394 protein-coding genes, 4 tRNA genes, 7 pseudogenes and 1 riboswitch (2 of these 406 only partly in view) are annotated in these 461,373 nt (G+C 34.1%); of the genes and pseudogenes, 225 read left to right on the top strand and 180 right to left on the bottom strand.

Translation table 11 applies throughout. From position 1 onward, the window contains the following. The 8 genes from CJ739_RS07860 to CJ739_RS07825 all read right to left on the bottom strand — a co-directional run. On the bottom strand, window positions 1–1,738 hold the 5' portion of the coding sequence (locus tag CJ739_RS07860) for a hypothetical protein (RefSeq protein WP_117174093.1). 3,191 nt of this gene lie to the left of the window's left edge; 1,738 of the gene's 4,929 nt are visible here — the first part of the coding sequence; its start codon is at window positions 1,736–1,738; the stop codon falls past the left edge of the window. 343 nt (window positions 1,739–2,081) lie between these two features. Beyond that, on the bottom strand, window positions 2,082–2,663 hold the full coding sequence (locus CJ739_RS07855; protein ID WP_117174090.1) for an outer membrane protein: 582 nt from the start codon (window positions 2,661–2,663) through the stop codon (window positions 2,082–2,084). 101 nt (window positions 2,664–2,764) lie between these two features. Beyond that, window positions 2,765–3,421 (bottom strand): hypothetical protein, encoded by a 657-nt coding sequence (locus CJ739_RS07850; RefSeq protein ID WP_236951627.1) that lies wholly within the window; start codon window positions 3,419–3,421, stop codon window positions 2,765–2,767. A gap of 122 nt (window positions 3,422–3,543) precedes the next feature. Continuing rightward, entirely contained in the window at window positions 3,544–4,077 is a 534-nt protein-coding gene (locus CJ739_RS07845) for an OmpH/Skp family outer membrane protein (RefSeq protein ID WP_117174086.1), read from the bottom strand. A gap of 166 nt (window positions 4,078–4,243) precedes the next feature. Further along, complete coding sequence (locus CJ739_RS07840) at window positions 4,244–5,263, bottom strand: hypothetical protein (protein ID WP_117174084.1); 1,020 nt, start codon at window positions 5,261–5,263, stop codon at window positions 4,244–4,246. A gap of 5 nt (window positions 5,264–5,268) precedes the next feature. Continuing rightward, a complete protein-coding gene (locus CJ739_RS07835; RefSeq protein WP_117174082.1) occupies window positions 5,269–6,339 on the bottom strand; it encodes a tail fiber protein in 1,071 nt (356 codons plus the stop codon). A gap of 3 nt (window positions 6,340–6,342) precedes the next feature. After that, window positions 6,343–7,773 (bottom strand): tail fiber protein, encoded by a 1,431-nt coding sequence (locus CJ739_RS07830; protein ID WP_117174079.1) that lies wholly within the window; start codon window positions 7,771–7,773, stop codon window positions 6,343–6,345. Between the two features lie 601 nt (window positions 7,774–8,374). Further along, window positions 8,375–12,403, bottom strand: a complete 4,029-nt coding sequence (locus CJ739_RS07825) for a pectinesterase family protein (RefSeq protein WP_162880161.1) — start codon at window positions 12,401–12,403, stop codon at window positions 8,375–8,377. Window positions 12,404–13,712: 1,309 nt separating this feature from the next. On the opposite strand from CJ739_RS07825, the gene CJ739_RS20315 reads away from it, so the two are divergent. From CJ739_RS20315 to CJ739_RS07805, 5 genes are all read left to right on the top strand, one after another. Next, window positions 13,713–13,910 (top strand): hypothetical protein, encoded by a 198-nt coding sequence (locus tag CJ739_RS20315; protein ID WP_162880160.1) that lies wholly within the window; start codon window positions 13,713–13,715, stop codon window positions 13,908–13,910. Between the two features lie 15 nt (window positions 13,911–13,925). Beyond that, the gene (locus CJ739_RS07820; protein WP_117174075.1) at window positions 13,926–14,621 is read left to right on the top strand and encodes an ABC transporter ATP-binding protein; all 696 of its coding nucleotides are present in this window, start codon (window positions 13,926–13,928) and stop codon (window positions 14,619–14,621) included. 14 nt (window positions 14,622–14,635) lie between these two features. After that, entirely contained in the window at window positions 14,636–17,098 is a 2,463-nt protein-coding gene (locus CJ739_RS07815; protein ID WP_117174073.1) for a TonB-dependent siderophore receptor, read from the top strand. A 21-nt stretch (window positions 17,099–17,119) separates the two neighbouring features. Beyond that, window positions 17,120–18,568 carry an ABC transporter permease gene (locus CJ739_RS07810; protein ID WP_117174071.1) on the top strand — a complete coding sequence of 483 codons (1,449 nt, stop codon included), beginning with the start codon at window positions 17,120–17,122 and terminating at the stop codon, window positions 18,566–18,568. A gap of 103 nt (window positions 18,569–18,671) precedes the next feature. After that, on the top strand, window positions 18,672–20,021 hold the full coding sequence (locus tag CJ739_RS07805) for an ABC transporter permease (RefSeq protein WP_117174068.1): 1,350 nt from the start codon (window positions 18,672–18,674) through the stop codon (window positions 20,019–20,021). Between the two features lie 235 nt (window positions 20,022–20,256). On the opposite strand, the gene CJ739_RS07800 is transcribed toward CJ739_RS07805, so the two are convergent. Further along, window positions 20,257–20,330, bottom strand: a tRNA-Ile gene (locus CJ739_RS07800). Window positions 20,331–20,416: 86 nt separating this feature from the next. Next, window positions 20,417–20,827: a methylmalonyl-CoA epimerase gene (gene mce, locus CJ739_RS07795; protein WP_117174066.1), complete on the bottom strand. Its 411-nt coding sequence runs from the start codon at window positions 20,825–20,827 to the stop codon at window positions 20,417–20,419. Window positions 20,828–20,930: 103 nt separating this feature from the next. On the opposite strand from mce, the gene rbfA reads away from it, so the two are divergent. Next, on the top strand, window positions 20,931–21,335 hold the full coding sequence (gene rbfA / locus CJ739_RS07790) for a 30S ribosome-binding factor RbfA (RefSeq protein ID WP_117174064.1): 405 nt from the start codon (window positions 20,931–20,933) through the stop codon (window positions 21,333–21,335). A 7-nt stretch (window positions 21,336–21,342) separates the two neighbouring features. Next, window positions 21,343–22,551 carry an ABC transporter permease gene (locus tag CJ739_RS07785; RefSeq protein ID WP_117174062.1) on the top strand — a complete coding sequence of 403 codons (1,209 nt, stop codon included), beginning with the start codon at window positions 21,343–21,345 and terminating at the stop codon, window positions 22,549–22,551. A gap of 210 nt (window positions 22,552–22,761) precedes the next feature. Here CJ739_RS07785 and dusB read toward each other — a convergent pair whose 3' ends face one another. Continuing rightward, window positions 22,762–23,757 (bottom strand): tRNA dihydrouridine synthase DusB, encoded by a 996-nt coding sequence (gene dusB, locus CJ739_RS07780; protein ID WP_117174060.1) that lies wholly within the window; start codon window positions 23,755–23,757, stop codon window positions 22,762–22,764. A gap of 84 nt (window positions 23,758–23,841) precedes the next feature. Here dusB and CJ739_RS07775 point away from each other — a divergent pair, with 84 nt between their 5' ends. From CJ739_RS07775 to CJ739_RS07760, 4 genes are read left to right on the top strand one after another with little or no spacing between them, the layout of a single operon-like run. Beyond that, the gene (locus tag CJ739_RS07775; protein WP_117174057.1) at window positions 23,842–24,585 is read left to right on the top strand and encodes a prolipoprotein diacylglyceryl transferase; all 744 of its coding nucleotides are present in this window, start codon (window positions 23,842–23,844) and stop codon (window positions 24,583–24,585) included. Further along, a complete protein-coding gene (locus tag CJ739_RS07770) occupies window positions 24,575–25,966 on the top strand; it encodes a radical SAM protein (protein WP_117174055.1) in 1,392 nt (463 codons plus the stop codon). The genes CJ739_RS07775 and CJ739_RS07770 overlap by 11 nt, the downstream gene beginning before the upstream one ends. A gap of 1 nt (window position 25,967) precedes the next feature. Beyond that, entirely contained in the window at window positions 25,968–26,153 is a 186-nt protein-coding gene (locus tag CJ739_RS07765) for a hypothetical protein (protein WP_117174053.1), read from the top strand. Window positions 26,154–26,157: 4 nt separating this feature from the next. Beyond that, window positions 26,158–26,361, top strand: coding sequence for a hypothetical protein (locus CJ739_RS07760; protein WP_117174051.1), 204 nt, complete (start codon window positions 26,158–26,160; stop codon window positions 26,359–26,361). Between the two features lie 4 nt (window positions 26,362–26,365). On the opposite strand, the gene CJ739_RS07755 is transcribed toward CJ739_RS07760, so the two are convergent. Beyond that, the gene (locus tag CJ739_RS07755; RefSeq protein ID WP_162880159.1) at window positions 26,366–28,783 is read right to left on the bottom strand and encodes a TonB-dependent receptor plug domain-containing protein; all 2,418 of its coding nucleotides are present in this window, start codon (window positions 28,781–28,783) and stop codon (window positions 26,366–26,368) included. 281 nt (window positions 28,784–29,064) lie between these two features. On the opposite strand from CJ739_RS07755, the gene lepA reads away from it, so the two are divergent. Continuing rightward, window positions 29,065–30,861: a translation elongation factor 4 gene (lepA, locus tag CJ739_RS07750; RefSeq protein WP_117174047.1), complete on the top strand. Its 1,797-nt coding sequence runs from the start codon at window positions 29,065–29,067 to the stop codon at window positions 30,859–30,861. Window positions 30,862–31,173: 312 nt separating this feature from the next. Here the strand turns inward: lepA and CJ739_RS07745 are convergent, their stop codons facing one another. The 4 genes from CJ739_RS07745 to CJ739_RS07730 all read right to left on the bottom strand — a co-directional run bounded on the left by CJ739_RS07745 (window position 31,174) and on the right by CJ739_RS07730 (window position 38,480). Continuing rightward, on the bottom strand, window positions 31,174–33,219 hold the full coding sequence (locus tag CJ739_RS07745; protein ID WP_117174045.1) for a tetratricopeptide repeat-containing sensor histidine kinase: 2,046 nt from the start codon (window positions 33,217–33,219) through the stop codon (window positions 31,174–31,176). 95 nt (window positions 33,220–33,314) lie between these two features. Beyond that, window positions 33,315–35,378, bottom strand: a complete 2,064-nt coding sequence (locus CJ739_RS07740; RefSeq protein ID WP_117174042.1) for a tetratricopeptide repeat-containing sensor histidine kinase — start codon at window positions 35,376–35,378, stop codon at window positions 33,315–33,317. A gap of 376 nt (window positions 35,379–35,754) precedes the next feature. Next, window positions 35,755–36,429 (bottom strand): response regulator, encoded by a 675-nt coding sequence (locus CJ739_RS07735; protein WP_117174040.1) that lies wholly within the window; start codon window positions 36,427–36,429, stop codon window positions 35,755–35,757. Between the two features lie 11 nt (window positions 36,430–36,440). Beyond that, complete coding sequence (locus CJ739_RS07730; protein WP_117174038.1) at window positions 36,441–38,480, bottom strand: tetratricopeptide repeat-containing sensor histidine kinase; 2,040 nt, start codon at window positions 38,478–38,480, stop codon at window positions 36,441–36,443. 304 nt (window positions 38,481–38,784) lie between these two features. On the opposite strand from CJ739_RS07730, the gene CJ739_RS07725 reads away from it, so the two are divergent. From CJ739_RS07725 to CJ739_RS07710, 4 genes are all read left to right on the top strand, one after another. Beyond that, window positions 38,785–40,191: a glycogen synthase gene (locus CJ739_RS07725; protein ID WP_117174036.1), complete on the top strand. Its 1,407-nt coding sequence runs from the start codon at window positions 38,785–38,787 to the stop codon at window positions 40,189–40,191. Window positions 40,192–40,197: 6 nt separating this feature from the next. After that, window positions 40,198–41,463, top strand: a complete 1,266-nt coding sequence (locus CJ739_RS07720; protein ID WP_117174034.1) for a glucose-1-phosphate adenylyltransferase — start codon at window positions 40,198–40,200, stop codon at window positions 41,461–41,463. A gap of 3 nt (window positions 41,464–41,466) precedes the next feature. After that, window positions 41,467–43,383 carry a 1,4-alpha-glucan branching protein GlgB gene (gene glgB, locus CJ739_RS07715; protein ID WP_117174032.1) on the top strand — a complete coding sequence of 639 codons (1,917 nt, stop codon included), beginning with the start codon at window positions 41,467–41,469 and terminating at the stop codon, window positions 43,381–43,383. A gap of 280 nt (window positions 43,384–43,663) precedes the next feature. After that, on the top strand, window positions 43,664–46,066 hold the full coding sequence (locus tag CJ739_RS07710) for a glycoside hydrolase family 31 protein (RefSeq protein WP_117174029.1): 2,403 nt from the start codon (window positions 43,664–43,666) through the stop codon (window positions 46,064–46,066). 5 nt (window positions 46,067–46,071) lie between these two features. Here the strand turns inward: CJ739_RS07710 and CJ739_RS07705 are convergent, their stop codons facing one another. The 3 genes from CJ739_RS07705 to CJ739_RS07690 all read right to left on the bottom strand — a co-directional run bounded on the left by CJ739_RS07705 (window position 46,072) and on the right by CJ739_RS07690 (window position 50,854). Then, a complete protein-coding gene (locus CJ739_RS07705; protein WP_117174027.1) occupies window positions 46,072–46,260 on the bottom strand; it encodes a hypothetical protein in 189 nt (62 codons plus the stop codon). A 54-nt stretch (window positions 46,261–46,314) separates the two neighbouring features. Then, complete coding sequence (locus tag CJ739_RS07700) at window positions 46,315–48,468, bottom strand: cation:proton antiporter (protein ID WP_117174025.1); 2,154 nt, start codon at window positions 48,466–48,468, stop codon at window positions 46,315–46,317. Between the two features lie 628 nt (window positions 48,469–49,096). Next, on the bottom strand, window positions 49,097–50,854 hold the full coding sequence (locus CJ739_RS07690; protein ID WP_117174023.1) for an SLC13 family permease: 1,758 nt from the start codon (window positions 50,852–50,854) through the stop codon (window positions 49,097–49,099). A gap of 552 nt (window positions 50,855–51,406) precedes the next feature. Between CJ739_RS07690 and CJ739_RS07680 the strand changes: the two genes are divergently transcribed. Next, the gene (locus tag CJ739_RS07680) at window positions 51,407–53,191 is read left to right on the top strand and encodes a cation:proton antiporter (protein WP_117174021.1); all 1,785 of its coding nucleotides are present in this window, start codon (window positions 51,407–51,409) and stop codon (window positions 53,189–53,191) included. 441 nt (window positions 53,192–53,632) lie between these two features. Here the strand turns inward: CJ739_RS07680 and CJ739_RS07675 are convergent, their stop codons facing one another. Both CJ739_RS07675 and CJ739_RS07670 read right to left on the bottom strand, forming a co-directional pair. Then, window positions 53,633–54,028 (bottom strand): sigma-70 family RNA polymerase sigma factor, encoded by a 396-nt coding sequence (locus CJ739_RS07675; RefSeq protein ID WP_236951661.1) that lies wholly within the window; start codon window positions 54,026–54,028, stop codon window positions 53,633–53,635. A gap of 133 nt (window positions 54,029–54,161) precedes the next feature. Next, the gene (locus CJ739_RS07670) at window positions 54,162–54,509 is read right to left on the bottom strand and encodes a hypothetical protein (RefSeq protein ID WP_162880157.1); all 348 of its coding nucleotides are present in this window, start codon (window positions 54,507–54,509) and stop codon (window positions 54,162–54,164) included. Between the two features lie 379 nt (window positions 54,510–54,888). On the opposite strand from CJ739_RS07670, the gene CJ739_RS07665 reads away from it, so the two are divergent. Together CJ739_RS07665 and CJ739_RS20310 are read left to right on the top strand one after the other, a co-directional pair. Further along, window positions 54,889–55,167 (top strand): helix-turn-helix domain-containing protein, encoded by a 279-nt coding sequence (locus tag CJ739_RS07665; RefSeq protein ID WP_117174015.1) that lies wholly within the window; start codon window positions 54,889–54,891, stop codon window positions 55,165–55,167. A gap of 163 nt (window positions 55,168–55,330) precedes the next feature. Beyond that, window positions 55,331–55,501, top strand: a complete 171-nt coding sequence (locus CJ739_RS20310) for a hypothetical protein (RefSeq protein WP_162880156.1) — start codon at window positions 55,331–55,333, stop codon at window positions 55,499–55,501. A gap of 22 nt (window positions 55,502–55,523) precedes the next feature. On the opposite strand, the gene CJ739_RS07660 is transcribed toward CJ739_RS20310, so the two are convergent. Continuing rightward, window positions 55,524–55,796 (bottom strand): hypothetical protein, encoded by a 273-nt coding sequence (locus CJ739_RS07660; protein WP_162880155.1) that lies wholly within the window; start codon window positions 55,794–55,796, stop codon window positions 55,524–55,526. Between the two features lie 451 nt (window positions 55,797–56,247). Here CJ739_RS07660 and CJ739_RS07655 point away from each other — a divergent pair, with 451 nt between their 5' ends. The 3 genes from CJ739_RS07655 to CJ739_RS07645 all read left to right on the top strand — a co-directional run bounded on the left by CJ739_RS07655 (window position 56,248) and on the right by CJ739_RS07645 (window position 60,030). Further along, entirely contained in the window at window positions 56,248–56,931 is a 684-nt protein-coding gene (locus tag CJ739_RS07655; protein WP_117174011.1) for a hypothetical protein, read from the top strand. Between the two features lie 191 nt (window positions 56,932–57,122). Then, window positions 57,123–58,595, top strand: a complete 1,473-nt coding sequence (locus CJ739_RS07650) for a potassium/proton antiporter (RefSeq protein ID WP_117174009.1) — start codon at window positions 57,123–57,125, stop codon at window positions 58,593–58,595. A 166-nt stretch (window positions 58,596–58,761) separates the two neighbouring features. Beyond that, window positions 58,762–60,030 carry a chloride channel protein gene (locus tag CJ739_RS07645; protein ID WP_117174007.1) on the top strand — a complete coding sequence of 423 codons (1,269 nt, stop codon included), beginning with the start codon at window positions 58,762–58,764 and terminating at the stop codon, window positions 60,028–60,030. 363 nt (window positions 60,031–60,393) lie between these two features. On the opposite strand, the pseudogene CJ739_RS20585 reads toward CJ739_RS07645, so the two are convergent. Both CJ739_RS20585 and CJ739_RS07635 read right to left on the bottom strand, forming a co-directional pair. Next, window positions 60,394–60,589, bottom strand: a pseudogene (locus CJ739_RS20585) (Arm DNA-binding domain-containing protein); the annotation flags it as partial. Between the two features lie 392 nt (window positions 60,590–60,981). Continuing rightward, the gene (locus CJ739_RS07635; protein WP_236951626.1) at window positions 60,982–61,353 is read right to left on the bottom strand and encodes a DUF202 domain-containing protein; all 372 of its coding nucleotides are present in this window, start codon (window positions 61,351–61,353) and stop codon (window positions 60,982–60,984) included. 166 nt (window positions 61,354–61,519) lie between these two features. On the opposite strand from CJ739_RS07635, the gene CJ739_RS07630 reads away from it, so the two are divergent. The 17 genes from CJ739_RS07630 (at window position 61,520) to CJ739_RS07550 (ending at window position 79,650) form a co-directional block, all read left to right on the top strand. Continuing rightward, complete coding sequence (locus tag CJ739_RS07630; protein ID WP_117174005.1) at window positions 61,520–62,380, top strand: MBL fold metallo-hydrolase; 861 nt, start codon at window positions 61,520–61,522, stop codon at window positions 62,378–62,380. Window positions 62,381–62,407: 27 nt separating this feature from the next. Next, the gene (locus CJ739_RS07625) at window positions 62,408–64,018 is read left to right on the top strand and encodes a S8 family peptidase (protein WP_117174003.1); all 1,611 of its coding nucleotides are present in this window, start codon (window positions 62,408–62,410) and stop codon (window positions 64,016–64,018) included. A 498-nt stretch (window positions 64,019–64,516) separates the two neighbouring features. Beyond that, complete coding sequence (locus CJ739_RS07620; protein ID WP_117174000.1) at window positions 64,517–66,352, top strand: M1 family metallopeptidase; 1,836 nt, start codon at window positions 64,517–64,519, stop codon at window positions 66,350–66,352. Between the two features lie 246 nt (window positions 66,353–66,598). Continuing rightward, window positions 66,599–66,696: riboswitch (TPP riboswitch) on the top strand. 327 nt (window positions 66,697–67,023) lie between these two features. After that, window positions 67,024–67,227, top strand: coding sequence for a sulfur carrier protein ThiS (gene thiS / locus CJ739_RS07615; RefSeq protein ID WP_117173998.1), 204 nt, complete (start codon window positions 67,024–67,026; stop codon window positions 67,225–67,227). A gap of 102 nt (window positions 67,228–67,329) precedes the next feature. Further along, window positions 67,330–69,189, top strand: a complete 1,860-nt coding sequence (thiC, locus tag CJ739_RS07610; RefSeq protein WP_117173996.1) for a phosphomethylpyrimidine synthase ThiC — start codon at window positions 67,330–67,332, stop codon at window positions 69,187–69,189. A gap of 100 nt (window positions 69,190–69,289) precedes the next feature. Then, entirely contained in the window at window positions 69,290–69,883 is a 594-nt protein-coding gene (locus CJ739_RS07605; protein ID WP_117173994.1) for a thiamine phosphate synthase, read from the top strand. Continuing rightward, complete coding sequence (locus CJ739_RS07600) at window positions 69,873–70,241, top strand: four helix bundle protein (protein ID WP_236951625.1); 369 nt, start codon at window positions 69,873–69,875, stop codon at window positions 70,239–70,241. Before CJ739_RS07605 ends, CJ739_RS07600 begins: the two co-directional genes overlap by 11 nt. Further along, a complete protein-coding gene (locus CJ739_RS07595) occupies window positions 70,217–71,011 on the top strand; it encodes a hydroxymethylpyrimidine/phosphomethylpyrimidine kinase (protein ID WP_117173992.1) in 795 nt (264 codons plus the stop codon). Before CJ739_RS07600 ends, CJ739_RS07595 begins: the two co-directional genes overlap by 25 nt. A gap of 71 nt (window positions 71,012–71,082) precedes the next feature. Further along, a complete protein-coding gene (locus CJ739_RS07590; protein ID WP_117173990.1) occupies window positions 71,083–71,451 on the top strand; it encodes a four helix bundle protein in 369 nt (122 codons plus the stop codon). 67 nt (window positions 71,452–71,518) lie between these two features. Then, window positions 71,519–72,166, top strand: coding sequence for a thiamine phosphate synthase (gene thiE, locus CJ739_RS07585; RefSeq protein ID WP_117173988.1), 648 nt, complete (start codon window positions 71,519–71,521; stop codon window positions 72,164–72,166). A gap of 13 nt (window positions 72,167–72,179) precedes the next feature. After that, window positions 72,180–72,953, top strand: coding sequence for a thiazole synthase (locus tag CJ739_RS07580; protein ID WP_117173986.1), 774 nt, complete (start codon window positions 72,180–72,182; stop codon window positions 72,951–72,953). Window positions 72,954–73,113: 160 nt separating this feature from the next. Next, on the top strand, window positions 73,114–74,229 hold the full coding sequence (thiH, locus tag CJ739_RS07575; protein ID WP_117173984.1) for a 2-iminoacetate synthase ThiH: 1,116 nt from the start codon (window positions 73,114–73,116) through the stop codon (window positions 74,227–74,229). Window positions 74,230–74,497: 268 nt separating this feature from the next. Then, window positions 74,498–75,148 (top strand): DUF3826 domain-containing protein, encoded by a 651-nt coding sequence (locus CJ739_RS07570; protein ID WP_117173982.1) that lies wholly within the window; start codon window positions 74,498–74,500, stop codon window positions 75,146–75,148. A 117-nt stretch (window positions 75,149–75,265) separates the two neighbouring features. Further along, window positions 75,266–75,673 (top strand): ribonuclease P protein component, encoded by a 408-nt coding sequence (gene rnpA / locus CJ739_RS07565; RefSeq protein ID WP_117173980.1) that lies wholly within the window; start codon window positions 75,266–75,268, stop codon window positions 75,671–75,673. Further along, the gene (locus tag CJ739_RS07560) at window positions 75,657–77,291 is read left to right on the top strand and encodes a S41 family peptidase (RefSeq protein WP_117173978.1); all 1,635 of its coding nucleotides are present in this window, start codon (window positions 75,657–75,659) and stop codon (window positions 77,289–77,291) included. The genes rnpA and CJ739_RS07560 overlap by 17 nt, the downstream gene beginning before the upstream one ends. A gap of 108 nt (window positions 77,292–77,399) precedes the next feature. Then, the gene (locus CJ739_RS07555; protein ID WP_117173976.1) at window positions 77,400–78,257 is read left to right on the top strand and encodes an OmpA family protein; all 858 of its coding nucleotides are present in this window, start codon (window positions 77,400–77,402) and stop codon (window positions 78,255–78,257) included. Continuing rightward, window positions 78,244–79,650: a T9SS type B sorting domain-containing protein gene (locus CJ739_RS07550; RefSeq protein WP_117173974.1), complete on the top strand. Its 1,407-nt coding sequence runs from the start codon at window positions 78,244–78,246 to the stop codon at window positions 79,648–79,650. The genes CJ739_RS07555 and CJ739_RS07550 overlap by 14 nt, the downstream gene beginning before the upstream one ends. Here CJ739_RS07550 and CJ739_RS07545 read toward each other — a convergent pair. The 3 genes from CJ739_RS07545 to rpiB form a co-directional block, all read right to left on the bottom strand. Continuing rightward, window positions 79,639–80,112: a GNAT family N-acetyltransferase gene (locus CJ739_RS07545; protein WP_117173971.1), complete on the bottom strand. Its 474-nt coding sequence runs from the start codon at window positions 80,110–80,112 to the stop codon at window positions 79,639–79,641. The genes CJ739_RS07550 and CJ739_RS07545 overlap by 12 nt on opposite strands. A gap of 123 nt (window positions 80,113–80,235) precedes the next feature. Continuing rightward, window positions 80,236–81,156 (bottom strand): cation diffusion facilitator family transporter, encoded by a 921-nt coding sequence (locus CJ739_RS07540; protein WP_117173969.1) that lies wholly within the window; start codon window positions 81,154–81,156, stop codon window positions 80,236–80,238. Next, the gene (gene rpiB / locus CJ739_RS07535; RefSeq protein ID WP_117173967.1) at window positions 81,157–81,591 is read right to left on the bottom strand and encodes a ribose 5-phosphate isomerase B; all 435 of its coding nucleotides are present in this window, start codon (window positions 81,589–81,591) and stop codon (window positions 81,157–81,159) included. A gap of 564 nt (window positions 81,592–82,155) precedes the next feature. Between rpiB and CJ739_RS07530 the strand changes: the two genes are divergently transcribed. From CJ739_RS07530 to CJ739_RS07515, 4 genes are all read left to right on the top strand, one after another. Continuing rightward, window positions 82,156–83,631, top strand: a complete 1,476-nt coding sequence (locus tag CJ739_RS07530) for a T9SS type A sorting domain-containing protein (RefSeq protein ID WP_117173965.1) — start codon at window positions 82,156–82,158, stop codon at window positions 83,629–83,631. A 200-nt stretch (window positions 83,632–83,831) separates the two neighbouring features. Then, on the top strand, window positions 83,832–86,066 hold the full coding sequence (locus tag CJ739_RS07525; RefSeq protein WP_117173963.1) for a ribonuclease R family protein: 2,235 nt from the start codon (window positions 83,832–83,834) through the stop codon (window positions 86,064–86,066). Window positions 86,067–86,120: 54 nt separating this feature from the next. Next, complete coding sequence (locus tag CJ739_RS07520; protein ID WP_117173961.1) at window positions 86,121–86,795, top strand: head GIN domain-containing protein; 675 nt, start codon at window positions 86,121–86,123, stop codon at window positions 86,793–86,795. 136 nt (window positions 86,796–86,931) lie between these two features. Next, window positions 86,932–87,612 carry a LysE family translocator gene (locus CJ739_RS07515; RefSeq protein WP_117173959.1) on the top strand — a complete coding sequence of 227 codons (681 nt, stop codon included), beginning with the start codon at window positions 86,932–86,934 and terminating at the stop codon, window positions 87,610–87,612. Window positions 87,613–87,643: 31 nt separating this feature from the next. Here CJ739_RS07515 and CJ739_RS07510 read toward each other — a convergent pair. Continuing rightward, a tRNA-Cys gene (locus CJ739_RS07510) sits at window positions 87,644–87,714 on the bottom strand. 50 nt (window positions 87,715–87,764) lie between these two features. Next, window positions 87,765–88,127: a dihydroneopterin aldolase gene (gene folB / locus CJ739_RS07505; RefSeq protein WP_117173957.1), complete on the bottom strand. Its 363-nt coding sequence runs from the start codon at window positions 88,125–88,127 to the stop codon at window positions 87,765–87,767. 78 nt (window positions 88,128–88,205) lie between these two features. On the opposite strand from folB, the gene CJ739_RS07500 reads away from it, so the two are divergent. The 4 genes from CJ739_RS07500 to CJ739_RS07485 all read left to right on the top strand — a co-directional run bounded on the left by CJ739_RS07500 (window position 88,206) and on the right by CJ739_RS07485 (window position 92,303). Next, on the top strand, window positions 88,206–90,209 hold the full coding sequence (locus tag CJ739_RS07500) for a glutamine--tRNA ligase/YqeY domain fusion protein (protein WP_117173954.1): 2,004 nt from the start codon (window positions 88,206–88,208) through the stop codon (window positions 90,207–90,209). 92 nt (window positions 90,210–90,301) lie between these two features. Next, window positions 90,302–90,787, top strand: a complete 486-nt coding sequence (locus CJ739_RS07495) for a DUF1761 domain-containing protein (protein ID WP_117173952.1) — start codon at window positions 90,302–90,304, stop codon at window positions 90,785–90,787. A 68-nt stretch (window positions 90,788–90,855) separates the two neighbouring features. Beyond that, complete coding sequence (locus CJ739_RS07490; RefSeq protein WP_236951624.1) at window positions 90,856–92,016, top strand: GNAT family N-acetyltransferase; 1,161 nt, start codon at window positions 90,856–90,858, stop codon at window positions 92,014–92,016. 86 nt (window positions 92,017–92,102) lie between these two features. Beyond that, window positions 92,103–92,303 carry a hypothetical protein gene (locus CJ739_RS07485; protein WP_117173950.1) on the top strand — a complete coding sequence of 67 codons (201 nt, stop codon included), beginning with the start codon at window positions 92,103–92,105 and terminating at the stop codon, window positions 92,301–92,303. Between the two features lie 53 nt (window positions 92,304–92,356). Here the strand turns inward: CJ739_RS07485 and CJ739_RS07480 are convergent, their stop codons facing one another. Continuing rightward, complete coding sequence (locus CJ739_RS07480) at window positions 92,357–93,277, bottom strand: SPFH domain-containing protein (RefSeq protein WP_117173948.1); 921 nt, start codon at window positions 93,275–93,277, stop codon at window positions 92,357–92,359. A 246-nt stretch (window positions 93,278–93,523) separates the two neighbouring features. On the opposite strand from CJ739_RS07480, the gene CJ739_RS07475 reads away from it, so the two are divergent. Next, entirely contained in the window at window positions 93,524–94,207 is a 684-nt protein-coding gene (locus CJ739_RS07475; protein WP_117173946.1) for a hypothetical protein, read from the top strand. 93 nt (window positions 94,208–94,300) lie between these two features. Here CJ739_RS07475 and CJ739_RS07470 read toward each other — a convergent pair whose 3' ends face one another. From CJ739_RS07470 to gltX, 3 genes are all read right to left on the bottom strand, one after another. After that, on the bottom strand, window positions 94,301–95,020 hold the full coding sequence (locus tag CJ739_RS07470) for a glycosyltransferase family 2 protein (RefSeq protein WP_117173943.1): 720 nt from the start codon (window positions 95,018–95,020) through the stop codon (window positions 94,301–94,303). Window positions 95,021–95,187: 167 nt separating this feature from the next. Next, the gene (locus CJ739_RS07465) at window positions 95,188–96,249 is read right to left on the bottom strand and encodes a hypothetical protein (RefSeq protein WP_117173941.1); all 1,062 of its coding nucleotides are present in this window, start codon (window positions 96,247–96,249) and stop codon (window positions 95,188–95,190) included. Window positions 96,250–96,396: 147 nt separating this feature from the next. Beyond that, window positions 96,397–97,908, bottom strand: coding sequence for a glutamate--tRNA ligase (gene gltX / locus CJ739_RS07460; protein ID WP_117173939.1), 1,512 nt, complete (start codon window positions 97,906–97,908; stop codon window positions 96,397–96,399). A 90-nt stretch (window positions 97,909–97,998) separates the two neighbouring features. Here gltX and CJ739_RS07455 point away from each other — a divergent pair, with 90 nt between their 5' ends. From CJ739_RS07455 to CJ739_RS07435, 5 genes are all read left to right on the top strand, one after another. After that, window positions 97,999–101,382 carry a cytochrome c oxidase subunit 3 family protein gene (locus CJ739_RS07455; protein WP_117173937.1) on the top strand — a complete coding sequence of 1,128 codons (3,384 nt, stop codon included), beginning with the start codon at window positions 97,999–98,001 and terminating at the stop codon, window positions 101,380–101,382. Further along, the gene (gene ybeY / locus CJ739_RS07450; protein WP_117173935.1) at window positions 101,375–101,785 is read left to right on the top strand and encodes an rRNA maturation RNase YbeY; all 411 of its coding nucleotides are present in this window, start codon (window positions 101,375–101,377) and stop codon (window positions 101,783–101,785) included. Before CJ739_RS07455 ends, ybeY begins: the two co-directional genes overlap by 8 nt. 84 nt (window positions 101,786–101,869) lie before the next feature. After that, entirely contained in the window at window positions 101,870–103,741 is a 1,872-nt protein-coding gene (gene mnmG, locus CJ739_RS07445) for a tRNA uridine-5-carboxymethylaminomethyl(34) synthesis enzyme MnmG (RefSeq protein WP_117173933.1), read from the top strand. 506 nt (window positions 103,742–104,247) lie between these two features. Next, window positions 104,248–105,108, top strand: coding sequence for a class I SAM-dependent methyltransferase (locus tag CJ739_RS07440; RefSeq protein ID WP_117173931.1), 861 nt, complete (start codon window positions 104,248–104,250; stop codon window positions 105,106–105,108). A 227-nt stretch (window positions 105,109–105,335) separates the two neighbouring features. After that, window positions 105,336–105,851, top strand: a complete 516-nt coding sequence (locus tag CJ739_RS07435; protein WP_117173929.1) for an OmpH/Skp family outer membrane protein — start codon at window positions 105,336–105,338, stop codon at window positions 105,849–105,851. Between the two features lie 67 nt (window positions 105,852–105,918). On the opposite strand, the gene CJ739_RS07430 is transcribed toward CJ739_RS07435, so the two are convergent. Next, window positions 105,919–107,073 (bottom strand): DNA polymerase III subunit, encoded by a 1,155-nt coding sequence (locus CJ739_RS07430; RefSeq protein ID WP_117173927.1) that lies wholly within the window; start codon window positions 107,071–107,073, stop codon window positions 105,919–105,921. Between the two features lie 611 nt (window positions 107,074–107,684). On the opposite strand from CJ739_RS07430, the gene CJ739_RS07425 reads away from it, so the two are divergent. The 5 genes from CJ739_RS07425 to CJ739_RS07405 all read left to right on the top strand — a co-directional run bounded on the left by CJ739_RS07425 (window position 107,685) and on the right by CJ739_RS07405 (window position 112,917). Further along, the gene (locus tag CJ739_RS07425) at window positions 107,685–107,933 is read left to right on the top strand and encodes a type II toxin-antitoxin system Phd/YefM family antitoxin (RefSeq protein ID WP_117173925.1); all 249 of its coding nucleotides are present in this window, start codon (window positions 107,685–107,687) and stop codon (window positions 107,931–107,933) included. Next, on the top strand, window positions 107,934–108,188 hold the full coding sequence (locus CJ739_RS07420) for a Txe/YoeB family addiction module toxin (protein WP_117173923.1): 255 nt from the start codon (window positions 107,934–107,936) through the stop codon (window positions 108,186–108,188). Window positions 108,189–108,698: 510 nt separating this feature from the next. Then, entirely contained in the window at window positions 108,699–109,886 is a 1,188-nt protein-coding gene (locus CJ739_RS07415; protein ID WP_117173921.1) for a phosphoglycerate kinase, read from the top strand. A gap of 474 nt (window positions 109,887–110,360) precedes the next feature. Continuing rightward, complete coding sequence (locus tag CJ739_RS07410; protein WP_117173919.1) at window positions 110,361–111,884, top strand: lytic transglycosylase domain-containing protein; 1,524 nt, start codon at window positions 110,361–110,363, stop codon at window positions 111,882–111,884. Window positions 111,885–111,909: 25 nt separating this feature from the next. Continuing rightward, complete coding sequence (locus CJ739_RS07405; protein ID WP_117173917.1) at window positions 111,910–112,917, top strand: DUF4837 family protein; 1,008 nt, start codon at window positions 111,910–111,912, stop codon at window positions 112,915–112,917. A gap of 286 nt (window positions 112,918–113,203) precedes the next feature. Here the strand turns inward: CJ739_RS07405 and tatA are convergent, their stop codons facing one another. Further along, window positions 113,204–113,395: a twin-arginine translocase TatA/TatE family subunit gene (gene tatA, locus CJ739_RS07400; protein WP_205419395.1), complete on the bottom strand. Its 192-nt coding sequence runs from the start codon at window positions 113,393–113,395 to the stop codon at window positions 113,204–113,206. Between the two features lie 115 nt (window positions 113,396–113,510). Between tatA and CJ739_RS07395 the strand changes: the two genes are divergently transcribed. From CJ739_RS07395 to CJ739_RS07280, 24 genes are all read left to right on the top strand, one after another. Continuing rightward, a complete protein-coding gene (locus CJ739_RS07395; protein WP_117173915.1) occupies window positions 113,511–114,380 on the top strand; it encodes a M23 family metallopeptidase in 870 nt (289 codons plus the stop codon). A 72-nt stretch (window positions 114,381–114,452) separates the two neighbouring features. Beyond that, entirely contained in the window at window positions 114,453–115,946 is a 1,494-nt protein-coding gene (locus CJ739_RS07390) for a GH3 auxin-responsive promoter family protein (RefSeq protein ID WP_162880154.1), read from the top strand. 37 nt (window positions 115,947–115,983) lie between these two features. Beyond that, window positions 115,984–117,669: a DUF6909 family protein gene (locus CJ739_RS07385; RefSeq protein WP_117173913.1), complete on the top strand. Its 1,686-nt coding sequence runs from the start codon at window positions 115,984–115,986 to the stop codon at window positions 117,667–117,669. Window positions 117,670–117,683: 14 nt separating this feature from the next. Continuing rightward, window positions 117,684–118,757 (top strand): hypothetical protein, encoded by a 1,074-nt coding sequence (locus CJ739_RS07380; protein ID WP_117173911.1) that lies wholly within the window; start codon window positions 117,684–117,686, stop codon window positions 118,755–118,757. Window positions 118,758–118,858: 101 nt separating this feature from the next. Next, entirely contained in the window at window positions 118,859–119,902 is a 1,044-nt protein-coding gene (rfbB, locus tag CJ739_RS07375; RefSeq protein ID WP_117173908.1) for a dTDP-glucose 4,6-dehydratase, read from the top strand. 81 nt (window positions 119,903–119,983) lie between these two features. Further along, window positions 119,984–120,328, top strand: coding sequence for a four helix bundle protein (locus tag CJ739_RS07370; RefSeq protein ID WP_117178811.1), 345 nt, complete (start codon window positions 119,984–119,986; stop codon window positions 120,326–120,328). A gap of 48 nt (window positions 120,329–120,376) precedes the next feature. Next, the gene (gene rfbA, locus CJ739_RS07365; protein WP_117173906.1) at window positions 120,377–121,231 is read left to right on the top strand and encodes a glucose-1-phosphate thymidylyltransferase RfbA; all 855 of its coding nucleotides are present in this window, start codon (window positions 120,377–120,379) and stop codon (window positions 121,229–121,231) included. A 5-nt stretch (window positions 121,232–121,236) separates the two neighbouring features. Further along, on the top strand, window positions 121,237–121,782 hold the full coding sequence (gene rfbC / locus CJ739_RS07360) for a dTDP-4-dehydrorhamnose 3,5-epimerase (protein WP_117173902.1): 546 nt from the start codon (window positions 121,237–121,239) through the stop codon (window positions 121,780–121,782). Between the two features lie 8 nt (window positions 121,783–121,790). Next, window positions 121,791–122,627 carry a dTDP-4-dehydrorhamnose reductase gene (gene rfbD, locus CJ739_RS07355; protein WP_117173899.1) on the top strand — a complete coding sequence of 279 codons (837 nt, stop codon included), beginning with the start codon at window positions 121,791–121,793 and terminating at the stop codon, window positions 122,625–122,627. A 12-nt stretch (window positions 122,628–122,639) separates the two neighbouring features. Beyond that, window positions 122,640–123,758: a GDP-mannose 4,6-dehydratase gene (gene gmd, locus CJ739_RS07350; RefSeq protein WP_117173897.1), complete on the top strand. Its 1,119-nt coding sequence runs from the start codon at window positions 122,640–122,642 to the stop codon at window positions 123,756–123,758. 5 nt (window positions 123,759–123,763) lie between these two features. After that, complete coding sequence (locus CJ739_RS07345; protein WP_117173895.1) at window positions 123,764–124,804, top strand: GDP-L-fucose synthase family protein; 1,041 nt, start codon at window positions 123,764–123,766, stop codon at window positions 124,802–124,804. 76 nt (window positions 124,805–124,880) lie between these two features. Continuing rightward, a complete protein-coding gene (gene tagD, locus CJ739_RS20580) occupies window positions 124,881–126,239 on the top strand; it encodes a glycerol-3-phosphate cytidylyltransferase (RefSeq protein ID WP_117173893.1) in 1,359 nt (452 codons plus the stop codon). Beyond that, a complete protein-coding gene (locus CJ739_RS07335; protein WP_117173890.1) occupies window positions 126,236–127,414 on the top strand; it encodes a CDP-glycerol glycerophosphotransferase family protein in 1,179 nt (392 codons plus the stop codon). The genes tagD and CJ739_RS07335 overlap by 4 nt, the downstream gene beginning before the upstream one ends. Window positions 127,415–127,523: 109 nt before the next feature. Next, on the top strand, window positions 127,524–128,615 hold the full coding sequence (locus CJ739_RS07330; RefSeq protein ID WP_117173888.1) for a glycosyltransferase family 4 protein: 1,092 nt from the start codon (window positions 127,524–127,526) through the stop codon (window positions 128,613–128,615). 2 nt (window positions 128,616–128,617) lie between these two features. Beyond that, window positions 128,618–129,904 (top strand): lipopolysaccharide biosynthesis protein, encoded by a 1,287-nt coding sequence (locus tag CJ739_RS07325; protein ID WP_117173886.1) that lies wholly within the window; start codon window positions 128,618–128,620, stop codon window positions 129,902–129,904. A gap of 53 nt (window positions 129,905–129,957) precedes the next feature. Continuing rightward, window positions 129,958–131,349, top strand: coding sequence for an O-antigen polysaccharide polymerase Wzy (gene wzy, locus CJ739_RS07320; protein ID WP_117173884.1), 1,392 nt, complete (start codon window positions 129,958–129,960; stop codon window positions 131,347–131,349). A 2-nt stretch (window positions 131,350–131,351) separates the two neighbouring features. Beyond that, on the top strand, window positions 131,352–132,557 hold the full coding sequence (locus tag CJ739_RS07315; RefSeq protein WP_117173882.1) for an O-antigen ligase family protein: 1,206 nt from the start codon (window positions 131,352–131,354) through the stop codon (window positions 132,555–132,557). Window positions 132,558–132,573: 16 nt separating this feature from the next. Continuing rightward, the gene (locus CJ739_RS07310) at window positions 132,574–133,656 is read left to right on the top strand and encodes a glycosyltransferase family 4 protein (protein ID WP_117173880.1); all 1,083 of its coding nucleotides are present in this window, start codon (window positions 132,574–132,576) and stop codon (window positions 133,654–133,656) included. Beyond that, complete coding sequence (locus CJ739_RS07305; protein ID WP_117173878.1) at window positions 133,644–134,189, top strand: putative colanic acid biosynthesis acetyltransferase; 546 nt, start codon at window positions 133,644–133,646, stop codon at window positions 134,187–134,189. Before CJ739_RS07310 ends, CJ739_RS07305 begins: the two co-directional genes overlap by 13 nt. Then, the gene (locus tag CJ739_RS07300) at window positions 134,182–135,393 is read left to right on the top strand and encodes a WcaI family glycosyltransferase (RefSeq protein WP_117173876.1); all 1,212 of its coding nucleotides are present in this window, start codon (window positions 134,182–134,184) and stop codon (window positions 135,391–135,393) included. Before CJ739_RS07305 ends, CJ739_RS07300 begins: the two co-directional genes overlap by 8 nt. Window positions 135,394–135,458: 65 nt before the next feature. Beyond that, window positions 135,459–136,862, top strand: coding sequence for a UDP-glucose 6-dehydrogenase (locus CJ739_RS07295; protein ID WP_117173874.1), 1,404 nt, complete (start codon window positions 135,459–135,461; stop codon window positions 136,860–136,862). Window positions 136,863–136,888: 26 nt separating this feature from the next. Next, on the top strand, window positions 136,889–137,875 hold the full coding sequence (locus tag CJ739_RS07290; RefSeq protein ID WP_117173872.1) for a UDP-glucuronic acid decarboxylase family protein: 987 nt from the start codon (window positions 136,889–136,891) through the stop codon (window positions 137,873–137,875). Between the two features lies 1 nt (window position 137,876). After that, window positions 137,877–139,229, top strand: a complete 1,353-nt coding sequence (locus CJ739_RS07285) for an undecaprenyl-phosphate glucose phosphotransferase (RefSeq protein WP_117173870.1) — start codon at window positions 137,877–137,879, stop codon at window positions 139,227–139,229. A 9-nt stretch (window positions 139,230–139,238) separates the two neighbouring features. After that, window positions 139,239–140,018, top strand: a complete 780-nt coding sequence (locus CJ739_RS07280; RefSeq protein WP_117173868.1) for a glycosyltransferase family 2 protein — start codon at window positions 139,239–139,241, stop codon at window positions 140,016–140,018. On the opposite strand, the gene CJ739_RS07275 is transcribed toward CJ739_RS07280, so the two are convergent. After that, window positions 140,002–141,363, bottom strand: coding sequence for a phenylacetate--CoA ligase family protein (locus tag CJ739_RS07275; RefSeq protein ID WP_236951623.1), 1,362 nt, complete (start codon window positions 141,361–141,363; stop codon window positions 140,002–140,004). The genes CJ739_RS07280 and CJ739_RS07275 overlap by 17 nt on opposite strands. Before the next feature lie 210 nt (window positions 141,364–141,573). Between CJ739_RS07275 and purD the strand changes: the two genes are divergently transcribed. Continuing rightward, a complete protein-coding gene (gene purD / locus CJ739_RS07270) occupies window positions 141,574–142,854 on the top strand; it encodes a phosphoribosylamine--glycine ligase (protein ID WP_117173865.1) in 1,281 nt (426 codons plus the stop codon). Between the two features lie 148 nt (window positions 142,855–143,002). Here the strand turns inward: purD and CJ739_RS07265 are convergent, their stop codons facing one another. Next, a complete protein-coding gene (locus CJ739_RS07265; protein ID WP_117173863.1) occupies window positions 143,003–143,230 on the bottom strand; it encodes a DUF6341 family protein in 228 nt (75 codons plus the stop codon). A gap of 70 nt (window positions 143,231–143,300) precedes the next feature. Between CJ739_RS07265 and CJ739_RS07260 the strand changes: the two genes are divergently transcribed. Beyond that, window positions 143,301–144,224, top strand: coding sequence for a DUF6427 family protein (locus tag CJ739_RS07260; protein ID WP_117173861.1), 924 nt, complete (start codon window positions 143,301–143,303; stop codon window positions 144,222–144,224). Here the strand turns inward: CJ739_RS07260 and upp are convergent. Then, entirely contained in the window at window positions 144,213–144,872 is a 660-nt protein-coding gene (upp, locus tag CJ739_RS07255; RefSeq protein WP_117173859.1) for a uracil phosphoribosyltransferase, read from the bottom strand. The genes CJ739_RS07260 and upp overlap by 12 nt on opposite strands. A 75-nt stretch (window positions 144,873–144,947) precedes the next feature. On the opposite strand from upp, the gene CJ739_RS07250 reads away from it, so the two are divergent. After that, window positions 144,948–145,553, top strand: coding sequence for a DUF4254 domain-containing protein (locus CJ739_RS07250; protein ID WP_117173857.1), 606 nt, complete (start codon window positions 144,948–144,950; stop codon window positions 145,551–145,553). Between the two features lie 49 nt (window positions 145,554–145,602). Then, on the top strand, window positions 145,603–146,622 hold the full coding sequence (locus tag CJ739_RS07245; RefSeq protein ID WP_236951622.1) for a glycosyltransferase family 9 protein: 1,020 nt from the start codon (window positions 145,603–145,605) through the stop codon (window positions 146,620–146,622). Window positions 146,623–146,664: 42 nt separating this feature from the next. Here the strand turns inward: CJ739_RS07245 and CJ739_RS07240 are convergent, their stop codons facing one another. Beyond that, a complete protein-coding gene (locus CJ739_RS07240) occupies window positions 146,665–147,720 on the bottom strand; it encodes a ferredoxin--NADP reductase (protein WP_117178808.1) in 1,056 nt (351 codons plus the stop codon). A 161-nt stretch (window positions 147,721–147,881) separates the two neighbouring features. Between CJ739_RS07240 and CJ739_RS07235 the strand changes: the two genes are divergently transcribed. The 23 genes from CJ739_RS07235 to CJ739_RS07125 all read left to right on the top strand — a co-directional run bounded on the left by CJ739_RS07235 (window position 147,882) and on the right by CJ739_RS07125 (window position 167,574). Beyond that, entirely contained in the window at window positions 147,882–148,286 is a 405-nt protein-coding gene (locus CJ739_RS07235; RefSeq protein WP_117173853.1) for a DUF2059 domain-containing protein, read from the top strand. 3 nt (window positions 148,287–148,289) lie between these two features. Next, the gene (locus CJ739_RS07230; RefSeq protein ID WP_117173851.1) at window positions 148,290–149,768 is read left to right on the top strand and encodes a DUF5687 family protein; all 1,479 of its coding nucleotides are present in this window, start codon (window positions 148,290–148,292) and stop codon (window positions 149,766–149,768) included. A 12-nt stretch (window positions 149,769–149,780) separates the two neighbouring features. Next, window positions 149,781–150,488, top strand: a complete 708-nt coding sequence (locus tag CJ739_RS07225; protein ID WP_117173849.1) for an ABC transporter ATP-binding protein — start codon at window positions 149,781–149,783, stop codon at window positions 150,486–150,488. Window positions 150,489–150,781: 293 nt separating this feature from the next. Next, window positions 150,782–153,355, top strand: coding sequence for a type IX secretion system periplasmic lipoprotein PorW/SprE (porW, locus tag CJ739_RS07220; protein ID WP_236951621.1), 2,574 nt, complete (start codon window positions 150,782–150,784; stop codon window positions 153,353–153,355). A 4-nt stretch (window positions 153,356–153,359) separates the two neighbouring features. Continuing rightward, window positions 153,360–153,782 carry a bactofilin family protein gene (locus CJ739_RS07215; protein ID WP_117173845.1) on the top strand — a complete coding sequence of 141 codons (423 nt, stop codon included), beginning with the start codon at window positions 153,360–153,362 and terminating at the stop codon, window positions 153,780–153,782. Further along, window positions 153,739–153,972: an AtpZ/AtpI family protein gene (locus tag CJ739_RS20700; RefSeq protein WP_257791457.1), complete on the top strand. Its 234-nt coding sequence runs from the start codon at window positions 153,739–153,741 to the stop codon at window positions 153,970–153,972. The genes CJ739_RS07215 and CJ739_RS20700 overlap by 44 nt, the downstream gene beginning before the upstream one ends. Then, complete coding sequence (locus CJ739_RS07205; RefSeq protein WP_117173843.1) at window positions 153,972–154,367, top strand: hypothetical protein; 396 nt, start codon at window positions 153,972–153,974, stop codon at window positions 154,365–154,367. Before CJ739_RS20700 ends, CJ739_RS07205 begins: the two co-directional genes overlap by 1 nt. 101 nt (window positions 154,368–154,468) lie before the next feature. Then, window positions 154,469–155,572, top strand: coding sequence for a F0F1 ATP synthase subunit A (gene atpB / locus CJ739_RS07200; RefSeq protein WP_117173841.1), 1,104 nt, complete (start codon window positions 154,469–154,471; stop codon window positions 155,570–155,572). A gap of 67 nt (window positions 155,573–155,639) precedes the next feature. Next, window positions 155,640–155,831 carry an ATP synthase F0 subunit C gene (gene atpE, locus CJ739_RS07195; protein WP_162880152.1) on the top strand — a complete coding sequence of 64 codons (192 nt, stop codon included), beginning with the start codon at window positions 155,640–155,642 and terminating at the stop codon, window positions 155,829–155,831. A 76-nt stretch (window positions 155,832–155,907) separates the two neighbouring features. Next, window positions 155,908–156,408, top strand: a complete 501-nt coding sequence (locus CJ739_RS07190; RefSeq protein WP_117173837.1) for a F0F1 ATP synthase subunit B — start codon at window positions 155,908–155,910, stop codon at window positions 156,406–156,408. Window positions 156,409–156,412: 4 nt separating this feature from the next. Next, the gene (gene atpH / locus CJ739_RS07185) at window positions 156,413–156,949 is read left to right on the top strand and encodes an ATP synthase F1 subunit delta (protein ID WP_117173835.1); all 537 of its coding nucleotides are present in this window, start codon (window positions 156,413–156,415) and stop codon (window positions 156,947–156,949) included. 42 nt (window positions 156,950–156,991) lie between these two features. Further along, window positions 156,992–158,572 (top strand): F0F1 ATP synthase subunit alpha, encoded by a 1,581-nt coding sequence (gene atpA, locus CJ739_RS07180; RefSeq protein WP_117173833.1) that lies wholly within the window; start codon window positions 156,992–156,994, stop codon window positions 158,570–158,572. A 30-nt stretch (window positions 158,573–158,602) separates the two neighbouring features. Further along, complete coding sequence (locus CJ739_RS07175; protein WP_117173831.1) at window positions 158,603–158,947, top strand: four helix bundle protein; 345 nt, start codon at window positions 158,603–158,605, stop codon at window positions 158,945–158,947. A 29-nt stretch (window positions 158,948–158,976) separates the two neighbouring features. Then, window positions 158,977–159,837: an ATP synthase F1 subunit gamma gene (gene atpG / locus CJ739_RS07170; RefSeq protein WP_117173829.1), complete on the top strand. Its 861-nt coding sequence runs from the start codon at window positions 158,977–158,979 to the stop codon at window positions 159,835–159,837. 172 nt (window positions 159,838–160,009) lie between these two features. After that, window positions 160,010–160,489 carry a hypothetical protein gene (locus CJ739_RS07165; protein ID WP_117173826.1) on the top strand — a complete coding sequence of 160 codons (480 nt, stop codon included), beginning with the start codon at window positions 160,010–160,012 and terminating at the stop codon, window positions 160,487–160,489. Between the two features lie 88 nt (window positions 160,490–160,577). Beyond that, a complete protein-coding gene (locus CJ739_RS07160; protein WP_117173824.1) occupies window positions 160,578–162,038 on the top strand; it encodes an oligosaccharide flippase family protein in 1,461 nt (486 codons plus the stop codon). Window position 162,039: 1 nt separating this feature from the next. Further along, window positions 162,040–162,474 (top strand): dUTP diphosphatase, encoded by a 435-nt coding sequence (dut, locus tag CJ739_RS07155; RefSeq protein WP_117173822.1) that lies wholly within the window; start codon window positions 162,040–162,042, stop codon window positions 162,472–162,474. A 34-nt stretch (window positions 162,475–162,508) separates the two neighbouring features. Beyond that, window positions 162,509–162,823 carry a GIY-YIG nuclease family protein gene (locus tag CJ739_RS07150; protein WP_117173820.1) on the top strand — a complete coding sequence of 105 codons (315 nt, stop codon included), beginning with the start codon at window positions 162,509–162,511 and terminating at the stop codon, window positions 162,821–162,823. Between the two features lie 46 nt (window positions 162,824–162,869). After that, window positions 162,870–163,889: a sugar phosphate nucleotidyltransferase gene (locus tag CJ739_RS07145; protein ID WP_117173818.1), complete on the top strand. Its 1,020-nt coding sequence runs from the start codon at window positions 162,870–162,872 to the stop codon at window positions 163,887–163,889. A 28-nt stretch (window positions 163,890–163,917) separates the two neighbouring features. Continuing rightward, entirely contained in the window at window positions 163,918–164,151 is a 234-nt protein-coding gene (locus CJ739_RS07140; RefSeq protein ID WP_117173816.1) for a GIY-YIG nuclease family protein, read from the top strand. A gap of 59 nt (window positions 164,152–164,210) precedes the next feature. Then, complete coding sequence (locus CJ739_RS07135) at window positions 164,211–165,572, top strand: tetratricopeptide repeat protein (protein WP_117173814.1); 1,362 nt, start codon at window positions 164,211–164,213, stop codon at window positions 165,570–165,572. Beyond that, entirely contained in the window at window positions 165,572–166,339 is a 768-nt protein-coding gene (gene lolB1, locus CJ739_RS07130; RefSeq protein WP_117173812.1) for a lipoprotein insertase outer membrane protein LolB1, read from the top strand. Before CJ739_RS07135 ends, lolB1 begins: the two co-directional genes overlap by 1 nt. Next, window positions 166,339–167,574 (top strand): murein hydrolase activator EnvC family protein, encoded by a 1,236-nt coding sequence (locus tag CJ739_RS07125; protein ID WP_117173810.1) that lies wholly within the window; start codon window positions 166,339–166,341, stop codon window positions 167,572–167,574. Before lolB1 ends, CJ739_RS07125 begins: the two co-directional genes overlap by 1 nt. A gap of 103 nt (window positions 167,575–167,677) precedes the next feature. Here the strand turns inward: CJ739_RS07125 and CJ739_RS07120 are convergent, their stop codons facing one another. Together CJ739_RS07120 and CJ739_RS07115 are read right to left on the bottom strand one after the other, a co-directional pair. Then, window positions 167,678–168,187, bottom strand: a complete 510-nt coding sequence (locus CJ739_RS07120) for an acyl-CoA thioesterase (RefSeq protein ID WP_117173808.1) — start codon at window positions 168,185–168,187, stop codon at window positions 167,678–167,680. A gap of 231 nt (window positions 168,188–168,418) precedes the next feature. Further along, window positions 168,419–169,366 carry an HU domain-containing protein gene (locus CJ739_RS07115; protein WP_117173806.1) on the bottom strand — a complete coding sequence of 316 codons (948 nt, stop codon included), beginning with the start codon at window positions 169,364–169,366 and terminating at the stop codon, window positions 168,419–168,421. Between the two features lie 191 nt (window positions 169,367–169,557). Between CJ739_RS07115 and dprA the strand changes: the two genes are divergently transcribed. The 4 genes from dprA (at window position 169,558) to CJ739_RS07095 (ending at window position 172,519) form a co-directional block, all read left to right on the top strand. Further along, the gene (gene dprA, locus CJ739_RS07110; protein WP_117173803.1) at window positions 169,558–170,661 is read left to right on the top strand and encodes a DNA-processing protein DprA; all 1,104 of its coding nucleotides are present in this window, start codon (window positions 169,558–169,560) and stop codon (window positions 170,659–170,661) included. 226 nt (window positions 170,662–170,887) lie between these two features. Next, window positions 170,888–171,430 (top strand): DUF488 domain-containing protein, encoded by a 543-nt coding sequence (locus tag CJ739_RS07105; protein ID WP_117173801.1) that lies wholly within the window; start codon window positions 170,888–170,890, stop codon window positions 171,428–171,430. Window positions 171,431–171,437: 7 nt separating this feature from the next. Continuing rightward, a complete protein-coding gene (locus tag CJ739_RS07100) occupies window positions 171,438–171,917 on the top strand; it encodes a DUF488 domain-containing protein (RefSeq protein WP_117173799.1) in 480 nt (159 codons plus the stop codon). A 2-nt stretch (window positions 171,918–171,919) separates the two neighbouring features. Further along, on the top strand, window positions 171,920–172,519 hold the full coding sequence (locus tag CJ739_RS07095; RefSeq protein WP_117173797.1) for a dual OB domain-containing protein: 600 nt from the start codon (window positions 171,920–171,922) through the stop codon (window positions 172,517–172,519). Between the two features lie 79 nt (window positions 172,520–172,598). Here the strand turns inward: CJ739_RS07095 and trpS are convergent, their stop codons facing one another. Continuing rightward, complete coding sequence (trpS, locus tag CJ739_RS07090) at window positions 172,599–173,567, bottom strand: tryptophan--tRNA ligase (protein WP_117173795.1); 969 nt, start codon at window positions 173,565–173,567, stop codon at window positions 172,599–172,601. Window positions 173,568–173,683: 116 nt separating this feature from the next. Between trpS and CJ739_RS07085 the strand changes: the two genes are divergently transcribed. Next, entirely contained in the window at window positions 173,684–174,421 is a 738-nt protein-coding gene (locus CJ739_RS07085; protein ID WP_117173793.1) for a lysophospholipid acyltransferase family protein, read from the top strand. A gap of 84 nt (window positions 174,422–174,505) precedes the next feature. Here CJ739_RS07085 and CJ739_RS07080 read toward each other — a convergent pair whose 3' ends face one another. The 4 genes from CJ739_RS07080 to recA all read right to left on the bottom strand — a co-directional run bounded on the left by CJ739_RS07080 (window position 174,506) and on the right by recA (window position 178,082). Then, on the bottom strand, window positions 174,506–175,978 hold the full coding sequence (locus tag CJ739_RS07080; RefSeq protein ID WP_117173790.1) for a hypothetical protein: 1,473 nt from the start codon (window positions 175,976–175,978) through the stop codon (window positions 174,506–174,508). Next, window positions 175,979–176,521, bottom strand: a complete 543-nt coding sequence (locus CJ739_RS07075) for an RNA polymerase sigma factor (RefSeq protein ID WP_117173788.1) — start codon at window positions 176,519–176,521, stop codon at window positions 175,979–175,981. It abuts the gene before it with no gap. A 31-nt stretch (window positions 176,522–176,552) separates the two neighbouring features. Continuing rightward, on the bottom strand, window positions 176,553–176,969 hold the full coding sequence (locus CJ739_RS07070; RefSeq protein WP_117173786.1) for a hypothetical protein: 417 nt from the start codon (window positions 176,967–176,969) through the stop codon (window positions 176,553–176,555). A gap of 99 nt (window positions 176,970–177,068) precedes the next feature. Continuing rightward, on the bottom strand, window positions 177,069–178,082 hold the full coding sequence (recA, locus tag CJ739_RS07065; protein WP_117178804.1) for a recombinase RecA: 1,014 nt from the start codon (window positions 178,080–178,082) through the stop codon (window positions 177,069–177,071). A gap of 388 nt (window positions 178,083–178,470) precedes the next feature. Between recA and trhO the strand changes: the two genes are divergently transcribed. The 6 genes from trhO (at window position 178,471) to CJ739_RS07035 (ending at window position 185,213) form a co-directional block, all read left to right on the top strand. After that, window positions 178,471–179,541, top strand: a complete 1,071-nt coding sequence (gene trhO, locus CJ739_RS07060) for an oxygen-dependent tRNA uridine(34) hydroxylase TrhO (RefSeq protein ID WP_117173784.1) — start codon at window positions 178,471–178,473, stop codon at window positions 179,539–179,541. A 7-nt stretch (window positions 179,542–179,548) separates the two neighbouring features. Next, window positions 179,549–180,793 (top strand): peptidase U32 family protein, encoded by a 1,245-nt coding sequence (locus CJ739_RS07055; RefSeq protein WP_117173782.1) that lies wholly within the window; start codon window positions 179,549–179,551, stop codon window positions 180,791–180,793. Continuing rightward, window positions 180,793–181,023 carry a ferredoxin gene (locus CJ739_RS07050; RefSeq protein ID WP_117173780.1) on the top strand — a complete coding sequence of 77 codons (231 nt, stop codon included), beginning with the start codon at window positions 180,793–180,795 and terminating at the stop codon, window positions 181,021–181,023. Before CJ739_RS07055 ends, CJ739_RS07050 begins: the two co-directional genes overlap by 1 nt. A 114-nt stretch (window positions 181,024–181,137) precedes the next feature. Then, window positions 181,138–182,328, top strand: a complete 1,191-nt coding sequence (locus CJ739_RS07045; RefSeq protein WP_117173778.1) for a PSP1 domain-containing protein — start codon at window positions 181,138–181,140, stop codon at window positions 182,326–182,328. Beyond that, window positions 182,315–182,815, top strand: coding sequence for a gliding motility lipoprotein GldH (locus CJ739_RS07040; RefSeq protein WP_117173776.1), 501 nt, complete (start codon window positions 182,315–182,317; stop codon window positions 182,813–182,815). Before CJ739_RS07045 ends, CJ739_RS07040 begins: the two co-directional genes overlap by 14 nt. Window positions 182,816–182,885: 70 nt before the next feature. Further along, entirely contained in the window at window positions 182,886–185,213 is a 2,328-nt protein-coding gene (locus tag CJ739_RS07035; protein ID WP_117173774.1) for a penicillin-binding protein 1A, read from the top strand. 334 nt (window positions 185,214–185,547) lie between these two features. Here CJ739_RS07035 and CJ739_RS07030 read toward each other — a convergent pair whose 3' ends face one another. The 11 genes from CJ739_RS07030 to CJ739_RS06980 all read right to left on the bottom strand — a co-directional run bounded on the left by CJ739_RS07030 (window position 185,548) and on the right by CJ739_RS06980 (window position 200,224). After that, window positions 185,548–186,612 carry a Fic family protein gene (locus CJ739_RS07030; RefSeq protein ID WP_117173772.1) on the bottom strand — a complete coding sequence of 355 codons (1,065 nt, stop codon included), beginning with the start codon at window positions 186,610–186,612 and terminating at the stop codon, window positions 185,548–185,550. Between the two features lie 691 nt (window positions 186,613–187,303). Continuing rightward, window positions 187,304–187,561, bottom strand: a complete 258-nt coding sequence (locus CJ739_RS07025) for a hypothetical protein (protein WP_117173770.1) — start codon at window positions 187,559–187,561, stop codon at window positions 187,304–187,306. Between the two features lie 82 nt (window positions 187,562–187,643). Beyond that, window positions 187,644–188,009 (bottom strand): hypothetical protein, encoded by a 366-nt coding sequence (locus tag CJ739_RS07020; protein ID WP_117173768.1) that lies wholly within the window; start codon window positions 188,007–188,009, stop codon window positions 187,644–187,646. A gap of 1 nt (window position 188,010) precedes the next feature. Next, a complete protein-coding gene (locus CJ739_RS07015) occupies window positions 188,011–188,727 on the bottom strand; it encodes a hypothetical protein (RefSeq protein ID WP_117173766.1) in 717 nt (238 codons plus the stop codon). Between the two features lie 373 nt (window positions 188,728–189,100). After that, the gene (locus CJ739_RS07010; protein WP_117173764.1) at window positions 189,101–189,565 is read right to left on the bottom strand and encodes a hypothetical protein; all 465 of its coding nucleotides are present in this window, start codon (window positions 189,563–189,565) and stop codon (window positions 189,101–189,103) included. A gap of 19 nt (window positions 189,566–189,584) precedes the next feature. Then, window positions 189,585–190,382, bottom strand: a complete 798-nt coding sequence (locus CJ739_RS07005; RefSeq protein WP_117173762.1) for a hypothetical protein — start codon at window positions 190,380–190,382, stop codon at window positions 189,585–189,587. Window positions 190,383–190,416: 34 nt separating this feature from the next. Next, window positions 190,417–190,608 carry a hypothetical protein gene (locus CJ739_RS07000; protein WP_117173760.1) on the bottom strand — a complete coding sequence of 64 codons (192 nt, stop codon included), beginning with the start codon at window positions 190,606–190,608 and terminating at the stop codon, window positions 190,417–190,419. Between the two features lie 335 nt (window positions 190,609–190,943). Then, a complete protein-coding gene (locus CJ739_RS06995; RefSeq protein WP_117173758.1) occupies window positions 190,944–191,705 on the bottom strand; it encodes a hypothetical protein in 762 nt (253 codons plus the stop codon). Continuing rightward, window positions 191,702–196,447, bottom strand: coding sequence for a DUF6443 domain-containing protein (locus tag CJ739_RS06990; RefSeq protein WP_117173756.1), 4,746 nt, complete (start codon window positions 196,445–196,447; stop codon window positions 191,702–191,704). The genes CJ739_RS06995 and CJ739_RS06990 overlap by 4 nt, the downstream gene beginning before the upstream one ends. Before the next feature lie 15 nt (window positions 196,448–196,462). Next, window positions 196,463–199,879 (bottom strand): hypothetical protein, encoded by a 3,417-nt coding sequence (locus CJ739_RS06985; protein WP_117173754.1) that lies wholly within the window; start codon window positions 199,877–199,879, stop codon window positions 196,463–196,465. Window positions 199,880–199,963: 84 nt separating this feature from the next. Then, window positions 199,964–200,224: a hypothetical protein gene (locus tag CJ739_RS06980; protein ID WP_162880151.1), complete on the bottom strand. Its 261-nt coding sequence runs from the start codon at window positions 200,222–200,224 to the stop codon at window positions 199,964–199,966. A 274-nt stretch (window positions 200,225–200,498) separates the two neighbouring features. On the opposite strand from CJ739_RS06980, the gene CJ739_RS06975 reads away from it, so the two are divergent. Together CJ739_RS06975 and CJ739_RS06970 are read left to right on the top strand one after the other, a co-directional pair. Continuing rightward, window positions 200,499–201,200, top strand: a complete 702-nt coding sequence (locus CJ739_RS06975; RefSeq protein ID WP_117173750.1) for a CoA transferase subunit A — start codon at window positions 200,499–200,501, stop codon at window positions 201,198–201,200. 172 nt (window positions 201,201–201,372) lie between these two features. After that, entirely contained in the window at window positions 201,373–202,026 is a 654-nt protein-coding gene (locus CJ739_RS06970) for a 3-oxoacid CoA-transferase subunit B (protein ID WP_117173748.1), read from the top strand. Between the two features lie 628 nt (window positions 202,027–202,654). Here CJ739_RS06970 and CJ739_RS06965 read toward each other — a convergent pair. The 17 genes and pseudogenes from CJ739_RS06965 to hemA form a co-directional block, all read right to left on the bottom strand. Further along, window positions 202,655–204,334 (bottom strand): ABC transporter ATP-binding protein, encoded by a 1,680-nt coding sequence (locus CJ739_RS06965; RefSeq protein WP_117173746.1) that lies wholly within the window; start codon window positions 204,332–204,334, stop codon window positions 202,655–202,657. Further along, complete coding sequence (locus CJ739_RS06960) at window positions 204,334–205,047, bottom strand: 3'-5' exonuclease (protein ID WP_117173744.1); 714 nt, start codon at window positions 205,045–205,047, stop codon at window positions 204,334–204,336. Before CJ739_RS06960 ends, CJ739_RS06965 begins: the two co-directional genes overlap by 1 nt. Then, the gene (locus CJ739_RS06955) at window positions 205,044–206,195 is read right to left on the bottom strand and encodes a serine hydrolase domain-containing protein (RefSeq protein WP_117173742.1); all 1,152 of its coding nucleotides are present in this window, start codon (window positions 206,193–206,195) and stop codon (window positions 205,044–205,046) included. Before CJ739_RS06955 ends, CJ739_RS06960 begins: the two co-directional genes overlap by 4 nt. A 238-nt stretch (window positions 206,196–206,433) precedes the next feature. Beyond that, window positions 206,434–206,907, bottom strand: coding sequence for a methylated-DNA--[protein]-cysteine S-methyltransferase (locus tag CJ739_RS06950; RefSeq protein WP_117173740.1), 474 nt, complete (start codon window positions 206,905–206,907; stop codon window positions 206,434–206,436). Further along, a complete protein-coding gene (locus CJ739_RS06945) occupies window positions 206,907–208,025 on the bottom strand; it encodes a CNNM domain-containing protein (protein WP_117173738.1) in 1,119 nt (372 codons plus the stop codon). The genes CJ739_RS06950 and CJ739_RS06945 overlap by 1 nt, the downstream gene beginning before the upstream one ends. A gap of 23 nt (window positions 208,026–208,048) precedes the next feature. Further along, complete coding sequence (gene hemB / locus CJ739_RS06940; protein WP_117173736.1) at window positions 208,049–209,038, bottom strand: porphobilinogen synthase; 990 nt, start codon at window positions 209,036–209,038, stop codon at window positions 208,049–208,051. A gap of 11 nt (window positions 209,039–209,049) precedes the next feature. Then, on the bottom strand, window positions 209,050–209,436 hold the full coding sequence (locus CJ739_RS06935; RefSeq protein ID WP_117173734.1) for a YchJ family protein: 387 nt from the start codon (window positions 209,434–209,436) through the stop codon (window positions 209,050–209,052). Between the two features lie 9 nt (window positions 209,437–209,445). Further along, a pseudogene (gene hemF, locus CJ739_RS20570) lies at window positions 209,446–210,345 on the bottom strand (oxygen-dependent coproporphyrinogen oxidase); the annotation flags it as partial. 330 nt (window positions 210,346–210,675) lie between these two features. Then, window positions 210,676–210,972 (bottom strand): annotated as a pseudogene (locus tag CJ739_RS20565) (transposase); the annotation flags it as partial. 185 nt (window positions 210,973–211,157) lie between these two features. Further along, window positions 211,158–211,253: pseudogene (locus CJ739_RS06925) on the bottom strand (oxygen-dependent coproporphyrinogen oxidase); the annotation flags it as partial. Continuing rightward, window positions 211,243–212,544, bottom strand: coding sequence for a Na+/H+ antiporter NhaA (gene nhaA / locus CJ739_RS06920; RefSeq protein WP_117173730.1), 1,302 nt, complete (start codon window positions 212,542–212,544; stop codon window positions 211,243–211,245). The gene nhaA and the pseudogene CJ739_RS06925, both read right to left, overlap by 11 nt. Window positions 212,545–212,716: 172 nt before the next feature. After that, a complete protein-coding gene (locus CJ739_RS06915) occupies window positions 212,717–213,487 on the bottom strand; it encodes an EI24 domain-containing protein (protein WP_117173728.1) in 771 nt (256 codons plus the stop codon). A 226-nt stretch (window positions 213,488–213,713) separates the two neighbouring features. Beyond that, window positions 213,714–214,739: a uroporphyrinogen decarboxylase gene (gene hemE / locus CJ739_RS06910; RefSeq protein ID WP_117173726.1), complete on the bottom strand. Its 1,026-nt coding sequence runs from the start codon at window positions 214,737–214,739 to the stop codon at window positions 213,714–213,716. Window position 214,740: 1 nt separating this feature from the next. Beyond that, window positions 214,741–215,457 (bottom strand): potassium channel family protein, encoded by a 717-nt coding sequence (locus tag CJ739_RS06905; protein ID WP_117173724.1) that lies wholly within the window; start codon window positions 215,455–215,457, stop codon window positions 214,741–214,743. Between the two features lie 14 nt (window positions 215,458–215,471). Beyond that, a complete protein-coding gene (locus CJ739_RS06900) occupies window positions 215,472–217,214 on the bottom strand; it encodes a TrkH family potassium uptake protein (RefSeq protein ID WP_117173722.1) in 1,743 nt (580 codons plus the stop codon). A gap of 91 nt (window positions 217,215–217,305) precedes the next feature. Then, entirely contained in the window at window positions 217,306–218,883 is a 1,578-nt protein-coding gene (gene hemC, locus CJ739_RS06895; protein ID WP_117173720.1) for a hydroxymethylbilane synthase, read from the bottom strand. Next, complete coding sequence (hemA, locus tag CJ739_RS06890; protein WP_117173718.1) at window positions 218,876–220,135, bottom strand: glutamyl-tRNA reductase; 1,260 nt, start codon at window positions 220,133–220,135, stop codon at window positions 218,876–218,878. Before hemA ends, hemC begins: the two co-directional genes overlap by 8 nt. A 184-nt stretch (window positions 220,136–220,319) precedes the next feature. Here hemA and CJ739_RS06885 point away from each other — a divergent pair, with 184 nt between their 5' ends. The 10 genes from CJ739_RS06885 to CJ739_RS06845 all read left to right on the top strand — a co-directional run bounded on the left by CJ739_RS06885 (window position 220,320) and on the right by CJ739_RS06845 (window position 229,650). Continuing rightward, on the top strand, window positions 220,320–221,225 hold the full coding sequence (locus tag CJ739_RS06885; RefSeq protein ID WP_117173716.1) for a helix-turn-helix transcriptional regulator: 906 nt from the start codon (window positions 220,320–220,322) through the stop codon (window positions 221,223–221,225). A gap of 7 nt (window positions 221,226–221,232) precedes the next feature. Beyond that, window positions 221,233–221,955, top strand: a complete 723-nt coding sequence (locus tag CJ739_RS06880; RefSeq protein WP_117173714.1) for a ThuA domain-containing protein — start codon at window positions 221,233–221,235, stop codon at window positions 221,953–221,955. A gap of 138 nt (window positions 221,956–222,093) precedes the next feature. Next, a complete protein-coding gene (locus tag CJ739_RS20305) occupies window positions 222,094–222,255 on the top strand; it encodes a hypothetical protein (protein WP_162880150.1) in 162 nt (53 codons plus the stop codon). A gap of 737 nt (window positions 222,256–222,992) precedes the next feature. Further along, window positions 222,993–223,739 (top strand): hypothetical protein, encoded by a 747-nt coding sequence (locus CJ739_RS06875; RefSeq protein ID WP_117173712.1) that lies wholly within the window; start codon window positions 222,993–222,995, stop codon window positions 223,737–223,739. A gap of 171 nt (window positions 223,740–223,910) precedes the next feature. Beyond that, complete coding sequence (gene hemH / locus CJ739_RS06870; protein WP_117173710.1) at window positions 223,911–224,993, top strand: ferrochelatase; 1,083 nt, start codon at window positions 223,911–223,913, stop codon at window positions 224,991–224,993. Window positions 224,994–225,031: 38 nt separating this feature from the next. Beyond that, the gene (locus tag CJ739_RS06865) at window positions 225,032–226,384 is read left to right on the top strand and encodes an MATE family efflux transporter (RefSeq protein WP_117173708.1); all 1,353 of its coding nucleotides are present in this window, start codon (window positions 225,032–225,034) and stop codon (window positions 226,382–226,384) included. A gap of 2 nt (window positions 226,385–226,386) precedes the next feature. After that, window positions 226,387–226,935 (top strand): CopD family protein, encoded by a 549-nt coding sequence (locus CJ739_RS06860; protein ID WP_117173706.1) that lies wholly within the window; start codon window positions 226,387–226,389, stop codon window positions 226,933–226,935. 173 nt (window positions 226,936–227,108) lie between these two features. Further along, window positions 227,109–228,566 carry a sensor histidine kinase gene (locus CJ739_RS06855; protein WP_117178802.1) on the top strand — a complete coding sequence of 486 codons (1,458 nt, stop codon included), beginning with the start codon at window positions 227,109–227,111 and terminating at the stop codon, window positions 228,564–228,566. 5 nt (window positions 228,567–228,571) lie between these two features. After that, window positions 228,572–228,856 carry a hypothetical protein gene (locus tag CJ739_RS06850; protein WP_117173703.1) on the top strand — a complete coding sequence of 95 codons (285 nt, stop codon included), beginning with the start codon at window positions 228,572–228,574 and terminating at the stop codon, window positions 228,854–228,856. 11 nt (window positions 228,857–228,867) lie between these two features. Further along, window positions 228,868–229,650, top strand: coding sequence for an enoyl-CoA hydratase/isomerase family protein (locus tag CJ739_RS06845; protein ID WP_117173701.1), 783 nt, complete (start codon window positions 228,868–228,870; stop codon window positions 229,648–229,650). A gap of 232 nt (window positions 229,651–229,882) precedes the next feature. On the opposite strand, the gene CJ739_RS06840 is transcribed toward CJ739_RS06845, so the two are convergent. The 3 genes from CJ739_RS06840 to CJ739_RS06830 form a co-directional block, all read right to left on the bottom strand. After that, window positions 229,883–230,500 carry a hypothetical protein gene (locus tag CJ739_RS06840; protein WP_162880149.1) on the bottom strand — a complete coding sequence of 206 codons (618 nt, stop codon included), beginning with the start codon at window positions 230,498–230,500 and terminating at the stop codon, window positions 229,883–229,885. Window positions 230,501–230,905: 405 nt separating this feature from the next. Next, window positions 230,906–231,346 carry a hypothetical protein gene (locus tag CJ739_RS06835; protein ID WP_117173697.1) on the bottom strand — a complete coding sequence of 147 codons (441 nt, stop codon included), beginning with the start codon at window positions 231,344–231,346 and terminating at the stop codon, window positions 230,906–230,908. Further along, a complete protein-coding gene (locus CJ739_RS06830; protein WP_117173695.1) occupies window positions 231,318–232,190 on the bottom strand; it encodes an exonuclease/endonuclease/phosphatase family protein in 873 nt (290 codons plus the stop codon). Before CJ739_RS06830 ends, CJ739_RS06835 begins: the two co-directional genes overlap by 29 nt. Before the next feature lie 236 nt (window positions 232,191–232,426). Between CJ739_RS06830 and CJ739_RS06825 the strand changes: the two genes are divergently transcribed. Further along, window positions 232,427–233,500: a PA0069 family radical SAM protein gene (locus tag CJ739_RS06825; protein WP_117173693.1), complete on the top strand. Its 1,074-nt coding sequence runs from the start codon at window positions 232,427–232,429 to the stop codon at window positions 233,498–233,500. Between the two features lie 328 nt (window positions 233,501–233,828). Here the strand turns inward: CJ739_RS06825 and CJ739_RS06820 are convergent, their stop codons facing one another. From CJ739_RS06820 to CJ739_RS06810, 3 genes are all read right to left on the bottom strand, one after another. Beyond that, the gene (locus CJ739_RS06820) at window positions 233,829–234,446 is read right to left on the bottom strand and encodes a hypothetical protein (protein ID WP_117173691.1); all 618 of its coding nucleotides are present in this window, start codon (window positions 234,444–234,446) and stop codon (window positions 233,829–233,831) included. A gap of 155 nt (window positions 234,447–234,601) precedes the next feature. Further along, on the bottom strand, window positions 234,602–234,787 hold the full coding sequence (locus CJ739_RS06815; protein ID WP_117173689.1) for a hypothetical protein: 186 nt from the start codon (window positions 234,785–234,787) through the stop codon (window positions 234,602–234,604). 141 nt (window positions 234,788–234,928) lie between these two features. Then, window positions 234,929–235,519, bottom strand: coding sequence for a hypothetical protein (locus CJ739_RS06810; protein WP_117173687.1), 591 nt, complete (start codon window positions 235,517–235,519; stop codon window positions 234,929–234,931). A 716-nt stretch (window positions 235,520–236,235) separates the two neighbouring features. On the opposite strand from CJ739_RS06810, the gene CJ739_RS20695 reads away from it, so the two are divergent. Further along, window positions 236,236–236,361 carry a hypothetical protein gene (locus CJ739_RS20695; protein WP_257791456.1) on the top strand — a complete coding sequence of 42 codons (126 nt, stop codon included), beginning with the start codon at window positions 236,236–236,238 and terminating at the stop codon, window positions 236,359–236,361. A 481-nt stretch (window positions 236,362–236,842) separates the two neighbouring features. On the opposite strand, the gene CJ739_RS06805 is transcribed toward CJ739_RS20695, so the two are convergent. Further along, window positions 236,843–237,085, bottom strand: a complete 243-nt coding sequence (locus CJ739_RS06805; RefSeq protein ID WP_117173685.1) for a helix-turn-helix domain-containing protein — start codon at window positions 237,083–237,085, stop codon at window positions 236,843–236,845. Between the two features lie 401 nt (window positions 237,086–237,486). On the opposite strand from CJ739_RS06805, the gene CJ739_RS06800 reads away from it, so the two are divergent. From CJ739_RS06800 to CJ739_RS06790, 3 genes are all read left to right on the top strand, one after another. Continuing rightward, window positions 237,487–237,834, top strand: a complete 348-nt coding sequence (locus CJ739_RS06800; RefSeq protein ID WP_117173683.1) for a hypothetical protein — start codon at window positions 237,487–237,489, stop codon at window positions 237,832–237,834. Continuing rightward, the gene (locus CJ739_RS06795; RefSeq protein ID WP_117173681.1) at window positions 237,831–238,379 is read left to right on the top strand and encodes an RNA polymerase sigma-70 factor; all 549 of its coding nucleotides are present in this window, start codon (window positions 237,831–237,833) and stop codon (window positions 238,377–238,379) included. Before CJ739_RS06800 ends, CJ739_RS06795 begins: the two co-directional genes overlap by 4 nt. Window positions 238,380–238,803: 424 nt before the next feature. Further along, window positions 238,804–239,676 (top strand): AraC family transcriptional regulator, encoded by an 873-nt coding sequence (locus tag CJ739_RS06790; RefSeq protein WP_117173679.1) that lies wholly within the window; start codon window positions 238,804–238,806, stop codon window positions 239,674–239,676. A gap of 139 nt (window positions 239,677–239,815) precedes the next feature. On the opposite strand, the gene CJ739_RS06785 is transcribed toward CJ739_RS06790, so the two are convergent. The 5 genes from CJ739_RS06785 to CJ739_RS06765 all read right to left on the bottom strand — a co-directional run bounded on the left by CJ739_RS06785 (window position 239,816) and on the right by CJ739_RS06765 (window position 243,433). Continuing rightward, on the bottom strand, window positions 239,816–240,469 hold the full coding sequence (locus tag CJ739_RS06785; protein ID WP_117173677.1) for an HD domain-containing protein: 654 nt from the start codon (window positions 240,467–240,469) through the stop codon (window positions 239,816–239,818). Between the two features lie 244 nt (window positions 240,470–240,713). Next, window positions 240,714–241,703 carry an acyl-ACP desaturase gene (locus CJ739_RS06780; protein WP_117173675.1) on the bottom strand — a complete coding sequence of 330 codons (990 nt, stop codon included), beginning with the start codon at window positions 241,701–241,703 and terminating at the stop codon, window positions 240,714–240,716. Window positions 241,704–241,714: 11 nt separating this feature from the next. Next, window positions 241,715–242,452 carry a lysophospholipid acyltransferase family protein gene (locus tag CJ739_RS06775; protein WP_117173673.1) on the bottom strand — a complete coding sequence of 246 codons (738 nt, stop codon included), beginning with the start codon at window positions 242,450–242,452 and terminating at the stop codon, window positions 241,715–241,717. A 26-nt stretch (window positions 242,453–242,478) separates the two neighbouring features. Continuing rightward, window positions 242,479–242,868, bottom strand: coding sequence for a hypothetical protein (locus CJ739_RS06770; RefSeq protein ID WP_117173671.1), 390 nt, complete (start codon window positions 242,866–242,868; stop codon window positions 242,479–242,481). Between the two features lie 154 nt (window positions 242,869–243,022). Continuing rightward, the gene (locus CJ739_RS06765) at window positions 243,023–243,433 is read right to left on the bottom strand and encodes a BrxA/BrxB family bacilliredoxin (protein ID WP_117173669.1); all 411 of its coding nucleotides are present in this window, start codon (window positions 243,431–243,433) and stop codon (window positions 243,023–243,025) included. A gap of 213 nt (window positions 243,434–243,646) precedes the next feature. Here CJ739_RS06765 and CJ739_RS06760 point away from each other — a divergent pair, with 213 nt between their 5' ends. Next, window positions 243,647–244,387: a TerB family tellurite resistance protein gene (locus CJ739_RS06760; protein WP_117173667.1), complete on the top strand. Its 741-nt coding sequence runs from the start codon at window positions 243,647–243,649 to the stop codon at window positions 244,385–244,387. A 101-nt stretch (window positions 244,388–244,488) separates the two neighbouring features. Here CJ739_RS06760 and CJ739_RS06755 read toward each other — a convergent pair whose 3' ends face one another. Continuing rightward, entirely contained in the window at window positions 244,489–244,728 is a 240-nt protein-coding gene (locus CJ739_RS06755; protein WP_117173665.1) for a hypothetical protein, read from the bottom strand. A 532-nt stretch (window positions 244,729–245,260) separates the two neighbouring features. On the opposite strand from CJ739_RS06755, the gene CJ739_RS06750 reads away from it, so the two are divergent. The 4 genes from CJ739_RS06750 (at window position 245,261) to CJ739_RS20300 (ending at window position 248,680) form a co-directional block, all read left to right on the top strand. Continuing rightward, a complete protein-coding gene (locus CJ739_RS06750; protein WP_117173663.1) occupies window positions 245,261–246,592 on the top strand; it encodes a DUF4403 family protein in 1,332 nt (443 codons plus the stop codon). A gap of 239 nt (window positions 246,593–246,831) precedes the next feature. Next, a complete protein-coding gene (locus CJ739_RS06745) occupies window positions 246,832–247,653 on the top strand; it encodes a CPBP family intramembrane glutamic endopeptidase (RefSeq protein WP_117173661.1) in 822 nt (273 codons plus the stop codon). A 196-nt stretch (window positions 247,654–247,849) separates the two neighbouring features. After that, a complete protein-coding gene (locus CJ739_RS06740) occupies window positions 247,850–248,419 on the top strand; it encodes a helix-turn-helix domain-containing protein (RefSeq protein WP_117173659.1) in 570 nt (189 codons plus the stop codon). Window positions 248,420–248,530: 111 nt separating this feature from the next. Beyond that, window positions 248,531–248,680, top strand: a complete 150-nt coding sequence (locus CJ739_RS20300) for a hypothetical protein (protein ID WP_162880148.1) — start codon at window positions 248,531–248,533, stop codon at window positions 248,678–248,680. A 15-nt stretch (window positions 248,681–248,695) separates the two neighbouring features. On the opposite strand, the gene CJ739_RS06735 is transcribed toward CJ739_RS20300, so the two are convergent. Beyond that, window positions 248,696–249,562 (bottom strand): winged helix-turn-helix domain-containing protein, encoded by an 867-nt coding sequence (locus CJ739_RS06735; RefSeq protein WP_162880147.1) that lies wholly within the window; start codon window positions 249,560–249,562, stop codon window positions 248,696–248,698. A 449-nt stretch (window positions 249,563–250,011) separates the two neighbouring features. Here CJ739_RS06735 and CJ739_RS06730 point away from each other — a divergent pair, with 449 nt between their 5' ends. Further along, window positions 250,012–250,644: a YceI family protein gene (locus CJ739_RS06730; protein WP_117173655.1), complete on the top strand. Its 633-nt coding sequence runs from the start codon at window positions 250,012–250,014 to the stop codon at window positions 250,642–250,644. A 5-nt stretch (window positions 250,645–250,649) separates the two neighbouring features. Here CJ739_RS06730 and CJ739_RS06725 read toward each other — a convergent pair whose 3' ends face one another. After that, window positions 250,650–251,666 (bottom strand): S66 peptidase family protein, encoded by a 1,017-nt coding sequence (locus CJ739_RS06725; RefSeq protein ID WP_117173653.1) that lies wholly within the window; start codon window positions 251,664–251,666, stop codon window positions 250,650–250,652. A 201-nt stretch (window positions 251,667–251,867) separates the two neighbouring features. Here CJ739_RS06725 and metG point away from each other — a divergent pair, with 201 nt between their 5' ends. The 9 genes and pseudogenes from metG (at window position 251,868) to CJ739_RS06685 (ending at window position 261,969) form a co-directional block, all read left to right on the top strand. Beyond that, entirely contained in the window at window positions 251,868–253,973 is a 2,106-nt protein-coding gene (metG, locus tag CJ739_RS06720) for a methionine--tRNA ligase (RefSeq protein ID WP_117173651.1), read from the top strand. An 81-nt stretch (window positions 253,974–254,054) separates the two neighbouring features. Beyond that, complete coding sequence (locus CJ739_RS06715; RefSeq protein WP_117173649.1) at window positions 254,055–254,603, top strand: Panacea domain-containing protein; 549 nt, start codon at window positions 254,055–254,057, stop codon at window positions 254,601–254,603. After that, window positions 254,603–256,573 (top strand): hypothetical protein, encoded by a 1,971-nt coding sequence (locus CJ739_RS06710; protein WP_117173647.1) that lies wholly within the window; start codon window positions 254,603–254,605, stop codon window positions 256,571–256,573. The genes CJ739_RS06715 and CJ739_RS06710 overlap by 1 nt, the downstream gene beginning before the upstream one ends. Window positions 256,574–256,673: 100 nt before the next feature. Continuing rightward, window positions 256,674–257,192: a ferritin gene (locus CJ739_RS06705; RefSeq protein ID WP_117173645.1), complete on the top strand. Its 519-nt coding sequence runs from the start codon at window positions 256,674–256,676 to the stop codon at window positions 257,190–257,192. 74 nt (window positions 257,193–257,266) lie between these two features. Then, window positions 257,267–257,428 (top strand): hypothetical protein, encoded by a 162-nt coding sequence (locus CJ739_RS20295; RefSeq protein WP_162880146.1) that lies wholly within the window; start codon window positions 257,267–257,269, stop codon window positions 257,426–257,428. A 166-nt stretch (window positions 257,429–257,594) separates the two neighbouring features. Beyond that, window positions 257,595–258,059 (top strand): META domain-containing protein, encoded by a 465-nt coding sequence (locus tag CJ739_RS06700; RefSeq protein WP_117173643.1) that lies wholly within the window; start codon window positions 257,595–257,597, stop codon window positions 258,057–258,059. Between the two features lie 392 nt (window positions 258,060–258,451). Then, on the top strand, window positions 258,452–258,922 hold the full coding sequence (locus CJ739_RS06695; protein ID WP_117173641.1) for a lipocalin family protein: 471 nt from the start codon (window positions 258,452–258,454) through the stop codon (window positions 258,920–258,922). Window positions 258,923–259,046: 124 nt separating this feature from the next. After that, a complete protein-coding gene (locus tag CJ739_RS06690) occupies window positions 259,047–259,751 on the top strand; it encodes a YiaD family glycine zipper/OmpA-like lipoprotein (protein ID WP_117173639.1) in 705 nt (234 codons plus the stop codon). 92 nt (window positions 259,752–259,843) lie between these two features. After that, window positions 259,844–261,969: pseudogene (locus CJ739_RS06685) on the top strand (Tex family protein). Between the two features lie 134 nt (window positions 261,970–262,103). On the opposite strand, the gene CJ739_RS06680 reads toward CJ739_RS06685, so the two are convergent. The 3 genes from CJ739_RS06680 to CJ739_RS06670 all read right to left on the bottom strand — a co-directional run bounded on the left by CJ739_RS06680 (window position 262,104) and on the right by CJ739_RS06670 (window position 263,816). After that, complete coding sequence (locus CJ739_RS06680; RefSeq protein ID WP_117173637.1) at window positions 262,104–262,607, bottom strand: hypothetical protein; 504 nt, start codon at window positions 262,605–262,607, stop codon at window positions 262,104–262,106. A gap of 314 nt (window positions 262,608–262,921) precedes the next feature. Further along, entirely contained in the window at window positions 262,922–263,266 is a 345-nt protein-coding gene (locus CJ739_RS06675; protein ID WP_117173635.1) for a hypothetical protein, read from the bottom strand. A gap of 118 nt (window positions 263,267–263,384) precedes the next feature. After that, window positions 263,385–263,816, bottom strand: a complete 432-nt coding sequence (locus CJ739_RS06670; protein ID WP_117173633.1) for a tellurite resistance TerB family protein — start codon at window positions 263,814–263,816, stop codon at window positions 263,385–263,387. 722 nt (window positions 263,817–264,538) lie between these two features. On the opposite strand from CJ739_RS06670, the gene mfd reads away from it, so the two are divergent. The 11 genes and pseudogenes from mfd (at window position 264,539) to CJ739_RS06600 (ending at window position 282,362) form a co-directional block, all read left to right on the top strand. Continuing rightward, complete coding sequence (gene mfd, locus CJ739_RS06665; protein WP_117173629.1) at window positions 264,539–267,886, top strand: transcription-repair coupling factor; 3,348 nt, start codon at window positions 264,539–264,541, stop codon at window positions 267,884–267,886. 84 nt (window positions 267,887–267,970) lie between these two features. Further along, window positions 267,971–269,299 (top strand): TlpA family protein disulfide reductase, encoded by a 1,329-nt coding sequence (locus CJ739_RS06660; RefSeq protein WP_117173627.1) that lies wholly within the window; start codon window positions 267,971–267,973, stop codon window positions 269,297–269,299. 988 nt (window positions 269,300–270,287) lie between these two features. Further along, window positions 270,288–270,545 (top strand): hypothetical protein, encoded by a 258-nt coding sequence (locus CJ739_RS06655; protein ID WP_117173625.1) that lies wholly within the window; start codon window positions 270,288–270,290, stop codon window positions 270,543–270,545. 137 nt (window positions 270,546–270,682) lie between these two features. Next, window positions 270,683–274,159, top strand: coding sequence for an RHS repeat domain-containing protein (locus tag CJ739_RS06645; protein ID WP_162880145.1), 3,477 nt, complete (start codon window positions 270,683–270,685; stop codon window positions 274,157–274,159). A 40-nt stretch (window positions 274,160–274,199) separates the two neighbouring features. Then, window positions 274,200–274,655, top strand: a complete 456-nt coding sequence (locus tag CJ739_RS06640) for a hypothetical protein (protein ID WP_117173619.1) — start codon at window positions 274,200–274,202, stop codon at window positions 274,653–274,655. Window positions 274,656–274,713: 58 nt separating this feature from the next. After that, window positions 274,714–279,273: a DUF6443 domain-containing protein gene (locus tag CJ739_RS06635; RefSeq protein ID WP_117173617.1), complete on the top strand. Its 4,560-nt coding sequence runs from the start codon at window positions 274,714–274,716 to the stop codon at window positions 279,271–279,273. Window positions 279,274–279,275: 2 nt separating this feature from the next. Continuing rightward, complete coding sequence (locus tag CJ739_RS06630) at window positions 279,276–279,692, top strand: DUF5958 family protein (RefSeq protein WP_117173615.1); 417 nt, start codon at window positions 279,276–279,278, stop codon at window positions 279,690–279,692. Window positions 279,693–280,052: 360 nt separating this feature from the next. Beyond that, entirely contained in the window at window positions 280,053–280,739 is a 687-nt protein-coding gene (locus CJ739_RS06620) for a hypothetical protein (RefSeq protein WP_117173613.1), read from the top strand. A 390-nt stretch (window positions 280,740–281,129) separates the two neighbouring features. After that, window positions 281,130–281,471 (top strand): DUF2019 domain-containing protein, encoded by a 342-nt coding sequence (locus CJ739_RS06610; RefSeq protein WP_117173611.1) that lies wholly within the window; start codon window positions 281,130–281,132, stop codon window positions 281,469–281,471. A 277-nt stretch (window positions 281,472–281,748) separates the two neighbouring features. Continuing rightward, a pseudogene (locus tag CJ739_RS20760) lies at window positions 281,749–281,919 on the top strand (HNH endonuclease); the annotation flags it as partial. Next, complete coding sequence (locus tag CJ739_RS06600; RefSeq protein WP_117173609.1) at window positions 281,886–282,362, top strand: SMI1/KNR4 family protein; 477 nt, start codon at window positions 281,886–281,888, stop codon at window positions 282,360–282,362. The pseudogene CJ739_RS20760 and the gene CJ739_RS06600, both read left to right, overlap by 34 nt. Window positions 282,363–282,496: 134 nt before the next feature. On the opposite strand, the gene CJ739_RS06595 is transcribed toward CJ739_RS06600, so the two are convergent. The 6 genes from CJ739_RS06595 to CJ739_RS06565 form a co-directional block, all read right to left on the bottom strand. Beyond that, the gene (locus tag CJ739_RS06595) at window positions 282,497–282,856 is read right to left on the bottom strand and encodes a YraN family protein (protein WP_117173607.1); all 360 of its coding nucleotides are present in this window, start codon (window positions 282,854–282,856) and stop codon (window positions 282,497–282,499) included. 6 nt (window positions 282,857–282,862) lie between these two features. Continuing rightward, window positions 282,863–284,023, bottom strand: a complete 1,161-nt coding sequence (locus CJ739_RS06590; RefSeq protein ID WP_117173605.1) for a metal ABC transporter permease — start codon at window positions 284,021–284,023, stop codon at window positions 282,863–282,865. Then, window positions 284,016–285,125: a metal ABC transporter permease gene (locus tag CJ739_RS06585; RefSeq protein ID WP_409446122.1), complete on the bottom strand. Its 1,110-nt coding sequence runs from the start codon at window positions 285,123–285,125 to the stop codon at window positions 284,016–284,018. Before CJ739_RS06585 ends, CJ739_RS06590 begins: the two co-directional genes overlap by 8 nt. A 339-nt stretch (window positions 285,126–285,464) precedes the next feature. Further along, on the bottom strand, window positions 285,465–286,202 hold the full coding sequence (locus CJ739_RS06575; RefSeq protein ID WP_117173599.1) for a metal ABC transporter ATP-binding protein: 738 nt from the start codon (window positions 286,200–286,202) through the stop codon (window positions 285,465–285,467). Window positions 286,203–286,436: 234 nt separating this feature from the next. Further along, window positions 286,437–287,351 carry a metal ABC transporter solute-binding protein, Zn/Mn family gene (locus CJ739_RS06570; protein WP_117173597.1) on the bottom strand — a complete coding sequence of 305 codons (915 nt, stop codon included), beginning with the start codon at window positions 287,349–287,351 and terminating at the stop codon, window positions 286,437–286,439. A gap of 9 nt (window positions 287,352–287,360) precedes the next feature. Beyond that, on the bottom strand, window positions 287,361–289,622 hold the full coding sequence (locus CJ739_RS06565; protein ID WP_117173595.1) for a TonB-dependent receptor: 2,262 nt from the start codon (window positions 289,620–289,622) through the stop codon (window positions 287,361–287,363). 100 nt (window positions 289,623–289,722) lie between these two features. Between CJ739_RS06565 and CJ739_RS06560 the strand changes: the two genes are divergently transcribed. Beyond that, a complete protein-coding gene (locus tag CJ739_RS06560; protein ID WP_205419409.1) occupies window positions 289,723–290,376 on the top strand; it encodes a metal-dependent transcriptional regulator in 654 nt (217 codons plus the stop codon). Between the two features lie 28 nt (window positions 290,377–290,404). Here CJ739_RS06560 and CJ739_RS06555 read toward each other — a convergent pair whose 3' ends face one another. The 4 genes from CJ739_RS06555 to CJ739_RS06540 form a co-directional block, all read right to left on the bottom strand. Next, window positions 290,405–290,542, bottom strand: coding sequence for a FeoB-associated Cys-rich membrane protein (locus CJ739_RS06555; RefSeq protein ID WP_117173591.1), 138 nt, complete (start codon window positions 290,540–290,542; stop codon window positions 290,405–290,407). Window positions 290,543–290,715: 173 nt separating this feature from the next. Continuing rightward, window positions 290,716–292,815: a ferrous iron transport protein B gene (gene feoB, locus CJ739_RS06550; protein ID WP_117173589.1), complete on the bottom strand. Its 2,100-nt coding sequence runs from the start codon at window positions 292,813–292,815 to the stop codon at window positions 290,716–290,718. Then, entirely contained in the window at window positions 292,812–293,042 is a 231-nt protein-coding gene (locus CJ739_RS06545; RefSeq protein WP_117173587.1) for a FeoA family protein, read from the bottom strand. Before CJ739_RS06545 ends, feoB begins: the two co-directional genes overlap by 4 nt. A gap of 466 nt (window positions 293,043–293,508) precedes the next feature. Beyond that, window positions 293,509–294,177 carry an SCO family protein gene (locus CJ739_RS06540; protein ID WP_117173585.1) on the bottom strand — a complete coding sequence of 223 codons (669 nt, stop codon included), beginning with the start codon at window positions 294,175–294,177 and terminating at the stop codon, window positions 293,509–293,511. A gap of 327 nt (window positions 294,178–294,504) precedes the next feature. On the opposite strand from CJ739_RS06540, the gene CJ739_RS06535 reads away from it, so the two are divergent. From CJ739_RS06535 to CJ739_RS06520, 4 genes are all read left to right on the top strand, one after another. Then, window positions 294,505–296,436, top strand: a complete 1,932-nt coding sequence (locus CJ739_RS06535; protein ID WP_117178800.1) for a M1 family metallopeptidase — start codon at window positions 294,505–294,507, stop codon at window positions 296,434–296,436. 73 nt (window positions 296,437–296,509) lie between these two features. Beyond that, window positions 296,510–297,841, top strand: a complete 1,332-nt coding sequence (rseP, locus tag CJ739_RS06530; protein WP_117173583.1) for an RIP metalloprotease RseP — start codon at window positions 296,510–296,512, stop codon at window positions 297,839–297,841. Window positions 297,842–298,064: 223 nt separating this feature from the next. Then, window positions 298,065–298,138: transfer RNA gene (locus tag CJ739_RS06525), tRNA-Asn, on the top strand. Window positions 298,139–298,188: 50 nt separating this feature from the next. Beyond that, window positions 298,189–298,260: transfer RNA gene (locus tag CJ739_RS06520), tRNA-Arg, on the top strand. Between the two features lie 912 nt (window positions 298,261–299,172). On the opposite strand, the gene CJ739_RS06510 is transcribed toward CJ739_RS06520, so the two are convergent. Both CJ739_RS06510 and CJ739_RS06505 read right to left on the bottom strand, forming a co-directional pair. Next, window positions 299,173–299,721 (bottom strand): RNA polymerase sigma-70 factor, encoded by a 549-nt coding sequence (locus tag CJ739_RS06510; protein ID WP_117173581.1) that lies wholly within the window; start codon window positions 299,719–299,721, stop codon window positions 299,173–299,175. Between the two features lie 211 nt (window positions 299,722–299,932). Beyond that, window positions 299,933–300,289 carry a hypothetical protein gene (locus CJ739_RS06505; RefSeq protein ID WP_117173579.1) on the bottom strand — a complete coding sequence of 119 codons (357 nt, stop codon included), beginning with the start codon at window positions 300,287–300,289 and terminating at the stop codon, window positions 299,933–299,935. Window positions 300,290–300,686: 397 nt separating this feature from the next. Between CJ739_RS06505 and CJ739_RS06500 the strand changes: the two genes are divergently transcribed. Next, window positions 300,687–300,920: a helix-turn-helix domain-containing protein gene (locus CJ739_RS06500; protein WP_117173577.1), complete on the top strand. Its 234-nt coding sequence runs from the start codon at window positions 300,687–300,689 to the stop codon at window positions 300,918–300,920. A gap of 178 nt (window positions 300,921–301,098) precedes the next feature. Here the strand turns inward: CJ739_RS06500 and CJ739_RS06495 are convergent, their stop codons facing one another. Further along, entirely contained in the window at window positions 301,099–301,446 is a 348-nt protein-coding gene (locus CJ739_RS06495; protein ID WP_117173575.1) for an arsenate reductase family protein, read from the bottom strand. A gap of 139 nt (window positions 301,447–301,585) precedes the next feature. On the opposite strand from CJ739_RS06495, the gene CJ739_RS06490 reads away from it, so the two are divergent. Next, window positions 301,586–302,050 carry a DinB family protein gene (locus tag CJ739_RS06490; RefSeq protein ID WP_117173573.1) on the top strand — a complete coding sequence of 155 codons (465 nt, stop codon included), beginning with the start codon at window positions 301,586–301,588 and terminating at the stop codon, window positions 302,048–302,050. Here CJ739_RS06490 and CJ739_RS06485 read toward each other — a convergent pair. Continuing rightward, complete coding sequence (locus CJ739_RS06485) at window positions 302,030–302,749, bottom strand: DUF3298 and DUF4163 domain-containing protein (RefSeq protein ID WP_162880144.1); 720 nt, start codon at window positions 302,747–302,749, stop codon at window positions 302,030–302,032. The two genes, CJ739_RS06490 and CJ739_RS06485, sit on opposite strands and share 21 nt — an antisense overlap. A 78-nt stretch (window positions 302,750–302,827) precedes the next feature. Further along, on the bottom strand, window positions 302,828–303,631 hold the full coding sequence (locus CJ739_RS06480; protein ID WP_117173569.1) for a THC0290_0291 family protein: 804 nt from the start codon (window positions 303,629–303,631) through the stop codon (window positions 302,828–302,830). A 312-nt stretch (window positions 303,632–303,943) separates the two neighbouring features. On the opposite strand from CJ739_RS06480, the gene gdhA reads away from it, so the two are divergent. The 4 genes from gdhA (at window position 303,944) to CJ739_RS06460 (ending at window position 310,891) form a co-directional block, all read left to right on the top strand. Then, window positions 303,944–305,287: an NADP-specific glutamate dehydrogenase gene (gene gdhA / locus CJ739_RS06475; protein WP_117178798.1), complete on the top strand. Its 1,344-nt coding sequence runs from the start codon at window positions 303,944–303,946 to the stop codon at window positions 305,285–305,287. Between the two features lie 124 nt (window positions 305,288–305,411). Continuing rightward, window positions 305,412–307,757 carry a type IX secretion system anionic LPS delivery protein PorZ gene (gene porZ, locus CJ739_RS06470; RefSeq protein WP_117173566.1) on the top strand — a complete coding sequence of 782 codons (2,346 nt, stop codon included), beginning with the start codon at window positions 305,412–305,414 and terminating at the stop codon, window positions 307,755–307,757. Next, a complete protein-coding gene (gene recO, locus CJ739_RS06465) occupies window positions 307,757–308,476 on the top strand; it encodes a DNA repair protein RecO (protein WP_117173564.1) in 720 nt (239 codons plus the stop codon). Before porZ ends, recO begins: the two co-directional genes overlap by 1 nt. 3 nt (window positions 308,477–308,479) lie before the next feature. After that, window positions 308,480–310,891: a TonB-dependent receptor plug domain-containing protein gene (locus CJ739_RS06460; RefSeq protein WP_117173562.1), complete on the top strand. Its 2,412-nt coding sequence runs from the start codon at window positions 308,480–308,482 to the stop codon at window positions 310,889–310,891. Between the two features lie 66 nt (window positions 310,892–310,957). On the opposite strand, the gene CJ739_RS06455 is transcribed toward CJ739_RS06460, so the two are convergent. Next, window positions 310,958–312,817, bottom strand: a complete 1,860-nt coding sequence (locus CJ739_RS06455) for a RemA C-terminal-like gliding motility protein (RefSeq protein ID WP_117173560.1) — start codon at window positions 312,815–312,817, stop codon at window positions 310,958–310,960. Between the two features lie 109 nt (window positions 312,818–312,926). Here CJ739_RS06455 and CJ739_RS06450 point away from each other — a divergent pair, with 109 nt between their 5' ends. Both CJ739_RS06450 and CJ739_RS06445 read left to right on the top strand, forming a co-directional pair. After that, complete coding sequence (locus CJ739_RS06450; RefSeq protein WP_117173558.1) at window positions 312,927–313,403, top strand: regulatory protein RecX; 477 nt, start codon at window positions 312,927–312,929, stop codon at window positions 313,401–313,403. A gap of 109 nt (window positions 313,404–313,512) precedes the next feature. Beyond that, window positions 313,513–313,983, top strand: coding sequence for a very short patch repair endonuclease (locus CJ739_RS06445; RefSeq protein WP_117173556.1), 471 nt, complete (start codon window positions 313,513–313,515; stop codon window positions 313,981–313,983). On the opposite strand, the gene CJ739_RS06440 is transcribed toward CJ739_RS06445, so the two are convergent. The 6 genes from CJ739_RS06440 to CJ739_RS06415 form a co-directional block, all read right to left on the bottom strand. Next, the gene (locus tag CJ739_RS06440; RefSeq protein ID WP_117173554.1) at window positions 313,980–314,255 is read right to left on the bottom strand and encodes a hypothetical protein; all 276 of its coding nucleotides are present in this window, start codon (window positions 314,253–314,255) and stop codon (window positions 313,980–313,982) included. The genes CJ739_RS06445 and CJ739_RS06440 overlap by 4 nt on opposite strands. Window positions 314,256–314,384: 129 nt before the next feature. Continuing rightward, on the bottom strand, window positions 314,385–315,404 hold the full coding sequence (locus tag CJ739_RS06435; protein ID WP_117173552.1) for a phytase: 1,020 nt from the start codon (window positions 315,402–315,404) through the stop codon (window positions 314,385–314,387). Between the two features lie 8 nt (window positions 315,405–315,412). Then, entirely contained in the window at window positions 315,413–318,259 is a 2,847-nt protein-coding gene (locus CJ739_RS06430; protein ID WP_117173550.1) for a TonB-dependent receptor, read from the bottom strand. 214 nt (window positions 318,260–318,473) lie between these two features. Continuing rightward, on the bottom strand, window positions 318,474–318,734 hold the full coding sequence (gene rpmA / locus CJ739_RS06425) for a 50S ribosomal protein L27 (RefSeq protein WP_117173543.1): 261 nt from the start codon (window positions 318,732–318,734) through the stop codon (window positions 318,474–318,476). Window positions 318,735–318,759: 25 nt separating this feature from the next. Further along, the gene (gene rplU / locus CJ739_RS06420) at window positions 318,760–319,311 is read right to left on the bottom strand and encodes a 50S ribosomal protein L21 (RefSeq protein ID WP_117173541.1); all 552 of its coding nucleotides are present in this window, start codon (window positions 319,309–319,311) and stop codon (window positions 318,760–318,762) included. Between the two features lie 105 nt (window positions 319,312–319,416). Next, complete coding sequence (locus CJ739_RS06415) at window positions 319,417–319,860, bottom strand: DUF4199 domain-containing protein (protein ID WP_117173539.1); 444 nt, start codon at window positions 319,858–319,860, stop codon at window positions 319,417–319,419. A gap of 370 nt (window positions 319,861–320,230) precedes the next feature. Between CJ739_RS06415 and CJ739_RS06410 the strand changes: the two genes are divergently transcribed. Then, entirely contained in the window at window positions 320,231–320,608 is a 378-nt protein-coding gene (locus CJ739_RS06410) for a heavy-metal-associated domain-containing protein (RefSeq protein ID WP_117173537.1), read from the top strand. Window positions 320,609–320,924: 316 nt separating this feature from the next. Here the strand turns inward: CJ739_RS06410 and CJ739_RS06405 are convergent, their stop codons facing one another. From CJ739_RS06405 to mutY, 5 genes are all read right to left on the bottom strand, one after another. Next, window positions 320,925–321,653, bottom strand: coding sequence for a hypothetical protein (locus tag CJ739_RS06405; protein ID WP_117173535.1), 729 nt, complete (start codon window positions 321,651–321,653; stop codon window positions 320,925–320,927). 511 nt (window positions 321,654–322,164) lie between these two features. Then, window positions 322,165–322,770: a gliding motility lipoprotein GldD gene (gene gldD / locus CJ739_RS06400; protein WP_117173533.1), complete on the bottom strand. Its 606-nt coding sequence runs from the start codon at window positions 322,768–322,770 to the stop codon at window positions 322,165–322,167. A gap of 38 nt (window positions 322,771–322,808) precedes the next feature. Next, window positions 322,809–324,113 carry a gliding motility-associated protein GldE gene (locus CJ739_RS06395; RefSeq protein WP_117173531.1) on the bottom strand — a complete coding sequence of 435 codons (1,305 nt, stop codon included), beginning with the start codon at window positions 324,111–324,113 and terminating at the stop codon, window positions 322,809–322,811. 52 nt (window positions 324,114–324,165) lie between these two features. Next, on the bottom strand, window positions 324,166–324,612 hold the full coding sequence (locus tag CJ739_RS06390) for a single-stranded DNA-binding protein (protein ID WP_117173529.1): 447 nt from the start codon (window positions 324,610–324,612) through the stop codon (window positions 324,166–324,168). 269 nt (window positions 324,613–324,881) lie between these two features. Beyond that, window positions 324,882–325,925 (bottom strand): A/G-specific adenine glycosylase, encoded by a 1,044-nt coding sequence (gene mutY / locus CJ739_RS06385; protein WP_117173527.1) that lies wholly within the window; start codon window positions 325,923–325,925, stop codon window positions 324,882–324,884. 139 nt (window positions 325,926–326,064) lie between these two features. Between mutY and CJ739_RS06380 the strand changes: the two genes are divergently transcribed. From CJ739_RS06380 to CJ739_RS06370, 3 genes are all read left to right on the top strand, one after another. After that, window positions 326,065–326,355, top strand: coding sequence for an HU family DNA-binding protein (locus CJ739_RS06380; RefSeq protein ID WP_117173525.1), 291 nt, complete (start codon window positions 326,065–326,067; stop codon window positions 326,353–326,355). 422 nt (window positions 326,356–326,777) lie between these two features. Next, a complete protein-coding gene (locus tag CJ739_RS06375; RefSeq protein WP_117173523.1) occupies window positions 326,778–328,325 on the top strand; it encodes an Rne/Rng family ribonuclease in 1,548 nt (515 codons plus the stop codon). A gap of 261 nt (window positions 328,326–328,586) precedes the next feature. Next, window positions 328,587–329,450, top strand: a complete 864-nt coding sequence (locus CJ739_RS06370) for a glycerophosphodiester phosphodiesterase (protein WP_117173521.1) — start codon at window positions 328,587–328,589, stop codon at window positions 329,448–329,450. A gap of 235 nt (window positions 329,451–329,685) precedes the next feature. On the opposite strand, the gene bioB is transcribed toward CJ739_RS06370, so the two are convergent. The 7 genes from bioB to CJ739_RS06335 all read right to left on the bottom strand — a co-directional run bounded on the left by bioB (window position 329,686) and on the right by CJ739_RS06335 (window position 336,281). After that, window positions 329,686–330,774, bottom strand: a complete 1,089-nt coding sequence (gene bioB / locus CJ739_RS06365; protein WP_117178796.1) for a biotin synthase BioB — start codon at window positions 330,772–330,774, stop codon at window positions 329,686–329,688. 180 nt (window positions 330,775–330,954) lie between these two features. Continuing rightward, the gene (locus CJ739_RS06360; RefSeq protein WP_117173519.1) at window positions 330,955–332,109 is read right to left on the bottom strand and encodes a beta-ketoacyl synthase N-terminal-like domain-containing protein; all 1,155 of its coding nucleotides are present in this window, start codon (window positions 332,107–332,109) and stop codon (window positions 330,955–330,957) included. Window positions 332,110–332,199: 90 nt separating this feature from the next. Continuing rightward, window positions 332,200–333,465, bottom strand: coding sequence for an adenosylmethionine--8-amino-7-oxononanoate transaminase (bioA, locus tag CJ739_RS06355; RefSeq protein ID WP_117173517.1), 1,266 nt, complete (start codon window positions 333,463–333,465; stop codon window positions 332,200–332,202). Window positions 333,466–333,533: 68 nt separating this feature from the next. Beyond that, a complete protein-coding gene (gene bioD, locus CJ739_RS06350) occupies window positions 333,534–334,148 on the bottom strand; it encodes a dethiobiotin synthase (protein ID WP_117173515.1) in 615 nt (204 codons plus the stop codon). After that, a complete protein-coding gene (locus tag CJ739_RS06345; protein ID WP_117173513.1) occupies window positions 334,145–334,558 on the bottom strand; it encodes a putative signal transducing protein in 414 nt (137 codons plus the stop codon). The genes bioD and CJ739_RS06345 overlap by 4 nt, the downstream gene beginning before the upstream one ends. After that, a complete protein-coding gene (locus CJ739_RS06340) occupies window positions 334,555–335,712 on the bottom strand; it encodes an aminotransferase class I/II-fold pyridoxal phosphate-dependent enzyme (protein ID WP_117173510.1) in 1,158 nt (385 codons plus the stop codon). The genes CJ739_RS06345 and CJ739_RS06340 overlap by 4 nt, the downstream gene beginning before the upstream one ends. Window positions 335,713–335,729: 17 nt before the next feature. Next, entirely contained in the window at window positions 335,730–336,281 is a 552-nt protein-coding gene (locus tag CJ739_RS06335; protein ID WP_117173508.1) for a hypothetical protein, read from the bottom strand. Between the two features lie 7 nt (window positions 336,282–336,288). Between CJ739_RS06335 and CJ739_RS20290 the strand changes: the two genes are divergently transcribed. From CJ739_RS20290 to CJ739_RS06315, 5 genes are all read left to right on the top strand, one after another. Continuing rightward, the gene (locus tag CJ739_RS20290) at window positions 336,289–336,426 is read left to right on the top strand and encodes a hypothetical protein (protein ID WP_162880143.1); all 138 of its coding nucleotides are present in this window, start codon (window positions 336,289–336,291) and stop codon (window positions 336,424–336,426) included. A gap of 35 nt (window positions 336,427–336,461) precedes the next feature. Beyond that, complete coding sequence (locus CJ739_RS06330) at window positions 336,462–336,875, top strand: DUF3157 family protein (protein WP_117173506.1); 414 nt, start codon at window positions 336,462–336,464, stop codon at window positions 336,873–336,875. Between the two features lie 33 nt (window positions 336,876–336,908). Continuing rightward, window positions 336,909–338,165 carry a Y-family DNA polymerase gene (locus tag CJ739_RS06325; RefSeq protein ID WP_117173504.1) on the top strand — a complete coding sequence of 419 codons (1,257 nt, stop codon included), beginning with the start codon at window positions 336,909–336,911 and terminating at the stop codon, window positions 338,163–338,165. A gap of 164 nt (window positions 338,166–338,329) precedes the next feature. Further along, window positions 338,330–338,770 (top strand): LexA family protein, encoded by a 441-nt coding sequence (locus CJ739_RS06320; protein ID WP_117173502.1) that lies wholly within the window; start codon window positions 338,330–338,332, stop codon window positions 338,768–338,770. A 48-nt stretch (window positions 338,771–338,818) separates the two neighbouring features. Beyond that, complete coding sequence (locus CJ739_RS06315; protein WP_117173500.1) at window positions 338,819–340,549, top strand: sodium:solute symporter family protein; 1,731 nt, start codon at window positions 338,819–338,821, stop codon at window positions 340,547–340,549. A 54-nt stretch (window positions 340,550–340,603) separates the two neighbouring features. Here the strand turns inward: CJ739_RS06315 and CJ739_RS06310 are convergent, their stop codons facing one another. The 9 genes from CJ739_RS06310 to uvrC form a co-directional block, all read right to left on the bottom strand. Further along, window positions 340,604–343,150 carry a TonB-dependent receptor gene (locus CJ739_RS06310; RefSeq protein ID WP_117173498.1) on the bottom strand — a complete coding sequence of 849 codons (2,547 nt, stop codon included), beginning with the start codon at window positions 343,148–343,150 and terminating at the stop codon, window positions 340,604–340,606. A gap of 164 nt (window positions 343,151–343,314) precedes the next feature. Then, entirely contained in the window at window positions 343,315–344,934 is a 1,620-nt protein-coding gene (gene pgi, locus CJ739_RS06305) for a glucose-6-phosphate isomerase (protein ID WP_117173495.1), read from the bottom strand. Window positions 344,935–344,937: 3 nt separating this feature from the next. Next, window positions 344,938–346,218 carry a peptidoglycan DD-metalloendopeptidase family protein gene (locus tag CJ739_RS06300; RefSeq protein ID WP_117173493.1) on the bottom strand — a complete coding sequence of 427 codons (1,281 nt, stop codon included), beginning with the start codon at window positions 346,216–346,218 and terminating at the stop codon, window positions 344,938–344,940. After that, window positions 346,200–347,117, bottom strand: a complete 918-nt coding sequence (locus CJ739_RS06295; protein WP_117173491.1) for a tryptophan 2,3-dioxygenase family protein — start codon at window positions 347,115–347,117, stop codon at window positions 346,200–346,202. Before CJ739_RS06295 ends, CJ739_RS06300 begins: the two co-directional genes overlap by 19 nt. Window positions 347,118–347,123: 6 nt before the next feature. Beyond that, window positions 347,124–347,906 (bottom strand): DUF3108 domain-containing protein, encoded by a 783-nt coding sequence (locus CJ739_RS06290; protein WP_117173489.1) that lies wholly within the window; start codon window positions 347,904–347,906, stop codon window positions 347,124–347,126. A 196-nt stretch (window positions 347,907–348,102) separates the two neighbouring features. Then, a complete protein-coding gene (hppD, locus tag CJ739_RS06285; RefSeq protein ID WP_117173487.1) occupies window positions 348,103–349,263 on the bottom strand; it encodes a 4-hydroxyphenylpyruvate dioxygenase in 1,161 nt (386 codons plus the stop codon). Between the two features lie 139 nt (window positions 349,264–349,402). Continuing rightward, the gene (locus tag CJ739_RS06280) at window positions 349,403–350,563 is read right to left on the bottom strand and encodes a homogentisate 1,2-dioxygenase (protein WP_117173485.1); all 1,161 of its coding nucleotides are present in this window, start codon (window positions 350,561–350,563) and stop codon (window positions 349,403–349,405) included. Window positions 350,564–350,992: 429 nt separating this feature from the next. Continuing rightward, on the bottom strand, window positions 350,993–353,224 hold the full coding sequence (locus CJ739_RS06275; protein WP_117173483.1) for a patatin-like phospholipase family protein: 2,232 nt from the start codon (window positions 353,222–353,224) through the stop codon (window positions 350,993–350,995). A 79-nt stretch (window positions 353,225–353,303) separates the two neighbouring features. Continuing rightward, on the bottom strand, window positions 353,304–355,097 hold the full coding sequence (uvrC, locus tag CJ739_RS06270) for an excinuclease ABC subunit UvrC (protein ID WP_117173481.1): 1,794 nt from the start codon (window positions 355,095–355,097) through the stop codon (window positions 353,304–353,306). Window positions 355,098–355,213: 116 nt separating this feature from the next. On the opposite strand from uvrC, the gene CJ739_RS06265 reads away from it, so the two are divergent. The 4 genes from CJ739_RS06265 to CJ739_RS06250 are packed head-to-tail and all read left to right on the top strand — an operon-like array spanning window position 355,214 to window position 358,056. Then, a complete protein-coding gene (locus tag CJ739_RS06265) occupies window positions 355,214–355,639 on the top strand; it encodes an ATP-dependent zinc protease family protein (protein WP_117173479.1) in 426 nt (141 codons plus the stop codon). Next, window positions 355,636–356,514, top strand: coding sequence for a 30S ribosomal protein S6--L-glutamate ligase (gene rimK / locus CJ739_RS06260; RefSeq protein ID WP_117173477.1), 879 nt, complete (start codon window positions 355,636–355,638; stop codon window positions 356,512–356,514). Before CJ739_RS06265 ends, rimK begins: the two co-directional genes overlap by 4 nt. A 2-nt stretch (window positions 356,515–356,516) precedes the next feature. Continuing rightward, on the top strand, window positions 356,517–357,488 hold the full coding sequence (locus tag CJ739_RS06255; protein ID WP_117173476.1) for a succinylglutamate desuccinylase/aspartoacylase family protein: 972 nt from the start codon (window positions 356,517–356,519) through the stop codon (window positions 357,486–357,488). Window positions 357,489–357,492: 4 nt separating this feature from the next. Next, window positions 357,493–358,056: a 5-formyltetrahydrofolate cyclo-ligase gene (locus CJ739_RS06250; RefSeq protein WP_117178794.1), complete on the top strand. Its 564-nt coding sequence runs from the start codon at window positions 357,493–357,495 to the stop codon at window positions 358,054–358,056. Here CJ739_RS06250 and CJ739_RS06245 read toward each other — a convergent pair. The 13 genes from CJ739_RS06245 to panC form a co-directional block, all read right to left on the bottom strand. Continuing rightward, entirely contained in the window at window positions 358,053–359,942 is a 1,890-nt protein-coding gene (locus CJ739_RS06245; RefSeq protein ID WP_236951619.1) for a hypothetical protein, read from the bottom strand. The two genes, CJ739_RS06250 and CJ739_RS06245, sit on opposite strands and share 4 nt — an antisense overlap. Window positions 359,943–360,023: 81 nt before the next feature. Further along, a complete protein-coding gene (locus CJ739_RS06240) occupies window positions 360,024–360,323 on the bottom strand; it encodes a type II toxin-antitoxin system RelE/ParE family toxin (RefSeq protein WP_117173472.1) in 300 nt (99 codons plus the stop codon). Then, entirely contained in the window at window positions 360,316–360,567 is a 252-nt protein-coding gene (locus CJ739_RS06235) for a type II toxin-antitoxin system ParD family antitoxin (RefSeq protein WP_117173470.1), read from the bottom strand. Before CJ739_RS06235 ends, CJ739_RS06240 begins: the two co-directional genes overlap by 8 nt. Before the next feature lie 150 nt (window positions 360,568–360,717). After that, window positions 360,718–361,338, bottom strand: coding sequence for a lipoprotein signal peptidase (locus CJ739_RS06230; protein WP_117173468.1), 621 nt, complete (start codon window positions 361,336–361,338; stop codon window positions 360,718–360,720). Between the two features lie 192 nt (window positions 361,339–361,530). Continuing rightward, window positions 361,531–361,911 carry a TraR/DksA family transcriptional regulator gene (locus CJ739_RS06225; protein ID WP_117173466.1) on the bottom strand — a complete coding sequence of 127 codons (381 nt, stop codon included), beginning with the start codon at window positions 361,909–361,911 and terminating at the stop codon, window positions 361,531–361,533. 4 nt (window positions 361,912–361,915) lie between these two features. Next, a complete protein-coding gene (gene ileS, locus CJ739_RS06220) occupies window positions 361,916–365,320 on the bottom strand; it encodes an isoleucine--tRNA ligase (protein ID WP_117178792.1) in 3,405 nt (1,134 codons plus the stop codon). Between the two features lie 105 nt (window positions 365,321–365,425). Then, window positions 365,426–365,887 (bottom strand): hypothetical protein, encoded by a 462-nt coding sequence (locus CJ739_RS06215; protein WP_117173464.1) that lies wholly within the window; start codon window positions 365,885–365,887, stop codon window positions 365,426–365,428. An 85-nt stretch (window positions 365,888–365,972) separates the two neighbouring features. Further along, window positions 365,973–369,599 (bottom strand): DUF8693 domain-containing protein, encoded by a 3,627-nt coding sequence (locus CJ739_RS06210; protein ID WP_117173462.1) that lies wholly within the window; start codon window positions 369,597–369,599, stop codon window positions 365,973–365,975. 579 nt (window positions 369,600–370,178) lie between these two features. Beyond that, entirely contained in the window at window positions 370,179–371,540 is a 1,362-nt protein-coding gene (gene radA, locus CJ739_RS06205; RefSeq protein ID WP_117173460.1) for a DNA repair protein RadA, read from the bottom strand. A 62-nt stretch (window positions 371,541–371,602) separates the two neighbouring features. Then, on the bottom strand, window positions 371,603–372,751 hold the full coding sequence (locus CJ739_RS06200) for an alpha/beta hydrolase (protein ID WP_117173458.1): 1,149 nt from the start codon (window positions 372,749–372,751) through the stop codon (window positions 371,603–371,605). A 71-nt stretch (window positions 372,752–372,822) separates the two neighbouring features. After that, window positions 372,823–373,794: a lysylphosphatidylglycerol synthase transmembrane domain-containing protein gene (locus CJ739_RS06195; RefSeq protein WP_117173456.1), complete on the bottom strand. Its 972-nt coding sequence runs from the start codon at window positions 373,792–373,794 to the stop codon at window positions 372,823–372,825. 5 nt (window positions 373,795–373,799) lie between these two features. Further along, window positions 373,800–374,150, bottom strand: a complete 351-nt coding sequence (gene panD / locus CJ739_RS06190) for an aspartate 1-decarboxylase (RefSeq protein ID WP_117173454.1) — start codon at window positions 374,148–374,150, stop codon at window positions 373,800–373,802. Between the two features lie 13 nt (window positions 374,151–374,163). Next, the gene (gene panC, locus CJ739_RS06185; protein ID WP_117173452.1) at window positions 374,164–375,015 is read right to left on the bottom strand and encodes a pantoate--beta-alanine ligase; all 852 of its coding nucleotides are present in this window, start codon (window positions 375,013–375,015) and stop codon (window positions 374,164–374,166) included. A gap of 196 nt (window positions 375,016–375,211) precedes the next feature. Between panC and CJ739_RS06180 the strand changes: the two genes are divergently transcribed. The 8 genes from CJ739_RS06180 (at window position 375,212) to CJ739_RS06145 (ending at window position 387,203) form a co-directional block, all read left to right on the top strand. Beyond that, window positions 375,212–376,021, top strand: coding sequence for a glycogen/starch synthase (locus CJ739_RS06180; RefSeq protein WP_117173450.1), 810 nt, complete (start codon window positions 375,212–375,214; stop codon window positions 376,019–376,021). 25 nt (window positions 376,022–376,046) lie between these two features. Then, window positions 376,047–377,738, top strand: coding sequence for a BamH family beta-barrel-assembly machinery protein (gene bamH, locus CJ739_RS06175; RefSeq protein WP_117173448.1), 1,692 nt, complete (start codon window positions 376,047–376,049; stop codon window positions 377,736–377,738). A 149-nt stretch (window positions 377,739–377,887) separates the two neighbouring features. Beyond that, on the top strand, window positions 377,888–379,735 hold the full coding sequence (gene glmS, locus CJ739_RS06170; RefSeq protein WP_117173446.1) for a glutamine--fructose-6-phosphate transaminase (isomerizing): 1,848 nt from the start codon (window positions 377,888–377,890) through the stop codon (window positions 379,733–379,735). A 231-nt stretch (window positions 379,736–379,966) separates the two neighbouring features. Then, complete coding sequence (locus CJ739_RS06165; RefSeq protein WP_117173444.1) at window positions 379,967–382,762, top strand: TonB-dependent receptor; 2,796 nt, start codon at window positions 379,967–379,969, stop codon at window positions 382,760–382,762. Window position 382,763: 1 nt separating this feature from the next. Beyond that, complete coding sequence (locus tag CJ739_RS06160) at window positions 382,764–384,413, top strand: SGNH/GDSL hydrolase family protein (protein WP_236951618.1); 1,650 nt, start codon at window positions 382,764–382,766, stop codon at window positions 384,411–384,413. Window positions 384,414–384,574: 161 nt separating this feature from the next. Continuing rightward, a complete protein-coding gene (gene atpD, locus CJ739_RS06155) occupies window positions 384,575–386,083 on the top strand; it encodes a F0F1 ATP synthase subunit beta (RefSeq protein WP_117173442.1) in 1,509 nt (502 codons plus the stop codon). 103 nt (window positions 386,084–386,186) lie between these two features. Continuing rightward, window positions 386,187–386,477, top strand: coding sequence for a F0F1 ATP synthase subunit delta/epsilon (locus tag CJ739_RS06150; RefSeq protein WP_117173440.1), 291 nt, complete (start codon window positions 386,187–386,189; stop codon window positions 386,475–386,477). 288 nt (window positions 386,478–386,765) lie between these two features. Then, the gene (locus CJ739_RS06145) at window positions 386,766–387,203 is read left to right on the top strand and encodes a hypothetical protein (protein ID WP_117173438.1); all 438 of its coding nucleotides are present in this window, start codon (window positions 386,766–386,768) and stop codon (window positions 387,201–387,203) included. Between the two features lie 157 nt (window positions 387,204–387,360). Here the strand turns inward: CJ739_RS06145 and CJ739_RS06140 are convergent, their stop codons facing one another. Then, complete coding sequence (locus tag CJ739_RS06140; RefSeq protein ID WP_117173436.1) at window positions 387,361–388,416, bottom strand: endonuclease/exonuclease/phosphatase family protein; 1,056 nt, start codon at window positions 388,414–388,416, stop codon at window positions 387,361–387,363. Between the two features lie 205 nt (window positions 388,417–388,621). On the opposite strand from CJ739_RS06140, the gene CJ739_RS06135 reads away from it, so the two are divergent. The 3 genes from CJ739_RS06135 to CJ739_RS06125 all read left to right on the top strand — a co-directional run bounded on the left by CJ739_RS06135 (window position 388,622) and on the right by CJ739_RS06125 (window position 393,018). Next, window positions 388,622–391,390: a carboxypeptidase regulatory-like domain-containing protein gene (locus tag CJ739_RS06135; protein ID WP_117173433.1), complete on the top strand. Its 2,769-nt coding sequence runs from the start codon at window positions 388,622–388,624 to the stop codon at window positions 391,388–391,390. A gap of 131 nt (window positions 391,391–391,521) precedes the next feature. Further along, window positions 391,522–392,406, top strand: a complete 885-nt coding sequence (locus CJ739_RS06130; protein ID WP_117173431.1) for a DUF5689 domain-containing protein — start codon at window positions 391,522–391,524, stop codon at window positions 392,404–392,406. A gap of 234 nt (window positions 392,407–392,640) precedes the next feature. Then, window positions 392,641–393,018, top strand: a complete 378-nt coding sequence (locus CJ739_RS06125; protein ID WP_117173429.1) for a hypothetical protein — start codon at window positions 392,641–392,643, stop codon at window positions 393,016–393,018. Here CJ739_RS06125 and CJ739_RS06120 read toward each other — a convergent pair whose 3' ends face one another. Beyond that, window positions 393,019–393,987 (bottom strand): endonuclease/exonuclease/phosphatase family protein, encoded by a 969-nt coding sequence (locus tag CJ739_RS06120; protein ID WP_117173427.1) that lies wholly within the window; start codon window positions 393,985–393,987, stop codon window positions 393,019–393,021. A gap of 75 nt (window positions 393,988–394,062) precedes the next feature. Here CJ739_RS06120 and hflX point away from each other — a divergent pair, with 75 nt between their 5' ends. Both hflX and CJ739_RS06110 read left to right on the top strand, forming a co-directional pair. After that, window positions 394,063–395,274: a GTPase HflX gene (gene hflX / locus CJ739_RS06115; protein ID WP_117173425.1), complete on the top strand. Its 1,212-nt coding sequence runs from the start codon at window positions 394,063–394,065 to the stop codon at window positions 395,272–395,274. A gap of 225 nt (window positions 395,275–395,499) precedes the next feature. Continuing rightward, the gene (locus CJ739_RS06110) at window positions 395,500–397,749 is read left to right on the top strand and encodes a transglycosylase domain-containing protein (RefSeq protein ID WP_117173423.1); all 2,250 of its coding nucleotides are present in this window, start codon (window positions 395,500–395,502) and stop codon (window positions 397,747–397,749) included. Window positions 397,750–397,928: 179 nt separating this feature from the next. Here CJ739_RS06110 and CJ739_RS06105 read toward each other — a convergent pair whose 3' ends face one another. The 12 genes and pseudogenes from CJ739_RS06105 to CJ739_RS06050 all read right to left on the bottom strand — a co-directional run bounded on the left by CJ739_RS06105 (window position 397,929) and on the right by CJ739_RS06050 (window position 408,550). Continuing rightward, window positions 397,929–398,855 carry a DUF3078 domain-containing protein gene (locus CJ739_RS06105; RefSeq protein WP_117173421.1) on the bottom strand — a complete coding sequence of 309 codons (927 nt, stop codon included), beginning with the start codon at window positions 398,853–398,855 and terminating at the stop codon, window positions 397,929–397,931. A gap of 491 nt (window positions 398,856–399,346) precedes the next feature. Continuing rightward, a complete protein-coding gene (locus CJ739_RS06100; RefSeq protein WP_117173419.1) occupies window positions 399,347–399,853 on the bottom strand; it encodes a DUF2480 family protein in 507 nt (168 codons plus the stop codon). Window positions 399,854–399,930: 77 nt separating this feature from the next. Continuing rightward, entirely contained in the window at window positions 399,931–400,254 is a 324-nt protein-coding gene (locus CJ739_RS06095) for a DUF59 domain-containing protein (protein ID WP_117173417.1), read from the bottom strand. Between the two features lie 89 nt (window positions 400,255–400,343). After that, the gene (locus tag CJ739_RS06090; protein WP_117178788.1) at window positions 400,344–400,766 is read right to left on the bottom strand and encodes a SufE family protein; all 423 of its coding nucleotides are present in this window, start codon (window positions 400,764–400,766) and stop codon (window positions 400,344–400,346) included. 129 nt (window positions 400,767–400,895) lie between these two features. Next, window positions 400,896–401,324 carry a hypothetical protein gene (locus tag CJ739_RS06085; protein ID WP_117173415.1) on the bottom strand — a complete coding sequence of 143 codons (429 nt, stop codon included), beginning with the start codon at window positions 401,322–401,324 and terminating at the stop codon, window positions 400,896–400,898. A 198-nt stretch (window positions 401,325–401,522) separates the two neighbouring features. Further along, window positions 401,523–402,593 (bottom strand): zinc metalloprotease, encoded by a 1,071-nt coding sequence (locus CJ739_RS06080; protein ID WP_117173413.1) that lies wholly within the window; start codon window positions 402,591–402,593, stop codon window positions 401,523–401,525. Window positions 402,594–402,747: 154 nt separating this feature from the next. Continuing rightward, the gene (locus tag CJ739_RS06075; protein WP_117173410.1) at window positions 402,748–403,962 is read right to left on the bottom strand and encodes an aminotransferase class V-fold PLP-dependent enzyme; all 1,215 of its coding nucleotides are present in this window, start codon (window positions 403,960–403,962) and stop codon (window positions 402,748–402,750) included. A gap of 140 nt (window positions 403,963–404,102) precedes the next feature. Further along, a complete protein-coding gene (gene sufD, locus CJ739_RS06070; RefSeq protein WP_117173408.1) occupies window positions 404,103–405,416 on the bottom strand; it encodes a Fe-S cluster assembly protein SufD in 1,314 nt (437 codons plus the stop codon). A gap of 97 nt (window positions 405,417–405,513) precedes the next feature. Next, window positions 405,514–406,266, bottom strand: a complete 753-nt coding sequence (gene sufC / locus CJ739_RS06065) for a Fe-S cluster assembly ATPase SufC (protein WP_117173406.1) — start codon at window positions 406,264–406,266, stop codon at window positions 405,514–405,516. A 69-nt stretch (window positions 406,267–406,335) separates the two neighbouring features. Next, a complete protein-coding gene (gene sufB, locus CJ739_RS06060) occupies window positions 406,336–407,784 on the bottom strand; it encodes a Fe-S cluster assembly protein SufB (RefSeq protein WP_117173404.1) in 1,449 nt (482 codons plus the stop codon). 29 nt (window positions 407,785–407,813) lie between these two features. Beyond that, window positions 407,814–408,184 (bottom strand): annotated as a pseudogene (locus CJ739_RS06055) (four helix bundle protein). 36 nt (window positions 408,185–408,220) lie between these two features. Beyond that, on the bottom strand, window positions 408,221–408,550 hold the full coding sequence (locus CJ739_RS06050; RefSeq protein WP_117173402.1) for a HesB/IscA family protein: 330 nt from the start codon (window positions 408,548–408,550) through the stop codon (window positions 408,221–408,223). 257 nt (window positions 408,551–408,807) lie between these two features. Here CJ739_RS06050 and thiL point away from each other — a divergent pair, with 257 nt between their 5' ends. After that, window positions 408,808–409,848, top strand: coding sequence for a thiamine-phosphate kinase (gene thiL, locus CJ739_RS06045; protein WP_117173400.1), 1,041 nt, complete (start codon window positions 408,808–408,810; stop codon window positions 409,846–409,848). On the opposite strand, the gene CJ739_RS06040 is transcribed toward thiL, so the two are convergent. From CJ739_RS06040 to CJ739_RS06025, 4 genes are all read right to left on the bottom strand, one after another. Next, on the bottom strand, window positions 409,838–410,086 hold the full coding sequence (locus tag CJ739_RS06040; protein ID WP_117173398.1) for a DUF1660 family phage protein: 249 nt from the start codon (window positions 410,084–410,086) through the stop codon (window positions 409,838–409,840). The genes thiL and CJ739_RS06040 overlap by 11 nt on opposite strands. 72 nt (window positions 410,087–410,158) lie before the next feature. Next, window positions 410,159–410,425 carry a DUF1660 family phage protein gene (locus tag CJ739_RS06035; protein WP_117178786.1) on the bottom strand — a complete coding sequence of 89 codons (267 nt, stop codon included), beginning with the start codon at window positions 410,423–410,425 and terminating at the stop codon, window positions 410,159–410,161. Between the two features lie 58 nt (window positions 410,426–410,483). Next, window positions 410,484–411,263, bottom strand: a complete 780-nt coding sequence (locus tag CJ739_RS06030; RefSeq protein WP_205419394.1) for an alpha/beta hydrolase — start codon at window positions 411,261–411,263, stop codon at window positions 410,484–410,486. A gap of 33 nt (window positions 411,264–411,296) precedes the next feature. Then, window positions 411,297–411,953: a hypothetical protein gene (locus CJ739_RS06025; RefSeq protein WP_117173394.1), complete on the bottom strand. Its 657-nt coding sequence runs from the start codon at window positions 411,951–411,953 to the stop codon at window positions 411,297–411,299. Between the two features lie 359 nt (window positions 411,954–412,312). Here CJ739_RS06025 and CJ739_RS06020 point away from each other — a divergent pair, with 359 nt between their 5' ends. After that, window positions 412,313–413,635 (top strand): aspartate kinase, encoded by a 1,323-nt coding sequence (locus CJ739_RS06020; RefSeq protein ID WP_117173392.1) that lies wholly within the window; start codon window positions 412,313–412,315, stop codon window positions 413,633–413,635. Window positions 413,636–413,696: 61 nt separating this feature from the next. On the opposite strand, the gene CJ739_RS06015 is transcribed toward CJ739_RS06020, so the two are convergent. Beyond that, complete coding sequence (locus CJ739_RS06015; RefSeq protein WP_117178784.1) at window positions 413,697–414,989, bottom strand: aminopeptidase P family protein; 1,293 nt, start codon at window positions 414,987–414,989, stop codon at window positions 413,697–413,699. A 177-nt stretch (window positions 414,990–415,166) separates the two neighbouring features. Here CJ739_RS06015 and CJ739_RS06010 point away from each other — a divergent pair, with 177 nt between their 5' ends. From CJ739_RS06010 to CJ739_RS05990, 5 genes are all read left to right on the top strand, one after another. Then, window positions 415,167–416,981, top strand: a complete 1,815-nt coding sequence (locus CJ739_RS06010) for a T9SS type A sorting domain-containing protein (protein ID WP_117173390.1) — start codon at window positions 415,167–415,169, stop codon at window positions 416,979–416,981. 271 nt (window positions 416,982–417,252) lie between these two features. Continuing rightward, window positions 417,253–417,930 (top strand): succinate dehydrogenase cytochrome b subunit, encoded by a 678-nt coding sequence (locus CJ739_RS06005; RefSeq protein ID WP_117173388.1) that lies wholly within the window; start codon window positions 417,253–417,255, stop codon window positions 417,928–417,930. Between the two features lie 10 nt (window positions 417,931–417,940). Then, window positions 417,941–419,953, top strand: a complete 2,013-nt coding sequence (locus CJ739_RS06000) for a fumarate reductase/succinate dehydrogenase flavoprotein subunit (RefSeq protein WP_117178782.1) — start codon at window positions 417,941–417,943, stop codon at window positions 419,951–419,953. 109 nt (window positions 419,954–420,062) lie between these two features. Further along, a complete protein-coding gene (locus CJ739_RS05995) occupies window positions 420,063–420,806 on the top strand; it encodes a succinate dehydrogenase/fumarate reductase iron-sulfur subunit (RefSeq protein ID WP_117173386.1) in 744 nt (247 codons plus the stop codon). Between the two features lie 81 nt (window positions 420,807–420,887). After that, complete coding sequence (locus tag CJ739_RS05990; RefSeq protein ID WP_117173384.1) at window positions 420,888–421,823, top strand: M28 family peptidase; 936 nt, start codon at window positions 420,888–420,890, stop codon at window positions 421,821–421,823. A 43-nt stretch (window positions 421,824–421,866) separates the two neighbouring features. Here the strand turns inward: CJ739_RS05990 and CJ739_RS05985 are convergent, their stop codons facing one another. Continuing rightward, a complete protein-coding gene (locus tag CJ739_RS05985) occupies window positions 421,867–425,289 on the bottom strand; it encodes a DUF8818 domain-containing protein (protein ID WP_117173382.1) in 3,423 nt (1,140 codons plus the stop codon). Between the two features lie 169 nt (window positions 425,290–425,458). On the opposite strand from CJ739_RS05985, the gene CJ739_RS05980 reads away from it, so the two are divergent. The 3 genes from CJ739_RS05980 (at window position 425,459) to CJ739_RS05970 (ending at window position 428,442) form a co-directional block, all read left to right on the top strand. Continuing rightward, on the top strand, window positions 425,459–426,223 hold the full coding sequence (locus tag CJ739_RS05980) for an exodeoxyribonuclease III (RefSeq protein WP_117173379.1): 765 nt from the start codon (window positions 425,459–425,461) through the stop codon (window positions 426,221–426,223). A gap of 40 nt (window positions 426,224–426,263) precedes the next feature. After that, window positions 426,264–427,223 carry an OmpA/MotB family protein gene (locus tag CJ739_RS05975; protein ID WP_117178780.1) on the top strand — a complete coding sequence of 320 codons (960 nt, stop codon included), beginning with the start codon at window positions 426,264–426,266 and terminating at the stop codon, window positions 427,221–427,223. 178 nt (window positions 427,224–427,401) lie between these two features. After that, a complete protein-coding gene (locus CJ739_RS05970; protein ID WP_117173377.1) occupies window positions 427,402–428,442 on the top strand; it encodes an NADP(H)-dependent aldo-keto reductase in 1,041 nt (346 codons plus the stop codon). 107 nt (window positions 428,443–428,549) lie between these two features. Here CJ739_RS05970 and CJ739_RS05965 read toward each other — a convergent pair whose 3' ends face one another. Continuing rightward, a complete protein-coding gene (locus CJ739_RS05965; RefSeq protein WP_117173375.1) occupies window positions 428,550–429,653 on the bottom strand; it encodes a lipid II:glycine glycyltransferase FemX in 1,104 nt (367 codons plus the stop codon). Between the two features lie 167 nt (window positions 429,654–429,820). Here CJ739_RS05965 and CJ739_RS05960 point away from each other — a divergent pair, with 167 nt between their 5' ends. Further along, entirely contained in the window at window positions 429,821–430,681 is an 861-nt protein-coding gene (locus CJ739_RS05960; protein ID WP_117173373.1) for a cupin-like domain-containing protein, read from the top strand. A gap of 61 nt (window positions 430,682–430,742) precedes the next feature. Continuing rightward, window positions 430,743–431,234, top strand: coding sequence for a DUF6646 family protein (locus CJ739_RS05955; protein ID WP_117173371.1), 492 nt, complete (start codon window positions 430,743–430,745; stop codon window positions 431,232–431,234). Window positions 431,235–431,541: 307 nt separating this feature from the next. Here the strand turns inward: CJ739_RS05955 and ahcY are convergent, their stop codons facing one another. Continuing rightward, window positions 431,542–432,858 carry an adenosylhomocysteinase gene (ahcY, locus tag CJ739_RS05950; RefSeq protein ID WP_117173369.1) on the bottom strand — a complete coding sequence of 439 codons (1,317 nt, stop codon included), beginning with the start codon at window positions 432,856–432,858 and terminating at the stop codon, window positions 431,542–431,544. A 137-nt stretch (window positions 432,859–432,995) separates the two neighbouring features. On the opposite strand from ahcY, the gene CJ739_RS05945 reads away from it, so the two are divergent. Together CJ739_RS05945 and CJ739_RS05940 are read left to right on the top strand one after the other, a co-directional pair. Further along, the gene (locus CJ739_RS05945; protein ID WP_117173367.1) at window positions 432,996–433,622 is read left to right on the top strand and encodes a 4'-phosphopantetheinyl transferase family protein; all 627 of its coding nucleotides are present in this window, start codon (window positions 432,996–432,998) and stop codon (window positions 433,620–433,622) included. 42 nt (window positions 433,623–433,664) lie between these two features. Next, the gene (locus CJ739_RS05940) at window positions 433,665–434,387 is read left to right on the top strand and encodes a phosphoglycerol geranylgeranyltransferase (protein WP_117173365.1); all 723 of its coding nucleotides are present in this window, start codon (window positions 433,665–433,667) and stop codon (window positions 434,385–434,387) included. Window positions 434,388–434,646: 259 nt separating this feature from the next. On the opposite strand, the gene CJ739_RS05930 is transcribed toward CJ739_RS05940, so the two are convergent. The 4 genes from CJ739_RS05930 to CJ739_RS05915 all read right to left on the bottom strand — a co-directional run bounded on the left by CJ739_RS05930 (window position 434,647) and on the right by CJ739_RS05915 (window position 443,544). Then, on the bottom strand, window positions 434,647–434,931 hold the full coding sequence (locus CJ739_RS05930; RefSeq protein ID WP_117173363.1) for a hypothetical protein: 285 nt from the start codon (window positions 434,929–434,931) through the stop codon (window positions 434,647–434,649). Between the two features lie 291 nt (window positions 434,932–435,222). Further along, window positions 435,223–435,873 (bottom strand): hypothetical protein, encoded by a 651-nt coding sequence (locus tag CJ739_RS05925; RefSeq protein WP_162880142.1) that lies wholly within the window; start codon window positions 435,871–435,873, stop codon window positions 435,223–435,225. 6 nt (window positions 435,874–435,879) lie between these two features. Beyond that, window positions 435,880–440,010 carry a DUF6443 domain-containing protein gene (locus tag CJ739_RS05920; protein ID WP_117173359.1) on the bottom strand — a complete coding sequence of 1,377 codons (4,131 nt, stop codon included), beginning with the start codon at window positions 440,008–440,010 and terminating at the stop codon, window positions 435,880–435,882. A gap of 6 nt (window positions 440,011–440,016) precedes the next feature. Further along, window positions 440,017–443,544 carry a hypothetical protein gene (locus CJ739_RS05915; RefSeq protein WP_117173357.1) on the bottom strand — a complete coding sequence of 1,176 codons (3,528 nt, stop codon included), beginning with the start codon at window positions 443,542–443,544 and terminating at the stop codon, window positions 440,017–440,019. 382 nt (window positions 443,545–443,926) lie between these two features. Between CJ739_RS05915 and CJ739_RS05910 the strand changes: the two genes are divergently transcribed. Continuing rightward, window positions 443,927–444,208, top strand: a complete 282-nt coding sequence (locus tag CJ739_RS05910) for a type II toxin-antitoxin system RelE/ParE family toxin (protein ID WP_117173355.1) — start codon at window positions 443,927–443,929, stop codon at window positions 444,206–444,208. Between the two features lie 167 nt (window positions 444,209–444,375). Here the strand turns inward: CJ739_RS05910 and CJ739_RS05905 are convergent, their stop codons facing one another. From CJ739_RS05905 to CJ739_RS05895, 3 genes are read right to left on the bottom strand one after another with little or no spacing between them, the layout of a single operon-like run. Then, window positions 444,376–447,216: a DUF8487 domain-containing protein gene (locus CJ739_RS05905; RefSeq protein ID WP_117173353.1), complete on the bottom strand. Its 2,841-nt coding sequence runs from the start codon at window positions 447,214–447,216 to the stop codon at window positions 444,376–444,378. Window positions 447,217–447,240: 24 nt separating this feature from the next. Next, window positions 447,241–449,193: a rhamnogalacturonan lyase gene (locus CJ739_RS05900; RefSeq protein ID WP_269467305.1), complete on the bottom strand. Its 1,953-nt coding sequence runs from the start codon at window positions 449,191–449,193 to the stop codon at window positions 447,241–447,243. A gap of 31 nt (window positions 449,194–449,224) precedes the next feature. Then, the gene (locus CJ739_RS05895; RefSeq protein WP_162880141.1) at window positions 449,225–451,414 is read right to left on the bottom strand and encodes a rhamnogalacturonan lyase family protein; all 2,190 of its coding nucleotides are present in this window, start codon (window positions 451,412–451,414) and stop codon (window positions 449,225–449,227) included. Between the two features lie 438 nt (window positions 451,415–451,852). On the opposite strand from CJ739_RS05895, the gene pnuC reads away from it, so the two are divergent. From pnuC to CJ739_RS05870, 5 genes are all read left to right on the top strand, one after another. Beyond that, entirely contained in the window at window positions 451,853–452,491 is a 639-nt protein-coding gene (gene pnuC, locus CJ739_RS05890; protein ID WP_117173350.1) for a nicotinamide riboside transporter PnuC, read from the top strand. Further along, window positions 452,446–453,015 (top strand): AAA family ATPase, encoded by a 570-nt coding sequence (locus tag CJ739_RS05885; RefSeq protein ID WP_117173346.1) that lies wholly within the window; start codon window positions 452,446–452,448, stop codon window positions 453,013–453,015. The genes pnuC and CJ739_RS05885 overlap by 46 nt, the downstream gene beginning before the upstream one ends. Further along, complete coding sequence (locus CJ739_RS05880) at window positions 453,015–454,553, top strand: DUF4301 family protein (protein ID WP_117173343.1); 1,539 nt, start codon at window positions 453,015–453,017, stop codon at window positions 454,551–454,553. The genes CJ739_RS05885 and CJ739_RS05880 overlap by 1 nt, the downstream gene beginning before the upstream one ends. A gap of 4 nt (window positions 454,554–454,557) precedes the next feature. Continuing rightward, on the top strand, window positions 454,558–454,965 hold the full coding sequence (gene arfB, locus CJ739_RS05875) for an alternative ribosome rescue aminoacyl-tRNA hydrolase ArfB (RefSeq protein ID WP_117173339.1): 408 nt from the start codon (window positions 454,558–454,560) through the stop codon (window positions 454,963–454,965). Window positions 454,966–455,290: 325 nt separating this feature from the next. Next, window positions 455,291–457,558: a TonB-dependent receptor gene (locus CJ739_RS05870; protein WP_236951617.1), complete on the top strand. Its 2,268-nt coding sequence runs from the start codon at window positions 455,291–455,293 to the stop codon at window positions 457,556–457,558. Between the two features lie 158 nt (window positions 457,559–457,716). Here the strand turns inward: CJ739_RS05870 and CJ739_RS05865 are convergent, their stop codons facing one another. Continuing rightward, entirely contained in the window at window positions 457,717–458,169 is a 453-nt protein-coding gene (locus CJ739_RS05865; RefSeq protein WP_236951616.1) for a hypothetical protein, read from the bottom strand. A 466-nt stretch (window positions 458,170–458,635) separates the two neighbouring features. On the opposite strand from CJ739_RS05865, the gene greA reads away from it, so the two are divergent. Together greA and CJ739_RS05855 are read left to right on the top strand one after the other, a co-directional pair. Next, window positions 458,636–459,109 (top strand): transcription elongation factor GreA, encoded by a 474-nt coding sequence (gene greA, locus CJ739_RS05860; protein WP_117173337.1) that lies wholly within the window; start codon window positions 458,636–458,638, stop codon window positions 459,107–459,109. An 89-nt stretch (window positions 459,110–459,198) separates the two neighbouring features. Beyond that, window positions 459,199–459,588: an HIT family protein gene (locus CJ739_RS05855; protein ID WP_117173335.1), complete on the top strand. Its 390-nt coding sequence runs from the start codon at window positions 459,199–459,201 to the stop codon at window positions 459,586–459,588. Here the strand turns inward: CJ739_RS05855 and CJ739_RS05850 are convergent. Together CJ739_RS05850 and CJ739_RS05845 are read right to left on the bottom strand one after the other, a co-directional pair. Continuing rightward, window positions 459,583–459,933 carry a hypothetical protein gene (locus tag CJ739_RS05850; protein WP_117173333.1) on the bottom strand — a complete coding sequence of 117 codons (351 nt, stop codon included), beginning with the start codon at window positions 459,931–459,933 and terminating at the stop codon, window positions 459,583–459,585. The two genes, CJ739_RS05855 and CJ739_RS05850, sit on opposite strands and share 6 nt — an antisense overlap. Window positions 459,934–459,943: 10 nt before the next feature. Then, window positions 459,944–461,083, bottom strand: a complete 1,140-nt coding sequence (locus CJ739_RS05845; protein ID WP_117173331.1) for a sensor histidine kinase — start codon at window positions 461,081–461,083, stop codon at window positions 459,944–459,946. 222 nt (window positions 461,084–461,305) lie between these two features. Here CJ739_RS05845 and CJ739_RS05840 point away from each other — a divergent pair, with 222 nt between their 5' ends. Continuing rightward, a protein-coding gene (locus CJ739_RS05840) for a flavin reductase family protein (protein WP_117173329.1) crosses the window boundary here: on the top strand, window positions 461,306–461,373 show its 5' end (the start). The gene runs 802 nt beyond the window's last position; 68 of the gene's 870 nt are visible here — the first part of the coding sequence; its start codon is at window positions 461,306–461,308; the stop codon falls past the right edge of the window.

Here is a 461,373-nt window from a genome sequence, read left to right as displayed (position 1 = left end):
ATGCTTTGAATTCTGGTTCGCCTTTATGAAAATTAGACATACCATAAGTTCTAGATACTTTACAATAATTATATACCGGTAAACTATAATGGTAGGTTTTCCCATCAGCGGCTGTAATTATGTAAGCACCAATTCCGTCTTCAGGAAATTTAGATCTATCAAAACCCGTGGCTGAAGGGTGTAAAAATTCATCCATATCTACAACATTACCATAATTGTTTGTTCTATATCTATAGCCATCTGTCTTTAGAATTTCTTTATTGGTATAATGAGCTACATGATTTGATTTTTTAGGGACATTATAGCTTGTTGTTCCACTAGATTTTAAATCTCTTATTCTGCTACTGGAGTTTGATAGTATATTTGGAATTTCACTAGTGTTAGCAAAATCAATTTTTGAAACCTCTAAATACGAGCTAATTTCATTATCAAAATAATAAATGGGTTTCTTAATAATTCCCCAATCAGGATTATCATATACTATTGCATATCTACCCTCCAAAATTCTATTCTCTTGAATACCTCGGTAAGAAGGAACATCTCTTATTTTAGCCTGAATACTACCAGAAAGCCCCTGAGCCTGAACATTAAAATTATCATAGGCAGGTGAAATAGGGTTATTGCGATCTATATTAAATTCACTATCGAACAAATTACTTTCTTGCAGTGGTAATTCGTAAAAATCAGAAATACCAACTCCTACAAAATGAGTACCTGACACAAAATGCTCATTTAATGTAGATGCATAAAAATTAATTTTTTCTTTCTTCAATGAAAAATCAAAAAATCCAATAGGAGTAGGAACCATAAAAGCTATATGTCTACTACTTTGTTCTACGGAATAATCTCCTTGATTAAAACTTGTATAAAAACTATTTTTTTGATAACCCATAGCTGACACTCCAGATCCAGAAGCCGTAATACCCAAAGCAGAAACGGTCATTCCTACCCCTTGTGAAGAAAGATTAAACCCAAGAGATGCAACCGAGTTTGATAATGATATTGAATATGAGCCACTAGTAGAAGCCCCAACTTTAAACCCTGCTCCATTACTATTAAATCCTCCAGATATTCCTAAATCTCCATTACTAGAAATAGACATGCCAAAAGAAAGTCCAGATGGACTTGAATATCCTATTCCAATTGACCCACCATTAGTTCCGATAGATGCATTAATACCAACACTTCCATCACCTGCCTTTAATCCTAAACCAATACTAACATAACCACCCAAACTTTGGTTACTCCCCCATGAAAAACCAACACCTATTGAAGGGCCTCCAAATGCCGAATATCCAACACTAAAACTAGTATAAGATTGGAACTCACCTTCATCATAAAAATATTCTGAAATTTTAACATTATGAAAATCATCTGGTAATCCATTTACGCTTCTATTAATAGCTCCAGGGTTAATATTCCAGCCTAACCCTACCCAAGAGGCTTCCTGATCCATCGCTATTCCAGCATGATAAGATAAGGCTATGGGATAACCTCCCTCTGGAGATGGTACATTTAACAATGGTAAAACATAGGTAAAGTCTCCCGTTAGTAAGTTCACCATATCGGTAGCATCAACAGGTTCAAAACTGGCGGCTTCCGGGGCGTTTGGCCCTTGGGCGTGTAACACGTTTGTTGGTGTTAAAAAACTAAGGATGGCAATTACAAGGACGAGGTACTTTGCCTTTTTTTGGGATGGTGTTTTAATCATGATGGTATTATAATATTTGGTTTTCATTTTTATAGTCCCTTCGACAAGCTCAGGGGACAATGGTTTTTAGTTAATAGTGAATGGGCCCTAAATGGATTGCCTTGTCTTCTTCTTTATCATGGCTTTCTATTTACACTTCGACAGGCTCAGTGTGACATTTGTTATATTTTATCGTTTTATATTTTACAGATTGCTTTGGTGATTCCTTTTTTGCAATGGCTTTATTTATATTATTGATTCTATATCTTTATACTTTAACAATGTGTTTGTTCACGATATTTTCCTTTATAAAATCGGAAATTTGCAAACTGGTAACTAACATTGGCTTAGTTAAAAATAGCAGCTTCCATATATGCTTTTATAGTTTTTCTTACAATCTATAACCTAGACCTATTTTTAATAGGTTAACGTTCGTATTATATTTCACATCCGGTACTTCGTTGTCAACTTTGATTTTCACATAATCATACTGAACTTGGGCAAATAATCTGTTAGTTATATCGTATGCAACTCCTAAATTCAAATTTAATCCGCTCTCGGTTTTACTTGCTCCTGATAGCTCAATGCCATTATTTGTTCCAGATGCATCGAAAATCATAAAGGTATATCCAAGTCCAATAGCTGGATGGATTTTTTTTAGTGCCTCCAAGTCTAATTCAGCATACATTCTAGGCTGGACTAGATATGAATTAATGGTAACATTTAATGAACCATCATTTTGATTGGAGTTATTTACTAAAATCCCAGCATTAAATGACGCTCCAATGTTTATTAAATTCAAATCAGCAAATCTGAATTTAGCTCCAAGATCAATAATTCCACTATAATTTTCTCCAACAAAATTTTTGTCTATTGGAATTGGATAATTTAATTCGAGACTAAATTTCGAATCTTGAGAAAAAGATTTAATTGTAAAAATCAACAATAATCCTAATAATAATTTTTGTTTCATATTTCTGTTTTTTAATTGCCTACAACACCTTTTTAACAAATTGCTTTGGGCGTTCCTCTTCCGCAATGACACCCTTCGACAAGCTCAGGATGACAAATCGTTTAAAAATTCAATTTTGGTTCGTTATTCAATTTATTCGTTGGTACTTTAAACTTTACCTCGCCCGTGTACAGTCCCAAATCCTGTATGGTAAAGTTTAAATAGTCTTCCTTTAAATATTTTTCATCCCTGGGGTACACAAACATGATGGTGGTCGCCCTGCTCATGCCGTACATGCGGGGGTATATAAAGTCCGCCATTTCCAAGGTGTCCTTGCTTGGGGTATATACATGTACCTTTTTGTTCATTCCAAATGCCAGTTCGTTTACCATGGCCCCGAACTCGTTCCTGTTCTTTGGGGCGGTGCTCAACAGCTCCTGGTTGTTCTGGCTCATGCTTAAATTGAAATACATGTATTTATTATATTTTTCCCTTAATTCTTTTATTTGTGCCGAGCTTGGCGAAGCATCTCCCAGTTCCTGGTTTACCAAAGCGTCCGTGGGACGGTACATGAGGGTATAGTCCACCCCGTTTATGGTTTTGTGCTGGGTGTAGCCATTGGTTTCGTCCTTTATATAGTCCAACATAGCGGTCTCGTTGTTGAATGTTTTTTGGTGGCAGCTGGAAAACAGCACCACCATTATCAATAATGAGATGCCTCGTCGTTTCATGCTTCGCTCTGTCGGAATGACAAAGTGTTTCCTTTTTATTAATTTCAACTTGTATGCTCTAGTTTGTTTATTAATATTCCTCTTTCCTTGTTATTAAAACTGTTTTGATGTGCAATTGAGGCTTTCTAACTGATATTTATGGGATTCCCGCCTTCGCGGGAATGACAAAACTATTTTCCTTGAAATTCCGCATTGAGCCCCTTCAACACTTCTTGGGTCAAATCGGTCACTTCATCGGCGTACATGATATTACCGCCTCCGCTTGCCCCAAATATGATCTTGTACTTGTGCTTCTTACCGTATTCCTTTATGTAATCGTTGATATCGTTGATCACGGTCTGGGTGGATTTTTTGTCTTCTTCCTGGATCTGTTTTTGGATGGCCTGTTGGTAGTTGTTAATCTGCTGTTGTTTGTTGCCCAACAGTTGCTGCTTGAGCTCCAGTTCCTTTTTGCTCATAGTGGAGCGTTCCTTTTCATAGCTTTTGATCTCGTTTTGCCAATCGACCATTAAACTGTCCACATTGGCATTGAGGGTCTTTGCTTTTTCCTCAAACTGGGCCTTTACGATCTTTGTGCGTTGGTACCCGTCCAGCAATTTGTTGACATCTACATATACCAACTCTGATGATGAGTTCAAATAGAAGAATGAAAAAATACTTGCTGCTATGGCAATAAGGGACAATGGTAATGCTAGTTTGTTCATTTAAAAAAGTGTGTTTGTTTAAGGGTTTGTTTGTTTATTTTTTTGGTTGCTGTTTTTTTAGTACATGACAAAAATCCAAATATATTCATATGTCAGTCTGAGCGCAGTCGAAGACATTGAAAATATTGGTTTTAATCGCATTTCGACTGCTCTCAATGGACACTCTTCAATTTTTGTCATGTACTAAATTGCTGTTCAATACCAGTTGCTCTAATCTTAAAAGGCGTTCTTTAAGTTCTTGATTGGCTTTATCTTGGGATTCCAGTTTTTTCTCTTGTTCGATGGTATAAAGTGTGAGTTCTTCAATTTTTTGGAGTAGTTTGGCATTCATATCGCCTAATAGAATACCGTTTTCGGTAACTTCTTTGGTAGAAGGAATGTCTTTTAAATGCCCTTTTTCTTTGATATGGCCCTCAACTTCTTTTAAAGAGGGCAAATGATAATTGTTGTTGAAAACAAAGTCCGGCCAGACAGCACTCTGCAATTTCACTTTAACTTCTTCGGTGATTATGTTACCGGCCACTGCCAGCTTATAGCCAATAGGCATATTAGAAGATGTCACTCCAATACCAACACTGCCCGTTGAAAAAACATCTCCTTCAAATAAGGAGCTGCCATCTTTTACGGTAAGTTTATGTTGAACTGGCCAGACATTGACTCCTCCAATGACCACATAACTTTTTGGCTTACTAAAATTAAAAAATGTATACTCGTCGCCAGGATCATAAACCGTGAAAATTTCGTTTTGATTTTTTCCAAATAGTGTGAATTGTGTTGATCCCCCTTCATAAGCGTGGAGCCTTAACCTTGCTTTATCATCTCTATCTTCAAGATGAAACCATATAAAAGGTTTTTGTGTAAGATTTGACTGTGGCACATCCCAAAAACCCAACATAGCCCCACCTGTATTATCAACACCTGCCCTAAGTAAAGCTGTCCCTTCGTCCCAGTTACTATTAAATACATGCCCGTTAGGTAATGTGTTAATAAACCAAGTTTGCTTAGCTTTAATAGCTCCAGCAACTTCCAACTTATAAGGCGAACTAACAGATGGAGTTAACCCAATACCCACATTTCCTGTTAAGGTTGTGCCCCCTGCGCCATTTGCATTGGTTCCATTTTCATCTGTTATTTGAGAAAATGCTGTGGTTGTAATTAATAGTAATAAAAAGATGCCCTTTTTCATGCTAGTTATTTATGGTTTAATTTATCTTGCAATTCTTCAACTTTGTTAAACAGATTGCCTATCTGTTTTTGTTGCTCAATAGTATAGAGTGTCAACTCTTCTATTTTTTGAAGTAGTTTAATATTCATCTCTGCCAAATGAATGCCATTAGCCTGCATGTCTATTTCTGAAGCAATCTCTGGCAGATGTTTGTTTTCTTTAATGAATTGCTCGACTTCTTCTAGTTTTGGTAAATTATAATCGTCATGAAATACAAAATCGGCTCCTGCATTAACGGTTACTTTTACTTCCTGAGCGTGTATGTTACCTGCTACCGTGAGTTTTGAATCGGGAGTGGTAGTGCCGATGCCTACTTTACCTGAAATACCTGGATTTAATAAAATATTTGCTGTTGAATTTGCTGAAGCATCTATTTTAATTTGTTGGACATAATCATTTGTATTGATATCAAAAGTTCTTTTACTTTCATCATAATTGGAATGTAAACTCCCATAGTGCTTAACACCATTATCAAACCCATAAATTCTTATTTCCCGTCTGTTTCCATTAACGGAAGCTTCTTCTCCAACATATAAATCACCACCTTCTATGTCTAACTTTACCAATGGTGTAGCTGTACCAATACCAATATTTCCTGCCCATTCATTAACAAACGGTGAAGTTTTTGGTGCAATTGGAGTTACTAGAGAAGCATCTATGGCTTCCAAAGCATAGTCAAAATTTGAGTCTACTACATCAGTGAACTCAAAACCTGAAGCGTAATCGGCTGTAACCGGAACAACGCGTACTGCCATATATCTATAAGACCCACTTCCAACATAACCCCATTCCAATTTAATTCTATTATGATCATAATTAAATTCACTTATATACTGGACCTCAGAAGTATTCCAATGAGTATTAATTAAATGAACCACCACCTCATGTTCAGCATAGTGACCCCAGGCTCTGATCTTGGTTAAAAACTTCCCTTTAGAAATTATTTTATACCAAGTATTTCCACTAGCGGCAGTATTTTGAGAAAATATATTATTCCCAATGATTAGAAATAAAGAAATGAATATTAGCTTTTTCATAAATTATTTCATTTTTATGGATTCTTGAAGTTCTTTAATCATTTTAAATTGATTCTCTAAAGCTTCTGATTGCTTTTCAATTAGCTTTTGCTGTTCAATGGTATAAAGCGTGAGTTCTTCAATTTTTTGAAGTAGTTTAATATTCATTTCTGCCAAAAGAAGCCCATTGTCTTTCATCTCTTTTTCTGAAGCAATCTCTGGCAGATGTTTGTTTTCTTTAATGAATTGCTCGACCTCTTCTAGTTTTGGTAAGTTATAATCGTCATGAAATACAAAATCGGCTCCTGCGCTTATTGTTACTTTTACTTCCCGGGCGTGTATATTTCCTGCCACCGTGAGTTTAGAATCAGGGGTGGTGGTGCCGATGCCGACTTTACCTGAAATACCTGGATTCAATAAAATATTTGCTGTTGAATTTGCTGAAGCATCTATTTTAATTTGTTGGACATCATTACTTGTATTGATATCAAAAGTTCTTTTACTTTCATCATAATTGGAATGTAAACTCCCATAGTGCTTAACACCATTATCAAACCCATAAATTCTTATTTCCCGTCTGTTTCCATTTGAAGAAACTTCTTCCCCAACGTACAAGTCGCCATTTTCCACATCTAATTTAGCCGCTGGAGTGGTGGTGCCAATGCCTACATTACCTGTTTCTACATAAACATCATTTTCAAAACTGGTCTTAAGTTTGTTTATCAGTCCATAACCCTGTCCTATTTTATAATTGTAATTATCCCCAACAATAATTGTAGATTTTAGACTTGGCATGGTCATAATATTATTAGGCTGAAGATCATTATTTAACCTAAACGAGCTAAGATTAATGGCTTCAACTTGAGCTTCATCCCCTCTCAATTCGTATACAATCAGTGAATTATAATTATACTCCGTATGAGATAGCATTGCTACCGCTCTTTTTTGAATATCTGATCTATAAACCCCAACATAACCACCTCCATGATAATTACCATCTAAATCGATCGTCTTAATATTTGTAGGTGCAAAAATCTTATGATTTGTACTGGTATTAATTTCTGTTCTAGCACCGTTTGGGTCTCCTATTAATAAATTACTTGTAAATCTTCCAGTTCCAGTTACATCCAAGGTATAAGACGGGCTAGAATTATAAATACCAATTCGATTAGTCGTTTGGTCAAATGTCATTTGATTGTACGAACCTAATGTATTACCATAGCCTATATGTAAGGCATCTTTATTAGCATCAGAACCAATATAAAAATCAAAATAATTATAGGACGAAAATGCTAGAAGTTTGTTATTAGATACAAAAATCCCATTATTAGCCTGTAAAGTCCCTGTAAACCTACCTGTACCCAACACATCTAATTTATACGAGGGTGAGGGTGTTATTGTACCAATCCCCACATTTCCAGAGTCAGGAAAGGTATTGGTAATTTGCGCATTCAAAAAAAAGATTGATAATAGAGACGTACAGAAAACGAAGATTGGTTTTTTCAATTGGTTTGGTCATTAAGTATTAACAGAATGCGCTAAAATATACATTTATAATGAAAAACAGGTAAGGATATTCCTTGAAATAATTAAGGATTTACCTTTTTTTAATACATATAATTATGTATACAATAGTAATATAAATAACATTATTAAAAAAAAATGTGATTAAAATAAGCTGATTATTATACAAAAAACATTACAACATTTTGATATTCAATAAATTACAAACACAAAAAGAAGCAAACAAACACATAAACAAAAAAATAAGGAAACACCTTATAAATACTAAGGTTTTACCTTAGAGGTTTTTAAGGATTATTAATAAATCAGCCACACTAATTTTTATTTTTCGTATTGTTTATGGATGGCTAGTTAGTATGAGGAGAATCTATAATGTTAAAATTTCGGGCTTTTTATTTAGTAATGTTGTAGGTAAAGTTTAAGACTACAAAATGAATTCATCTTATAAAGAGAAAGTGATTTTAATGTTTGGAATAAAAAAAGGCTGTCTCACAATTCGCGAGACAGCCTTTATTAATCCTGAATTATTATTTTAATTTTTTATTATTTTAGAGACTTGGGTTCCTTTCTCCGAATCAACTTTTAATAAATAAACTCCCGAAGGGATTCCAGACATATTAATCGTTGTTTTAATGTTCTTAACATTTTCTTTCATAATTAATCTTCCATCTAAAGCAAAAAGAGCCATTGTTGTTCTTGTCGATATGGAAGGAATGGATACGAAAACTTCGTCATTAAGAACTGGATTTGGATATACTTTAACACCCAATAAATTATTTTCCTTAATGCCTAAACTAATATCCACTTGATTTGAAGAAAGTCCTAAACCTCCCATAGCATTCGCTGCTCTAACAGTATAAATACCTGTAGTGTTTCCTGTAATGTCATAACTATTAGTTATTACAAAATCAACAAACACATCGTCTTTAAATACAGCCCATCCCAATACGTAATCATCATTATCCCAATTAAGTATTGAGCCAGATTTTGATATAACAGGTACCGATGCCTGTTCTGTAAATAACGTCGGTTGCCAAGTATCTGTACCGCCTAATACATTTTCAATAGTGTATTGAGCAGCTTCAGTTTCATCTAATGTTGGGTCTAAGGTTACAGTAGTGGCATCCTTTGTATATTCAGTACGTCTTTGACTTAAATCTACTTCTATACCAGAAGAAGTCAAACTTTTATATTCTGCAAATCGAAATGGAACGACATTCATTGGATCACCCCATGCTCCCGCTGTTGGTAATATATTCATAATTGTATTGATATACACTACTTTAGGGGCATTATTCCAAGGTCTACCTAATCCATAAATGCCATTTTGTTGTGCATCACCATCAATAGTACAATTGCTGAACACATACCCCCAATCGGAACTGGTAGATGCCGCAGTAACAATACCACCGCCACCAGACGCTCTGTTTTCCATGTACATGAGGCATTCGTTAAAGAAAATATCGCCATCTCCAAAGATATAATCAACCGTTCCATGTATTTCACCATTTTCCCAATAAGTTCGTCCAGCTCCCGTATAATAAGTGTCTTGGTTACTTAACAACCTTACATTTTTGAAAATGTTTTTGTCTCCTTGATGACGTAAAGCTACAGCGCGCATTTCTGGAATGCCTAAACGATAATCCATTTTGTTAAGCAAGGTAAGATCTTGCATATACACATTATTAGCACTACTTGTAAAGTTAATGGTAGGCGTTTTGCCTATTCCCTCTTGTTTTTGAGTAGGATTATTGAAAAGTATTACTCCGTCACGACTTTGCCCAATAAATGATAGTTTGGGTATTCCAATAGTGGTTTGTTGGGTACTATCGCCGGTTGTATTTCCTAAATCGTATTCACCATTTGGAAAAAAGATATGGAACCTATTTACGCCACCAGCTGATTGGGCTGCTGTCAAAGCTTCTGCAAAATCACCATCAACACCTACAATAAAGTCGTAAGCTTTCTTAGTTACTGTTGGTCTGTCAAGTGTAGTAAACGAAATTGAAATAGCATCAGTTAATGTATTGTCTGCTAAATCTGAAATAACATTACCTACTAAATCAAAAGTATAAGTTGTGTTATAATCCAACCCTGAATAATTAAATGATATTGATTCACCAAATACCACAGGTGTTAACTGCTTACCATTAAGAGTTGCCGTCGTATTATCAGCAATTTTAACACGTTCATCAAAATTAAGCACTACTTTTCCTGTTGCGGAAGCACCTGTAGCATTGTTTGCAGGAACAGAACTCGTAAGAACTGGTGCGGTACCGTCATTAAATACACTTTCTGTACCGTAAACATAAATATCGGAAATAGACGTACCGTCATTGTTGTTCTCAGGATGTATAGTTAGTGTTGATGTGTAGTCTGGAATCCATCTTATATAAACTTCCGCTTGATTGTTAGCATCAGCAGGCAAGTTAAACGATCCATTAACCCATGTATTTAAAGTACTCGTATCATAAGTGCCTACTTCAGTAAAATTTGTTCCATCTATGGAATACTCACATTTTTGAGTAGCATATCCTGAATAGCTACTTAACATAGCAGCTTGAACACTAATATCAGCATAATCTGTAGCATTAATTTTGATTTGATAATAGAATTTATCTGCATACGATTTCCAATTGATTCGACAATTTTTGCCATACCAGCTGTTGCCAGATAAATAAGAGAAGTTAAGTCCACCAGAAGTTGCGCCAGCGGCATCTCGTAACACAAGTGTCGTAGCATCATTGACAACATTCGATGAAAAATCTACATTGATAACATCGTCATAAAAATCCCATCCTACAATATAGTCCGCTGCATTGTATGCCGCCGTTTCAGATTTATTACTGTCCATTGTAACAATAAGTTCACTATTCGTTTCGCCAGTTCCCCAGTTCGAGAAATTAAAAATTGGGTTTCCACTGGCAGTTAAAGTAACATTAGTTCCTGCAACATACATTCTAGAGCCATCAACCATAGTTCCAGCCGGTGAGATATCTACCATATAATCATTAGCACCACCTTCAACTACAACATTTAAAGCATATGTAGTTAACTGATTAAATACCGCGGTATAGCTTACATTATCTGTTACAGTAATTTGGAATGGGTTATCTGTTGACACAGTAGCACCTAGATCGTCTTGCCATTCAGCAAATTCATAACCAAAGTTAGCATTGGCCGTTAAGTTTACAACCGTACCATCATCAACAGTTGCAGGATTATCAGAAACTATTGCTCCACCTTCGGAAGGAGACGCTGCCGTTGTCACTGTATATTGTGTTACATCTTCAATTGTACCATTCAATTTGCCTGTAATTGAAATATTTGCCAAACCTACATCTTTAGCACTTCCAAGGCCATGGATATATATTTCTAAAGTGGATTTGCCCCCTAAAGCAGGAATTGTCAATCCCGAAACATCCATAGTGAATGTATTGGTGTCGGCAGCTTCACTAGTTGCACTTCCTTCTCTAGCAGGTTTAACTCCGGTTGCTATAATAGTAAATGTACCATCAGAAGATTTCCAATAGACATCTATAAGACCTGAGTCGGTTCCAAACCTTTGACAATCGAAAGATATACTTGTTGGCACAAAGTTTAATCCTGAAACTGGAGTGAATTCAAAACCAATTAAGTTATTAACATTTGCTCCTGCTGGCGTAGTAGCTCCGCTTTCATTTTTTAAAGAGGTGTAAGTAACCGTAGGATTACTTCCTGTCCTTGTTCCTAAATAAGAATAATTACTACCTACAGAAACATTATCTGGCTTGTAATAGCTGGCTTCTGTATAGGTTGCTGTTTGCCCAGCCGTACCCAAATCGAAAGCCCAATTAATTGTAGACACTGTATCTGATGGTAATGTCGTAGAAGTACCACTTACTTTAAAAGAGTCTATATAAAAATAATTCCCAGTTGTATCACCTCCCTGTACTCCAAATAACCGTACCAAAACATTGCTTTTATTTTTGGCAACAATATCGAATTGAAAAGATTTAGGTATCCACCAATAGCCCCACGTTGTTTGGCCTGCCGAAGCCCAACTTGTTCCCCCGTCAACAGAATAAAAAACGTCAAGATAATCAGTATCAATATTTTGGGTAGTGGCCGAAAGATCTAACTTAATTTCTTTATAGCCCGTTGTTGGAAACGAAAATTGAAAGTAATTGGCATGGTTTGCCGAATTTGTAAAATCAGATGGTGCAACAACACCTTGCATGCGTGCCGAATTATGGTACGTTGTAGTGTTTTGGTAAACATTTTTTATTACTCCAGCAACATTGGGAGTCATCGACATTTCATAATCGGTTAGCGTTCCATCAGCACTATTTGGGTAAAATATGTCACCTGAATTGACATTAATATCTAACCCATCAGCTGCAACTCTTGCTGTCGCATTTGGTGTGTATGCGTAAGGTCCTGAGCCGCTTTGATCATAAGCATAGTCAAATGTCCAATCCGCGAGTGTGGTCTGAGCAACTAATTGTAAACTGGTTGCCAAAAAAACAATAAAAAAAGCAGAAAAAGACCAATGCTTTTTTAGGTGTAAAGTTGATTTCATAATGTAATAATTTAGTTTAGTTTTATAATGTTGATTACAATAATACATTAAAAAAAATTAAAAAAAGAAAAATTTAGGTAATCGATTACATATTTTTTTTAAAAGTGCGAAAAAATCGGATATAACGCTTTCTTGTGATGGAATTTTATTTAAGAATAATGCTTGCTAAAAGGACTCAATATGTAGGATATTAGCCAATTATATTTTTGAAAAGAAGAAAAATTGTTGATAAACTAAAGTAAGATTGTGGTAAACTGAATGTCATTATATTGGGATTAAAAAAATTGCAAAATGAATCCATTTGGTGTAATTATTTTTATTTCAAATTTTATATTCATTGTCACATTAAGCCTGTCGAAATGTATTTTTTATATGCCTACGACAAGCTATTGGATTAGCATCATTATACTTTATAAAGTTTGTTAAAAAAACAAACACTTTTAGAGTTATGAAAAAACACATTTGAAGTACGAGTTTAAAAGAGCTAGCCGACAAATCATAGATTATTATAAATGGCATAATAACCCAAGATACCTTCAAACCTAAAGTATCAATACTAAAAATGTAACATTAAATAGTATATATGTATTGATATATAACTAAATCATAAAATGAAAATATAAGCATTTACATATAAAGAATTATCAAAATTTGTAAAAGCACATAGAAAGGAAGTCAACCTTGTATTAAGCATGTTCAGTCATGAACTAGCCCTGTGGATTCAAAAAACCTTAAAATAGTTAGAAGCCAGAAATTGTTCTTGATTCCATCCTATGTCGTTTGTACACAAAAAGATTAAAAGAACTAAAACTCTGTGAATCCTTGATTTATTAGTAGTCCTAAAGATACAAATCCCGAACTATATCATAGAAGATTTAAGGCTTCTGAGCCATTTATGATGCATATACCTATAATCTATATATTCCAATAGCTTTTATTGTAGATTAATTTATAATATTCTATTTTTGGCTGCTGTATGCATTTCAAAAACAAAAAACATACCATCACCTTTTTCTTCATCATTGCTTTCTTCTTGTTGAAAGTAGTGAACCTGCATGCTTTTGAGCATATTTCCGATCAGGATGACGATTTTGGGAAATGTGACACCTGTGAGTTATATACTATCAAACAGCACCATAATCCCATAACGGTTACTCCTGAAGTTCCCGCGTTTACGCCACCAGTCTTTCCCAAGGCAGAACACCTACCGGCAACTTATAGCGCACTGGTATCAAAAATTCAAACACGGGGATATTTTTTCAATAAGCCTCCTCCTGTCGTTTCTTAGATTACAATAGCATTTTAAGCTGTGAAATATCCCGAAAAAGCCTTTTCGGGCAATTTTTTCATTCACATTATTTTCATTATTAACGTATTGGCAATGACTCTAGGTTATTGCTACACATTTTCGCATGCGGAAGAACTTTATGCCCGATTCTGGTACATGATGACAAAAGACCAGTTAAACTCAGGTATGGACTTCTTTTTAAATATTGTTTATACATAATTAAAATCCAAACACATGATCATTACAAAAGAGCTTTCAAAAAAATATAATGGCTATACAGCCCTGAACAATCTGACCCTTAGTATAAACGAAGGTGACATATTTTGCCTGCTCGGAGCCAATGGTGCGGGTAAGACAACGACCATTAATATTCTTCTGGGGTTTATCTCACCATCTTCCGGCGAGGCTAGCATAAATGGTTTTTCCGTAACGGAACATGCTTCGGAGATCAAAAAAAATGTAGCCTATATTCCCGAAACGGTTGCCCTGTACCCCAACCTTACCGGAATGGAAAACCTGAAATTCTTCTCATCCCTTGCTGGGTATAAACTCCATCAAGACGAAGTATCACAATTACTAACAAAGGCCGGGTTACAGGAAAACGCCCATCAAAAGCCTTTACGCAGCTACTCCAAGGGAATGCGCCAAAAAGTGGGTATTGCCATTGCATTGGCCAAAAATGCCAAAGTGCTGCTGCTCGATGAACCCATATCAGGTCTGGATCCGAAGGCAGCCAATGAATTCTCCGCAATCCTAAAAGAACTTTCAGCTGGAGGGACAACCATTTTAATGGCTACGCACGACATTTTCCGGGCGAGGGAGGTCGCCCATCGGATTGGCATTATGAACGAAGGAAACCTCGTGAGCGAACTGGAAGCCCATAACATTTCGGCAAACGAACTGGAACAACTGTATTTAAAAACCGTATAAAAACACATCAATTCATGACACGATTATTTACCATAGCATTTCTTATTCTTTTCAATTACTCCTGGTCACAAACCATTACAGGAAAGGTTCTCGATACGGAAACCGGCACCCCCATTCTCGGTGCTTCCGTAACCCTTGTGGGCACTACCCTCGGCACCGTTACCGATGATGACGGCAATTTTTCACTGGAAGGGAAAGGAACTATCCTGGTTTCGTATATCGGGTATAAAAGTTATCGGACCAAAGCAAGCAATAATTTTCTGAATATCCAATTATCCCCAGAAACTATGGAATTACAAACCGTTGAGGTTGTAGGCAGGACCTTAAGGAGTTATGACAGCAAATATTCCTTTTCCGCCACAAAAACAGCCATGGAAAATAAAGATATCCCACAGGCCATTAGTACAGTGACCAAGGAATTAATTGCCGATCGACAAGCTTTCCAACTCGCCGATGCCGTTAAAGTGGTCAGTGGTGTTACACCTTCCAGTTATTACAACCAATACAACATCCGCGGAATAAGCCAGAATGAAGAAGGGCAGATCATCAATGGTATGCGTACACGGCAGTTTTATTTTTTACAGCCTTTAACCACCAATATAGAACGTGTAGAGGTTATTAAAGGCCCTGCAAGTGCCACTTTTGCCAGTGTAGATCCAGGAGGGAGTATCAATATGGTTACCAAAAAGCCCTTGCCCGTAGAACGGAAAGAGGTAAGCATCGGAGTGGGGAGTTTTAGTACTTTCACCGGAACATTGGATTTTACCGGTCCTTTAAATGAATCGAAAACATTGCTCTACCGCATCAACGGAGCCTACCGGGAAGCGCGTTCCTATAGGGACTTGGTCAACAATAAAACTATTTTAATTTCTCCTTCGTTTAGTTATATCCCCGATGATAAAACCGCTATCAACGCCGAGCTTATTTACAACGACATGAACGGCGTCTTGGACAGGGGCCAGCCTATTTTTGGGGCCGAAGCCGGTGTTACTAATCTGAAAAGCACCCCCATCAGCATGAATTTGGGTGCACCTAACGACTTTTTTAGGTCTAAAGAGCTTATTATCATGGGAAATATCATCCATAAGTTCAACTCCAATATCAGTTTCAACACTTCCTATATGAAACAATCGTGGACGGAAGACCTGCAGGAACACCGTACCACAGGAGCGTTTGCAATAGATATAAACAATGAGCCCGTGACTTCCTTGGCCGCCATGCAATTTGTGCAACGCGAACAATACTGGAATATAGATAACGTAAGCAGCTATTTTAATTTTGATTTTAAGACCGGAAGCATCAATCACAAACTTCTCATAGGTTATGATTTACATTACTGGGAAAAGACAAAAGGCGGCGGACAAAACGCAGCCCGAGGGTTTCTACTGAAAGATGGCACAGCAGTTCGAACTTTTGATGTATCCAATGCCGATGACTATCAAACCATAGAAATTGATGGGACTACATTACCAAGACCGAATGTCAACCATGTTGACTTGAACAATCCCAGTCATGAGATTAGGAGTATTCAGGACTACACGATGAATTCGCGTATAGCCATCCCTTCGGCACTTACCACAAACAATGCCATATATATACAAGAGCAATTACAGTTTAAGCAATGGACTTTGCTTTTCAGTCTTAGGCAAGAGTGGTTTAAGGATATCACCCATTACGAAACCCCAAATGAAACCTCTTTTGAGAATCAAAAACTAATACCGAGAATGGGGCTCACTTATGCCGTAAATGACAATATTAACGTCTATGGTACTTATCTGAAAGGTTTTCAGCCCCAGTCAAATACGACAACTCTTTTACCAAGCACGGCCAATTTTTTATGGTCGAACGTTTCTGCCGCACTGTTCAAACCTTTGAGCAGTAACCTAAAGGAAGTAGGAGTAAAAATCGATCTGTTTCATAAGCACATGAGCTTGAATGCCTCTGTGTATGAAATCAACCAAAAAAACATACTGATGAGCGCCAACGACCCTTCCCAACCCGATCTGCTTGTACAGCGTGGAGCCGATAGGAGCCGTGGTTTTGAAATGGATATCACAGGCTATATCAATCCAGATTGGCAGATTATCGCTTCCTACAGCTATATAGATGCGAAGATCGTAAACGATGCTAATGAAGATTTGATTGGTCAGAGAAAGGAAAACACCCCTAAAAATAGTGCTAACCTGTGGACCAAGTACAATTTTAGCAATTCATCAGCCTTAAAAGATCTAGGGATTGGGTTTGGCGTACAGCACCAGAGCAGTAAAATACCCTGGTTCACCCGTGATTTCGAAGTGCCGGCATTTACCATCTTCGATGCTGCTGTGTATTACGCACCGAGCCATAGCAATGTCCGAGTGGCCTTAAATATCGGAAACCTATTTAATACCACCTATTGGTTAGGGGCGCAAAACTACCTGCGTTTGTTTCCGGGAGCTCCCAGAAACGGTTCACTCACCCTGAATTATAGATTTTAAAGCACTTTCAAAACTTTAACCATGATAAAGAACGCAAAAGTACATATTGCAAAACTGTTTTGGAAAATAACATTTAAGAATAGGGCTGTTTTTATCCTGGCCTTTATCATCGGGATTTTATTAGCCTATGCTATTTTTTCTGGATGGGAAAATTTTAAGACCCAGGAAACGATCAGGGCAAAATACCAGGAACAGGCTAGGCAGGACTGGCTCGACAATCCCGATAAACACCCCCACAGAATGGCACACTACGGGCATTTTGCCTTTCGCCCAAAAACCCCGCTAAGTGTTTTTGATTTTGGCATGGAAAGCTTTCTGGGCAGCTCTATTTTTTTGGAAGCCCACGTTCAGAACCCTACCAACTTTTCCGAAGCGGAATTTTCCACAGGGATGTTGCGATTTGGGGAAATAAGCGTTGCTATGATCCTTCAAATCCTATGGCCTCTACTCATTTTCTTTTTAGGATTTCAAAGTATCGCCGCCGAAAGGGAGAACGGCACATTAAAGATTCTCATGAGTCAAGGGTTAAGTCGGAAGCAGTTATTGACAGGCAAAAGTCTGGGGATGATTCTCGTGATGTCCACCCTATATTTTCCAGTGATCATCACTACCGTACTTCTTTGGGCACTGCTTCAGAAAATGAGCATCGGTATGGATGAAGTATATAGGCTTTTGCTTATTATAGGGATGTATTTCTTATATCTGTGTATTTTCTGTATTATAGCGGTTATCATCTCCGCATGGAGCAAAACCTCAAAAACAGCACTTACCTCGTCCATGGGCATATGGTTGTTGCTCACCATTTTGTTGCCGAGAGCTGGTCAGTCCCTAGGGTCTTATTTATACCGTTCCCCGTCTAAAGCTAAGTTCCAGGCGCAAATAGAACATGACGTTCTAAAAACCGGGGACAGTCATAATCCGAATGATCCGCACTATCAGGCCCTCAAAGATTCTGTCCTCGCTGTCTATAATGTGGATTCTGTTGCACAGTTACCTTTTAATTACAGTGGACTTGTGATGAAAGAAGGAGAGAAAATCACAGCTAGAATTCACAATGAACACCTCAAAAAATTACGAGGGATATATGCACGGCAAAATAGCTTTTCGCAGTATTTAGCTTTCCTTAATCCCTATATGGGCATAAAGAACCTATCCATGGCTTTGTCGGGTACAGATTATAATTCCTTCACAGCTTTTCAGGATCAGGCAGAAGAATATAGGTACCACTTGGCCCAAAGCCTGAATGAGCTGCAAATAAAGCATATCAGTAATACGACCAAGAGTTCGGCAGACCCTGCCAGCATGCTCGATAAAAAACACTGGGCGCAAATCGAGGATTTTAAATACCGCCCACTCAAGATAGGAACTGCTTTCCGGAGTGAACTTATCTCCTTTTTGTCGCTCCTGTTCTGGGTATTGTTGCTCGCACTGGTACTCAACCGATTTTCTAAAACCTTAAAAATACTGTAATGAAACCGACATGACTAAAATGATCATTTTAATCATCAAAACTTCTCTTGAACCTGTTTTGGGAGGTTACATGACACCATTAAAAAAACAATAAAAAATAAACATGAAACTGCTATTTATAAATTTTACCCGTTCCAACAGTGTAAAGATCGGACTGTCCTTTATCGTTCTGGCTGGTATCATAAGCCTTTTGGTAGGAAAACAACATATTGAAAAAATAAACCGGAGTGTTGACGAAACCATCCAGTACCAGAGGGAACATATAGAACGCCATGCCGAATACAACAAGGACGATCTGGGTCTGATGCTGTATTACATCAAGTTTTCACTGGTGAACAGCACCACGGCATTAAATGCCCTATCCATCGGGCAGCGCGACGTTAACCCCTCAGTGAAAAGCGTCACCATACGTACTCTGGAAGCCCAGAAATACGATGCCGACCTTAACAATCCGTACAACCTGCTTATCGGCAATATTGATTTTAGTTTTGTGCTTATTTTCCTGTTTCCCCTGCTTATCATTTCCTTTACCTATAATTTGGTGTCCGAAGAAAAAGAAAGCGGTATCTGGAAGATCATTGCCGTGCAGAGTAAAAATCCTTTGGGGTTTGTGCTAAGAGCTTTCGGTGTACGACTATTGGTAACTTTGGGAGTATTACTGCTTTTATATGCCATTGCCGATCCAGTATTGGGTATAGCACTGGATGCGGATTTATGGAAATTCTTTCTGGCTTCCGTTTTATATATCCTGGTATGGTTTTCCATCTGTTTTTTCGTGGGATCACTGCAAAAAAGCTCCAACTTTAATGCAATTATCATGCTCTCCATATGGATCCTGCTTGTATTTGTTCTGCCCGCAGCCATCAATAATGATCTGCAGAACAGGTATCCGCTTCCGGAAGCACTTGAAACCATGGTGAAACAACGAAAGGGCTATCATGAAAAATGGGATATGGACAAAGAATCGACCATGCAGAAATTCTATGCGCATTATCCTCAATTTGAAAAATATACCCTGCCCGAAGGTGATTTCAGTTGGCTCTGGTATTATGCCATGCAGCAAATGGGAGATGACGAAACCTCGGAACAATCTGGAATGCTAAGAGAAAAACTCGGGCTAAGAAACACTACGGCTTCCTGGGTTGCGCAATTTATCCCGACGCTCCATCTGCAGCTTTCACTCAATGATATTGCCAAATCAGGATTGGATAATCAGTTACGATTTTTGGATGAAACAGGACGGTTTCACGAACGACTGAGGCTTCACTTTTACCCGAAAATATTTGAAGGAACCTCGGTGACCTCTGAAAACTGGGACGATCTCAAAGTAGAAGCTTTTTCTGATGGAAGCACACTGGGTGGAATGAGATTATACACACCCTTGCTCATTTTCATTGTGCTTTTTGGTGTCCTTGGCTGGTTTATTTTCAAAAGGAGGCTACACCTTCTTTGATGAATTCACAATCCTTTTAATGGACGAAAACCAAATAATTTTAACTTGAACAAATTGTGGATCCGTAATCCAATTTATATTGTTTGCAAACAAAAAGGCTTCAAAGGGTTAAAACGCTATGAAGCCTTGATTTTATTAGTGATTCCGTCTGGGCTTACTTCGGCTACACTCAGCATAAACTTCGCCCTTAAAATTTTAAACAAAAAATCCTTCCGATGAAGAAGGATTTTAAAAGTGGTCCCACCTGGGCTCGAACCAGGGACCACCTGATTATGAGTCAGGTGCTCTAACCAACTGAGCTATAGGACCTATTTCGTATATTTTACCATCTTAAAACAGCATCACACCGAAATTGGCTGCGAATTTAATACTAATTTTAAAACTCTACAAGAAATTTATTCTTTTAAACTAATTTCTTGACACAACTCTATAAGAACACCATGCGTAGTCTTGGGATGCAAAAAAACAACCAGCTTATTATCAGCGCCTTTTTTGGGTATTTCGTTTAAAACAACAAAACCTTCATGGGTCAATCTTTTTACTTCAGCTTCAATATCATCGACATCAAAAGCGATATGATGAATGCCTTCTCCTTTTTTGTTAATAAACTTCGCTATAGGGCTATCATCATTTGTGGCTTCCAAAAGTTCTATCTTATTGTTTCCCACCATAAAAAACGATGTTTTAACACCTTCGCTTTCTACAATTTCAGTCTTATAACATAATTCACCAAATAGTTTGGCATACAATTCATTAGCGTCGTCTAAGTTTTTAACGGCTATTCCTATATGTTCAATTTTATTCATTTACCAATTCTTTATAGTAAGATACAAATTTTGTAAACCTAAAAGCAAGATAATCTTTAAATAACCGCTATTTTTGCATTCTAAACCTTTAATAGGTATTAAAATGAGTAACGTAGAGGAAAGTCAAAGACAAAAAAAAATAGGATCGGTTTTACAACGCGATTTAGTTGAAGTGCTACAAGGTGCCGCTACACAAGGCGGTTTACATGGTATATTAATATCGGTATCTAAAGTTAAAGTAACAGTCGATTTATCGGTTGCTAAAGTATATTTAAGTATTTTTCCTAACGATAAAGCAAAAGAATTGTTGGTGGGAATCAAGTCAAACACACCGTTAATTAGACACGAATTGGCGCAACGCACTAAAAACCAGTTACGCCGTATGCCTAATTTGGAGTTTTTTGTAGACGATTCTTTAGAATATATCGACCAAATTGACAAATCTTTAAAAGGGCAAGAAAACCCTATTAAAGACCCCTCTATTTTAGACAAAAGGAAAAAATCTTAATTAAAAATTGAATGTCCCCTTATATATAGCAAAACGTTATTTACGCTCAAAAAGCAGTAACAATGCCATTAATTTTATTACCATTATAGCCGTTATTGGTGTTATTTTAGGTTCTGCTTCCTTATTTATTGTGCTTTCTGGCTTTTCGGGTTTAAAAGATTTCACACTTCAGTTTTCTAGCATAATAGACCCTGATTTGAAAGCTGAAACGGCTAAAGGAAAATCGTTTATTTTAACCAAGGACGATGTGAGCAAGCTTAATAAGTTAAGTGACATTGCCCAATATGCTAAAATTGTTGAAGAACGCGTTATTATAGCGTCTCAAGATAAGAATACCATCGCCACTATTAAAGGTGTTGATGAACATTTTAAACAAGTCGTTAGTTTTGATACCGTTATAGAACACGGTAATTGGATAGAGCCAAAATCACGACAAATCATGGTTGGTTGGGGTATTGCAAACAGTTTATCACTAGGTATTTTAGATTACGTAAACCCTATAAACATCTATGTTCCAAAACCAGGAAAAGGACAAATAACCTCCACAAAAAATGCATTTAACAGCATTAACGTTATTAATGTTGGGGTGTTTTTTATTAATGAAAAACTAAACGACACCTATGTGTATGCTCCTATAGATTTGGCTCAAAATCTTTTAAACTACGAACCCAACCAAATAACTGCCATAGAGTTTAAGCTTAAGGAAGGCGTAGATGAAACCCTTGCAAAAGAACATATTCAAGCCATTTTAGGCGATAAAGTGGTTATAAAAAACAGGGCGCAATTAAACGATGCCCTTTATAAAATGCTTAACACCGAAAATTTAGCGGTTTATTTAATTTTTACATTGGTGTTAATTATTGCCTTTTTTAATGTTATAGGTTCGTTAATTATGATGATGCTAGACAAAAAACGAAGCCTCAATACCCTATTCAATATCGGTATAACCGTCAGGGACATTCGCCGCATTTTCTTTTACCAAGGAAGTTTAATGAGTATTGTGGGTGGTTTTATAGGCTTACTAATTAGCCTTATTGTCGTGTATCTTCAAAAAACATTTTCGTTGGTTATGATAACCCCGTCACTGGCTTACCCCGTAAACATTAAAATTGAAAACTTATTTATTGTGTTTATAACCATTTCGGTTTTGGGTATTATTGCTTCAAAAATAGCATCGGCACGCATTACAAAGTCTTTGGTAGAAGAAGCGCATTAATTTGGGCGAGTTGCCATAAAAAAATGGCAAACAGGCTGTCCGCTATATCTTTTTTGCTTTTATTGGCAAAAAAGGATGCCGCTTCCATCCTTCTCACAAAAACCATCTCGTTTTACAAAAACCTTAAAAATAAGCCGATGCGCATGAGGTTGCCCGCAAAAGCGCTAGTAGTGTATAACGCGGCGGCTTACCATTTGCCCAAATAAAAAATTATTCTGTAAATTGATAATTGGCAAACTGTTCCAATACCTCATCAAAGGCCGCAAACACATCTTCAGGGCGGTCACTGGTAACCATTTTGGTTCTTAATTCTTTAAAATGTGGAATGTTTTTAAAGTAATTGGTGTAATGGCGACGGGTTTCAAAAACGCCCAAGGTTTCGCCTTTCCAATCGATAGCCATTTGCAAATGACGACGGGCTGCCTCAACACGCTCTTCAATGGAAATGGGTGCTAAATGTTCGCCTGTTTTAAAATAGTGCTTTACTTGTTTAAAAAACCACGGATTGCCAATGCTGGCACGCCCTATCATGGCACCATCAAGTCCGTAACTATCACGCATTTCCATAGCTTTTTCTGGGGTGTCAACATCACCATTTCCAAACACGGGAATGTGCATGCGTGGGTTGTTTTTTACTTCGGCAATGGGTTTCCAGTCGGCATGACCTTTGTACATTTGGGCACGGGTGCGCCCATGTATGGCAATGGCTTTGCAGCCGACATCTTGCAGTCTTTCGGCTACTTCAAGAATTTTTATGGAATCGTAATCCCAACCCAAACGGGTTTTTACGGTTATGGGTATGTTGGTACGTTTTACCATTTCTTTAGTAAGCTGTTCCATCAAGCAAACATCTTTTAAAATGCCAGCGCCGGCGCCTTTGCTTACTACTTTTTTTACGGGACAACCAAAGTTGATATCGATGATATCTGGTTGGGATTTTTCAACAATATCAATGGTTTGAAGCATGCTTTCTAAATTGGCTCCAAATATTTGAATGCCGACCGGTCGCTCCTTTTCATAGATATCCAACTTCATAACGCTTTTGGCAGCATTACGTATTAAGCCTTCACTCGATACAAACTCGGTGTACACCACATCTGCACCTTGTTCTTTGCACAAGGCACGAAATGGTGGGTCACTCACATCTTCCATAGGCGCAAGAAGCAATGGAAAATCGGGAAGTTGTTTGTTGTCTATTTTTACCACGTCAAAAATTTTGGTGTAAAATTAGTGTTTTTTGAGTAATTGTTTATCTTCATCATCATCAAACTCTAATCCATTACTTTTTTTTTGAAGATTCCTTTTGAACCCTTAATTTTTGGTTATCATATTAATAGCCACTTAGTTTTAGAATACTTGGCTTTTTTTGTAGCCTATAGATATTATGTTTTTTTGAGAAAAAGACATGTGGATTCCATTACTTCAATGAATCGTCTTTCCATTATTCTTGGCGCTGCCATTGGTGCTTTAATTGGTTCTCGATTGGTTGGATTTTTAGAAAACCCAATGATTGAATTTTCAAAAGAAAACATCATCCAACTATTAAACACCAAAACCATTATGGGCGGTTTGTTTGGTGGATTACTTGGTGTGGAATTAGCTAAAAAGATTATTGGCGAGTCGAAATCTTCTGGCGATTTGTTTGTATTTCCTATTATTCTAGGCATTTTTATTGGTAGAATTGGCTGTTTCCTATCGGGTGTCAATGAGTTTACTTATGGTAATGCGACATATTCAATCTTCGGAATGGATTTAGGAGATGGTATATTGCGCCACCCAACGTCGCTTTACGAATTGGTGTTTTTGATACTGCTGTTTTTCAGCTTAAAATACATTAAAAATAATTTCAGCTTAGAAAATGGCGAACACTTCAAATATTTTATGCTGCTGTATTTCGGATTCCGTTTTTTTATAGAATTTTTAAAACCCAATATCTTTTATGTATTTGGTTTAAGTAGCATTCAAATATTATGCATAATTTGTTGGCTTTATTATTACAAATTCATCTTTCAAAAACTAAAAAATGCCAACTAGAAAATATACCTATTACGATTTTACTTTAAGTTTGTGTCCAGACTGTTTAAAACGGGTTGACGCCAAAATTGTGTTTGAAGATGGCAATGTTTATATGTTAAAACGTTGTAACGAACATGGTCATAGCAAAGTATTAATTGCCGATGATATTGAGTACTACAAAAACATACGCAACTACAATAAACCCAGTGAAACGCCGTACACTTTCAATACAAAAACACATTACGGTTGCCCTTACGATTGCGGTTTGTGTCCAGACCACGAGCAACACAGTTGCCTAACCGTTGTAGAGGTTACCGATAGATGTAATCTAACTTGTCCAACCTGTTACGCAGGTTCCTCGCCCACTTATGGCCGCCACCGTACGTTAGATGAAATTAAAAAAATGCTCGATACCATTGTTAAGAACGAAAAAGAACCCGATGTGGTACAAATTTCGGGAGGCGAACCCACAATTCATCCACAGTTTTGGGAGATTTTAGATTATGCCAAATCACTTCCCATTCGCCATTTAATGTTGAATACCAACGGTATAAAAATTGCAAAGGATATCGCTTTCGCGGAAAAATTAAAAACCTACGCCCCCGATTTTGAAATCTATTTACAGTTTGATTCGTTTGATGATCGTGTTTTACAAGAATTACGAGGCGCCAATTTAAGTGACATCCGAATGAAAGCACTTGAACATTTGAATGCCGTAAACCTTTCAACAACTTTAGTGGTAACACTTCAAAAAGGCTTAAATGACAATGAAATAGGACAAATAATAGATTTTGCTTTACAACAAAAATGTGTAAGAGGCGTCACGTTTCAACCTACTCAAATTGCCGGAAGATTAGAACATTTTAATCCCGAAACCGATAGAATGACACTTACTGAAGTGCGTCGAAAAATATTAGAGCAAACCAGTATTTTCAATCCCGATGATTTACTGCCTGTACCTTGTAATCCTGACGCTTTAGTTATGGGGTATGCTTTAAAACTTGGAGGCGACGTTTTTCCGCTAACGCGTTATATCAACCCAAATGATTTGTTGGATAATAGCAAAAACACGATTATTTACGAGCAAGATTCGCAACTTCAAGAAAAAATGATTGAACTTTTCAGCACAGGAAATTCTGTTGAAGTTGCCGAAGAAAACCTAAAATCCATCATGTGTTGCTTACCAAATATTGATGCGCCCAATCTGGGTTATGATAATTTATTTCGTATTATTATCATGCAGTTTATTGATGCTTATAATTTTGACGTACGTGCCATTAAAAAATCGTGTGTACACATCGTCAATAAAGACAATAAAATAATCCCTTTTGAAACGATGAATTTATTTTATAGGGATGATAAAAAAGAACGATTAGAGGAACTTCGAAAAGATTTGTAATATGGAACTAGTACTGGTAACAATAATTGCTTTAATAATTTCCCATATTCCTGCAATAATCATGTTTATCGTTGGTAAAAATATAAGTCTTCGAAAACCAAAAACCTCAAAAATATTATATATTCTTGCAACAACCTATACTATTATAGGTTTAGGAATTTGCGGAACTATACTAACAAACTTATGATGTAATGAACCCGTACTCACTTGAAATAGGAAATTTAGACGGCATATTCGTTTTAATAATTGCCATTATGTTGGGACCAGCAATTCTGTTGGCTATTATTGGTTTTGCACTAAGAAAAAACAATAAAAAGGCCTCAAAGGTGCTTTTTATATTAGCTGCTGTTTACGTGATTGTAAGTTTGGGTATTTGTGGTAGCATGATAATTTAAACTTTTACTTTTCAATAGTATAAAACACCTTCTTCACCACAGGAATACCCGTTGCGGTAATGCCTTCTAAAGTCACTTTAACAGTAGTTTCAACCTCACTATTGTAATAGCTTGCTTGAGAGGTGCCTGTTTGGTCTGGGTGTATATAGGGGTTCCAATACAATGTGTTGCGTACAGCGTCTGTGTTCTGCATCTCTAAGGATGGTTTGTTGGGGTCTGGCGAATAAAATACCCGAGCATCATAAAATCCTTCTATATGTTGGCTAATATTATGGAATTCTTTTTTAGACCGCACATTTGCCGTAGGGTCTTTTGTGTAAATGGCAATAATGCCATTGGCACCTTCTGAACCAAATATGGCTGCACTTGGCCCTTTTATCGCATCTATTTTTTCAACATTATCTGGCAAGATAAAATCTAATTGAGACTGGTCGAATAATGGAAACCCGTCCAATATAATGTGTGCAGGCCCACTAAACCTCATAAAACGAATGGTGTCTCCATCAACAATAACACCTGGGATGTTGTATTGAATAAGTTGGTAAATATCATTAAAAACAGGGGTTTCATCTCCTACAACATAGCTAAAATCGGGCATGCCGTATAAACTTTGGGTAGTGTTTTTCTTCTTGGCAATGATTTCAACCTCATCCAATATATTTTCTGGGGCAATACCATAATTGACATATTTCCTTAAAATAGTCTCTTTAATGGCATTAGTAACTAAAGGAAAACTGGTTGGTTGCTTTTTAAACGCTACCGGTATTGGGTCTGGCTCAAATGGAAATGTTATAATCTCCCCTTTGCCTTTTCCTTTATCATTTTTCGAATTTAAAAACATATTGGCCTTTCCATAAAACACCAGGTTATCAAACTTAAACATTCCAAGAGAATCTGTTTCTGTATCAAATATATTTATCCCTGTTTTACCCATTAAGGCTAAAGTCATGTTACTATTTGCTTTTGGTTTATTTCCAAAAAGCTGCTTTACCCTACCTGCTATGGTAAACACTTTTTCGGGTTTATAATTAAGACTATCATTAATTTTTGGTACTTCTTTCCATAAAAAATCTCTCCACCCTTGTGTTAAAAGCAATAAATCGAGATGGTATAACCTATTGGAATTGCTTGCATCAAAATAATAGCTAGGGTTGTGTACCTGCCCTCTAATATCAGATTCCATTAAAAAATAAGAGCTGATATTTGTGCCATAATCTTTGGTATCCTCTAAGCCGTTCAAATCTGTGCAACTTAATGAAAAGCTTGCGGACGCTAGAGCCCCTGCTTTGGTTTTTGAGGAGATATTAACCGTTACCTTTTCCGAAGGTTTATATACCTTCTTATCAGTTGCTACGGTTACTTGCAGGTCCTGTTCTTTTTCAATATAAACCAAGCGTTCGCTTTGCGGTCTTAAACTGGCATCGTATAATGTTAATTGGGTAATGCCTTCAGGAAAATTGGTTTTGGGCAATTCAAAAGAAAAAATCGTACTGGATACTGATTGCCTGCCTTCAAAATAACTAATACCTCGTGTGGTGCTAACGATTGTAAGTGGCGTATTGGGTTGTTGCGCTAAGGTTTCTGAATTCGTTTTAATAGTTACGATATCTCTTTCCTCAACTTTTTTACAACTTAGTAAATAACCGGTTTCATGTGCTTTAGGAAGTGGGACGTCTATTTGATTACCATCTGATATTGAAACTTTAGCATTATATTGATTCCCTTTCTGTGGTTTAAGCTGAAATTTTCCCATACCTTCATGACTGCTATATAACATTCCCACAAGTTCCTCATTGGAGTCAAAAACTTTACCTTCAATTTTAATAGGGTTTCCATGATTATCAACCGCCTTAAAAGCGACAACGCTCTGAACATCATTTATAAGCGAGCCTCCTTCAGGAAAAAACTGCACATTAAAGGTGTTTTGGGAAGCTTCATTGGTATTTACCTCCGCCGTTTTAGGTTTTAACTTACTTGCCGTTTCTTTAGTGTCCGTTTGTTTATCAAAAACATCAATAACCTCAATCTCCTTTTTAAAAATAAAGTCATCACCAAAATTTCGGCTGTAGTTTGTATAAGCTCTTATTTGATAAGTTCCGACATTTTTTACACCAACAGAATCGGTTAATTTAAAATCACCATGTCCCAATCCGTTGTCTAACTGTGTTTTGTTTCTTGCAATTATTTTTGAATCTGGCGAAACCAATTCTACATATAATATATGACTATTATCTAAAAGCAAATTATTGTAAGCATAAACCAAATAGGCTTTATACCATAACGACTCACCTACTGTATAAAAAGACCGATCCGTATGAATATATATTTTTTCTATATCTGGAATTTCTTTTTTCTCTTGGGCATTTAACAAAGTAGTTGCCAGAATACATGCTAAAAAGCACTTTAATAGTTGTTTTGTCATTCTGTTTAAAAAATTCAACATTTAATACCGAGATTATTTTAATTACGTTTTATTTAATACTAACAAATCTAAGACATTAAAAATATGCAAAAGTTTAATTTCTTACACAATAAAATATCATAAAAATATTACAGTTTTAAAACAAAAAAATATATATTGAGTTCGAATAATATATTTATTATGGTAATTGTTATCAGATAATATAATTAACATGTATTCAATCTTTCAGCCTCATTTAAAAACATCTATATTTGCAAATTAATTAGGGTTTAAATTCCTTTATGAAGAACATTAGAAACTTTTGCATTATTGCACATATAGACCATGGTAAGAGCACACTTGCCGATCGCTTGTTGGATTTTACAGGCTCTGTAACCGAAAGGGAAAAGCAAAACCAGTTACTTGATAATATGGATTTGGAGCGCGAACGCGGTATTACCATCAAGTCGCACGCTATCCAAATGGATTATACCTATAAAGGTGAACAATACATTTTGAACCTTATAGATACGCCTGGTCACGTAGATTTCTCTTATGAAGTGTCCCGCTCTATAGCTGCTTGCGAAGGTGCTTTGCTTATTGTAGACGCGGCACAAAGTATACAGGCTCAAACCATTTCCAATTTATATTTGGCTTTAGAAAACGATTTGGAAATTATCCCAGTCCTTAATAAAGTCGATTTACCAAGTGCCAACCCAGAAGAGGTAACCGACGATATTGTAGATCTATTAGGATGCAAACCAGAAGACGTCATTCACGCCAGTGGTAAAACAGGTTTTGGTGTCGATAATATTTTAGCGGCCGTAATTGAACGTATTCCTGCACCAAAAGGCGACCCCAACGCACCACTACAAGCATTGATTTTTGATTCGGTTTACAACACATTTAGAGGCATCGAAACTTATTTTAGAGTCTTTAACGGTGAAATAAAAAAAGGACAAAAAATTAAATTCGTTGCTACAGCTAATGAATATTATGCAGATGAAGTAGGCACCTTAAAATTAACCCAGGTTCCCAAACAAAGTGTTAAAACTGGTGACGTTGGCTATTTAATTACTGGTATTAAAACCGCCAAAGAAGTTAAAGTAGGCGATACCATTACCGATTTTGCAAACCCTACAACCAATATTGTAGAAGGGTTTGAAGATGTAAAACCAATGGTTTTTGCTGGTATTTACCCTGTTGATACCGAAGATTACGAAGAACTTCGTAGCTCCATGGAGAAATTACAATTAAATGACGCGTCGTTAGTATTTACTCCAGAAAGTTCGGCAGCATTAGGTTTTGGTTTCCGCTGTGGATTCTTAGGCATGCTTCACATGGAAATTATTCAGGAACGTTTAGAGCGTGAGTTTGATATGACGGTGATAACAACAGTTCCCAACGTATCATATCACGCATTTACAAACAAAAACCCTAACGAGGCATTTATTGTAAATAACCCATCAGACTTACCAGACCCTTCAACCGTAAATCGTGTTGAAGAACCTTATATAAAAGCAACGATTATTACTAAAGCCGATTTTATTGGTAATGTCATGTCGTTGTGTATTGAAAAACGCGGTATTGTTACCAACCAAACATATTTAACTACAGAACGTGTTGAATTAACGTTTGAAATGCCTTTGGCTGAAATTGTATTCGATTTTTACGACCGATTAAAAACAGTTTCAAAAGGCTATGCTTCTTTTGATTACCATCCCATTGGGATGAAAGTTTCCAAATTAGTGCGTTTAGATATTTTATTAAACGCCCAACCTGTTGATGCGCTTTCTGCTTTAATACATGCCGATAATGCTCAAAATATTGGCAAAAAAATGTGTGAAAAGCTAAAAGAGTTAATTCCGCGTCAGCAATTTGACATACCTATTCAAGCCGCCGTTGGTGCTAAAATTATTTCAAGAGAAACTATTAAAGCATTGCGTAAAGACGTTACGGCCAAATGTTATGGTGGTGATATTTCGCGTAAACGTAAACTATTGGAAAAACAGAAAAAAGGAAAAAAACGTATGCGTCAAGTTGGTAATGTAGAAATACCTCAACAGGCGTTTATGGCAGTTTTAAAATTGAACGATTAAAAAAATTAAGCGGCATGATAATAAAAATATCATGCCGCCCTTTTTTAAATCACCTTTATTAATGTAATTTCCAAAAATGATATCGAGAGTTCTATGTAGTCTCGATTTTTACTAATAGCACTTCAAATATAAAACGTTCACAACTATAAGGCCAAAGGTTTATCCTCAAAATAAGTAAGGTGATTGCGTAAATATGCTACATCACAATTATTAGCTGTACCAATCACGAAATTTAACTGGAATTGTTCTAGCTAATCTGAGAAAATGTCTTTAATAAGCCTCTGTAGCAGATGGTCTTCGATAACTAAGAAATTAAATCGGGACAATAATGTGTATGACCGTTTTTTTGTTTGGTACGGCATTTATTCTAAAAGAACCCTTTAGCTTCTCGGCTCTTGATGCCATGTTTTTTAGGCCAATGCCCTTTTTGTCACTGTTGGCATCAAAGCCCACTCCGTCATCTTCTATGGTCAAGTTCAACCGTTCGGCTTCTAAATAAAAACCAATACACACATGGTTGGCCCTTGCGTGCTTGACAATGTTCTGTACGGCTTCCTGAAGGATTCTGTAGATATTGACTTTTGTAAAATCCTGGATGCCGTCAAACAAAACACCTCTGTTTACAATCTCATATTCAAAACCGCCCACCAGGCTTTGGGTCTTTAAGTATTGGTCCATCATGGATTCGAAATTCGTTTTTGTCAGAACCTCATCCCCTTTGAGCTCATGGGACAGTGACCTGATCTCTTTTTCGATCTTTTGGATCTCGTCCAAAAACCGGTGGTAGTCCCCCATGGTACCATCGTCGCCCTTTAGGTCCAAAAAGCCCATGTTCATTCGGGTGCCCAGCAACTGGCTCAGTATGCCATCGTGCAGGTCTTCCGCTATCCTATGGCGCTCCTGCATCCTGCCCTCCTCCAGTTTCGCCTGTTGCCTGAGCATCAGGCCATAGATCTCCTGGTTGGCCTCTTGCTGTTCCCTGTCAAAAAGGAGTCTTTGGTTCTTTCCCTGTTGCAGCCTTATAAAATACAGCAGCCCCAAGCTCAGTATAAAAATGGCAGCTATAACCGATATCAATATGTTCTGCGTGCTTAGGCGCTTGGTCTCGTTTATATATTGGTCGGTCTCAAACTGGATCCGGGCAAATTTGTTTCTGTTGGCACGCTCGTTGGCTATAAGGCTGTCATGGAGTGCTATGTACTCATATAAATGGGCCTTGCCCGCCTCGCCTTCTTTTAGTCTGGAGAGCTGTTTCAGGGCACGGAGTTCTTCTTCATACAACTTGCCTCTTTTGCCTATCCCGTGGGCTTTTTCGGCATAAAAAAGGGCCTTCTCTTTTTCGTTGGTGGCTTGGTAGAATTCGGACATATCGTTGCTGCTAGCAGACAGCTCGTAATCCAGTTTTAAACCCTCAAAAATATTATGGGCCTTGGTGAAAAGGGAATCGATTTTAGCCGTGTGTTTTTCTTTTGCCAAGAACAGGGTATAGGCTATATTACAGAGAATGGCGCCATAAGAGCTGGGGTCTTTTTTGAAAAGGTCAGGGTCTTCAAGCAGTTTATCATATATATCAAATGCCTTTTTATAGTCGCCTGTTTCTTTATAAACTTCAGCTATATTTATTTTTGCATGTAACTTCTTCTCATATTCCTTAGGTATATTTTTACTAATGTCCATTGATTTTTGGAAGTACTCCAATGCCCTGTCATAGTCTTTGTGCTTTTTTAAGTTCAGCCCCAGTGAATTATATGCATTGGATAATAACTCTAGGGTTTCTTCACTTTCCGGGATCGTTAACAACAAATTAATTGCCTGTATTGATGTCGTTTGGCTGCCTAAATAATCCTGTTCATCCTTTTGTAAATAAGCTATATTGTTCAAAATATATGGTTGAGTTGTTTTATATTTGGTTATTTTAGAAAAGGATGGGTTTTTAAAATATTTCAGTGCATTGTAATAATAGTAATAGGCACTATCGTTTTTTTTTCTACTAGCATGACATACATAACCTAGTTGATAATTTATATACGCAATACTGAGTGAATCCTTCAGTTTGTGTGCAAGCTTTAGGTTTTCGTGAAACATTTTTTTAGCTGTATCAAAATACTTAACGTCCCCTAAATAAACCACTGAAAGACGATCATTTGATAGTAAAAAAACAGAATCTACACCTGTTCTTTTTGATAGTGCTACAGCTTGTTTTGCGTACGCTATCCTTGTTTCCAAACCAAGTTCTGTGCTTTTGGAAAGTTGTCTCAATTTGTGTATGCTCTCCAATTGTTTTTTGAATACGTTGCTCTGAGCCCCTAAACAGGAAACAAGAAAAAAAAGAAATATATAAAGGTAATTTTTGTACATATTTTAATAAGGAACAAAACAAATATAGAAACTAAAACATTCAAATGTCCATTTAGTAAGCTTCTGTTATCAGCGGATGGTCTTCAACCAAGAAATTAAACCGGGACAATAATGTGTATGACCGTTTTTTTGTTTGGTACGGTATTTATTCTAAAAGAACCCTTTAGCTTCTCGGCTCTTGATGCCATGTTTTTTAGGCCAATGCCCTTTTTGTCACTGTTGGCATCAAATCCCATTCCGTCATCTTCTATGGCCAAGTTCAACCGTTCGGCTTCTAAACAAAAACCGATACGAACATGGTTGGCCCTTGCGTGCTTGACAATGTTCTGTACGGCTTCCTGAAGGATCCTGTAGATATTGACTTTTATAAAATCATGGATGCTGTCAAACAGAACACCTCTGTTTATAATCTCATATTCAAAACCGCCCACAAGGCTTTGGGTCTTTAGATATTGGTCCATCATGGATTCGAAATTCGTTCTTGTCAGAACCTCATCGCCTTTGAGCTCATGGGACAGTGACCTGACCTCTTTTTCGATCTTTTGGATCTCGTCCAAAAACCGGTGGTAGTCCCCCATGGTACCGTCATCGCCCTTTAGGTCCAAAAAGCCCATGTTCATTCGGGTGCCCAGCAACTGGCTCAGTATGCCATCGTGCAGGTCTTCCGCTATCCTATGGCGCTCCTGCATCCTGCCCTCCTCCAGTTTCGCCTGTTGCCTGAGCATCAGGCCATAGATCTCCTGGTTGGCCTCTTGCTGTTCCCTGTCAAAAAGGAGTCTTTGGTTCTTTCCCTGTTGCAGCCTTATAAAATACAGCAGCCCCAAGCTCAGTATAAAAATGGCAGCTATAACCGATATCAATATGTTCTGCGTGCTTAGGCGCTTGGTCTCGTTTATATATTGGTCGGTCTCAAACTGGATCCGGGCAAATTTGTTTCTGTTGGCACGCTCGTTGGCTATAAGGCTGTCATGGAGTGCTATGTACTCATATAAATGGGCCTTGCCCGCCTCGCCTTCTTTTAGTCTGGAGAGCTGTTTCAGGGCACGGAGTTCTTCTTCATACAACTTGCCTCTTTTGCCTATCCCGTGGGCTTTTTCGGCATAAAAAAGGGCCTTCTCTTTTTCGTTGGTGGCATTATAGAATTCGGACATATCGTTGCTGCTTGCAGACAGTTCGTAATCCAACTTTAAATCCTCAAAAATGTTGTGGGCCTTGGTAAAAAGGGAATCAATTTTAGCCGTGTTTCTATCTTTGGCCAAAAACATGGTATAGGCTATGTTGCAGAGAATGGCACCATATGAACCGGGGTCTTTTTTGAAAAGATCAGGGTCTTCAAGCAGTTTATCATATTTATCAAGTACATTTTTATAGTCGCCTATTTCTTTATAAACTTCAGCTATATTTATTTTTGCGTGTACCTTCTTCTTATATTCATTAAGTGTATTTTTACTAATGTCCATTGATTTTTGGAAGTACTCCAATGCCCTGTCATAGTCTTTGAGCTTTTTTAAGTTCAGCCCCAGTGAATTGTATGCATTTGATAATAACTCTAGGGTTTCTTCACTTTCCGGGATCGTTAACAATAAATTGATTGCCTGTATTGTTGTCGTTTGGCTGCCTACGTAATCTTGTTCATCTTTTTGTAAAAAAGCTATACTGTTTAAAATATATGGTTGAGTTATTTTATGGTTGGCTATTTTAGAAAAGGATGCGTTTTTAAAATATTTCAGTGTGTTGTAATAATAATAATAAGCACTGTCATTATTTTCTTTGTTAATATGATGTAAATAACTAATATGATATAAATGACCCAATTGATGACTAATGTATGTTATACTAAGTGAATCCTTCAGTTCGTTTGCTAGCTTTAAATTTTTATGGAGTATTTTTTTAGCTGTGTCAAAATACTTAACGTCCTTTAAATAAATTATTGTAAGGTCCCTAATAGATCTTAAAAAAACAGAATCCACATCTGTTCTTTTTGATAGTGCTACAGCTTGTTTTGCGTACGTTATCCTTGTTTCCAAACCAAGTTCTGTGCTTTTGGAAAGCTGTCTCAGTTTGTGTACGCTGTCCAATTGCTTTTTAAATACATTACTCTGGGCCCCTAAACTGGAAACAAGAAACAAAAGAAATATATAAAGGTATTTTTTGTACATATTTTAATAAGGAACGGAACAAATATAGAAACTAAAACATTTTAGCCTCCATTTATATACAAGATTAAAAGTGTTTTTTAGGTTATAAAGTATTAAACGAGAAAATATTTAAATTCCGCAACAGACATTTGTGACTGTTTTAAAGCTGAACGATTAAAAAAAGTAAGCGGTATGATAATAAAATACCATACCGCCCTTTTTTTAAATCACCCTTACCAAATATTAATTTTTTAAAGATGGTACCGAGAGTTTTATGTATTCTCGGCTTTTATTGATAGCACCCCAAATATAAAACGTGTGTGGCTGTAAGGCCAAAGGTATTTCCTCAAAATAAGTAAGGTCTTCGCATAATTATGCTATTGAATACGCATATTGGTTAAATAAACCCTTTTTCTTCAGCAATCCTAAAAAGATCCCGGTCTTCTTTATCAGTCAAATCAAAAATCTCTTTCAGTACCCGTTTCCTTTTTTCCAATGCAGAAATGGATAATGGTATGATATCGGGCAACTGACTCATTTTTGTGCCTTTGGACAACTCATACAATAGCTTTCTGTCTATGGCATCTATTAAAAAATCATTCGCCGTTAGCTTACGCATTAACTCAATGACCGATTTACTATAATAAGAATTACCTTCAATTATTGATTCAATAGCCAAAACCAGCTCTTTGGGATTTAAATCGTTCTTTATTAAAAAGCCTTCTGGATTTAAGTTTTTAAAAATAGAATTCATTCTATAATTATCATTAAATGTCGTTGACACTATTATTTTGGAATTGGGCAACAGTTCTATTATTTTAAGCCCCAAATCTTCACCAGATAATATCACTCCTTTTTGGGATGGCGGTAATTTAATGTCCAGAAAAACAATGTCCAGCCCTTGTCGCTTTGAAGCTTCCTTAATCTTTAAGTATGCTGTATCACAGTTATTGGCTGTACTGATTATGAAATTTAACTTGGGATTTTTCAAGCTAATCTGGGAGAATGCCTTTTTATAGGCTTCTGTTATTAGCGGATGGTCTTCGATAATTAAAACATTGTATTCATTCATAACTAAAAAAATTAAATCGGGACAATAATATGTATAACCGTTTTTTTGTTTGGTACGGTATTTATTCTAAAAGAACCCTTTAGCTTCTCGGCTCTTGATGCCATGTTTTTTAGGCCAATGCCCTTTTTGTCACTGTTGGCATCAAAGCCCACTCCGTCATCTTCTATGGTCAAGTTCAACCGTTCGGCTTCTAAATAAAAACCAATACGCACATGGTTGGCCCTTGCGTGCTTGACAATGTTCTGTACGGCTTCCTGGAGGATCCTGTAGATATTGACTTTTGTAAAATCCTGGATGCTGTCAAACAGAACACCTCTGTTTACAATCTCATATTCAAAACCGCCCACAAGGCTTTGGGTCTTTAAGTATTGGTCCATCATGGATTCGAAATTCGTTCTTGTCAGAACCTCATCCCCTTTGAGCTCATGGGACAGTGACCTGATCTCTTTTTCTATCTTTTGGATCTCGTCCAAAAACCGATGGTAGTCCCCCATGGTACCGTCATCGCCCTTTAGGTCCAAAAAGCCCATGTTCATTCGGGTGCCCAGCAACTGGCTCAATATGCCATCGTGCAGGTCTTCCGCTATCCTATGGCGTTCCTGCATCCTCCCCTCCTCCAGTTTCGCCTGTTGCCTGAGCATCAGGCCATAGATCTCCTGGTTGGCCTCTTGCTGTTCCCTGTCAAAAAGGAGCCTTTGGTTCTTTCCCTTTTGTAGCCTTATAAAATGCAACAGCCCCAAGCTCAGTACAAAAATGGCAGCTATGATCGATATCAATATGTTTTGGGTGCTCAGGCGCTTGGTCTCTTGTATATGTTGGTCGGTCTCAAACTGGATCCGGGCAAATTTGTTCCTGTTGGCACGCTCGTTGGCTATCAGGCTGTCATGGAGTGCTATGTACTCATATAAATGGGCCTTGCCCACCTCGCCTGCTTTTAGTCTGGAGAGCTGTTTCAGGGCACGGAGTTCTTCCTCATATAACTGAGCTGTTTTACTTATTGAATAAGCTTTTTCAGCATAAAAAAGAGCCTTCTCTTTTTCGTTGGTGGCTTGGTAGAATTCGGACATATCGTTGCTGCTAGCAGACAGCTCGTAATCCAGTTTTAAACCCTCAAAAATATTATGGGCCTTGGTGAAAAGGGAATCGATTTTAGCCGTGTGTTTTTCTTTTGCCAAGAACAGGGTATAGGCTATGTTACAGAGAATGGCGCCATAAGAGCTGGGGTCTTTTTTGAAAAGGTCAGGGTCTTCAAGCAGTTTATCATATATATCAAATGCCTTTTTATAGTCGCCTGTTTCTTTATAAACTTCAGCTATGTTTATTTTTGCGTATAGCTTATTAACCTGTTCATCTGGTGTTCTTTTACTAATGTCCATTGATTTTTGAAAGTAATCCAATGCCCTGTCATATTCTTTGAGCTTTTTTAAATTCAACCCCAGTGAATTATATGCATTGGATAAAAACTCTTTGCTTTTTTTGTTCTCTGGGACTGTTAAAATTAAATTAATTGCCTGTATTGTTGTGGTTTGACTACCTATATAATCTTGTTTATCTTTTTGTAATTGAGCTATACTGTTTAAATTAGTTGCTTGAGCTATTTTATGCTTGGCTATTTTAGAAAAGGATGCGTTTTTAAAATGTCTTAAGGCATTGTAATTATAGTAATAGGCACTATCATTATTTTCTCTTTTACATAAATAAACCAATTGATGACTAATATATGTTATACTGAGTGAATCTTTCAGTTCATTTGCAAGCTTTAGGTTTTTATGGAGTGTTTTTTTAGCTGTGTCAAAATACTTAACATCCTCTAAATAAACTATTGTAAGGATTCTAATCGATCTTAAAAAAACCGAATCCACACCTGTTCTTTTTGATAGTGCTACAGCTTGTTTTGCATACGCTATCCTTGTTTCCAAACCAAATTCTGTGTTATGGGAAAGCTGTCTCAATTTGTGTATGCTATCCAATTGTTTTTTAAATACATGGCTCTGGGCCCCTAAACTGGAAACAAGAAACAAAAGAAATATAGAAAGGTATTTTTTGTGCATATTTTAATAAGGAACGGAACAAATATAAAAACTAAAACATTTTAGCTTCCATTTAAATATAAAATTAAAAGTGTTTTTTAGGTTATAAAGTGTTAAACGGGGAAATATTTAAATTCCGCAACAGACCTTTAGGGCTATTTCAAAGCTGAATGATTAAGATTTCTTAATGCTTTTGGTTTTTAATGCAAAAAAATTATTGAAAATTTTAATTAAACCTGATTCTGTAATAATTTCTTCAAAAATAAATTTCCTTCAAAATATTGCATAATATTTTTGTAAGTTTATAAACAAAGCAAAAATATTAATGACAATTATTCATATAAGTGCGGAATGCTATCCGGTAGCCAAAGTAGGCGGACTAGCCGATGTTGTTGGTGCTTTACCTAAATATCAAAACAGTTCAAAAGTGTCATCGCAGGTTATCATGCCTTTTTACGACAATACGTTTACTAAAGAAAATGTGTTTACAACTATTTATAGTAACGAAATTAATTTAGGTAATACACTTGTAAACTTTAATGTTAAAACACTAAAGGAAAAACCTTTAGACTTTGAGGTCTTTTTTATAGACGTCCCAGAACTTCTATTTAAAGACTATGTGTATTCATCGGATGACACCAACCGATTTCTGGCCTTCCAAATTGCAACACTCGATTGGATACGAACATGGAAAAAACATCCAGACATCATACACTGCCATGACCACCATACGGGACTCATTCCTTTTATGCTTCAAGAAAGTTATAAATATGAAGCGTTTAGAAAAATTCCTAATATATTGACCATTCATAATGCCCAATACCAAGGCTGGTTTTCCCACATAAAAGTAGGCTTAATTCCATCATTTAATTTCAATAATGTTGGTTTACTAGATTGGGGTGGTACTATAAACCCATTGGCTGCGGCTATCAAATGTGCATGGCGCGTTACTACGGTTTCGCCTAGTTATATGGAAGAACTAAAAGTAGACGCCAATGGGCTAGAAAGCTTATTAAGTGCAGAAAACGCCAAATGTTCAGGTATATTAAATGGTATAGATACCGATGTTTGGAACCCCGAAACAGACCATTATATTATTAAAAACTACAATGCCAAAACAATTAATATTGGAGCAGAAGCCAATAAAAGGTACTTATGCGACACCTTTAATTTAGATTTTGAAAAACCCTTATTTGCCTTTATTGGTAGGTTGGTTGGCGAAAAGGGCTCTGATTTGTTTCCCGACGTCTTCAAAATTGCACTCGAAAGAAACAATCTTAATATATTGTTGTTAGGTTCTGGTAATAGTTTTGTTGAGCAACAGCTAGAAACCCTAAAAAAAGATTATATTGGCACATACAATGCTTTTATAGGCTACGACGAAAAGCTATCACATATTATATATGCCGGTGCCGATTTTTTACTAATGCCTTCACGTGTAGAGCCTTGCGGGCTAAACCAAATGTATGCATTACGCTACGGCACCATTCCTATCGTTAGAAGCATTGGCGGTTTAAAAGACACCGTTATAGATATTTCTAAAGAAAACGGTTTTGGTATTTGCCACGACAATGTCACCGTTTTAGAAATAATAAACGCCATAGATAGAGGGGTCGCCCTTTATAAAAACCAATCGAAATACAAAAAAATACGTAAAAAAATAATGGAAATAGACCATTCATGGGACGTTTCAGCACAAGAATACATAAATTTATATAACTCTATAAACTAACTAATTATGATCAATAATAAGGTTTTATCCATCATTTTAGGTGGCGGTCAAGGTTCTAGACTACATCCATTAACAGAAGAGCGTTCAAAACCAGCAGTTCCTATTGCTGGTAAATATAGGTTAGTGGATATTCCTATTTCCAACTGCATTAATTCAGACATAAAACGCATGTTTGTATTAACGCAATTTAATTCGGCTTCCTTAAACCGTCATATAAAAGACACTTATCATTTTAGTTTTTTTAGTAGTGCCTTTGTCGACGTACTTGCGGCAGAACAAACACCCGGCAATAAGGGATGGTTTCAAGGAACTGCCGATGCCGTTCGCCAAAGCATGCATCACTTTTTAAGACACGATTTTGAGTATGCTTTAATACTATCGGGCGATCAGTTGTATCAAATGGATTACGATAAAATGATTGAAGCCCATGAAAAAAGTAACGCAGCTATTTCTATAGCTACCATTCCTGTAAGTGCTAAAGACGCAACCTCCTTCGGAATTTTAAAAGCTAACGACGAAAATATTGTAACGTCATTTATTGAAAAACCAGACGCTAGTTTATTACCCGATTGGTCCTCTGAAGTTAGCGACGACATGAAAAAAGAAGGTCGCAACTATTTAGCCTCTATGGGTATTTACATTTTTAATAGAGAGCTTTTAGTAGAATTAATGAACGACCAATCAACAAACGACTTTGGCAAAGAAATTATTCCGCAATCTATTGAAAAACATAAAACATTAAGTTATCAATATGAAGGCTATTGGACCGATATAGGTAATATCGACTCCTTTTTTGAAGCAAATATTGGTTTAACCGATAATATTCCTAAATTCGATTTATACGACAAAACAAAACGTATTTACACGCATGCTAGGATGTTGCCAACAACAAAAATAGCAGGAACCACCTTAGTAAGAACTGTAATAGCCGAAGGTTGTTTAATTGGTGCTGCAAAAATAGAACAATCTGTTATTGGTATTCGTTCTAGAATAGGTAAAGAAACAACCATTATAAAAACGTATATGATGGGCAGCGATTACTACGAAACACTGCTTGAAATTGAAGAAAAGAAAATAAAAATTTTACTGGGTATTGGTGAGCGTTGCTTTATTAAAAACGCGATTCTAGATAAAAACTGCCGCATTGGAGATGATGTTAGAATTAATGGTGGCAGCCATTTACAAGACACCGAAACAGACACGTATGCCATTAAAGACGGCATTGTAGTAATTAAAAAAGGAGTAACTATCCCTAGCGGATTTGTAATATAATATATGGCACAAGTAAAAGTTTATAGTCTATTTACAGACTTCGATATTAACCTTTTTAAAGCAGGTAAACACTATAGGCTTTATGAAAAATTTGGGTCTCATATAACTACTGTTGATGGTATTGAGGGTACTTATTTTGCTGTTTGGGCACCAAGTGCTAAACAAGTTTCTGTAATTGGCGATTTCAACTATTGGACCGCAGGCGAACACCAATTAAACGTTCGTTGGGATAGTAGTGGCATCTGGGAAGGCTTTATTCCGTTAGTAGGTAAAGGCAATATCTACAAATACAAAATTGAAAGCCATAACAATGGCATAAAAACCGAAAAAGCAGATCCGTACGCACGTCGTTGTGAACATCCTCCAAAAACAGCTTCCATAATTTGGGACGATTCCTATAAATGGAAAGATACCGATTGGATGAAAAAGCGTAAAAAACATAACGCTTTAGATGCGCCTTATTCGGTTTATGAAGTGCATTTAGGGTCTTGGAAACGTCATTTAGAAGAAGACCGATTTTTATCGTATTATGAATTGGCAGACGATTTAGTAACTTATGTAAAAGACATGAATTTTACGCATGTAGAATTAATGCCTATTATGGAATATCCCTATGATCCTTCTTGGGGTTACCAACTTACAGGATATTTTGCACCAACATCACGCTTTGGCTATCCTGAAGAATTTAAGTATTTGGTTGACAAATTACATCAAAACGATATAGGCCTTATACTCGATTGGGTTCCTTCACATTTCCCTGAAGACGCCCACGGATTAGGTTTTTTTGATGGCTCTTGTTTATACGAACACCCCGATAAGCGCAAAGGCTATCATCAAGATTGGAAAAGCTTAATATTTAATTACGAGCGTAACGAAGTAAAATCATTTTTAATCAGTAATGCCATTTTTTGGATGGACCAATACCATGCCGATGGGTTACGTGTTGATGCCGTTGCTTCTATGCTATTTCTAGATTATTCCAGAGAAGACGGCGATTGGGAACCTAATATTTACGGTGGCAGGGAAAATCTTGCTGCTATCGATTTTCTTAAAGAACTAAACCAAGAAGTTTATGCATCGTTCCCCGATGTACAAACCATTGCCGAGGAATCTACCGCATTTCCAGGAGTTTCAAAACCAGTGTTTTTAGGAGGTTTGGGATTTGGTATGAAATGGATGATGGGTTGGATGCACGATACCCTTGAATATTTTGGAAAAGACCCTGTTTATAGAAAATACCATCAAAACGATATTACTTTCAGTTTGGCTTATGCATTTTCAGAGAATTTTATGCTACCGCTTTCACATGATGAAGTCGTGTACGGTAAAAGTTCCATTTTAGGAAGGATGCCTGGCGATGAATGGCAACGCTTTGCAAATCTTCGCCTTTTATTTGGTTATATGTTTACCCATCCCGGAACTAAATTAGTTTTTATGGGTACCGAATTTGGGCAATATAACGAATGGGATTTTCAAGAAAGTTTAGACTGGAATTTACTGGAATTCGAACCCCACAAAAACTTCCACAATTATTATAAAGCATTGAACACATTCTATAAATCAACTCCTGCCCTATTTGAAAAAGCGTTTTCAGGTGAAGGTTTTGAATGGATTAGTTATGACGACCATGAAAATTGTGTCATATCCTATATTAGAAAAGGGTATCAAACTGAAAATGATGTGGTGGTGGTTTGTAATTTTACTCCAACCGTAAGAGAAAAGTATCTTATTGGACTTCCTATAAAGGGAAAGCTCATTGAAATATTTAATAGTGATGCTAAAGAATTTGGAGGCAGTGGCGTAACTAATAAAACCAAAAAACAGTTGGTAATCTCTGAAAAATCTTGGAATGGCAAGGCGTACTCCGCTGAAATAACCTTAGCGCCTTTGGCAGTAACTGTTTTTCAGTTTAAGTCTTAGAGACTGGTTAAGTTTTATCCTTTGGCTCTTTTATGTATTTTTTTAACGTTAAAACTTAGGCGTTGTTCAGGTGAAATCAATCTTAACAACGCCTATTTTGTATAAAAAAACTGAAAAACTCATGTATAGGGCATACTTTGTATGAAAATTGTGGATTCTATAATTATACATGTAATTATTTGACTATTAGGCAGCTTTACTTTAATATTTTTAATGAATAAACTCTACTAAAATTTAATTCTTTTAGTATTTTCGTCAACTAATTCTAACATCATTAAGAATGATATTAAATACTGAATTAGAATACAAGGGAAACCTATTCCCCTCAAACATAATTTCTTACAAAAAAAATCTAGATACCTTATCTTTTACTGCTGAAAATAATGTGGTGTTGCAAATAACCGTACAACGCGACAGTATTTTAAGATTTCGATATTCGACAACGGGCGTTTTTGAAAAGGATTTCTCTTATGCAATCACCAAATATGCTAACAGAGGCTATAACTTTCTTGAAATAACCGAAGAAGACGATAAATACATCATTACCACTTCCAAAATTATTTGCCATGTAGCAAAAATTGATATGCGAGTAGCACTTTATGATGCCAAAGACAAAACCCTTATTTGTGAAGACGAATTAGGATTTCACTGGGAAGAAAGTTATGACTTAGGTGGCGATATTGTTAAAGTGTCTAAAACAGCACAAGAAGGTGAAAGTTATTATGGTTTAGGTGATAAACCAGTAGATAACAACCTTAAAGGGAAACGCTTTGAAAACTGGGTGACAGATTCTTACGCATACGGCAAAAACACAGACCCCATATATAAAGCCATTCCGTTTTATACAGGTTTACACCACAAAAAATCCTATGGGATCTTTTTTGACAATACCTTCCGTACTTTTTTCGACTTTTGCCATGAACGTAGAAACATTACCAGTTTTTGGGCGCAAGGTGGTGAAATGAATTATTATTTCATTTACGGTCCTCAAATGTCCGATGTTGTTTCCATATACACCGACTTAACAGGAAAACCTCACGAATTACCAGCTTTATGGTCTTTAGGGTACCACCAATGTAAATGGAGTTATTATCCAGAATCTAAAGTAAAAGAAATAACAAACAAGTTTAGAGAACTCCAAATACCTTGTGACGCCATTTATTTAGACATTGACTATATGGAAGGTTTTAGATGTTTTACTTGGAGTAAAGAATACTTTCCAGATCCCAAAAAAATGGTAAAGGAATTGGCCGATAATGGCTTTAAAACCATTGTAATTATAGATCCAGGCATCAAAATCGACAAAGAGTATTCGGTTTACCAAGAAGGTATGGATAAAGATTATTTCTGTAAACGTGCCGATGGGCCTTATATGAAAGGTAAAGTGTGGCCAGGGGAATGTTATTTTCCTGACTTTACAAAACCAGAAGTACGCGAATGGTGGTCCAATTTATTCAAAGAACTTGTTGAAGACATAGGTGTTAAAGGTGTTTGGAACGATATGAACGAACCCGCTGTAATGGATGTGCCCGGGAAAACCTTTCCTAATGATGTAAGACACGATTATGATGGAAACCAATGCAGCCATAGAAAAGCACACAACGTTTATGGAATGCAAATGGCAAGAGCTACCTATCAAGGTCTAAAAAAATTCGCATATCCGAAAAGGCCTTTTGTTATTACAAGAGCCGCTTATTCTGGTACACAACGCTACACCTCAAGCTGGACAGGAGATAATGTAGCAAGTTGGGAGCATTTAACCATAGCCAACATTCAAGCGCAACGTATGTGTATGTCTGGGTTTTCGTTTATTGGTTCAGATATTGGCGGTTTTGCGGAACAGCCTAATGGCGAATTATACGCACGCTGGATCCAATTAGGTATTTTCCACCCGTTTTGTAGAACACACTCCTCTGGAGACCACGGAGACCAAGAACCTTGGGCTTTTGGAACTAACATCACTAACATTGTTAGAAAGTTTATAGAGATTAGATACCAACTATTGCCTTACTTATATACCGCCTTTTGGAGATATGCCAATGAAGGGATTCCTATACTAAAATCACTTGTTTTATTTGACCAAGAGGATGCACATACACACTATAGAAATGACGAATTTATTTGTGGTGAAAAAATATTAGCGTGCCCTATTACCGAACCAAATGCCAAAGGAAGACGTATGTATTTCCCTATTGGAAATTGGTATAATTACTGGAACAATGACATTTTGGAAGGTGGCCAAGAGCTATGGGTAGATGCCGATTTAGATAGCATGCCCATTTTTGTTAAAGAAGGTGCTATCATACCAAAATACCCCATTCAGCAATATGTAGGTGAAAAACCTTTGGAAGAGCTCATATTAGATGTGTATTATAAAGCAGGCGAAGAAACATCCCAGGTTTTTGAAGATGCACAAGATGGCTATGATTATATAAAAGGCAGATATAGTCTAAGAAACTTTAAACTTTTAGGCAAAAAGAAGTCCTTAATTATTCAGCAGTTTAAATCGGGTAAATACATAACCCCTTACGAAACTTTGAGGATTAAATTTCACGGATTGCCATTTAATATCTCTAAAATTCAAATTGATAACGAAGAGGCTTTATTTGAAAACGTAAAACTTAATGGTGAAAACACTATTGTTATTAGTAAGGAATTTACAGAGCTTCATGTAATAGCCTAGAAGTTTTACATACCTCGTTTATTATTATTAGAATTATTATTATTAGAAAAAGGCTTACCAAGATATACCAACTTATAGCCTTTTTCTATTTTTTCTATGGCCTTGTTTTGAGAAGAAATTATTTCTAAAACGCCTTGTTTATCTTTTACTAATAAAGGAATGGTCTCTTTCTCATTATTTGTAATTTCAATCAATTATTAAATTGCAAGTATCCTAAAATAAAGAACGCTATTATTTTTGAAAAAGGGCTATAAATCGTCTTTCTTAAAAATGTTTTCAATACCCTTGCCTATTTTCTGTATGGTTTCAATCCCTTTGCTCAAAGGTTTTGAGGAAATATCATAATATCTTTCACTCGTATAATCATGACTGAATTGTTGTGGATAAATTACAAGACGGCTATTTGATGGAAAATACTTTTCAAGTTTTGAAGGAAGATTTTCTAATGCCCCAATGTAAGATGTAGCACCTTTACGAGCAGAAGTTAACACAAATAAATCGTCTTGATGTATGTTTTTTGCTAAAACAAGTATATCATCCCAATCAACAAATAAGTGAATCGTAATAGATGCTGACAATTTTGCCCTTTTAAAAAGTTTTTCAACTGCGCTTTTTGTAGCCTCATTGCTATATAACTGTATAGGAACACTAAGCTCCTGAGCGAGTCTTGCCATTTTAATAACCCAAAGCTCAAAACCGTTTTCATGCTCAGATAAAGGCGAAGCTGCAATAACAATTCTTTTGTGCAATACTAAAGGCTTCTCAAGATAGCATACAAAAATTGTTTTATCAGTATTGTTTAAAATACTATCAACTTTTTCACCCAAAAATTTATTTAGTAATCCAGAGCGTCTTGGCCATCCTAGAACAATAATATCCGCCATTATTTCTCTTGAAATACGGGCTATTCCGCTTGCTGTGTTGTGATCTATTGTAGTTATTACATTTACTTTTGTTTCTGATGCAGAGGCTTGTTTTACATATTCTTCCAACTTATTTCTTGCTTTCAGTATGTTAATCTCCGCTTCGTTGTTGTTAGAAACCACTGAAAGAATAGATACGGGATTGATTGATTTCTTGTCTTTAATAAAGATTGAAAATTCAAGTAACTTTTCAATGTTCTCTACATTTGCTATGGGTAACAGAAGGTGTTCACTTTGAGCTCCATTTATGCTTGCAGGGCTACTTGTATCTTCTTCGGTTTCAATAACAATTTTTTTAGCAGCCTTCTCCGTAGCAAAAGAAGCAATAATACAGGTAATTAGAATAAGTATGATAGTTCCGTTCAAGATATTTTCGTCCAGAATTTCTGCTTTGTAACCAACTAAAATAACAGCTAGTGTTGCAGCAGCATGGGCACTACTAAGACCAAAAATAAGTTGTCTCTGTGCCTTAGTATATTTAAAAACAAGTTGAGTAAACCATGCTGCAATCCATTTTCCAAATAACGCCACAACAGAAAGAGTTCCTGCCACAATAAGAGCCATAGGACCACTAAGAATGACACTTACGTCTACCAACATACCTACACTTATTAGGAAAAAAGGGATAAATAATGAATTACCAATAAATTCTATCCTGTTCATTAAAGCCGATGAGTGTGGTATCAGCTTGTTCAAAGCTAGTCCTGCAACAAAAGCCCCAATGATGGGCTCAACACCTGCCACTTCAGCTAAAAATGCCGCAAAAAACACAACTGAGAGTACAAAAATATAATGTGAATGTTTCTCGCTCTCTAGTTTTCGAAAAAACCATTTGGCAATTCTAGGTATTATTAAAAACATAATAGCTGAGAATATAGCTAGCGAAACCCCCAAACGAATCCAAAATTCTTGATTCAAATTTCCTTGGCTATTTCCCATAATAACAGCCAAAATAATAAGCACCGCTGTATCGGTTAAAATAGTGCCTCCAACGGTTATAGCGACGGCTTGATTTTTTGAAACCCCTAACTTACTCACAATTGGATAGGCTACAAGCGTATGTGTGGCAAACATACTAGCAGTAAGAAAACTGGCATTAAAATCGTATCCTAGAAGGTAAAAGCAAACAGGAAAGCCAATACTTAATGGAAAAATGAACGTAAAAAATCCAAATAAAAGACTTTTATTTCTATTTGATTTAAACTCGTTCATATCTAATTCAAGCCCTGCTATAAACATGATGTAAAGTAGACCAATCGTTGAAAAAAGGTCTATAGCAGAGTTTTTCTCAAGGATATTTAAACCATATGGACCAACAACAACTCCAGCTATAATTAATCCAATAATTCCCGGTATGTTTAATTTTCTCAACAGAATTGGAGACAACAAAATGATGAATAGAATCAATGAAAAAACCAATACTGGATTTCCAAGTGGGAATTCAAATTCGTGCATTAAGTGTTTAAAAAAATCCGTCATCGTTATCAGTATATATTTGGTTTGAATTTATTTAGAGTGACTACATTTAAACGCCCTTTCTTTGCTTCCACTTTAATAGCCAAAGAATCAAGCTACTATAATAAAAATAGCCCTGTTCACTCTGTAGTAAATTAAATCTGGTGTTAAAATACTAATTTTATTCGATTTAAAACCCCTATTACTATACGATGTCTTTTTAGTTATTATGATTACTACACTTCTTGAATTGAAAAGTCTTTGGTGTTTACGTCTGGTTTAATACCATTTACAGGTATACAAAGCCCTTGTAGCTAAAGACCTTATGCTTTTAATTCTTTATAATTTAAAAGGGAAAGAAATAAGGAATAATAAAGGATACGGCAATCCAAATAATTAAATTTAGAGGTGTTCCTACTCGCAAAAAATCATTGAACCTAAGTTTCCAAAGGCATATACCATGCTATTTGTTGGATAGTTTAAAGGCTTCATAAACGTTAATGGACACGTAAACAGCACTGCCACCAAAAAAGGGCGTTCGCTAACTTCCATTATAGATGTTAGGCTTATAACAACTGGTGTAAGCAATTCTGCCTGTGACTTTTATAAAAGGCTTATTATGAATTTTAAGCATACCGTTATCAATAATTCATTAAGACAATGGCCAAAAAAGTGGTACTAAAATCATTAGAAGTACAAATAAAATAAATGTAAGAGGCAACCCTACCTTAAGAAAGTCACTAAACTTATATTTTCCAGGTCCAAACACAAGAATACATGAAGGCTCAAATGGCGCAATTAATGAAATGGAAGCACCTAACATGATGGCAATAGCAAACGTACGAGGATTGGCATCTAACATCAATGCAGTTTCCATGGCAACAGGTAATATTACCAAGGCTGCTGCTGCGTTGCTCATGGGTTGTGTAAGGATTATTGCTAAAACGACAAAGCCCCCAAGAACATACATCGGTCCAAAATCACCTAACAAACTTATAGTGACTTCGGCTAAAAATTTTGAAGCTCCAGAGTTTTCCATGGCAGTGCCAAATGCCGTCATTCCTCCTATAAGAATGAGAAGTTTCCAATTGATGACTTGATATACACGCTCAACGTTTATGGCACCAGAAATCACGGTAAACAAGGCTGCTGCCATAAAACAAATGGACAATGGCGCCCAACCGAGGCTTCCCGCCAATACTGCCAATAAAAAAATGGAAGCAGCAAATAGGCCTTTCTTTTCTTTAAATAGATTCACTCTAAAGTCACCCACAACAGAAAAATCTGTTGAGTTTCTATTAGCATCAATATCTTCTTGTGTGCCTTGTACTAAGAGCATATCTCCAACTCTAAGATGAAGTCCGCCAATCTTTTGGGATACTGCACCTTTAAAACGTTGTACGGCCAACACGACCAAATCATAATTTTGACGAAAACGGGATTCTTTTAATGTCCGGTTGATTAAGTTAGAACCTGGCATAATCAATAGCTCTGCAAGAAGAATTTTTTTACTCATGATTTCTTTATCGCCTATAGTATCGGCCAAAACATGAAGCTCTGCTGACTCCTTGATTTTGATAAGATTCTCAACACTACATTCTACAATAAGAACGTCATTGGCTTCAATGCGTGTTCTAGAATTTGGAAGAAAATCTTCCTTATCACGAATAATTTTTAAAATGCGTACATCTTGTTTGGCAAGATCGGAATGGAAAGCAATCTGTCCAATTAATTTTGATTTTTCAGAAACCACAATTTCTGATAAATACTGCGCAATGTCATACCGTTCGTTGTATCCAACTTCTTTATGATCTGGCAATAGTTTGTTATAAAAAATAAGAATAAACATAATACCAGTGACAAGAAAAATAATTCCTATTCCTAATATTTCAAAAAAATGAAGTGGTTCCATTCCCTCTTGGGCGATGTAGCCACTAACAGCTACATTGGTTGAGGTTCCAATAAGGGTGCAAGTGCCTCCAAGAATGGAAGCAAATGCTACAGGAATCAATACTTTTGAAGGGCTCATATTAAGTTTCCGGCACATCCCAATAACAGGACCGGTTACTAATGCCGTAACGGTTGTATTATTCATAAATGCTGAAAGTACTCCTGTAATAAACATGGTATACCCTACAAAAAGCGTTTTGCTTTTTATAGTTTTTATCATTTTTGATCCTACTTTATCTAACAGTCCCGTTTCAGAAAGTGCTCCTGAAATGATAAAAATGGAAGCTAAAATGATGATAAAATCACTGCTAAACCCTTCAAAAGCTTCTTGAGGCGTAATGATTCCAGAAAAAGCTAAGACCACTAATAGCCCAATGGTAACAATATCAACCGAAAATTTATCAGTAGCAAAAAGAATAATGGTGACAATTAATAAACTAATCACAAGGGCTATTTCCATAGAGAATTTTTTAGATATGTTAGATCTTACTCGTAGAGAGAGTTTCCAAATACTTTTTATAAATATTTAAAAGTGCCGCTTAAAGTTTGATAGTAATTCTTCAGACCAATTTAGCTTTTTTTATTTTAAAAATCGAACATGAATTGCCTCAACGCAGAACGTATGGGATCTCAAAGCGAAATCTATTTTTCATTCGACACAAAGCGTCGGGGAAAAACCCAACTTTGATTAAAATCCGCCACTTATACCACAAATATAGAGCCCAATACTAATGTAGCTGAATAGTTAAACCTCGAAAAACCCTCTTCTGGATTTAATATCCCTGTAACAATAAACAGAGCCATGATAAGAATAGATGTTGTATCTATAGAAAAATAATCCTTTACAAAAAGGAATACACCTACTAAAATGATTGCCAGAGTTAAATATAAATCCATATTCATTAACCAATTGACTGCTACGTTTTGTTTTCACGAATATAATTAAATCCATTATATATTCTATTCCTTAACGCCTTTTTTGTAAGTTTACACTTTACACAAAAGGTTAAATATGGAAGGTTATGACATTTTAGGTATCCTACTTATTTTAATATCTGCTTGGATAGGAGGATTTGCCATGAAAAGAATTGGTTATCCAGCTATTTTAGGCGAGCTGCTTGTTGGTATTCTTGTAGGACCCGCTCTATTGGGGTGGATCGATAGTAATTCAACTATAGATGTATTAGCAGAAACAGGCATCATTATGCTCATGGCCTACATTGGGATGGAAATTAACTTTAAGGATCTTGGTAAGGCATCTAAAGCGGGCTTACTGGCAGCTTTGGGAGGGTTCTTAGTCCCATTTATTTTGGGTTATTATGCCATTACAATAACTGGTGGCACACAAATATCAGGATTTTTTGTTGGTATTGCCGTAGGCGTTACTTCTTTAGTTACTAAAAGCAGGATACTCGTTGATCTCAACTTATTGGATACACGTATTGCTTATGTACTAATGGTAGGTGCACTTATATCTGACACGCTTGCCCTTATTATTTTTGCGGGCCTTAGTAGCTTTATTGATGCTGGTTATGTAGACACTATGGGCGTTGTTATTGTAGCCGTAAAAGCGCTATTGTTCTTTGGTCTTACTTCAGTCTTGGGTCTATATATACTCCCCTATGTTGGTAAACTATTTACCAAATATAATATAAAAGATAAAACACTGTATTTTACCCTCTTGCTTGTTATTGTTTTTGGTTTTTCTGAATTAGCCGAAATCGCTGGTTTGCATAGTATTCTAGGGGCTTTTATGGCCGGTTTGTTTGTTCGGGATGGTATTTTTGAAAAACAAATCACCAAGCAGGTTAATAGTGTGTTCCATAATGTTTCTATTGGGTTTATGGCTCCTATCTTCTTTGTTTCCACAGGATTTCAAGTAACTTTAGACGTTTTTAAAACAGACCTAAACCTCCTTATTTTAATCTTGGTAATTGCCTTTGCCGGTAAAATTCTGGGTGCTGTCTTATTTTATTTGCCAAGTGGGCACGGTTGGAGAGAGGGTCTCGCTGTTGGCGCTGGTATGAATGGCCGTGGCGCCGTAGAAATTATCATTGCCGGTATTGGTCTACAAAAAGGTGTTATTACCCAAGAAGTGTTTTCAATTTTAGTGTTCATGGCTATACTAACAACGCTTTCTGTTCCAATCATGCTGACCTGGACTACAAATTGGCTTCAAAAGAGTGGAAAGCTTGTTCGACAAAAAACAAGAGAAGGTTTTCTCATTATGGGAGCAAACTCTCTGGCTCTGCTCATGTCAAAATATTTAAAAGACTCGAATAAAGTAACCCTTATTGATTCAAATAAAGATTTAGTAGCTTCGGCAAAAGCAAATGGTTTTAATTGTATCCATGGAAATGCTCTGGAGTCAAATACCTTGGAAGAAGTTGGAGCAAAGAATTTTAAAACCTTTTTAGGTCTAACCAGTAATAGCGAGATTAACCTTTTGGTCGCCCAACTAGCCCATGATGCTTTTTATATACCTGAAAAACATATAGTTTTAACCCCAGGGGAAGGACGAGCAGGTATTAGCCTTCTTAAATCAATTTCTACATCTACACTTTTTGCATCAAAAATAAATATAGATAACTGGATTAAAAAAATCCAAAACAATGAGCATAAAGAGCTATTTGAAAAAGTAGAGCAAAAAATGCCCACAAGGGAATGGCTAAAATCTAAATTAAGTGAAAATGTAAAGATTTTACCCATTTTAGTTATTGATAAAAATGAAAACAAACGTCCTTTTCATTACAATGATACTATAGATATAGGAGAAACTGTTCTTTATATTGTTTAACCTCTTGGTCTCCAATATTTTGCTTATGCTTTTTTTCGTCTAGAAAATAAACTTTTTTTTAAGCTTTTTTATGATAAAAGATACCTTACTTGTGACGGAAAAATGTTTGTAGAAGGATTACTTAAAAAGGGAATAATAACAAAAGAATCATATTGCTCACCGTTAAAATTATTGAGTTGACTATTTTTTCATCCACAAAGCACATTTATTTCTCCCACGCAAATCCCGCCGTTCATAAAAGAGCTTTGCTGGATGTTCAGGTAAAGCGTATTGAAAAAATCGCCCAGCAACACCCAATAATGATATTTTTCAATACCCTTTCAGTGGCTTTCTAAACCACGATGCTTACCACCATATACACATACATAGTTGATTAAATTGCCACATAAAGACTAGCTTCCAGATTACATAGTTGTATTGTTAAAGAGTTTTATGATATAGCTATAATAAAACTTGCCTTAAAAAACCTAGGAGGTTTCTTAATTTACGGTATGCCACCTTTTTATGATCCTTGACTGTATTAACAGAGATAGATAGTTTCTTTGCAATCTCATCGTTAGTATAGTCCTTGATGCTAAGTCTAATAACCTGTGCCGCCTTGTCTGGTAGTTCCTTGATGGCGTTTTCTATGATAACGGTCGTTTCCACAACTACTGCCTCAGACATAAGGAATTCTTCCGTCTCATAGGTTTTTATATTTTGGTCCGCATACCGCTCTGTAAGTTGGTGACGTTTGCTTTTTAGGTGGTTGAGGCATTTATTCCTTACGGCTTTATAAAAATATCCAGTAGTATGGTTTTCATCTTGGAAAGTAGTCTTGTCTTCCCATACCTTAATAAAAACCTCCTGAACGATGTCTTTTGAGAGCTCAAATTGTCAAGGTACTTGTATGCTAACACACATAGTTGTGGGTACAGGCTCATAAAAAGCTTGTTGTAGTCCTTAAGTGTCTGTTCTTTTTTGCCTTCGCTCATGGTTTTGTACCTTCCTTACCAATGGTTACAACTTCATTTGTTTCGAGGCACTTTTTTATATTCTTGGTTAGTGTATCTATAGAAATCAGTTCCCTGTTATTATAATATACGGCAGGAAGCGATTTAAAGAACGTGTCAAATTCTTTTCTTGATAAAAGCTGGGCTCCTGTACCATAGGCGAGGTCGGTATACAAAATGCCCATGACCTTGAGTGCCGTGCCGCAGTGTTCTTTAACAAGATTGCTGAGGCTTGACCTGTCCAGTAATAGTCTTAGTGAGTCTAGAATATCGTGCTGTGGCAGTATAAAGGAGTTGGACTCTATTGGTTCCTTGTTTTTTTCCATTGGGATTAGGTTTAAGGTTAACATATACTTGTTTATGGGGTTCTATAAACTTGAAATTGCCTGAAAATAAGGTCAACCCAATAAACCTTTTAAGTTTAAAAACAAAAAAGGCGTGGAACTCAGCTTACTGCCATTGAGGTACTGGTATACCATGCAACAATAAGTGAGCCCACGCCCAAAGAGAGAGACGTGAGCATCTTACTTATCATCTCGTTGCAAAAATTACCAGTTTTCAATGGCGAGATTCAAAGCGAATGCTTCAAATATTTTGTTTTGAAGAATCGCAAAAATAATAATTCAACGGCTAATATATGATTTTTTTATTTAGGATACTTATAAGTATCCTAAATTTTCAATTTTAAGACTGAATTTTATCCTAATGGAAAAAATTAGAAATAGAAATGAGAAGAAAGCTCTAGGATATAGAATCGTTGAACTTAGAAAAAAAATAATTAATCCTAAAACAGGAAAGCCTATTTCACAAGAGGAATTGGGACTAAGGACTGGTCATGCAAAAAAGACAATTGGAGAATTGGAAAGAGGAAATTCAAATCCAACATATGAAACTCTGTTGCTCATATCGAAAGAATTGAATGTAACAATAAATGAATTTTTCAATTTTGATATGAATAAATACGAAAAATTATCCAAAAAATAAATACTCACTATTCTCAATCGAATTTTCTAAAAGCATAATTTAAATATTTATACTATACTACATAAACTTTAGAACTTATATTTCTTTTTAACTTTAGAAATCGAAAAACTTAAGTAAGAAAAACGATAAATATAAATTTGGCAAAGTAAATAGATTTTTGCCAATGATATATAAAAGATGGAGAACAAAGAAGTCCATACTAACTTCTTTAATTGAAATTGCAACAGGATTACGTGTTCATCCTAAAGAGATATTTGACATCATGTTTGATTTTGAAGAATATTATGCTAATTTGGATGACATTGCCAAGAATAACGATATCCCAAAAAAATAATTGAATTTGTCTATGCCCAAAACTAAAGCCAGAGGGATGGATCAGGGTTAGGGGTATCAAAAAAAGCTTTTAATTTTATACAAAGGTTACCATGTAATGCCCTATATGTGTCTTCATCTATAGAGATAGACTCTTCCCATTCCTCCAAGTCTTCCAAAATAGCCTCCCGACTGGAATACTTAAAAACCATAAAATCATAACAATCAGATGCCATAAGGGCTTCCTTCGATTCCTTGTACAATGCCATGGCAATACTATTGGCAGCTAGTATAAATTCAGTTTCTGTAGTATTCATATCATTGTTTTTGTTTGACATATATAAACTTAATAAAACTTGAAATCTTCTTCAAATGAAATCCGATATATTACCCAATATTTATAAATTTTAATCCCTTCGTAGATTATTTTTTGAAATACTTTCCATGTTTTTTTGTCATTTAATCTGTTCATATATACAAATTTTTAGTCTTAATGATATCTACATTTATAATTTTGACTTTGCACAAAAAGCATATGTGAATTGGAAATACCAAATTAAATTCGTGTTTTTTGTTAAACAGAAAAAATATAAATCCATTTGATAATTTACAAAACATTTATATATTGCATATTATAAGAATTTTCATCATTTTTAAATAAAGGTAAAAAAGATAAAAACACTAAAACTTCTACATAGCTGCCCATACGAGTTGTATAAAAAGAAGAAAGTTCAGTATATAAACGTTAACAACAACTTAACCTCATCAATGAATAGTCATTTAAACAAGATAATTAAAGATAATTTTAATGAGTTCGACCGTTGGATTGAAATTTTAAATCGACAAAGAGATTCTATTTTTACAGTTGAAAGTCTAAATGAAGACGAATATACAAAACTGACCTATGAAACTTCAGACGTACTTGTAAAAATAGCTGATTTAGCTATAAAATACGGTAATTTTAAAGATGATTTTGACACAAGTAAAATGTACTTGAATTTATATGGACCTTCCTTAATAATAAAGTCAATAAAAACAGGTGGGACATATTATTTAGCGACAGATTTGGAAGGAATTTATTTAACAACTTCATTTCTTCACGCTGACAATCTCAAAAATATGAGTGATGATTTTTGGATTGAACTTTTTGAACTAAAAAAATTTAGCGGATTTGAATATGAGGAAAACTCATATTTCACTATTGACGTTCAAAGGAAATATCCTGAATTATTTCACACCTATAAAGACACGTTATTTCTAATGTTTAGAAAATTTTTCTTGTCACACACAGAAAACCACAATGACATTGATATTGGTGACTTTAAAGTCAAATGGAAACCTGACGAAGATTTTAGCAAAATGATTGCGGAAATATGTTTGGTATTTAAATCTATGTACAAAATGGATTATAAACTGTGGAAAATAACTGATTTACGAAAGAAAAAAAAGTAGTTGCTAAGCCCCATATATAAAAATTGCTATTTTTAGCTAGCACAAAGCTGGTAGCTATGCTAACTGACCCCGAAATGACATACTGAAAGTTGACAGTTTTCGGCTCGACAAGACTAAAAAAACAATAGGACTATTTGATACTTTAACTGACGATAAAACGTAACTTTGTGCGGTTGTAAGAGAAAAAAAGAATGAACTTAACAATTGAAAATATATTATTAGTTGGCTCTCTATTACTTTTTGTAAGTATTATTGTAGGTAAGACATCCTATAAATTTGGTGTTCCAACATTATTGCTCTTTTTAACGATTGGAATGTTGGCAGGCTCTGACGGCATTGGCGGTATCAATTTCGACAATCCGCAAATTGCCCAATTCATTGGTATTGTTTCGCTTAACTTCATTTTGTTTTCAGGGGGTCTTGACACCAATTGGACTTCTGTAAAACCTATTCTAAGGGAAGGACTTGTTTTATCCACTTTAGGCGTTTTACTAACGGCCCTTTCACTTGGGACATTTGTTTGGTTCGTTACTGATTTTACAATTTATGAAAGTATGCTGTTGGGCTCTATTGTTTCATCAACAGACGCAGCTGCCGTATTTTCAATCTTACGTTCAAAAAATCTTGCCTTAAAGACAAATCTACGCCCGACATTGGAATTAGAAAGCGGTAGTAACGACCCAATGGCGTATGTATTGACTATTGCATTTTTGACTTTGGTAATCAATCAGGACCAAAGCATTGCATCCATCATTCCCCTGTTTTTCCAACAAATGATTTTGGGTGGAATTGTAGGTTTTGCCTTTGGGAAACTTAGTAAATTTATAATCAATAAAATCAAGCTTGACTTTGAAGGGCTTTATCCTGTATTGGTCATAGCTCTGATGTTTATTACATTCTCGGCAACCGATTTTGTGGGCGGTAACGGATTTCTCGCTATTTACATTTGTGCGGTTTACTTAGGCAATCAAGACCTGATACACAAGAAAACCATCTTGAAAATGTATGACGGTTTGGCTTGGCTAATGCAGATTGTGCTTTTCCTTACCTTAGGTTTACTTGTTTTCCCTTCTCAAATAATTCCATATTTCGGCATAGGGATGATCATCTCATTATTTCTGATAATCGTTGCTCGACCTGTGAGCGTTTTTCTCAGTTTGATGTTTTTTAAAATGAGACTTAAAAGAAGATTTTATATTTCTTGGGTTGGTTTGCGTGGTGCTGTTCCAATTGTGTTTGCAACTTATCCTTTGTTGGCCGGAATCGACAAGGCCAATATGATTTTCAATATCGTGTTTTTCATATCTGTTACGTCGGTTTTAATTCAAGGAACAACTTTATCCATTGTTGCTAAATGGCTCAATGTTGCCTTGCCCGAAAAAGCAAAAAAGATTACTGAAATAGACAAACTCATTTTAGAGCTTCCTAAATCATCCTTGCAAGAATTTGAAGTTTTGCCCAATTTTCACGCAGTAAACAAAAGAATTGTTGATTTGAATTTCCCGAAATCAGCGTTTATTGTGATGATAAAAAGAAACGGGGAATATATTCGTCCGGGTGGTTCAACGGAGTTGGAAGCAAAGGATATTTTAATGGTTCTTGCAGACAGTCAGGACGATTTTACAAAAGTGAACGATTGTATATACAGCTCAAATAATAAATGACGTAACAAAAAAGCATAGCAGCCAGCAGTACCTACCCAAAAGTGATGGTTCTGTGGTTATGTCAAGCTTTGTACTTCTATCAAAATTCGTGGTACATTAACAGTGAAGTACTCCACCTTCGGGTAGTTGCCGAACATTGTATGCCATATAAAACAGAAACGAAAAAGTGAAATTAAAACGAAGAAGAAAATTAGTAACGTACTTAAATATTTTAGACCAACCTGTCCGATTCAACCCTTTTGTTTTCAGTCGGACTTTTTTATTGTGGGCTTTTCTCGGATTGGTAGGTGGAATAATAGCGGGATTTTATTGGATTGTGCTTGAATTTCTAACGCACCAATTGGCTTTTTTTAGTGGTTGGCATGTAATTCCCGTAATGGCAACCTGCGGCCTTTTAGCAGGTTTGATCATTCACTTTATTGGAGACCCGGGAGAAATACATTTGATCGTAAACAATATCCGTTTTAATAAGGGAAAACTAGACCCCAAAAACAATCCTTCCATGGTACTATCCTCGTTGTTGTGCGTAGCATCAGGTGGAAGTCTCGGACCAGAAGCGCCATTAGTACAAGTAACAGGCTCGACAGGTACTTGGATAGGAAAGTTGTTCCGACTTAAAGGGGAGGAATTAAGGTCATTGAGTATTGCAGGAATGGCATCAGGCTTTACAGCCTTATTTGGAGCGCCATTGGGCGGTAGCTTGTTTTCGTTGGAAATACTTCATCATAAACACGCCGTGGAGTATTACAAAGCCATTATTCCTGCATTTGTGGCAAGTTGTTTTAGCTATTTGGTATTTGCCTTGATCATTCATTTGGGTCTTGGACCAATATGGGATTTATCTGCGTATGAATATTCAGGAATTTTTGATTTTGGTTATGCCGTGCTGTTCGCAATAATTGGAGCTGTTTTTGGATGGGCTTTTATTTTTTGCACCAAATTTTTCAAATCAATTTTCGAGAAAAGACCGATACCTATTTATGTCAAAACACTCATTGGGGGAGTTCTACTAGGTGTCATAGCATTTTACTTCCCATTAACCCGATACTTCGGACATCACGAGATTAACGAACTATTATCAGGGAATTTTTCTTTGACTTTGTTGTTTACAATTTTGATTTTTAAAATCATAGCCATTTCAATAACCGTGACATCCGGTTGGAGAGGAGGGTTCATTATCCCCTTGTTTTTCGTAGGAGCAACATTGGGACTGATAATTTATCAATTGTTCCCAACAATAAATCTGACGTTAGCAATTGTTAGCTGTATGGCAGCAATTAATGCTTGTGTTACTCGAACGCCAATGAGTACGACCATTTTATTGGCAACTTTAACGGGTTTCGGACATTTCATTCCAATCCTTTTTGCGAGTTTAACAGGCTATTTTTTAGCTCCAAGAATACCTTTTATAGGTTCGCAACTGGAGAAAGAATGAAAAACCATATCAAAATGATAAGACACAAGCATGTCTTTACTACTCAAATTTAGGTGGAAAAAACATTTATTGAAATAGAAGAATAAATTACGGTTTAATCTAAAGAATTCCTCGGGGCTAGCCTGGAGTTCCCACTTCTACCTCTCCTTAAGGAGAGGTCAAAACTGTCAGGCAGTTTTGGGTGAGGTGTTATAAATAAATTTTGATTTTTGTACCTTTAGGACAAAATGAAACGAGTAAAATACCCCTATGGCTTCTGCGGGGATTGTTCGTTTCAAGAAATTTGTTTATTTATCTTCTTCAAAAGAAGAAAGCAGGATTTAATGATCCTACTTTTTTATACCCCATTTTTCATCCACAAACTTCCCTGCTTTTACCTAAAACCCTGCCGTATTTCAGATCCCAGTTTGAAGCATTGATGTCAAGCTTTGAGCTAAATGCGGATTGCCTGCCGTTAATGGTTATCCTGCACATAATCGGTACCATTCCGTTTTTCTTTGGTGCATTCTTTTTTAAGGTAGAACAATACCTTGAACGTTGATCCTTTTGTTGTTTCCATAACTCACAATTCTTAATGTTAAAATTAAAAATAAGTGAGTCGGGAAACAATATGGATCAAGGTATAAAATACTGAAAAACAACTATTGATAGAATATTCTGTGAATATCAAAAGTAACGTTTTGGTAACCTTACTTTTGGTAATCTTTACTTTTCCCTGCATTTGACAATATACCCAAAAAATCATAAAATAGTTGTAAAGCCTTTATTTATAGGGGTTTTTGCAGATTTAATCTTTGGTACTTATTGTCTGAAAATTTTATTTTAAAAATCGAACATGAATTGCCTCGACGCAGAACATATGGAATCTCAAAGCGGAATCAATTCTTCATTTGACACAAAACGTTATGAAATTAAACCCATTTTTGATTAAAATCCACCACTTGCCATAAATTAACTTTCCTCCTTGGCGGATTCATTGGTGGATTCAAACGTATAATATAATCTCTTCAAACTCTTCTTTAGTAATGTGAATCGATAAATTCCTATAACAAAAAAAAGGGCGCTAAAAAAAAGTGAAGCAAAAGCTAAATATTTGAAATTCGGAAAAATTTCCAGTTGAAAAAAAGCAATACCTCCCAACAACAAATACAATGAAGACCTAACGTAAGAAAGTAACGTGCGTTCATTTGCCAAACGCGTGCGCTCAATAGCAAGATAGTCCCTTAAAATAATCTCTTCATCAGGTTTAAAATCTCGCCCGAACCGTAAGAGATTCATTTTTTTTATTTTTAACTGTGTTTCAATAATATCTTTTAGCAACATCTTAAAAGTTTATTTTATAAATCTAATCGAATTTTTGAAGGTTTCAAAAGAATGTTTTACTTAATTAAAAATAACAAAATGTTAAATAAATCTAATAAACGCAATGATTTTTGACTTCTCATTAACGTTTTTAGTAATTTGCAACATATTTTATTTCAAGCCCTAGATGCAGTTATATTCGGTAAACTCTGGAAATTTTAAATTAGATGGTGGTGCCATGTTTGGCGTCGTTCCAAAATCATTATGGCAAACTACAAACCCTGCCGATGCCAATAATATGATAGATCTTACCACCAGATGCTTACTTATTGAAGATGGCAATCGACTTATTTTAATTGATACGGGTATGGGCAACAAGCAATCCAGCAAGTTTTATGGCTACTACTATTTATGGGGAAACCATAGCTTAGATGGATCACTTAAAAAGCATGGTTTTCATCGTGATGATATTACCGATGTTTTTATGACCCACTTACATTTCGACCATTGTGGTGGAAGCATTCAATGGAATCATGACAAAACAGGTTACGAACCCGCATTTAAAAACGCCCTTTTTTGGAGTAATAAAGACCATTGGCAATGGGCAACACAACCGAATAAACGAGAAAAGGTTTCCTTTTTAAAAGAAAATATTTTACCTATGGAGGAAAGCGGACAGCTTAACTTTACAACTATTCCAACAGGTGATACCCTTATAAATTCAGAATTGGGCTTCGATATCTTTTTTGCAAACGGACATACCGATAAACAAATGATTCCGCTTATCAAATACAAAGAGATAACCGTCGCCTTTATGGCCGATTTATTGCCAACCGTTGGGCATTTACCACTACCCTATGTTATGGGTTATGATACCAGACCACTATTAACGCTCGACGAAAAAGAAAAATTCCTTAATATAGCTGCTTCCAATAATTATTATTTATTTTTAGAACATGATGCCCATAATGAAATTATTACTGTAACTAACACCGAAAAAGGGGTCCGATTAAAAGACATCTATACCTCGCAAGATATATTCCAATAAAAAAGTGACTAATTCAAAAACAAATAAATGAAAACAATTAAAACAATAATGCTATCTGCGGTTGTTGCCGTATTATTCTCTGGCTGTGGAGGGACTGCCAACATTATTTCTACGCCTATTGAAAACATAGACAGTTCGCCTTTAAAAGTTTCAGAATTAACTGAAAACGAAAAACACAATTGGGGCCATCTAGACTTGGCAAAAGATACCATTCCGGGAATGAGCGTCGATAAAACCTATACCGAACTTATCAAAAACAAAAAAGGAAATACCGTTATTGTTGCTGTCTTAGATTCTGGAATTGATATAGACCACGAAGATTTAAACGATGTCATTTGGACCAATAAAGATGAAATTCCAAACAATGGAAAAGATGATGATAACAATGGTTATATTGACGACGTGCATGGTTGGAATTTTTTAGGTGATGGTTATAACGAACAATTAGAATATGTACGGATAATAGCCAGTGGTGATACTAACAATCCTGATTATGCAAGAGCAAAAGCTTTATACGAAACAGAATACCAAAAATGGTTAGGTAGAAAAACGCAATACGATCAAATTTACCAACAAATAAAAAATACAGACGATATCCTTACCAAACATTTTGGAAAAAAAGGTTATACCAAAGAAGAGGTAAAAGCCATTAAAACTGAAGACCAAGCGCTTCTTCAAGCTATTCAAGTGGCAAATTACATGTACAGCAACGGCATGGATTCTATGGCAGATGCCTTAAAAGAAATTAATGATGGTTTAGAAAGCATTAACGACCGCTTAAACTATAACTTAAATAAAGACTTTAACGGGCGCGTAAATGGTGATGACCCAAATAACTGGAATTCTAAATTTTATGGAAACGGAAACGTAAAACCAGTAAAGAAAAGTGAAAGTCATGGAACACACGTAGCGGGTATTATTGCTGCTGAGCGCAACAATGGTAAAGGTGCTAATGGTGTGGCTAACAATGTAAAAATTATGAGTGTTAGAACCGTTCCAAACGGAGATGAATACGATAAAGATGTTGCTTTAGCTATTCGTTATGCTGTTGATAACGGTGCAACCATAATTAATGGTAGCTTCGGAAAAAGCTTTTCTCCACATAGCGATTGGGTACGTGATGCTATTAAATATGCAAGCGATAAAGACGTAGTATTTGTACATGCTGCTGGAAATGACAGTGAAAATGTGGATGTAGAATCTAATTTTCCAGACGATAATGTGAATGGTCAAGAAATCTCTAATACATACATTCGAGTGGGTGCATTAGAACCGAAATATGGTTCGAACATTGTTGCAGATTTCTCTAACTACGGAAAACAAAATGTCGATGTATTTGCTCCGGGTGCTAAGATATATTCAACAACCCCACAAAACGAGTATGATACAAAAGGAGGTACTTCTATGGCGGCACCTGCGGTTGCTGGAGTTGCGGCATTAATTCGTTCATACTATCCTAAATTAACAGCGGCTCAAGTAAAACAAATCATTATGGACTCTGGTTTAGCCATTAAAACAAAAGTGGTTGTTGGTGGCGATACCAATAACATAAAACCTTTTGCCGATTTATCTAAAACAGGACGCATTGTTAATGCTTATAATGCCTTCATTATGGCGGCTAAAATGTCTATTCAATAAAATTTATAGCTATAAAAAGCTGAAAACATTTTAGTTTAAAATTATTAAGATATTGAAAATGAGGCTGTCTAAAAAGTCTAGTTCTATGTCATATTGAGCACTTCGACAAGCTCAGCACAGGCTTTGTCGAAATATTTTAACTTACTGGTAATCAATATCGGTTTCGACAAGCTCAACCTGACAAATTAAATTTAAAGGGCTTTTTAGACAGCCTCATTTTTTTATTATTTTAAAACCACGAACTTGTATAAACTTTCTAAATTGAACCGAAAATTAGTCCTTTTGTATCCTAATTGAAGGCTTTTTTTCTTTGCATAGCTGGGCTACGGAAATAAAAAAAGACAGGACAGAGCGTTAAAAAACAGTCCAGTGGACTGTTTTAGTGAAATCGAAGATTCGGCGTAGCCAATGGGCCGGGAGGCGCATGGACAAAAAAAAGGCAATTTTTTAGGTAATTGAGAAAGTTTATACAAGTTCCACTTATAAAAAACAAAACAAATGAAACAACTAATTATTTCTGTACTATCTGTTTTGGCATTCTCGTCATGTAATAGTGCACAGCCCGTCACAACAACTACAGCTTATCAAAATCAAAGCACTACAACTTCTTGTTATTGGCAACAACACGTCGATTATAAAATGGCTATTGATATGGATGTAAATACCTATCAATACAAAGGCAAACAAACCTTAGTGTACACCAATAACTCACCCGATGTTTTAAACCGTGTATATTACCATTTATATTTTAATGCGTTTCAACCAGGTAGCGAAATGGATGTGCGATCGCAAACCATTGCCGATCCAGATCCCAGAGTAGGCGATCGTATAAGTAAATTACAGCCTAACGAAATTGGCTTTATAAAAGTACATTCGTTAAAACAAAACGGAAAAACCATAAAGCACGAAACCGTAGGCACGATTCTGGAAGTTGATTTAGCAAAACCCATTTTACCAGGAGAACGCGTTACTTTCGAGATGGATTTTGATGCTCAAGTGCCTTTGCAAATCCGTCGTTCTGGTAGGAATAGTAAAGAAGATATTGCCTTATCTATGGCACAATGGTACCCAAAAATGGCGGAATATGATTTTGAAGGTTGGCATGCCGACCCCTATATTGGTCGTGAGTTTCATGGTGTTTGGGGCAATTTTGATGTGAAAATCAGCATCGATAAAAACTACGTTATTGGTGGTACAGGCTATTTACAAAACCCTAACGACATTGGTTATGGCTATGAAACAGGAACTGTAAACCGTCCAAATACCAATAAATTAACTTGGCATTTTGTAGCACCCAATGTACACGATTTTACTTGGGCTGCCGATCCCCACTATATCCACGATACCATGCAAGTGCCTGATGGCCCGATGCTTCACTTTTTATACAAAAATACGTTAAGCAACGAACAAAAAGAACGCTGGAAAAAAATGCAACCAAAAACGGTTGAACTTATGCAATATTTTAGCAAACATATTGGCTCTTACCCATATAAGCAATATTCCGTTATTCAAGGGGGTGATGGTGGTATGGAGTATGCCATGTGTACGCTTATTACCGGACAGCGTAGTTACGGCAGCTTGGTAGGGGTTACGGCACATGAAATGGCGCATACTTGGTTTCAGTTTTTATTGGCTACCAACGAGGCCAAACACGAATGGATGGACGAAGGTTTTACCAGTTATATAAGCGATTTGGCCATGAACGAGGTTATGAACCAAGGCAACACCAACCCAGTAGTAGATGCCTATAATAACTACATTTATTTAGCAAAATCGGGTAAAGAACAACCGCTTACCACACATGCAGACCGCTATCAATACAACCAATCCTATGGTATTTCGGCATATAGTAAAGGTGCCGTGTTTTTAGCCCAATTGGGTTATATTATAGGTGAAGAAAACTTAGCAAAAACCATTAAAAAATATTTTGACGATTTTGCTTTTAAACACCCTACACCTCTAGATATTATCCGTACTGCCGAAAAAGTTTCAGGCTTAGAGCTCGATTGGTATTTAACCGATTTTGCACAAACCACAAACACGATTGATTATAACGTAAAAACCATAGAAGGCAACAACATAACTTTAGAGCGTATTGGTTTAATGCCTATGCCTATTGATGTTAGCGTTACTTACACCGATGGCAATACCGAAGATTTTTATATCCCGTTACAAATGATGCGTGGTGAAAAACCAACCAAAGCCACCCTCATAAAAGATTGGGCTTGGGCATATCCTACCTATACCTTTACAACTAAAAAAGCGGTGAAAAGCGTAGAAATAGACCCTAAAAACCTAATGGCAGACATTAATAAGGTGAATAATAAAAAGTAATTTTTCATGTTTTTTTTTATACTAAAGGCTTCTTGAATAAAAAGAAGCCTTTTTTTGTTACTGATGCAAATCAAGGGTTGAAAATGAGCCTTATGAATCAAAGAGATAGCTTTTCCAAAGGTGTGAATTTTGGAAAATACTGAAAATCAATTTACTAAATATTAATATTCTTTAAAACCCAGTCCTTAATTCGCATTAATTATCAAATAAATTGTGCTACCTCTATTTTTTTTAATACCTTCGCTATGTAAACTTTAGGGGTGTTCTAAAACAGATAGAACTGAGACATACCCTTTGAACCTGATTTGGTTAGTACCAACGAAGGGAAAAGTTGAATAGTGTATTGCAATATACGCTAGCACACCTTTTCATTAAACACTTCATTTCTGAAAGTGTCTTTTTTCAAAGCTTATTTGCTTCCCTTACTGTTTACAATGAACTATCTTGACTTTTTTGATTGAAGCGAAAATATCCTTTACGCAAGCTGGCTCGTTCGCTAAAATAACCCACTGGGTTATTTTTATACGCTCCGTCCAGTTCCAGATTTTAGCTTTTTAGCACTTCATAGCAGCGCTACGGAGTGAAAAAACAGGTAAAATATGGGGCAAAAAGATCATTTTGCAGCCAATTGAAAAAAGTCAAAATGAGTTCAATAACCAAAATTATTGTAAATGATAACCATTCATCTTAACGAACGTTCGCTAGACATTGATGATAATCTCAATGTTTTACAGCTATTACAACAAATTAGCTCGCCTACCAAAGGTATTGCTGTAGCTATAAATACTGAAATTATTTCGCAATCGCAGTGGGAAACAGAAACATTCAATGATAATGATAATGTTTTAATTATTCAAGCCACACAGGGAGGATAATCTTAAAGACTGTATAAATTTTAAAAGAACAACAAATCATAAACAAGCAGCATCAAAGTCTCAGTACTTTACTTTGTAATCTGTACTTAATACTTTAAACAAATGAAGAATAAAGACACCGCACCAAAGGAAGGTCAAATTACAAGAAAGCCATTTCCTAACTCTAAAAAGATTTACGTACAAGGAAAAATCCATCCACAAATTAAAGTGGCGATGCGTGAAATTTCTTTGAGTGATACTAAAAATTCTTTAACCGGTAAATTGACTCCAAACGAGCCCGTTACCGTGTACGATACTTCGGGACCCTATACAGATCCTAACAAAGAAGTAAACGTGCATAACGGCATTGAACGTATTAGAGAGCAATGGATTTTAGATCGTGGAGATGTAGAACGATTAGACTCTTTTTCATCAGAATATTGTAACGAACGTTTGAACGACAAAAGTTTAGACCATATGCGTTTTTCGCTTTTAAGAAAGCCATTGCGTGCTAAAAAAGGACAAAACGTAACGCAATTACACTACGCTAAAAATGGAATCATTACCCCAGAAATGGAATACATCGCTATTCGTGAAAACCAACGAATTGACGAAATGACCGAAATAAGAAAACAACACCCAGGAGAACATTTTGGCGCCTCTATTCCAGCAAAAATCACTCCTGAGTTTGTGCGTTCAGAAGTTGCTAGAGGACGTGCTGTTATTCCATCAAACATCAACCACCCAGAAGCAGAGCCTATGATTTTAGGCAGAAACTTCTTGGTAAAAATAAACGCAAATATTGGTAACTCTGCGACAACATCATCTATTGAAGAAGAAGTAGAAAAAGCCGTTTGGGCTTGTCGTTGGGGAGCAGATAATATCATGGATCTATCTACAGGTCAAAACATTCACGAAACCCGTGAGTGGATTGTACGTAACTCTCCAGTGCCCATTGGAACCGTGCCAATTTACCAAGCTTTGGAAAAAGTAAATGGTGTTGCCGAAGACTTAACTTGGGAGATTTTCCGTGATACGTTGATAGAACAAGCGGAACAAGGAGTCGATTACTTTACCATTCACGCAGGAGTCTTGTTACGTTATGTACCTATGACAGCGAAACGGGTAACAGGAATCGTATCTCGTGGAGGCTCCATTATGGCAAAATGGTGTTTGGCACATCACAAAGAAAGTTTCTTGTACACGCATTTTGAGGACATTTGTGAAATCTTGAAGTCTTATGATGTTGCTTTCTCTTTAGGAGATGGATTACGTCCAGGTTCTGTTGCCGATGCTAATGATGAAGCTCAGTTCGCTGAATTAGAAACCTTAGGAGAATTGACACAAATTGCGCGTAAACACGAAGTACAGTGTTTTATTGAAGGACCAGGTCACGTGCCAATGCATATGATTAAAGAAAATATGGAAAGACAAATTGAAGTTTGTGACGAAGCTCCTTTTTACACATTAGGCCCTTTAACAACCGATATTGCTCCAGGATACGACCACATTACTTCTGGTATTGGTGCTGCCATGATTGGTTGGTATGGCTGTGCCATGTTGTGTTACGTAACGCCTAAAGAACACTTAGGATTGCCTAATAAAGAAGACGTACGCATAGGGGTTGTAACTTATAAATTAGCTGCCCATGCTGCCGATTTAGCAAAAGGGCATCCAGGTTCCCAGCACAGAGACAATGCGTTGAGTATGGCCCGTTTCGAGTTCCGTTGGGAAGATCAGTTCAACTTAGGTTTGGATCCAGAACGTGCTTTGGAATACCATGATGAAACATTACCAGCAGACGGTGCCAAAGTAGCTCACTTCTGTTCTATGTGTGGACCCAAATTCTGTTCTATGAAAATTTCCCAAGAAGTTCGTGACTTTGCTGCCGAAAACGACATTGTAGACAATGAAGTCATTCAGAAAGGAATGGAAGAAAAATCTCAGGAATTTAAAGACAAAGGTTCAGAGGTTTACCTATAACCCATTTTCAATTAACAATGTGCACTGAATAAAAATAGTATCCATTTGCACATTGTTAATTGTCCATTGCTAATTGTTAATTGTTCATTGCAAAATTGTCATGATTGTTCTAATAGCTCCCGAAAATGATGTTACTAACGAAATTGAAATACTACACCAGTTATTTCAAGAAGGTTTAGAGTACTATCATTTTAGAAAACCACATAGGAATTACCAAGAGCATTGTGACTATTTAAATCAGATTGATGAACGATACCACAACCGAATTGTCGTGCATTATTTTCATGAGTTGGTAAACGGGTTCAATATAAAAGGCATTCATTTTCAAGAACAAAAAAGAAGAGACCATTTAGATGTTCCTAGTAATTATTTTACTGAATTAAAAATGTATGGTAAAACAATTAGCAGCTCTTTTCATGAACCTGAAGAATTAGAAAACTGTGTATTTGAGTTTGATTATCATTTGCTCAGTCCAGTGTTTTCATCTATTTCTAAGCAAGGCTATAACGGTCGTGGGTTTGACGTGAACCATATCAACAAAACCATTATTGGCATGGGAGGTGTAACCACAGAAAATTTGGCTGAGTTTAACAAGCTAGGTTACAAAGGAGTGGGTGTTTTAGGAGGTATTTGGAATAGTAAAAACCCTGTTGAGAATTTTGCTAAAATGCAAGCATTTTTTAATGAACAATGAACAAATGAGCAATAATATCATTTTAGACAAAACATATAGTTTCGCTGTTTTGATGGTTAGACGCTCTCAAAAGTTGGTTTCGGAAAAGAAAGAATATGTTTTATCAAAACAAATTCTCCGCTCGGGAACTTCTATTGGAGCGAATACAGAAGAAGCTGTTGGAGGAATATCTAAAAAAGATTTTATTGCAAAATTGTCAATAGCTTATAAAGAAGCTAGAGAGACAAAATATTGGTTACGTATATTGAAGGATACGGGCTATATTTCTGAAAACGAGTTCCAAAAATATTATACGCAATCATTAATTCTTCAAGAAGCAATTTATAAAAGAGAATGCCAAACAACCAAACACATATAGCAAATTGTTCATTGCAAATTGATAATTGCATATTATCAATAGCCGGTTTTGACCCAAGTAGTGGTGCAGGAATCACTTCAGATATCAAAACATTTGAAGCACATGGTTTTTATGGCTTGTCTGTTTGTACTGGGGTTACCGTTCAAAATGATATGGATTTTAAAACCTGTGAATGGATTTCTCCCGAAGTCATTCTTTCTCAAATAGAAACGTTGTTTGAGCGTTTTGAAATTAACGTCGTTAAAATAGGAATCGTTCAATCGTGGGCAACATTATCGCTTATTTTGGACAAATTACATGACTTAAATAGAGATATAAAAATAATCCTAGACCCCATCATCAAAGCAACTGCCGGTTTTGAATTTCATACAGAAGAAAATCAAGATTTGCTTGATAAAATTTGGAAGCAATGTGATATCATCACTCCTAATTACGATGAAATTCAACTATTATATCCTGAAAAAGATATTGAAGAAACTCTTGAATATATCAGTAATTACACAAACATCTATTTAAAAGGCGGACATAGAAAAGACAAAAAAGGTTGGGACGAATTGTACCATAGTGGCATTGTAATGGTTAATATGCCTCCAAACGCAGAAAAAGTTTCGGAAAAGCATGGAAGTGGGTGTGTTTTGTCATCATCTTTAGCTTGCAACATCGCTTTGGGACAACATATAGAAGACGCTTGTAAAGCTGGCAAATATTACACCGAACAATTTTTAAATAGTAATGATTCGTTATTGGGAACTCATAATTATAGGAGTTGAGGAGTTTAGGAGTTTAGGAGTTTAGGAGTTGAGAATTTAAGTAGTGAAGCATCTCAAAAATTTAAGTAATTATGGAAAAGAGTAAAAACTTTGAAGATTTATTGGTTTGGCAAAAAGGACATCAATTTGTTTTAGAGGTATATAAAATCACTAAACAATTTCCTAAAGAAGAAATTTACGGTCTGACTTCGCAATTCCGAAGAGCAGCTATATCTATCACCGCAAATGTTGCTGAAGGATATAAAAGAATCAGTAATAAAGAAAAATTACGTTTTTACAATATTGCACAAGCATCCCTAGAAGAATGTAAGTATTTCTTAATTCTAGCCCGTGATTTAGAATACACCAATCAATTCGAAATACTAAATGATTTAATTAATGAAGTCAGTAAAATGTTAAACGCATATTGCCGTAGCATTCTAAACTACTCAAATTCTTAAATCCCCATATTCTCAACTCCTAAAATTCTAAACTCCTTAAATTCTAAACTACTCAAATTCTTAAAAAATGACCATCAACAAACTCCACTACATATCGCAAGGAAACACACCGAAAGAACATTTGGAAAACATTCAAAAAGCATGTCAATCGGGTGCCGAATTGGTTCAGCTTCGTTTAAAGAATTTATCTGAAAAAAAGGTTTTAAAAACAGCGCTAGAAGCTAGGGAAATCACCAGTCACTTTCAGACAAGATTAATCATTAACGATCATTATAAAATTGCAAAAGAGGTTAAAGCAGATGGCATTCATTTAGGAAAAACAGATACTTGTCCAACAGTTGCAAGAAAACATTTGTACACTTGGCAAATTATTGGAGGTACGGCAAACACTTTAGAAGACTGCAAAATATTAATAGCAAAAGAAGTAGACTATATTGGTTTAGGACCATTTAGATTTACCGCTACTAAAGAAAATTTAAGCCCTGTTTTAGGCTTAGATGGATACGCTCTAATTATTGAAGAATTAAAAACGACCACTCCCATTATAGCTATTGGTGGGATTACAGAAAACGATATCACAGACATATTGAAAACAGGCGTTTCAGGTATAGCCATGTCTGGTGAAATTACTCGTGAGTTTAATAAAATTAGAGTATTGCATCAATTATTAAACGCTTCATCAACAGACGAACAACTTTATAATTTTAAATCATAAACATCCTTAACAGATGACAAAAGATATATTAAGAATTGCAGATAAAGAATTTCATTCAAGACTTTTTACAGGAACTGGAAAATTCAGTTCTAGTGATTTGATGTCTCAAGCATTGATTGCTAGTGAAAGTGAATTGATTACCGTTGCACTAAAACGTGTGGATCTAGACAATGAACACGACAAAATGCTACAAAGCATTATGCGTCCGAGCGTCAATCTACTCCCTAACACTTCTGGAGTAAGGAATGCCAAAGAAGCTGTTTTCGCAGCTCAATTGGCTCGTGAAGCTTTAGAAACCAACTGGATAAAATTAGAAATCCACCCAGACCCTAAATATTTATTACCCGATCCTATCGAAACCTTAAAAGCAGCGGAGGAATTGGTAAAATTAGGGTTTGTAGTAATGCCGTACATTCACGCTGATCCTGTTTTATGTAAAAGACTAGAGGAAGTCGGGGCGCAATGCGTCATGCCTTTAGGAGCGCCCATTGGAACCAATAAAGGGATTAAAACAGTTGACTTTTTGGAGATTATTATAGAACAGAGCCATGTTCCTGTAATTGTAGATGCAGGAATTGGAAGTCCTTCGCATGCTGCCTATGCTATGGAATTAGGAGCAGATGCTGTTTTGGTAAACACTGCCATCGCTGTTTCCCAAAACCCTATAGAAATGGCCAAGGCTTTTAAAATGGCTGTAGAAGCAGGTAGAATGGCATACAATGCAAAATTAGCTACCGTTAAACAGCACGCGGAAGCCAGTAGTCCGTTAACGAGTTTTTTACAGTAAGTTGAGTAGTGGAGAATTTTAGGAGTTTAGAATTGGAGGAGTGGAGAATTACAGCCGCTTAAGCAATAATCCATTTTGTAAAATTCCTCAACTACTCAACTACTCAACTCCTAAAATTCTCCACTACTCAACTACTTAACTACTTAACTACTAAAAAAACATGAACAACACATTTCAAAACCTATTCGACACCTATAATTGGGAAGAAACTTTAGCGAGTATCAACTCAAAAACAACACAAGATGTAGAATATGCGCTTTCTAAAACCAAACGAGATTTAGAAGACTTTAAAGCTTTAATTTCTCCTTCGGCTGCTCCATATTTAGAACAAATGGCCGTACTGAGTAAAATGAGTACACAAAAGCGTTTTGGAAACACCATTCAAATGTATGTGCCCATGTATTTGTCTAACGAGTGTCAAAACATCTGTACGTACTGTGGATTTAGCATGACCAACAAAATTCCACGTAGAACCCTAACCGATGCTGAAATTTTAAAAGAAGTTGCCTTTATAAAATCTAAAGGATACGATCATATTTTATTAGTTACAGGTGAAGCAAACAAAACCGTTGGAGTTCCCTATATAAAACATGCGATGGAACTTATTAAAGACCAATTTTCAAACATAAGCATGGAAGTGCAACCTATGGACCAACACGAGTATGAAGAATTGATTGAAGCCAACTTATACGCGGTTTTGGTTTATCAAGAAACCTATCACAGAGATGAATATAAAAAACACCATCCTAAAGGTAAAAAATCAAATTTTGATTACAGATTAGGCACTCCTGATAGGTTGGGAAAAGCAGGCATACATAAAATAGGCTTGGGCGCTTTATTTGGATTGGAAGATTGGAGAGCTGATAGCTTTTTTACGGCTCTACATTTAAAGTATTTACAAAAGACCTATTGGAAAACTAAATACTCTATTTCATTCCCTAGATTGAGACCTCACTCAGGAGGCTTAGAGCCAAAAGTGGAAATGACCGATAAAGATTTGGTACAAACTATTTGCGCTTTTAGGTTGTTGGACGAAGACGTAGAACTATCAATGAGCACGCGTGAAAGTGAAACCTTTAGAAACCATATTGTGCATTTAGGAATTACGTCTTTAAGTGCTGAGTCTAAAACCAATCCTGGTGGTTACACAGTGGATAAACAAACGTTAGAACAGTTTGAAATTTCAGATGAACGGTCTACCGAAGCCATTGCAAACATGCTAACAAACTCAGGATTAGAACCCGTTTGGAAAGATTGGTCTAATAATTGGCGTTAGAAAAACAGTGAACCCTATTTATTTGTGTATTCATGATGTATAATAAGTTTTATAACCTGAAACCACAAAAGGGTTTACTAATAACAAAACAATAACAGCTAATGGTAACGGAAGATGCACTAAAGTGCATAGTTTTAACTATTTTTGATACCAATAAAAAGTAATATGACATTAAAACCGTCTTAAATAAATCCATTATAATCGATACTTTCCTTCAAATTTATTATTGCTATATTTGAGATTGAATAAAACTTAATAAAAAATATTTATGAATATTAAGAATCTAGTAATCGTGTTTGCAACACTTTTTTTAACTGTAAATCTTTCTTTAGCACAAGAAAATGAAGAAGCTAAATTACGAGAGAAAGCTGAAAACTGGATTAGAGAACTGAATATAAACAACAAAGAAAAGGAAACCCAAGCAACCGAGGTAATAACTACACATTTAATAACAGTACGTAACTGGCATAATGACCATCCGTATGATAGTGTTCCTGCTGGAATAAACCCTGCAACTGGACAACAATTATCAGAACTTGATCGCTCAATAATTGCCGATTCAGCAATGCCTCGTTCTGTACATGAAGCTCTTATGACTGGACTTAAAGCGAACCTTGACGAGAGTCAAATTGAAGCAATTCTTGATAAATATACTATTGGAAAAGTGGCATTCACCCTAAAAGGATATCATGCTATCGTTACAGATCTTACAGCAGAAGAAGAAGCTGTTATACTAAAAAACCTAAAAGAAGCACGAGAAATAGCAGTAGATTTTAAAAATATGAAGCAAATTTCAGCAATCTTTGAAATTTATAAAACTAAAAACGAACAATATTTGAATTCCAATGGAAGAAATTGGAGGCAGTTATATAAAGATTATGGCAAACGCATGAAAGCTGAAAAAGCTAAGAAACAATAATTTTTCGTCATACTAATTTCTTTAAAAAAAGGAATTTTTATTTATAATTGGCTCTATATCTACACTTTAATCTTCTTATTTACCTAAAATAGAAACGTTCTCTTTAAACCTTCAGCCTTGAAATTTTCATTCAATAAAAAAGAAAAACTTAAAAGCAAAAAGCTTATAGAACAATTGTTTGCCAACGGACAATCGGTTTCGGTATTTCCGTTGCGTTTGGTTTTTATGCCAACTACTTTTAATGATGGTGTTATGGCAAAGGCAGGTGTTTCCGTTAGTAAACGCCAATTTAAAACGGCCGTGGATAGAAACCGTATAAAACGTTTGATGCGAGAGGTTTACCGACTTAATAAAACCAACTATTTCAACAACATTTCAACATCATATGCGTTTATGATTTTGTACATTGGCAAAGACAAACCTACGTTAACCCAAATTGAAACCCGTATGAACCATCTTTTTGAGAAGTTTTTAAAAAAGGTTTCAGAAACTGAAAAATTAAATAGTGATGCGAAAATTACTTAAAAAACGAATTATAATTCCTGTAATAGCTAGTGTGTTGTTTATAACAACCACTGCTTTTAAAAATGATTTTTTTGAAATTGCGAAGCAAATAGAAATATTTACAACGCTTTTTAAAGAACTTAACATGAATTATGTGGACGATACCAACCCCGGCGATTTAATGGATATCGCCATTAAAAGCATGTTGGAAAATTTAGATCCTTACACCAATTTTATGAACGAACAGGATGTAGAGGCTGCTAGAATTAACAATACAGGCGATTATACGGGTATTGGCGCTAAAGTAAAAACCTTAAAAGATAGATTGGTTATTGTTGAACCCTACAAAAATTATCCCGCCGATAAGGCTGGTTTAAAGGCGGGTGACGAAATTATTAAAGTAGGGAACACGCTTATTGAAACTTACAAAGAAGACGCTGGCGAACTCCTTAAAGGCGCTACCGATACCTCGGTAGAAGTAACCTACAAACGCCAAGGAAAAACACAAACGACCACCATAAAACGTGCTGAAGTAGAAATAAAAGCCGTTCCGCATTTCTCTATGGTAAACAGCAAAACTGGGTATATTGTTTTAAGCCGTTTTAACAATAAAGCGACTACTGAAACCAACTATGCCTTGCGCGATTTAAAAGCCCAAGGCGCACAACGTATTATTTTGGATTTACGAGGGAACCCTGGTGGTTTACTTAACGAAGCCATAAATATTGTAAACCTGTTTATACCTAAAGGACAGTTGGTAGTTACTACAAAATCGAAGGTAAAAAAATATAACAAAACCTATTATACTCAAAACGACCCTATAGATACCGAAATTCCATTGGTTATTTTAATTGATGAGGGGAGTGCCTCGGCAAGCGAAATTGTTTCAGGTGCTTTACAAGATTTAGACCGAGCCGTTATTGTAGGTTCCAGAAGTTTTGGTAAAGGCTTGGTACAACGCCCTAAAGAACTGGTTTATGGGACACAGGTAAAAATTACCATTTCACGTTACTACACACCTTCTGGCAGATGCATACAGGCATTAGATTATTGGCATAGAAACGAAAAAGGAGAAGCTGTTAGAGTAAAACAAGAAAACTATAACGAATTTAAAACCAAAAACGGTAGAAAAGTGTTTGATGGTGGTGGTGTATTCCCAGATGTAAGTTTTAATGCTTCAAAAAATTCATCTATAATAAACGCCATTGTTAACGACGATTTAATTTTTAACTATGCTACCAATTACTATTACAATCATAATGTAAAAGATATTAATAGCCTAAAGCTAGATGATACCGATTTTTCAAACTTTAAAAGCTTTTTAAAAGCGAATAATTTTTCATTTGAAACTGACACTGAAAAAGCACTAAACAAAGCGTATGAAGCAGCAAAAAATGATGATTTGGATGACAACATCAAAACCGACTTTAATACCTTGATTTCAAATTTAAACAAGTCTAAAAGCAGTGTTATAGACGAAAATAAAGCCTATTTATTAGAATTATTAACCGAAGATATTGTAAAACGCTACGTATACAGAGAAGGTCTATACGACTATTATAAAATACACGATGCCGAAATAAAAAAAGCTACTGACATACTTGGAAATCAATCTGAGTATTTAAATTATTTAAAATAAAAGTTTGTTTTTCAACCTGTTGTAATAGCTGTTAAACCTAAAAAGCCAACAGCATTCATCAAAATTCATTAAAAATAGTATATTTATATTCAGTTCTATAATCCTACTATGAACAAACAACTGGTTTTATTATTATTAGCGCTTCAATGTATGCTTGTTTTTTCTCAAAATGAATTAACACACGAAGTCTATTTTGATACCGACAAATACGTTATTCTTCCAACCGAAGAAAGTCGTTTACTTCTCTTTATTTCAAACCTATCGGATATTGAGATTGAATCCATTTCCATTTTTGGTTTTTGTGATGATGTTGGTGCCGATTCTTATAATCTAAGACTATCGCAACAACGTGCCAATGCTATTAAAACCGTGTTTTCTAATAACGAAATTAGTGAAGACTTAATAAGCAATGTTGATGGTAAAGGCAAAATTTTATTAAAAATAGTTGAAGAAAAAAATGTTGTAAAAATTAGAGGTCTAAACCGAAAAGTAGAAATAATAGTAAAACCCAAACCTCCTAAAATAGTAGATCTTAAAAAGGAAAATAAAGAAAAAGAAGAAGTAAAAAAGAAAGACGCACACGAACTATTAAAAGGCGAGCTTAAAGTTGGCGATAAAATAGTGTTTGAAAATATTCTATTTAAGACAGGCTATAGCCAAATTATGCCAGAATCCAAAAAAATATTAGAATCTATTGCCCATGTTTTAGTGGAACGAAAAGATATTTACTTTACCATTCAAGGACATGTATGCTGCACCCAAAACACAAGGGATGCCGTAGATAGAAAAACCAAACTTCGCAACCTTTCCGAAGCCCGCGCCGAATTTATTTATAATTATTTTATAAAAAAAGGTGTGAATAAAAAACGCATGCGCCATATTGGTCTGCGTCGTAAATTTCCACTTGGTGGCGACCCAAAATTTGATCGACGTGTAGAAATAGTCATTACCTATGTGGGTAAATAAAACATATATATTTGGCTTTGTTTTAATACTATTTAGCTTTGTTGGTTTTTCACAAAACACAACCATTCCCGACCCAAATTTTGAACAGGCTTTAATTGATTTAGGCTACGATTCTGTACCCATAGATGGTTTTGTTCCAACCACTAATATTAGTGGCATAACCAATTTAGATGTTTCAGTAAAAAATATTTCAGATTTAACGGGTATTGAAGCTTTTACCGCCTTAACGGTTTTAGATTGTTCCAACAACAGACTTTCAAACCTAAATATTTCGCAAAACACCAATTTAACCCAGCTTTTTTGTAATAGTAACCAATTAGCAAGTTTAAATGTTAGTAATTTAATTAATTTGAATATTTTTTGGTGTGCCAACAATAGGTTAAAAAATTTAAATGTTAGTCAAAATACCAAGTTAATTTCATTGGTTTGCGATACCAATCAATTAACAGTTTTAGATGTTTCTAAAAATATACATTTGAATATTTTTGTTTGTGAAAACAATCAATTAACAACCATAGATATTACTAAAAACACCAAACTAAGCAGACTTCAATGTGGAAATAATTTACTTTCTAATTTAAATGTATCTCAAAATATAAGTCTTGATTTTTTGTCGTGTGAACAAAATCAGCTCACATCTTTAGATACAAAAACCAATACCACTTTAGGAACTTTAAACTGTAGTTTTAATGATTTATTTGAACTTGATTTTTCTAAAAATGCTAACCTAACAACTTTAAATTGTAGCAATAACGAATTATGCCAATTAAATGTAAAAAATGGCAATAACAGTAACGCCTCCGTAAATTTTAGCGGTAATTCAAACTTAAATTGTGTGGTTGTTGATAACCCATCAACCACATCAACAAACTGGATGCCTTTAGGCTTTTCAAATTATGTTAGCTCACAAAACCAATGCAGTAATTTTGTAAAGGTAGATACTTTAAATAATGTAGTTACTAATACTTCTTACACTTTACCAGTACTAAATAATGGTAACTATTTTACACAATCTGGGGGTAATGGCAGCCCTTTATTTGCTAGTGATATTATAACAACTTCACAAACGATATATATTTATAATGAATCGATTTGTACCACTAATGAAAGTCTTTTTAGTGTTTTAATTACTACTGAAGATTATTATATTCCAAAATATTTTACCCCAAATAATGATGGTGCACACGATGTTTGGAAAGTTCAAGATTTTAATAACACTATTAAAACTATTACTATTTTTGACCGCTATGGAAAACTTTTAAAGCATTTAGCTACGAATGCAACATGGGACGGAAATTTTAATGGGCAACCATTAACTCCAAACGATTATTGGTATGTCATTACCCTTAATACTGGCGAAACCATTAAAGGACATTTTACTTTAAAAAGATAATTCATCAGACAATTGAACTTGTTCCTTTATCATCATAATATGTGGAATATTATCTTCTAAATATATGCCGCTAAATTCAACAAAACCACAATTCTTATAAAACGCTTTCAAATACGCTTGCGCCGAAATTAGTATGGTTGTTTCATTAAAATAAGTTTCAATAGCTTCAATTGAAGCTTTCATTATTTCATAACCGTAGTTAAAGCGCCGTTGATTTTTTGTAACTACAACACGACCAATACTGGCATATTCAAAATAATCGCCTGATTTAAAAAGTCGAGCATAAGCTATTATTTGCTGGTTTTTTATTCCTAAAACATGCAGCGCTTTGTCGTCTTTCCCATCAATATCTTGATATATACAATCTTGTTCTACAACAAAAACCTCACTACGAAGCTGTAATATTCTGTATAATTCTTCAGTAGTTAATTCTGAAAAAGTTTTTATTTGGATTTCTATCATTCTAATTTAAATGAATAAATACTTATCTTTTTTACCGTAAATACACGGATGTTTTTGTTTTACAATATAAATGATTAAATAAATCAATATATTAACAACAATGTCCTGCTTTCAAAAACTTAATTAATCTTGCACAATAATTTCTTTAGGATCGTTTTTATTATATTCTGGCTGAATAGTTACATGGTTAATATGGTACTGCTCTTGTAAAACAGTTTCTATGTTACGTAATATACTATCAAATTCTGAAATAGTTACATCTTCATATAAATCTAAATGCGCTTCTAAATGTAATTCATAATCACTTAAATTCCATATATGTACATGATGCAGCTTTTTAACTTTGGGCAGGGCGTCAATATTTTCAACTAAAGCATGTATGTTGATGTGTTCTGGTGTAAATAACATAAGCATTTTAGTGGATGTTTTTAATAAATAGTAACCCATCCAAATTAAATAAAACGCAATTAAAAAAGTAAGTACACTATCAACCCAAAACAGTTGAAAATATTTCATTAATAAACCACCTATAAGCACTGCAATACTTGCTAACATATCGGTTAATAAATGGACATAAGCAGATTTTACATTAATATTATGCTTAGAATCCTTTTTTAACAACAACACGCTTAAACCATTAAATACAATAGCTAATAAAGCTAACCAAATAACTAAATTAGATTCTATAACTTGTGGGTGTTTAAAACGTTCAATGGCTTCCTTTATTAAAATAATCGCTACAATTATTAACGTTGATGCATTAACAAAAGCGGCTAAAATTTCAGCGCGCTTGTACCCAAAAGTTCTATTTTCTGAAGCTTGTTTTTTTGATAATTTTGAAGCTGCATAACTGACTATTAAAGAAAGTACATCGCTAAAGTTGTGTAATGCATCACTTAATAATGATAAACTACCAGAAATTAAACCACCTACTACTTGAGCTGCAGTTATAAAGGTATTTAAAAGAATAGATACCATAAGATTTTTATCTTTCTTATGAATATCATAAAGATGTATATGATTATGGGAGTGTTTATGTGCCATTTAACAAGACACAGGTATTTTATCAATACGTGTTTGGTGGCGACCACCTTCAAATTCTGTATTTAAAAAAACATCAACCATTTCAATAGCCTGTTGTATGGCTGTAAACCTTGCCGGAATACATAATATATTAGCATTATTATGACTACGAATAAGATGTACAATTTCTTTATTCCAACATAAACCAGCACGTATTTTTTGATGTTTGTTAGCGGCCATTGCAACACCATTAGCACTACCACAAATTAAAATACCAAAATCAGATTTATTAGTTTCAACATCGGTAGCAACAGGGTGCCCAAAATCAGCATAATCTACACTATCAGTACCATCAGTACCATAGTTAATAACCGTATATCCTTTTGATTCTAAATGTTTTACGATAGCAAATTTATAATCGGTTCCTGCGTGGTCGTTTCCTATAGAAATTTTCATTTTATATATATTAAGGTATCTTTATACAAAGGTAATAATTATAAACAATGTGGATTAATATATTCATTACTTGTTAATAAGTGTTGATAGTTTTTTAAAAGAAAAATATTGAGAATTCGATTTTTTTTCCAATCAAAAACAAGAAGTACATAACCAAAAATTTAATTCACTTTTTTTAGCAATGTTATAAGCTTATAAAAGTATATATATAAACAGCTATTTTAAAAATTTTATTAATAATTAACAGCTATTCTAAGTTATTAACAACTGTTCATAGAATATTTAAATTACTTAAAAATAAACCTTTTAAATTCATATAACATGTTAATTAACTATTAATAGAACGTAAATAAATTGTAATCAAAATAAAACTTAAAAAAGTTATACCGCTATTAACAACCAATCATCATCATCATTAATTTTTTTAAATTTTAAAAAGAAAATATTGATATTATATATAATGTGGATAAATACATTTTATAACCTTTTTATTTCATTGTAAGATTTTTAATGTTTTAATATTTTAAAACCTTATTATTGTATAACAATTAAATAAAGTCTTTAATGAGAATAATAAAAATTTTACTTATCCTAATTCCTTTTTTTAGTTTATCTCAAGTGCAAATAGGCCTAGATATAGATGGAGTAGCAGCTGAAGACCAATTTGGGAGTTTTAAATCAGTTACTTTGTCTGCTAACGGGGATATTGTAGCTATTGGTGCAGGATTGAATGATGGAAATGGAACGGATTCAGGTCATGTACGTGTTTTTAAAAATAATAATAACATATGGACTCAAATAGGCCAAGAGATAAGTGGAGAAGTAGCTGGAGATTTATTTGGAGGTAGTATTTCTTTATCTTTAGATGGAACTATAGTAGCTATTAGTGCTATATTAAATGATGGAAATGGAACGGATTCAGGTCATGTACGTGTTTTTAAAAATAATAATAACATATGGACTCAAATAGGCCAAGAGATAAGTGGAAAAGTAGCTGGAGATAGATTTGGAAGTAGTATTTCTTTATCTTCAGATGGAACTATATTAGCTATTGGTACAACAAATAATAATGATAATAATTATTCAGGACAAACACGAATATTTAAAAATATTAATAACATTTGGACACAAATAGGTCAAGATATAAATGGAGAGGCGGAATTTGATGAGTCAAGTTGGAGTATTTCTTTATCTTCTGATGGTAATATAGTTGCTATTAGTTCTCAAAAGAATGATGGGAATGGTTTAGATTCTGGCCATGTTCGTGTTTTTAAAAATAATAATGGTGCTTGGATTCAAATAGGTCAAGATATAAATGGAGAGGCAGAATTAGATCACTCTGGTGTGAATATATCTTTATCAGCAGATGGTACTATTTTAGCTATTGGTGCAGATTTAAATGACGATAATGGTAAAAGTTCAGGTCATGTAAGAATATATAAAAATCAATTTGACGAGTGGATACAATTAGGTGCTGATATTAATGGTGAAGCTGCTTTTGATGGATCGGGTATAAGTGTTTCATTATCGGCTGATGGGACTATTGTAGCTATTGGTTCTTTTCGTAATGATGATAATGGAATTGATTCAGGTCATGTACGAATTTATAAAAATCAAAATGATAATTGGATACAAATAGGGGCTGATATTGAAGGAGAATCAGCAGGAGATTGGTTTGGAACTTGTGTATCTTTGTCATCTGATGGTAATACTGTTGCTATTGGTGCTCGATTTAACGATGGTATAAATGGACAAGATTCTGGTCATGTACGAGTTTATGATTTAACCACAGTTTTATCTACAGAAAGTTTTAAACTAGATTATTTTTCATTTTATCCAAATCCTGTAAAAGATTTATTAAATATTAATTTAAATAATGATTTTGAGTTAAAACAAATAAACATTTATAATATTCAAAGTCAATATTTATATTCAACTAAAGAATTAAAAATAGACACTAAAAATTTAAAAGATGGTATGTATTTTATAGAAGTAGAGACTAATAAAGGTAAGTCAGCTAAAAAAATAGTTGTACAATAAAATATAAAAAAATTAATTTTAAAAAGGTTTCTGAATTTTTAGAAACCTTTTCTTTTTTATAGCTTAACATAAAAAAAATGCTATTTAATATTAAAATTGTAGCTTTGTAAAAAACAAATAGCAAATCTTCTCCTAAAACAAAGCTATTTAATAACAGAATTTCCAGTATCTTAGGAAATAAATATGATTACAAAAATTAAATGACAAGAAATAAAAAAGGGAAATCCAAAAAAGGCATTTCCAACCTTACAAATACTATTTTAAGTATTATTAAAAAAGATAGAAACCAGAGTTTTAACTATAAACAAATTGCTGCTAAATTAGGCGTAAGTGATGCCAGCAGTAGAAATCAAATTATAAAGAAGTTAGCTGAACTTGCTGTAAAAAAAGAAATTGAAGAAGTAGAACGTGGCAAGTTTAAAGCTGTCATGAATACTGAATACCACACAGGAATTTTAGATTTATCTGGAAAAGGTATCGGTTATGTTATTAGTGAAGATTTTGATGATGATGTATTTATAGCTTCAAATAATATTAACAAAGCCTTAAACGGTGATGAAGTAGAATTTTATGTTTATAAACGACGTCACCGTGGTAAATTAGAAGGTGAAATTACTCAAGTTTTAAAGCGTGAAAAAAACGAATATGTTGGAGTTATTCAAATTCAAGAAAATAAGAATTTTGCTTTTGTAATAGCCGATAGTAATAAAATGTACAAAGATATTTTTGTACCAATAAATAAGACTTTAAAAGCTGAAGATGGTGATAAAGTTTTGGTAAAACTTGAGGATTGGCCAGAGAATGCCGATTCCCCTTATGGGAAAGTCATTCAAATCTTAGGAAAACCTGGAGAGCATAACACAGAAATACATTCTATTTTAGCTGAATATGGATTGCCTCACGAATTTCCTTATGAAGTTGAAGAATTTGCTAATAAATTAAATACCTCTATTACTACTGAAGAAATTTCAAAACGTCGTGATATGCGACAGGATTTGACTTTTACTATCGATCCAAAAGATGCTAAAGATTTTGATGATGCTTTATCTTTTAAAGTTTTAGATAATGGTTTATATGAAATAGGCATTCATATTGCCGATGTATCACATTACGTTCAAGAAGGAACGGTTTTAGATGATGAAGCTTATGAACGTGCTACTTCTATTTATTTAGTAGATCGTGTCGTTCCTATGCTTCCTGAAGTGTTATCAAATAATGCCTGTTCTTTACGTCCACATGAAGAAAAATTAACTTTTTCTGCAGTGTTTCATATGAATGAAAAATGTGAGATTAAAAATGAATGGTTTGGAAGAACGGTAACCTATAGCGATGCTCGTTTTGCCTATGAAGAAGCACAGGCAATCATTGAGCAGAATGTCACACTGAGCGCAGTCGAAGTGTTTCAGTTAGATAAAATTAACACAAGCATTTCTAAAGAAGTTTCTCTTACGGGAGAAGCTTACAATACCTTACCGGAAATAGCACAAGCTATTTTAAAAATGGATGAATTAGCTAAAAAAATGCGTGCTAAACGTATGATTTCTGGTGCTATTTCTTTCGATAAAGTAGAGGTAAAGTTTAATTTAGATGAAAACGCAAACCCTGTTGGGGTGTTTTTTAAAACCAGTAAAGATGCTAATAAATTAATTGAAGAATTTATGCTATTAGCAAACCGAAAAGTATCAGAATTTATAGGAAAAAAAGATCCTAAAAAAACTTTCGTATATCGTATTCATGACGAACCAGACGATAGTAAATTAGCTAATTTACAAGGTATTGTATCTAAATTTGGATATAAACTAAATTTTAAAGACCGTAAAACAACATCAGCATCACTTAATTATTTATTAAAAGAAGTAAGTGGTAAAAAAGAACAAAATTTAGTAGATACTTTAACAATAAGAAGTATGAGTAAAGCTGAATATTCTACGCAGAATATTGGGCATTATGGATTAGCATTCGATTATTATAGTCATTTTACATCACCTATTCGTCGTTATCCTGATGTGATGGCGCATAGATTATTGCAACATTATTTAGATGGTGGAAAATCGGCTAACGAAACTGTTTACGAGGAAAAATGCAACCACTCCAGTAACATGGAAAATTTAGCAACCAAAGCAGAACGGGATTCTATAAAATACATGCAAATTAAATTCATGCAAGATCATAAAGATGAAAATTTTGTAGGTGTTATTTCAGGTGTAACCGATTGGGGCATTTATGTAGAAATAATAGTAAACAAATGTGAAGGTATGGTAAGTGTCCGTGATATGAATGATGACCATTATGCGTTTGACCAAGAACAATATGCTATGGTTGGTAGAAATAGAAAAATAATGTATCAATTAGGCGATGAAGTTATTGTAAAAGTTAAAAATGCTGATTTGGTTAAAAAACATCTTGATTTTAATTTAATAGGAAAAAATGAATAGTTTAAAAAAGGGAATAATTATTGATAAAAAACGTTCTAACTAAAAATAATAAAAATGAAACGTATTATCTTATTAGCGATTATCTTAGTATCAGCAACAACTTTAGCCCAAAAGCAAATTGAAAAAACCATAGGTGAGTTCAACGAACTTAAGGTTTATGATTTAATAGAAGTTGAATTGGTAAAATCCAGCGAAAACAAAGTTATTATTACAGGTCAAAACAATCAAAATGTTGTAATAAACAACAAAAATGGCACATTAAAAATTAAAATGAAATTTGAAGAAATTTTTGATGGCAATAACACAAAAGTTACTTTGCATTACAAGTCTTTAGACATTATAGATGTGAATGAAGGCTCAAAAGTATCTGGAAAAGATACGATTAAACAATTTGAAATAGATTTAAGAGCTCAAGAAGGTGGTAGTATTGAAGTTCCATTAGAGGTTACATATGCTAACATAAAAGCTGTGACAGGAGGAAGTATTAAAGCAACAGGTACTTCCAAATCACAAAAAGTGTCATTGCTTACAGGTGGAATTTACAGCGGTGAAAATCTTGAAACAAATACAACTGAAGTATCTATAAATGCAGCTGGTGAAGCACATGTAAAAGCATCAAAATTAGTGGATGTTAAAGTAAGAGCAGGAGGTGATGTTTTTATTTATGGAAACCCAGAAACTGTTAATGAAAGCACTGTTTTAGGTGGACGTATAAAACGAATGGATTAGTTAAAAAACTTAAAAGTTAATAGAAAACCCATTGCTTGCAATGGGTTTTTGTTTTTTTATTACCTTATTACCGTTTAAAAGAAGTCACAAAGTTTTAAAATATTTCTTTACTTTGTCTTAAACCTCCACATATATTATGTTTGATGACATTTTAGCGGCAATTCCTTTTGGAATCATTTTAGCTTTTACAATAGGCCCTGTATTTTTTGTGCTTCTTGAAACCAGTGCTACCAAAGGATTTAGAAGCGCTTTAATCTTTGATTGTGGTGTTATGCTAGCAGATATAGTATTCATTTTAGTAGCATTTTTTAGTACCAGCAAACTACTTGAAACACTTAAAGGCGATCCTAGTTTTTTAATATTTGGAGGCGTTTTATTAGTTACCTATGGGTTTATTTCATTTATAAAAACATCCAAATCATTTCGAAATATTGTTAAAGAATACCATAAAGTTGAAATAAAAAAAGGTTATGGAAAACTATTTTTAAAAGGATTTTTACTCAATTTTATTAACATTGGTGTTTTATTAGGATGGGTAGCATTTATAGTAATAGCTAATTCCATTACAAGTTCAAATGATGGTGTTTTGGTATTTTTAAGCACTGTTTTAATAGTTTACTTTTTAATTGATTTAATTAAAATAGTTATAGCAAAAAAACTGAAAAGCAGACTAACACCCCGTATCATATTTAAAACCAAAAAAATAATTGCTTTGGTAATACTAGGATTTGGCTTTATACTTTTTATTCAAGGGTTTTTTCCAAAAGAAAAGGAATTTATAAAAGAAAAATTAGAAAAGATAAGTCCTTTAAAATAAAAAAGCTTCCAGTAAAACCAGAAGCTTTTTGAGGTGTCGAGCGGATTCGAACCGCTGTAGCAGCTTTTGCAGAGCTGAGCCTAGCCACTCGGCCACGACACCTTAATAGTGTTGCAAATGTAAAAAAAAATAACACTTTTTAATAGTTAAAATTAATTTTTACGCTTATCGGTCATTTTTATTGTTACTTTTTCAACATCACCTCCAATTGGAGGGTTTAATTTACTAATCCAAACGGTCGCTTTTTTTACTAATTTATCTTCATTGAAAATTCTATCTAAAATACGTTTTGCAACGGTTTCAAGTAGGTGGGAAGCAATAAGCATTTCTTGTTTTATAATGCGGTTTAAAAACACATAATCAACAGTATCAGCAAGTTTATCTGTTTTTGCTGATGTTTGTAAATTAGCTTCAACTTGTAAATCTACACGGTAATCACTACCAATTTTTGTCTCTTCCTTTAAGCAACCATGATAAGCAAATACACGTATATTTTCAACTTTTATAATTCCCATGTTAAGCAGTTTTAAGTCGGTAAAATTACCTAATTTTACACAATATTTTTGTTTAATTACCTATTGCGATACATTTTTATGTCTGAAGAAAGAAAACCACTTAACTTTTTAGAGCAAATTATAGAAGAAGATTTGGCTAATGGTATGCCAAAAGACAAATTACGTTTTCGTTTTCCGCCAGAACCAAATGGCTATTTACACATTGGACATACAAAAGCTATTGGTATTAGTTTCGGTTTGGGCGAAAAATACAACGCGCCTGTAAATCTTCGTTTTGATGATACCAACCCCGCAAAGGAAGAGCAAGAATATGTAGATGCCATTAAAGAAGATGTATCTTGGTTAGGGTATAAGTGGGATAAAGAATTATTTTCTTCTGATTATTTTCAACAGTTATATGATTGGGCCGTTTTATTTATAAAAGAAGGGAAGGCCTATGTAGATTCGCAATCTAGCGAAGCTATGGCAGAGCAAAAAGGAACTCCAACACAACCTGGAGTTGATGGTCCTTACAGAAATAGAAGTGTCACAGAAAATTTAGATTTATTTGAACGCATGAAAGCGGGTGAATTTGAAGAAGGTGAACATATTTTACGAGCCAAAATAGATATGCAACACCCAAACATGCTTATGCGTGACCCTATTATGTACCGTATTTTAAAGAAGTATCATCATAGAACGGGTAACGATTGGTGTATTTACCCTATGTACGATTGGACACATGGTGAAAGCGATTATATTGAGCAAATTTCACATTCGTTATGTTCGTTAGAGTTTAAGCCTCATAGAGAACTCTACGATTGGTTTTTAGACCAAGTAATAGATCCTAATTTAGTAAGACCTAAACAACGTGAGTTTGCACGTTTAAATTTAAGTTACACCATTATGAGTAAGCGCAAGCTACTTAAATTGGTTGAAGATGGTATAGTAAAAGGATGGGACGACCCACGTATGCCAACCATTTCGGGATTACGTCGCAGAGGTTATACACCGAACGCTTTAAGAAAGTTTGTTGAAACCGTTGGGGTTGCCAAGCGTGATAATGTTATTGATGTATCACTTTTAGAATTTTGTATTCGTGAAGACTTAAACAAAACAGCACCACGGGTTATGGCTGTTTTAGATCCTGTAAAACTGGTTATTACAAATTATCCAGAAGAAAAAGAGGAGTGGTTAGATGCTGAAAACAATCCAGAAGATGAGAGCGCAGGATTTAGAAAAGTACCTTTTTCACGTGAGTTATATATTGAAAAAGAAGACTTTAAAGAAGAATCTGGCAGTAAGTTTTTTAGATTAAAACTAGGTGGTGAAGTGCGTCTTAAAAATGCCTACATAGTAAAAGCAGAATCTGTTGTAAAAGACGCAAATGGAAACATTACGGAAATACATGGTACCTATTCTGAAGATACATCTAAAAAAGTAAAAGGCACGTTGCATTGGGTATCTATTAAACATGCCATAAAAGCTGAAGTTAGAGAATACGACCGGTTATTTATGGACGAAGCTCCAGACAGCCATGAGGATAAAGATTTTATGGAATTTTTAAATCCAAATTCCCTAAAAACAATCGATGCTTTTGTTGAACCTAGTTTATTAAATGCTAAAGTAGGTGAACGGTTTCAGTTTCAACGATTAGGTTATTTTAATGTGGATGCCGATTCGTCTTCTAATAAACTCATATTCAATAAAACGGTTGGATTGCGAGATACTTGGGCAAAACAAGAAACGGCTCATAAAGCTGAAAATAAACCTGTTCAACAGAATAGTTCCAATACACAGCTACAACGCAAAGCCATTGATGTTGTTCAGCAATTAGGAAAGAAATACACCAATTTACCAGAAGCAAAACAACTTAAAGCAAAGGCAGAAATTCAAGAATTAGCTAAAAATGTGAGTTATGATGAATTGCAACCACTTTTTAACACCGCAGCAAAGAAAGTAGGTACACGTATTGCTGTTATGATTGTTTTAGGTGTTTTAGTTAAAAACGGGTTAGAAAAAAATGCAGAAGTGAATGATTTTATTAGTAAAGCTCTAGAAGATTCCAACGCTATTTTGGTTGAAGAAGCTAAAGCAGTTTAGTTGTTTTTTCAAGTCACTTAGACAGTCTCTTAAAATGAATTACTTATTGTTATTTTAATTATATTTATAAACTAACTTTAACTAAAATAATTATGGATTTTTTAAACCTTGGCGCAATTCTAGTTGCAGCGGTTTCTGCACTGGTTATTGGATTTATTTGGTACAACCCTAAAGTCTTTGGTACGGCTTGGATGCAAGCTGCCAACATGACCGAAGAAAACATGAAAGGTGCTAATATGGCTAAAATTTTTGGTTTAGCTCTGCTTTTTGCCTTTTTATTAGCCACAGCACTACCTGGATTAGTTGTTCATCAAATGGGGGCATTAAGTTTGGTAGGTGGTGATCCTGCAAATGCCTTACCATCTTATGAAGCTTTTATGTTAGATTATTCAGAATCTTTTAGAACCTTTAAGCATGGTGTTTTACATGGTGTTATAGCAGGTATTTTTATTGCCTTGCCTATTTTGGGCACCAACGCTTTATTTGAACGCAAAAGCGCGAAGTATATCCTTATAAATACAGGTTATTGGATAGTAACACTTGGTATCATGGGAGGCATCATTTGTGCTTGGAAATAATAATTTGTAAACTTTTAACATATACAAAGACTGAAGTGTTTTAACTTCGGTCTTTTTTATTCTATACGTTGAAATCATTTCAAGTTTATCATTCTGTTGCAAACCTTCCCAATTCATGGGACAGCATCGTTATGCATGATATTTTTTTGCAATCTTCTTATCTAAAAGCGCTTGAAGAAGCATCGCCCAATAACATTCAATTTTTTTATGTTGGAATTTTTGATGAAAATAGATTAGTAGGAGTAGCTATCATACAACGGGTGCAATTGTATCTAAAAGACATGTTTAGAACCATTAATGTTTCTTGTTTAAAAGGGTTTTTTCGTGATGTTGTTTCAAAAATATTAAAAGGAAATATTTTAGTAGTCGGTAACTTAACGCATACAGGCCAACATGGGGTGTTTTTTCAAAAGAAAAATATATCCCATACGGCTTATTTGAATTTGATTTATGAGGCTTTAGAAGCGATTAAAAACAACATTAAAGCCAATCAAAACAAAACCATACGAGCCGTAATGTTTAAAGATTATTTTTTAGATGATACCATTCATTTAGAAACCGATTTTTTCAACAATCATAAATTACATAAAGTTAAGGTACAACCCAATATGATTTTGAAGCTACAACCGAATTGGTTAAACTTTAACGATTACGTATCTTCATTAAACAAAAAGTACAAAAGACGCTATAAAACGGCCAGAACTAAATTGAATAGTATAGAAGAATGCTCAGAATTAAGTTTAGAAGCCGTTAAAGCTCATTCTAAAAGCTTACACGTGCTTTATTTAAATGTTTCTAACAATGCTAAGTTTAATACGTTTATACTACCAGAAAACCATTTTTACAATTTAAAGCTTGAGTTGCAAGATAATTTTAGGGTTTTTGGATATTATTTGAACGACGAACTTATTGGTTTTTTTACTTTAATAGTGAATGAAAAACACCTTGAAACTTATTTTTTGGGGTATGATGAAGCACACCAATATAAAAATCAGTTATACTTAAATATGCTTTACAGTATGTTGGAATTTGGGATTGATAATCATTTTAAGACAGTGGTTTATGCTCGAACCGCTATGGAAATTAAAAGTTCGGTTGGCGCTAAACCCGTACCTATGGTAGTTTATATAAAACACACCAATGGTTTAATAAATGCAGTATTAAAACAGGTGTTTAAGTTAATGAACCCCAAACAAAATTGGCAAGAACGCCATCCGTTTATAACTTAAAACTTATAGAACACAAATAATTTTTTATAACTCATTTTATTTTAGTAATTTAAGTTTTCATTTTATTAAAATGAGTTATAAAAAACATGAAGGCCGAACTACTTTTAAAAATATCAAATATTACCCTGGAAATTGAAACAAATTATCCTGAATTATATCAATATTTAGATGAAAATCCTCTTACGATTCCAGATGAAGATAATTTAAATGTTGATGATGAATCATTAAGGAATTATTTAGAAACCCTAAGAACTATACTTAAAAAATATAAAGAAGAACACCCATAAAAAAGCCTCATAAATTAAATATTTATGAGGCTTTGTGGTCTTTTTATATAAAGTTATTCTTTCTTCTTTTTACTAGCTTTCATGGCTTCACCAATTTGGTTGCTAGCTGTAAAACTGGCCACCATATCGTTTAGCATTTGACTTCCTGCTTGTGGTGAATTTGGTAGTAAAATAAGATTACTATTCGTTTCGCTACCAATGGCTTGCAACGTATCATAATGTTGGGTAACTACAATTAAAGCAGATGCTTCTTGACTGTTAATACCAACACGATTTAAAACATCTACAGATTCTTCCAAACCACGTGCAATTTCACGACGTTGGTCGGCAATACCTTGACCTTGTAAACGCTTGCTTTCAGCTTCCGCTTTTGCTTTTTCAACGATTAAAATACGTGCTGCATCTCCTTCATATTGTGCTGCTGTTTTTTCTCTATCTGCAGCATTAATGCGGTTCATGGCTGCTTTTACTTGTGCATCGGGATCAATATCGGTTACAAGGGTTTTAATAATGTCAAAACCATAATCAAGCATGGCATCGTTAAGCTCTGCTTTTACCGCTAATGCGATATCGTCTTTTTTCACAAACACGTCATCTAATTTCATTTTTGGCACTTCGGCACGTACCACATCAAATACATAACTGGTAATTTGATCGTGTGGATAATCCAATTTATAAAATGCATCGTAAACCTTTTGGGTTAAAACACGATATTGTACAGATACTTTAAGTCGCACAAACACATCGTCTAAAGTTTTGGTTTCAATAATAACATCCAATTGCTGAATTTTTAAGCTTAATCTGCCAGCTACTTTATCGACTAATGGAATTTTTAATTGTAAACCAGACTGTCGAATCACTTGGAACTTACCGAAACGCTCAATGATGGCTGCGGTTTGTTGTTTAACAATAAAGAAGGACGAAATTAAAATAACGAGTCCTAAGAAAATAAATGGGTAAACTAAAAAGCTCATAATATTTTTTTGATTAAAAATGGTTAGATAATGATACTTACTAAATTAAGAGACTGTTTAAGTTTTATCCTTTGGCTCTTTTATGTGCCTTTTTCCGCCATACATCAGCTATTTTTCGGTCCATAGCTATGGCTATGAATCTCAAAATACCTTGGTCTGACAAAAAAATACCCTATAAAACATTCCAAAAACAAAATTTAAACAGTCTCTGAGTTATATTTGTTTTTTGTTAAGCCTAAAGATACAATGAAAAAAACTCAATTTGCCTTATTAGTAGTTATTATACTATGTTTTGTTACAAAAAATTTTGCACAAAAAAGAAATCACAGAATTACTAACGGAATAAGTATCACTGGAGCCATTACCAAATTTGATATTGCAACCACCAATTTTACTACTAAACAAGGTGATGGTTTTTTAGGCGGCTTTAGCGCAACAGTTGATATTCCCCATAAATGGTACAATGTGAGTTTTGGTATGCAACTTTCTGAAAGCACTATGGGCATTTCTGCAAGACCGGACGCTGTTGTTGCTAACAGTGAGTTTATTGACTATAAATTATTTGCAGCTCAAGTCGCCATATTGGGACACATTAAAGTAATTCCAGATTATTTTACCATAGATTTAGGACCCATGCTTCAATATAACAGTAAGTTGGAGTTAAAAGATAAAACCAAGGAAAGCTATTTTGTTGATAATTACAGCAATTTAATGACTAAAGACATTACCGATATTTCCCAATTTAATTTTAACGGCGCTATTGGTGCATCAGTAGGGTTGAAGTTTATTAAATTGAAAGCGCAATATATTTATGGCTTTACAAATATTTTGAAAAAACTTGAAAACCAAAATTTAGATACTGCAGGTGGTGATGCCCGATTTAAAGGCAACCAGAATATGCTGGTTTTGGGTGCTGTGGTTTCGTTTTAGAGGAATACTTTAAATGATGTTTCTTGAAGTTTTAACGACCTTTTGAAGGAGAAGTACGAGTAGTTTATTCCTTGTATTTATTTAGGTTTTTCTTTAAAAATTAAATCTATACTTAAAAATACACCAAATAGCTTTAAAGCCATCTTTCCATCCTATTTTTTTTCCTTCTTCATATGTTCTTCCATAATAGCTAATTCCAACTTCATAAATTCTTATTCCTTTTATTTTCGAAATTTTAGCAGTTATTTCAGGTTCAAATCCAAATCTATTTTCTTTAAGTTTAATTTTTTTTATTATTTCTGTTCGAAACATTTTATAACATGTTTCCATATCTGTTAAATTTAAATTTGTAAACATATTTGACAAAAAAGTCAGAAACTTATTTCCTATAGTATGCCAGAAAAATAAAACTCTATGCGGTTTACTTCCCATAAATCTTGAACCATAAACTACATCAGCAAAGTCCATAATGATAGGTTTAAGTAAATCATTATATTCTTGAGGGTCATATTCTAAATCGGCATCTTGAATCACTAGAAATTCACCTGTTGCCATATTAATTCCAGTGTGTAATGCTGCTCCTTTTCCTTTATTAATTTTGTGTTCGAAATAGGTTATTGGTAAAGTAGAATTACTTTGGAGATATCTATGAATAGCCCCTTTAGTATCATCTGAAGAACAGTCGTTTATTATAATAAGTTCTTTTTCTATTTTATTTATAAGTTCAACTTCTTTTATTTTATCTAAAATTTTATGAATTGTATTTTCTTCATTATAGACAGGTATTATTATAGATAGTTTATTTATGTTCATTTAATAGTTTAAGCGTTTTTTTAATTAAGTACAATGCAAATATTTCTGGTTCAATGATTTTTAATTAAGCCTCTTATAATTTTAAATTGTATTGAAAAGCGATATGCTTCTCCATGGTTAGAAAGTAAGATTAAAAACCTTTATAGGACGCTTCTTTTAATTCTTTTTTATACTAATCTGTAATTTTTATTTTTTGCCATATATGATGATATTAAATTTTCACATATAAGTGAAAACCAAATAGCAATTACTGGTGTAGCAATGTAAAACATTCTAGCTAATTCTACAGATAATAAAGCATGAATTAAAACAACAAATAAAAATATAACCATGTAAAAAGTTGTTTTTTGTTTTAATAAGATTCTTGTACTTTTTTTAAATAGAAAAATGAATAAGATCCCCCACAAACCACATATTGAAATTATTTCATAAACACCATGAAAAGAAAATAGTCGTTTTAAGGAAATAGAAATATTGTTCATGTGGTTAAAAGCGTTATCTAATCCTAATCCAGATATTGGTTTGCTATGCATATCTAAATAATATCTGAATGAGAAAACGATTAGTGCAGATATTGTAAATAATAGAACTTGTTTCCATTTATTTATTGATGAGAAGAAAAATATTATAGGGGCAATAAATATAAATGATTCTTTAGCCCAAGGACCAATAAATATAGTCAAAATTATTAGTTTTGAATTTTTTGTTTTTATGCCAAGTATTGTAGCTGCTATAATAATCAGATACAGGCTATCAACCATTGGAGTTCCTGCAAGGTATGATGTCCATCTACAAGTAAGGACGCTTAATAGCCCAATAATTGCAGGTAGAAGAGATGCACCAAATTCTTTACATAGCTTATATATAAGCATACCAAAAATAGACATAAATATACAGTTTACAATAAGGAAGCTAAAGCACATTGAGAAATCAGGTCCAGGGAAAGTATTGGGCGCTAAAATGTTGAATAGTCCTCCGAATGTGTAATTAATTCCAGATGCTAAAAAAGGAATTATAACTCTATATTTTCGTGTGATACTTTGTTCAAAGTTAAATTCGGCAAGCCCTAGATATGTTCCAATGTCAGGATTTGCAACTGTATCATAATCATAAGAATCAAATAAAGCAAAAGCAGGGCCAAAAATTATAGCGAAACAAAACAGAAATACTATAAGGTTATTAACCCACATTTTTTTTTGAAGACTTAAAAAATTTATTTTATAACTCATGAGAAATTAGTTATGTTTTAATGTTTGATTAAATAAAGTAATAATTTAGCGAAGCTATTTTTTTTAATAAATCAATTAGCTTTAATAAAAAAACCTCCATATATTACTATGAAAAGGCTTTGTAAAAACATTATATTAAGGTTATAATTATAATGTTTTTACAATATTCTCAATACGTTTAACCGTTTCATTCTTTCCAATCATATACATAATATCAAACACATCAGGGCCTTGTAAAGCGCCTACTAATGCTAAACGCAATGGCATCATAACTTTTCCAAAGCTAATATCATTAGAGGTTATCCAACCTTTTATGTTTGTTTGAAGGTTTTCTACAGTAAAATCTTCAATGGTATTTATAATAGATATAACATGAGTCATAATGTCTTTAGTATCGTCTTTAAGCGCTTTTTTAAAGGCCTTTTCATCATACGAGGTTGGTGCCGTAAAAAAGAAGGAACTTAACTCCCAAAAATCAGATATAAACGTAGCCCGTTCTTTAATTATTCCAACGACAAGAGAAATGTAGTTTACATCAATTTCCTTCAATTCAGTATGTTGCTTTTTGAAAGCTTCAGCTAAATCATCATTAGCCTCTTCTTGCATATAATGATGGTTAAACCATTTAATTTTATCGGGGTCAAAACGCGCGCCAGCTTTATGAACACGTTCTAATTCAAAAGCAGAAACTAATTCATCTAAATTAAAAATTTCTTGTTCTGTTCCAGGATTCCAGCCTAAAAAAGCCAAGAAATTAATCATAGCATCTGGGAAGTAACCATCTTCTTTATAACCTCTAGAAACTTCATGGGTTGTTGGGTCTGTCCATTTTAAAGGGAACACAGGAAACCCTAATTTATCACCATCACGTTTGCTTAATTTACCTTTTCCGGTAGGTTTTAAAATAAGCGGTAAGTGTGCAAACTCCGGTGTTTCCCAACCAAAAGCTTTGTATAGTTGATAATGCAACGCCAAAGACGGCAGCCATTCTTCACCACGAATGACGTGGGTGATTTCCATTAAATGGTCGTCAACAATATTCGCTAAATGGTAGGTTGGCATGCCATCGCTTTTAAACAGCACCTTATCATCTAAAATATTCGTATCAATTTTAATATCACCTCGAATAATATCCATTAAGTGTAAAGTTTCGTCTTGTGGAGATTTAAAACGTATCACATAATCATCGCCCGCATCTAACTTTGCCTGTACGTCTTCTGAACTAAGCGATAACGAATTGCTTAATTTTAAGCGGTTATGCCAGTTGTAAATAAAAGTTTTTCCTTTAGCTTCATGATCTTTTCTATGATAATCCAAAGCTTCAGCAGTATCAAAAGCATAATAAGCATTCCCACTAGCAATCAGTTTATCGGCATATTGTTTGTACAAATGTTTACGTTCGCTTTGTCGGTAAGGACCAAAGGTTTCGTTTTTATTTGGTCCTTCATCAAAAGGAATTCCACACCAGTTTAAGGCATCAATAATGTATTGTTCGGCACCTTCAACATAACGATTTTGATCAGTATCTTCAATTCTTAAAATAAAAGTACCCTGATGTTTTTTAGCAAATAAATAGTTGAATAACGCCGTACGAACACCACCAATATGTAGTGGTCCTGTTGGGCTAGGTGCAAAACGCACACGAACTTTTTTGGTCATGTTTTGTAAATTTGTGGCAAAGATACAATTAACACATTATTATAAACACTGTACTAAATAAAATTGTAGTTTAGTAAGTTAATTATAGAGATGCAAAGCAGTTTTAAAAACATACAGACCAAACTAGAGGCTTTTATTAGGCGTTATTACACCAATGAATTGCTTAAAGGCACTATTTTATTTTTCGCTATCGGAGTTTTATATTTTTTATTCACTTTGTTTGTTGAACATGTTTTGTGGCTTAATACATCAGCAAGAACCATCTTGTTTTGGCTATTTGTTTTGGTTGAACTGGCGTTGTTTGCCAAGTTTATTTTTATGCCGTTAGCGAAGCTTTTTAAACTTCAAAAGGGGATAAATTATGAAGACGCTTCAAGGATAATAGGGCAGCATTTTCCCGAAGTGAATGATAAGTTGTTGAATGTATTGCAATTACATCAAAACCCAGCTCAATCTGAATTACTTCTAGCAAGCATCGAACAAAAATCTTTAGAGTTAAGCCCGATTCCTTTTAAGCTTGCTATAAATTTTAAGAAGAATGTTCAGTATTTAAAATATGCTGCCATTCCTGTTCTAATCCTTTTGTTGACTTTTCTATTTGGTAAAACCGATTGGTTTAGTCATAGTTTAGATCGTGTGGTACACTTTAAAACGGCATACGAACCACCCGCACCGTTTCAGTTTTTTGTGGTTAATGACCATTTAAATGCCATAGAAAACAAAGACTTCAAATTGATAGTTAAAACAGCAGGCGATGTTATTCCGGAAAACGCTGAAATACGTTATAACAATGAAACCTATTTTTTAAAGCAAACAGGAATAGGAGCGTTTGAATATGTGTTTCCACAACCTAAAGAACCAATCGAATTTCAACTAAGCTCCAACAATGTCACTTCCAAACCTTACACCGTTGATGTTGTTGAAGTTCCTTCATTGTTAAGTTTCGAAATGTTGTTAGATTATCCAAATTACACGAAAAAGAAAGATGAAACTTTAAAAAGTACAGGAAATGCTGTTGTTCCAGAAGGCACCCATATTACATGGCGACTTAATACAAAATCGACCGATAAGGTTCAGTTATTTGCTAAAGACACCATTCATTTTTCATCTGTTAAAGAAAATCTTTTTGAAACTTCCAAACGTGTGTATAATAATTTAGCCTATAGCCTTAGTACCAGTAACAAAAACCTTAAAGATTACGAAACCTTAGCGTTTAATTTGAATGTTGTTAAAGATGAATTTCCAAACATCAATCTAAAAGTAAAAACAGATAGTTTGGATTTGCAAACACTTTATTTCTATGGGCGAATAAGCGACGATTACGGTTTTAGTAAATTACAGTTAGTTTATTATCCTACTGAAGACGAATCGAAAAAGAAAGCCGAAACAATTTCCATAACGAATTCCAATGTAGCAGAGTTTATCACAGCATTTCCTAACAACTTAAGCATAGAGGCAGGTATTTCTTATGAATTATACTTTCAAGTATTTGATAATGATGAAGTTAACAAGTATAAAAGTGCCAAAAGTAATATTTTTAGTTATAGAAAGCGTACTAAAGAGGAAGAAGTCACAAAACAATTGAATGCACAGAGTGAATCCATTAAAGATTTGAATAAATCGTTAAAGAAATTTGATGAGCAAGAGAAGCAATTAGAACAATTATCTAAAACGCAAAAAGAAAAGTCGAACCTTAATTTTAATGATAAAAAGAAACTAGAATCATTTTTACAGCGCCAAAAGCAGCAAGATGAAATGATGAAAAATTTCAACAAAAAACTTAAAGATAATTTAGAAGATTTTCAAAAAGAAAATAAAGAAGAAAATACATTTAAAGAAGATTTAAAAAAGCGTTTAGGTGAAAATGAAGAACAACTAAAACAAGATGAAAAGCTTTTAGAAGAATTACAAAAACTTCAAGATAAAATTAACAAAGAAGAACTCACCCAAAAGTTGGATGAGTTAGCAAAACAAAACAAAAACAAGAAACGTAGTCTAGAGCAGTTATTAGAATTAACTAAGCGTTTTTACGTTGAGAAAAAGTTAGACAAACTTAAAGATGATTTAGAAAAACTTGCTAACGAACAAGAGAAATTATCTAATCAATCTGAAGAGAAAAACACAAAGGAAAAGCAAGATGAATTAAATAAAAGCTTTGAAGAATTTCAAAAGCAGTTAGATGATTTAAAGAAAGAAGGCAAAGAATTAAAAAAGCCCATTGAGATTCCCCAAGATAAGTTAGAAGAGAATGACATTAAGAAAGAGCAACAAAAGGCATCTGAGGAATTAGAGAAAAAGGAGCAAGCCCCAGACAAGAGCCAAAATCAAAAAAATGCTCAGAAGAGTCAGAAGAAAGCTGCTCAAAAAATGAAGAAGTTAAGCCAACAAATGCAAAGTGCTATGCAAGCAGGTGGTGGGGAACAATTGCAAGAAGACGTTGAAATGTTAAGACAAATTTTGGATAATTTAGTGCTTTTCTCATTCGATCAAGAAAAGCTAATGAAGCGTTTTCAAACCATTGAAGAGAACCACAATCAGTATGCGTCACTTCTAAAAAAACAAAATAGTTTAAGACAACATTTCGAGCATGTAGATGATAGTTTGTTTTCCTTGTCGCTTCGACAACCTAAACTTTCCGAAGAGGTTAATAAGCAAATCACAGAGGTGTATTATAACATAGATAAAGCTTTAGAGTTATTTGCCGAAAATCAAAAATACAAAGGTGTTTCCAATCAACAATTCACCATCACTGCGGCTAATAATTTGGCAAATTTCTTAAGTGATGTTTTAGATAACATGCAAGAAAACCTGAGTATGTCTATGGGACAAGGCAGCGAAGGCGATATGCAACTTCCAGATGTTATTATGAGTCAGGAACAGCTTAATAAAATGATGGAGGAAGGCATGAAAAAAGGCAAGGAAGGAAAGCCAAAAGATGAAGGAGAAGGGCAAAAAGAAGGTAATAAAGGAAAAGAAGGAGACAAAGGAAAAAATGGCAAGAAGCAAGGGAATGATAAAAACGGCAGCAAAAGTGGAGGTGAAGGAGAAGGCAACAGTGAAGACATGAATGGCTTGTTATATCAAATTTACCAGCAACAACAAGCGTTAAGAAATGCGTTGGAAGACAAACTTGCCAAAGAAGGCAAATCGGGTAACGCTTCTTCATTAATTAGAAAGATGGAAGAAGTTGAATTGGATTTATTGAACAAAGGATTTACCAATCAAACCCTTCAAAAAATGTTGGATTTAAAACATCAATTAATGAAGATGGAGAACGCTACGTTCCAGCAAGGAGAGGATAATAAGAGAGAGTCCAAAACCAATAAGGATGATTATAGCAACAATCCCAACAATCAAATTCCAACAGCTAAGCAATATTTTAATACGACTGAAATATTGAATAAACAAATACTACCTTTGCAGCCAGTTTACAAAAAGAAAGTTCAAGAGTATTTTAAACAAAACGATGATTAATTTTAATTACGAAACTGTATTTTCATTAGACAATGAGAAGCAATTATCTGAATGGATTGAAGGGGTTATTTCCGAGGAAGGATGTCAACTTGAAGAGGTCAATTATATCTTTTGTGACGATGCTTATTTGCATAAATTGAATGTAGAGTTTCTTAATCACGATACCCTAACCGATATTATCAGCTTTGATTATTCGGTCGGAAAAAATATACAGGGAGATATTTTTATATCTGTAGAAAGAGTGGAAGATAATGCCAATGATTTCAACGTGTCAGTTAATGAAGAACTACAGCGCGTGATGGTTCACGGCGTGTTACATTATTGTGGCTACAAGGACAAGACCGATAGTGATGCGAAGCTGATGCGAGAAAAAGAAAACCACTACTTAAATCAACTTGTTTGATATTCAACAAATCAGCGTATATTTGCAAACTCAAAAATCAAAATTGATTAATGTTCCACGTGGAACAATTTAATAAATGAAGTTATGTTTAATGATGTTTATGATGTTATAGTTGTTGGTGCAGGACATGCCGGAAGTGAAGCCGCAGCCGCAGCCGCCAACATGGGAAGTAAAACATTGCTTATTACAATGAACCTGCAGAACATTGCACAAATGTCTTGCAACCCTGCTATGGGCGGTATTGCCAAAGGGCAAATTGTTCGGGAAATAGATGCGTTGGGTGGTTATAGTGGTATTGTGTCTGACACATCTGCTATTCAATTCAAAATGCTTAATAAATCTAAAGGCCCTGCTATGTGGAGTCCAAGGGTTCAAAGTGATCGGATGCGCTTTGCAGAAGATTGGCGATTGCTTTTGGAGGGCACACCCAATCTTGATTTTTATCAGGAAATGGTAGCAGGATTGCTAATGGAGAATGGAAAGGTTGTTGGTGTGAAAACATCTTTAGGAGTTGAGATTAAATCTAAATCTGTTGTGTTGACTAATGGCACTTTTTTAAATGGTTTGATTCATATAGGTGATAAAAATTTTGGAGGTGGTAGAGCAGGGGAAAAAGCCGCAACAGGAATTACGGAACAATTAGTAAGTCTGGGTTTTGATTCCGGTAGAATGAAAACAGGAACACCGCCACGAGTAGATGGACGTTCATTGGATTATTCTAAAATGATTGAACAACCAGGAGATGAAAACCCGGAGAAATTCTCTTATTTAGATATTACAAAACCATTAGAAAAACAACGTTCTTGCCATATGACATACACTAGTGAATTGGTTCACGATTTACTTCGTGAAGGGTTCGATAGGTCACCCATGTTTAATGGTAGAATTAAAAGTTTAGGACCTCGATATTGTCCGTCTATAGAAGATAAAATTAACCGTTTTGCAGATAAAGACAGGCATCAATTATTTGTAGAACCAGAAGGCTGGAATACCTGTGAGGTTTATGTAAATGGGTTTTCTACATCGTTGCCAGAAGATGTTCAATTTAAGGCGTTGCGTTCTGTCGTTGGTTTTGAAAATGTGAAGTTTTTTAGACCTGGTTATGCTATTGAATATGATTACTTCCCACCAACCCAATTAAAGCATACTTTAGAAACAAAGCTTGTTGAAGGTTTGTATTTCGCTGGTCAAATTAACGGTACTACGGGTTATGAAGAAGCAGCGTCCCAAGGTTTGATGGCAGGTATTAATGCGAGTTTAAAAGTTCAGGAAAAGGAAGCGTTTATATTAAAAAGAGACGAAGCTTATATAGGTGTTTTAATTGATGATTTAATCACTAAAGGTACAGAGGAACCGTATAGAATGTTTACATCCAGAGCAGAGTATAGAACATTGTTGCGTCAAGATAATGCCGATTTACGATTAACTCCTAAAGGTTTTGAGATAGGTTTGGCTAGTGAAAAGCGTTTGCAAAGAATGGAGCAGAAGCATGAAGAAGCAGAAAAGTTTGTTAAGTTTTTTGCAGATACTAGTGTGAAACCTGAAGATGCAAATCCAGTTTTAGAAACCAAAGAATCATCACCAATTAGACAGTCTGATAAAATGTTTAAAATATTTTCAAGACCAAATATCACTATAGATGATATGCGAAAATTTGATGCAGTTGAAGACTATATTCAAGACAATAATTTAGATAATGAAGTTATTGAGCAAGCCGAGATTCAAGTAAAATATTCGGGATATATTTCTAAAGAGAAGAATAACGCTGATAAGTTAACGAGACTGGAATATGTAAAAATCCCAGATAATTTCGATTATTCGCAGATTAAATCCATGAGTTTTGAAGCACGTGAAAAACTTAAAAAAATACAACCAACAACGGTGTCCCAGGCATCAAGAATTAGCGGTGTATCGCCTAATGATATTTCGGTATTGTTGGTTTACATGGGGAGGTAATCTTTGTTTGGTTGATTTAAAATTATATTTTAGTATGTGATAAAGTGAAGTTTATTTTGAACATTCTCTAAAATGAAATGTATTTTTTGAAGACAAAACCGTAGCTTGGGTAGGGATACCAATAAAGGTTTTTTAGATTAGGACTTCGACAAGCTCAGTCTGACAGTGGAACTAAGTAAGAGAGTAAATAAGTGTGTCACACTGAGCCTGTCGAAGTGCTTTTTAGAAAAGCTCAAAACGTTCGGTCTGACAATGAAGCTCATTAAGGAACATCTTGTCAAGCTGAGCCTGTCGAAGCTATATGAAGGAAACATAGGTAATAGAACTTCGACAAGCTCAGTCTGACAAACTAAACGTTATTTTATAGCGCTTTTTTAGAATAAAATGATACATCGGAGTGATACGCTTTAATTTTTGTTATGTATTAAAACTGCAATTATATAATTAAACTTTCTAAACGTTCCACGTGGAACGTTTAGAAAGTTTTAAAAAACATTCGTGAATTAGTGGCAAAAGCAACAACAACATCGCCTTTTCTAAAAGTAATTGACCATTCGGTTTCTGGAGAGAATTTTGAATTATTCGAAAATTCAGAATATGGTTTTTTAGAAACCCATCCACAGCCATCATCCGAAACATTGCCCGATTATTATAAAAGCGATGATTATATTTCGCATACAGATTCTAAAAGGAATCTTTTTGAAAATGTGTATCACTTGGTTAGAAAAGTGTCTTTAAAGCAAAAACTAAAACTGATTAATAGCTTTTCTTCAACAGAGAAAACACTTTTAGATGTAGGGTGTGGCACAGGCGATTTTTTGCTAACGGCAAAAAAGAATAGCTGGACTGTTTCTGGAATTGAACCAAACAAGGAAGCTCGAGAAATAGCTAATATTAAAACTGACAATTCAGTTTTTAATTCGACACAGCTTTCAAAATTTGAACCAGAAAGTTTTGATGTGATAACACTTTGGCATGTATTAGAACATCTACCAAATTTAGAAGAACACATTCAAATTTTTAAAAAATTGCTAAAGCCTGACGGAACATTAATTATTGCGGTACCAAATTACAAAAGTTACGATGCAAATTATTATAAAGAGTTTTGGGCGGCTTATGATGTGCCCAGACATCTTTGGCATTTTAATAAAACTTCTATATCAAAATTGGTTTCGAAAGTTTCAATGGAAGTCCTAAAAACAAAACCCATGTATTTTGACGCGTTTTATGTAAGCTTTCTTTCTGAAAAGTATAAAAACGGAAAAATGAGTTTTTTTAAAGGCATTTGGGTTGGCATGCTATCAAATTTCAAATCTGTTACAACCAAAGAGGCTTCTTCATTAATTTATGTCATTAAAAACAGCTAAAACCGATTTTAAAGCGTTTATAGCCGATTTTCGACGCTAAAACAGCCAAACACCAGTCAAAAATCTTTAAGTGGATTTAAACGCGTTTATAGAGCTGGTTTTTGATAATAAAATTTTATTATCAGTGTTGCTTTTCATAAATTATAACTATATATCAAAATCAAACAAATTTCTACTTTAAATATCGTTTACTTTAGTACTTTTGTTCGTGTTATAAAATTAAACAAATGAAAAATATATTTTACGTAGCAGCGGTGATGTTGGCATTTACTTCTTGCCAAGAACAAGCAAAAATTGGATTTGTAGATAACGGAACCGTTATTAACGATTACCAAGAGAAAAAAGACATTGAAGCTAAATTTCAAGCGAAAGAAGAAGCGTTTAGAAAAAAGGCTGATAGTGTTGGTCAAGCATTCCAATTAGAAGTTCAAGAAACGCAGTTGACAGCTCAAAAATCATCTCAAGCGAAAGCTCAAGAATTAATGGGAGGGTTACAACAAAAACAACAAGTGCTTCAACAAAAAATGCAAATGGAACAACAACAATTGCAACAAGAATTTCAAACTGAAATTGATTCTGTAATTAGCAAAGTAAAAAGACATGTTAAAGAATACGGAAAAAGTAATGGTTACACTTATATTTTAGGAACTAGTGATGCCGCAGCAACCGTTATGTATGGAGCTGCTGATAAAGATTTAACAAAAACTATTTTAGAAGCTTTAAATAAAGAGTATAAAAAATAGTATATAACTGATATACAGTAAATTAAAGCCCTGAAAAATTAATTTTCAGGGCTTTTCTATCTTAAAACTACTCCGCTTTTTTATGCAACAACCGTGTCAATTTAATAGACAAATCGGTTAAAATTATTTTAGAATTTCCGTTGCGTTCAATGTGGTAAATGGCATCTTGCAGCTCGTCACTTATTTCCAAGATGTTGTTACCATGTACAAAAGGCGCAAAATTTTCAAGTTTGAATTTTTCGGTTTTCGGTTCTAAGTAGACCAAATCAGTCGCCTTATAATTAAGCAATAAGGCCTGTCTAAAAAAGTCTAAACAGAAATTAAGAAATTGTTTTTGGGTTTCCCTACCAGTTTTAGAGATGTCTTCACTCCATGAAATTAAATCGTGTATGGCGGCTTTATTTCCTTTGGCTTTAAAAGCACTTCGGATCCAGAAAATAAACCATGTTTCAAATTGTAAATCTTCAGAGTCTTGATACACCAAATCACAGGCTTTGTTGTAGTTACCATTGGCTTGATGCGCAATTTTAGTAGCCACCGAAACATCTAAACTGTAATTTTTCACCAAGGCATTTTTCACAACATCTTCTGCCAAAAGAGGAAAATGTAACACCTGGCAACGTGAGCGTATGGTGTTTATTATCTGTTCTTCATCTTCAGCTATTAAAATAAAAACAGTTTTGTTGGGTGGTTCTTCAATAAGTTTTAAAAGTTTGTTGGCGCAGGCAGTGTTCATTTTTTCAGCCATCCAAATAAGCATTACCTTATAACCGCCTTCATAAGCTTTTAACGATAAAGCTTTTACAATATCCTGTGCCTCATCAACACCAATTTGCCCTTGTTTGTTATCAACACCTAAAAGTTTATACCAATCAAACAAATTGCCATAAGGCTGCTCTTTTAAAAGTTGGCGCCATTCTTCTAGATAATGGCTCGAAACAGGGTGGCTCTTAGCCTTATCACTGGTAGTAACCGGAAAAGCAAAATGTAAATCGGGATGTGAAAAGTTTTTAAACTTTAGGTTACACGCTTCGTTACCAGAGTTATTTTCACCATTAGTATTGTTACACAAAATATATTGCGCATAAGCAATGGCCATTGGTAAGGTGCCGCTACCTTCTGGTCCCACAAACAATTGTGCATGCGGAATTCTCCCATTATCAACACTTTGTGTTAAATGGTTTTTAAGGTGTTCCTGTCCAAGAATATCTGTGAATTGCATCGAACAAACCTACACAAATTTTGTTAGATGTTAAAACACCATAAAGGTTTATAATAAAAATCATTAGTGTTCGAAAGATTCAAGACCGTATGCTAAAAGAAAATAGAATAAAGAAAATAGAAAATAGACGTGAGACGTGAGACATGAGATGTGAGAATTTGCTAAGTAACTGATTATTATAAAAGTAAGCCCACAAATTTATAATCTCTTTAAAAAGCTATTATCAATGTGTTTGTAGAGAATTGTAAAAGTTTTATCGGACATTGTCCAAACATGTCGCAACAATAATTCTCAGGGAACAAGTCCTTAGTTTTATTCCGAATCGACACTGGACAAAAGTTTTCTGTCTCGTAATGGGGCAGACTAATATCAAAAATACCAGATTATGATGTGGTGGTTGACACAACAACCAATATCATTAGAAGCTGAAAAAGGCCAATCACAAGGTCGAAAACATCAACCAGATACGGACATCGTTACATCAATTCCACCGAAAGGTATTTACAGGATGATTTATAAAACCTGCACGAAATGGTCAACAACTTCAACCCAATTAGTTAAAACATAAAATAAAAGTACTTTTTTGAGTACGTTTTTATTATCTTTACACTATGGAAACAGTAAATTATACAGACTTTCGTTCAAATCTAAAGCATTGGTTCGATAAAGTGGTCAATGATGTAAGCGATATCGTTATCAAGCGTAAAAACGGTAAAGACCTCGTATTGATATCATTGGACGAATACAACTCATTAAAGGAAACGACGTATCTGTTAACAGGAAAGAATAGGGATATTTTATTGAACTCTATCAAAGAACTGGAAGCAGGCAAAGGCGTTCAAAAAGACTTAATGGAATAGATGAAGTTAACTTGGTCCACTTCTTCTTGGGAAGATTATTTGTATTGGCAAAAAGTCGACAAGAAGATTGTAAAACGCATTAATGAACTGATTAAAAGTGCAATGCGAACACCTTTTGACGGCATAGGAAAACCCGAGTCTTTAAAAGGCGGTTTACAGGGCTATTGGTCAAGGAGAATAACATCGGAACATCGATTGGTCTATAAATACGAAGATGAAGAAATCCTGATAGCAGCCTGTCGTTATCATTACTGAAAGTAAAATCCCCGCTGTTCCCTAGTATACGCTACCGCCAGTTTGCAACAGGAGGCGATAATCCTATTAGATACAGAATTACAAGGAAGCACATATTGTAACGTAGTGCAATGACTATCCTTACCAAATCGTTACCCGACCATCTTTGATCTTCTTTATAAAATATTGGTATTTTGGTATTAAAGAGATACAACTTTCCTCCTGATACTTTAAAACAAAAAAAATTATTTTCAAGCGATATCGATTTCGTTTAAAAACAGGTTTTGTAGCTGTTTTTAATTAGTTACTTTTGTAAACCAAATATTTAAAAAAAATAAACAGATTTATATGAAACACCCATGAGAATCACATTCACACAAACGAAGGTGATTAAAAAGGGTGTTCCATCTGACAATTAAAAAACAATAAATATAAACAGATGAACCATCCATACTAAAAACGCTTTTAACATACAGGAGCATAATTATGGATGCACCATCTGACCAATAAAAAAACAATAAAAACAAACAGATGAAAACGCTTAACGATTTTAATTTCGAAAACAAAAAAGCATTAATACGCGTAGACTTTAATGTGCCTCTAAATGAAAACTTTGAAGTAACCGATGCGACCAGAATAGTGTCAGCAAAACCAACTATTATTAAAATTTTAGAAGATGGAGGAAGCTGTGTTTTAATGTCACATTTAGGACGTCCAAAAGGAGTTCAAGACCAGTTTTCTTTAGCACACATAGTAAAAGAAGTAGAAAGCATTTTAGGTGTTGAAGTAAAGTTTGTAAACGAATGTGTTGGTGAAAAAGCAGAAGCCGCAGTAGCTAGCCTACAACCAGGACAAATTTTGTTACTTGAAAATCTACGTTTTCATAAAGAAGAAGAAGCGGGGGATAAAGCATTTGCCGAAAAACTATCAAAATTAGGAGATATTTATGTAAACGATGCTTTTGGAACAGCGCATAGAGCACATGCATCGACTACCATTGTTGCTGGGTTTTTCCCAAACAATAAATGTTTCGGCTATTTATTAGCACAAGAAATTGAAAGCATCGATAAAGTTTTAAAAACAGGTGAAAAACCAGTTTTAGCAGTTTTAGGAGGCGCTAAAGTATCTTCAAAAATCACGATTATTGAAAACATTTTAGATGCGGTTGACCATTTAATTATTGGTGGTGGTATGGCATTTACGTTTATTAAAGCTCAAGGAGGAAAAATTGGAAACTCTATTTGTGAAGACGATAAGCAAGAATTAGCTTTGGAAATATTAAAACAGGCAAAAGCTAAAAACGTACAGGTACACATTCCGGTTGATGTTATTGCTGCCGATGCATTTAGTAACGATGCAAACACACAAGTCGTTGATATAGATAAAATTCCAGATGGTTGGGAAGGTGTAGATGCTGGACCAAAATCAATAAAACAATTTCACGATGTCGTTATGCAATGTAAGACCATACTTTGGAATGGACCATTAGGTGTTTTCGAAATGGAAAGTTTTGCTGGTGGCACCATAGAATTAGGAAACTCTATTGCTGAAGCTACTAAAAAGGGCGCATTCTCACTTGTAGGAGGAGGCGACTCGGTAGCTGCCGTAAAGCAATTTGGTTTCGAAGATAAAGTAAGCTACGTAAGTACAGGTGGTGGAGCTATGTTAGAAAGTTTAGAAGGCATTGTATTGCCTGGTATCGCAGCAATTTTAGAATAACTTTACTCGATAATTAAGATTTGAATGCTCCGAGGCTTACCTCGAGGTAGTTGACTAATAATTGGCTTCAAAATATAGCTGATACATATTTTGCCACAAATACACTACTATTAAAAGATAGTTGTGTGTTTGTGGCTTTTTCAGCTTGAACTCATCTTGACTTTTTGTTTATAACCGAAAATGAGATAAAATTTGTACAGATGAGGCTCTTTTTGAAAGGCATAGCATCGTTACGAATAAAAGAAGTAACGAAATATGGATAAATTTTAGCCATTCCTGCCTGCCGGCAGGTTTTAGGAAATAGAAAAAGTCAAACGAGTTCTTTAATAATAATGAGTAATCTCGATAAAATGACGCGTTAATGACTATTATTGTAGGTTTTGAATCACATAAATCAAATTAAGTTTTTATTTTAACTTAAAAAATACGATTTTAGCTCTAATATCGTTCAATATAACCAAATGAATAAGATTTATGACGTTTAGATTTTTTACAATAGTATGGCTCTTCAATATTGCTACGTGTTTTTCGCAAATGCAAGATTCGATTTCTATAACAGGAAATGAGAAGGATTTTAAGCATATTCAAACCCAAAAAGATAGTCTTTTAGTTCAAAAAGTTGAAGACGACATGTTTGCCGCCAATTTAGATGAAAAATGGCTTGAAGAATTATATAGCAATTCACTTTACGATACCATTTATAATTCTATTACCGAGCTTAATTTTGAAGAAGTAGAATATCCAGAACTTTCAACAGAGTTATTAAAATCGAGACTAGCCGATTTAAGTTCTAAAACACCTTTTAATGTAGAGTACAATCCTGGTTTAGAAAGTGTTATCAAATCATATTTAAAAAACAGAAGGGAAGTACTTCAAAGGCTAATCAATTTAAGTGCTTTTTATTTCCCCATGTTCGAGCGTGAGTTAGACAACCACGATTTGCCTCTGGAAATAAAATATTTGGCCATAGTAGAATCTGCCTTAAAGCCAAGGGCAAAATCCAGGGTAGGAGCTACAGGATTATGGCAATTTATGTATAGTACAGGTAAAATGTACGGATTAGATGTAAGCAGTTATGTTGATGAACGCAGCGATCCTATAAAATCTACTGAAGCAGCCGCAAAATACCTATCCAAACTTTATGAAATTTTTGGCGATTGGGATTTAGCGCTTGCTGCATATAACTCAGGTCCGGGGAATGTTACTAAAGCGATTCGTCGCTCGGGTGGCTACCAAAATTATTGGAATATAAGGCATAATTTACCTCGTGAAACGGCAGGATATTTACCAGCTTTTTTAGCAACCATGTATATTTTTGAATATGCTGAAGAACACGGGTTTACCAAACCAAAACCAGAGGTTGCACTGTTTGAAACGGATACCATTCGAGTGAAGCAAATGATAACACTCGACCAAATATCTGAGGCTACAGGAGTAGAAATAGAAGAACTTCAATTTTTAAATCCTTCCTATAAGCTAGATATTATTCCTTTTGTTAAAGGAGAGAATTATACACTGCGTTTACCTAGAACAGTTATTGGCGATTTTGTAACCAATGAAGATAAAATTTATGCGTTTGCCAAAGCCGAATTTGACAAGCGCGAAAAACCCTTGCCTCAATTTTTTGAAGCAGACACTAAAACAACACACCGTGTCAGGTCTGGAGAATTTCTAGGCTTAATAGCCAGAAAATATGGCGTGCGCGTGAGCGATATAAAAAAATGGAACGGTTTACGAAGTAACAATTTAAAAATTGGGCAACGTTTATCCATTTACCCACGAAATTCAATAGCAGCGGTTACACCTTCAACAAGTAAATCCACATCTTCGGGAACTGTTTCCAGTGGTTCAAAAATATATACAGTAAAAAGCGGTGACTCATTATGGAGTATTTCTCAAAAATTTTCTGGAGTTTCTGTTCAAAATATTAAAGATTGGAACGGTATTAGTGGTAGTAAATTAAAACCAGGAATGAAACTTAAAGTATCTAAGAGCTAAACTTTCCTTAAACCTAATTTAAATTATGCGAAATATTATTTTTTCAGCAGTTTTACTAACCCTATTTATTTCTTGTGGCGACAAAAAATCATCTAACGAAAAGATGCTTTTAGACTCATCAGGAAACATTAACAACGTATCGGTAGTTATAGATAACGAATTGTGGGATGGTAGTGTAGGAGATGCTATTAGAAATGTGCTTACAGCTCCAATTTATGGGCTACCACAAGACGAACCCATGTTTACCATTAGCCAAATTCCACCATCGGTTTTTTCAGGATTTGTTACAAAAAATAGAACCATTTTAAAAATAGAAGTAAATAAGGAAGCGGACATAGAAACTTTAAATAATGTTTATGCACAACCTCAAAAAGTTATTATAATTAAGGGAAAATCTAGAGAACAAATTATAGATGTTTTGAACGATAATGCATCAAAAATAGTTAAAACATTTAGAAACGAAGAGATTGCGGAAAGGAGACGTCAAATGGCCAAATCACCTCACAATTTTACCTCAATTCAAAAAAAACTTGGGTTAACCATTCAATTTCCTTCTGCATACAGAATAGCAAAAGAAAGTGATAATTTCTTTTGGATTAGAAAAGACATTACCACAGGAACCACCAATTTAATGATTTTTGAAGTGCCTTATTCTGCCATTAAGCGAAATGACAGCTTAGCAAACCAAATAGTTAAGTTAAGAGACTCTATTGGTAAAGCTTATATTAAAGGAAGACAAGATGGTGAAATAAAAGCAAATGGTGAGAAAATAGAATCGTATATGACTACTGAAGACTCTTATGCTCCTTATATATCAGAGACGATTGTAGACAACAAACCAGCGATTGAAACCAAAGGATTATGGGATTTAAAAGAAGATTTTATGGGTGGACCATTTATTAGTTACGCTATTGAAGATAAAATTAATAAACGTTGGGTCGTTGTTGAAGGTTTTGCCTTTGCTCCATCAGTAGAAAAGCGTGATTATATGTTAGAATTAGAGTCTATAATTAGATCGGTTAAAATAGATTAGGTATACTATTTAGTAGATGATAAAAATTGAAAAGTGTCACATTTAGCGCAGTTGAAATGCGATTAAAAATAATATTTCCAATGCCTTCGACTTTAATTTATCTTGAGCATTATCGAAAATGAAAATGTGTTTTTATTTGAAGATAAAAGAGTAGCTTCTGAAAGGCTCAGACTGATATCTGAATATATTGAATTTTTGTCGTGTACTAAATTATACTGACTACATAAAACAAAAAAGACCAGCATAAATGCTGGTCTTTTTTGTTTTATGTAAAAAAGCAAGGCAATTACTTTTTATCCTCTTTTTTGTTCTCTTTACTATCGTCTTCTTTACTGGCATCTTTAAATTCTTTAATACCACTTCCCAGCCCTCTCATTAATTCAGGAATTTTCTTTCCTCCAAATAATAATAGAACAACCACAATTATCAATACGACTTGCATCGGACCGATAGCTCCTAAAATACTTAATGAAATCATAACTACTAATTTTATTGTGCAAAGTTAGTAATTAAAGTTTAATAAAATCGTTTTGGATATAACTTTAGTATAAAGCAACCAGTCTTGCCATATTTTTATTTAATTTTGTCTTAAGATGAACACAAAGAAACCAGAAAAAAGAAAGATAAAACGAAAATTACTTGATAAGTACCGATTGGTGATACTTAACGAGCATACATTTGAAGAACGCTTATCAATTAAGTTAACGCGCTTAAATGTGTTTGTTTTAGCTTCTTTGTCGGCAATTATTTTAATTGCAGGGACAACCATGCTTATTGCATTTACTTCTTTAAAAGAATATATACCGGGATATTCCTCTGCTTCATTAAAGAAAAAAGCAACGGAATTGAATTATAAAACGGACTCATTACAGCAAGTAATTGCTATGAACGATCGTTATTATGCATCCATAAAAAAGGTTTTGCAGGGTGAAGTTAGCACGGTAGATTTTTCTAGAGATTCCATTATTCAAGCAGTTAAATTGGAAGCCAGCGAAGTAAACTTAAAACCAACAGCCGAAGACTCCATTTTAAGACAAAAAGTAGATAAAGAGGATAAATACAATTTATTTGAGTCGGCAACATCTGCGTCCAATTTTGTATTATTTCCTCCTGTAAATGGTACTATAAGCGAATCGTATAATGTAAAAAACAAACATTTTGCAGTCGATATTGTAGTTGCTAAAGGAACGCCCATAAAAGCAACTGCCGACGGTATTGTTATTTTTGCTGAATGGACCGCCAATACAGGATATGTTGTAATTATTGAACATAGTTATGGGTTAATTTCAGTATATAAACACAATTCAGCTTTAACAAAAACCCAAGGTGATTTAGTTAAGGCCGGTGAAGTTATTGCAACTGCAGGAAATGCTGGGGAACTTTCTACCGGTCCGCATTTGCATTTCGAACTTTGGAACGATGGTTACCCTATAAACCCAACAAACTTCATAGATTTTAAATAATTTAACGAATGATGATTAACGATTGATGATTAATTTTATAACCTCATAACCCCATAACCTTAAAAACAACAGATGATATCAATAAAATCGGCTTTAGCAAAACCTTTTGCAAAACGGGTCCATTACAACATTCAAAAGTGGGCAAAAAAACCTTTTGAAACTCAAGAAAAGGTATTTCAAAACCTAATTTCAGAAGCTGTTAGCACCCAATTTGGTAAAGACCACGATTTTATAAGTATTAATTCTTATGAAGATTTTGTAAAAAGGGTGCCCATACGGGATTATGAAGATTTAAAACCTTATGTAGAGCGTGTTGTTGCAGGTGAAGAAGATATTCTTTGGAAAGGTAAGCCCCTTTATTTTGCAAAAACCTCGGGAACTACGTCGGGTTCTAAATACATTCCAATTTCAAAAGAAAGCATGCCCTATCATGTAGAAGCTGCCAGAAATGCTATTTTAATGTATATTAACGAAACAGGAAACAGCAAATTTGTAGATGGGAAAATGATTTTTCTTCAAGGAAGTCCTATTCTTAAAGAACAGAACGGCATCCAATTAGGACGCCTTTCGGGTATTGTAGCGCATTATGTGCCTAAATATCTTCAAAAGAACCGATTGCCATCTTGGGAAACCAACTGTATTGAAGATTGGGAAACCAAAGTGGATGCGATTGTTGAGGAAACACTCCCGGAGAACATGACAATCATTTCGGGCATACCATCGTGGGTACAAATGTATTTTGAAAAGCTCCAGCAAAAAACAGGAAAAAAAGTAGGCGACATTTTTAAAAACTTCAACCTCTTTATTTTCGGAGGTGTAAATTACGAACCTTATCGTGCTAAATTTGAAAATTTAATTGGTAGAAAAGTAGATAGCATAGAGTTGTACCCTGCCAGTGAAGGTTTTTTTGCGTTTCAAGACAAACAGAATGAAAAAGGGATGCTGCTTCAGTTAAATTCAGGTATTTTTTATGAATTTATTAAAGCTGATGAGTTTTTTAATGAAAATCCCAAACGAATTACCATTAAAGACGTTGAGGTTGGTGTGAACTATGTTATGATTATTTCAACAAATGCCGGACTTTGGGCTTATAATATTGGCGATACAGTACAGTTTACTGCAACAAAACCATATCGTGTTATTGTTTCTGGGCGTATAAAACATTTTATCTCAGCTTTTGGTGAACACGTTATTGGTAAAGAAGTAGAACAAGCGATGCAAGAAGCAACTTTAAATTCAAATATAAGAGTTACCGAATTTACAGTGGCTCCGCAAATTAATCCATTAGAAGGATTGCCTTACCACGAATGGTTTATAGAATTTGAAAACGAACCGGAAGATGTTTCTGCTTTAGCTAAAAAAATAGATACATCACTTCAAAAGCAAAATAGTTATTATTTCGATTTGATACAAGGCAAAGTATTACAGCCACTTAGAATAACGAAAGTTAAAAAAGGCGGATTTCAGGAGTATATGAAATCCATTGGAAAATTAGGAGGACAAAATAAACTTCCAAGATTATCGAATGACAGAAAAATAGTTGAGGGGTTTCCGCACATAAATTAAATCAAATAGTAGTATATTTGTTGCGTTAAAAATGAGTATGAGTAACAAAAAGCATCACGAAAGAACGAGAGCCCAAGAAAGCTCGAATGCCATTGAACGGATGTATATTACTATGCGCCATTTGTTTAACAGAGGATTTTATAAACCTATGGGTGTTTCGGGCGAAACACTTCGTCAATCCCTGTTGTTATTAAGACCAGAAATTTACGGTTCTATAGGCGAAGAAAAAGCAGAATTAGAGGGTTTACTTTATGTAATCGATAGATTGCCTGTTGGTATTGAAGAATGCACTTTTATAAACTTAACAAGTGATGAGGGATATTCCGACTCACATTTCAAGCCCATCATACCTGAAAAAAGACGTAGAAATTGCTACAGAATTGATGCAGAGCAAATGAATATTGAGATTACCCGAGGTCGTTCGGAAATCTATGATATTTTAACACATCTTACATTTCTTTTTATAGAATCCCATAAAATTAGCAGTCGTGTTTTAATTGATGAAAGTGGTTCTACAACCCGTGATTGGACCAAACTTGAAAATGCGGTTTTGTCAAAAAAGAAACTCACACAAGAGGAACGCGAAATAGCCATAACACATACTGCCAATATTTTAGGACGCACGTTTAACGAGTTAAGAGCTGCATATTCAGATTTTGCAACACCAACACAACCAGAACGCTTGTTGCATATTGTGTATTGGTTAGGAAAACTGGCTATAGAAGAGCAACTTAATACAAACAAACGTACCGTTACGTTTAGTCCTGTTTTAAGAGAGCGCCTGGGACATCATATTCATGGTGAAATTTGGGCAGATACCATTAAGGGCGTTCTTTACAAAAACAATTTATTGGAAAGACCAATACATATTATTAGTGCTAATATGCATAGTGTTATGAACACGCTTTATGCTCCATCAACTTTAAAAACTCCTGCATCAAAAGATGTTTATAGTGTTTATGAATCTTTAAGCAAGAGGGAAAATGATGATTTACGAAATAAAGTAACTAAAGAAGCGTTAAAAAATGGCATGATTTATATTGAAGATGCCTCGGGGACTAAAATAGATGTTCAAATTTTTGATACGAGCAAGTTAGATGTTTCAAAGTTGAATATTCAAGTCAATGAAGCCAAAATAGCATCTGAAAAACCGGTTATTTTAGTTATGGATTATGCTTTTGGAGAACAAGCTTATGAAACCATAGACGAGTTGTTAAAGCCTTATAAAGTAAAAGGACACAAAATTCATTTGAATATAGAATCTATATCCATTATGGGAAAAGCTGGTATTTTAGAAGGAGGTAAAGGTGATATCATGATTCCAACTGCCCATATTTTTGAAGGAACAGCCGATAATTACCCATTCACCAACGAACTTTTAAAGCAAGATTTAGAAGGCCATGGTATTGATGTGTATGAAGGCACTATGATTACTGTTTTAGGAACTTCATTACAAAATAAAGATATTTTAAAATTCTTTTACCATTCGACATGGCGTGTTATTGGTTTAGAAATGGAAGGTGCACATTATCAAAAAGCCATTCAAGCAGCCTCAAAAGTAAGGCGAAGTATAAGCCCTGATGTTAAGGTAAGGTACGCTTATTATGCCAGTGACAATCCATTAGAAACAGGAGCCACATTAGCTTCGGGAGGTTTAGGCACTACTGGTGTAAAACCAACCTATTTAATTACAAGAAAAATAATAGAACAAGTTTTTAATTAATAATTATTAATATTATGAGTAAAGAATTGCCACAACCAAAGCAATCTGAAGAAGTAGATTTAGGTCAATTATTTAAATTAATAGGAAATGCGTTTGATCGTTTCTTCAAATTTATTGCAAGTATTTTTATTGGTATTTATAACATATTTTTATTATTGCTAATACATATTTATAGACGTTTGGTTTGGTATGCAGCTGCAATTATTTTAGGAGTTGTTATAGGGTTTATTCTTGATAAGAATTCTGACAAACTTTATGGAGCTAATATGTTTATTGAAACTAATTTTAATTCAGCCAGACAGGTTTATGAAAATGTAAAACAGTTTCATCAATTAGCAAATATTGATAAGGATACATTAGGATTAGCTCAGAAATTAAGTATTTCCACTGATGAGGCAGTTCATTTAAAGGGTTTTTATATTGAGGCAGATGTGGATGAAAATAATATTGCTGAAATGTATTCTGGTTTTTATGAACGATTAGATTCTGTTTCTCGTTTAGAGATGACTTATGAAAGATATAAAAACTCATTAACAGCTTATAATTTTCCAATTCATAGAATTGGAGTAGCTTCTACAGATAAAAACATTTATAAAAAGATAGAACAAGCTTTCATTAAAGGCATCTCTGGAAACACCTATTTAAATGAATTGGCAAAAGTCAATAATGACATTTTAGTTAGAAAGGATTCTGTGCTTAAAAACCAAATCCAAAAAACAGATACGTTGGTTAAAGAATACTTACAGATTAGAATCAATGAATCTAAAAAAGAGCCAATTCCCGGTTCAGGCACTAATCTGTACATGGGAGATGCAGAATCATCTGGAGGAAGTTTAATGGTTGATGAGTCTAAACTTCTTGAACGACGGTTGTGGCTTGAGGAAAGAAGAAGAGTTTTGGATAGTGCTATTGTTAGGCAAAAGAATGTTGTTAATGTTTTGGCTAATTTCCCACAGTCAGGTTATGATATTAGGGAATGGTATGATAAAAAGAAATTCTTATTGCCATTAATTTTATTTGTAGCAACTCTTTTAGTGTTTACTTTTATAGGGCTGGGAAAATATTTGAATAAACAAAGTAAAAAATAGATTGTAATAAATTGAAGTGCCATGAGAATAGCATTCACACTCCCGAGGATGATTATTCAGGGTATTCTATCTGACAATTAAAAAACAATAAAAAGAAACAGATGAAGATTTTAATTACTGGAGGAGCAGGGTTTATTGGGTCTCATGTAGTAAGGTTGTTTGTTGAAAAGTATCCAAATTATCATATTTTTAATTTAGATGCCCTTACCTATGCTGGTAATTTAGAAAACTTAAAAAACATAGAAAACAAACCAAACTATACTTTTATAAAGGGAGATATTACAAACGAAACTTTTATAAACGAATTATTTGAAACACACAAGTTTGAAAGTGTTATCCACTTAGCAGCTGAGTCTCATGTAGATCGATCTATAAAAGATCCATTGGCGTTTGTGAAAACGAACGTAATTGGCACTATGATTCTTTTAAATGCATTTAAAAACACATGGAAAAACAACTTTAACAACAAGCTGTTTTATCACATTAGTACCGATGAGGTTTATGGAACTTTAGGAGAAACAGGGTTATTTACAGAAACAACTTCTTATGATCCAAGCTCGCCTTATTCAGCATCAAAAGCTAGTTCAGACCATTTTGTGAGAGCTTATGGAGAAACTTATGGCATGCCTTATGTTATAACAAATTGTTCCAATAATTATGGGCAAAACCAATTTCCTGAAAAGTTAATTCCGTTATTTATAAATAATATCATAAATAATAAACCGTTACCTGTTTATGGCGATGGCAATTATACTAGAGATTGGTTGTATGTAAAAGATCATGCCGTTGCCATCGATTTAGTTTTTCATAAAGGAAAAAACTACGAAACCTATAATATTGGTGGCTTTAACGAATGGAAAAACATCGATTTGGTTAAGTTGTTGTGCCAACAAATGGATGAAAAACTAAATAGGCAAAAAGGGACTTCAGAGAAGTTAATAACCTATGTAAAAGACCGCCCGGGACATGATTTAAGATACGCTATTGACGCCTCAAAAATCAATAAAGAATTAGGCTGGAAACCGTCGGTTACTTTTGAAGAGGGTTTAAACAAAACCATAGATTGGTATTTAAGCAATGAAGATTGGCTTGATCATGTAACGAGTGGGGAGTATCAATTATATTATGAAAAGCAGTATAGTTAACTAAAAGGTTATAAAGTTATACGGTTATATGGTTACGAGGTTAAGAAGGACAGCTTAACTATAATATAAACAATGGATAAGATGAAATCTCATAAAGATCTAAGAGTTTGGCAGGAGTCTATGGATTTTGTTGTTATGATTTATAGTATAACAGATCAGTTTCCCTCAAAAGAAGCCTTTGGATTGACGTCTCAATTACGTAGAGCCTCATTTTCAATACCATCCAACATTGCAGAAGGAGCAGGGAGAAAAGGAGGAAAAGAATTCTCTAGATTTTTATATATCGCTTTAGGGTCACTTTCAGAAGTAGAGACTCAAGTGGAAATTGCATTAAGAATCCAATATTTGGAAAATGTAGAAGAACTAAACAAGCGCATCTATTTTATTAGGAACATGCTTTCAAATCTAATAAAAAGTTTAAATTGAACAGCACTCTATAACCTCATAACTTTATAACCATATAACCCCAAAAAAATGAAAGGCATCATATTAGCAGGAGGTTCAGGAACCCGTTTACACCCACTTACCAAAGTGGTAAGTAAACAGCTTATGCCTATTTATGATAAGCCCATGATATATTATCCGCTAACAACATTAATGTCGGCAGGAATCAGGGAAATCCTTATAATTTCAACCTCTAAAGACACACCGAGATTTAAAGAACTTTTGGGCGATGGCAAAGACTATGGATGTACTTTTGAATACGCCATACAAGAGCAACCCAACGGGTTAGCAGAAGCATTTTTAATAGGAGAAACATTTATAGGAAATGACAGTGTAGCACTTATTTTGGGCGACAACATTTTTTATGGCTCTGGTCTAGACGACATGTTGCAAGCTACCGTTAATCCAAAGGGAGGGGTTATTTTTGCATATCATGTTCAAGATCCTCAACGCTATGGTGTGGTAGAATTTGACCAGCAGAACCACGTAATTTCTATTGAAGAAAAACCAGAAAAACCAAAATCAAACTATGCGGTACCGGGTATTTATTTTTACGATAACTCGGTAGTTTCCATAACAAAAAACATACAACCAAGTAAACGCGGCGAACTGGAAATTACCGATGTTAACAAAGTTTATTTAAAATCAGGAAACCTAAAAGTTCAAATTTTAGATAAAGGTACCGCTTGGTTAGATACAGGCACTTTTACATCATTAATGCAAGCCTCACAGTTTGTGCAGGTTATTGAAGAACGCCAAGGGCAAAAAATAGGATGTATAGAAGAGGTAGCTTATAAAATGGGGTATATAAATAGAATACAATTGCATAAGCTTGCAGAACCTTTACTTAAAAGTGGTTATGGCGAATACCTTCAACAATTATAAGAACTATGAAAGTTGAAGAAACATATTTAAAAGGCTGTTTTGTTATAACACCTAAAGTATTTGAAGATGAAAGAGGCTATTTCTTTGAAAGTTTCAACAAAAATGTATTTGAATCTCAAACGGGTATTAAAGTAAGTTTTGTTCAGGACAATCAATCCAAATCATCAAAAGGTGTATTAAGGGGGTTGCACTTTCAAAGAGGAATTAATGCCCAAGCCAAATTAGTGCAAGTTATAAAAGGCAAAGTACTAGATGTTTGTGTTGATTTAAGAAAAGATTCAGACACTTTCGGAAAGCATTTTTCAATTATTTTAGATGATATATTTCATAAACAATTATTTATTCCAAAAGGGTTTGCCCATGGTTTTGTAGTGCTTGAAGAGGACACTATTTTTTCGTATAAATGTGATAATTTTTACAATAAAGCATCTGAAGGAGGCATCATATTTAATGATGAATCTTTAAAAATAGATTGGAAATTAAATGAAGAAGAACTTATTATATCTGAAAAAGATATGAAACTTTCACCTTTTAAAAAGGCAAATCTTTAATTTTTTGTATGAAAGACCTGAATTTAACCACCCCAACACCCAACACCCAACACCCAACGCCCATTTTAGTAACTGGTGCTGATGGGCAATTAGGACTGACCATACAAGAATTATATGCTGGCAATAGTACTTTTGATTTTAGGTTCACTTCTAAATCTGAATTAGATATTACTAACAAAAGAGAGATTGAGTTTTTTTTTGAAAAGTATAAATTTGATTATTGTATAAATTGTGCAGCCTATACAAACGTTGAACAAGCTGAAAAAACACCCGATATCGCCTATAAAGTAAATGCCGAGGCTGTTAAAAATCTAGCCGAAGCTTGTAAAGAAACCAATACGGTTTTAGTTCATATATCAACCGATTATGTTTTTGATGGAGAAAAAAAAGAACCATATAAAGTGACCGATTTACCAAACCCAATAAACGAATATGGTAAATCGAAACTTTTAGGAGAACAACACATACAAAACACTTTAAGCAAATATTTTATTATTAGAACATCGTGGTTGTACAGTAAAAAATATGGGAAAAACTTTTACAAGTCTATATTAGAAAAAGCAAAAGTTGAAAAAAACCTTTTTATAACCAATACGCAAAAAGGCTGTCCAACAGACACCGAAAATTTAGCTGAGTTTATCTATAAATTAATAGTAAGTAGAAATGATACGTATGGAATTTATCATTTTTGTGACGAAAAAGTAATGACGTGGTACGATTTTGCAAAACAAGTTTTGCATGAAAATAATATTTTAAAACTTATAAAGCTTGTAAAAAGTAATAACTATCGTACTTTTGCAAAACGACCGATAAATTCGGTTTTAATAAAATCAAAATTGCCTTAAACAAATATTGTAATGAAAAAGAAAGTAGCCTTAATTACTGGTGTAACTGGACAAGACGGTGCTTATTTAAGTGAGTTTCTATTAAAAAAGGGATACGAGGTTCATGGAATAAAAAGAAGATCGTCTCTGTTTAACACTGATAGAATAGATCACTTGTATCAAGACCCACATGTAGAGAATCGTAATTTTTTTCTTCATTATGGAGATTTAACCGATAGTACCAACCTAACAAGAATTATACAAGAAGTTCAACCTGACGAAATATACAATTTGGCAGCCATGAGCCATGTGCATGTATCGTTCGAAATGCCCGAATACACAGCAAATGCCGATGGTATAGGCACTTTAAGGTTACTAGAAGCCATCCGTCTTTTAGGAATGGAAAAGAAAACGAGGATTTATCAAGCGTCCACATCCGAGCTTTACGGTAAAGTACAAGAAGTACCACAAACCGAAACCACGCCATTTTACCCAAGAAGCCCGTATGCCGTAGCAAAAATGTATGCCTATTGGATAACGGTTAACTATCGAGAGGCTTATGGGATGTATGCTTGTAATGGCATTCTATTTAACCATGAATCACCTATTCGAGGCGAAACATTTGTAACCAGAAAAATAACAAGAGCCACATCAAAAATAGCACTTGGGTTACAAGAAAAAGTATATTTAGGAAATTTAGATGCCCAAAGAGATTGGGGACATGCTAAAGATTATATTCGTATGATGTGGATGATTCTTCAGGCAGATGAAGCGGAAGACTGGGTAATTGCCACGGGAAAAACAACAACAGTACGCGATTTTGTTAAAATGTGTTTTAACCATGTGGGGGTAGAATTGGAATTTAAAGGCACAGGTTCTCAAGAAAAGGGCTATATTAAAGCATGTAATAATCCAAAATATCAAATAGAAATTGGTAAAGAAGTTATAGCTGTTGATGAAAAGTACTTTAGACCAACCGAAGTAGATTTGTTAATAGGTGATGCCACCAAAGCCAAAGAAAAATTAGGATGGGTACCCAAATATGATTTAGCTGCTTTAGTTGAAGATATGATGACAAGCGATATAATACTTATGGAAAAGCACCAGTACTTAAAAGATGGAGGCTACCGAATAAAAAATTATTTCGAATAATATTTATGGATAAAACGTCTAAGATATACATTGCAGGCCATAGAGGTTTGGTAGGAAGCGCTATTTTAAAAAACCTTCAAAGCAAAGGGTATAATAACATTGTTACTAGAACACACAAAGAACTAGATTTAACAAACCAAGTTGCAGTGGAAACTTTTTTTAGTAAAGAAAAACCAGACTATGTCTTTTTAGCTGCCGCTAAGGTAGGAGGTATTGTGGCTAATAACACGTATAGAGCTGATTTTATTTATGAAAATATGATGATTCAGAATAACGTGATTCATCAAAGCTATGTCCACAAGGTAAAAAAGCTTTTGTTTTTAGGAAGTACTTGTATATATCCTAAAAATGCACCGCAACCCATGAAAGAAGAGTATTTGTTAACGGATACTCTGGAATATACTAATGAGCCTTATGCTATTGCTAAAATTGCGGGTATTAAAATGTGTGAAAGCTATAATTTACAATATGGCACCAATTTTATTTCTGTAATGCCAACAAATTTATATGGACCTAACGACAATTTTGATTTAGAAAAGTCTCATGTATTACCAGCTTTAATAAGGAAAATATATTTGGCAAAATTGCTTTCCGAATCAAAGTATGATGAGGTTTTGAAGGATTTAGGAGTTGATACCATAGAAGAAGCAAAAACATATTTAAGCAAATTTGGGGTTACAGAAAACAGTGTTGAAATTTGGGGCTCTGGCAAACCAAAACGGGAGTTTCTTTGGAGTGAGGATATGGCCGATGCGTGCGTTTTTTTAATGGAAAGCCGAAATTTTTCAGACACCTATAACCACGGAGATAAAGAAGTTAGAAATACGCATATAAACATAGGTACAGGAGAAGATATTTCTATTAAAGAACTTGCTGAAACAGTAAAAAACGTGATTGGTTTTAAAGGCAGTTTGGTTTTTAATACCAATAAACCAGATGGCACCATGCGAAAGTTAACAGATGTTTCTAAATTAAATAGCTTAGGGTGGATACATAAAGTTGAATTAGAAGAAGGGATTGAAAAAGTTTATAATTGGTATAATTGAAACAAAAGAAATGACTAATTTCTTTTAATTATAATTTTGCTATATAGATAAATTATTAGTAAATAAAACACTAGAAATGAATATTTTTTTATTAGGAGGAGGGGTTTTTGGAACAGCAATTGGAAATCAATTAGCTGATAATCCACAAAATAAAATTGTTTTGTTGATTAGAAATAAGGAACAAGAAGAAGAAATAAATAAGCTTAACACCAACAAAAGGTATTTTCCTAATAAAAAATTAAACAAATCATTATCGGCCACAACAGAGGCATCAGATTTATTAAAAGCACAAATAATATTTTTAGCTATACCTTCTAAAAGAATAGCCAAAACTATAGAAGACATAAAGAAATTCATTCCAAAAGACGCATTAATTGTAAATCTATCTAAAGGAATTTTTAAAAACGGTGAAACAATAGTTGAGTATTTAAAAAAAGAATTAAACACTGTTAATGTCGTAACCATGAAAGGGCCAACTTTTTCTTCAGAATTGATAAATAATGCCCATTCAATTTTCACATTAGGGTTTAAAACAAAAGACCAGTACTTAAAAATAGAACAAGTAATTTTTAATACTAATATTCATATAGACTACACAACAGATATAAGGGGGGTAGAACTGTTAAGTGTATTAAAGAATATTTATGCTATTTTAATAGGCATTGTTGATGCTAAATATAACTCGCCAAATACAAGATTTATGATTTTAACAAAATCTTTTTCAGAAATAAGGATATTACTTAAAGAACTTGGTGGAAGAGAAGATTCATTGTTTTTGGCCTGCGGTTATGGTGATGTTGGAATTACATCTCTTAATGATTTAAGTAGAAATAGAACGTTAGGATTATTAATAGGAAAAGGGTTTTACAAATCAGGCTCTAAAAGGAATAAAGTTGTCTTAGAAGGTTTAAAAACAATAAAGCTGACGAACAGCTTATTATCGAGCGAAACAAAAAAGAGACTACCACTATTCTCTAAGTTAGAATCTTTTTTTGCAAATAAAGAATCAAACTTTGATATTCATTTTGATTCTTTAGTGGATAAAAAAATGAAAACAGTTTTAACTTATGGAACTTTTGATTTATTACACTATGGGCACATAGAAATTCTAAGGCGTGCAAAAGAGCTTGGAGATAGATTAGTTGTAGGTATTTCTACTGATGAATTTAATAAGATAAAAGGAAAGGAGTGTCAAATTCCTTATGAAAAAAGAAAAGAATTCTTAGAAGCAGTCCATTATGTAGATTTGGTAATTCCAGAATCTGAATGGGAACAAAAAATTGAGGATATTAAAAACAATGAAATTGATATTTTCGTAATGGGAGATGATTGGAAAGGCAAGTTCGATAATTTAAAAGAATATTGTGAGGTCATTTACCTGCCAAGAACAGTTGGGATTTCTACAACTAAATTAAAATCAATTATTGATAAATGATGATTTTAAAAAAATCAATTTCATTAATTTTAAAGATAGCACGAATCTTTATTAGCACGAATGATAATACAATAGTTTATCACAGTTTTCCCGATGTTTCGGATAATAGCTTTGCGCTATTTATTTATATAATTAACCATTATCCAGAATTTAATAATATTTGGTTAATTGATCATGTAAACAAAAAGCAAGACTATTATAAAACAATATCAAACTATACATCATGTTCAAATTTTTCATTAGTTAAGAAAAACTCTTTAAAAGGAGTGTGGGTCTTCTTGAAATCTAAATATATTATTCATACACATGGCTTATTTAATAAGCTCTCATTGTCAAATAAACAAGTTAATATTAATTTATGGCACGGAATGCCTCTTAAAAACATTGGTCATTTAGACAATAATAAAATTGTCCCTAAATCTCATTATCTAATCGCGACATCTAAAATATTTAAAAATATTATGTCACAAGCATTTAACATACAAAACAATAATGTATTTGTGACCGGTCAACCTAGAAATGATTTTATGTTTGAAAATAAATATAGTTTATGCCATTTATTAGGAATAAATGAAGATTTATTCAAGAAAACTATTTTATGGATGCCAACTTACCGAAAATCTGTAATAGGAGATGTTAGAAATGATGGAAAAATAGATAAAGCGAAAGATTTTTTTAGCAATAACAATTTAAACTTATTGAATAATCACTTAATAAATATAGAAACGGTTTGTTTCGTTAAATTGCATCCTATGGATTACATGAGTGTAAATGATTTCCAAAAGTATTCAAATATTTATTTTATAAATGAATCACATTTTACCGGAAACGGAGTTACATTATACTCTGTTTTAGGTTCAATAGATTTAATGTTAACAGATTTTTCGTCAATATATATTGATTTTCTATTATTAGATAAACCTATTGGTTTTGTGTTTTCTGATTTTCATGAATATTTTAATTCTAGAGGGTTTGTTTTTGAAAATCCAAAAGAGTACATGCCTGGCAAAGTAATTTCTACGATTGAAGAATTAATAATTTTTTTAAATGAGCTTTTTTTATATAAAAAAGATAATTTTAGTGAAAAGAGAAAAATAGTTAAGGATAAATTTCATGATATTACCTCAAATTTTTCAGAGAAAGTATTTAATAATTTAGTTGAGACTAATGCTTAAAAAAGTAAATCAATACCATTTTATTATTTTAAAAAAACTATCCTATTTAATTTTTATGAGCTTTTTTCTACAGCTTTTATATTTTTTTAGAAACTTTAATTATTAAGTAATGAATGTACTTTTTGTAACAAATATTCCCAGTCCATATAGAATTGATTTTTTTTCAGAATTGGCAAAATATTGTAATCTAACGATATTTTTTGAAGGTAGGAGGTCCAAAAAGCGAGCGTCTACTTTTAATTGGAATGATGATTCTATATCTTCGTTTAAGCATTATTTTTTTAGTGAATTATTTAATGAAAAAGCTATATTGTTTTCTTTAATAAAGAAAGTGATTTTTGGTCGATATGATAAGATAATTATATGTACATATAATACCAGAACACAATCGATCCTTATAATTCTCTTAAAAATATTAAAAATTGAATATTATTTTGAAACGGATGGAGGTTATGTCTCATTAAAAGAATCTAAATTAAAATCTTCAGTAAAGAAAATGTTATTTTCTGGGGCAAAAGGTTATTTTAGTACAGGTGTAGAATCGGACAAGTATTTAATTCATTATGGTGCTGAAGAAGCCAAACTTATAAGATATACATTTACAAGTTTATTTAAATGTGATATTATTCCTAAGGTTTTAACGAAGGAACAAAAATCGAAAAATAAAAGGGAATTAGGTATTCCATACAAAAAGATTGTTATTGCCGTTGGTAGATTTGTTCCAATTAAAGGTTTTGATGTACTGCTTAAAAGTTGTAAGTATTTTTCAGAAGATGTGGGGGTTTATTTTATAGGAGGACAACCGATGGAAGAGTATATTGAGATTCAAAATCAATTAAATTTAAAAAATATTAATTATGTTGGTTTTCAGACAAAACTAGATTTAGATAAATGGTTTTTAGCTGCAGATTTGCTTGTTTTGCCATCTAGAGGAGATGTATGGGGTTTGGTAATTAATGAAGCAATGGCAAAAGGACTTCCCGTGGTAACAACTAACAAATGTATTGCAGGACTTGAGCTTATACCCAACAAAGAATGTATCTTTCCTGTTGATAATTACAAAATTTTAGGAGAAATTATTAATAAAATAATAAATAATGAAGATTATTCAAATAGATTGAGTAATCTTAATTTAGCAAGAGTAAAGAATATAACTTTTGAAAACATGGCAATAGATCACTTGAAAGAATTTAGTAAGTGAGAATGAAAAAAAGCATTAATAAGAAATTTCACAATTATTTTTCATCTTTATTACAAAGGATTTGTTTATTATTATCGCAATTATTATTGATACCTACTTTTATAAGTGTTTTAGGGGTTGATTTATATGGTGAGTGGCTCATATTAACAACAATCCCTAACTATTTATTGTTGAGTGACTTTGGGTTGCCCTTAACGGTTACAAATGAAATATGTAGACTTATAAGCCTTAAAGAATATAAAGCACAGGAAAAATTGTACAAAAGTACCGTAAGTTTTCTTGTTTACATAGGTTTGTTTCTTTTGGTTGTTTTTTTTATTATGAGTAGCGTTTTAGATTTTTCCAAAATATTTAATTTAAAAAATATTTCGAATCATTATGCAACTCTGATTATAGGTTGGTTTGTGTTTAATGTTTTTTTCTCTTTAATATTTCGAGTTACAATTGGCTATTTTAGAGCTTTAAACTTATTTCATAAGCACGAGTATTTTTTGGCACTGACTCTTTTTTTAGATTTTGGAGTAACATTATTAACACTAAAAATTCAGGCACCACTATATTATATTCCTATGATGATGGTAATTATAAGGATTTTGGTTATGATAATAATTAACATTACATTATATAAAAACAATTTTTATAAATTTGGTTTTACAACAGATTGTAGTAGAACCATTGAGTTAATCCCTGTTTCTTTAAAGCTTGGTTTTTTTCAATTTGGTACGGCGCTTTTTATACAAGGTTGTACATTGTTAGTTGGAATTATATTAGGATCGGCAAGTGTAGTGGTGTTTAACACTATAAGAACAATAGTTAATTCTATAAGAGCATTTATTGGTATTATTTATATCCAAACTATGCCTGAGTTTACAATATTAATTAGTAATAATCATTTAAATGTGGCATTGGTTAAAATGAAAAGGTTAATATTGTTAGTTTCTGTAATATCTTTAATCTCTTGTTTAGGATTATATTTTTTAAGAGATATTATTTTTAAATTATGGATTAAGAAACCTTTTTTGTATAATGATTTATTTATGGTTTTTATGTTAGTTTCAATTTTTTTCTACAATATTTGGAATGCAGCTAGTATGTTACCAATGTCTATTAACAAAATGAATACGTTGGCATTATATCCGATCTTGGGTGCTATACTTTTGATTATCCAGTATTTCACTATAACAAAAAATGGTCTTGTTGGTTTATCGTTTAGTTTTATAATAATGGATTTAATAATGCTTATTTTAGTTTTAAAGCTAAATTTTAAAATCTTAAAGCTAAATTTTTAAAAGTTTAATTAATTTTCAACTGAAATGATTTTTTTAAACCACAATTAGAATAAATGAAAACCAGACTTCTTTTTCTAACAGTTTTTTTATTAATTTTTATTGTTTTTTTGGTAGGCAATAATATTCCTTTTGAGCATAGAGTTTTATTTATGGTTAATTTTTCAGTTTTGTATTTTTTTACAATACTTTATATGTTTAACCATAAAGAGTATTCTCCTTTTATTGCTTCATATATAGTTTTTTCATATCTTTTTTTTATTATAGCTCCTATTTTGCAAATCGATAGTTTTTTTGCTGAAAACAATAAACGATTATTTAATGGGCTTAGATATTCAGATGAGCTTATTCTAAAAACCAATGTTTTAATAATATTATTCAATTCGGTTTTTTTTTTAGTTTATTTTTCACTTATCAAAAGAGAGTCATCCCCAATTATTATTAAATTTAGCCCAAAAATTCCATTTTATATTCTATTATTATTTGTTTTGAATATAGTAGTGTTTATTTGGAAATTAGATTACTTGATTGAAAAGATCAGTTTAACCTCCTTTTCGTCCATAATTAGCAAGAGCGAGGGAATTATTAATGCTAAGTTTTTGTTTTATTTACCATTAGCCCCATTAATATTGGGCATAGATTATATAAAAAGAAATTGGAGACATAGAAAACTTAACTTTTATATAATTGTAATAATTGTAGTACTGTTATTATTATTATTATTATTATATAAAAATCCGCTAACAGCTAAAAGGAATGCATTAGGACCTATTTATATAGCTTTAATGTATTTTGTTTATTCTAAATGGATTAATAGCAATTTTAAAATTTTAGTAATTTTATTTTTTAGTCTAATTGTTATTTTTCCTGCAACTAGTCTAATTACGCATTCCAATAAAGCTTTATCTGAAATGTCTTTTAAAGAAACGTTCACAGTAGAGCATATAAGCGAGAGTATTTCTTCCCAATTAGTAAGTTTAAACTTTGATGCATTTATGATGGTTGCAACCACTATAGATTATACGGAAAAAGAAGGGTTTGCTATGGGAACACAACTATTACCATCATTATTCTTTTTTATACCTCGAGCTATTTGGAAAGATAAACCTATAACTACAGGAGAATTGATGGGAGAGCACATACAAAAATATCATGATGAAAGTAGATGGTTTCATAATTTAGCAGACCCTTTGGTTGCTGAGTCTTATGTGGATTTTGGTTTTGTGGGAATTATTTTATTTGGAATTCTTTTAGCCCTGATTTGTTTGAAGTTTGTTAATTGGTTAAAATCAAATGACCCTCTTAGGCAATTTGCTGCATTTTATTTTGCTATACATTTGATATTTTTACTAAGAGGAGACCTTACAAATGGCTACGTGTATTTTATATTACCTTTTTTTGCTTTTTATGTATTTCCTAAATTTATTATGAAAATATTTAAATTATAATAATGGATAATAAAAGAGATTATATTCTTTTTCTAATACTTTGTTTAAATGCTTTAATAATATTATTTCCAAGCAATTTTAAGTTTATTCCAATACTTCTTTTAGGGGGATTTTCTATCAAAGTTTTTTTTGAAAGAAGAAAAATGGATTATCACTTTTTTGTTTTAAGCTCACTACCTTATTTAATTTTAGTTTTCGGTATGTTATATACTGAAGATATATCGTATGGAATAAAAAGATTAGAAACAGGTGCTTCTCTAATTATTTACCCTTTATTTTTTTCATTGCTTTCAAAAGAAATGTTGAAAATACAGTTAGACAGATATGGTAAAAATATTTTTACTGTCTTTGTAGTAGGGACTTTAGTTTTTTCATATTCTATTTTTATTTATTTTGCAATTACAGAAAATAGAGGGTTAACATATTTAATTCAGCATTATAATACGTTAATTGACCAATCAATTAATTCGAAATATCAGATACACTCTATTTATTTAGCTTTGCAAGTTGGGATTAGTATCATCTTTTCTGTTTTTATACTTTTTAAGTATAAGAATAAGTTTGATTTGATATTTGCGATACTTTGCGTTTTGTTATCAGTTTTCTTACTTATTGTTATGAATAAGAGAATGGCTATAATAGCTGTTGTTTTTGTAGGAATTATTATGCTTTTTGTAAACATTAAAAAGTTAAAAAATAAATTCTTGTTTCTGTTTTTTGGAGGTATTTTTTTATTACTTATTAGTCTTGGTGTTGTTCTGTTTCCAAGATATAAGGGGTATAATGGTTTTAAAGAGTTTTCCAATATAGAAAATACTATAAATGATTCAACAACATCAATAGGAAAAAGGGTTTTAATATATAAAAAAGCTTATAATTTAGTAATCAAGGAACCCATTTTAGGTTTCGGTACTGGAGATGCAAATGGTATTCTTTCCAAAACAGTAATTAATAATAACGAAAATATTAATTCTCATAATCAGTTTTTAAGTTATTTGATTTTAACAGGTTTATTGGGCTTTCAATTATTTTTATGTTATATGTTTTGTCTATTTAAAGAAACAATAGCCTCTAGAGATTTTTTGTTTTTAGGTATATTACTTTTCTTTGTTTTGAACATGTTATCTGAGAACATTTTAGAACGAGAAGCAGGAGTAATTTGTTTTGCATTTATATGTAATTTGTTTTTAAGAAAAAACTTTAATTAACGATTTAGACTTTTAAATGAAAGAGAGAATATTATTAATAGGCCCATTCCCCTCTCCAATTTCAGGAGTAAGTTTAGCAAATGAAGTGTTAAAGTGTGGTTTAGAGAACAAAGGAAAACAAATAGGAATTATTAACACCCAAGTTCAAACGGATATTAAAGGAAATACAGGAAAATTTAGTATAAATAAAATATTGTTTTTTTTTAAGGTCTATTTAAGCTTATATAAAATTCTTTTTTTTGATATAGTTAATATTACTATAGGGCAAACTTTTTTTGGAGTATTAAAGTACTTACCTTTTTTATTGGCAGCAAAAATTTTTAAAACTAAAACAGTTATTCATTTGCATGGAGGTTTTTTAAAGAATGAATATGAAAACCAAAAAAGTCTAAAAAAGAAGCTGATGTTATTTACTTTAAGACAATTTGATTATGGTATTGTTCTTTCAAAATCATTAAAAGAGCATCTTTCATTTTTTTTAGATGGAGAAAGAATATTTATATGTAAAAATTTTTTTGAAAGTAGTTTGAAGTCAATGGATAAGGAGGAAAAAAATTATGAAGAGCTTAGACTTATTTTTTTAAGTAATTTAATTGAAGGTAAAGGCATTAATCTATTATTGGAAGCATTGGAAGGTATTGATCCAAACACAATCAAGGTAAAAGTTGCTGGTAATATCACTCCAGAAAATAAAATTGTTGTTTCAAAAATGGAACGGTTTTCTAATTTAGAATATTTGGGAGTTGTATCAGGAAAAGCTAAAACAGAAATGCTATCGTGGGGTAATGTATTTTGTTTACCTACGTTTTATAGTCGAGGAGAAGGACAACCCATCTCAATTATTGAAGCTATGGCTTTTGGTAATTTAATTTTAACAACAAAACACGGGGGAATTCCAGATATTTGCACGGATAATAATGCTATTTTTGTTGAGAAGAATAATGTTAAGGATTTAAAATCAAAAATTTTATTTTTAATATCAAATAGAATAATGTTGAAGAAAAAAGGGGAGTTAAATAAAGTTTATGCAGAAAAGGAATTTGCAGAAGATGTTTTTGTTGAGAATATGATTAAAATTTTCGATAGATGTTTGAGTTAAGTAAATTTCAACTTCCTTCAAATTTTAGAGGCAGATCATCAATTACTGTACAATTTTGGTGGTTTGTTCAGGCGAGCTTGTTTGGATGTTCTCCTCAATTTATGTATGGGTGGAGGCGTTTTATTTTGAGGTGTTTTGGCGCGAAAATAGGAAAAGGTGCTATTATTCGCCCTTCTGCACAAATAACCTATCCATGGAAAGTTACAATTGGTGATTATAGTTGGGTTGGGGATGAAGTGGTTCTTTATTCTTTGGGAGATATTGAGATAGGTAATAACACCGTTATATCACAAAGAAGTTACATTTGTACTGGCTCGCATGATTATACAAAAATTGATTTTCCAATTTATTCTAAAAAAATAGTTATAGAAGACGCATGTTGGTTGGCTACAGATGTCTTTGTGGCACCGGGTATAACTATCAAGCAAGGAACAGTAGTTGGGGCTAGAAGTTCTGTATTTAAAGATTTAGAGGCATTTTCTATGTATGCAGGTTCACCAGCAAAATTTATAAAGAAACGAGACGTTGAGTAAAAAAATAACAATCATAGGCATAAATTATTACCCAGAAGATAGTGCTATTGGCCTATACACAACCCAAAAAGCAGAATATTTAGTAAAAGCAGGGTTTCATGTTACGGTAGTTACAGGGTTTCCATACTACCCACAATGGGAAATAAGAAAAGATTATAAAACAAAACCCTATTTATTAAAAGAGACTATTAATGGTGTAAACGTTTTAAGAAGCAAACAATATGTTCCTAGAAATCCAACATTTTTTAAACGCATCATACATTTAACAAGTTTTACCCATGGGAATTTCATAAATTTATTTAGAATATCAAAACCAGATGTTGTAATAGCAATCATTCCTTTTACAACATCGGCTTTATTGGGGTGGTTTTTAAAGCTAAGATACAACTCAAAATTATGGGTTCATATTCAAGATTTTGAGTTTGATGCTGCAATAGACTCTGGATTGCTTAGCGGAAAAGCAAAAACAGTTTTTAATGGGTTGTTATGGATTGAGAAGAAACTATTATCTAAGGCAGATGTTGTTTCAACAATAAGCCATGGAATGATAAACAAGCTACAAGAAAAAACAAAAGTAAACACATATTATTTAACAAACTGGATAGACATTTCGTTATTTGATACAATTGAAAATGAAATCCATCCATATCTAAAATCCGATAATTTTAAAATACTATATTCAGGGAACATAGGCGCTAAGCAAGATTGGGAGCTGTTTTTTAGTTTTATTAATGAATTAAGAAATATAAAGAACATCGAGGTTGTTGTAGTCGGAGAAGGCGCAGAAAAGGAAATGGTAATTAATAAACTAAAACGGTTTAGTTTTGTTAAACATTTCAACTTAGTCCCTTTTGAAGAGCTACCTCTATTATTATCCAGTGCGGATTTACATATTTTGTTTCAAAAGACAGATGTGATTGACACGGTCATGCCTTCTAAATTATTAGGCATGATGGCTAGTGGAAAACCATCTATTGTGACTGGTAATTTAAAAAGCGAAGTGGCTACCATTTTTAAGGAGTCTGAGGCGGGTTACTATTTTAAGGGAAATTCTATAAATGAAATTATTAAGCACGTTAATTTATTAGTACATAATAAGGATTTATCTAGGCATCTTGGGAAGAACGCAAAGCAGTATGTTAACATGAAGTATTCTCAAAAAGAAGTCTTAGATAAATTTATAAGAGAATTATTAAAAATCTAAGTAGTTGCTTTTAATCTTATTTAAGAGCATATATTTGTATTCTATAATTATTTTAGAAAGTATAAATGACCATTAAAAACATATGCTGCATAGGCGCAGGTTACGTAGGAGGACCAACCATGGCAGTGGTGGCACAAAAATGCCCACATATAAAGGTAACCATTGTAGATATTAATGCATCAAGAATAGCGGCTTGGAATCATGAGGATTTAAGCAAACTACCAGTTTTTGAACCAGGTTTAGACAACATTGTTGGTGAGGCACGTGGGCGAAATTTATTTTTTTCAACGGATGTAGATAAAGCTATTGACGAAGCGGATATGATTTTTATCTCGGTAAATACCCCAACTAAAACCTATGGAAAAGGAAAAGGTATGGCAGCCGATTTAAAGTATATAGAATTATGTGCCCGTCAGATAGCCAAAGTTTCCAAAAGCAATAAAATTGTGGTAGAGAAATCAACATTGCCCGTTAGAACGGCATCCGCAATAAAGAACATTTTAAATCATACAGGTAATGGCGTTCAATTTCAAATACTTTCCAATCCTGAGTTCTTAGCAGAAGGAACAGCGATAGAAGATCTTTTAAATCCAGATAGGATATTAATTGGAGGAGATGCTAGTATAGAAGGGCAAAAAGCCATTCAGGCACTGGTAGACATCTATGCAAATTGGGTTTCTAAGGAGAAAATTCTAACCACAAATGTGTGGTCATCAGAGCTGTCCAAATTAACAGCAAATGCCTTTTTAGCACAACGCGTATCGTCTATTAATGCGATGTCCCAACTTTGTGAAAAATCCGGAGCCGATGTTAATGAAGTTTCAAAAGCTATAGGAATGGACTCTAGGATAGGCTCTAAATTCTTAAAAGCATCTGTTGGTTTTGGAGGGTCTTGTTTTCAAAAGGATATTCTTAACTTAGTTTATATAGCTAAAACTTACGGATTAAATGAAGTTGCCGATTATTGGGAACAAGTTATTATAATGAATGACCATCAAAAGCAGCGTTTTTCTGATAACATAGTAAGTACGCTCTATAATACAGTTTCAGGTAAAAAGATAACGTTTTTGGGCTGGGCATTTAAAAAAGATACAAACGATACACGTGAATCTGCGGCTATAAAAGTAGCAGATAATTTGTTGAGTGAGCAAGCCAATATTTCTGTTTATGATCCCAAAGTAGTTGAAGAGCGTATTTATGCAGACTTAGACTATTTAGGGACAAGAAGCGAAGACGAAAATAAATCATTATTAACAGTTCATAATAATCCTTATGAAGCCAGTAAAGAGTCTCACGCTATTGCTGTTTTAACAGAATGGGATGAATTCAAAACCTATAATTGGCAGAAGATTTATGATGACATGTATAAACCTGCTTTTATTTTTGATGGAAGAGGAATTTTAGACATTAAAGCACTTGAGAAGATTGGTTTTGTATGTTACAAAATTGGAAGTGGAGCTAAAATTTAATAACTTGTTTTTAACAAACAAATAAAATGAAGAAGGTTTTAATTACCGGGGCAGCAGGATTTTTAGGGTCTCATCTATGTGACCGTTTTATAAAAGAAGGGTATTATGTTATTGGAATGGATAACTATATCACTGGTGATAAAAAAAACCTATTACATTTAGAAAACAATCCTAATTTTGCTTTTGTAGAACACGATGTTACCAAATTTGTAAAAATTGATGGTAATCTAGATTACATCTTACATTTTGCTTCACCCGCAAGCCCCATAGATTATTTAAAAATACCCATTCAAACATTAAAAGTAGGCTCTTTGGGCACGCATAATTTGTTAGGTTTAGCAAAAGCTAAAAAAGCTAGAATACTTATTGCTTCAACCTCCGAAGTTTATGGAGATCCATTGGTGCATCCACAAACTGAAGACTATTATGGCAATGTAAACACAATAGGTCCCAGAGGTGTATATGACGAAGCAAAACGATTTCAAGAATCCATAACGATGGCTTATCACAGGTTTCATGGTTTAGAAACACGTATTGTACGTATTTTTAACACCTATGGACCAAGAATGAGGCTTAACGATGGACGTGTAATTCCTGCATTTATGGGGCAAGCCCTTAGAGGTGAAGATTTAACGATATTTGGAGACGGTTCCCAAACACGTTCTTTTTGTTATGTTGATGACCAAATAGAGGGGATTTATAGGCTATTATTAAGCGATTATTCGTATCCTGTGAATATTGGAAACCCCCATGAAATTTCCATAAAGGATTTTGCTGAAGAAATAATAAAACTTACGGGAACAAATCAAAAAATAGTTTATAAAAAATTACCAATTGACGATCCTTTACAACGACAGCCAGATATTAGTTTGGCTAAAAAATTGTTAAATTGGCAACCAACAGTTGAACGAGAACAAGGGATGAAAATTACTTTTGATTATTTTAAAAGTTTAACAGCAGACGAGCTTTATAGAAGTGAGCATAAAGATTTTACAAACCATATAAAGAAGTAAATTGAACTATAGACAAGGAAGATATTCGGGCTTTATAAAGCCATTATTTGGTTTTATCGATTTGGTAATACTAAACGGTTCTATTTTTATTTTTCAAATTAATTTAAATGATATAAATCTATTTGGTGCTTATATTTCTGTTTTATGGATAATTATAGCTGTAAAAAATCATTTTTATGAAATTCAAAGGCATACAAGAGTAATACATATTGTACAGCTCTTATTTAGTCAAATTATTCTTTTTGCTGTTATATTATATGCTTACATAGGGCTTTTTAAGCAGCCAAATATTAGCAGGCTTGCTTTGGGTAATTATTTACTACTCGTTTCGTTGCTTATTTCTAGTTTAAAATTTTTAAACTTCTTTTTATTAAAAAAGTATAGAGCCATATTAAGAGGGAACACAAGAAACGTTATCGTTATTGGCAAAAACGAAAAAACAAGACAACTAATAAAAACATTTAATACAAGATTGGATTTTGGATATAAATTTAAAGCTCAATTTAGTGTTAATGATGAGGGTTTTTCTTTAGATAAATGTTTTAATTATATTATTGAAAACAATATAGATGAAATATATTTTTCTATTGCTGAATTATCAAATAAACAAATCAATAATTTGATAGATTTTGCAGATAACAATTTGAGGGAACTTAAATTTATTCCGGACAATAAAGATATTTTTTCCAAAAAATTAAAATACGAGTATTACGATTATATACCTATTTTATCATTAAGAACCATTCCGCTACAAGAACCGGTAAACAAATTTTTAAAGCGCTTATTTGATATTTTGTTTGCATCATTTATAATCATTTTTGTTTTATCTTGGTTAACACCAATTCTAGCGATTTTAATTAAATTGGAATCAAAAGGCCCTGTGTTTTTTAAACAATCTAGAAATGGATTCAATTATGATGAATTCTATTGCTACAAATTTAGATCTATGACTCCTAGCAAAGAAGCTCATTTACTTCAAGCAACAAAAGGAGATCAAAGAATCACAAAAGTAGGAGCCTTTCTTCGTAAAACGAGTATTGACGAATTGCCACAATTTTTTAATGTTCTTTTCGGAGAGATGTCCGTTGTCGGCCCTCGCCCTCATATGGTTAGCCATACCAATATGTACGCACGAAGAGTCGATAAATTTATGGTACGCCATTTTGTTAAACCAGGCATAACAGGATTGGCACAAGTAAGTGGATATAGAGGCGAAGTAGAAACCGATAAAGACATTATTAACAGGGTTAAGTATGATATTTTTTATGTTGAAAACTGGTCGTTATTATTGGATATAAAAATAATTGTGCAAACATTCTTAAACGTTTTAAAAGGTGAAGAAAAAGCATATTAACCACAAATTTTGAAGCCACTAGTTTCTATTATAACACCCATGTTTAATTCTGAAGCTTATATTTCAGAAACCATACACAGCGTTATAAATCAAACTTACACCAATTGGGAATTACTGTTAATAGACGATGGTTCTCACGATAAAACGATTGCAATAGCAAACCAATTCATTGCCCAAAAACCAAACATAAAACTGCTTAAAAATAACGCCAATTTAGGCGCGACAATTTCTAGAAATAAAGGTATTGAACAGGCTAAAGGTAAATATATAGCCTTTTTAGATGCTGATGATTTATGGAAACCTAATAAGCTCCAAATACAAATAGAGTTTATGGAAGCCCAAAATTGTGACGTTTGTTTTAGCAGTTACGAACAAATTGACGAAACAGGAAAACCTCTTAATAAATTAATAAAAGCGTTACCTGAGTTAACTTATCAAAAATACTTAAAAAGTAATTACATTGGTAATTTAACAGGCATATATAATGCGAAGGTTTTAGGCAAAATAAAAGCGCCTAGCCTACGGAAACGACAAGACTGGCTATTATGGTTAGCAGCCGTTAAAACATCTGGGAAACCCGCTAAAGGCATTGAGGAATCGTTGGCGTATTACAGGGTTAGAAAAGACGCGATGTCTTCAAAAAAAATCAATCTTTTAAAATATAATTATTGGGTGTATAGAAAAGGGTTGGGCTTTTCAAGCTTAAAATCTGTTTACTATATGCTAATTTTTTTAAGCGAGCATTTCTTTGTAAAATCGAAACAAGTTGTTTCTATAAATAAGACTTAAACTGTTTTAATTTTCCTCTGCTAGAACGTTCTAAAGCTGTTCTTCTTTCAAAAGAAACGGTTAAATTAGGTTCTAAATATTTGGTTATAGCGGCGTTAATATTTACTAGTTTTTCTTTTGAAAGCTCATGGTTACTTACATAACTTATCTTAAAAGTATCCAATTTTAGTTGCTCGATAATAAATTCTTTAACATTGCCATCATCTTCAATAACGGTTTTTGTTATGTAGTAAAAGGTTAGGCCAGCTGCTTTTTTTCCGCTAGGTAACTTTACAACATCGTTCGTTCTGCCAATTAAAGTTTCCAGAATGGGTTTATTTGGGGTACTTTCTTTTGAAAGCATACCAATATCGCCTAAATCGTATCGAATAAACGGATGTGCCTTATTATAAAACGCTGTTACAACCACACGCCCTTCTTCGCCGTAAGGTAAAACCTGATCGTTTTCATCTAGAATTTCAACATACAAATCTTCTGTATTTACAACCCATTTATTTTTAGTGTTTTGAAAAGCAATCAAACCCAATTCAGCGGCACCATATTCATTAATAATGGGGACACCTAAATGTGTTTCTAGCAGCATTTTATCTTCTTCAAAAAGCATTTCAGAAGTTACAATACAGACTTTTAATGTTGGACAAATAGCTTTTAACACGAGGTTCTTCTGCTTCAAATACTTAGCAAATTGAACAATCGAACTCGTATAACCATTGATGTAGTCAAACTTAGTGGTTTTGAATTTGATCAGATTCTTTTCAAATTGTGCATCACTTAAATCAAATACCGAAAACCGATAGCGTTTGCTTAAAAAATCCTTAAAGCGCTCTTTGTAATAGCCTGTTTTATTTAAAGGAATACCATAAAATCGGGCTTGTTTCGAGGAGTTAAAATCTAAATGAAACCAACGATATCGGTCAATAAATCCAGCCCAAGTAAGGGCGTGACAAAATGTGTCCTTGGTAAAAATAAACGGATCGCCAGAAGATCCAGAAGTCTTATTTAAATAAACATTTTTTTGTGTAAAACCTTCAGAAAGCCGTTCCTTTAAAGGCTGTTGCAAGTGGCGTTTGCTCATTACAGGAATGCTGTTCCAATCTTGCGGATTCACATCTTTTGCAAAGGTTTTGTAGAAGGAATTATGCTTTATATGAAATTCAACAATCGCTTCCTTTTTTGCTTCAATATAAGAACTTAACTCAGTATCGGTTTTCTGCTGAATAGTTTTCAAAACAGCTTGAGCCTTTTTAATAGGAAAGCCATTAATATTTAAAGAAATATGGAATAAATTCAAGGTAAAACATAATTTTTGTAAAGTAAATAAAAAATATTCGTGAATTCGTGCCATTAATTTTATTTTTGCAGTTGAAAAAACACTGAGGCTGTCTAAAAAGTCTAGTTCGATGTCATATTGAGCTTGTCGAAATAGTTTAATTACTGGTAATTAATATCGGTTTCGACAAGCTAAACCTGACAAACTAAATTTAAAAAACTTTTTAGACAGCCACGAACTTTAATTTATCATTCCTATGAATATGGGAATCTAAAAAATAATACAATGAATATCTTAATTCTTGGTTCTGGCGGAAGAGAACACACTTTTGCTTGGAAAATTGCCCAAAGCCCGTTATGCAAAAACTTATTTGTAGCTCCTGGAAACTCAGGAACAGCAAATATTGCGACCAATGTAAATATTGGAGTTACCGATTTTAAGGCGATTAAAGAATTAGTTTTAAAGAAAAGCATAGATATGGTTGTAGTGGGACCAGAAGACCCATTAGTACAGGGAGTACACGACTATTTTTTAAACGATGAAGCCATAAAACATGTATCGGTAATTGGCCCACAAAAAGTTGCTGCTGAATTAGAAGGCAGTAAAGAGTTTGCTAAAGAATTTTTATACCGTCATAACATTCCAACTGCAGCTTACGAAAGTTTTACTAAAGAAACAGTTGAAAAAGGCTATGTGTTTTTAGAAACTTTAAATCCGCCATATGTATTAAAAGCCGATGGATTGGCAGCAGGGAAAGGTGTTGTTATTTTAAATGATTTAGATGAAGCCAAAGCTGAATTAAAAAGCATGTTAGTAGACGCTAAATTCGGTCAAGCAAGCACCAAAGTGGTTATTGAAGAGTTTTTAGACGGTATTGAGTTAAGCTGTTTTGTACTTACAGATGGTAAAAACTATAAAATATTACCAACAGCTAAGGATTACAAACGTATAGGAGAAGGCGATACCGGCTTGAATACAGGCGGTATGGGAGCCGTATCTCCAGTGCCTTTTGCAACCGATGAATTTCTTAGTAAAATAGAAGAACGCATTGTAAAACCAACCATTAGCGGATTTAAAAAAGATAACTTACCGTATGTTGGTTTTGTATTTATAGGACTTATAAAAGTCGGTAACGATCCCAAAGTTATAGAATACAATGTACGCATGGGCGATCCAGAAACCGAAGTCGTTTTGCCAAGACTTAAAAACGATTTTGTTGAAATTCTTCAGGCCATGGCTAATGGAACTTTAGATAAAATAAATATCGAAATAGACGCGCGTGCTGCAACAACCATTATGTTAGTATCTGGAGGTTATCCAGGAGATTATGAAAAAGGAAAGGAAATTACAGGCATTGATGCGATTGAAGATTCTATTCCATTTCATGCTGGTGCACAATTGAAAGATGGTAAAGTGGTAACAACAGGTGGTCGTGTTATGGCAATAACATCCTATGGAAATACCTATCAAGAGGCCATAAAAAAATCTTACCAAAGTATAGAAAAACTACATTTTGATAAGATGTATTATCGTAAAGATATCGGATTTGATTTAGAGACTATTTAAATTTTGTTTTTGGAATGTTTTATAGGGTATCTTTTTGTTAGACGAAGGTATTTTAAGATTCATAGCCATAGCTATGGATCGAAAAATAGCTGATGTATGGCGGAAAAAGACACATAAAAGAGCCAAAGGATAAAACTAAAACAGTCTCTTATAGATAAGAATGCGAAGAAATACTTTTGTCTTCTTCGTTATTATCATTAAATGTTTTAAGTTGTTTCATCCAGTATACCATGGCAGCAAATCCGATGATAAGGAAAATCCAAGAAATGGCATTTGCAGCAAACCAATTTTCAAGCTCTAATGCTCTTAAGGCATCAAGCGGCTTAAAAAGGAAGTTAACAAATAAATCTTGTATAGCGTAAAATAAATCTTTCATGTGTGCTATTTATAGTTTTCTAACCAGCTTTAGTTAGTATATTTACGAAGCAAAAATACAAAAACAGTTAATGATAACAAGCATTTTTAATAAATCTAAGCCAATAAATTTTATCATTGTTCTTTTTATTACGGTTTTAGCTTTTATAACTGCCAGGGAAAATTTAGTAATCGAAACAGTAACAACCGCTTTCGTTGTTAAACAAATGGCTGTGTTTTTTATTTGTATAGCTACCATACTCATATTTAATTTTATTATTTCTAAGAATAATTTAACTAAAACCAATACCTACGAAATCTTATTATTCAGCTTGTTTTTATTAGCCATGGTTCAAACAACAAGCCATACGAATATTTTATTATCAAATCTTTTTGTGTTGTTAGGCTTAAGAAGAATTATAAGCTTACGTTCGCAAAAAAGTATTAAAAGCAAACTTTTTGATGCAGCTTTATGGGTAGCAGTAGCGTCATTGTTTTATTTTTGGGCCATACTTTTTGTTATTGTCATCATTCTGAGTTTAATATTTTATTCAGATAACAATATAAGACATTGGATAATCCCTTTTATAGGTGTAGCAACTGTTTTCAGCATTATGGTAGGTGTGTCTGTAGTTGTTTATTATGATTTTTTTGAAATATTTAAATCGTCTCGAAGTGTTAGTTATGATTTTAGTCCGTATAATTCTACTAAATATTTAATGGCCATAACCATGCTATTTTCTTTCGGGATATGGTCTTCCATATTTTATTTACAGAGCATTAAAAGGAAGAAAAAAGAATTAAGAGCCTCTTTTAAAATTGTTATCATAGCAGCTATTATGGCATTTGTATTGATACTGCTAGCACCTCAAAAAAATGGCAGCGAATTTTTATTTTTGTTTGCACCGCTCGCTATTATCATCACAAATTATATAGAAATTATAGAAGATAAATGGTTTAAGGAAGTGTTTCTTGCCGTTTTGGTGCTTATTCCATTTTTGTTGCTAATGCTGTAGTTTTTCTCCAAAAGCCAAATCGCCTGCATCACCTAAACCAGGAACAATATACCCTTTATCGTTTAAAGTGTCATCTATGGTTGTAATCCATAAATGGGTAGATGCATCAAAGTGATTTTCAACATAAGTAATGCCTTCCTGTGCCCCAATAACACTAACCAAATGGATTGCTTTAGGTGTTCCAAATGGTTTTAAAGCTTCAAAAGTAGTAACCATAGATTGTCCCGTTGCCAACATGGGGTCTGCTAAAATAAGTGTTTTACCTTCTAAATTTGGACAGGCCAAATATTCAACAATAATTTCAAAACTTTCTGTGTTGTGTTTGTGGTGCCTGTATGCCGAAATAAAGGCGTTTTCAGCAGCATCAAAATAATTGAGTAACCCATTGTGTAGCGGCACTCCAGCTCTTAAAATGGAGCACAAAACAATATCATTTTCTAATACATCTATAGAAGACGTTCCTAAAGGCGTTTCAACAGAAGTTGCTCTATAACTTAAAACCTTGCTCATTTCATAACCCATAATCTCGCCAATACGCTCTATATTTCTTCGAAAGCGCATACGGTCTTTTTGAATTGAAACGTCCCTAATCTCAGAAATAAAGGTGTTTAGAATAGAATTTTGTTGCGATATATTATGAATGTGCATAAGTTTCAATCTTTCATTTTGAATGATAAAGTTAATTATTTAGACTTATATTTACACTTTTAAAATTAATACATCATGTTTACAAGTAAAGCCAATAAAATATTTCAAGACGTTATTGAAAAATATCACATCATTAATACGGTTGAACAGCCCTTTGAAAATGCCTATCCAGAAAGTAATTTATTAGAACATTTATTATACAGAAAATGTTGGATAGATACCGTACAATGGCATTACGAAGATATTATTCGCGACCCACAAATAGACCCAGTTGCAGCTTTAACTTTGAAACGACAGATTGATGCTTCTAATCAAGATAGAACGGATATGGTAGAGTATATTGATAGCTATTTTTTAGAGCAATACAAGCATGTAACACCAAAGGAAAACGCAACAATAAATACTGAAAGTCCAGCTTGGGGTGTAGATAGATTATCCATCTTAGCGTTGAAAATCTATCACATGAATGAAGAAGCAACGCGTAGAGATGCCACTGATGCTCACCGTGCTGCCTGCCAAAAAAAGTTAGACATTTTGTTAGAGCAACGCGTTGATTTAAGTACAGCTATCGATACACTACTAAGTGATATTGAAAGGGGAGATAAATACATGAAGGTTTACAAGCAAATGAAAATGTATAATGATGATGAGCTTAACCCTGTTTTGAGAGGGCAAAAATAAATGTTTGTCATCCTGAACTAGTTTCAGGATCTCATCAATAGAAGTTGAGATGCCAAAAAAAATAAAGCACATACTCGTTATTCGTTTGTCCGCCATGGGCGATGTGGCTATGACTGTGCCCATTTTACGCGCATTGACACACCAATATCCACAAATTAAAATAACCGTTTTAACAAGACCTTTTTTTGCGCCTTTTTTTAAAAATTCACCAAATGTTTCGGTATATTCTGCAGATCTTAAAGAGAAACACAAGGGAGTCTTTGGACTTTATAAACTTTCAAAAGAGTTAAGGAATTTAGGAATTGATGCGGTAGCGGACTTGCATAATGTGTTGCGAAGCAAAATCTTGAAATTATTTTTATTTGGAATAAAAACAGTTCAAATAGACAAAGGCAGAGCCGAAAAGAAGGCATTGGTTAGGGGTGAAAAATTTCAACAACTTAAAACAACGCATAAACGCTACATGGACGTTTTTGAAGCCTTAGGTTTTAAGTTAGATCTGTCAAATCCAACCTTTCCGGAAAAATCAATTTTAAATGATCGAATCAAATCAATTTTAGGAGATGTTTCTAAAAAAAGGATAGGAGTTGCCCCTTTTGCTGCCCATGAAGGAAAAATGTATCCTTTAGATGCCATGAAAGACGTTATTAAAGCACTTTCAAAAGATTATAAAGTGGTTTTATTTGGAGGCGGACAAAAAGAAATCGGCATTTTAAATGAGTTTGAAACTGCTTTTGAAAACGTTGTTAATGTTGCAGGAAAACTTTCGATAGACGAAGAATTAGACGTTATTTCTAATCTAGATGTGATGCTTTCTATGGATTCAGGAAATGCACACATGGCTGCTATGTTAGGTGTAAAAGTAGTTAGCATTTGGGGCGTAACGCACCCGTTTGCAGGTTTTGCACCATTTAAGCAACCGGAAGATTACGCGCTGTTATCAGACAGAAACCAATTTCCAAAAATTCCAACGTCGGTTTACGGCAATAAATATCCAGAAAACTACAAAGAAGCTTCTAGAAGTATTTCACCAGAAACTATTATTGAAAAGATAAAAATGATACTCTAAAAGGTCTAAAGCAAAGCGTGTTCTAACAATCTAAATTTCTAACTATACATCATCATAATCCACCACGATACTCGGTGTTGTAGGGTGCGCTTGACAAGTAAGTATTAATCCTTGAGCTACTTCATTTTCGGTTAAGATATTGTTTTGTCGCATAATAACTTCACCTTCCTTTAAACGCGCTAAACAACTACTGCAAATGCCACCTTGACACGAATATGGTGCATCAATATCTTCATCTAAAGCTGCTTCTAGAACCGTTTGTTTTTGAGACATTTCAAAAGTAGTGGTCTCATCATCAACGGTTACAGTTACCATTGTTTTTCCAGAAGGGGCTGCTTTTTCTTCAACTTCAACAGGTTTTGCTGCTTTAAAAAGCTCAAAATGAATACGGTCTGCATCAATACCATTATTGGTTAACACATCTTTTACGGTATGAATCATGGCTTCGGGTCCGCAAAGGTAAAAGGCATCAACCTCTACATGTTTATGCTTATTAAGCATCACATAATTAACGGTGCTCTTTTCAATGCGACCAAAAATAGAATCGTCTTTATCTTGTTTGCTAAATACAAACTGTATGGAAAAACGGTCTTTATACTGATGTTGAAGCTCTAAAAGTTCGTTTAAAAACATGGTGTCTTCGGTAGACTTGTTTCCATAAACCAAAATAACTTTACTATATACTTCCTCTTCCAAAGCACATTTTATAATGCTTAAAATAGGTGTAATTCCGCTTCCTGCTGCAAATGCCGCTATATTTTTTGTTTTAGAATCGTTAGGTTCAAAAACAAAACGCCCTTTTGGTGGTGCCACTTCTATGGTATCACCAACGTTTAGGCTATTATTTGCATAGGCCGAAAAAGTACCGTCTTTAACCTCTTTTACGGCTACCTGAAGCTCACCACTTTTTGGTGATGCACAAATAGAATAATCGCGCCGCACCTCACTATCATTAAGGGTTGCTTTTAAGGTAATATACTGTCCTGCTTTAAAAGAAAAAGTAGATTTTAGGTTTTCGGGCACATTAAAAGCAATACTTATAGCTTTGTTGGCTTCTTTTTTTATATTTTTAATCGAGAGTTTGTAGAATGATGACATGTGTAAATTTTTGACAAAAATACTAAAGTTGAATTGTAATACCATTTAATCTTTGAAATTACTGTAAGAAGTGATTTAAACTTTTTCTTTTACCTGTAACAATTAATGTAAAAGCCTTACTAACAAATAGAATTTAATAAATAACCTATAAAACCATCAAAATGAAAAAATTATTATTAGTATCCATGTTTTTAGTTGCCGTGGTAACTCAAGCCCAAGAAGCTTCTGATTTTAAAACAGAAACTATTGAATTTATAAAATTAACTGGCGCTGGTGCTGCGTTTGATAATGCCATTTCTCAAATAGGCCTCAATGTACCCGAAGCTAATAAAGAAGCATATACTAAAGAAGCCTCTGCGACATTAGAAGGGTTATATGGTAAAATTGCCGATTTATATATGGAGGAATTTACCGAAAGTGAAATAAAGGAATTAGTCGCGTTCTACCATACCGATTTAGGAAAAAAATTAGCAACAAAACAATTGGGTTTAACCCAAAGAGCGATGGCTTTTGGACAGTCTTGGGGCATGGAAGTGGGTCAGATAGCTCAAAAATATAACGAGTAGGGAATGATTAAAAACTTTTTAAGTTTAGAATGGAAGTCTTTTTTTAGGTCTGCCAACTTTGGAAAAGGGTTGGCTATAAAAATACTCATGGTGTTTTTAGCACTCTATTTTATAGCTATTTTTTTAGGCATGGGCTTTGTTTTATATCCAGGACTTAAAAAGGCTTTTCCGGATAAAGACCCGTTAATCATCGTAAACAGTATGTTGTTCTATTGGATTATTGCTGATTTGGTTTTTAGGTTTTTCTTTCAAAAGCTACCAGTTATGGCTGTAAAGCCTTTGTTACTACTACCCATTAAAAGAAAGGAAATTGTAAACTATGTTTTAGGAAAATCGGTAACCTCTTTTTTTAATTTGTTGCCTCTTTTTGCCATTATTCCATTTGGTATTACGTTAATAGTACAAGATTATCCAACAGTTTCGGTGTTAACTTGGATGCTAACTTTAATGTTGGTAACGCTCATCATTAATTTTCTAAATTTTATTATTGAAAATTTTTCAACTGAAATAGAACTATCCTTTTTACCTATTATAAGTGTTGTAGGAGGCTTATTTGCAATTGACTATTTCAATATTATTTTGTTTTCTGAAATTTTTTCCGATGGGGTTGAGGCTATTTATAAGTCACCTGTCTTTATTATAATTCCGATTTTAATTTTAGTGGTTTTATATGCCATTAATTTTAAATTATTAAGAAAAAAACTGTTTCTTGATAGTGGCTTAAAAGAAAAAGTAAGGGAAGTACAAACTTCAAATTTAGATTGGACTAAGAATTTTGGAACTATTGCCCCTTTTATGCAATTGGATTTAAAACTAATTTGGCGTAATAAACGAACCAAATCATCTGTTTGGTTGGTATTAATAGGCTTATTCTATGGCTTGTTTTTTTATCCGCAGCCAACTTATCAAAACATGCCGTGGTTTTTTGCGTTTATTGGCATTTTTTCAACAGGCATTTTTTTAATCAATTTTGGGCAGTTTATCCCTGCTTGGGATAGTGGTTACTATAAACTGCTCATGAGCCAGAATATCAAATACGAACAATACCTACGATCTAAATTTACATTAATGGCATTAAGTGTCGTCATATTATTTGTTTTGGGTATTCCGTATGTGTTCTTTGGGTGGAAAATTTTATTGGCACATTTTGTTGCAGCCATTTATAATATAGGTGTTAACACACATGTTATTTTATATGGCGGTTCTTTTAATAGAAAAAAGATAGATTTAAACCAAAAAGCAGCCTTTAACTACCAAGGTACAGGTGCTGTGCAATGGCTTATAGGGATTCCATTATTACTTATTCCTATGGGGATATTTGCCTTGTTTTATTTCCTAATTGGGTTTGAATTGGCTTGTTTGGTTTTGGCCATACTGGGCATTTTGGGTATTGTGTTTCATCAAAAACTAATGAAAGGCATTACAGCCAAATATTTACAATCAAAATATAAAATGATTGATGCTTTCAATCAAAATAACTAACAAAAAAACATCATGATAATAACTTCAAACTTATCAAAAAAATATAACGGCAATTTAGTTTTGAATATTGAATCTTTAACCATTCCCAAAGGACAAAGTTTTGGGTTGGTGGGCAATAACGGCGCTGGTAAAACTACTTATTTTAGCTTGCTTTTGGATTTAATTCAGCCAACAACGGGTTTTATAAAAACAAACGATATACACGTAAATAAAAGTGAAGATTGGAAACCTTTTACCGCTGCTTTTATTGATGAAAGTTTTTTAATTGGCTATTTAACTGCTGAAGAATACTTTTATTTTATTGGCGAATTACGGAATCAAAACAAGGCAGACGTAGATAAATTAATAGCACAGTTTGAAGATTTTTTTCATGGTGAAATACTAAATCAGAAAAAGTATTTACGCGATTTAAGTAAAGGAAACCAAAAAAAAGTAGGTATTGTGGCTGCTTTAATTGGAAACCCTGAGGTTATTATTCTAGATGAACCCTTTGCTAATTTAGATCCAACCACACAAATCCGATTAAAAGGCATCATTAAAAATCTAGCTGAAAAACAAGGCGTTACAGTGTTGATTTCTAGTCATGATTTAATGCATATAACCGATGTTTGTGAACGTATTGTGGTACTTGAAAAAGGTGAAGTTGTAAAAGATTTGGCAACCAATGCCGCTACTTTAAAAGAATTGGAAGCCCATTTTTCGGGAGCTGAGGTTGTTTAGGGTTTAGTCGCAGGTTTAATAGTAGTAGTTTAAACCATCATCCGTCTTTGGTCTTCCGTCATCCGCATTTTCCAACTTCGTGCCTTCGCGTCCTTGCGCCTTAGCGAGCAAAATTTCTAGGTTTCACAAAGAAAGTATCTTACAACAATGTGCCATACAACCAAATAAGCAACCTCACTTCATCCAAAAACCACGTCATTTTATGGGTTAATCGAAAAAGATGCTTATTTTTACCTGCTTACATAATATAAGCATAAGTTTATAGTTATTTATTTAGACTAAAAATGTCAGCATTGAAAATACCTTTTAAAGCAACCTTAGTTTTTGCCTGTTCTATTTTATTGTTAGTAAGTTGTTCTAGAAAAAAGGACAAGTTTATTAACAGAAATTTCCATGCTGTTACAGCAGAATTCAATGCACTTTACAATGGTTATAATGCTCTAGAAGCAGGGAAAAGCAGTTTAAACGATAGCTACCAAGATAATTATTGGGACGTTTTGCCTATTGAGCGTATGCAAATCTCAGAAGAGGTGATGCTGCCAGGGCAATCAAAAAACGAAAATTTTACCACTGCCGAAGAAAAAGCAGTAAAAGCCATTCAAAAACATAGCATTACGGTTGAAGGCAAAGAAAAAAATCCGCAAATGGATGAAGCCTATTTGCTTTTAGGAAAAGCCAGATATTTTGACCAGCGTTTTGTGCCTGCTCTAGAAGCATTTAATTATATTCTTTACAAATACCCTGCAAGTGATAAGATAAACCAAGCGAAGATTTGGCGCGAAAAAACCAATATGCGTTTAGATAACGATGAACTTGCCATTAAAAACTTAAAGCGGTTGTTAAAACAAGAAGAGTTGGAAGGGCAAGATTTAGCCGATGCCACATCTATGTTGGCACAAGCGTACTTAAATACAAAATCGGTTGATAGTGCCATTACCCAACTGGAAATAGCTTCAAACGCTACAAAAAATGATGACGAACGTGGACGTTATAAATTCATTCAAGGGCAATTATATAATGAATTAGGCGAAAAAGACAGTGCCAATTTGGCTTTTGATCAAGTTATTGAACTCAATCGTAAAACGCCTCGTATTTATATGATAAGTGCCCATATCGAAAAGATTAAAAATTTCGATTATGAAAAAGGCAATAAGTTTGAGCTATTAGAATTAATTACCGAACTAGAAGAAAACCGCGAAAACCGCCCCTTTTTAGATAAAATTTACCATCAAAAGGCAGTATATTATTTGCAGAACAAGTCCGATACTTTAGCCATTACATACTTTAATAAATCGTTGCGAACCAATTCTCCCGATAAAATTTTAAGAGCTAAAAATTACGAAACTCTTGGGGATATGAATTTTGATAAATCCATTTACCAAGAAGCAGGAAACTATTACGATAGTACCATGACAAGTTTGGTTTTAAATTCGAAACCATACCGTATTATAAAACGCAAACGCGATAATTTAGAAGACGTTATTTATTACGAAGCCATTGCCAAAGTTAATGACAGTATTTTAAATTTAGTAAACCTAACGGAAGACGAACGCATTGCTTATTTTGATGGATTTATTGAAAAGTTAAAAATAAAAGCAGAAAAAGAAAAGGAAAAAGCCGAAGCTGCTGAACGCAACACAGGTTTGGTAACGGTTAACAATAACTTGGCAGGAAACCAACCAGTTCGTACGGGGACGCCAACACAAGCAGCTATGTTTTATTTTTACAACCCAACCACAGTGGCTTATGGTAAGAATGAATTTGTAAAAATTTGGGGAGATAGAGCCTTGGAAGATAATTGGAGATGGTCTAACAAAGGAAATTCAGGTGCAATAAATAATTCACCAGTAAGCAATCTTTTAGTAACGGCTTCAGAAGACGAACTATTCGATCCACAATTCTACATGTCTAAAATTCCTTCCGAAGCAAAAGAAATTGATAGTATTTCTAAGGAAAGAAATTATGCCTATTACCAATTAGGATTGATTTATAAAGAGAAATTTAAAGAATACGAATTGGCAAAAAGTAAATTTCAAAACTTACTTAATAGCAATCCTGAAGACCGATTAATCTTGCCTTCAAAATACAATCTGTATAAAATTTATGAGCTTTTAGGAGAAGATGCTGAAGCTGCCATTGCAAAAACGGATATTGTTTCAAATTACCCAGAATCCAGATACGCTACTATTTTAAACAACCCAGAATTGGCATCTGCCAAAGACGAAAATAGTCCCGAAAGTTTGTATGAAGCACTATATCAGAAATTTGAAAAACAAGAATATGTCGAGGTAATCTCTAAATGTGAAGAATACATTAAAACGTTTGATGGTGAACCCATTGTACCGAAATTAGAACTTCTGAAAGCAACTTCAATAGGACGTTTGTATGGTTTAGAGGCTTATGCAAAAGCCATTAATTACGTTGCAATTACTTTTGCCAATACACCCGAAGGTAAACAAGCACAAGAAATTGAAACCAATGTATTGCCACGATTAACAAGTTCAGAATTCATTCAAGAAAATGATAGTATAACAGACAACTATAAAGTGATTTTTAAATTTGAAAACCCAAAGCAAGACCAAGTTGCTAGCTTTCAAAAAACATTGGATGAGGTATTAAAAAATATAAAATACTATGCGTTAAACTCATCGGTTGATGTGTACGACCCTAACACCACATTTGTATTAGTTCATGGATTAAAAAATGCCCAAGTGGCAAAAACCTTTAACCAGTTACTTACAAAAGAAGATAAGAAAAAAATTAAAGAACCTTATTTTGCAATAACATCTGCAAATTATCAAACCATTCAAATCCATAAGAATTTGGATGCCTATTTAAATACAGGTAATAACACTATAAATAAATAGCATTATGTTTTCAGAGAACAAAAAAGAGAAACAGTCTATAGAAGGCTTATCCAGTCAGAATATTATTTCGCAAGGCACTAAAATAGTTGGCGATTTTAATAGTGAAGGCGATTTTAGAATTGACGGAACCTTAGAAGGTAACATAAAAACCTCTGGTAAAGTGGTAGTAGGGAAATCAGGATTAGTAAAGGGTACCTTGCAAGGAACTGATGCTTATTTTGAAGGTAAATTTTCCGGGAAATTAGCAATATCTGGCACGTTAACCTTAAAATCATCAGCAGTAATTGAAGGTGAAGTTGTTGCAGGAAAACTAGCAGTTGAACCAGGCGCCACATTTAATGTGACTTGTATTATGAAAGGGACCGTAAAAGAAATGAACAAAGGTGGGCAACAACAACAAGGAACAGGATCCGAAAAAACCGCTTAAAAATGCCGTTATCCTTACTGGAATAGCATTTCAAATGGGTATAACTATTTACCTTTTTATTATGCTAGGTAAGTGGTTAGACACAAAATTTTCTAACGGTGGAAAGTTATTCTTAATTATAGGCACGCTGCTTGGTGTTGCCATTTCTCTCTATGTTGTTTTGCAGCAATTAAAGAAGTTTAATAATTAATGAGGAAATTATTAATAGTAAATATTTTAACAATAGCTAGTGTGTCTATTGTTACCTATTTTATTTATATTTCTATTCTACAATATATACAAGCACCCATACTTCAAAATCAGATTCTATTGGCTTATGTTATCAATACCATATTGGCAATAGGTATTATGTCGTTTATGTTTTTGTTTAAAAAACGTTTTAAAGATCAGTTAGGATTTATTTTTATGTTGGGTAGTTTTATAAAGTTTGCATGCTTTTTTGTTTTCTTTTATCCAGCGTACAATTCAGACGGAGATATAACACGTGACGAATTTTTGTCATTTTTTATTCCGTACTCCATTTGCTTGATAACTGAAACCGTAACATCTATAAGGCTTCTCAACAGATTAGACGCTAATGAATAAGTAAAAAATAACCCTTGTAAATAATGTGAAATTTTGTTTTTTGATTTTAAGATAAAAACATACCTTTGCACCGATTTTTAGCCCACTATTAATTAAGTGATATGCAAAATATAATGTCATTAAAAACTATCTGTTTGTTGCTTGTCTTTATGACAAGCCTTTCTTTTGCTCAAGAAAAGATGCATCTAGAAGAAATTGCCCCTGAAGTAGAAGGCAAACAAGGTTTAAAGGAAGAAATAAAAGAATACATTAATCATCACTTATTAGATTCCCACGATTTTGGTTTATATTCTTATGAAAACGATGAAGGGGAAAATGTCCACATTGGTTTTCCGCTTCCAGTAATTTTATGGGATAATGGGTTGCAAGTGTTTTCATCATCTAAATTACATCACGGCGAGTCTGTAGCTGAGGTTAATGGAAATTACTACAAATTATATCACGGCAAAATTTATAAAACAAATGCTGAAGGAGATATTCACCTTGATGAGCATCATCACCCAACAAACTTCAAGCCTTTAGATTTTTCAATCACTAAAAACGTATTTACCATTTTCTTAGTAGGCTTGTTAATATTCTTTATGTTTAGAAGAATGGCTAAGTCTTACCAGAAAGGAGCATTGCCAAAAGGTATGGGGCGTTTATTAGAGCCAATCGTACTCTATATTCGCGACGATATTGCAATTCCAAATATTGGAAAAAAACACTATAAGCGTTATATGAGTTTCTTGTTGACTGTGTTTTTCTTTATCTGGATTATCAATTTATTAGGGTTAACACCGCTTGGTGTTAACGTAACAAACAATATTGCTGTAACATTAGCATTAGCGCTATTAACTTATTTAATAACAACGTTTACTGCAAACAAAAATTATTGGGGACATATTTTCTGGATGCCTGGGGTGCCATGGCCAATGAAAATTATTTTAGCGCCAATAGAATTACTAGGTACATTTATTAAGCCTTTCTCTTTATTAATTCGTTTGTATGCAAATATTACTGCAGGACACATTGTATTAATGAGTATTATTGGTTTAATGTTTATCTTTAAAAACTGGTTAGGAAGTTCATTATCATTTGGTTTGGCATTCGTGCTAGCTTTGTTAGAACTTTTAGTGGCAGCTTTGCAAGCATATATCTTTACAATGTTATCGGCATTGTATTTTGGGTCTGCTGTAGAAGAGCATCACCACGATGACCATTAAATTATAGTTTTTAATTTCCATGCAGATGGAAATCTGAATTGAGTGTTTAATTTTTAATATATATATTATGACTATTCCAAACATTGTAGGAGCTGGTTTAATTGTTATCGGTGCTGGTATTGGTATTGGTAGAATTGGTGGACAAGCTATGGAAGCGATCGCTCGCCAACCAGAAGCCTCAGGAAAAATCCAAACAGCTATGCTTATTGCAGCTGCACTTATTGAAGGTATTGGATTTGCTGCTTTATTTGCAGCTTAAAAAACAAAAACAGCTATAACGGTTGGTTATAGCTGTTTTTTAAATTAAAAATTAACTCGTATAACAAGATATATAAATGGAAAAACTAATTGAACAATTTTCATTCGGATTATTCTTCTGGCAATTATTATTATTTGTTGGATTGGTACTTTTATTAAAAAAGTTTGCTTGGAAACCAATTCTTGACGCTGTAGAGAAAAGAGAAGAAGGTATTAAAGGTGCATTAGAATCTGCTGAAAAAGCAAGATTGGAAATGCAAAACCTTCAAGCCGACAACCAAAAGTTATTAAAAGAGGCAAGAGCAGAGCGCGAAGACATGTTAAAAGAGGCAAGAGAGATTAAAAACAAAATGATTGAAGATGCCAAAAGTGAAGCGCAAGAACAAGCTAACAAAATGATCGCTCAAGCAACAGCAGCTATCGAAAGCGAAAAGAAAGTTGCTATGGCTGAACTTAAAGGTCAAGTTGCTGGTTTATCTTTAGAAATAGCTGAAAAAGTAGTACGTCGCGAATTATCTAGCAAAGACAGACAAGAAGAATTGGTTGAGTCTATGTTAAGTGAAGCTAAATTAAACTAATAACATGGCAGGAGCAAGAGCAGCAATACGTTACGCAAAAGCAGTATTAAGTTTAGCATCAGACAGAAAAACAATCGATGCTGTAAATGAGGATATGAAGCTCATTGCCAATACTATTGCACAAAGTAAAGACTTAAGCGATGCGCTTCAAAGCCCTGTACTGAGTGCTTCAGTTAAAAAAGCGGTTTTATTAGAGGTTTTTAAACAATCAGATAAAACAACTTTAAGCTTAATTGATACTTTAGTAGCAAACAATAGAATTGATATTTTAGAAGATGTTGCTGTAAAATACAGTCAGTTATTCGATCAATCTAAAGGTATTGAGGTCGCTACGGTAACAACCGCAATCGCTTTAACCGATGCTTTAAAACAAAAAGTATTGGCAAAAGCAAAAGAACTTACAGGAAAAGATATTGAAGTACAAAGTATTGTAGATGAAAGCATTTTAGGAGGTTTCATTTTACGAATTGGCGATTTACAATATAATGCAAGTATAGCAAATCAATTAAGTAAATTAAAAAGAGAATTCACATTAAACTAAAATAATTCAGAATTCTGGATTCTGAATTCAAAATTAATAAAGATGGCAGAAGTAAAACCAGCTGAAATATCAGCAATCTTAAAGCAACAACTAGCAGGTTTCGAAGCAAGCGCTTCTTTAGACGAAGTTGGAACTGTATTAACTGTAGGTGATGGTATTGTACGTGCTTACGGGTTAGCTAACGCACAATATGGTGAGTTAGTAGAATTTGATGGCGGTTTAGAAGGTATCGTACTTAATCTTGAAGAAGATAACGTAGGTATCGTATTATTAGGGGTTTCTAAAGGAGTTAAAGAAGGTTCTACAGTAAAACGTACTGGTCGTATCGCTTCTGTAAATGTTGGGGAAGGTATTGTTGGACGTGTGGTAGACACATTAGGAAACCCAATTGATGGCAAAGGTCCTATTTCTGGTAAAACTTATGAAATGCCTTTAGAGCGTAAAGCACCTGGGGTTATTTTCCGTGAACCAGTTACCGAGCCATTACAAACAGGTATTAAATCTATCGATGCCATGATTCCTGTAGGCCGTGGTCAACGTGAGTTGGTTATTGGTGACCGTCAAACTGGTAAAACAGCGGTTTGTATTGATACTATCATAAATCAAAAAGAATTTTACGATGCAGGAAATCCTGTATACTGTATATATGTTGCTGTTGGTCAAAAAGCATCAACCGTAGCTTTAATTGCAAAAACGTTAGAAGAAAAAGGCGCTTTAGCTTATACTACAATAGTAGCTGCAAACGCATCAGATCCTGCAGCGATGCAAGTGTATGCACCGTTTACAGGAGCTTCTATTGGAGAGTATTTTAGAGATACGGGTCGTCCAGCATTAATCGTGTTTGATGATTTATCTAAACAAGCCGTAGCATACCGTGAGGTGTCTTTATTATTACGTCGTCCACCAGGGCGTGAGGCGTATCCTGGAGACGTTTTCTACTTACACTCGCGTTTATTAGAGCGTTCTGCAAAAGTAATTAACAATGATGAGATTGCTAAAAACATGAACGACCTTCCTGAATCGTTAAAATCGATTGTAAAAGGAGGCGGTTCGTTAACAGCATTACCAATTATTGAAACACAAGCAGGAGACGTATCAGCATATATCCCAACAAACGTAATTTCTATTACAGACGGACAGATCTTCTTAGATGGCGATTTATTTAACTCGGGTGTACGTCCAGCTATTAACGTAGGTATTTCGGTATCTCGTGTGGGTGGTAATGCTCAGATTAAATCAATGAAAAAAGTAGCAGGTACTTTAAAATTAGACCAAGCACAATTCCGTGAATTAGAAGCATTTGCTAAATTTGGATCTGATTTGGATGCGGTTACTTTAAACGTGATTGAAAAAGGAAAACGTAACGTTGAAATCTTAAAACAAGCACAAAACGATCCGTTTACAGTTGAAGATCAAGTAGCTATTATTTATGCAGGATCTAAAAACTTATTAAGAGACGTCCCTGTTGAAAAAGTAAAAGAATTTGAAAGAGATTATTTGGAATTCTTAAAAGCAAAACATGCAAATGTTTTAGCAGACTTAAAAGCAGGAAAATTAACAGATGAAGTTACAGATACATTAACCGCTGTAGCTAAGGATTTATCTGGGAAATATAGAAATTAATTTTGAATTCAGAATTCAGGATTAAGAATTATGAGTTATCATAAAAGTGGTAATGCCATAGTAGATAAAAGTTTTTATTTTGCTTGTGATATTGTCATTTATGCTGAAAAGCTCAAAGAAAAACGTTTTTTTGAAATAGCAAATCAGTTGCTAAAATCTGGCACTAGTATAGGTGCTAATGTGAGAGAATCACAAAGAGGAGTTAGTATAAAAGATTTTAAAAATAAATTAGGGATTGCTCTTAAAGAAGCAGACGAAACATCCTTTTGGTTGGACGTTATAGAAGAAACCAACATTTACGAGGTTCCTTCAAAATTAAGAGAAGATTGCGAAGTTTTGATTAGACTATTAGTTTCGATTATCAAAAATTCATAATTCATAATTCATAATTCATAATTTGAACTATGGCAAATTTAAAAGAAATACGTAACAGAATAACATCGGTGTCTTCAACGATGCAGATTACCAGTGCCATGAAAATGGTGTCGGCTGCTAAGTTAAAGAAAGCACAAGATGCTATTACAGCAATGCGCCCTTATGCAGATAAGTTAACCGAACTTTTACAAAGTTTAAGTGCCACTTTGGATGCAGATTCTGGAAGCAAGTTTTCTACACAGCGCGAGGTTAAAAAAGTTTTAATTGTGGCTGTTACTTCAAATAGAGGTTTAGCAGGAGCTTTTAATTCAAATATTATAAAAGAAGTTAACAGATTAACTTCTAAAACCTATGCCAACAAAGAGGTTTCGTATTTAGCTATTGGGAAAAAGGCAAATGATGCTTTTAAAAAGACCAATAAAGTTATTTCAAATAAAAGTGCTATTTATGATGATTTAACCTTTGATAATGTTGCTGAAATTGCAGACATGTTAATGGCTAAATTTGTTGCAGGCGAATTCGATAAAATTGAAATTGTTTACAACAAGTTTAAAAATGCAGCGACTCAAATTGTAACTACTGAACAATTTTTGCCAATTGTACCGGTTCAATCCGATACAAATGTGAATTTAGATTATATTTTTGAACCTTCAAAAGTTGAAATCGTTGAGCAGTTAATACCGAAATCATTAAAAACACAGTTGTATAAAGGCATTAGAGATTCTTTTGCTAGTGAACACGGAGCACGTATGACGGCGATGCACAAAGCAACAGATAACGCAAAAGAGTTAAGAGATCAGCTTAAATTAACTTACAATAAAGCGCGTCAAGCATCTATTACCAATGAAATTCTTGAAATTGTTGGTGGTGCGGAAGCATTGAACAATTAAATATGGAATGATGCCCTATTACTTATGGGTTTTAAATAATATCGAACCTCACTTTTAAGTGAGGTTTTTTTATGGCATTACTTTTGAAACGCTATCTTTATAATGAAGTGGTTTAAACTTTTTCGCTTCAATCGAAAAAGTTTAAACCACTTCAATACCAATATTTGTAAAGATGGGATTATTCAGAAACCTACTTTTTTTAGTTTTTATGTTTGTCATTATGGCGGTTTTTTCACATTGTGCTACAGGGAAACAACTTGAAACCAACTTACCATTTGGAATAGGTGATGTTTATTACCAAGAAAGGGTAGCAGATGTGAAAGGAGGCGGCTCCGGAGTGACTATTTTTATAACGCTTCAAGAAAACCCCAATAATATCATGCTAGACAGTGTTTATTTTCAGGGGAAAGAAGCAAAATTAGAATTTGTAAACGACACCGTTTATATGGGTCGGTTAGAATCTAAAACGGCTTTAAAAAATGATATCATAATGAGCATCGAACCGCATGCAGAATATGGTAATAAAGCTCCAAGAATACCTAACAAGCCACGTTTTGAACTTAAAGAAGACGAATGCATTGTGAGCTACAAAACATCCAATAAAGTAAAGTATTTTAAAATTGGGAAAATCAATAAAAAGGAAGCGTTATAATTTAGGGAAACCTTCCCTTAGAACCAATAATTTATCTTTGGTTTGCATTGGCTAAAAACGTATTTTTAGCAAGATAAAAAAGTAATCCTTGAGCGGACTCAAAACATTATTTAAGCAGACTTTTATTTACGGATTAGCTACGGTGCTTCCTAGAATGCTTAGCTTTATATTAGTGCCTCTCTATACTACAAAAGGGGTTTTGTCTTCGGTGGCCGAATATGGAAAAATTAATATTATTTTCTCCTATTTTGTGCTATTTAATGTGGTTTTGGCTTATGGGATGGAAACCGCTTTTTTTAGGTTTTTCAACAAGGATGAAGATAAAGATGCTGTAACAGGCACTTCTGCAATTTCTCTTATAATATCTTCCTTTCTGTTTTTTGTAATAGCCTTAATTTTTCAAAATCAAATAGCAAGTTATATTGATATTGACGTTAAATACATCAATCTTGTCATCTGGATTCTGCTATTCGATGCTTTGGTTATTATTCCTTTTGCTTGGTTAAGAGCTACACAACGTCCCATGCGATATGCGGTTATTAAAATATTTAATGTTGTTGTTAATTTAGGATTGAATTTGTTTTTCCTACTAGCGTTAAAAAAGTTGGCCATACACAATTCCTTTTTTGAAAGTATTTATAAACCAAATTTTGAAATCAGTTATATATTCATTGCAAACCTAATAGCAAGTGGGATTACGTTGCTTTTAATGGCATTGTTTTATACCAAAATAAAATATGTGTTTAATGCTGGTTTATGGAAAACCATGATGCGTTATGCGTTTCCGGTATTAATTGCAGGGGTTGCATTTTCTATTAATGAAACCTTTGACCGTATTTTATTAGATAAATTATTACCAGAAAACATTGCGGAAACCGAGATTGGAATGTATTCTGCATGCTACAAATTAGCATTATTTATGACGCTTTTTGCCACAGCTTATAGATTAGGCATTGAACCCTACTTTTTCAGTCATTCTAAAAGCGAAAACCCTCAAAACAATTATGCGAAAATCTTAAACTTTTTTGTGGCTTTTGGTTCTATCATTTTACTATCGGTTGTTGTTTTTGCAGATATTATAAAACCGATAGTCATAAGAGACGAAGCCTATTACGAAGCGATGTGGGTTGTTCCAATTATTTTGTTGGCCAATTTCTGTTTGGGAATTTATCATAATTTATCAGTTTGGTACAAAATTACGGATCGCACAAAGTTCGGAGCCTATATTTCGGTCTTTGGTGCATTGGTGACCTTGGCTTTAAATTTTTGGTTAATTCCTGTGATGAGCTATAAAGGCTCTGCTATTGCGACGCTTTCTGCCTATGGTTTGATGATGTTTTTATCCTATTATTTTGGAAGTAAATATTATCCAATTCCTTATGATTTGAAAAAAATAGCATTGTATTTATCCATTTCTATCCTGTTTTCATTCCTATCTTTTTATGTTTTTAGGGAAAATTATCTTGTTGGAATTCCATTGTTAATTGTATTTTTGACTATTGTCTATTTTTCAGAAAAAAATCAAATAAAAAAGCTTTTAAAAAAATAACATGCAAATTAAAATAATAAACAAATCGAATCATGCTTTGCCACATTATGAAACGGTGGCATCGGCAGGAATGGATTTACGAGCCAATTTATCGGAATCGAGAACACTAAAACCTTTAGAAAGAAGCGTAGTGGGTACTGGTTTATTCATAGAATTACCAATAGGTTACGAAGCACAAGTACGTCCACGTAGTGGATTAGCTGCTAAAAAAGGCATTACCGTTTTAAATGCGCCAGGAACTATTGATGCTGATTACAGAGGTGAAATAGGAGTGATTTTAGTAAACCTCTCCAACGAAGATTTTACCATAGAAAATGGCGAACGCATTGCCCAATTAGTAATTGCTAAACACGACCGTGCAGAATGGGTTGCCGTTGAAGAACTTTCGGAAACCGTTCGAGGAGAAGGTGGTTTTGGAAGTACTGGGATAAAATAATTCCTGCGAAGGCAGGAATCTCATATAAAAAAGAATGAAGCATTGGTATGTATATATCATGGCAAATAAACCAAATGGAGTTTTATATATAGGAATAACAGATAACATTGACGAGCGAGTAAAGGAACATAAATTAAAAGTATATCCTAAGTCCTTTACGGCAAAGTACAATTGTGGTATGCTTGTTTATTTCGAAGAATTTGAAAACGGCAATAAAGCTTTATTAAGAGAAAAGCAATTTAAGAAATGGAAAAGAGATTGGAAAATTAAACTCATTCAAGAAATGAATCCAAGTTGGTCTGATTTGAGCATAAATTGGAATCTAAATTTTAATAAATTAAGAGAATAAAGATAAGTCTAACCTTTAAAAGATACCTGCTTTCGCAGGCATTTATATGAAAATAATAGTACCAATGGCAGGACGTGGTTCTCGTCTACGCCCACATAGTTTAACCGTGCCAAAACCTTTAATTCCGGTGGCGGGTCAACCCATAGTGCATCGTTTAGTAAAGGACATTGCCAAAGTTTTAAAACAACCTATTGATGAAATTGCCTTTGTTTTAGGTGATCCTGCTTTTTTTGGTGACGATGTTGTTGAAAGTTTAGAGAAACTAGCAACCGATTTAGGAGCAAAAGCATCTATTTACCGTCAAGATTTACCGTTGGGAACAGGTCATGCTATTATGTGTGCAAAACCATCTTTATCAGGGCCTGCGGTAATCGCTTATGCCGATACGTTGATTAGAGCAGAATTTGATTTAGACCCAGCAGCGGATAGCGTTATTTGGACCAAACAAGTAGATAATCCAGAAGCTTACGGAGTTGTGAAATTAAATGCCAACCAAGAGATTGTTGAATTAGTTGAAAAACCTGAAAATTTTGTAAGCGACCAAGCCGTTATTGGTATTTATTACTTTAAAGATGTCGCTATTTTAAAAGAAAAACTACAACAAATTTTAGATGAGAACGTTACCAATGGAGGTGAATACCAAATTAACGATGGTATAAAACGTATGATGGCAGACGGTAAAGTATTTAAAACAGGCACCGTTGATGAGTGGATGGATTGTGGAAACAAAGCCATAACTATTGAAACCAATGCAAGAATGTTGGGCTTTTTAAAGGCTGATGGCGAAGAGCAATTAGTGGCAACTTCGGCGAAATTACATGATTCAAAAATTATCGAACCTTGTTTTATTGGCGAACATGTGGTGCTTAAAAACAGTACAGTTGGCCCTCATGTATCTATTGGAAATAACAGTGTTATTGAAAATTCAACCGTTAAAAATAGCTTAATACAAACACATACCACCATCAAAAATGCTAATTTAGACGAGGCGATGATTGGTAATCATGTAAAATATGATGGTAAGTTTACTAGTGTAAGTATTGGTGATTATTCGGTGTTGGAATAATCATGGCAAATAAACCAAATGGAGTTTTATAATAGGAATAACAGATAACATTGACGAGCGAGTAAAGGAACATAAATTAAAAGTATATCCTAAGTCCTTTACGGCAAAGTACAATTGTGGTATGCTTGTTTATTTCGAAGAATTTCAAAACGGTATTAAAGCTACTTTAAGAGAAAAACAGTTTAAAAAATGGAAAAGAGATTGGAAAATTAAGCTCATAGAAGAAATGAACCCTAGTTGGACAGATCTGAGTTTAAATTAGAACTTAAATTATAATAAATTAAGAGAATAATATTAAGATACCTGCCTGCGCAGGCATTTATGAAACAAAAAATCTACATACTCATTTTGCTCTTCGGAATACTCATTTTTCCGCAGGTGAATTATGCCCAAGTAGATTTTAATAAAAAGCCCGATGACGATCTAGGCAATGTAGAAGACAAATTTCAAGAACTTTTTTACGAAGCTTTAAAGCAAAAAGGGATTGAAAATTACGACCGATCGGTAGATGCGCTTTTAAAATGTATTGAATTAGATAATTCGGTGCCTGTTTTATATTATGAATTGGGTAAAAACTATATGAAGCTTAAAAATTTTGGTGCAGCCGAAGATGCCTTAAAAAAAGCTGTAAGTAAAGCACCCGATAACGAGTGGTTTTTAGATGCACTTTACGGATTTTACATGGAACAAAGTGAGTTTGATAAAGCCATTAAAACCGTTAAGCAATTGGTGAAATTCCACACCGATTATAAAGAGAATTTAGCGGCATTATATGTAAAAACCAAGGAGTATAAAGATGCTTTAAAAATTTTGGATGAGTTAGATGCTGAATTTGGTATTTCGGTAGAGCGAGATTTTATGCGTAACCAAATTTATGAAGCTACGGGCCGCAAAAAAGACCAGATTAAAAACTTAGAAGCACGTGTAGAAGATAATCCGGATAAAGAATCCAATTATCTGCAGCTCATCTTTCGCTATAGTGAAAACAACGAACAAGAAAAAGCGTTTGAAACGGCTAAAGAGCTGTTAAAAATCAATCCCAATTCCCAGATTGTTCATTTAGCATTATATAAGTTTTATTTGGATGATAACAATGCCGAAAAAGCAATTGAATCGATGAAAATTGTGGTTAAGAGCCCTGAAATAAAGCCAGAAGCAAAGCTTAAAGTGCTTACAGATTTTGTTCAGTTTGTTGGTAACAATCCGCAATATGAAGCCGATTTAGTAGAAGCAACAGCTTTAGTGGACAATAGTAATAGCAGCAAAACCCTTACAGAGCTTGGGCAATATTATTTAGTGAAAAGCAATAAACCGAAGGCTTTAGAGTATTTTGAATCAGCATTAAAAATTGATGGAGAAAACTTTAATGTGCTTCGAAATGTATTGTTACTTTACATAGATTTGCAAAAGTTTAATTTGGCAGAGAAAAAGAGCTATGAAGTGATTCAAAAATATCCAGCACAGCCGTTGTTTTATTTAATTAATGGAGTGGCATTAAATCAATTAAATCAACCCAAAAAGGCGGCCGATGTTTTAGAAACGGGATTGGATTTTATAATTGATGATAACAAAATGGAAATCGATTTTTATAATCAATTAAGTATATCATACAGCTTATTAAGCAATACAGCAAAAGCAAAAGCGTTTAGTGATAAAGTAAAACAATTAGAAACTTCAAATTAATGAACCTACTTAAGCACGCCGTTTTATTCCTTTTAGTTTTATTGGTATGTCAATGTAAATCTTCTAAAACTATTGATGGAGGTGAGGCAAATTTAAATTTAAACGCAAAACAACTTTTAAAAGAAAACGACAAAAAAACACCACACTTTAAAACACTACAATCTAAACTTAGAATAACCTATAGTCAAGACGGTAAAGAACAGTCTTATACTGTAAATTTTAGAGCAAAAAAAGACGAAGTGTTATGGATAAGTGCGGCGTTTTCGGTAGTAAAAGCATTAATTACTCCCGAAAAAGTGAGTTTCTATAATAAATTGGACAACACTTATTTTGAAGGTGATTATAAATATTTAAGTGATTTGTTGGGTACTGAATTGGATTTTCAAAAGGTTCAAAATTTACTATTAGGAGACGCTATTTTTAATTTAGATGCGAATACTTACGAAGTTTCGGTGACAGATGAAGCATACATTTTACAACCAAAACAACAGCGCGAACTGTTTGAGATTTTTTTTTTGTTAGACCCCGTTCTTTTCAAAATAAAATCGCAGCAAGTATCGCAACCAAAAGAATTTAGACACTTACAGATAGATTATTTATCGTATCAAGAAGTAGAAAAACAAACATTGCCCGAGCGTATAAAAGTTATTGCTGTTGAAGCCAATAATGAAACCATTATAGATTTAGAATTTAAAAACATTACTTTAAATGAAGATTTAGGTTTTCCGTATAAAATACCCTCAGGTTTTAAAGAAATAAAACTTTAATGTTACAAAATAAACAACCATTTAAAATAATATTACTGCTAAGCCTTATGTTTTGTAGTGCTTTTGTGTTTTCCCAAAGCGCAAAACAACAGGAACTTGAGGCACGTAGGCAAGAACTTCGTCTGGAGATTCAGAAAATAGCCCAATTACGCGCAGAAAACCAGAGTAAGCAAAAGTCGCAATTAACATTAATTCAAGATTTCAAACATAAAATAAGTGTGTTGGATAATTTGATTAAGGTCACCAACCAACAAGCCAATTTATTAACACGCGATATTAATTATAATCAAAGAAAAATATCGAGTTTGAGAGACGAATTAAAGGTTTTAAAGGAAGATTATGCTGCTATGATGGTGAAGTCTTATAAAAGCAAAAATCAACAAAGCAGAATCATGTTTCTGCTTTCTGCAAACGATTTTAAACAAGCCTACAAGCGTTTGCAGTATATGAAGCAATATACAGACCATCAAAAAGAACAAGGCGAAACAATTAAAGCAAAAACGGCCGAATTACAAGCCATTAATTTAGACTTGTTAAAACAACAAGAAACCAAGAAAAAACTGATTGCCGAAAATAGAGAAGTTCAAAAAACTTTAGAAGCTGAGCGTAAACAGCATGAAGAATTAATGAAGGCTATCAAGAAGAATCTGTCTGTTTATGCGGCTCAAATAAAACAAAAGCAACGAGAGGCCGATAGAATTGATGCTGAAATAGACCGAATTATTAAAGAAGCCATAGCAAAATCCAACAAAAAATCTGGAGCTACAACTACAAAAAGCTCTTCAGGGTTCGCTTTAACCCCAGAAGAAAAGGTTTTAGCTGCTAATTTTGTGGCGAACAAAGGCAAACTGCCTTGGCCAATAGAAAAAGGCTATGTAACGCTTGGTTATGGGACACAACCACATCCCATAGATCATTCATTAACCATTAAAAGTAATGGGGTAAGAATTGCTACCGAAAAAGGAGCCAAAGTACATGCCGTTTTTAATGGTGAAGTAAGTGCGGTACTTAAAATGAAAAACGTAAACCCCATTGTAATGATTCGTCATGGTGATTATTTAACCTTATATAAAAACTTATCTGAGGTTTATGTTAAAGAAGGTGATAAAGTAACTACCAAACAAGTAATTGGAGAGGTGTTTACAAATCCTTCAAATGGCGAAACCATTTTAAGTTTTTCAATTTCTAAAGGAACAGCTACCGAAAATCCAGCATCTTGGATTTTTAAAATGTGACGAAGTCTTGCTGAACTTGTTTCAGGATTTTATAAAATTCCTGCCTTTCGGCGGAGCTCAAGATAAACTTCAGCAGGAATCTTAGTATTTCAAATTTACAGAACTATTCAAACAATGCCTTTAGCTCTGTCGCTTCACTAGGTTTTATTTTTCCTGACAGCAACAAACTTAATTGTTTACGGCGTAAAGCGGCTTCAAAACGTTGTTTCTCGATGTCGGTTTCTGGCAGTACTTCAGGAACCAATACAGGCTTTCCAGTATCATTTACAGCCACAAATGTATAAATACCTTCGTTGGCTTTGGTACGCTCACCAGATTCTCTGTCTTCAATCCAAACATCAATAAATACTTCCATCGATGTTTTAAAAGCACGCGATACTTTAGCCTCCACGGTTACCACACTACCTAAAGGCACTGCTCTGCTAAAAGCGACGTGGTTTACAGATGCGGTAACAACAATACGTCTACTATGGCGTCTCGCCGCAATACTAGCAGCTCTGTCCATACGGGCCAATAGCTCGCCGCCAAAAAGGTTGTTTAAAGGGTTGGTTTCACCAGGTAAAACCATATCGGTAAGAATCGTTTTAGATTGTTCGGGTGTTTTTGCTTGCATCACAACATGTTTAATTATGTCGCAAAGGTAAAACGATTTTATAATTTAGGATGTCTTTTGGGATATAATACCATTTAAGCTTTGAAATGACCGCAATAAAACACCCTTTTTTCCTTTCTACTTCAAAATAAAATACAACCGTAGCTATGGCTATGCTTGAATTTTATTTTTCGTATAAAGAAAAAAATCATTCTTTTATTTTACAGTAATTTCAAAGATTAAATGGTATAATTATTCTACAACCAGGTCTAGATCCTTAACCAATAACCAAGCATCTTCGTTATGCGTTTTTCTTATGTCGCGCAACGCTTTTAAAGCCTCTTCAGCAGTTTTATAGCTACCATAAACAACTTCGTGTAAACCGTACTTGTTTACGCCAATAGTTCTGGCATTAAAACCTTGCTCTTTTAATTGGCTAATAATTAACTCGCAGTTATCTTCAACTCTAAAAGCACCTGCAATAACATGGTAATTGCCAGATTGCTTGGTAACATTTAAAGTAATGGCAGGAAGCGGATTTAAATTAAATGTAGCTTGTTCTATTTTAGCATCTAATTGCTGGAATGCCTCCTCTTGAGCGATTTGATTGTGCTGCTCAATTTGGTCTATATAATATTTAGACGATACCAATCCGCCTAAAGTTAAGGCTATGAATGCTACAGCAGCGTATTTAAAATATGGTTTGGCTTTGCGTTTTTCAGGAGTAATTGTTAACGGAATTACTTTTTCAATAGCTTCAACCTCTGTTTTATAAATTTCTCGAGAAACTTTTGGTGATACCAATTGAGATAAACCAAAAGAATCAGTTAAATAATTTAGTTGATAAATAGGTTCAAATAAAATTTTACCTTCGTTATTAAAGGTAATGTCACCAATATTTTTAAAGGTTATGGTTTCACCTTGTGTTAAATACGATTTTATAGCATGAACACGTTTTGCAATTTTATCAGTCGCAACTTCAAAAGGAATTTTTTCTACATCGGCTATATAATGAGCCAATAAACCATCATTCGTTTGAATCTGCTCATTAAACGACACCGTTTTTTTTGGTGGATAAAAGGTATTGGTAGCATCATCAATAGTTGCAGATGCACGTTGCGTTAAAAATGAACCAAACTCTGGTATGGTAACACACTCATATCTATAGAGTAAATCGCTTATGTAGGTTTCTAATTGCATAGAAACAAAGTTAAAAAATTATAGATATCGATAAAATATAGAACGAATTATTTATTAACAATGCCATATCAAACGGATACTTGGTTGAAGTTTAAACAAAAAATTAAATTTTATAAAGAACACAGGTATTTTTAAATCCCAATTATTGAGTAAAAATTCTTTTATTGCAGTTTCAAAATCAACACTATAGAATGACTGATAATGATTTGCTTTACACCTTAGCCTTACAACATGTACCAAATATTGGTGATATTACGGCCAAACGGCTTATTTCGCATTGCGGGACTGCAGAAGCTGTTTTAAAGGAAAAGAAACAAAATTTACTCAAAATTGATGGCATTGGAAGTGTTACTCTAAGTGATTTGAATAAAGCCAATCATTTAAAAGAAGCCGAAAAGGAAATCGATTTTATAAAAAACAACAATATAAACGTATCCTTTTTTAAAGAGGATAACTACCCCGAGAAATTAAAACATTGTATTGATGGGCCTATTATATTATTTCAAACGGGAAACATTCATTTGAAACAGCAGCGTATTATAAGTATTGTAGGGTCTAGAAAAATTACCACAAGTGGGGTTGCCTTTTGTGAAGACTTGGTAGAAAAACTAGCAATTTATAATCCAGTTATTGTTTCAGGGTTTGCTTATGGAACAGATATAACAGCACACAAAGCAGCTTTAAAGCACAATTTGCAAACCATTGGTTGCTTAGCACATGGTATGAACCAAATTTATCCAGCAGTACATAAAAAGTATATGGTTGATGTAGAGAAAAACGGTGGTTTTTTTACCGATTTTTGGAGTACTGATAATTTTGACAGAAACAATTTTTTAAAAAGAAACAGGGTTATTGCTGGTTTAAGTGAAGCAACTATTGTTATAGAATCAGCCGAAAAAGGTGGAAGCTTGGTAACCGCCGATATAGCAAATTCATATAACCGTGATGTGTTTGCGGTTCCGGGAAGAACTACCGATTTACAAAGTACAGGGTGCAATAATTTAATCAAGTATCAAAAAGCACATATGATGACTACAGCTTTGGATGTGCCTTATATTTTAAATTGGAAGTTAGAAGAAGAAAACAAACCAGCCATACAAAAACAATTATTTGTTGAGTTGGATGCTACCGAAAAAGTAATTTATAACTACCTAAAAGATAACGAAAAACAACAATTGGACATGATTGCTATTAATTGTGACCTGCCAATTTTTAAAATAGCCGGTGTGTTGCTGAATATGGAATTAAAAGGTGTTATTCGACCGTTACCGGGGAAATTATTTGAGGTTATCTAAAATTCCTGCGAAGGCAGGAATCTCATAAATTGTAATGTACTACTCTATATAATTTGAACTTTGGATAAAAGTTAAAGCTTATACTATTGATTCTTGAAAAAAATTTATCTCAAAAGTTTCTTATCCGATGTTAATGGAGCACTTTTTTATGCGACGACATAGGAAGGACGCATAATGTGTGTGGAATAGGTTTTGTTATATAAATTTTATAGCTTAACTTTGAGATATGACAGATGTAATTTATTCAATTGGGCATGGGAATAAAAGTATTGATTCATTTATTAATGAATTGAAAAAATATGATATTGAGTATTTATTAGATGTTAGAACTTCCCCAATGTCTAAATTTAATCCTCAATTTAATAGACCTCTGCTTGAAGAAGATCTAAAAAAGCATTTGATTACTTATATGTTTGCGGGAGAACAATTAGGTGGGCTACCCAAAGATCCAAGCTGTTACACAAATGGAAAAGTAGATTATTCTAAAATAAGACAAAAACCTTTTTTTCAAGACGCAATAAAAGTTTTAATTGAAGCAAATAAAGAGAACATGAAAATTGCTTTAATGTGTAGTGAGTCTAATCCTGCAGAGTGTCATAGAAGTAAATTGATAGGCCAAGAGTTATTAGAACATAATATTTCATTAAATCATATTGTATCAAATAAATTAAAAGATCAAAAAACAGTAATATATGAACTTACTAAGGGTAAGGGTCTTTCCAATTTATTTGAAGAAGAAGGCTTAACTTCTAGAAAAACATACATCTAAACATTTTATGAACTTTTATACAATTGGAGTTTATAACTTTAACGAAAAAGAATTCTTCCATAAACTAATTACTAATAAAATAGATGTATTTTGTGATATACGCCAAAGACGTGGAGTCAGAGGTTCAAAATATTCTTTTGTTAATAGTAAAAAACTTCAAAGCAAATTAAACGATTTAGGAATTAAGTATTTTCATTATCTAGATTTAGCTCCAACTACAGAAATTAGAGAGTTGCAAAAGGTAGCAGATTTAAAAAATCATGAGTTAAAAAGAGATAGAAAATCTCTAGGACAGGTATTCATCAATGAATATAAAAATCAGATTATTAATTATTTTAATTTTGCTGAATTTCTAGATGACTTAAAAAAGAACAATGCAAACAACGTTGTATTATTTTGTGTTGAAGAATCATATAATGCCTGTCATAGGTCAATAGTTGCGGAAAAATTGAGTAATGATTATAAGTTCAATATTAAAAACATCTAATATTGGAAGTACTTGTAACATCAAAAACTAGTTGGGGAAATTCTTATTGTATTGGAGGGCTAGAAATAGCAACTAATAGATTTGTTAGATTAATGACAACAATCGGTAGCTATCAACCTTTAACTGCTCCTTACCAAATTGGACAAGTATGGGATTTAGACTATCACAATAATCCAGCTGCACCACCACATATTGAAGATGTATGGATATATAGAAATAATGGTCTTATCAGAAATATACCCAACATTATTAATTACATTAGTCAAAATTGTTTAGTTTGGGATGGTGATTTTAATGTATTATTTGGAGGACTTTTAAGATGGACTGGAAATGGAAGTGGTCATATAAATAATCCAAATAATTTACCAAATAATAGTGTTGGGTTTTGGATTTGTGATAGAGATTTGACTTATGATGGAGCAAAATATTATATCTACAATAGAGGTTTCCTTCAAACAAATAAAAGATTACCTTATAAAGGCGTGTTGCCAGCAATTCCTGTAATTCCAGCGGGAACTTTGATTAGGGTTTCACTTGCAAAATGGTTTCCTAGTGAGCATGTTGAATCTAGGTGTTATCTTCAATTATCTGGTTGGTATTAAGTTAAGTAAATGAGCCCCCTTTTTTCTTAAAAATTTGTTATTTACTTTTAAGATGACAAGATTCCTGCCTGCGCAGGAATTAATACCCAACCTTTTCCCTAACACGTTTCAAAACATCATTAGCAACCAATCTAGCTTTTTCAGCACCAATAGCTAATGCGTCATCAATTTCGTTAAGATTGTTCATGTAGTAATTATAGCGTTCGCGTTGGGTTTTAAATGTTTCAACAATTAATTCAAATAAGGCTTGTTTGGCATGCCCATAACCATAATTACCATTTTCATAATTGGCTTTCATGGTTTTAATTTGTTCTTCGTTTGCCAACAAACTATAAATAGCAAAACAGTTACAGGTACTCCAGTCTTTAGGTTCTTCAAGCGGTGTGCTATCGGTTTGAATGGTCATTATCTGTTTGCGTAGTTTTTTATCGTCTAAAAAAATGTTGATGGTGTTGTCTCTACTTTTACTCATTTTTTCGCCATCGGTACCTGGAATAAGCATGATGTTTTCCTCCACTTTTCCTTCGGGCAAAACAAAAACGTCTCCCATTTTCGCATGAAAACGAGACGCTACATCGCGGGTCATTTCAATATGTTGCAATTGGTCTTTCCCCACAGGAATTATTTCGGCATCATACAATAAAATATCGGCAGCCATAAGCATGGGATAGAAAAATAAACCTGCGTTTACATCTTCCAATCTATCAGCTTTATCTTTAAAACTATGCGCTAATGTTAAGCGTTGGTAAGGGAAAAAGCAGCTTAAATACCAGGACAACTCAGTAACTTGCGGAATATCACTTTGTCTATAAAACACCGTTTTTTCAATATCCAATCCAAACGCCAACCACGTAGCCGCTACCGAGTAGGTGTTTTGTTTTAGTGTTTCGGCATATTTAATTTGGGTTAAGGTATGTAAATTGGCAATAAATAAAAACGATTCGTTTTCAGGGCTGTTTGCCATTTTTATTGCGGGCATCAATGCGCCTAAAATATTTCCTAAATGTGGTGTTCCCGTACTTTGTATGCCTGTAAGTATTCTTGCCATATTTTCATTCCCACGAAAGTGGGAATCTCATTAAAGTTAATATCAAGTTTTCTTTGTCGAGCAAAGGTAATTTTTTTAATAGAATTGCTCAATACAATTATGTATTTTTGGGTTCGATGAAGTTTTTTAAATATCTATTCTGGATTTTATACCGCATTTGGTTCTACATACTTGTAGCAATGCCAATACTTATTATGTTTCCCATACTTTTAATTTCCATTTTAAAGGAATCGTGGTATCCATTCTTTTTTAAATTGGCTCGTATTTGGGCTAAAATAATTTTAATTGGTATGGGCTTTAATTGGAAGATTGAAAGTGAGCAAACGCCCGAAAAAAGTAAAAGCTATATGTTTATTGCCAATCATACTTCTATGACAGACATTATGCTTATGTTGGTTTCGGTGAAAAACCCGTTTGTTTTTGTTGGAAAAAAAGAGCTGACTAAAATTCCGTTATTTGGATTTTTCTATAAGCGTACCTGTATTTTGGTTGATAGAAGTTCCGAAAAAAGCAGAAAAGCCGTTTTTTTAAGAGCACAGAAACGATTGAAAACAGGGGTAAGTATTTGTATTTTTCCCGAAGGCGGTGTGCCAGAAGAACATATTGTGTTAGACGAATTTAAAGATGGTGCTTTTCGGCTGGCCATTAACCATCATATTCCTATTGTACCAATAACTTTTGCAGATAACAAAAAGCGACTTTCCTATACCTTTTTTAGCGGAAGTCCTGGGATAATGCGTGTAAAAATCCATGATTTTTTATTGACCGATAATTTAAAGGTTGAAGACACCAAAGCTTTAAATAAAAAGGCCTGGAACATTATTTTCAAACAATTACAAACCTTCAATGAATAAAAAAAACTGCTCTGGGGGGAGCAGTCTTTTTCGATATTAATTTCCGAGCTTAATGAAAATCAATACCCAGATCTAACCAAAAACCTAGAATTTAATGGTGAATCCGGTATAAACACCTATAAAAAACGGTGTAAAATTACCAGAAGTATTATTAAACGTATTAATTTGATATTTAAACATAGGCTCTAAATTCAAATCTATTTTTTTAGAGACCTGATAGTTAAAGCCAACACCAAAATTAGCACTATAGCTTACTTTATTTATATTGTTTGCTTCTCCCAAAAAGGTTCTTGTACCACCTTCGGCTTCAGAAAATATTTTATTATCACTTAAAAAGAACGAACTAAAGCCGCCAATAACATTAACACCCAATTTATTGCTAACAAGGGCGTACTGAATTTCTAAAGGCACCTCAATATAGCCTAAAGCTTGATTGATAGAGGTGTTTGTTGTTGCAAAAGCTTCGGGTTTTGCATTTAAAGTTTCACCACTAATTACCGAAACATTATCGGAGGCGTTACTTGTGCTCACATTAACATTTTGTAGGTCACGCGTACTGGAACTTACTCCCAACGATTGATAAACAATTACATTGTTGGTATTATAACCCAAGTTCACTTTGTTGATACCCGAACGTATCTTTATTTTATCGTTAACAACATAACTAGCACTAATACCATAACTCATATTAACTTCCCCTGTTTTAGAGTTGTTGTTAAATTGTGGGTCTATGGACGAACCTTCGCCCAAACTATTAAAATAAATAGGCGCTGCATTTGGAGTAATACGCCATTTGTTTTTGTTTTTCTCATTTTCAACAACATCTTTATTGCTGTCTAAGGCTTCTTCTATGGTCAATGAATTTTTTTCCTTGTTTTCAGCCTTTGCAATAGCAGTGCTGTCTTTTGAAGCATTATTAATTAATTCTTTGGCTTTTTCGGTGTTGATTAGTGATTCTCTGTTTTTCGGTGTTTCGTTTTTATTTTCAGAATTATTAGTAACAGCGGTATTTGTTGATTTATTTTTTTCTTCGGAATTTGAAGCAAAAGCATGATTGTTTGAGGTTGTTATACTGTTTTTTATATTCGATTTTTTATTTGAGGCTATATCAGATTGATGCGTGCTTTTATTTTTATTGGTTGAAGAAGAAGTATTTGCTATGGATGGTTCTTGAGATTCTTTAGTTGTATTTGATGCAACTTTAGTGTTATTTTGAGAATCATTTTCTAAACTGTTTTGTACGGGATTATCATTTTCAACAGCAATTTTAGTGTCATTTGAAGGGTTTGAGCTTCGTGTCTGAGCATCTTCAGTGTCAACCACTTTAATTGGGTTGGTGTTTTCTTTATTGAAAAAATAAGTGCCACCAACAGTTAATAGCAATGCTAATAGCGCTGCAACACCTGCGTATTGCCACCATATGGGTATGATACGGCGCTTTTTCTTGTCTTGGTTAAGTTCTGCTTCAATGTTTTTCCAAACGGCATTGCTAGGAGTCGCTTCAAAATCTTTAAAGTGTTCTTGAAATAACCTGTCTATGTGTTTTTTATCACTCATCTATAATGATTGTAAACTTTGTGTTGATTTGTAATCTTCAATAGTCTGTTTCAAAATTTGTCTAGCACGTGCTAAATTGGATTTTGAAGTGCCAATGTTTATATCTAGCATATCTGCTATGTCTTTATGAGAATAACCATCCAGCACATATAGGTTAAAAACCAATCGATACCTATCTGGTAATTCTTGAATGATTCGTAAAAGATAGTCGATAGAGATAGACTCCTCATCAACGTCTAATTCAACTTCATCAATGACATTTTCATTTATAATATCAAAAACCTTTTCGCTTCTATACTTTTGTAATACGGTATTTATGGTAACCCGCTTTAACCAGCCCTCAAAAGAGCCTTTGTTTTTATACTGATCAATTTTTTTGAAAATTGTTATAAACGCGTCTTGCAGATTATCTTCTGCTTCGGCATAATTACGCGAATACTTTAAACACACAGAGAAAAGTTTGCTCGAAAAGAGTTTATACAATTCACTTTGCGCTTTAGTATTATTTATTTTGCAACTTTCTATGAGTTGATCTAAACTCAAAATTAAACACGGGATTAATTAATACTTAAACTTACTCTGCTACTACTGGCACTTCAATAATTAAGTATTGATCTTCTCCATTTTCATCCTCGCCTTGCCAAAACTTGAAAATGTAAGATCCGTTACTTGTAACAATAAAGTTAAAAGTAGCGTCTTCCGTAACATTATCCAAAGTTTCGCAATTATCATTTTCATAAACCAATGTTATTGGTGCCACAGTACGCTCATTTAGGTTTTTAGAATAATAAAATTCTTTAAAAATATGACATGCTGTGGGTTTTAAATACGTCACCGTTATAGGATATGTTTCTCCTAATACAAACTCACTAGGGATATCCACGCTCTCTACCGGTAAAACTTCAAAGCCATAGTTACTATTGCTATCATCATCTATGCTGCAAGAGACTAGTAAAACTAAAGCTAAACTTAGGGCAATTAACTTTTTCATGGATTATTTTTCTTTTTTGTTTTTAATACATAGATGCATTGACACCCAAAAGGTTGCGTATTGAAACAAAAAAATCCCGAATTATCGGGATTTTTTAAACTATTCTGAAGCCGAAGCGGCTTTGGCTATTTTTCTAACCTTGGCTTCGAGTTCATCCATGAGTTCTGGATTGTCTTTTATGAGTGCTTTTACAGCATCCCTACCTTGGCCCAGTTTTGTTTCTTCATAACTAAACCAAGAGCCACTTTTTTTAATAATTTCGTTTTCAACAGCAATGTCTAAAACCTCTCCAACTTTGCTTATACCTTCACCGTACATAATGTCAAATTCGGCTGTTTTAAATGGCGGTGCTACTTTGTTTTTAACCACTTTTACGCGGGTTTTATTACCTGTAACATTACCATCGGTTTCTTTTATTTGAGTAGAACGACGAATATCTAACCTCACCGATGCATAAAACTTTAGAGCATTACCACCCGTTGTGGTTTCTGGGTTACCAAACATAACGCCAATTTTTTCACGTAACTGATTGATAAAAATTACGGTACAATTTGTTTTGCTAATTGAAGCTGTTAGCTTTCTTAAGGCTTGAGACATTAAACGTGCATGTAATCCCATTTTAGAATCACCCATTTCGCCTTCAATTTCACTTTTTGGTGTTAAGGCTGCCACAGAATCGATTACGACGATATCAATGGCCCCAGAACGGATTAAATTATCTGTAATTTCCAAGGCTTGCTCACCGTTATCTGGTTGGGAAATTATTAAGTTTTCTAAGTCTACGCCTAATTTTTCAGCATAAAATCTATCAAAAGCATGCTCTGCATCAATAAAGGCCGCAATGCCACCAGATTTTTGTGCTTCGGCAATAGCATGTAACGTTAGGGTTGTTTTTCCCGACGATTCCGGTCCATAAATCTCAATAACACGTCCGCGTGGGTAACCGCCAACGCCTAAGGCAATATCCAAACCAAGAGATCCCGATGAAATGGCATCCACATCAACAACTGCTTGATCGCTCATTTTCATTACAGTGCCTTTTCCGTAGGCTTTGTCTAATTTATCTAATGTAAGTTTTAGTGCTTTTAATTTAGCTTCTTTTTCGCTGCTCATTTTATTTTTATTTTCTAAAGTAATGAACGCTAAAATAGTATAAGTTTCGTCATCATACAATTTTATAACGCAACCTTTATAAACATTTTGCATCTAATAATAAATAGTGGGAAGATATTGCTATGAAACACCCATGAGAAAAAAGCTTCACGCGTATGAGCATAATTTATAATGGGTGTTACATCTGACAATTAAAAAAACATTAAAATATGCAGATGAAACAAATATTAAGAATGCTTTAAACGCAGACTAACTCAAACTATTTCTGGAAGCACTTATTACTTAATAGTAATAGGTGCTTTTTTTTGAGCTTAAATTGGGTGTTTTTTTTTAAAATCGTACTTTTGTCCCTTTAAAATATTCTTTAACCTTAAAAAATTAGTATAGCATGCAACTGTACAATAAATTAAGTGCAAAAGAAAGGGCAGAATTAATCGATAAAACAGGCAAGAATCGATTAACACTTTCTTTTTATCAGTACGCCAAAATCGATAACCCTCAAACCTTTAGAGACCATTTGTTTTTAACCTGGGACGCATTAGATGTTTTAGGTAGGATTTATGTTGCCCATGAGGGTATTAACGGTCAATTATCATTACCTGCCGATCGTTTTAACGAATTTAAAGCCCATTTAGATAGTATCGATTTTTTAAAGGATATTCGTTTGAATGTTGCTGTAGAGCAAGACAATAAATCGTTTTTAAAACTGAAAGTGAAAGTGCGTAACAAAATTGTTGCCGACGGTTTAAACGATGATACGTTTGACGTTACCAATAAGGGCATTCACTTAAAAGCTGAAGAATTTAATCAGTTTATTGAAGATGAAAACACGGTTTTGGTTGATATGCGAAACCACTACGAAAGTGAAATAGGTCATTTTAAAAATGCGATAACACCCGATGTTGACACCTTTAGGGAATCGTTGGATATTATTGAAGACGATTTAAAAAACCATAAAGAAGATAAAAATTTAGTGATGTATTGTACTGGTGGGATTCGTTGCGAAAAAGCCAGTGCCTACTTTAAACATAAGGGGTTTAAAAATGTGTATCAGTTAGAAGGTGGTATTATTGAGTACACAAGACAAGTAAAGGAATCCAACCTCGAAAATAAGTTTTTAGGACAAAATTTCGTGTTTGACGAAAGACGTGCCGAACGTATTAGTGAAGATGTTATAGCAAACTGCCATCAATGCGGTAAACCGTTCGACGTGCATACCAATTGCGCAAACGATGCTTGTCATCTTTTGTTTATTCAGTGCGACGCATGTAAAGAAGAAATGAACAATTGCTGCTCAACAACCTGTAAAGAGATACACGCGCTTCCTTACGAAGAACAAAAAGAACTCAGAAAAGGGCAGGGCAACAGCAACGATATCTTTAAAAAAGGACGTGCAGACCATTTGTCTTATAAAAAAGATTTAAGGAATATTTTCGACCATTTCAATACTAATAAATAGTTGCGACATGCAAAAAATTGAATTAATGGCTCCCGCAGGGAACTTTGAGTCCTTGCAAGCTGCTTTAGACAATGGTGCAGATTCTATATATTTTGGGGTCGAACAACTTAATATGCGTGCCAGGGCATCTATTAATTTTACTTTAGACGATTTACCAGAAATAGCAAGACGTTGTGAAGCCAAAAACGTTCGAACGTATTTAACTTTAAATACTATCATTTACGATCACGATTTATCTATTGTAAAAACATTAATCAGTAAAGCAAAAGACGTTGGGATTACAGCCGTAATTGCCATGGATCAAGCGGTTATAATGACAGCAAGGGAAATTGGTATGGAAGTGCATATTTCCACTCAAATAAATATAACCAATATTGAAACGGTTAAGTTTTATGCCCTATTTGCCGACACGATGGTTTTAAGTCGAGAGTTAAGTTTAAGACAGGTAAAAAAAATTACGGAGCAAATAGAAAAAGACCAAATAAAAGGACCTTCGGGGAAATTGGTTGAGATAGAGGTTTTTGGTCATGGTGCACTTTGTATGGCGGTTTCCGGTAAATGTTACATGAGTTTACATTCGTATAATTCATCGGCAAACAGAGGGGCTTGCAAGCAAAATTGCAGAAAAAAATATACGGTTATCGAGCAGGAAACTGGTTTTGAAATGGAACTGGATAACGAGTACATTATGTCGCCAAAAGATTTATGTACTATCGATATTTTAGACCAAGTAGCCGATGCAGGTATTAAAGTATTAAAAATTGAAGGTCGTGGTCGCGCCCCAGAATATGTAGCTAAAGTGATTAAGTGTTACAGACAAGCCATCGATAGTTTAGAAAACAAAACCTTCGAAAAGGAAAAAGTAATTCTGTGGATGCAAGAACTTGAAAAAGTATATAACCGCGGATTCTGGAATGGCTATTATTTAGGTCAGAAATTGGGCGAATGGAGTGAAGGTTCTGGGTCGCATGCAACACAAAAGAAAGTTTATATAGGCAAAGGCACGCACTTTTTCCCGAAACCTCAAATTGGAGAGTTTAAAATTGAAGCTTACGATATTACGGTTGGCGATACTATTTTAATTACAGGACCAACTACTGGCGCTAAAGAACTTGAGGTAGCAGAAATGATGGTAAATGATACAAAATTATCAAAAGGAACAAAAGGAGATCTGGTAACGATTCCACTTGGGTTTAGAATACGTCCTTCAGATAAATTATATAAAATAGTAGAAAATAAAGTAGAAGCTTAATGGTTGTTATTACTTTACAACGCAATAAATGTATTGGTTGCAATTACTGTGTGGAATTTGCACCAAAACAGTTTCAAATGTCTAAAAAAGATGGAAAAACGGTGTTGTTACATGCTGTGGATAAAAAAGGGTTTTTCACGCTAAAGTCTAACGACCATACTATTTTAGAGGCTTGCGAAACCGCTTCAAGAGCTTGTCCGGTAAAGATAATAGACGTAAAAGACATTTAATTTTTATTCGATTTAAATAGTCTATATAATAATCTTATCTTTACCTTTTAAAAATAATTATAAACCTTCATTCGTAATAAGTTAATTATTAACGAATTCAATATATAAAAACATATGGCTTGTAACAGTTGTTCAACTGGTAAAGACGGTCAACCTAAAGGATGTAAAAATAATGGCACTTGCGGCACCGATAGTTGTAATAAACTAACGGTTTTCGATTGGTTAGCCAACATGTCGCTTCCTAGAGGCGAGAAACCATTTAGTTGGGTTGAAGTACGTTTTAAAAACGGAAGAAAAGAATACTATCACAACACTGATAATTTAACGTTAAGTATAGGTGATGTTGTGGCTACACAAGCCCCATCGGGTCATGATATAGGAATGGTTACCCTTGTGGGAGAATTGGTGCGTGTTCAAATGAAACGCAAAAACATTTCAGAAACCCCCGAGGAAATTCTTAAAATTTACCGAAAAGCAAGTCAGAAAGACATCGATATTTGGAAAGAGGCACGCGATAGAGAAGATCCTATGAAGGTGCGCGCACGTCAATTTGCGATTGATTTAAAGTTGCAGATGAAAATTTCTGATATTGAGTTTCAAGGTGATGCCAGTAAAGCAACCTTTTATTACACCGCGGAAGAGCGTGTGGATTTTAGAGAGCTTATTAAGGTTTTCGCACGAGAGTTTAGAACACGTATTGAAATGAAACAAGTCGGGTTTCGTCAAGAAGCATCAAGACTTGGTGGTATTGGCTCTTGTGGGCGCGAATTATGTTGCTCTACTTGGTTAACAGATTTCCGTTCGGTAAGTACCTCGGCAGCCCGTTACCAGCAATTGTCCTTAAACCCGTTAAAATTAGCAGGACAATGTGGCAAACTTAAATGTTGCTTAAATTATGAGTTGGATAGTTACCTTGATGCTTTAAAAAGTTTCCCGAAAACCGAAATAAAACTGCAAACCGAAAAAGGAACTGCAGTATGTCAAAAAACCGATATTTTTAAAGGGCATATGTGGTATGCCTACGAAGGTGAATGGGCTAATTGGCATAAAATAACTACCACACAGGCAAACGAAATCATTGCTTTAAACAAGAAAAACCAAAAGGTCGCTAGCTTGGAAGAATACGCTTCAGAACTTACCGAAGAAAATACTAAAACCGAGTTTGGAAACGTTGTAGGTCAAGATAGTTTAACACGTTTTGATAGTCCAAAACCTAATAAAAAACGTAAAAGCAATAAGAACCGAAACAATAGAAACAAGAATAATAAACAAAAACCCCAAAAGAATAAAGATGCTGCGAAATAATGTGTTGCTGTTTTTATTATTAGTTTCTTTTGTGTTTACATCTTGTGATCCTAATCGTGTTTTTGATGTATATCAATCGGTACCGAATAAGTGGCATAAAGACTCTGTCGTTAGTTTTACTATAACACCACCAGACTCTATAAACGCCTACAATTTATTTGTAAATTTAAGAAACACCAATGCCTATAAATACAACAATTTATTTCTAATTGTTGAAATGGCATTTCCGCACGGAAAAACAGTAAAAGACACTTTAGAATATAAAATGGCAGACCCATCAGGGAAATTTTTAGGCACTGGCTTAACAGATATTAAAGAGAATAAGCTTTGGTATAAAGAGCAAGTTGTTTTTAAAGAAAAAGGAAATTACGTAGTCAATATTCAACATGCTATGAGAGAAAATGGAAAAGTTAATGGCGTTGTAGAGCTTGAAGGTATTACCGATGTTGGTTTCAGAATTGAAAACCTAGTAAAAAATAACGATTAACTAAATATCACTTCGAGTGATTCTAATTTTATGAGAATTGTATCGAGAAGTATTTAATATAAAGAGTTAAATGGCAACAAAAGAACAAACACCAAAAAACCAAGACTTTTCAAAATACATCCGTTGGTTTTGGATGTTATTTGCAGGAGGTATCCTGTTCGCAGTATTAATGTTTTTATTAGCCTCTTGGGGCCTTTTTGGTGAGATGCCAGACCATACGGTTTTAGAAAACCCTAAAATAAATTTAGCTGCCGAAATTATTTCTTCTGATGGAAAAACCATAGGTAAATTCTATTTAAACGATAATAGAACACCTGTTGAGTATGACGAATTACCCCAACATTTAGTTGATGCTTTATTGGCCACTGAAGATGCACGTTTTCACAACCATTCGGGTATTGATGCTTTTGGCACCTTAAGAGCCATTGTGAAATTAGGTAGCGGCGGTGGTGCCAGTACGATCTCGCAACAATTAGCAAAACAACTCTTTCATGGTGAAGGTTCTAAAAATAAATTAGGCAGGATAACCCAAAAAATTAAAGAATGGATTATTGCTACCCGTTTAGAGCGCCAGTACACCAAAGAAGAGATTATCGCCCAGTATTTTAATATTTATGATTTTTTAAATAATGCCGATGGTATTAGAAGTGCTGCTAGAATTTATTTTGGAAAGGAACCCAAAGATTTAGATTTAAAAGAATCCGCTATGTTAGTGGGTATGTTTAAGAATTCATCATTATTCAACCCTAGAAAACGTCCAGAGCTAACAAGAGAAAGAAGAAATGTGGTTTTGGCGCAAATGGAAAAATATGATTTTATAGACGAGAAAGTGAAAGACTCGCTTCAAAAAACGGATTTAGATTTAAACTATTCACCAGAATCACACCGTGAAGGTATTGCCACTTATTTTAGAGGCTATTTAGATGGTTTTATGAAAGACTGGATAAAAAACAACCTAAAACCAGATGGTAGTAAATGGAATTTATACAATGATGGTTTAAAAATTTATACGACCATTGATTCACGCATGCAAGAGTATGCTGAAGATGCTGTAGAACAGCACATGTCTAGGTTACAAACTGCTTTTTTTAGCCAAAACACACCTCAAAAAAACCCAACGGCTCCGTTTATAGATTTATCTAAAGAAGAAATAGATGCGTTATTAAAAAATGCTATGAAACAATCGGAGCGTTGGAGAAAAATGAAATACGATTTAGGGAAATCGGATAAAGACATTCAAGCTTCCTTTTATAAGCCTACCGAAATGTCTGTTTTTGCTTGGAAAAAAGGAAAAGCTACTGAGGTGGATACTATTATGAAACCTATAGACTCCATACGTTATTATAAAACCTTTTTAAGAACAGGTATGATGGCTATGGATCCTCAAACAGGGCATGTAAAAGCTTGGGTAGGCGGTATTAATTATAGACATTTCCAATATGATATGGTTAAACAAGGGAAACGTCAAGTAGGTTCTACTTTTAAACCATTTGTTTACGCAACAGCTATAGACCAGTTGCATTACTCGCCCTGTAATGAATTTTCAGACTCACCTTTTTGTATAGAAAAAGGTAAATACGGAAATATAGAGGATTGGTGCCCTAAAAACTCTGGAGGAGAATATGGTGGTACAAGAACTCTAAAAAATGCTTTAGCAAACTCTGTTAATACTATTACTGCGCGGTTAATGGATCAAGTAGGGCCACAACCAGTAATCGATTTAGTTAAAAAATTGGGTGTAGAATCCAATATTCCTGCCGTACCGTCTATTGCATTAGGGACTGCAGATTTAAGTGTTTACGAAATGGTAGGTGCTTATGCAGCGTTTGCCAATAAGGGTGTTTACACAAAACCGGTAATGGTTACCACTATTGAAGATAAAAACGGTACCATTCTATATCAATTTAAACCAGAAACGCGCGATGTTTTAGGAGATGAAGAGGCATATGTAACCATAAAACTTTTAGAAGGTGTGACCCAATCTGGTTCTGGTGCTAGATTGAGATGGACAAGTGCCCCCGATAAATTTTACAAAGAAGTAATTACAGGCTATCCGTACGGGTTTACGAACCCTATTGCTGGAAAAACAGGAACTACTCAAAACCAAAGTGATGGTTGGTTTATGGGCATGGTGCCTAATTTAGTAACAGGTGTTTGGGTAGGTGGAGATGATAGGTCTATACATTTTGCAGGTATAAAATATGGGCAAGGAGCTGCGATGGCATTACCAATTTGGGGGTCCTTTATGAAAAAATGTTATGAGGATAAAACATTAGATGTTTCTACGGGTAATTTTGAAGCGCCTTCTAGTCTTTCTATAAATGTAGATTGTTCTAAAGTATCTGAAACCAATAATGATGGGGGCTCTAGTAGTACACCAGATGATTTGAATTTTTAGCAATAAATTCCTTTTGAGCGCAATATTGGTGCCCAGGATGTTGTTGTGCCTTTTGTGCTTGAGTATAAGAATTCATGTTAATACATTGCTTGAGACAAGAGCTATAACTTAATTTTTATTTTGCCACGATGTTCCAAGAACGAATAACAAAATAGGTTTTTGACAACACTTAAAAGTAAGGTTAAACCATACTATTGGTAAGGCTATCAAATTATTTAAAAGAACGAGAGGAACATTATAAAATCGTTGAAGAGCGTATAAAAACATCCTTCAGGTGAAACCAAAGGGAAAAGCAGAGATGAAGTAAAAAGCGAGATTAAGAAGAAATACAAGTTTAGTCTTTAGCATGGTAATGTACGCCACGACCTGAACCAGTTGTTAATATAAAACCTTCCCGTACCAAATACTGTAAATCCTTTTTTAGTGTATTTCTTGAATAATCAGGCAAATCTTCTTCCAAATTCTTTATTTGGATGGTTTTGTTTTTGCCAATATAATCCAATACTTGTTTTTGTCTATCGTTCGTGCTGCTTTTTAGGTTATTGTAGATCTCGTATTTGGTCTTTAATTTTTCGGTAAGGTCAATAAGACAATCTAAAAAGAAAATCACCCAGCGATCCAGTATTTCATCATCACTACCTCTGTGTTTTTGGGTTTCCATTAGTACACGATAGTACATGTCCTTTCTGTTTTCAATAACATGTTCAAAGGACACATATTCTATAAAATTATAATTTTGTTTTAGTAACATAAATGTAGTTAGCAAACGTGATAATCTGCCATTACCATCCTGATAGGGGTGAATGGATAGGAATTCATATACAAATATGGATGTTATCAATACGGGATGCAATTTCTTTTCTTCCAATTGCTCATTGGTCCATACGATTAAATTGTGCATTTCAACTGCGGTTAAATGAGGCTCGGTAGTCCTGAATATAACTTTTTGATCGCCATCGGGATAATTGGCTACAACTTGATTAGAAAGGTTTTTATACTGTCCTTTATGGCGTTGGTCTTTACTGCTGTATTTTAAAAGTATAGAATGTAATTGGTGCAGGTAACGCTCTGAAAGATCTATATCCTCATAATGTTCTAATATAAGCTCCAATGCTTCATAATAGCCTACAACCTCTTGTTCTTCTCGTTTATCCAATTTATCTATCTGAACCGATTTAAGCAATTGCTTTACTTCTTCATCGGTCAGGGTCGCTCCTTCAATTCTGGTCGATGAGCCAATGCTCTGGATGGTGGCAATATCTCGTAGTTCCTTTAGGTAACGCTTCTCTTTGTTCTCTATAAGGTTCCAGCCACCTTTAAAGGTATCCACAACGCCTAGTTTTTGTATGATATCCTGAAATATTGTAGGTTGAAACGCTATTTTTTTAGATATATCCATTTTGTATCCAATTTTATCCAATTACAAATATATGTAATTATTCTTTTGGATATATCCAATTCGTATCCGATTTTATCCAATAATATAATTATTGAGTTAAAAGAAGTAAATATGCGTATTTACAAAGTTTTATAGATAGAACTCATGTATTTAGAGTTCTGTTTAGATTGTCCTAAAGTGTCTGAAACCAATAATGATGGGGGCTCTGATAGCACACCAGATGATTTGAATTTTTAGCAACCCGTTTTATAATTTTTTAATAGACAAAAACCACTCTTCGGAGTGGTTTTAGCTATTCAGTATACAAGGACGTCATTTTAAACAAATTTGTAACTATTTTTTTCTATGGGTTCTTCTTTTCTCCATAAATAAGCCTTAATTTTAATAGTAGTGATTTTCTTCTACAATTTTAGTCTGGAGATTGTCCATAACCTATTCTGTCTTTAAATCATCAACTTACGCACTTTCCGTGGTAGTTCTAAAAAAACAGCACCCCTAAAATATATTAAGAGTACTGCTTAGATTATTGTATAACTGTTTCATTTTCATTTGATTAACTTATATGGGACAGCTTGTTTTAAAATGTGCTTGGGAATAGCAGGGTAACACAAACGACCTCAACTAATGTTTTCCTAGTAAAAACCACAACTTTTACGTTGTGGCTTTTAACTCTTGGTTTATTTCTTACTCGTTACGGCACGGAAAACATTTCCGCGCTAGCGGGGGCATCCTCATATTCAATACCATTATACTTCCTTTTGAGTGCTATATTAGAAGACGTTGGATTACTATTATACCCATGATGCTTTATACCAAAAGGATAGTAGTTGTTCTCCTCTACGATTTCCAGACCAAGTTGGGTTAAGCTTACATCATCTAATGTAAAATAAGAAGCCGTACCTGAAAAAGTTTCTACTAGAATCCTTAGACTGTGTCCTGTATACTGCATGGTATGGCTAAAATCAAATGTCCCGGTTTGCAGGTCACTTGTCTTAGTGTAAGATGGGGATCGCGAGCAACAACCCAATTACCTACTTTATATTAGAAATGCTGCATTTATAATTTTCTCCAGCATTTTTAAGTATAAATTTTCTCTCCCAAAAAGGCTTTTCATTATCTTCATCTAAAAAAATAATCAATTTCAAAAAGGAATTATCTAACTCACAAACTTTTGAATAAAAAGGTTGATATGTGTCTTGCGAAATAAAAAATTCATTATTTAACAGCAATTGTATTTCTCCTCTTACAATCAAATCATAATCTAATTCGAAAGTATTTTGATTATATTCATTTTGACATTCAATGACAACATCTTCCCAAGAGTCTAACAAATCCTTTAAAGATTTAAAGTTACTTCTAATATTTAAATTTTTAATTAAGTCCTCTATACTCATCATATTAATATTTTTGAACTTGCTTAATAAAGTAATTCAATGCTTTATTACCTGAAGTTTCTATTTTATAAAATGTTTGTACTATCCCATTGGTATCAGCAACACCAAAATGCCCTGTCTTTAAATTCATTTTAAATATAGTTCCTTGTTTATTTATATATGTAGCAAAATTGGGGCCATTACTATTAAAAAATTTTTGCGCTCCTTTTATGTATGAAGAAAAACTACCAAATTCTCCTGCCAAACTTCCTCCACTAGCAATAACTTTCCAAGACTTAGTCTTCCACATATATTTTAAATTTTTTACATGTTTCGCATAATGTATGAATCCTTTAGCTGTTGAAGCAAATCTGTATTGTGCTGCCCCAGGTGTGAAAAATGTCAAAAGGAATGGAATTTCTGTTCTGGATAAAAAATTACCATGGGTTAGATATCCATCATTATCAACATAATAGTTTCTTCCACCAAGATTAATTTTTCTACTGGTACTTCCATCCAAAAAAGTAAAAAAACTATCTGCAATAGAGCCTTCAATTGCTGGCAATACTTGTATTAAATTTTCATGAAGACTATAAGGGTCAATACAATCATCACAGCCGTCCTTTAGATCACCAACAGTAACTGACACATTTCTACTCTGTTCAAAACTATAAGCATTATTAGTATTCCTTTGCTCCCTCATAGCATCAAAACCACCACCTCCTGGTCGAGACAACTCCATCCATTGGTCGTTGGTTAAACCATCTGCACCTACAGAGTCAGCACCACTAGGGTCTGCGATTGTCCATAACCTATTCTGTCTTTAAATCATTAACTACGCACTTTCCGTGGTAGTTCTAAAAAAACAGTACCCCTAAAATATATTAAGAGTACTGCTTAGATTATTGTATAACTGTTTCATTTAGTTCCCTTATATGAGACAGCTTGTTTTAAAATGTGCTTGGGAATAACAGGGTAACACAAACAATCTCAACTAATCTTTCCTAGTAAAAAACCACAACTTTTACGTTGTGGCTCTTGACTCTTGTTTTATTTCTTACTCGTTACGGCACGGAAAACATTTCCGCGCTAGCGGGGGATTTATACTAACCATATTACGGAACAGCGGGATTATTTTCCCAATCACTAATATGTTTGAACACATAACCATTTTCATATGCAACAGATATCAAGCCTTTATGCCTTATACTAGGTTCAATCCAATATACATCTGCCATATAGCCATACTCAGGTTTAGGAAGAATGGTATCTGGATAACGCATATAACAATATACTAACCAGTCTTTGAAATTAAGCTCTTTTTCAGAACTAATGGACCATTCCCCAATGTTTGAATATAATGGTTTAGTATTATTTTTAAAGCTTTTCGCATTTATATATATATTCTGTGTATATGTAGAATCACTTTTAATGGTAAGTACCTCTATTTCATTAGAAGGATATTGAAAAACATATTCACCGAAAACATTATCAGTTATTTTAGATGGTTTACCTTGCCAACATGATGTTGGAATAAAAATCACTAAAGCGAACAGAATGATAATTAAAATATTTTTCATTTTAAAATTTGTTTATTTGTCATTTCGGTTGAAAATAACTTACTTCCATTTTATAGTTTATATTGATTGTCCTGAATTGGCCATTCGCTCCATAGGGGTTTTCCTTAGGATAAACAGTAGCAGGGTTGTCTTTGTCATAACCACCAGCCGTTCCAGAAAGTCTTGTTCCTGATTCAGCCGTCATTCTATCACTTATTGAAACCGTCATTTTAACCCAGCTACCTCCATTTGCGGGAATGATATCATTAACCATTATTGTTCCTGAAAAACTCCCATGAAATCCACGTGCTGGATTTCTACCCCCTATATCTTTTGGAAAATCATCGAGTGCATATGTGATTGGATTTTCAGATTTAAGACTTCTGAAAAAAAGTTGTTTATTGCAATCATCATTGCAAACAGATAGTTTAGCTGCATTATTAATTGCTTTGATAACTTCTGGAGCCTGCAACATTTCTTTACCCATAATACTATTTTCATCAAAATTACGTGTACTTGAACCTGTCCCATGTACCCACTGATAGAAAAGTTGATACGCATTAACGTGTTTATCACTTGCACTTTTTCCCATTTCTCCTCCACTTAACTCATTAGCCTTATTGGCAATACTAGTGACCGTAGTTCTTACCACTTTTTGTAAAAGTGTCTCACCCCCTGGAGGTTGTTGACCAGAATTCATAGGTCCTCTATCCATAGGTGGAATATAAACCCCTGAAAAAGAATCAAATCTATCCCTTCCCCATATATCTTGGGCATCCGCACCACTAGGATCAGCCCAAAATACAGGATTATTGTCAAATGCTGTATAAGTACTCATACTATGATGCGTAACAGGGTCAATAGACGTAAACCTAGCAATGGCAGGGGACACTATCTTCTTTAAAATTATCTACAAACGTTAATAAATTTTTGTCTTTACCCAAATGAATATCAATTATGGCTAAATCTGATTCATTTGGAACATCTTCTGAATATTTTACTTCTTGACTTTTACAACCAACTACGAACAATAAACCTACAAATAAACATACATTTTTTTTCATGTTTCTATTATTAAAATTTCATCAATTTTTAAATGGCGGCTTTGGTATAAATATCGGTTGCGGTGGGTTCTAAAAAAACAGCACCCCTAAAATATATTAAGAGTACTGCTTAGATTATTGTATATCTGTTTCATTTTCATTCAGTTCCCTTATATGGAACAGCTTGTTTTAAAATGTGCTTGGGAATAGCAGCGGTGAATAGCAGGGTAACACAAACGACCTCAACTAATCTTTCCTCGTAAAAAACCACAACTTTTACGTTGTGGCTCTTGACTCTTGTTTTATTTCTTATTCGTTACGGCACGGAAAACATTTCCGCGCTAGCGGGGGGTGTTTTAGTTGTTGTTATTTTTATTTAATATTCCAGTGGAAATATAGCTCAAGTACTCTTTAGACAAAGGCTTTTTAAGTCCATGAAATTTAGCCATTTCTTTACGGTAACTATAAATCAAATCCACAAAGTCATGCTCATATATCGTATTAAAAATATTTCCAATTATGTCATGTTTGATGTTTTCTTTAGAAATAATCGATGGAGTCCAATATGTGTTAAGAGTATGTACTTTATTCAGTTGCCAAGATGATGAAGTTTCTATTTTAAACAAATGACTGACATATATTCCAATAGCCAGAATGTCATAATTTGACAAGTTTTGACAACCATAACTATTAATTTTATCGTTTAAATCATTTAATTGTGTTTCTATAGAACAATCGTTAATTTTTTTATTTTGTTCTAAATTAAATTTATCTAAAATATAATTAATATAGGTGATATCTTTATTTTCTATATCTTCTATGTTTAGTTTCTCAACCTCATAAATACTATTAGATTCAAGTTTCTCAATTGGAAAATACTTATCTTCTATATGTTTTTTTAATAAATTTAAATCTGAATATAATATAGCATATTTTCCTTCGCTTGGAGTTACTAAATATTCATTAGATTTTAGATAATGAATAGTTGCAGAATTAAAATAACAAATTTCATGTTTAAAAGCTTCGTCAATCATTTCATTAATTCTAGAATCTTGCATATCAATTACTTTAAAACTTTGAATATTCATTGCTAAAAATATTATTAGTAAAAATTTCATAATTTAACTTTTTTACTTTTTGAGTGAAAATTAGTTGTAAAAATTGCTTTTTCTCCAAAATCTAAAGACATACTCCCATTTACAATTTTATATTGTGGTACAAAATGATAAACCTTATTGACAAAACCTAACTGCTTTCCTAATCTACTATTAGCATACGAAATAACTTTAGAATGTATATAATTATCAGCCAATGTGACAAAAGTAATACTAACAGGCTTATTTCTTTGTCTACTAGCAGAAGGATGTCTGGCTAGCTCATCTATAAAACCTATTATCTGTTTTGTCAATGTAACATTTTTTGTTTTAACTTCTATAATATTAGCTTTGTAATGAAGAAGCAGTCCTGCATTTCCTTGGCTTAATATATCAGAATAAGCGTCAGGAATTGATTCCGTTGATCTACCTTCAACTGCTTGAAAATTGTAGAACATTGATGGATTCAATGTTGCAAATTCAATAAATGCATCTTCAAACAAATCTCCAGCTCTACCAGATACATAATCTCTATTTTTTCCAGGGAAATATTGGGAAACATAATCAATTAGTGCATCTTTAGTCAAAGGAGACCAACCTTCATCAGTTTCACTAGACTCGAGTGGACCAGTAGTTACTGATACATTCCTACTCTGCTCAAAATTATAAGCATTATTAGCATTCCTTTGTTCCCTCATAGCATCAAAACCACCACCTCCTGGTCGAGACACCTCCATCCATTGGTCGTTGGTTAAACCATCTGCACCTACAGAGTCAGCACCACTAGGGTCTGCCCAGTATACAGGGTTACCATCAAACGCCATAAAAGGCGACATACTATGATGCGTCACCGGGTCCATGGTTGTAAACCTAGCAATGGCAGGGTCATAACTCCTCACATCCATTTCGTATAAATTCAACCCTAAGGCGTCCTCATATTCAACACCATTATACTTCCTTTTGAGTGCTATATTAGAAGAGGTTGGATTACTATTATACCCATGATGCTTCATCCCAAAAGGGTAGTAGTTGTTCTCCTCCACGATTTCCAGACCAAGTTGGGTTAAGCTTACATCATCTAATGTAAAATAAGAAGCCGTACCTGAAAAAGTTTCTACTAGAATCCTTAGACTGTGTCCTGTATACTGCATGGTATGGCTAAAATCGAATGTCCCCGTCTTCAAGTCACTTGTCTTAATGTTAAATGAGCCATACCCATTGGATCCTATTTCCTGAAAAACCACACGTACATCAGATTGCGTGTTGCCTTTGTCGAAAGTTATCTTTACATTAACAACCTCCCCTGCGGTCGTGGCAAATCCACTGAAGTTGTGCTTTACGCCTTTCCATGTATTGATACTGTTCAAATCTGCTCTCAGTTTTCCATTGGCTATTGAGTTTACGCAGTATTTCTCTTCCCATCCATCAAGACCACTTCCAAAATCGCTGTCGTATACCTCCTCATAATTTCCTGTATCCTGATAGCTCAACCTAATATTCCCTAAGTGGTCCTTATACTGGTATACATATTTGTAACCTCCATCAACATCCACATAACCTTCAGGATGGCTAAAGAACTTTAAATCATCCGCAGGTCCGTAGGGTTCATAAACATAATTGCCAGCATAAGTGGTACTTGTGTTTGCCAATTTTTTTTGTTTTATGCCATTTGCATCGTAAATATAAGAAATTGTCCCCGTTCCCCCACTACCGTTTATCGAAATGCTCGTAGGCAGGTTTAAATGGTTGTAACTAATGGCCGTGATCCCCTTGTTAGCATCCAATATCATATTGCCATTCGAATCATAGATATATTCCAGGGATGCATTTGCCCCATCCCTAAATCCGATGGTACTATAGGCATTATCCTGCACTTTGTCAAGTCGATTGCTATTAGGCAGGTAGGTATAGGTCAAAAGATCTATATCTCCATAGTATTCATCACCGCCAACGGTTCCATAAGAGTATTTTATCCCTCTTCTGTTCAATTTGGTGATGTTCCCGTTCTTATCGTAGGTTATGGCACTTAAGTTGAACAGGTTGATATTGTCGATGGCACTCTTTAAACGGTTTAAACCATCATAATCAAACTTGTACCATTTTATACTGCTGTCCTCATTGGCCGTTCGCCATTCGGTCTCCGAAATGTTTCCATTGTACAATGGTGTTCCCCCATGGGTGGCCGCGTTATAATTAACAGTGAAACCGAATAGGTCGTTGCCCAAATTTTTGGTATCGTTAATCTGTTTTAACCATCCGCGCACATTATATTTATAATTGATGGTTTGAAGCCTGCCCTGGGTGGACTTACCACCAACGCCTTTACTTGACAATTGCCCCAGATCATCATAGGTGTTCTCCACTATGACTTCCAATACATTGGTATTGTTGAGTTCCTGGGTCTGCTTTTTTAACCTGCCCATGTGGTCATAGGTAAAGACATCCTCTGTTATAACGGAAACCAAAACAGGTTCAATATCCCTTTCGTGCAGAGTTTCCGTTTTTTTCACCTTCCCCGTAAAATCCAAGGTGTTCCGTGCCACATCCAGGGTACTCAAATAATCATTATCGCTTGCTGTATAGATGACACGTCCTTTACTGTCGTAGCCAATAATCGTGGTAATCCATTGATTGGACACCCTGACTTTGCTGCCCGTTGGCAATCCTTTGGTGAGTTTCTGTGTGGCACTCGCATTATTGTAATTAATGATAGCTTGGCCTCCAGAGGTAGACGGTAAGTTTAATGATGCATCCTTATCGAACGTATAGTTGTCATAATAGTTAATGGTCAGAATGTCTGTGATATATCCAGTAGGATAGGCTAGGTTATTATAATAGATCGTTGTACCGTCTATGGTCGTCGGTGACGTTTGTTTGACCACATATTGGGAAGGTGTCCAGTTTACTTCCGCCTGCAAACTGGGCCGCGAAATGTTCCTGGACATTTCTCCGGTATAGGCCACCCTGCCAAAGGCATCGTATTTCGTAAATAGCCATTTATTTGGTGACAGCATACGTAGGTTCCCATCTTGGGTCAAGATAGGTTGGTCCAAATTATCATAAACAATATATTCCCAATCTTTACCCGGTATTTTCTTTTCTACCAACCTGTTTTTATCATCGTACCTATATTGATAACATAATCCCGTTAATTTTGCAGCGTCAGGTAACGCTGTATTGGGTTCTGCCTTAGGGGGTAAAACAAAGGTTAAGTTACCATAATCGTCGTACACATAATAGGTGTCATGCGGGGCATTCGATTCACCTGCATCCAATGTGTCCCCATCCATATTGATGTCACTGGCACCATAAGTACGTTTTAAAATGACCCGTCCTTGCTTGTCCTTAAATTCTTCGGCGGTATGCGCTGTACCACTCGTCCAGTTTTCGTCCTTGGTAACCGTTTTATAAAGCCCATGTTCGGTATAGTGACCATAATTATTGCTACTGGATGTGTCCAAGGTTAAGGTTGGGATGTACGTTATGACATTGTTTGTAGTCGAGGCCGTCAGTGCCACTTCATATTTTTTAACCTCGGTACCGGAATTCGTGGCGAGTTCAAACTTTATGGTTTTGTCACTATCGCTGTTTTTATCTACCGCCCAATCGGCTCCCGGGGCACCTTGTTCCAGTATCCTACTTAAGGGTGAAGCTTCCAGATTTTTTTCTGAATAGGGATTAATATTTGAAGTGGTCATTCCAAGAAAATCCTCTTCATACTTAGCGGTACCGTAATAGTCTTTTGTGACCGCCAAAGCGTCAGATCTATATATTCCACCACCACTTGCCAAAGCATATGGAAGATACTCTTTGTCCTGTCTACCGTAAGCATCATACCCTATATGTGTTATAATATCCTCGCTGTTACCACCTGCACGTATACCAATATTTTGCTTGGGCCTACCCAAACCGTCATAATAATTTATGGATTCTATTTTATGTGTAACGGGAACAGCATTTAAGTTCGAGCTTTCCGAATAAGGCTCATTGTAAGTAATGGTATGAATATAGTTTTCATTGTTTTCGGTAGGACACCCATTGTAAATACCTATGTCATTGGGACAAAAATCCAGGTTGTTGTTCACATAATTGGTTGGTTGTGTCCAACTTGATATTGTTGATGAAGAATCTCCAAACCCATCTCCATCGGAATCGTAATACCAAGTAGGCGGTGGCGCTACCGTAAAGGAGATACTGCTGGATTCATCGCTCCAGTCGGTAGTTGTGGCGTTATATGCCCTTAAATAGTAGGTACCGTCACTTGTTAAACCTATGGTACTGTTGGAGTTTGCAGTACTCGTTCCATTACTGGTGCTTTGCCAGTACCAAGTAACATCGGCAGGGGGTGTTTTGCCTAATGCCCAAGCCAGTGTTACCACGCCATTTGTGTTACTCTGTACTATAGGTTTAGGAGGTGTAGGTGCAGGTACATATAATACATTCACATATAATGTCACATAATCATTGTCCCAATATCCATAATACTCATCATAATATGTATAAATAATTTCTATAATGTGTGTACCTGGGGTGTCCCATTTAGCATCCATATAGGCAAGACGTGCTTGGCTCTCGTCCAATAGCAATTCGCAATCAGGACATTCCCATCCATCCGGGAAATACGTATTGGTGGGATCCGAAAATGTGAAACGGGCCGGTTCTCCCATATACACTTCTGCTGGAGGTGTGATCGTTTGGGCATTCATCTGCCAGATACTAAAAAGCAGCAATGCAAAACCTTGGGTATAATTTATTATGAACTTCATCCTATGAAAATATTTTTAGTTTTTATAATGGTATCTGTTTTCCTGTAGCAGCTTGTTCGTTTCATCTTTGACAAAACGGAGTCGGTTGAAATTATCGTAAGCATAACTGCTTTTTACTCCCTTGGAATCGCATATGCTGGTCACTCCCACCAATGGATCATAGGTGTAGGTTGTTACCATGGCATCCGGCAATGAATTTCTTAGGTTTTCTAATGCTGTCCGCAGACTGTTTTCCGAGCTCTCTGAATAATCACTATTGGAGGCTGTTACCACGGCATCTATCAACGAACTGGAAATACTGCCATATGAGGCCACGTTTTCTATTTTCGCTATAGGGTACTGTCCATTATATCCCCATATGTATACTGTATGGGGGCCATTAACCTTCGATATTTCCTGCAAATTGCCATAACCATCATATTTGTGAAAAACGACTTGGGTCTTCAAAGTGCCGGTCCCCTTGGATGTTTGGACTTCCTTGGGCAAGACCAATCCACTGCCCCAATCTTTATATAAAGTACGCTGCCTTGATAATAAAACCGAATTCTTATAGCTCTCAGTCTGTATGGGCACTATCCTATTTTGGGAAATTAAGTCCTGTACCGCTCCAAATTCCAGATCTGTCAAAGTTCCTCCCTGTAAAGAAAATTTATCGGGGATATCGCTTGGGTAAATGGTCTTGGATTCAATATTATCTCCTTTACTGTCCAGAATCCCTGTTTTTGTCAATTGGAAATGGTCGGGGTTCTCATAGTCATAATTCTGTACGGTAACTATATTATCTCCGCCTAAATCTTCGGTGACTATCTTGGAGCCCAAAACATACCATTTGGAAACATTATCATAAAATTTTATACTTTCGTAGTCCTGATGCAGATGTAGCCCAGGATATGAACCACGGTCTGAGAAAATTTTAAGCCCCTTAACGATATCCCGCTCACTTTCTACTTCTTGATAAACATATTCCTCACGTTTTAAGAACTGCCTGTCACTATTTAAAAACTCGACAGATTTTAATTTCCCAATAATAGGATCCCGATAAATTGGCAATCCAGGGATGTAGAAATAAAAGGGATTAATAGGAGATGATATCGAAGACGAATAATAACTGTACTTGGTCAATCCGCCGGAACCATCACCGCCTTCCAAAACATACACATTTTTATAGCCTATACTTCCCGATTGCCCTCCTAATCCCAATGTATATATAGGATTGGATTTTCTAACTAGGTACAGTTCACTGGTCGTAGAATAGGGGACATATAAATAATCACCCCAAAATGAAGGGAACTGTTGCCCGGACGTAAACGGATCATCCTCATGAAAATAAACACCTCGTGTCTCATGTTGTTTGGTAAAGCCCCCGCCAAATCCCGTTGCGGCACCACTTTCGTAACCGTTTTCGGTATAAATGAATTTTTTATAGGCCACTTCCTGTCCGTCTGTATCATAATTCTTGATCTCTTTTATACGGTTTCCACCTACAATTTCATAATCCCTATATTCCGTGCTTTCCGTGTATGCATATAATTGGACATCATAGTCCCCATCATTAAGGTTTCCCAGGTCTACTTCTACATAATAGGATCCAGAAGCTAAAGACAGGGTCGCATCTGGACTTGATGTGGTAAAAGACCCTAATATTTGGTTACTGCTGTTTTTGATATAGCCTAGGATTTGGGTTTCCGGTATGGGTGAACCATAAGTTGCCAGGGTATATAGATGGAACTTTACGGTCGTTGTGCTGGACAAAGTAAAGGGATCCGTTAACTGTTTTTCGCCCTGATCATCAGAAAATGCATATCCAATAGTGTTATTAACGGTATAACTATCAGGTGGACTGATGGCCCTTCTATTGGGCTCATAAATAAATTTGGTAGATCCCTTGGTCGGATAGGTAATGGTCTCTAGCATCCCGCTGCGCGAATACTTTCCGGTTTCGTCTGCTTTTCGATCAACCCCTACAAAAGATCTTCCCGAAGTATTTACTGCAGGTAGTTGAGTCGGATAAGTTTCATTTTCAATATATACATCTGGAATCCCTGGATTATAATAACCCCATGAGTCTACTTTTCTGGAATATTTAGTGGGCAACCCATTTGGATTGTAATAAGTAAATATATAGGGATCCGATTTATAAAAAGGATAACCGGACTTTCCGTATTCCGTGACGGAGTTCAGTTTAAGCCTTAGGCTTGCATATGTGTTGATACCATTAGTTGCTACACTGTTAAAATAGTCATGTCCTAGTTCAAATGCCTTTAACAGTTGGTTTTTTTTATTATAAACCTGTATAGATTCTAATTTTTGTGGGAGGTTGGTGCTCCAAAGCCCTTGAATATCATTTCTTGTACCTGTAAGAAACGTAATCTTGCCATTTTCAAACTCTATGGAACTCAAATTCTGGTGATATATGACCTGACGTGACAAATCAAAATAATTAAGTAATGCCGGATCATTGTCACTCGTTGGTATACGGTCATACCTTGTCTGTTGTCTGTTTACAAGCCCCAAACTTTTACTATTGGAAGCATAGTTGAATTCAATGCCACTGCCTTTTACAGGCTCTATCTTATCAAGGTACCAGGAAGAGACTGAAAGATCGTTATATGTATTTTGAAATTTAGTAAGCCCTTTAAGGTCACTCTCCGGTAAGTCTGTATGGGATACATACCCCTCGGTCAGCTCTGTCGTGTTGAAGTAAAAAATAGTGCCATCTGGGGCCGTAACCTTCCATTTTCCTAAACTCACACTGCCTACCGGTATGTATTCAAATTTAAGGTTGTTCTTTTCGGGCATGATAATTGGAGAACCATCCGCCAACTTGCCCATTACAAAACTTCCGGTATAGCCCGCAAAATTATAATAGTAAATGTCTGGTTCCGCATCAACCAGTCCTAAGTTAACTTCCATAAAGAAATTTGAATCGGTAGGGTCAAAACTTTCTAAATTGGTTTCAACATATTGTCTATAGCTTAAATCAGTTGCATATCTTTCAAAATCAATTATATGGTTCCAATTTCCACCATAGTAATTTTCGACGTCGTTAAGGGGCAGTGCCGGCAAATAATAATATCCTTTATAAGAGTTCAAATCATCGAGCCCTCTTATTGAGCGTGTAATAACGCCTCCTGCATTTAATGACCATCCAAGCCCTACCCAACTTGCGTCCTCAGCGACACGAACTGATGAAGCGTTATATGAAAGGCTTATTGGCAAGGAATAGCTTCCTGTATTGATTTCAAATAACGGAATGGAAATATTGGGGGTGCCAGTATAATAACCTATGGGAATATCTCCATAGGCTCCGAGTGCCGCTGCCGTGGGTGATGGAGGGATGATTTTGGTCTGCAAATAATCCCCTTGGGCTTCTACATACTGCCCAACAATTGCGATTACTAAAAAAATGGTCAAAAGTTTAATTCTCTTCATTTTAATTGATTATGTGGTTTGTGCGTTGTTCAATGGGATTGGCAACTATTTGTGGTTTAAATTATGTGGATGGTAGACCTAAAGCTACCCAACGGTGTCTTGGGACATTCTTAAAGTTGTTGATTGATAAGACATGTTAATTGGCAAAGTAAGATTTCCAGATTTTATTTCGTACAATGGAATAGATATGTTAGGTACGCCTGTATAGTGACTTATGGGTACATCAGCATATTGTGCCAAAGATGCCGCATTTGGCGAAGGCGGGATGATTTGGGGGAGTTCTTGTCCAAAAGAAAGGTTAATACAGATTATAAAAAATCCAAGAAATAATAAACGTGTCATCATGGGAACTTAATTGATTGGTTTGTTGGTGGATAAAGTTATATAAAATTATTTACATGTTTGCTAAGGTAAAACCTTGAAATTTATAAGGAAAAACCTTAGTCGTAATTCATTTTGCTCTCCATCTTATCTAAGAAAAACTTTTGAAATAGGATTTAAGTTTCAGATTTTGAATCATTTAAAACCAAGGATAATTTGCAACCAGAAAAATCAAAAGCCATTCTTTTAGAATGGTTTTTTTATTTCGTATTTTTAAAAAGCAAAAAATGATATAAGAATGATTAATAAAAAAGTTGCCAATGTTGAAGCAGCCCTTAAAGGTGTTTCAGACAATATGACCTTTATGCTTGGTGGTTTTGGACTTAGTGGTATTCCTGAAAATGCCATTGCCCAATTAGTAAAATTAGGAGTAAAAGGCTTAACATGTATTTCTAATAATGCTGGAGTTGATGACTTTGGCCTAGGTTTACTGCTTCAAAAGCATCAAATAAAAAAAATGATATCGTCTTATGTGGGTGAAAATGATGAATTTGAGCGTCAAATGCTTTCGGGTGAATTGGATGTGGAGCTTATTCCACAAGGCACTCTAGCTGAGCGTTGTCGAGCAGCACAGGCAGGTTTCCCAGCCATTTATACCCCTGCAGGTTACGGAACTGAAGTCGCAGAAGGCAAAGAAACCCGAGAATTTGATAACAAAATGTATGTATTAGAACACGCTTTTAAAGCAGATTTTTCTTTTGTAAAAGCGTGGAAAGGAGATGCAGCAGGCAATTTAATTTTTAAAGGAACGGCAAGAAATTTTAATCCCGTTATGTGTGGCGCTGCTAAAATTACGGTTGCTGAGGTTGAAGAATTGGTGCCTTTAGGAAGTTTAGATCCCAACCAAATTCACATCCCAGGCATTTTTGTACAGCGAATTTTCCAAGGCGAAGTATATGAAAAACGAATTGAACAACGAACCGTGAGAAAAAAAGATTAATCAATTTAATAATTATATAATATTAGTGTCCGATTAAAGATTCAAGACCGCTTTGCTAAAAGAAAAAAGAATATAGAAAAAGACTAAATGACAACAATGGTCTAAAATCATATCATCAAGTAAAAAAGCATAATTGACCAATTTTCAAATCAACACATTAACAAATTAGGGCATGTTAGACAAAACAGGTATAGCAAAACGAATTGCAAAAGAGGTAAAAAACGGATATTACGTAAATTTAGGTATTGGTATTCCAACATTGGTTGCCAATTATGTACGTGACGATATTGAAGTTGAGTTCCAAAGTGAAAATGGTGTATTAGGTATGGGACCATTTCCTTTTGAAGGCGAAGAAGACGCCGATGTTATTAATGCGGGCAAACAAACCATTACCACATTGCCTGGAGCAAGTTTTTTTGACTCTGCCATGAGTTTTTCCATGATTCGAGGCAAGCACGTTGATTTAACTATTTTAGGAGCGATGGAGGTTGCCGAAAATGGCGATATAGCCAATTGGAAAATACCAGGGCGTATGGTTAAAGGAATGGGAGGTGCAATGGATTTGGTAGCCAGTGCCGAAAACATTATTGTTGCCATGATGCACACCAACAAAGCGGGCGAATCCAAATTATTAAAACGTTGCACTTTACCATTAACAGGTGTGGGGTGCGTAAAAAAGATAGTTACCAATTTAGCAGTTATAGAAGTTACTAATAAAGGTTTTAAATTGTTGGAACGTGCTCCCGGAATTTCGGTTGAAGAAATAAAGAATGCCACCGAAGGTACTTTAATTATTGAAGGCGATATTCCTGAAATGCGTATCTGAATCGCCTTAGCAAGTTCATTATAATCATTAGCGTCCGATTAAAGATTCAAGACCGCTTTGCTAAAAGAAAATAGAATATAGACTAAATGACAATAAATTGATATTCAAATGTCTATTTGCAATTCTGTTTTAATAATCGCTAAGCAACCTGAGTTCGATATAAATTTTAACGAAGTTAGATGTTAGAAGTTCAAAGTTTGATGTACCGATAAAGTTTGTGATACACGATTCAACGATTACACAGTTAAACTATTAAAAGTTAAAAGTAGGGTATACAAATCAGTAATATCTTTAAAAAGCCTTAACACAGTGTTTGCAGAGTATGGTAAAAAATTTTATAGAACAAAAATGGTTTAAAATGGACTAAATGTTAAAAATAAACGCATTTTATCGATTTTTTATGTTTTTTAACTGATATATTGAAAAAATATTTCATATTAGCAGTCCCCAAATAAACCAAACCAAATAGATAGATTTCCCCAAATCTACCATAAACTTGAAGCCTATGAATTATGCAGCAAACCTACCTGAAGAACCTACATTTTACGAAAGTAAATTCAAAGAAACAGTTCGTGAGAATTTACGCTTTATCAAAAGTTTAATGTATTTAACTAAAAAAATATTTATGCTATAATCCTTTGGGAATAGCGTCGATTAATTTTTTAGTGTAGACAGTTTTGGGCGATCTGTAAATAATATCAGCGTCGTCCAATTCTTCTATTTTTCCTTGGTTCATTACCAATAATTGATCACTCATATATTTTACCACTGCCAAATCGTGCGATATAAAAATATAGGTAAATCCAAAAGTTTCCTTAAGGTTGTTTAACAAGTTTAAAACTTGAGCTTGAACCGATATATCTAAAGCCGAAACGGACTCATCACACACAATAAGTTTTGGTTGTAAAGCAATAGTTCTTGCAATTCCGATACGTTGTCTTTGTCCGCCCGAAAACTCATGAGGATATCGGTTAAAATAATCTTCAGATAAACCAACCTTGTCTAAAATCTCAATCGTTTTTTCTTTGCGTTCTTCATCTGAATGATACAGCTTATGTACTTTCATGGGTTCCATAATAGCTTTACCTACAGGAATTCTCGGGTTTAATGAGGAATACGGATCTTGAAATATAATTTGAATGTCTTTTCGAAGTTTTTTTATTTCTGAATTTGAAAGCTTCGTAATATCAATGCCTTGATAAAGAATCTTTCCAGCGGTGGCTTTATCCAATTGAAGAATAGCATTTCCTAAAGTGGATTTTCCACAACCCGATTCGCCTACCAATCCTAAAGTTTCGCCTTCGTACAATTTAAAACTGACATCATTTACCGCTTTAAAAGATTGAGGTTTGGAAAACCAACCCGATTTTGAAAAATATTCCTTTTCAACATTAATCACTTCCAATAAAGGGGGTTTGCTATATAATTTTTCGTGTTTTAACTGGCGTTCTTCAGAAGTAATAATCTCGGTTTTAGTAGTGTTGTTTAGATAATCTTGAATAGTTGGTAACGTTTTTAACCGCGTATTTAAAGAAGGGCGCGAATTAATAAGCGCTTTGGTATATAGGTGCTGAGGTGCTTTAAAAATGGTGGAAACCTCGCCTTGTTCCACAATGTCACCTTTATACATCACTAAAACCCTATTTGCTATTTCTGAAATTAAAGACAAATCATGCGTAATAAAAATAATGCTCATTTTTGTTTCGACTTGCAGCTCTTTTAATAGCTGTATGATGTTTTTTTGCACGGTAACATCCAATGCTGTTGTTGGTTCATCGGCAATTAAAATATCGGGTTTGCAACTTATTGCCATGGCTATCATAACCCGTTGTTTTTGTCCTCCCGAAATTTCATGAGGATAGGCCTTATAAACACGTTCGGGGTTAGGTAATTTTACTTTTTCAAAAAGCGACAGTGTTTCTGTTTTTGCTTCTTGTTTTGATAAATGAGTGTGTTGTAATAAGATTTCCTGAACCTGTTTTCCGCATGTCATCGATGGATTTAAAGAACTCATGGGTTCTTGAAAGATCATGGCTATTTTTTTGCCTCGGATATTTTGAAACGCTTTTGAAGACAATGTTGTTAAGTCTTCATTATTATACATAATGCTTCCAGACGTTATTTTTGAAATTTTCTTTGGAAGAAGTCCTAAAATTGCGAGTGAAGATACCGATTTACCAGAACCCGATTCACCGACAATACCTAATATTTCATTTTGGTTTAGATGATAGGAAATGTGATGGATGACTTCGTTTTTTCCGAAAGCAATAGATAAGTCGTTAATAGTTAAAATGGGGTGTATCTTCATTATATATGAATAATTTCGTTCTCGTGAAGAATGGCATCACCACGAAGTCTTAAAAATATTTGTGCAACGGCAATGGTGTCTTTTTCGCAATAAATTACGATACGGTCAATTTCATTTTCTTCATAATAAACCCTATAAACTTCACTGCCATCAATATCATCTTTTGGTGATGGAATACCTAAAACATTGGTTAGTAATTTGAGCGAGGTATAGCTTTTATAATCGCCAAATTTCCATAATTCCAAAGTGTCTAAATGTGGTACTTCCCAAGGTTTTTTACCAAATAGATTGAGTTTATAAGGTAACTCTATATTGTGGATTATCATGCGGCGAGCAATGTAGGGGAAGTCAAATTCCTTACCGTTATGCGCACAAAGTAAGTGTTTTGTTTCACTAAAATGTGATAATAGTAAATTTTTAAAATCTTTTAAAATTTTAATTTCATCGCCATAAAATGAGGTGACTCTAAACTGTCTTAAATCACCTTTAAGCGTGAAATACCCAACCGAAATGCATACTATTTTACCAAATTCGGCCCAAATGCCTGCGCGCTCGTAAAAGTCTTCGGCAGTTTCGTCTTCCTTTCTTTGGTATTTCGATTTATGTTCCCACAACGCTTGTTTTGTTTCATCCAATTCAGAAAAATATTGAACTTCCGGAACGGTTTCAATATCTAGAAATAATATGTTTTCAAGATTAAGTTTTGATATCATTTTCCAAGCATTTTATAGGCTTCATCAATGTAAACAGAAATATCTTCGGTATAAGAACCCTTCTCTTTGTTCGAGCCTTTTGAGTGCCCTAACCTAACAATAATCACATTATCATTGGGTTCTACAATAACATATTGCCCAAGATGTCCGCGCATCATAAAAAAGTCTTTGCCATGTTGTTGTTTTAGCCACCAGCCATAGCCATATTGTGGACTTTCAGGAAAACGTGGTTTTATGGATTTTGCAACAAATGCCGAATCTAAAATTTGCTTTCCGTTCCATTTACCAAAATCTTTGTATAGTTTGCCAAATCGTGCAAAATCTTTAGCATTGCTAGCTATACAACAATAGGCTTTTACCAAATCGTGATCTTCACTATCAACCTGCCAAAGGCTTTCATTTTCACAACCAAGTGGCTTCCAAAAACTTTCTTCTAAATATTGGTACATTTTTTTGCCCGTAGCTTTTTCAATAACCATAGCTAGTATTTGCGTATCGCCACTAGAATATTTAAACTTTTTTCCTGGTTCCTCTTCAACTTTTAATCCTAGCATCACTTTTTCTAAATCGTCATCAAAGTAAGCTCGTGTGACAATTGAAAATGGCGAATAATACTTTTCGTCCCATGTCGTGCCAGACGCCATACTTGATAAATCACCCACAGTCATTTTTGCTGCTAAACCCTCACCAAATGTTGGTAAAAAATCGCTGACGGGTTGGTCTAAACTTTTTATATAACCTTGTTCAAGAGCTTTTCCCATAAGTCCAGACACGTAACTTTTTGCCATTGAAAACGAATTGCTTTTAGAGTTTTCATCAAAACCATCGTAATAGTTTTCAAACCAAATACTATCGTTTTTTATAATAACGTATGCTATGGTGCCGTTTGCTTTGTTTATACTGTCTAAAGCATCGGTTTCTTTAACAGTATTATAATGTTTATGAATGGGCCAAGGTTGAGGTTTACCATTTTCTACAAGCTTGTTGTCGAATTTCTTATAATCTTCTAAATAAGCGGTTGAGTGCCCTGTTAGATAAATGGTTCTAACGGCTTTTAACAAATAATCGGTGTCTGTAATGTAAAGTGCAATTATTAACACGCCTAATAAAATAGCGAGCCATTTAAAAAGTTTTTTAAGAAATTTCATTTCATGTTGTTTAATTGAAATAAATATAGGAAATATTTTATGTAATCCTATACTTTAGGAAGCATGGAAATAAGAGCATGTTTAAAAAAATTCAATTGGCTAAAAAAATGCCCTTTTTGCCACATATTTGTCTTTTTATCACCCCATAGCTACGGCTATGCGGTTCAAAAAAGCCTTCATATGGAACAAAAATCATCATTTTTCGCTACAATCAATCCTTTTTAAGCATGCTCTAAAACTAAAAAAGAGATTGTTGTTTGTATGGGTTTTCGTGTTCCAGCAACCATTGCTTGCGGTGCAAACCTCCAGCATACCCTGTTAAGCTGCCATCACTACCAATAACCCGATGGCATGGAACAATAATCCAAAGGGGGTTTTTGCCATTGGCGCTTGCAACGGCCCTAATGGCTTTTACATCGCCTAATTGTTTTGATAAATCTAAATAAGAAACTGTTTTTCCATAAGGAATTTGCTCCAGTTGTTTCCAAACTGTTTTTTGGAAATCGGTACCTTCTGGGTTAAGTTTAAGGTCAAATTGCGTGCGTGTGCCCTCAAAATATTCGTTAAGCTGCATCACACAATCTTCAAGCTCAACAGGAATAATATCTGTTGTTTTTTCTTCAGAATTTAAAACGATTACAGATGAAATACCATTTGTGTCACCACTAATTTTGGTATAACCTAAGGGTGATTTGATGATACAGGTTTCCATTACTTAATAGGGTTATTATCTTTTATAATACCGAGACGTTTTGCCCGGGCTTCCCAACTTTTTCTTGCCAAATGTTGTAAGTCGGCAATGTTATCACTCTCATCCATAATTTCAAATCCCAATAAGGTTTCAATCACATCTTCCATAGTAACAATGCCATTTACAGAACCATATTCATCGACTACCAATGCCATATGGTTTTTACTGTTTACCAATTGATCTAGCAATTTTGGAATCGCGAGTGAACGATTGACAATGATAATATTTCGCTTGATATCAGCCAATTTTATACCGTTGTTATCATTCGCCATTTCCCTAAAAACATCATCTTTTAAAACCAATCCTGTAATGTTATCGGTTTCATCTTGAAATACGGGGATACGAGAAAAACGGATGTGTTGGTTTTCTTTAAAAAATTCCTCAACGGTCATATCTTCGCTAACGGTTTTCATAACAATACGCGGTGTCATAACGTCTTTAGCCTGAATGTTTCTAAAGGTTAATAAGTTTTTAATCACCGTACTTTCAGAGGCTTCAAAAACACCTTCTTCTTCAGCAATTTCTGTCATGGCATAAAACCCATCACGACTCATAACACTATGATGCTCTTTGCCGCCAATAAGTTTGGTAGTTAATTGCAGCATCCAAAGAATGCCTGTCCATTTTAATGGAAAAAGCAATAGGTTTAAACTTATAGCTGTGAAATTGGCTAATTGTTTCCAATAAGTGGCGCCAATGGTTTTAGGGATTATTTCTGAAGCTATTAAAATTAAGATGGTCATTATAGTGGAAACAATACCAACCATAACATCTTCGGTAAATGGAAAACCCAGAAATAGTGTTTGTTTACTGCCATAAATATCAGCATAGGCAGTTTTGGCTTGTACACCAACTAAAATAGCGCCTACAGTATGCGCTATCGTATTAAAGGTTAAGATGGCTATAAGTGGTTTATCAATATCTTTTTTAAAATTCTCTAAAATAATGGCAAACGAGTTGCCCTCTTTTTTGTTGATATTAATAAATGTTGGAGTAATGCTTAGCAAAACGGCCTCTAAAATGGAGCACCAAAAAGAGAAAATGATAGCGGTTGATGCATAAAATAAGAGCAATCCCATAACGGTTTAATTTTTTATTAAAGCTATGAAATTAATTTTACAATATCCTTAGCAAAATAAGAAGCGATGATATCTGCTCCCGCACGTTTTATGGCGGTTACTTGTTCCATCATAACGGCGTCGTGGTCTAACCAGCCTTTTTCGGCCGCCGCTTTTAGCATGGCGTATTCACCAGAAACTTGATACACGGCAACAGGCACATCAACGGCATTTTTTATGTCTCTTACAATATCTAAATAACAAAGTCCGGGTTTTACCATGACAATATCGGCGCCTTCATCAATATCCATTTCGGTTTCGCAAATGGCTTCAAAACGGTTGGCATAATCCATTTGATAGGTTTTTTTATCCTTTGGAATATCAATCATATCAACAGGAGCAGAATCTAAAGCGTCTCGAAACGGCCCATAAAATGCCGAAGCGTATTTAGCTGAATAGCTCATGATGCCTGTATTAATAAACCCTTCATCTTCCAAAGCTTCGCGAATGGTTAAAATACGTCCGTCCATCATATCACTTGGCGCTACAAAATCAGCACCTGCTTTGGCATGGGATACGCTCATTTCAGCCAACAAATCAACGGTTGTATCATTAACAATCATACCATTTTCTATAATACCATCGTGTCCGTAAGATGAGTATGGGTCTAAAGCGACATCGGTCATAACCAACATCTCTGGACAGGCATTTTTAACGGTTTTAATGGCACGCTGCATCAATCCGTTGGGGTTTAAGGCTTCAGTACCTTTGTTGTCTTTTAAATTATCGGGTACTTTTACGAATAACAACACCGATTTTAAACCCAGTTTCCAAAGTTCTTTTACTTCGTTTTCCAGTAAATCCAAACTGTAACGGAAATAATTTGGCATCGAAGGAATCTCATCTTTCACGCCTTTTCCTTCCACCACAAAAAGGGGAACTAAAAAATCGTTTGGTGTAATGATGGTTTCTCTAACTAAACTACGAATGGCTTCGTTGGTTCTTAATCGTCTGTTTCTTCTAAGTGGATACATTATTATATTTTTTATTTACTTAATCCTAAATAAGTCCAATGGTTGTTTTCTTTTAAAAAAGCTGATTTTTCATGAATAATATCTACTTTTCCTTTTTCATAAAAATACGCATTAAATGTAACTATTCCATCGGTGTCGTCTGGTTTTCCTTTTGAAGTTTCTAATACTTCTAATTTTATCCATTGAACGGATTTAGCCCATTTAACAATTTCTTTTTTTTCTTTAATTGGTCGTGTTGAACTATGGTGGCTTTGCATTAAATAAGCGCCGTTAGCTAATACAAATGCACTATACCTGGACCGCATTAACTGTTCTGCGGTTAGGGCTTGATGAATGTTATGATGAATTTTTCCGCAACATTCTGAATAAAGGATGGTATTTCCGCAATAGCAATTCATGTGATTTTTTTATACCCAATCAACTGGTTTCTTCAATACGTCTAATAATTTTTCTTCCTCACTTCCTGCTTCAGGTTGATGGTCGTAAACCCATTGCACATGTGGCGGCAAACTCATTAAAATACTTTCAATACGCCCATTGGTTTTTAGTCCGAATAGGGTGCCTTTATCGTGCACTAAATTGAATTCCACATAACGTCCACGACGTATTTCTTGCCAATCTCTTTGTTCTTTTGAATAGGGCAAATCTTTGCGTTTTTCGACAATAGGAATGTAACATTCAAGAAAACTATTTCCAATTTCGGTCACAAAGTTGTACCAGTTTTCCATGGTCATGGTTTTGGTGGCCTTGCAATAGTCAAAAAATAAGCCTCCAACACCACGGGCTTCGTTGCGGTGTGCATTCCAAAAATATTCGTCGCACTTTGTTTTGTATGTTTTATAGAAGTCTGGATTATGTTTGTCACAAGCCGTTTTACAGGTTTTATGAAAGTGGATAGCGTCTTCTTCAAACAGGTAATAAGGCGTTAAATCTTGTCCGCCACCAAACCAAGAATCTACAATTTTTCCATCAGCATTATACATTTCAAAATAGCGCCAATTAGCATGAACTGTCGGGACCATCGGGTTTTTAGGATGCAAAACTAAACTCAAACCACAAGCAAAAAAGTCGACATCACCCACATTAAAATAGGCTTGCATCGATTTTGGAAGTTTTCCATGAACACCAGAAATATTAACGCCACCTTTTTCGAATACATGGCCGTTTTCAATCACTCGGGTGCGCCCGCCGCCGCCTTCTGGTCGTTCCCAAATATCTTCTCTAAAGGTGGCTTTACCATCAACTGTTTCTAAATTTGATGTGATGGTGTCTTGTAAAGTCTGTATGTATTGATAGAATTTATCTTTGAAGTTGGGGTTATCGTTTTGTTCCTTAGTTTGATTACCTGCAAGGTTTTCAAAACCTTGTAGGTCTAAACCTCGACCTTGTAGGTCTAAATCCAAATCACTTTTTTGTTTATGTACCATATCAAAATTATCTATCGAGTCAAAAAGTCTTAGAATTTCACTTCTTGATAATATACTTTTGTTGTTTTCGTTAGAAAAATAGTAATTATAAGATGAAAATGAATAATCTTTTAATGATTTTACTACTTTATGATTTACAGGATTACTATGAACATATATAATGCTATTTTTTAGATATGTTTCATCAAGTATTTTTTTTCGTTTGAAATGTTTTTCAAACAGGCTTCCTGTTCTATTTTGTTGTTTATTAAAAGCTTTTGCATAAGCGTTGAAAAGGTTAGAAAAGGCTTGACTTACAACCGTGCCATCTTCAATTAATTTAACAATAAGATGAAAATGATTATTCATTAAGCAGTAGGCAATGATATCAACTTTTTCTGCTAAATGCTTTTCAATTAAAATTAAGAAATATGACATGTTAGCTTCATTCTGAAAAATAATACAACTGTTTATTCCCCGATTGAAAATATGATAGTAATAGTCTTTTTCTAATGGCTCTAATGTCATGTTTTTTGTTTTTTAGACTTAGACCTACAAGGTTTTTAAAACCTTGCAGGTCATTGGAAACCTTGCAGGTCTAGCAGGTCGTTGAAAACCTTGTAGGTTTTTTAACTTTTTAATTGCAAAGCTTCAACAGTTTTTAAAGTAGCAGCAGTCACCGAAAGCGGCATACTATATAACAGCAATAATTTATCTTCTTTAAAGGTGGCTTTACCATCAACCGTTTCTAAATTTGATGTGATGGTGTCTTGTAAAGTCTGTATGTATTGATAGAATTTATTTTTCATGGCTATCTTGTAATCTTAATATGGCAAAACCAATGATAGCCGAAATGAATGAACCTATCAGGATGCCAATTTTTGCAGAGTCGATATAATTAGGACTTGAAACAAAGGCTAAACTTGCAATAAAAATAGCCATTGTAAAACCTATACCAGCCAAAAACGAAACGCCTACAATTTGAAGTTTGCTAATATCGGGAGGTATCTCAATAAGCTTTACTTTATTGGCCAATAAAACGATAGCCGAGATACCAATACTTTTTCCTAAAATTAAACAAACGGCTATGTTAATTACCAAAGCTACATCTAAAGGAATATTACTGTTTAACACAACCCCAGCATTTGCCAGAGCAAACAGTGGGATTATAAAATAAGCAACCCAATCGTGAAGATTGTGCTCTAGGTGTTGAAGTGGCGATTGGTATTTGTTGGTCCAGTCTTCTAATTCATCAATTTCTTGAATTTGTTCTTTAGACAGAATAGGTTTTTTTAAAATAGAAGCTTGTTTGATATTGTTTGTAATAGTTACTAGGTTGTCTATAAACTCGGGTGTTTTAATTTTTTGTCTTATAGGAACAGCAAAGGCTAATAAAATACCAGCTAATGTTGGGTGGATGCCCGATTTTAAAAACAGGGTCCAGATAATGATTCCTAAAAAAATTATTAAAAATTTAGAATAATAGCCTCTATACGATAAAAAATATAAAAAAGCCAATAATAAAAAGGCTAGACCAAGTAAGCCAATTTTAATAGAGCCACTGTAAAATATTGCAATAACAAGTACTGCTCCTAAATCGTCAACTATTGCAAAAGCAGTTAAAAACACTTTAAGGCTCAGAGGTACTCTATTACCTAAAACCTTTAAGATAGCTAATGAAAAGGCAATATCGGTAGCCATTGGAATACCCCAACCTTTAAAAGTTTCGGGGTTTTGATTAATTAAAATGAAAAGAATAACAGGGATAATCATTCCGCCTATTGCACCAAAAAGTGGAAAAGCCAATTTTTTGGCAGAATTTAGTTCGCCGATAAGGAACTCTCTTTTAATTTCCAATCCAATTAAGAAAAAGAATATGGCCATTAAACCATCGTTAATCCAGAGTAATAAGGGTTTATTTAATTCAAAGCTTTCGGTAGTGAACCCCATTTTATATTGCCAAAGCGCTTGATAACTTTCTGAAAAAGGTGAATTTGCCCAAATAAGTGCCAAAATGGTAGCAAGCAGTAATAATATACCGCTGGAGCTTTCAATATTAACAAATTTTTGAAACGGTGATAGTATGTTTTTTTGTGTCATTAATTTATTGTTTTTTTAATCTAAATAATTCCCCGAAGGCTCAGCCTCGGGGTATCCAATTCACCTCTCCTTTGGAGAGGTCAGAACTGCCCGAAAAGGCAGTTCTGGGTGAGGTAAAATACAAAATTTCGGTTTTTGACCCAGAGGTCAAAATGAAACAGGCGAAAAACCTCTATGGCTTTGCCTCGAGGATAGTCTGTTTCAAGAAATTTTTTATTTGAATAGCTTCAACAGTTTTTAAAGTAGCAGCAGTCACCGAAAGTGGCAAGACTAATATCACACCAATGATGGGGATTAATAAAAACAGCATAAATATTATACCATTTCCAATAGCTAATCCACGATGGTTTTTAACAAATTGCACACTTTCGCTATATTTAAAATGACGTTCCAAAGTATAATCCATATTCCCAAAACCTGCGTAATAGGCTTGTACTAAAAAAAGCAATACCGTTGAAAAAATGCCAATTATAGGGATAAATCCTAAAAGTAAAATAGGAATGGTTAAAAGTAGTTCCATACCTAAATTTCTAACATTTATACGAATACCTCGCCAAAGTTGTTGAGAAAAAGAGGTGGATCTGTGTGTATGTATTTTGCCTATTAAATGGGTTTCAATTTTTTCGGACACCGGACTCATGAATGGTGCCGATAATGCCATGATGATATGTTTGTAAAGGATGAGCCCGAGAGCAATTATTAAAAGTCCTATTAAAATTTCTAATAAAATTTTTATCCATGATGAAGTGTTCCAACCAGGAAAAAGGCTTGATAAATAATCGGCAATATTATCTGAAAAGCTGTAAGCAGATGCAAAAATAAGTACGGCAGTTACAAAACTAATTAACATAGGAATAGCAAAGTATTTCCAAAGTTTTAGCTTTGATATTAAACTAAAGGCTCCGAAATATGCCTGTATTCCTAAAATAATATTTTTAATCATAAAGTTCTCTTTGCGTTAGCGATTACTCATGTATTTTATTTTGTAAATTGGAAATTGTGAATGTTTCACATTTGCAGCGGCATCCTTTTGTTTTGCTAAGAGCTCATTAAAAATAACGAAAACTTTAAAAACAAAAGATATAGCGACATATTTATATTCATGAGTTCCAAATTTTAAAATATTAACTTACGAATAAAAGCGCGACCCTTGTGGTAATGCCCAAAAATCAGACTTTATATTCCTTTACAGCATCGATAAACGCCTTAGCATTTTCTACCGGGATGTTAGGTAAAATACCATGACCAAGGTTTACAATGTATTTGTCTTTGCCAAATTCGTTTATCATTTGGTGGACCATTTTTTTGATTTCAGCAGGTGGTGATAATAATCGTGCTGGATCAAAATTACCTTGAAGCGTAATGTTTCCACCGGTTAAATAACGGGCATTTCTTGCAGAACATGTCCAATCTACCCCTAAAGCGGAAGCACCAGATTTAGCCATGTCGTTTAGCGCAAACCAGCAGCCTTTTCCAAAGGCAATTACAGGAGCATCGTCTTTTAATGCATCGATGATTTGTTGAATATATTGCCAAGAGAATTCTTGATAATCTACTGGCGAAAGCATGCCTCCCCAGGAATCGAATATTTGTACCGCATTACATCCTGCTTTTACTTTTTCTTTTAAATAAGCAATGGTGGTATCGGTTATTTTTTGAAGCAATAGGTGAGCCGCTACCGGATTAGTAAAGCAAAATTCTTTGGCTTTATCAAACGTTTTACTGCCTTGACCTTGTACGCAATAACAAAGAATTGTCCATGGCGAACCTGCGAAACCAATTAAAGGAATATCATCATTCAATAATTCTTTAGTAGCTTTTATGGCTTGATACACGTAGTCTAAAGACTCTTTAACATCGGGAACAATAACATTATCGACATCTTTTGAAGTACGAACAGGATGAGGTAAATAAGGTCCAAAATTTGGTTTCATTTGCACCTCAATATTCATAGCCTGTGGAATGACTAAAATATCACTGAATAGAATAGCAGCATCCATACCAAAACGGCGGATGGGTTGTACGGTGATTTCGCTAGCAATTTCTGGTGTTTGGCAACGTGTAAAAAAATCATATTTGTCGCGAAGTGCTATAAATTCTGGTAAATAGCGACCTGCTTGACGCATCATCCAAACAGGCGGACGTTGTACAGTTTCTCCTTTTAATGCTCTTAAAAATAAATCGTTTTTTATCATTTTAAATATTCTTGTTTCTTAAATCGTACTCTTCTTCGCCCATACAGTAATTTTCAATGTCTTTATTATTGCCAAAAACTACTAGAATGTCGTTTTCTAGAACTAAAGTTTCGGGTGATGTACGACCTATGGTTTCTTTAACAACGGTTTTTTTCCCTATTAAATTTTTCTTTTCAATTTCGCGAATAATAGTAATTAAAGTTAGATGGTATTTGTCTATAGAATCCAATTCTTGCAATGTTTTGCCGTAAAATTCTTTTTTCGCTTTTACTTCTGAAATGGTATAATTATTATCTAACTGATAATTTTCTAGAGTAGATTTAAAGTTAATCTGTTTGGTAAGTCTATCTGCCGAATCTTGCTCTGGGTGTACAATGCTGTAAATACCCATGGCTTCTAACACCGTATCGTGTATAGGAGATAAGGCCCTGCTGATAATTTTTACATTACTAAGTTTTTTTATAATGGCGGTTGTAATGATGGCTGCACCCTCGTTTTCTCCAATGGCAACAATAACTTTGTCGGCATCTTTTAAAGGCAGTGCTTCGTAGGCCAATTCATTTGTAGAGTCCATACAAATGGCATGCGAAATTTTATCTTTTACAAGATTAATTTTGTCCATTTGTTTATCTATAGCTATAACTTCGTTACCCGTTTCGGTTAAACTTAAGGACAAAGCCATGCCAAAATTTCCAAGTCCGAAAACAATTATTTTCATGGAATTAAACTTTTTTAGTTAATTAAAATATTTTCTTTAGGGTACTCATAAAATTGATGGTTTATTTGGCGCAGTAAACCAATCATTAAATTGAGCATTCCTATTCTTCCAATAAACATAACGGCAATAATAACATATTTGCTGGCTTCGGTAAGGTTTGGGGTAAAATTTAAGCTCAAACCAACGGTACTATAAGCCGAAAAACATTCAAAAACAACCGTTAAAAGCGGTGTGTCTTTAGGTTCTAAAATTAATAAACTCATTATGGCTATGCCAATGATGATAAGCGAAATACATAGAATAGCAAAGGCTCTTGATGTAGATTCGGCCGAAAAGCGTCTTCCAAAAATTTCTATTCTACTTTTTCCTCTGGCAATGGCAAATATATTTAAAGTAGCCAATGCAAAGGTACTTGTTTTTATACCACCGCCAGTTGATGCAGGTGATGCCCCAATCCACATTAAAAATATAACAAATAATAGTGAAGGCATTGTCATTTGCGTATAATCTACCACATTAAAGCCAGCAGTTCGTGGTGTGACCGAACCAAAGGCGGCATTGGTAATTTTTCCAAAAACGGTTTTATGATCTAGTAAAGTGTTGCTGTATTCTGAAATAAATAAAAACACCCAGCCTACAAACAATAAGATAATAGTGGTATAAATAACTATTTTAGAATTAAGTGTTACAATAGGCACACGCTTATGAATTATTTTTTTGCTGAATAATTCTAATATATAAGTTTTTATGTACTTGAAAAAATTGAAAATGATGTGATGCCCAAGTCCGCCAAAAACAATAAGAATCATAATAATCCATTGAAAGAAGTAATTAAAACGGATACTTTGATCAAACAAACCAGATGAAAATATTGAAAAACCAGCATTACAAAATGCCGAGATAGAATGAAAAATAGAAAAGAAAAACCTGTTGTTTATATCCTGATTGGTTGTTATTGAAAAATAGATAAACAGGGCACCAATAATTTCGACGGCAAGCGTAAATACCACGACGTTTAGTGCGACTCTAAAAACATCTTTCAACCCTTCATGGGCTAAAAAATCTTTGGTATTTAAACCTTCTTTAAAAGAGGAACTTCCTCTAAAGAAAAAGGCGAAGAACGATGTAAAGGTTAATATACCAATACCTCCTAGCTGTATAAGTACTAAAATAATAGACTGCCCAATAATGGTAAAATCGGTACTGGTATCTAAAACAGCTAACCCGGTAACACATACACTGCTGGTTGCTGTAAACAAAGCGTTTGTAAAGCTAATGCCATGGGTTGTGGCACTTGGCAACATCAGCAAAAAAGCACCAGCCAATGCTAAAATCATAAAACTGCCTACAAATACAATGGCAGGATTAAAATACACATCGTAAATATGTCTTACTAAAACAAATAACCTTAATAGAAAGTAAAGAATTAAACCGCCCTCAAGAATGGGTTTTACTCTTTGTAAAATATAATGATAATCGTGATTAATATGAAATAAGGATACAATAAGAGAAGTTACCAGCAACACAGAGATAATAACCATGTTTACAAAAGCAATGTTTTTACCTTTTTTGAACTTATAAACAATGAATTTAAAAGCATTAAAAAGCAGTAAAAAAAACAAGAGAATTATTAAACTCGCAACGTGTGCTGTGGTAAAATTTTCGTCAAAATCATAACCAAAATCGAAAACAATGAAGATAAGAACAATAATATCAAAAAAACGGTAAATATAATTGAGTAATGATTCTCTTTTCATTGTAATGATTTATTCCACCTTAAGTAAAATATAAAAGCTTTGTAAGCTGAATATTTTAAACTCATAGCAAATATCCAAATAATAAATGAATTTAGATATAATGCTCGTTTACTAATTCGATAACGCTTTCAACAGTTGGGACTTTGGAAATTCTAACATCGCTAAAGTGCTTTTTAGCCTCATTAGCAGTCGTTTCGCCAATGCAAAAAGCAATAACTTCCGTGTTGTTTTTTTGAACAAAGCTTTCAACAGTTGAAGGGCTATAAAACATAACACTTTCAACGGTGTTGGCTACTTTTATGCCATCGTATTTGGTTTGGTAAGCTTCAACTTCAGTTACTTTAATGTTGTTTTTTTCTAGAATGGTTGGTAAATCGTCTAATCTTAAATCGCTGCAAAAGTAAGTAACCTCGGTTCCTTCCATGTAATCAATCAAATAATTAGCAAGTTTTTTAGCATTGTTTTCAAAATGGATTACTTTACCAATTTTGGTTTCAACCAATCGTTTGGTACGACGACCAACACAATAAATATTTTTAAACTGAAGTTCTATGGGTGAAAAGTTAGTAAGTAATGCTTCAACAGCATTTTTACTGGTGATGATGACGTTCTGAATCTCGTTTTTTAAGAAACGCGGATGAATTCTATTCAAGCTTATTTTAATGAAATCGCTACTTTCAACAGTCACTTTTTCATGAAAAAGCAAACGCTGGTCTTCGGTAAACGATTTTGTTGAATACACATTAATCTCTTTGTTGGAGTTTTTAATGGTATCCATTAAACGTTTGCCGCCACGCTCAATAACAAAATTGGCGCAAAACTCAGCCATATCATGGTGCTCGCCTAATTTTTTAACGCGGGTGACATCAATTCTTTTAGAGCCATCAACACTTAATAGTACACCTTTAAAATTTATTTCTTCGTCTTTAATATAAGCCAATGCGCCAATAGGAGCTGTACAACCACCTTCCAACTTATTTAAAAATTCGCGCTCGATAGTGGTACAAATTTCGGTTTCTTCGTGATTGAGTTCTTTACAAGCTGAAAGTACAAATTCATCTTCAGCTAAAGCGGTAATCATGATAGCACCTTGTGCTGGCGCAGGAATCATCCAGTCTAGGTTAATGGCTTCTTCGGGTCTAATGCCAATTCTACCAATGCCCGCAGCTGCAAAAATAGCACCGTTCCAATCCTCATGGTTTTCCAGTTTTTGTAAACGAGAATTCACATTTCCGCGTAAATCTACAATAGTATGTGTTGGGAAACGGTTTAGCCATTGGGCGCGCCTGCGTAAACTTCCGGTTGCAATAACCGCTTCTTTAGAACTTAAAAATTCTTCATTATTTTTAAAAACCAACGTGTCGTTTACGTTACCGCGTTTTAAAACCGCAGCTTGTACAATGCCTTTTGGTAACACGGTTGGCACATCTTTTAGCGAATGCACTGCAATATCAATATCATGGTTTAACATGGCGATGTCTAAGGTGCGGGTAAAAATACCGGTGATGCCTAATTCGTAAAGAGGTTTGTCTAAAACTAAATCGCCTGTAGATTTTACAGGCACTAATTGGGTTTTATGACCTAAATTTTCGAGTAGACTTTGTACTATTTTGGCTTGCCATAGCGCTAATTCGCTATCGCGGGTACCAATTCTTATAATTTTAGACATGTGTTGTGGGTTCTAACTGAAACACTTTTTTTATGAGTTCCAGACTCTCATCGGTAGGAATGCCATCGTCTTTTAAATGATGCGCAAAGTGATTCGTTATTTTTTGTATGATATTGTTGCTAATTAACTCAGCTTGTGCTTCGTTAAAATCGCTGTTTTTTTTGCGTTGTGTATCTAATTCTGCCGAAGCAAAATCAAGCAATTTCTCTTTTAACGCCTTAATGGTTGGTGCAAATTTTCGGGTTTCCAACCAATCGTTAAATTCAGCCTTTACTTCTTCAATAATGGCTTCAGCTAATGGAATGTGCGCTTTTCGTGCTTCTAAAGTTTTATCGGTAAGTTGTGATAAATGATCTAAATGTACTAACGTCACATTACCCAATTCTTCAACATTGGGATCTACGTTTTTAGGAATCGATAAATCTAAAATTAAAAGTGGTTTTTGCGTTTGGATAAGGTGTTTATCAACAGTAGGGTGTTGGGCACCTGTCGCTACAATTAAAATATCGGAAGTTTGAATTTCTTCCTGTAAATTGGCATAATCTTTAACTACTAAATTGAATTTTCCGGCAATTTGTTCTGCTTTATCTTTCGTTCTGTTAATTAAAGTAATGTGTTCGTTTTTGGTGTGTTTTACTAAATTTTCACAAGTATTTCTACCTATTTTCCCTGTTCCAAAAAGCAAAATGTTTTTGTTTGAAACATCTTCAACTGTATTAAAAATATACTGTACTGAAGCAAAAGATACGGAGGTGGTACCCGATGATATTTCGGTTTCATTTTTAATGCGTTTACTCGCTTGAATGACTGCATTCACCAAACGTTCGGTAAAATGGTTTAACAAACCAAGCTTTTTAGAAATACGCGCACTTTTTTTTAACTGACTAATAATTTCAAAGTCACCAAGAATTTGACTGTCTAAGCCAGAACCCACACGAAACATATGTGCAATAGCATCGTTATTTTTATAGATGTAAGCTACTTTCTGAAATTCTTCAACCGTACCTCTCGTATTATCGCAAAGCAATTGGATAAGTTGAAACGGATGTTCTGCAAAACCATAAATTTCGGTACGATTGCAGGTAGAAGTTACCACCAAACTTTCAATAGCATTTTCCTTAGCTTGGTCAAGTAACGCCAGTTTAGCGGTTTCATCCAAACTAAAGTGCCCTCGTATGTCCGCGTCAGCCTTTTTATAACTTAGGCCAATGGCATAGAAGTATTTGCTTTTAGATATGTTGTATTGGTGCATTAGTGTCTATGTAATTCAATAAGCAAATGTATATCTATGATTAATAAAAAAATAACGCTAGAAGAACTTTTAATAACGCTTGTGGTTTTTTAATGCTTAATTTGATATTTATATGATTTTTGTCATATTTTTGTCTGTAAATAAAGAGGTTTTGAAAAAATAATTTAGAACAAATCTAAATAACATGACAGTTAACAACGATAAAAATCAGCAAAAAAATAACGCTGTAAGTTCATTTAATGAAACTAAAGTAGAAGACGGTTTTTTGGTTTTGGTTTATAAAAATGATGGAAACGAAACGCAAAGCCTTATTAAAGAAATAAATAGCGATTATATTCAATTTCATTTTTGTATTAAAGGCTCAAGTAAATTTGTTTTTAACGAAGGGCGTTACATGCTTAATATTCTTGAAGAAAACTCGTTGTTATTATATAATCCGCAACGTGATTTGCCAATAAACCTTCAAGTAAGTCCTAACTCTTGGATGGTTTCTGTGTTAATTTCAATTAAAAAATTCCACGGGTTGTTTTCTCAGGAAGCCGACTACATTTCATTTTTAAATGAAGACAACAAAGACAAAAAATATTATAAAGATGGCAATATTACTCCATCTTTGGCTATTGTTTTAAACCAATTAATAAATTACAACCTAAACCAATCTATTAAGGATTTGTATTTTAAAGGTAAGGCTTACGAACTTTTAAGTTTGTATTTTAACAGAAGTGAAGATGCCAATATTGAACAATGCCCATTTTTGGTTGATGAAACCAACGTTATAAAAATTAGAAAAGCTAAAGATATTATCATTGCTCGTATGTCAGAACCACCAAGTTTACAAGAACTGGCAGACGAAATTGGGTTGAATCTTAAAAAACTAAAAGAAGGTTTTAAGCAAATCTATGGTGATTCAGTGTTTAGTTTTTTGTTCGATTACAAAATGGAAGTTGCCCGGAAACTATTGGAGTCGGGCGAAAATAACGTGAACGAAGTAGGCTTAAAAGTAGGTTACAGTACTGCAAGCCATTTTATTGCAGCTTTTAAAAAGAAATATGGCACAACGCCCAAAAAATATTTAATGTCCTTAAACTAATTTACATATGAAAAACATTTTAATAGTTTTTATCGTTTTTTTATCGCTTTCGTGCAAAGCGACAAACACTTCTGATAGTCCAGACAAGGTCCTTGTTTTTACGAAAACAAGCGGATTTAGGCATGAATCCATTGAAATAGGAGTAAAAACCATTGAAGAATTAGGCAAACAAAACAATTTTGAGGTGACCCATACAGAAGATGCCACCCTGTTTTCTACAGAAAATTTAAAGCAATACAAATTGGTTGTTTTTCTAAATACGACTGGCGATGTTTTGAATGCAGAAGAAGAACACGCTTTTGAGATCTTTATAAAAAATGGTGGAAGTTTTGTGGGGGTTCATTCGGCTAGCGATACCGAATTTGAATGGGCTTGGTACGGAAAACTTGTCGGAGCTTATTTTTTAAACCACCCAAAACAAGCAACCGCTACCATAACCCGAGTTAACAATACGCATCTGTCTACAAAACATTTGCCAGAACAATGGATTCGACATGATGAATGGTATAATTTTAAATCCATCAATCAAGATATAAATGTGTTGCTAAATCTAGAAGAATCGACTTATGAAGGCGGAGAAAATGGCGCATTTCATCCCATAGCCTGGTACCATGAATTTGATGGAGGTCGATCGTTTTACACCGCTTTGGGGCACACTAACGGGTCGTATGTCGAACCCAAATTTAAACAACACTTGTTAGGTGGTATTTTGTATGGTTTAAAGCGGTGAGTTTATATCAAAAAATTAAACAGATGAAACACCCATGAGAACCACATTCACCTACACGAAGATGATTATAAAGGGAGTTCCATACCTGTACTGAGCCCAGTCGAAGATGGACAATTAAAAAACAATAAATATAAAAAGATGAAATATTTAACCCCGGAAATTGAAGCATTGTCCAAAAATGCAAACACAAAATCGTTAGTGCGCTCCAGTACTTCTTGTGGTATTTTTCAAGATTGCGATTATACTGAAGAACGGCCTAAATTATATCATCAGCAAAAAATTGAAAACAAGAAAAATTGATTTTAAAATAGACCTCACAGGTTTTTAAAACCTGTGAGGTCTGAGAAATAATAAAATTGCACATATGGTTAAAGAGATTTCTTTACTTTTTTTAATAATGATTTCTTTAATAAGGTGTAATAAATTCTTAGCAGAAAATATGAATGGTATTTATTACAAAATAAATATACTAAAATAAATATACTATAATAATGAAGGCTATTTAGCTTTTATAGTATAGATGAAAAAATATTAAAATTCATTAAATGAATGCTGAAAATCAAGTGGTTTGTGCAAAAACTTCCCAATAAATGTCAAATAATTTTTCAATAAAAAATTAATTTAAGGTTTGTTAAAAATCTTAAGATTATACTTATGAGCGATAATTTAAAGCTCAAAACATAAAAATTCGCAGACTGCATTTCATCTAAATTTTTAGTATCTTATCGTTTATTATTTAAATTATTATTATGTTTGGTTTAGTAATCTCACAATAATCGATAAAATATGCTTATATGTAAAATCATCACCGCTAAATAGTTATAACTTTTTAAAGTTTTATTTAGACTATTTTATCATTCCAAAGATGGAATTTATAAGATTGAAATAATTTCATTTCAATTATGGATACATATTTATTTGAACTATTAATAATAAAAATTAAACCAATTAAATGAAACAATAAAACCCTCAAACACCCAATAACCAACCATATAAATTTGATGAATATTCACAAATTTATTAAACCAACCTAAACTATGAATAAAACATTATTATTAACATTAACAGTTTTTTGTTTAATAACTTCATGTAAAACTAACGAAGTGTCAGAGACCGCTAAGGATGAGTGCAAATTATTTAACATTGGAAATTATGTATTTTACAACCCAAGAGTATATGAAGTTCCAGTAATTTTTAAAAAAGGGAGCCACGCCCTATTACACGATGATTATGTTCCAGTATGGTATTCAGGATACTGCGCAGAAAATTTACCATCTTTTTTTAAGACAAAAGAAGATTTTTTGAAACATGTTCATTCTAAGATGAAACAGTACAAAGGGGATCTTTTTTATGAGCAAAAATATGAAGCGTATAAAACAGATTCAGTTGGACTAAATAATATATATCATGAAGGATATCACTTATTATTTAGAGGAACAGTGAGTGTTAAAAATTTATCTTCAGGTAACGAATATTTATTGGTTGAAGGTAAAAACTATATTGAAAATGAATCTGACTATGATAAAAATACAGAATTTTATGAAAGTGATGTCAAGTCAATGTTTGCTTTTTTATTGGAAGATGGCATTTATAAGTTTGTTGATATAGATTATGTTATAGGGAATTTTACAAAACAGCAAAATGATAAAGTATTCTCTATTTTAAGCACAAAAACATTAATTAATCAAACATGTGTAGAAAATGTGAATAACATAAAAAAACCAAACTTTGATAGATCAGAACTACCTGGTTGGGTTTACAATAAGTCAGAATTAGACGAGTAAATCAGATTTTACATAAAAATTTTATTAATATGCAGATTAGAATTACTAGTGTTCTAATCTGCATATTTTTTTAATTAACAAATGAGAATGCCTATAAATTATAGCGTTTTTAATTCAAATACAATATCATTCAACATTTGTATTGTATTTTTGTGATACAATATTATTTATATGAAAGGTATTATACTTGTGAATCTTGGCTCTCCAGATAGCCCAACACCAAAAGACGTAAAAAAATATTTAGGTGAGTTTTTAATGGACGAGCGGGTTATCGATATCCCTCTTATTGCCAGAACAGCACTTGTAAAAGGCATTATTTTAAAAACGCGCCCGAAACAATCGGCAGCAGCTTATAAAAAAATATGGTGGGAAGAAGGGTCGCCTTTAATTGTGCTTTCAGAAAGACTTCAAAAGAAAATACAAAAACAAACCAGTTTGCCTGTGGCTTTGGCGATGCGTTATGGCAGTATGACCATTAAAAAAGGACTTCAAGAGTTGGTTGATAAAGGTGTCGATGAGGTGTTATTGTTTCCGTTATACCCGCAGTTTGCTATGGCAACTACCGAAACGATTACGGTTTTAGCCGAAGAACTTCGTCAGCAACATTTTCCAAATTTAAAAATAGAATCGGTGCCGGCATTTTATAACAAACCCGATTATATTGAGGTGCTTTCAGATGCCATTAAGCGCCATTTAGAAGGCAAGAATTACGAGCACTTATTATTCTCTTATCACGGTGTTCCAGAACGACATATTCGAAAAAGTGATGTAACGAAATCGCATTGTAAAATTGATAGCAGTTGTTGTATAACGCCAAGTAAAGCCCATGAGTTTTGTTACAGGCATCAATGTTTAGAGGTTACCCGATTGGTGGCTGAAAAATTGCAGCTTAAAGAAGGAAGTTATTCAACATCATTTCAATCGCGTTTAGGTTTCGATCCGTGGTTGCAACCGTATACCGATAGAACCATTGAACGTTTAGGAAAAAACGGCATCAAAAACATGGCTATTGTAACCCCGGCATTTGTGAGCGATTGTTTGGAAACTTTAGAAGAAATAGCGATAGAAGGACAGGAGATTTTCCATGAAATGGGAGGAAAAGACTTTACAACCGTACCTTGTTTAAATGATGATGATGCTTGGGTAGCACTGCTTTCAAAATGGATTAACGAATGGGCTTCTGTTGAAACATCCATGCTAAAAACACCTTTAACAAACGGGGACATGCTTATGGATGTACCATCTGACCGATAAAAATAATAAATATAAACAGATGAAACAATAAACGTGTAATGGCAAAAGTATCATCACAAGATTTAGGATCGCAACCCATAGGAAAAATTTTGATTAAGCAAGCGGTTCCTGCATCTATTGGTATTTTAGTTATGTCGTTAAACATTCTGGTCGACACCATTTTTGTGGGCCATTGGATAGGTTCTACAGCCATAGCCGCTATTAATGTGGTGTTGCCGGTTTCCTTTTTTATTGCAGCTTTAGGGATGGCCATTGGTATCGGTGGGTCTTCCATCATTTCAAGGGCTTTAGGGGCAGACAGTAAAAACAAAGCACTCAAGACTTTTGGGAATCAAATTACGTTAACCGTTTTACTTACAGTTACTTTAGTGATTGTTGGATTGATTTATTCTGATGCCATTATTCTATCATTTGGAGGTAAAGGTGCTATTTTCGAACCTGCTAAAATTTATTATACTATTGTATTGTATGGCGTCCCATTTTTGGCGCTAAGTATGATGGGAAACACCGTTATTAGGGCGGAAGGGAAACCTAAATTCGCCATGTATGCGATGATGATTCCATCGGTAAGCAACCTACTATTAGACTATATTTTTATAAATGTGTTGGACTTTGGTATGGAAGGCGCTGCTTGGGCTACGTCGTTGTCTTACATCGTATGTTTTATTTATATATGGTGGTTCTTCATGTCGAAGCATTCTGAATTGAAAATTGATTTTTCACATTTCGGATTAAACACGTCAATAGTTTCGGAAATTGGGTCTTTAGGATTTGTAACGCTTGCAAGACAAGCCGTGGTAAGCGTTACCTATCTATTCATGAACAATATTTTGTTCGATTTAGGAGGGGAAATCTCTGTTACTGCCTATGCCATTGTGGGACGTATGCTTATGTTTGCCATGTTTCCCGTTTTAGGAATTACACAAGGCTTTTTGCCTATAGCAGGGTATAACTATGGGGCAGGGAATTATCACCGGGTCAGGCAAAGTATTAATATTGCGATAAAGTATGCCACCATATTATCAACATGTATATTTGTTATCCTCATGGTTTTTCCCGAGGCTATTACTAGAATGTTTACAACCAATTTAGAGGTCATTCAACAAACACCAAACGACATGCGCTGGGTATTTGCTGCAACACCCATTATAGCTGTTCAGCTTATTGGTGCAGCCTATTTTCAGTCTATCGGGAAAGCAATTCCCGCCTTATTATTAACTTTAACGCGCCAAGGTTTTTTCTTTATTCCGTTAATATTAATATTGCCAAAGTTTTATGGCGAATTGGGGGTTTGGATATCCTTCCCAATTTCCGATGTGCTTTCAACCATTGTAACCGCTTATTTTTTAAATAGAGAAGTAAAAGCCACTTTAATTAATCAACCTAGTTAGTTATGGAATATTACAACTACATAAAATCGTTTCACCTTATTTTTGTAATCACTTGGTTTGCAGGCTTATTTTACATTCCAAGATTATTTGTTTATCAAATAGAAGCGTTTCATAAGCCATCACCCGACAAAGAAATTCTTGGAAACCAATTAAAGCTCATGGCAAAACGTTTGTGGTTTATCATCACATGGCCATCAGCAATATTAGCGACCATTTTTGCCATTTGGCTCCTTATTTTGCAGCCTTTTTGGTTGCAACAACCTTGGATGCATGTAAAATTAGCATTTGTTTTATTGCTCATCGTCTATCACTTAAAAACCCATCAATACTACAAACAACTTCAAAACGATGTGGTAAAGAAATCATCCAGTTTTATGCGTATCTGGAACGAAGGTGCCACCTTTATCCTATTCGCCGTTGTATTTTTAGTGGTTTTAAAAAGCGCTATCAATTGGGTTTGGGGCATTGTAGGCATTCTTGTTTTGGGCGTTTTAATCATGTTAGGGTTCAAAATTTATAAAAACATCCGAGAGAAAAATCCTGAGGCATAGTCTGAAATGTAATTAATGTTTCAAGGTCATAGCATTAGGATTTAGAATTTTATTTTTAAATCACCCTTAGAGCTGTTTGGTTCAATTATTGCTATATTTAAAGCATCATTCTTTTAAATCACTTTATTATATGGAAGCGACAAGTGACCTATAAAAGCAATGAAAAAAGATACATGAAATTAAAAAAACTTTCATTACGAATCCGTATTTTTTTCGCCATGATCCTGTTGGTTTTACTGGCATCTATACTTATTTCGGCAGTTGCTATTTACCAGTATAAAGAACAAAGTGAAGATTACCATAGAGAACGATTAGAGCGTAAAGAAGAAAACATCCAATCGCATTTAAAACATGTTTTAAACGGTAGGCAAAACACATGGGAAGTTAAAACAGAAAACATTCCGATTATATTTAAAGAAGAGGTTTACAATATTGCCGATATTCACAAACTTCAAATTAATTTATACGATCTAGAAGGCTCTTTGCTAATTTCTTCAAAAGCAGGCTTGCAAAATAACGAGGCAGATCAATGTATGGATGTCGAAATTTTAAATGCCATATCTAATACGGCTTCACATAGGTATGTAGATAAACGGATAGAAAATGGCGAGGCTTTTCAATCGTCTTATACCTACCTCATTGACCAAAAATCTAAAGAAATAGCCATACTAAATTTACCCTATTTAGAAAAAGACGATTTTCTTACTAAAGAGCTTGAGGAATTTCTAACCCGAATTGGGTATGCCTTTATATTTGTGTTGCTTATGGCCATTGCTATTGCGTTTTTATTATCTAAATACATCACAAAATCATTAAAAACCATTAGCGATAAAATTAACACCACCCGATTAGAAAAACGCAACCAAAAAATAGTTGTGAACGACACCAGCGAAGAGATTTCTACCTTGGTTAGCTCTTATAATAGCATGATTGACGAACTTGAAGAAAGTGCTATACAATTAGCACGAAGTGAACGCGAACAAGCTTGGAGGGAAATGGCAAAACAAGTAGCGCACGAAATTAAAAACCCGTTAACGCCCATGCGTTTAACAGTTCAAAATTTTCAGCGTAAGTTTGATCCTAATGATGAAAATATTCATTCCAAACTAGATGAGTACAGCAAAACCTTAATTCAGCAAATAGACACCATGAGTTCTATTGCATCGGCATTTTCGAATTTTGCTAATATGCCAGCGCAACAAAACGAAACCTTAAATGTTGTTTACATTGTAAAGTTAGCTTTAGAAATATTTAATGAAGATTACATCAATTTTACGGCAGAAAAAGAAGAAATCATAGCGAAGCTAGATAGAACACAACTTATACGTGTAGTTACCAATTTGGTTAAAAATGCCATTCAAGCGATGCCAGAAGATCAAACCCCAAAAATTAATATTAACGTATCCACATATAAAAACGACGTGGTTATTATAGTTTCAGACAATGGTTCGGGTATTTTAGAAGAGAATATCGAAAAGGTTTTCGAACCAAAATTCACCACCAAGACCAGTGGTATGGGGCTTGGGTTGGCCATGGTTAAAAACATCGTAGAAACCTATAAAGGCACTATTACATTTAACTCAGAGAAAGATAAAGGCACCGTATTTAGGGTGACGTTTCCTAAAGAATAGTTAGAATGTTCAATTACGAAAAAAGAAATAATAAATGGTTCTTTTTGTTATTGGGAGGGTGTTTGACTCTAATAATTAATTATTATTTATATGATTTAATTATTTCAGATCCTTGTTATTACCATAGCCACCAAGCTGATTTTTGGATTAATTTATTTTATAATACAGGCTCTATTACAAATGGGCATCCAGAACCAAATATTTTTAATTTCTTTTTTACAATCATAGTGGGTTTGTTCATCGGAAACGTGATTTATAATTACAGTAAAAAGAATAAGATTGAATCTTAAAACATACAATTATGGCTTACAATAATATTTTAGTAGAAGAAAACAATGGCATAACCACCATAACCATTAATCGGCCAAATAAATTAAACGCCTTAAACAAGCAAACCATTGAAGAGTTGCACGACGCACTAAAAGAGGAAGCAGCAGATGAAGACACAAAAGTGATTATAATTACGGGAAGCGGAGAAAAAGCGTTTGTTGCAGGTGCCGATATTAGCGAATTTGCAAATTTTAATGTAGAAGAAGGCGCAAAATTAGCCGCTAAAGGACAAACCATGCTGTTCGATTTTATTGAAAACTTATCAAAACCCGTTATTGCTGCTGTAAACGGTTTTGCATTAGGTGGTGGGTTGGAATTGGCCATGGCATGCCATTTTAGAATTGCCAGCGATAATGCTAAAATGGGTTTGCCCGAAGTATCGCTTGGAGTTATTCCTGGGTATGGCGGTACACAACGCTTGCCACAATTAATAGGTAAAGGACGCGCTATGGAATTGATAATGACGGCGGGCATGATGGATGCCAACCAAGCTTTAAATTACGGGTTGGTAAACCACGTAACCACCCTAGAAGAATTAATACCGCTTTGCGAAAAAATAGCCCGTAAAATTTCCAATAACTCCATGGTTGCTATTGGTGCAGCTATTAAAGCCATCAATGCCAATTTTAAAGATGGTGTTAATGGATATACTGTTGAAATACAGGAATTTGGCAACTGTTTTGGTACCGATGATTTTACCGAAGGGACTACGGCCTTTTTGCAAAAACGGAAGGCTAATTTTTCTGGGAAGTAGACTTTAGGATTAATTTTAGTGGTTTGTTCAACAAAGAACTCATCATGACTTTTTCTATTTCCTAAAACCTGTCTGCCGGCAGGCAGGAATGGCTAAAATTTATCCATATTTCGTTACTTTTTTTATGTGTAGCGATGCTATGCCTTGCAAAAAGAGCCTCATCTGTATAAATTTTATCTCATTTTCGGTTAAAAATAAAAAGTCAAGATGAGTTTAAAGAACAAGAACAATTCTACTCATGAAAAATACTGGTTTTCCCTCTTTTTTTTCTGTAAGCTTTAATGGTATAAATTATAACTCCAATCAGCGATAAACTTAAGAAGAAGTATGTGGCTATTACGTACCCTAATCTATATTTTGGTGGTTTACCTAAATATTGACTAATATCTTTGGTGGTATCTATTTTAATGGAATTGAAGAGTTCGGTTTTAACATCGGGATTAAACTGTGTATCACTAGCATAGAAAAAAGTGTATAAATTTTTATTTAATAAATAAAATTCGGCTTCATAAGTAGGCGTATCTAAATCGTTTACAAATTTTAAATTATAACCTGTAAAGCCATCTTTTTCAACAAGTGTTGCGGATTTTAAATAGTAAGGAATTCGATATCTCATTCTAGCTATAACACGATTATATTCATCAATTAAACTAGCGTAATCGTATGGCAATCTAGAAAGACTTTCCTTTTGGTCTTCATTTTCAAAAAGCACTTTTTGTACAATAAAGTTGTAAGTATCAGTTTTAAATCTAATTTGGTGTATTTTAACACCATCTACAAGGGTGTCCGATTCAACGAAATTTTTTGGAACATCCAAACTAACCAAGTCATCTAATTTATGCGAGATCATATCGCTATTTTGAGAGGTTAATATGCTGGTAATTAAAACGAAAAATAATATAGAAAGCTTTTTCATAACACAGTAATTCTTAATAATCCTTTAATAAGGTTTAAAATTTGAACAAGTCTAAAATATGCATTTTTTCAACTCCATAAACAATTCATATCCATATTTAATAAAACATTATTATTGATTCTGTTTTAAGATATGGTTTGGTAGGTAAATTAAGATGATAGTTGTCAAAAAGCCGTTCCCATTTTTATAGTTTTTAGTAATTACAATTAATTTTAAAAGATGGAATGAATGGGTTTAATATTGAAATTCAATATGTATTTGTTTTGGCCTTTCTGAGATTTAGCTGTTTTTAATGAAAAACACAATTGTACAACAGTCGCAGTTGTTGTAGGGTGTTTTTTAGAATGGTAAGTCGTCATATTCATCACTTTGGCTACTCAAAGCATTAAGAGCATCGACTACTTCTTTACTGTTAAATATTTCAGTTAAAATTCTTTCTACATCATCAATATTTTCCCCAATGTATTTTTTGTCCGTCAAATTCGAATAGATAGCAAAAGGATAAATTTTAAGAGTGCCGTGTGCTAATCTTAAAAGGGTAAATGAATATCCTAAACTTGGGGATATTATTTTCATAGAATGTATAAACAACTCACCAGAAAAATCTTCTTTAGTTTGTTTGTCCATTATTGAATGTGCAGAAACTGAAGACAATGTGCCTTGAAGCCTTCTATTCGTAGCTTGTGTTAGAAATCCTATTTGCTCCGTTAAAATTTCTTTTGGGGTACTTTTATGTTCTTCCTGTTTAATATTATTCGGCCAAAAGCTCTTGTTCTTCATATTTATTTTTTTTAATTAGTTTAAGTTGGAATTTAATTGGTAAATGGTCTGAATAATCTTTATCAATACGTGTGTATCCGTTGATTTTTTTTACCAGTGAATTATTGCCGATTTTTGAAATTATAGTTAATTCATTTTCATCAAAATATGGAATTAATTCAGGTCTTATCATTATTTGGTCATATAAATTCCAAAAATAATTAATAGGTTTATAAGTATTGTGAAAATGTGTGCCCTGTACACTTCCTTTCGATTCATCACCAAGAAAACTCCACATAGGATTATAAAAATAATTATAAGACTTTCCTTGATAATTTCTACTCATTGTTGAGGCAATTTCCTTATTGTTGATATTATGTAATCCTGCAGAATTCACCAGACCATCTTCAAAGGGGTTCATATTAAAATCGCCTAATATCAGAGTATTTCTTGTACTAGATTTAAATTCCTCTAACTCTATATCTGTTTTTAGTTCGACACAAAGACCAAAGTGGTCACTGGGATTTCCCCAATTAAATTTAGAAGGAAAATGTGTAATTGTCATTAATTTTTTCTCGAATTTAGGAATATTTATTTCAAAGATTCCATAACGTCCGTGACCACTATTTTCCTTAATGTCTATGTTTGGAACACTAGAGAAAATTTTCGGACGACGAAATAATCTCGGTTGAAATTGTCTAAAATCTTGATTAATATTTTTCAATGTATTCAATAAAAAAGTGTCATCGGCTGAATTTTCAATGAGCACTATCAAGTTTATTTTATACTCAATCACTAAATCTTTAATCTCATCAATTAAAGGTTTTTTATAAGTGTTCCAATAAAGTATGTTTAATTCAGTCATTGTTTATTTAAATGCCCTAAGTCTCTAAGGTATGGTCAGTTTTAATTGGATATATCGACTGTTACTAAAATAAATTCAGCAAAAGTAAACGAAGTTAGCTGATTTTTTTGATAAACTGATAAAATTCCTACCTTTATTTTGTTGATAACCCATTTTTGTTTTAACAGTTTTCAGTAAAAAATATAAGTAATTTTAAAGTGTCTAGTTCGCAGCATATACTCTTTATTTTTACTACAATGAACCCAAAAACTACCATAAAAGGCCGTGGCGCACAGCTTAATGTACCCAATAAATTCTTCGAATTGAGCCACGACATGCGCGATGATTTTTTGGAATTCTGTCATAAAGAAGGGGAGCAAAGTGATAAAAACAAAACACTTTATTTAGAAGTTTTTCCTAAAACCATCGTCAATAAAGTGGCGAGTCCAGATATTGGCATGTCTTATTCCATGAATGCGTACCAAGGCTGCGAACATGGGTGTATTTATTGTTATGCCCGCAATAGCCACGAATTTTGGGGCTATAGCGCTGGGTTGGATTTTGAGCGTCGTATTTTGGTGAAAAAAGATGCTCCAAAATTATTGGAGGAATTATTGAAAAAGAAAACTTGGAAAGCACACCCCATCGTCATGTCTGGCAATACCGACTGTTACCAACCTGCCGAAAAACAATTCGAAATTACCCGCAACTGTTTGGAGGTGTTTTTAAAGTATAAGCATCCTGTTGCCATCATCACAAAAAATGCTTTGATTCTTAGGGATTTAGATATTTTGCAGGAACTTTCAAAAGAAAATTTAATAGGCGTAAATGTTTCTATCACATCACTTTCTGAAGAAACCAGACGGGTTTTGGAACCAAGAACGGCAAGCATAAGCAAGCGTTTGGAAACCGTAAAAACATTAAGCGACCATGGTATTCCCGTGAATGTGATGTTAGCACCTATTATTCCAGCTATAAACAGCCATGAGATACTGCCTTTAGCAAAAGCCGCTTCAGATCATGGCGCTTTAGGGATAGCGCATACTATTGTGAGGCTTAATGGCGCTATTGGAGAAATTTTTACCGATTGGATACACAAAACCATGCCCGATAAAGCCGAAAAGGTATTGCACCAAATAGAAAGTTGCCACGGTGGCACTTTAAACGATTCGCGTTATGGTACCAGAATGCGTGGTGAAGGTAAAATTGCCGAACAGATTAATAACCTAGTAAAGTTAGCAAGACAAAAGTATTTTAAAGATAAGCAGATGCCAAAATTAAATACGCAGTTGCACGAGCAGTTTAAAGACGGGCAATTAAGATTATTTTAGCGTGAGTTCGATTTAAAAACAATTCTATATTTAAGGATAAACCCAACTATTAATGAGGTTGTCACATTGAGCATTATTGAAAATGAAAATATATTTTTATTTGAAGATAAAAGCGCAGCTTGCGAAAGGTTATTAAAATCGATAACTTTTATAGGTTTCGACTTTAGTTAATCTTGAGCGCAGTCGAAAGGCTCAACCTGACATTAAAATATAAGTAATTTATTTTCAGTTAAATACACTCTTTATTATAAACTCAAGTTATTTTAAATATTAAACAAAAAAACGTGGGCAAATTGCCCACGCCTTTCAAAAAATAATTAGGGATTGGTTAGCTCTTGATTTCTTTTGTGAAAACTCTTCCTTCAGTAGTAAAAACAATTTTGTAATGACCTTTGTTTTTACCTGTTAGTTTAAAAATTCTACTAACGTTTTCGGTGTCTTTAACTTTTTCAGAATAAATAAGTTCTGGTTCATTAAAAGCACTTTCAGCACCAATAAAATAAATAGCTATGTCCATTGGCGCCTTGTTTAAAGAGAGTCTTGAAACAAAAACGACATCTCCTTTTACTCGTGTTACAGGTTTAAAAATGGTAGTTTCCATTTCTTTTTTAAAAATAACCGTATTTGAAGATACAGTAAAAGGGATGGTTTGTATTTCTACATCTTTATCAAGCTCAAAAATGTAACTACCGTTTGGTAGAGACGTTAAATCGAAACCGTTAGTATAGATTCCAGATTGCTTAATGAGCTCTTTATATAGTACAATACCATTATCATCTTTAATAGACAATAGGTTTCCTTGCTTTACATTGTTTAAAGTAAGAGAGGTTCTTTCAGCATCATTTTCAATTTTAAAAAATGATACTTCATTTGCGAAACTTAACAAGGTAGCAAACATTGTTACCATTAAGATTCCTTTTTTTGAGGTGTTTAATACGTTTTTCATGATTTGGTGTTTTTAACGTTTCACAAGACAAATATAGAGCAGTTTTTAAGTTTATAAAACATTGATATTGATATGTTTATGTGCTATTTTACCTGTTATATTTACATCAAATTTGTGTTAAATTAAAATAGCATATAAAGCGGTTAATTGTGTGTTTATTTATAATACCCTTTAAGCTTTGAAATGACCGCAATAAAACACCCTTTTTCCCTTTCTACTTCAAAATAAAAGACAACCGTAACTACGGCTATGCGCCATGCGCCAGCTGGCTCGTCGTTAAAATGTGCATGGCACATTTTCTTTTCTCTCCGCCCTCTTTCTTGTATAAAGAAAAAAATCATTCTTTTATTTTACAGTAATTTCAAAGATTAAATGGTATAAGGATTAATAAAAGCTGATAAAATGACTAAATTGAAAATGGAGTAAAAAAAAAGTGAGCCACCACAGCTCACTTTACCAACTAAACTAAATAAGACATTAAACTAATTATTAATGAATTTTGTGAACTCTTTGTTATCAGAGTTAATGATTATTTTATAATTTCCTTTTTCTAATTTATAAACTCTTTCAATAGCTTGAACCCCTGTAATTTTTTCTGAGTGCAATAGTTCATACTCGCTATTGTTGTCGGTATAGATGCTAATTTTCATAGCTTCAAGATTTGGAGACAATTTAGTAACGAATAATAAGTTTCCTTTTTGTTTTAAATGAGGTTTAAAGCTTGTCGTTCCTTTGCTTCTATTAAGAACAACGTTTTTAGAATTAATGGTGAACGGTATCGTTTTAATTTCAAAATCTTTATCCAATTCAAAAACATACTCACCATTGGGAAGCGACGTTAAATCGAAACCTTTAGCGTAGATTCCAGATTTCTGAATAAGTTCTGAATATAGTATGTTGCCATTAGCATCTTTTATAGACAATTGGTTACCTGCCTTTACATCGGTTAAGGTTAGTGCGGTTTTTTTAGCATCATCTTTAATAAATGAAGCTTCATTAGCAAAACTTAATAAGGTAGCAAACATGGTTACCATTAAGATTCCTTTTTTTGAGTTGTTCAATACGTTTTTCATGATTTGGTGTTTTTAACGTTTCACAAGACAAATGTAGAGCAGATTTCAAGGTTATAAAACATTAGGATTGACCAATTTATATGCTATTTTATCTGTTATTATTACATTAACTTTTTGTTAAGTTAATATAGCATACAAAGCGGGTAAATGTCCATAGTTGAAATGTCATGTAGAATGAATTTTAGATAGTTAGAAGGTTAGATAGTTAGAAGGTTAGAAAGTTTGATGGTTGTAAAGTTGGAAAGTTTGATGGTTGGATTTTTTTTAAACGACGACAGGATACCTTTTATGATTGATGATTAATGATTGACGATTCTGAATTAAGAAATCAAAACCAACAACGCTTTCACGGCTGTGAAAGTGAAAGCAAATGCTATGATGGCTGGCAGACCTTTGTTTGTGTAAGCATATAATAAATAAGACCTCACAGGTTTTTAAAACCTGTGAGGTCTCTCTATAAAGATTAAAGATCCTGTTACATATGGGATTTTCTGTTCTTGGGTGTTTTCACATATATCTTGAAAAGTAGCGTGTTTATTGGTGAGGATTTTAAAGGACACGAGCGAACGAACTGGTGCAAGTAAAATCGGAAGCCAGCAAGTTACCTTTTACGATTGATGATTAATGATTAACAATTCAGAATTTAGAACTCGAAACTTCGAAGTCAAAGACTTCACATAGCTGGGGTTACCACCAGAGGTTTAAAAGAAGCCGATATGTTGGAAATAGTAGAATTAATTGATGAAGTTATTGCCAATCACGAAAATGAAGCCGTTTTAGAGGCTGTGAAATTGAAAGCAAATGCTATTGGCTGGCAAACATTTGTTTGTGTAAGCATATAATAAATAAGACCTCACAGGTTTTAAAAACCTGTGAGGTCTCTCTATAAAGATTAAAGATCCTGTTACATACGGGATTTTCTGTTCTTGGGTGTTTTCACATATATCTTGAAAAGTAGCGTGTTTATTGGTGAGGATTTTAAAGGACACGAGCGAACGAACTGGTGCAAGTAAAATCGGAAGCCAGCAAATTACCTTTTACGATTGATGATTAATGATTGACAATTCAGAACTCAAAACCAACAACGCTTTCACGTTTATAAGTTCTAAAGTTTATACAGTATAATATAAATATTTAAATTAGGCTTTTAGAAAATTCGATTGAGAATAGTTAATACTATTATTTGATATTTAAGGAATTAAATTTATTGTAAAGGTTGAATACAATAATTAGGAAACAAAATTAAAGGACCAAAAAGTTTTGAAGATAGTAAGCTTTTAGGTAAATACTCTTTTTTAAAAAGTGTTGAATTAAATCGGAATTTTAATCTGTATCAAAAATAAAATCAAAATCAAATAGTTCTTTAGGTTGTACTTCTAAACCCTTAGCTAAAGACAAAATGGTCCTCATACTGATTCCATGTTCACCATTGAGAGCTCTATAAACTTGTTTAGGTTCAATTTTCCCCAAAGAGGCTACGGTCATTACATCCTTTCCTTTAGATGCTATAAGTTTCTCCAAATGTAGACCAAAGGCTATATAATATTCTTTGTTTAAATCTTTCACAGTGTGAAAATGAAGCTTAATTCAAAATAATAATTGTCATATTTGACAATTATTGAATTTATTTGAATATATTTGAATCTCCTTTAAAGAATAAAGGAGTATTTTTGCGACTCTTCAAATGAAAATATTGAAGCATTCGCTTTGAGTCTTGTATCAGAAAACTGGTAATTTTTAAGTACACAAGATGATAAGTAAGATGCTCACGTCTCTCTCTTTGGGCGTGGGCTCACTTATTTGTGTACGGGTATACCAGTACCTCTGATGCAGTAAGCTGAGTTCCGCGCCTTTTTTGTTTCCGTACACAAAGGGTTTAATGGGGATCATGACCTTGTTTTTCAGGCAACTTCAACTTTACACAACATTATAAAAAGAAGCATGTATTAACCTTAAACCTGACCCTTATGGAAGAAAACAAGAAACCTATAGACCCCAACTCCTTTATACTGCCACAGCACGATATTTTAGACTCTCTGGCATTATTACTGAACAGGTCAAGCCTCAGCAATGCCGTTAAAGAACACTGTGGCACGGCGCTCAAGGTTATGGGCATTATATATACCGACCTGGCATACAACACGGGAACACAGCTTTTATCAAGAAAGGAATTCGACACGTTCTATGAATCGTTACCAAGCGTATATTTTACCAATAGGGAACTGGTATCCATCGATACGCTGACCAAGAACATAAAAAGGTGCATCGAAACAAATGTCGTTGTGTCCATTGGGAGGGAAGGCACAAAGCCATGAGGGAAGACAAAAAAGAACCAACACTTAAGGACTACAACACACTTTTTAAGAGCCTGTACCCACAACTATGCGTATTCGCATACAAGTACCTCGATAATTTGGAAACTTCAAAAGACATCGTTCAGGAGGTTTTTATCAAGGTATGGGAAGACAAAACCACTTTTGAAAATGAGGATCATAGCACTGGCTATTTTTATAAAGCCGTAAAAAACAGATGCCTCAACCATCTAAAAAGCAAACAACACTTGGTTACAGAGCGTTATGGGCAGACAAACCTTGAAGCCTATGGCACGGAAGAATTCCTTATGTCCGAAGCCGTAATCGTGGAAACCACCGTTATCATAGAGAACGCCATCAAGACACTTCCGGAAAAAGCTGCCCAGGTGATAAGGCTCAGCATCAAGGACTACACCAATGATGAGATCGCCAAGGCACTGTCCATCTCTGTCAATACGGTCAAGGACCATAAAAAAGTGGCATACCGAAAACTAAGAAAGCTTCTGGGGTTTTTAAGGCAGGTTTTGGGGATTTTGGGTTTTGGATAATCAAAATGAATGCTTTTGCTAGAATAGAATAACTTTGACTTGATTCCCAAAAAGCTGAGTAAAAAATTGGCAAAAAAAAAGTGAGCCACCACAGCTCACTTTACCAACTAAACTAAATAAGACATTAAACTAATTATTAATGAATTTTGTGAACTCTTTATTGTCAGAGTTATTTTATATAGTATTTAACTTTTCAAAACTTACGATTGTGATATTAGTAATGTTTTTTATTTACTAACATTCAACGGTACAAAGATATGGTAGAAGCGTAGCTTACAAAACATCAAATTTGACCAGTTTATATGCTATATTAACTGTTAATTAAATGTTAAATGGATGTTAAGTTAAAATAACATACAATCGAGTTAATTAAGGCTATATTTGCATAATAATATATTGTAATTTTGTTTTAAAAATATTTGTTATGATTAATAAAAAACCAACTTTTAGGAAACTCACCCCAAGTTTCGGAAGTTCTATATTAGTTAAGCAACATGTAGAAACCATAGATAAAAACGGCGCTTACTGGCATTTTCATCCGGAATTAGAGCTTATTTATATAAACAAAGGGCAAGGTAAAACACACATAGGAAATCATTTATCCTATTTTAATAATAGTCAATTGATACTTATTGGATCCAATTTACCACATAATGGCTTTACAGATCGTTTAACTGCCAATGGAACCGAAACGGCTATACAGTTTAAGTCGAATTTTTTAGGTGATGATTTTTTGAATGTACCTGAAATGGCAGCTATAGTATCATTATTTGATAGAGCCAAAAAGGGGATAAGATTTAAGGTAGAAACAAAACAGAAAATAGGCCCGAAAATAGAAAAGCTATTAGAGCACGGCGGTTTAAAGCGTGTTTTAAAATTTTTAGAGATTTTAGAATATTTAGCAACAACAGATGATTATACGTTGTTAAATGCAGATGGGTTTGCTTTTGAAGCGGAGGCTCAGGATAGTTCGAAAATTGATATTATATTTAAATATGTCAATAAAAATTTTCAAAATCATATCACTTTAGATGAAATAGCCGATGAGGTAAGTATGACGGTGCCAGCGTTTTGTAGATACTTTAAAAAAGCCACCGGAAAAACCTTTACACAATTGGTAAACGAATATCGGGTGGTGCATGCTACCAAATTGCTTAATGAAAGCCAAAAAAGTATTGCTGATATTTGTTTTGAATGTGGGTTTAATAATTTTTCACATTTCAACAAACAATTTAATGAAATTACAGGCAAAAGTGCCTCAAATTATAGAAAGGAAATAAAGCTGATTATCCAATAATTAAGTTTAAAGATGTCAGGTTGAGGTATCTTTTTATTCTAAAAAAAGCAATATAAAATGACGTTTAGTTTGTCAGACTGAGCTTGTCGAAGTCCTAGTTTAAAAAAATGTCATCGGTAGAGCAATCGAAACCTGTATTTTAGACGATGCCATTCCATTCTTTGTAAAACTGCTCAAGATATAGTTCCATAAAAGCATGCCTTTTAGTAGCTATATCTTTTCCTGTTTTTGTATTCATCTTGTCTTTTAAAAGCAATAATTTCTCATAAAAATGATTGATGCTAGGGGCTGTTGATGTTTTATATTCTGCCTTAGTCATAGAAAGATGAGGCTTTATTTCTGGGTTATAAAGTTCCCTGTTTTTAAAACCACCGTAATTAAAACATCTTGCAATACCAATGGCACCAATAGCATCCAATCTATCGGCATCTTGAACAACATCCAGTTCAGCCGATTTAAATTTTTGCGCCTCGTTTCCGCCTTTAAAAGAGATGTTTTCAATAATATTTACAACATGCTCAATAACTTGAGAATCAACATTCAGTTTAAATAAAAACTCACGGGCTACTTGCGGACCCACAGTTTCATCGCCATTATGAAATTTACTATCGGCAATATCGTGTAATAAAGCACCAAGCTCAACAACAAATACATCTACAGCTTCATTTTTAGAGATGTGTAGCGCATTATTATACACCCTTAGGATATGAAACCAATCGTGTCCACCTTCAGCATCAGCAAGGGTTTCTTTTACAAAACCGATGGTTTTATTTATTATTTCTTTTGAAGTCATAAGGGTATAAAAATAAAAATTCCTTTCGGTTTAGAAAGGAATTTATTAGAAAGTAATTTAATAATGTAATGTTTAGTACATGACAAAAACTGCAGAGGGTCACATTGAGCCTTTCGGCTACGCTCAAGATAAACTAAAGTCGAAATGCGATTAAATAACAATATTTTCAATGTCTTCGACTGCGCTCAGACTGACATCTGAATATATTTGGATTTTTGTCATGTACTAAAAATGTAATGATATATTATTTTATAACAGCAGGCTCTACCCATTTAAACTGGAATGAGTTTTGTGGTATTTTAATACGTTCAGATAAACGGTACATTCTGTCCGGAAGTTTCATTAGATAATCTCTGGCTTTTTCGGCTTCATCGCTAAGCCCAGTAATTTTATCTATTTCCCAACGTTTAATTAATTTATCTAAAATATCAACGTAATCTGTTGATGTGTAAACGCCAATTCGCTGTGCAGTATTTGAGAACTCTTCAAAAGCGGTACTAATTTGGTTGCCCGATTCTCTTAAAAAATGTGCTGGCATGGTAATTTTAAGTTTCATCATATCATGAAACGCCATCATCATTTGACTGGGATCTACCTTAAAAATACGCTCTACAAACTCAGAATAGGCGTGGTGGTGCCTCATTTCGTCTCCAGAAATTATTTGGCACATTTTTGCTAACTGCTTATTGCCACTCTTTTTAGCAATTTTAGCAACCCGATTATGTGATATATACGTTGCCAACTCTTGAAAACTAGTGTAAACAAAGTTTTTATAAGGGTCTCTATCCGTACCAATATCAAAACCATCGGCAATTAAATACTGGGTTGTTTTTTCAATTTCTTTCATGTTTACACGCCCAGAAAGGTATAAATATTTGTTAAGTACATCGCCATGGCGGTTTTCTTCACCCGTCCAGTGGCGTACCCATTTAGACCATCCGTTACGTTCTACTTGTCCAACACCTTCAACATCCATTAACCAGGATTCGTAGGTTGGTAATGCTTCTTCGGTAATCATATCACCTACCAAAACCACCCAAAAATCATAAGGCAATTCTTTTGATAATTCTCTTATTTCGCGTACTTCTTCAAAAAAAGTATCACTTTCAGAATTTGGCAAAAAATCTGTTGGTTGCCATATAGTTTCAACAGGGATTAAATACTTCTGTATTAAAGATTCCACGTCCTTTTCCAAAAACTGCATCACCTCTAGTCTTACATTCTTTAACGACATCTTTATAATTTTTAATGATTTATATTGTTTTTAATAGTAGCTTCAATACTATTAATAAGTTCTTCTTTGTTTACAAAGGTACTAACTTTTAAAGGCTTATGCACGGTAAAAGCAATATGTGTGCCTAAACCCAGTGGAAATTTACCATATTTTAACATTTTCCACGAGTTATTTATGGTGATCGGCACAACAGTCGCCGAAGGAATTTTTTTTAATAGGACTTCTAATCCTTTGGTTTGAAATGGTTTAGGTTCACCGTTTTTACTTCTAGTTCCTTCAGGAAAAATAACGGCAGCACGTTTGTTGGTTTCAATGTATTCGCCAAATTTCATAAGCGCCGGTAGTGATTGTCTGGGATTTTTTCTATCGATTAAAGCGGCGCCACCATGGCGTAAATTGTAAGACACACTGGGGATGCCTCTGCCTAATTCTATTTTGCTAATAAACTTTGGGTGGTGCTTACGCATATACCACGTAATAGGGTAAATGTCGTGTAAACTTTGGTGGTTGGCAACAATAATTAAAGGTTGATTGGTGTCTATTTGGTATGGATTGTTAAATGTAAAACGTGTGCCTAGTATATTGGCGCATCGCATGAGGCAAAACTGTAAAGCATCCACGCTTTTTTTATGTGCCTGATAACCGAATACATTAAAACAAAACCACTGAATGGGATGAAATATAACCAATGTTAAAAAAAAACATAGGTAATATATAATACTTAAAGGGTATGAAAATATTTTTTGCATGCCCCAAAAATAAACAAAAACAGGTTTTAATAAACAGCTACACAGATGTTATTTTCACAATTTACACTGCTTGGAGGCATGGCATAAGCACAATCGGAAACAATCCCCCATTTTTTATTAAAATCAGCTTCCTTTTTATTGTAATTTGCTACCATATTTTCCAAGTTTTCAACATCTATAGAAGTTGAATATACCAAATAACTCCAAGGACCACCACAAGGTTTGCTTCCTAAGGCAATAAATTTACAAGTGGTGTTTTCATTACAAATTGAAGTTGCCGCTAAATCCTCAATGGCTTTTTTAGAAGCATGTAATTCTTGCAGTTCATCATCTTTTGTTGAAGTGGCATTATCTTCACAAGTAAATGCCGTTAAAAATAAGCAGGTAGTAAATAAAAGTAGGAGCAACTTTTTCATAGCTTCATTTTTTATTGTTAGATGGTCATTACTGTAAAAGGTTGCGTAATAAAGTAAAAAACCACGATTTGGTCGTGGTTTTTAATTTATGCAATTTCAAGCCTTTTTGTTCTCTTTTGTTTTTGAGAGAGGTTTGGCAATATCAATATGATGATTAGCAATACTCGTTATAAGCATCGATAAGGTTTTCCGAAATTAATTCTGCAGGTCTGCCTTCAATGTGGTGACGCTCTAACATGTGCACCAATTCACCATTTTTAAACAGGGCCATACTTGGCGAACTTGGAGGAAACGGTACCATATGACCACGAGCTGCATCAACAGCTTCTTTGTCAACACCTGCAAAAACCGTCACAATATGGTCTGGGCGTTTGGTGTTTTGTAAACTCATTCTAGCACCTGGGCGTGCATTGGCCGCTGCACAACCGCAAACCGAATTAACGACAACCAATGTAGTGCCTTCTTTGGCCAAAGCCGCATCAACAGCCTCGGCAGTATGTAATTCTTCAAAACCAACTTTGGTTAAATCTTCTCGCATTGGTTTTACTAATTCTGCTGGATACATATTTTTATATTTTAATAATTAACATTTCAATAGACTACAAAGATACGGAAAATTAAGTTTTCAGTCGCAGTATTCTGTGGTTCCTTTCATTTAAGAAATGAAATGATTCTGAATAAATAACAAGATAAAAGCAAACCTTTTTGGTAACAAACACCAAGAAAACCCAACTAACAGTATTATATTTGAAGTCATTAATAAAATAAAGGAAATTATATGAGTTTTTCAAAATGGATTGGTGCTGCTATTGGATGGTCGTTTGGAGGTCCCATAGGTGCCATTATTGGTTTGGCATTGGGCGGTATTGTCGATTCTATGGGTTCGGGTCTTCAAACAACGTATAAGCAAAGACCTATTTATACAAGACCACAAACCCAACCGGGAGATTTTGAAATAAGTTTGCTCATTTTAGCTTCTATTGTTATAAAAGCCGATGGCAAACAAGACCAGCGCGAATTGGATTTTGTTCGTAATCAGTTTGTAAGTATGTATGGAAAAGAGCGTGCCAATCATGCCTTTAGACTTTTTAAAGAGATAAATAAACAACAAAATATTTCTACCAGACAGGTTTGTTTGCAAATTAGGCAAATGATGGAGCATGCTTCACGTTTACAATTGGTTCATTTTCTATTCGGAATCGCCAAAGCCGATGGTTTTGTGACCGATGATGAAGTACACCAAATTTATACCATTGCAGGTTATTTAGGTATTAGCCATAACGATTACGAGAGCATCAAAGCCATGTTTTATAAAAGTGCAGATAGCGCCTATAAAATATTGGAAATTGATAAAGCAGCTACCAACGACGATATTAAAAAAGCCTACCGAAACATGGCTAAAAAATACCACCCGGATAAAGTGATTCATTTAGGCAAAGAACACCAACAAGGTGCCGAGGAAAAATTTAGGAAAGTGCAAGAAGCTTACGAGCAGTTGCAGAAGGAGCGGGGTTTTTAAGTTTTTTATATTAAACTTACCTAGTCCATTTGGGTATAAAAATAAAAAAAGCCAACCTAAATAAATATTGGCTGGCCTTAAATTGTTTGTAAGTCAATAAATTACTTACTTATAAATATTTTGTCATTATTATCTTTTGAAAAAACGTAAACAAGTTTCTTGTCAGCGTTCATATAAACTGATTTTAATTCCCAACCTTCACTTTTTGAAGCATCTAATAAACATTTACGCACGTCTGGATTGTAAAGGTTTAAATCTGAATTGATAATAGTGTCGGCACTCGCATTTACAGATAGTAAAAGCATCATTGCTGTAGCTAATAATTGTAATTTTTTCTTCATTTAGAATGTGTTTAAGATATTATTTAAATTTAACCGCAAGGGTAAAGCATAATTTGATAAAACTTTAAAATAATAGATGATTGACTATTATTAATCGTTGTGTCTATCATTTTTAGAAAAAAAAATATTTTTTACAGCAAAATCGTTTTTAATAGGTGTTTGTTGAATTAAAATATTTTTCACAATGAATAGCATCTCTTTAATTTAAATAATTCCCCGAAGGGCTCTGCCTTGGGATATCCAATTCACCTCTCCTTTGGAGAGGTCAGAACTGCCCGAAAAGGCAGTTCTGGGTGAGGTAAAATACAAAATTTCGGTTTTTGACCCAGAGGTCAAAATGAAACAGGCAAAACCTGTACTGAGCCTAGTCGAAGTATATCTCTATGGCTCTGCGAGGACAGTCTGTTTCAAGAAATTTTTTATTTACATTTACCGCTAAAAAAAGAATCAAAAAACGGTTAAATATGTGTCGTGTTTTTTGGTATTCATATGTCTTGTTATTAATATATCTTGCGTTTCAAAGCAGCAGCTTATGACATTAAAACCAGAACCTGAAGAAACCGCGCCATTGACGTTAGAGCATGTACCTTCGTTTATAAATGTTCCGGTTAGTGTGAAGTTAAAAGACATTGAAAACCAAATCAATGTTATTTTAAAAGGATTGATTTATGAGGACAAAACCATTGAAGACGATGACATTGAAATAAAAATATGGAAAGAAGCGCCTATTATGATTCAAAATGATAAAATGGCATCCAACAATCGAATTAAAACAATTTTTCCTTTAAAAGCGATAATAAAATACCGAATTGGCACGCAAACCTTGGGTGTTAATCTTTATAAGACAAGTGAATTCAATTTAAATGGTGTTGTAACATTAATCAGTGATATTGGTTTGTCTAATTGGAAACTAAAATCAAAAACACGTATTGCAGACTTAGAATGGAAAGAAAGTCCGTCTATGGTTGTTTATGGAAAAAAATTACCTGTAACCTACCTTGTTAATCCTGCCATAAAAATATTTAAAGCCGATATTGAAAAAAGTATCGATGCCGCCATTGAAGCATCTATGGATTTTAAGCCAAACGTTTTGGAGGCCATTGAAAAACTAACGGTGCCCTTTAAAATGAATGATGATTATGAAAGTTGGCTAAGAATTGTACCTATTGAAATTTATAGTACCGATGCCCAGCTAAATAAGGGCAAAGTACTACTTCAAATGGGAATGAAATGTTATATGGAAACAGTTATTGGACAACAACCCGAACCCAAATTTGATGCTAAAAAAATTGTATTGAAGCCAGTTAGCAAAATGCCAAACCATGTAACATCCAATATTATTGCTATATCTACCTATTTGGACGCATCAAAAATAATGACCAAAAACTTTTCGGGACAAGAGTTTGGTTCAGGTTCAAAAAAAGTAACAGTAAAAAACGTTGATATTTGGCATAAACAAGGAAAAATGGTGATTGCCCTCGATTTGCAAGGTTCGGTAAATGGTACCATTTATTTGGAAGGTGTCCCATTATACAATAATGTTACCAAAGAACTATTTTTTGATAATTTAGATTATGTTTTAGATACCAAAAGCAAATTATTACGTACCGCCAATTGGTTGGCAAAAGGATTAATACTAAAACGGATACAAGAAAATTGCAGGTATTCTATTCAGTCTAATTTAGACGAAGGCAAGCAAACCATGTTAAATTATCTAAATAATTATTCACCGATGCCAGGTGTTTTTGTAAATGGCACTATGGAAGATATCGAGTTCCAAAGAATACAATTAACTAATAATGCTATTTTGGCGTTTTTAAAGGTAACAGGTGATATTAGTGTTACTGTTGATGGGCTGAAGTGATATTATTTTTGAAAAACGATTGTCGATTTTTCCTTTTCAACCGTTATTTCAACCATTCTCCCCAAAATCAAAGTTCGATTATCTTTTTCGTGTCCTGCTGGCATATTTCGTCTGTAAAGTTTACTTGTAACGCCCTAAAATCTTGTAAATGTCATTTACCTGACATTCAAATGGCGGGCTAAAAACCAGTGGCTTCATTTAGCTTTGTGCTACTGAAACTTAAAACATCCCTAAATTAGATGAAAACTAAATCATCTCACAGAACTTTAATTTTTGACTTCACTTTGTTCTTATTCTTTGGAGTAATCATCTGGGCAATAAATGTTATTGGACAGAGTATTTTTCCGGGAAACAATCTGTTTCCATTTTTAATGCGTTCGGTAATATTAATGGTTGGTCTGGCGCTCTCTTATTATTTGAATTATAAGTTTAGCAAGAAAAATCTATTGATTTTTAATATCCTGAAATTTAAATCCACACTTATTAAATACTATGTGGGTGGTATTGCATTAGGGTGCTTATTAATTATAACAATGTGGACTATTATTTATCTGGTTTATCCCTTTGAAATAATAAAGAATCCAGATTCAAAGATCGATCTGGCGACAGACATAATCTCGTATACTTTGGGCAACACCCTTGAAGAGCTATTATTCAGAGGCTTTCTATTGATAGCTTCTATAAAGTTATTTGGAAAAATGGGAGGTGTCCTTTTTGTATCCTTATTGTTTGGACTTTTTCATTTACAAGGAATTGGGCTGACCGTTGAAGGATTGAGTATGGTTTTGACGACTTTTACAATGTCATTGCTTTTTATTTCCGTGATTTACTATACAAAATCCATTTGGACAGCAGCCACACTTCACATAACGGCAAATCTTCTATTGCATACTTTAGGGTTTGACGGAACAAATAATGGGATGTTTCAAGTAAAATTTGCTACTCCTATAAATGGGTTTATTATTACTTTAATATACGAAGTTGCCGTGGTTGCTTTTGCGTTGGTAATATTTGTAAAAGAGGAAAAACAAATAGAGGCTGGTGCTAACAAAATGCTATAAAACGTATGCTGTGTAGGTTCTTAAAATGCGTCCTATTAAATTTCGTTTTGGTTTTCCTTAATTGAATTATGGCTAATTTCATTATTTGTGTTAATATTCGTAAAACAGTTTGTTTCTGAAAAGAGAATGGAATTTATCAAATAGAAATTAAAAACCATTCCCAATAAAGTAATATTTTTAGATTAAAATAGTATAGATGAAAAATCAATCCATTAGTGAAAATCTAATATACCAAAGAAAGTTAAAAGGATATACCCAAGAAGATTTATCTGAAAAAACATCTGTTGGTGTACGCACCATTCAGCGTATAGAAAAAGGAGAAGTGCAACCACATTTACAAACAGTTAAATTATTGGCTGTTGGATTAGACATAAATGTTGATGATCTTATTGTCATAGAAAACCCAAAAGAGGAAACCATTCAAAGAAAATGGATGCTTTTACTTCATGGGTTGCCTTTTTTTGGTTTAATTATTCCGTTTGCGAATGTATTGTTTCCGTTATTTGTTTGGATTCATAAAGCAGAAGACAACAAAATATACGACGAGCATGGCAGAGCCGTGATTAATTTTCATTCCACAATTTCATTGTTGTTTGTATTGTCTTTATTAGCCTTTTTCCCATTTCCTGGGTTTAATTTTTTTGGTACAGCAGCAGTTTTTTTATATGGAATAGTAATGAGCATTATTAATATTTATTCAGCACTAGGTTCTGGCACTTGTAAATATCCCTTATCAATTCCTTTTTTAAAGTCAAAACGAAGTTAGAGTTTGAGAATATTAAGGAGGTAAATCAATGGAATAATAATTGTTTTAAATTTAGCTCAACTATTTAGGAGACCTTTTTGCATATTGACCATTAAGTAATAAACAAGTTTTATGAACGATAAAAAAATCTTAGAACTATTTAAAGAAGGCCAACGCGAAAAAGCTTTTAGTAAATTATACGCTTTATATCCAAAAATTGAAGCTAGATGGCCTTTTTTGGGTGACTTACAGAATTTGGAAAACCAATGGCATATGTTTTAATGGAGTCTAGCTATTTTAATGTACTTCTAATTTGTAACCAACACCATGAATGTTGACAATGTTTATAGAAGCATCGTCTTTAAACTTTTTTCTTAATTTAGAAATAAAAGTATCTAAACTACGCCCAACAAATACACCATTGTCTTCCCAAATTTCTTTTAATAGAACATCACGTTTTATAATTTCGTTTTGATGCTTGCTAAAAAACTTAATAAGCTCACATTCCTTTGTGGATAGTTTAATTTCAAGAGTGTCTTTAATAAGTTTGTTTTGGCTTTCGTAAAATTTATAATGACCAATTTGAGTATACGGGAAGTTTTTATCAATACGGCTATTTTTGGTATACCGTTTACCGTATAAAAATCCAAAAAGAGAAAAAAATAATATAAAGATACCTGTTAATATATAATTTTTATTTGTAGTAAAAAATGAGGAGTTTCCCGTAAACAATATATTTATGGTATAACAATCTGTAGGCAAGTTTCTCCCAATACATGGTATAATATTCTGTTCCTTTTTACCCTTAATTTGAAAACTATAGGACACTACGTTGGTTTTACAACGTATAACCTCTACAATATAATGCCTAGGCAGGTTTGCTGCTTTTAAGCTAGTATTTACTATGGCAACTAAACTGTCTGGAATGATTGATAATTGGCTTTCAAAAGTTATTCGATACTTATTGGAATCAATCTTTTCTATAGGCAGAATTAATGAAGTAGAATCGCTATTGGCTATTAAAAGTTTGTTTCCAGCATCACGTAATGCTACTTTAACAATTTCTGAAAAGTGAGCTTCGGTGCTAGGGTTTTGAAAGCTTAGAAAAAGTGTTGCAGCAATAGTTAAAATAAATAGGGAAATATATGTTGATTTTATTTTCATAACTAAGAACTCGTTTAAACTTTTTTGATTGAAGCGAAAATCAGTCATTTTGCACTCGGTTGAAGGCTTTTTTGAATTGCATAGCAGGGCTACGGAAGGAAGAAAAGACAAAAAGCGAGTGTAAAAGGACAATTTTTTAGCCAATTATGAAAAGTTTAAACGAGTTCTAAATTTAAAAAGTAGTGAATTACGTTAAAATATGCAACATTTACATCCTATTTACACTTCTTTTACAATTTTTTCACAAATCCAAAGCGCTTTCGTTTTTAGTTTTATGAAAAATATAAAATCATGAAATCACCATGATTTGGAAACACAATTGATAATCATCGAACACTAATAAAAATAAAATTTGTGAGATAAACACCGATGAAGATTAAAGCGATTGCTTCGCCAGTTCGCTATCGCTCGTGTCTATATGACCTTTAAAAAACAATAAATATCTACATATGAAAAAAGTTATCTTAATAGTTATGACAATGAGCTGTTTTAATGGAACATTAAACAGCCAAATTACGGTACTTAATATTGCTCATTATGGTACAACACCAGATAGGGTGGAAATAGAAGCAGATAAGAGCATCATAAAATGGGAAGGATCTAATCTATTTAAAGTCAATAAACATTATGGAACCGTTAATTTTAAAAGTGGGAAGGTGCTTAAAAAGGATGGAAAACTGCTTGGAGGGGATTTTGTAATTAATATGAAATCCATTAAAAATACCGATGGGAAATATAATGAGATGTTGGTAAACCATTTAAAAAGTGACGATTTTTTTGCTGTTGACACCTATGCTGAGGCAAGTTTAAATATAACTAATGTCTTCTACAGAGACGATAATTATATTGATGTAAAAGCGAGGTTGACTATAAAAAACATAACCAAACCCATCCATTTTAAAGCAAAACTCGAGGTTCTTGAAAACAAGGAAATAATGAAAACAAATTTTATTATTGATAGAACCCGTTGGGACATTAATTACGAATCTAAAAGTTGGCTCAATGGTTTAAAGGACGATATTATCTCGGATGCTATTTTATTTGAAGTCGTTTTACAATGGACTTTTATCGACCCTTGTTAGTATTATTAATTGTCAAAAATAACTGTAGACTGTTCGCTGCTTACTGTTAACCGAACCGTTCTCCCAAAAATCAAAGCCCGATTATCTTTTTCGTGTCCTGCAGGCATATTAAAGGTAATCGGGAAATTGTATTCTGCCAAAGCGTCTAAAATAAGTTGTTCTGTAGTGCTTCCCCAAAGCGTTGTATTCTTTCTGACTTTAGTAATGTCGCCGACTAAAACGCCTTTGCAATTTTCAAAATAACCCGCACGTTTTAAACCTTGTAACATACGATCTAAATGGTAATGGTATTCGCCAATTTCTTCAATAAATAAAATTTTACCAGACGTATCGATACTCGTTTTAGACCCCAACATGCTATATAAAATACTTAAATTTCCACCAACTAGCTGCCCAGTAGTTGTGCCTGTTTTATTATACTTGGAACCTTCCAAAGTATAAGCTAAGGCGTTGCCAAAAAGCGCCTCTTTAAAAGTTGAAATGGTTTCTTTAATGGTGTTGGCGTCGTCTTGTAAACTAGTACACATCAGGGCGTGTAAACTTTCAAAACCTTCATTATGGAGTTGATTATGAAGTGCGGTAATATCGGAATACCCAATAATCCATTTTGGGTGTTTCTTAAATTCAGCATAGTTCAATTTATCTAAAATCCGTACTGTGCCGTAGCCCCCACGAGCGCACCAAATGGCACTGATTTTCGGATCGTCCATCGCTTTTTGTAAATCTTCACAACGCTCCCCGTCAGTTCCTGCAAAATGGTTGTTTTGGTTAAACACGTTTTTTCCAACTTCTACAAATAAGCCCCAACTTTTAAGTAGGTTTTTGGCTTTTTCAATTTCGGCAGTTCGGTTTTTTAAAATGCCCGATGGTGCAACAATGGCAATGGTATCGCCTGTTTTTAAATAAGGTGGACGCATTAAAGTAGTCGTTTTGTTTAAGTTTGTGTTTTGTGCCGTAATACTTGTATTTCCAAATAAAAAAACAGCACAAAGTAGGATTGTAATTAATGTGATTCTAGACATAATGTAAATGTACATTTTTTTTCTAAATAGCAGTCAAATTGTGTACTTTTGCGGCTTTAAATAAAGTATTCTAAAATACTTTTGTGCCCTTGAGCATTATCAAAAATGAAAATATATTTTATTTGAAGATAAAAGCGCAGCTTGCGAGAGGTTTTTAAATTTGGTCTCGACTGCGCTCGACCTGACATTAGTTTTAAAATGATGAACAAACCAAAACGATACACTATTACCTCTGCATTACCTTACACCAACGGTCCCATACACATTGGGCATTTAGCAGGGGTGTATGTGCCAGCCGATATTTATGCACGCTATTTACGCTTAACAGGAAACGATGTGGTTTTTATTGGCGGAAGCGACGAACATGGCGTACCTATTACCATTAAAGCCAAAAATGAAGGCGTGTCACCGCAAGATGTGGTTGATAAATACCATGCCATTATAAAACAATCATTTGAAGAGTTCGGTATTTCGTTTGATAATTATTCGCGTACATCGGCTAAAATCCATCATGAAACAGCTTCAGAATTTTTTAAAACCTTGTACGATAAAGGAGCGTTTATTGAAGAATCCACCGAGCAATTGTACGATGAAAAAGCCAACCAGTTTTTAGCTGATAGATTTGTAACAGGGACGTGCCCAAAGTGTGGTAATGAGGAAGCTTATGGTGACCAATGCGAAAAATGCGGAACGAGTTTAAATGCTACCGATTTAATTAACCCTAAATCGGCATTAACAGGCAATGTGCCCACCTTAAAAGAAACCAAACACTGGTTTTTACCTTTAGATAAGCATGAAGCGTTTTTACGTGAATGGATTTTAGAAGGTCACAAAAAGGATTGGAAACCGAATGTATACGGACAGGTTAAATCGTGGATTGATGATGGTTTGCGCCCTCGTGCGGTAACCCGTGATTTAGATTGGGGTATTCCGGTACCTGTTAAAGGTGGTGAAGGTAAGGTGCTGTATGTATGGTTTGATGCACCTATTGGCTATATTTCATCAACTAAGGAATGGGCACAACGTGAAGGAAAAGATTGGGAACCTTATTGGAAAAGTGATGATACCAAATTGGTACACTTTATAGGAAAGGACAATATCGTATTTCACTGTATTATTTTCCCTGCGATGTTAAAGGCTGAAGGCAGTTATATTCTACCAGAAAATGTGCCAGCTAACGAGTTTTTAAATTTAGAAGGCAATAAATTGTCGACCTCAAAAAATTGGGCCGTTTGGTTACCTGAATATCTTATAGAATTTCCTGGGCAACAGGATGTTTTGCGTTATGCCTTAACTGCCAACGCACCCGAAACAAAGGATAATGATTTTACTTGGAAAGATTTTCAAGCACGAAATAATAACGAATTGGTAGCTGTTTTTGGAAACTTCATCAACCGTGTGGTGGTGTTAACAAATAAATATTACAACGGCATCGTGCCTGTTCCTAATGAATTATCGCAGGTAGATGAAGAAACATTAGCTGCAGTAAAAGCATATCCAGACGTGATTTCGAGTTCTATTGAACGCTACCGTTTTAGAGAAGCGCAAACAGAACTTATGAATTTGGCACGACTTGGTAACAAATATCTAGCTGATGAAGAACCTTGGAAAGTTATAAAAGTAGATGAGGCACGTACACAAACCATTATGTATGTGGCATTACAAATAGCATCTGCTTTAGCAACGTTAAGCGAACCCTTTTTGCCGTTTACTTCTGATAAATTGAAGAAAATTCTTAATTTTAAATCGAACCAAAATAATGGAAACGCTAGTCATGCTGAGCTTGTCGAAGCATCTCAATGGAGCGATGTTTCAATTAAAGAAGTATTGCTTCCCGTTGGACACAAAATAGGTGAAGCCGAATTGTTATTCTCAAAAATTGAAGATGAAACCATTCAATTTCAACTGGATAAATTAGAATCCAGTAAAAAAGCCAATGCTTCGACAAGCTCAGCACAGGTTCCGCAACCACAAAAAGAAGAAATCACTTTCGACGATTTTACAAAATTAGATATGCGTGTGGGCACTATTTTAGAAGCTGAAAAAATGCCAAAAGCAAAAAAGCTATTGGTTTTAAAAGTGGATACAGGAATTGATGTACGTACCATTGTTTCTGGTATTGCCGAAAGTTTTGCACCTGAAGAAGTCGTTGGAAAAAAAGTAACAGTTTTAGTAAACCTAGCTCCAAGAGAATTGCGAGGTGTTGAAAGTCAAGGCATGATTTTAATGACCGAAACCGCAGAAGGCAAATTGGTGTTTGTGAATCCTGACGATGCTAGTGTGCCTAATGGATTGCAGATAAGTTAGATTATTATTAATTTTTTATTAAAAGATTTAAAATCTAAGAATTATTTCATAAATTACAGAAGAAATTTCATTAAATCTCATATGGATATACAAATAGATATTTTCAAACATATCGTGTTTGAGCTCAAAGAATGGTACAAAGAATATCATGGTATTGCGGATGCTCAATTTAATGAAGAAAATGATTTCAGTATTTTAAAATTAATTAAATTACAGTTCTTTGTTTCAGCAATAAACAGCGAAAAAAACACTATTTTATTAGATAATTATGAGTTTTTTGCAATGCCTTATGGCCCTGTAGAAACCACAACCTATGCCTATGTTAGGAATAATAATGATTTAATTAATTTTGAGATAAGTAATTTTAAAATAAAATTTGACTCTAATAGATTATTACCAAATATTGATGAAGATTTGTTAGTTGAGGTAAAAAACTCTATTCATATTTTAAAACAAAAAGAGCCGCGTTTAATTGTTGCAGACGCAGGTACTTTGGTTGATTTATCTCATAAATGGAATTGCTGGAAAAAAAATTATGCAATAGCTCGTGCTCAAAGCAAGTATTCGTCGGTTATTCCTGACAATGAAATAATTAATGATATTAAAATAATTAATATTGATCTAGCTTAATGAAGTGTTTATGGATAAATAAAATCCAAGAAGAAATCACGGAGTTATCTAAAATTGATTGGTCAGCTTCTATAATTGAAAAAACAAAGGAGGATCTAAAAGAACATGATTTTAATGAAGAGGACGAATTTTATAATAAAATATTTCCTGATTTTTTTAAAATTAGACTAAGAGAATTTTCGGATTCTATTTTACTTGAATGTTTTGAAAGTCTTAATTACTCTATTATAGCAGGAGAATGTTTCTTTAATGAATTCATTAAAGAAGTTGATAATATTATTAATCTATCTGGCAGCATTCAATATGTTCAATTTGATAAGTCAATAAATGAGGATTTAGTACTATCTCTTGAAGATATAATAAAAGAAAAAAATCCTTTATCTATATTAAAAGATTGTTTGATTGAATATAAATCAAATGCAAAGCATCTTTTAAGATATGTGGAAAATCCTAGTTTGAATACATTGTTTGACCTTTCAGATCAAACTAATGATATCCTAGAATATTTAGTAAATAATGATGGTAGTGATATTCAAAAGCATCTTCTTAAATTAGTAAAAAATAATTTTTTTCTTCTTCGAAAAGATTTTGTATTGAAATATGAAATCAAAGAACTACAAGATTTATTGCTTTCTAAAAATCAACTTTTAGATTGTGATAAATTCTTTCAAAACACACCAAATTCTACAATTTCTAAGATTATTCCAGTCTTAATTGATAAATCGATTTTTTTAATTAGAAAATTTATAATTAGAAAACGTAAAGAAGAAAATATTCATAACGAAAATTATGTGTTTTTAGGAGAAGAAACAGATTTTGATTTGAATTCTCATAAACTAAGTTTAGGGATTTTTGAGTATTGGGATGAATATTCAATAAATCATTTTTTGAGTGAGGAAAATTCTGAAAAAGCGATATCTCTTAAAAGGAATGCTAAAAGAATATTAAATATTGGAAAAATATCTGCCTTAGATTTTCATGCGTTAACAAAATATTTTAAAGATTTAGAAAATGATATTGATTCTTTAGAGTCTTTGGAAAATGATATAAATGAAATCCAATTAAATTTGAATATTAAACTAGATAAGTATTCAATTGACATTATTGAAAATTATATATCTAATAATGTTTTTTCTGAAAAATTGAAATCTAAATTATCGACGACTTCTTTAGATATAAATGATGTAATGGAATTAATAGAAAAAGATTTAAAACGGATTCAAATATTACAAAATAGGTCTTGTATCAATAATTTTTTTCCATACTATAAAATTTGTGACTTTTTATGTCAATACATAGATAAAAAAATATTGAATAGTTCACTTAAGGATGATAGATCTAAAAATTATATACAAGAAGCTTCAATAGCTTTGAGTTTTTTGAAAGATTATTTTGAAAGTTTTAAACTAAACTTAAAATGGTCAAAGAACCATTTAAATTATGCTTATCAATTGCCGTATTCAGAATCAATAAGACAATATACAATTGATGAAGGCAAAATGATTGATGTATTTAGCTCATCATCATTTTCTTTACCTATAGATTTTGAAAAATATGATGATTTTATTGCTTTCATAAATGCTTTTATTTTGAGAATTGAAAATGAAATAAAGAGTCTTTTAAATATTACATCATTGATGGAGATCTACGGAGGGGAAAAAGAAAATCTACATAACGAAATAAAAGATAATTTTAAAAAAAACATAGAACTTTTAGGTATTTTTAGTGCTATAATAGCACTAGTTTTTGGTGGAATTTCTACAATTACAAAAGATGTAAAGTTTGAAGATCAATTTTTAATTCTTGTTACACTTTTTATAATACTTTTTACTTTTATAACTTTATTAAAGACATATGTTAATAATGATAAGGAAAAAGACGTTTTTAAAATTTTAGGATTGTTTTTTGTTTATCTAATATTTTTAGTATCAATAATTGTTATACTATCATTCGTATTAAAATTAAGATAATTTATTCGAATTGAATCTCTAAAAAAAAGAAATTATTTTATACATACGTCAAATTGCTCTAGATAAAAGAATTCATTAACTTTACGAAAAACCCAAAATTATGTTATCAAAAAATATAGAAAAAGCACTTAATAATCAAGTGCGTATAGAAGCCGAATCGTCACAAATTTATTTAGCCATGGCGTGTTGGGCAGAAGTGAAAGGGCTTGAAGGGGTTGCTGGGTTTATGTACAAACAATCTCAAGAAGAACGCGACCATATGCTTAAATTGGTAAAGTATATTAACGAACGTGGCGGGCATGCACAAGTATCAGCGCTTGCTGCGCCAAACGTAACTTTTAAATCGTTTAAGGAAATGTTTGAAGAACTTTATAAGCACGAAATTTTTGTTTCAGAAAGCATCAACGAATTAGTGCATATAAGTTTACAAGAAAAAGATTATTCAACCCATAACTTTTTACAATGGTATGTCGCCGAACAAATAGAAGAAGAAGCCATGGCGCGTACTATTTTAGACAAGATAAACTTGATTGGAGATGACAAAGGGGGCTTGTATTTATTTGATAGGGACATTGTTTCCTTAACGGTTAATTCGGCATCAAATCAAAGTCCTCAATAATTTTAACATTTAATCTTATTTAGATTTAATAAAAATAGTTATTTTTGCCCGTTATTTATTTACAAATAAGTCACTTGGGCAAAAAGAAACAAAAAAAAGCGCTAAAAAAACTTGAAAAAGCGGGAGTTAAACTTCCAAGTAAAGCAAAGAGTAGCTGCTGTGAAAAATATAAAAAAAGCGAGGACAAGCGTTGTAAAAAATGCCCTTGCTTCGATTTGCTTCAAAAAGTGGCGTAGTTTCTATAAAAACTCAATCTTAATAATTTTATACAAGCAGACTTCAATTTAAATATTGGTCTGCTTTTTGTTTCGAGCTCATTTAAAGTTTTTGAAATCAGCAATTTTTTAGCAAATTGAAAAACTTTAAATGGGTTCTTCGTTAAAAAGATAAAATAAATAAGCTATGAAATCAATTACCGTAAATTTGTTCGCAATATTTGTATTATTAATAAGTTGTGATACTTCTAAAAAATCAACTCATACAAATTCTAAAAACCAGGCATCCGAAACAAGCATAACAAAAGACCCCGTTTCTATTAAAAATATTAAATGGAAGTTAGTAACATTAATGGGTAAAGATGTCAGCGATAAAGAAGCATTCATCATGTTTTCAGACGAAGACAATAAGGTTTTTGGTCATGGCAGTTGCAATAATTTTAGCGGTACTTACCAACTTAAAGAAGGCAACCAAATAATGCTGTCTAAAATGACCGCTACTTTAATGGCATGTATTGATATGGAGGTTGAAAATCAATTTATGGCTGTTTTAGAAAAAGCAGATAACTATTCGCTTAATGGTAACACCATGACTTTAAACAAAGCAAAAATGGCACCCTTAGCTATTTTTAAAGCTGTTAAAACAGAATAAACCTTCTTTTTAATCATAAATTATTGAGGCTGTCTAAAAAGTCTAAGTTCATATTGAGCTCGTCGAAATAGTTTAATTACTGATAATCAATATCGGTTTCGACAAGCTCAACCTGACAAATTAAATTTAAAGGACTTTTTAGACAGCCTCTTTGTTTCTCCAGTTCGCTTTGCTCTTGTCCAATTCACCTCTCCGTGGGAGAGATTAGAACTGCTTTTTCGGTCAGTTCTGGGCGGGATAAAAATAGTAGTGCAATACATGTTAATATTAAAAATTAACTGCCAGTATCGACAAACTACTAGAGTGGGAATTTTATAATCAAAATTAATAATTTTATAACAAAAATATAAGAACAGAGTTGCATCTTTGTATGGTAATTAAATTCAAAATGTATGAAAAAGTTAATTTTATTATTTGTTGCAATAAGTTTAATAAGTTGCGGAGCTTCTAAAACCGTAAGAGTATCTAAAAAAGTCATTAAAGGCGATTGGGTGTTAAGTTCAATAAACTATAGCCAAACGGGAACTTACAATGTCACGTTATTTAACGACGCTTCTAAGGCTTGTTTTGAAGGCAGTACCTGGCAATTTGTTCCTAATAATAATACTGGAGTTTATACCATTAACGATGCCAGTTGTCCAACAGGCGAAAGACATTTTGTGTTTACAATTCAAGAAGTAGATGCCGAAACAGGTTTGTATGACTTTTTGCTTAAGCCTACCAATGAAAAGCATAAATCGGAAACCAATCAAGGGTTTAGGTTAAAACTTTCTGCTTTATCAGAATATGACATGCAATGGCAGCAATCGGTAAATGTTGGAGGTAGCTCGTTTACGATAAATATGAATTTTTCAAAAAAATAAAAATAAATACTAAAGCAGAATAAATATTAAAGCAGATGAAACACCCATGAGAAAATGCTTCACACACGAGCATGATTATTTAGGGTGTTCCATCTGACAATTAAAAAATAATAAATATAAACAGATGAAAACAATTATAAATAAAGCAGGAATTTTACTTTTTACACTTGTTGTAGCCATAAGTTTAACAAACTGTAAAGCAATTCAAAATGCAAATAACAAACAAAAAGGTGCTGTTATTGGTACTACTGGTGGTGCTATTTTAGGAGCCATTATTGGTAACAATGTTGGTAAAGGTGGTAATGGTGAATTAGGTGCTGTTATAGGAGGTGTTGTAGGAGGTACCGCAGGGGTGCTTATTGGTAACAAAATGGATAAACAAGCCCAAAAGATTGAAGAAGAAATACCTGGAGCAAAAGTAGAGCGTGTTGACGATGGTATTGTGGTAACTTTTGATGAAAGTAGCGGCGTGTATTTTGATACGAATAAATACAATATAAATTCTGCGTCTCAACAAAGTTTGAATAAGCTAATTAGTGTTTTTAAAGAATATCCAGATACTAATATTTTGGTTGTAGGGCACACCGATAGCCAAGGCGCTGAAGATTATAACATGACGCTTTCTAAAAACAGAGCATATGCGGTAACGAATTACTTATCTAGTAATGGTATATCTTCAGGAAGATTAACAACCAATTGGTTTGGTGAAACACAACCAATGCATGACAATTCAACTGCCGAGGGACGTGCTAAAAACAGACGTGTAAACGTAGCAATCTTGCCAAATGAAAAGATGATCCAAGAAGCTAAATCACAAGCAGGAAATTAATTCAGGAAATTAATTATTCTTAATATAAATTTGTATAAATCTCGTTTTCAATGTTAATTTGAAAACGGGATTTTTCATTTAAAACAAACTTAATGAACCAATTATTAGATTTTATAATTTCACACACAGAACTTCCAAAAATTTCCATAAAAAATACGATTGAATTACTAAATGAAGATTGTACTATTCCGTTCATATCGCGTTACCGAAAAGAGCGGACAGGTAATTTAGATGAGGTTCAAATTGGTGATATTGTAAAGTATAAAGAACAATTTGAAGCTCTAGAAAAAAGAAAAACAGCCATTTTAAAAGCCTTGGAAGAACAAGGGGTGTTAACTTCCGAACTAAAGCAAAAAATTGAAGCAGCACAAGATTTAACGATGCTTGAAGATTTATACTTGCCATTTAAGAAAAGCAGAAAAACCAAAGCGGAAACAGCAAGGCAAATGGGGCTTGAGCCTTTGGCAAAAATTATTATGAGTCAAAATGCCAATGATGTTGAATCGATAGCGTTTAAATATGTAAAAGGTGAAGTAACTTCGGTAGAAGATGCCCTAGAAGGAGCACGCCATATTATTGCCGAATGGATTAATGAACGAACCGATATTCGTAACAACATTCGTCAGCAATTAGAACGTTTTGCAATGATTGCTACGAAAGTAGTGAAATCGAAAATAGATGATGAAAACGCTCAAAAATTCCGGGATTATTTTGATTGGGAAGAGTCCTTAAGCAGAATTCCATCACATAGGTTACTTGCCATTTTAAGAGCTGAAAGTGAAGGTTTTATTAAATTGAAAATCGATATTGATGACGACAAAGCTTTAGCTAAAATTGAAGATAGGATCATTCGTTCTAACAATGAGTGTTCAGAACAAATTCAATGGGCCATTCAAGATGCTTATAAACGTTTGTTGTTGCCATCGTTAAGTAACGAAGCGCTTCAAAATGCCAAGGAAAAAGCAGATGCGTCTGCTATTTCGGTATTTGCAAAAAACTTAAAACAGTTATTGTTAGGGTCGCCATTAGGAGAAAAACGCATATTGGCTATAGACCCAGGTTTTAGGACCGGTTGCAAAGTGGTATGTTTGGATGCACAAGGCGGCCTGTTGTATAACGAAACCATTTATCCACACCCACCTAAAAACGATACGCTTGGGGCGATGAAAAAAATAAGTTCACTTACAGAAGCATATCAAATCGAAGCCATTGCTATTGGAAATGGAACAGCATCACGAGAAACGGAAGCGGTTATTAGAAAAATCCATTTTAAAATGATGTACAAGTGTTTGTAGTAAGTGAAGCTGGCGCCAGTATTTATTCGGCTTCTAAAATTGCACGTGATGAATTTCCAAATTATGATGTGACCGTTCGTGGTTCGGTATCTATTGGACGCCGCTTGCAAGACCCATTGGCAGAATTGGTTAAAATAGATGCCAAATCAATTGGAGTGGGGCAATACCAACATGATGTAGACCAAACCAAACTTAAGAAAGAATTGGATGTGGTGGTTGAAAGTTGTGTGAATGCTGTTGGAGTAAACATCAATACCGCCAGTGCGAGCTTGTTAAGTTATGTTTCGGGTATTGGTCCAAAACTAGCCGAAAATATAGTGAGTTTTAGAGATGAAAATGGTGCTTTCATTTCTAGAAACGATATTAAAAAGGTGCCTCGCTTGGGCGGAAAAGCCTTTGAACAAGGTGCAGGTTTTTTAAGAATTAAATTGGCTCCAAACCCGTTGGATGATTCTGCGGTGCATCCAGAAAGTTATGCCATAGTTGAAAAAATGGCGAAAGATTTGGGTAAAAGCGTTCAAGATTTAATTGGAAACAAAGACCAACTTAAAAAAATAGATTTAAAAAAATACTGTACGGATTTAGTTGGGCTACCTACACTTCAAGATATTATAAACGAACTGGAAAAACCCGGTTTAGACATTCGTGAGCAAGCCAAAGTGTTTACTTTCAATCAAAACATTAAAACCATTAGCGATTTACACGTGGGACAACTTCTTCCGGGTATTGTAAACAATATCACCAACTTTGGATGTTTTGTAGATATTGGTATTAAAGAAAGTGGGTTAATACATGTGTCTAACTTGTCCGATTCTTTTGTTTCAGATGTAAATGAGCATGTAAGCCTGCATCAACAAATTATAGTAAAAGTTTTGGAGGTTGATATTCCGCGAAAGCGTATTCAATTAAAATTACATAAATAAGTCACTTGAATTAGAAGAGGCAAAACGTACTTAGCAATTTTTTTATAATTAGGTAAAAAAACAAGCCACAAATACACTAATATGGAAAAACATTCGTGTATTTGTGGCTAAAATTTAAACATTGAAAATCAAATTTAAGAAGCCATTTTAGTAATTTGAGGCTCTGATATGATATTTTTAATTAATGCTTGCCATTTTTCTATGCGTTGTAATTCAAAGTCTTCGCTTAAATCATCATCTACATTAAAAAAAGTAATGATAAGATTGGGGCTAGTTGATGATTTATAAATAAATTCTAAACCTAAACTTTTTAGATAAGGCACTTTATTTGCACCGTTGTTATAGTTTTTGATAATGTTGCACTGTTTAATGTCGTTTGAGTTAATATTATCAATAATATTAGATTTATCTGAGTTAAATTTTATGTAGGTTATAATCTTATTGTCGTTGCTAATACCGATAAAATTTTTACGCCAAATTTCTTTATGCGCATATGTAATACCATTATTTTGGATTAACAACTTTGCTTGTTTTTTTATGCTTGACGTATTTTTTGTTCCGTTGTAAATAAATATGATAAAAGGAAGAAACACGCATAAAACTAAAAGCACAGAAATGATTATTAATGAAGTTTTCATCTTGTATGTTTTAAATTAATTTTTTGAAGAACTCACCTTGACTTTTTTGATTGAAGCGAAAAATATTCTTTGCGTAAGCTGGCTCGTTCGCTAAAATAACCCACTGGGTTATTTTTATACGCTCCGTCCAGTTCCAGATTTTAGCTTTTTAGCACTTCATAGCGGCGCTACGGAGTAAAAAAATAGGTAAAATCTTGGGCAAAAAGATCATTTTGCAGCCAATTGAAAAAAGTCAAGATGAGTTCAAATAGATAAAAGCATATCATTAAATATTTTAATGGCTGCTTTTGGTTAAATACAATAAAAATTAATGGTTACAAGAACGAATGAAACGGATAAATAATGCTCCGGGTAGTTAAATTTAAATCGAGAAAATTGCAAACTTTTAAATACTGTAAATCACTTTCAAAAACCGCTTCATTTATAGGGTTTTTTGCATAAAAGTGGTTTTTGTAGGTGGGCTCTTTTTCCTTGTTAAAACTTACTAATTCTTGAAAAGAATTGTTCGTAGTAAGGGCTAAAGCATTAAAAGAATGATCAATTTTAAGATCGTGTGTAGATGTGGTTTTTTTTAAAGCTAAATTACCTTCAGATTCACAAAGGAACAAGGTGAATAAACTTAACGCAAACGTTAAAAGTAAACTGTTAAACTTTAGCATTTAATAAAAATATAAAGTGTAAATGTATAAATAAAATATGTTAAAAAAATAATAAAATTTTAAAACAAAAAATGCGAACCAAATGATTCGCATTTTATTTTATAAAAACAGAAACAAGTTATTTGTTCATGTTTTTCATTTCATTAATAAAAGTGTCTAGATCAACACCATTACTTACTAAAGTCAAGGCTTTGTCGACAACGTATTTTACGTTTTCAGGATGAAACCCTAAACCAACACCAATTTTTCTAAGTAAAATTTCCTCTTTATCACCTTTAATGTGGTCCACATACACGATACGAGCCAAATCGTACAAACGCTCTAAACGTCTGTCATAATCGTATGGCGGATTAATGGGGTGTGATTTGTAATCCTTTAAAATCAAGGCATAATCGGCATCGCTAATGTCTAAATTACGAGCTAACCGGTCTAAAAACGCTTTTTCATCATCCGAAATAACACCATCATCCATGGCTACGCGTACAATAGCAGCAAAATGATCTTCATTTCGCTTTTTAAATCCACTATCAAATAAATCTGAAAACGACATACATTCTTTTTTTTGTGGTGCAAACCTACATATTTTTTTCGTTTTTTTTATATGAACTCATCTTGACTTTTCGTTTTTAACCGAAAATGAGATAAAATTTGTACAGATGAAGCACTTTTTGCAAGGCATAGTATCACTACGCATAAAAAAGTAACGAAATATGGATGAATTTTAACCATTCCTGCCTGCCGGCAGGCAGGTTTTAGGAAATAGAAAAAGTCAAGATGCGTTATATATGTCAAAGCGAAAACGAAAAAATATTAAAACAATTCCTTTAATCTAAATTAATCAATAAAAATCACTTTTAAAATCTATCCATCACTTTTTTATGGACATTTTCATGCTTGGGCGTTGTCATGTTTTCCATTGCAAATGCAAAGCATTCATGATTTCATTAATTTCAAAGCTTAAAGGGCATCAAACAAAAAACATTTGCGAATTTGTAGCAAAACATTTTTAAAATTAGAAGTGGTTTAAACTTTTTAGATTGAAGCAGGACGGAGCGTGAAAAATAACCCAGTGGGTTATTTTAGCGAACGGGCCAGCCAGCGCAATGGCAATTTTACTCAATCGAAGCCTTTTTAGAGTTGCATAGCATCGCTACGGAAAGAAAAAAAGATGTAGAGTGGGCAAAAAAGGGCGATTTTTTAGCCAATTGGAAAAAGTTTAAACCACTTCTAATTCTAAACTGTATCTTTGCAATCTTAAAACCATATTGTTAGGTGAGTAAAACCACACTTTCTCAAACCTATGCTCAGACTTTGCAAATGCAAAATCTGCAAAATTCTATTGCCCAAACTACGGGTAGAACACATTTAAAGGGACTTGCGGGCTCCTCATTTTCCTTTGTAATTTCAAGTGTTTTTAATCAAAACGACTTACCATTTTTACTTGTTTTTAACGATAAAGAGGAAGCAGCGTTTTATCTAAACGATTTAGAACAACTATGTAATGATAAAGACGTGTTGTTTTATCCGGGAAGTTACCGTAGGCCTTACCAAATTGAAGAAACCGATAACGCTAACGTTTTGCTACGAGCCGAGGTTTTAAACCGTATTAATTCTCGTAAAAAACCAGCCATAATTGTTACCTACCCCGATGCATTATTCGAGAAAGTAGTCACCAGGAAAGAGCTGGAACGCCATACTTTAAAAATTTCGGTAAACGATAAACTATCTATCGATTTTGTAAACGAAGTCTTGTTTGAATATCAGTTTAAACGTGTCGATTTTGTTACCGAACCAGGTGAGTTTTCAGTTCGTGGAGGTATTGTAGATGTGTTTTCATTTTCGAACGATGAACCTTATCGTATCGAGTTTTTTGGTGATGAGGTTGATAGTATTAGAAGTTTTGATGTGGAAACCCAGCTTTCGATAGAACAAATTAAAAAAATTAATATCATTCCCAATATAGCCAATAAATTGCTGCAGGAAAGTCGCCAGAGTTTTTTGCAATACATGGCTCAAAAAACGGTGGTGTGTTTTAAAAATGTTGATCTATTTTTTTCAAGAATAGATGATTTTTACTCAAAGGCTGAAGACGCTTTTAAAACCTTGTCTTCAGATATTAAGCATGCAAAACCCGAAGAATTATTCTGTGATTCAACCGTATTAAAAAAACAGTTATTAGATTTTTCAATTGTAGAATTTGGTACAACGGCATTTTTCAATAAAGTACCGGGCAATATTGTTTCCTACAACACAACACCGCAACCTTCCTTCAACAAGCAATTCGATTTGTTAATTGAAGATTTAAATACCAATTACGATAAAGGGTATACCAATTATATTGCCTGCGTAAGCGAGCAACAAGCCAAACGGTTTCACGATATTTTTGACGATTCGCATCTGGAAGTGAAGCCATATAAAACCATAGTATTGTCGTTACATCAAGGCTTTATAGACCACGAAAACCAAATAGTTTGTTATACCGACCATCAAATTTTTGAACGTTACCATAAGTTTCATGTTAAAAATGGTTATGCCAAAAAGCAAGCCATAACTTTAAAAGAGCTTACTAATTTGGATATTGGCGATTACGTTACGCATATCGATTATGGTATTGGACGCTTTGGCGGACTTCAAAAAATAGATGTTGAAGGCAAAAAACAAGAAGCCATTAAATTAATTTATGGAGAGCGTGATGTATTATATTTAAGCATTCACTCGTTACATAAAATCACCAAGTTTAATGGTAAAGATGGAAAACCACCAAAAATTTACAAACTTGGTAGTGCCGCTTGGAAAACACTTAAAGAAAAAACAAAATCCAGGGTTAAACACATTGCATTTAATCTTATAAAACTATACGCAAAGCGAAAAACCGAAAAAGGCTATCAATACAATCCTGATAGTTATATGCAACACGAGTTGGAAGCGTCATTTATTTACGAAGACACACCCGACCAAAGTACCGCTACCGCCGATATTAAAGCGGATATGGAAAGCGAACGCCCTATGGACAGGTTGGTTTGTGGAGATGTGGGCTTTGGTAAAACAGAGGTTGCTATTCGTGCAGCATTTAAGGCCGTTGATAATGGCAAACAAGTGGCTGTTTTGGTGCCAACCACTATTTTGGCATATCAACATTCCAGAACCTTTGCAGAACGGTTAAAGGATTTCCCCGTAACGGTCGATTATGTAAACCGTTTTAGAACCGCTAAAGAAAAACGCGAAACGCTTGAGAATTTAGAAAATGGCAAGGTCGATATTATTATTGGTACCCATCAACTGGTAAATAAAACCGTAAAATTTAAGGATTTAGGCTTGCTTATTGTTGACGAAGAGCAAAAATTCGGCGTTGCCGTAAAAGAAAAGCTAAAAACCTTAAAAGACAATGTCGATGTATTAACCCTAACGGCTACACCCATACCTAGAACGCTTCAGTTTAGTTTAATGGCAGCGCGCGATTTGTCGGTTATTACCACACCGCCACCAAACAGATACCCTATTGAAAGTCATGTTATTCGTTTTAATGAAGAAGCCATTCGTGACGCAGTAAGTTATGAAATTGAGCGTGGCGGACAAATTTTCTTCATTCACAACCGCATAGAAAATATAAAAGAAGTGGCTGGCTTGATTCAGCGCTTGGTGCCCGATGCTAAAATTGGCATTGGTCATGGGCAAATGGAAGGTAAAAAGTTAGAGGAACTCATGTTGGCATTTATGAATGGTGCTTTTGATGTATTGGTAAGTACCACTATTGTTGAAAGTGGATTGGATGTGCCCAATGCCAATACTATTTTCATTAATAATGCCAATAATTTTGGATTAAGTGATTTGCACCAAATGCGTGGTCGTGTAGGGCGTAGTAATAAAAAAGCTTTTTGTTATTTTATAACCCCAGAATATTCGGCAATGACCGATGATGCCCGAAAGCGTATCACTGCTTTAGAGCAATTTACAGAATTAGGCAGTGGTTTCAATATCGCAATGAAAGATTTGGAAATTCGTGGTGCGGGTGATTTGTTAGGTGGTGAACAAAGCGGATTTATAAACGAAATAGGCTTCGATACCTATCAAAAAATATTAAATGAAGCCATTGAAGAGCTCAAGGAAAATGAGTTTAAGGATTTGTATGAAGACCATGCTATTGAAAAAGTCTATGTGAAGGATGTCACTATTGATTCGGATTTTGAACTGCTGTTTCCAGACGATTACGTGAATAACATTGCCGAACGTTTGAGTCTATATTCCAAACTTAATGAAATAAAAAACGAAATTGAATTACAAAAATTTGAAACTGAATTAATAGACCGTTTTGGAGAATTGCCAAAAGAAGTAGTCGATTTGTTAAATAGCGTCCAAATAAAATGGATGGCGACCAAAGCAGGATTTGAGAAAATTGTAATGAAGCAAGGCAAGCTTATAGGCTATTTTATAAACGATCAGCAAAGTGGTTTTTACCAAAGCAGTAATTTTACACGTGTGTTACAGTTTGTTCAGTCTAACTCAAACACCTGTAAAATGAAAGAGAAACAAACAAGAAACGGTTTACGCTTAATGCTAACTTTTGAAAATATTAAATCGGTAAAACAAGCTTTAAAAGTGTTACAACCCATTGTGGTGTAATTATTGTTCTAAAATAAAAACCCAGAAACCCTGTAACTTTGCAGCTTTGAAACTTAAAAAAAAACCTAAAAAAACCTTAAAACCATGTTATCTAAACTAGTTGCTTTATTAATGTTATTACCAAGTATTCTTTTGGCGCAACACAGCATTAAAGGCGTGTTTTCTCCGGCCAAAGATTATGAAGTGGTTTTATTATACAAAGTAACGCCAACAGTGTCTGATTATATTACAAATGCGAATGTTCAAAAGGACGGGAGTTTTCAATTTAAATTAGATGCTTCGGCTCCAGCAGGCATATACAGAGTGGTTTATGCAGTTCCGCAAGAAGACTTTAATTTTGATGTTATTTACAACGGAAAGGAAGATGTTACACTTACTTTTAATTCTGAAACTGGCATTTCGTTTAAATCATCCATAGAGAATAAATTATTGGCATCTTATACTAGTAGTATGTCTGCCATAACCCAAAGTATCAGTAATTATTTTAGGGAAGACCGTAAAGATACTTTGGCTTTAAAGGCTATTTTTAAAACCCAACGAGAAACACAAATTCGGTATGAAAAGCAGGCTGTTAATACTATTGCCCTACATTTTATAAAAGCAAATAAACCATACATACCTAAAAAGTATGAAGATGTTAAAACCTATGTAAAGAATTTGAAAACCCATTATTTTGATAACATAGATTTTAATAGCAAAACACTTCAAAGCTCTAGTTTTTTACAAGAACGGATGCTTAATTATGTGTTTGGAATATCGGCTGAGGGTAAAGACAACATTACCAATTACAAAAATAATATTGATGTGTTTTGCAATGCCATAAAAACAATTCCAACAAGCATTAAGCGTATTTTATTGGTAGACTTGTGGCAAGAAATGGTGGATTTAAGGTTAGAACCTGTCGCAAATCATATTTCTAAAAACTATTTATTGGATATTGCAAATCAGTTAAAAGATAAAGAGCTTGTAGATGCCTTAACACGTTACAATAACCTATCTATTGGTCATAAAGCCCCAGATTTTTCAATTGTAATTGAAAAAGATAACAAAAAAGAAACTAAAAAATTAAGTGAATTAAAAAGTGCCGAAAAGTATATCATTGTTTTTTGGAGCAGTACCTGTTCACACTGTTTAGAGGAAATTCCGCAATTACAGAAATTTATTAAATCCCGTGCTAAGGATAAACTTAAAGTCATTGCCATAGGTTTGGAAGACGATAATAAAGCATGGAAAGAAAAAATTAAAAGCTATCCCGAATTTATTCACGTACTTGGGCTGGGCAAATGGGATAATAAAATAGGAAACGATTATGGAGTCACCACAACACCAACCTATTTTGTGCTCGATAAAAACAAGCATATTTTAAAAAAGCCAGAAGATATTGAAGTTTTAAAAGCGGTTTTAGGTAAATAGAACGTCATGCTGGACTTGTTTCAGCATCACATTGGTTTTATTTAACGTGAGTTCGATGGAATGCAATCTGGTATCCATGTTTTTAAATAGTTTAAAAAAGTGATTATTATTACAAACGAAGTTCAGGTTGATAAACATACCCGTACTTTAACTGTTTAACTGTGTAATCGTTGAATCGTGTATTACAAACTTCATCGGTACATCAAACTCTGAACTTTGAACTTCTAACTTTGTATTTCTAATATTGTACTTTTAACTTTGTACATTTAATATCTAACTTCGCTAAAATTCATATCAAATTCATATCAAATTCATATTTATTTATGAGATTCCTGCTTTACTCATTATTTGTTATTTTAAATTAATGTATTCATGAATCTTCGATTTCGCAGGAATTAAACAAATTTCTTAAAACGAACAATCCCCGTAGAGCCATAGGGGGTATACTTCGACTAGGCTCAGTACAAGTTTTGCCTGTTTCATTTTGATTTAAAGGTGCAAAAACCGAAATTTATTTATCACACCCCATCCAAAACAGCCTTTTCAGTCAGTTCTGAGCTCTCCAAAGGAGAGGTGAATTGGCAATCCCAAGGCAGAGCTTTCCGGGAATTATTTAGTTCAAAAAACTTTATTAAACTTTACAGGACAGTACAGGATAGTTAACTGTTTTTTTTAATCTATTATTGGTGGGTGTAATATATTTCCGTTATTAATTGTAAGCTGATGTTTAAAAATTACTAGATGGCATAGGAAACGAAATAAACTATAAGTAGGGCTTTCCATTACTTTGTGTAAGGGTTGATATTTGAAGTTCTGGGTTAAAATTGCCTTTAAGAGTAGTAATAACGGGCGAATATAAAAAAATGACCAAAATTCTCAAACCTTTGTGCTTTAAAGGGAAAACCTTACTTTTTGTTTAATTGCTTGCTTTAGTTTTGAGCCATTGTATTTCAATTGACTTTTTGCATAGGAATTAAAACCTTATTAAATGAATGTATGCCCAGTGACTTTATTGCTTTTATTATTTAATATTTCTCCCGGACAAGAGTTTAAAACGACGTCTAAGGATGATACTTCATTTGTAATCAATCTCAATTTAAAAAGAACATTAAATGGATCGGTTTCAAACAAATATCCTATCATAGGGTTAGGGAATAATCCTAAATTTTTAGTATACAATTCCTCGAATGAATTTGTTAATGTAGCATATTTTAATCAGCTTATGTCTCAGGTATTCCTTATTTAGATGCTGCTGCACCTTGTGAGAGTATGACTAGAAAATACTCATTAACGCCTTTTTCTGGAAGTTTATCTTCTGTGTCACCAATATTTACCGACGATATAAATAGTAATTGATTAATGAATTGTTTAAAAATTAAAATTATGAAGAAACTAATAAGTATTAATAGTCTTTTTTTGGTTATCTTTAATTTCATAGCCTTATATGGTTATTCTCAAAAAGATATTGGGATACCTCCTTCTCCTACTGTAGCGTCTCTTGTTTCTGTCGAAAAGGATGTGGTTAGCAATTCAGGAAGGGTTGCTCAAAATTTGTCACTTTGGAATATGAAGCTAGGGGAAGATACGTTTCCTATTAATCTTATATATTCAAGTTCTGGAATAAAAATCGAAGAAATTCCATCATATATAGGAGTTGGCTGGAATCTTTTTGCAGGAGGTGTAATTACCAGATCAGTAATAGATTTGCCCGATGATATATTAAGTAACGACCACGGATCTGGTATTTTACATACCAATATAATGACGGAAATAGCTGCATTTCAGACTAATATTCTTCTTAATGGTTATAATGAGTCTTCATCTTTGGATTTCTTTAAAGATAAGATTAATGAGTCAAATTTACAGACAAGAAATGATACACAACCTGATTTGTTTTATTTTAATTTTTTTGGATATAGTGGAAAATTCGTTTTTAATAAAAACAAAGAAATCGTTAATCTATCCAATGATAATTTTAAATTTAAATATACATTAGATTCGTCAGATAATACATTAAAGACATTTACTGTAATCGATATTAAAGGTACGGAATATTTATTTTCTGAAAGAGAATATTCTCAAACCCATTATAATTCGGCTTCACAATGGGAATTCTTATCTTCTAGGGCTAAACGACAAAGACAACTGGATTTTTATTCATCATGGCATTTAAAAAGTGTTAAAAACAAAGATAATTTAGAAATACTATTTGAATACGATGATGAAATGTTAACATATCAAATTAAAAATGCAGAAATGGGTAAAATTTGTGTTGACCAACAATGTGAAGATACCAATATTAATGATACTTCAAATTATGACATAGCAAACAGTTCTGAGACTGAATCTACAGATTTTATTATCAATTCTAAAAAAATAAAACTAATTACTTCAGATTCTTTTAAATTAGTATTTAATAATTCATCTAGAGATGATTTAAATGGTGGCTTAAAATTAAACGAATTAATTATAAAAGACTATAATAATATAGAGATTAAAAAGTATAATTTTCAACACAGTTATTTTATTTCTCCAAACATTCCTAGCAGCAATAATTATGAATACAAAAGGTTGAAATTAGATAAAATATTAGAGAATGATAAATTTCTCCAAGAATTTCAATATTATACAGATTTTTCTTTACCATCTAGAGTTTCTACAGAGCAAGATTTTTGGGGATATTTTAATGACAATAATTCTAATTCATTAGTCCCTAAAACTTATGTTACCTTTAATGGGCAATCACCAGAATACCATATTTTTCCGCCTATTAATGAGTCTATTGTATACGAATATGGAAGCATAGGTAGAAACACTAATCCCACGACAGTACATATGGGAATGTTAAAAAAGATAAGCTATCAAACAGGAGGTTATAAAGAATTTTTCTATGAGCCGAATGATTTTACTTTAGATACTTATACAACAGGAAACACTACAATTAATGGAAATGGAGTAAGAGTAGATAGAATTGAATATTTTGATGGACAAAATATTGAGCATTTAGACTATGACTATAATTCCCCAATTACAGGGATTTCAAGTGGTAAAGTATCTTATTTACCAATGTTTGCAACACATATCCCTTGGAATTTTGTTTATGAAATTGTGCCATCTAGTGGGATAAGGTATGCAAATCCTGCTTATATAGGACCATCTGTATCAAATTATGGTGGCTATGCTTATACTGATTATGATTATTCCAAATCGCCTCCTGAACCTTTTACAGCATGGAATTATGATTGTGTTTTTTATGATGGTAATGGGGGGTATGTTAACTATTCTCCAACTGTTAATCCAGATAAATATTTTGCAATGACTACAAGAAGGTTTTCTTCTTCTCAAATTGCATTAGCATCTAATATTACTGAACCTTTAGTTTACGAATATGTTTCAATTGATGAGGGCGGTAATGGAAAAAAGCAATATAATTTCAATGTTCTTGGAGGTTTAGATGTGCCTATACCTAATACTTTTAATCTCGACAAATTTATACAAAAACAATCATATAAAACATATTATTGGCAAACATCATTTTTTAGTGGTCCTTCTCAAACTACTCCTTCTTGTCCCCAAAGTATAGCTACAATTGATAATTTGACATTACAAATTTTTAATACCTATTATCAATATGCAAATGTTAACGGAGAGTCCCATCCTTATGCACCAAAACCTAATTGGAATCGTTTTTTTGGTCAATTAAATAACTACACTTACTCAAATGAATTAGGTTTTAAGGTTTATAAAGAGGAATACCAATATGATTTGGTAGGAAGTATCATCGATACAGGTACAGATAATAAAATTACATCTCTAAAATATCGATTATTTAATCGTCCTATTATATATGGCATAAATAAGGATTATGATATTACTGTTGGCCCCACGGCTTGGTTGTGGTCATTTTATGATATTTATTATAATATTGGATTAGTTCCTACTCATATTATAAAGACTAATTATTATAATAATGAAACTTCAAGTGTTTCAGAGACATCTACAAATACTTATACGCATGGTAATTTACTATCATCAACAAGTTACGAAGATTCTAATGGAGATGTATACCATACTAAATATAAATACCCTATAGATTTTCAAGCTGAGTGGTCTCATTTGGAACAAGACCATTTAGGTAATTGGGTTACAGTAATAACTCCAAATATATATAAGATTATAGCTGATAAAAATATTCATAATATTCCAATAGAAATTGTTAAAACAGTAAATAATAAAGTGGTTTCTACACAGATAGATGAATATGGTGTATCATCTTATTACTATGTATTAAGTAAATCTTCTCAATTGGAGAAAAAGGATTTGTTGGATAATTACGTCTATGCTCATGCTTATTCAGACTTTAATGGTAATCATTTTGTTACTGATGAAGATATGGTTAGCAAAATTACTATTTCTCGTTATGACAATAAGCATAATGTAGAACAATATAAAAAAGAAAAAGATAATGAAGTAGTAATACTTTGGGGTTATAAAAAAACTGTTCCTATCGCGAGAATAGAAGGGGCTTCTTTTTATGAAGTAAATACATGGTTTAATAATGAATACGGTCAACAATTATCTTATTTGTCGACTTTATCAAACAATGATATTGATGATTCTTCTGAACAAAACCTTAAAGACTGGCTTAATAATTTGCGTCAAATAATTCATGATAATAATAAAAATATAACAGTGACTACTTTTACTTATGATCCTCTAATAGGGGTGACTAGTATAACAGATCCAAGAGGTTATACGACTTACTACAAGTATGATGAATTTAATCGTTTGGAATTTGTTAAAGATGCTGATAATAAAATATTGAGCAAAAACAAGTACCATTATAAAGAGCAGCAGTAACCTTACTATTCTGCGGAACAATACCAATAAATAGACAATTATGATAACACACAGAAATATACTTGGAGCCATTATGCTTTTTTTATGCCTGTCCCAAAATATATGGTCGCAGGAAAACACCAATGATTTAATAGGAACTTGGGCTTTTGACTATGAGGCCAGCTTAGCGGCCATGGATAGTAACGGCAGGTCACAGCTTAAGGACATGGAACGCAGCCCGATGCGCTTACAGCGATTCGAATCGGTGTACAAGGGGCGCAGGATAAGCTTTTTTGGGGATGGCCGTTTTGTGCTGTCATTGGCCGATGGCAGGGGGACGGATGCCAAATGGGAATTGAGGAACGACCAGCAGATAGCGTTGGTGGATTCAAGGGGTATTGAAAAGAACTATAAAATAATCCTTTTGACATCCGATCGCTTGGTTATAGGTGTCCAAAAGGTCTTTGAAAAGACCAAGCCCCTGTTTACCAAGTATTACTACAGTAAAACAGAATGAGTAGATAAACCAGCTAAAAGGTTCGGCTCTTTGGTAGAACCCATATAAACGCACAATCATGAAAAAACAAAACTTAAACATATATCAGAGGTCTTGGATTCTAGTTGCCATTCTGTTTCTCTCGACCAATATTTTAATACATGGCCAGGGATTATATGATACGGATGGAGAATATAAACTCTATGGTTCAGGGGCTAACTTTGTAATTTTAGATACATATAACAATACCGGTGAGTATCAAGAAACCTATCAGGTTCAAAATGATTACTATATTTTGTACGATACTGAAATTGACTGGTCCTGCGATGAATGTAAGATTGATGAACCCGGTGCTACCACATATCAAACAGGGGGCATCACTTCCAGTTATTTTTTTAGCTACTACGATGATGAAACCCCGCTGATCAATGTTTCATGGGCATCTTCTGTTAATTCCCATTCAATCTATGCGGATATTTTTGTGGGGCCCTATTTTGATCATGATGGCACCCTAGGGGTTACAATCACGGAGCCATCAACACCTGCGACACCTGCGGTAGCCAATTACACAGGTTATACAAGGGTAACCAGGGGGACACCTATAAACAGTACTGTTGTAACATGGTACTGGCAGGAGTCATCCAATGGAAAAAGCAAAGACAATTCGGATCCCTATATCGATCGTACATCGGGATCGCGTGTCTACCTCAGGGCATATAATAGCCTATACAATTTATGGAGCGGTAGCAGTGCATATGTTGACTATACCATAGATCCCTCAACAGTATTAAGTGATGAAAGCTACATTTACACCCTTGCCCCACAAATAGGGACAGCAGATATTTCTTCATTAAATGATGGCCAAAAAATAGAATCGGTCACCTATTTTGACGGCTTTGGCAGACCGAAGCAAAGTGTTGGGATACGAGCAGGGGGCAATGGAGAAGATGTTGTTACACACATCGGTTATGATGCTTATGGAAGACAGGATAAAGAATACTTGCCCTATGCAACCACGACCAATGGAGGACAGTACAGAAATGATGCATTCAGCCCTACTTTTAGTTTCTATAATACCACAAAATACGAGAACACCTTAAACCCGTACTCAGAAAAGCATATGGAAGCATCTCCACTTAACAGGATCTTGGAACAGGGAGTACCGGGAGCCGATTGGGCAGTGAATAAAACACTAGATACTGACCATACCATTAAGTTTGAATATCAAACCAATTCAGTTTCAGATTATGTAAAGCAATATGGCATCTCTTTTATTGGAGGAAACAAAGAAACACCTCAATTGGAAGACGAAGGTGTTTACCCAACAAATAAGCTACACAAAACAGTGACCAAAAACGAGAACTGGCAACCGAACCAAACTTATCCTAATGACCATACCACTGAGGAATACAAAGACAAACAAGGTCGCGTCATAATGAAGCGCACCTTCAATATGGACAAATGGCACGATACCTATTATGTGTATGATGAATATGGTAACTTAACTTATGTGCTGCCACCAAAAATGACAATATATAAAGAAATAACACAGCAAAATTGGATAAGTAAATCTTATAATAATGTTACTGGTTTAGCTTTTGAAGATACAGGTCATAATTCTATTAATTTTAATTTTAATAACGACGGTAATTTAGTCATTTTTATTTATGCTTATGATTATAACAATACGGAATTAAATGATGGTCTTATTATGGATTTAGATTTAGGTTCTCAACTTCCAGACATGAGCTTGGGAATAATAAAAGAATCCTATTCTTATCCAATAGAGGATTTGGGAGAGGCATATATACAAGGGGGTAAATTATATATTAATTCAACATATTCACTTTTTTCAGATATAGATCAAACCTTAGTAATTAACTTATCCAATTATCAAAGCAGTTTTGCACCGCCACCAATTGATCAAACTCAATTGGATAATTTGGCATACCAATACAGATATGATGACAGAGACAGACTTATAGAAAAGAAAATACCCGGAAAAGGATGGGAATATATTGTGTATGATAAATTAGATAGACCTGTATTGACCCAAGATTCCAACCAGAGAAAAGCTAATAATACCAGTTTATCTAAAGATAAATGGTTGTTTACAAAATATGATGCTTTTGGAAGGGGCATTTACACTGGTATTTTTAATTCAGATAGTTCAAGAGAATCTTTACAAGGAACATTTAACAGTAAAAGTGAACTGCAAAATTATGAGTCGCAAGTATCAACGGGAACAGGCTACTTAGGTAGCTATTATACCAATGATGATTTTCCAAATACGGATATGGAAATATTGACCATAAACTATTATGATGATTATGACTTTAGCGTTTACACGATCCCTTCTGTTTTGGATAATGGAGAAGCTGTTGTCAATCATGATAATACCAATAAGCTAAAGACCAAAGGACTGGCCACAGGAAGTAAGGTAAAGGTTTTAGAGACATCCAGTTGGATTACCACGGTTATGGGCTACGATGATAAGGGTCGGGCTATCTATGTGAAAAATGTTAACGGGTATTTGGGAACAACGGATATCGTAGAGACCCATTTGGATTTTGTAGGTAAAGCAGAAAAGTCCATGACCACGCATTACAGATCAGGAAATACCATTGCGACAACAGATACCTTTACTTATGACCACGCGGGACGACTTATGTCACAGAAACAAAAGATAGGCAATTCGGCAGACGAACTGATTGTACTTAATAAATATGACGAGCTTGGGCAGCTAGAGAGCAAAAAAGTAGGGGGCAATGTAGCAACCAATATAGAAAGCTCGGCTGGATTACAAACGGTTAATTATAGTTATAACATACATGGCTGGCTAAAGCAAATAAATGATCCAACCACATTAGGTAACGACCTATTTACCTTGAAGCTTAACTATAATACACCAGATCATGGTGCTACGTCTTTGTACAATGGGAACATATCAGAAACCGAGTGGCGCAGTAACAATGAAGATACTAATTTAAGATGGTATAAATATAGTTATGATGCACTAAACAGGTTGACAGGAGCAGTAGACAATATCACTCGTTTTACGGAATCTATACAATATGATAAAAACGGTAACATAAACAGGCTAATACGAAATGGTTACAATGAAGGTACCAGTACCTATGCACGGATTGATTACCTAACCTATACCTATGAAAACGACAGTAACCAATTGTTAAAGGTTGACGATTCGGCCCCAACTTATAGTAACTTCAGAAGCTTTGGTTTTAAGGACGGAAACAGTGGTAACGATTATACTTACGATACCAATGGCAATATGCTTAAAGACCTCAATAAGGGTATAGGAGATGTAACATCCGATGGTATTATCTACAACCATTTAAACTTGCCAATAAGTGTTTCGATAAACGGTGGTGGAGGAAATGGAACAATTTCTTATATTTACGACGCCACAGGAGTAAAACTTGAAAAGAAGGTAGAGATAGATGGAAATCCAAATCCATCTTATACCTACTACGCAGGCAATTATTTGTACGAAGGCAGTTCTTTGAAATTCTTTAACCATCCAGAAGGATATGTAGATACTGAAAATGGCTTTAAATACGTATACCAATTCAAAGACCATTTAGGTAACATAAGATTGAGTTATCGAGATAGCGATGAAAATCAAATTATTACGGTCCCTACTGAAATACTAGGAGAGAACAACTACTATCCCTTCGGGCTCAAGCAGAAGGGGTATAATGATAGCCCAACGGCATTTGCCAATCCTGCTTTACAATATAAATTTGGTGGTAAAGAGTATGATAAATCATTAGGTCTTAATTGGTATGATGTGTCCGCAAGGAATTATGACCCGGCATTAGGAAGGTGGATGAATTTGGATCCATTAGCTGAAGATATGAGAAGACATAGTCCTTATAATTTCGCTTTCAATAATCCTATATATTTTCAAGATTATGATGGAATGTCACCAGATGCACCAAGTTTCATGCAATATGCAGGTAATTTTTTCCATGAATTATATGGAGATGCAGAATCTTTAGCTGCATCACAAGGCACAGACCGCGAAGCTGAAAGTAGACTTCAAGAAAAATCGAGAATTTTGGGTATACTTTCTGAAGGTATGAACAATACGGTTCAAGCCACTAGAGATATGGTTGAAATGATTCCATATGGAGAAGAACTCGCAGCAGTTGGAGAGGGAGTTATATACGGTGATATGGAAGAAGCCTTTACTAATTATGCTAAGAAAAGGACAGATAATATAGAATATGAAGTTGCAGGTGCTTTAATTCCTTTCGTAGATGGAGGGGATTTAAGAAAAATAAATAAAGTAGCAAATAAAGTTGACGATGTTGCAGATGCTTCTAAGACGAGTACAAATGTTTTATCCAAAGGAGATCTGCTTAGAATTGAAAATGCGGCTACCCGAATTAACAAACCTATTACAGTTGTTGGTAGTCGAGCAAAAGGTACAGCAGGTGCATATTCTGACTGGGATTATGTAATACCAGAACTTAATAGTAAAAATTGGAGTACGATTAAAAACTCTTTACCTGGCTCTCGTTCGGTTTTGGATAATACACCTAGTAATATAGATATTTTTAAAGGTTCTCTTGACCCAACAAAACCACATATAATTATAAACCCTCGACCTTAATCATGAAAATAGAACACGAAATATTGATTAATAAATATGGACAGGAACTTGTCGATATAGAGCCTCTTTTAAGTTTATTTAGAAGTTTTGATATGGGTTCTCGGAAAATGTTTTTAAATGAAATAGTATTTCTTATTCTTCAATCAAAGCCGGAAGAAAGAGATATCGAATTTGCTATAGCGAATAGTAGCCTGAAACCTACTTTTACGCCTTGTGTTTTGTTAAGAAAAGGTGTTTCAAACCATAATCTTAAAAAGCTTATATCTTTACCCTTTAACGAGTTAGAGAAGGTTTTTGTGTTGTTTTTGAGCCTATTTAAGATAGCGTATAAAAGGAGGTTTTTAGTAGAAAAAAATAATCCCGATAAGTGGTGGTATTGGGATTTGTCTGACGAGACAAATATTAATAAAATACCATAAAGTTTATAGATACGCAGATGCCGCTAAGATAGGACTTATAAATCTGCAGTTAGTTCAGAAGTCCGCCACCTTAGCAGAAAGAGCCATTGGAGGAGTGGGGAGGTGTTGCAGGTACTGCAAACATCAATACGTAAATGAACTCTAAATCGTTACCAAAGTATTTACGGAAGTAGAGGCTTAGAAACAGGATTATACTTCAACAAAGGTGTAGGTAATCGTGGTTTCCTTGATGTAATTGACCATACAAATGGGATTATCTATGATTTTAAGTTCGGTAAAGCGGTGATGAGCCCAGCCCAATACAATAAATATTTTAATAACTTCGGATTACCGATACAAGTAATTAGACCTTAACAAACAATGGCAATAGATAAAGAAGTAAAAAAGAAAATTACTGAGGAATGGTTAAACGCCTTTCCTCAACTTTCGACATTTGCACAAAATAAATTATATAAAATGATTGGCTGTTGTGTTGTTGGAATAGAGTTGATAAAGTTGCCTCATTCGGAAGAATACAGACCACACTTTGTAATTTATTCTTTATGGCAAAATGATGTGAAAAAGTGTTTAGATGCACCTATTTTAATGAAGCAACTTTATAACAAGAAAGGGCTACAATTTAATATTCCTTACGCAAAGCATACTACCTTTTTTAATGATGCCGTAGACTGCTTTAAAAAGCAAATATCTGTTTCGTTGAATGGCGATGTTACTTTGAAATCATTGTTTGAATTTGTGGATAGCCTATTTGGTGATATGTTGGTCAGAACAAATTCAGCAGAACAAGCAAAGCTATTTGAGTTAAAATTTAATACGGCTCTATACACGGGAAGTCAATCGCAGGTTCAAAATGTTTTAAATCAAATTCAACAGGCGAGCAAAAATTGGAATATGAAGATGTTTGAAATGTGGTATGGTAAATTTGATACTTGGCTACAGGGATTACAAAAAAAAGTAAGTAGCCGAGAAGAGTTTTTAAAGCAGATAGAAATCAACAAACAGGACAAGAAAATAACAAAGCTTAAGAGTTCTGAACTCGTAGTATAAGAATAGGATATAATTATTGAAACTAGTTCTGCTAAGGGTATAACACAAAGGTTATAGATATGCAGATGTAGTTAAAGTACTCGAAGCTTCGATTCTTATTCTGCATTTAAAAATGCAATGGGACCAGCAGGAAAAGATAAACATTGGCATCATATCGTTGAACAACATGCTGATAATGCTGTGAAATTTGGACAACAGAGTATACAAATACTAATACTATAATTAGTATACCAGAAGGATTTAAAGGTTCTCTTCATGGTCAGGTGACAGGACATTATAACTCTTTAATGCCAGGTACAAGTATGCGAGTAAGGGATTATATTAAGACTTTGCCTTATAATGAACAATATCAATATGGAATAGATGTATTAAGAAGTTTTAAGTGGACACATGATGAAAAAAGAGAATATAAAAGATGATTTTTTAAAACAAGCAATTGAATATGGAAAGGCAGTAGCTGGAGGCGACCATAAAAAGGCGAATAGGATACATAAGAAGCTTCAAAATATTTATGACGAAGCTAAAGTCCAGAAAGCCTTAAATATTTTTGTGGATTTGTTAAATGAAAGGGAAGAAAGTGTAAAGCTCTGGGCTGCCACCTTCTCTTTGAAGAATAATCCAGAACTTGCTGTAAAATCTTTAGAGAAATTAACAGAACTTACAAGTATTACAGGATTATCAGCCAAAACAACACTACAACTTTGGAAAGAAGGAAAACTGAATTTACTCTAAATAAATCGTTGCTTTAGATTTGCTATTAAAAGGAAAGTAAAATAAGCCACTTTCCTTTTTTGCTTAATTTAATTTTATTCATTTTTTAGCTATACTTTTTACAAGACCTAGCTTTGTTCTTGGCCATTGACATCATCCACTAAAAAACAAGGCAAACTCCTACTTTAAATAAGGATAAAAACAAAAAACCTTAGTGTAAGTAAGATTAAACCCTACTTACAGAAAAAAAAGAAATATCTTCCACGATTATTAAAACGCTGCAGGGTATGGGTCAACACCTAAAGGGCACACATGGCACCATCATCAGACTACTGGTAGGATGCAGCTTGTTGAAACAGGGGTACATTCTCAAACAGGTCATACTGGAGGTTTTTCATTATGGAATATTAAAAATAGTAATCGTAATAATAGTTTATGGCCACTTTTTATCAAACAGAATCAAAGCTAAATCTTATTCAAATTGAGGAGATAGAAAAATATGTTGATTTAACCTTTCCTACTGAGTATAAGGAACATTTGCTAAAATACAATGGTGGTCAATGTACTCCTAACGTATTTAAATTTAACGAAAACGGGAATTGGACAGAATCGTGTATTGATTGGTTTTTGGCGATATATGATGGAGAATATGATAATTTGAGAAATTATATTCAAGTATATAAATTAGGTGAAAAACGTCTTCCTATTCATATACTGCCAATTGCCCACGACCCAGGTGGAAACTTGATTTGTATTTCATGCCATAAAGACAATGAAGGGCATATTTACTTTTGGGATCATGAAAATGAAGTAGATTATAAAAAATCGAATGATACGAATTATTCAAATCTGTATCTTGTTTCGAAGAGCTTTAGTGAATTTATCGCAGGATTGAAAGAAGACTTTGGGTGATATAGACCGTTGCTGCTAAGACGGGACTTACAAATCCGCCAGTTAGTTTAGAAGTCAGCTACCTAAGCAGAAAGAGCCATTGGAGGAGCGGGGTTTTTAGTTGCTTATTTATGAGATTCCTGCCTTCGCAGGAATTAAAAATGATAAAATGCGTTTTCTAAATGCTCTACATTCAATGCGTTTCCTCTTTTTACAATGGCGATGATATCAAAACGCACTTCAATATCTAATCCGTTTACCGTTATGTATTCATCAACTGCTTTAACCAAACGTTGTATCTGCTTGGGTTTTACAAAATCCTGCGGATTTCCAAAATCGACAGTCGAACGCGTTTTTACCTCAACAATGGCCAAAATAGTGTCTTTTTGTGCAATAATGTCTACTTCGGCTTTATCAAATCTATAATTGCGTTCTAAAATAGCGTAACCGTTTTTCAACAGTAAATCGACAGCTAGTTGCTCGCCTTCTTTGCCAAGTTCGTTGTGTTTTGCCATAAGTTGTTAGCCCCTAAACAGAAAGAAATCTTCTTTCATGTGTTCTATTTGGGCATTTTCATTGGTGATAATATAATCAATTGCTTGAGAGGTGAATTCATTTCCTTTCTCAGTTAAAAAAACAATGTGATTGTTTATAGTAATCATGTTGTTTTTTAATGCGAGGTCTAATACCGTTTTCGAACGTACTTTTTGCCAATTAATATGCTCGTTTAAATGATTTACATGACGCTCGCTTTCTTCGTTATGATTCTTTAAATGTAATAAAAAAGTAAGTAAAGAAACTTCGGTGCGCTGTTGTCTTTCTCTGTATAACACGGCAATAATACCTTTACTAGGTGCGAACAAATACACAATAAAAAAGATAATGCCCAACATGGTAGTAATGGAGCCCGCTATTGATGCATCTAACCCATGTGCAACCCAGTAGCCTGCAATGGCACTAAACATTCCAAAAAATATGGCTAAACCAAGCATTTTCTTTAAATTGGTTGTGAGCAGATAAGCTGTTGCCGCAGGGGCAATCATTAAGGCGACCACCAAAATAGCACCAACGGCATCAAAAGCGCCAACGGTCGTTATTGAAGAAACCGTCATTAAACCATAATGCATAATGGCTGGAGAAAAACCTAAGGATGCGGATAGACCGGCATCGAAGGTGCTTACTTTTAATTCCTTAAAAAAGGCAATTAATAGCCCAATAGTAACAGTTAAAATACTACCAATAATCCATAACGATTTTGGACCAGCGTCAATTCCAGAAATCATCAGCCTATCGAATGGTGCAAAGGCGAGTTCACCTAATAATACGGCATCAACATCTAGATGCACATCGTTGGCATTTTTAGCAATAAGAATAACACCGATGCTAAACAACGCAGGAAAGACTAGGCCTATAGCGGTGTCTTCTTTAACCAAACCTGTTTTTTGAATGCGCTCTACTAAAATGACTGTAATAATTCCTGTTAAAGCAGCTAAAAGAATTAATAATGGTGAATTTAAATCTTGGGTTATAAAGAATCCAATAACAATTCCCGGTAAAATAGAATGGCTAATAGCATCGCTAATCATGGCCATTTTTCGAAGTACCAAAAATGTTCCAGGAATGGCACAAGCTATAGCTACAAGACTGGCAATTATTTGTATTTCAATTTGTGCATTATTCATGTTCTTGCGATTGCTGGTTGTACAAATTAGCTGCTGTTTTATAGCCTTGTTCAGTTAAGCTCCACATATTACCATCAAGCGTTACATAATTTTTATCTACTAATTTTTTGAGCGTACCTTTTGTAAAACCATGGAAGTTATTCAATATTTTAATGGCATGTGGATGTGATATGTTATCGTGATTTTCCGCAATGTGATACATCAAAGACAATGTTTTATGAAGTTCTAAATCGTGACGGTTTTTAATGAAGCGAATTTGCCTAAATAGTAAGCCTCGGTTAGGAGAAAAGATAAAAGAGGCCAAAACAAAAACACTGGCAACAATAACAATTACCGGACCTGTTGACAGATTGTTTTGGCTGGCACTAATAGCAGTGCCAAAAACACCGGAAAACGCACCAAAAGTAGCAGCAAGTATTACCATGGTACTTAAACTGTTTGTCCATTGTCGTGCAGCAGCAGCAGGAGCTAAAAGCATGGCACTCATTAGTACAACACCGACGGTCTGCAAGCCTAAAACAATAGCCAAAACAATGAAACAGGTGATTAAAACATCAATTGTTTTTGTATTAAACCCTAAGGTTTTGGTATAATCGGCATCGAATAATAGAATTTTAAATTCTTTCCAGAATAGTAACATAATGATTAGACAAATACTGGTAACTATAGTCATTAACCAAACATCGCTTTCAACTAAGGTGGCGGCTTGCCCAAACAAATATTTGTCTAAACCTGCTTGGTTGGCATTAGGCTGTTTTTGGATAAAGGTGAGCAGTAGCATTCCAAATCCGAAAAAGACGGATAAGATTAGGCCCAAGGCGGTATCTGATTTTAAATGTGTTTTGGTGATAATTCCTCGTATCCAAAATGTGCCGATAAGTCCGCTAATTAAAGCTCCTAAAAGTAATACATGGCTGTCTTTAATACCAGTGATTAAAAAGGCAATAGCTATTCCGGGTAGCGCAGCATGCGAAATGGCATCGCCAAGTAAGCTTTGTTTTCGTAATACGGCAAAACTGCCCAACATACCTGTTACAGCCCCAAGAATTGCGGTGCCAAGCGTAATGGTGCGAAGTGTGTAATCACTTATTACGAGTTCTATGTAGTCTTTTAGTTCTATAGCTTTTAGGGATTAGAGTTTAGTTTTTGTTTTTAAGATATTTTTGGGGATTTGTGCTCATTTTTGATAATTTGACAAGTTTTTCTCATAGTTGATTTTCAATAGCTGCTGAAATATAATTTTGACGTTTTCCAATGGTTGAACAAACAACATACTAAGAAAACTTTTATAGGTTTTATATGCCAAATCGACGAAGTTCAATGCTTTAGTATAAACTTTTAAATCTTCAAATTTGAATTTAACTTCTTTCATAATCATATTTTCACTGACCACTGACCACTGACCACTATCAATTAATCATTAATCACTAATCATTAATCACTATTCCTGAATACTTACTTTATAGTTAATGCCATAGGTTTTTGTTAGGTTGTCATCATTAAAAATATCCTTTACAGGGCCTGTGGCAATTTTTTTAACGTTTAAAAAAGTTACCCAATCAAAATATTCCGGTACGGTTTGTAAATCGTGGTGTACTACAATAACTGTTTTGCCGGCTTTGCGTAATTCTTTTAAAATATTGATAATGGCAATTTCTGTAGTAGCATCGACACCTTGAAAAGGCTCATCCATAAAATAGATGGCGGCATCTTGAACCAAAGCTCTAGCTAAAAAAATACGTTGCTGCTGTCCACCAGAAAGCTGACTAATCTGTCTGCCTTTAAAAGATAGCATACCTACTTTTTCCAAAGCTTCCAAGGCTGCTTTCTTTTCTTTTTGTCCGGGGCGTTTTATCCAGCCTAAACTGCCGTAAGTTCCCATCATAACCACATCTAAAGCGGTTGTTGGAAAGTCCCAATCTACGCTGCCTTTTTGGGGCACATAAGCCACAAGGTGACGTTGTTTGTTGTATGGTTTGCCGTAGATGGAAATGCTTCCTGCAATGGGTTTTAAAATGCCCAAAATAGATTTTATAAGGGTTGATTTTCCTGCGCCGTTAGGACCTACAATAGCCATGAGTACACCTTCAGGAATTTCTAGATCGATATCCCAAAGTACAGGCTTGTAATTGTATGCTACCGTTAAATCGTCTACTTGTACGGCTATATTTTTACTCATATTATTGTTTTTAACAGGAATAGCTTCTAATTAATTCAAATAATTCCCCGAAGGCCCTGCCTCGGGGTATCCAATTCACCTCTCCTTTGGAGAGGTCAGAACTGCCCGAAAAGGCAGTTCTGGGTGAGGTAAAATACAAAATTTCGATTTTTGACCCAGAGGTCAAAATGAAACAGGCGAAATACCTCTATGGCTTTGACTCGAGGATAGTCTGTTTCAAGAAATTTTTTATTTCTATTTTAATGCATTCACTATCGTGTTTACATTGTATTTAAACATGCCAATATAGGTGCTTTCAACTGTTCCTGCGCTTCCTAAAGCATCAGAATATAGAGTTCCACCAATGGCAACATGATGGTTTTTAGAATTTACAGCTGCCTGAAGCGCTTCAATAGTGCGTTTAGGGACTGAGCTTTCAACAAAAATAGCTTTTACTTGGTGTTCAATAATAAAGGAAGCTAGTTTTTGAACATCTTGTACACCGGCTTCGGTGGCTGTTGAAATACCCTGTAGGCCTACTACATTAAATCCATATTCCTTTCCAAAATAATTAAAGGCATCATGCGCCGTTACTAAAATACGTTTATCTTTTGGAAGTGTATCGATTATGGATTTTATTTCTGTCTCCAGCTGGTTAAGTTGCTCGATATAGTGTTTCCCATTTGTTTCAAAAGCGACTTTGTTTTCAGGGTTGGCTTCCGATAAGGCTTTAACTACGTAGTTGGTTATGGTTTTCCAATAACCAATGTTAAACCATATATGCGGATCGTAATTTCCTTGAAAATATTCAGAACCAATAAGGGTTTTAGCATCTAAGGCATCTGAAACTGCAATGGTTTTTATGTTTTGGTATGCCATTTTTTCAAACACTTCAACAAGCTTGCCTTCTAAATGCAGTCCGCCATAAAAGATAATATCGGCATTGACCAGTTTTGTAACATCGCCCTCGCTCGCTTTATATAAATGCGGGTCGACACCGCTTCCCATAAGGCCTTGCACGTTTATTAAATCACCACCAATATTGTTTACCAAATCGGTAATCATTGTAGTGGTGGTTACAACATTAAGTTTGCCATTATTTTGCTTGTTGTTTTTGCAGCTAAATAGTAAGGTGATTACTATTAGAGCAAGTATTATTTGTTTATTCATTTATCAAAATTAATTTAAAGTATATCGTAATCCAAAAAATAATCGTATTCCTTGATTTGGACCATACACATAAGACGGGTCGAACGTTAATCCGTATGGGTTATATTTAGGACTATTAGGGTCATTGTTTACCAAAGCATTGCCATTGCTATCAAAATCAACATTTTTATCAAACGGATCGTGTGCTCTAGCGATAATAAAAGGGTTTCCTTTATTAGGGGTCCAGTTTAATAGGTTTTTTACGCCCCCGTATATTTCGAAATTATTTAAACCATCAAAGGTTAGCTGAATATTTTGAATGCTCCAAACAGGCGAATTCTCTTTACGAGGATCCAAATCACCTAATAAAGGCAAACGCATAGGGCCATAAATATTACCCGTATAATCCAGTGTTAGGTTGTATTTATAATTTTTATAGGACGCCGCCCAAGTACCAGAGAAGCTTTCGGTTAGTATTTGACGTTCTGTGATGCTATTTTCAGTTTTAGAGACATCTTGAAGTGTGGCTCCTGCCAAAAGTTTTATGCCGTTAGAAAACATAACATCTATATTAAGGCTAACCCCTTGACTTATGGCTTTACCATCGAGATTGTCGTAAATGATTTGGTTGGGGTTGGTATCGTAATCAGGTAAAATAATATTGGTAAAGTGGGTATACCAGACAGAGGCATCAAGTCCAATCATAATACCGCTTTTGGTATACAGTTTGGTTAAATAGTTCAGGTTAATATTATAGGAACGTTCTGGTTTTAGGTCGTTCTCTATGACAACTTCCCTAGCTCCGGTAAGTGCAGCGTGTTCTTCGGTAAATAAGTTAACGACTCTAAAGCCTGTTCCTGCATTTACACGGAAAATATCGTTTTTTGTAGGTTTGAATTTATACGCTATTCTGGGTGTGAAAATGTTTCCATGTCTTTTGTCGTAATCATAGCGTGTTCCCAATAATAATGTATGCTTCTCGTGAAATTTTATTTCATCTTGTATAAATAGAGATGGAATGACAATATTATCTGCCTCTACCGTAGCTGGCGTGTTATCATTGTAATAATTATAACGTAACGACGTTCCAAATAAAAGGTCATGATTCTTTAAGGTTTTATCCCAAGTAAATTGTCCAAAACCAATACGTTGTTGTGCCAAATATGGAACATTGCCATAAACCGAATTTTGATCATGATCGGTATATGAAAACTGAAACAATATTTTTTCTTCAACCGGTAGTTGGTATTTTCCTAAAGCTTCAAAGCGTGACGTATAAATACTTTCTCCATAAATCTCATCACCACCTCTATATGATGGATTCCATTGCATTTCACCTCCCCATCGGTCTTCATAAAAATAACGTCCTATAAGAGAAAATGCTCTTTGATTTTTTCGTTCAAAATCCCATTTTTGAAATATTGAAATTCTATTTTGAAGGGTTAGATCGGTAAAATTATCATTGTTATTATCTATGGGATTGTTGTAATTAAAATAATTGATTCCAGTAAGAAGACTGGCTTTCGACCCTACATTGGCTTTATATCCTAAATCCAGATTGACTTCTCCCCAACCAGTGACATAGCTATCTGCAAAAAATCGGGGGGCATTTTCTGGAAGCTTGGTTATGATATTAATAAGACCACCAACGGCTTCACTTCCATATAGAGAAGAAGCAGGCCCTTTTACAATTTCAATTTGTTCAATTAATGAGTTAGGAATGCCCGATAAACCATAAACAGTGGATAAACCACTAACTATAGGCATGCCGTCAATTAATACTAAGGTGTAAGGACCTTCGAGACCATTAATATGGATATCGCCCGTATTGCACACATTACAATTAATTTGAGGGCGTACTCCATTAACATTTTGCAGGGCTTCAAAAATATTAGGTGTTGGATTTTTTTTAAAGAATGCTGGGGAATAGACTTCAACTGGAACAGGGCTTTCCAAACGGGATACGGCCTTTAGGGTTCCGGTAACGACCACTTCTTCAAGTAATCCAGATTCTTTTAAATCGAAATTTATAACTAGTGTATTAGACGAAACAGTTATGTTTTTTCTTTGGGTTTGAAATCCAGTAAAAGACGCTAAAATGGTGTAGTTTCCAGCTTCAATGGCATTAATTTTGTAAAATCCATTTTCATCTGTTGTGGTGCCCTTAGAGGTGCCTTTAAGGTAAACATTAACATAAGGTAATGGCTCACCATCAGAAAATACATTTCCGGTTATTTGTTGTGCGTTCAATGATATTGAGAGTGTGCTTAAAAATAGAATTATATATCTCATAAATTAATTTTTTGCAAATATAAATATATTTTTAGATTAATCTAAAAATAAAATCTAAAATAATAATAAACTATATTTACGGTTTAATTATACATTTATGATTACGCTAACAGAAGAAAATTACATAAAAACCATCTACCAATTAGGGAAATATGGGGTTCATACTGTAAGTACAAATAGTATTGCAGATGCTTTGGAAACCAAAGCGTCATCGGTTACGGATATGATGAAGAAGTTGGCTGAAAAAGGGTATGTTAATTATAAAAAATATCAAGGGGTAAGTCTTACTGTAAAAGGAAAAAAAACCGCTGCTGAAATAGTTAGAAAGCATCGTCTATGGGAAGTTTTTCTAGTAAAAAAACTTAATTTTCTTTGGGACGAGGTGCATGAAATAGCAGAACAGCTTGAACATATAAAATCTGAAAAGCTTATTGATGAATTGGATAAATTACTTGATTATCCCACGCATGACCCACACGGAGACCCTATTCCAGATAAATCGGGAGATATAAAAAAGACCGATAAAATATTGCTTTTTAATTTAGCTGATAATGCCAAAGGAGTTTGTGTGGGTGTTAAAGATACCTCTTCTGCTTTTTTAAAGTATTTAGATAAGCATAAAATAGCATTGGGTTCAGAAATTACGGTTTTATCTAGAGAGGATTTTGATGATTCAATGGTCATTAAAATTGGAGATACATCAATGAGCATCTCACAAACTGTAGCTAACAATTTGTTTGTGGAAAAAGTATAGGTGGAGAGCTCATCTTGATTTTTTGTTTTTAACCACACCCACAACCATCATCGCCACCACAGGATTTTTTTGATTTCGATTTTTTCCAAACAAACTTCCTAATCAAAAAGATTAAGGCAAATAAAATTGCTGTAAAAACCAATATATTTTGAATGATGGTGTTCATGTTTGGTTTGTCGAGGTTACTTTAGTTTCATTTCAAAAGGAGACTGTCTAAAAAGTTTTTTAAATTTAATTTGTCAGGTTGAGCTTGTCGAAACCGATATTGATTAGCAGTAAATTAAAATATTTCGACAAGCTCAATATGACATAGAACTAGACTTTTTAGATAGCCTCTTGTTATTTTAACAACTGATAGGCTATCAATGCAACAATATAAGCAAAACCACTCATAATTACCAATTGCAATGTAGGCCATTTCCAACTATTGGTTTCTTTTTTTACAACAGCCAAGGTACTCATGCATTGCATAGCAAAAGCATAAAACAGTAGTAATGAAATTCCCGATGCAAAATTAAATAAAGGCCCTCCTAAAATGGGGTTTACTTCAGCTGCCATGCGGTTTTTTATGGTGGCTTCATCATCATTTCCAACACTGTAAATGGTTGCAAGCGTGCCCACAAACACTTCGCGAGCAGCAAAACTACTTACTATAGCAATCCCTATTTTCCAATCGTAACCCAATGGTCTAATAACAGGCTCAATTGCACGACCCGTAATGCCTATGTAAGAATGCTCTAATTTATAAGATGCTATATGCTGACTTATTTCTTCTTCAGATAATTGTTGTGATGCATACTCGGTTTTAACAATCGTTTCGGCATTATTAAAATTATCGCCAGGACCATATGATGCTAAAAACCATAAAATGATGGAAATAGCTAGGATTATTTTTCCTGCACCAAATACAAACGATTTTGTTTTTTCCAACACCGTAAGCGCCACATTTTTAAACATGGGAAGCTTATAATTAGGCATTTCAACCACAAAAAACGTTTTGCTTTTTATTTTTAAAACCTTGTTTAAAATATAGGCAGAAAGAACGGCTATTGCAAATCCTAGAAAGTATAAAAGCATCAAGGTTAAAGCTTGATACCCCAACCCTAAAAAGCGTCCTTCGGGAATGACTAATGATATAATAATTAAATACACCGGCAATCTGGCGGAACAGGTTGTAAACGGCGTTACTAAAATGGTTATTAAACGTTCTTTCCAACTTTCAATATTTCTAGTTGCCATAATCGCAGGAATGGCACAAGCAGTTCCCGAAATTAAAGGCACAACACTTTTTCCACTTAATCCAAAGCGACGCATCACACGATCCATTAGAAACACCACGCGACTCATATAACCACTTTCTTCAAGTACCGAAATAAACAAGAATAGAAAAGCAATTTGAGGAATAAAAATAACAATACCTCCAAGTCCCGGAATAATACCTTCGGACAATAAATTGGTAAAGGCGCCTTGTGGTAATTGGTTTTTTGTCCATTCACTTAAAGAAGCGAAAGCACTATCAATAAAGTCCATTGGCACGCTAGACCAATCGTAAATAGCTTGAAAAATGGTTAATAAAATAATGAAGAAAATAAAATACCCCCAGATTTTGTGAGTTAAAACACGATCCAGTTTTGAACGTAAATCTTTGGCTTGCGATACGTCAATCGTTTGGCCTTCTTTAAGGACATTGTTTATAAACTGGTAACGCTTTATGGTTTCCTTTTGCTGTAATCGTTTTAGATCGGCTTTACTTTTAGTTTTAAAATCGGCTACAGCTTCAATTTCATTTCTGTCTGTTTTTCCAAAATTTACGTCTTGGGTTATGACAAGCCATAATTTGTATAAAAGCTGATTTGGGAACGCTTTTTGTAAATTTTCAAAGTATTCCTTATCAATATCCGATGCCTTGAGACAGGGTGTAACGGATACTTCTTTATAATTAGCAATTAAGTGTTTTAAATTATCAATACCTTCTTTTTTTCTGGTACTAATTAAAGCTATTTTGGTTTGAAGGTGGGATTCTAAATACTCAATATTTAAAGAAATTCCTTTATAGCGCATTCTATCCGCCATATTAATAACCAATAAGGTTGGAATTTCTAAATCTTTAATTTGGGTAAAAAGTAACAGATTACGTTTTAAATTTTCAACATCGGTTACCACGACAGCAATATCAGGAAAATCCTTGTCGTTTTTATTTAAAAGCAGCTCTATAACAACATTTTCATCCAGCGACGATGCATTTAAGCTATAAGTACCCGGTAAATCTATAATATGTGCCTTAACACCACGAGGCAACTTACAAATCCCTTCTTTTTTTTCAACAGTAATGCCAGGGTAATTCCCAACTTTTTGATTCAAACCCGTTAAAGCATTAAAAACAGAGGTTTTGCCCGTATTTGGGTTTCCTATTAAGGCTACATTTATTTGTTTACTCATATTTCTTTTTCAATTAAAATATGAACAGCCGTTTCTTTTCTAATTGCTAAATGGGTGCCATTAATGTTTAAATACATAGGATCTTTAAATGGTGCCAACTGAACAAGTTCTACCAAATTACCAGGTAAACAACCCATTTCTAAAAGTTTTAAAGGAATATGGATGGACGAAACATCTACGATAATGGCGCGTTCACCTCGTTTTAATTCAGCTAATGTGTTTTGCAAACTTATTTAGATTGATTTTAAAGAAGCAAAAGTAAGGGAAAAGTTTAAAGTTAAAAAGTTTAAGGTTTAAAAGTTTTAAGAAGTTTAGTTGTTTGTTGTGGAGTTGTTAAGTTGTGAATCAGTTTGGTACATGACAAAAAACCAAAACTGTATACAAAAGTGTTAGGATTGGACTTCGACAGGCTACCATTGACGCATTTTATAAACATCTGTTTTAAAGATAATTACATTTTAAAAAATTACGTCATCGCATTCGCTAGTTAAAAACTTTAACAAAGGTCTCAGTTTGACATCGGGAATGGTATTAAAATATGCCTGTCATACAGAGCTTGTCGAAGTATGAGCCTGTCAAAGCTACATGAAGGAAGAAACGATAATAGACTTCGATAAGCTCCATGTGATATGCTTCAATTTTTGTCATGTACTAAAGTAAATCAGCTTAACAACATACAACTAAACAAAAAACCTACTTTTCCTGTTTAAGAATTTCAATATCTTCAAGTAATTTATCAATGTCTTCAGCATTGGTGCCGTCATAAAACCCTCGAATTTGACGTTTTTTGTCAATAAGCATAAAATTTTCGGTGTGTATCATATCAAAATCACCGCCATCGCCAAAATCTTTTACTGCTAAATAGCTCTTTCTTGCCAACTCATAAATTTGCTTTTTATCACCAGTAACTAAATTCCATTTGGCATCATTCACACCTTTTTCCAAAGCATAACGCTTTAGTTGTGCGACCGTATCAATTTTTGGTGTTACGGTGTGCGAAAGCAATAGTACGTCGTCATCATTAATAAGCTCTTTTTGTATTTGCGCCATGTGGTTTGTCATAATCGGGCAAATGGTTTGGCAGGTTGTAAAAAAGAAGTCGGCAACGTAAATTTTATCTTTATAATCGTCTTGGGTAATCGTTTTTCCGTTTTGATTGATAAGTTTGAAGTCGGCTATTTTATGGTATTTTTTTTGATATTGAATTGTACTATCGACCAACTCGGTACTTACCATGGCTGGCTGGTAAATAGGCAACGGTTGGTACACATTTAACGTATTATATATAATAGAAACGATAATGATAGATAAAATCAAAAATACAATTCCAAACGTTTTATAGTCTTTGAAAAAATAAAGCATGAATATTAAATTAAGGCTTATAATTAAGTATTGATGGCAAAAATACGACACATTAGTAATAAAAGGCTATTTTTAACACTACTAAAATGCTTTAGTACATGACAAAAATTGAAGAGTGTCACATTGAGCATTATCGAAAATGAAAATATATTTTTATTTGAAGATAAAAGCACAGCTTGCGAAATGCGATTAAAAACAATATTTCCAAAGTCTTCGACTTTAGTTTATCTTGAGCGAAGACGAAAGGCTCAGACTGACATCTGAATATGTTTGAGTTTTTGTCATGTACTAAACTAAAATGCTTAAAAAGAAATCATAAAAATGAAAATGCGACTGTTATTTATATTCTGTTTGTTTTCGTCCCCTTTTTTCGGGCAAGATTTTAATGAAACATTAAAGTCTATAAGAACTGCTGAAGCTTCTTCTGCTATGAAAAAGATGCTTCAAAAAGCTAATATAAACACAGGGAATTACGACGTAAAATACCACCGTTTAGAATTTAATTTAAACCCTTCGGTAGCTGCTATTTCTGGTAATGTAACAACCTATTTTGAAGCCAAAGAAAACTTAAGCCAGATAACTTTAGAATTAACTAATAATATGGTTGTTTCGCAAGTGTTGCAACGTGGTAATGCGCTTTCATTTAGTCAAAATGCTAATGATGAAGTGGTTGTTACCTTGCCGACAGTTCAAAATTTAGGTGTTTTAGATTCGTTAACCGTTACTTACTCTGGAAATCCTGTAAGTTCTGGTTTCGGGTCTTTTGAGCAAAACCAACATAATGGCGACCCGGTTATTTGGACACTTTCCGAGCCCTATGGAGCCAAAGGCTGGTGGCCATGTAAGCAAGATTTGAATGATAAAGTAGATTCGGTTGATGTGTTTATTACCACACCCAGATTTAACCCTTCAAACGCTGAATATATTGCCGTTTCAAACGGGTTAGAGCAAAGCCAAGTGGTTAATGGAAGCAATAAAACCACACACTTTAAACACAAATATGCCATTCCTGCCTATTTAATAGCTATAGCCGTAACCAATTACGAAGTATATTCACATACGGTGCCAAATAATGGAAACCCTTTTGATATTGTAAATTATGTGTATCCCGAAAGTCTAAGTTTGGCACAATCCAGTACGCCTGTTACGGTAGATATTATGAACCTATTTACCAATTTATTTGAAGAATATCCATTTGCAAACGAAAAGTATGGACATGCACAGTTTGGTTGGGGGGGTGGTATGGAACACACAACCGTATCATTTATGGGTAGTTTTAACAGAAATTTAATTGCTCACGAATTGGCGCATCAATGGTTTGGAAACAAAGTTACCTGCGGAAGCTGGAAAGATATTTGGTTGAATGAAGGTTTTGCAACCTATTTATCTGGGTTAACCATTGAAAATCTTGATGGTAATACAGCTTTTATAAATTGGAAACAACAACGCACGACATCCATTACATCTGCACCTAACGGAGCTGTTTATTTAACAGATGTCGATACCACTGACATAGGAAGAATATTTAGTGGAAGATTATCCTATGATAAAGGCGCTATGGTATTACACATGTTAAGAAAAAAGCTTGGAGACGCTAACTTTTTTCAAGGGGTAAAAAATTATTTAAGTAACCCCAATCATGCGTATGACTATGCTAAAACCGCCGATTTTATAGGCATTATGGAAACCACAAGTGGCGAGAACTTAACAGAATTTTTTAACGATTGGTTGTATAATCAAGGGTATCCAAGTTATACCGTTCAATGGAGTCAACCAACATCCAATCAAGTGTTAATTAATATCAAGCAAACGCAAAGTGACCCATCAGTAACTTATTTTGAAGCACCAGTACCTTTGCGACTTTTAGGAACTTCAGGTGAAATTTTAGATATAACACTTAACAGTACAGTAAACAATGAAGATTTTTTAAATGCGGTTAATTTTACGGTATCTTCTATTCAGTTTGACCCGGAAGCCGATCTAATTTCAAAAAACAATAGCGTTTTGCTAGCTGTAGACAGTTTAGGGTTACAATCAGAATTCCTTATTTATCCAAACCCGACTGCCAACGAGTTTAACTTTATTAAACCAAATCATGTAGAGGTTAATGAGGTTAAAATGTTTAACGCACTTGGTCAATTATTATATACATCTAGTTGGTCACCCACCATGAATGTAACATCGTTTGCATCGGGAATTCTTTTTATTCAATTCCATACTAATCAAGGTGTAATTAATAAAACGGTGTTAAAAAATTAGTAATACCTAGTATTATGTTTTCTAAATGATGTTAAAAGCGTACTTTTGTCCGATTATAAAAAAAACCTAATACATGTCTGTATTTTTAATAAAAGCGGCTCAATTATTATTAAGCCTTTCCATATTAGTTGTTTTACACGAATTGGGGCATTTTATCCCGGCAAAACTGTTTAAAACAAGAGTGGAAAAATTCTATTTATTTTTCGATGTTAAATTTTCACTCTTTAAAAAGAAAATAGGCGATACTGTTTATGGCATTGGCTGGTTACCGTTAGGCGGCTATGTTAAAATATCCGGGATGATAGACGAAAGTATGGATACCGAGCAAATGGCTTTACCGCCACAACCTTGGGAGTTTCGCTCTAAACCCGCATGGCAACGTTTAATTATTATGCTTGGTGGTGTAACGGTGAATTTTATTTTGGCATTCTTTTTATTTATAATGATGCTTTTTGTTTGGGGCACTAATTATATAACAAAAGAAGATATTAAATACGGTTATGGAATTGCAAAAACTTTAGAAACTTACGGCTTCCAGCAAGGAGATAAAATCATATCGGTAAATGGAAAACCGTTCGAAGAGCTTACTATAGACATTAACAAGTATATAATGTTTAGAGATGTAGAGAACATTAAAGTAGAACATCCTGATGGAACAGTTGCAGATATTCAACTTCCTGAAGATATTGGGCAAAAACTTTTTGAAGCTGGAGATATACCAGCCATGGCACCTCGTTATCCATTTCAGCTAGATTCAATTGTTGCAAACTCGCCTGCAGATAAAGCAGGATTAAAAACTACTGACAAGATTATTGCGGTAAACGGGCAGCCTATTGAATATTATTCCGATTTAACTTATCAAATCAAAAATAACACAGATAAAACTTTAAATGTAGAGGTTGAGCGTAATAATGAAATTAAAAACTTAAATATTACTCAAGGAGAAGACAAAACTATTGGAGTTGTATCGACTGTAACGGATCCCGATTACATTAAGATACAAAACAGAACCTATAGTTTTTCTGAAAGTATTACAGGAGGAATAAGCAAAGGGTATTGGGAAGTTAAGGATTACTTAGCACAGTTTCAATATATCTTTACCAAAAAAGGGGCATCACAAATTGGAGGTTTTGCAGCTATTGGTAACATGTTTCCTGCCCAATGGGACTGGCAAGCCTTTTGGTATTTAACAGCCTTTTTATCTATCATGTTGGCAGTATTAAACTTATTGCCTATTCCAGCTTTAGATGGCGGTCATGTGATGTTTTTGCTATACGAAATGGTGTCTGGCAGAAAACCAGGAGATAAGTTTATGGAGTATGCACAAATGGTAGGGTTCTTTATATTAATAGCTTTGGTTTTGTTTGCTAATGGTAACGATATTTTCAAAGCCATTTTTAATTAAATTTTTTAAAAATAATATTTGCAGTAATTAAAAATATATATATATTTGCGCTCGCTTAGGCGAAAGACAAACACCACTCTTTAGCTCATTTCGATAGCTATCGGAAGGTTGAAGAAAAAGTAAGATAAAGTTCTTTTAAAAAAACGAAAATTAAAGCATACATTCCATCTTAAAATTGTTTTTGGAAATGAATGAAACGCTTAAAAATAAATACAATTAACACTCCTCCTTAGCTCAGTTGGTTAGAGCATTTGACTGTTAATCAAAGGGTCCTTGGTTCGAGCCCAAGAGGGGGAGCAAAACAAGAAAAAGACTTTACAGAAATGTAAGGTCTTTTTTGGTTTAAAGGCTCCATAGTTCAAGGGATAGAACAAAAGTTTCCTAAACTTTAGATCCAAGTTCGAATCTTGGTGGAGTCACTGTTTATATGGGTTTAGCCAGATGTGGGATTTTATTTTTTAAGACTTTTTACGTATAATAGCCATCAAAACTACTGGTGCTTTACGCACTTTTTGCTTTTCTTCTAAGAGTCAATTTGGCAAGTTTTTAATTTATCTATGAAGCATCTACGGGATTGGGTGCTAGTCGGGTCTTGGATGTTATATCTTGAATCTTTTTCCTTTTTTAATTAAATCACAACTTTTTGCATTGAGCTGAAAAGCTTTTACTTCTACGATGTTATTGTATAACGATCTGCCGATGGAAATAGTCAGTGAATTACTAGGACATTCAAATATAAAAGTAACGCAAAAAAGTTATGGTAAAGTAGTACAGAAGAAAATTAGTTTAGAGATTAAGAGACTAAAGGAAGTGGTTAGTATAGCAAAAATTAGTAGTAAACTACATTAAGCACTCTCTTATTGCAAAAATATATTGATATTTTGCATTAATGAAGTTGTTATTGCAAATTTTGATGTTATTTTGCATTAGTAGAATCTATAGCTTCTAAATTCGGAGTAATAATTTTAGCATTTTTTAAATTCAGTTCAACGAGCCAAGAATATTAATTTGGGTTGTAAAATAATTCAATTTTTATCCAGAATTCAATTCATTTCATAAATCTTGATTTTGACTATTTATATATTATCAATTTTATAGGTGATGTTGGTCATATGGCAGGAAACATTTTTCTTGTGTAAAAAGTTGTGTGTTTGTGAACGAGGATTTTACAAAGGACACGAGCATAGCAAACTGGAGCAAGCAAACAAAATAATTACCTTTGGTTTAGCTAAAACTAGCAATTTTTTAAGAATACAATAATTACCCAACGCTTTTGTTTTTTCTACTCTAAATTAAAGCATTTTTTTAAAGTACCGAGGCATTCATTTAGATCACCCAAAACCCAAAACCCCAAAAACCTGCCTTAAAAACCCCAGAATCTTTCTTAATTTGCGGTATGCCACTTTTTTATGGTCCTTGACCGTATTGACAGAGATGGACAGTGCCTTGGCAATCTCATCATTGGTGTAGTCCTTGATGCTGAGCCTTATCACTTGGGCGGCTTTTTCCGGCAGTGTCTTGATGGCGTTCTCTATGATAACGGTGGTTTCCAGTACCACGGCCTCGGACATAAGGAATTCTTCCGTCTCATGGGTTTCCATGCTTTCCTGCCCATAACGTTCTGTTAGCTGGTGCCGTTTGCTTTTTAGATAGTTGAGGCATTTATTTTTTACGGCTTTATAAAAATAGCCCGTGGTATGGTTTTCATCTTGAAAAACGGTTTTATCTTCCCATACCTTGATAAAAACCTCCTGAACGATGTCTTTTGAGGTCTCTAAATTATCAAGGTACTTATATGCGAATACACATAGCTGTGGGTACAGGCTCTTAAAAAGCTTGTTGTAGTCTTTAAGCGTTAATTCTTTTTTGCCTTCCCTCATGGCTTTATTGGAATATAATTAATGCGAATCAAGGGTTGAAAATGAGCCTTGCGAATCAGGGAGATCGCTTTTTCAAAGTCTTGAATTTTGGAAAGGCTTAGACCTCCACTTGCTGGATACTAATATTCTTTAAAACCAACCGTTGATTCGCTTATTAATTAAAATTATTAAATCAACTAATAAATGGCCTAGGCTGGGCAAAACATGCTATCTATATATTTTTCGCCTTTTTTCCACCCTGAGCAATGGCCACGACTTCATTAGTTTCGATACACTTTTTTATGTTCTTGGTTAGCGTATCTATGGATATCTGTTCCCTATTATTATAATATACGGTCGGAAACGATTTAAAGAACGTATCAAATTCTTTTCTTGACAAAAGCTGGGTTCCAGTGCCATAGGCGAGATCCGTATATATAATGCCCATAACCTTGAGCGCGGTGCCACAGTGTTCTTTAACGGCGTTGCTGAGAGCCGATCTATCCAGCAATAATGTAAGTGAGGCTATAATATCATACTGCGACAGTATAAAAGAGTGGAGCTCTATAGGAGTGTTGTTTTTTTCCATGAGGGATGTGGTTTAAAGTTAAATATAGTCATTTTAAAGTATTTTACAAAGTCTAAGTTACCTGAAAATAAGGTTTATAACCTCATTGAGCCTTTTTGTGTACGAAAACAAAAAAGGCGCGGAACTCAGCTTACTGCACTAGAGGTACTGGTATACCTAGGAACAATAAGTGAGCCCACGCCTAAAGTGAGAGAGGCGTGAGCATCTTACTTATCATCTCGTTCCTTTAAAATTACCAGTTTTCTAGTGCGAGATTCTAAGCGAATGCTTCAATATTTTGTTTTGAAGAATCGCAAATATATTACAAAAATCAAATATAACAATAAATTTCTAATGTGGGCTATAAAGCCCACATTTTTTTAAAAAATTCTAGTGAAATTGCTTTTTTATTTTTCACATGTTTTCAAATTTCCATAAAAACCAACTTCAAATATTTTTAGGCAAACGTGTCTATGAATTGAGGAAAGAAAAGAAACTTAGTTTAAGAGAATTAGCGCAAAGATGTGATATAGATCACAGCGATATTGCTAAATACGAAAAAGGTGAGATTAATATTCAATTAACTACAATCTTCGAGTTAGCTCGTGGATTAAACGTTCATCCAAAAGAACTCTTTGACTTTGATTTATAGTCAGTTGATGATTTTTTATTGAAATTAATATTTGCTCATGGGCAGCGGTCCAAGAATAATAGTACAAACATTAATATGACAAAGTAGGTTTATATTTGTTGATTCGAGCCAACAAAGGAAACAACACAAAAGAACTTGCATTTCTATAAATCTTTTATTATTTTATGGTTTAGTTAAATCACAATACGTCTTTAACAGCTTCAACCACAGTTCTGGAATTTCCAATAAATATCTTATCGTCAACAATAATTACGGGTCTGCTTAAAAACGTATAATGCTCCAAGATATAGTGTTTGTAATCGCGCTCTTCAAGTTTTTGGTTTTTTAAATCCATTTCCTTGTAAAGCTTAGAACGTTTGCTAAAAAGCGCTTCGTAGCTTCCGGCAAGTGCTTTCATTTCTTCAAGTTGTTTTACGGTTATTTCTTCAGTTTTTATGTCTTGTAATACAAATTCTGAAGGCAGATTCAATTCCTTTAAAATTCTAACACAGGTGCTGCATGTTTTTAAATAGTATACCTTTTTCATCGATTTGTTTTTTTATGGTCTAGATGCCATTCGCCATTAATGAACTCGTTTAAACTTTTCATAATTGTTATGGCTAATTTCATATTTATCCTATATTTATAGCCAAAATAAGTAAAGATATATTTATAAAAAAATTACGATGCATTTTACCTTAGACGTTTTACCAAATACCAGAAAAACTTTTAACCGAATTATAGAAAACACTTCTTTAGAAGATTTAAACAAGATTCCAAAAGGATTTAACAACAATGTTATTTGGAATATTGGGCATATTGTTGTGACGCAACAGATGTTGGCTTATAAATTATCGGGCTTGCCAATAATGATTAGTGACGAGTTGGTTGGAAAATATAGAAAAGACACCAAGCCAGAAGGAGCCGTAACACAAGAAGAGCTAGACGAAATAAAAGCATTGCTTTTTTCTACCATTGAAAAAACAAAAGCAGATTACAGCAACGGGCTATTTAAAAATTACCAAGAATATACTGTTTCCACTACAGGAAATACATTGACCAATATTGATGAAGCTTTTCAGTTTATTATGCTTCATGAAGGCATGCATCTTGGTTATGTCATGGCATTGTTACGGGCCATTAAAGGTTAAAAAATCGCTCACTTCTTCAATAGGAATTGTAAAATCTATAATTCCTGTTGAATAGGGCGCAACTTCATAAGTGTTGTATAGCAGAATAAGACCTTCTTCGGTAAAACCCATGTTGGCAGGTAATTGAAAGTTATCGGGGTCAAAAAGCATATCGTTTTCTGTAACGGCATCTTTAAAATACGATTTCGCAATGGTTTTAAAGGCTTCTTTATTCTTAATTAATTCGCTGTTTTGAATGCGTTTTCCAGTGGACGCATTAAAATTTAAGAAAGAAATATTGGTATTGCCATGTGCGCCTCCAGTATTTATATACGATGTTATGGAAACACTAATAATTTCAGGCGATTGAAACATAATTTCACCATCGATTTGAGCTTCCCACGGCTGTGAAACATCGGGAAAATCGGCATTAAAAACATGGTATTCCTCATTAAACAACGTGATGCTTTCTTCAATGGTTTTGGATGTAATCACATTTTGTTCACCAATTTGCAATGCAGCCACGACTGTTTTGTTTATTTCGTCATTTATTTGGTTGGCTACGACACTGTTTCCACTAGCTTTTGGTATGTTTACCTCGACTAGTTTATTATTTGGAGTAGTCATGTTAGTGTCCGAAAACGTTATTTTCAATTCTTCATGACAAGAGAAAATGACGGATATTAAATATATAATTAAAAGTGTTTTTCTATAATGCATATGTAAATTATTAACCTTCCTTAAAGGTAAATATTGCATTTGAATACACCGAATAAAAAAAGAAGTTTATGTGTAGTTTTAGTCTAAATAATAAATGTATCCAATATTAACCCATACTAACCAATCGTTGTGTTTATTATAGTCTAGTTGGTGGTTAAGACCGTCAACCCAGTCGTTGAAATAATATTGCCATCTTACATCTAGCATTAAATCTGCAAGCTTGCTTACTTTATATCTAACGCCAACGCTGCTTACTACAGACCAAGTGCCTCCCCCGGAAGCATCTACAGATCCTGGTGCCCAAAGCGAATAAAAGTTACTAGGGTCTGTTACATCGCCAAAGGCGGTTGGGTCTGGATTTGCATAGGTAGTGCTTACCTCAGGATTAAAAGATGTATAATGCACCCCCAAACTTACAAAAGGAGCGATTCTATAACCAAAAGATTGAAATGAACGAATGCTAAAAGGAAAGTACTCTAGCTGGGTGCCTATATCTAAATTTTTGGCAACTCCTTTATGACCTCTAAGTTGATTAGCTTCTACGGTATTTTTTTTAGGGTCAACCCATTTTCCAAAATGTTCTAAGTTGGTTTTGTTCCACGAAATTTCATTTCGTAATTTAAAATGGTCGTTAAAATAAGTATCGGTTGAATAACAATTACAATCTGCTCTGTATGAGAAATTAATATAGTGCACAACGCCTATTCCAATACCCATGTTTCCAAAGTTGGTTTCAGTATTGCCCCGTTTTCCGAAATCTGATCTAAATTCTACGGGGCCAGCAATAATGCCTATTTCATGGGAAAAGCCTAATTGGGAGAATGCCGTTTGGTGGAAGGCTACCAAACATAAAAAAAAAGCTAAACATTTAAAGTTAAGCATAATAAGATTCCGTTTTTTGAGGCATTAATAAAAACAAATATATAAAAACTCAATAAAGAAACAAATAATTATAATTTGCTGCTTTAAGCATAAAATTATTTATTGCGAATTTCAATAAAAAATGTCATTATTTTTAAAGATAACGTATATTTGCATCAATAAATTGTAAATATGATAAATTAGATGCGTTTTATAGTGTGTTATTTATTTAAATCAAAGAAGAATCTTACCAAATAAACGAGTATATTTAACAAGAAAAAAATTATAAACACATAAATAATATGCATGAAATCAACTTTAAAAATAAAACCAATGAAAAGTAACGTTGAAGCTTTTTTAGATCTTGTAAAAGAACGAAATGGTAATGAGCCAGAGTTTTTGCAAGCAGTAGAGGAAGTTGCAGAAACTGTAATTCCTTACATCGTTGAACACGATATATATTATGGAAAAAACATTTTGCTAAGAATGGTGGAACCCGAACGTGTTATCACATTTCGTGTTTGCTGGGTAAACGATGCTGGTGAAATTCAGGTAAATAGAGGGTACAGAATTCAAATGAATTCGGCGATTGGACCCTATAAAGGCGGTTTGCGTTTTCACCCTACTGTTAATATGAGCATCTTAAAATTTTTAGCTTTCGAACAAGTGTTTAAAAATAGCTTGACCACTTTGCCAATGGGTGGCGGAAAAGGGGGCAGTGATTTTGATCCTAAAGGAAAAAGCGATGGTGAAGTTATGCGCTTTTGCCATGCATTTATGAGTGAGTTATTTAGACATATTGGACCGAATACCGATATACCTGCAGGCGATATTGGCGTAGGTGCCAGAGAAGTTGGTTTCCTTTTCGGAATGTACAAAAAACTAAAAAATGAATTTACTGGTGTTTTAACAGGAAAGGGGTTGTCTTGGGGCGGCTCTTTAATAAGACCAGAAGCAACAGGTTACGGAACCGTTTATTTTGCCCAAAAAATGCTGGAAACAAAAGGGCACGATTTAAAAGGCAAACAGGTTGTGGTATCGGGTTCTGGTAATGTGGCACAATATGCTGTTGAAAAATGTATTCAATTAGGCGCTAATGTACTAACCATGTCCGATTCATCAGGATATATTTATGATGCTGACGGGATAAATGCGGAAAAATTAGCACTTATCATGGAGCTTAAAAACGTTAAAAGAGCAAGAATAAGCGCTTATTTAGAAACATATCCTAATGCCAAATTTATTAAAGGTAAAACACCTTGGGAAGTAAAATGTGATATCGCTTTGCCTTGTGCCACCCAAAACGAGTTAAATGATGAAGATGCAAAAACGCTTTTAAAAAATGGCTGTATATGTGTTAGCGAAGGTGCTAATATGCCATCTACTATTCAGGCAGTTCGGGAATTTCATAAGGCTCGAATTTTATATGCACCAGGAAAAGCATCCAATGCCGGTGGTGTTGCGACGTCTGGTTTAGAAATGACCCAAAATTCGTTACGATATAACTGGACTAGAGATGAAGTTGATTTAAAACTAAAAGATATAATGTCCAACATTCATGATTCTTGTACTAAATATGGCGCACAGGAAGATGGCTATATCGATTATGTTAAAGGAGCCAATATTGCAGGTTTTGTTAAAGTAGCCGACGCCATGTTAGCACAAGGTATTGTGTAGAAGTCAATACAAATGAAAACGAAAAGCTTCCTAGTCTAAACGGGAAGCTTTTTTGTTTTATTATATATTATTTTAAAGTAAAACTCGTTAGTTATAAATATATTTGACTATTTAAAATTTAAAAATGATCAAAAGACTCCTTGTATTCATAATTTGTTTAGTGCCATTAATTCAAAATGCACAAGATTTTTCTGCGCTTTGGAAAGGGCATTTTTCATATTACAATATAAAGCAAGTTGCCCAAGGCAATAATAAAATTTATGCTGCTGCCGAAAATGCTGTTTTTAGTATTGATATACTTTCAAACGAAATAAAAGAACTAAATACTATTAATGGCCTATCGGGTGAAACAATTTCAACCATTTACTATAGCGACGTTTATGAATTATTGGTTATTGGTTATGAAAGTGGACTTATTGAAATTGCTTTTGATGATGATGATAAAATCCTAACAGTTGTAGACATTATTGAAAAACCAACCATTCCTGCCGTACAAAAAAGAGTAAACCATTTTAATGCCTATGGAAAGGTGGTTTATATATCAACAAACTACGGGATTTCGGTGTTTAATTTAGAGCGCTTAGAATTTGGTGATACTTATTTTATAGGTAATGGTGGTAGCCAAATACAAATAAAACAAACTGCTGTTTTTGGAGATTATATTTATGCTGCTTGTGCTGATGGGAATGGCTTAAGAAAAGCATTGGTTACAAGCCTTAATTTAATAGATTACCAAAACTGGCAAACCGTTACAACGGGTAATTTTACTGCGGTTGAAACGGTAGTGGATATGCTGTATGTTGTAAATACAAACAGACAAATATTTCAAGTAGTAAACGATGTTTTAAACCAGGTATTTCAATATGACACGGTTCCTTTGGATGTTAAGAATGTTGAAAGTAATTTGGTGGTTACAACACCAAATAATGTGTTTGTTTATGATGCCAGTTTCAACATTATTTCACAAGTTCCAACAAATACAGAATTTGCCACAAAGTATACTTCTGCTACGATAGATGCCAATTATATATATATAGGGACCACCGATTTTGGAGTTTTAAAAACGCCACTTACAGCACCTACAACTTTTGAAGAAATACATCCCGAAGGACCACTGTTAAATATACCATTTTCTTTAAATGCAGAACCTGATGGATTGTGGGTTACTTTCGGAGATTATAATACGTCTTTTAACCCCTATCCGTTAAACAGCAGAGGCTTCAGTCATCTTAAAAACAGCGAGTGGATAAACACCCCTTATGAGGAAGTTTTTGATGCCAAATGTTTAAACACGATTGCTGTAAACCCATCAAACAATAACCAAGTGTTTATAAGTTCGTTTTTTAGTGGTTTGTTAGAAGTTAATGAGGAAACTCCAACCATTTTATATAATGAAACCAATAGTGGCTTAGAATCTTTGATTTTACCCAGCAATCCTAATTATATTGACATTAGGGTAGGTGCTTCGGCTTTTGATGCTAATGGACTTTTATGGACGATTTCCAGTTTAATAAACAAACCATTAAAATCATTTAACCCTAGTAATAACCAGTGGAAATCGTATAGTTTTACAGATGTAATCCCTGCCGAATATGGCTCTAATATAGGTTTTGGAGATTTGGTTATTGGAAGCGATAATACCAAATGGGTGGCAAGCTATAATTACGGTCTTATCGGATTTAATGAAAATGGCAATACTCCAAAAATAAAAAGTGTTTATAAAGAAGACGAAAATATGCCAGACACATATGCAACAGCTTTGGCTTTAGATAAAAGAAACCAACTTTGGATTGGTACTTTCAGAGGCTTGCGTGTTTTATATAATACCTCCAATTTTTTTGAAGACAACGTTAGCGTAGATGAAATTATTATTTTAGAAGATGGCATCGCGAAAGAGTTACTCTTTCAACAGTTTATTACAGATATTGAAGTAGATGGCTCCAATAATAAATGGATAGGAACTGCCGATTCGGGCATATTTTATTTGTCTTCCGATGGCCAAAAAACCATTTATCATTTCACCAAAGACAATTCGCCTTTGCCATCAAATACGATCGCAGATGTTTCTATAGACGATACCAATGGCATTGTTTACATAGCTACAAGTAAAGGACTGGTGTCTTTTCGTTCTGGTGGTTCAAGCCCTTTTGAGACTTTAGAAAATGCTTATGCTTATCCAAACCCTGTAAGACCAAACTTTAATATTGTAGATCAGAAAGTAAAAATTAAAGATATTTCAGAAAACGTCAATATAAAAATAACCGATATTGAAGGTAATTTGGTAGCCGAAGCACAATCTAGAACCAATCAACGCCATAGCGGTTATAATCTTGAAATTGATGGTGGAACAGCTTACTGGAACGGTAAAAATATGGCTAATAATGTGGTCGCTTCGGGGGTGTATCTCGTTATGCTTTCAGATTTAGATTCATACGAAACAAAAGTTTTAAAAATAATGGTGGTTAGATAATGCTTATTACTACAAACGCTATTGTTCTTTCAAAATTAAAATATAAAGACAACGATTTAATTGTAAAATGCTATACCCAGCAGTTAGGTATTGTTGATTTTTTGTTACGGGGCGTTTTAAAAAACAAAAAATCCAACACCAAAGCAGCTTATTTTCAGCCACTTTCGCAATTGCAATTAAGCATTCATTATAAAGAAAATAGGTCGCTCCAGAGCATTAGTGACACTAAAGTAAATCAAGTATATAGTAGTTTGCATACCCATGTTTTAAAAAGTGCTATTGTTATGTTTTTGTCTGAAGTTTTATCAAGTACTTTAAAAGAAGAAGAGCCTAACGAGACACTGTTTAACTATATAGAAACCACGTTGTTATGGTTGGATGAGCAATCTGAATTTTCAAATTTTCATTTATTATTCTTATTGAATTTATCCAAATACCTAGGTTTTTACCCAGAAACATCTAATACAGAATGTTCTTATTTTAATTTGAAAGAAGGCAAGTTTGAAACCAATCAGCATGATAATTACACCATTTCGGGTGAAAATTTAATACTTTTAAAACAGTTGTTGGGCACAACATTTGATGCCTTACCAGCAGTAAAGATAAATTCAAAACAGAGACAATCATTTTTAAGTATGATGTTGCTTTATTTTGAATTACATTTGGGAAGTTTTAAACCACCAAAATCACTGCAAGTATTTAATCAAGTTTTTAATTAAACCATGAAGTTTTTTTTTGCTATTTCATTCTTTTTATTTGCGTCCATACAACTTGAGGCTCAAAACATTAAGGTGCTAAATAGCCTTACGAGAGAACCTATTTTTGGTGTAGCTATTTATAATATAGACAAGTCTAAAAGTACGGTTACCAACTTTTTGGGAGAAGCGTCTTTAGATGAGTTTTCAGATAATGAAATTATTTATTTCAAACACTTATCGCACGTCCTTAAAGAAATAACCAAGCATCAGTTAGAGCAATCAAACAGGGTATATTTGGAATCTAATACAGAAGGTTTAGACGAAATTGTTATATCGGCATCCAAGTTCGAACAAAGTAAACGCGATATTCCCCAGAAAATAATCAATATCAATGCCGAGGCCATTCAATTTGGAAACCCACAAACCAGTGCCGATTTATTGGAAAGCACCGGGCAAGTATATGTACAGAAAAGTCAGCTAGGTGGCGGAAGCCCTATGATTAGAGGATTTTCAACAAATCGATTGTTAATTACAGTAGATGGCGTTAGAATGAACAATGCTATTTTTAGAGGCGGTAATTTACAAAGCGTTATTTCTATCGATCCCTTTTCAATACAAAACACCGAAGTTACCTTGGGCTCTGGCTCAGTTATTTATGGAAGCGATGCCATTGGCGGCGTTATGAGTTTTTATACCCAACAACCAGAAACATCGTTAACCGATTCGTTATTTTTCAAAGCGAATACTATAGTGAGATATGCCACAGCAAGCGATGAAAAAACAGCTCACATTGATTTTAACCTGGGTTACAAAAAATGGGCATTTTTGACGAATGTCAGTTACAGCGATTTTGGCGATTTACGTATGGGAAAACATGGCCCTATCTCGTATTTACGCCCCGAATTTGCTCTAGCAACCAATAGTGGTGATGTTATAATACAAAATAACAATCCATTGGTGCAAAAAGTAACAGGTTACCAACAATTAAATTTATTACAAAAAGTACATTTTAAACCTCAAGACAATTTAAGTTTTAATTTAGGATTGTTTTACACCACTACCTCCGATTATCCCAGATACGACCGATTGATTCGTTACAAAAACGACGTGTTACGTTCGGCCGAATGGAGTTATGGGCCGCAAAACTGGTTTATGTCCAACTTGCAAATTATTAAATTAAGTAGCCATTCCAATCTATACGATAAAATAAAAGCCACCATAGCCTATCAAAATTTTCAGGAAAGCAGAATGGATAGAGACTTTCAATCCGACATAAGGAATTTAGGAAACGAAGCCGTAGATGCCTATTCTTTTAATTTGGATTTTGAAAAAACCCTAGCGCTTAAAACCAAACTTTTTTATGGTTTAGAATACGTTTACAACAAGGTAATGTCGCAGGGTGAAGAAGAAAATATAAGTACTAACATCACCATTCCAACCGTTTCAAGATATCCTAATGGGGCTAGTTGGCAATCGGCGGCGGCTTATACAAGTATTAAATACAAGCCCAATTTAAAGCTTGTATTTCAGTCGGGGTTGCGTTTTAATTATATAACCTCTCATGCTGATTTTTCAGAAAACAATGTGTATTTAAACTTGCCTTTTAATAGGGCTCATAACGAATCATCGGCACTTACAGGAACTGCGGGAATCCGTTGGTCGCCTAACGCCATATTGCAATGGAAATTAAATGCATCATCGGCGTTCAGAGCACCCAATATAGACGATATTGGTAAAGTATTCGACTCGGAACCGGGTTCAGTAGTTGTGCCAAACAATAACTTAAAGCCTGAATATGCTTATGGAGGCGAACTGGGTTTGAAACTTAATTTTAATGAAAAGTTTGTTTTAGACCTAAGCAGTTATTACACCTATTTAGATAATGCTTTAGTACGACGTTATTTTGCTTTAAATGGCGAAACCCAAATTATGTATGCTGGCGAATTAAGTAACGTGCAAGCCATACAAAACGCTTCAAAAGCTTGGATTTATGGGTTTGAAGTTGGTATGAAATTAGCCTTAACCAATCAATTAAAGTTAACCTCACAATATAGTGTGGTTGGTGGTAGTGAAGTAGATGATGGGGTTGAGGTACCGGTTAGACATGCAGCACCTAACTTTGGAAATACCCATTTGGTTTGGGAACATAATAATCTAAAATTCGATGTCTTTGCGGTTTATAATAACGAATTGTCTTACTATCAATTAGCACCTTCCGAAATTGAAAAAGATTATATATACGCCAAAGACGCCAATGGTAATCCGTATAGCCCGTCGTGGTACACGCTTAATTTTAGAAGTCAGTATCAAATAAGTGAATCGACAAGTATAACCGCTAGTTTAGAGAACATTACGAACCAACGCTATAAAACCTATTCGTCGGGTATTGCAGCAGCGGGTAGAAATTTTATTTTGTCTTTAAAATATAGTTTGTAACGATATAAAATGTTTAAGCCACTAATATACTAATTAAAAAAAGTGGCGATTTCACGTTTTACTAAATCACTTTTTAAACGCCTTTTTGCTAATAACCCTACCACTTGAAAGTTCTACTTTAGCAATATAAACACTATTGTTTAAGTTTGAAAGTTTATATGTTTCAGAAGTAGAACCACCTGTAAAGTGATACAACTGTCTTCCTAATAAATCATGAATTGAAACCGCTTTAATACTTAAATTATTAGAAGTAGTAAACTGTACATAACCGTTTTCCAGTTCAATAATTCTAAGTGAATTATTGCTTAAAAGGGCATCTTCTATGGTTAAAGCTTGGTCGCTAAAAGCAATTTCAAAACGGTTGTTAAATTCACCAACTGCCGATGTAAATGTATAATCGGACGTCGATAAACAATGTACTTTATTAAGCAAATTATCTTTTAAATAAACAGTATGGCAGTTTAAAAAGTCGCCTTCTACCTTAGCCACCGATAATTTAAATAAGGTAGCCACACTTATGGTTGATTTAAAACCAAGGTTAATAATTTCATTTTCGTTAAGGTTACTGGCGTCTTTAGCTTGAATAGCAAATTTACCATTATCATTTTCTATAACAGAATATAATGAGGTACTATTAAGGGAAGCTAAACCACGTGGTGCATCATAAAAAGTACCATCATTTGCATTGGTTGCACCATTTGTATAACCAACCATAATTTGATTGTATATACCATTATCTGAAGTTAAATTAACCCATATTTTGTTTGCATTACTATTGGTATATTTACTTTTAGTTTTTATGCTTTTGAAAAATTGACTATTATCATGAGTAATAGCACGCATCGAGTTATTAAAGGTTAAATTTCCAGTAGCTGCAGCTATAACAAAAAAGCCTTGACCCGAAGGTACAAACCTGTTTGGAGGTATACCTGTGTCTGCTCTAGCGCCTATTTCTCCAAATCCATTTATAATAGCGTAGTCATCATTCGAGAAGTTAGAGTTTTGGTTACCACTGTTAGTACTACTTGGTGGTGTACCTTGATCCCATAAATAAATCATATCTACTAAACCTGCATTAACAGCGAAAAACTGGTCTGCGCTTATGGCACTAGGATATGGATTACCTACTAAATTCCAGTCTTCATAAGCACCAAGACTATTGCTAACTAACGGCACTAAAACTTCACCATTATTAAAAGCACCATAAAAATCAAATTGTTCTGTACGGGGAAAAGCAGGTCCAAATTCACTAGCTGTTGCAGCATATCCAACACCAGGAACCATAGGTCCAGTTTGAGTATTAACCCAATCGTTTCCATTATCATCAAAACCATCTTGTCCCGCTATAAATGTATTGGTGTTTCCAATTTCCGCTAACAAATCTATATAATTAGTGGCGTTGAATGAAAAACGTCTATCAGTAGGTGTGTTACCTAAAGCACCTTCAATAGTTTCAGTTTGTGTTGGCGAACTCCAATACGTGTAACTATACCATCTTTGCATGGTTTTTTCCTTTGATACAACAACTAAACCGCCAGTATTATCGGTAAAGGTAGCGGCATCATTATTTTGTATAAAATTTGCTTGCGATTGGACAGTAATGCCACCGTTGGCAACAACATCATTTTCAACTTCAACATAATCGCCATTAGAAACGGTTAAATCAAAACCTGCATTTACAGTTAAACTACAGGCACTAAAGCTTGTCTGCGACCCGCCTAAACTTGTATCATAGTTACCATTAATAATCACTTGATCAGTAGCACCTATTGTAGGGACTGTATTGGGGAGGGTAGTGCCATCCCAATTCCATGTACTTCCATTCCAAGTTGCTGTTTCTGTACCACATTGCCCAAACCCAAAATTAATGGCACAAAAAAGGGTTATAAAAAAGGAGAGTGGTTTTATAAAAATAATTTTTTTCATGGTGTTAAGTTTAAAAGCGGTGGTGTAACATTGTTTTGTACAGCAACATTTGGTTTTTATAATTTTTTATACTCATTGTTTCTGTTTCTATTGTTATTTTTGGTGTACCATGCAGCAAACCAGAAAAACATATACGCTACAAGAAGCTACCAAAAAACTGGAGCATTATTGTGCATACCAAGAACGTTGCCATAAAGAAGTTGTGCAAAAGCTTACCGATATGTATATGATACCCGAAGCGATCGATGTTATTGTGGTACACCTGTTGCAGCATAATTTTCTAAACGAAGAACGTTTTGCCAAAACATTTGTAAGTGGTAAGTTCAAAATAAAGGCTTGGGGCCGACGCCGTTTAACTTTTGAATTAAAGAAAAAAGGCGTAGGCAAAGTTAACATAAAACAAGCGCTTGCAGATATTTCGGACGAGGAGTATATCGGGGTTTTTAATGATTTAGCCGAAAAAAAGGCGAATTCTATAAAAGAGTCCAACCTTTTTAAGAAAAAGAAGAAGTTTATAGATTACTTTTTATACCGCGGTTGGGAGTCCCATTTGGTATATGATAAGGCTAACGAACTTATAAAATAATGTTATTGCCTTAAAAGTCAGGAAATTATAATACGGAAATTAAAAAGATTTAGTTTTTTAATGTTACCTACGCATCCATATAATCTGTGCTTATGAGTATTAAATTTTTATGGTTTATAATGAAGATAAAATAAAAGTCCCTCGGTTTAATGAGGAATCGGGTTTTTATACCACTAAAAAACGCTCAAAAATAATGAGCAAGATTGGTGGCAAAAACACCAAGCCAGAAATGCTTTTTAGAAAAGCGCTTTGGAGAAAAGGGGTGAGGTATAGAGTAAACAATAGAAAGCTTCCCGGAAAACCCGATGTTTCCATTAAAAAGTACAAATTAGCTGTTTTTATTGATGGCGAATTTTGGCATGGGTTTAATTGGAACGAACGCAAGGAAACCATACAAAGCAATCGTGGTTTTTGGATACCAAAAATAGAACGGAATATGCAGCGCGATAAAGAGGTAAACCAGCAACTTATTGAAATGGGCTATACCGTGTTTAGGTTTTGGGCAAAGGATATTAAAACCGAACTAGACAAATGCATTAACGATATATTGGTTTACATAGACGTTGGAGAAAATAATTAATCATCAGCCATATCCCTTTCAAAATACCACCATAAACTAGAATCGATGGATGCTTTCATTCTATTAATATCTACCGAGTCTTTTAAAATAATAGTTAGGTTTTCGTCGGCGCGATTTTGCTCGATAGTATCGGTTATTTCTATGGATTCAATTTCGGTAAAATGTTCTAGATGACTTTTAATATTGGCATCTAAAGACTCATCACTCAAATATATTTTTATAGTTTGCTGCGATGGAGAATTTCTAATTTCTGATCTAAAAGGAGGAAGCATAACAACAATTTTAAGTGAAACAATATAGCATGGTATAATGCAGTACTCTAAGTTAGTAAATTATTCCAATAAAATCAACAAAAACCCTCTCTGTTTCCAGAAAGGGTTTTGAAATATGTAATAAATGGGTTACTCTACTAATTTTAGGTCAGCCAAATCATGAAAAAAGAAGTTCATTTCATCATTCATGGATACAAATAATCCGTTAGGAAATTTGCTTCCTAAAGGGATTGTGGTCACATCGCAACCATCGGTTTCAATAGTGCCCAAATTAAGTTCTTTTATAAATGCATTGGTTTCTAAACTGAAAATATTAAAGGTATGTTTTTGTTGGTTAGAAACTATTAAATAGCCTCTGTCTTGATACTTTGTAATAGCAATACCTTCTATATCATCTTTAAAATGCTCGCCTCCAAAAAGTGCTACTTCTACATCGCCTTTTATTGGATTGGCATGGTATTTTCTAATACCAATGCCTTCATCAGAATAATAAACAAAGCCTGCTTCATCATCAACTGCTATGGCTTCAATTTCTTTTTGTCCACTAAATGCGCCTAGTTTCCTAAGTAAATTGGCTTTGACGCCTAATGAATCTGAAACTAATTCGTACTGATATAAATAGCCTTTTGTTGGTCCTTTTTTTCTACTAACAAAAACCGATATATGTCCTGTTACGGGGTTTTTATAAAGAGATACTCCCATGGGGCGTTTCATTTCAGCATGGGTTTCATCTTCAAAAACTTTAAATCCACCATGATCCAATGGTATCATATCTGGTACAGAGAACAAACGTATTTGATGTTTTTCCCTTTCGGAAAACACCATAATATCGGTTGTTGTAGAATCATTTAATTTAAAGCCATGCGCCACATCAACATTATTTGGATAGCTAATATTGGTGATACTTTTTTCCTTTATGATTTTCCCATCTAAATCAAAAGCATAAACCCCGCCATTAACGTCATCTTTATCCGTACCAAAAACAATACTTTGTTCTGGATTATTCTTGTTTATCCAAATAGCAGGATCGTCGGTATCGTGCGGTGTTTTCTCTGTAACGGTTTTAGCTACTATTTCTGGTAATTTAGTGGCACAGGACAATAATAAAACGGTAATTCCAAAAACAATATTTACTTTTACTTTATTCATGTTCCTTCTTAATTTTTCTTAAACAAATCGTATTTTAAACCAAAGGTTAAGCGTCTACCATAATATTCCATTTGCATGGTTCTAGATTTCACTCCTTGAAAATAACGCAATGGTTGGTTGGTAATATTGTTTAAATCTGCATATAAACTTAAATTTTTATTTATTGACACATTGGCATTGAAGTCTAAAAAGAACTGCTCGTCATAATACCTGTCTTCAAAAGCACGACCACCAATTTCATCGATATAGGAATCTGAATAATTTCCAGACAAACGCAAGCTTAATCTCTTGTTGGCATACCCTAAAGAAGCATTAAACATATTTGGAGCCGTTTGTGGTAAGTCTAAATCATTACGCGTTTCACCATCTTCATTTTTAATGCCTTTAGCATCAGAAGTTAAATAGGTATAGTTTAAATAAATATTGAAGTTTTTTGCAAAACCGGGTAAAAAATCCAACTGACGCTGTAATGAAAACTCTGCTCCAAATATGGTAGCGCCCTCGCCGTTTAATGGTTGATATACTTCGTAGCCATTGGTGTTTTCTGACTGGCTAGTATAAACAAAATCTTGAATATCTTTATAGAATAAACCTGCCGACAAAATTCCAACGGATTTAAAATAACGTTCTGCCATCACATCAAAATTCATGGAGGTTGTTGGTTCTAACTCAGAATTACCTAAATAAATTTCTTCATCTTCATTGTTAATTTCCCTGTAAGGTACCAAATCAACATAATTTGGTCTTGCCAACGTGTTTGTCCACGCAAAACGCAAAACCGTATTATTTGATACATCGTATTTTAAATGCAGACCGGGCAAAACATTAGTATAGGAACTTTCATCTTTTAATTGGTTTGTTCCTGCATAATCGCCTTCAACATCAAAAATTAATTCGTTTCCTATACTATTAATTTTGGTGTGTTCTAGCCTTAAACCTACTAACAGGCTTAATTTATCTGATAGCTTTTGGTTGGTCATAGCATAACCTGCATACACGTTTTCATCTACATCAAAATTGGCGGTTAAGTATTCTTCAGGCAAATTTTCTGCTTCAAATTGTGTAGTATCGTTTAATTTTAAACTTCCTAAAAATTCAGAAGTTGCGAATGTACCAACCGCATATTGACTTCCTGCTAAAAAATCTGAATCTGAGTAATTTCGGGTCGGTATGCCACCTAAAAATTCGAAAGCAGCACTTTGTGGACTATATTCCGTAAAGTCATTGTCTCGATTTTTGTTTTTCAATCTAGCTCTTAGTCCAAACTTTAAAAAGCCATCTTCTTGCTGAAATAGCGTTAGTGGTAATTTAAAGTTAGCAAACAGATTAAGATCTTTTTCCTCTGTATATTGATTTTCTTCTGTTAGTTCATTAAATTCAAAATTATTGAAATCAGCATCATCCGCAAATAATGGTATAAACAATGGTTTATCTGCATCGTTATTGAATGCTACACCATACTCACTTTCATATTCTAAATAACGTTCGTTTAAACGTTCTTCTGAGGCTTTTGATAATGAAGCCATCCAATCTATTTGCAAAGTATTGGCCAAATGCTCGCCACCCAAACTAAAATTAAACATACGCTGATCTTCTAAACGTCTGTTTTTATTTCGGCCGTTATCAATACCTCCTTTAGATTGCCTTTTGACTTCTACGGGAAACGATGTTAAATTACCAGTTCCATCTACTGTGAAATCGCCCGGTTCAATATCTTCACCATCTAAAATCTCATGCTCTAAACGAAACCTGTTTTCACGATCATCTCTCCAGTTGTAAATGGATTTAAAGTAAATGTTGCTATTGTCATTTAATTTATAATCAAAATTTGCTGAAAAACTACGGCGAATACGTTGTACCAAATACTCTCGAATCTCAAATACTTTAGCATACGGGTTTACATCTACTTCCTGTAAATTATCTTCATCATCAAATGCATTATATTCAAATTCGTCTTCCCATTCTGCTTCAACGTTATCACTTCCAAAATCATTATCATTGAAAGACGCTGAAAGCATATAACCAAATTTGCCGTCATTAGACTTATCGCCTAATAAAAAAGACCCATTTAGGATTCTTTTATTAGTGATATAATTGATTCCAGAACCTGCCGTTGCAGATAAGCGAAAGCCTTGAGGGGATGTTCTTGTTATTAAGTTTACCGAACCTCCCAAAGCATCGGCGTCCATATCAGGTGTTATGGCTTTACTAACCTCTATGGTTTGAATCATATCGGCAGGAATTAAATCCATTTGAACATTTCTGTTATCACCTTCGGCAGAAGGAATACGACTTCCGTTTAATGTTACGGAATTTAATTGAGGCGACAACCCACGAATAATAATATTACGTGCCTCGCCTTGGTCTACTTGCATCGTAATCCCAGGAATCCTCTTTACGGCGTCTCCAATATTGGCATCTGGGAATTTCCCTATCTGATCTGTTGAAACAATATTCGTGATGTTTTGTTTGTTTTTTTGAGCATTTAATGCTCTTGCTTGTCCACCTAAAGAATAGCCTGTAATTTCAACTTCATCCAATTCGGTGTTTTTAGAGCTTAATGTAACATATAAAGTTGTTGTTTCTGAATTAGATACAATGGCCTCTTTTTTAAAATCTGAATATCCTAAATATTTAATTGATAAATGATAGGTGCCTTCAGGAATACCAATTATGGTAAAAGTGCCATCAAAGTCTGAAACAGCTCCTTTTTTTAGTTCTTCTATCAGTACAGTTGCCCCAGGGACAGCGATGCCATTTTCATCTGCTATAACACCTTTTATATTTCCATTTTGCGTAAAAGTGGCTAATGAATATATGAACGTAATTAATAGTAATACACAGTCTTTTCTCATGTTATTTTGTTGATTAATTATTGGGACGAAATAACAAAATAGATGTGTAAAGCGCTTTAAGTCTTATTTATGCTAGTGTTAAATATAGAAGCCTATTGGCTAAACTTTGCAATTAATTAACATTTAAAAAACCTTACAGAAAAGCTAATTTAAAACAAACAAAAAGCCCTTTCTGGAAACAGAAAGGGCTTATACTTTAAAAGAAAATTAGTTCCTAAACCTCAAAAGGTACTATAGAAACATAAGATTTGTTGTCTTTTTTCTTTGTGAACTTTACAACGCCATCAACATAAGCGTGTAATGTATGATCTTTTGAAGAATATACGTTTTCACCTGGGTGATGCGTGTTTCCTCTTTGTCTTACGATAATATTTCCAGCTATTGCAGCTTGACCACCAAATATCTTAACGCCTAAACGTTTTGATTCTGATTCTCTACCGTTTTTCGAACTTCCGACTCCTTTTTTATGTGCCATTTTATTTCGATTTTATATTTTAAAATTAACTTAAAGCAGCAATTAAATCAGCTTTTTTCATTGAAGTGATTCCTTCAATGCCTTTAGCTTTTGCCATTTCTTTTAATTCAGCAACTGTTAAACTGTTTAAATCTTGAGTAACTTCAGCTTTAGCTTCAACTTTTTTCTCTACTTTAGCTGGTGTCTCTTTTTTAGCTTCAACTTTCTCAACTTTGGCAGCTTTTTTGGCTCCTTCGTTTTCAACTTTAGCAGCCTTTTTTGCTCCCGAAGCAGCAATACTTTCAATGATGATTTCAGTTAAAGATTGACGGTGACCGTTTTTCTTACGGTAACCTTTACGTCTTTTCTTTTTGAAAACTATCACTTTATCACCTTTAAGGTGCTTTAAGACTTTTGCTCCTACTTGAGCTCCGTCTATAGCTGGGGCGCCTACAGTTACATTGTCACCATCACCAATAAGAAGTACATTGTCGAAAGCTACTTGCTTTCCTTCTTCTGTTTGTAAACGGTGTACAAAAACCTTTTGGTCTTTAACAACTTTAAATTGTTGCCCTGCTATCTCTACAATTGCGTACATAGCGTAACGTTTTATTAATTAATTTTGTTCAAAATGCACCTACCTATACGGAAGGCGGGTGCAAATATACTGCTAATTAATTAATCTGCAAACGTTTTGTTTCTTTTAGGCAAGATTTTTACTGTTTTTAAAATGCTGCATCACAGCAAGTGTTGCAACTAGCGTAGTTGCAAACCCCATAATGGCCACCACAAATGTTATCAAGCCAACATCAGCCCCTAAACCACCCTGCATTTTTTTAAGTAATTCTGGTAAAAAATCAGGGTTAAATTCGGTTGCATAAAGCAAGAAGAAACCAGTGAAGAGTATGGTGGCAATAAAGCCTGTAATAAGCCCTGTTTTAAAGCCTTCGCCATAAGAAAAAGCTTCGGGATTCTCGAGTTTGGTAAACCTAATGGCTTCATAAATCCCAAGAGTAGTTATGATAGCATTAAAAAAACTATATGCTGGATTTATATGCTTGTTAAATAATGCCAAGATTAAAAAATAAGCAATTAATACAATGCTTGTAATAAGTCCAAACTTAATGGAAAGCGATATTTTTTTCATGTGCTAAAATTTGATTTTATTTAAGAAAATAATATTCAGTTGATAAATTCATCATCATAATTAATAAATTTTTTGGCTGTTTATTTTGCTTTAAAATGATTTGTGCTATTAAATTACGTGAAAATTTTGGTAAAAAAATAATTTTTTCTGTGCTTTTTAATACCGGTTTATAATTGCTAAGCCTCTTTATTTAGTAAATTTGCCTAGATTTAAATATTGAAAAACGATAAAACATCCATGCTAGCGACACCTTTAACACATAGGAGCATGATTTGAATGTAACATCTAGACCATTAAAAAACAACTGCGAAGCATATCAGTGAGCACCGCTGACAAATATTAGCTTAGTGAACTAAATAAATATAAACAGATGAAATCAATAAAAAACATTATGATGGTTGGGGCCATGGCATTATTTGTTATGAGCTGTAAAAATGAAGCAAAACCAGAGGTTAAAACTGTTGAAGTGGCAAACGAAACTTCTAAAATGGCAGACCCAAACGCTACCTACGCCAAAGCAGAATTCACTATTGATGGGATGACTTGTGCCATAGGTTGTGCTAAAACAATTGAAAAGAAGATTGCTAAAATGGATGGTGTGAAATCCGCAACTGTTGATTTTGATAAAAAATTAGCTATGGTTGAATACAATGTAGCTAAGGTAACACCTGTTTTATTAGAAGAAACGGTTACTAAAGTATCAGATGCTTATGAAGTTAGTGGTATGAAGACAGTGACCACTAACTAAAAATTGTTAAATATCATACCATAGCGGGGTCGCACTACAAAAGCAGAAGTTTAACTTCTTGCAAAATATTTTAAATCTAAATAATTCCTCGAAGGCGCAGCCTCGGGGTATCCAATTCACCTCTCCTTTGGAGAAGTCAGAACTGCTCGAAAAGGCAGTTCTGGGTGAGGTAAAATACAAAATTTAGGTTTTTGATCCAGAGGTCAAAATGAAACAGGCGAAACCTGTACTGAGCCTAATCGAAGTATATCTCTATGGCTTTGCTTCGAGGATAGTCTGTTTCAAGAAATTTTTATTTAAAAAGGGTTTCTAAAACTTACTCGTCTTCTTGATTAAAGGATAATCCATGAGATTTTTTTATCAAATATAAACACACTAAGTAGTGGGTTAAATTAAAAAATATAACCGCAAAAAAACCGAGAAATTTATTCTTTTCTAAGAATAAATTATACCCTTGAAAAACAGAACTCAACAAGATGGAAATTCCTGAGAACATTAGAATATAGTTAACGTTGTTTTTTTTGTTTAAGGATAGCAAAAATGTGCCAATCATAAAGATTGTTGCTGAAGACACATACAGTATGGTCTCCTTAAAAACAAGCATTGTATGCATTCCATCAGAATATATACTTACAGATATCAATACAAATAACACTATTGGTATAGCTAATTTTAGAACGGTCTTCCAATTAACTATTTGGATGTCTTTGAAGAAGATAATACAGTAAATAGAGAACGCAATGGTGTGATAAATTAACCCTGCAGAATTATATCTTTCATAGGGATTGTTGAAATTGTAGATTCCTAAAAAATTAAAAAATAAAGAGATTACAAATAGTATATTCTTTTTACTTGCATTTAAGATATATATATAAAGAATTAAAGGAAAAGCAGCAAACATTGTCACCTTTCTATCTAAATACTTTGGCAAAATAGCCCCTAAAGCGTCTAGAAAAACAATGCCAAAAAATATAAAATTCACTAATATTTTCTGGTTAAGTAATTTCCATAACTCTTCTATTACTACGGTTCTAAAAGTTTTCAAGTGTATTTGGAGCTATGTGAATTACTTTTATTAAAAAAAATGTGCAAAACATTATTATAAATAATATATATATGGGCAATATAATATTTTTTTAACAAAAAAAACACGAAATGTTTATTCACTTGCCTAAAAAAATATTTATATGGAATTATATCGATTTTATTTTGCGAAAAATTAATAATGAACTCGTTTATACTTTTTATAATTGGCTAAAAAAATCGTCCTTTTTTGTCCACGCGCCTTCTGTCCCATTGGCTACGCCGAATCTTCGATTTCGCTAAAACAGTCCACTGGACTGTTTCTTAACGCTCTGTCCTGTCTTTTTTTACTTTCGTAGCTCTGCAATGCAACCCAAAAAAGCCTTCAACCGAGCACAGGTCGGAGCGTAAAAATAACCCAGTGGGTTATTTTAGCGAACGAGCCAGCTGGCGCAAGGTTAAATTTTCGCTTCAATCAAAAAAGTATAAATGAGTTCAATATAAAAATATTAACTATTTTTTAGACCTGTAGCTTATTTCCAAACAATTGTTTCCATTATTCGCGCCATGTCTTTTTGTAAATAGTTAGCTGCCGGTAAAATAGAATCATAATTAGGTTTAGCGTAAAAGTAAAGGGATCCTACTAAGAAATGCTGAACACTATCAGTGACATAAAATTGTGCAGGCGATGCCACGTTTCCTTTTACTTCAGAAAATATGCCGTATACTTTTCTTTCTTTGTTTTCATATGGAAATACGGGGATCTCATCTGCTTTAATGGTGTGTTCTAAAGTGAATTTTTGGGCGTCTCTAAGATATTCGGTTAAGATTTCCGAATCGCCATCTATCGCCTTATAGGTTAAAAAAATAGTGCCTTTTAGTGTAGGGTATTCTATATTAATACCATAACTTTCTTTAGTTGCGGCTAACTTTTTATACTTAATTTTAGACGCTAAATGGTTTGTTTCAAAATAAAACGGCACGTCTATATTAATTTTTTTATACTGTGCTTTAGGATAATCTAACCTTAGATAAGCCTTAGGCTTTGGAATATAATCTTGCCCACAAGACACTAAAATAAAAAGTCCAACTGTTATTAAACTTTTAAATAAATATGTGCTTTTCAATTTTAAAATCATGAAGTTATCAGGTTATGGTATTTGGTCTTTTGAGTTCGCTACGTGATTGTAAATTTTATGAGTTTTATCCGTTTTTTATCTAAGGCTTCAATTTTAAAAATATAATTTTTAAATAGTATTTTACTGTTTAATTTTGGGAAACTGCCCGATATTTCTAAAACAAAACCAGCAATGGTTTCGGCTTCACCTTTATTATCCTCAAAAACGGTTTCGTCTTCAACTTTAATAATTTTATAGAAATCTTTTAAGGTCGTTTTTCCTTCAAACACAAAATTAGTATCATCTAATTTAGAATAGGTTAAATCTTCATCATCAAACTCATCACTTATGTCACCTACAATTTCTTCAATAATATCTTCTAAGGAAATAAGTCCAGAAGTTCCTCCATATTCATCAACTACTACTGCCAAATGCACTTTTTTCTCTTGAAATTCTGCCATTAAGTCATCAAGCTTTTTGTTTTCGGGCACAAAAATGGGTTCTCTGATTAAGGTAGTCCAATCAAATTGTTTTCGATCTATATAAGGCAGCAAATCCTTCACATAAAGTATGCCTTCTATGGAATCTATATTATCTTTAAAAACAGGAATACGCGAATAACCGTTTTTTATTATTTCCGGTAAAATTTCCGTGTATTTCTGCTCAATGTTTAGTGCAAAAATATCAATGCGTGGACGCATAACTTGTTTGGTGTCTGTGTTACCAAAAGAGACAATGCCTTGCAATATTTTATGTTCTTCTCTGGTAGTGTCTTCTTTACTTGTAAGTTCTAGTGCTTGTGATAGCTGATCGACGCTTAAATTAGATTTTTGCTTGCCCAGTTTATTATGTATGATTATTGTTAAACCACGCATGGGTAAGCTTAAAGGCGATAACAATATATCTAAAACCCTTAGCGGGTATGCCATAAAGGTTGCAAACTTTAAATTGTTTCGACTGGCATAAATTTTAGGTAAAATTTCGCCAAAAAATAAAATTAAGAAAGTTACAACAACAACTTCAATCACAAATTTTATTATAGGTGAAGTAATACCTGAAAATATATCGCTACCCAAATAGGCAAACAAAATAACAATGGCAATGTTTATAAAATTGTTTGCTACTAAAATGGTGGCCAATAATTTTTTAGGACGCTCTAGCAGATTTGTTATTATTTGAATGCGTTTAGATTTTGCTTCCAATCCTTTTTCTATATCCGTTCTTGAAAGCGAAAAAAGGGCCACTTCGGCACCAGAAATAAGTGCGGAACAAAGCAAAAGTAGAAATAATAACACGATGCCTAAAACAATTGAAAAATCAACTGCAGTCATTAAACTTTTAAAACTCGCGGGGTCAGGATCCAAGTAATATGGTTTTAGTTACACAAAGTATCTCGTTGTCTCGAGACATTTATTATTAAAATGGTAAATCGTCATCTTCTTCTCCAATTGGTTCAGGGTCTTCAGGTTGCTTTGCAGCAGGCTTTTGTGTTGCTGTTGTGTTTGGAGTATTACCTTCGCTCTCTTTTTTAGTGGTTAAAAAGGTAAAGTCTGTGCATTGAATTTCGGTTGAATACCGATCGTTTCCACTTTCGTCTTGCCATTTTCTGGTTTTCAATCGGCCTTCAATATATACCTTATCTCCTTTACTTAAATACTTTTCGCAAATTTCGGCGGCTTTATTTCTAACGACAATGTTATGCCATTCGGTATTGGTAACACGCTCGTTGGTTTGTTTGCTGGTGTATGTCTCGTTTGTTGCCAAAGGAAACCTGCCAATACAATTTCCACCTTCAAAATAATGCATTTTTACTTCATCACCCAAATGCCCAATCAGCATCACTTTATTTAATGTCCCAGTCATAATTATTGTTTTTATAGGAGAGCAAAATTACTGAATTGCTTTGCATTTTAAAGACTTACTTTCCCGTTTTTTAAAATTAATAAAAATTTTGATTGTTAGCATTAAGAGCCTGTTTAAATTTGTATGATTGGATCTTCTATAGGTCATTTTTGATGCAAAATGAGGCGAAATCGAAGATAATGGCAGGGCCATTTGATGAGGTTTCAACGAAATTAGGCGCAAAAAGGGGTATAGAAAAACAATTGATATAAATTTAAACAGGCTCTAAACTAATCAAAATTAAAATATTCAATAAAATTACCAATTAAAATAGGCACCGCATACGTATGTATTTTATTTATTGGAATTCCGTTATCCAAAGAAGTATTAACTGTTATAATCCAAAATTTGGTATATAAATGTTGATGTGATAATTTATGAATAATAACATCGTCATTGTAAAGAGACAATTCAAACGAAGATTCTTTTAGCAGATGGTGATTTTGAGCTAATTTTTTAAAATCTTCAAACTCTAAATTTTTGTCTGCTTCAATTAAAGGAAACTGATATAAGTTTTGCCAAATGCCTTTGCCCTCACGTTTTTCTAAAATGGTTTTTTCATCGTTATCTATAAAAACCAAAAAGTTAAAATACTTTTTTTTTGCTTTCGCAGATTTTAATTTAACAGGCAATTCACTAATTCTGTTTTTATTAAAAGCAATACAGCTGGTTTTAAAAGGACATATAGAGCAATTGGGGCTTTGTGGTTTGCATTGTGTAGCACCAAACTCCATAATAGCCTGATTAAACTCTGCTGGATTTTTTTTATCAATTAACTCCTGTGCCAATTGTTTAAACTCTTTAGCGCCTTTTGATGAGTTAATAGGTGTGTCTATACCAAAATAACGTGCCAATACCCTGTACACATTTCCATCTACCACAGCTTCTGTTTTATTAAAACAAATAGATGCTATGGCACTTGCTGTATAATCGCCAATACCTTTCAGTTTTAATAAATCTTTATAAGAATTTGGGAATTCTCCATTTAGCTCGTTGGCAATGTATTTTGCAGTAGCGTGTAAATTTCTTGCTCGAGAATAATAGCCCAACCCTTGCCATAATTTTAAAACACTGCTTTCTTCGGCGTTAGCTAAATGAAAAACCGACGGGAATTCTTCTGTAAATTTGCTGTAATATGGCAACCCTTGAGCCACTTGTGTTTGCTGTAAAATAATTTCCGATAACCAAATGTAATAAGGGTCTTTTGTTTGCCTCCATGGAAGCGCTCTCTTATTATTTGAATACCAATGGTTTAAAGTTTTTGAAAATATCATTAATTAAATAAATGCTGCCAACAAAAATAAACGTTTATAATCTTAAATTTTAATGAATTAGGTTTGAAATATTGAATTTTAAATTCCTATATTTGCATCCCTTTTAAAATTTATAGTAACTTAAAAAAAATATATTAAAATGACTAAGGCTGATATAGTAGCAAAAATTTCTGACAAATTAGGAATTGAAAAAGGAGATGTTCAAGCAACTGTTGAAACATTTATGGAAGAAGTAAAATCTTCTTTAGAAAGTGGTGATAATGTTTACTTAAGAGGCTTTGGTAGCTTTATTATTAAAACAAGAGCTGAAAAAACAGGTAGAAACATTTCAAAAAACACTACCATAAAAATACCATCTCATAATATCCCTGCATTTAAGCCAGCAAAAGTTTTTGTTGAGGGCGTTAAAACAAATGTAGACGTTAAATAAAAACGCATTGGCTGAAATTGTTTCAGCATTAGATAAATTATTAATCAAAAAATACACTATTTATGCCAAGTGGTAAAAAACGTAAGAGACATAAGGTAGCAACGCACAAAAGAAAAAAGCGTGCACGTGCTAACCGTCACAAAAAGAAAAAGTAAGGCTTAAAAAGTAGTTATATAAACTACTTTTTTCGGTTTAAAACAACAAAGTTCTTTGAAATGAGTTCATTAAATTTTTAGACACTTTTTAGTGTTTTATGAACTCCACGGATATTAAAAATCCTGTGAAAAATATTGTTTAATCCATCTGTACGGTTTAGTTGATGGTTGTTAGTTGTTAGTTGTTGGTTACTAGTCTTATAAACTTTTAACTTTTAACTTTTAACTTTTAACTTTATTCTGAAAGTATGGATAAAAATTAACTTAATGGATAAAGAATTGATTATTCGATCTAGTTCCGAGCACGTTGATTTTGCCTTATTAAAAGATGGAAAACTTATTGAATTACAAAAAGAGGAAGATGGTAATAACTTTTCGGTTGGTGATGTGTTTATAGCCAAAATAAGAAAAGCTGTTCCTGGACTAAACGCTGCATTTGTTAATGTAGGTTATGAAAAAGATGCGTTTTTGCATTATCATGATTTAGGTCCAAAGCTACCTTCGCTTTTAAAGTTCACAAAAAGTGTAAGCACAGGTAAACTAAAAGATTTTACTTTAAAAAATTTCCCATTTGAAAAAGATATTGATAAAGACGGAAAGATTTCTGATGTCTTAAAATCAAATCAATCGCTATTGGTACAAATAGTAAAAGAACCCATATCGACCAAAGGTCCTAGAATAAGCTCTGAGCTTTCTATTGCTGGTAGATATATTGTTTTAGTGCCTTTTTCCAACCGTATTTCTATTTCTCAAAAAATAGAAGACAAAGAAGAGAAAGACCGCTTAAAACGATTGGTAAAAAGCATTACGCCACCGGGGTTTGGCATTATTGTACGCACTGTAGCACAAGGCAAAAAAGTAGCTGAACTAGATAGAGATTTACAAAATTTGCTTAGTCGTTGGACGGCAATGTGTAAAAAGCTACACAAAGCACATCATCCAAGTAAAGTATTAGGTGAAATGAATAAAGCCTCGTCTATTTTACGAGACATATTCAACGACACCTTTACAAGTATTCATGTTGATGATGAAGCGCTTTACATTCAAATTAAAGATTACGTGCAAGAAATTGCACCAAACAAAGAATCAATAGTTAAATTGTATCAATCAAATGTTCCCATTTTTGAAAAATTTGGGATTGAAAGACAAATTAAAACCTCCTTTGGGAAAACCGTTTCTATGGCAAAAGGTGCGTATCTAATAATAGAACACACCGAAGCTTTACATGTTATAGATGTAAATAGTGGAAATAGGTCTAACAAAGCCAATAACCAAGAGGATACGGCACTAGAAGTTAACTTAATAGCTGCTACCGAAATGGCACGCCAATTACGATTACGTGATATGGGGGGCATTATAGTAGTAGATTTTATTGATATGAACAGTGCTGAAAACAGGCAAAAGCTATTCAATCACCTTCGTGATGAAATGAAGGATGACAGAGCTAAACACAAAATATTGCCTCCAAGTAAGTTTGGTTTGATACAAATAACAAGACAGCGCGTTCGCCCAGAAATGAACATTAAAACCCAGGAAGAAAACCCTGATGAGGTAAATAATGGATCTGAGGTAGATGCACCTATAGGAATTGTGACAAAAATAACACACGACCTAGAACAACTATTAAAAAAAGACTATAAAAAGTTGACCTTAAACACACATCCTTTTATAGCAGCCTTTTTAACAAAAGGTTTTCCATCAACACGTTCAAAATGGTTTTTTGAACACAAAAAATGGGTTAAAATTTTACCAAGAGATGCTTACACATATTTAGAATATCACTTTTTTGATAAAGATGGTAATCAAATTAAATAACTTAAAAACCCTTTACTATTTGTTTAGTAAGGGTTTTTTTTTTTTAAATTGTATAACTTGGATGTATTGAAATTGTATCGAAGCATTCGGATAATTGTTAAAACACTATCCTTTTGGTATATTTTTCTACCAAATATATATATATATATATATCCTTTTTATTGATTTTGGCAATAAAATAGTTGATTTAATACTTAATTAAAAAAAGAATAATCAATTTGTTTTTTTCATATATTTAGTTCGTCTAAACTATTTATAAAAATGATAAATAAATCTATACTTTTTTTTGCTAAGTTAATAATCTGTTCTTGTCAAACAGATGATATTATAACACAAGACGGTTTATTTCCTGCTGATTTTTCAAAACAAAATCCAATCTATTATACAAAAGTAATTGCCCATAGAGGTGGAGCAGATTTAGCACCAGAAAACACAATGGCAGCATTTCAAAAAGCTATTGATATTAAAGCAGATTATATTGAATTTGATCTTCATAAAACTAAAGATGATTCATTAGTTGTCATTCACGATTCATCTGTAGACAGAACAAGTTCTTTTGGAGAAAAAGGTGCTATTTCTCAAATGACATACGAAGAACTTTCATTAATAAAAGTTGGTTGTCCAGATAAATTTGGACAAAATTATATAAATGAAAAAATCCCAACATTAAGAGATGTATTTAAGTTATCTAAAGGTAAAATAGAAGTTTATCTTGAAATGAAGGTAGGAAATATAGAGAACAAAGTTTTAACAGTTATAGAGAAAATGGGAGTAAGTGATGAAGTAATTGTTTCTTCATTTAACTTTACTTCTCTTATGAAAATTCGGTTATTGAACGCCGATATCAAAATTATTTATATAGTATCTAAGGTAGATAAAAAATATATAGACGAAGCGAAAACCATTAATTCTTTTGGCATTGCCATTCCTAATGATTTTACACTTATTAAAGAATTTATAGCTACAGCAACTGAACAGGGGTTAAAGACTCATGTATATACCGTAAATAATATTGAAGAAATTAAAAGATTAATGGATTTAGGGGTTTATGCAGTTATGACAGACATCCCGGATAGAGCGTTAGAAATTAAAGACGGAAAAATTTTGACAAACAAATATAAATAAGAAAATACATTATAATTTAACAAAAGGTTTTCGATCAACACGTTCAAAATGGTTTTTTGAACACAAAAAATGAGTTAAAATTTTACCAAGAGATGCTTACACGTATTTAGAATACCACTTTTTTGATAAAGATGGTAATCAAATTAAATAACTTAAAAACCCTTTACTATTCGTTTAGTAAAGGGTTTTTTGTTTTTAAAACTGTCCTATTACTTGGCTTTTGCTGTAATAACAGTTATTTATTAGCCTTTGCTTTTGCAGTTTCGTTTCGTTCAATTCTATGTTCTGGACGTGTCCATTTTGGTTTCTCACCCAAGGCTTGGTATTGAGAATCTGTAGCCTCTACCGTTTGCGGTTGCATTTTTTTAATAAATGGTTTTTGCGGATTTAAACCAAGTAACTCAAACATTTTCATGTCTTCATTTACGTCTGGGTTTGGTGTAGTAAGCAGTTTGTCGCCAGCAAAAATAGAGTTCGCTCCAGCAAAGAAACACATGGCTTGCCCTTCACGGGTCATTTGTGTTCTTCCGGCACTTAAACGCACTTGGGTTTCTGGCATCACAATACGGGTGGTTGCTACCATACGTACCATTTCCCAAATAGAAACAGGTTCTTGGTCTTCAAGGGGTGTGCCTTCAACAGCCACCAATGCATTAATTGGCACCGATTCTGGTTGCGGATTTAACGTAGAAAGTGCTACCAACATACCAGCTCTGTCTTCAATTTTTTCGCCCATACCAATAATACCACCACTACAAACGGTCACGTTGGTTTTTCGAACATTATCGATAGTTTGTAAACGATCTTCGAAACCACGTGTAGAAATCACTTCTTTATAATATTCTTCCGAAGAATCTAAATTATGATTATAAGCATATAATCCAGCCTCAGCCAAGCGCTTTGCTTGGTTTTCGGTAATCATGCCTAGAGTACAACACACTTCCATATCTAGTTTGTTGATGGTACGCACCATTTCCAACACTTGGTCAAACTCTTCGCCATCTTTTACATTACGCCATGCAGCACCCATACAAACGCGTGAGCTTCCGCTAGATTTAGCACGTAATGCTTGTGCTTTTACTTGTTGAACAGGCATTAAATCGTTACCCTCAATATTGGTATTGTAGCGAGCTGCTTGCGGACAATACCCACAATCTTCAGAACAGCCACCTGTTTTTATGGAAACCAAAGTACTAACCTGTACCGTATTTGGGTCGTGGTGCAAACGGTGAACGGTAGCAGCTTCGTAAAGCAATTCCATTAATGGTTTGTTGTATATATTTAAAATCTCTTCTTTTGTCCAATTGTGTTTTGTCTCGCTCATAAATCTATGGTTAGTAAAATCAAAAATAAGCATAATGCTTAACAAATATTAATATTGGTGTTATAAATTTAACTTTAAAAGATACTTTTATCACGATAAAGGAAGCAATTACCACAAGTTTTTTTAACTTTTATACAAAAGCGTTTCTGTAGGATAATTTGCACTCGTTATTCTACGCTATTATTTTGAAAGTAAAATCGATACCGCATTTCCGCCAAAACCCACGGCATTAACAAGAATGGTTTTAAGTTGATGAGGCGTTTTTTGTTTTTCTAAATAAGGAACTCCAATAAACGCTTGATGTTGAATCATTAAAAGTGCTAATTCAATATTCAGCATACCAGAAGCACCAAAACTATGTCCTACTTTCCATTTGTTGGTAGTTAATGCAGGTGTTTTTTTACAGAATATTTTATTTATGGCATGGTATTCAGATAAATCACCCTTTATGGTGCCAGGAGCATGCATTACGATAACATCAACGTCATCTGGATTTGTATTACCTAACGCCATCTGCATCGATTTTTGAAAACAGGTGGCATCGCTGGAAATGGAAATATTATGTTCTAAAATTTCGGTAGCATAGCCAAAGCCCTTAATGAAGGCTAAAGCATTTTCTGTTTCGCCAATTTCTAAACAAGCCATAGAGGCGCCTTCGCCTAAGACCATGGTGTTTTGGGTTTTATCAAGGTCTAAGGCACGACAGGGGAAGTCATTATTCTCTCGGGCATATACTTTTAAGGCTTGCATCTGCGCAATGGTAAACGCTGTTAAAGGAGCTTCGCTACCACCAACTAAAAACTTGCTGCACATGCCTGCGTTTATCCATGCGATACCATTTAGGATAGCGTGTAATGCTGTCGAACAGGTGATGGAATGACTAATTTCGGGTCCTTGGGTTTGTAAATCATGAGCAACCCACGATGATATATTGCCTAAGGTTGTAGTGGGTGAGCTTAAAGTTTGCGCTTTATTGTTTTTTAAAAAATCGTCGTAATAGGTTTCAAAAAGTTGTGTGGCGCCACGGGAAGAGCCTATGTTTATCCCAAAATTATCTGAACCATTCCAGCCAGCATTTTTTACGGCTTGTCTAGAGGTATAAATGGCATATAAAACAGTGTCGTCTAACGATTTGTATTTGTTATCAGACTGTCTTAAAGTTTCAATAGCTAGTTTAGCTTCTGAAGGAATTTCGGCAACTAAATGTTTTTCGTTTCCAAACGGCTTTTCGGTAATATAATGTTTGTTGTTTAGATAGCTATTCCAAGCCTCGCTTAAGGATTTTCCTAATGGCGAAATGGATGCAATAGCTGTTATGGAAATTGGTTTGAACATAGTTTTTCGTCATGCTGAATTTATTTCAGCATCTCATGATTTTGTGATGTGAATCTGAAACATGTTCAGATTGACGTTCAGTGCGCAAATTTACACTATTGCTAAAGCTTCTTCAATAGTTTTATAAACTTTTTCTAGCTGTTTTTTAGTAATAACGTAAGGTGCTTGAATGTAAATGGTATTCCCAAGTGGGCGTAAAAACACGCCATTATCCATAAAAAATTTGAATAGCTTATCACGAAGATTACCATAACGAGCCATTTCAACATTTAAATCGAGGGCAAAGATAACCCCTGTTTGTCGGGTTGCTTTTACTTTTGGATGATTTTGGATACGCTCATTGAATGCTTCGTGTGAAGCAATAACACGTTGTATATTATTTTGTATTTCTGTCGATTGCAGCAATTCAATACTTGCCAAAGCCGCCGTACATGCCAGTGGATTGGCAGAGTAGGTGTGCCCATGAAACAAACCTTTACTGATATCGTCACTATAAAAAGCATCGTAGATTTCCTGTGTACATGATGTAATTGCCATAGGTAATAAACCGCCAGTTAAGGCTTTGCTTAAACACATAACATCGGGTTTCGTTTCTATATGTAATGAAGCAAAATGTTTTCCGGTTTTACCAAAACCAGTCATTACTTCATCGGCAACAGTTATGATGTTATTGGTTTTACAGAACTTTAGGATGTCGTTTAAACCATCAGGGTTATGCATTTTCATGGCAGCAGCACCTTGTACTAAAGGTTCGTAAACAAAACCTGCTACTTTATTGGTTTTTACAATAGATTTTAAGGTAGTTAAAATGGCTTCATGGTTTTTGCCATTTGGTGTTGGAATGCGTTTTACATCTAAAAAGAAGTCTTCAAATGGCCCGTTGTAAACCGATAATCCTGAAACACTCATGGCACCAAACGTGTCACCATGAAAACCATCTTCAAAAGCGATTAAAACGTTTCTTTTTTCACCGTTGTTAAAGTGATATTGTAACGCCATTTTAATGCCAATTTCCACAGATGTAGAACCATTGTCACTAAAGAAAATTTTGTTTTGGTTTTCCGGAAGAATTTTAATGAGAGCTTCGCTTAGTTTTATAGCAGGTTCATGGGTAAAACCACTAAAAACGACCTGATCTAATTGCTGCATTTGGGCAGAAACTTTACTAATAATATATGCGTTGCAATGCCCGTACATGCAGGTGTACCAAGAAGCGATGGCGTCTATATAGTCATTCCCGTTTTCATCTGTTAAAACACAGCCTTTTGCTTTGGTAATGGCAATGGTTTCGGGGTGCAATTTGTGTTGCGTTAAAGGGTGCCAAAGGTGTTTTTTATCGCGGTCTTGTAATGTCATATTTTTTTATTTCCGCGAAGGCGGAAATCCCATTTTTGTTATACGTTAAATTCATTCTTTAAAAAAAATTATGAGATTCCCTTTTGCAGGAATTCATCAGCATACTCCTTAACCACATTTTTATCAAAATAAGGTTCTTCATCAATGCGTCCAATTATGGGGACGTTTGTCATTTTTTTGATAATATCTTCGGTGGTTTTATGTTCATTTCCACTGAAGATTATAGACACATCAAAACCTTTTTCTTTTAAAAGATTAACGGTTAAAAGGGTGTGGTTGATGCTTCCTAAATAATGCCTAGAAACCACAATAGCTTTGTAGTCAGGGTGTATTAAATCCAACACTGTTTGGGTATTATTTATAGGAACTAATAAGCCGCCAGCGCCTTCTATAATGAGGTTGTTTTTGGTCTTGGGCGCTTTAATTTGGTTTAAATGAATATCAATACCATCAATTTCCGCCGCTGCATGCGGACTCATGGGCGTTTTTAGTGCAAACGCATTGGGATGGAATTTCGATTTAGAATTTGAAACTAAACTTTGAACTTTTTTGGTATCGCTATTGTCTAATTCTCCAGCTTGAATGGGTTTCCAATAATCAGCTTCTAAAGCTTCAACCAAGATAGCCGAAGCGATGGTTTTACCAACATTGGTGGAGATTCCTGTTATGAAGTATGTTGTCATTTTAAATTGAATTCAGTTTTACAATCTTCACATTTGTACTTATATTTTGTATAAATTGGAAATACAAAAACGAAAAAGGTTATTATAAATGCAAAAAACGATTTAATATCTTTTATTGTTGAAAATAATTGGATGTGCTCACTTTTGCAATTAGGACAACAAATAGATTTTCCATCATCATTAATGGAATATTTTTTAATAGTACTTAAAATCTTTTCAGCTTCTTCAGCTTGATTTGATAATACTTTTAGTTTTACACCACCAATAAGATTACTATATAGCGGGTTTGTGTCAATGGTTAAATCGTCTGATAAATAAACTTGAATGCCTTCTGTTTCCAATCGCCCCTTAACAATTTGTGCTTCAGTTGAATATTGAAATCTGGCTATAGTTTTAAATGTATCACTCATATATTCACAAAAGTAGCAAGTAGTTTTAATACTTCCGTTATTTCTTCTTTGGAATTAAAGGCATGCAAACAAAAACGCAAACGTTCTTGACCTTGCGGAACTGTTGGCGACAATATAGGTTTCACATCAAAACTATGTTCTTGAATATTTTTAGCGATGCTTTTTACAGTTTCATTCCCAGAAATGATGCAGCAATGAATCGCCGAATCACTTTCAATAAATATATGGTTGAGGTTGTTTTTTACCAGTTCAGCTTTAAAAAAAGAAATGTTGCTATGTAGTTTTTTAATTGCTGGATGAGATTCCTTATTGTTGTTAGAAATAACAAGTTCGTTATACGCTGCATGTACCGTTGCTAAACTATGTGGAGATAATGCCGTGGTATAAATAAAACTTCTGGCAAAATTTACTAAATATTGTTTTAAATCATCGCTTCCTAAAATAGCGGCGCCATGGCAACCCATGGCTTTTCCAAAAGTGACTAAACGGGCAAATACATCATTTTCTAATCCTAATTCTAGAACAAGTCCTACACCACGTTTGCCAAAAACACCCATCGCATGGGCTTCATCTATAATAAGATAAGCCTTGTTTTCTTTACTGATTTGAGATAGTTTAGCCAAATCGGGTGAATCACCATCCATAGAGAATACTGATTCTGTGACGACATATATAGTATCATGCTGAATTCGTTTCAACATCTCATCCAAACTTCCTAAATCATTGTGCTTAAACTTATAAGCTTTGGCATTGGATAATTGGATGCCATCTCGAATAGAGGCATGAATATACTCATCATATAAAATAACATCACCACGTTGTGGCACACTAGAAAAGAAACCAACATTAGCATCGTAACCCGAATTGAAAATTAAGGCAGATTCACTTTGGTGGAATTCTGACAAAATGGTTTCAATAGTATGAAATAAAGGATGATTTCCAGACAATAATCGCGAACCCGTTGCTCCGTTTTGCTTCATATTATGACCCATTAAAAAATCATGGGCATTATTGAAAACAGTTTCATTTTTAGAAAAACCTAAATAGTCGTTTGATGAAAAATCAACTAAATTAGAAACTGTTCCAAGTTTGCGTAAGGCATGGGCTTCTTTTCGGGTTTCTAGTTTTTGTTGAAGTTTTTTAGGGAGTTCCATAAAGTAAAAGTATAAAGTTAATCGAAGTATTTAACTTTGCCTGATTCTTTAGAAGCTTTTTTGTCTATCCATTTGTAATTATTAGGTACTGTTGCATCTAATAAATCAATGTTTAGTTCTTCGGAAAGTTTAAAACCTATTTTAAAAGCTTCGGCATAATCATATTCTTCGTAGAGTTCCCAATGTTTGTTTTTGTCATACCATAAATTAACTTCAAAAATCTTGTTTCCATCAGTGAGGGGTTCATGAAAAAGAGAAACATACTCTAAATTGGTAATGGTTTTCCACTCGCCTAATTTAATAGGGCCTATTTCAAAGGTTTGTCTAAATTTTGATTTTTTAGTGTCTATATGAATACTTTTTTGAAAACAAAAAGCTATACCAAAAGCAAATAAATAAATAACTGATTTAATGTTGTGACCTAAGTCTATAAGATGATCGTCACTCCAATCTGTTTTATAAAGATAAAATATTAAAAGACCAATTGCAGATGTAAAGATTAAAGAAGCAATAGGTATTTGCCAATAAGGTCTATTTCTTTCAGAAATAATGATATGTTCATCTTTCATAAAACAAATGTATACAAAATTTGTACTTTTGGAATACTATAACATTCTATTTTTAGCTATTATGAAATCGCCACGATTTGGAAATCCAAATACTAATGAAAATAAAGGGATTGCTTCGCCAGTTCGCTATCGCTCGTGTCCATAGGGTCTTTAAAAAACAACTAAAATATATATCTACATATGAAAACACTTTTTTATCTTCTATTGGTTTTTAGCGTATCTATTGGTTTTGCCCAAAACAACCATATTGTAAAAACTGATGACGGCAGGCGTGTGTTATTAAAAGCCGATTATACTTGGGAATATATTGATATAGAAAAACCTACACCAGATAAAAGGTGTAACCTTACGGACGATTTTGTGGAGCCAGCGTTGAACAACAAAATTCAATCACAATTAAAAAAAGGACGCGCTACGATTGATGATGTAAAAAAGAAGGTAGCCAAAGATTACGATTGTGAAGTAGAGGATGTTATTTTGCTATCCGTTTCTGAACAAAAAGTAAAAGCAGTATATCGATTTTGTGCAAACGGCACCAAGGTTACCTATAAGCGAAACGGGCATGCCATTATTGAAAGCGGGAAATTTTTCTAGAAAAATTATCGCATTTCACGTATCTTTACTCTTATGTATGCTTTAGTAGATTGTAACAATTTTTATGCGTCTTGCGAACGCACTTTCAATCCTAATTTACGCCATAAACCCATTGCTATTTTAAGTAATAACGATGGATGTGTCATTTCGCGTAGCGACGAAGCCAAAGCTGTTGGGTTGCCTATGGGTGCGCCTATTTTTAAATGGGAAGGGTTCTGTAAAGAAAACAACATACAAGTATTTTCATCTAATTATCCACTTTACGGCGATATGAGTAGTCGTGTCATGACTATTTTAGAACAATTCACGCCCGATGTCGAGGTATACAGTATTGATGAAGCTTTTATCCAATTTAAAGGTTTTGAAACGTATAATTTTGATGATTACGGAAACCAAATTAGAACCCGTATTTTAAAATGGACAGGTATTCCAACGTGTGTTGGCATGGCGCCAACAAAAGCCTTAAGTAAAGTCGCCAATAAAATTGCCCGTAAATTTCCAGAACAAACCAATGGCGTTTATGTTATTGATTCTGAAGAAAAACGCATTAAAGCCTTAAAGTGGATTAAAATAGAAGATGTATGGGGCATTGGCAGCGGTTTAAGTAAACGCCTAAAGGCAAAAGGTTGCCATACTGCTTTTGATTTTACGCAACTACCAGATGATTGGGTACATAAAAATTTCTCCATTACCGAATGGAAACTTAAAAAAGATTTAGAAGGCATACCCACCTTACAATTAGACGAAGTTAAAACCAAGCAAGCCATTGCAACCACACGAAGCTTCGAATATACGTTTTCAGATATAGAAAACATCAAAGAACGCATTTCAACCTTTGCAACAAGCTGTGCCGAAAAACTGCGTAAACAAGGTTCTAGCTGCCATGCTATTTATGTGACATTAAGTAGCGACAGGCATAAAAAAGATTTAGAGCAGCACCGTGCCAGTAAGCTAGTAAGTCTAAGCTATCCGACCGATTCTAGTTTAATTATCAGTCAAGAAGCGGTAAAAGCCGCAACAAGTATTTTTAAAACGGGCATAAAATACAAACGTGCAGGCGTTGTTGTTATGGGCTTAGTGCCAACTACCAACCACCAATTGCAGTTATTTGAAAGCGAAAACCCAAAACACAAACCTTTAATGCGTGCCATCGATGGTTTAAACGCTAAATACGCCGATTATAAAATAAAGATAGGCAATCAAGATTTAAAACGGACTTGGAAAATGCGACAAGAACGCTTATCACCACGTTACACGACCAATATTAACGATATTATTAAAGTAAAATAAATTCCTGCGTAGGTAGGAATCTTTTTAAACATTATATTTAGCATAAATTAAATTTAAAAACAGAACACCTAATGTTATTAGGGCATTACCACAAGGGTCGGGCTTTATGCGCTACACGGTAGCTTGCTTCAATCCCTAACGCAAACACAAAACACGAAAAAAACATGCTATTACACCAATCTAATAATTTAGCTTTTTTCACTCCAGAAGAGTCGAATAGTTTAGGCGCCTTATTTTTCGAAACAGGAATTTCAGCGGGGTTTCCTTCTCCAGCCGAAGATTTCAAACAGCAACGCCTGTCTTTAGACAAGGAACTTATAAAAAATAAAGAGGCTACTTTTTTTGCACGCGTGAACGGACAATCCATGATTGGTGCAGGACTGGACGACAACGATTTATTGGTAATAGACAGAAGCTTAGAACCATCAAATAATAAAATTGCAGTTTGCTTTTTAGATGGCGAATTCACCGTAAAACGATTAAAAGTAGACAGAGACGAGGTTTGGTTACAACCAGAAAACCCTAATTATCCCATTATAAAAATCACAAGTGAAAACAATTTTATAATTTGGGGCATTGTTACTAATGTGATTAAAAAAGTGTAATGAACTTATCTTGACTTTTTCACTTTAATCGCAAAATCGTAAAATTATATGGTAAACCTTTCTGTTTTAGACATTGCAATCATCGTCATTTTTTTTCTATTATCTCTATTTGTCGGGGTTTGGGTATCTCGACAAGCGGGGAAAAATTCTACCGAGTTTTTCTTGTCGGGGCGCAATATGCCTTGGTGGCTGTTGGGCGTTTCTATGGTAGCAACCACCTTTGCAGCTGATACACCCGGATTGGTAACCGAGTTGGTTAGAAAAAATGGTGTATCCGGTAACTGGGTGTGGTGGGCTATGTTGCTTACAGGTATGTTAACCGTCTTTTTTTATGCCAAACTATGGCGTAAATCTGGAATTGCTACCGATTTAGAGTTCTATGAATTGCGGTATTCTGGTAAATCGGCTGGGTTTTTAAGAGGCTTTCGTGCTATTTATTTGGGTGTTATTTTCAATGTGATTACCATGGCAGGCGTTTGTTTGGCAGGTGCTAAAATTGCTAATATTTTATTAGGAATCTCACAAGTAGAAACCTTGTTGTATTCTTCAATTATAGTTGTAATTTATTCGTCTTTAGGGGGGTTAAAAGGTGTTTTGATAACCGATTTCATTCAGTTTGTTATCGCTATGGTAGGCTCTGTTTGGGCAACCATTTATATTGTAAATCTCCCAGAAATAGGAGGGATGAGTACGTTGCTTTCTCATGCAAATGTAAGTGGCAAATTAAATATTTTACCAGATTTTTCAAATAACGAAGCGTTAATAACTTTATTTATAATTCCGTTTGCTGTACAATGGTGGAGTACTTGGTATCCTGGTGCCGAACCTGGCGGTGGCGGTTATATAGCCCAACGTATGTTAGCGGCAAAAGACGAAAAAAACGCTACTTGGGCTACTTTGTTTTTTAATTTTGCGCATTATGCTTTACGTCCGTGGCCATGGATTTTAGTAGGTTTGGCATCTTTAGTTGTTTTTCCAACCTTAGAAAGTATCAACACAGCGTTTCCTAACTTAAATGCAGATATGCAGGGGCATGATGTTGCCTATGCTGCTATGATGACGTATTTGCCAGCGGGTTTAATAGGTATTGTTTTAACATCGCTAATAGCGGCGTTTATGAGTACCATTTCAACACAGTTAAACTGGGGAAGCTCATATATTGTAAACGATTTTTATGGAAGGTTTATCAATAAAACGGCTTCAGAAAATCAAAAAGTTTTAGTGGGAAGAATTTCTACTGTTTTACTTATGGTTTGTGCGGCTCTTTTTTCATTTTATATTAAATCGGCAAAAGATGTATTCGATTTATTATTACAAATAGGAGCGGGAACAGGTTTGTTGTTTATTATGCGTTGGTTTTGGAAACGCATCAATCCATTTAGCGAAATAGCGGCTATGGTTATTTCTTTTATAATTGCCATTGTCTTTTTTATAAATGGTAAATTAGATGTGCCATGGTTTAATATGGCCGGGTATTGGCAGTTAGTTTTAGGAGTTGTTTTAACAACTATTGGATGGGTTGTTGTAACGCTTTTAACAAAACAATCTGACGCTGAAACCTTAGCGACATTTGAAAGTTTGGTCTATGGTCATGATAGTAAGTTTAAAAATATAGGATATAAAATATTGGCATTCTTTTTAGGGGTTATAGGTACTTATAGCTTTTTATTCGCCACAGGGTATTTTATTTATGGGAAAACACTTTTGGCTTTAGGGTTGTGTGCTTTAACATTTATTTGTTGTTTTCTATTAGTTAAGAATTGGAAAAGGATAGTATAAAAAAAACGCGAAGCTTGAGTGCTTCGCGTTTTTATATTTCAGCTTTTAATTTAATTAGAAATTGTAACGCATGCTAAAGTTCCAAGTCCTTCCATAACCGAATCTACCAGTATTTGATGTATTAATTCCTTTCCAATTTTCAGAAGGATTAGAAGATGCTGGAGTATTTCCGAATACAGACTCTAAATAAAGTTCATCTGTAATATTATAAATATTCACACGGAATTGTAATGATTTATCATCATTTTTACCAAGTAACATTTTATAAGTCAAACCAGTATCGATAGTATTATATGAAGGCATTTTTAATGCGTCAGAACCTGCACCGATATTTGAATACAAATTGTTGTACATGTTCCAGTTAGCATCTACACTAATTCTAGGCAAAAATTCATATCTTCCAGAAACACCAGCTGTAAATTGTGCTGCACCTCCAACTTTTTCACCATCTAATGGGGCAACTCTAGATGTTAACTCAGTATCAGACACATCTTCTCCATCATTATTAAATGCGGTTATAAAACCATTACCTACAAACTCCCAATCTCCAAAAGAAACAAATCCGTTTAAATCTAAGTTATTAAGAGGCTTCGTCATCAACTCTAATTCCACACCCATATGTACTTCTTTAACACCTCTAGTTTGGTAACTAATAAATGCATTTCCAACCTGTCCATTACTATTTACTATGGTTCTATTATCCCATGTGGTATGATATAAGTTTATATTTGCCTTAACTTTATCACCTCCTAATTGATAACCAGCTTCAAAACCAGTAATTTTTTCATTTTCAACCTCTGGGTCTAACAATTCATTACTACTTCTGTCATTCTGAAACAAGAAACTATGGAATGGTTGACGAGAATAATATCCAGCATTAACAAACACTTTATTATAATCGCCCAAACCATAAGCAGCTCCTCCCTTAATATTAAAACCTGGGTTGTTTACTTTTTCAGATTCATCTGCTTTTCCTAAAGTTGATGCGTTTAAATACTCTGTTCTAACATGCGATTGTGTTGATACAGCTCCTTGGAAAAATGCTGAAATTTGATCATTAGTATACTCTAACTGTCCAAACACACCACCATAGTTAATTTGCTCTTCATAGTCGTATCCAAAACGCTCTTCATGGTCTGTATTTGGGTTAAAAAAAACTGTCCAAGGATTGATTCCTCCTTCTTCAGTTAACTGATAGCTACCACTATAGCCACTTGATGCATTAATAGAACTTATACTAATAAACTCCCTAACGTCTCTGAAATGAATTCCGTTATAAAAACGAACATCTGCTCCAACATTCAAGTTTAAATTTTCACTTAATTGGTTATTATAGTTGGTAACTAAACCATACCAATTGTGATTATTATTAGAGCCTCTTGCATATGTTAACTGACCACTTGATGTTATTGCTTGGGCAAAACTACCTCTACCCATAGAACCATATACGACAGTAGACAACGATGAATTTTCATTGATATCTAAATCCCAGCTTAAGTTTGCAACGGGTTTGTGGTAAATGTTCCTTCCACCAGGGTACTTACCACTTTGCAATAAATTTTTGCTTTCTACACCCTCAAAATTCCATGAATTATACTTCCTGCCATTATCCAAAAAGGATTGAATAGAACCGCTTCCTGCTACTGCGTGCCATTGAGGTGCGCCTGTTAATAAGAAGTTGAATGTGTTGTTTTCATTTGGTTTATATCCTACCGAAAAGAAATAAGTTTGTCCTTGCCCGTCTGTATCATCGACATAACCTTCACCCTGCCAGTGTCCAAGTAAAGCTGCAAAAGACCACCCTTTTTCACTTACGCCAGTAGAATAGTAGGCCGTGGTTTTAGTGTAATTGTCATTTGCTATCATTTGTTGTACAAAGCCACCTTCTTTTCTGTCTATAGTTTTAGTAACAATATTTACGGTACCTCCTACAGACGAGATTGCTAATTTAGAAGCTCCTAAACCACGTTGTACCTGTACTGCATTGGCAACATCTAATACACCAGACCAGTTAGACCAATACATTTTACCGTCTTCCATACCATTAATTGGTTGACCGTTTAATAAGAACGCTGTATTAGTTTGATCAAAACCACGTAAGAACATTTGACCGTCACCAAAACCACCTGCTTGAACAGATTGAACTGAAGGTGTTGATTTTAATAAATCTGGCAAATCAAAATTACCTGCTTTTTCTTGGATTTGGCTAGACTTAATTGTAGAAACCGCAATTGGTGTTTTTCTACCTTCAGCTAAATCGATGATTCCAGAACCAACAATAACTATTTCAGCTAAAGAGTTATCAGGAGATAACGCTATATTCCCTAAATCTTTACTCCCAGTAAAAGATAAAGTTATAGAACCATAACCAACATAGGAAATAACAATTTGTCCTGATGTAGCTTGGGTTTGTAATTTAAACTTACCATCAAAATCTGAAGTTGTTCCATTGGTTGTTCCTTTTTCAACAACATTCGCACCTGGTAGTGGCGAATTAAGTTCGGCATCCATAATAGTACCTGTTACTGTACTTTGAGCCATCATTGCTGTAGTGAATAAAAACGCTACAGCCATCAATAAAAATTGAGTAGTTTTTTTCATAATAAAGATTAATTAATTGAATTAGTCGAGGCAAAAATACATATTATAAAAAGATTAACATTACCCAATTGTTAAGAAAAATCGTTTTTGTTGATAAATAAAAACGCCTTAGTATTAAAAATACTAAGGCGTTTTAACTCTTTTTGTAATAAAAATGCTGTGTTTTACGATATTCCCTTGTAATAATTCAATAAATTTTGAGTTGACGAATCATGTTCATTAGCTGCCGTATTGTTAAATTCTTGTAAAATTTTTGTTGCTAATTGCTTACCTAGTTCTACTCCAAATTGGTCGTAACTAAAGATGTTCCAAACAATACCTTGTACAAATATTTTATGCTCATACATGGCTATTAATTTACCTAAACTTTCGGGTGTAAGCTTGTTAATAAAAATGGTGTTTGTAGGTTTGTTCCCTTGAAATATTTTAAATGGAACAATGTCCGATTGTGTTCCCTCTGAAACTACTTCAGCCTCGGTTTTACCGTTTAATAAAGCTTCAGTTTGTGCTAAAAAATTAGACATCAACTTATCTTGATGATCTTGATTGCCATGTAAGGATTTGGCAAACCCAATAAAATCGGCTGGAATTAACTTCGTTCCTTGATGTATCAATTGGAAAAAGGCGTGTTGTGAATTGGTTCCCGGTTCTCCCCAAATAATAGTGCCTGTTTGGTAGTTTATGGGGTTGCCGTTTCTGTCTACGCTTTTACCGTTACTTTCCATAATACCTTGTTGCAAATAGGTTGCAAACTGGTTTAAATATTGAGAGTATGGAATAATAGCTTCACTTTCAGCTTTAAAAAAGTTGTTATACCACACACTTATTAGTGCCAAAATAACTGGGATATTGGTTTTAAAGTCTTCATTTTTAAAATGCTCATCCATTTTGTTGGCACCTTGCAATAAACTGTCAAAGTTTTTATATCCAACGGCTAAACTAATGGTTAAACCAACGGCGCTCCATAATGAAAAGCGGCCTCCAACCCAATCCCACATTGGGAAAATATTATTTTCGTCTATACCAAATGCTTTTACATTTTTAATATTGGTAGAAACCGCTACAAAATGTTTAGCGATCGCTTCTTCGGTTGCCGATTTTAAAAACCAATCTTTTAAGGTATTTGCATTGGACAGTGTTTCTTGTGTAGTAAATGTTTTTGAAACAATTACGAACAGTGTGGTTTCAGGGTTTAGTTTTTTAATAATTTCATTAACGTGGTCGCCATCTACATTACTTACAAAATGTGTAGTTAAATGGTTTTTGTAATACTGAAGCGCATCAACCACCATAGCTGGACCCAAATCAGAGCCGCCAATACCAATATTAACCACATCGGTAAATGTTTTTCCTGTAAAGCCTTTTAGCTCACCATTTACAACTTCATTGGTAAAAGCTTCTATTTTTTGCTTTACGGCATATACTTCTGGCATGACATTAACACCATCTACCTTAAAATCAGCATCTTTTGGAGCTCGTAAAGCGGTATGTAAAACGGCACGACCTTCGGTTTGGTTGATTATATCGCCGGAAAACTGACTTTTAATAGCATCTTTTAGCTGCACCTCATCGGCTAACTCTAATAAATATTTTAAAGTTTCTTCAGTAATTCTGTTTTTTGAAAAATCTACATAAAAATCATCCCAGTTAATAGTGAATTTATTTGCTCGCTCCTTGTTTTGGGCAAATAAATCTTTCATATGAGTATTGCTTATCTTATTATAATGGTCTTGAAGCTTTTTCCAAGAATTTGTTGTTGTTGGGTTTACACTTGGTAGTGCCATAATCTATTTATTTTGGGAGATGAGAGTTTCGTTTTGTTCGTCGTTCGAATTTTCTAAAATAGGCAAGCTATCTAATTTTTCTTTTATTGGTTTTATAAATTCTAAATAGTCGTCTTTAAGAGATTCTGCAATAGGTTCCGATTGTGACAATTTTTCTCTTAACGGGTCGACTTGCTTGCCGTTTTTCCAAAAACGATAGCACACATGCGGGCCGCCTGTATTTCCTGTCATACCTATCCAACCAATAACATCACCTTGCTTAACATGTTGCCCAACCTTAACTTTACGTTTTTGCATGTGCAGGTATTGGGTTTCGTAAGTGCTATTGTGCCTAATTTTTACATAATTACCATTACCGCCTTTATATCGGGATTCGGTAACCGTTCCATTGGCAGTTGCTAAAATAGGCGTTCCAATAGGTGCGGCAAAATCGGTTCCTTTGTGTGGACGTAATGCAAAACCGTAATATGCAATACGTCGGTTTAAGTTATAGCGAGATGAAATTCTACTAAATTGAACGGGTGCTTTTAAAAACGCGCGACGTAAATCTTTGGCAGCTTCGTTGTAATATTCGTAAATGTTTTTTATGGAGTCAGTTCGATATCTAAAGGCATAATAAGGCGTGTTTTTATGGTTAAAAAAGGCGGCTTTAACTTTATGTACCCCAGCATAAATGGTATCATCAATGTATTTATCGGTATAAATAACTTTAAAGGAATCCCCTTTTTGAAGTCGTGTAAAATCTATAGTCCAAGCATATATTTGTTCTGCCAGCATGTTGGTTAAAATAGGGCTAATGCCTTTTTTATCTAAAATTTCGGAAATACTACTTGTAACAATGCCTGTAACTGTTTTTTCGACGTATTTAATAGGTTTTCTGCTTGTATAAGCATGAATGGAATCTTGAAAATTTATAACTACAAACTCTTCTTGGTTGGGTTGGTATATAAAACATCTAGGGGTTTCCAGAGAATCTTTAGAGCAAAGTAGGGTATAAGGTTTCCCTATTTGAAGGCGTCTAATATCAAAGGTGTCTCTGGCTTTTTCGGCAATTGAAAATATTCTTGGATAGCCAATTTTGTTACGTTCTAAAATAAGCCCAAAGCTATCTCCTTTTCTTACGGTATCTCTTTTTACAACAAAATCACTTAGATTAAAACCGAATTCGTATATATCGGCAGGTTTTTCTATAACGGCTACTTCTTCTTCTACGGGTTGCTCTTTTTGTTTACACCCAATGACGCTTAATAATACTAATAAAATTACTAAATATTTACTCCCCATTCTTCTATTTCTTGCTTTGTCCATAAGTCCGGAAAAAATATTCTTTTTTGATACTTTGGATGCATGTATTTTACCCATTCACTTCCTCCTGTTGCTTCGGCAGTTTTTCCACCTATATTTAAATAATGATTTGCGGTATTATAATGTGCCATCACCCATTTTATGTTTACGGTATAATCAAAATGGCGCATGGCATTAATTAACTCTTTGTTCTCTTTGGCTTCCTTGGGAAGTTCTTTAAATTTTGAGTATAAATTATTTGTGCCGTAAAACTGGGCAAATCTAATAAATTCGTCTTTATATTTTTCCTCAAAAACTGTTAATGTATAATTTTTTTTGCCTGTTTTATAATTTTTCCCAGCAGCTTGCCAATATAAATGCTCGAAAGCATTTTCATAAGAAGAATTTCTATCGATGGTATCTCTAAAACGTTTATCTATTAAGTTTATAAGTTCGGTTGATGCAAACTCGATTTTTCTGTATTGGGCACTTTGAAACCCGCTAGCCGGTGTTAAGGTTTTCCTGAATTTGTTGTATTGATCGACATCCATACCGTCTTTCATGATTGTAAATGAAGATGTTAGTATATCGAAATAGCGGCTAATGCGCATTAGTTTTGATGTAAACAATTCAACTGTTAACGCTTTGCTTTTTGCTACTTGATCTATTTCAATAAGTACCATTTTAAACAGGAGTTCGTTTATTTGATGGTACATAATAAATACCATTTCATCTGGAAAAACAGTGCGTTGTACTTGAAGATTTAGCAAGACATCGGTCTGAATATAATCCCAATAATTTATAGGTTTACTGTGCAATAAGCCTTCTAGGTAATCTTCTAAATCTTGGTCTATTGCCTCGTATTTTTCCTTAAGTTGACTGTTTATTTTAGATTTCAATTTTTTTTAATTAGGAACGATTATTTTAAAAGGGTGCTTCAATCCTTTAAAGGCTTCTAAATCGGCACGTAAAGAACCTACTCTTAAATCGGCTTTTATACGCAAAGGTATTTTATTTTTATCTTTTGATACCCAAAGTGTTAAGCTCTCTTCTTCTTTAAAAACCCTGCCAGCCATAACATAGGGTCTAAATTTTAAAGCCTCTATTTTACCAAAATCGGTATCAATATTTTCTGTGCCTAAGTATTGTAATTTAAATCCGTAATTTTCTTCATCAAAAAACATATCGGTGCGTATTTCATCGCCTACTTTTAAGGTGCTTACGTCAATTTTATTACGCAAATAATAATAGGTGGATACCATATCTTGAATGTTTGGTTTGGTATCAAACACTGCTTTTGTTTTTTTCTTTTTGTCGTTTACGTGGGCTTTATTGTTTTTTTGGTCGAAATCAATCTCAATATTTTTAGTATGCCCGCCTTCATCTATATCCCTAATAAATTTATAAGGTAGCAATGTATGTGTATCAAAATAACTTTCGTAGCGGTCTTTTACTTTAAAAAACCATTTAATCATGCCAGAGGTCCAACCTTTTCCAACGACGTGGTAAACATTTTTATCATTAAGTTTGGATTCTTTTACATGCAATGAAGCGTTTCCTGCTTTTAAAAAACCGCTGTAACTCATTTTAAATAGAAACCATTCGCCATCACCAAACGCCGATTCTTGTTGAGCAAAAGCTATTTGTGTAGTTATTATTGTGAATGTTATAAGTAGTATCTTTTTCATTTTATTTGGGTATTTGTAACTAACTTCTTAAAATTATGTGTTACATGATTTATTAAGAATTTGCAATTACTGTTCCAAAAATATAAAAATTACTTGTAAGGTTTATAATTAATAGGAAACCTTAATATTTATTTATTATAAAAATCACACAAAAGCTACCAAAAATGGGATGGCATTTAAAAGACTTAGGTGTTTGTTAAAGTGTGCCTCTGTTGGCCTGTTCTCTTTCTATGGATTCGAAAAGTGCTTTAAAGTTTCCTGCTCCAAAACCACGAGCACCCATACGCTGAATAATTTCGAAGAACAACGTTGGCCTATCTTCTACAGGTTTTGTGAATATTTGCAGTAAATAGCCTTCTTCATCGGCATCAATCATAATACCCAAACTTTTAAGGGTTTCAATATCTTCCCGCAATTCGTGATTGTGTTCGTGCAATCTATCTGGAACCGCTTTATAGTAAGCTTCTGGGGGTGTGGATAAAAATTCGACACCTCTAGCTTTTAACTGGCTTACTGCATTTATAATATCATCGGTTGCTACTGCTATATGCTGAACTCCGGCACCTTCGTAAAAATCGAGATATTCTTCAATTTGTGAACGTTTTTTTCCTTTTGCAGGCTCGTTTATAGGGAATTTGATGCGTCCGTTACCGTTACTCATCACTTTACTCATTAAAGCAGAATATTCGGTATGGATTTGTTTGTCATCAAACGACAAGAAGTTTTCAAATCCCATAACCTCTTCATACCACTTTACCCAAACATTCATTTGTCCCCAACCTACGTTGCCAACCATGTGATCTATAAATTTCAATCCGACAGGTGTTGGATTATAATCGGATTCCCATTTCCTAAAGCCTGGCAAAAAGGTGCCTTTGTAGTTTTTGCGTTCTACAAACATATGTACAGTTTCGCCGTAGGTATAAATACCTGCACGTACGACTTCGCCATGTTCATCGGTTTCAACAATGGGTTCCATATACGATTTGGCACCTCTACTTGTCGTTTCGTGGTATGCTTTTCTGGCATCTTCAACCCAAAGTGCTATTACCTTTACACCATCACCATGTTTTACAATATGGTCGTTTACTGGCGATTTGCTGGTTAATGGTGTGGTTAGTACCAAACGGATCTTATCTTGTTTAAGCACATAACTCACCGTATCTTTTGAGCCGGTTTCCAAGCCTTTATAGGCATGCGATTGAAATCCAAAAGCTGTTTTGTAAAAATGTGCTGCTTGCTTCGCGTTGCCTACATAGAATTCTACATAGTCGGTTCCTAAAAGGGGCAAAAAATCTTGTGCGCCTTTAAATATTTTTTCTAAACCGTAGTTTACTGATTTTATGTTTTTACTCATTCTTTTGAACGTTTATTTGTTTATTCGTTGATGTGTTCATTTGATAACAAATTGTATGTTCTAGCCCTGATTGAAGCGACATCCTTTTGCTTTTTCAGCAAAAGATATAGAGAAAAGCAGGAAATTGCTTCTAAAAATTTTAATGTTCCAACCACGATTTATGATAGTCCTCATCGGCTATTTTTATACCTTCTTCGGTAACCATTAGGGGTTTAAAAGTGTCTATCATAACTGCTAATTCATCGGTTTTGGTTTTTCCTACACTACGTTCGGCTGCTCCTGGATGCGGTCCATGCGGAATACCGGCTGGATGTAACGAAATATGTCCCTGCTCAACATCGTTCCTACTCATAAAATCGCCATCTACGTAATATAGCACCTCATCGCTATCTATATTGCTGTGATTGTATGGTGCTGGAATGGATAATGGGTGATAGTCGTACAGCCTAGGCACAAAACTACACACCACAAAAGCATCGGTTTCAAAAGTTTGGTGTACTGGCGGTGGTTGGTGAATACGCCCTGTTATGGGTTCGAAATTATGAATTGAAAATGCATACGGATAGTTATAGCCATCATACCCAACCACATCAAACGGATGCGACGCATACACCATTTCGATGATATCGTCTTGCTTTTTTACTTTAATTAAAAAGTTACCTGTTTCGTTGTAGGTTTCTAATTCTTGTGGGCGACGCATATCGCGTTCGCAATAGGGTGCATGTTCCAAAAGTTGCCCAAACCAATTTCGGTAACGTTTTGGGGTATAAATGGGGCGGCGGGATTCGACTATAAATAATCGGTTATCTTCGGAATCAAAATCTATTTTATAAATGACACCTCTTGGTACTAATAAATAATCACCATATTTAAAATCGATATTTCCTAAATGGGTTCTTAATTTACCTGAACCTTTATGAATAAAAATCAGTTCGTCGGCGTCGGCGTTTTTATAAAAATAATCTTGTGTTGATTGTTTTGGTGCTGCTAAAACAATTGCACAGTCTTTATTAACTAAAACGGTTTTTCGGCTTTCTAAATAATCTTGTTCTGGTTTTACTTTGAAGCCTTTAAAACGATATGATTGTATATTATTTGCTTTTGCAATTTTTGGAGAAACGCTGTACTGTTTTTTTATTTCTTTTACTTGTGTTGGTCGCTGTTCATGGTAGCTATTTGTATACATGCCATCGAAACCAATGGTGCCAAATAACTGCTCGTAATACAAACTGCCATCTGGTTTTCTAAATTGCGTATGGCGCTTAGGTGGAATGTTTCCTAATTTATGATAAAAAGGCATACTGATAAGTTTTAAAAGTTAAAAAGTTGAAAGTTGCCCTAAAACTATACTAGGGCAGCAACAAACTAAAAATCAATTATATAAAGATACGATAAAGTATGCTTATTCAGGATTTCTCTTGATAAGGAAGTGTAGAAATAATAATAAGTCTTGCCAAAAAAGTTGCATAACTTAACAAATATAATTATTTATTGTAATAAAACCTTAAGATTTCCGAGAAAGCAAAAATGGTACAGGGCATTCGCATTTAAAATTTTTACCGCAGATTTGCAGATTACCTAAAATGTTAAAAATCTGCGAATTTGCGGTAAAATGTCACCGATTAATTTCGCAAGCTAACCTTGCAGGTTTAGTCTGCAAACAAAACCATGGACTTCAAGTCCATAGAAGAGTGGTTTATTTCTGAAATTGGTGCATTTGGCCTGGGTATTAGTACCAAAAACCGACATTAAAAAACCAGTAGCTTCTACCTTGTTCTGGCGAGTAACTGTATTTTGCTTGGATGGGACCAACAAACGTTTCAATGGCGTAACCTAAAGCATAACCTCTATAATCGGGAAGTGTAAACCATTCGCCAGTTTCAAAAATATTATCTTCTACATTTGCCCAGTTACCTTCTAAGGTTATGTGATGCTTTTTAAATATTTGATAATCGGCAGTTAAAGATGCTTTTACAAAACTATTCCCCGTAAGGGAAATAAAATCGTATCCTACAAACGGAATAAAATTATTTATTAAGTTATAGCCATTTCCTCCTAACGCAAAATCTAAAGTCCTTGTTGATTTATCGCCTATTTTAAACCCGCCACCAGTTTGTAAATTAAATGCTAATTTATTAGAAACACTAAAGGCATAACCCATATTGGCTTTAGCTATTGAAAAATTATCGAAGCTTTCATTAAAACTTGATGCAAATAGGTACATGTGTAAATCGCCATTAAAATACACGCCTTTTTTTGGGAAATATTTATTATCGTAAGTGTCTAGCTTTAACCCACCAAAAACACTTAAATAATCGGTACTTTCAAATACAAATTCGTTGGTTTCGTTATTTGTTGCAAGGGTTTCGGTTTTTACTTCTAATCGTTTATGCTCTAATCCAGCACTTAGCGCAAAATCTTTTCTAAACAAGGTTTGCAAATAAATTTGATTGGTTTGATCTTGTAATTTAGCATCTATTTTATTTAACCCGGAACCGGATATTTGAGCATCGTCTAGCAGTAGTTTTGCGTTAATATCTTTATTAAATTGATTGTATCTGGATTTTAACCCAATACTCCAGTAAAAGCCTTTATCTATAAAATATTCAAGATTGTAACGTACATTATCACCTAAAATAATATCTAATGAAGCCACATCGTTATCAAAGAGCCAGCGTTTTTTCGTTAGATTAACTAATGCCGCACTTTTATATAAATCATCAAAATGCAATCCTAATTTTAAAAAGCTCGTGATTTTAGTTTCTACCAAATTTGCTGTTAAATTGTAGCCTTCTTTATTTTCGCTATTTTTTAATTTATATTCAAACGAATCAAAGTTATTAGTGGCAATTAAATTGTTAATACCGCTATTAAAATAATCATAACTAATTTTTTCATTGGTTTTTAATCTTAGTTTTCCTAAAATATAAGCTCTAGTGTATTGTTTATTTCCTTTTATAACAATGTTGTTAATTATAATACTGTCTTTAGCTTTGCTATTAATTTTAGATTTGATTTCAGAAGAATTTTTATCGGTTAATTTTTTTAAAGCATCCATTTTTGCAATGGTGGCTTGTTTACCGCTTTCAATAATTTTTGAACCTTCGCTAAATGATATCACAGAATACTCTTTAATGTCTGGTTTAATATAGATATCGGTTTTTTTAACTTTCAATTTCATGTCATTAATAGTTCTGAAATTGTTTATTTGAACCAATACATCTGGAGCCGATGTTAGCTCTTCTCTGCTAGCCAAACCATCTTGTACATCTACACCAATAATGATATCCATTCCTTTAGCACGTAGCCCATCAATTGGATAATTATTTACGACACCACCATCAATTAACATTTGTCCATCTATAATAACTGGTTGAAATAAAGTTGGTAATGCGCCACTTGCCATAATAGATTGTGCTAAGTTGCCTGAATCCAACATGACGGCTTGTCCTGTTTCAATATCGGTAGCTATACAGAAAAATGGTATGGGCAATTTACTAAAGTCATTTATTTCGCTAACATGCAGCGTGAGTTTTGAAAATAAGGCATAGGTATTCTGACCCCGGGATAGTGCCGATGGTAACTTAATTTTAAAATTCTCAAACGGGAGTGTTACTGCATATTTTTCAGAGTTATCACGTTCATAAAAGGCTTTGGACGCTCTTGGCAAATCGTCGTTTATTAACGTATCAAAATCAATTTCATTAAAGATAGAATCAAGTTGTTTGCCTGTATACCCAGAAGCATAAAGTGAACCAATAATGGCTCCCATACTGGTGCCTGCAACATAATCTATTTTTACGCCCAGACTATCTATAACCTTTAACACGCCAATGTGCGCCAATCCTTTTGCCCCACCGCCACTTAAAACCAATCCAATTTTGACATCATCTTTTTCTGTGTTTTGAGAATACCCCTCAAAACATAAAATAAAAATAAGACATGTTAAAAAATACTTCATTTGGTGATTTTTATTATTTGTTAATGGTCAAATGGAACATCTACATCCTCATTAATTAAGAATTCGAATCTGGAATGTTTCATTTAGTATGGTAATAATTATAAATTTTTTCGGCTCTAGACACACCAACAACAGGCTCTAACTCATCTAACTTTGCATTGGCAACACGCTTCGCAGATTTAAAATGCTTTAGCAGATCTACAATTGTTTTTTCACCAATGCCCGGAATTGTTTCCAATTCAGTATTTAACGCACTTTTGCTTCGTTTATTTCTATGGTGTTCTATACCAAAACGATGTGCTTCGTTACGTAATTGTTGTATGACTTTTAGAGTTTCGCTTTTCTTATCTAAATATAGTGGAATTGGATCGTTTGGGTAAAATAATTCTTCTAAACGTTTTGCAATTCCGATGATTGCTATTTTTCCTCTTAATTCTAAAGCATCTAGGCTTTTTAAAGCAGATGATAATTGTCCTTTGCCACCATCGATGATAATGAGTTGTGGCAAGGATTGTTCTTCATCCAGCATCCGTTTGTAACGACGGTAAACAACTTCTTCCATCGAAGCAAAATCATCTGGGCCAACGACCGTTTTTATATTAAAATGCCTATAATCCTTTTTGCTTGGCTTCCCGTTTCTAAAAACCACACATGCCGCAACGGGGTTGGTGCCTTGAATATTCGAGTTATCAAAACACTCTATATGTCGTGGCTCTTCATGCAACCTTAAATCAGCTTTCATTTGTGCCATAATTCTATTGGTATGCCTATCGGGATCCACAATTTTATCTTGTTTAAAACGCTCCATGCGGTAATATTTGGCGTTTCTAAGTGATAAGTCCAATATGTGTTTTTTATCGCCCAATTGTGGCACAGTTACCTTGATGCCTTCACCCAATTCAACTTTAAAAGGTACATAAATTTCTTTTGATGTGGAATGAAAACGCTGACGGATTTCGGTAATTGCTAACTCTAATAACTCTACGTCGGTTTCGTCTAATTTCTTCTTGATTTCTAAAGTATGCGAACGGATAATAGACCCGTAAGATAGCTGTAGAAAATTGACATATCCATAACTTTCGTCACTCATTATTGAAAACACATCTACATTGCTGATTTTAGGGTTTACAATGGTAGATTTGGCTTGGTAGTTTTCAAGAATTTCGATTTTTTCCTTAATTTTTTGAGCTTCTTCAAAACGCATGTCTTCAGCAAGTCGTTTCATTTGGGTTTTAAACTGAGACAGGGAATCTTTGAAATTTCCTTTTAAAATTTCTTTGATATCCTTAATATTTTTACTGTATGCTTCTTCCGTTTCAAAACCTTCACAAGGGCCTTTACAGTTTCCTAAATGGTATTCCAAACACACTTTGTATTTGCCTGCTTCAATTTTGCTTTCAGATAAATCATAATTGCAATTCCGAAGCGGATACAAGCCTTTTATTAAATCTAACAGCGTGTGAACTGTTTTCATACTGGTATACGGCCCAAAATAATCGCTGCCATCTTTAAAAATCCTGCGGGTAGAAAACACTCTGGGGAAACGTTCGTTTTTTATACAAATCCAAGGGTACGATTTGTCGTCTTTCAACATCACATTATACTTGGGTTGATACTTTTTAATTAGGTTGTTTTCAAGTAGCAAGGCATCCGTTTCGGTATCAACGACAATATGTTTTATGGTAGCGATTTTTTTTACCAATACACGTGTTTTCCCATTATCGTGTGTTTTGGTAAAATAACTACCAACCCGTTTCTTTAAATTTTTGGCTTTTCCAACGTAAATAATCGTGCCTTCAGCATCATAATACTGGTACACACCTGGTTGATTTGGTAAGGTTTGTAATTGTATTTCTAAGGTAGGTTTATCCATCAACGTAAAGGTAATTATTTTAATTTTTTATTGATAAAATACACTTGTATAAATCTGTTAAACTTTTGAAGCTACACAACTATTCGTTACATTGCAGCACATTTTAAAACCATAAAATGAATAAGAAAATAATTGGTAGGGTTGATAAAATAGATTTTCCTAAATTAGGTCTGTTTAATATTGACGTTAAAATTGATACCGGTGCTTACACCTCTACCATTCATTATTCTGAAATTATTGAAGAAAACAATACCTTACGATGTGTTTTTAACAGCGAAAAACATCAAAATTTCGGTAAAACTGAAATTGTTTTTGAGGAGTATACCAGTACCGTTGTTAAAAGCAGTAACGGATTAAAAGAAAATCGATATAAAATAAAATCTGAAGTCATATTTTTTGGAAAAACGTACAAGATTAGCCTAACTTTAAGCACACGCAGCGATATGCGATTTCCTGTTTTAATCGGCAGGCAATTTTTAAAACGAAAATTTATGGTTGATGTAGATTTAGAAAATGTTTCTTACAACTTAAAACCCTTATGAATATAGTCATTTTATCTAGAAACTCAAATCTATATTCCACCGACAGACTTGTTGAAGAAGGAGAAAAAAGAGGTCATAAAATAGAAGTTATAGATCCTTTAAAATGTGATATCATTATTGAAAAGGAAAAACCAACCATTTATTATAAGGATCGTTATTTGGATTATGTAGATGCGGTTATTCCAAGAATTGGTGCTTCTATCACATTTTATGGTTGTGCTGTGGTACGTCAATTTGAAATGATGAATGTGTTTACCATTGCTACTTCAGATGCCATACAGCGTTCAAGGGATAAGTTGAGAAGCTTACAACGCTTAAGCAAGGCAGGAATAGGTATGCCAAAAACCGTTTTCACCAACTATTCACGCGATGTTGAAGAAGTTATTGAACACGTTGGTGGCGTTCCCGTTATTATAAAATTGCTAGAAGGTACTCAAGGTTTAGGGGTGGTTTTAGCTGAAACAAAAAATGCTGCTGAATCTGTTTTAGAAGCTTTTAATGGTCTGGAAGCACGCGTTATTGTGCAAGAGTTTATAAAAGAAGCTAAGGGAGCCGATTTGCGTGCTTTAATTGTTGACGGACAGGTTGTGGGCGCTATGAAACGTCAAGGGAAAGAAGGGGAGTTCCGTTCAAACTTACACCGTGGTGGTTCTGCAAACATCATCAAATTAAGTGAAGCCGAATTACGCTTAGCTACCAACGCCTCTCGGGTACTTAAACTCCCTGTTTGTGGGGTTGATATGCTGCAATCGGCACGAGGACCATTGCTTTTAGAAGTAAATTCTACCCCTGGTTTAGAAGGTATTGAGGAAGCCACTGGAAAAAATATTGCTAAAAGTATTATTACCTATATAGAACGCAATAAACGTCGTTAAGCATGACATTAGTAAACAATATTTTAACCATTCTTGATACAAAAATATATCCTGGAGAAAGCAAGGAGATTGATTTTGATGTTGCCAATCTGCATACCTCTTCATCAGTAAACGTTCCCATTATTATTGAACGTGCTAAAAAGCCAGGGCCTATTGTATTATTTACAGCTGGTATTCATGGCGACGAAGTTAATGGTGTTGAAATTGTAAGACAACTTATAGCCAATGGTATTAATAAACCTAAAATTGGCACTATTATTTGTATGCCTGTTATTAATATTTTCGGCTTTATAAACTTAAAACGCGAATTTCCCGATGGCAGGGATTTAAATAGGGTATTTCCGGGTACTGTTGATGGCTCGTTGGCCAGTAGAGTTGCCCATAAATTAGTACACGGTGTGGTGCCTTGCGTGGATTGCATTATTGATTTCCATACAGGTGGTTCGGGGAGGTTTAATGCACCGCAAATACGGATAAGTAAAGAAAACAGACATCTAAACGAACTGGCTAAAGTGTTTGCGGCACCTTTTGTATTATACTCTAAAAATTTAAATAAATCGTTTAGAAATACCTGTTATAAACTAGGTAAATCCATGTTGCTTTTTGAAGGTGGCAAATCGTTTCACATCGATGAGAATATCACCAACCAAGGTGTTAATGGAGCTAAACGGGTTTTGAAACATTTAGGGATGTTAAACGCCAATTCTAAAGTAACAAAACCAAAAAAAGACACGGTATTCATTAACGAAAGCCGATGGCAACGTGCCAGTTTTTCGGGTATGTTTAGAGCGACCATTGCTATTGGAAGCCATGTTAAAAAAGGGGATGTTTTAGGATACATTACAGATCCTTACGGCAAATTAAACCAAGCCGTAAAAGCGCCAAATTCCGGTTATATTATTAATGTGAACGAATTGCCTATCGTGTATCAAGGGGATGCGCTTTTCCATATTTCAACAAAACTTAAACGTTAAAAATATGCTTAAAGCCGAATTACGAAAAAAATATAAAACCCTTCGTAGTGCCATGTCGGCAAATCAAATTGACAATTTAAGTATGGCAATAGCCAATCAACTTTTAAAATTACCTATTTGGGAGCATTCGTTCTACCATATTTTTTTATCCATTGAAGAACAAAAAGAAGTAAATACCGATTATATTTTGAATATTTTATCGGGTAAGGACAAACATATTCTCATTTCTAAAAGTGATTTTGAAACGGGCTTCATGACTCACTTTCTTTTAACCGACAATACCATTATTAAAAAGAACAACTATAACATACCCGAACCTGTTGATGGTATTGAGATTTCAAACCATAAAATAGACGTTGTTTTTATACCGCTTTTAGCTTTTGATACCAAAGGAGACCGTGTCGGTTATGGTAAAGGTTTTTACGATCGGTTTTTAGCCGAATGCAAACCCGAAACCATTAAAATTGGGCTATCTTTCTTTGAAGCTGAGGTTGAAGTCGTTGATGTTTTTGAAAGTGATATTAAGTTGGATTACTGTGTGACGCCAAATGAAATTTATAAATTTTAATTTACACAATTCTCGCAATATGTTTCCTTTAAATAATCATCCTGTAATAGTTGAAACGTTACGCCTCCTTTATCAATTGAGTTAAACAATTTGCAATAACGTTCTTTGTTCATATTAATGGCATTTAACATAATGGTTCTATAGTTTGGGTCTTGTGTTAAATCGTTATTAATTAATGTTAAGTTTAAATAATAGAATAACAAATCTTCGTTAATATCTATACTTTTTGCTTTATCTTCCAGTAGTTTGACAGATAAGTCCGTATTTGCATAATAGCTAAAAAATTGGGCTAAACTTAAATAATCATAATCTGATAATGGGAAATTATTATAGTGACTGTTTATAAAAGAAACCGATTTATCCTTGTTCTCATAATCTCTTTCACGCATTAAATTTTCAGCTTTTATTATATGAAAATTTACTAGCATTCTATCAATTAGCGAACTGTGGATTTTATGATTTTTTAAAGCGCTAATTTGGTTTTTGAGTTTTGTCTCTTCAATTGGTATGGCTTTATGACGCCACAATTTTATAGCAATCGCAGTTATATTGTATTTTACTTCGCCGTCTTTTGGTGCCAACTTTTCTAATTCCAACAATTCATTATATACAATTAAAGACAGCCTAATATCTAATGCAGCTCGAAAAGCAGAATTTTTATTAAATATTTTTACAAATTTGGATTGTTTAGGGACCTCCATCTTTTTTAAGAAGTCTGGCTTTATTTCTTTAGTTTTCATTTTTTCGAAAATAGAGTTTTGAATTTCTAAAGCCTCATTTATATCTCCTAATTTTATAGAAGCGTTAAATTTGCCCATCAACTCGTCTGCAGACATATTTACATATTTATCTATCCTTTCTAACTCCAATTCTAAAACTGCTTTTCTGTGGTTTTTTAAAATAGGTTCTAATTCTTCAGAAAGTGCACCGTTTAATTTTCCTTTGATTTGATTTTTTGATAATGCTTTTAAATTTTCGTGTTTTGTTCCTTTTATATCATTCAAAAATTCAACCCAATTTTCAGATGAAGAGACTTCTGTTTGGATGGTTGGCTTTTGAAATGACTGTAATGCCAAAACAATGCTTTTTGCCCTTGATTCCTGAAGTTTTATATTTCGTTCTAAACTTCCTTCAATCGAAGAATACGCTTTAATTTTAATTGCTTTTATATAATAATTTGTCAGCCTTAAGGAATCATAAATGGGCTTAATATCAACCTGTGAATATTCTGCTTTGTTTTTTTGAAATGGTATTTTAAACTTTAATGTTTTATTCCTTATAACAACTTCGTCATCACTAATTGTTTTAATTTGTTTTGGATTATAGGTTAAAGAATCTAAATACATACCCATATCCAATAAATCCCAAGGATAGGATTCTAAATGATAAATCCAATAATATCTACATAAATTATTGTTGCTCAAAAACAATATGTTGAATTCTAATTCTTTATTTAAAAGAGTATTTGGTATGTTTCCTACGTGCACACGGAATAAGTTGTCGCCACTCGATTTTAAATTGCTTTTTAATTTTGAGGTGAAAATAGGCTGAAGTAATTCTCCTTTTATTTGTGGATTTCCAATAATTATTTCATCACAACCATAAATCTCTTTTGAAACGATATCTATTGCAAGTCCATCTTTTGGATTCTTAAATAACTTGTTGAACCAGACTTTATCATTTACTTGAAAATATAAATTGCTTTGTTCCCTTACAATCGAAAATAGAACTTCTTTTGGTTTTTGATTAAATGTTTGAAAACATTGTTGGCATTTTTGATCTCTATCGTTTCCTGGAAAAACAATACCAAAAGTATTTTGAGCTTTAAGTATCGTAAAATTGAAGATTAGAAGAGAGATTACTAAGGGAAGGCTGTACTTATTCAACGGATTTTTTTTGTGCATTTTGAAACATTAAATTAACGCTTCAATTTATGAAAAAAAACTTACTTCTTAGGAAATGCTTTTTTATTCAGTTAATTTGTTCTTTAAGTCCATTCTTTCGTGCAATATTCTTATGACTTCAATTTCATTATTAGAAACGATTTGATAAAAAATAATGTGTTTTCCAATTCTATGGCCTAATAAATCATTCTCAACCTTATCATACTTTCTTCCGATTGTAGAACTTTTAGAAATTTCTCGACAAGCAGACTTTATCATAGCATAATATTTGTCGGCTTGATTTTCCGACCAAGTTTGTGAAGTATAATCCCAAATATCAGAAAGGTCATCAATGGCTTTCTGCCTCAATATGAGTTTAGCCATTCTTTCTTTTTTCAGATTTGAGTTTTGCGAGGTGCTCATCAAAATCAAAGTTTTCCACTCTTGGGCTATTTAATCCTTCTTGAATTGCACTTCTTAGGGCAATAACCTTATTTTCCTCGTCTTCCAGTAGTCGAAGTCCAGCTCTAATTATTTCGCTAACATTTTTATATCTTCCAGTAGAAATTTGGGTTTGGATAAATTCGTCAAAATAATTTCCAAGTGATATAGATGTGTTTTTACTCATTTTCCAATCGTTTTATCAAATTTACCAAAAATTGGTAAAATACACAAATTTGTTCGATTGCTCAAATTACACCCAACTCTTTATATAATGAACTCGTTTAAAAAGAATGAATATGATTATCCTACCAATAAAAGAAAAACAAGATTAATATTATTTTTTTGGAAACGCCTTCTTATTAAAAACAATAAGCATGATAAAGCCCGTGCTTATGGCCACATCGGCAATATTAAAAACAGGCTCAAAAAAATTGAAACGTTTGCCGCCGCCAATAGGGAACCATTCGGGGATATCTAATTCAATCAACGGAAAGTAAAGCATATCTACCACCTTGCCATGCAACAGCGAATCGTAGCCTCCTGCTTCGGGCAAAAATGTAGCTACTTGGCTAAAACTGTCATCAAACAAAACGCCATAAAAGACAGAATCTATAATGTTCCCCAAAGCGCCTGCAAATATGAGGGCGATAGATAGTATCAATATCCTGGGCCCTTTTTTTCTTGTGGCATCGTATAACCAATAGCCAATACCAAAAATGGCAACAATTCTAAACACCGTTAAGAATATTTTGGCAGAACGATCAGAAATAAAAGATGCAAAATCGCTAATTTTTGTTCCCCAAGCCATGCCATCGTTTTCAATAAAATAGATTTGAAACCAGCTAAATACCTCAATGTTTTCCTGAAGTTTAAAATGGGTTTTTATATATATTTTACTTATTTGGTCGATTAGTAAAATAATGATAATTAGAATGGTTGACTTTTTTAACGACATAAATAAATTTACGAATTACGAATTACGATTGACGATTTACCACATAACCTCTTTTGGTTGTTGGTTATCGCTTGAAACACTTTCTAACCTTTTAACCTTATAACTTTCTAACCCTTTAACCCCAAACAAAAAAACGTCTCAAGCCCAGTACGTATCGGGAGAGACGTTTGAATATATGCTTAAATCATATTATTATTGCATGTTTTTTGCTTCAATACTTAAAGTGGCATGAGGTACTAATTTTAAACGCTCTTTAGCAATTAATTTACCAGTAACTCTACATACACCGTACGTTTTGTTTTCTATTCTAATAAGTGCATTTTTTAAATCGCGAATAAACTTTTCTTGTCTAATGGCTAATTGCGAGTTAGACTCTTTACTCATTACTTCACTTCCTTCATCAAAAGCTTTAAAAGTAGGCGACGTATCTTCTGTACCATTACTATGGTCATTCATATATGCACTTTTAATAAGCTCTAAATCATGCTGTGCTTTTACTATTTTTTCTTGTATTAGCGTTTTAAATTCGGCTAAATCAGCATCAGAATATCTTACATTTAAATCTAAACTCATAATTTTAATGTTTTTGTATGTATAATTTGGTATTTACATCATCAAAAGCAATCTCTATACCATTATCTAATTTGTCAATAATTTCGAGGTCTTCGGTTAGTGTTTCAGCTTTAATATACGACATATTTGTATTTATAGCCGTTACAATATAAGCATCATTTTGCAATTTAACATCTATTCTATCGGTTACTTCAAATCCTGAATCCTTACGTAAATTCTGGATACGATTAACAAGTTCTCTGGCAACACCTTCCATTCGTAAATCTTCAGAAATTGTTATATCTAAAGCAACGGTTAAATTGCCTTCGTTTGCAACCAACCAACCTTCAATATCTTGTGATGTAATTTCTACATCGTCTAGGGTTAAAGTTATATTTTTTCCGTTAACTTCAATATCTAAAACACCATTTTGTTCTATTTTGTTAATATCTTCTGCCGAAAAGTTAGTAACTTCAGATGCAATGGCTTTCATTTCCTTTCCAAAACGGGGTCCCAAGGTTTTAAAGTTGGGTTTTATTTGTTTTACCAATATCTCTGAAGCCTCTTCTAACAGTTCAATTTCCTTGACGTTAACTTCATGTTTTATTAAATCCGAAACAGCTAAAATCTCTTCTTTTTGCTGTTTGTTAGTAACAGGAATCATGATTTTTTGAAGCGGTTGACGCACTTTTATCTTTTCCTTAGCTCTTAACGACAATACTAGTGATGATATTGTTTGTGCCGCTTCCATTTTGCGTTCTAAACTTTTATCAATAAAAGCCGAATTAAACACAGGGAAATTTGCCAAATGAACACTTTCAAAAGACTCTTTATTGGTTGCTGAATTCAAGTCCAAATACAACCTATCCATAAAGAATGGCGCAATTGGCGCACCCAACTTCGCAATGGTTTCCATACACGTATAAAGTGTTTGGTAAGCCGAAATTTTATCTTGTTGGTAATCCCCTTTCCAAAAACGTCTTCTGCTTAAACGTACATACCAGTTACTTAAATAATCTTGTGTAAAATCCGAAATGACCCTAGCTGCCTTTGTTGGCTCATAGTCTGCATAATATGCATCCACTTTCTTAATCAAAGTATGTAATTCTGAAAGGATCCAACGGTCTATTTCTGGGCGTTCATTTACAGGAATATCAGCTTCAGTATACGTGAAATTATCCAGATTTGCATATAGTTGAAAGAACGAATAGGTATTGTAAAGCGTTCCGAAAAATTTACGTTTGACTTCTTCAATACCTTCTAAATCGAATTTTAAATTGTCCCAAGGGTTGGCATTGGCAATCATGTACCAACGTGTCGCATCTGCCCCGTAAGTTGACAATGTCTCAAAAGGATCGGCAGCATTACCTAAACGCTTGGACATTTTTTGTCCGTTTTTATCTAAAACCAATCCATTGGACACAACGTTTTTATAAGCAACCGAATCGAAAACCATGGTGGCAATGGCATGCAATGTATAAAACCAACCCCGTGTTTGATCGACACCTTCGGCAATAAAATCGGCTGGATACGACGTTCCTTTGTCAATTAACGTTTTGTTTTCAAATGGGTAATGCCATTGTGCATACGGCATGGAGCCTGAATCGAACCAAACATCTATTAAATCGCTTTCGCGTTTCATTGGTTTTCCTGAAGGCGAAACTAATACAATGGTATCTACAATGTTTTTATGCAAATCGATTTTGGCATAGTTTTCTTCGGAATTGTTGCCGACTTCAAAATCTTCAAAAATATCTTTTGAAAGCACACCTGCTGAAACCGCTTTTTGCATTTCGTTTTTTAACTCTTCAACCGAACCGATACATAGTGCTTCCTTGCCGTCTTCGGTTCTCCAGATAGGCAATGGAATGCCCCAATAGCGTGAGCGAGATAAGTTCCAATCGTTAGCGTTTGCCAACCAATTACCAAAACGACCCGTTCCTGTGGCTTTTGGTTTCCAGTTAATGGTTTCGTTAAGCTGGAACATACGTTCCTTAACATCGGTTACTTTAATAAACCAAGAATCTAAGGGGTAATAAAGAATGGGTTTATCGGTTCTCCAACAATTGGGATAACTGTGTTTGTATTTTTCAACCTTAAAGGCTTTGTTTTCTTCTTTTAATTTAATGGCGATCTCCACATCTACTGAGCGCTCTGGGGCTTCACCATCGTTGTAATATTCATTTTTTACGTATTTACCGGCATATTCGCCCATTTCTGGTCTGAATTTGCCTTGTAAATCCACCAATGGTACTAAATTACCATAGTCATCTTTTACCAACATAGGTGGTACTTCTGGCACGGCTTCTTTGGCAACTTTAGCATCATCTGCACCAAATGTTGGCGCTGTGTGAACAATTCCTGTACCGTCTTCAGTGGTTACGAAATCTCCTGAAATGACTCTAAAAGCGTTTTCCGGATTATCATTTGGAAGCGCGTATGGTAATAATTGCTCGTATTTTATTCCAACTAAATCTTTGCCTAAACAGTCTCCAATAATTCTATATGGAATTTTTTTATCGTCAGCTTTGTAATCTAATAACTCTACTTTTGTTTCAACTTGATTGAATTTTCCTGAAAATTGATAATTAACCAGTTTTTTTGCTAAAACCACACGGATTGGTTCAAACGTGTATTGGTTATAGGTTTCTACCAATACATACTCAATTTTTGGACCAACGGTTAAAGCGGTGTTGCTTGGTAAGGTCCAAGGCGTAGTCGTCCAAGCTAAAAAGTGAACATCGCCTTCATTTTGTAAAAAGTCTGGAAGCGATTCTGGCTTTGCTTTAAACTGCGCCACAACCGTCGTATCCGTTACATCTTGATAAGTCCCAGGTTGGTTTAACTCGTGCGAACTTAATCCGGTTCCTGCTTTTGGGGAATAGGGTTGGATGGTATAACCTTTGTACAACAACTTTTTGTCATAAATCTGTTTTAGCAACCACCAAACGCTTTCCATGTATTTTGGTTCGTAGGTAATGTATGGGTCATCCATATCTACCCAATAACCCATTTTTTCGGTTAGGTCATTCCAAATATCGGTATAGCGCATCACTGCTTTTCTACAAGCTTTGTTATAATCTTCCACCGAAATGGTTTTTCCAATATCTTCTTTGGTAATTCCCAATTCTTTTTCAACGCCTAACTCAATGGGAAGTCCGTGCGTATCCCAACCTGCTTTACGCTTCACTTGATACCCTTTTTGGGTTTTGTAGCGGCAAAAAATATCTTTTATGGCACGTGCCATAACGTGGTGAATCCCCGGAAGTCCGTTTGCTGAAGGTGGCCCTTCAAAAAACACAAACGATTCGTTGTTTTCTCTAGTTGAAACACTTTTTTCAAATATGTTGTTTTCTTGCCAATAGTTAAGAATTTCTTCGGCTACTTTTGGTAAGTCAAGACCTTTATATTCAGGGAATTTAGTACTCATTGTATCAAATTTCATTTCGAGGTGCGAAATTAAGGAATTTTGATAAAATAGCGTGGTTAAATAACTAAAAAACCTTTGATGGATCTCAAATATTGCACAATTAAACTAATGCGCCTTTTTAAATGCTTTTTGAAAACGATTGGCTTTATCTAAAAGTAGCTTCTCTTCTTCTGAATTAACATGTTCTTTTGCAATGACTCTTTTGTTATTAATGTAGATTTTTTTAACAGGTGTGTTTGCCAATTCAGAGGTGATAAAAAACAATTTATTATCTGAAAAATAATAGGTTTCGGTGATTGTTTTATTAGTGATTTCGATGTTTTTTATTTTCGATAATTCTTCACTATTTTCATCAAAAAGTACATAATATTTAAAGGTACCTACGTCTTTAAAACCTTCTTTATCTGTCAAAGCACCTTCTGTTTTGGTTTCTTTTAAATCTTTATTGGCATCAATTTTAGAAACCTTCTTTTCTGTTTCAGCAATAGCTGCATCCGTACTTAAATTTGTTTTAGTACCACAAGAAAAAACGGTTAGTAATAGTATAAGACCTAAATAATTTTTCATTTGTTTGAATTTTTCAATTCATGTGAATTTAGGGTATAAAAAAAGCCTAAACAAATATTTAGACTTTTTTATGAGTGAAGCTAAGTTAATTAACTATTATTTTTTTAGTAATTACCTGACCTGTTTTGGTTTTAAACCACGCCAAATAGGCACCAGTTGCCACATTTGATATCTTTAGCCCATTGTTCAGGGTTTCTTGGGATACATTTTTAAACTCCAATACCGTTTGACCACGCATGTTCACTATGGATAATTTATCGATAGATGTATTTAGCTTTTTACCATATATGGTATTGGTCGCATTTTGATAAAAGATAAAGTTTTCTGAAACCGTAGCTTCTTCGGTACTTAAGCTTTTTTGTTCTGATTGGAATACAATCTCAAATCTTTTATTGAACTTTCCTTGTGTTGAGGTAAATCTATATGCTGTATTTTGGGTTAAATCGAAATATTCGCCCGTTTCATTATCCCTTAAATAAACGTCTTGTTTTTTATCTATATTTTCAAATTCAGTAGCTTTAATCTCAAAGGTGTTATTGCCCGATGATTTAAAGTTCAGGGAAACCACCTTATCGGCTGTAATAGGGCCGTATGCCTGTATATTCATGTTTTTTCCATCTAAATTCAGGTTGAAATCGTTATTGCTGCCTTCATCGCACTCGGCGTCATAGCCATAATCGTAACCATCTGCGGTTGTTTCACTAAAACCTAAAAGCACCTCTCTTCGTATTTTTGGACCTACGATTGAATTGAACTCTAAACGGATTTTCTTCATCCCGGTACTTTGTTGGTCTTTAGGTGGTTTGGTTGTACTTTTGCTTTTTGTTTTTACTGACTTAAAAAAAGTAGCACCATTGTCATAAGTGCCATCGGCATCGGCTTCTTTTATAAATACACGCTGGCTATTGTTAAATACCACCGTTCCGTTTGCTATAATCTCAGTAATAAAACCTTGTCCAACTGGAAGATATTTTGAAGGTGTTATGGTACCGTCTTGAGAACCGTTATTGGCTCCTTCTATTCCCACAAATTGATATGCTCTACAAGAACCTAATTTATTTACTTGGGCATACCCGCCTTTGTATTCATTTAAATAATGGGAGTCTCCAGCCCATTGTTGCCATAATTGCAGTGTACCATCAATAACACCTGCATTGTCGTCAATAAATTTATTGACATCCAAAGCTGATGGGTAGGGGTTCCCAAACAGGTATTCCGTTTTTGATACCGAGGTTATGGATCCAGGACCTCCTACATCGGTAACATTTACTAAAATAGTGCCGTTATTGGGTTTGCCTTCAAATATATATTGTTGCTGTAAACCCGCATTTCCTGTGCCTTTTTGAGTATATCCCACCCCAGAGAGTAATGTTGTGTTTGGATTAAAAGACGCCCAATCCCAATAGGTTATTCCGTTTTTAAAGGTATAGAGCCAATAGGTACTGATTTTGCCCACTTCATTATATGCCGAGGTAAATTGCATATTAAACCCCGTTTCATCCTTAAGCATATTTATCTTAAATGGCGTGTTGTTGGTATTGTTAGTTGCTGTGTTGTTATCGGTGAGGCTTGTTGCGCCTACGGTACCAACTGGCGACGACCAATAGTTGTACCTAAACGCATTGGAAGTGCCTTCTTGACGGCGTAAAATTTTGCCAGTTGCAGAAGTTACTAAATCGCTAGTGGAGGTCTGCAACAATTGCGAATCATCTTTTAAATCTAAGGTACCGTTCAACTCTAAATACCAACTGTTTAGAACTTGATTGCTGCCATGTACCGTTAAGGTTTTGTCTGTATCAATGAATAAGCCAATTGACTTAACAGAATTACTGGTAGTTACGTTATTTTTAATTTGAATAATACTCCAATCTTTATTATTGGCAGCATCTACAATATCCCAAACACTGCCGTATAGCCACGTGTTTGTAGATGTCCAATCACCATCGTCCTTCGATATATAAGGTATAGGAGCAGTTTCATCTTGAAATGTAGTAATGTTATGTAACTTGGTAATTCTATCAAAAGATGAAAAATCGGAAGTACGTGAATTAGAAACAAGAAGACTTAAAGGATAATAGGACAATAAACTTGTCCAAGATATAGTAGCATTAGTAGAAATATCCGTAATGTTTTTATTAATCACTTTACCTTTTACAATGCCATTATTGTTTTCAATTTCCTGATAAACCATACGTTGTATTTGACTATCTGTAAGCACTGTATTAAATACTCTTACTTCGTCTATATCACCTTTAAAGTATTCGCTACCTGAACTGGTCGATCTGCGTCCTATTTCAAAATTACCATTAGAAGAAGCAGAATTAGCTATGGTAGATCCCGTTGCGCCAACATTTACACTTGTTATGAAGGCTCCATCGACATACAGCGTCATAATTCCCGTGGTACTTGAAAAAGTTCCGGTAATATGATGCCATTCGTCGTAGTTAATATTAGTTGATGCTGAAATTGTTTTTAAGGTTGTTGCTGAGGTTTTCAATGTAAAGGAAGGTTTGTTACCATTTTCCAACCATAACCTACAGCCTACATCTTCACCAGCTATGGTCATATTGGTGCTATTTCCAGAATCGGACAGCACCCAAGCCATAATAGTTACATTACTTTCGCCATTAATAAAATTTGGGGTGGTTGCATGATCATCTATCCCATCAAAGTCCAGTTTAGATTCTTCAATAAAGGGGTTTATAACAATATCACCACCACAATTTGCCAAAATCTCTTCGTTAGAGCTTGGTAATGTAACATCTAATAGAATATCAATGCCTTCCGTACAACCGCCACAAACACTATCAAAACCACCACCATCATCTACATCGTAATATAAATGTCCAGTAATAATCCCATTATTACTTAAGATTGCATTATTACGCACCACAAGAAACGATGTTTTATCGTTACCTATTAAACTCACATTGTTTATATCGATATTATTTACAACTAAAATGTCGTCATTATTGAACACACTAGAGCCAAAATTTAAACTACCATCTATAATAATTAACCCGTAGTTAGTATAATCTGCATTTAATGTCATATCTGTGTGAATATATGTTGAACACAAATTTTTCAAACCACTAGAACCTCCAGAACTTAAAGAACCAACCACTTCAAATAAACCACAATTATTAAAAGGCGCATTTATTGTAGCATCTCCTTGTACAATAACTTTAGAATTTTCATAGCTAGTCATAGATGCCTGCCCCCCTAAACTTAAATGGCCTCCGACATTTAGTTGTCCCGCATTATGTACGGTTGCCGCCCCACCAGGAGCAAAATCACCTGGTACGGAGAGAATACCATTGGTACCTATGGTTATGGACAAACCAGCTAACGATGGTGTTGTAGTTGTAAAATTAATTTCTCCAGCAGCTAAAATTTTTGAAGTACTGGTAAAGCCAGTCACAGTCCCCGTATATTGTATACCAGATGCCACATAAAACGTTCCTCTAATATTAAACAAAAAATTACCTGTGTAATTAGCTAAAATACAGATAGATTCACCTGAAGATGAAGAGGTTGGAGCTAATGTTGGCAGTCCCAAAGCATTAACCCAACCTGTAGTAGTATACGAATATGTACAGGTTGCAGGTGCAGTTGGTGGCACAAAGGTATTGCCACTGCAGTTTTGCGCTTCTAGATCAAAAACCAATAACAATCCAATTAGGTTCAAAACTAAATTCAATGTAGGTTTCATAACGTTAATAATTTAGATTAAGGCCGTTAGTTATTCACTTATTTTATGTGAATTCTAATACTACAAATGAATACTTGAGGGGAGTATCACTAATTTAAACAAACCAAATTCATGGCTTACAATGAATTAATAGCACAATATTAGCAATAAATTATTTACTAATCTAAGAAAAAAAGCATTTTTTATCGATTAAGTGTTAGTTATCTTCGTTTAAAAGCAAAAATAACCATTAACACGACACATCAAAAAACTTTAATTAACCAATCATTTATTTTGATAATTAGCTCTTCGTAGGCTAAGATTTTATAGTATCTCTTGTTTGAGGGGCATTTTTACTTTATTTAGAAGACACTTTGGGGCAAAGTAATCTCCAGAGTACTAAATAACTGTCTAAATTTTGGCGTTTTAGTGACGGATTTACACAAAAATTATCATTTAATATTGACTACGCCAAATAAAAAAAGGCTTTTTTGTTAAGCGATTAAAATATCCGTTTAAAAGTAATCTTTTGTAAGATTTTATTTTTGAGAAACATATGAAACCATCATTAAAAACATTAAGATGCTTTCATGCAGTACTTTATCCTAAAAAAACAGTAACCAGATCTTCAATCTTAGAAATTAATTGAATTTTAATGACTGTATTTTTAAGCGCTATTTTATTGTATTTAGACACAAAAATGGTAGAAAATCCTAATTTTTCAGCTTCCAAAATGCGTTGTTCTATGCGTTGAACAGGGCGTATTTCTCCCAAAAGACCAACTTCAGCTGCAAAACAAAAATCTTTTGGCAACGATACATCTTCGTTAGATGACAAAATGGAGGCTACAACCGCTAAGTCTATAGCTGGATCATCAACCGTTATACCGCCTGTAATATTTAAAAACACATCTTTAGCACCCAAACGGAAGCCGGCACGTTTTTCTAAAACAGCTAAAAGCATGTTCAAACGTTTGGCATTAAAACCTGTTGCACTACGTTGCGGTGTGCCGTAAACCGCAGTACTTACCAACGCTTGCACTTCAATCATTAATGGGCGCATACCTTCTAGGGTTGCAGCAATGGCGTTACCTGAAAGTTCTTCATCCTTTTTGGAAATTAAAATTTCAGACGGATTGGAAATCTCACGTAAACCAGACCCTTGCATTTCGTAAATACCCAACTCGTTGGTTGAACCAAAGCGGTTTTTATGCGCTCGTAAAATTCTAAAAACATGGTTGCGGTCGCCTTCAAACTGCAAAACCGTATCGACCATGTGCTCTAAAATTTTAGGACCCGCTATATTGCCGTCTTTTGTTATGTGACCAATGAGCAATACAGGAGTTGCGGTTTCTTTGGCAAATTTGATAAGTTCGGTAGTGCATTCTTTTATTTGAGAGATACTTCCTGAAGACGATTCGATATAATCACTATGAAGTGTTTGGATAGAATCGATAATAACAATATCCGGCTCTAAAGCTTCAATTTGTTTGAAGATATTTTGGGTTTTTGTTTCTGTAAGTATATAACAGTTATTATGCTTTGGATTAATGCGTTCCGCACGCATTTTTATTTGTTTCTGGCTTTCTTCGCCCGAAACATATAAGGTTTTATAGGGCAATTTCAATGAAATTTGAAGGAGTAAAGTGCTTTTTCCAATGCCGGGTTCACCACCTAATAAAGTTAAAGACCCAGATACAATACCACCACCAAGTACGCGATTAAACTCAGCGTCAAACGTATCTAGTCGTGCTTCTTTTGATGTGTCAATATCCTGAATTCGTAAGGGGATAGCGGCTTTTTTTATCGCAGACGTTGGCGATTTCCAATCACTTTTTTCAGGTGTTTGAATGACTTCTTCAACTATGGTGTTCCACGCTTTACAAGCGTTACATTGCCCTTGCCATTTGGCATGTTGCGAACCGCAGTTCTGACAAAAAAAGGTGGTTTTTACTTTTGCCATATTCCTCTTCTAACCTCTCCAAAGAAGAGGAATTCATTCTGTTTTTAAATTTATATTAGTAATTAGTAGCCGAAATCTGCTTTAATGGCATCTGCTTTTTTAAGCATTAAATCTTTAGTAATACCAGCGATTTCATCAAAAGTATAACCTGTCTGATAGGTTCGCATGGCTTTTTTAGATTCGCCAGCTTCTTCGTAAAATCGAGCTAAATAATAATTTCCTAGTAGGGTTTTAGGATATTCATCGCGTGCAATCTTACCTAAAACTTCATAATATTCAAATTTTTGTGTCTTTTCAATAGCTGCCGATATGGCTTTAAAGTCGTTAACAAGAATTTGTTTTTTTATACCAAAAAGCTCATAAATGGTTTTGTACTTTTCTTCAAGATATGCCACTGGCGAGCCTTCTAGTTTTAGAATAGTTTCAGTGTATTCATCTTTACTTATAGGTTGAAAAACTTTAAAGATAGCTTCAATAGCATTTGGAATGGCATGCGTTGGCACCGAATAATGCGATGGTTTTTCAAAATTATTGAACTTATAGAATAGGTTTTTGTTGTCTAATACTGAAATATCGGTGTTTAAAGCATTTGTCATTTTTTTAATTGACGGTGAATCATTATTTGTATTTGCCAAATAGTAAAAAGTTTTAGAAGGCATCTTACCTAGCACTTCTGGAAGATAATCTAGCATTTTAGGTGCCAATTCTGGACTAATAGTTATGTATCCGCTAAATATAGGGTTTGGTTTTAATAAAAAATAATTAATGTAGTTTGCCGTTTCACCATGACCAACAGCGATTCTAAAATTAGCGGTTTTATATTTTTTCTCTAAATAAGGAATAAGTTCTATGCCAATAAATTCGAAAAAGTTAGCACCAGTTTCTATGGGTAACGAATTTTGTTCGGAATACATACAATCATCATAACGTTTATCATATTGATTGATGCCTACTACAATTGCTGCGGGCATATCTTCCCAATACGCGTAGTAATCTACATTTCCAGCTACAGCTTCAAACAAATAATCACCATCCAAAACAATAAATAAAGGATATCTTTTATCCCTATTAGCATCATATCCTCTAGGGAATTGAATTTTTAATTCACGTGTTTCACCAAGTTTTGCAGACTCTATGGTTTCATACTTTACTTGGGCATTCAAACTATTTATTGAGTAAACAACCAATAAAATGGAAAGGAGATGTTTCATTCTATAAAAATGATTTGAGATTTTATGCAAGGTAATAAATTAACCCAATGTTTAAAAACAAAGTTAAAGCTCTATGTGGGGTTTTCTGAAGTTTTATTTCTGTTATAAATAGGAAGAAAAATAAAGGAAAGCACTCCAAAAATAAAAACCATAAGTGTTTGGGAAGACCATATAATCCAACCAAAAGCATAACTAGCGTCTTTTGGCAATCCGAACAAAAGAAAAGCCCCTAAAACTGCTGCTGGATAAAAAAACACACCCCCGTTGGTAGCTGCAATTGTAAAACTTGCAGCAATAAAAGCCACTATTACAGCGCCTAGGGAAGCATTATGCAATTCATTCAAAGCAAAAGAGGTAACATAAAACATCAGGATGTACATAGCCCAAATAAACAGCGTATGGAAAATGAATGACCATTTATATTTCATTTTAAAAATACTTAAAAGACCTTCTGTCAATCCACTTAAAAATGTTTTTATTTTTAAAGCAATTTTAGAATGACTTTTTTTTATATAAATAAACATGGCAGCAATAGAAGCCATTGCCAAAATACCTCCGACGATTAATTTTATTGGTTGAAATGCATTTTCAAGAAGTTCGTAAATAAATTCAAACTGAAAGATAAGTGTTAAAATGATGATACCAAGCATGACAATAAGGTCTGCAATACGCTCAGCCACTATGGTGCCAAAACCTTTTTCAAAAGGCACGTTTTCATAATTGGTAAGAACCGCCGCCCTAAGCACCTCACCAGATCTAGGAATTCCATAGTTTGCTAAATAAGTTATAAATACCGCCATAATACTATTGGGCAACTTTACCTTATAACCCATAGGTTCTAATAAAAACTTCCATCTGTAAGCACGTGACAAATGACTTAAAACCCCTAAAAAAACACCAAGCAGTATGTATGAATAATTGGCACTTTTAAAATAAGGGATAATAGTAGCTATTGGTATTTTTGAAAACATGAACCATCCAAAAACAACAGCTAGTAAAAGAGGAATCAAAATTTTTAGCGCTTTTTTTACAGAATGGCTCAAAAGGATTATTTTAACAAGTTTGTGGCTTCGTCCGGGAAGACTAAAGATGGTTTAAAAACTTTAGCTTCTTCAATATCCATAAAAGCATAAGTGATCAATATTAAAGTGTCGCCGACCGCAACTTTTCTGGCGGCAGCACCATTTAGTGTGATTTCACCACTGTTTCGTGGTCCTGGAATGCAATAGGTTTCTAAACGTTCACCATTGTCGTTATTTACAATTTGAACTTTTTCTCCTTGAATGATATTGGCTGCTTCCATTAAATCTTCATCAATAGTAATACTTCCTATGTAGTTAAGTTCTGCACCGGTGCATTTTACTCTGTGAATTTTAGATTTTACTACTTGTATTTGCATGTGGCAAAGATAATTAATTTAGAGCTATGTTGTCTATTAACCTAATATCATCGGCATACACGGCAATAAACGCTCTATATTTTTTGTTTTTCGTCTTACGGTTTATCGTTTTTAAGGTTGAAGCATCTGCAATAATAAAGTATTCTAACTTTAATAAATCATGGCTTTCAAACTGTTTTTCAACCCATTGCGAGACTTTATTAGCACTTTTTGTGCCAAAATAAGCTTTGGCAGTTGTTAATGTTTTATAAATAAAAGGTGCTGCTTCTTTATAATTTGGTTTTAGTCGGGTGTTGCGGGAACTCATTGCTAAACCAGACGCTTCTCTAGATATAGGACATGGTACAATGTTGACTGGAATATGATATTTTTCAACTAACTTTTTTATAATAGCTAATTGCTGAAAATCTTTTTCACCAAAATAAGCATTGTCGGGTTTTATAATGCTGAACAGGCGTTTTACGATGGTTCCCACACCATCAAAATGCCCGGTTCTAAATTTGCCTTCCATTTCAAACTCCAAGCCATCAAACTCAAAGGTTTCAGAGATTGTGTTTCCTTCGTATATGTCATCAATAGAAGGTGCGTAAACTAAAATAGCATCTTTATTTATAGAACTAAGTAATTCTATATCCCGCTCTAATGTTCTGGGATATTTTATTAAATCTTCTTTATTGTCAAATTGTGTTGGATTAACAAAAATACTAACTACAACCTTGTCATTGTTTTTTAATGCTTTTTTTACCAAAGCTAAGTGCCCTTTATGCAATGCACCCATGGTTGGAACCAATCCTAAAGTTTGATTTTTTTCTTTAAAAGCATCAATTGCAGCTATAATTTGTTGTTTTTCTGTGTAAACCTTCACTTTTTAATATAAAATTAACGGGTGCAAACTTAAGATTTTACAATCAATCTGCATAAATTTTTGTACTTTTGCGTGTTTTTTATTTCGATTTTTCGAAAGAAACACATTTATACAACAGGTATTTTCAAATTTCTTACACAAGAAATGATTAATAGCGGGTTGTATAAAATCTATAAAAAGCAATAAATACTAACACATGAAAGATAAGAGGATATTATATGTATCATCTGAAGTAGTGCCTTATTTACCAGAAACCGAAATTTCTTCAATGTCTTTTGAAGCGCCAAGATTGGTGAATCAACAAGGTGGTCAAATTAGGATTTTCATGCCTCGATACGGCAATATAAACGAACGAAGACATCAATTACACGAAGTTATTAGACTTTCTGGAATAAATTTAGTGATAAACGATTTAGATATGCCGCTTATTATTAAAGTAGCGTCTATTCCCAAAGAGCGCATTCAAGTTTATTTTATTGATAATGATGAATACTTTAAAAGAAAAGCAACCCTAACAGATGAAGATGGCAATTTATTTGCCGATAACGACGAGCGTGCTATCTTTTTTGCAAAAGGTGTTATTGAAACGGTTAAGAAATTAAATTGGTCGCCCGATGTTATTCATGTCCATGGGTGGTTAGCCTCTTTATTGCCTATTTACCTTAAAGAATACTACAAAGACGAACCTTTATTTACCGAAAGTAAAATAGTAACTTCAGTATACAATCAAAGTTTTAACAATACGTTAAATAAAGATATGTTTAATAAAGTTAAATTTGACAATCTTAATGAAGATTCTATTAAAGTTCTTGAAGAACCATCCTATGTTAACTTAATGAAAGTTGCTATTGATTATTCGGATGCTTTAATAGTAGGATCGGAAGATATTCCAAAAGAGTTAGAAACCTATTTAAAAGCGTCAAATAAACCCGTTTTAGAATATAAAAGTAAAGATGAATTTGGTGAAGCTTACAAAACATTTTTTAATACCAGCGTTTTAAGCTAATCTATTTACATTCATTTCAATATATATGAAGAAGACCATTAAAGCCCTTAAATTCCCTGTTGTTTTTTTATTTACTTTTTCATCTTTTATTGCTTGCGATAAAGATTTTTCGGTGGTAGAAAGCGATGTGCTTGGAGATAAAAATTTAAATTTTGGAACAGATGTAGATAGCCTTCAAATTGCTGCCTATAATAAAAAACTTGAAGCTATTCAAATTAATGGCTTATCTTCAAATCTGTTAGGTGTTTATAACGACCTCGCTTATGGGCAAACCATAGCAAGTATTATAACGCAAATAACACCAACTACCTTTAGTCCAGATTTTGGTGAGAACACCGTAATTGACTCTGTTGTTTTAACCATTCCATATTTTAGTAGAATAACAGGAACAGATACCGATGGTAATACTACTTATACTATTTTAGATTCTTTATATGGTAAAAAATCAAATAAAAGTATTAAACCTTTTAAATTGACCATTTATCAAAATAATTATTTCTTAAGGGATTTTGACCCAAGCGCAAGCTTGGATCAAAGACAAAAATACTATTCAAAAGCAGACAGAAGCATCAACGCTACCGATAATTTTGCATTAAATGGTACGTCTGTTATAAATTTTGATGAGCATAAAGGGGCTACTGTTTACTCAAAGCTATCGTTTACACCTAATAGTAATCCTGTTAAAACCACTACAGATAAAGGAACTGATGAAGCAGTTACAACCCGATCTGCACCCGCTTTAAGAGAAAAATTAGATGCTTCGTTTTGGGAAACTGCCATATTAGATAGAGAAGATGATGTCGTATTAAGTAGTGCTAGCGAATTTAATAACTATTTTAGAGGGCTGTATTTTAAAGCTGAAGCTATTGGTGCTGATGGTAGTATGGTTTTATTAAATTTAGCATCTACCAATGCCAATATTACCATTTATTACTCCAAAGATTCTACTGTTGAAGGTGAAAGAACACAAGCGACCTATGTATTAAACTTTACTGGAAATATTTTAAACACCTTTATTAATGACTATAGTTCTGTGCCATTACAAGATGGCGACGAAACTTTAGGTGACGAAACACTTTATTTAAAGGGTGCCGAAGGCTCTATGGCTGTTGTGGATTTGTTTAGCGGTGACAATGCTTTAGAAGATTTTTTAAACAGTTACAGAGTGCCTCTTGGTAACGGAGAATACAAAAAAGACAGTAATGGCAACTACATTTTAAAACGTTTAATAAACGATGCCCAATTACTTGTTTATGAAGACGACTTAATGCCCACCTATGGCGTAGATGAAAAAGGGAACGCTTATCATAAGTATGATAGAATTTACGCATACGACCTAGAAAATAATATCCCGCTTATTGATTATAATTACGATCCCAGTAAAGGAAATACTGCTTCGCCTTACAATTCTACATTTTTTCATTTAGGGCAACGTAAAACCGATGACACAGATGCGGTAAAATACAAAATTCATTTAACCGAGCATTTAAATAATATTTTACTTAGAGATTCAACCAACACCAAAATAGGATTGGTATTATCTAGTAATGTAAATGTAGTTAATAACGCTAAAATTTTAAATAGTGCGGGTGATGTTACCAATGTACCAGCTACATCTATAATCACCCCAAGAGGTACTATTTTACATGGAACCAATTCAGCAGTTCCTGATAACAGAAAAATGAAATTAAAGATATTTTTTACGGAGCCTAAATAAATTCATCTACATAGTAAAGTTACTTCTTGTTAAATAAAATTGAACTTTATCGTATAAAATAAGGACTTCATATAATAATTATCTTTCATTAGTATTTATTTTACATATTTGCTTTTTAATTAGAACCCAAGAAATCAAAAAAATAAATTATGTGTGGAATTGTAGGATATATAGGAACTAGAGAGGCTTACCCAATTATAATTGAAGGCCTCAAGCGATTAGAATATAGAGGTTATGACAGTGCAGGGATCGCACTTTTTGATGGCACCGACCTTAAAGTTTGTAAAACAAAAGGTAAGGTTTCAGATTTAGAAGCGCGTTCAGATAAAGAAATAACAAAACATGGCAATTTAGGTATTGGGCATACAAGATGGGCAACCCATGGTGTTCCCAACGATGTTAACTCGCACCCACACCTTTCAAATTCTGGCGATTTAGTTATTATTCATAATGGTATTATTGAAAATTACGAATCTTTAAAGCAAGAATTGATTTCTAGAGGGTTTACATTTAAATCGGATACAGATACCGAAGTTTTAATAAATTTAATTGAAGACGTAAAAAATCAAGAAAACGTAAAGCTTGGTAAAGCAGTACAAATTGCACTAAATCAAGTTGTTGGTGCGTATGCCATTGCCGTTTTTGATAAAACCAAACCAGAAGAAATTGTTATTGCCCGTTTAGGAAGTCCATTAGCAGTAGGCGTTGGTGAAGACGAATTTTTTATTGCAAGTGATGCCTCTCCTTTTTTAGAATATACCAAAAATGCCATCTATTTAGAAGATGAAGAAATGGCTATTATTAGATTTCATAAAGGCATAAAAGTTAGAAAAATTAAAGATGATTCTATCGTGCCAGCCTATGTTCAAGAACTTCAAATGAATCTTGAGCAAATTGAAAAAGGTGGATACGAGCATTTTATGCTGAAGGAGATCCACGAACAACCAAAAGCCATTACAGATACTTACAGAGGACGTCTTTTAAGAAACGAAGCCATTATAAAAATGGCAGGTGTTGAAGATAACATGAAAAAATTCCTCAATGCCAACCGTATCATAATTGTAGCTTGTGGTACCTCATGGCATGCCGGTTTAGTAGCAGAATACATTTTTGAAGATTTAGCAAGAATCCCTGTTGAAGTTGAATACGCTTCAGAGTTTAGATATAGAAACCCTGTAATTACTGAAAATGATGTTGTAATCGCCATTTCACAATCTGGAGAAACCGCCGATACCTTAGCAGCTATAAAATTAGCAAAATCCAAAGGCGCCTTTGTTTTTGGAGTTTGTAATGTTGTAGGTTCATCTATTGCCAGAGAAACCGATGCTGGAGCTTATACACATGCGGGGCCGGAAATTGGTGTGGCTTCAACAAAAGCTTTTACAACGCAAATAACGGTTTTAACTTTAATGGCGTTGCGTTTAGCAAGAGCGAAAGGCACTATTAGTAGTTCAGACTTCAGACAACATTTATTGGAATTAGAATTAATTCCTAAAAAAGTAGAACAAGCATTAGAATCGGATGCACATATTAGAATGATTGCTGATATTTACAAAGACTCTCGTAATTGTTTATACTTGGGAAGAGGCTTTAATTTTCCAGTAGCATTAGAAGGTGCTTTAAAATTAAAAGAGATTTCTTATATACACGCTGAAGGTTACCCTGCTGCCGAAATGAAACATGGTCCTATTGCTCTAATTGACGAAAACATGCCTATTGTTGTTATCGCAACCAGGAAAGGACATTATGAAAAAGTAGTAAGTAACATTCAGGAAATAAAATCAAGAAAAGGAAAAATCATAGGTATTGTTACCGAAGGTGATACTCAGGTTAGAGATCTTGCAGACCACGTTATTGAAGTTCCTGACACTTTAGAATCTTTATCTCCGTTATTAACTACTATTCCGCTTCAACTATTATCATACCATATAGCGGTATTATTAGGTAAAAATGTAGATCAACCACGTAACTTAGCTAAATCTGTTACTGTAGAGTAGTTTTACAGAGACTCTCTGAATCACTTTACGGTTTGTAATAGAAAACGTCATGATTAATATTAATCATGACGTTTTCTCGTTTATTAGGGTTTTTATTAGGTATAAAGCAGCGAATGTTCCTATTTTTTGTTAAATTTTACTATGCACGCATAATTTTTTTGTATTTTTATTCTTAAGTACTATATATTTTTTTATATTGTTGAGATAAAACTAAAACTAATTTAATACTAAATGAAGACAATCCTCCCTTTTTTTCTTTTGTTTTTTTGTGGCTTTGTTAATTCCCAAACGGTAATTACGGGGTCTGTTGTAGATGATAACAATCAACCCATTCCTGGTGCAAATGTTATTGTAGTAGGAACCTCAACAGGTACCGTTACGGATTTTGATGGAAATTTTACATTAACTTTTAGTCAAGCCCCGCCTTTTAGCGTTCGAGCCAGTAGCGTTGGTTTTGAAACAATGACCATACAAGTGACTTCTAATAATCAAAAGTTAAACTTCGTTCTTAAAGAAGGAACTTCATTGGATGAAGTAGTTATTTCTGCTTCAAGAACGCCAGAGCGTATTTTTGAATCGCCAGTTACAGTAGAGCGTTTAGGACTTCAAGAAATTAAAAACACGGCTTCCGCCGATTTTTATGATAGCTTGGAAAACCTGAAAGGGGTCGATATAAACACAAACAGTTTAACTTTCAAGTCTATTAATACGCGTGGTTTCGCAACATTTGCTAATAACCGTTTTATGCAATTGGTTGACGGTATGGATAACTCCTCACCAGCGTTAAATTTTCCTTTAGGAAACTTAGTTGGAATGACTGAAACGGATATTTTAAGTGTTGAATTGCTGCCAGGTGCGTCGTCTGCGCTGTATGGTGCCAATGCCTTTAATGGTATTTTGTTTATGCGAAGCAAGAATCCTTTTGATTATCAAGGTATTAGTACATCCTTAAAAAGAGGTATCACTTCGCAAAAAGCAGCGGGAGACAATCCATATACCGATGTAAGTTTCCGTGCTGCACATAAGTTTAGCAACAAATTTGCAGGTAAAATTAATTTTGGATACCTAAAGGGAACCGATTGGACTGCAACTAGCGAAGTAGATAACGACATGGTTGGTGGCTCTAGAGAAACAAATATAAATTACAATGGTGTAAATGTATATGGCGATGAAGTTTCAACAAATATAAATGGTGTTGCCATAACTTTAGAAGGTCTAGGGATTTTACCCACCGGTGCGAGTGCGCTTGTGCCTTCGGTTAATGTTAGTAGAACAGGTTATAATGAACGCGACTTAACAGACTATAATGCAGAAAGCGTTAAAGCCGACTGGGGATTGTATTATAGACCTTGGGAAAATGATTTTGAAATATCTTATGTAGGCAAAGTCGGTACAGGGTCAACGATATATCAAGGAACCAATAGATACAGTATTAATGGGTTTTTTCAACAACAACATAAACTAGAACTTAAGAATGACAATTTCTTTTTAAGAGGTTACGTGGTTAGTGACAAAGCTGGTGATTCCTACGACATGGTGTTCACAGGTATCAATATTAATAGGGCATGGAAAGACGATCCAACGTGGTTTGGGCAATATGCAGGAACTTATGTGCAAGCTACCCTTGGCGGTGCAACCGATGCCCAAGCACATGCCGCGGCTAGAGCCGTTGCCGAAACAGGGCGTTTTTTGCCTGGTTCTGATGATTTTATAGCTGCTTTCAATAAAAGCATTAGTGATCCAGACTTATCTACGGGATCAAAGTTTCAAGACGCCTCTAAATATTATCATGCCGACGGAAATTATAATTTTAGCCATTTGATAGATGTTGCCGATATTCAAGTGGGTGGTTCTTACAGACAATATAGCTTGAATTCTTCTGGAACTATTTATACCGATAAAGATGGTCCTATTGATTATTCCGAGTTTGGTGTATACACTCAAATCCAAAAAGATTTAGAGCTAACCGAAGCTTTAGAATTAAAGCTAACAGGTTCCATACGATACGATAAATCGGAATTTTTTGATGGCTTCTTTTCTCCAAGAATTTCTGCAGGTTTGACGGTTAATAAAAATCATAATATAAGGGCTTCTGTGCAAACAGGCTTTAGAAATCCAACCACTCAAGATTTATTTATTGGGTTAGATGCGGGTAGAGCCATATTAGTTGGAGCAGCGCCTAGTAATTTAGATCGCTATGTTAGGACTTTTAATGTTAGTGGTGGCGGCCAACTTTTAGGACAACCAGCTACCATTACACAAACCGGTCGGGTGGCTTATGAAAACTCATATACAAGAAATGCTTTGGAAACACTTCAAGCAACTGGAAATCCCGCTGTTTTAGCAGACCCCGATGCCATTGCAAACCCAAGTTTGGTAAAACCAGAACAAGTGTCCTCGGCAGAAGTGGGTTACAGAGGAAAGTTAAACAAAGTAATTATAGATTTTAGTGCTTATTATAATAAATATAAAGATTTTATTTCTCAAGAAGTTGTGGTAGCACCTTATTATGGTAGCGTTGGAGATAACACCTTATCGGTTGCTGCAATAGCAAATGGGGACTACCAAGTATATAGCACATATACTAACTCACCTGCAGATGTAAACTCATACGGCGCTTCCATTGGATTGTCAACTAAAGTATTTGGGGATTTTGATTTAAGCGGCAGTTATACCTATGCTAAATTAGATTTTGATCAAGCGAAATACCCGGATTTTACAACAAACTTTAATACGCCCGAGCATAAATTTAAGGCCTCTTTTGGCAATACGGAATTGTTTAAAAACTTCGGCTTTAATGTATCTTATAGATTTAGTGACGATTATTTTTGGGAAGCAACATTTGGCAATGGTGTTGTGCCAGAATTCCATGTAGTTGATGCCCAAATTAACTTATTAGTGCCTAGTATGAAATCCATATTCAAAGCAGGTGCTACAAACCTAACAGGAAAAGAATACTATACCGCATATGGAACAGGCTATATAGGTTCTATGTATTATGTTTCTTGGACAATTAACAACTTATAAAATGAAAACTAAAATAATGAATACAAAATATATATGGCTGTTAATAATCCTATTAGGGTTTACAGCATGTAACGATATTGAAGATGTTAGCAGGCTTGAAGAAGAAGTTGAATTACCTGAGTTAACTGCTGGTTCTGCCGATTTTTCAAACTATGTCGCCATAGGAGCATCGTTTACTTCTGGTTTTACCGATAATGCTTTATTTAAAGCTGCCCAAGAAAATTCATTTCCAAATATATTATCCCAACAATTTGAAAAAGTTGGAGGTGGCACTTTTACACAACCCTTAACAAGTGATAATTATGGTGGTTTAGCAGCAGCAGGTTCGAGATTACCTGGTTTTGACCCAAGATTGGTTTTTGGAGGTGCTGGACCAGTTCCTTTGGAATCTGTAATAGGTCCTGTAACCGTGAGCACAGATATTGCTATAAATAAACCAACAGGTCCTTTTAACAATATGGGCGTTCCTGGTGCTAAAAGTTATCATTTACTGTTTGACGGTTATGGTAATATTGCAAATTTAGCAACTAAAACCGCTAATCCTTACTTTGTAAGAATGGCATCAAGCGCAACAGCTACTGTTTTAGGAGATGCTATGGCACAAAGCCCCACATTTTTTACATTATCAGAAATTGGAGGAAATGATGTTTTAGGGTATGCAATTTCTGGTGGTGATGGTTCAAATACAATAACACCAAGTGCAGGAAATGTTGGTGTAGGCTTTGATGCTACTTTTGGTTATTTAGTTACCACCTTAACGTCAGGTGGCGCAAAAGGCGTAGTAACCAATGTTCCTTATGTAAAAGACCTACCTCATTTTACAACCGTTCCTTATAAGCCTTTAAGTCCAACGAACCCAGCTTTTGGTCCACAAATAGCTACTCTGAATGGTATTTTTGGTCAATTAAATCAGGTGTTTGCTTTTCTTGGAGTTCCAGAACGTTCCATTATTTTTTCTACAACAGCTGCTAGTCCCGTTGTTATAAAGGACGAAAATTTAACAAATTTATCTGCTCAGATTACGGCTGTATTAAATGCAAGTCCAACATTTCCAGCATTTGTACAATCATTTGGTTTACCTGCTCAAGCAGCTCCAAATGTTGCTGCTTTATTTGGACTAACTTACGGACAAGCAAGACAAGCTAAAGAGACAGATTTACTAGTACTTCCAAGTAGTTCGGTAATTGGAACTGTTAATATGGACTCGGTTGCTTTTTTAATGTCCCAAGGTTTACCACAAACTTTAGCAGGTCAATTTTCTGCAGAAGGCATAACACTTCCTTTAGCTGACAAATGGGTTTTGACCCCAGAAGAGCAGCAAGAAATTAAAGATGCGACTGATGCCTATAATGCCACAATTGCATCGGTTGCAAACTCAAACCCTAATGTTGCTTTAGTAGATTTAAATAACATTCTTCAAGAAGCAACAGCCAACGGAGTTGTTTTTGATAATTATACTATGAGAACAAAACTAGTTACAGGCGGAGCAATAGGTTTAGATGGTATACATTTAACAGCAAGAGGCTACGCTTATTTAGCTAATAAATTTCTAGAAAAAATAGATGAAGCTTTTGGTTCGAACTTTATCGCATCAGGGAATGTTGCGAAAGCAGGAGACTATCCAACAAATTATTCTCCAACCTTAAATTAATTTTAAAGAACACCATAAAACGCCTTGAATTTCAAGGCGTTTTTTTATTGTAAAAAAGCTTAAAAAACAACTTTCAATTTAAATTAAAAAAATTATCTTTGCACGCGGAAACTAAAAGTGTTTTCATTCAATTAAAACGCATAATATTAAACATATAAGCAATGTCTAAAGTTACAGGTAAGGTTGCACAGATAGTAGGTCCAGTTATCGATGTTGAATTCGGTGCTGGTTCTGAACTTCCAAAAATTTATGATTCATTAGAAATTAAAAGACCTGACGGTTCTTTATTAGTATTAGAAGTGCAATCTCACATTGGTGAAGATACAGTACGTACTATTGCTATGGACTCATCAGACGGTTTAAGCAGAGGTACTGAAGTTATTGCAACTGGAGCGCCTATACAAATGCCTATTGGCGATGATGTTTACGGACGTTTGTTTAATGTAATTGGAGATGCTATCGATGGTCTTGGAGATTTACCTAAAGCTGGAAATGCTGGGTTGCCAATTCACCGTCAAGCACCTAAATTTGAAGATTTATCAACTTCTACCGAAGTTTTATTTACGGGTATTAAAGTAATCGACTTAATTGAGCCTTATGCAAAAGGAGGTAAAATTGGTTTATTTGGTGGTGCTGGTGTAGGTAAAACAGTACTGATTCAAGAGTTGATTAACAATATTGCAAAAGGACATGGTGGATTATCAGTATTTGCTGGTGTAGGAGAAAGAACTCGTGAAGGAAATGACCTTTTAAGAGAGATGTTAGAGTCTGGAATTATTCGCTATGGTGATGATTTCATGCATTCTATGGAAGAAGGCGGATGGGATTTATCTAAAGTTGATAAATCTAAAATGAAAGAATCTAAAGCGACTTTCGTATTTGGTCAAATGAACGAGCCACCTGGAGCACGTGCACGTGTTGCCTTATCTGGTTTAACAATTGCAGAATATTTCCGTGATGGTGCTGGTGAAGGACAAGGTAAAGACGTACTTTTCTTCGTAGATAACATTTTCCGTTTTACACAAGCGGGTTCTGAGGTATCTGCATTATTAGGCCGTATGCCATCTGCAGTAGGTTACCAACCAACTTTAGCAACCGAGATGGGAGCTATGCAAGAGCGTATTACTTCAACAAAAAGAGGTTCTATTACATCGGTACAAGCGGTTTACGTACCTGCGGATGATTTAACGGATCCTGCGCCTGCAACAACGTTTGCCCACTTAGATGCTACGACTGTATTATCACGTAAAATTGCTGAGTTAGGTATTTATCCTGCGGTAGACCCGTTAGATTCTACTTCTAGAATTTTAACTGCCGATATTTTAGGTAAAGATCATTATGCTTGTGCACAACGTGTGAAAGAGTTGTTACAACGCTACAAAGAATTACAAGATATTATTGCTATTCTTGGTATGGAAGAGCTTTCTGAGGATGATAAATTAGCTGTAGGACGTGCAAGACGTGTGCAACGTTTCTTATCCCAACCTTTTCACGTAGCAGAACAATTTACAGGCATCCCAGGTGTTTTAGTAGACATTAAAGAAACCATTAAAGGATTTAACATGATTATGGATGGTGAATTAGATCACTTACCAGAAGCTGCGTTTAACCTTAAAGGTACTATTGAAGAAGCTATTGAGTCTGGAGAGAAAATGCTAGCTGAGGCGTAAGCCGAAGCTAATGCTGAACTTGTTTCAGTATCCCTTAAATTGAAACTCGAATAAACATTAAAAGACCCTGAAATAAATTCAGGGTATTTAAACAAGTTTAAATATGTATTTAGAAATTGTATCACCAGAAGCTACTTTGTTCAGTTCAGAAGTTGATTCTGTAACGCTTCCTGGTCTTAATGGTGAATTCCAAATATTAAAAGATCACGCATCTATTGTGTCTCTTTTAAAAGAAGGTACTATTAAAATCAATACTCATACACAAAATTTGGTTTTGGATGCGTTACACTCTGAAGTTGTTCCTCGTAAAGACGACCCTAAAGTTTTAACGCTAAAAATCAATTCCGGTACTATTGAAATGAAAGATAATAAAGTAATTGTTTTAGTAGACTAAACATTATCTTATTACTCATATAATATGAAACCGCTTCAACTGAAGCGGTTTTTTTATATGAACCCATCTTGACTTTTTGTTTTTAACCGAAAATGAGATAAAATTTGTATAGATGAGGCGCTTTTTGAAAGGCATAGCAGAGCTAAGTATAAATAAATAAACGAAATATAGACGAATTTTAGCCATTCCTGCCTGCCGGCAGGCAGGTTTTAGGAAATAGAAAAAGTCAAGATGAGTTCTATTTTAAATTGCTACATTTGTTATTATAAATTTTAAATCATTTAATTCATGTCTGATGTTGTATTAAAACTCCATTCTTATTGGGCTTATCTAGTGCTTTTAATTTTAATTATTGCGGTTGTAAATGCATTAATAAAAGTATTAGGGGACAAAGAATACGAAGCTAAAGATTTTAGAATATCGTTATTCACTTTAATAGTATCGCATATTCAATTGCTAATCGGGTTGATATTATATTTTGTGTCTCCTAAATTCGAATTATGGAGTCAATTAGGTGCTGAGGTTATGAAGAATCCACTTGCAAGATTGTATTTGGTAGAACATCCGTTAGTGAATATTATAGCTGTTGCTTTAATTACAATAGGCTATTCAAAACATAAAAAGAAGTTAACTTCAAAAGCAAAATTAAAACCAATAGCTATTTTTTATAGTATTGCTTTAATATTATTTTTATCAAGAATTCCTTGGAGTGTTTGGTTAGCTTAGAAACAAAAAGAGGCTAAAAAGTCCTTTAAATTTAATTTGTCAGGTTGAGCTTGTCGAAACCGATATTGATTAACAGTAAGTTAAAATATTTTGATAAGCTCCGATATGACATAGAATTAGACTTTTTAGCCTCTTTTTGTTTTATATATTAGTAAAACTAATTGCCTACTTCCTTTATAATATAAACATACACGGGAAAGTGGTCGCTAAACCCATCGGTAAAACCACCATTAGAAAAGCTGCGTTTTGGATAGCCTTTGTAAGTGCCCGATTTGTCAATTAAATAGTTTTTATTGTAAATACCAGCTTTGTAAAACTGGAATGACGAATAATTTTTTTCAAGTAAAGGTTTGGTAACCATTATTTGGTCAAATAAACTCCAAGCATCTCTAAAAGCGGTAGTGCCTAAACCATTTTTAAAGTAATTTTCATAAGGGTTATAAATGCCTTTAAAAACTACTTTTTCTTTGTTCTTCTGGGTTTTTAAAACATCTTTAACACTTTTGTTTATAGGGTCGTCATTCAAATCGCCCATAACAAAAATCTTAGCGTAAGGGTCTATTACTTGCAGCGAATCGACTAAATGTTTGGTTAGTTTGGCAGCCGCTATACGTTTGGGTCTGCTTTTTGCTTCACCACCGCTTCTTGAGGGCCAGTGGTTTACTATGAGATGAATTAAATCGCCTTCCAGTTCGCCACTAACCAGCAATTGGTCTCTAGTATATTTACGTTTTCTGGTTTGGCCATCAAATATCTTTAATTCATGGCTGCTTGTAGAAATAGGGGTGAAAAGTTTTTTTTGGTATAACAGTGCCACATCTATACCTCTAACATCGGGCGAGTGGTAGTGTACAATGCCATAATCTTTACTTCTTAATAAAGTGTCATTAACAACATCTTCTAAAACCTGTCTGTTTTCAACCTCACAAACCCCAATAACGGCGGGCGAGTTGTTGGTGTCTTCTTTACCAATATCGGCTAAAACACGAGCCATATTTTTTACTTTCTTTTTATAGACCTCTTCTCTGTTCGTGTTTAGTTCCATGATTGGACTCGCTTCATCAAACTTGGTAGGATCATCTACAGGATCGAATAGGTTTTCTAAATTATAGAAGGCAATTGTATGTATTTTATAAATCTTTTTTCCTTGTGCGTTAGCTTGTACTATGAAGAATAAAATGAAGGTTAAAAAATAGAGTTTGATTTTTCTCATGAGTAAAATATTATGTTAGTATTATTTTAATTACAAAGTATAAACTAAAAGTAAACATTAATTATATAAATTAGATTAATATAATAATATTATTTAACTTACAATTTTTAATTTCAGTATGAAATTGCTTAAAATAAAAAGTTTGCTTGCAAATAGTTTTAAAATAGAGCAATCTCACATAATCTAAAACAATAGATGTTTACGTATGAAAAAAAGGTTATTTATTTCTTTATTCGGAATGTTTTCAATTTTCACGGGTTTTGCACAACAAACCATTGTAAAAGGCAGTGTAAAAGATGCGGTGTCTTTTGAACCAATCCCAAATGTTTCTGTCACTATTGAAGAAACAAATCAAACAACACAAACAGATGCTAAAGGGGTCTTTGCGTTTTCTGCAAATGTGCCTTTGGGTGAGCAGGTTTTAAGAATTTCTAAAGCAGGTTATATTACCAAGCGGTATCCTATAGTTGTAAATGAAGCCAGAATTGTAAACATTACCGATATGACTTTAGAATTTGATATTGCAAGTTCTCAAGACTTATTTACCATTACTCTTTCCGATGATGAATTGAATGATGATACCAGTGGCTCAGATAATATTTCTGGGTTATTATCATCATCCTTAGATGTGTTTCAGCGTACTGCAGCTTTCGAGTTTAGCGCGTCGTTTTTTAGAATGCGAGGGTTGGATTCTGAAAACGGTTCCGTACTGATTAATGGCATTGAAATGAACAAGGTGTATGATGGTAGACCACAATGGAGTAACTGGGGCGGATTAAACGATATGCTAAGAAACCAAGAGTTGACTTCAGGTTTAACTCCATCGGCGTATAATTTTGGAGGTATTTTAGGAACCACCAATATGAATACTAGAGCCTCCAATTATCGAGAAGGTGGCCAAATAACCTATTCATCTTCCAATAGAAGTTATACCAATAGAGCGATGGCAAGTTATGCAACTGGTTTGATGAAAAATGGTTGGTCTATGGCCATGATGGCATCGAGACGTTGGGGTAACGAAGGCTATCAAGATGCCACATTTTATGATGCCAATTCATTTTTTGTCTCTATAGAGAAGCAATTTGGAGATAAGCATAGTTTAAATATCACATCTATTTATGCACCAAACAGACGTGGAAAATCGTCACCAAATACTCAGGAAGTGTACGATTTAAAAGGTATAAAATATAATGATTATTGGGGTTGGCAAAATGGAGAAAAGCGCAATTCGCGTATAAAAAAAGTAGAAGAGCCTATTTTAATGCTAAACCATTATTGGAACCTTTCTAAAAAATTGACGTTAAATACCAACGTTGGTTATCAATTTGGGCGGGTTGGTAATAGTAGGTTGGATTATGCAGGAGGCACTAATCCAAGTCCAACGTATTATCAAAAATTACCAAGTTATTTTTTATCAGATCCCGATGGGCCTGATACAGCAGGAGCCTATGAAGCAGAACAGGAATTTTTAAATAACGGACAAATAGATTGGAACAGAATTTACGACGCCAACCTTACCAACAATGTTGCAGGCACAACAGCTGCTTATGTATTGTATGAGGATAGGAGTGACGATAAACTACTTACATTAAATTCAATTTTGAATTCAGAAATCAATCAAAATATTATAGTAAACGCTTCTGTGAACTATAAAAAATTGACATCTGAAAATTTTGGGGAAATTTTGGACTTACTAGGTTCAAACACCGGTGTTTTAAATGTAGATTCTTTTGATAACTATCAATACGATTCCCAAAATCCAGATAGAGTTGTAGGTGAAGGTGATACCTATAGATACAACTACAATTTATTTGCCGATGTTATTTCAGGTTATGCACAAGCACAATTTAAATATAATAAAATTGATTTTTATCTTTCAGGTAGTGCAACAAACACAAGCTATCAAAGAGAAGGTTTATGGGAGCATAGTAGGTTTCCGGGAGAGTTGTCTCATGGTAAAGGCGAAGCGTTGACTTTTAATGGTTTTGGTACTAAAGCAGGATTTACCTATAAAATAACGGGGAAACATCTAGTAGATGTGAATAGTGGGTACATTACCAAAGCGCCATCATTACGTAATACCTATTCAAACTCAAGAGAAAACCATAATATAGTTAGAGACTTGGAAGAGGAAAAAGTAACGGCTATGGATGCCAGTTATATTTTCCGTTCACCCATAGTAAAAGCAAAATTAACGGCATACTATTCTAGAATTGAAGATGCTAACGAAGTTGGTTTTTATTTCGCTGATGGTTTAAGTGGAGAAGCTATAGAAGATAACGATACTTCAGCTTTTGTTCAAGAAGTGTTGCAAGGAATTGATAAAAAGAATATAGGTGCAGAACTAGGTATTGAAGCACAGATAACACCAACTATTAAACTAAAAGGAGCAGCTTCTGTGGGTCAATTTACATATGATAATAATCCAGAGCTGTATTTAACGTCTGCTAATTTTACTTCACCAAGTGGCTCCATATCTTATGGGAAAGCTAATTTAAAAGATTATAAAGTTGCTGGAGGACCACAACGTGCCTATTCCGTTGGGTTTGAATACAGAGATCCAGAATACTGGTGGTTTGGTGCAACAGCAAATTTTTTCACAAATACATATGCAGATATTAATACCTTAACAAGAACTGAGAATTTTTATTTAGATGCTGATGGTTTGCCATTTAACGATTATGATGAAGATGTAGCGAGAGCACTTCTGAAACAAGAAAAATTTGATGATTATATGGTGATAAACCTTGTTGGAGGTAAATCTTGGAAAATTGGCGGCAAGTATGTAGGCTTTTTTGCAAGCATAGGAAACCTTTTAGATAAAGAGTATAAAACAGGAGGTTTTGAACAAGGAAGAAATGCTAATTACCGTGAATTAAGAGATGATAATGCAAATCCTGCCCGCATATTCGGAAACAAATATTGGTACGCCCGTGGTGCCAATTACTTCGTTAACTTTTACCTAAGATTTTAAAAACACACACTATGAAATAGCTACAAAAAAGAAGTTTGTTTACAAATACCCATGAAAATAAAGCGATACCAAATTCTGAATTATGAATTCAGAATTCAGAATAAACAAATAAACGAATAATATTAAAGACTATGAGAACAAATAAAAATATAATGTTAATACTGGCTGTAGTGGCTGGTTTTGCTATCACCTCATGTGTACAGGATGATAGTTTTACAGTGCCTAAAAGCTTAGGAAATGATGAAAATGAAGGGCTAACAAAGTTATTGGATAAAATAGAAAATGGTCAAGTTCAATTGCAAACCATTGCAGAAGTAAAAAGTAATTTTGTTCCGTATGAAGCAACTCAAATAATTTCTGAAATTGCAGTAAAAGGTTATGTATCTTCAAGTGATGAAACAGGGAATTTTTATAAAGAATTCTTTATTCAAGACAACCCAACAAATCCTACTTCTGCGCTTAAGATTATTTTGAATCAGGGAGACACTTACAATCAATTCAATATAGGTAGAGAGGTTTATATCTATTTAAAAGATTTGTATATAGGCGAAACTAATACAGGTGATGATGTAATAACTATTGGAGGTAAGTTTGATACGTCCGATAACGATATTTTAGCAATGACTACGAACCAAATACCAGATCACTTATTTAGATCTGCAACAACAGAAACACTTGTTCCTAAGGAATTAAATGTATCACAAATTACAGAAGCCCATATTGGTATGTTTGTAAAATTATTAGATGTACAATTCCCAATAGGTTTAGCAGGTCAGCCATATGTAGACCCCACCGATGATTTCGATTCTCAACGACCCATTGAAAGTTGTGGAGATTCCGCATCGTTTATTTTAGAATCTAGTTCATTTGCTTCTTTTAAGAATAGTATTTTGCCAACCAATGGAAAAGGCACTATATCTGGAATTATTAATAAAACGTATAATGGTTACAATTTAGTAATAAACTTAAATTCTACAGATGATGTGGTTATGGATGGTAACCGTTGCGACCCATAATTTGAAGATTCTTTCTCAACTGGAAACCTTGATAATAACACCTCATTATAAAAAAAGACTGTTTTTGGCGGTCTTTTTTTTGTTAACTGTTTTTTGTTTTCGAAAGATATAGAGATAATGAGTACATTTATCGACTTGTCATTGAACTCATCTTGTAATCTAGCCTTTCGAATTGAAAAGCGGTTGATCGAAAAACAAGAATAAAACGCAACCCAACAAAAAACCTAACCAAAAATGAACACTTTCGATACCCTATTCTACAGCATATTTACCTTTTTCAAACCCAAATACAAACAAAAATCCAATAGTATTGCTATTGCTTATGTCTCGATATTGCAATGTGCATTATTATTGCTTTTGGGTGTTTTCTTTGCGAAATTTTTTAATCAAATGAATGTGGCTACCATGAGCAAAGAGAAAGCATGGACGCTGTTTGTTTTGGTTTCAGGATTTGTGTTTTTTAAAAACTGGATGCAGTACACAGGTAAAAGGCGCATGATGATACATGCAAAAATGAACAAAAAAATAAAACCACAACATAATATTTGGTTGCTTTTATTGTTACCAGTTGGTGTTTTAGTACTAGTTCTTATTCTTTTTCAAGCAACTTAATCACTTCTTAAAAATAACATATACAGGAAAATGGTCGCTATAACCACCCATGTATTTTTTACCAACATAGGTTCTAAAAGGGGTGCCCTTAAAACTGCCACTGAAAAGTTTTAGAAAATCGTCATCAAAAATATTGGCCATTTCAAATTCAAACGTGTCGGGGGTATTTTCAAAAAAATTAGTAGAAAATATAATCTGATCAAATAAGTTCCATTGCCGACAGTGGTATGTGGTACCCCTACTAAAAGAACGTAGAGTTTCCATAGGGTTGTACAAATTAGAAGTTTTAATCAATTGCTTCATACTATTGCTAGAGGGGTCGTCATTAAAATCACCCATAACAATAATTTTAGCATCGGGATTTTCCAAACGTAAATTGGCAATTATTTCGGATACTTTATGTGATGAAGCCATGCGTTTAGGTTCGGTTTCTTTTTCTCCCTCGCGTCTAGACGACCAATGGTTTACTATAACATGCATAAATTCACCATCCAAAAATCCGGAGACTAATAAAATATCCCTGGTATAGTCTGGTATTCCGAGTTGATCAATGAGATGGATTCTAAAAACTTCAGAATGGGTGACTTTAAAAGCAGTCGTATCATATATCAAAGCCACATCAATGCCACGTTCATCTAAAGAATCGTAATGCACATAATTGTAATGACAGTCTTCTAAATGTTTATAGTTTATCAAATCTTGAATGGCTTTGGCGTTTTCAACCTCTGCCAATCCAACAATAGCAGGGTGTTTTCCAGTCTCTTTTTTTCCAATGTTTGAAATGGCAAAACTTAATTTTCGAAGCTTGTTTTCATAACGTTTATAGGTCCATCTTTTTACGGAAATTGGTAAAAAATCGTTGTCACCAGTTCGAGAATCGTCATAAAAATCGAATAAGTTTTCAACGTTGTAAAATGCCACAGTTTGTAAATCGTGACGTACTAAAATGTATTCAGAATCGTCAATCATAAGTTTAAATAATTGCTAAAAATATAAAAATTAAAGTGGATGCAATTACGTAACTTTGTACATTACGTTTATTTTATGTTAGAAAAGAAAGATATTACTTTAGAAAAAGCCGTTTTAATAGGTGTTATAACTAAAGAACAAGACGAAGTTAAATCTCGAGAATATTTAGATGAGTTGGAGTTTTTAACCTTTACCGCTGGCGGTGAGGTAGTGAAACGCTTTACCCAAAAAATGGAAAGACCAGATCCAAGAACTTTTATTGGAACAGGTAAAATAGAAGATGTTCGTAAATATATTGAAGAACATGAAGTGGGTACTGCTATATTTGATGATGAGTTATCGTCAGCACAAGAACGCAACATAAGCAAAATCCTCAATTGTAAAGTATTAGACAGAACCAATTTAATCCTCGATATTTTTGCGCAACGTGCCCAAACCAGTTATGCCAGAACGCAAGTAGAACTAGCGCAGTGTGAATATTTGCTACCTCGATTACGAGGTATGTGGACGCATCTTGAACGTCAAAAAGGGGGTATTGGAATGCGTGGTCCTGGTGAAACCGAAATTGAAACGGATAGACGTATTGTACGTGATAAAATAGCCTTACTTAAAGAAAAATTAAAAACTATCGATAGGCAAATGTCGGTACAACGCGGTAACCGTGGTGCCATGGTTCGCGTCGCATTGGTAGGTTATACGAATGTTGGAAAATCGACGTTAATGAATGTAATAAGCAAAAGTGATGTGTTTGCCGAAAACAAACTATTTGCAACGTTAGATACTACCGTTAGAAAAGTGGTCATTCAAAATTTACCGTTTTTGCTAAGCGATACGGTTGGGTTTATTAGAAAACTGCCCACACAGTTGGTAGAAAGTTTTAAAGGAACACTTGATGAGGTTAGGGAAGCCGATTTGCTGCTGCATGTGGTAGACATTTCGCATCCTAATTTTGAAGAGCATATTGAATCTGTAAATAAAATTTTAGGTGAAATAAAAAGTTCCGATAAGCCAACCATCATGGTGTTCAATAAAATTGATGCCTATAAAGCAGAGCCTTTAGATTCGGATGATTTAGAAACCGAGCGTACCAAAAAGCATTATTCACTAAACGAATGGAAAAGTACGTGGATGAGTAAAGTAGGCAACAATGCCTTGTTTATTTCGGCAATAAATAAAGAAAATATTGAAGATTTTAAAAAACGTGTTTATGATGAGGTTCGCGAAATTCATATTACACGTTTTCCTTATAATAAATTTTTGTACCCCGACTACGACGACACTTTGTAGTATGAAATAAAACTATGGACTTGAAGTCCATAGTTTTGGTTGCAGACTGAATCTGCAAGGTTAGTTTGCGAAATTAATCGGTGAAATTTCACCGCAGATTCGCAAATTTTTAACATTTTAGGTAATCTGCGAATTTGCGGTAAAAATTTTTAGAACCTAAAAGGGAAATGCACTTTAGTGCATAGTTTTAACTATTTCTGTGACCAATAAAAAGTAAATCACTAAATGAATTGGATTTTATCATTATTTAAAAAAAGATGGTTTAAGTGGTTGTTTTTTGGCGGTGCTTCCATTGTTGCTTTTTTCGTCATTGTATACATAAGCATACTATTGGGTTTTTTTGGGAAATTGCCTACCAAAGAAGATTTAAGCTCTATAAAACAAGCTGAGGCAACACAAGTATTGGATAATGAAGGGCAGCTTATAGGGAAATATTATATTTATGACAGGCAACCGTTAAAATTTGAAGACTTACCCAAACACCTTATTGATGCCTTAATAGCTACGGAAGATACCCGATTTTACGAGCATGATGGGGTTGATAATGTAAGTTTAATACGTGTATTTTTTAAAAGTATTATTTTGCAGAATAAATCGGCAGGAGGCGGCAGTACGATCACACTCCAACTTGCTAAAAATCTTTTTGGAAGGAAAGATTATGCCATGTTTAGCATGCTAATCAATAAGTTTAGAGAATCAATTATTGCTAAACGGATTGAAGACATTTATTCAAAAAAAGATATTTTAACGCTATATCTTAACACCGTACCGTTTCCAGACAATACATATGGTATTGAAAGTGCATCGCTCAAATTTTTTAATAAGCCAGCGTCGGCATTAACACATTCTGAAGCATCAACACTTGTTGGAACATTAAAGGCAACCAGCTATTACAATCCAAGACTTCATTTAGAGCGCTGTCAATCACGACGAAATGTGGTATTTCGACAAATGCATAAATATGGGTATATGTCTCAAGATTCCGTTGATTTGCTTTCTAACCAAAATATAGAGCTGCAGTATAAATCATTTAATCATGATGTGGGATTGGCACCTTATTTTAGGGCTGAAGTGAAAAAGGAATTAGCAGCCATATTGGATACACTTAAAAAACCAAACGGTGAAGCTTACGATTTGTATAGAGATGGTTTAGTAGTCCATACTACTTTAGATGCTACCATGCAGGGACTTGCCGAAGCATCCATGAAAGAACACCTCACCGATTTGCAGCGTACCCATGAAGTTTCTTTTGGAAAAACAGCACCTTGGAATAATAAAGCTATTGTTCTTGCTTCCATAAAAAAGCTTCCCATTTATAAATCATATAAAGCTTCAGGATTGTCGGAAAAGCAAATAATGGATTCGCTTTCGGTAAAACGTAAAACGGAATTATTTAACTGGACAGGGGATACGATACAAAATGTTTCTATGATTGATAGCTTAAAGCATTATTTAAAATTTTTAAATACGGGTATGTTGGCTATAGAACCGAGTACAGGAGCCATAAGAACCTATATAGGAGGCATTGACTACCGCTTTTTTAAATACGATCATGTATCACAAAGCGAACGACAAGTAGGTTCTACATTTAAACCCTTTGTATATACGGCGGCTATCGAAAATGGCATGAAACCATGTACGTATTTTTCGTTAGCAGAAGTTACCTATACCGATTTTGATAACTGGACGCCCACTAATTCTGGTGGTGTGACTGAAGACCCGCATCTCAATTATAATCTTGAAATGGCTTTAAGTAACTCGGTTAATACCATTGCTGTAAAAGTTTTAAATGAAGTAGGGATAGTCAAGGTTATAGAACAAGCAAATAAAATGGGCATTAGTAAAGAATTGCCCGAACAACCATCGTTAGCATTAGGTGTTGCCGAAATAAATTTAAAAGAACTTACAGGAGCTTATGCAAGTTATGTGAATGCAAGCAGAAGTGTAAAACCCTACGCTATTACTAAGATTGAAGATAAAAATGGCAACCTTATTGCTTCTTTTAAGCCTGAAATAAGCAAAGAACAAGCTTATAACGATTACACAAGACAGGTACTGCTGCAAATGATGCAATCTACTATAAATACAGGAACTGCAAGCAGATTGCGAACAACCTATAACCTTAAAAATGACATTGCAGGAAAAACAGGGACCACACAAGATAATAAAGATGGGTGGTTTGTTGGTATAACGCCCAAATTGGTTACTGTAACTTGGGTAGGCAACGATAACCATAGTATTGGGTTTAAAACGACAGGTATTGGGCAAGGTGCCAATTCGGCATTACCAATTTTTGCTAAATTTTACCAGAAATTGAATGCAGACGCTCAGTTTAACGCCATTACTAATAGTAATTTTGAAACGCCTTCACAAGAAGTAATAGATGATTTAAACTGTGATTCTGAAAAAAGAGATGGATTTCTTAAAAGAATTTTTGGCAGTAAAAAGAAAGCGCGAAGATTTGAAAAGAAATAGAAGGTTACAGTTTATGTAAAAAAAGAGACTGTATTCTAAAAAGTCTAGTTCATATTGAACTTGTCGAAATGTTTTAACTTACTGGTAATCAATATCGGTTTCGACAAGCTCAACCAGACAAATTAAATTTAAAGGACTTTTAAAAGATAGCCTCTTTTGATTTTTATAAATGAAATGGGTTAGAATTTATAACTCAATCCAATAGTGTAATAAGTTTGTAAATCGTTATCAACATCATCAAAACCTGTTGCTGTGGGAGGTGTTTGTGCTAAGGCATAGTTTAAAGCCTCTTGTTTGTTATTTCTTAAACCAAAATCAAAACCAACACCAATCATTTTCCAAAGCGTGTAGCTAAACGAGTTGTTCCAAGTCCAGTTAGAGTAGTTGCTGCTTTTGTAACTTTGAAACATCGATAGGTTTGTTTTAAAGTTAATGGCACCAATTTGTCTGGTATAATCGGCAACAATTTTAGCTCCAAGAGACGATTCGAAAACGGTTTCACCTTCACTAAATACAAAGTTGTAGTTTAAAGGGTGAATCACCACTATCAAATTATTAATAGGCGTCCATGTAGCACCAATACCCAAATCTAAATAACCAGGATCGTTAAAGTTGTCTAAAACAGTTGTTCTGTATTCCATTAAACCGGAAGCAGCCAATGTTTTAGTAATGTTTCTTCCGTATAAAGAAGAGATATTAAAGACATCGGTTGTTGGTTTAAAACTATCGTCATCGGTATCAATATCTTTGTTGTCTAATTTTACCCAATTTAAATTGGTAGTTAAAGCATTTCTCCAAAAGAATTTTTCTTGAATTAAGTTGGCATGACCGTTAAAAGTAAAGCCTATATTACCAGACGAGTTATTGGGAGCTCCTTGTGCATACCATTTACTGAAGTTGGATAAACTACCCCCAATAGTACCAAAAGCGCCTACTCTCCAACCTGGTAGGGCATCAATTTGTGCTTGTAAAGCCTTTGCCTCAGCTTGCAAAGCATCTGCAGCAGCTTGTTTTTCGGCTTTTAGGGCCTGAAGTTCTTCTTTTGTTTGTGCGTTTACGGTCACTATACCAATAAATAGTGCAAATAGTAAAAAAGTTTTTTTCATTTTTTTTAGTGTTTATGGAATGAACTCATCTTTACTTTTTGTTTTTAACCGAAAATGAGATAAAATTTGTGCAGATGAGGCACTTTTTGCAAGGCATAGCACCGCTACGCATAAAAAAAGTAACGAAAGATGTATAAATTTTAGCCATTTTTTAGGAAATAGAAAAAGTCAAAATGAGTTCAATGATGCAAATATAATTTTAAATTAAACAAGCTACAATTTATGTCTTAAAAGAATTACAGATTAAGAGACTGTTTAAGTTTTATCCTTTGGCTCTTTTATGTGCCTTTTTCCGCCATACTTCAGCTATTTTTCGGTCCATAGCTATGTACTTCTCCCTCGCGGCAGCCTGGCTCCTTCGCTAAAAAGGTCTCCCAGACCTTTTTTATACGCTCGGCCCTGTCTGACAAAAAAATGCCCTATAAAATATTCCAAAAACAAAATTTAAACAGTCTCTAAGACAGGTTTTTATTGTGAAGTCACAATTAAGATTATTTGCTTTTGAAAAGAGGAACAGATGAGCAGGCTTCACCATACATGATAGATTTTGCGATGGGTTTTAATTTTGAAGCAAGCATGATATAGGCATTTTGGGGTACGGGTTTTTTAGAGCAGCCTTTAATAATCAGAGGTTTATTTGTAAACTCTGAAACATCTAAATTAGTTAAAACATCTTGATAGATAGAGGTTTCTAAAAGTTCAAGATTGCCAATGACGGTTTTTTTTGCAAACGGTTCAAGTTGGATACTAATAAGCATATAAGCCCAACCTGGTATAATGGCATCGCTACTACAAGTTAATGCTACATAGCAATCTTGGTATCGTGACCAGTCATATTCGGCAACTTGGTTTCTAAAGTCTTTTTCGCGTAACACAAACCCCTCAAAAAGCCAATCTTTAATATCAAACAATATACGGTCACCTTTAGGATAGTAATCCTCAAGGTTGATAGTCACTAATGCGCTATTTGCAACGCGATTTATAATGTCGTCCTTCAAAATGAGTGTGTTAAGTTGAATACTGCTTACTGAATACTGATTTCTGATTACTGCGTATGAATACCGCGACTTAAAAATTAAAGCATCCCTAATTCCAATTTCGCTTCTTCGCTCATTAAATCTTGCGTCCAAGGCGGGTCGAAAGTAATTTCGACTTCAGCACTTTTTACATCGTTTAATGATTTTATTTTTTCTTCAACTTCCAAAGGTAATGTTTCTGCTACGGGACAGTTGGGCGTTGTTAATGTCATTAAGATTTTTACATCGTAATCTTCATTTACAAAAACATCATAAATTAGGCCTAATTCGTAGATGTCTACGGGTATTTCCGGATCGTAAATGGTTTTTAATACGTTTACTATTTTTTCACCTAATAAAGTGGTATCAATTGCTTCGCTCATTTTTTATAAGTTTATGGGTTTATGGGTTTATAAGTTTATGGTTTAAACGTGATTTAGCTGAATAAACTCATAAACTTTAACCTCTAATCTTATTTTAACTGTGTTTGGTATGCAATGGCATACATTTTTAATTGTTTTACCATACTAACCAAACCATTGGCTCGGGTAGGTGATAAGTGTTCTTTTAAACCAATTTTATCAATAAAATCAGTATCTGCATCAATAATATCTTTTGGGTGCTGATTTGAAAATACGCGTATTAAAATAGCAATAATACCTTTGGTGATAATGGCATCACTATCGGCAGTAAATTCAATTTTGTCGTCTTTCATTTCGGCATGAACCCAAACTTTACTTTGGCAACCTTTAATAATGTTGCTGTCGGTTTTGTATTGGTCGTCAATTAAGGGTAAATCTTTCCCTAAATCAATCATATACTGGTAGCGCTCTTCCCAATCTTCAAACATTGAGAATTCGTCTATTATGTCATTTTGTATGTCTTCAATTGTCACGGTTGTAAATTTATTTTTTGTCACCTCGAGCGCAGTCGAGAGGTTTTTATAGGTAAATCTTAATTTCAAGTCTCGACTAAGCTCGACCTGACAGTAATTTATACCACAAAAATACAATAACTAATATTGCTATTCAATGTTTTCTGAAATAGATAAGATTTCTTTAACAAGTTGCACTATTTCTTTAGGTGGATTGCCATGGTCGAAACTTTGGCTTTCATAGGTTTTACCATCATAAATAATTTTTAAGCTGGCTATAGCGGCACCATCGAAGAAACGATTTTCTGAAGGTGCTTTTAGATTTGGAATGTTTTCAATGTCAACGTGCTTTAAGGCTTTTAATATGGTTTCCCAATCAGTTTCCGTAAATGATTTAACAATTGGAGTCCCACTTCTTTCGTTTACTACTGAAATGCTTTTTTTGTTGATTAAAATATGTTTGAAAGTTCCTCTTGAATGTGCGGAATACTCTAAAGAAAGAGCATCTTGATTAATCTTTTCTTGTGCACAACCATGTTCTATAAAAAGGAATGACATAAAAATTATTAAGAATTTCATCTGTTTATATTTATTGTTTTAATCTAAATAATTCCCCGAAGGCTCAGCCTCGGGGTATCCAATTTACCTCTCCTTTGGAGAGGTCAGAACTGCCCGAAAAGGTAATTCTGAGTGAGGTGTAAGTTTTATTACTATATCTAATATTACAAAAAAGACGCCAAACTTGGCGCCTTTTTCAATAATTTATTAATAAAGCTTTTAATTTCCAGCCATAGCAGCTCTTGAGCCACCTGAAGTGAAAATAGCACGCATTCTGTTTCTTTGTCCGTCTGTAAACATGTACATGCAAGCATCATCCGTATAGTCCATATAGTTCATGGTCATGTCTGCTGTGCTACAGTTAATTGTTGGGTAAGATGGACATCCATAATTTGCACCGTCTGAACTAGGAGTGTCTGTAACAAAATCATCTTGTTTACATCTTCCATCGCCCCAGATATGACGTAAATTTAAGTAATGACCAACTTCATGGGTTGCAGTTCTTCCTAAATTATAAGGTGCTGCAGAACCACCTGGTAAACTTGAGTGCAATAATACAACACCATCGGTAGCTGAATTTCCTCCAGGGAATTGTGCATATCCCAAGATACCGCCACCAATATTGCATACCCAAATATTTAAATGGGTTTCTGGTGTAATAGGTGGATATGCCGATTTTATGGCATTATTTGTTCCCCAAGATGCTGTGTTGTTGTTATGTCTAAATGTACCAGCTAACGTAAAGTTAACATCGGTAGTTGTAGCATCATTCACAAAATTTGTAGCGCCTGAAGGTAGTAAGTTAGCGTTAGTGCTATTAAAGTCACTATTTAAAACATTCATTTGCGATTGTATTTGTGAGTTTGTCACATCGTTAGCATTAGGTAATACAATGTGAATATACACAGGAATATTTATGGTGCCTAAACCGTCATCAATAGGTAGTACATCAACATCTGTGTCTCCGCTTCCACCACCTGGTTTTCCACCACCGCCTCCAGGTTTGCCTTTGGCAGTTAAGAATTGGCGTGTATGAAGCTCGATATCATACATTTTCTTTTCTAAACCCGGATTTTGAATAAGTTGCTTGTTTAGAACATTCATGGTGTAACAAGTTTTAAGCGTTTTCTTTGAATTAACGGATTTGGAACTTAAATCTTCATTAACATCGGTAAAAACATAAAAGTCACTCATGTCAATTTGTTGTTCTTGAACAACCTCATTTTTGTCATTGTCGCATGCTGTAAATAGGAGTGCTATAACAGCCATACTTAAAAATAGTTTTTTCATTTTTAATATAAATTTGAATTAGTCAGTGATGAAGATATATTATTTTTAGGAAATATCAGATTTTTTTTCAAAAAATATGTTAATTATTCGACAAAAAACATCTTTTTGTTAAATATGTAACAAAAAGAAGAAATATTAATTGGGGAGAATAGAGCTACGAAAGCATCATTTTTGCTTTTTTAACACCAGCAACCAAAGCATCGATTTCAGTTTTAGTATTGTAAAAAGTAAAAGAAGCACGAACGGTTCCTGGAATTTTAAAATAATCCATAATAGGTTGTGCGCAGTGGTGACCTGTACGAACCGCAATGCCTAATTTATCTAGAATAGTACCGACATCATACGGATGGATCCCTTCTAAGTTAAAAGAGATTACTGAGGTTTTATGTTTTGAAGTGCCGTAGATTTTTAGACCTTCAATTTGCAATAATTGATTGGTGGCGTATTCTAAAAGCTCGTGTTCATATTTTGCAATAACATCAAAGCCAATGGCATTCATGTAATCGATGGCTGCTCCAAAAGCAATGCCACCACAAATGTTTGGGGTTCCTGCTTCAAATTTATGAGGCAAATCTGCGTAGGTTGTTTTCTCAAAGGTTACTTCGGCAATCATTTCGCCACCACCTTGGTAAGGAGGTAATTTTTTTAACCAATTTTCTTTGCCATACAGCATGCCTTGTCCTGTTGGTCCACACATTTTATGAGCCGATGCTACATAAAAATCGACATCCAATGCCTGAACGTCTGGTTTAATATGTGGGCAAGACTGTGCGCCATCAATTAAAACAGCAGCACCAACTTGATGCGCTTTTTCAATAATATATTCAATAGGGTTGACGGTTCCTAATGCATTTGAAATATGATTTACAAAAACAAGCTTGGTGTTTTCTGATAGTAGTTTATCAAATTCTGTCATCACCAATTCGCCTTCTTGGTTCATGGGGATAACTTTTAAAATAGCACCAGTATGTTCGCAAAGCATTTGCCAAGGCACAATATTACTATGATGCTCTAAAGCTGAAACAATTATTTCGTCACCTTTCTTTAACAGAGATGAAAATCCATTGGCGACTAAATTAATACCATGTGTTGTGCCAGAGGTAAATATAATCTCGTGTACAAATTTGGCATTGAAATGGGTTTGTATTTTTTTTCGTGCTTGTTCATATTTGTCGGTAGCTTCTTGACTTAAAGCATGTACACCTCTATGTATGTTGGCATTGTAGTTTGAATAATAGTCTACAATCACATCAATAACCTGTTGTGGAGTTTGTGATGTAGCAGCATTGTCAAAATACACTAAGGGTTTTCCATTTACTTTTCTGGAAAGTATGGGGAAATCTTTTCGTATGTTTTCTACGTTGAACATGATTATATGTTTAGCCCCGATTGAGGCATTTGTTGGAGCTCCTCGCAGAGAGCGACTGCCGAAAGCGGGATTAGCTTCAAAAAATCAGTAATTTAGTTAGTATAATGAGATTCCCTCCTCCGAGGGAATGACAAAATAGCCTATAAGTCGAACCCAATTTTAACACCCAATTTATTGGCGATAATTTTAGTAATGCGTTGTTTAATTTCCGGGATTTTAACCGAACTTAACACGTTATTACTAAAGGCGTACATTAAAAGGGCTTTGGCTTCTTTTTCTGGGATACCGCGCGAACGCATATAAAACATGGCGCTTTCGTCTAACTGACCAATGGTACAGCCGTGGGAACACTTCACATCGTCAGCAAAAATTTCTAATTGTGGCTTGGTGTTTATACTTGCCTTATCGCTTAGTAAAATGTTGTTGTTGGCTTGAAATGCGTTGGTTTTTTGGGCTTCTTTATTAACGATGATTTTACCGTTAAATACCCCCGTTGAGTTTTCGCCAAAAATACCTTTATAATCTTGATGGCTTTCGCAATTTGGTTCAATATGGTGTACCAATGTGTTGTGGTCCACATGTTGTTTCTCGCCAATAATGGTAACACCTTTTAGAGTGGATTCAATACGTTCGCCCGTTTGATAGAAATTCAAATTATTACGTACTAATTTACCGCCAAAGGCAAAAGTATGCACTGATGCGACACTTTCTTGCTTTTGTTTTATAAAGGTATTGTCTATAAGGGTGGCATTTAAATTATCGTTTTGAATTTTGTAATAATCGACAATAGCGCGTTTGTTTGTGAAAATCTCGGTAACGCTGTTGGTTAAAACAGGATTATCGGTTAAACTTTGATGGCGTTCTATAATTTGTACATGCGAATTCTCGTCTAACACAACTAAATTACGTGGTTGTAACATGGTTGCAGATTCATTACCTGTTGAAAAATAAATAATTTGAATAGGCTTTTGAACCAATTTGTTCTTTGGAATATGAATGTAGGCACCTTCGCTTGAAAATGCGGTATTTAACGAAGGTAAACTATCTTTAGTAGCCGCTTTATTAAAATAATTTTCAATGACTAAACGGTATTTCGGTTTTGATAATGCGGCAGACATTAAGCAAACATCTAGGCCGTCGTGTGTGGTTTGCGATAGGTGCGACGAATATTTTCCATCTATAAACACCACATTAAAAGTATCTATATCGTGGATGAAATATTTTTTTACGTCGTTGTATTCTATAGCATTTTCTTGTTTGGGGAATACACTATAATCTTCCTTTAAAACACTGTTTAAAGACGTGTATTTCCAAGCTTCTTCTTTTTTCGAAGGAAAGCCTTTTTCTTCAAATATTTTGATAGCATCGTTTCTAACATCGTGAACATAGGTATCTGTATCTACTTGGTTTTCGAATGCTAAAAAAGATGATATTAGTTTTTCTTTTAAATCCATTTTATTGAGTTGAAATGTTTAAAAGTTTGAAAGTAAAAAGTTGGGGAAATCCAACTTTTAAACTTTTACGAACTTTTTACTTTTTAACTGATTGTTTTTACGCGTTCACTTCTTCTTTAATCCAGTCGTAACCTTTTTCTTCAAGCTCATGTGCCAATTCTTTACCGCCAGATTTTACAATACGGCCATCGTACAAAACATGGACAAAATCTGGAACGATGTAATCTAACAACCGTTGGTAATGTGTAATGACGATAACAGCGTTGTCCTTACTTTTAAGTTTGTTAACGCCGTTGGCTACAATACGAAGTGCATCAATATCCAAACCAGAATCTGTTTCGTCCAGAATGGCTAATTTAGGTTCTAGCATGGCCATTTGAAAGATCTCGTTACGTTTCTTTTCACCACCAGAAAAGCCTTCGTTTAAAGAACGTGATAAAAATTTTCTATCAATTTCCAACAACTCCGATTTTTCACGAATTAACTTCAGCATATCTTTAGCAGGCATTTCTTCTAGACCTTGCGCCTTACGGGTTTCATTAATGGCCGTTTTCATGAAGTTGGTAACCGATACTCCTGGGATTTCAACAGGGTATTGGAATGATAAAAACACGCCTTTGTGCGCACGCTCTTCGGCTGCTAATTCGTCGATGTCCTCTCCATTAAAAAAGATATTTCCATCAGTTACTTCGTATTCTTCTTTTCCGGCAATTACTGAGGCCAACGTGCTTTTTCCAGAACCGTTTGGTCCCATAATAGCATGTACTTCTCCTGCTTTTACTTCTAAATTTATGCCTCTTAAAATGGCTTTATCCTCAACACTTGCGTGTAAATTTTCAATTTTTAACATACTTTTTATTCAAAGTTTAAAGTTCAAGATTCAATGGTATAAATCTATCTTCGCTTTTCTATTTTTATTTTATCCTACTGAGCCTTCTAAACTTATTTCTAATAGTTTTTGAGCTTCCACAGCAAACTCCATAGGAAGTTTATTCAATACTTCTTTACTAAACCCGTTTACAATAAGGGCGATGGCTTTTTCGGTATCAATACCACGTTGGTTGCAATAGAAAATCTGGTCTTCACCAATTTTACTGGTTGTCGCTTCGTGTTCTATTTTTGCCGTTTTATTTTTCGCTTCTATATAAGGGAAGGTGTGTGCGCCACACTCGTTGCCCATTAGCAAACTATCGCATTGTGAAAAATTACGGGCGTTATCTGCATTCGGACTTATTTTAACCAATCCGCGGTAACTATTTTGTGATTTTCCTGCTGAAATACCTTTTGAAATGATGGTCGATTTGGTGTTTTTTCCTAAATGAATCATTTTCGTTCCGGTATCGGCTTGTTGATGGTTGTTTGTTACAGCAATAGAGTAAAATTCACCAACCGAATTATCACCTTTTAAAACGCATGAAGGATATTTCCAGGTAATGGCACTACCAGTTTCTACTTGGGTCCATGAGATTTTGGCGTTTTTTTCGCATAAACCACGTTTGGTCACAAAATTGTAAACACCACCTTTGCCTTCTGCATTTCCTGGATACCAGTTTTGTACTGTTGAATATTTTATTTCTGCATCGTCTAAAGCAATTAACTCTACTACGGCTGCGTGTAATTGATTTTCATCACGACTCGGCGCTGTACAGCCTTCAAGGTAACTAACATAACTACCTTCATCGGCAACCACTAAAGTGCGTTCAAACTGCCCAGTTCCTGCTTGGTTGATTCTAAAATAGGTTGAAAGTTCCATAGGGCAACGTACCCCTTTTGGAATATAACAGAAACTGCCATCACTAAAAACGGCAGAGTTTAAAGCAGCATAGAAATTGTCTTTTTGAGGCACAACGGTACCAATGTATTTTTTAACTAAATCTGGATGCTCACGCAATGCTTCAGAAATAGAACAAAATATAATGCCTTTTTCGCCTAATGTTTTCTTAAATGTAGTTGCCACCGAAACCGAATCAACCACCACATCCATGGCGACGCCTGATAGTTTTTTTTGTTCATCTAAAGAAATGCCAAGTTTAGCAAATGTTGCCAATAACTCGGGGTCAACTTCATCTAAACTATCATATTTCGGTTTGCTATTTGGTGCAGAATAGTAGGAGATGGCTTGAAAGTCGGGTTTTGTATAACGTACGTTTGCCCATTCTGGCTCTATCATTTTTTCCCAAGCACGAAAGGCTTCCAAACGCCATTCGGTCATCCATTCCGGTTCTTCTTTTTTAAGGGAAATAGCACGAACAATATCTTCATTTAAACCAATAGGAAATGTGTCGGAGGCTATATCAGTATAAAATCCGTATTCATATTCTTTGGTTTTAAGCTCTTCTCTTAAATCGTCTTCTGTATATTTATTCATAATTAGTATTAATGTTGTAAAGTAAAAAGTTATAAAGTTGAGCTTAAGTACTTTATTAAACCACTAATTAACTTTGAAACTTCGTTTACTTTTAACTTTAATTTTTCAAATTCTTCTGAACTTAAATAATTTATATCATACGCTAAATATAGTTGCGAGCGAAACTCTCCTGAGGAAGCTTTAGCAATATATAAAAAGCGAATGAACTCTTTAGTGGTCTCCCTTCAAAACCTTCAGCTATGTTTGAAGATATTGAAATGCTTGACCTTCTTATTTGGTCTCTTAAACCAAAATCATTATTAAAATATTTATTCTCTATAATTAAATTATAAATGTCTTTGTTTAACTCTCTTGCCTTTTGCCATGATATTATTTCTTCAAAAGAATTAAATTTCGCCATTTACTTTAAAACTTATTAACTTTCAAACTTTATAACTTAAAGAGAAAACGATTCGCCACATCCACAAGTGCGATTTGCATTTGGGTTGTTAAACACGAATCCGGTTCCGTTTAATCCTCCAGAATATTCTAAAGTAGTCCCTATCAAGTAAAGGAAACTCTTTTTGTCAACAATAATTTTAACGTCATTATCTACAAATACTTTATCGTCTTCTTGATTTTCTTTATCAAACTTTAAATCGTAAGATAGCCCAGAACAACCACCGCTTTTAACGCCAACACGTACATAGTCGGTAGCAGGATTATAGCCATCTTCTTGCATAAGTTCGATAACTTTTTTCTTAGCTGTTTCAGAAACTTTTATCATATTTTTTTAATTAGATTTAGATTCGTCTTATACAAATAGTTTATTAAGACAATTTCTAAATAGAGTACAAATATACAATATAAGTCACGGATTACCATATAACCTAACATTATATTAGCATATAGTTTTATAGGTTTTTCTTATTGATTAAAAAAAAGACACCTTTGTTATAGATTTTTGATTTTAAGTTAACAAAATTGAATTTTTATTATATGAAGCATATTCATTTATAAAAATAAGCTTCTTATTTTTGCAGTATGATAGAAGATAAAAATCAACAACGTACGCCATTAAGTGAATTAGGTGAATTTGGACTGATAGACCATTTAACAAAAAACTTTGAAATAAATCACAGTTCTACCATCAAGGGGATAGGCGATGATGCAGCCGTTTTAAATTTTGAAAACAAAAAAATTGTAGTTACTACAGATCTTTTGGTTGAAGGGGTGCATTTCGATTTAAGTTACATGCCACTAAAACATTTAGGTTATAAAGCGGTTGTTGTAAACCTATCCGATGTGTATGCTATGAATGCAAAAGCAACACAAATTACAGTATCTATTGCGGTGTCTAATAGATTTCCTTTGGAAGCACTTGAAGATATTTATGCAGGTATAGAAACAGCAGCCAAAATTTATGATGTAGATGTGATAGGTGGTGATACAACATCATCTAACACGGGGCTTCTGATTTCCATTACAGCTATTGGCGTAGTGGAAGATGAAGTTTATAGAAATGGCGCTAAACCGAACGATTTATTGGTTGTCACTGGCGATTTGGGTGGTGCTTTTATGGGTTTGCAAGTGCTTGAACGTGAAAAAGAAGTCTATAAAGTAAACCCAAATAACCAACCCGATTTAGAGCCTTATACCTATATTATTGAACGCCAATTAAAACCAGAAGCACGTAAAGACATTATTAAGTTGTTGAAAGATTTGGATGTAAAACCAACGGCTATGATTGATATTAGTGATGGTTTATCGTCTGAAATTATTCATTTATGCAAACAAAGTGATGTGGGATGCGATTTATATGAAGAAAAAATTCCGTTAGACCCTCAAGTTATTTCAACTTGTGAAGAATTTAATATTGATAGCACAACCGTTGCTTTAAATGGCGGTGAAGATTATGAATTGTTGTTTACGGTATCTCAAGCCGATTTTCCTAAAATACAAGCAAATCCTAATTTTAGTGTTATTGGATATATGAAAGAAGCAAATGAAGGGATGCATTTGATAACCAGGGGAGAATCAAAAATACCCATAAAGGCACAAGGGTGGAAAAACTTTAATGACTAAAGATTAACAATCCATTATTAATTTTTTGACGATTGGTTTTAGAAATACGTTTATGGTGGACGCGTTCCAACACATCGTTAATTTCTTTAAACTTAGGGGTCAATTCAATTAAACTTCCGTTACTGCTTGTTGTTAGTTGTTTTTTACAAGTTTTGCATGCGTATTCTTTGACATGATAAGTAACATTTCTAGTGACTTTAAAATCATGTCCGAATACCAGACAATGAATATTTTTCATTTAAATGTTTTAATTAGTTGCTTTAGAGTTTATTAAACTATAAAAAATGAACCAAAAAACACTGACAACGGATTAGTAAATCGACGAAACGAGTCTTTTTTCCCTTGAACGTTCCATTCTTGTGTTGTAAATACGCTCTAAAATGGCATTAATTTCTTCAAATTTTGGAGTTAATTCAATTAAATTTCCGTTGCTGTTTGTTGTTAATTGCTTTTTGCAATGTGAACAAGTGTACTCTTTTACATGATACGTTACTTTTTTAGTTACTTGATAATCATGACCAAAGAAATTGCAGTACATCTTTGGTATGAGTGCTGTTTTGGTGGTAGATTTTTTCATATTTTTGGTTGTTTGGTTGTTAAACATAAATAAAAAAATCAAATAAACCGCCAAAATGTTAAATATTTTCGATGAAATGCATAATTTGTATTAAGAATTCACTTTCATTTTCGATATGGCTCATGTGTCCGTCTGGAAATTCAACCACGTGAACGCTATTGTTTTTAGTTTGACTAATGAGTGTGTCGTAATCTAAAACAGGATCTTTTTTACTAATGATCATCATTTTTTTGAAATGGGATAATTGAAGAATGTGTTCTCTATTTTTTCTAATTTTCATACCTTCCAACGCTGCAACAATGCCCTGTAAAGGCGTTTGTAAAGCTTCATTAACAACATCCTTTATTTTATTAGAAAAAGCAATTCTGTTTTTTGGTCTGAATAAATTGTTGACAGCAATTCTAATAAAAGTTTTGTAATTCTGTTTAACAGCTACAATAGCTCGATCCCTGTTTTGTTTTTTTTCCTCGGTATCGGGTAGTGCTGTAGAGTTCATCAAGCACAATCCCTTTAAAGCATTTGGTTTTTTTTCCGCAAAAGCGAGTGCTACATAACCACCCATGGAATGTCCAATAATAGTTGAACTTGTTATATTTAAATGGTTAAGTACCGCTTCAACAGTTTCTGCCATAAGTTCCATAGTATGTATGTAGCCTAAACATGCTGTTTTGCCATGACCTAGCAAATCAATACAAATAACCCTGTTTCTTTTTGTTAGTTTTGGGATGAAGGCGTCCCACATAGAAACATTTTCTAAAAAACCATGGAGTAAAACTACGGGATTTCCTTCCCCTTCATCTGTGTAAAAAATGTTGATGCCTTTGTATGGTAGTGTCATATTCAATAATATTTAGGACATTACATATATCAACTAAGCTTTTACCTTTTTTATTGCGGTAAAAGCTTTATCAACAAACTCGTCTTCAACTAAAATGGTAAATTCGTTGGTAGTCGAAATGACTTCGTACAGTACAATGCCTTCCCAAGCTAAACGTTTAAAAAATTGATAATATAAACCCGCAATTTTTGAGTTGTCTTGCGGAAGGTTGACGCTAATAGCCGACAAGCCATCTTGTTTTGCAATGAAAGTTTCGCTTTTTAGATTGTCTTCAATATATTCTTTTAAACTGCTGGAGATAATGATGTTGCTTTCGTGAATACCACGCGTGAATGTATAGAAAAGTTTAGATTCTTGATTGATACGGTCTAAAATTTTAGCGTGATTATCAATAATGGTTTCAGAATTTTTAATTGTGAAATCGGTGAGGTTTGAGCGTACGGTAATATCGCCTAAATTTTGCATCATTTTTTTCATTTTAACAGAATTAGATAAGGCAGGCGGCGGATTGTAACGTCTTAAAGCCATCATAATGGCTCCAGGTTTTACATCTTTTTTTAGCATTTTGCTTATAGGTTCGGTAAGCTCTATGGCTAAAGCACTAAAATTAATGATGTTTCTAGAAAGTGCTTCTTCTAGATAGGGTTGTGTAATTAGAATGTCTTCTACGCAGTTTGATACAGTTTTCATCTGTTTATATTTATTGTTTTAATTTGGTCATGCTTCGACTGAGCTCAGCAAAGGCTATGGAACACCCTAAATAATCATCCTTATGTGTGTGAATGCCATTTTCATGGGTGTTTCATGTGTTATATTTTATTCTTTTTAAGATTATACGTCGATGCTCAGCATAAGTATGTAACGTTCAGTATCTTTTTCTTAAAAAACAAAGTTTAGAGACCAACGTTTGTTGTTAATTATTTAACAATATGTGCAAAAATAAACATATTTTTTAATAAATATCTTTTTTAAGCCAAGGAGTTATAATTTAGCGCCCTGAATTGATATAAATGAATCAATTTGATAAAGGGAATAAGCTTATATAAAGTATGAAAGTATTAAAATTCGGTGGCACTTCGGTAGGATCGGTTGAAAATATACATAACGTTAAAAATATAATTAACGATGGCGAAAAAAAGGTTGTTGTATTGTCAGCTATGTCTGGTACAACCAATCATTTAGTTGCTATTTCAAAACATATTGCCGATAATGAGGCGAATGAAGCTCTTGATAAAATCAATAAACTTCATGACACTTATTTAAAAGTAATAGATAGCCTACTTGCCAATGCTTTATTAAATAAAGATGTTAAAGCATACGTTTCTGGTATTTTTAATTTATTGGTTGCATGTACCAACAAGCCTTATTCCATGGAGTTGGAAAACCAAATAGTAGCTCAAGGCGAATTGCTTTCGACTTATATGGTAAACAGTTATTTAAATCAAGAAGGTGTAAGCTCAGCATTGCTACCTGCATTAAGCTTTATGCGTATTGATGCGGCTAAAGATCCTGATTTAAATTATATAAAAGAACATTTTAAAACCACTTATAATAAGGCTGAAGACGCTCAAATATACATCACCCAAGGGTTTATCTGTTTGGATGATAAAGGAGCGATTTCTAACCTTCAACGTGGTGGAAGTGATTATACAGCAACTATTATTGGTGCTGCTATTAACGCTGATGAAGTGCAAATATGGACAGATATTGATGGGATGCATAACAACGACCCAAGATATGTTGAAAATACAAGACCCATTTCAAATTTGTCTTTTGATGAAGCGGCAGAATTAGCATATTTTGGGGCAAAAATATTGCACCCTCAAACAGTAACACCTGTTAGATCGCTTAATATTCCAGTGCGTTTAAAAAATACCATGAACCCTGAGGCCTATGGTACTTTGATAAACAACGACCATTCTGAATGTGGAGTGAAAGCTATGGCTGCTAAAGATGGTATTACTGCTATTAAGATAAAATCTGGTAGAATGCTACAGGCACACGGGTTTTTAAGAAAGGTATTTGAAATTTTTGAAATTTACGAAACGTCGATCGACATGATTACCACATCGGAAGTTGCGGTGTCTTTAACTATTGATGACGATAAAAATTTAGATAAAATTTTAGCTGAATTGGAAAAGTTCGCTACCATTGAAGTGGATAAAAATCAAAGCATTATTTGTTTGGTTGGCCATTCGGTTGTAAACCATCAAGAAACTTATAAGCTGTTTCAAATACTGCAAGATGTGAAAATTAGAATGATTTCCTATGGAGGAAGTAGCAATAATATTTCACTTTTGGTAGATGCCAAGAACAAAATTAATACGCTGCAAAAACTAAACGATTATTTATTTGAATTAGTCACTCTGTAAATTATGAAATTTTAGTGTTGTTAGCAGCAAAGGGTCGTTGAAAAACGACCCTTTCTTCTTTTTATAAATTCATTAGGGCTTCGATTTCCTCAGCTTCAATAGGAATGTTCCGCATTAAATTAAATGGTTCTCCGGATTTTTGGATAACCACATCATCTTCCAATCGTATTCCAAAACCTTCTTCTGGAATGTAAATTCCAGGTTCTACGGTAAACACCATGTTGGCTTGCATAGGTTCGGTTAAAATCCCATAATCGTGCGTATCTAAACCCATGTGATGGCTGGTTCCATGCATAAAATATTTTTTGTAAGCAGGCCAATCCGGGTTTTCATTTTGTATATCGGCTTTGTCCAATAAACCTAAACCTAGCAATTCAGAAGTCATTATTTTACCAACTTCCAGATGGTAATCTGCCCAAATAGTTCCGGGAGTTAATAATTTTGTGGCTTCATTTTTTACTCTTAAAACAGCATTGTAAACCGCTTTTTGTCTCACGGAATATTTCCCGGAAACAGGAATGGTTCTACTTAAATCACTTGAATAATTAGCATACTCTGCAGCAGTATCGAATAAAATTAAATCACCTGCTTTACATTGTTTGTTGTTTTCGATATAATGCAATACGTTGGCATTATTTCCAGAAGCGATAATGGGTGTGTAGGCAAATCCTTTAGAACGGTTAAGCAAAAACTCGTGCATTAGTTCAGCTTCAATTTCATATTCCCAAACGTCTGGTTTTACAAAGTTTAAAATTCTACGGAATCCTTTTTCGGTAATGTTACACGCTTGTTGGATTAAATTGATTTCAATTTGACTTTTAACTGAACGAAGACGTTGTAAAATGGGGGCGCTTTTAGCGACACTGTGCGCTGGATATTTCTCTTTTAACCATTTGGTATAGCGGTCTTCACGGGTTTCGGTTTCAACATTGGCTCTATAATGTTCGTTGGTGTTTATGTAAACCGTGTCACATTGTGTCATGAGTTCAAACATGATCTTTTCCATGTCTTGAAGCCAATACACTGTTTTAATACCGCTGGTTTCAAAAGCTTTTTCTTTGGTAAGTTTTTCACCTTCCCAGATAGCAATATGGGCATTGGTTTCTTTTAAAAATAAAATTTCGCGATGTTTTTCTTTAGGGCAATCGGGAAACAATACCAAAATGCTTTCTTCCTGGTCTACACCACTTAAATAAAAAATATCACGATGTTGTTGAAAAGGCATCGTACTATCGGCACTTATAGGGTAGATGTCGTTTGAGTTAAAAACAGCTAAACTGCTAGGTTTCATTTTGGCAGTAAAGTTTTTTCTGTTATTAATAAAAAGTGAAGAATCTATTGGTAAATATTTCATGTGTTTGTTTTTAAATTCGTTGTAAATCAATTATGTAAGACGCAGCTTTTAGTGTCTTTAAATGGATGTTATGTAAATATTAAGGATACTAAAAGTAACAAAACTAAACAAATCATATGTAATAATTTGCTATATTTGATACTGCCCCATCTCGAAATCACTAAAACGGTTAACATTATGAAAAAAATTATAATACATATAAAAGTGGTTTTGTTATTGATGGTGTTTGTTCCATGTAGCATACCTGCACAAATCTTACTTAAAGAGGCTTCATTAAAAAAGCAAATTGAAAATTCAAGTTTGGTGGTAGAAGGAAAGGTTATTTCAAAAAAATCATTTTGGGATGCCGAAAAAAAGAATATTTACACAGCAAATAAAATACAAGTATATAAAGTTTTTAAAGGAGGTATGTATGAAACCATTGAGGTTATAACCAAAGGAGGAACAGTTGGTTTATCTGCTGAAGTTGTTACCCCAAGTTTGAAATTGCATACTGATGATATTGGAATATTTATGCTATATGATAATAATATTAAATCAAATGTTTTAAATAAATCTTCAATAAAGCAATTTAAACCTTATGGCTCATTACAAGGTTTTTATAAATATAACTTATATAGCGACGAAGCTATTAATCCTTTCAATAAAAAGAAAGGCATAGCAACTTCTTTTTATAATGAAATTATGAGTCATACCAATACAGCTTATATTGAAGTTGCTGATTTTGACAGTTCTAAAAAACAAACTAGTTTAAACAAAAGTGCATTAGCGGCTCCAGGCTCCATAACTTTTAATCCAACAACGGCCACTGCAGGAACCAAAACGGTGCTTACCATTAATGGGACTGGTTTTGGTACAACCAAAGGCAAAGTGTTATTTAGTAATGCCGATGATGGAGGTGCTACTTTTATTGAAGCTATAGGTACACAAGTGCTCACTTGGTCTGACACACAAATTACAGTTGAAATTCCTTCTGAAGCAGGAACAGGGCAAATTAGAATTACAGATAATACCAATGCTTCGGCAACTTCAACTAATAGTTTAACAATTACGTATTCTGAATCAAATGTATATTACGATGCTGATGATGAGACAAGTACAGGTGGTGACAACGGGGCACTTCCTTTATATGCTTACAGGACCCAGCATATTAATGATGACGCTGCTGGAGGTTACACATGGCGTATGTTTACAGATTTCGATGCCAATGTCAATGCCAAAGCCGCCTTTTTAAGGGCTTTTGAAACATGGCGATGTGAAACAGGTATTAATTGGGTAGTAGGAGCTACGACTACAGTAGATGTTGCTTCACAAGATGATGTAAATGTTATTAGGTTTGATAATGGTGATGAGTTAGAAGCAGATGTTTTAGGTCAGTGTACATCTCACTATGGTGGTTGTTCATCTGGCTCAACATTTAATTGGTTTGTATCAGAATTAGATCTTGTTTTTGATGACGCAATTAACTGGAATTTTAGTTCTGCTACCAATTCAACAGGAATTTCTCAATATGACTTTGAAAGTGTGGCGCTTCACGAGTTAGGTCATGGACATCAATTAGCTCATGTTAATGATACAAATGATGTTATGAACTATGCACTTTCAAATTCTGAAGAGCAAAGAGTTTTGGGTACTAGAAATATTACAGTTGCAAATGCCATTCAGGTAAGAAGTACGGGTTCCATGGTATGTACACAGCCTTTAATGACTAACCACCCTTGTTCTTTGGGTATTGAAGAAGAAGAGTTAAATGCGGCGATTAATATGTATCCCAACCCAACAAGTGGGCAATTTTATATAAAAAATACATCACTCATTAATTTAGATAAGATAGTTGTATATGATGTTAGGGGTAGGCTAATATCTCAGCACGATATGACTAATGCATCAAAAACACAAACCATTAACTTACTTGGTGTTTCAAAAGGCTTGTATTTTGTTAAGATTCTTTCCGAAAGAGCAGAAATTACTAAAAAAATACTTATAGAGTAAGTTTATTTTTGTTAGAAAATAGTTTTTAATGGGCATGAAAGTTCAATTTTTAATTTTTGAAGCACTACTTTTGTTATGAAATTTTCAAAAACATAAAAGTATTTTTATTTTATTGCTTTTTTTTGGTGTTTAAAAATAACAATTCCGAATTGTTTTTAAAAACTAAGTATTATTACTTATAATTGTTCTAAATTAGAATTTTACAGCTCAACTTTTTGCCTATGAATTTATTGTAAATTACCTTTGCGAACTATACTTAACAAATTAAATAATGAGCGGATTTTTTAAATCTTCAATCGGAAGAAAAGTAGCCATGGCGCTTTCAGCTTTCTTCCTCATGTTTTTCTTACTTCAACATCTTGCAATTAATCTTTTATCTGTTTTTAGTGGCAATCTCTTTAATGAGGTCTCTCACTATATGGGAACTAATTGGTTAATTCAATTTGTGATGCAACCCATATTAATTTTTGGCGTTATATTCCATTTTGTTATGGGTTTTATCTTGGAAATAAGAAACAATAAAGCAAGACATATTGCTTATGTGAAAAACAATGGTGCAGCTAACTCCACGTGGATGAGTCGAAACATGATTTACACTGGTGTTGCTATTTTGGCATTTATCGTCTTGCACTTTATCGATTTTTGGTTTCCAGAAATTAATGCCAAATATATTAAAGGTGATTGGTCTGGGGGACATGACCTTGTTGATGGTTACCGATATTTCCATGAGCTACAAGAAAAGTTTGTAAGCCCAATTAGAGTTGGTGCTTATGTAATAGCGTTTGTGTTTTTAGCATTGCATTTGTTACATGGCTTTGCGTCAGCATTCCAATCTATGGGAGTTTCTACAATAAGAAAAAAGAGATTACAAAGTTTTGGTAAAGCATATGCTATTTTAATTCCATTAGGATTTATATTTATTGCTTTGTATCATTATTTTAACCATTAATCTTAGAAAAATGGCATTAGATTCAAAAATACCACATGGTCCAATTCAAGATAAATGGACAGATTATAAAAATCATATCAATTTAGTAAATCCGGCTAATAAGCGTCATATTGATGTTATCGTTGTTGGAACAGGGTTAGCAGGAGGTTCAGCAGCAGCTACTTTAGCAGAGTTAGGTTATAATGTAAAAGCATTTGCTTATCAAGATTCACCTCGTAGAGCACACTCTATTGCGGCACAAGGTGGAATTAATGCTGCCAAGAACTACCAAGGTGATGGCGATTCAACATATAGATTATTTTACGATACTGTAAAGGGAGGTGATTACCGTTCCCGTGAAGCTAACGTGTACCGTTTAGCTGAGGTATCAGCAAATATTATTGACCAATGTGTGGCACAAGGAGTTCCTTTTGCCCGTGATTATGGTGGATTGTTAGACAACCGTTCGTTTGGAGGCGTTTTGGTTTCTAGAACTTTTTATGCTAAAGGACAAACAGGTCAGCAATTATTATTAGGAGCTTATTCAGCAATGAACCGTCAAATTGCACGTGGTAAAATTGAAATGTTCAACCGCCACGAAATGCTTGATGTTGTTAAGGTTGATGGGAAAGCACGAGGTATTATTGCCCGTAATTTAATTACAGGTGAAATAGAGCGTCATTCCGCACATGCTGTGGTTATTGCTTCCGGTGGTTACGGAAATGTATATTTCTTGTCAACCAATGCTATGGGAAGTAACGCAACTGCTGCTTGGAAAATTCATAAAAAAGGCGCGTATTTCGCAAATCCTTGCTTCACTCAAATTCACCCAACATGTATTCCGCGTTCTGGTGACTATCAATCTAAATTAACCTTAATGTCCGAATCGTTGCGTAACGACGGGCGTATTTGGGTACCAAAGAATATTGAAGATGCTAAAGCACTGCAACAGCGCAAAATAAAACCAACCGATATCGCTGAAGAAAACAGAGATTATTTCCTAGAGCGCCGTTACCCAGCGTTTGGTAATTTAGTGCCTCGTGATGTGGCTTCTCGTGCTGCTAAAGAACGTTGTGATGCTGGTTTTGGAGTGAATGCTACCGGTGAAGCGGTGTTTTTAGATTTTGCTTCAGCAATTACACGCTATGGGAAAACGCAAGCTAAAATTCAGAATATAGAAAATCCATCGGATGCTAAAATATACGAATTAGGTCAAGCGATTGTAGAAGAGAAATACGGAAACTTATTCCAAATGTATGAGAAAATTGTAGATGAAGATCCATACAAAACACCTATGATGATTTACCCTGCAACACACTACACCATGGGAGGAATTTGGGTTGATTATAACTTAATGACTTCGGTTGATGGCTTATACTGTATCGGTGAAGCTAACTTCTCAGACCATGGAGCAAATAGACTTGGAGCTTCGGCGCTGATGCAAGGGTTGGCAGATGGTTATTTTGTATTGCCTTATACCATTGGCGATTATCTTTCTAAAGAAATTAGAACAGGTAAAATTCCAACCAATACGCCAGAGTTTGACGAAGCTGAAAAAGAAGTAACAGATAGAATCAATTTCTTCATCAATAATAAAGGAACGCATTCAGTAGATTATTACCACAAAAAATTAGGTAAAATCATGTGGGATAAATGTGGAATGTCTCGTAACGAGCAAGGTTTAAAAGAAGCCATGGTAGAAATAAAAGCATTACGCGAAGATTTCTGGAAAAATGTTAAAGTACCAGGTTCTGCTAACGAAATGAATCCTGAGTTAGAAAAAGCAGGTCGTGTAGCAGATTTTCTTGAGTTAGGCGAGCTATTTGCTAAAGATGCACTTAATAGAAACGAATCTTGTGGAGGTCATTTTAGAGAAGAGTCCGTTGAATTAGACGGCGAACAAAAAGGTGAGGCAAAACGTAACGATAAAGATTACGCTTATGTAGCTGCTTGGGAATACAAAGGAGAACCAGCTGATGCGATTTTGCATAAAGAAATATTAGAGTTTAAAGATATAGAACTAAAACAACGTAGTTATAAATAGTTGATGGTTTGTGGTTGATAGTTAATGGGTTAAAAGTTTTTAGATGAAAAATTTAACATCCACATATAACAGCTAACAACCAACAGCCAACAACCAACAACTAAAAAATATGAATCTAACACTTAAAATTTGGAGACAAAAAGACTCGAAAGCAAAGGGTCAAATGGTCGATTATAAAGTAACTGATATTTCAGAGCATATGTCTTTTTTAGAAATGATGGATGTTTTGAATGAACAATTGGTAAATACTGGAGAAGAGCCTGTGGCTTTCGATCACGATTGTCGCGAAGGTATTTGCGGTATGTGTTCTATGTACATAAATGGTGAAGCCCATGGTCCGGATAGAGGCGTAACGACTTGTCAATTACATATGCGTATGTTTAAAGATGGCGATACGATTACTATCGAACCATTTAGAGCAACTGCATTCCCTGTGATTAAAGATTTAGTGGTCGATAGAACATCTTTTGAACGTATTCAACAGGCAGGTGGCTATATCTCTGTTAATACTTCAGGAAATACACAAGATGCGAATTCGATTCCAATTTCTAAACACGCTGCCGATGAAGCTATGGATGCAGCAACTTGTATAGGTTGTGGTGCGTGTGTTGCTTCGTGTAAAAACTCATCTGCTATGTTATTTGTGGGTGCTAAAGTATCACAATATGCGTTGTTGCCTCAAGGACAAATAGAAGCTGCAGACCGTGTTCGCAATATGGTGGCGCAAATGGATTTGGAAGGTTTTGGAAACTGTACCAATACAGGTGCCTGCGAAATTGAATGTCCAAAAGACATTTCATTAGAGAACATAGCTCGTATGAATAGAGAATTAATGAAAGCGAGCTTATCATAATAATTCCCTTTCATCGATAATTTATAAGACCCAAGCAAAAGCTTGGGTTTTTTATTTAGATTTGGTTATTAAATTTATAAAATGAAGAAACTTGTTTGCTTTTTTGTGTTGGGATATTTTTTGGGTACGGCGTGTCATGCACAAATGATGCATCCTAATAATTCCAAAACATCTTTGTTTGACGAATCTATGCTCCTTCAACATATTAAAGCCCTATCATCTGATGCATTTGAAGGACGAAAAACAGGAACAAAAGGCGGGGAAAAAGCAAAAAAATACATTGTCAATCAGTTTTCTGCTGGTCATGTTTTACCGTTAGGGAAACGTTATGGACAACCCTTTTCATTTTTCCATGAAGGAAAGCATCATAATGGCGTTAATGTTTTAGGATTAATAAAAGGATCCTTATATCCAGATAAATACATAGTTATTAGTGCACATTACGACCATGAAGGTATTAAGAATGGGCAAATATATAATGGTGCAGATGATGACGCTTCGGGAGTAAGTGCCTTGTTTAGTTTTGCTGAATATTTTAAAAACAACCCACCCAAACATTCGGTTGTTTTAGCTGCTTTTGATGCCGAAGAATTAGGACTTCAAGGGTCTAAGTATTTTGTAAATCATTCTATTATTCCCTTAAAACAAATCATCGTAAACCTTAATATGGATATGATTAGCAGAAGTGATAAAAATGAACTATTTGTTGTCGGTACTGTTTATAATGAAACTTTGAAAAAGGTGATTTCAAATCATAAATATTCAAATAAAATAAATTTTTTAACAGGACATGATGAAGGTAACTGGAAAGACAATTGGACCCATGCGTCCGATCACGCCTCTTTTCACAAAAAAAAGATTCCATTTTTATATTTTGGTGTTGATGACCATGAAGATTACCACGAACCAACCGATGATTACGAAAATATTCAACCAGAATTTTATATAGAAGCTGTAAAAGTTATCATGTCGGTTTTTGAAAAAATAGATGTATTAACTTTTCCTGCAAGGTTTTAGCTTTTCCTGCAAGGTTTTTCAAGGTTTTTAAAACCTTGCAGGATTAAAAATAAGCTTTCAATTGTACCATTCCTGTATGAATGGTTTTGCTGGTTTCGGTTTTTCTACCAAAATAACTTAGGTTTAGGTCTAAGAAATCAGTTAGTTTTTTTTGTGCCAATACACTCCAAGTAAAGTTTTTGCCAGGTTGCAAACCTTCCAACATTTGATATGAAACGGGTGTGTTAGTATTGCCATCAAATTTATTGGAGAAAAAGTTAAACTCGCCAATAATAGAATTTTTTTGATTACCAGAAAACGTAAATGAAGTCCCGTATTTTTGTTGTTTTAAAGTTTCTAAACCACCAATGGTATTTTCTTTACTGGCATATTGGTAGAAGAGATCGAAACGCGAATTGTCATTAAATAAATAGGATAATTTTGGGTTTAATCGGGTTTCATCAAAATAGTAATTTTTACTTGCGAAATTTTGACTTAAGCTTTCATTTTTTTCAAAATCAGATTGAAGTGTTATCAACCAACTTTCGGCAAATTTATGATTGAAATTAAATTGATGGCTTTTCAATCCATTTTCAACAAATCCAATAGATAAAATGTTGCGGGTTTTGTTTGAAAGGTAGGTGTAAGATGTTGTAAAATGTTGCTTTCCACGATTAAAAAACAAGACATTCCTAAAATTTAATTGAAGTCCTAATTGGTTTTCTTCACTATTTTCAAAAGGATTTAAGTTAAAACTACTGCCATCGCGTTTTAATTTTCTATCTATCAAATAACTAGTTTGGTTGTAAAAATGCGACCAGAATTTTTGTGTTTTATTTTCGGAGACCGACCACTGCGCTGGATTAACGGTAAGCGTCTGACTCAGCCTATTTTGATGCGTTTTTATATAAACCCGATTGGGTAACAGCACACGAATGTATTTGCCTTGGTCTTGAAATTGGGCAATTTCAAATTCCTCTAACTCCTGAATGCCGTTTTCGTTGTAATCAATCCAGGTATAAGTGCCTTGTCCGGGTTCTACTTCAACATACGTGAAATCTTGTTGTGGTAAAGTGCCAGAATTGGTTTCAAATAAGGTGTTCCATTGTACCAATTGTTTAAAAAGTTTTTGGTTGAATTGCAAGCGGGAATTTATAGACTGCTCGTCATCGGTGGTTTCATCTTCACTTTTTAAGGTTCTGTAATTTGCGTATAAGGCTAAGTTGGTATTGGTGTTTTGAATAAGCTGTGTGTCTAAATAAAAAGTATTCGATGTATTTACTTTTTGCAATTGATTGTTTCTAATGCTATCATTTACCCTGTTTTTATAACCAATTTCGGTAAAAATTTTTGAGCTATCTCCAACACCAAAAAACACTTCGTACGATTTGAATTTTTGACTTAAAGGTGTTAATTCTTGTGTTGAAACAGTTTTTTGTTCATTGTCTTCAATGGCTAATTTAGTGCCTAGCCAACTTTTGTTCATACTATACGCAATGGTGTTGGATGATCTTAAAAATGTTGAGGTATTGGTGGTCGAATTGGCATTTAAAAAACTAGAATATGATGCAATCCTAAATTTATTAAGCGCTAAAAACGTATTGAAAACATGGCGGTTTCCATTAAAATTTTCAGAAAAACCTAAATGCTCAAATTGATAGGTAACGTTTCCTTTTTCGGGATGATTCAAACTTAAACCAGAAGTAAGCAAGGTTTGATTGCCAAAATTGATGTTTGGAGTACTAGTGGAAGTATCATTTAAATTCCAATCCCTATTAAATTCGGCATTGTACAAACGTTCAATGGTTTTAAAATTTTTCTGGATATAATCGGCATCTGCAAAAACTTTCAGACTCCATAAACTATCCTTTTTAGTGATGTTTTGTGAGATTTTAAATTTACTGGCCACCCCGTCATTATTAGCATCGTCTATAGTTGAAAATAAGTTTAAATCGTTTTTACTTGCAGCTATTTCAAAACCGATATCTGTTTTTTCGGTGGGTTTGTAGTCACCATTTACCACTGCTATTTGAAGTTTTGTTGGCGCAATTAATTGGACTATGGGAGCATAGTTTCCCTGTAAAGTACCTGCGTATTCATAAATGTTGTTAATGGCATTGGTACTGCTTAGAATATAGTCGCCTTGGTTGGCACCCACTTGGGTAAACGTAACGCGGTATAAGGTGTCGTTTGGATTATTGGAAAACACAAAGACTTCAGTACCATCTATAAGTTCTTTTTTATATAAAACCCTGTTATTGCTATAAGACTCTAAAACTTCTGATGGCGCTACCATTTGCGTTCTGTCGTCTCCCGCATTCGCTAATATTTGTACTTGGCCTTCCGATAAGTTTTGTTGCAAAGGTTGATTTTTAGCATCGTTTTCAGAATACACCGAAACGCCAATATTCAGTTTTTCACTTTTAAAGTTGCTACCGCCATACGCCACTAAACGCGAATAGTTGCGTTCACTGTATTGATAATCGACTGTAATGCGCATTTCGGACGTTATGGGAAAGGTTGAATTGAAAATGATTTCACCGGCATTATAATCAATAATATAATCTTTGTCTTCACCACGTTGCGCTACGATTCCGTTAACATAAACCGTTTCGCTACCCGACACAATAAGCACAAACAACTCGCCATTTTGCCCTTGTAGTTTATAAGGCCCTTGGTTACCTTCTTGTGCTTTAAACTGACTTCTTGTAAACTGTCCACGTACCAAAGCGCCAGCGGCAAACACATTGGTTTCGGTTTCTTCATGGCCCAAAGTGGCATTTACCGATAAACCTTGAACACGTTTAGAGAAGCTCGCAAAATAAGAATTGGTATTTTGTAAATCGATATCACCTGCACGCACATTCCAACGATCGCTGTACAGTTCAATAAAAACCTGATCGAATTCATCCAATCGCTGGCTATAACCACTTTCTTGCAACGGTATGTTGGCGTCTTGAATAGAGGCTCGAAGGGACACTTTATCACTAAGTTTTCCCGAAATTTGAAGGTCTAGTTCACTATTTAAAACCGAGTTTTGGTTGTTGCCAACCGTAACCCCCCTAGAAATACTACCAGAAGTTGTTAGGCCATCAAAAGGAATGTAATTTTTAGTATCGTTGGATTGCGAAAGTTGGTAAAGCTTTTGAAGATTATCGGTGTTTTCAACAATAATAGCATCGTCTAATTGTTTGTAGGTCTTGGTTAAAAACTCGGGGTATTTTAAATAATTGATAATGATAGAATCGGTTTCAATAGGTTTTATAAATTTTAAAAAGGCTTTTCCAAAATCAACTTCATAAAAAGTAGAATCAATAAGCACATTGTTTTTAGCTTTAACTGAAAAGTGGTTCGGGTTAATGCTTACGGTATCAATAACAATACTGTCTTTTACAGCAACTTTTTTAGTCCTATAGTTAGAAACTGGATTTTGCGAAAAGCCACAAAGCCCAATAAAAAAGAAAAAGAGGCAGGTTATAAACTTCATTAGATACTTAAACTTCAAATAGTTTAAAATATTTTGTTAATAGATTTCGTTAATTGTGGCACAAAATAATAGTGTAAAAGTAAAGCATTATTTATTTTAGCTGAAACAATACACTTTTAAAAGTGTATTGTCCCGACTTCATGTCGGGATCTCATAAAAAACAAAGGAAATGAAAATAATCTCATACAACGTAAATGGCATTCGTGCAGCAATAAATAAAGGGTTTATAGATTGGTTAAAAAGTGCCAATCCAGATGTCATTTGTTTGCAAGAAATTAAAGCTTTAAAAGAGCAACTGAATTTAGATGCTTTTGTTGAAGCTGGCTACACATACAACTATTGGTTTAGTGCTCAAAAAAAAGGCTATAGCGGTGTTGCTATTTTAAGCAAAATAAAACCAAACCATGTAGAATATGGCACAGGAATTGCTTCGATGGATATTGAAGGCCGTAACCTTAGAGTCGATTTTGATGGTGTTTCGGTAATGAGTTTGTATTTGCCTTCGGGAACCAATGACGCTAGGTTAGACCATAAGTTTGAGTACATGGATATGTTTCAAGAGTATATAAACACCCTTCAAAAAGAGATTCCTAATTTAATTATTTGTGGCGATTACAATATTTGCCACGAAGAAATAGACATTCATAACCCTAAAGGTTTGTGCAATACCTCTGGATTTTTACCAGCAGAACGCAAATGGATAGGGGCATTTATAAATAACGGATTCACGGACTCTTTCAGATATTTAAACAAAGAACCAGATAACTATACGTGGTGGAGTTACCGAGCGAATTCAAGAGCAAACAACAAAGGGTGGCGATTAGATTATGCCATGGTTTCAAATGTCATACAAGAAAAGATAAAAAGAGCCGTTATACTGTCAGACGCTGTGCATAGTGACCATTGCCCTATTTTATTGGAAATTGAAAATTAAACCCAAATTTATTAAACCAAAAACCGTAAAGAATTTAAAAATGATTAAAAAAATCTCATTAATTACGTTAACATTAGTAGTTGCTGCTTCATGTGTGTCTCCTAAAATTTACAAAGATTTAGAAGCAAAATATGCCAATCTAAAGCAAGAAAACAGAAAGTTATTCGATGAAAACGAAGAGTTGTTGTACCAAAAAACAACTGCCGAAAACAATCTAAAGCAACTTAAAGAAGCTTATGCAGAAGCGGTTTCAGAACGCGACAAATTGCAAGGCGATTACAATGCTGCCAAAGCAAATTTAGAAACACTAAAAGCGTCTTACGATGCATTAGAAAAAAACAGTTCGGCGGCCATCGCATCAAATTCACAAAAAAACAGAGAATTATTGGCACAGCTAGAAGCTAAAGAACAAGCTTTGGCAGATGAAAACCAACGATTGGAAAATCTTAAAAAAGAATTACAAGACCGCTCGAACCGTGTAGCAGAGTTAGAAAAAGTTATTTCAGATAAAGATGCTGCCATGACCGCTTTAAAAGATGCCATATCCAAAGCCTTAACAGATTTTGAAGGCAAAGGGTTAACCGTGGAACAACGCGATGGCAAAGTATATGTTTCTATGGAGAATAAGTTGTTATTTAGTTCAGGAAGTTGGGCGGTTGGCACCGAAGGTAGAAGAGCCGTACAACAATTAGGCACCGTTTTAGCAAGCAATCCTGATATAGCTGTTTTAATCGAAGGTCACACCGATAATGTACCTTATCAAGCGAATGGTCAAATAACCAATAACTGGGATTTGTCAACCAAACGCGCCACAGCCATTGTTACTATTTTAAGAGAAAACGCAGCTATAAACCCTGAAAATTTAACCGCAGCAGGTCGTGGTGAATTTGCACCAATAGCAACCAACGACACGCCTGAAGGAAAAGCAAAAAACCGACGCATCGAAGTTATTTTAACGCCTAAGTTAGACGAGCTTTCAAGGTTGTTAAACGATAATTAATATTTGGGCGTTACCACAAGGGTCGCGCTTTCAGCTATATCTTTTTTGCTTTTATTGGCAAAAAAGGATGCCGCTTCAATCACTAACGCAATATAGCCTAAAAGGTATTAACATATTTTTAAACCTTTCAGTTCATTTGTAACTGAAAGGTTTTTTATCTTTAAAAATAGAATCCTCTATGAAATACACTACCATACCAAAAACCGATATAAAAGTTAGTAAAATATGCCTAGGCACCATGACTTGGGGAAACCAAAATACCGAAGCTGAAGGGCATGCCCAATTAGATTACGCCCTAGAGCAAGGTGTTAATTTTATTGATACTGCCGAAATGTATCCTGTGCCAGCAAGTCCAGAAACACAAGGGGCAACCAGTAAAATTATAGGCACTTGGTTACAAAAAACAGGAAACCGCGACAAAGTTGTTTTGGCTAGTAAAATTGTGGGTCGTCCAAGCGATTATACTGCCCATATTAGAACTACGGGAATCACTTCGGAATCTATAAAAGAAGCTATAAATAAGGAATTGGAACGCCTACAGACCGATTATATTGATTTATATCAAATACATTGGCCAGAGCGCGAAACCAACACCTTTGGAACGCGCGATTACAAACACAACCCTAATGATGCATGGCAAGATAATTTTAATGAGGTACTATATGCATTGGAACAACACATTAAAGCAGGTAAAATTCGTCATGTAGGTATGTCTAATGAAAAAGCTTGGGGAGCGATGCGTTACTTAGAAGAATCTAAAAACCATGGTTTACCACGAATGAAAACCATACAAAATGCCTATTCGTTGATAAACAGGGGGTTTGAAGGTGATATGGCAGAAATATCCATACGCGAAAATTTAGGTTTATTAGCCTATTCACCCATGGCTTTTGGAGTGCTTTCCGGTAAATATATAAAAGGAACAGCAGCCGATAATGCGAGATTAAAACTGTTTCCAAGGTTTGCACGTTACAGCAGCGAACAAAGCACCGAAGCAACAAAACGTTATTTAAAAATAGCTGAAGATAATGGCATGACCTTGGCGCAAATGAGTTTAGCTTTTGTAAACCAACAACCTTTCGTCACTAGTAATATTATTGGAGCTACCAATTTGGAGCAATTAAAAGAGAATATAGATTCTGTTAATGTGACTTTGAGTGATGTCATTTTAAAGCAAATTAATGAGGTGCATGATGTAATTCCTAATCCTGCAACTTAATTCCTGCGAAAGCAGAATCTTTAAAAACCAATCTTTGACACCTGCGATCGAAAGGCTCGTGGTAACGGGGCCTGGACACGCTAAGCTTTTTGTTTTAAACCGTTAGTTTACTTTTGAGCCTCCTGTAACTTATAAAAATCGTACAGTTTTTTGTTATATGGATAATCCCAGCATCCCATTCTATGAAAAAGGTCTCCACCAAATCCTTTTTTGTAAATATGGATGCCATGTAGTGGGTGAGTTTGATTTAAATTTGGAGCAGAGCCAAACATGTCGTATTCAGTACAGCCCCATGCTTTTGCCATTCGTATGGATTCCCATTGCAGGGCATAACTTGCCATTAAATTGTTTTTTGAAGATTTAGATGCTCCATATAAATAGGTGCCTCTTTTTTTTGATAAAACTAGAAACATTGAAGCGAGGAACTTGCCATCAATATCGGCCATCAGCATCTTAACGGTAATGCCATTTTTGTTGTTATCTTGGTTTTTTAAAATAGTAGAAAAAAAGTCTTGATTTTGTAAAGGCATGTCATGTCGAATGGCCGTATCAAGATATAATTTATACCATGAATCCATATGTTCAATTCCGTATTCACGTACTCTAATGCCTTTTTTATTCGCTTTTCTTATATTGTATCTTGTGTTGTATCTCATGTTATAAAGCAAGTCTTGCTCTTCCAAAGTCAAATCAAGGAAAAAAGTGTTTTTGGGAAGGTTATCTGTTACGCTTTTTTGTAAGTTCCAATTACTGGTGCCAAAATTTACCCTGAATTCTTGGGTTTGGTTAGGTGGCGGGCCAATCCAATTACCTGAATTGTCAAAATATTCTTTTTCAGCAGCCCATTGATTCTCCCAAATTAAATCGTAACGGATAAAGATGCAATTTTTAGGTAAGTGTGGTTTTATTGATTCAGATAAAAGTTCTAAAAATATGCCTTGGTTTTCAAATGTAGGTTCTAATTTGGGACCGTAAGGAACGTAAGCAATACAGGTATCCTTATTTACGTACTTAATTAGTATCAATAAGTCTTCAACTTCTTTTTCTAAAGAACTAGCAGTGCTAATTAACAAATTTTTAGAAATAGTTAACTCAAATCCTTGAGGTATAAACCCTTGGTTACTTTTTACACGCCCCCAAAAAGGAGTTTGAGGTAATATATTTGTTGTTTTAAATTCTTCAATATCTTTTCTCTCTAACTCGCAAATCATTTTTTTAGCGGCAAAACTAAGGAATCATATACTTAATTTAAAATCATTTTAGTTTGATTGCCGTCTTTATCAAGAAGCGAGTGCAAAAGGAAGTTTGGCAATGCCCAAAATACTATTTCTTGTTTCATTACGTTTGCTTAACTTTGGTACACTAAATTAAATAAGCCTTGTCGTTGAACTTACAAGATATTCCTCGTGTAAAAACAATTACAAAAGAGGACTTTTTAAAACACTATTTTAAACCGCAAAAACCTGTGGTTATTGAGCGTTTTATAGACCATTGGCCTGCTTACAGCAAGTGGAATTTAGACTATATGAAAACCGTTGGGGGCGAAATCACCGTTCCGTTATACGACGATAGACCGGTTGATTATAAAGATGGTTTTAACGAGCCGCATACCAAAATGAGACTCGCCGATTATATAGATTTGTTAAAAAGCGAACCTACAAAATACCGTATTTTTTTATGGAATGCCATTAAGGAAATACCCCTATTACAAAATGATTTTACATTTCCCGATTTTGGCTTGCGCCTTATGAAAGGCATCCCGATGCTATTTTTTGGCGGACGTGACTCATATACCTTTATGCATTACGATATTGATCTGGCCAATATTTTCCATTTTCATTTTGAAGGCAAAAAACAAATTATTTTGTTCGACCAAAACCAGAACAAATATTTGTATAAAGTACCGCATGCACTAATTACCCGCGAAGACATTGATTTTGCCAATCCCGATTTTGAAAAATGGCCCTTGCTAAAAAAGGCACAGGGTTACCAAACCGAACTAAACCATGGCGAAGTATTGTATATGCCCGAAGGCTATTGGCACTATATGCGCTATATAACGCCGGGTTTTTCCATGAGCTTACGTGCCATGGCCCGTAATCCTAAAAATTTTGGTAAAGCTATTTATAATATTGTTGTTATGCGTAATTTTGATAACGCCATGCGCCGTATGAAGGGTCAAAAATGGATTGATTGGAAAAACCAACAAGCTATTACCAAAACCCATAAGAACTTATAAATAAAGCTATTTTTTACAATAACTTATATATATTTGCCTACTTAAAATTTAAACTTAAATCATGCGAAAAATAATTTTATTAGTAACTATTCTTAGTGCAACGCTTAGTAATTCACAAGCTTTTATAGGTAGTGGCGACAACAAACTCCAGTTAGGAACCAATCTTCAAAACAATGCTACTGGTGTTAATATTAGCTACGATTTTGGTTTGGGCGAAAACATATCAGTTGGTATATCATCATCATACGCTTTGGGTCTTAGCGACGATATTTCTGCTAGTTTTGGCGACCGTTTTGATGTTAAAGGGCGTTTTAATGCCAACTTGGGAAACGTCGTTAATGTAGATGAGAATTTTGATATCTACCCAGGTTTAAACCTGAGCCTTAAAAATTTTGGTGGCCATTTAGGGATGCGTTACTTTTTTACAAACGGCTTTGGTGTTTTTACAGAATTTAACGTGCCTTTTGCAAAATACAATACCGATGTTTTAGATGCTGGCGAAAAATTACATAACCAGTTTACACTTAACTTAGGAGCTTCTTTTAATTTATAAAAAAGACTGTTGATTAATATCAAACAAGATCATTTTTAAAAAGCGGAAAAATTTAGTTTTTTTCCGCTTTTTTTGTAACGGTCATCTTAATAAAAAGTCAGAGGTTTCTATTACGGAATTAAATAAGGTTAAATGGATTAGTTTTATTTTGAAAGCGGTATTAACCTCAATTTATTTCCGCAATAGCGATTGTCTATACAATTTCAATACATGGAGATGGCTCAGTAAGTGACAAAAAAAATCCCAAACAATGAATTGCTTGGGATTTAGTTTATTATGAGATTCCGACTTTCGTGGGAATGGGAAATTAATATCTGTAATACTCAGGTTTAAAAGGACCTTCAACCGATACACCAATGTATTCAGCTTGGTCGGGTTTTAACTCAGTAAGTTCAACACCAATTTTAGCTAAGTGTAATTTGGCTACTTTTTCATCAAGATGTTTAGGTAACATATACACATCGTTTTTGTAGGCGTCGCTATTGGTCCAAAGTTCAATTTGAGCCAAGGTTTGGTTTGTAAATGAATTACTCATTACAAAACTTGGATGACCAGTGGCGCAACCTAAATTTACTAAACGGCCTTCTGCAAGTATAATAATGTCTTTACCATTAACAGTGTATTTGTCTACTTGAGGTTTGATGGTGTTTTTGGTGTGGCCGTGGTTTTTCTTTAACCAAGCCATATCAATTTCATTATCAAAATGTCCGATATTACAAATAATGGTTTTGTCTTTTACAGCTTCAAAATGTTCACCACGCACAATATCTTTGTTTCCGGTTGTGGTTATAATGATATCAGCGTTTGGAGCAACGGTTTCTAGCTTTTTTACTTCAAAACCATCCATAGCCGCTTGTAAAGCACAAATCGGGTCAATTTCTGTAACAGTTACGATACTTCCTGCACCTTTAAAAGAAGCTGCAGTACCTTTACCTACATCGCCATAACCACAAACAACTACGCGCTTTCCAGCAAGCATTAAGTCGGTAGCACGACGAATAGCATCTACGGCACTTTCTTTACAACCGTATTTGTTGTCAAATTTACTTTTTGTAACCGAGTCGTTTACATTAATGGCCGGCATTGGTAACGTTCCTTTTTTAACACGCTCGTATAATCTGTGAACACCTGTAGTGGTTTCTTCACTCAATCCTTTAATGCCAGGTACTAGTTCTGGGTAACGGTCTAAAACCATATTGGTTAAATCGCCACCATCATCAAGAATCATGTTAAGAGGTTGTCTGTCTTCACCAAAGAAAAGGGTTTGTTCAATACACCAATTAAATTCTTCCTCGGTCATATCTTTCCAAGCATAAACTGATGTTCCTGCAGCAGCAATGGCAGCAGCAGCTTGGTCTTGGGTAGAGAAAATGTTGCAAGAACTCCAAGTAACCTCGGCACCTAAAGCCTGCAATGTTTCAATTAAAACCGCTGTTTGGATAGTCATATGCAAACATCCTGCAATACGTGCACCTTTAAGTGGTTGCGAATTTCCGTATTCTTCACGTAAGCTCATAAGTCCTGGCATCTCGGCTTCGGCTAATTCTATTTCTTTTCGTCCCCAAGCTGCAAGCGAAATATCTTTTACTTTATTGGCTACGTAAGGAATTGTTTTTGTACTCATATCAACTTTTTATTTTTTCTTTGTTTTATAAAAAGAAAACATCTTTGGAATCGTATTAAAATAGTTAAATTGCTCAACAAAAATGTTTAATCTGCCTTAGGCAGTGCAAAGATAACTAATAACTTTTAGAAAATTAAATGCCTCTTTACAAAACCATTACTCCTAATTCACAAACTGTTGTTAAAATCTGGAAGATTTCAGAATCTTTTGATGATTTAATGCAATTGGTAAAATTAAAACCCGAAAGTTTACAACGTGTTTTAGATATGAAAAGTGAATTGCACCAGCGTGGGTTTTTAAGTGTACGCTGTTTATTAGCCAAATTTGGATACGAAGATGCCGATTTGTTTTATGATGGAAACGGCAAACCGCATTTAAAAGATGGTAAGCAAATTTCCATTACCCATTCGTTTCATTTTTCGGGAGTCATAGTTAGTGACAATATTATTGGTATTGATATTGAAAAACAACGCAAAAAAATTAGCGTGATTGCTCATAAATTTATTGATTATGAGTTCAGCTATCTTAATGAACATGCAGCAGATTATGTTAATAAACTAACTGTTATTTGGTGTATAAAAGAATCGTTGTTCAAACTGTTTGCAACGCCGGGTTTGAGCTTTAAAAAACATTGTTTGGTCATTCCGGTATCTGATAATGACTATGAAACCATTGCTTGGATTGATTATGAAGATAAAAAATACTGTTACCAAGTTCAATTTTTAGAGTTTGAAGGTTTTACTTGTGCATATGCCATTAAATAGAACAAACCATTTTAAGATCATATTTATGTATTCGTGGCAGAAATGAGAAATATATACCAAAGCATATTAAAATCGATTGCTACTAAAGAGAAACTTTTAGCTGTTTTAATAGACCCCGATAAGTTCTCCGTTGAGAATACTAAATTTTTTCTAGGTAAAGTTAATGCCTCTATAGTAACCCATATTTTTGTTGGAGGTAGTACGGTTGAAGAAGGCGTTACCCATATTTTAGTTGCCGAAATAAAAAAGCAAACGACGCTTCCTGTCATATTATTTCCGGGAGATGTTACTCAAATTACAAACCATGCCGATGGATTGTTGTTTTTAAGTTTAATTTCCGGTAGAAACCCCGATTATTTAATAGGAAAGCAAGTTGAGTCGATTTCAAAACTTCGAAAGACAAAATTAGAGGTTATATCAACAGGTTATATACTTATTGAAAACGGTAAAAAAACAGCGGTCCAAAGGGTTACGGGGACACAACCAATAGCCAAAACAGCTATTCAAAATATAATTGATACCGCCAAAGCAGGGGAGTTGCTGGGAATGAAATTGATCTACTTAGAAGCGGGTAGCGGTGCTAAAAATCCAGTGTCCTCAGAAATTATTAAGTCGGTTAAACAAGAATTGCAAATACCATTAATTGTTGGTGGCGGCATTAGAAATAAACAACAACTAGCGTATGCCTATGACTCTGGTGCCGATTTGGTAGTTATAGGCACTGCTTTTGAGGAAGGTGAAGCGTTTTTTGATGCTTTGAAATAGGAATCTTTAAAATTTAAAGACACATCTTTTTTAAATTTGATTGATGATTGCCTTGACTGTAAGCTTTTTTGAAATCCCATATCAATTTCGACAAATCGTTTGATTTCTGAACTTGATACCAATGACAGAGCCATTATCTTTAAGGTTGATCGACAAGATGCTGACTTCTAAAAAGTTTAAGGGTTTCTTTTCTAAAAGTGTTGCTTCGCTTTAGGGTATAAAAAGACCACATTCTATCCCTAAAATGTGGCTTCTCTTTTTATTGCTTACTCTTACCGCCACTCGTTGAAAACGAGCGGTAGCGTATACGAGGACTAGCAGGGGCATAAAAAGTTTCTGTAATGGACGTACCATCCGTTACCTTCTTTTTAAGTTTTATGCCTGTGGCATCGTAAATATAATCAATAAATTTATTTGTTCCACTAAAGGTTACTTTTTTAGGTAAGTTTAAATGGTTGTACAGAATGCTTGTTGTCCCCTTGTTGGCGAGTTTTTCAATTGATTGGAGAATAACTAAAATAAGCCAAATTCGCTTCAGAAGCATACACTAGCAAAAAAAACAGCACCCCTAAATATATAAAAGTACTGCTTAGATTATTGTATATCTGTTTCATTTTCATCCAGTTCCCTTATATGGGACAGCTTGTTTTAAAATGTGCTTGGGAATAGCAGGGTAACACAAACGACCTCAACTAATCTTTCCTAGTAAAAAGCCACAACTTTTACGTTGTGGCTTTTAACTCTTGTTTTATTTCTTACTCGTTACGGCACGGAAAACATTTCCGCGCTAGCGGGGGGATTTTTAAATAATTACGACTTAAATATTGTATAACCACTAATTTGAGACATTACCATATATATCTGAACTTTTTAATTCTCTGATTTTTTCTGATACTGATTTACCTAAGCGTTTTTTTTCTGAAATACTAAACAATTGTTCTAAGAAATCAGGAGTAATAAAATTATAATAATTATAATTTATAAAGGTGTTATATACTCTCAAATGACTTCTATAATCCGAAGTCCTTTTTAAATTATCCAACAATTGATATAAATATTTCAACCTTTTCTCCTTACTATAAATCATTAAATTTAGAAGAATCTGATTCTTAACTATTAGCCTTTCATTTTTTTTATCTAATATTTCTTCAAGTTTATGGTATGTGTTCTTAAACTTATCATAATATATATCATAGGTCTCAATTTGAAAATCTAAAACACTTAATTTTATAAAATAATGCTTGGATTCAAATAAAAATTTAAAATAGGTATTGAATAATTCTAAATCGTCTACCCTAATTTCAGATGCTAATTCAATAAGGATAGAAGAAAACCAATAATCTTTACTATTAGAGTTGTTTTTAATGAACTTAATAAAATAAGGTCTATTAGATAAATCATTAACAATATCATAATCTTCAATAAAATCAATTTTATCGTCCATCGATAATTTTTCAAATTTCTTTATTAAATCAGACTTCACCATTATAATTTATTTTCTTCCAGTTCCAGTCCCTTTTTCAGAACCCTTTTTCTGTTTGTTTCTTTGACCCCTTACTTTCTGTTCTTTTTGCAGTCTTAATTTAAGGGCTTTTTGCTGCTTATTAAGCTGTCCGCTTAATTTGCTTACTTCTTGAGCAATTTCATCATCACTCCAGTCTCTCAATCCGTCATCACTATGGTTTCCACGAGCTGTTTTTGAAAAATTTAATGTAGCTTTTGACTGATTTAAAAGATAAGTAGCCCCAGCACCAACCATGGCATAAGTTGCCCATTTAGGCCAAGCAGCATCTGTCCCATCAAGTACGACACCATCGGCAGTCATAAATGCTGTCGCAGCCAACGCTACTGCATCAGCTCCAGCTAATTGAACCTCATTTCCATTTTCACCTACCGATGAAACCACATCAACTAAAAATGATGTATCCAATCCCCCAGCTTTTAACATTGATTCTGTTGCTTCTGACTGAACTATACTTCCATCATTTTTAAAATTATAAATAGCTCCATTTTGGTCTTTCCCAACAAACGAGGAAACTCCTGTTAATGTTATATTACTTGTTTGTTCATCGCCATTTTCATCAGTATATGAATAACTGTGGTTATACTCACTACCTTTGTGCCAATGATAGCTTGCTTCTTCTTCTCCTTCCGCCATATAATAAAACCAATCCTGTCCATCTGGGTCAACAAATACAATTGGATTATTGGCTCCATAATGATATGGTGTAATTGAAATACTATGTGCTATATCAGCTAATGGGTCAATATTCATCCACCTTCCCAGTGCAGCATCATAGTTCCTTGCCCCAAAGTCCAACCACTGAAGCGTATTGTTGAACTCGTTCTGCTCTTCCTTACCCCCAAACCCATACGGATGGTCAACACCATTTATGGTTCCGTTGTACCCCTTGTGTTTGAGTCCAAAAGGATAGTAGTTGTTCTCCTCCAGTATCTCTAATACAGGCGTAGAGGTAGTACTCATGTCCTTATAAGAAAGCCTGATGTTCCCTAAGTGATCCTTATATTGATAAGCGTAATTAAAGTATTCTTGTTCATTGGGCTCTACATATCCCTCAGGATGATTAAAGAATTTTAATGAGATTCCAGAATAACTAGTACCACTATAAACGAAATTACCCGCGTATTGTGTTAGGTAATCATGGGAAACTCCTTGAACTTTCTTTTTCTTTTGCAATTTCATACCGTTAGCATCGTAAATATACTCAATATTATCGGCTAAAGAAATTTCATTATCAGTTTGTTTAATATATATTTTGGTTGGTAAGTTTAAGTGATTATATTCGATATGGGTGATACGCTTATTAAGATCTTTAGTCATGTTGCCATTAGCGTCATAAGAATAATCATCTACTGAGTCTGGGGCCGTATTCAGGGCATCATCCTTAAAGCCGTACTGGTCTATAGGTGCCGCATCGGCCACCCTCATAAGTTTGTTGCTATTGGCCAGATAACTATAGGTCAGGTCATCCATCGTGCCGAAAGTTGTAGCACCACTATTGGTATGCCCCCGTCTCACAAGATTGGTAATGTTCCCGTTTTTATCATAAGCAACATTGGCCAGGTCATAATTATTGTTTGAAGGGTTGGTACCACTTGTTATCCTATTAAGGGCATCATAACCGTATTTGTACCAACGAAGGACATTATCGTTCTGGGTTTTCCATTCGGTTTCGGATATGTTGCCGTTAAATAAATTTGTGCCCCCGTGTGTATTTGTATTGTAATTAATCTTGAATGCAAACAAATCGTTGCCTAGAGCGGTTGGATTGTTTATTTGCTTTAACCAGCCACGAATGTTATAGGTATAATCTATGGTTTGTAGACCCGCTGAGTTTTCTATGGTGCCTGCCGCAACGCCTCCCACTTTTTTGTTCTCCAATTGCCCGAGCTCGTCATATTTGTTTAAAACAATAAGCTCTCTTTCTTGGGTGTCAGAGTTTATTTTGGCACTAAAACCAGGTAAAGCCGTAAAATTAGGTTTCAAGGTTATAGAGGTACTTGCTATATAGCTTGTTTGGTTATTGGGAGTGGTATCGTCCAGTATTAAATCTATAGTAGCATCAAATTCTGAGTCCCTAAGACCTTGAGTTTGGGCTAGGAGCCTGCCCATATGGTCGTACTCAAAAGTGTCTTCCACTACAATGTCTTCTGCATCTATTTTTCTATGTATACTTACTGTACTTAATATTTTACCAATAAAATCGGGTTTGCTTTTTACAATATCGGTTGTTTTTAAATAACTGTTATAACTTCCTATCCAGATAGGTTGTGCTTTTTTATTAAAAACAGTTATAGTCGTTATCCATTCATTGGTATCTAAAACTTTAACTTTAGATGCAGTTGCTAAACTTTTGGTATATGTAGCTATATCGCCCGTTTCCCATACTTCACTTGGTATAGTAATAGATGTAGGTATATTGAAACTGTAATTATCGTAATAATTTACAGTAAGTACTTCTATGTTGCTGTTAGGAAAGCTTTGGTTGCCATAATAGTGATAACTACCTTCTGAGTTTTGTTTGCTTTCATATAAATTAGCAGAAGTATTTGTATAATATGCATCTAAAATACCTTGCATCTCACTTTGGCTTTTTAAACTGGAATATTGATAAATGCCTGTATAAACTATTCTGCCAAAAGCATCATATTTAGTGAATAACCATTTATTATTAGCTCTTAAATTGGCATCTTGTGTTAATACAGGTCGGTCTAGTTTATCGTAGACAATGTATTCCCACCCTTTACCTGGAATTCTTTTTTCGATTAAACGGTTACGATAATCGTATTTGTATTGATAACATAAATCGTTTAATTTACTGTTGATAGTTGCTAACGTAGCTGTGCCAGCTTCTGCTTTTGGAGGTAGCACATAGGTTAGGTTGCCAAATTCGTCGTATACATAATAAGTATCGTGTGGTGTTGATACTCCCGAAACATCTGCATAGGTACGCGTCAGTATAACACGTCCCTGCTTGTCCTTAAACTCTTCGGTGGTATGGTTTGTGCCAACCGTCCAGTTTTCGTCCTTGGTAACGGTCTTATATAGTTCATTTGAATTATAATAATCATTAAATGCCAATTCTATTTGTGCTGTATCATTGTCTGGATGTGATACAGAAAATACTTTTACCTCAGAATTTGGAACAGGATTTAATCTATAAACTTTAATATTGTCAATAAAGAAATTAGTTATATTAAAAGTACTATTGTTAGCCACATTATGTTTTAAAAAATATAATCCTAATTGGGTAGTATTAGAAGGTACCGTGATTTTTATATTATATGTTCCATCGGTTAGGTAATCTTCAAGTGTAGTGGTGCCTACAATATTTAACATAACCCTTTCTGTACTTCCCTGATTAAAATCAAAACTAATATATAAAGTTTCTCCTTCTATAACAGCAATATCATGCTTTACCCCTTCACCGGGATATTGTGGCGTTGCTTTTAACATTCCATTTTCAATAGAAAAATTATTACTAGGGCCAACTGCGTACCAATTATTAGTATTTATTGTAAAATCATCATTTAATAAAAATTGTGGTGTTGGTGAGTCATTGGATAGATAATTAAACTTTATTTCATGCCCTTCTCCTAAGCTCCAATTTTTTCCCGGAGCGGCTTGTTTTAAAACCCTGTTAAGAGGAGAAGATTCATAAGCTTTTTCAGAATAAGGATTGGGAAAACCTATGTCTAAATCATCAGGAAATTTCGACAAATAATATAAGTTTAGATTATTTACTAACGCTGTCGGGTCTCTATAGTCCAAGGATGTGCCTACAGTTTGTATTGGATTTGCATAAGGTAAATATGTTTTTACTTGCCTTCCAAAATCATCATATAAAATAGGTGTGATGATATCTTGACGACTACCACCTGCTTGTCTTGCAATAGCCTGTATTGGTCTATTCAATCCATCATAATAGGTAATAGTCTCTATTATGTCATCATTGGTCAGAGAAGTATTAGACAAGGTATTCAATCCATCCTGCGTTTTTACTTGATAGTTTTTGGTGTGTATATAGTTTTCAGAATTTGTTTGTGCCACTATAGAAGATGAAACAAGTAATGCTATTAAGGTTATTAATATCTTTTTCATCGTTCTTTAGTTTTTATAATTGTATTTATGCTCACTTATAATATTGCCTTCTTTATCTTTGGTATATTTCAATCTGCCTAAATTGTCATATTCATAATATTGAACTAATTTATTAGGACTTGTTATACTAGTAACACCAACAAGAGGCTCATAGGTATAGGTGGTAATTAATGCTGCATCAAGACCATCCCTTAGGGCATTGAAAGATTCACTTACCAATGTACCATTATTACTTGCTATTTGTAAAGCAGCAACATATCCTTCTATCTGCGTATAAGTTGCGCCTTCTATTTTAGCTATAGGAAATTGTTTACTATATCCCCAAATAAAACATATTGGAACGTTGTTTGTAACCGTGTATTGTAGAAGATTGCCTTTGTCATCATACATATCATAAGTAACCTTTTTTTCGAAATCGTAATTTTCTTTTTTTGTAAAAATATTCTTTGGTAGTGTTAAGCCATCGTCTGGACATTGGAACTCCGTTTTTTCCTGAGCAAGTATTCCACCATCTTTTTTTGTTGTCTTTTGAATTGGTATCGCAATTCGGTTTTGTGCGATCAATTTATTTATACAAGGTTCATTTAACAAATCCTCTGGATAATCATACTCCATACTAATTTGTTCACCTACTGAATTGCTGGTAAACTCTTTACTTAACAAATGTCTGGAATTATAATTATAATTAGTTTCGGTTATTACTCCCTCAATAGGAATGCCTTCATTAGAATTATACGCTGTTACCTTTTTTTTGTCCAATAAAACCTTCCCTACTTTAATAGGATAAAAATGAATAGCCCTAAGTTTATTATAGTAGCCTGTTGAATTAACTTCAGAACAGGTTAACCATCTATTTAAATCATCAAAAATAAACGCCCAATAATTTCTAAAATCTTCAACTTTATATTCATACGTCTCTTTGTATGTAGGAAATAATATGGAGTTAGCCGAACCTGGATTCATTATTTTGTATATAGATTTTTTCTCTAAAAGGCCGTTATCTATTGCCATTGCGCCAGGTATTCCAGGAATGATTGATTCAAAATATAGTATCTTATCTGCTTTATTTTTATAGTTATATACTTCTTTTCCATTTTTATATTTAATTTCACCACTAGGGTTTGAAGTCGATATATCGATTGAACCTGTAAATATTGTTACCTCGCTATACCCTATTAACGATCCATTTGCATTATAAGAAAAAGGCTGTGTAGCATCTGATTGAAGGATTGTTTTAGCGGTATAGCCTAATGAACTTTCAGTGTTATTTGAAAATCCCTCCGGGCACAGTTCTGTAAAACTCTCCGCTGTTGAGTCACAGTTAGGGGGTGTGCTAAATGGATAAGGAGGGTACATAATAAGCTGATTTCGTTCTATGCCTTCCATAAATCTCCAAAAAATAGGCTTTGTTATCATTATTCCATTTTTATACTGAAAATGCTTTTGTTCCGCTATTTTATTATCAGCACTATATGATTTAATTGATTTTACTCTAAGACCGGCTCCTTTATTCTCATAACTAGTTGCCGGAACCTCTTTCATATATTCAATTTCAGCAGATGCCCAAGGTCCGCCTAAAACTCCAGTTTTATTATCGGGATAATTTACTATTATTCTATATTGTCCCTCTGTTAATGCGGAGGTTTTAAGAAGACCACAAAAATTATTTTGGGTTGCATATTGGATAACCTCTGGGCTTGTTCGATTATATTCATGAACCATTTCCCAATTACTTCCTACTTTCTTTTGCAATATTATATATAAACGGTTATCATTAGGATGTACATTGGATGCCGGATAATAATAATAATCTGGGCACTCTACAGGTGATGAGCTAACACCATTATCGCAAGGTCCCCCAGCTATACTACAAAGAATTTGATAACTTAATTTAACAGCAGGATGTTCTTCTGAAATATAAAACTCTAATGATTTTTCATTTGTACTACCCACATCGTACACGCTTGCTTTTACAAGTTGATATGTGCTTGTATTAGTAGCATAAGGAACGAATTCGTTTGCTTCATATTCTATTTCTGTAAATCCTTTGGTAGGGTAAATTATTTTTGAAAGAACTCCAGCTTTAGCATACTCTTCTCTGGCTTTTCTTGAGGCGGTGGAGTTGGAGTTGTCAAAAAAAGGAGGAAATAATACATCATAATATCCCAAAGTATTTAAATTTGGTAACAAATTGGGATTATTATAACCATTAAAATATCCCCAAATATCTTGGGCAAAAGATGTTTTGTACGGAACTGGAGCCGTATTATATTCAAATTCATAACTAAAGGATTTGTTGTTGTTATCAATATTTGAAATTTCATCAGAAAACGTAACAGACAACAACTTCAGTCTTTTCGATTTAACATCCGTACTCATTGGAGGAGGCCCACCATTATAACTTCCTAAATTTACTGTGGAGGTATAATCGCCAAAACCAAGATTCCCTAAAAAATAGGTATAATTAAAATTAAAAATCTTTTTTGATAAGGTTTCACCTTGGTTAAACACTTGGATATTGAGTAGCTTTCTACCATTTTGTATATCTAATCTAGTCCCGTAATTAAATTTTACCTTTATGTTTTCTGTGTTGATTTCGACAAGATCATACTCTTTAATGCTACTGGTTGAAACACTTGAAAACAGGTTCCCCGAGAAGTCAGATGCATCAGATGACTTAGCCGTAACCCTCTGTGATATATGAGGAATTGGTATTGGATTGTTTTCTGCATACGAAAAATTCATTTCATGATTAGTTGGTGAAGTAACTTTAGTTAAATAGAACGTGTCACTAGATCTTATAAATGAAGTAGAATCCATTGAGAACCCATTTAAAGTAAATTGATAGACTGTACCATCAATTGTTGTTGCTTTATAGCCTCCATCATTTGGTAGTTTCTCAAACCTAATATCACTCCTGTCTATTGTAATAAAATTACCACTTCTATCCCTGATAAATTTACCGCTATAATTCCCAAAACTATATCGAAAAAGGAGGTATTTAAATCCTTTGGACTGGAGCCCTCCAAATAAATCTTGTGTCTCTTCATAAGATAAAGTATATATCTCTCCTTCATCATTAAAAAAAGTACAGGTTCTTTGAGGTATATTAGTATAAAGATCGTTATATGTGTATGATAAATTTTCAAGCTGAACACCATAAGGGTTGATAGTATATGGAGAACTAAAACCATCACCATTATTAATTCTTTCTATGACACCTCCCGCAATAAGATTCCATCCCAAACCAATATTTGTTGCTTCTTGTTCCACCTTTAAACCATTACTATAATAATTAATAGATATGTTATGATTGATGTCTCCTTCTTTTAAGTTGAATAAAGGAACATTGAAATTAGTGGTTCCATTATAATTAGATACAGGGACCTCTACCGAACTCATTAATCCTGATATATTTGGAGATGAGATGTTTGGTGTATTGATTAGATTTTGAGTTTCTACATTTTGGCTATAGAAATTTACAGTAAAAAAAGTAAATGGTAGTAAAAACAATATTTGAAATATTTTTTTCATATAATAATATAGTTATTCATTAAATTCTCTTATATAAATTTTTACTTATATTGATTTTCTTTTCCACTTATAGAAACGTATATCGATTAAATAAATAATTTCTGTAAATCTATTATAATTATTTAAAAGTTATATAAGGTTTTTCATTTATATTTATAAGGTAAAATCTTAACTTAAGCGTAAGTTTCCTGTTTGTTTTTTTATAAAGAAATTTTCAAAAGAAGTCTCCTAAAATATATCCTAATCTAAATTATACAGGTACATAGCAATTAAATAACGCTCACCAAAAACAGCAATGAAGTTGATTAGGAAATAGAACGTGCGGTCAACCATTATATCGTTGATACGGTATTTTTGGATATGAGCCTATCGGCATTCTAAATTGATTATTGAACCAAAGGCTCGCGATGAAATTTATGATGCAATAGACTGGTGCCAATCCAAGCAAATAGGTTTAGGTGAAGAATTTTATGGCTATTTGGAAGGTTACTTTGAAACTCTCAAGAACGGTAATGCCAATTTTTCCATAAAACGTAAACCAGTGTTCTGGGAATTACCTTTGAAACGTTTTCCTTACGTTATTATTTACGAAAAGACCAAGGAAGCAGTAATTGTATACTCTGTATTCAATACACATCAACATCCACTTAAAAAAGTAAGATAAGTATAAAAGAGTACCTTTTCTTAGAAGTCTGTGACTTCGAAGCAATAAATGAATTTCAATAAAAAATAGAACAAGCTGTATTTAAGTAAAACTAGGTACAGCTTTTGTGTTATGATATAATGCGAAGTTTCAAACTTCTAGCATAGCAGGGGTTTTTTAAAGTGAGATTATGGGTTTTCTTTTACGTAAGAATTCCATACTGCTCGCTCTTTCTTTTCAAATAATTCAGAAATAATATCCATTGCAATTTTTTCTGTTGGATTAAAATTATCAGACTGCATATATGTTATAATACTTTTATAAAGCTGATTGGCTACAGGTCTGTTTTCATCATTATTTCCAATATTAATACTGCAAACCATTAATTGTCCACCATTTACGTTTGCCTCAAAAAGCATTCCTAAGCGGCGGTTTAAAAACCAAGTGTCTACAGGCTGAATGACAGGTCTAAAATGTGGTGGAAAGTTTTCCAAATTCATTATTTGTTGCCTGTTTGCTATTTCCCACCATTGTAAATCGGCGTAGTATTCTGTTGGGAAATCGATAAAAACGGGATGCTTGTCTTGAATTAAAATGCCTGTTGTATGTGGTGGTCGCATTTTAAACCAAGATGTATTCCAAAACACCGGCGTTTGGTATTGAACCACATCTTTGCCATTTTCAATGCTTCCAGAAGCTAGTAATAATACTTTTCTACCTTGTTTTAGTATTTGTTTAGCTTTGGCATCTAAAATTTTGCAAATATGAATGTTTGAAGACTGTGTTTTTTTATTTGATGTAGGATAGACCCAAATATTCCAATAATTTATATAAGTGCCAACATGAATTTTTAAAGTAAACTTTGAAGCTTTATTTACAAAGTTTAATGGTAGTTGAATATTTCCTAATTCATGACCTTTTCCTAATGGAATTGTTTTGTTTTCTAAATTCCCTGTTTTAATAATTTCGTTTTGATTATTAATTAATTCCCAAGCAGGGTTTGTGTTTTTTAATGCATTGCCACTAAAATTTGCCACTTCAACGCTAGCTTTTAATGTTTCATTGTTATAAAATGTAAATTTAGGAAGCCTTATTAATGGTACAACATCATTACAAAATGCTTTGAATTCGTTAGCTGTTATGTATCCTTTTTCATCCCAAAAGGCATCTAAAACACCAACTAATGCTGTGCCTTGTCCAGAGAAATCGTTCAAACTTAGTAATTGAAATCCAGCTAAATTGGGGGTTCTTAGTGTCGCTTCAATTTCTTGTTTATAACAAGATGCCTGTAGTTTGCCCGAAACCATTAAAAAATCATGTGCTTGGTCTGACATGTGATGATCTTTTAAATCTTCTTGAAACAATTCAAAATTCTTAGCTTTTAAAGCGCCTGTATATTTTTTAATTTCATCAAAATTAGGATATGCACACCATTGCCCCATTTCGAAGGTTACATAAGGTTTATCTTGGTTTTCAGTTTTGTTTCTGTAATCGAACACGCTTTCAGGTTGCGTGTCTTTCCACTCCAGCCCTCTAGGAGGTGACCTTACAATAAAATCACTATTTTCAATAATAGACCAACTTCTACCGGTGGATGCTCCAGTGAAAACTCGTTGTGGGTCGTAGGTTTTAAAATGACTTACCCAATTTTCTAAATAGGGTACATAATTTCCAGAAGGTTCGTTTCCGTAGGCCATCATACAGAACGAGGGGTGATTTCCATAAGTATCGATAATCCTTTTGGTTTCTTCCATTAAATAACTATCAATTGGTTTTCCATTACCTAAACTAACCGAGTATTTTGCCCAACTAGGCCCTTCAACTTGTAAATAGATGCCTGCTTTATCGGCAGCTAAAAAAGCAGATTCCGGTGGACAATATGAATGAAAACGCATGTGGTTTAATCCAAACGATTTACATGTTTTAAAAATTCGTGCCCATGAAGCTTCATCGGTTGGTGGATATCCAGTTAATGGAAATACGCTACATTCAGTGGTTCCTCTTAGGGAAATTGGACTGTTATTTATTTTAAAATGTTTGCCTTCAATTTTAAACTCGCGCATTCCAAAAACTTCTTTTTTGGTATCTAGAATGCTTTCATTCTTCTTTAAACTGATTACTATTTCATAAATGTTTGGTGTAAATTCGCTCCATGTTTTAAAATGATTACCCATAGGAATAGTTGCAATTAATTCGCTTGAAGTATTATCAAATTTAAACGTTGACGTGTTTAAAATATGCTCATGGTTTAATCCGTTTATTTTAATTTCTGCATGCAATGTTGCATTTGTTTTTTTATTCAGAATTATTTTTGCTTCAATCGATTTATTGGAAATATTGGGAGTTATCTTAATTTGATTAATGCTATATTCATTTTTTGGAGACAATATCATGTTACCAATAATGCCGTTCCAGTTCCCTTGTGTATGGTCTGAAATGCTATGTGAATTGATGCCAACATCTAAATCTCTAATGGCATTATCTACGCGAATGGTTAAGAGGTGTTTCCCTGGTTTTATGCTTTTTTGAATTGTAAAATTGTGAGGAACAGATAAACTATTTTGTTTTCCTATATACATAGTATCTATCCAAATTTGTGTTTGCCAATGGGGTCTTTCTAATGACAAGGCAAGGTTTTTATTTGTCCAATTCTCAGGAATTAAAATTTCTTTTTGATACCATACAGCACCAACATAACGTTTGTTTGGTGTCAACCAAAATGGAAATTTTAAGCTATCTTTTTTCCTGTATTTTTTCATGGCAGGATTAAAATACCAAGTGCTATCGTAAATGCTTCCTGTCCATTCTGTTTTTAGTGTTGGGTTGTAGCCAATACCTTTATCTCTTAATGAAGCTGGTAATTTAATACTGTCTTCAAAATCAAGTGTTTGCCAATGTTCTATTAAGCCTATATTATTAGGGTCTAATTTGTATGACCAATGCCCTTCAAGATTTAATTTTTCAGGTTGATTGTCACATTGAAAGAACGCAAATATTGAAAATAAGATGCACCAGAATTTTGTTGACATATTGATATGTTGTTTGTGATGACACTATTTTTTTGACTGAGGCTTCATTGGCTTTTTAGCTAAATAAATATTAGGGGTTTTGGGTGTTGTCATGCCATGTCCTAAATAAAAGCCAGTATGTGCAGGTTGATTATATCCTACATTTTGCCATGCAATACTGGTGCGATATAGCGGATCATGCATCAAGGTGAAAATACGCTCTGTGGTGCTATATGGTGTTGAAAATATAACCAATTCGGTGTTGTTTGAATTTCGCCAGATAATTTCTTCTCTCCAATCTCCTAATATATCGGCAATTAAACAAGGATTGGATTTTGTACCATTATTGCTTTTTAAGCTCATGTTGTCATAATTATAAGCTGTAAGCAGTATCTCTGAACTTTTAGTATCGGGATGCCATTTTGCAATGACTGTTTTATCTACTATTTCACGTAATAAATCGCCATCCCACCAGGCAAACATATTAAAACTAGCACCTCTTCTACCTGTTGAAGGGTATGTTGTAGAGATGACCTCGCCTTTAGCATTATGCACTCCAGAACCGTTAGACGCCCAACTTTCAGTACCTATATGGTTCGGGTCAATGTCGGCTGTAACACCTCTTCCAAAATCGCCTTTTCCTGCAACACTCCATAATACCTCACCTGTTTTGGGGTCTCTATAGTCTATAGCGGGAATATTTTTGCCATTGGCTACTTCATGCGTCATAAAATATTCCAAACCTTCACGAGTAGGATCAAAATCTCCTAAATGACTCGCATCGCCATGTCCAAAACCTGTGGAATATAGGCCTGTGCCATCATCATCAATAGCACAAGATCCATATTGTATTTCATCTTTTCCATCACCATCAACATCTCCAACAGTGATGCTGTGGTTCCCTTGCCCAAAATATGCTTCGTTGCCTTTTTTATTGGTGTCGAATGCCCATCGATTTGTTAGTTTACCATCTCTATAGTCATAAGCGGCTAAAACGGTACGTGTGTAATAACCTCTGGCGAATACTAAACTAGGACGTTTTCCGTCAAGATACGCCACACATGCTAAAAACCGATCCACTCTATTTCCGTAACTGTCACCCCAATCGGAGATGTCTCCTCTTACAGGAATATAATCTTGTGTTGCTATAAAAGTTCCTGTTTCACCAGAAAAAAGACTCAAATATTCGGGGCCAGATAAGATGTAACCATTAGGAGTTCTAAAGTCTGCTGAGGCATCACCTAAAACAGTTCCTACTCCATCAACAGTGCCATCTGCAGTTTTGCATGCTATTTCTGCCTTTCCATCACCGTCAAAATCATAAACTAAAAATTGCGTATAGTGTGCGCCTGAACGGATGTTCTTGCCTAAATCTATGGTCCATAATACGGTGCCATCCAGTTTTAATCCTTGTAAAATGGTATTACCTGTATAGCCTCTATGGGAATTGTCGTGTGAATTCGAAGGCATCCATTTTAGTACCAGTTCATATTCACCATCACCATCTAAATCGCCAACAGAGGCGTCATTGGCTTCATAAATATAATCCCTACCGTCAGGCGATGTTCCTCCCTCAGGAGCAGAAATAGGAATTGTTTTGTAGATAGTGTTCCAAACGTCTTTTGGTTTTGACATTTTTTGTTCTGTACCATTTATAATGACCGATACACTATATGTTTCGTTTGAACTTATGGTATCGGTATAGTTGCTAGCTCCAGTAATTGGTGTGGTGTTTAATAGGGAAGTACCTCTATATACATTGTATGAAGCATTTTCAAATTCTGAAGCAAAAATGCGCCAACTTACTAAAACCTCGTTGCTGTTTTTTCTAACAGCCAACACACTTCTATCTAAATCTTCCATTTGCTTTTGAGCCGTTACAGGCATAAATATAAGCGTGAAAACAAGATAAAGAAAGGTCATTCTCCAAAAAGAAAAGTAATCTTTTTTAGGAGAGAAAGGTATTTGTAATTCAATTATTAGTGATTCCTGTTTCATTTACAAGTATGTTTGAGTTCAATCCGAAAAGTTACTTTAATATAGTTTTAAATACCTTTACCCCAGTTTCTTGCGTTATTTTCACTAAATACAAACCTTTAGGGTAGGTGCTTAAGTCTACGCTATTAATCGTATTTGAACTTTTTTTAATTAAAGATTTACCCATACTATCATACACTTCGATAGTACCACTGTATACTCCGGAAATATATAATTCACCAGTGGTTGGATTTGGATATGTTTTTATTGACGAACTGTTTTTTGTACCGCTTTCTTCAATTGAAAGCGTGCTATTAGCTATATAAATATTAGGAACAGCAGGTGTTGGCATACCAACGCCTAAATAGAAACCTGTATGTGCAGGTTGATTGTAACCTACGTTTTGCCAGGCAATACTGGTACGATATATAGGGTCGTGCATTAAGGTAAAAATACGTTCGGTTGTTGGATTGGGTGTTGAAAAAATAACAAGCTCTGTATTATCCGATTTTCTCCAAATGATTTCTTCTCGCCAATCACCTAATATATCGGCAATTAAACACGGATTGGACTTAGAGCCATTGTTGCTTGTAACAGAAACATTATCATAACTATAAGCTGTTAAAGTTCGGTCTGTGCTACCTGTAGTTGCATTCCATTTGGTAATAACTGTTCTATCCACTAGTTCTCTTAATAAGTCTCCGTCGAACCAAGCAAGCATATTGAAAGTTGATCCATTACCTGCCGTTTCTGGGTATGTTGTTGAAATGATAGTGCCGCTAAGGTTGTGTATTCCCGAACCATTTGATGCCCACATTTCGGCTCCCAAATGATTGGGATCAATATCTGCTATAACACCTCTGCCTATATCTCCACTACCTGCAACGCTCCAAAATACGTCACCTGTTCTAGGGTCTCTGTAATCTATTTGTGGTACTTCGGGTCTATCTGCTTCTTCATGAACCATAAAATATTCCAAACCTTCACGAGACGGATCAAAATCTCCTAAATGACTGGCATCGCCATGTCCAAAACCTGTAGAATATAAAACAGTACCATCATCATCTATGGCGGCAGACCCATATTGAATTTCGTCTTTTCCATCACCGTCAACATCGCCTACAGTTATGCTATGGTTTCCTTGGCCATAAACGGCTTCTTTGCCACCTCCATCATTTGTGTCAAATACCCAACGATTTGTTAATTGGCCATCTCTGTAATCAAAAGCCGCCAGTACTACACGTGTATAATAGCCTCTGGCAAAAACCAAACTAGGTCTTACGCCATCAAGATAAGCCACACATGCTAAAAATCGATCCACTCTATTTCCGTAACTATCACCCCAACTAGATACGTTGCCTCTATCAGGTATGTAGTTTTGTGTGGTAATAAAAGCTCCGGTTTCACCGTCAAAAAGGCTTACATACTCCGGTCCGGATAAAATATAACCACTTGTATTGCGGTAGTCGGCATTGGCATCGCCTAAGACCGTTCCAACGCCATCAATAGTTCCATCGGCTGTTTTGCAAGCAATTTCTGCCTTTCCATCACCGTCAAAATCATAAACTAAAAATTGCGTATAGTGTGCGCCTGAACGGATGTTCTTGCCTAAATCTATGGTCCATAATACGGTGCCATCCAGTTTTAATCCTTGTAAAATGGTGTTACCTGTGTAACCACAATGTGCATTGTCTTTAGAATTGGTAGGCATCCATTTTAAAATGATTTCATATTCGCCATCGCCATCTAAATCTCCAACAGAAGCATCATTGGCTTCATAAGTGTACGGTATGGGGTCGTCGATATTACAGGCAGCGGGAGAGATTCCTCCTGCAGGAGCGGTTATAGGTATTTTTTTATATATTTTATTCCAAACGTCTATGGGTTGGGAAACTTCTTGTTCAATACCATCTATGATGGCAGATACGCTATAAGTGCCGTTGGTAGATGTATTATCTATATAATTACTTGCGCCAGTTATTGGTATGTTATTTAATAGCGTTGTGCCTCTGTAAACGTTATAAGAAGCGTTTGTGAATTCTGAACCAAAAATACGCCAACTTACCAATACTTGATTGGAAGAAGTACGTACAGCCAGTACACCACGATTTAAGTTTTCCATTTGCTTTTGGGCTATTACAGGTGTTACTGTTAGTATAAAAGCTAAAAGGAGTAGGCTATTTTTAAAATAAGCAATTAAGGTTCTTTTTATTGCCGTGTTTTTAAGTAGTTTTTTTGTCATAAGAAATGGTTTAGTTTGGTTGTTTTTAGTTTATTGCTTATAAACAAATGTAGACTTTCCATTTAATGAGGCTATCCTGCTCTATCCTGTTATACCTTCTAAAATCTATAAGATAATATATTGAAAATAAAGGTGTAAGTGTTTGTTTGCCTGTTATGGCTTTAAAAGTTTGGTTATGAAATTTTTGATTTTGTTTGCGTTTAATAGTCATTCATATTAGGCTCAATTTTAGAAAGCTACGATGAATAGTTTTTGGGGAAGAAATGTATATTTTTCTCTTGAATGAAAACACAGTATATTTAGAGCCTCAATTATTTGAAAATGGTCAATTACCTCGGGCAAGCCCACGAGGCATTTATAGGAAGAACATTAAAAATTTGAGGCAAGCCACGGAGCATTCAAATCTCGATTATCGAGTAACACTAGATAGATACTAAAATGAATCAGTTTTTTGATTTTTTCTTAAACACATATAAAGATAAAGATACCCTTGTCATTATTTTAGAAGCCATTGTTTTAGTTACAGGTATAACAAGCGTTTGGTATGCTAAAAAAGAAAATATTTTAGTGTATCCTACAGGATTAATTGCAACAATCATTTCTGTCTATCTTTTGCTAAAAGATAAACTGTATGGCGATATGATGATGAATTTTTACTTTTCTATAATGAGTATTTATGGTTGGTGGAATTGGTCAAGAACTATAAATAACGAGAAAGTAGTTAAAATTTCAAGGACAAACACCAATGAGAAAATGATTGGGCTTGGGTTGTTTATTTTAACCATCGGGTTTACGTATTTGGTTTATAGCGTTTTTGGTGGGGAAATAACAACCTCAAACTATGTTGATATGCTTACTTCAGGCATGTTTTTTACGGCTATGTGGTATATGGCTAAAAAGAAAATTGAAAGTTGGACACTTTGGATTATAGCAGATATTATTAGCATTCCGCTTTACGCCTATAGAGGTTGGGGAATGCTTTCGTTTCAGTATTTTATTTTTACAATTTTAGCGATTCAAGCTTATTTTTTATGGAAGAAAAATATAAACAAGAACCCTCAAACTGCATCAAAGTAGTGTTATTTGGACCAGAATCTACTGGAAAAACAACCCTGTCTGGGCAATTGGCAAGATATTACAATTCGGTTTGGGTACCCGAATATGCACGTGAATATCTTCAAAATAAATGGAATAACGAACGTAAAACCTGTGAACCGGATGATTTATTGCCTATTGCTAAAGGACAAATTAAATTAGAGAATAAATTAGCAAAAAAAACCGATACTGTTTTAATTTGCGATACCGATCTGTTAGAAACTAAAGTGTATTCCGAAGCGTATTATTTAGGTTATTGCGACCCAATTCTTGAAAAATATGCTTTGCAAAATACCTACGATTTATATTTTTTAACTTATATTGACACCCCTTGGGAGGACGACGATTTAAGAGACAAACCAGAAGAGCGGGCTGAGATGTTTAAAGCGTTTGAAAATGCGTTAATAATAAATAAGCGCCCTTATGTGTTGCTTAAGGGCAATATGAAGGAACGTTTAGAAACTGCAGTTAAACATATAGACACCTTATTAAAGAAGTACAAATAATGTTTTCAGATAAAGATATACAACAAATAATAAGTCACGGACTAACGGTTGAAAAAGTGAGCAACCAAATAGAGATTATTAAATCTGGTATGATTTATTCCAATTTAGTTGAAGCAGCTACTATAGGAAATGGCATTTTAAGAATTGATGCTGAAAAGCAACAAGACTATATAGATAGGTTCGAAAGCAACCGTAACCAATTGTCTATCGTTAAGTTTGTGCCAGCTTCTGGTGCTGCTACACGCATGTTCAAATTCTTGTTTCAGTTTTTAGATAACTACAAATCAGAAGATCCTATTGAATTATATGCTCAAAAAAACAACGCTGTTTCTGTGTTTTTAAGTGGGTTGGAAAAGTTTCCTTTTTACGAAACAGTAAGAGAGAAATTAGTTCAAACAACGCCTAATTTTAATAGCTTAACATTTGGGGAACAATGTGTTCTGTTTGTGAAAATGATGTTGGATACCGATCAGTTGAATTACAGCTTTTATCCCAAAGGCCTGTTGCCGTTTCATAAATATAAAAATGATGTTTCAACGGCGTTTAAAGAACATTTAATAGAAGCTACCATATATGCTTCATCAAATAACCAAGCGAATTTACACTTTACAATTTCTGAAGCGCATAAAGCGATGTTTGAAAAGGAATTGAAACTCGTTAAAGAGTCTCTTGAAACAGAAACCAATACCAAATTCAATGTGTCATTCTCGTATCAAGACAAATCTACTGATACGATTGCTATAACATCCAGTGATAAACTTTATAGAACAGAAGACGATAAACTGCTGTTCAGACCATCGGGGCATGGCGCCTTAATAGAAAATCTTAATACGCTCGATTTCGATTTTATTTTCATTAAAAATATCGATAACATTGTTGTTTTAGAGCAAAATATAGAGGTTTCCAATTATAAAAAAATGTTGGCAGGCATCCTTCTTCAAATACAAACCCAAACTTTTAAGTATTTAAATAAATTGGAAGATGATGAGATTTCGGAAGATGAAGTTAATAACATCGAATTATTTGTAATTAACCGAATTAATGTAGAGATAGAAGAAGCTTATACTGCGTATACACTAAAAGAAAAAAGAGACTACTTGCACCATAAGCTTAACAGACCCATTAGAGTATGTGGGATGGTTAAAAATGAAGGGGAACCAGGAGGTGGTCCTTTTTGGGTGAAAGACAGTAATGGAGCTGTTTCTTTGCAAATAGTCGAGTTTGCCCAAATTGATATTGAAAATCAATCCCAAAAAAGTATTGTAGATAATGCAACACATTTCAATCCAACAGATTTGGTTTGCGCTGTGAAAGACTATAAAGGAAACAAATTCGATTTAACTAAATATGTAGATCCAGATGCTGCTTTTATAACCTTGAAATCTCAAAACGGGGTAGATATTAAAGCCTTAGAACTTCCTGGATTGTGGAATGGCAGTATGTCACATTGGAATTCTATTTTTGTTGAAATTCCAGTATCGACTTTCAACCCTGTAAAAACGGTAAACGATTTATTAAAACCTGCACATCAAGTTTAAAAAAATGGTTAACGAAGATGCCTTGTTGCAAGAATTGACTTTTAAAGCCGTAAGAAGTTCGGGTGCTGGCGGTCAACACGTTAATAAGGTGTCATCAAAGGTTGAATTGATTTTTAATTTAACTGAATCTTCAGTTTTTAATGAAGAACAAAGGGAACGACTCATAAGCAAGCTTCAAAGCAGATTAACAAAAGAAGGTATTTTAATGCTGCAATGTGATGAAAGTAGAAGTCAGCATAAAAACAAAGAGCTCGTAATAAAACGTTTTTTTGAACTTATAGAAAATAGTTTAATCATTCCCAAAAAACGAATTCCAACAAAAATACCAAGAGCTGTTATAAAGAAGCGTTTAAAAAGCAAACGAAAACTGTCCGACAAAAAGGTAAATAGGCAAAAACCAGACATCGATTAAAAATAACTGTGAATTGATAATTGATATTTGTCAATGGATAATTACCTTTGTATTGTTCTCAAAAAAGGGGTGCTTTTTCAGTTAGCAGTCATCAGTTTCAGTTTTCAGTCGGCAATTTGGACTTTTAACTTTTTAACTTATAACTTTTAACTACCTAAGGGCTGAGATCATACCCAATGAACCTAGAACAGGTAATGCTGTTTAGGGATTTAATTGATAGTACAGAGTATAGCAAAACAGTAATTACTTTGCATGATTCAATAAAACAATAATATTAACCATAAGAATAATTACCTCTTTTTATTCGATTATAAATATAATCGTAATGAAATCTACTATTCTTAAACTTTCTTCAAAAAGTTATAATTACTTTTTAAGGAGATTTAGTTTCGACTTTCTAAATAAAATCAGCGAAACTAAAAACATGTTTCTTTTTTTAGCAGTATTCGTGTTATCAGTCAGTGTTACTGCACAAGACAATCAAGTTCAGCAAGATTCAACAAAAACAGAAAGATTAGACGAAGTTTTAGTAAATGCTGTTCGTGTAAATGCCACATCGCCTATTACACACTCAAACATCACCAAAAAAGAGTTGGAGAAACGTAATTTGGGTCAAGACATTCCAACGCTTTTAAATTATTTGCCATCAGTAGTTACAACTAGTGATGCAGGTGCTGGTATAGGATATAGTGGCATTAGAATTCGAGGTGTTGGTGGAGAGTCAACCAACGTAACAATTAATGGAATCCCTTATAATGATGCCGAAAGTTTAGGGACTTTTTGGGTGAATTTACAAGATTTATCATCGTCGGTAGAAAGTATTCAAGTACAACGTGGTGTTGGAACATCAACCAATGGTTCGGCCGCTTTTGGTGCCAGTATTAATATTTTAACAGATGCTATTAGCGACGATGCATCTGCCTCTATATCTAATAGCTATGGTAGTTTTAATAGCTTAAAGCATAATGTAAAGTTTAGTACAGGCTTGATAAACGACCACGTTGAAATTTCTGGACGTTTGTCTAAAATTACATCAGACGGATTTATAGACCGAGCCAGTTCAGATTTAAAATCATATTTTTTACAAGGCGCTTATAAAGACGATAATACCTTAATTAAAGCGCTTGTTTTTGGTGGTCATGAAAAAACATATCAAGCGTGGTATGGTGTAGATGTATATACTATAGACACAAATAGAACTTATAATGTGGCAGGAACTATCATGGATAATGATGGTAATATGACTGGGTTTTATGATAATCAAGTAGACGATTACAAACAAGATCATTATCAGTTACACTGGAATGAACGTTTTAACAACCAATGGTCTTTAAATGTGGGGTTGAATTACACCAAAGGATATGGTTTTTATGAAGAATATGTGGACAATTATTATTATACAAATGTATATGGTTCAGACGATTCCAAATTTTCATTTTTAGGTCTTAACCCTATAACGGTAGACGGAAATACCGTTGCTAGTATGGACTATATTCGTAGAAAAGCACTAGATAATAATTTCTATGTGGCAAATGCCAGTCTAAATTATAAAAACAGCAAATTAAATGTTATTACAGGTGGTTCTTTTAATTTATATGAAGGTGACCATATAGGAACTGTCATTTGGGCAGAATATGCAGCAAGTATTGGAAACGATTATCGTTATTACTTTGGGCAATCACGAAAAAGGGATGCAAGTGCATTTTCTAAAGCAACCTATAAAATAAACGAAAAGTTTAGTGCTTATGCAGATGTGCAATACAGATATGTCGATTATAAAACAACGGGAATTGATTCCAAACGTTCGTTATTTGAGATAGATAAACATTATAACTTTTTTAATCCTAAGGTAGGAATAAGCGTTGACCTGAATGCATCAAATAACTTATATGCCTCTTATGCTAGAGCGAATAGAGAACCTAGTAGAACAGATTTTGAAAACAATACAGAAGTAAGGCCAGAGCAACTTAATGATTTTGAATTAGGCTATAGATATCATGCTGATAAAATAAAGTTTAATGCCAATGCTTACTTTATGCAATATAACGATCAGTTAGTGTTAACAGGGGCTTTAGATGACGTCGGGAACCCCATTAGAGCCAATGCAGGTAAAAGCTATAGAGTTGGTGTTGAGTTAGATGGTGTTGTTGCATTTTCTAAACAGGTTTCATTACAAGCTAATGCTACTGTAAGCAGAAATAGAAACTTAAACAAAAATCAGTTTTTAAACGGAACGCCTTTAGGCGAAACCGATATTGCTTATTCACCTAATTTTGTGTCGAGTACTGCAATTAATTATATGCCAATAAATAATATGCAAGTCTCTCTTATTAATAAATATGTAGGGAAACAGTTGTTAAACAATATTCAAGATGAAGATTCCAGTTTAAAGGCATATAGCATATTAGATTTTAATGCTAGTTACGAATTTAAGACAAAAGCTATTTTTAAAGCTATTTTAGTTAATGGTCTTATAAATAACATTACAGGAGTAAAATACAATTCAAATGGTGCCGATTATGGCGGTGGTTACTACGTGTACTACCCGCAAGCAACTACCAACTTTTTAGCAGGTGTTACTTTTAAATTTTAATTAGAAAGAGGTTGAATCTGAAAAGTCTATTTAGAAGTAAATTGTCACATTGAGCCTTTCGACTAGGCTCAAGATAAACTAAAGTCGAAATGATTGACAATCTAACTGAAGGTTTTCGACTGCGCTCCTGATATTAAAGTTTACTTTTTAGCCTCTTTTTAGTTAAAAACTCTAATTATAGAGCCTGCAACTTCAACTTTATAACGTATTAATGTGTAAGAACCTGTGGTGCCTTCTCTTTTATCGCCATTTAGTATGTCGTATGAATTACCATCATCACAATTGCAAGTCGCTATGATGCCTTCAACACTTAGTTTTGAACAGGTACTTATTTGGTGGTTTGGGTCTGTTATTTCAAAAGCATTGTAATTTGTACCACCAGCGTAATATAGGACAACGCCGTTTATACCGTAGGGGCTGTTTAGAATAACAAAATTACCTGGAAATTTTAATTGGCTAAATTCTGGTAAATTAGTATTGATTAAACTACCGGTATTAAATTGGTAATTAGGTAAATAAGGATTTTTGGTATTGGTGTTATCGGAGCTACAAGCGGTCAATAACAGAACACAAATTATATAGAAAAAGGATTTCATATGTAAATATATCATTAATTTTTAATTGAACTCATTTAAAATTTTTGAAATTAAGCGAAAATTAGGGAATTTTAGTTCTGTTGAAGGCTTTTTTGAGTTAGGGCCGAGCGTAAAGAAAAGGTTTAGTAAACCTTTTTAGAGAAGGAGCCAGCTTGTCGCGTTGGAAAAGCTACGGAAGGAAGAAAAGGCAAAAACAGAGCTAAAATCAGCAATTTTTTAGCAAATTGAAAAACTCTAAATGAGTTCATTTACAACATTAAGCAAAATGAGCTAAATATTTTGTATATTTCCTCTTAATATTCTTATTTTTATTTAAAGTAAGAGGGAAAGTACTATATAAGATATTCATAAATAATTGACTAAAATTTTGTACTTTTGTTATTCAATCTCGTGTATACGAGATTTTTTTTATGCTGAACTCCTGTACTTAGCGTAGTCGAAGTGGATTTCAGCATTTTATTATTAATAAAACGATGAAGTTATGAGTAAAGTATCATACTATACACCAGAAGGGTTAAAAAAATTAAGAGACGAACTTAAGCAATTAAAAGATGTGGAACGTGTAAAAGCATCTAAAGCCATTGCAGAAGCTAGAGATAAGGGCGATTTAAGTGAGAATGCCGAATACGATGCCGCTAAAGAAGCACAGGGAATGTTAGAAATGCGTATTTCTAAATTAGAAGATGCTTTGGCAGGTGCGCGTATTATTGATGAGTCGCAATTAGATAATTCTAAAATATTAGTGCTATCTAAAGTGAAGATAAGAAACCAAACCAATGGTATGGAAATGAACTATACATTGGTTGCCGATGGTGAAGCAGATTTGGCTTCGGGTAAAATATCTGTTAATTCGCCTATCGGAAAAGGGTTATTGGGAAAATCTGTTGGCGATGTAGCCGAAATACAAGTGCCAAATGGCGTGATGAAATTTGATATTATCGAAATTTCAAGATAATTTAATTTGAAACATTTTTAAAAGATTCCTGATTGATTTAATTAGGAATCTTTTATATTTACAGTTATTCATACATCCACAAAAACGTTATGGCTTCAATTTTCACTAAAATAGTTAATGGCGAGATACCTTGCTATAAGATTGCCGAAACAGACGAATTCTTAGCATTTTTAGATGTTAATCCAAACAGTAAAGGGCACACGTTGTGCATAACTAAAAAGGAGGTTGATAAGATTTTCGATTTAGACGAAGCTACTTATACAGGTTTAATGCAGTTTTCAAGACGTGTTGCCATAGCCATAGAAAAAGCCATTCCTTGCAAACGTGTAGGTGTTACAGTTATTGGATTGGAAGTGCCTCATGTCCATGTGCATTTAATTCCGTTGCATACTATGGAAGATGCGCGTTTTATTCAAAAAACTAAATTATCTCACGAGGAGTTCCAAGAAGTAGCAAATAGTATTAAAGCGGAATTATAATTTGGCATAAACTAAAAAGGCCACGATACAAATAGCTAGTATGATGCCTGAAAAAATGGCCAACCACGCCGTTTTTTTTAGCTGGGTAGATGGTTTTTTTGGTGTAATCGCCTTCTTGTGATATTCAAAAATACGTTCCATATCATCGGTCCAATCTACAGGATAAACAGTGCTCTTGCATGTTTTACAAGCCAAATCATATTTAATTTCAGGAGTGATGGCTTTATAAAAACTGGTTTCAATGGTTTTTTGTTTAACGGTTAAATATAAACCATCATTATTGTAGCAAAATGGGCAGTTATTATTTAAATAAACCTCTTTTATAAATACAAATTTTTCAGCCATAATTTATAGTTTATGCACGTTTAAGTGTTATTTGAAATGTGGTTCCTTTGCCTTTTTCTGATTGTAAAACCTTTATTTTGCCATCATGAAAATCTTCAATAATACGTCTGGTAAGCGATAATCCCAATCCCCAACCACGTTTTTTAGTAGTAAATCCAGGTTCGAATATTCTATTGAAATCTTTTTTTGAGAGCCCTTTGCCAGTATCGGTTACAGTGACCATAATGGTGTTTTCCAATTGTGAAATCTCAATGGTAATTTTGCCACGACCTTTCATGGCGTCAATGGCATTTTTTACTAGGTTTTCTATACACCAACTGTACAGTTGCTTGTTTAAATTTACTAGAATGTCACCTTCCGGTATTTTAAGGTCAAATTCAATAAGGTTTGAAGATCTGGCTTTTAAATAATCATAAGAATCGATGGTTTCTTTTATTATATCGGCGACCTCTAATGTGGGTACGGATCCTATTTTACTAAAACGTTCGGTAATAGTTTGTAATCTGTCAATATCTTTTTCAATTTCAACAATATAATCGGGGTTTGTGTTTTCGGTTTTTAAAATTTCGGCCCAACCAATTAAAGAAGATAGTGGTGTGCCTATTTGATGCGCTGTTTCCTTTGCCATACCAGACCACAGCTTGTTTTGGGTCGCATTTTTATTGCTTCGGTAAAAAAAGAAAATAACCGCACCAAAAAGAAATACAATAAGCAACAAGGCCAGCGGGTAATATTTTAGTTTGTTCAGCAATTCGGAATTCCCATAATAAATAGTGCTGTTATTGGGTTTCACTAGAATTGGGGGATTTTCCTGCTTAAACTTTAAAATTAGCTTTTTTACATATGAAGAATCTTTAATTTTAGTTTCATCTATATTATTGTATGTGTCCAAACTTCCATCTTCACGAATAACCAACATGGGAGTGGTTTTATTGCTGGTTATGATTTTTAGTGATAGATTTAAATTTGCGTCATTATCAGAATTTATAATGTCACTTTGCGCAAACGACCAATTTTCCATTTTGGTACGCTCTTCTTCTTTAAAATGCTGGAAAAACTCATAGGTTTTCCATAAAATAAGAGAAACAATAGCAAACGAAGCTATTATGATTAACCAACGTAATGTGTTGCTGTATTTTGTAAAAATCATTATTTAAATTAAATGACTGGTAATATAATGCAAATCTGTTAATATTATTGTCCAAGTTGTTAGTAAAATGGTTTTTTGTTATACATTAGATTGGTTACATTTGCTTAGGCGGTCTTTAAATAGTTAAAATTCAATATTTGTGACTGAGTGAAATAACAAGCCTATTTTCTTAAGTTATTAATGAAAATAAATTGTTAGTTTTGTTGAAATTAAAAAAGTTTGATGCTTTCAATAGATCCGAAAACCTTATCAACCAGTAAATTGCATGGGTATTTGTTAAGTGCCGTGGC

Source organism: Mariniflexile sp. TRM1-10 (genome assembly GCF_003425985.1).
Classification (GTDB): domain Bacteria; phylum Bacteroidota; class Bacteroidia; order Flavobacteriales; family Flavobacteriaceae; genus Mariniflexile.
The sequence above is the reverse complement of the archived record's forward strand: the minus strand, read 5'-3'. Positions and strand labels throughout refer to the sequence as shown.

Coding starts and splice junctions, on each gene's coding strand:
- CJ739_RS07135 (WP_117173814.1), top strand. CDS start 164,211: ATGAAACAAAAAATCTACATACTCATTTTGCTCTTCGGAATACTCATT.
- CJ739_RS07380 (WP_117173911.1), top strand. CDS start 117,684: ATGAGTAAAGAATTGCCACAACCAAAGCAATCTGAAGAAGTAGATTTA.
- CJ739_RS07525 (WP_117173963.1), top strand. CDS start 83,832: ATGACAAGAAATAAAAAAGGGAAATCCAAAAAAGGCATTTCCAACCTT.
- CJ739_RS07325 (WP_117173886.1), top strand. CDS start 128,618: ATGAAAAAAAGCATTAATAAGAAATTTCACAATTATTTTTCATCTTTA.
- CJ739_RS06225 (WP_117173466.1), bottom strand. CDS start 361,911: ATGAGTTTAGATTTAAATGTAAGATATTCTGATGCTGATTTAGCCGAA.
- metG (WP_117173651.1), top strand. CDS start 251,868: ATGAACAAACCAAAACGATACACTATTACCTCTGCATTACCTTACACC.
- CJ739_RS06775 (WP_117173673.1), bottom strand. CDS start 242,452: ATGCAAAAAATATTTTCATACCCTTTAAGTATTATATATTACCTATGT.
- CJ739_RS07700 (WP_117174025.1), bottom strand. CDS start 48,468: ATGACGGATTTTTTTAAACACTTAATGCACGAATTTGAATTCCCACTT.
- CJ739_RS07310 (WP_117173880.1), top strand. CDS start 132,574: ATGAAAGAGAGAATATTATTAATAGGCCCATTCCCCTCTCCAATTTCA.
- hemC (WP_117173720.1), bottom strand. CDS start 218,883: ATGTCTAAAATTATAAGAATTGGTACCCGCGATAGCGAATTAGCGCTA.
- CJ739_RS07245 (WP_236951622.1), top strand. CDS start 145,603: ATGCCAAAAAAAATAAAGCACATACTCGTTATTCGTTTGTCCGCCATG.
- CJ739_RS07390 (WP_162880154.1), top strand. CDS start 114,453: ATGATATCAATAAAATCGGCTTTAGCAAAACCTTTTGCAAAACGGGTC.
- CJ739_RS06415 (WP_117173539.1), bottom strand. CDS start 319,860: ATGAAAAAAATATCGCTTTCCATTAAGTTTGGACTTATTACAAGCATT.
- CJ739_RS06390 (WP_117173529.1), bottom strand. CDS start 324,612: ATGACTGGGACATTAAATAAAGTGATGCTGATTGGGCATTTGGGTGAT.
- CJ739_RS06710 (WP_117173647.1), top strand. CDS start 254,603: ATGAAGTGTTTATGGATAAATAAAATCCAAGAAGAAATCACGGAGTTA.
- CJ739_RS06410 (WP_117173537.1), top strand. CDS start 320,231: ATGAAATCAATAAAAAACATTATGATGGTTGGGGCCATGGCATTATTT.
- CJ739_RS06490 (WP_117173573.1), top strand. CDS start 301,586: ATGCATTTTACCTTAGACGTTTTACCAAATACCAGAAAAACTTTTAAC.
- wzy (WP_117173884.1), top strand. CDS start 129,958: ATGAAAACCAGACTTCTTTTTCTAACAGTTTTTTTATTAATTTTTATT.
- ahcY (WP_117173369.1), bottom strand. CDS start 432,858: ATGAGTACAAAAACAATTCCTTACGTAGCCAATAAAGTAAAAGATATT.
- CJ739_RS06655 (WP_117173625.1), top strand. CDS start 270,288: ATGAATGTATGCCCAGTGACTTTATTGCTTTTATTATTTAATATTTCT.
- CJ739_RS06435 (WP_117173552.1), bottom strand. CDS start 315,404: ATGAATAAAGTAAAAGTAAATATTGTTTTTGGAATTACCGTTTTATTA.
- CJ739_RS07625 (WP_117174003.1), top strand. CDS start 62,408: ATGAAAACAATTAAAACAATAATGCTATCTGCGGTTGTTGCCGTATTA.
- CJ739_RS06725 (WP_117173653.1), bottom strand. CDS start 251,666: ATGTCTAGAATCACATTAATTACAATCCTACTTTGTGCTGTTTTTTTA.
- trhO (WP_117173784.1), top strand. CDS start 178,471: ATGCAACTGTACAATAAATTAAGTGCAAAAGAAAGGGCAGAATTAATC.
- pgi (WP_117173495.1), bottom strand. CDS start 344,934: ATGGCACTACCAAGTGTAAACCCAACAACAACAAATTCTTGGAAAAAG.
- CJ739_RS07495 (WP_117173952.1), top strand. CDS start 90,302: ATGGATTTTTTAAACCTTGGCGCAATTCTAGTTGCAGCGGTTTCTGCA.
- CJ739_RS07035 (WP_117173774.1), top strand. CDS start 182,886: ATGGCAACAAAAGAACAAACACCAAAAAACCAAGACTTTTCAAAATAC.
- CJ739_RS07120 (WP_117173808.1), bottom strand. CDS start 168,187: ATGCAAGCAAAAACACCCGAACAATCTAAAACGATTCTTACCGATATG.
- CJ739_RS06135 (WP_117173433.1), top strand. CDS start 388,622: ATGAAAAAAAGGTTATTTATTTCTTTATTCGGAATGTTTTCAATTTTC.
- CJ739_RS07010 (WP_117173764.1), bottom strand. CDS start 189,565: ATGAAAAATATTTTAATTATCATTCTGTTCGCTTTAGTGATTTTTATT.
- CJ739_RS05965 (WP_117173375.1), bottom strand. CDS start 429,653: ATGATTTGCGAGTTAGAGAGAAAAGATATTGAAGAATTTAAAACAACA.
- CJ739_RS07215 (WP_117173845.1), top strand. CDS start 153,360: ATGTTTTCAGAGAACAAAAAAGAGAAACAGTCTATAGAAGGCTTATCC.
- CJ739_RS07025 (WP_117173770.1), bottom strand. CDS start 187,561: ATGCAGTATACAGGACACAGTCTAAGGATTCTAGTAGAAACTTTTTCA.
- CJ739_RS06080 (WP_117173413.1), bottom strand. CDS start 402,593: ATGAAAAAACTATTTTTAAGTATGGCTGTTATAGCACTCCTATTTACA.
- hemH (WP_117173710.1), top strand. CDS start 223,911: ATGAAAGGTATTATACTTGTGAATCTTGGCTCTCCAGATAGCCCAACA.
- CJ739_RS07745 (WP_117174045.1), bottom strand. CDS start 33,219: ATGTACAAAAATTACCTTTATATATTTCTTTTTTTTCTTGTTTCCTGT.
- CJ739_RS06200 (WP_117173458.1), bottom strand. CDS start 372,751: ATGAAACATCTCCTTTCCATTTTATTGGTTGTTTACTCAATAAATAGT.
- CJ739_RS05845 (WP_117173331.1), bottom strand. CDS start 461,083: ATGATTTTTACAAAATACAGCAACACATTACGTTGGTTAATCATAATA.
- CJ739_RS06140 (WP_117173436.1), bottom strand. CDS start 388,416: ATGAGAAAAATCAAACTCTATTTTTTAACCTTCATTTTATTCTTCATA.
- CJ739_RS07765 (WP_117174053.1), top strand. CDS start 25,968: ATGGAACTAGTACTGGTAACAATAATTGCTTTAATAATTTCCCATATT.
- CJ739_RS06445 (WP_117173556.1), top strand. CDS start 313,513: ATGGTTTATAATGAAGATAAAATAAAAGTCCCTCGGTTTAATGAGGAA.
- CJ739_RS06020 (WP_117173392.1), top strand. CDS start 412,313: ATGAAAGTATTAAAATTCGGTGGCACTTCGGTAGGATCGGTTGAAAAT.
- rfbA (WP_117173906.1), top strand. CDS start 120,377: ATGAAAGGCATCATATTAGCAGGAGGTTCAGGAACCCGTTTACACCCA.
- CJ739_RS06570 (WP_117173597.1), bottom strand. CDS start 287,351: ATGAATAAACAAATAATACTTGCTCTAATAGTAATCACCTTACTATTT.
- glmS (WP_117173446.1), top strand. CDS start 377,888: ATGTGTGGAATTGTAGGATATATAGGAACTAGAGAGGCTTACCCAATT.
- CJ739_RS06375 (WP_117173523.1), top strand. CDS start 326,778: ATGGATAAAGAATTGATTATTCGATCTAGTTCCGAGCACGTTGATTTT.
- bamH (WP_117173448.1), top strand. CDS start 376,047: ATGAAGAAGACCATTAAAGCCCTTAAATTCCCTGTTGTTTTTTTATTT.
- CJ739_RS07825 (WP_162880161.1), bottom strand. CDS start 12,403: ATGAAATCAACTTTACACCTAAAAAAGCATTGGTCTTTTTCTGCTTTT.
- CJ739_RS05955 (WP_117173371.1), top strand. CDS start 430,743: ATGCGAAAAATAATTTTATTAGTAACTATTCTTAGTGCAACGCTTAGT.
- CJ739_RS06660 (WP_117173627.1), top strand. CDS start 267,971: ATGTTATCTAAACTAGTTGCTTTATTAATGTTATTACCAAGTATTCTT.
- CJ739_RS07425 (WP_117173925.1), top strand. CDS start 107,685: ATGGAAACAGTAAATTATACAGACTTTCGTTCAAATCTAAAGCATTGG.
- CJ739_RS06325 (WP_117173504.1), top strand. CDS start 336,909: ATGTATGCTTTAGTAGATTGTAACAATTTTTATGCGTCTTGCGAACGC.
- CJ739_RS06095 (WP_117173417.1), bottom strand. CDS start 400,254: ATGAGCGAAGCAATTGATACCACTTTATTAGGTGAAAAAATAGTAAAC.
- dprA (WP_117173803.1), top strand. CDS start 169,558: ATGACTGATAATGATTTGCTTTACACCTTAGCCTTACAACATGTACCA.
- CJ739_RS06780 (WP_117173675.1), bottom strand. CDS start 241,703: ATGTCGTTAAAGAATGTAAGACTAGAGGTGATGCAGTTTTTGGAAAAG.
- CJ739_RS06635 (WP_117173617.1), top strand. CDS start 274,714: ATGAAAAAACAAAACTTAAACATATATCAGAGGTCTTGGATTCTAGTT.
- CJ739_RS07475 (WP_117173946.1), top strand. CDS start 93,524: ATGAAAAAAACTCAATTTGCCTTATTAGTAGTTATTATACTATGTTTT.
- CJ739_RS07470 (WP_117173943.1), bottom strand. CDS start 95,020: ATGAACATAAATAAACTATCTATAATAATACCTGTCTATAATGAAGAA.
- CJ739_RS06360 (WP_117173519.1), bottom strand. CDS start 332,109: ATGTTCAAACCAATTTCCATAACAGCTATTGCATCCATTTCGCCATTA.
- CJ739_RS06945 (WP_117173738.1), bottom strand. CDS start 208,025: ATGGGATTGCTCTTATTTTATGCATCAACCGCTATCATTTTCTCTTTT.
- atpA (WP_117173833.1), top strand. CDS start 156,992: ATGGCAGAAGTAAAACCAGCTGAAATATCAGCAATCTTAAAGCAACAA.
- CJ739_RS06010 (WP_117173390.1), top strand. CDS start 415,167: ATGAAAAAAATTATAATACATATAAAAGTGGTTTTGTTATTGATGGTG.
- radA (WP_117173460.1), bottom strand. CDS start 371,540: ATGGCAAAAGTAAAAACCACCTTTTTTTGTCAGAACTGCGGTTCGCAA.
- CJ739_RS06130 (WP_117173431.1), top strand. CDS start 391,522: ATGAGAACAAATAAAAATATAATGTTAATACTGGCTGTAGTGGCTGGT.
- CJ739_RS06005 (WP_117173388.1), top strand. CDS start 417,253: ATGAGCGGATTTTTTAAATCTTCAATCGGAAGAAAAGTAGCCATGGCG.
- CJ739_RS06880 (WP_117173714.1), top strand. CDS start 221,233: ATGAAAAACATTTTAATAGTTTTTATCGTTTTTTTATCGCTTTCGTGC.
- CJ739_RS06745 (WP_117173661.1), top strand. CDS start 246,832: ATGAAAACTAAATCATCTCACAGAACTTTAATTTTTGACTTCACTTTG.
- CJ739_RS07755 (WP_162880159.1), bottom strand. CDS start 28,783: ATGACAAAACAACTATTAAAGTGCTTTTTAGCATGTATTCTGGCAACT.
- lolB1 (WP_117173812.1), top strand. CDS start 165,572: ATGAACCTACTTAAGCACGCCGTTTTATTCCTTTTAGTTTTATTGGTA.
- atpD (WP_117173442.1), top strand. CDS start 384,575: ATGTCTAAAGTTACAGGTAAGGTTGCACAGATAGTAGGTCCAGTTATC.
- CJ739_RS06865 (WP_117173708.1), top strand. CDS start 225,032: ATGGCAAAAGTATCATCACAAGATTTAGGATCGCAACCCATAGGAAAA.
- mce (WP_117174066.1), bottom strand. CDS start 20,827: ATGAATAAAATTGAACATATAGGAATAGCCGTTAAAAACTTAGACGAC.
- CJ739_RS07335 (WP_117173890.1), top strand. CDS start 126,236: ATGATGATTTTAAAAAAATCAATTTCATTAATTTTAAAGATAGCACGA.
- purD (WP_117173865.1), top strand. CDS start 141,574: ATGAATATCTTAATTCTTGGTTCTGGCGGAAGAGAACACACTTTTGCT.
- CJ739_RS07590 (WP_117173990.1), top strand. CDS start 71,083: ATGGAAAAGAGTAAAAACTTTGAAGATTTATTGGTTTGGCAAAAAGGA.
- CJ739_RS06855 (WP_117178802.1), top strand. CDS start 227,109: ATGAAATTAAAAAAACTTTCATTACGAATCCGTATTTTTTTCGCCATG.
- CJ739_RS06935 (WP_117173734.1), bottom strand. CDS start 209,436: ATGAATTGCTATTGCGGAAATACCATCCTTTATTCAGAATGTTGCGGA.
- CJ739_RS06370 (WP_117173521.1), top strand. CDS start 328,587: ATGATAAATAAATCTATACTTTTTTTTGCTAAGTTAATAATCTGTTCT.
- CJ739_RS07605 (WP_117173994.1), top strand. CDS start 69,290: ATGATTGTTCTAATAGCTCCCGAAAATGATGTTACTAACGAAATTGAA.
- CJ739_RS07100 (WP_117173799.1), top strand. CDS start 171,438: ATGAACTTTTATACAATTGGAGTTTATAACTTTAACGAAAAAGAATTC.
- rimK (WP_117173477.1), top strand. CDS start 355,636: ATGAATATAGTCATTTTATCTAGAAACTCAAATCTATATTCCACCGAC.
- gltX (WP_117173939.1), bottom strand. CDS start 97,908: ATGACCAAAAAAGTTCGTGTGCGTTTTGCACCTAGCCCAACAGGACCA.
- CJ739_RS06905 (WP_117173724.1), bottom strand. CDS start 215,457: ATGAAAATAATTGTTTTCGGACTTGGAAATTTTGGCATGGCTTTGTCC.
- CJ739_RS06915 (WP_117173728.1), bottom strand. CDS start 213,487: ATGATTAAAAATATTATTTTAGGAATACAGGCATATTTCGGAGCCTTT.
- CJ739_RS05945 (WP_117173367.1), top strand. CDS start 432,996: ATGCCTCTTTACAAAACCATTACTCCTAATTCACAAACTGTTGTTAAA.
- CJ739_RS07805 (WP_117174068.1), top strand. CDS start 18,672: ATGAAACTGCTATTTATAAATTTTACCCGTTCCAACAGTGTAAAGATC.
- CJ739_RS06960 (WP_117173744.1), bottom strand. CDS start 205,047: ATGATATCAAAACTTAATCTTGAAAACATATTATTTCTAGATATTGAA.
- CJ739_RS06965 (WP_117173746.1), bottom strand. CDS start 204,334: ATGAAGATACACCCCATTTTAACTATTAACGACTTATCTATTGCTTTC.
- atpH (WP_117173835.1), top strand. CDS start 156,413: ATGGCAGGAGCAAGAGCAGCAATACGTTACGCAAAAGCAGTATTAAGT.
- CJ739_RS06540 (WP_117173585.1), bottom strand. CDS start 294,177: ATGCTTTATTTTTTCAAAGACTATAAAACGTTTGGAATTGTATTTTTG.
- CJ739_RS07515 (WP_117173959.1), top strand. CDS start 86,932: ATGTTTGATGACATTTTAGCGGCAATTCCTTTTGGAATCATTTTAGCT.
- CJ739_RS06730 (WP_117173655.1), top strand. CDS start 250,012: ATGAAAAAAGTTATCTTAATAGTTATGACAATGAGCTGTTTTAATGGA.
- gmd (WP_117173897.1), top strand. CDS start 122,640: ATGAAAAAGAAAGTAGCCTTAATTACTGGTGTAACTGGACAAGACGGT.
- CJ739_RS06255 (WP_117173476.1), top strand. CDS start 356,517: ATGACATTAGTAAACAATATTTTAACCATTCTTGATACAAAAATATAT.
- CJ739_RS05915 (WP_117173357.1), bottom strand. CDS start 443,544: ATGAAAAAAATATTTCAAATATTGTTTTTACTACCATTTACTTTTTTT.
- CJ739_RS06235 (WP_117173470.1), bottom strand. CDS start 360,567: ATGAGTAAAAACACATCTATATCACTTGGAAATTATTTTGACGAATTT.
- ybeY (WP_117173935.1), top strand. CDS start 101,375: ATGATTAATTTTAATTACGAAACTGTATTTTCATTAGACAATGAGAAG.
- CJ739_RS06505 (WP_117173579.1), bottom strand. CDS start 300,289: ATGGAAAAAAACAACACTCCTATAGAGCTCCACTCTTTTATACTGTCG.
- CJ739_RS07315 (WP_117173882.1), top strand. CDS start 131,352: ATGGATAATAAAAGAGATTATATTCTTTTTCTAATACTTTGTTTAAAT.
- upp (WP_117173859.1), bottom strand. CDS start 144,872: ATGCACATTCATAATATATCGCAACAAAATTCTATTCTAAACACCTTT.
- mnmG (WP_117173933.1), top strand. CDS start 101,870: ATGTTTAATGATGTTTATGATGTTATAGTTGTTGGTGCAGGACATGCC.
- CJ739_RS20305 (WP_162880150.1), top strand. CDS start 222,094: ATGAAATATTTAACCCCGGAAATTGAAGCATTGTCCAAAAATGCAAAC.
- CJ739_RS06970 (WP_117173748.1), top strand. CDS start 201,373: ATGTTAGACAAAACAGGTATAGCAAAACGAATTGCAAAAGAGGTAAAA.
- CJ739_RS06600 (WP_117173609.1), top strand. CDS start 281,886: ATGGCCACTTTTTATCAAACAGAATCAAAGCTAAATCTTATTCAAATT.
- CJ739_RS07330 (WP_117173888.1), top strand. CDS start 127,524: ATGAATGTACTTTTTGTAACAAATATTCCCAGTCCATATAGAATTGAT.
- CJ739_RS07005 (WP_117173762.1), bottom strand. CDS start 190,382: ATGAGTACTTATACAGCATTTGACAATAATCCTGTATTTTGGGCTGAT.
- CJ739_RS07125 (WP_117173810.1), top strand. CDS start 166,339: ATGTTACAAAATAAACAACCATTTAAAATAATATTACTGCTAAGCCTT.
- CJ739_RS06085 (WP_117173415.1), bottom strand. CDS start 401,324: ATGAAATTCTTAATAATTTTTATGTCATTCCTTTTTATAGAACATGGT.
- CJ739_RS07055 (WP_117173782.1), top strand. CDS start 179,549: ATGCAAAAAATTGAATTAATGGCTCCCGCAGGGAACTTTGAGTCCTTG.
- CJ739_RS20290 (WP_162880143.1), top strand. CDS start 336,289: ATGTATACAAAATTTGTACTTTTGGAATACTATAACATTCTATTTTTA.
- CJ739_RS06630 (WP_117173615.1), top strand. CDS start 279,276: ATGAAAATAGAACACGAAATATTGATTAATAAATATGGACAGGAACTT.
- CJ739_RS06990 (WP_117173756.1), bottom strand. CDS start 196,447: ATGAAGTTCATAATAAATTATACCCAAGGTTTTGCATTGCTGCTTTTT.
- CJ739_RS06040 (WP_117173398.1), bottom strand. CDS start 410,086: ATGAAAAATATTCATTGTCTGGTATTCGGACATGATTTTAAAGTCACT.
- CJ739_RS06680 (WP_117173637.1), bottom strand. CDS start 262,607: ATGAAAACTTCATTAATAATCATTTCTGTGCTTTTAGTTTTATGCGTG.
- CJ739_RS07240 (WP_117178808.1), bottom strand. CDS start 147,720: ATGTCATCATTCTACAAACTCTCGATTAAAAATATAAAAAAAGAAGCC.
- CJ739_RS07030 (WP_117173772.1), bottom strand. CDS start 186,612: ATGGATATATCTAAAAAAATAGCGTTTCAACCTACAATATTTCAGGAT.
- CJ739_RS06535 (WP_117178800.1), top strand. CDS start 294,505: ATGCGACTGTTATTTATATTCTGTTTGTTTTCGTCCCCTTTTTTCGGG.
- CJ739_RS06955 (WP_117173742.1), bottom strand. CDS start 206,195: ATGAAATTTCTTAAAAAACTTTTTAAATGGCTCGCTATTTTATTAGGC.
- CJ739_RS07205 (WP_117173843.1), top strand. CDS start 153,972: ATGAGGAAATTATTAATAGTAAATATTTTAACAATAGCTAGTGTGTCT.
- CJ739_RS07455 (WP_117173937.1), top strand. CDS start 97,999: ATGCAAAGCAGTTTTAAAAACATACAGACCAAACTAGAGGCTTTTATT.
- CJ739_RS07580 (WP_117173986.1), top strand. CDS start 72,180: ATGACAAAAGATATATTAAGAATTGCAGATAAAGAATTTCATTCAAGA.
- CJ739_RS07660 (WP_162880155.1), bottom strand. CDS start 55,796: ATGAATACTACAGAAACTGAATTTATACTAGCTGCCAATAGTATTGCC.
- CJ739_RS07815 (WP_117174073.1), top strand. CDS start 14,636: ATGACACGATTATTTACCATAGCATTTCTTATTCTTTTCAATTACTCC.
- bioD (WP_117173515.1), bottom strand. CDS start 334,148: ATGACAACATACTTCATAACAGGAATCTCCACCAATGTTGGTAAAACC.
- thiC (WP_117173996.1), top strand. CDS start 67,330: ATGAAGAATAAAGACACCGCACCAAAGGAAGGTCAAATTACAAGAAAG.
- CJ739_RS07540 (WP_117173969.1), bottom strand. CDS start 81,156: ATGGCACATAAACACTCCCATAATCATATACATCTTTATGATATTCAT.
- CJ739_RS06430 (WP_117173550.1), bottom strand. CDS start 318,259: ATGAGAAAAGACTGTGTATTACTATTAATTACGTTCATATATTCATTA.
- CJ739_RS07595 (WP_117173992.1), top strand. CDS start 70,217: ATGCCAAACAACCAAACACATATAGCAAATTGTTCATTGCAAATTGAT.
- CJ739_RS05870 (WP_236951617.1), top strand. CDS start 455,291: ATGAAATCTACTATTCTTAAACTTTCTTCAAAAAGTTATAATTACTTT.
- CJ739_RS06980 (WP_162880151.1), bottom strand. CDS start 200,224: ATGATGACACGTTTATTATTTCTTGGATTTTTTATAATCTGTATTAAC.
- CJ739_RS07430 (WP_117173927.1), bottom strand. CDS start 107,073: ATGCAATTCACAGATATTCTTGGACAGGAACACCTTAAAAACCATTTA.
- rseP (WP_117173583.1), top strand. CDS start 296,510: ATGTCTGTATTTTTAATAAAAGCGGCTCAATTATTATTAAGCCTTTCC.
- CJ739_RS07635 (WP_236951626.1), bottom strand. CDS start 61,353: ATGTTGCTAAAAGATATTATTGAAACACAGTTAAAAATAAAAAAAATG.
- CJ739_RS07670 (WP_162880157.1), bottom strand. CDS start 54,509: ATGGAAAAAAACAAGGAACCAATAGAGTCCAACTCCTTTATACTGCCA.
- CJ739_RS06210 (WP_117173462.1), bottom strand. CDS start 369,599: ATGAAACCTACATTGAATTTAGTTTTGAACCTAATTGGATTGTTATTG.
- rpmA (WP_117173543.1), bottom strand. CDS start 318,734: ATGGCACATAAAAAAGGAGTCGGAAGTTCGAAAAACGGTAGAGAATCA.
- CJ739_RS06215 (WP_117173464.1), bottom strand. CDS start 365,887: ATGAAAAATTATTTAGGTCTTATACTATTACTAACCGTTTTTTCTTGT.
- CJ739_RS06380 (WP_117173525.1), top strand. CDS start 326,065: ATGACTAAGGCTGATATAGTAGCAAAAATTTCTGACAAATTAGGAATT.
- CJ739_RS06025 (WP_117173394.1), bottom strand. CDS start 411,953: ATGAAAACTGTATCAAACTGCGTAGAAGACATTCTAATTACACAACCC.
- CJ739_RS07545 (WP_117173971.1), bottom strand. CDS start 80,112: ATGATAGAAATCCAAATAAAAACTTTTTCAGAATTAACTACTGAAGAA.
- CJ739_RS06705 (WP_117173645.1), top strand. CDS start 256,674: ATGTTATCAAAAAATATAGAAAAAGCACTTAATAATCAAGTGCGTATA.
- CJ739_RS05980 (WP_117173379.1), top strand. CDS start 425,459: ATGAAAATAATCTCATACAACGTAAATGGCATTCGTGCAGCAATAAAT.
- arfB (WP_117173339.1), top strand. CDS start 454,558: ATGGTTAACGAAGATGCCTTGTTGCAAGAATTGACTTTTAAAGCCGTA.
- thiS (WP_117173998.1), top strand. CDS start 67,024: ATGATAACCATTCATCTTAACGAACGTTCGCTAGACATTGATGATAAT.
- hemA (WP_117173718.1), bottom strand. CDS start 220,135: ATGCACCAATACAACATATCTAAAAGCAAATACTTCTATGCCATTGGC.
- CJ739_RS06850 (WP_117173703.1), top strand. CDS start 228,572: ATGTTCAATTACGAAAAAAGAAATAATAAATGGTTCTTTTTGTTATTG.
- recA (WP_117178804.1), bottom strand. CDS start 178,082: ATGAGCAGCGAAAAAGAAGCTAAATTAAAAGCACTAAAACTTACATTA.
- CJ739_RS06820 (WP_117173691.1), bottom strand. CDS start 234,446: ATGAAAAACGTATTAAACACCTCAAAAAAAGGAATCTTAATGGTAACA.
- CJ739_RS06830 (WP_117173695.1), bottom strand. CDS start 232,190: ATGACTGAATTAAACATACTTTATTGGAACACTTATAAAAAACCTTTA.
- CJ739_RS20300 (WP_162880148.1), top strand. CDS start 248,531: ATGAACGATAAAAAAATCTTAGAACTATTTAAAGAAGGCCAACGCGAA.
- CJ739_RS07250 (WP_117173857.1), top strand. CDS start 144,948: ATGTTTACAAGTAAAGCCAATAAAATATTTCAAGACGTTATTGAAAAA.
- CJ739_RS07620 (WP_117174000.1), top strand. CDS start 64,517: ATGAAACAACTAATTATTTCTGTACTATCTGTTTTGGCATTCTCGTCA.
- CJ739_RS06510 (WP_117173581.1), bottom strand. CDS start 299,721: ATGAGGGAAGGCAAAAAAGAATTAACGCTTAAAGACTACAACAAGCTT.
- CJ739_RS05990 (WP_117173384.1), top strand. CDS start 420,888: ATGAAGAAACTTGTTTGCTTTTTTGTGTTGGGATATTTTTTGGGTACG.
- CJ739_RS06620 (WP_117173613.1), top strand. CDS start 280,053: ATGGCAATAGATAAAGAAGTAAAAAAGAAAATTACTGAGGAATGGTTA.
- CJ739_RS07105 (WP_117173801.1), top strand. CDS start 170,888: ATGACAGATGTAATTTATTCAATTGGGCATGGGAATAAAAGTATTGAT.
- CJ739_RS07415 (WP_117173921.1), top strand. CDS start 108,699: ATGAAAACGCTTAACGATTTTAATTTCGAAAACAAAAAAGCATTAATA.
- uvrC (WP_117173481.1), bottom strand. CDS start 355,097: ATGGATAAACCTACCTTAGAAATACAATTACAAACCTTACCAAATCAA.
- CJ739_RS06645 (WP_162880145.1), top strand. CDS start 270,683: ATGAAGAAACTAATAAGTATTAATAGTCTTTTTTTGGTTATCTTTAAT.
- CJ739_RS06860 (WP_117173706.1), top strand. CDS start 226,387: ATGGAATATTACAACTACATAAAATCGTTTCACCTTATTTTTGTAATC.
- CJ739_RS06340 (WP_117173510.1), bottom strand. CDS start 335,712: ATGGAACTCCCTAAAAAACTTCAACAAAAACTAGAAACCCGAAAAGAA.
- CJ739_RS07570 (WP_117173982.1), top strand. CDS start 74,498: ATGAATATTAAGAATCTAGTAATCGTGTTTGCAACACTTTTTTTAACT.
- thiE (WP_117173988.1), top strand. CDS start 71,519: ATGACCATCAACAAACTCCACTACATATCGCAAGGAAACACACCGAAA.
- lepA (WP_117174047.1), top strand. CDS start 29,065: ATGAAGAACATTAGAAACTTTTGCATTATTGCACATATAGACCATGGT.
- CJ739_RS07465 (WP_117173941.1), bottom strand. CDS start 96,249: ATGAGTTATAAAATAAATTTTTTAAGTCTTCAAAAAAAAATGTGGGTT.
- CJ739_RS07410 (WP_117173919.1), top strand. CDS start 110,361: ATGACGTTTAGATTTTTTACAATAGTATGGCTCTTCAATATTGCTACG.
- CJ739_RS06165 (WP_117173444.1), top strand. CDS start 379,967: ATGAAGACAATCCTCCCTTTTTTTCTTTTGTTTTTTTGTGGCTTTGTT.
- CJ739_RS06480 (WP_117173569.1), bottom strand. CDS start 303,631: ATGCTTAACTTTAAATGTTTAGCTTTTTTTTTATGTTTGGTAGCCTTC.
- CJ739_RS07085 (WP_117173793.1), top strand. CDS start 173,684: ATGAAGTTTTTTAAATATCTATTCTGGATTTTATACCGCATTTGGTTC.
- CJ739_RS06495 (WP_117173575.1), bottom strand. CDS start 301,446: ATGAAAAAGGTATACTATTTAAAAACATGCAGCACCTGTGTTAGAATT.
- CJ739_RS07810 (WP_117174071.1), top strand. CDS start 17,120: ATGATAAAGAACGCAAAAGTACATATTGCAAAACTGTTTTGGAAAATA.
- CJ739_RS06750 (WP_117173663.1), top strand. CDS start 245,261: ATGACATTAAAACCAGAACCTGAAGAAACCGCGCCATTGACGTTAGAG.
- CJ739_RS06610 (WP_117173611.1), top strand. CDS start 281,130: ATGATGAAAAAAGAGAATATAAAAGATGATTTTTTAAAACAAGCAATT.
- CJ739_RS06640 (WP_117173619.1), top strand. CDS start 274,200: ATGATAACACACAGAAATATACTTGGAGCCATTATGCTTTTTTTATGC.
- CJ739_RS07840 (WP_117174084.1), bottom strand. CDS start 5,263: ATGAAAAAGGGCATCTTTTTATTACTATTAATTACAACCACAGCATTT.
- CJ739_RS06240 (WP_117173472.1), bottom strand. CDS start 360,323: ATGGCTAAACTCATATTGAGGCAGAAAGCCATTGATGACCTTTCTGAT.
- porZ (WP_117173566.1), top strand. CDS start 305,412: ATGATCAAAAGACTCCTTGTATTCATAATTTGTTTAGTGCCATTAATT.
- CJ739_RS05970 (WP_117173377.1), top strand. CDS start 427,402: ATGAAATACACTACCATACCAAAAACCGATATAAAAGTTAGTAAAATA.
- CJ739_RS05885 (WP_117173346.1), top strand. CDS start 452,446: ATGGAAGAAAAATATAAACAAGAACCCTCAAACTGCATCAAAGTAGTG.
- CJ739_RS06460 (WP_117173562.1), top strand. CDS start 308,480: ATGAAGTTTTTTTTTGCTATTTCATTCTTTTTATTTGCGTCCATACAA.
- CJ739_RS06230 (WP_117173468.1), bottom strand. CDS start 361,338: ATGTCGTTAAAAAAGTCAACCATTCTAATTATCATTATTTTACTAATC.
- CJ739_RS07630 (WP_117174005.1), top strand. CDS start 61,520: ATGCAGTTATATTCGGTAAACTCTGGAAATTTTAAATTAGATGGTGGT.
- hemB (WP_117173736.1), bottom strand. CDS start 209,038: ATGTATCCACTTAGAAGAAACAGACGATTAAGAACCAACGAAGCCATT.
- CJ739_RS05900 (WP_269467305.1), bottom strand. CDS start 449,193: ATGAAACAGGAATCACTAATAATTGAATTACAAATACCTTTCTCTCCT.
- CJ739_RS07740 (WP_117174042.1), bottom strand. CDS start 35,378: ATGTACAAAAAATACCTTTATATATTTCTTTTGTTTCTTGTTTCCAGT.
- CJ739_RS06300 (WP_117173493.1), bottom strand. CDS start 346,218: ATGGGGAGTAAATATTTAGTAATTTTATTAGTATTATTAAGCGTCATT.
- CJ739_RS07735 (WP_117174040.1), bottom strand. CDS start 36,429: ATGAATGAATACAATGTTTTAATTATCGAAGACCATCCGCTAATAACA.
- CJ739_RS06145 (WP_117173438.1), top strand. CDS start 386,766: ATGTCTGATGTTGTATTAAAACTCCATTCTTATTGGGCTTATCTAGTG.
- CJ739_RS07040 (WP_117173776.1), top strand. CDS start 182,315: ATGCTGCGAAATAATGTGTTGCTGTTTTTATTATTAGTTTCTTTTGTG.
- CJ739_RS07115 (WP_117173806.1), bottom strand. CDS start 169,366: ATGCAATTAGAAACCTACATAAGCGATTTACTCTATAGATATGAGTGT.
- CJ739_RS07345 (WP_117173895.1), top strand. CDS start 123,764: ATGGATAAAACGTCTAAGATATACATTGCAGGCCATAGAGGTTTGGTA.
- CJ739_RS07260 (WP_117173861.1), top strand. CDS start 143,301: ATGATAACAAGCATTTTTAATAAATCTAAGCCAATAAATTTTATCATT.
- CJ739_RS07560 (WP_117173978.1), top strand. CDS start 75,657: ATGCGAAAATTACTTAAAAAACGAATTATAATTCCTGTAATAGCTAGT.
- CJ739_RS06950 (WP_117173740.1), bottom strand. CDS start 206,907: ATGGAAACCTGTATCATCAAATCACCCTTAGGTTATACCAAAATTAGT.
- CJ739_RS07730 (WP_117174038.1), bottom strand. CDS start 38,480: ATGCACAAAAAATACCTTTCTATATTTCTTTTGTTTCTTGTTTCCAGT.
- recO (WP_117173564.1), top strand. CDS start 307,757: ATGCTTATTACTACAAACGCTATTGTTCTTTCAAAATTAAAATATAAA.
- CJ739_RS07835 (WP_117174082.1), bottom strand. CDS start 6,339: ATGAAAAAGCTAATATTCATTTCTTTATTTCTAATCATTGGGAATAAT.
- CJ739_RS06590 (WP_117173605.1), bottom strand. CDS start 284,023: ATGAATAATGCACAAATTGAAATACAAATAATTGCCAGTCTTGTAGCT.
- hemE (WP_117173726.1), bottom strand. CDS start 214,739: ATGATAAAAAACGATTTATTTTTAAGAGCATTAAAAGGAGAAACTGTA.
- atpG (WP_117173829.1), top strand. CDS start 158,977: ATGGCAAATTTAAAAGAAATACGTAACAGAATAACATCGGTGTCTTCA.
- tagD (WP_117173893.1), top strand. CDS start 124,881: ATGAATATTTTTTTATTAGGAGGAGGGGTTTTTGGAACAGCAATTGGA.
- CJ739_RS07725 (WP_117174036.1), top strand. CDS start 38,785: ATGACAATTATTCATATAAGTGCGGAATGCTATCCGGTAGCCAAAGTA.
- CJ739_RS05905 (WP_117173353.1), bottom strand. CDS start 447,216: ATGTCAACAAAATTCTGGTGCATCTTATTTTCAATATTTGCGTTCTTT.
- rfbD (WP_117173899.1), top strand. CDS start 121,791: ATGAAAGACCTGAATTTAACCACCCCAACACCCAACACCCAACACCCA.
- tatA (WP_205419395.1), bottom strand. CDS start 113,395: ATGATTTCATTAAGTATTTTAGGAGCTATCGGTCCGATGCAAGTCGTA.
- CJ739_RS06790 (WP_117173679.1), top strand. CDS start 238,804: ATGATTAATAAAAAACCAACTTTTAGGAAACTCACCCCAAGTTTCGGA.
- CJ739_RS06275 (WP_117173483.1), bottom strand. CDS start 353,224: ATGAAGTATTTTTTAACATGTCTTATTTTTATTTTATGTTTTGAGGGG.
- CJ739_RS07290 (WP_117173872.1), top strand. CDS start 136,889: ATGAAGAAGGTTTTAATTACCGGGGCAGCAGGATTTTTAGGGTCTCAT.
- CJ739_RS07770 (WP_117174055.1), top strand. CDS start 24,575: ATGCCAACTAGAAAATATACCTATTACGATTTTACTTTAAGTTTGTGT.
- CJ739_RS06845 (WP_117173701.1), top strand. CDS start 228,868: ATGGCTTACAATAATATTTTAGTAGAAGAAAACAATGGCATAACCACC.
- sufD (WP_117173408.1), bottom strand. CDS start 405,416: ATGGATTTAAAAGAAAAACTAATATCATCTTTTTTAGCATTCGAAAAC.
- CJ739_RS06075 (WP_117173410.1), bottom strand. CDS start 403,962: ATGTTCAACGTAGAAAACATACGAAAAGATTTCCCCATACTTTCCAGA.
- CJ739_RS07650 (WP_117174009.1), top strand. CDS start 57,123: ATGAACTTAACAATTGAAAATATATTATTAGTTGGCTCTCTATTACTT.
- CJ739_RS06000 (WP_117178782.1), top strand. CDS start 417,941: ATGGCATTAGATTCAAAAATACCACATGGTCCAATTCAAGATAAATGG.
- CJ739_RS06180 (WP_117173450.1), top strand. CDS start 375,212: ATGAAAGATAAGAGGATATTATATGTATCATCTGAAGTAGTGCCTTAT.
- glgB (WP_117174032.1), top strand. CDS start 41,467: ATGGCACAAGTAAAAGTTTATAGTCTATTTACAGACTTCGATATTAAC.
- rbfA (WP_117174064.1), top strand. CDS start 20,931: ATGAGTAACGTAGAGGAAAGTCAAAGACAAAAAAAAATAGGATCGGTT.
- gldD (WP_117173533.1), bottom strand. CDS start 322,770: ATGATTTTAAAATTGAAAAGCACATATTTATTTAAAAGTTTAATAACA.
- CJ739_RS07520 (WP_117173961.1), top strand. CDS start 86,121: ATGAAACGTATTATCTTATTAGCGATTATCTTAGTATCAGCAACAACT.
- rplU (WP_117173541.1), bottom strand. CDS start 319,311: ATGTACGCAATTGTAGAGATAGCAGGGCAACAATTTAAAGTTGTTAAA.
- CJ739_RS07855 (WP_117174090.1), bottom strand. CDS start 2,663: ATGAAACAAAAATTATTATTAGGATTATTGTTGATTTTTACAATTAAA.
- CJ739_RS07070 (WP_117173786.1), bottom strand. CDS start 176,969: ATGAAAAAGTTAATTGCCCTAAGTTTAGCTTTAGTTTTACTAGTCTCT.
- CJ739_RS07395 (WP_117173915.1), top strand. CDS start 113,511: ATGAACACAAAGAAACCAGAAAAAAGAAAGATAAAACGAAAATTACTT.
- hppD (WP_117173487.1), bottom strand. CDS start 349,263: ATGAGTAAAAACATAAAATCAGTAAACTACGGTTTAGAAAAAATATTT.
- CJ739_RS06785 (WP_117173677.1), bottom strand. CDS start 240,469: ATGACTTCAAAAGAAATAATAAATAAAACCATCGGTTTTGTAAAAGAA.
- CJ739_RS06125 (WP_117173429.1), top strand. CDS start 392,641: ATGAACACTTTCGATACCCTATTCTACAGCATATTTACCTTTTTCAAA.
- CJ739_RS05880 (WP_117173343.1), top strand. CDS start 453,015: ATGTTTTCAGATAAAGATATACAACAAATAATAAGTCACGGACTAACG.
- CJ739_RS07655 (WP_117174011.1), top strand. CDS start 56,248: ATGAATAGTCATTTAAACAAGATAATTAAAGATAATTTTAATGAGTTC.
- CJ739_RS06875 (WP_117173712.1), top strand. CDS start 222,993: ATGAATAAAACATTATTATTAACATTAACAGTTTTTTGTTTAATAACT.
- CJ739_RS07420 (WP_117173923.1), top strand. CDS start 107,934: ATGAAGTTAACTTGGTCCACTTCTTCTTGGGAAGATTATTTGTATTGG.
- CJ739_RS06050 (WP_117173402.1), bottom strand. CDS start 408,550: ATGATAAAAGTTTCTGAAACAGCTAAGAAAAAAGTTATCGAACTTATG.
- CJ739_RS06715 (WP_117173649.1), top strand. CDS start 254,055: ATGGATATACAAATAGATATTTTCAAACATATCGTGTTTGAGCTCAAA.
- CJ739_RS06345 (WP_117173513.1), bottom strand. CDS start 334,558: ATGAGTGATACATTTAAAACTATAGCCAGATTTCAATATTCAACTGAA.
- CJ739_RS07265 (WP_117173863.1), bottom strand. CDS start 143,230: ATGAAAGATTTATTTTACGCTATACAAGATTTATTTGTTAACTTCCTT.
- nhaA (WP_117173730.1), bottom strand. CDS start 212,544: ATGACACAAAAAAACATACTATCACCGTTTCAAAAATTTGTTAATATT.
- CJ739_RS06160 (WP_236951618.1), top strand. CDS start 382,764: ATGAAAACTAAAATAATGAATACAAAATATATATGGCTGTTAATAATC.
- CJ739_RS06565 (WP_117173595.1), bottom strand. CDS start 289,622: ATGAGATATATAATTCTATTTTTAAGCACACTCTCAATATCATTGAAC.
- CJ739_RS05865 (WP_236951616.1), bottom strand. CDS start 458,169: ATGATATATTTACATATGAAATCCTTTTTCTATATAATTTGTGTTCTG.
- CJ739_RS07165 (WP_117173826.1), top strand. CDS start 160,010: ATGGGATTATTCAGAAACCTACTTTTTTTAGTTTTTATGTTTGTCATT.
- CJ739_RS07680 (WP_117174021.1), top strand. CDS start 51,407: ATGGAAGGTTATGACATTTTAGGTATCCTACTTATTTTAATATCTGCT.
- CJ739_RS06450 (WP_117173558.1), top strand. CDS start 312,927: ATGCAGCAAACCAGAAAAACATATACGCTACAAGAAGCTACCAAAAAA.
- CJ739_RS06035 (WP_117178786.1), bottom strand. CDS start 410,425: ATGAAAAAATCTACCACCAAAACAGCACTCATACCAAAGATGTACTGC.
- CJ739_RS06335 (WP_117173508.1), bottom strand. CDS start 336,281: ATGAAAGATGAACATATCATTATTTCTGAAAGAAATAGACCTTATTGG.
- ileS (WP_117178792.1), bottom strand. CDS start 365,320: ATGAGTACTAAATTCCCTGAATATAAAGGTCTTGACTTACCAAAAGTA.
- CJ739_RS07385 (WP_117173913.1), top strand. CDS start 115,984: ATGAGTAACAAAAAGCATCACGAAAGAACGAGAGCCCAAGAAAGCTCG.
- atpE (WP_162880152.1), top strand. CDS start 155,640: ATGACTATTCCAAACATTGTAGGAGCTGGTTTAATTGTTATCGGTGCT.
- CJ739_RS05940 (WP_117173365.1), top strand. CDS start 433,665: ATGAGAAATATATACCAAAGCATATTAAAATCGATTGCTACTAAAGAG.
- sufB (WP_117173404.1), bottom strand. CDS start 407,784: ATGAATAAATATACAGAAGACGATTTAAGAGAAGAGCTTAAAACCAAA.
- CJ739_RS06555 (WP_117173591.1), bottom strand. CDS start 290,542: ATGAACACCATCATTCAAAATATATTGGTTTTTACAGCAATTTTATTT.
- CJ739_RS06315 (WP_117173500.1), top strand. CDS start 338,819: ATGGTAAACCTTTCTGTTTTAGACATTGCAATCATCGTCATTTTTTTT.
- CJ739_RS06995 (WP_117173758.1), bottom strand. CDS start 191,705: ATGAAATTTTTACTAATAATATTTTTAGCAATGAATATTCAAAGTTTT.
- CJ739_RS07600 (WP_236951625.1), top strand. CDS start 69,873: ATGAACAATGAACAAATGAGCAATAATATCATTTTAGACAAAACATAT.
- panD (WP_117173454.1), bottom strand. CDS start 374,150: ATGCAAATACAAGTAGTAAAATCTAAAATTCACAGAGTAAAATGCACC.
- CJ739_RS05925 (WP_162880142.1), bottom strand. CDS start 435,873: ATGGTGAAGTCTGATTTAATAAAGAAATTTGAAAAATTATCGATGGAC.
- CJ739_RS06310 (WP_117173498.1), bottom strand. CDS start 343,150: ATGAAAAAAACTACTCAATTTTTATTGATGGCTGTAGCGTTTTTATTC.
- CJ739_RS05985 (WP_117173382.1), bottom strand. CDS start 425,289: ATGAAGTTTATAACCTGCCTCTTTTTCTTTTTTATTGGGCTTTGTGGC.
- CJ739_RS06015 (WP_117178784.1), bottom strand. CDS start 414,989: ATGAAATATTTACCAATAGATTCTTCACTTTTTATTAATAACAGAAAA.
- CJ739_RS07370 (WP_117178811.1), top strand. CDS start 119,984: ATGAAATCTCATAAAGATCTAAGAGTTTGGCAGGAGTCTATGGATTTT.
- CJ739_RS07305 (WP_117173878.1), top strand. CDS start 133,644: ATGTTTGAGTTAAGTAAATTTCAACTTCCTTCAAATTTTAGAGGCAGA.
- CJ739_RS06975 (WP_117173750.1), top strand. CDS start 200,499: ATGATTAATAAAAAAGTTGCCAATGTTGAAGCAGCCCTTAAAGGTGTT.
- CJ739_RS07720 (WP_117174034.1), top strand. CDS start 40,198: ATGATCAATAATAAGGTTTTATCCATCATTTTAGGTGGCGGTCAAGGT.
- CJ739_RS07275 (WP_236951623.1), bottom strand. CDS start 141,363: ATGGCACGAATTCACGAATATTTTTTATTTACTTTACAAAAATTATGT.
- CJ739_RS06825 (WP_117173693.1), top strand. CDS start 232,427: ATGAACCCAAAAACTACCATAAAAGGCCGTGGCGCACAGCTTAATGTA.
- CJ739_RS07485 (WP_117173950.1), top strand. CDS start 92,103: ATGAAGGCCGAACTACTTTTAAAAATATCAAATATTACCCTGGAAATT.
- bioA (WP_117173517.1), bottom strand. CDS start 333,465: ATGACATTACAAGACCGCGATAAAAAACACCTTTGGCACCCTTTAACG.
- bioB (WP_117178796.1), bottom strand. CDS start 330,774: ATGAGCGAGACAAAACACAATTGGACAAAAGAAGAGATTTTAAATATA.
- CJ739_RS06030 (WP_205419394.1), bottom strand. CDS start 411,263: ATGACACTACCATACAAAGGCATCAACATTTTTTACACAGATGAAGGG.
- CJ739_RS05895 (WP_162880141.1), bottom strand. CDS start 451,414: ATGACAAAAAAACTACTTAAAAACACGGCAATAAAAAGAACCTTAATT.
- CJ739_RS05930 (WP_117173363.1), bottom strand. CDS start 434,931: ATGCTTCTGAAGCGAATTTGGCTTATTTTAGTTATTCTCCAATCAATT.
- CJ739_RS07145 (WP_117173818.1), top strand. CDS start 162,870: ATGAAAATAATAGTACCAATGGCAGGACGTGGTTCTCGTCTACGCCCA.
- CJ739_RS05995 (WP_117173386.1), top strand. CDS start 420,063: ATGAATCTAACACTTAAAATTTGGAGACAAAAAGACTCGAAAGCAAAG.
- CJ739_RS07015 (WP_117173766.1), bottom strand. CDS start 188,727: ATGGAGTTGTCTCGACCAGGAGGTGGTGGTTTTGATGCTATGAGGGAG.
- CJ739_RS07050 (WP_117173780.1), top strand. CDS start 180,793: ATGGTTGTTATTACTTTACAACGCAATAAATGTATTGGTTGCAATTAC.
- CJ739_RS07225 (WP_117173849.1), top strand. CDS start 149,781: ATGATAATAACTTCAAACTTATCAAAAAAATATAACGGCAATTTAGTT.
- CJ739_RS20310 (WP_162880156.1), top strand. CDS start 55,331: ATGATATATAAAAGATGGAGAACAAAGAAGTCCATACTAACTTCTTTA.
- CJ739_RS06320 (WP_117173502.1), top strand. CDS start 338,330: ATGCTATTACACCAATCTAATAATTTAGCTTTTTTCACTCCAGAAGAG.
- CJ739_RS06770 (WP_117173671.1), bottom strand. CDS start 242,868: ATGAAAAAGTTGCTCCTACTTTTATTTACTACCTGCTTATTTTTAACG.
- CJ739_RS06455 (WP_117173560.1), bottom strand. CDS start 312,817: ATGAAAAAAATTATTTTTATAAAACCACTCTCCTTTTTTATAACCCTT.
- CJ739_RS06485 (WP_162880144.1), bottom strand. CDS start 302,749: ATGCATTATAGAAAAACACTTTTAATTATATATTTAATATCCGTCATT.
- CJ739_RS05975 (WP_117178780.1), top strand. CDS start 426,264: ATGATTAAAAAAATCTCATTAATTACGTTAACATTAGTAGTTGCTGCT.
- CJ739_RS07150 (WP_117173820.1), top strand. CDS start 162,509: ATGAAGCATTGGTATGTATATATCATGGCAAATAAACCAAATGGAGTT.
- CJ739_RS06670 (WP_117173633.1), bottom strand. CDS start 263,816: ATGTCGTTTTCAGATTTATTTGATAGTGGATTTAAAAAGCGAAATGAA.
- CJ739_RS07530 (WP_117173965.1), top strand. CDS start 82,156: ATGAGAATAATAAAAATTTTACTTATCCTAATTCCTTTTTTTAGTTTA.
- CJ739_RS07820 (WP_117174075.1), top strand. CDS start 13,926: ATGATCATTACAAAAGAGCTTTCAAAAAAATATAATGGCTATACAGCC.
- feoB (WP_117173589.1), bottom strand. CDS start 292,815: ATGAGTAAACAAATAAATGTAGCCTTAATAGGAAACCCAAATACGGGC.
- CJ739_RS07295 (WP_117173874.1), top strand. CDS start 135,459: ATGACCATTAAAAACATATGCTGCATAGGCGCAGGTTACGTAGGAGGA.
- CJ739_RS07045 (WP_117173778.1), top strand. CDS start 181,138: ATGGCTTGTAACAGTTGTTCAACTGGTAAAGACGGTCAACCTAAAGGA.
- CJ739_RS06290 (WP_117173489.1), bottom strand. CDS start 347,906: ATGAAAAAGATACTACTTATAACATTCACAATAATAACTACACAAATA.
- CJ739_RS06885 (WP_117173716.1), top strand. CDS start 220,320: ATGACAGTTAACAACGATAAAAATCAGCAAAAAAATAACGCTGTAAGT.
- CJ739_RS06250 (WP_117178794.1), top strand. CDS start 357,493: ATGCTTAAAGCCGAATTACGAAAAAAATATAAAACCCTTCGTAGTGCC.
- pnuC (WP_117173350.1), top strand. CDS start 451,853: ATGAATCAGTTTTTTGATTTTTTCTTAAACACATATAAAGATAAAGAT.
- CJ739_RS06735 (WP_162880147.1), bottom strand. CDS start 249,562: ATGAAAATAAAATCAACATATATTTCCCTATTTATTTTAACTATTGCT.
- CJ739_RS06595 (WP_117173607.1), bottom strand. CDS start 282,856: ATGGCAAAACACAACGAACTTGGCAAAGAAGGCGAGCAACTAGCTGTC.
- thiH (WP_117173984.1), top strand. CDS start 73,114: ATGAACAACACATTTCAAAACCTATTCGACACCTATAATTGGGAAGAA.
- CJ739_RS20695 (WP_257791456.1), top strand. CDS start 236,236: ATGTTGGAAATAGTAGAATTAATTGATGAAGTTATTGCCAATCACGAA.
- CJ739_RS05920 (WP_117173359.1), bottom strand. CDS start 440,010: ATGAAAAAGATATTAATAACCTTAATAGCATTACTTGTTTCATCTTCT.
- CJ739_RS06105 (WP_117173421.1), bottom strand. CDS start 398,855: ATGAAAAAAACTTTTTTACTATTTGCACTATTTATTGGTATAGTGACC.
- CJ739_RS05850 (WP_117173333.1), bottom strand. CDS start 459,933: ATGGCTGAAAAATTTGTATTTATAAAAGAGGTTTATTTAAATAATAAC.
- CJ739_RS07480 (WP_117173948.1), bottom strand. CDS start 93,277: ATGAGCTTTTTAGTTTACCCATTTATTTTCTTAGGACTCGTTATTTTA.
- CJ739_RS06150 (WP_117173440.1), top strand. CDS start 386,187: ATGTATTTAGAAATTGTATCACCAGAAGCTACTTTGTTCAGTTCAGAA.
- CJ739_RS06280 (WP_117173485.1), bottom strand. CDS start 350,563: ATGCCTTTTTATCATAAATTAGGAAACATTCCACCTAAGCGCCATACG.
- CJ739_RS07760 (WP_117174051.1), top strand. CDS start 26,158: ATGAACCCGTACTCACTTGAAATAGGAAATTTAGACGGCATATTCGTT.
- CJ739_RS07435 (WP_117173929.1), top strand. CDS start 105,336: ATGAAAAATATATTTTACGTAGCAGCGGTGATGTTGGCATTTACTTCT.
- CJ739_RS06755 (WP_117173665.1), bottom strand. CDS start 244,728: ATGAAGAAAAAATTACAATTATTAGCTACAGCAATGATGCTTTTACTA.
- CJ739_RS06760 (WP_117173667.1), top strand. CDS start 243,647: ATGAGTTTTTCAAAATGGATTGGTGCTGCTATTGGATGGTCGTTTGGA.
- CJ739_RS07405 (WP_117173917.1), top strand. CDS start 111,910: ATGCGAAATATTATTTTTTCAGCAGTTTTACTAACCCTATTTATTTCT.
- rpiB (WP_117173967.1), bottom strand. CDS start 81,591: ATGAAAATTTCTATAGGAAACGACCACGCAGGAACCGATTATAAATTT.
- CJ739_RS06330 (WP_117173506.1), top strand. CDS start 336,462: ATGAAAACACTTTTTTATCTTCTATTGGTTTTTAGCGTATCTATTGGT.
- CJ739_RS06900 (WP_117173722.1), bottom strand. CDS start 217,214: ATGAAAAGAGAATCATTACTCAATTATATTTACCGTTTTTTTGATATT.
- CJ739_RS06110 (WP_117173423.1), top strand. CDS start 395,500: ATGAATTGGATTTTATCATTATTTAAAAAAAGATGGTTTAAGTGGTTG.
- CJ739_RS06815 (WP_117173689.1), bottom strand. CDS start 234,787: ATGATTTTTTTCTTTATACAAGAAAGAGGGCGGAGAGAAAAGAAAATG.
- gdhA (WP_117178798.1), top strand. CDS start 303,944: ATGAAAAGTAACGTTGAAGCTTTTTTAGATCTTGTAAAAGAACGAAAT.
- CJ739_RS06440 (WP_117173554.1), bottom strand. CDS start 314,255: ATGCTTCCTCCTTTTAGATCAGAAATTAGAAATTCTCCATCGCAGCAA.
- CJ739_RS06800 (WP_117173683.1), top strand. CDS start 237,487: ATGGAAGAAAACAAGAAACCTATAGACCCCAACTCCTTTATACTGCCA.
- CJ739_RS07175 (WP_117173831.1), top strand. CDS start 158,603: ATGAGTTATCATAAAAGTGGTAATGCCATAGTAGATAAAAGTTTTTAT.
- CJ739_RS06265 (WP_117173479.1), top strand. CDS start 355,214: ATGAATAAGAAAATAATTGGTAGGGTTGATAAAATAGATTTTCCTAAA.
- hflX (WP_117173425.1), top strand. CDS start 394,063: ATGTTAGAAAAGAAAGATATTACTTTAGAAAAAGCCGTTTTAATAGGT.
- dut (WP_117173822.1), top strand. CDS start 162,040: ATGCAAATTAAAATAATAAACAAATCGAATCATGCTTTGCCACATTAT.
- CJ739_RS06740 (WP_117173659.1), top strand. CDS start 247,850: ATGAAAAATCAATCCATTAGTGAAAATCTAATATACCAAAGAAAGTTA.
- CJ739_RS06690 (WP_117173639.1), top strand. CDS start 259,047: ATGAAAACAATTATAAATAAAGCAGGAATTTTACTTTTTACACTTGTT.
- CJ739_RS07080 (WP_117173790.1), bottom strand. CDS start 175,978: ATGAGTGATAAAAAACACATAGACAGGTTATTTCAAGAACACTTTAAA.
- CJ739_RS07500 (WP_117173954.1), top strand. CDS start 88,206: ATGTCTGAAGAAAGAAAACCACTTAACTTTTTAGAGCAAATTATAGAA.
- CJ739_RS07235 (WP_117173853.1), top strand. CDS start 147,882: ATGAAAAAATTATTATTAGTATCCATGTTTTTAGTTGCCGTGGTAACT.
- CJ739_RS07555 (WP_117173976.1), top strand. CDS start 77,400: ATGAACAAACAACTGGTTTTATTATTATTAGCGCTTCAATGTATGCTT.
- mutY (WP_117173527.1), bottom strand. CDS start 325,925: ATGATATTTTCAAAAACTTTAAACCATTGGTATTCAAATAATAAGAGA.
- CJ739_RS06835 (WP_117173697.1), bottom strand. CDS start 231,346: ATGAAGAACAAGAGCTTTTGGCCGAATAATATTAAACAGGAAGAACAT.
- CJ739_RS07000 (WP_117173760.1), bottom strand. CDS start 190,608: ATGAAAAAAAATGTATGTTTATTTGTAGGTTTATTGTTCGTAGTTGGT.
- CJ739_RS06840 (WP_162880149.1), bottom strand. CDS start 230,500: ATGATCTCGCATAAATTAGATGACTTGGTTAGTTTGGATGTTCCAAAA.
- CJ739_RS06675 (WP_117173635.1), bottom strand. CDS start 263,266: ATGCTAAAGTTTAACAGTTTACTTTTAACGTTTGCGTTAAGTTTATTC.
- CJ739_RS07020 (WP_117173768.1), bottom strand. CDS start 188,009: ATGATGAGTATAGAGGACTTAATTAAAAATTTAAATATTAGAAGTAAC.
- CJ739_RS07230 (WP_117173851.1), top strand. CDS start 148,290: ATGATTAAAAACTTTTTAAGTTTAGAATGGAAGTCTTTTTTTAGGTCT.
- CJ739_RS07845 (WP_117174086.1), bottom strand. CDS start 4,077: ATGAACAAACTAGCATTACCATTGTCCCTTATTGCCATAGCAGCAAGT.
- CJ739_RS06500 (WP_117173577.1), top strand. CDS start 300,687: ATGTTTTCAAATTTCCATAAAAACCAACTTCAAATATTTTTAGGCAAA.
- CJ739_RS07690 (WP_117174023.1), bottom strand. CDS start 50,854: ATGGAAATAGCCCTTGTGATTAGTTTATTAATTGTCACCATTATTCTT.
- greA (WP_117173337.1), top strand. CDS start 458,636: ATGAGTAAAGTATCATACTATACACCAGAAGGGTTAAAAAAATTAAGA.
- CJ739_RS07665 (WP_117174015.1), top strand. CDS start 54,889: ATGGAAAAAATTAGAAATAGAAATGAGAAGAAAGCTCTAGGATATAGA.
- CJ739_RS06575 (WP_117173599.1), bottom strand. CDS start 286,202: ATGAGTAAAAATATAGCCGTACAAGTAGACGATTTAACGGTAGCATAC.
- CJ739_RS07190 (WP_117173837.1), top strand. CDS start 155,908: ATGGAAAAACTAATTGAACAATTTTCATTCGGATTATTCTTCTGGCAA.
- CJ739_RS06810 (WP_117173687.1), bottom strand. CDS start 235,519: ATGAAAAACGTATTGAACAACTCAAAAAAAGGAATCTTAATGGTAACC.
- CJ739_RS05855 (WP_117173335.1), top strand. CDS start 459,199: ATGGCTTCAATTTTCACTAAAATAGTTAATGGCGAGATACCTTGCTAT.
- CJ739_RS06700 (WP_117173643.1), top strand. CDS start 257,595: ATGAAATCAATTACCGTAAATTTGTTCGCAATATTTGTATTATTAATA.
- rfbB (WP_117173908.1), top strand. CDS start 118,859: ATGAAGATTTTAATTACTGGAGGAGCAGGGTTTATTGGGTCTCATGTA.
- CJ739_RS06120 (WP_117173427.1), bottom strand. CDS start 393,987: ATGATTGACGATTCTGAATACATTTTAGTACGTCACGATTTACAAACT.
- folB (WP_117173957.1), bottom strand. CDS start 88,127: ATGGGAATTATAAAAGTTGAAAATATACGTGTATTTGCTTATCATGGT.
- trpS (WP_117173795.1), bottom strand. CDS start 173,567: ATGGCAAGAATACTTACAGGCATACAAAGTACGGGAACACCACATTTA.
- CJ739_RS07710 (WP_117174029.1), top strand. CDS start 43,664: ATGATATTAAATACTGAATTAGAATACAAGGGAAACCTATTCCCCTCA.
- sufC (WP_117173406.1), bottom strand. CDS start 406,266: ATGTTAAAAATTGAAAATTTACACGCAAGTGTTGAGGATAAAGCCATT.
- atpB (WP_117173841.1), top strand. CDS start 154,469: ATGCAAAATATAATGTCATTAAAAACTATCTGTTTGTTGCTTGTCTTT.
- CJ739_RS06695 (WP_117173641.1), top strand. CDS start 258,452: ATGAAAAAGTTAATTTTATTATTTGTTGCAATAAGTTTAATAAGTTGC.
- CJ739_RS06765 (WP_117173669.1), bottom strand. CDS start 243,433: ATGTATCCAGCAGAATTAGTAAAACCAATGCGAGAAGATTTAACCAAA.
- thiL (WP_117173400.1), top strand. CDS start 408,808: ATGATAGAAGATAAAAATCAACAACGTACGCCATTAAGTGAATTAGGT.
- CJ739_RS06985 (WP_117173754.1), bottom strand. CDS start 199,879: ATGAAGAGAATTAAACTTTTGACCATTTTTTTAGTAATCGCAATTGTT.
- rfbC (WP_117173902.1), top strand. CDS start 121,237: ATGAAAGTTGAAGAAACATATTTAAAAGGCTGTTTTGTTATAACACCT.
- CJ739_RS07550 (WP_117173974.1), top strand. CDS start 78,244: ATGTGGGTAAATAAAACATATATATTTGGCTTTGTTTTAATACTATTT.
- CJ739_RS06795 (WP_117173681.1), top strand. CDS start 237,831: ATGAGGGAAGACAAAAAAGAACCAACACTTAAGGACTACAACACACTT.